Origin of the sequence: Curtobacterium sp. SL109 (assembly GCF_026672405.1) — a bacterium.
In the GTDB taxonomy this organism is placed as follows: Bacteria; Actinomycetota; Actinomycetes; order Actinomycetales; family Microbacteriaceae; genus Curtobacterium.
This window is the reverse complement of sequence record NZ_JAPPRB010000002.1, coordinates 1,072,345-1,527,049: the sequence shown is the minus strand read 5'-3', so window position 1 is coordinate 1,527,049 and position 454,705 is coordinate 1,072,345. Positions and strand designations below refer to the sequence as shown.

At 71.6% G+C, this 454,705-nt stretch carries 439 protein-coding genes, 2 tRNA genes, 3 pseudogenes and 1 riboswitch (2 of these 445 running past the window's edge); of the genes and pseudogenes, 193 read left to right on the top strand and 251 right to left on the bottom strand.

Going from position 1 to position 454,705, the window contains the following annotated elements; all coding sequences use genetic code 11:
- Together OVA28_RS08805 and dapE are read right to left on the bottom strand one after the other, a co-directional pair.
- Positions 1-466 carry the 5' end (the start) of a mannosyltransferase family protein gene (locus OVA28_RS08805; protein WP_268096650.1) on the bottom strand. 731 nt of this gene lie to the left of the window's left edge, so the window shows 466 of its 1,197 coding nt (coding positions 1-466); its start codon is at positions 464-466; its stop codon lies off the left edge, out of view.
- Positions 467-573: 107 nt separating this feature from the next.
- Positions 574-1,656, bottom strand: coding sequence for a succinyl-diaminopimelate desuccinylase (gene dapE, locus OVA28_RS08800; RefSeq protein WP_268096649.1), 1,083 nt, complete (start codon positions 1,654-1,656; stop codon positions 574-576).
- Between the two features lie 41 nt (positions 1,657-1,697).
- On the opposite strand from dapE, the gene dapD reads away from it, so the two are divergent.
- Positions 1,698-2,666 (top strand): 2,3,4,5-tetrahydropyridine-2,6-dicarboxylate N-succinyltransferase, encoded by a 969-nt coding sequence (dapD, locus tag OVA28_RS08795; protein WP_268096648.1) that lies wholly within the window; start codon positions 1,698-1,700, stop codon positions 2,664-2,666.
- Positions 2,667-3,671: 1,005 nt separating this feature from the next.
- Here dapD and OVA28_RS08790 read toward each other — a convergent pair.
- The 7 genes from OVA28_RS08790 to typA all read right to left on the bottom strand — a co-directional run bounded on the left by OVA28_RS08790 (position 3,672) and on the right by typA (position 11,783).
- The gene (locus OVA28_RS08790; RefSeq protein WP_194629889.1) at positions 3,672-4,970 is read right to left on the bottom strand and encodes a citrate synthase; all 1,299 of its coding nucleotides are present in this window, start codon (positions 4,968-4,970) and stop codon (positions 3,672-3,674) included.
- Positions 4,971-5,133: 163 nt separating this feature from the next.
- Complete coding sequence (gene dapC / locus OVA28_RS08785) at positions 5,134-6,252, bottom strand: succinyldiaminopimelate transaminase (RefSeq protein WP_268096647.1); 1,119 nt, start codon at positions 6,250-6,252, stop codon at positions 5,134-5,136.
- Between the two features lie 13 nt (positions 6,253-6,265).
- Positions 6,266-6,583, bottom strand: coding sequence for a ferredoxin (fdxA, locus tag OVA28_RS08780; protein WP_071272280.1), 318 nt, complete (start codon positions 6,581-6,583; stop codon positions 6,266-6,268).
- Between the two features lie 38 nt (positions 6,584-6,621).
- Positions 6,622-7,821 (bottom strand): PIG-L family deacetylase, encoded by a 1,200-nt coding sequence (locus tag OVA28_RS08775; RefSeq protein ID WP_268096646.1) that lies wholly within the window; start codon positions 7,819-7,821, stop codon positions 6,622-6,624.
- A gap of 31 nt (positions 7,822-7,852) precedes the next feature.
- Positions 7,853-8,398, bottom strand: a complete 546-nt coding sequence (locus OVA28_RS08770) for a hypothetical protein (RefSeq protein WP_194660588.1) — start codon at positions 8,396-8,398, stop codon at positions 7,853-7,855.
- 149 nt (positions 8,399-8,547) lie between these two features.
- On the bottom strand, positions 8,548-9,738 hold the full coding sequence (locus OVA28_RS08765; RefSeq protein WP_268096644.1) for an amidohydrolase: 1,191 nt from the start codon (positions 9,736-9,738) through the stop codon (positions 8,548-8,550).
- A gap of 122 nt (positions 9,739-9,860) precedes the next feature.
- Positions 9,861-11,783 (bottom strand): translational GTPase TypA, encoded by a 1,923-nt coding sequence (gene typA, locus OVA28_RS08760; RefSeq protein ID WP_027464562.1) that lies wholly within the window; start codon positions 11,781-11,783, stop codon positions 9,861-9,863.
- A 138-nt stretch (positions 11,784-11,921) separates the two neighbouring features.
- Here typA and OVA28_RS08755 point away from each other — a divergent pair, with 138 nt between their 5' ends.
- Positions 11,922-12,671 carry a CPBP family intramembrane glutamic endopeptidase gene (locus OVA28_RS08755; protein WP_268096641.1) on the top strand — a complete coding sequence of 250 codons (750 nt, stop codon included), beginning with the start codon at positions 11,922-11,924 and terminating at the stop codon, positions 12,669-12,671.
- A gap of 118 nt (positions 12,672-12,789) precedes the next feature.
- On the opposite strand, the gene OVA28_RS08750 is transcribed toward OVA28_RS08755, so the two are convergent.
- Genes OVA28_RS08750 through OVA28_RS08740 form a run of 3 tightly spaced genes read right to left on the bottom strand, consistent with a single transcriptional unit; the run spans position 12,790 to position 17,045 of the window.
- Positions 12,790-15,021 carry a dipeptide ABC transporter ATP-binding protein gene (locus OVA28_RS08750; RefSeq protein ID WP_268096640.1) on the bottom strand — a complete coding sequence of 744 codons (2,232 nt, stop codon included), beginning with the start codon at positions 15,019-15,021 and terminating at the stop codon, positions 12,790-12,792.
- Positions 15,022-15,049: 28 nt separating this feature from the next.
- On the bottom strand, positions 15,050-16,060 hold the full coding sequence (locus OVA28_RS08745; RefSeq protein WP_194660584.1) for an ABC transporter permease: 1,011 nt from the start codon (positions 16,058-16,060) through the stop codon (positions 15,050-15,052).
- A gap of 1 nt (position 16,061) precedes the next feature.
- Complete coding sequence (locus tag OVA28_RS08740) at positions 16,062-17,045, bottom strand: ABC transporter permease (protein ID WP_194660583.1); 984 nt, start codon at positions 17,043-17,045, stop codon at positions 16,062-16,064.
- A gap of 144 nt (positions 17,046-17,189) precedes the next feature.
- On the opposite strand from OVA28_RS08740, the gene OVA28_RS08735 reads away from it, so the two are divergent.
- The 3 genes from OVA28_RS08735 to OVA28_RS08725 all read left to right on the top strand — a co-directional run bounded on the left by OVA28_RS08735 (position 17,190) and on the right by OVA28_RS08725 (position 20,010).
- The gene (locus tag OVA28_RS08735) at positions 17,190-18,872 is read left to right on the top strand and encodes an ABC transporter family substrate-binding protein (RefSeq protein ID WP_268096639.1); all 1,683 of its coding nucleotides are present in this window, start codon (positions 17,190-17,192) and stop codon (positions 18,870-18,872) included.
- 141 nt (positions 18,873-19,013) lie between these two features.
- Positions 19,014-19,493: a peroxiredoxin gene (locus tag OVA28_RS08730; RefSeq protein ID WP_268096638.1), complete on the top strand. Its 480-nt coding sequence runs from the start codon at positions 19,014-19,016 to the stop codon at positions 19,491-19,493.
- A gap of 64 nt (positions 19,494-19,557) precedes the next feature.
- Entirely contained in the window at positions 19,558-20,010 is a 453-nt protein-coding gene (locus tag OVA28_RS08725; RefSeq protein ID WP_268096637.1) for a PH domain-containing protein, read from the top strand.
- Between the two features lie 255 nt (positions 20,011-20,265).
- On the opposite strand, the gene OVA28_RS08720 is transcribed toward OVA28_RS08725, so the two are convergent.
- The 7 genes from OVA28_RS08720 to gcvT form a co-directional block, all read right to left on the bottom strand.
- A complete protein-coding gene (locus OVA28_RS08720) occupies positions 20,266-22,008 on the bottom strand; it encodes a dipeptide ABC transporter ATP-binding protein (protein WP_268096636.1) in 1,743 nt (580 codons plus the stop codon).
- The gene (locus OVA28_RS08715; RefSeq protein ID WP_268096635.1) at positions 22,005-22,955 is read right to left on the bottom strand and encodes an ABC transporter permease; all 951 of its coding nucleotides are present in this window, start codon (positions 22,953-22,955) and stop codon (positions 22,005-22,007) included. The genes OVA28_RS08720 and OVA28_RS08715 overlap by 4 nt, the downstream gene beginning before the upstream one ends.
- Positions 22,945-23,874: an ABC transporter permease gene (locus tag OVA28_RS08710; protein WP_268096634.1), complete on the bottom strand. Its 930-nt coding sequence runs from the start codon at positions 23,872-23,874 to the stop codon at positions 22,945-22,947. The genes OVA28_RS08715 and OVA28_RS08710 overlap by 11 nt, the downstream gene beginning before the upstream one ends.
- Positions 23,875-24,120: 246 nt before the next feature.
- The gene (locus OVA28_RS08705; protein ID WP_268096633.1) at positions 24,121-25,770 is read right to left on the bottom strand and encodes a peptide ABC transporter substrate-binding protein; all 1,650 of its coding nucleotides are present in this window, start codon (positions 25,768-25,770) and stop codon (positions 24,121-24,123) included.
- A gap of 389 nt (positions 25,771-26,159) precedes the next feature.
- Positions 26,160-29,087, bottom strand: a complete 2,928-nt coding sequence (gene gcvP / locus OVA28_RS08700) for an aminomethyl-transferring glycine dehydrogenase (protein WP_268096632.1) — start codon at positions 29,085-29,087, stop codon at positions 26,160-26,162.
- On the bottom strand, positions 29,084-29,461 hold the full coding sequence (gene gcvH, locus OVA28_RS08695; RefSeq protein ID WP_071272241.1) for a glycine cleavage system protein GcvH: 378 nt from the start codon (positions 29,459-29,461) through the stop codon (positions 29,084-29,086). The genes gcvP and gcvH overlap by 4 nt, the downstream gene beginning before the upstream one ends.
- A gap of 4 nt (positions 29,462-29,465) precedes the next feature.
- On the bottom strand, positions 29,466-30,584 hold the full coding sequence (gene gcvT / locus OVA28_RS08690) for a glycine cleavage system aminomethyltransferase GcvT (RefSeq protein WP_268098182.1): 1,119 nt from the start codon (positions 30,582-30,584) through the stop codon (positions 29,466-29,468).
- A gap of 190 nt (positions 30,585-30,774) precedes the next feature.
- Positions 30,775-30,882, bottom strand: a riboswitch (glycine riboswitch).
- 97 nt (positions 30,883-30,979) lie between these two features.
- Between gcvT and OVA28_RS08685 the strand changes: the two genes are divergently transcribed.
- From OVA28_RS08685 to OVA28_RS08670, 4 genes are all read left to right on the top strand, one after another.
- Complete coding sequence (locus tag OVA28_RS08685; RefSeq protein WP_194660574.1) at positions 30,980-31,354, top strand: BlaI/MecI/CopY family transcriptional regulator; 375 nt, start codon at positions 30,980-30,982, stop codon at positions 31,352-31,354.
- Between the two features lie 13 nt (positions 31,355-31,367).
- Entirely contained in the window at positions 31,368-32,105 is a 738-nt protein-coding gene (locus tag OVA28_RS08680) for a M56 family metallopeptidase (RefSeq protein ID WP_268096631.1), read from the top strand.
- A gap of 89 nt (positions 32,106-32,194) precedes the next feature.
- On the top strand, positions 32,195-32,677 hold the full coding sequence (locus OVA28_RS08675; protein ID WP_194660572.1) for an FBP domain-containing protein: 483 nt from the start codon (positions 32,195-32,197) through the stop codon (positions 32,675-32,677).
- On the top strand, positions 32,674-32,931 hold the full coding sequence (locus OVA28_RS08670; RefSeq protein WP_268096629.1) for a hypothetical protein: 258 nt from the start codon (positions 32,674-32,676) through the stop codon (positions 32,929-32,931). The genes OVA28_RS08675 and OVA28_RS08670 overlap by 4 nt, the downstream gene beginning before the upstream one ends.
- A 66-nt stretch (positions 32,932-32,997) precedes the next feature.
- On the opposite strand, the gene OVA28_RS08665 is transcribed toward OVA28_RS08670, so the two are convergent.
- Positions 32,998-33,879 carry a LysR substrate-binding domain-containing protein gene (locus OVA28_RS08665; protein ID WP_268096628.1) on the bottom strand — a complete coding sequence of 294 codons (882 nt, stop codon included), beginning with the start codon at positions 33,877-33,879 and terminating at the stop codon, positions 32,998-33,000.
- A gap of 68 nt (positions 33,880-33,947) precedes the next feature.
- Between OVA28_RS08665 and OVA28_RS08660 the strand changes: the two genes are divergently transcribed.
- Positions 33,948-34,430 (top strand): GNAT family N-acetyltransferase, encoded by a 483-nt coding sequence (locus OVA28_RS08660; protein WP_268096627.1) that lies wholly within the window; start codon positions 33,948-33,950, stop codon positions 34,428-34,430.
- A gap of 72 nt (positions 34,431-34,502) precedes the next feature.
- Positions 34,503-34,706, top strand: a complete 204-nt coding sequence (locus tag OVA28_RS08655) for a hypothetical protein (RefSeq protein ID WP_194629625.1) — start codon at positions 34,503-34,505, stop codon at positions 34,704-34,706.
- Positions 34,707-34,709: 3 nt separating this feature from the next.
- On the opposite strand, the gene OVA28_RS08650 is transcribed toward OVA28_RS08655, so the two are convergent.
- From OVA28_RS08650 to OVA28_RS08640, 3 genes are all read right to left on the bottom strand, one after another.
- Positions 34,710-35,087, bottom strand: a complete 378-nt coding sequence (locus OVA28_RS08650; protein ID WP_268096625.1) for a hypothetical protein — start codon at positions 35,085-35,087, stop codon at positions 34,710-34,712.
- A gap of 249 nt (positions 35,088-35,336) precedes the next feature.
- Complete coding sequence (locus OVA28_RS08645) at positions 35,337-35,459, bottom strand: hypothetical protein (RefSeq protein WP_268096624.1); 123 nt, start codon at positions 35,457-35,459, stop codon at positions 35,337-35,339.
- Positions 35,460-35,482: 23 nt separating this feature from the next.
- A complete protein-coding gene (locus tag OVA28_RS08640) occupies positions 35,483-36,670 on the bottom strand; it encodes a MalY/PatB family protein (RefSeq protein WP_268096623.1) in 1,188 nt (395 codons plus the stop codon).
- A 110-nt stretch (positions 36,671-36,780) separates the two neighbouring features.
- On the opposite strand from OVA28_RS08640, the gene OVA28_RS08635 reads away from it, so the two are divergent.
- Positions 36,781-37,557, top strand: a complete 777-nt coding sequence (locus tag OVA28_RS08635; protein WP_268096621.1) for an isocitrate lyase/PEP mutase family protein — start codon at positions 36,781-36,783, stop codon at positions 37,555-37,557.
- A gap of 342 nt (positions 37,558-37,899) precedes the next feature.
- A complete protein-coding gene (locus OVA28_RS08630) occupies positions 37,900-38,187 on the top strand; it encodes a hypothetical protein (RefSeq protein WP_268096620.1) in 288 nt (95 codons plus the stop codon).
- A 109-nt stretch (positions 38,188-38,296) separates the two neighbouring features.
- Here OVA28_RS08630 and OVA28_RS08625 read toward each other — a convergent pair whose 3' ends face one another.
- Positions 38,297-38,638, bottom strand: coding sequence for a hypothetical protein (locus OVA28_RS08625; RefSeq protein ID WP_194660564.1), 342 nt, complete (start codon positions 38,636-38,638; stop codon positions 38,297-38,299).
- A 66-nt stretch (positions 38,639-38,704) separates the two neighbouring features.
- Here OVA28_RS08625 and OVA28_RS08620 point away from each other — a divergent pair, with 66 nt between their 5' ends.
- Positions 38,705-39,208 (top strand): helix-turn-helix domain-containing protein, encoded by a 504-nt coding sequence (locus tag OVA28_RS08620; RefSeq protein ID WP_268096619.1) that lies wholly within the window; start codon positions 38,705-38,707, stop codon positions 39,206-39,208.
- A 41-nt stretch (positions 39,209-39,249) separates the two neighbouring features.
- Here OVA28_RS08620 and OVA28_RS08615 read toward each other — a convergent pair whose 3' ends face one another.
- Complete coding sequence (locus tag OVA28_RS08615) at positions 39,250-39,537, bottom strand: helix-turn-helix domain-containing protein (RefSeq protein ID WP_268096618.1); 288 nt, start codon at positions 39,535-39,537, stop codon at positions 39,250-39,252.
- A 33-nt stretch (positions 39,538-39,570) separates the two neighbouring features.
- Here OVA28_RS08615 and map point away from each other — a divergent pair, with 33 nt between their 5' ends.
- Positions 39,571-40,338 carry a type I methionyl aminopeptidase gene (map, locus tag OVA28_RS08610; protein WP_268096617.1) on the top strand — a complete coding sequence of 256 codons (768 nt, stop codon included), beginning with the start codon at positions 39,571-39,573 and terminating at the stop codon, positions 40,336-40,338.
- Positions 40,339-40,353: 15 nt separating this feature from the next.
- Here map and OVA28_RS08605 read toward each other — a convergent pair whose 3' ends face one another.
- From OVA28_RS08605 to OVA28_RS08585, 5 genes are all read right to left on the bottom strand, one after another.
- On the bottom strand, positions 40,354-40,815 hold the full coding sequence (locus tag OVA28_RS08605) for a phage tail protein (protein WP_268096616.1): 462 nt from the start codon (positions 40,813-40,815) through the stop codon (positions 40,354-40,356).
- Between the two features lie 415 nt (positions 40,816-41,230).
- Positions 41,231-42,649 carry a GTP pyrophosphokinase gene (locus tag OVA28_RS08600; protein WP_268096615.1) on the bottom strand — a complete coding sequence of 473 codons (1,419 nt, stop codon included), beginning with the start codon at positions 42,647-42,649 and terminating at the stop codon, positions 41,231-41,233.
- Between the two features lie 35 nt (positions 42,650-42,684).
- Complete coding sequence (gene ychF, locus OVA28_RS08595; protein ID WP_194660559.1) at positions 42,685-43,758, bottom strand: redox-regulated ATPase YchF; 1,074 nt, start codon at positions 43,756-43,758, stop codon at positions 42,685-42,687.
- Between the two features lie 59 nt (positions 43,759-43,817).
- Positions 43,818-44,039 carry a hypothetical protein gene (locus OVA28_RS08590; RefSeq protein ID WP_268096614.1) on the bottom strand — a complete coding sequence of 74 codons (222 nt, stop codon included), beginning with the start codon at positions 44,037-44,039 and terminating at the stop codon, positions 43,818-43,820.
- A 9-nt stretch (positions 44,040-44,048) separates the two neighbouring features.
- Positions 44,049-44,606 carry a hypothetical protein gene (locus OVA28_RS08585; protein ID WP_268096613.1) on the bottom strand — a complete coding sequence of 186 codons (558 nt, stop codon included), beginning with the start codon at positions 44,604-44,606 and terminating at the stop codon, positions 44,049-44,051.
- A 117-nt stretch (positions 44,607-44,723) separates the two neighbouring features.
- Between OVA28_RS08585 and OVA28_RS08580 the strand changes: the two genes are divergently transcribed.
- The 3 genes from OVA28_RS08580 (at position 44,724) to OVA28_RS08570 (ending at position 46,770) form a co-directional block, all read left to right on the top strand.
- Entirely contained in the window at positions 44,724-45,185 is a 462-nt protein-coding gene (locus tag OVA28_RS08580) for a hypothetical protein (protein WP_268096612.1), read from the top strand.
- Positions 45,186-45,239: 54 nt separating this feature from the next.
- On the top strand, positions 45,240-45,875 hold the full coding sequence (locus tag OVA28_RS08575; RefSeq protein WP_268096611.1) for an exonuclease domain-containing protein: 636 nt from the start codon (positions 45,240-45,242) through the stop codon (positions 45,873-45,875).
- 136 nt (positions 45,876-46,011) lie between these two features.
- Positions 46,012-46,770, top strand: a complete 759-nt coding sequence (locus tag OVA28_RS08570) for a GntR family transcriptional regulator (protein ID WP_268096609.1) — start codon at positions 46,012-46,014, stop codon at positions 46,768-46,770.
- A gap of 32 nt (positions 46,771-46,802) precedes the next feature.
- Here OVA28_RS08570 and OVA28_RS08565 read toward each other — a convergent pair whose 3' ends face one another.
- The 11 genes from OVA28_RS08565 to iolC form a co-directional block, all read right to left on the bottom strand.
- A complete protein-coding gene (locus OVA28_RS08565) occupies positions 46,803-47,210 on the bottom strand; it encodes a tautomerase family protein (RefSeq protein ID WP_194660553.1) in 408 nt (135 codons plus the stop codon).
- Positions 47,211-47,330: 120 nt separating this feature from the next.
- Positions 47,331-48,524 carry a Gfo/Idh/MocA family protein gene (locus tag OVA28_RS08560; protein ID WP_268096608.1) on the bottom strand — a complete coding sequence of 398 codons (1,194 nt, stop codon included), beginning with the start codon at positions 48,522-48,524 and terminating at the stop codon, positions 47,331-47,333.
- Positions 48,525-48,529: 5 nt separating this feature from the next.
- On the bottom strand, positions 48,530-49,669 hold the full coding sequence (locus OVA28_RS08555; protein ID WP_268096606.1) for a transaldolase family protein: 1,140 nt from the start codon (positions 49,667-49,669) through the stop codon (positions 48,530-48,532).
- Entirely contained in the window at positions 49,666-50,535 is an 870-nt protein-coding gene (locus OVA28_RS08550; protein WP_268096605.1) for a sugar phosphate isomerase/epimerase family protein, read from the bottom strand. The genes OVA28_RS08555 and OVA28_RS08550 overlap by 4 nt, the downstream gene beginning before the upstream one ends.
- Positions 50,536-50,538: 3 nt before the next feature.
- Positions 50,539-51,585, bottom strand: coding sequence for a Gfo/Idh/MocA family protein (locus OVA28_RS08545; protein WP_268096604.1), 1,047 nt, complete (start codon positions 51,583-51,585; stop codon positions 50,539-50,541).
- A gap of 79 nt (positions 51,586-51,664) precedes the next feature.
- Entirely contained in the window at positions 51,665-52,618 is a 954-nt protein-coding gene (locus tag OVA28_RS08540) for a sugar phosphate isomerase/epimerase family protein (protein ID WP_268096603.1), read from the bottom strand.
- A gap of 52 nt (positions 52,619-52,670) precedes the next feature.
- Positions 52,671-54,554 (bottom strand): 3D-(3,5/4)-trihydroxycyclohexane-1,2-dione acylhydrolase (decyclizing), encoded by a 1,884-nt coding sequence (gene iolD, locus OVA28_RS08535; protein WP_268098181.1) that lies wholly within the window; start codon positions 54,552-54,554, stop codon positions 52,671-52,673.
- A gap of 17 nt (positions 54,555-54,571) precedes the next feature.
- Positions 54,572-55,468 (bottom strand): 5-deoxy-glucuronate isomerase, encoded by an 897-nt coding sequence (gene iolB, locus OVA28_RS08530; RefSeq protein ID WP_268096602.1) that lies wholly within the window; start codon positions 55,466-55,468, stop codon positions 54,572-54,574.
- 11 nt (positions 55,469-55,479) lie between these two features.
- On the bottom strand, positions 55,480-56,991 hold the full coding sequence (locus tag OVA28_RS08525) for a CoA-acylating methylmalonate-semialdehyde dehydrogenase (protein WP_228504840.1): 1,512 nt from the start codon (positions 56,989-56,991) through the stop codon (positions 55,480-55,482).
- Entirely contained in the window at positions 56,988-58,016 is a 1,029-nt protein-coding gene (locus tag OVA28_RS08520; protein WP_268096601.1) for a Cgl0159 family (beta/alpha)8-fold protein, read from the bottom strand. Before OVA28_RS08520 ends, OVA28_RS08525 begins: the two co-directional genes overlap by 4 nt.
- On the bottom strand, positions 58,009-59,001 hold the full coding sequence (gene iolC / locus OVA28_RS08515) for a 5-dehydro-2-deoxygluconokinase (protein ID WP_268096600.1): 993 nt from the start codon (positions 58,999-59,001) through the stop codon (positions 58,009-58,011). Before iolC ends, OVA28_RS08520 begins: the two co-directional genes overlap by 8 nt.
- Positions 59,002-59,189: 188 nt before the next feature.
- On the opposite strand from iolC, the gene rmuC reads away from it, so the two are divergent.
- Complete coding sequence (gene rmuC, locus OVA28_RS08510) at positions 59,190-60,452, top strand: DNA recombination protein RmuC (protein WP_194660545.1); 1,263 nt, start codon at positions 59,190-59,192, stop codon at positions 60,450-60,452.
- Positions 60,453-60,577: 125 nt separating this feature from the next.
- Here the strand turns inward: rmuC and glpX are convergent, their stop codons facing one another.
- Positions 60,578-61,567: a class II fructose-bisphosphatase gene (glpX, locus tag OVA28_RS08505; protein WP_071272137.1), complete on the bottom strand. Its 990-nt coding sequence runs from the start codon at positions 61,565-61,567 to the stop codon at positions 60,578-60,580.
- 128 nt (positions 61,568-61,695) lie between these two features.
- Here glpX and fbaA point away from each other — a divergent pair, with 128 nt between their 5' ends.
- Positions 61,696-62,724, top strand: a complete 1,029-nt coding sequence (gene fbaA, locus OVA28_RS08500; protein ID WP_194629590.1) for a class II fructose-bisphosphate aldolase — start codon at positions 61,696-61,698, stop codon at positions 62,722-62,724.
- Positions 62,725-62,817: 93 nt separating this feature from the next.
- Entirely contained in the window at positions 62,818-64,080 is a 1,263-nt protein-coding gene (locus OVA28_RS08495) for a M18 family aminopeptidase (protein WP_268096599.1), read from the top strand.
- A 52-nt stretch (positions 64,081-64,132) separates the two neighbouring features.
- Here OVA28_RS08495 and OVA28_RS08490 read toward each other — a convergent pair whose 3' ends face one another.
- Together OVA28_RS08490 and OVA28_RS08485 are read right to left on the bottom strand one after the other, a co-directional pair.
- Positions 64,133-64,759 carry a DUF6264 family protein gene (locus OVA28_RS08490; RefSeq protein WP_268096598.1) on the bottom strand — a complete coding sequence of 209 codons (627 nt, stop codon included), beginning with the start codon at positions 64,757-64,759 and terminating at the stop codon, positions 64,133-64,135.
- 56 nt (positions 64,760-64,815) lie between these two features.
- On the bottom strand, positions 64,816-65,880 hold the full coding sequence (locus OVA28_RS08485; RefSeq protein WP_416354639.1) for a 4-hydroxy-3-methylbut-2-enyl diphosphate reductase: 1,065 nt from the start codon (positions 65,878-65,880) through the stop codon (positions 64,816-64,818).
- A 127-nt stretch (positions 65,881-66,007) separates the two neighbouring features.
- Between OVA28_RS08485 and xseA the strand changes: the two genes are divergently transcribed.
- The 5 genes from xseA (at position 66,008) to OVA28_RS08460 (ending at position 70,470) form a co-directional block, all read left to right on the top strand.
- Positions 66,008-67,246, top strand: a complete 1,239-nt coding sequence (gene xseA / locus OVA28_RS08480) for an exodeoxyribonuclease VII large subunit (RefSeq protein ID WP_268096595.1) — start codon at positions 66,008-66,010, stop codon at positions 67,244-67,246.
- An 83-nt stretch (positions 67,247-67,329) separates the two neighbouring features.
- The gene (locus OVA28_RS08475) at positions 67,330-67,581 is read left to right on the top strand and encodes an exodeoxyribonuclease VII small subunit (protein ID WP_194660539.1); all 252 of its coding nucleotides are present in this window, start codon (positions 67,330-67,332) and stop codon (positions 67,579-67,581) included.
- Complete coding sequence (locus OVA28_RS08470) at positions 67,578-68,216, top strand: DUF4245 domain-containing protein (protein ID WP_268096594.1); 639 nt, start codon at positions 67,578-67,580, stop codon at positions 68,214-68,216. The genes OVA28_RS08475 and OVA28_RS08470 overlap by 4 nt, the downstream gene beginning before the upstream one ends.
- Before the next feature lie 57 nt (positions 68,217-68,273).
- Positions 68,274-68,888 (top strand): carbonic anhydrase, encoded by a 615-nt coding sequence (locus tag OVA28_RS08465; protein WP_194660537.1) that lies wholly within the window; start codon positions 68,274-68,276, stop codon positions 68,886-68,888.
- Positions 68,889-69,036: 148 nt separating this feature from the next.
- On the top strand, positions 69,037-70,470 hold the full coding sequence (locus OVA28_RS08460; protein WP_268098180.1) for a class II fumarate hydratase: 1,434 nt from the start codon (positions 69,037-69,039) through the stop codon (positions 70,468-70,470).
- 106 nt (positions 70,471-70,576) lie between these two features.
- Here OVA28_RS08460 and OVA28_RS08455 read toward each other — a convergent pair whose 3' ends face one another.
- The 4 genes from OVA28_RS08455 to OVA28_RS08440 form a co-directional block, all read right to left on the bottom strand.
- Positions 70,577-71,950 carry a PhoH family protein gene (locus tag OVA28_RS08455; protein ID WP_268096593.1) on the bottom strand — a complete coding sequence of 458 codons (1,374 nt, stop codon included), beginning with the start codon at positions 71,948-71,950 and terminating at the stop codon, positions 70,577-70,579.
- 202 nt (positions 71,951-72,152) lie between these two features.
- The gene (locus OVA28_RS08450) at positions 72,153-72,539 is read right to left on the bottom strand and encodes a hypothetical protein (protein WP_268096592.1); all 387 of its coding nucleotides are present in this window, start codon (positions 72,537-72,539) and stop codon (positions 72,153-72,155) included.
- Complete coding sequence (locus OVA28_RS08445) at positions 72,509-73,273, bottom strand: hypothetical protein (RefSeq protein ID WP_268096591.1); 765 nt, start codon at positions 73,271-73,273, stop codon at positions 72,509-72,511. Before OVA28_RS08445 ends, OVA28_RS08450 begins: the two co-directional genes overlap by 31 nt.
- Positions 73,274-73,371: 98 nt before the next feature.
- The gene (locus tag OVA28_RS08440; RefSeq protein ID WP_268096590.1) at positions 73,372-74,157 is read right to left on the bottom strand and encodes an isoprenyl transferase; all 786 of its coding nucleotides are present in this window, start codon (positions 74,155-74,157) and stop codon (positions 73,372-73,374) included.
- A gap of 76 nt (positions 74,158-74,233) precedes the next feature.
- Between OVA28_RS08440 and trhA the strand changes: the two genes are divergently transcribed.
- Complete coding sequence (gene trhA / locus OVA28_RS08435) at positions 74,234-74,938, top strand: PAQR family membrane homeostasis protein TrhA (RefSeq protein WP_268096589.1); 705 nt, start codon at positions 74,234-74,236, stop codon at positions 74,936-74,938.
- Between the two features lie 100 nt (positions 74,939-75,038).
- On the opposite strand, the gene OVA28_RS08430 is transcribed toward trhA, so the two are convergent.
- Positions 75,039-75,338, bottom strand: a complete 300-nt coding sequence (locus OVA28_RS08430) for a hypothetical protein (protein ID WP_194661203.1) — start codon at positions 75,336-75,338, stop codon at positions 75,039-75,041.
- Positions 75,335-76,225, bottom strand: a complete 891-nt coding sequence (mca, locus tag OVA28_RS08425; protein ID WP_268096588.1) for a mycothiol conjugate amidase Mca — start codon at positions 76,223-76,225, stop codon at positions 75,335-75,337. The genes OVA28_RS08430 and mca overlap by 4 nt, the downstream gene beginning before the upstream one ends.
- 34 nt (positions 76,226-76,259) lie before the next feature.
- Here mca and OVA28_RS08420 point away from each other — a divergent pair, with 34 nt between their 5' ends.
- Complete coding sequence (locus tag OVA28_RS08420; RefSeq protein WP_194661204.1) at positions 76,260-76,739, top strand: DUF4307 domain-containing protein; 480 nt, start codon at positions 76,260-76,262, stop codon at positions 76,737-76,739.
- Positions 76,740-76,812: 73 nt separating this feature from the next.
- Positions 76,813-77,301, top strand: coding sequence for a transcription elongation factor GreA (gene greA, locus OVA28_RS08415; RefSeq protein ID WP_071279270.1), 489 nt, complete (start codon positions 76,813-76,815; stop codon positions 77,299-77,301).
- A 101-nt stretch (positions 77,302-77,402) separates the two neighbouring features.
- Here the strand turns inward: greA and ilvA are convergent, their stop codons facing one another.
- Together ilvA and OVA28_RS08405 are read right to left on the bottom strand one after the other, a co-directional pair.
- The gene (gene ilvA / locus OVA28_RS08410) at positions 77,403-78,653 is read right to left on the bottom strand and encodes a threonine ammonia-lyase (RefSeq protein ID WP_194661205.1); all 1,251 of its coding nucleotides are present in this window, start codon (positions 78,651-78,653) and stop codon (positions 77,403-77,405) included.
- Between the two features lie 45 nt (positions 78,654-78,698).
- Positions 78,699-80,006 (bottom strand): AI-2E family transporter, encoded by a 1,308-nt coding sequence (locus tag OVA28_RS08405; RefSeq protein WP_228505227.1) that lies wholly within the window; start codon positions 80,004-80,006, stop codon positions 78,699-78,701.
- Between the two features lie 96 nt (positions 80,007-80,102).
- Here OVA28_RS08405 and OVA28_RS08400 point away from each other — a divergent pair, with 96 nt between their 5' ends.
- Entirely contained in the window at positions 80,103-81,374 is a 1,272-nt protein-coding gene (locus OVA28_RS08400) for a winged helix-turn-helix domain-containing protein (protein WP_268096587.1), read from the top strand.
- Here the strand turns inward: OVA28_RS08400 and OVA28_RS08395 are convergent.
- Both OVA28_RS08395 and OVA28_RS08390 read right to left on the bottom strand, forming a co-directional pair.
- The gene (locus OVA28_RS08395; protein ID WP_268096586.1) at positions 81,371-82,273 is read right to left on the bottom strand and encodes a M48 family metallopeptidase; all 903 of its coding nucleotides are present in this window, start codon (positions 82,271-82,273) and stop codon (positions 81,371-81,373) included. The genes OVA28_RS08400 and OVA28_RS08395 overlap by 4 nt on opposite strands.
- 22 nt (positions 82,274-82,295) lie before the next feature.
- The gene (locus tag OVA28_RS08390) at positions 82,296-82,877 is read right to left on the bottom strand and encodes a LemA family protein (protein ID WP_194661208.1); all 582 of its coding nucleotides are present in this window, start codon (positions 82,875-82,877) and stop codon (positions 82,296-82,298) included.
- A 254-nt stretch (positions 82,878-83,131) separates the two neighbouring features.
- On the opposite strand from OVA28_RS08390, the gene OVA28_RS08385 reads away from it, so the two are divergent.
- Together OVA28_RS08385 and OVA28_RS08380 are read left to right on the top strand one after the other, a co-directional pair.
- The gene (locus OVA28_RS08385) at positions 83,132-85,609 is read left to right on the top strand and encodes a hypothetical protein (protein ID WP_268096584.1); all 2,478 of its coding nucleotides are present in this window, start codon (positions 83,132-83,134) and stop codon (positions 85,607-85,609) included.
- Between the two features lie 166 nt (positions 85,610-85,775).
- Positions 85,776-87,437: a class I adenylate-forming enzyme family protein gene (locus OVA28_RS08380; protein WP_268096583.1), complete on the top strand. Its 1,662-nt coding sequence runs from the start codon at positions 85,776-85,778 to the stop codon at positions 87,435-87,437.
- Between the two features lie 123 nt (positions 87,438-87,560).
- Here OVA28_RS08380 and OVA28_RS08375 read toward each other — a convergent pair whose 3' ends face one another.
- Positions 87,561-88,883: a threonine/serine exporter family protein gene (locus tag OVA28_RS08375; RefSeq protein WP_268096582.1), complete on the bottom strand. Its 1,323-nt coding sequence runs from the start codon at positions 88,881-88,883 to the stop codon at positions 87,561-87,563.
- Between the two features lie 28 nt (positions 88,884-88,911).
- Complete coding sequence (locus OVA28_RS08370; RefSeq protein WP_194661212.1) at positions 88,912-89,193, bottom strand: hypothetical protein; 282 nt, start codon at positions 89,191-89,193, stop codon at positions 88,912-88,914.
- 171 nt (positions 89,194-89,364) lie between these two features.
- Between OVA28_RS08370 and OVA28_RS08365 the strand changes: the two genes are divergently transcribed.
- A complete protein-coding gene (locus OVA28_RS08365; protein ID WP_194661213.1) occupies positions 89,365-90,465 on the top strand; it encodes a fatty acid desaturase family protein in 1,101 nt (366 codons plus the stop codon).
- Between the two features lie 145 nt (positions 90,466-90,610).
- On the opposite strand, the gene OVA28_RS08360 is transcribed toward OVA28_RS08365, so the two are convergent.
- The 7 genes from OVA28_RS08360 to OVA28_RS08330 all read right to left on the bottom strand — a co-directional run bounded on the left by OVA28_RS08360 (position 90,611) and on the right by OVA28_RS08330 (position 97,275).
- Positions 90,611-90,687, bottom strand: a tRNA-Leu gene (locus OVA28_RS08360).
- 76 nt (positions 90,688-90,763) lie between these two features.
- The gene (locus tag OVA28_RS08355; protein ID WP_268096581.1) at positions 90,764-92,248 is read right to left on the bottom strand and encodes an NAD(P)/FAD-dependent oxidoreductase; all 1,485 of its coding nucleotides are present in this window, start codon (positions 92,246-92,248) and stop codon (positions 90,764-90,766) included.
- A 42-nt stretch (positions 92,249-92,290) separates the two neighbouring features.
- Positions 92,291-92,839: a DUF501 domain-containing protein gene (locus OVA28_RS08350; RefSeq protein WP_268096580.1), complete on the bottom strand. Its 549-nt coding sequence runs from the start codon at positions 92,837-92,839 to the stop codon at positions 92,291-92,293.
- A 53-nt stretch (positions 92,840-92,892) separates the two neighbouring features.
- Complete coding sequence (locus OVA28_RS08345) at positions 92,893-93,438, bottom strand: FtsB family cell division protein (protein WP_268096579.1); 546 nt, start codon at positions 93,436-93,438, stop codon at positions 92,893-92,895.
- A 200-nt stretch (positions 93,439-93,638) separates the two neighbouring features.
- Positions 93,639-94,922: a phosphopyruvate hydratase gene (gene eno / locus OVA28_RS08340; protein WP_194661217.1), complete on the bottom strand. Its 1,284-nt coding sequence runs from the start codon at positions 94,920-94,922 to the stop codon at positions 93,639-93,641.
- 98 nt (positions 94,923-95,020) lie between these two features.
- On the bottom strand, positions 95,021-96,274 hold the full coding sequence (gene hisS, locus OVA28_RS08335; RefSeq protein WP_268096578.1) for a histidine--tRNA ligase: 1,254 nt from the start codon (positions 96,272-96,274) through the stop codon (positions 95,021-95,023).
- A 290-nt stretch (positions 96,275-96,564) separates the two neighbouring features.
- The gene (locus tag OVA28_RS08330) at positions 96,565-97,275 is read right to left on the bottom strand and encodes a MazG family protein (RefSeq protein WP_268096577.1); all 711 of its coding nucleotides are present in this window, start codon (positions 97,273-97,275) and stop codon (positions 96,565-96,567) included.
- Between the two features lie 114 nt (positions 97,276-97,389).
- Here OVA28_RS08330 and nhaA point away from each other — a divergent pair, with 114 nt between their 5' ends.
- Positions 97,390-98,562 (top strand): Na+/H+ antiporter NhaA, encoded by a 1,173-nt coding sequence (gene nhaA, locus OVA28_RS08325; RefSeq protein WP_268096575.1) that lies wholly within the window; start codon positions 97,390-97,392, stop codon positions 98,560-98,562.
- A gap of 106 nt (positions 98,563-98,668) precedes the next feature.
- On the opposite strand, the gene mfd is transcribed toward nhaA, so the two are convergent.
- From mfd to OVA28_RS08250, 15 genes are all read right to left on the bottom strand, one after another.
- Positions 98,669-102,268, bottom strand: coding sequence for a transcription-repair coupling factor (gene mfd / locus OVA28_RS08320; protein ID WP_268096574.1), 3,600 nt, complete (start codon positions 102,266-102,268; stop codon positions 98,669-98,671).
- 104 nt (positions 102,269-102,372) lie between these two features.
- The gene (gene pth, locus OVA28_RS08315; protein ID WP_268096573.1) at positions 102,373-102,957 is read right to left on the bottom strand and encodes an aminoacyl-tRNA hydrolase; all 585 of its coding nucleotides are present in this window, start codon (positions 102,955-102,957) and stop codon (positions 102,373-102,375) included.
- A gap of 34 nt (positions 102,958-102,991) precedes the next feature.
- Positions 102,992-103,624, bottom strand: a complete 633-nt coding sequence (locus tag OVA28_RS08310) for a 50S ribosomal protein L25/general stress protein Ctc (RefSeq protein WP_194661223.1) — start codon at positions 103,622-103,624, stop codon at positions 102,992-102,994.
- A 275-nt stretch (positions 103,625-103,899) separates the two neighbouring features.
- Complete coding sequence (locus OVA28_RS08305) at positions 103,900-104,865, bottom strand: hypothetical protein (RefSeq protein WP_268096571.1); 966 nt, start codon at positions 104,863-104,865, stop codon at positions 103,900-103,902.
- 8 nt (positions 104,866-104,873) lie between these two features.
- Positions 104,874-105,530 carry a response regulator transcription factor gene (locus tag OVA28_RS08300; protein WP_268096570.1) on the bottom strand — a complete coding sequence of 219 codons (657 nt, stop codon included), beginning with the start codon at positions 105,528-105,530 and terminating at the stop codon, positions 104,874-104,876.
- A complete protein-coding gene (locus OVA28_RS08295; RefSeq protein WP_268096569.1) occupies positions 105,527-106,771 on the bottom strand; it encodes a sensor histidine kinase in 1,245 nt (414 codons plus the stop codon). Before OVA28_RS08295 ends, OVA28_RS08300 begins: the two co-directional genes overlap by 4 nt.
- A gap of 77 nt (positions 106,772-106,848) precedes the next feature.
- Positions 106,849-107,796, bottom strand: a complete 948-nt coding sequence (locus tag OVA28_RS08290) for a hypothetical protein (RefSeq protein ID WP_268096568.1) — start codon at positions 107,794-107,796, stop codon at positions 106,849-106,851.
- A 25-nt stretch (positions 107,797-107,821) separates the two neighbouring features.
- Positions 107,822-109,198: a D-mannonate dehydratase ManD gene (gene manD, locus OVA28_RS08285; RefSeq protein ID WP_268096567.1), complete on the bottom strand. Its 1,377-nt coding sequence runs from the start codon at positions 109,196-109,198 to the stop codon at positions 107,822-107,824.
- The gene (locus OVA28_RS08280; protein ID WP_268096566.1) at positions 109,195-110,472 is read right to left on the bottom strand and encodes a mannitol dehydrogenase family protein; all 1,278 of its coding nucleotides are present in this window, start codon (positions 110,470-110,472) and stop codon (positions 109,195-109,197) included. Before OVA28_RS08280 ends, manD begins: the two co-directional genes overlap by 4 nt.
- Positions 110,469-111,356 (bottom strand): sugar phosphate isomerase/epimerase family protein, encoded by an 888-nt coding sequence (locus tag OVA28_RS08275; protein WP_268096564.1) that lies wholly within the window; start codon positions 111,354-111,356, stop codon positions 110,469-110,471. The genes OVA28_RS08280 and OVA28_RS08275 overlap by 4 nt, the downstream gene beginning before the upstream one ends.
- Positions 111,353-112,561, bottom strand: coding sequence for a Gfo/Idh/MocA family protein (locus OVA28_RS08270; protein ID WP_268096563.1), 1,209 nt, complete (start codon positions 112,559-112,561; stop codon positions 111,353-111,355). The genes OVA28_RS08275 and OVA28_RS08270 overlap by 4 nt, the downstream gene beginning before the upstream one ends.
- The gene (locus OVA28_RS08265; RefSeq protein WP_268096562.1) at positions 112,558-113,409 is read right to left on the bottom strand and encodes a sugar phosphate isomerase/epimerase family protein; all 852 of its coding nucleotides are present in this window, start codon (positions 113,407-113,409) and stop codon (positions 112,558-112,560) included. Before OVA28_RS08265 ends, OVA28_RS08270 begins: the two co-directional genes overlap by 4 nt.
- Positions 113,410-113,490: 81 nt before the next feature.
- Positions 113,491-114,441, bottom strand: coding sequence for a carbohydrate ABC transporter permease (locus OVA28_RS08260; RefSeq protein WP_194661232.1), 951 nt, complete (start codon positions 114,439-114,441; stop codon positions 113,491-113,493).
- Entirely contained in the window at positions 114,438-115,460 is a 1,023-nt protein-coding gene (locus OVA28_RS08255) for a carbohydrate ABC transporter permease (protein ID WP_268096561.1), read from the bottom strand. The genes OVA28_RS08260 and OVA28_RS08255 overlap by 4 nt, the downstream gene beginning before the upstream one ends.
- Positions 115,460-116,800 (bottom strand): ABC transporter substrate-binding protein, encoded by a 1,341-nt coding sequence (locus tag OVA28_RS08250; RefSeq protein ID WP_268096559.1) that lies wholly within the window; start codon positions 116,798-116,800, stop codon positions 115,460-115,462. Before OVA28_RS08250 ends, OVA28_RS08255 begins: the two co-directional genes overlap by 1 nt.
- Before the next feature lie 215 nt (positions 116,801-117,015).
- Between OVA28_RS08250 and OVA28_RS08245 the strand changes: the two genes are divergently transcribed.
- Positions 117,016-118,056 carry a LacI family DNA-binding transcriptional regulator gene (locus OVA28_RS08245; protein WP_268096558.1) on the top strand — a complete coding sequence of 347 codons (1,041 nt, stop codon included), beginning with the start codon at positions 117,016-117,018 and terminating at the stop codon, positions 118,054-118,056.
- Entirely contained in the window at positions 118,056-119,492 is a 1,437-nt protein-coding gene (uxaC, locus tag OVA28_RS08240) for a glucuronate isomerase (RefSeq protein WP_442780774.1), read from the top strand. The genes OVA28_RS08245 and uxaC overlap by 1 nt, the downstream gene beginning before the upstream one ends.
- A 111-nt stretch (positions 119,493-119,603) precedes the next feature.
- Here uxaC and OVA28_RS08235 read toward each other — a convergent pair whose 3' ends face one another.
- Entirely contained in the window at positions 119,604-120,131 is a 528-nt protein-coding gene (locus OVA28_RS08235) for a gluconokinase (protein ID WP_194661237.1), read from the bottom strand.
- Between the two features lie 112 nt (positions 120,132-120,243).
- On the opposite strand from OVA28_RS08235, the gene gndA reads away from it, so the two are divergent.
- A complete protein-coding gene (gndA, locus tag OVA28_RS08230) occupies positions 120,244-121,701 on the top strand; it encodes an NADP-dependent phosphogluconate dehydrogenase (RefSeq protein ID WP_268096556.1) in 1,458 nt (485 codons plus the stop codon).
- A gap of 74 nt (positions 121,702-121,775) precedes the next feature.
- Here gndA and OVA28_RS08225 read toward each other — a convergent pair whose 3' ends face one another.
- Positions 121,776-122,903 (bottom strand): glycosyltransferase, encoded by a 1,128-nt coding sequence (locus OVA28_RS08225; protein ID WP_194661239.1) that lies wholly within the window; start codon positions 122,901-122,903, stop codon positions 121,776-121,778.
- 75 nt (positions 122,904-122,978) lie between these two features.
- Here OVA28_RS08225 and OVA28_RS08220 point away from each other — a divergent pair, with 75 nt between their 5' ends.
- Together OVA28_RS08220 and OVA28_RS08215 are read left to right on the top strand one after the other, a co-directional pair.
- On the top strand, positions 122,979-123,608 hold the full coding sequence (locus OVA28_RS08220) for a TetR/AcrR family transcriptional regulator (RefSeq protein ID WP_268096555.1): 630 nt from the start codon (positions 122,979-122,981) through the stop codon (positions 123,606-123,608).
- A 110-nt stretch (positions 123,609-123,718) separates the two neighbouring features.
- On the top strand, positions 123,719-124,189 hold the full coding sequence (locus tag OVA28_RS08215; protein ID WP_268096554.1) for a BLUF domain-containing protein: 471 nt from the start codon (positions 123,719-123,721) through the stop codon (positions 124,187-124,189).
- 16 nt (positions 124,190-124,205) lie between these two features.
- Here the strand turns inward: OVA28_RS08215 and OVA28_RS08210 are convergent, their stop codons facing one another.
- On the bottom strand, positions 124,206-124,889 hold the full coding sequence (locus tag OVA28_RS08210; RefSeq protein ID WP_194661243.1) for a hypothetical protein: 684 nt from the start codon (positions 124,887-124,889) through the stop codon (positions 124,206-124,208).
- Between the two features lie 123 nt (positions 124,890-125,012).
- On the opposite strand from OVA28_RS08210, the gene OVA28_RS08205 reads away from it, so the two are divergent.
- On the top strand, positions 125,013-126,578 hold the full coding sequence (locus OVA28_RS08205; RefSeq protein WP_268096552.1) for a molybdopterin-dependent oxidoreductase: 1,566 nt from the start codon (positions 125,013-125,015) through the stop codon (positions 126,576-126,578).
- On the opposite strand, the gene OVA28_RS08200 is transcribed toward OVA28_RS08205, so the two are convergent.
- From OVA28_RS08200 to OVA28_RS08155, 10 genes are all read right to left on the bottom strand, one after another.
- Positions 126,559-127,407, bottom strand: coding sequence for a putative protein N(5)-glutamine methyltransferase (locus OVA28_RS08200; RefSeq protein WP_268098178.1), 849 nt, complete (start codon positions 127,405-127,407; stop codon positions 126,559-126,561). The two genes, OVA28_RS08205 and OVA28_RS08200, sit on opposite strands and share 20 nt — an antisense overlap.
- The gene (locus OVA28_RS08195) at positions 127,407-128,384 is read right to left on the bottom strand and encodes a ribose-phosphate diphosphokinase (RefSeq protein ID WP_071279358.1); all 978 of its coding nucleotides are present in this window, start codon (positions 128,382-128,384) and stop codon (positions 127,407-127,409) included. Before OVA28_RS08195 ends, OVA28_RS08200 begins: the two co-directional genes overlap by 1 nt.
- 88 nt (positions 128,385-128,472) lie before the next feature.
- Complete coding sequence (gene glmU / locus OVA28_RS08190; protein WP_268096550.1) at positions 128,473-129,900, bottom strand: bifunctional UDP-N-acetylglucosamine diphosphorylase/glucosamine-1-phosphate N-acetyltransferase GlmU; 1,428 nt, start codon at positions 129,898-129,900, stop codon at positions 128,473-128,475.
- Positions 129,901-130,156: 256 nt separating this feature from the next.
- The gene (locus OVA28_RS08185; protein ID WP_268096549.1) at positions 130,157-131,536 is read right to left on the bottom strand and encodes an MFS transporter; all 1,380 of its coding nucleotides are present in this window, start codon (positions 131,534-131,536) and stop codon (positions 130,157-130,159) included.
- A gap of 339 nt (positions 131,537-131,875) precedes the next feature.
- Positions 131,876-132,916, bottom strand: coding sequence for an NAD(P)-dependent alcohol dehydrogenase (locus OVA28_RS08180; protein WP_268096548.1), 1,041 nt, complete (start codon positions 132,914-132,916; stop codon positions 131,876-131,878).
- Positions 132,913-134,364: an ROK family transcriptional regulator gene (locus tag OVA28_RS08175; protein WP_268096546.1), complete on the bottom strand. Its 1,452-nt coding sequence runs from the start codon at positions 134,362-134,364 to the stop codon at positions 132,913-132,915. Before OVA28_RS08175 ends, OVA28_RS08180 begins: the two co-directional genes overlap by 4 nt.
- Before the next feature lie 8 nt (positions 134,365-134,372).
- The gene (locus OVA28_RS08170; RefSeq protein ID WP_268096544.1) at positions 134,373-135,407 is read right to left on the bottom strand and encodes a sugar phosphate isomerase/epimerase family protein; all 1,035 of its coding nucleotides are present in this window, start codon (positions 135,405-135,407) and stop codon (positions 134,373-134,375) included.
- Complete coding sequence (locus OVA28_RS08165; protein WP_268096543.1) at positions 135,404-136,501, bottom strand: Gfo/Idh/MocA family protein; 1,098 nt, start codon at positions 136,499-136,501, stop codon at positions 135,404-135,406. The genes OVA28_RS08170 and OVA28_RS08165 overlap by 4 nt, the downstream gene beginning before the upstream one ends.
- Positions 136,486-137,178, bottom strand: a complete 693-nt coding sequence (locus OVA28_RS08160) for a ThuA domain-containing protein (protein ID WP_268096542.1) — start codon at positions 137,176-137,178, stop codon at positions 136,486-136,488. Before OVA28_RS08160 ends, OVA28_RS08165 begins: the two co-directional genes overlap by 16 nt.
- Before the next feature lie 53 nt (positions 137,179-137,231).
- Complete coding sequence (locus OVA28_RS08155; protein WP_228505233.1) at positions 137,232-138,428, bottom strand: Gfo/Idh/MocA family protein; 1,197 nt, start codon at positions 138,426-138,428, stop codon at positions 137,232-137,234.
- Between the two features lie 97 nt (positions 138,429-138,525).
- Here OVA28_RS08155 and xylA point away from each other — a divergent pair, with 97 nt between their 5' ends.
- From xylA to OVA28_RS08135, 4 genes are all read left to right on the top strand, one after another.
- The gene (gene xylA / locus OVA28_RS08150; RefSeq protein ID WP_268096541.1) at positions 138,526-139,719 is read left to right on the top strand and encodes a xylose isomerase; all 1,194 of its coding nucleotides are present in this window, start codon (positions 138,526-138,528) and stop codon (positions 139,717-139,719) included.
- Positions 139,712-141,178 carry a xylulokinase gene (gene xylB, locus OVA28_RS08145; RefSeq protein ID WP_268096540.1) on the top strand — a complete coding sequence of 489 codons (1,467 nt, stop codon included), beginning with the start codon at positions 139,712-139,714 and terminating at the stop codon, positions 141,176-141,178. Before xylA ends, xylB begins: the two co-directional genes overlap by 8 nt.
- 85 nt (positions 141,179-141,263) lie before the next feature.
- Positions 141,264-142,256, top strand: a complete 993-nt coding sequence (locus tag OVA28_RS08140) for an acetylxylan esterase (protein WP_194661249.1) — start codon at positions 141,264-141,266, stop codon at positions 142,254-142,256.
- 97 nt (positions 142,257-142,353) lie between these two features.
- Positions 142,354-143,076, top strand: coding sequence for a VIT1/CCC1 transporter family protein (locus OVA28_RS08135; protein ID WP_194661250.1), 723 nt, complete (start codon positions 142,354-142,356; stop codon positions 143,074-143,076).
- A gap of 2 nt (positions 143,077-143,078) precedes the next feature.
- On the opposite strand, the gene OVA28_RS08130 is transcribed toward OVA28_RS08135, so the two are convergent.
- The 9 genes and pseudogenes from OVA28_RS08130 to OVA28_RS08090 all read right to left on the bottom strand — a co-directional run bounded on the left by OVA28_RS08130 (position 143,079) and on the right by OVA28_RS08090 (position 152,355).
- Positions 143,079-143,645: a GrpB family protein gene (locus OVA28_RS08130; RefSeq protein WP_268096539.1), complete on the bottom strand. Its 567-nt coding sequence runs from the start codon at positions 143,643-143,645 to the stop codon at positions 143,079-143,081.
- A gap of 4 nt (positions 143,646-143,649) precedes the next feature.
- The gene (locus OVA28_RS08125) at positions 143,650-144,606 is read right to left on the bottom strand and encodes a carbohydrate kinase family protein (protein ID WP_268096538.1); all 957 of its coding nucleotides are present in this window, start codon (positions 144,604-144,606) and stop codon (positions 143,650-143,652) included.
- A complete protein-coding gene (locus OVA28_RS08120) occupies positions 144,603-146,060 on the bottom strand; it encodes a glycoside hydrolase family 32 protein (RefSeq protein WP_268096537.1) in 1,458 nt (485 codons plus the stop codon). The genes OVA28_RS08125 and OVA28_RS08120 overlap by 4 nt, the downstream gene beginning before the upstream one ends.
- Positions 146,057-147,157 carry a glycoside hydrolase family 172 protein gene (locus tag OVA28_RS08115; RefSeq protein WP_268096536.1) on the bottom strand — a complete coding sequence of 367 codons (1,101 nt, stop codon included), beginning with the start codon at positions 147,155-147,157 and terminating at the stop codon, positions 146,057-146,059. Before OVA28_RS08115 ends, OVA28_RS08120 begins: the two co-directional genes overlap by 4 nt.
- 15 nt (positions 147,158-147,172) lie before the next feature.
- Positions 147,173-148,069: a carbohydrate ABC transporter permease gene (locus OVA28_RS08110; protein WP_268096534.1), complete on the bottom strand. Its 897-nt coding sequence runs from the start codon at positions 148,067-148,069 to the stop codon at positions 147,173-147,175.
- A 4-nt stretch (positions 148,070-148,073) separates the two neighbouring features.
- Positions 148,074-149,021 (bottom strand): carbohydrate ABC transporter permease, encoded by a 948-nt coding sequence (locus OVA28_RS08105; RefSeq protein WP_268096533.1) that lies wholly within the window; start codon positions 149,019-149,021, stop codon positions 148,074-148,076.
- A 125-nt stretch (positions 149,022-149,146) separates the two neighbouring features.
- Positions 149,147-150,457, bottom strand: a pseudogene (locus OVA28_RS08100) (ABC transporter substrate-binding protein).
- Between the two features lie 119 nt (positions 150,458-150,576).
- Complete coding sequence (locus OVA28_RS08095; protein ID WP_194661257.1) at positions 150,577-151,635, bottom strand: LacI family DNA-binding transcriptional regulator; 1,059 nt, start codon at positions 151,633-151,635, stop codon at positions 150,577-150,579.
- 120 nt (positions 151,636-151,755) lie between these two features.
- Positions 151,756-152,355, bottom strand: coding sequence for a TetR/AcrR family transcriptional regulator (locus OVA28_RS08090; protein WP_268096532.1), 600 nt, complete (start codon positions 152,353-152,355; stop codon positions 151,756-151,758).
- Positions 152,356-152,463: 108 nt separating this feature from the next.
- On the opposite strand from OVA28_RS08090, the gene OVA28_RS08085 reads away from it, so the two are divergent.
- The gene (locus tag OVA28_RS08085) at positions 152,464-153,123 is read left to right on the top strand and encodes an NAD(P)-dependent oxidoreductase (protein WP_268096531.1); all 660 of its coding nucleotides are present in this window, start codon (positions 152,464-152,466) and stop codon (positions 153,121-153,123) included.
- Positions 153,124-153,221: 98 nt separating this feature from the next.
- Positions 153,222-154,214 carry a hypothetical protein gene (locus OVA28_RS08080; protein WP_268096530.1) on the top strand — a complete coding sequence of 331 codons (993 nt, stop codon included), beginning with the start codon at positions 153,222-153,224 and terminating at the stop codon, positions 154,212-154,214.
- Between the two features lie 35 nt (positions 154,215-154,249).
- Here OVA28_RS08080 and OVA28_RS08075 read toward each other — a convergent pair whose 3' ends face one another.
- The gene (locus OVA28_RS08075; RefSeq protein ID WP_268096528.1) at positions 154,250-154,747 is read right to left on the bottom strand and encodes a CGNR zinc finger domain-containing protein; all 498 of its coding nucleotides are present in this window, start codon (positions 154,745-154,747) and stop codon (positions 154,250-154,252) included.
- Between the two features lie 85 nt (positions 154,748-154,832).
- Between OVA28_RS08075 and OVA28_RS08070 the strand changes: the two genes are divergently transcribed.
- A complete protein-coding gene (locus OVA28_RS08070) occupies positions 154,833-155,720 on the top strand; it encodes an alpha/beta fold hydrolase (RefSeq protein ID WP_268096526.1) in 888 nt (295 codons plus the stop codon).
- Positions 155,721-155,726: 6 nt separating this feature from the next.
- On the opposite strand, the gene OVA28_RS08065 is transcribed toward OVA28_RS08070, so the two are convergent.
- Complete coding sequence (locus OVA28_RS08065; protein WP_268096525.1) at positions 155,727-156,503, bottom strand: alpha/beta fold hydrolase; 777 nt, start codon at positions 156,501-156,503, stop codon at positions 155,727-155,729.
- A 53-nt stretch (positions 156,504-156,556) separates the two neighbouring features.
- Here OVA28_RS08065 and OVA28_RS08060 point away from each other — a divergent pair, with 53 nt between their 5' ends.
- On the top strand, positions 156,557-156,970 hold the full coding sequence (locus OVA28_RS08060) for a MarR family winged helix-turn-helix transcriptional regulator (RefSeq protein WP_268096524.1): 414 nt from the start codon (positions 156,557-156,559) through the stop codon (positions 156,968-156,970).
- A 244-nt stretch (positions 156,971-157,214) separates the two neighbouring features.
- Positions 157,215-158,018 (top strand): glycoside hydrolase family 16 protein, encoded by an 804-nt coding sequence (locus OVA28_RS08055; RefSeq protein ID WP_268096523.1) that lies wholly within the window; start codon positions 157,215-157,217, stop codon positions 158,016-158,018.
- A 104-nt stretch (positions 158,019-158,122) separates the two neighbouring features.
- Here the strand turns inward: OVA28_RS08055 and OVA28_RS08050 are convergent, their stop codons facing one another.
- Entirely contained in the window at positions 158,123-158,608 is a 486-nt protein-coding gene (locus OVA28_RS08050) for a MarR family winged helix-turn-helix transcriptional regulator (RefSeq protein ID WP_268096522.1), read from the bottom strand.
- A 60-nt stretch (positions 158,609-158,668) separates the two neighbouring features.
- Between OVA28_RS08050 and OVA28_RS08045 the strand changes: the two genes are divergently transcribed.
- The 3 genes from OVA28_RS08045 (at position 158,669) to OVA28_RS08035 (ending at position 160,894) form a co-directional block, all read left to right on the top strand.
- Entirely contained in the window at positions 158,669-159,037 is a 369-nt protein-coding gene (locus OVA28_RS08045; protein WP_268096521.1) for a VOC family protein, read from the top strand.
- 120 nt (positions 159,038-159,157) lie between these two features.
- Positions 159,158-160,108 carry a helix-turn-helix domain-containing protein gene (locus OVA28_RS19115; protein WP_326493747.1) on the top strand — a complete coding sequence of 317 codons (951 nt, stop codon included), beginning with the start codon at positions 159,158-159,160 and terminating at the stop codon, positions 160,106-160,108.
- A gap of 75 nt (positions 160,109-160,183) precedes the next feature.
- On the top strand, positions 160,184-160,894 hold the full coding sequence (locus OVA28_RS08035) for an NUDIX hydrolase (RefSeq protein WP_442780773.1): 711 nt from the start codon (positions 160,184-160,186) through the stop codon (positions 160,892-160,894).
- Positions 160,895-161,268: 374 nt separating this feature from the next.
- On the opposite strand, the gene OVA28_RS08030 is transcribed toward OVA28_RS08035, so the two are convergent.
- From OVA28_RS08030 to OVA28_RS07995, 8 genes are all read right to left on the bottom strand, one after another.
- Positions 161,269-161,994: a hypothetical protein gene (locus OVA28_RS08030; protein ID WP_268096520.1), complete on the bottom strand. Its 726-nt coding sequence runs from the start codon at positions 161,992-161,994 to the stop codon at positions 161,269-161,271.
- Between the two features lie 4 nt (positions 161,995-161,998).
- Positions 161,999-163,324, bottom strand: a complete 1,326-nt coding sequence (locus OVA28_RS08025) for a family 1 glycosylhydrolase (RefSeq protein ID WP_268096519.1) — start codon at positions 163,322-163,324, stop codon at positions 161,999-162,001.
- Positions 163,321-164,238 (bottom strand): carbohydrate ABC transporter permease, encoded by a 918-nt coding sequence (locus OVA28_RS08020; RefSeq protein ID WP_268096518.1) that lies wholly within the window; start codon positions 164,236-164,238, stop codon positions 163,321-163,323. Before OVA28_RS08020 ends, OVA28_RS08025 begins: the two co-directional genes overlap by 4 nt.
- The gene (locus OVA28_RS08015; protein WP_071273956.1) at positions 164,228-165,196 is read right to left on the bottom strand and encodes a carbohydrate ABC transporter permease; all 969 of its coding nucleotides are present in this window, start codon (positions 165,194-165,196) and stop codon (positions 164,228-164,230) included. The genes OVA28_RS08020 and OVA28_RS08015 overlap by 11 nt, the downstream gene beginning before the upstream one ends.
- Positions 165,193-166,455, bottom strand: coding sequence for a sugar ABC transporter substrate-binding protein (locus OVA28_RS08010; protein WP_268096517.1), 1,263 nt, complete (start codon positions 166,453-166,455; stop codon positions 165,193-165,195). The genes OVA28_RS08015 and OVA28_RS08010 overlap by 4 nt, the downstream gene beginning before the upstream one ends.
- 162 nt (positions 166,456-166,617) lie before the next feature.
- Positions 166,618-167,667, bottom strand: a complete 1,050-nt coding sequence (locus OVA28_RS08005; protein ID WP_194661272.1) for a LacI family DNA-binding transcriptional regulator — start codon at positions 167,665-167,667, stop codon at positions 166,618-166,620.
- A 569-nt stretch (positions 167,668-168,236) separates the two neighbouring features.
- Entirely contained in the window at positions 168,237-168,707 is a 471-nt protein-coding gene (locus OVA28_RS08000; protein WP_268096516.1) for a hypothetical protein, read from the bottom strand.
- A 107-nt stretch (positions 168,708-168,814) separates the two neighbouring features.
- A complete protein-coding gene (locus OVA28_RS07995) occupies positions 168,815-169,696 on the bottom strand; it encodes a manganese catalase family protein (RefSeq protein WP_268096515.1) in 882 nt (293 codons plus the stop codon).
- A gap of 143 nt (positions 169,697-169,839) precedes the next feature.
- Between OVA28_RS07995 and OVA28_RS07990 the strand changes: the two genes are divergently transcribed.
- Positions 169,840-171,264, top strand: a complete 1,425-nt coding sequence (locus OVA28_RS07990) for a hypothetical protein (RefSeq protein WP_268096514.1) — start codon at positions 169,840-169,842, stop codon at positions 171,262-171,264.
- A 77-nt stretch (positions 171,265-171,341) separates the two neighbouring features.
- Here the strand turns inward: OVA28_RS07990 and OVA28_RS07985 are convergent.
- The 4 genes and pseudogenes from OVA28_RS07985 to OVA28_RS07970 all read right to left on the bottom strand — a co-directional run bounded on the left by OVA28_RS07985 (position 171,342) and on the right by OVA28_RS07970 (position 177,031).
- Positions 171,342-173,692: pseudogene (locus OVA28_RS07985) on the bottom strand (glycoside hydrolase family 3 N-terminal domain-containing protein).
- Between the two features lie 122 nt (positions 173,693-173,814).
- Positions 173,815-174,702, bottom strand: coding sequence for a carbohydrate ABC transporter permease (locus tag OVA28_RS07980; RefSeq protein WP_194661277.1), 888 nt, complete (start codon positions 174,700-174,702; stop codon positions 173,815-173,817).
- Positions 174,699-175,727 (bottom strand): carbohydrate ABC transporter permease, encoded by a 1,029-nt coding sequence (locus OVA28_RS07975; RefSeq protein WP_268096513.1) that lies wholly within the window; start codon positions 175,725-175,727, stop codon positions 174,699-174,701. The genes OVA28_RS07980 and OVA28_RS07975 overlap by 4 nt, the downstream gene beginning before the upstream one ends.
- 8 nt (positions 175,728-175,735) lie before the next feature.
- Positions 175,736-177,031, bottom strand: coding sequence for an ABC transporter substrate-binding protein (locus OVA28_RS07970; RefSeq protein ID WP_268096512.1), 1,296 nt, complete (start codon positions 177,029-177,031; stop codon positions 175,736-175,738).
- A gap of 159 nt (positions 177,032-177,190) precedes the next feature.
- Here OVA28_RS07970 and OVA28_RS07965 point away from each other — a divergent pair, with 159 nt between their 5' ends.
- A complete protein-coding gene (locus OVA28_RS07965) occupies positions 177,191-178,243 on the top strand; it encodes a LacI family DNA-binding transcriptional regulator (protein WP_268096511.1) in 1,053 nt (350 codons plus the stop codon).
- Positions 178,244-178,253: 10 nt separating this feature from the next.
- On the opposite strand, the gene OVA28_RS07960 is transcribed toward OVA28_RS07965, so the two are convergent.
- Positions 178,254-179,228, bottom strand: coding sequence for an AraC family transcriptional regulator (locus tag OVA28_RS07960; protein ID WP_268096509.1), 975 nt, complete (start codon positions 179,226-179,228; stop codon positions 178,254-178,256).
- Positions 179,229-179,350: 122 nt separating this feature from the next.
- Between OVA28_RS07960 and OVA28_RS07955 the strand changes: the two genes are divergently transcribed.
- Together OVA28_RS07955 and OVA28_RS07950 are read left to right on the top strand one after the other, a co-directional pair.
- Entirely contained in the window at positions 179,351-179,809 is a 459-nt protein-coding gene (locus OVA28_RS07955) for a MarR family winged helix-turn-helix transcriptional regulator (protein ID WP_194661282.1), read from the top strand.
- A gap of 156 nt (positions 179,810-179,965) precedes the next feature.
- A complete protein-coding gene (locus OVA28_RS07950) occupies positions 179,966-180,115 on the top strand; it encodes a hypothetical protein (protein ID WP_175481309.1) in 150 nt (49 codons plus the stop codon).
- A 246-nt stretch (positions 180,116-180,361) separates the two neighbouring features.
- Here the strand turns inward: OVA28_RS07950 and OVA28_RS07945 are convergent, their stop codons facing one another.
- Positions 180,362-181,375 carry a LacI family DNA-binding transcriptional regulator gene (locus OVA28_RS07945; protein WP_268098174.1) on the bottom strand — a complete coding sequence of 338 codons (1,014 nt, stop codon included), beginning with the start codon at positions 181,373-181,375 and terminating at the stop codon, positions 180,362-180,364.
- A gap of 230 nt (positions 181,376-181,605) precedes the next feature.
- On the opposite strand from OVA28_RS07945, the gene OVA28_RS07940 reads away from it, so the two are divergent.
- The 6 genes from OVA28_RS07940 (at position 181,606) to OVA28_RS07915 (ending at position 187,727) form a co-directional block, all read left to right on the top strand.
- Positions 181,606-182,835, top strand: a complete 1,230-nt coding sequence (locus OVA28_RS07940; RefSeq protein WP_194661283.1) for a sugar ABC transporter substrate-binding protein — start codon at positions 181,606-181,608, stop codon at positions 182,833-182,835.
- A 210-nt stretch (positions 182,836-183,045) separates the two neighbouring features.
- A complete protein-coding gene (locus OVA28_RS07935; protein ID WP_416354648.1) occupies positions 183,046-183,918 on the top strand; it encodes a carbohydrate ABC transporter permease in 873 nt (290 codons plus the stop codon).
- Positions 183,915-184,802 (top strand): carbohydrate ABC transporter permease, encoded by an 888-nt coding sequence (locus OVA28_RS07930; protein WP_442780772.1) that lies wholly within the window; start codon positions 183,915-183,917, stop codon positions 184,800-184,802. Before OVA28_RS07935 ends, OVA28_RS07930 begins: the two co-directional genes overlap by 4 nt.
- 50 nt (positions 184,803-184,852) lie before the next feature.
- Positions 184,853-185,692, top strand: a complete 840-nt coding sequence (locus OVA28_RS07925) for a ThuA domain-containing protein (RefSeq protein WP_268096508.1) — start codon at positions 184,853-184,855, stop codon at positions 185,690-185,692.
- A gap of 35 nt (positions 185,693-185,727) precedes the next feature.
- Positions 185,728-186,792, top strand: a complete 1,065-nt coding sequence (locus tag OVA28_RS07920) for a Gfo/Idh/MocA family protein (RefSeq protein ID WP_194661439.1) — start codon at positions 185,728-185,730, stop codon at positions 186,790-186,792.
- Between the two features lie 140 nt (positions 186,793-186,932).
- Positions 186,933-187,727 (top strand): SDR family NAD(P)-dependent oxidoreductase, encoded by a 795-nt coding sequence (locus OVA28_RS07915; RefSeq protein ID WP_268096506.1) that lies wholly within the window; start codon positions 186,933-186,935, stop codon positions 187,725-187,727.
- A gap of 90 nt (positions 187,728-187,817) precedes the next feature.
- On the opposite strand, the gene OVA28_RS07910 is transcribed toward OVA28_RS07915, so the two are convergent.
- Positions 187,818-188,297: a MarR family winged helix-turn-helix transcriptional regulator gene (locus OVA28_RS07910; protein ID WP_194661287.1), complete on the bottom strand. Its 480-nt coding sequence runs from the start codon at positions 188,295-188,297 to the stop codon at positions 187,818-187,820.
- Positions 188,298-188,461: 164 nt separating this feature from the next.
- Between OVA28_RS07910 and OVA28_RS07905 the strand changes: the two genes are divergently transcribed.
- From OVA28_RS07905 to OVA28_RS07885, 5 genes are all read left to right on the top strand, one after another.
- On the top strand, positions 188,462-190,615 hold the full coding sequence (locus tag OVA28_RS07905) for an MDR family MFS transporter (RefSeq protein ID WP_268096504.1): 2,154 nt from the start codon (positions 188,462-188,464) through the stop codon (positions 190,613-190,615).
- Between the two features lie 63 nt (positions 190,616-190,678).
- Entirely contained in the window at positions 190,679-191,269 is a 591-nt protein-coding gene (locus OVA28_RS07900) for a TetR/AcrR family transcriptional regulator (RefSeq protein WP_194661289.1), read from the top strand.
- Positions 191,270-191,450: 181 nt separating this feature from the next.
- Positions 191,451-192,851 (top strand): sensor histidine kinase, encoded by a 1,401-nt coding sequence (locus OVA28_RS07895; RefSeq protein ID WP_268096503.1) that lies wholly within the window; start codon positions 191,451-191,453, stop codon positions 192,849-192,851.
- Positions 192,845-193,474 carry a response regulator gene (locus tag OVA28_RS07890; protein ID WP_194661291.1) on the top strand — a complete coding sequence of 210 codons (630 nt, stop codon included), beginning with the start codon at positions 192,845-192,847 and terminating at the stop codon, positions 193,472-193,474. Before OVA28_RS07895 ends, OVA28_RS07890 begins: the two co-directional genes overlap by 7 nt.
- A gap of 96 nt (positions 193,475-193,570) precedes the next feature.
- On the top strand, positions 193,571-194,473 hold the full coding sequence (locus OVA28_RS07885; RefSeq protein ID WP_268096502.1) for a hypothetical protein: 903 nt from the start codon (positions 193,571-193,573) through the stop codon (positions 194,471-194,473).
- Between the two features lie 145 nt (positions 194,474-194,618).
- On the opposite strand, the gene opgC is transcribed toward OVA28_RS07885, so the two are convergent.
- The 4 genes from opgC to OVA28_RS07865 all read right to left on the bottom strand — a co-directional run bounded on the left by opgC (position 194,619) and on the right by OVA28_RS07865 (position 200,383).
- Positions 194,619-197,111: an OpgC domain-containing protein gene (opgC, locus tag OVA28_RS07880; RefSeq protein ID WP_268096501.1), complete on the bottom strand. Its 2,493-nt coding sequence runs from the start codon at positions 197,109-197,111 to the stop codon at positions 194,619-194,621.
- Positions 197,108-197,509, bottom strand: a complete 402-nt coding sequence (locus tag OVA28_RS07875; protein ID WP_194661294.1) for an ATP-binding protein — start codon at positions 197,507-197,509, stop codon at positions 197,108-197,110. Before OVA28_RS07875 ends, opgC begins: the two co-directional genes overlap by 4 nt.
- Positions 197,506-199,530, bottom strand: coding sequence for a glycosyltransferase family 2 protein (locus OVA28_RS07870; RefSeq protein ID WP_194661295.1), 2,025 nt, complete (start codon positions 199,528-199,530; stop codon positions 197,506-197,508). The genes OVA28_RS07875 and OVA28_RS07870 overlap by 4 nt, the downstream gene beginning before the upstream one ends.
- Before the next feature lie 112 nt (positions 199,531-199,642).
- Positions 199,643-200,383 (bottom strand): TetR/AcrR family transcriptional regulator, encoded by a 741-nt coding sequence (locus OVA28_RS07865; RefSeq protein ID WP_268096500.1) that lies wholly within the window; start codon positions 200,381-200,383, stop codon positions 199,643-199,645.
- Between the two features lie 125 nt (positions 200,384-200,508).
- Between OVA28_RS07865 and OVA28_RS07860 the strand changes: the two genes are divergently transcribed.
- Positions 200,509-201,435, top strand: coding sequence for an NAD-dependent epimerase/dehydratase family protein (locus OVA28_RS07860; RefSeq protein WP_268096499.1), 927 nt, complete (start codon positions 200,509-200,511; stop codon positions 201,433-201,435).
- Between the two features lie 79 nt (positions 201,436-201,514).
- Here OVA28_RS07860 and OVA28_RS07855 read toward each other — a convergent pair whose 3' ends face one another.
- From OVA28_RS07855 to OVA28_RS07840, 4 genes are all read right to left on the bottom strand, one after another.
- Positions 201,515-202,843, bottom strand: coding sequence for a fibronectin type III domain-containing protein (locus OVA28_RS07855; RefSeq protein ID WP_268096498.1), 1,329 nt, complete (start codon positions 202,841-202,843; stop codon positions 201,515-201,517).
- 251 nt (positions 202,844-203,094) lie between these two features.
- Entirely contained in the window at positions 203,095-204,852 is a 1,758-nt protein-coding gene (locus OVA28_RS07850; RefSeq protein WP_194661299.1) for a DEAD/DEAH box helicase, read from the bottom strand.
- Positions 204,853-204,892: 40 nt separating this feature from the next.
- Positions 204,893-205,993 carry a helix-turn-helix domain-containing protein gene (locus OVA28_RS07845; RefSeq protein ID WP_268096497.1) on the bottom strand — a complete coding sequence of 367 codons (1,101 nt, stop codon included), beginning with the start codon at positions 205,991-205,993 and terminating at the stop codon, positions 204,893-204,895.
- Complete coding sequence (locus OVA28_RS07840) at positions 205,987-206,334, bottom strand: hypothetical protein (RefSeq protein ID WP_194661301.1); 348 nt, start codon at positions 206,332-206,334, stop codon at positions 205,987-205,989. The genes OVA28_RS07845 and OVA28_RS07840 overlap by 7 nt, the downstream gene beginning before the upstream one ends.
- A gap of 206 nt (positions 206,335-206,540) precedes the next feature.
- Between OVA28_RS07840 and OVA28_RS07835 the strand changes: the two genes are divergently transcribed.
- The 6 genes from OVA28_RS07835 (at position 206,541) to OVA28_RS07810 (ending at position 212,141) form a co-directional block, all read left to right on the top strand.
- A complete protein-coding gene (locus tag OVA28_RS07835; RefSeq protein WP_268096496.1) occupies positions 206,541-207,344 on the top strand; it encodes a helix-turn-helix transcriptional regulator in 804 nt (267 codons plus the stop codon).
- Entirely contained in the window at positions 207,337-208,047 is a 711-nt protein-coding gene (locus tag OVA28_RS07830; protein ID WP_268096495.1) for a GAF and ANTAR domain-containing protein, read from the top strand. Before OVA28_RS07835 ends, OVA28_RS07830 begins: the two co-directional genes overlap by 8 nt.
- The gene (locus tag OVA28_RS07825; RefSeq protein ID WP_268096493.1) at positions 208,044-208,757 is read left to right on the top strand and encodes a GAF and ANTAR domain-containing protein; all 714 of its coding nucleotides are present in this window, start codon (positions 208,044-208,046) and stop codon (positions 208,755-208,757) included. The genes OVA28_RS07830 and OVA28_RS07825 overlap by 4 nt, the downstream gene beginning before the upstream one ends.
- A 484-nt stretch (positions 208,758-209,241) precedes the next feature.
- Complete coding sequence (locus tag OVA28_RS07820; protein WP_268096492.1) at positions 209,242-209,928, top strand: Ltp family lipoprotein; 687 nt, start codon at positions 209,242-209,244, stop codon at positions 209,926-209,928.
- A gap of 171 nt (positions 209,929-210,099) precedes the next feature.
- Complete coding sequence (locus tag OVA28_RS07815; protein WP_268096491.1) at positions 210,100-211,485, top strand: FAD-binding oxidoreductase; 1,386 nt, start codon at positions 210,100-210,102, stop codon at positions 211,483-211,485.
- 143 nt (positions 211,486-211,628) lie between these two features.
- A complete protein-coding gene (locus OVA28_RS07810) occupies positions 211,629-212,141 on the top strand; it encodes a DUF427 domain-containing protein (RefSeq protein WP_268096490.1) in 513 nt (170 codons plus the stop codon).
- A 45-nt stretch (positions 212,142-212,186) separates the two neighbouring features.
- Here OVA28_RS07810 and OVA28_RS07805 read toward each other — a convergent pair whose 3' ends face one another.
- The 4 genes from OVA28_RS07805 to OVA28_RS07790 form a co-directional block, all read right to left on the bottom strand.
- Entirely contained in the window at positions 212,187-212,777 is a 591-nt protein-coding gene (locus OVA28_RS07805) for an acyltransferase (RefSeq protein WP_194661307.1), read from the bottom strand.
- Between the two features lie 166 nt (positions 212,778-212,943).
- Positions 212,944-213,894, bottom strand: coding sequence for a helix-turn-helix transcriptional regulator (locus OVA28_RS07800; RefSeq protein WP_268096489.1), 951 nt, complete (start codon positions 213,892-213,894; stop codon positions 212,944-212,946).
- A 76-nt stretch (positions 213,895-213,970) separates the two neighbouring features.
- Positions 213,971-214,570 (bottom strand): TetR/AcrR family transcriptional regulator, encoded by a 600-nt coding sequence (locus tag OVA28_RS07795; RefSeq protein WP_268096488.1) that lies wholly within the window; start codon positions 214,568-214,570, stop codon positions 213,971-213,973.
- A gap of 13 nt (positions 214,571-214,583) precedes the next feature.
- Positions 214,584-214,757 (bottom strand): hypothetical protein, encoded by a 174-nt coding sequence (locus tag OVA28_RS07790; RefSeq protein ID WP_194661310.1) that lies wholly within the window; start codon positions 214,755-214,757, stop codon positions 214,584-214,586.
- Positions 214,758-214,971: 214 nt separating this feature from the next.
- Between OVA28_RS07790 and OVA28_RS07785 the strand changes: the two genes are divergently transcribed.
- From OVA28_RS07785 to OVA28_RS07775, 3 genes are all read left to right on the top strand, one after another.
- Complete coding sequence (locus tag OVA28_RS07785) at positions 214,972-215,925, top strand: helix-turn-helix transcriptional regulator (protein ID WP_268096487.1); 954 nt, start codon at positions 214,972-214,974, stop codon at positions 215,923-215,925.
- Between the two features lie 433 nt (positions 215,926-216,358).
- Positions 216,359-217,036, top strand: a complete 678-nt coding sequence (locus OVA28_RS07780) for a hypothetical protein (protein ID WP_194661312.1) — start codon at positions 216,359-216,361, stop codon at positions 217,034-217,036.
- A gap of 824 nt (positions 217,037-217,860) precedes the next feature.
- Positions 217,861-218,538 carry a hypothetical protein gene (locus tag OVA28_RS07775; protein WP_194661312.1) on the top strand — a complete coding sequence of 226 codons (678 nt, stop codon included), beginning with the start codon at positions 217,861-217,863 and terminating at the stop codon, positions 218,536-218,538.
- A gap of 121 nt (positions 218,539-218,659) precedes the next feature.
- Here OVA28_RS07775 and OVA28_RS07770 read toward each other — a convergent pair whose 3' ends face one another.
- Genes OVA28_RS07770 through hisD form a run of 6 tightly spaced genes read right to left on the bottom strand, consistent with a single transcriptional unit; the run spans position 218,660 to position 225,634 of the window.
- Complete coding sequence (locus OVA28_RS07770) at positions 218,660-220,312, bottom strand: glycoside hydrolase family 13 protein (protein ID WP_268096486.1); 1,653 nt, start codon at positions 220,310-220,312, stop codon at positions 218,660-218,662.
- A complete protein-coding gene (locus OVA28_RS07765) occupies positions 220,309-221,154 on the bottom strand; it encodes a nitrilase-related carbon-nitrogen hydrolase (RefSeq protein ID WP_268096484.1) in 846 nt (281 codons plus the stop codon). The genes OVA28_RS07770 and OVA28_RS07765 overlap by 4 nt, the downstream gene beginning before the upstream one ends.
- Positions 221,151-221,960: a carbohydrate ABC transporter permease gene (locus OVA28_RS07760; protein ID WP_268096483.1), complete on the bottom strand. Its 810-nt coding sequence runs from the start codon at positions 221,958-221,960 to the stop codon at positions 221,151-221,153. The genes OVA28_RS07765 and OVA28_RS07760 overlap by 4 nt, the downstream gene beginning before the upstream one ends.
- Positions 221,957-222,913: a carbohydrate ABC transporter permease gene (locus OVA28_RS07755; RefSeq protein WP_071272511.1), complete on the bottom strand. Its 957-nt coding sequence runs from the start codon at positions 222,911-222,913 to the stop codon at positions 221,957-221,959. Before OVA28_RS07755 ends, OVA28_RS07760 begins: the two co-directional genes overlap by 4 nt.
- 1 nt (position 222,914) lies before the next feature.
- A complete protein-coding gene (locus tag OVA28_RS07750; protein WP_268096482.1) occupies positions 222,915-224,252 on the bottom strand; it encodes an ABC transporter substrate-binding protein in 1,338 nt (445 codons plus the stop codon).
- Positions 224,253-224,254: 2 nt separating this feature from the next.
- Complete coding sequence (gene hisD, locus OVA28_RS07745; protein WP_268096481.1) at positions 224,255-225,634, bottom strand: histidinol dehydrogenase; 1,380 nt, start codon at positions 225,632-225,634, stop codon at positions 224,255-224,257.
- 72 nt (positions 225,635-225,706) lie between these two features.
- Between hisD and OVA28_RS07740 the strand changes: the two genes are divergently transcribed.
- Positions 225,707-226,600 carry a LysR family transcriptional regulator gene (locus OVA28_RS07740; RefSeq protein ID WP_194661319.1) on the top strand — a complete coding sequence of 298 codons (894 nt, stop codon included), beginning with the start codon at positions 225,707-225,709 and terminating at the stop codon, positions 226,598-226,600.
- Positions 226,601-226,937: 337 nt separating this feature from the next.
- On the opposite strand, the gene OVA28_RS07735 is transcribed toward OVA28_RS07740, so the two are convergent.
- From OVA28_RS07735 to OVA28_RS07685, 11 genes are all read right to left on the bottom strand, one after another.
- Positions 226,938-227,576, bottom strand: coding sequence for a DUF1345 domain-containing protein (locus OVA28_RS07735; protein WP_268096480.1), 639 nt, complete (start codon positions 227,574-227,576; stop codon positions 226,938-226,940).
- A gap of 21 nt (positions 227,577-227,597) precedes the next feature.
- A complete protein-coding gene (locus OVA28_RS07730) occupies positions 227,598-228,764 on the bottom strand; it encodes a glutathione-independent formaldehyde dehydrogenase (RefSeq protein WP_194661321.1) in 1,167 nt (388 codons plus the stop codon).
- 64 nt (positions 228,765-228,828) lie between these two features.
- Positions 228,829-230,004, bottom strand: a complete 1,176-nt coding sequence (locus OVA28_RS07725; RefSeq protein ID WP_194661322.1) for a zinc-dependent alcohol dehydrogenase — start codon at positions 230,002-230,004, stop codon at positions 228,829-228,831.
- Entirely contained in the window at positions 230,001-230,471 is a 471-nt protein-coding gene (locus OVA28_RS07720; protein WP_268096479.1) for a hypothetical protein, read from the bottom strand. Before OVA28_RS07720 ends, OVA28_RS07725 begins: the two co-directional genes overlap by 4 nt.
- Positions 230,472-231,013: 542 nt before the next feature.
- On the bottom strand, positions 231,014-231,781 hold the full coding sequence (locus OVA28_RS07715; protein WP_268096478.1) for an ABC transporter ATP-binding protein: 768 nt from the start codon (positions 231,779-231,781) through the stop codon (positions 231,014-231,016).
- Positions 231,778-232,587, bottom strand: a complete 810-nt coding sequence (locus tag OVA28_RS07710; protein WP_268096477.1) for an ATP-binding cassette domain-containing protein — start codon at positions 232,585-232,587, stop codon at positions 231,778-231,780. The genes OVA28_RS07715 and OVA28_RS07710 overlap by 4 nt, the downstream gene beginning before the upstream one ends.
- Positions 232,584-233,516: an ABC transporter permease gene (locus OVA28_RS07705; protein ID WP_268096476.1), complete on the bottom strand. Its 933-nt coding sequence runs from the start codon at positions 233,514-233,516 to the stop codon at positions 232,584-232,586. Before OVA28_RS07705 ends, OVA28_RS07710 begins: the two co-directional genes overlap by 4 nt.
- A complete protein-coding gene (locus OVA28_RS07700) occupies positions 233,513-234,475 on the bottom strand; it encodes an ABC transporter permease (RefSeq protein ID WP_268096475.1) in 963 nt (320 codons plus the stop codon). The genes OVA28_RS07705 and OVA28_RS07700 overlap by 4 nt, the downstream gene beginning before the upstream one ends.
- 62 nt (positions 234,476-234,537) lie before the next feature.
- A complete protein-coding gene (locus OVA28_RS07695) occupies positions 234,538-236,040 on the bottom strand; it encodes an ABC transporter substrate-binding protein (RefSeq protein WP_268096474.1) in 1,503 nt (500 codons plus the stop codon).
- Between the two features lie 93 nt (positions 236,041-236,133).
- The gene (locus tag OVA28_RS07690) at positions 236,134-236,874 is read right to left on the bottom strand and encodes a DUF1684 domain-containing protein (protein ID WP_268096473.1); all 741 of its coding nucleotides are present in this window, start codon (positions 236,872-236,874) and stop codon (positions 236,134-236,136) included.
- A 142-nt stretch (positions 236,875-237,016) separates the two neighbouring features.
- On the bottom strand, positions 237,017-237,646 hold the full coding sequence (locus OVA28_RS07685; protein WP_194661330.1) for a TetR/AcrR family transcriptional regulator: 630 nt from the start codon (positions 237,644-237,646) through the stop codon (positions 237,017-237,019).
- Positions 237,647-237,731: 85 nt separating this feature from the next.
- Here OVA28_RS07685 and OVA28_RS07680 point away from each other — a divergent pair, with 85 nt between their 5' ends.
- Both OVA28_RS07680 and OVA28_RS07675 read left to right on the top strand, forming a co-directional pair.
- Positions 237,732-238,478 carry an SDR family oxidoreductase gene (locus OVA28_RS07680; RefSeq protein WP_268096472.1) on the top strand — a complete coding sequence of 249 codons (747 nt, stop codon included), beginning with the start codon at positions 237,732-237,734 and terminating at the stop codon, positions 238,476-238,478.
- Between the two features lie 88 nt (positions 238,479-238,566).
- The gene (locus OVA28_RS07675) at positions 238,567-239,577 is read left to right on the top strand and encodes an SPFH domain-containing protein (RefSeq protein ID WP_268096471.1); all 1,011 of its coding nucleotides are present in this window, start codon (positions 238,567-238,569) and stop codon (positions 239,575-239,577) included.
- An 84-nt stretch (positions 239,578-239,661) separates the two neighbouring features.
- Here the strand turns inward: OVA28_RS07675 and OVA28_RS07670 are convergent, their stop codons facing one another.
- Both OVA28_RS07670 and OVA28_RS07665 read right to left on the bottom strand, forming a co-directional pair.
- Positions 239,662-240,948, bottom strand: coding sequence for an SLC13 family permease (locus tag OVA28_RS07670; RefSeq protein WP_194661333.1), 1,287 nt, complete (start codon positions 240,946-240,948; stop codon positions 239,662-239,664).
- Complete coding sequence (locus OVA28_RS07665) at positions 240,945-241,415, bottom strand: CBS domain-containing protein (protein ID WP_268096470.1); 471 nt, start codon at positions 241,413-241,415, stop codon at positions 240,945-240,947. The genes OVA28_RS07670 and OVA28_RS07665 overlap by 4 nt, the downstream gene beginning before the upstream one ends.
- A 222-nt stretch (positions 241,416-241,637) precedes the next feature.
- Here OVA28_RS07665 and OVA28_RS07660 point away from each other — a divergent pair, with 222 nt between their 5' ends.
- From OVA28_RS07660 to OVA28_RS07640, 5 genes are all read left to right on the top strand, one after another.
- Entirely contained in the window at positions 241,638-242,066 is a 429-nt protein-coding gene (locus OVA28_RS07660) for a DoxX family protein (RefSeq protein ID WP_071272598.1), read from the top strand.
- 146 nt (positions 242,067-242,212) lie between these two features.
- A complete protein-coding gene (gene phnD, locus OVA28_RS07655) occupies positions 242,213-243,193 on the top strand; it encodes a phosphate/phosphite/phosphonate ABC transporter substrate-binding protein (protein ID WP_268096469.1) in 981 nt (326 codons plus the stop codon).
- Between the two features lie 30 nt (positions 243,194-243,223).
- On the top strand, positions 243,224-244,069 hold the full coding sequence (gene phnC / locus OVA28_RS07650; protein WP_194661337.1) for a phosphonate ABC transporter ATP-binding protein: 846 nt from the start codon (positions 243,224-243,226) through the stop codon (positions 244,067-244,069).
- On the top strand, positions 244,066-245,790 hold the full coding sequence (locus OVA28_RS07645) for a PhnE/PtxC family ABC transporter permease (RefSeq protein ID WP_268096468.1): 1,725 nt from the start codon (positions 244,066-244,068) through the stop codon (positions 245,788-245,790). The genes phnC and OVA28_RS07645 overlap by 4 nt, the downstream gene beginning before the upstream one ends.
- Entirely contained in the window at positions 245,787-246,431 is a 645-nt protein-coding gene (locus OVA28_RS07640) for a DapH/DapD/GlmU-related protein (protein WP_326493746.1), read from the top strand. The genes OVA28_RS07645 and OVA28_RS07640 overlap by 4 nt, the downstream gene beginning before the upstream one ends.
- On the opposite strand, the gene phnF is transcribed toward OVA28_RS07640, so the two are convergent.
- Complete coding sequence (phnF, locus tag OVA28_RS07635) at positions 246,419-247,210, bottom strand: phosphonate metabolism transcriptional regulator PhnF (RefSeq protein WP_268096466.1); 792 nt, start codon at positions 247,208-247,210, stop codon at positions 246,419-246,421. The two genes, OVA28_RS07640 and phnF, sit on opposite strands and share 13 nt — an antisense overlap.
- Positions 247,211-247,363: 153 nt before the next feature.
- Here phnF and phnG point away from each other — a divergent pair, with 153 nt between their 5' ends.
- The 10 genes from phnG to OVA28_RS07585 are packed head-to-tail and all read left to right on the top strand — an operon-like array spanning position 247,364 to position 255,303.
- Positions 247,364-247,849, top strand: a complete 486-nt coding sequence (gene phnG / locus OVA28_RS07630; RefSeq protein ID WP_268096465.1) for a phosphonate C-P lyase system protein PhnG — start codon at positions 247,364-247,366, stop codon at positions 247,847-247,849.
- Entirely contained in the window at positions 247,846-248,466 is a 621-nt protein-coding gene (gene phnH, locus OVA28_RS07625) for a phosphonate C-P lyase system protein PhnH (RefSeq protein ID WP_268096464.1), read from the top strand. Before phnG ends, phnH begins: the two co-directional genes overlap by 4 nt.
- Positions 248,466-249,539 carry a carbon-phosphorus lyase complex subunit PhnI gene (locus OVA28_RS07620; RefSeq protein WP_268096462.1) on the top strand — a complete coding sequence of 358 codons (1,074 nt, stop codon included), beginning with the start codon at positions 248,466-248,468 and terminating at the stop codon, positions 249,537-249,539. The genes phnH and OVA28_RS07620 overlap by 1 nt, the downstream gene beginning before the upstream one ends.
- A complete protein-coding gene (locus tag OVA28_RS07615) occupies positions 249,536-250,408 on the top strand; it encodes an alpha-D-ribose 1-methylphosphonate 5-phosphate C-P-lyase PhnJ (RefSeq protein WP_194661343.1) in 873 nt (290 codons plus the stop codon). Before OVA28_RS07620 ends, OVA28_RS07615 begins: the two co-directional genes overlap by 4 nt.
- Complete coding sequence (phnK, locus tag OVA28_RS07610) at positions 250,405-251,184, top strand: phosphonate C-P lyase system protein PhnK (protein ID WP_194661344.1); 780 nt, start codon at positions 250,405-250,407, stop codon at positions 251,182-251,184. The genes OVA28_RS07615 and phnK overlap by 4 nt, the downstream gene beginning before the upstream one ends.
- A 7-nt stretch (positions 251,185-251,191) precedes the next feature.
- A complete protein-coding gene (gene phnL / locus OVA28_RS07605; protein WP_268096461.1) occupies positions 251,192-251,917 on the top strand; it encodes a phosphonate C-P lyase system protein PhnL in 726 nt (241 codons plus the stop codon).
- Entirely contained in the window at positions 251,914-252,663 is a 750-nt protein-coding gene (locus OVA28_RS07600; RefSeq protein ID WP_194661346.1) for a DUF1045 domain-containing protein, read from the top strand. Before phnL ends, OVA28_RS07600 begins: the two co-directional genes overlap by 4 nt.
- Positions 252,660-253,835 carry an alpha-D-ribose 1-methylphosphonate 5-triphosphate diphosphatase gene (locus OVA28_RS07595; protein ID WP_268096459.1) on the top strand — a complete coding sequence of 392 codons (1,176 nt, stop codon included), beginning with the start codon at positions 252,660-252,662 and terminating at the stop codon, positions 253,833-253,835. The genes OVA28_RS07600 and OVA28_RS07595 overlap by 4 nt, the downstream gene beginning before the upstream one ends.
- Positions 253,832-254,422 carry a phosphonate metabolism protein/1,5-bisphosphokinase (PRPP-forming) PhnN gene (gene phnN, locus OVA28_RS07590; protein WP_268096458.1) on the top strand — a complete coding sequence of 197 codons (591 nt, stop codon included), beginning with the start codon at positions 253,832-253,834 and terminating at the stop codon, positions 254,420-254,422. Before OVA28_RS07595 ends, phnN begins: the two co-directional genes overlap by 4 nt.
- Positions 254,419-255,303, top strand: a complete 885-nt coding sequence (locus OVA28_RS07585; RefSeq protein ID WP_268096456.1) for an oxidoreductase — start codon at positions 254,419-254,421, stop codon at positions 255,301-255,303. The genes phnN and OVA28_RS07585 overlap by 4 nt, the downstream gene beginning before the upstream one ends.
- A gap of 33 nt (positions 255,304-255,336) precedes the next feature.
- Here the strand turns inward: OVA28_RS07585 and OVA28_RS07580 are convergent, their stop codons facing one another.
- Together OVA28_RS07580 and OVA28_RS07575 are read right to left on the bottom strand one after the other, a co-directional pair.
- Positions 255,337-256,002 (bottom strand): HAD family hydrolase, encoded by a 666-nt coding sequence (locus tag OVA28_RS07580; RefSeq protein WP_268096455.1) that lies wholly within the window; start codon positions 256,000-256,002, stop codon positions 255,337-255,339.
- The gene (locus OVA28_RS07575) at positions 255,999-256,697 is read right to left on the bottom strand and encodes an HAD family hydrolase (protein WP_268096453.1); all 699 of its coding nucleotides are present in this window, start codon (positions 256,695-256,697) and stop codon (positions 255,999-256,001) included. Before OVA28_RS07575 ends, OVA28_RS07580 begins: the two co-directional genes overlap by 4 nt.
- An 83-nt stretch (positions 256,698-256,780) precedes the next feature.
- Here OVA28_RS07575 and OVA28_RS07570 point away from each other — a divergent pair, with 83 nt between their 5' ends.
- The 11 genes from OVA28_RS07570 (at position 256,781) to OVA28_RS07520 (ending at position 267,467) form a co-directional block, all read left to right on the top strand.
- On the top strand, positions 256,781-257,650 hold the full coding sequence (locus OVA28_RS07570) for an alpha/beta fold hydrolase (RefSeq protein ID WP_268096451.1): 870 nt from the start codon (positions 256,781-256,783) through the stop codon (positions 257,648-257,650).
- A 142-nt stretch (positions 257,651-257,792) separates the two neighbouring features.
- Positions 257,793-258,698: a carbon-nitrogen hydrolase family protein gene (locus OVA28_RS07565; protein WP_268096448.1), complete on the top strand. Its 906-nt coding sequence runs from the start codon at positions 257,793-257,795 to the stop codon at positions 258,696-258,698.
- A complete protein-coding gene (locus tag OVA28_RS07560; RefSeq protein ID WP_194661353.1) occupies positions 258,691-258,990 on the top strand; it encodes an MSMEG_0570 family nitrogen starvation response protein in 300 nt (99 codons plus the stop codon). Before OVA28_RS07565 ends, OVA28_RS07560 begins: the two co-directional genes overlap by 8 nt.
- A complete protein-coding gene (locus OVA28_RS07555) occupies positions 258,987-260,267 on the top strand; it encodes an MSMEG_0569 family flavin-dependent oxidoreductase (RefSeq protein WP_268096446.1) in 1,281 nt (426 codons plus the stop codon). Before OVA28_RS07560 ends, OVA28_RS07555 begins: the two co-directional genes overlap by 4 nt.
- A gap of 25 nt (positions 260,268-260,292) precedes the next feature.
- On the top strand, positions 260,293-261,141 hold the full coding sequence (locus OVA28_RS07550; protein ID WP_268096445.1) for a carbon-nitrogen hydrolase family protein: 849 nt from the start codon (positions 260,293-260,295) through the stop codon (positions 261,139-261,141).
- Positions 261,142-261,344: 203 nt separating this feature from the next.
- Positions 261,345-261,893 carry an MSMEG_0572/Sll0783 family nitrogen starvation response protein gene (locus OVA28_RS07545; protein ID WP_268096442.1) on the top strand — a complete coding sequence of 183 codons (549 nt, stop codon included), beginning with the start codon at positions 261,345-261,347 and terminating at the stop codon, positions 261,891-261,893.
- 3 nt (positions 261,894-261,896) lie between these two features.
- Complete coding sequence (locus OVA28_RS07540) at positions 261,897-262,970, top strand: MSMEG_0568 family radical SAM protein (protein WP_268096441.1); 1,074 nt, start codon at positions 261,897-261,899, stop codon at positions 262,968-262,970.
- Position 262,971: 1 nt separating this feature from the next.
- Entirely contained in the window at positions 262,972-264,411 is a 1,440-nt protein-coding gene (locus OVA28_RS07535; RefSeq protein WP_268096440.1) for an MSMEG_0567/sll0787 family protein, read from the top strand.
- 13 nt (positions 264,412-264,424) lie between these two features.
- Positions 264,425-265,570, top strand: coding sequence for an MSMEG_0565 family glycosyltransferase (locus OVA28_RS07530; RefSeq protein ID WP_268096439.1), 1,146 nt, complete (start codon positions 264,425-264,427; stop codon positions 265,568-265,570).
- Entirely contained in the window at positions 265,570-267,048 is a 1,479-nt protein-coding gene (locus OVA28_RS07525; RefSeq protein WP_268096438.1) for an AMP-binding protein, read from the top strand. Before OVA28_RS07530 ends, OVA28_RS07525 begins: the two co-directional genes overlap by 1 nt.
- Before the next feature lie 8 nt (positions 267,049-267,056).
- Positions 267,057-267,467, top strand: a complete 411-nt coding sequence (locus tag OVA28_RS07520; RefSeq protein WP_268096437.1) for a cupin domain-containing protein — start codon at positions 267,057-267,059, stop codon at positions 267,465-267,467.
- Between the two features lie 148 nt (positions 267,468-267,615).
- Here OVA28_RS07520 and OVA28_RS07515 read toward each other — a convergent pair whose 3' ends face one another.
- From OVA28_RS07515 to OVA28_RS07490, 6 genes are all read right to left on the bottom strand, one after another.
- A complete protein-coding gene (locus tag OVA28_RS07515) occupies positions 267,616-268,125 on the bottom strand; it encodes a hypothetical protein (protein WP_268096436.1) in 510 nt (169 codons plus the stop codon).
- A 79-nt stretch (positions 268,126-268,204) separates the two neighbouring features.
- Positions 268,205-269,074 (bottom strand): SMP-30/gluconolactonase/LRE family protein, encoded by an 870-nt coding sequence (locus OVA28_RS07510; RefSeq protein WP_268096435.1) that lies wholly within the window; start codon positions 269,072-269,074, stop codon positions 268,205-268,207.
- A 101-nt stretch (positions 269,075-269,175) separates the two neighbouring features.
- Entirely contained in the window at positions 269,176-270,453 is a 1,278-nt protein-coding gene (locus OVA28_RS07505) for an FAD-binding oxidoreductase (protein WP_268096434.1), read from the bottom strand.
- A 16-nt stretch (positions 270,454-270,469) separates the two neighbouring features.
- Positions 270,470-271,117, bottom strand: a complete 648-nt coding sequence (locus OVA28_RS07500) for an SDR family NAD(P)-dependent oxidoreductase (protein WP_268096432.1) — start codon at positions 271,115-271,117, stop codon at positions 270,470-270,472.
- Positions 271,118-271,243: 126 nt separating this feature from the next.
- On the bottom strand, positions 271,244-271,747 hold the full coding sequence (locus tag OVA28_RS07495; RefSeq protein WP_268096431.1) for a MarR family winged helix-turn-helix transcriptional regulator: 504 nt from the start codon (positions 271,745-271,747) through the stop codon (positions 271,244-271,246).
- A gap of 237 nt (positions 271,748-271,984) precedes the next feature.
- A tRNA-Gln gene (locus OVA28_RS07490) sits at positions 271,985-272,056 on the bottom strand.
- 109 nt (positions 272,057-272,165) lie between these two features.
- Between OVA28_RS07490 and OVA28_RS07485 the strand changes: the two genes are divergently transcribed.
- Together OVA28_RS07485 and OVA28_RS07480 are read left to right on the top strand one after the other, a co-directional pair.
- Positions 272,166-272,660, top strand: a complete 495-nt coding sequence (locus OVA28_RS07485) for a MarR family winged helix-turn-helix transcriptional regulator (RefSeq protein ID WP_268096430.1) — start codon at positions 272,166-272,168, stop codon at positions 272,658-272,660.
- A gap of 100 nt (positions 272,661-272,760) precedes the next feature.
- The gene (locus OVA28_RS07480; RefSeq protein WP_268096429.1) at positions 272,761-274,083 is read left to right on the top strand and encodes a D-alanyl-D-alanine carboxypeptidase/D-alanyl-D-alanine-endopeptidase; all 1,323 of its coding nucleotides are present in this window, start codon (positions 272,761-272,763) and stop codon (positions 274,081-274,083) included.
- Positions 274,084-274,123: 40 nt separating this feature from the next.
- On the opposite strand, the gene OVA28_RS07475 is transcribed toward OVA28_RS07480, so the two are convergent.
- The 8 genes from OVA28_RS07475 to OVA28_RS07440 form a co-directional block, all read right to left on the bottom strand.
- Positions 274,124-276,004 carry an ABC-F family ATP-binding cassette domain-containing protein gene (locus OVA28_RS07475; RefSeq protein ID WP_268096427.1) on the bottom strand — a complete coding sequence of 627 codons (1,881 nt, stop codon included), beginning with the start codon at positions 276,002-276,004 and terminating at the stop codon, positions 274,124-274,126.
- Positions 276,005-276,206: 202 nt separating this feature from the next.
- Positions 276,207-276,893, bottom strand: coding sequence for a hypothetical protein (locus OVA28_RS07470; protein ID WP_268096426.1), 687 nt, complete (start codon positions 276,891-276,893; stop codon positions 276,207-276,209).
- A 7-nt stretch (positions 276,894-276,900) separates the two neighbouring features.
- Positions 276,901-277,299, bottom strand: coding sequence for a PLDc N-terminal domain-containing protein (locus tag OVA28_RS07465; RefSeq protein WP_194661372.1), 399 nt, complete (start codon positions 277,297-277,299; stop codon positions 276,901-276,903).
- Positions 277,300-277,474: 175 nt separating this feature from the next.
- The gene (locus OVA28_RS07460; RefSeq protein WP_268096424.1) at positions 277,475-277,912 is read right to left on the bottom strand and encodes a hypothetical protein; all 438 of its coding nucleotides are present in this window, start codon (positions 277,910-277,912) and stop codon (positions 277,475-277,477) included.
- Positions 277,909-278,352: a molybdenum cofactor biosynthesis protein MoaE gene (locus tag OVA28_RS07455; protein ID WP_268096423.1), complete on the bottom strand. Its 444-nt coding sequence runs from the start codon at positions 278,350-278,352 to the stop codon at positions 277,909-277,911. Before OVA28_RS07455 ends, OVA28_RS07460 begins: the two co-directional genes overlap by 4 nt.
- Positions 278,349-278,855 carry a MogA/MoaB family molybdenum cofactor biosynthesis protein gene (locus OVA28_RS07450; protein WP_268096422.1) on the bottom strand — a complete coding sequence of 169 codons (507 nt, stop codon included), beginning with the start codon at positions 278,853-278,855 and terminating at the stop codon, positions 278,349-278,351. The genes OVA28_RS07455 and OVA28_RS07450 overlap by 4 nt, the downstream gene beginning before the upstream one ends.
- Positions 278,852-279,355 carry a cyclic pyranopterin monophosphate synthase MoaC gene (gene moaC / locus OVA28_RS07445; protein WP_194661376.1) on the bottom strand — a complete coding sequence of 168 codons (504 nt, stop codon included), beginning with the start codon at positions 279,353-279,355 and terminating at the stop codon, positions 278,852-278,854. Before moaC ends, OVA28_RS07450 begins: the two co-directional genes overlap by 4 nt.
- Positions 279,352-280,626: a molybdopterin molybdotransferase MoeA gene (locus OVA28_RS07440; protein ID WP_268096421.1), complete on the bottom strand. Its 1,275-nt coding sequence runs from the start codon at positions 280,624-280,626 to the stop codon at positions 279,352-279,354. The genes moaC and OVA28_RS07440 overlap by 4 nt, the downstream gene beginning before the upstream one ends.
- A gap of 106 nt (positions 280,627-280,732) precedes the next feature.
- Here OVA28_RS07440 and OVA28_RS07435 point away from each other — a divergent pair, with 106 nt between their 5' ends.
- The 7 genes from OVA28_RS07435 (at position 280,733) to pgm (ending at position 287,184) form a co-directional block, all read left to right on the top strand.
- Positions 280,733-281,566 (top strand): MTAP family purine nucleoside phosphorylase, encoded by an 834-nt coding sequence (locus tag OVA28_RS07435; RefSeq protein ID WP_268096420.1) that lies wholly within the window; start codon positions 280,733-280,735, stop codon positions 281,564-281,566.
- The gene (locus OVA28_RS07430; protein WP_268096418.1) at positions 281,563-282,645 is read left to right on the top strand and encodes an NAD-dependent epimerase/dehydratase family protein; all 1,083 of its coding nucleotides are present in this window, start codon (positions 281,563-281,565) and stop codon (positions 282,643-282,645) included. Before OVA28_RS07435 ends, OVA28_RS07430 begins: the two co-directional genes overlap by 4 nt.
- A 413-nt stretch (positions 282,646-283,058) precedes the next feature.
- Entirely contained in the window at positions 283,059-283,817 is a 759-nt protein-coding gene (locus OVA28_RS07425; RefSeq protein WP_326493745.1) for a glycosyltransferase family 2 protein, read from the top strand.
- Positions 283,814-284,482 (top strand): TIGR04282 family arsenosugar biosynthesis glycosyltransferase, encoded by a 669-nt coding sequence (locus OVA28_RS07420; RefSeq protein WP_268096416.1) that lies wholly within the window; start codon positions 283,814-283,816, stop codon positions 284,480-284,482. The genes OVA28_RS07425 and OVA28_RS07420 overlap by 4 nt, the downstream gene beginning before the upstream one ends.
- Positions 284,479-285,147, top strand: coding sequence for a class I SAM-dependent methyltransferase (locus OVA28_RS07415; RefSeq protein WP_268096415.1), 669 nt, complete (start codon positions 284,479-284,481; stop codon positions 285,145-285,147). Before OVA28_RS07420 ends, OVA28_RS07415 begins: the two co-directional genes overlap by 4 nt.
- A gap of 125 nt (positions 285,148-285,272) precedes the next feature.
- Entirely contained in the window at positions 285,273-285,518 is a 246-nt protein-coding gene (locus OVA28_RS07410; protein ID WP_194661382.1) for a hypothetical protein, read from the top strand.
- A gap of 46 nt (positions 285,519-285,564) precedes the next feature.
- A complete protein-coding gene (gene pgm / locus OVA28_RS07405) occupies positions 285,565-287,184 on the top strand; it encodes a phosphoglucomutase (alpha-D-glucose-1,6-bisphosphate-dependent) (RefSeq protein WP_268096413.1) in 1,620 nt (539 codons plus the stop codon).
- Positions 287,185-287,208: 24 nt separating this feature from the next.
- Here the strand turns inward: pgm and OVA28_RS07400 are convergent, their stop codons facing one another.
- Positions 287,209-288,486: a glycoside hydrolase family 125 protein gene (locus OVA28_RS07400; RefSeq protein ID WP_268096410.1), complete on the bottom strand. Its 1,278-nt coding sequence runs from the start codon at positions 288,484-288,486 to the stop codon at positions 287,209-287,211.
- A 204-nt stretch (positions 288,487-288,690) separates the two neighbouring features.
- Between OVA28_RS07400 and OVA28_RS07395 the strand changes: the two genes are divergently transcribed.
- Together OVA28_RS07395 and OVA28_RS07390 are read left to right on the top strand one after the other, a co-directional pair.
- Positions 288,691-291,156, top strand: coding sequence for a DHA2 family efflux MFS transporter permease subunit (locus OVA28_RS07395; RefSeq protein ID WP_268096409.1), 2,466 nt, complete (start codon positions 288,691-288,693; stop codon positions 291,154-291,156).
- 130 nt (positions 291,157-291,286) lie between these two features.
- The gene (locus tag OVA28_RS07390; protein WP_268096408.1) at positions 291,287-291,571 is read left to right on the top strand and encodes a GNAT family N-acetyltransferase; all 285 of its coding nucleotides are present in this window, start codon (positions 291,287-291,289) and stop codon (positions 291,569-291,571) included.
- A 114-nt stretch (positions 291,572-291,685) separates the two neighbouring features.
- Here OVA28_RS07390 and OVA28_RS07385 read toward each other — a convergent pair whose 3' ends face one another.
- The 3 genes from OVA28_RS07385 to OVA28_RS07375 form a co-directional block, all read right to left on the bottom strand.
- The gene (locus OVA28_RS07385; protein WP_268096406.1) at positions 291,686-292,015 is read right to left on the bottom strand and encodes a hypothetical protein; all 330 of its coding nucleotides are present in this window, start codon (positions 292,013-292,015) and stop codon (positions 291,686-291,688) included.
- 99 nt (positions 292,016-292,114) lie between these two features.
- Positions 292,115-293,164 carry a lipoate--protein ligase family protein gene (locus tag OVA28_RS07380; RefSeq protein WP_268096405.1) on the bottom strand — a complete coding sequence of 350 codons (1,050 nt, stop codon included), beginning with the start codon at positions 293,162-293,164 and terminating at the stop codon, positions 292,115-292,117.
- 48 nt (positions 293,165-293,212) lie between these two features.
- Positions 293,213-294,079, bottom strand: coding sequence for an alpha/beta hydrolase (locus OVA28_RS07375; protein ID WP_268096403.1), 867 nt, complete (start codon positions 294,077-294,079; stop codon positions 293,213-293,215).
- Positions 294,080-294,158: 79 nt separating this feature from the next.
- On the opposite strand from OVA28_RS07375, the gene OVA28_RS07370 reads away from it, so the two are divergent.
- From OVA28_RS07370 to OVA28_RS07360, 3 genes are all read left to right on the top strand, one after another.
- Complete coding sequence (locus OVA28_RS07370) at positions 294,159-295,301, top strand: inorganic phosphate transporter (protein WP_194661389.1); 1,143 nt, start codon at positions 294,159-294,161, stop codon at positions 295,299-295,301.
- Positions 295,302-295,312: 11 nt separating this feature from the next.
- The gene (locus OVA28_RS07365; RefSeq protein ID WP_194661390.1) at positions 295,313-295,582 is read left to right on the top strand and encodes a hypothetical protein; all 270 of its coding nucleotides are present in this window, start codon (positions 295,313-295,315) and stop codon (positions 295,580-295,582) included.
- A gap of 151 nt (positions 295,583-295,733) precedes the next feature.
- Positions 295,734-296,663 (top strand): acetamidase/formamidase family protein, encoded by a 930-nt coding sequence (locus OVA28_RS07360; RefSeq protein ID WP_268096402.1) that lies wholly within the window; start codon positions 295,734-295,736, stop codon positions 296,661-296,663.
- A 234-nt stretch (positions 296,664-296,897) separates the two neighbouring features.
- On the opposite strand, the gene OVA28_RS07355 is transcribed toward OVA28_RS07360, so the two are convergent.
- Positions 296,898-297,650, bottom strand: coding sequence for an SDR family NAD(P)-dependent oxidoreductase (locus OVA28_RS07355; RefSeq protein WP_268096401.1), 753 nt, complete (start codon positions 297,648-297,650; stop codon positions 296,898-296,900).
- Positions 297,651-297,763: 113 nt separating this feature from the next.
- Between OVA28_RS07355 and OVA28_RS07350 the strand changes: the two genes are divergently transcribed.
- Both OVA28_RS07350 and OVA28_RS07345 read left to right on the top strand, forming a co-directional pair.
- Complete coding sequence (locus tag OVA28_RS07350) at positions 297,764-298,177, top strand: MarR family winged helix-turn-helix transcriptional regulator (RefSeq protein ID WP_268096398.1); 414 nt, start codon at positions 297,764-297,766, stop codon at positions 298,175-298,177.
- Complete coding sequence (locus OVA28_RS07345; RefSeq protein WP_268096396.1) at positions 298,174-299,520, top strand: MFS transporter; 1,347 nt, start codon at positions 298,174-298,176, stop codon at positions 299,518-299,520. The genes OVA28_RS07350 and OVA28_RS07345 overlap by 4 nt, the downstream gene beginning before the upstream one ends.
- 292 nt (positions 299,521-299,812) lie before the next feature.
- Here the strand turns inward: OVA28_RS07345 and OVA28_RS07340 are convergent, their stop codons facing one another.
- Positions 299,813-300,709 carry an alpha-E domain-containing protein gene (locus tag OVA28_RS07340; RefSeq protein WP_268096395.1) on the bottom strand — a complete coding sequence of 299 codons (897 nt, stop codon included), beginning with the start codon at positions 300,707-300,709 and terminating at the stop codon, positions 299,813-299,815.
- Between the two features lie 133 nt (positions 300,710-300,842).
- Here OVA28_RS07340 and OVA28_RS07335 point away from each other — a divergent pair, with 133 nt between their 5' ends.
- Positions 300,843-301,391: a MarR family winged helix-turn-helix transcriptional regulator gene (locus OVA28_RS07335; RefSeq protein WP_268096394.1), complete on the top strand. Its 549-nt coding sequence runs from the start codon at positions 300,843-300,845 to the stop codon at positions 301,389-301,391.
- 46 nt (positions 301,392-301,437) lie between these two features.
- A complete protein-coding gene (locus OVA28_RS07330; protein ID WP_268096393.1) occupies positions 301,438-301,641 on the top strand; it encodes a hypothetical protein in 204 nt (67 codons plus the stop codon).
- 13 nt (positions 301,642-301,654) lie between these two features.
- Here the strand turns inward: OVA28_RS07330 and OVA28_RS07325 are convergent, their stop codons facing one another.
- From OVA28_RS07325 to OVA28_RS07300, 6 genes are all read right to left on the bottom strand, one after another.
- Positions 301,655-302,497, bottom strand: a complete 843-nt coding sequence (locus OVA28_RS07325) for an NAD(P)-dependent oxidoreductase (protein WP_268096392.1) — start codon at positions 302,495-302,497, stop codon at positions 301,655-301,657.
- An 80-nt stretch (positions 302,498-302,577) separates the two neighbouring features.
- On the bottom strand, positions 302,578-303,189 hold the full coding sequence (locus OVA28_RS07320) for a M23 family metallopeptidase (RefSeq protein ID WP_268096391.1): 612 nt from the start codon (positions 303,187-303,189) through the stop codon (positions 302,578-302,580).
- Between the two features lie 280 nt (positions 303,190-303,469).
- Complete coding sequence (locus OVA28_RS07315; RefSeq protein WP_268096390.1) at positions 303,470-303,817, bottom strand: hypothetical protein; 348 nt, start codon at positions 303,815-303,817, stop codon at positions 303,470-303,472.
- A 124-nt stretch (positions 303,818-303,941) separates the two neighbouring features.
- Positions 303,942-304,685 (bottom strand): lysophospholipid acyltransferase family protein, encoded by a 744-nt coding sequence (locus OVA28_RS07310; RefSeq protein WP_268096389.1) that lies wholly within the window; start codon positions 304,683-304,685, stop codon positions 303,942-303,944.
- Positions 304,686-304,766: 81 nt separating this feature from the next.
- Positions 304,767-306,620: a DNA helicase RecQ gene (recQ, locus tag OVA28_RS07305; protein ID WP_194660120.1), complete on the bottom strand. Its 1,854-nt coding sequence runs from the start codon at positions 306,618-306,620 to the stop codon at positions 304,767-304,769.
- A gap of 115 nt (positions 306,621-306,735) precedes the next feature.
- On the bottom strand, positions 306,736-307,884 hold the full coding sequence (locus tag OVA28_RS07300) for a CPBP family intramembrane glutamic endopeptidase (protein WP_194660119.1): 1,149 nt from the start codon (positions 307,882-307,884) through the stop codon (positions 306,736-306,738).
- Positions 307,885-307,919: 35 nt separating this feature from the next.
- Here OVA28_RS07300 and OVA28_RS07295 point away from each other — a divergent pair, with 35 nt between their 5' ends.
- Together OVA28_RS07295 and OVA28_RS19205 are read left to right on the top strand one after the other, a co-directional pair.
- Positions 307,920-308,696 carry an EamA family transporter gene (locus OVA28_RS07295; RefSeq protein WP_268096388.1) on the top strand — a complete coding sequence of 259 codons (777 nt, stop codon included), beginning with the start codon at positions 307,920-307,922 and terminating at the stop codon, positions 308,694-308,696.
- Entirely contained in the window at positions 308,603-308,833 is a 231-nt protein-coding gene (locus OVA28_RS19205) for a hypothetical protein (protein WP_442780771.1), read from the top strand. The genes OVA28_RS07295 and OVA28_RS19205 overlap by 94 nt, the downstream gene beginning before the upstream one ends.
- A 20-nt stretch (positions 308,834-308,853) precedes the next feature.
- On the opposite strand, the gene OVA28_RS07285 is transcribed toward OVA28_RS19205, so the two are convergent.
- Positions 308,854-309,342, bottom strand: a complete 489-nt coding sequence (locus tag OVA28_RS07285; RefSeq protein WP_268096385.1) for a GNAT family N-acetyltransferase — start codon at positions 309,340-309,342, stop codon at positions 308,854-308,856.
- Between the two features lie 109 nt (positions 309,343-309,451).
- Between OVA28_RS07285 and OVA28_RS07280 the strand changes: the two genes are divergently transcribed.
- A complete protein-coding gene (locus OVA28_RS07280; RefSeq protein WP_268096384.1) occupies positions 309,452-310,261 on the top strand; it encodes a class E sortase in 810 nt (269 codons plus the stop codon).
- Positions 310,258-310,440 carry a hypothetical protein gene (locus OVA28_RS07275; RefSeq protein WP_228504792.1) on the top strand — a complete coding sequence of 61 codons (183 nt, stop codon included), beginning with the start codon at positions 310,258-310,260 and terminating at the stop codon, positions 310,438-310,440. Before OVA28_RS07280 ends, OVA28_RS07275 begins: the two co-directional genes overlap by 4 nt.
- Positions 310,441-310,466: 26 nt before the next feature.
- Here OVA28_RS07275 and OVA28_RS07270 read toward each other — a convergent pair whose 3' ends face one another.
- From OVA28_RS07270 to OVA28_RS07250, 5 genes and pseudogenes are all read right to left on the bottom strand, one after another.
- A complete protein-coding gene (locus OVA28_RS07270) occupies positions 310,467-312,110 on the bottom strand; it encodes an SbcC/MukB-like Walker B domain-containing protein (RefSeq protein ID WP_268096383.1) in 1,644 nt (547 codons plus the stop codon).
- A gap of 772 nt (positions 312,111-312,882) precedes the next feature.
- A pseudogene (locus OVA28_RS07265) lies at positions 312,883-313,437 on the bottom strand (AAA family ATPase); the annotation flags it as partial.
- Positions 313,437-314,606, bottom strand: coding sequence for an exonuclease SbcCD subunit D (locus tag OVA28_RS07260; RefSeq protein WP_194660115.1), 1,170 nt, complete (start codon positions 314,604-314,606; stop codon positions 313,437-313,439). The gene OVA28_RS07260 and the pseudogene OVA28_RS07265, both read right to left, overlap by 1 nt.
- Positions 314,607-314,672: 66 nt before the next feature.
- Entirely contained in the window at positions 314,673-315,902 is a 1,230-nt protein-coding gene (locus OVA28_RS07255) for a S26 family signal peptidase (RefSeq protein WP_268096381.1), read from the bottom strand.
- A 125-nt stretch (positions 315,903-316,027) separates the two neighbouring features.
- On the bottom strand, positions 316,028-316,627 hold the full coding sequence (locus tag OVA28_RS07250) for a hypothetical protein (RefSeq protein ID WP_194660113.1): 600 nt from the start codon (positions 316,625-316,627) through the stop codon (positions 316,028-316,030).
- Positions 316,628-316,831: 204 nt separating this feature from the next.
- On the opposite strand from OVA28_RS07250, the gene OVA28_RS07245 reads away from it, so the two are divergent.
- Together OVA28_RS07245 and OVA28_RS07240 are read left to right on the top strand one after the other, a co-directional pair.
- Entirely contained in the window at positions 316,832-317,320 is a 489-nt protein-coding gene (locus OVA28_RS07245) for a MarR family winged helix-turn-helix transcriptional regulator (RefSeq protein ID WP_194660112.1), read from the top strand.
- Positions 317,321-317,361: 41 nt separating this feature from the next.
- On the top strand, positions 317,362-317,871 hold the full coding sequence (locus OVA28_RS07240; protein WP_268096379.1) for a mycothiol transferase: 510 nt from the start codon (positions 317,362-317,364) through the stop codon (positions 317,869-317,871).
- Positions 317,872-317,933: 62 nt separating this feature from the next.
- Here the strand turns inward: OVA28_RS07240 and OVA28_RS07235 are convergent, their stop codons facing one another.
- Positions 317,934-320,078, bottom strand: coding sequence for a DEAD/DEAH box helicase (locus OVA28_RS07235; RefSeq protein WP_268096378.1), 2,145 nt, complete (start codon positions 320,076-320,078; stop codon positions 317,934-317,936).
- Positions 320,079-320,340: 262 nt separating this feature from the next.
- Complete coding sequence (locus OVA28_RS07230) at positions 320,341-321,195, bottom strand: polyphosphate kinase 2 family protein (protein ID WP_194660109.1); 855 nt, start codon at positions 321,193-321,195, stop codon at positions 320,341-320,343.
- Between the two features lie 100 nt (positions 321,196-321,295).
- Between OVA28_RS07230 and OVA28_RS07225 the strand changes: the two genes are divergently transcribed.
- Positions 321,296-322,393, top strand: coding sequence for an alpha/beta hydrolase (locus OVA28_RS07225; RefSeq protein WP_268096377.1), 1,098 nt, complete (start codon positions 321,296-321,298; stop codon positions 322,391-322,393).
- A 104-nt stretch (positions 322,394-322,497) separates the two neighbouring features.
- Entirely contained in the window at positions 322,498-322,749 is a 252-nt protein-coding gene (locus OVA28_RS07220) for a hypothetical protein (protein WP_268096376.1), read from the top strand.
- On the opposite strand, the gene OVA28_RS07215 is transcribed toward OVA28_RS07220, so the two are convergent.
- The 3 genes from OVA28_RS07215 to yczR all read right to left on the bottom strand — a co-directional run bounded on the left by OVA28_RS07215 (position 322,746) and on the right by yczR (position 328,162).
- A complete protein-coding gene (locus tag OVA28_RS07215) occupies positions 322,746-325,883 on the bottom strand; it encodes an efflux RND transporter permease subunit (protein ID WP_268096375.1) in 3,138 nt (1,045 codons plus the stop codon). The genes OVA28_RS07220 and OVA28_RS07215 overlap by 4 nt on opposite strands.
- 86 nt (positions 325,884-325,969) lie before the next feature.
- Positions 325,970-326,617, bottom strand: a complete 648-nt coding sequence (locus OVA28_RS07210) for a DUF6518 family protein (protein ID WP_268096374.1) — start codon at positions 326,615-326,617, stop codon at positions 325,970-325,972.
- A 102-nt stretch (positions 326,618-326,719) separates the two neighbouring features.
- Positions 326,720-328,162 carry a MocR-like transcription factor YczR gene (yczR, locus tag OVA28_RS07205; protein ID WP_268096373.1) on the bottom strand — a complete coding sequence of 481 codons (1,443 nt, stop codon included), beginning with the start codon at positions 328,160-328,162 and terminating at the stop codon, positions 326,720-326,722.
- A 61-nt stretch (positions 328,163-328,223) separates the two neighbouring features.
- Here yczR and yczE point away from each other — a divergent pair, with 61 nt between their 5' ends.
- The 7 genes from yczE (at position 328,224) to OVA28_RS07170 (ending at position 334,637) form a co-directional block, all read left to right on the top strand.
- A complete protein-coding gene (gene yczE / locus OVA28_RS07200) occupies positions 328,224-328,898 on the top strand; it encodes a membrane protein YczE (protein ID WP_268096372.1) in 675 nt (224 codons plus the stop codon).
- A 115-nt stretch (positions 328,899-329,013) separates the two neighbouring features.
- Positions 329,014-329,934 (top strand): DUF4097 family beta strand repeat-containing protein, encoded by a 921-nt coding sequence (locus OVA28_RS07195; RefSeq protein WP_268096371.1) that lies wholly within the window; start codon positions 329,014-329,016, stop codon positions 329,932-329,934.
- Complete coding sequence (locus OVA28_RS07190; protein ID WP_268096370.1) at positions 329,931-330,503, top strand: PadR family transcriptional regulator; 573 nt, start codon at positions 329,931-329,933, stop codon at positions 330,501-330,503. Before OVA28_RS07195 ends, OVA28_RS07190 begins: the two co-directional genes overlap by 4 nt.
- A gap of 139 nt (positions 330,504-330,642) precedes the next feature.
- A complete protein-coding gene (locus OVA28_RS07185) occupies positions 330,643-332,856 on the top strand; it encodes an APC family permease (RefSeq protein WP_268096368.1) in 2,214 nt (737 codons plus the stop codon).
- Between the two features lie 30 nt (positions 332,857-332,886).
- Positions 332,887-333,663 (top strand): hypothetical protein, encoded by a 777-nt coding sequence (locus OVA28_RS07180; RefSeq protein ID WP_268096367.1) that lies wholly within the window; start codon positions 332,887-332,889, stop codon positions 333,661-333,663.
- A 56-nt stretch (positions 333,664-333,719) separates the two neighbouring features.
- The gene (locus OVA28_RS07175; protein ID WP_194660100.1) at positions 333,720-334,031 is read left to right on the top strand and encodes a DUF3072 domain-containing protein; all 312 of its coding nucleotides are present in this window, start codon (positions 333,720-333,722) and stop codon (positions 334,029-334,031) included.
- Between the two features lie 165 nt (positions 334,032-334,196).
- Positions 334,197-334,637: a DoxX family protein gene (locus tag OVA28_RS07170; protein ID WP_268096366.1), complete on the top strand. Its 441-nt coding sequence runs from the start codon at positions 334,197-334,199 to the stop codon at positions 334,635-334,637.
- 111 nt (positions 334,638-334,748) lie between these two features.
- On the opposite strand, the gene OVA28_RS07165 is transcribed toward OVA28_RS07170, so the two are convergent.
- Complete coding sequence (locus OVA28_RS07165; RefSeq protein ID WP_268096365.1) at positions 334,749-335,861, bottom strand: NAD(P)-binding domain-containing protein; 1,113 nt, start codon at positions 335,859-335,861, stop codon at positions 334,749-334,751.
- Between the two features lie 162 nt (positions 335,862-336,023).
- Here OVA28_RS07165 and OVA28_RS07160 point away from each other — a divergent pair, with 162 nt between their 5' ends.
- Positions 336,024-336,242, top strand: coding sequence for a DUF3073 domain-containing protein (locus tag OVA28_RS07160; protein ID WP_194660097.1), 219 nt, complete (start codon positions 336,024-336,026; stop codon positions 336,240-336,242).
- Between the two features lie 192 nt (positions 336,243-336,434).
- Here the strand turns inward: OVA28_RS07160 and purM are convergent, their stop codons facing one another.
- Complete coding sequence (gene purM / locus OVA28_RS07155) at positions 336,435-337,529, bottom strand: phosphoribosylformylglycinamidine cyclo-ligase (protein ID WP_268096364.1); 1,095 nt, start codon at positions 337,527-337,529, stop codon at positions 336,435-336,437.
- Between the two features lie 71 nt (positions 337,530-337,600).
- On the opposite strand from purM, the gene purF reads away from it, so the two are divergent.
- Positions 337,601-339,058 (top strand): amidophosphoribosyltransferase, encoded by a 1,458-nt coding sequence (gene purF / locus OVA28_RS07150; protein ID WP_268096363.1) that lies wholly within the window; start codon positions 337,601-337,603, stop codon positions 339,056-339,058.
- 103 nt (positions 339,059-339,161) lie between these two features.
- Here the strand turns inward: purF and OVA28_RS07145 are convergent, their stop codons facing one another.
- Positions 339,162-339,557 (bottom strand): hypothetical protein, encoded by a 396-nt coding sequence (locus OVA28_RS07145; protein WP_268096362.1) that lies wholly within the window; start codon positions 339,555-339,557, stop codon positions 339,162-339,164.
- 121 nt (positions 339,558-339,678) lie between these two features.
- On the opposite strand from OVA28_RS07145, the gene OVA28_RS07140 reads away from it, so the two are divergent.
- Positions 339,679-342,243: a helix-turn-helix transcriptional regulator gene (locus tag OVA28_RS07140; RefSeq protein ID WP_268096361.1), complete on the top strand. Its 2,565-nt coding sequence runs from the start codon at positions 339,679-339,681 to the stop codon at positions 342,241-342,243.
- 289 nt (positions 342,244-342,532) lie between these two features.
- On the opposite strand, the gene OVA28_RS07135 is transcribed toward OVA28_RS07140, so the two are convergent.
- Complete coding sequence (locus tag OVA28_RS07135; protein ID WP_268096359.1) at positions 342,533-342,910, bottom strand: sterol carrier family protein; 378 nt, start codon at positions 342,908-342,910, stop codon at positions 342,533-342,535.
- 57 nt (positions 342,911-342,967) lie between these two features.
- On the opposite strand from OVA28_RS07135, the gene purD reads away from it, so the two are divergent.
- Positions 342,968-344,236 carry a phosphoribosylamine--glycine ligase gene (purD, locus tag OVA28_RS07130; protein ID WP_194660091.1) on the top strand — a complete coding sequence of 423 codons (1,269 nt, stop codon included), beginning with the start codon at positions 342,968-342,970 and terminating at the stop codon, positions 344,234-344,236.
- Complete coding sequence (locus tag OVA28_RS07125; protein WP_268096357.1) at positions 344,233-345,111, top strand: phosphoribosylaminoimidazolesuccinocarboxamide synthase; 879 nt, start codon at positions 344,233-344,235, stop codon at positions 345,109-345,111. Before purD ends, OVA28_RS07125 begins: the two co-directional genes overlap by 4 nt.
- 604 nt (positions 345,112-345,715) lie before the next feature.
- Here the strand turns inward: OVA28_RS07125 and OVA28_RS07120 are convergent.
- Positions 345,716-346,918, bottom strand: coding sequence for a PP2C family protein-serine/threonine phosphatase (locus OVA28_RS07120; protein WP_194660089.1), 1,203 nt, complete (start codon positions 346,916-346,918; stop codon positions 345,716-345,718).
- 107 nt (positions 346,919-347,025) lie between these two features.
- On the opposite strand from OVA28_RS07120, the gene OVA28_RS07115 reads away from it, so the two are divergent.
- Positions 347,026-347,346 (top strand): hypothetical protein, encoded by a 321-nt coding sequence (locus OVA28_RS07115; RefSeq protein WP_194627679.1) that lies wholly within the window; start codon positions 347,026-347,028, stop codon positions 347,344-347,346.
- Positions 347,347-347,366: 20 nt separating this feature from the next.
- Here OVA28_RS07115 and OVA28_RS07110 read toward each other — a convergent pair whose 3' ends face one another.
- Positions 347,367-348,236, bottom strand: a complete 870-nt coding sequence (locus OVA28_RS07110) for a helix-turn-helix transcriptional regulator (RefSeq protein WP_268096355.1) — start codon at positions 348,234-348,236, stop codon at positions 347,367-347,369.
- Positions 348,237-348,455: 219 nt separating this feature from the next.
- Here OVA28_RS07110 and OVA28_RS07105 point away from each other — a divergent pair, with 219 nt between their 5' ends.
- Positions 348,456-349,325: a VOC family protein gene (locus OVA28_RS07105; RefSeq protein WP_194660086.1), complete on the top strand. Its 870-nt coding sequence runs from the start codon at positions 348,456-348,458 to the stop codon at positions 349,323-349,325.
- Positions 349,326-349,493: 168 nt separating this feature from the next.
- Here the strand turns inward: OVA28_RS07105 and OVA28_RS07100 are convergent, their stop codons facing one another.
- Genes OVA28_RS07100 through OVA28_RS07080 form a run of 5 tightly spaced genes read right to left on the bottom strand, consistent with a single transcriptional unit; the run spans position 349,494 to position 353,165 of the window.
- On the bottom strand, positions 349,494-350,567 hold the full coding sequence (locus tag OVA28_RS07100) for a hypothetical protein (protein ID WP_268096354.1): 1,074 nt from the start codon (positions 350,565-350,567) through the stop codon (positions 349,494-349,496).
- Between the two features lie 29 nt (positions 350,568-350,596).
- Entirely contained in the window at positions 350,597-351,199 is a 603-nt protein-coding gene (locus OVA28_RS07095) for an ATP-binding cassette domain-containing protein (RefSeq protein WP_268096353.1), read from the bottom strand.
- The gene (locus OVA28_RS07090) at positions 351,190-352,263 is read right to left on the bottom strand and encodes a peptidoglycan-binding domain-containing protein (RefSeq protein WP_268096352.1); all 1,074 of its coding nucleotides are present in this window, start codon (positions 352,261-352,263) and stop codon (positions 351,190-351,192) included. The genes OVA28_RS07095 and OVA28_RS07090 overlap by 10 nt, the downstream gene beginning before the upstream one ends.
- Positions 352,260-352,886 (bottom strand): hypothetical protein, encoded by a 627-nt coding sequence (locus OVA28_RS07085; protein ID WP_268096351.1) that lies wholly within the window; start codon positions 352,884-352,886, stop codon positions 352,260-352,262. Before OVA28_RS07085 ends, OVA28_RS07090 begins: the two co-directional genes overlap by 4 nt.
- On the bottom strand, positions 352,887-353,165 hold the full coding sequence (locus tag OVA28_RS07080; protein ID WP_268096349.1) for a hypothetical protein: 279 nt from the start codon (positions 353,163-353,165) through the stop codon (positions 352,887-352,889).
- Positions 353,166-353,272: 107 nt separating this feature from the next.
- On the opposite strand from OVA28_RS07080, the gene OVA28_RS07075 reads away from it, so the two are divergent.
- On the top strand, positions 353,273-353,839 hold the full coding sequence (locus tag OVA28_RS07075; RefSeq protein ID WP_268096348.1) for a GNAT family N-acetyltransferase: 567 nt from the start codon (positions 353,273-353,275) through the stop codon (positions 353,837-353,839).
- A gap of 75 nt (positions 353,840-353,914) precedes the next feature.
- Here OVA28_RS07075 and OVA28_RS07070 read toward each other — a convergent pair whose 3' ends face one another.
- Positions 353,915-355,444, bottom strand: coding sequence for a catalase (locus OVA28_RS07070; protein WP_268096347.1), 1,530 nt, complete (start codon positions 355,442-355,444; stop codon positions 353,915-353,917).
- A gap of 79 nt (positions 355,445-355,523) precedes the next feature.
- Positions 355,524-355,973 carry a Fur family transcriptional regulator gene (locus OVA28_RS07065; RefSeq protein ID WP_268096345.1) on the bottom strand — a complete coding sequence of 150 codons (450 nt, stop codon included), beginning with the start codon at positions 355,971-355,973 and terminating at the stop codon, positions 355,524-355,526.
- Between the two features lie 211 nt (positions 355,974-356,184).
- Between OVA28_RS07065 and OVA28_RS07060 the strand changes: the two genes are divergently transcribed.
- Positions 356,185-357,078: a cytochrome c oxidase assembly protein gene (locus tag OVA28_RS07060; RefSeq protein ID WP_326493766.1), complete on the top strand. Its 894-nt coding sequence runs from the start codon at positions 356,185-356,187 to the stop codon at positions 357,076-357,078.
- A gap of 156 nt (positions 357,079-357,234) precedes the next feature.
- Here the strand turns inward: OVA28_RS07060 and OVA28_RS07055 are convergent, their stop codons facing one another.
- Together OVA28_RS07055 and OVA28_RS07050 are read right to left on the bottom strand one after the other, a co-directional pair.
- Positions 357,235-358,830: a DHA2 family efflux MFS transporter permease subunit gene (locus OVA28_RS07055; protein ID WP_194660076.1), complete on the bottom strand. Its 1,596-nt coding sequence runs from the start codon at positions 358,828-358,830 to the stop codon at positions 357,235-357,237.
- Complete coding sequence (locus OVA28_RS07050) at positions 358,827-359,447, bottom strand: PadR family transcriptional regulator (protein ID WP_268096344.1); 621 nt, start codon at positions 359,445-359,447, stop codon at positions 358,827-358,829. The genes OVA28_RS07055 and OVA28_RS07050 overlap by 4 nt, the downstream gene beginning before the upstream one ends.
- A 146-nt stretch (positions 359,448-359,593) precedes the next feature.
- Between OVA28_RS07050 and purS the strand changes: the two genes are divergently transcribed.
- From purS to OVA28_RS07030, 4 genes are read left to right on the top strand one after another with little or no spacing between them, the layout of a single operon-like run.
- Positions 359,594-359,863, top strand: coding sequence for a phosphoribosylformylglycinamidine synthase subunit PurS (gene purS, locus OVA28_RS07045; RefSeq protein WP_194660074.1), 270 nt, complete (start codon positions 359,594-359,596; stop codon positions 359,861-359,863).
- Positions 359,864-359,868: 5 nt separating this feature from the next.
- Positions 359,869-360,564 carry a phosphoribosylformylglycinamidine synthase subunit PurQ gene (gene purQ / locus OVA28_RS07040; protein WP_194660198.1) on the top strand — a complete coding sequence of 232 codons (696 nt, stop codon included), beginning with the start codon at positions 359,869-359,871 and terminating at the stop codon, positions 360,562-360,564.
- Between the two features lie 35 nt (positions 360,565-360,599).
- Complete coding sequence (purL, locus tag OVA28_RS07035; protein ID WP_268096343.1) at positions 360,600-362,981, top strand: phosphoribosylformylglycinamidine synthase subunit PurL; 2,382 nt, start codon at positions 360,600-360,602, stop codon at positions 362,979-362,981.
- A gap of 13 nt (positions 362,982-362,994) precedes the next feature.
- A complete protein-coding gene (locus tag OVA28_RS07030) occupies positions 362,995-363,915 on the top strand; it encodes a 2-hydroxyacid dehydrogenase (RefSeq protein ID WP_268096342.1) in 921 nt (306 codons plus the stop codon).
- Here the strand turns inward: OVA28_RS07030 and OVA28_RS07025 are convergent.
- Positions 363,902-365,158: a lactonase family protein gene (locus OVA28_RS07025; protein WP_268096341.1), complete on the bottom strand. Its 1,257-nt coding sequence runs from the start codon at positions 365,156-365,158 to the stop codon at positions 363,902-363,904. The genes OVA28_RS07030 and OVA28_RS07025 overlap by 14 nt on opposite strands.
- Positions 365,159-365,217: 59 nt before the next feature.
- Positions 365,218-365,541 carry a chorismate mutase gene (locus OVA28_RS07020; RefSeq protein ID WP_194660071.1) on the bottom strand — a complete coding sequence of 108 codons (324 nt, stop codon included), beginning with the start codon at positions 365,539-365,541 and terminating at the stop codon, positions 365,218-365,220.
- A 75-nt stretch (positions 365,542-365,616) separates the two neighbouring features.
- Here OVA28_RS07020 and OVA28_RS07015 point away from each other — a divergent pair, with 75 nt between their 5' ends.
- On the top strand, positions 365,617-366,021 hold the full coding sequence (locus OVA28_RS07015) for a DUF1304 domain-containing protein (RefSeq protein WP_194660070.1): 405 nt from the start codon (positions 365,617-365,619) through the stop codon (positions 366,019-366,021).
- A 199-nt stretch (positions 366,022-366,220) separates the two neighbouring features.
- Here the strand turns inward: OVA28_RS07015 and OVA28_RS07010 are convergent, their stop codons facing one another.
- Complete coding sequence (locus tag OVA28_RS07010; RefSeq protein WP_268096339.1) at positions 366,221-367,237, bottom strand: iron-siderophore ABC transporter substrate-binding protein; 1,017 nt, start codon at positions 367,235-367,237, stop codon at positions 366,221-366,223.
- Positions 367,238-367,295: 58 nt separating this feature from the next.
- Here OVA28_RS07010 and OVA28_RS07005 point away from each other — a divergent pair, with 58 nt between their 5' ends.
- Positions 367,296-368,180: a shikimate dehydrogenase family protein gene (locus OVA28_RS07005; RefSeq protein ID WP_268096337.1), complete on the top strand. Its 885-nt coding sequence runs from the start codon at positions 367,296-367,298 to the stop codon at positions 368,178-368,180.
- 17 nt (positions 368,181-368,197) lie between these two features.
- Here the strand turns inward: OVA28_RS07005 and OVA28_RS07000 are convergent, their stop codons facing one another.
- The 3 genes from OVA28_RS07000 to OVA28_RS06990 are packed head-to-tail and all read right to left on the bottom strand — an operon-like array spanning position 368,198 to position 369,982.
- Entirely contained in the window at positions 368,198-369,151 is a 954-nt protein-coding gene (locus tag OVA28_RS07000; RefSeq protein WP_268096336.1) for an SDR family NAD(P)-dependent oxidoreductase, read from the bottom strand.
- A 10-nt stretch (positions 369,152-369,161) separates the two neighbouring features.
- The gene (locus OVA28_RS06995) at positions 369,162-369,557 is read right to left on the bottom strand and encodes a YchJ family protein (RefSeq protein WP_268096335.1); all 396 of its coding nucleotides are present in this window, start codon (positions 369,555-369,557) and stop codon (positions 369,162-369,164) included.
- Positions 369,557-369,982 carry an organic hydroperoxide resistance protein gene (locus OVA28_RS06990; protein WP_268096333.1) on the bottom strand — a complete coding sequence of 142 codons (426 nt, stop codon included), beginning with the start codon at positions 369,980-369,982 and terminating at the stop codon, positions 369,557-369,559. Before OVA28_RS06990 ends, OVA28_RS06995 begins: the two co-directional genes overlap by 1 nt.
- Before the next feature lie 151 nt (positions 369,983-370,133).
- Between OVA28_RS06990 and OVA28_RS06985 the strand changes: the two genes are divergently transcribed.
- The 3 genes from OVA28_RS06985 to OVA28_RS06975 all read left to right on the top strand — a co-directional run bounded on the left by OVA28_RS06985 (position 370,134) and on the right by OVA28_RS06975 (position 372,541).
- On the top strand, positions 370,134-370,829 hold the full coding sequence (locus OVA28_RS06985) for a hypothetical protein (RefSeq protein ID WP_268096332.1): 696 nt from the start codon (positions 370,134-370,136) through the stop codon (positions 370,827-370,829).
- 168 nt (positions 370,830-370,997) lie between these two features.
- Positions 370,998-371,723 carry a hypothetical protein gene (locus OVA28_RS06980; RefSeq protein ID WP_268096331.1) on the top strand — a complete coding sequence of 242 codons (726 nt, stop codon included), beginning with the start codon at positions 370,998-371,000 and terminating at the stop codon, positions 371,721-371,723.
- 86 nt (positions 371,724-371,809) lie between these two features.
- Complete coding sequence (locus OVA28_RS06975) at positions 371,810-372,541, top strand: SOS response-associated peptidase (protein ID WP_268096330.1); 732 nt, start codon at positions 371,810-371,812, stop codon at positions 372,539-372,541.
- A 72-nt stretch (positions 372,542-372,613) separates the two neighbouring features.
- Here the strand turns inward: OVA28_RS06975 and OVA28_RS06970 are convergent, their stop codons facing one another.
- The 3 genes from OVA28_RS06970 to OVA28_RS06960 form a co-directional block, all read right to left on the bottom strand.
- On the bottom strand, positions 372,614-378,064 hold the full coding sequence (locus OVA28_RS06970) for an Ig-like domain-containing protein (protein WP_268096328.1): 5,451 nt from the start codon (positions 378,062-378,064) through the stop codon (positions 372,614-372,616).
- Between the two features lie 226 nt (positions 378,065-378,290).
- The gene (locus OVA28_RS06965; protein WP_268096327.1) at positions 378,291-378,620 is read right to left on the bottom strand and encodes a hypothetical protein; all 330 of its coding nucleotides are present in this window, start codon (positions 378,618-378,620) and stop codon (positions 378,291-378,293) included.
- 59 nt (positions 378,621-378,679) lie between these two features.
- Complete coding sequence (locus OVA28_RS06960) at positions 378,680-379,012, bottom strand: hypothetical protein (protein WP_194660060.1); 333 nt, start codon at positions 379,010-379,012, stop codon at positions 378,680-378,682.
- Positions 379,013-379,254: 242 nt separating this feature from the next.
- Between OVA28_RS06960 and OVA28_RS06955 the strand changes: the two genes are divergently transcribed.
- Together OVA28_RS06955 and OVA28_RS06950 are read left to right on the top strand one after the other, a co-directional pair.
- A complete protein-coding gene (locus OVA28_RS06955; RefSeq protein ID WP_268096326.1) occupies positions 379,255-380,145 on the top strand; it encodes a VanZ family protein in 891 nt (296 codons plus the stop codon).
- A 14-nt stretch (positions 380,146-380,159) separates the two neighbouring features.
- Positions 380,160-380,285, top strand: a complete 126-nt coding sequence (locus tag OVA28_RS06950; RefSeq protein ID WP_267238440.1) for a hypothetical protein — start codon at positions 380,160-380,162, stop codon at positions 380,283-380,285.
- A 97-nt stretch (positions 380,286-380,382) separates the two neighbouring features.
- On the opposite strand, the gene OVA28_RS06945 is transcribed toward OVA28_RS06950, so the two are convergent.
- Complete coding sequence (locus OVA28_RS06945) at positions 380,383-380,946, bottom strand: sortase (protein ID WP_194660058.1); 564 nt, start codon at positions 380,944-380,946, stop codon at positions 380,383-380,385.
- Positions 380,947-381,334: 388 nt separating this feature from the next.
- Entirely contained in the window at positions 381,335-383,089 is a 1,755-nt protein-coding gene (locus tag OVA28_RS06940) for a DUF4012 domain-containing protein (protein ID WP_268096324.1), read from the bottom strand.
- 306 nt (positions 383,090-383,395) lie between these two features.
- Here OVA28_RS06940 and OVA28_RS06935 point away from each other — a divergent pair, with 306 nt between their 5' ends.
- The 7 genes from OVA28_RS06935 to OVA28_RS06905 all read left to right on the top strand — a co-directional run bounded on the left by OVA28_RS06935 (position 383,396) and on the right by OVA28_RS06905 (position 390,152).
- Positions 383,396-384,487 carry a glycosyltransferase gene (locus OVA28_RS06935; RefSeq protein ID WP_268096323.1) on the top strand — a complete coding sequence of 364 codons (1,092 nt, stop codon included), beginning with the start codon at positions 383,396-383,398 and terminating at the stop codon, positions 384,485-384,487.
- Between the two features lie 305 nt (positions 384,488-384,792).
- On the top strand, positions 384,793-385,545 hold the full coding sequence (locus OVA28_RS06930; protein WP_268096322.1) for a glycosyltransferase family 4 protein: 753 nt from the start codon (positions 384,793-384,795) through the stop codon (positions 385,543-385,545).
- 1 nt (position 385,546) lies between these two features.
- The gene (locus OVA28_RS19110; protein WP_323743211.1) at positions 385,547-386,254 is read left to right on the top strand and encodes an acyltransferase; all 708 of its coding nucleotides are present in this window, start codon (positions 385,547-385,549) and stop codon (positions 386,252-386,254) included.
- Positions 386,247-387,170: a glycosyltransferase family 2 protein gene (locus OVA28_RS06920; protein WP_268096321.1), complete on the top strand. Its 924-nt coding sequence runs from the start codon at positions 386,247-386,249 to the stop codon at positions 387,168-387,170. The genes OVA28_RS19110 and OVA28_RS06920 overlap by 8 nt, the downstream gene beginning before the upstream one ends.
- Positions 387,167-388,402 (top strand): glycosyltransferase family 4 protein, encoded by a 1,236-nt coding sequence (locus OVA28_RS06915; protein WP_326493765.1) that lies wholly within the window; start codon positions 387,167-387,169, stop codon positions 388,400-388,402. The genes OVA28_RS06920 and OVA28_RS06915 overlap by 4 nt, the downstream gene beginning before the upstream one ends.
- A 209-nt stretch (positions 388,403-388,611) precedes the next feature.
- Complete coding sequence (locus OVA28_RS06910; protein ID WP_268096320.1) at positions 388,612-389,631, top strand: hypothetical protein; 1,020 nt, start codon at positions 388,612-388,614, stop codon at positions 389,629-389,631.
- The gene (locus OVA28_RS06905; RefSeq protein WP_268096318.1) at positions 389,628-390,152 is read left to right on the top strand and encodes an acyltransferase; all 525 of its coding nucleotides are present in this window, start codon (positions 389,628-389,630) and stop codon (positions 390,150-390,152) included. Before OVA28_RS06910 ends, OVA28_RS06905 begins: the two co-directional genes overlap by 4 nt.
- Before the next feature lie 67 nt (positions 390,153-390,219).
- Here OVA28_RS06905 and OVA28_RS06900 read toward each other — a convergent pair whose 3' ends face one another.
- On the bottom strand, positions 390,220-390,909 hold the full coding sequence (locus OVA28_RS06900) for an SGNH/GDSL hydrolase family protein (RefSeq protein WP_268096316.1): 690 nt from the start codon (positions 390,907-390,909) through the stop codon (positions 390,220-390,222).
- Between the two features lie 61 nt (positions 390,910-390,970).
- Here OVA28_RS06900 and OVA28_RS06895 point away from each other — a divergent pair, with 61 nt between their 5' ends.
- The gene (locus tag OVA28_RS06895) at positions 390,971-392,368 is read left to right on the top strand and encodes a hypothetical protein (RefSeq protein WP_268096315.1); all 1,398 of its coding nucleotides are present in this window, start codon (positions 390,971-390,973) and stop codon (positions 392,366-392,368) included.
- A gap of 723 nt (positions 392,369-393,091) precedes the next feature.
- Here the strand turns inward: OVA28_RS06895 and OVA28_RS06890 are convergent.
- Genes OVA28_RS06890 through OVA28_RS06880 form a run of 3 tightly spaced genes read right to left on the bottom strand, consistent with a single transcriptional unit; the run spans position 393,092 to position 396,991 of the window.
- A complete protein-coding gene (locus OVA28_RS06890) occupies positions 393,092-394,555 on the bottom strand; it encodes a sugar transferase (RefSeq protein ID WP_442780822.1) in 1,464 nt (487 codons plus the stop codon).
- 14 nt (positions 394,556-394,569) lie between these two features.
- Positions 394,570-395,526, bottom strand: a complete 957-nt coding sequence (locus OVA28_RS06885; protein ID WP_268096312.1) for a hypothetical protein — start codon at positions 395,524-395,526, stop codon at positions 394,570-394,572.
- 13 nt (positions 395,527-395,539) lie between these two features.
- Positions 395,540-396,991 carry a polysaccharide biosynthesis tyrosine autokinase gene (locus OVA28_RS06880; RefSeq protein WP_268096311.1) on the bottom strand — a complete coding sequence of 484 codons (1,452 nt, stop codon included), beginning with the start codon at positions 396,989-396,991 and terminating at the stop codon, positions 395,540-395,542.
- Between the two features lie 158 nt (positions 396,992-397,149).
- Here OVA28_RS06880 and OVA28_RS06875 point away from each other — a divergent pair, with 158 nt between their 5' ends.
- The 4 genes from OVA28_RS06875 to pip all read left to right on the top strand — a co-directional run bounded on the left by OVA28_RS06875 (position 397,150) and on the right by pip (position 400,690).
- The gene (locus OVA28_RS06875; RefSeq protein ID WP_268096310.1) at positions 397,150-397,905 is read left to right on the top strand and encodes a CPBP family intramembrane glutamic endopeptidase; all 756 of its coding nucleotides are present in this window, start codon (positions 397,150-397,152) and stop codon (positions 397,903-397,905) included.
- Positions 397,906-398,010: 105 nt separating this feature from the next.
- Positions 398,011-399,303: a PP2C family protein-serine/threonine phosphatase gene (locus OVA28_RS06870; protein ID WP_268096309.1), complete on the top strand. Its 1,293-nt coding sequence runs from the start codon at positions 398,011-398,013 to the stop codon at positions 399,301-399,303.
- 170 nt (positions 399,304-399,473) lie between these two features.
- The gene (locus tag OVA28_RS06865; RefSeq protein WP_268096308.1) at positions 399,474-399,647 is read left to right on the top strand and encodes a type II toxin-antitoxin system VapB family antitoxin; all 174 of its coding nucleotides are present in this window, start codon (positions 399,474-399,476) and stop codon (positions 399,645-399,647) included.
- 71 nt (positions 399,648-399,718) lie between these two features.
- Entirely contained in the window at positions 399,719-400,690 is a 972-nt protein-coding gene (pip, locus tag OVA28_RS06860; protein WP_268096307.1) for a prolyl aminopeptidase, read from the top strand.
- A 9-nt stretch (positions 400,691-400,699) separates the two neighbouring features.
- Here pip and OVA28_RS06855 read toward each other — a convergent pair whose 3' ends face one another.
- Positions 400,700-401,146: a hypothetical protein gene (locus tag OVA28_RS06855; protein WP_268096306.1), complete on the bottom strand. Its 447-nt coding sequence runs from the start codon at positions 401,144-401,146 to the stop codon at positions 400,700-400,702.
- An 86-nt stretch (positions 401,147-401,232) separates the two neighbouring features.
- Here OVA28_RS06855 and OVA28_RS06850 point away from each other — a divergent pair, with 86 nt between their 5' ends.
- Positions 401,233-402,210 carry a nuclease-related domain-containing protein gene (locus OVA28_RS06850; protein ID WP_268096305.1) on the top strand — a complete coding sequence of 326 codons (978 nt, stop codon included), beginning with the start codon at positions 401,233-401,235 and terminating at the stop codon, positions 402,208-402,210.
- Between the two features lie 21 nt (positions 402,211-402,231).
- Here OVA28_RS06850 and OVA28_RS06845 read toward each other — a convergent pair whose 3' ends face one another.
- The 3 genes from OVA28_RS06845 to OVA28_RS06835 all read right to left on the bottom strand — a co-directional run bounded on the left by OVA28_RS06845 (position 402,232) and on the right by OVA28_RS06835 (position 404,708).
- A complete protein-coding gene (locus tag OVA28_RS06845; protein ID WP_268096304.1) occupies positions 402,232-402,702 on the bottom strand; it encodes a hypothetical protein in 471 nt (156 codons plus the stop codon).
- A gap of 105 nt (positions 402,703-402,807) precedes the next feature.
- The gene (locus OVA28_RS06840; protein ID WP_268096303.1) at positions 402,808-403,410 is read right to left on the bottom strand and encodes an arsenate reductase/protein-tyrosine-phosphatase family protein; all 603 of its coding nucleotides are present in this window, start codon (positions 403,408-403,410) and stop codon (positions 402,808-402,810) included.
- Positions 403,410-404,708 (bottom strand): adenylosuccinate synthase, encoded by a 1,299-nt coding sequence (locus tag OVA28_RS06835; RefSeq protein ID WP_194627786.1) that lies wholly within the window; start codon positions 404,706-404,708, stop codon positions 403,410-403,412. The genes OVA28_RS06840 and OVA28_RS06835 overlap by 1 nt, the downstream gene beginning before the upstream one ends.
- Positions 404,709-405,068: 360 nt before the next feature.
- Between OVA28_RS06835 and OVA28_RS06830 the strand changes: the two genes are divergently transcribed.
- From OVA28_RS06830 to OVA28_RS06820, 3 genes are all read left to right on the top strand, one after another.
- On the top strand, positions 405,069-406,376 hold the full coding sequence (locus OVA28_RS06830; RefSeq protein ID WP_268096302.1) for a hypothetical protein: 1,308 nt from the start codon (positions 405,069-405,071) through the stop codon (positions 406,374-406,376).
- A gap of 74 nt (positions 406,377-406,450) precedes the next feature.
- Complete coding sequence (locus OVA28_RS06825) at positions 406,451-407,335, top strand: L,D-transpeptidase (protein ID WP_268096300.1); 885 nt, start codon at positions 406,451-406,453, stop codon at positions 407,333-407,335.
- 91 nt (positions 407,336-407,426) lie between these two features.
- Entirely contained in the window at positions 407,427-407,600 is a 174-nt protein-coding gene (locus tag OVA28_RS06820; RefSeq protein ID WP_194660038.1) for an antitoxin, read from the top strand.
- Between the two features lie 114 nt (positions 407,601-407,714).
- On the opposite strand, the gene OVA28_RS06815 is transcribed toward OVA28_RS06820, so the two are convergent.
- Positions 407,715-407,885: a hypothetical protein gene (locus tag OVA28_RS06815; RefSeq protein WP_268096299.1), complete on the bottom strand. Its 171-nt coding sequence runs from the start codon at positions 407,883-407,885 to the stop codon at positions 407,715-407,717.
- Between the two features lie 166 nt (positions 407,886-408,051).
- Entirely contained in the window at positions 408,052-411,651 is a 3,600-nt protein-coding gene (locus OVA28_RS06810; RefSeq protein ID WP_268096298.1) for a S8 family peptidase, read from the bottom strand.
- 151 nt (positions 411,652-411,802) lie between these two features.
- Between OVA28_RS06810 and OVA28_RS06805 the strand changes: the two genes are divergently transcribed.
- The 3 genes from OVA28_RS06805 to OVA28_RS06795 are packed head-to-tail and all read left to right on the top strand — an operon-like array spanning position 411,803 to position 415,376.
- Positions 411,803-412,456 (top strand): TetR/AcrR family transcriptional regulator, encoded by a 654-nt coding sequence (locus OVA28_RS06805; RefSeq protein WP_194660035.1) that lies wholly within the window; start codon positions 411,803-411,805, stop codon positions 412,454-412,456.
- Positions 412,453-413,148: a hypothetical protein gene (locus OVA28_RS06800; RefSeq protein ID WP_268096297.1), complete on the top strand. Its 696-nt coding sequence runs from the start codon at positions 412,453-412,455 to the stop codon at positions 413,146-413,148. The genes OVA28_RS06805 and OVA28_RS06800 overlap by 4 nt, the downstream gene beginning before the upstream one ends.
- Positions 413,145-415,376: a YhgE/Pip domain-containing protein gene (locus tag OVA28_RS06795; protein WP_268096296.1), complete on the top strand. Its 2,232-nt coding sequence runs from the start codon at positions 413,145-413,147 to the stop codon at positions 415,374-415,376. Before OVA28_RS06800 ends, OVA28_RS06795 begins: the two co-directional genes overlap by 4 nt.
- Positions 415,377-415,385: 9 nt before the next feature.
- Here OVA28_RS06795 and OVA28_RS06790 read toward each other — a convergent pair whose 3' ends face one another.
- Together OVA28_RS06790 and OVA28_RS06785 are read right to left on the bottom strand one after the other, a co-directional pair.
- Complete coding sequence (locus OVA28_RS06790) at positions 415,386-416,186, bottom strand: NAD-dependent epimerase/dehydratase family protein (RefSeq protein WP_268096295.1); 801 nt, start codon at positions 416,184-416,186, stop codon at positions 415,386-415,388.
- Positions 416,187-416,273: 87 nt separating this feature from the next.
- Positions 416,274-417,725 (bottom strand): sugar porter family MFS transporter, encoded by a 1,452-nt coding sequence (locus OVA28_RS06785; RefSeq protein WP_326493743.1) that lies wholly within the window; start codon positions 417,723-417,725, stop codon positions 416,274-416,276.
- A gap of 192 nt (positions 417,726-417,917) precedes the next feature.
- Here OVA28_RS06785 and OVA28_RS06780 point away from each other — a divergent pair, with 192 nt between their 5' ends.
- A complete protein-coding gene (locus OVA28_RS06780; RefSeq protein ID WP_268096294.1) occupies positions 417,918-418,922 on the top strand; it encodes a LacI family DNA-binding transcriptional regulator in 1,005 nt (334 codons plus the stop codon).
- 66 nt (positions 418,923-418,988) lie between these two features.
- Here OVA28_RS06780 and OVA28_RS06775 read toward each other — a convergent pair whose 3' ends face one another.
- Positions 418,989-419,621: a TrmH family RNA methyltransferase gene (locus OVA28_RS06775; RefSeq protein ID WP_268096293.1), complete on the bottom strand. Its 633-nt coding sequence runs from the start codon at positions 419,619-419,621 to the stop codon at positions 418,989-418,991.
- Positions 419,618-420,307: a TetR/AcrR family transcriptional regulator C-terminal domain-containing protein gene (locus OVA28_RS06770; RefSeq protein ID WP_268096292.1), complete on the bottom strand. Its 690-nt coding sequence runs from the start codon at positions 420,305-420,307 to the stop codon at positions 419,618-419,620. The genes OVA28_RS06775 and OVA28_RS06770 overlap by 4 nt, the downstream gene beginning before the upstream one ends.
- 96 nt (positions 420,308-420,403) lie before the next feature.
- On the opposite strand from OVA28_RS06770, the gene OVA28_RS06765 reads away from it, so the two are divergent.
- Genes OVA28_RS06765 through OVA28_RS19100 form a run of 3 tightly spaced genes read left to right on the top strand, consistent with a single transcriptional unit; the run spans position 420,404 to position 422,011 of the window.
- Entirely contained in the window at positions 420,404-421,201 is a 798-nt protein-coding gene (locus OVA28_RS06765; RefSeq protein ID WP_268096291.1) for an HAD-IIA family hydrolase, read from the top strand.
- A gap of 4 nt (positions 421,202-421,205) precedes the next feature.
- Positions 421,206-421,523, top strand: a complete 318-nt coding sequence (locus OVA28_RS19105) for a methyltransferase domain-containing protein (protein WP_326493742.1) — start codon at positions 421,206-421,208, stop codon at positions 421,521-421,523.
- Positions 421,520-422,011 carry a hypothetical protein gene (locus OVA28_RS19100; RefSeq protein WP_326493741.1) on the top strand — a complete coding sequence of 164 codons (492 nt, stop codon included), beginning with the start codon at positions 421,520-421,522 and terminating at the stop codon, positions 422,009-422,011. The genes OVA28_RS19105 and OVA28_RS19100 overlap by 4 nt, the downstream gene beginning before the upstream one ends.
- Before the next feature lie 56 nt (positions 422,012-422,067).
- Here the strand turns inward: OVA28_RS19100 and OVA28_RS06755 are convergent, their stop codons facing one another.
- From OVA28_RS06755 to OVA28_RS06745, 3 genes are all read right to left on the bottom strand, one after another.
- Entirely contained in the window at positions 422,068-422,253 is a 186-nt protein-coding gene (locus OVA28_RS06755) for a hypothetical protein (protein WP_268096290.1), read from the bottom strand.
- A gap of 262 nt (positions 422,254-422,515) precedes the next feature.
- The gene (locus OVA28_RS06750; protein ID WP_268096289.1) at positions 422,516-424,090 is read right to left on the bottom strand and encodes a phosphatase PAP2 family protein; all 1,575 of its coding nucleotides are present in this window, start codon (positions 424,088-424,090) and stop codon (positions 422,516-422,518) included.
- Between the two features lie 103 nt (positions 424,091-424,193).
- Positions 424,194-425,123 carry a CPBP family intramembrane glutamic endopeptidase gene (locus tag OVA28_RS06745; RefSeq protein ID WP_268096288.1) on the bottom strand — a complete coding sequence of 310 codons (930 nt, stop codon included), beginning with the start codon at positions 425,121-425,123 and terminating at the stop codon, positions 424,194-424,196.
- 21 nt (positions 425,124-425,144) lie between these two features.
- On the opposite strand from OVA28_RS06745, the gene OVA28_RS06740 reads away from it, so the two are divergent.
- A complete protein-coding gene (locus OVA28_RS06740; RefSeq protein WP_194660023.1) occupies positions 425,145-425,834 on the top strand; it encodes a metal-dependent transcriptional regulator in 690 nt (229 codons plus the stop codon).
- Between the two features lie 63 nt (positions 425,835-425,897).
- Here the strand turns inward: OVA28_RS06740 and OVA28_RS06735 are convergent, their stop codons facing one another.
- Positions 425,898-426,542 (bottom strand): HEAT repeat domain-containing protein, encoded by a 645-nt coding sequence (locus OVA28_RS06735; protein WP_268096287.1) that lies wholly within the window; start codon positions 426,540-426,542, stop codon positions 425,898-425,900.
- A 90-nt stretch (positions 426,543-426,632) separates the two neighbouring features.
- Between OVA28_RS06735 and OVA28_RS06730 the strand changes: the two genes are divergently transcribed.
- Positions 426,633-427,586 carry an aldo/keto reductase gene (locus tag OVA28_RS06730; protein WP_268096286.1) on the top strand — a complete coding sequence of 318 codons (954 nt, stop codon included), beginning with the start codon at positions 426,633-426,635 and terminating at the stop codon, positions 427,584-427,586.
- 69 nt (positions 427,587-427,655) lie between these two features.
- Here the strand turns inward: OVA28_RS06730 and OVA28_RS06725 are convergent, their stop codons facing one another.
- Together OVA28_RS06725 and pyrE are read right to left on the bottom strand one after the other, a co-directional pair.
- Positions 427,656-429,317: a hypothetical protein gene (locus OVA28_RS06725; protein WP_268096284.1), complete on the bottom strand. Its 1,662-nt coding sequence runs from the start codon at positions 429,315-429,317 to the stop codon at positions 427,656-427,658.
- On the bottom strand, positions 429,314-429,865 hold the full coding sequence (gene pyrE / locus OVA28_RS06720) for an orotate phosphoribosyltransferase (RefSeq protein WP_194660019.1): 552 nt from the start codon (positions 429,863-429,865) through the stop codon (positions 429,314-429,316). Before pyrE ends, OVA28_RS06725 begins: the two co-directional genes overlap by 4 nt.
- 76 nt (positions 429,866-429,941) lie before the next feature.
- Between pyrE and OVA28_RS06715 the strand changes: the two genes are divergently transcribed.
- The gene (locus tag OVA28_RS06715) at positions 429,942-431,636 is read left to right on the top strand and encodes a hypothetical protein (RefSeq protein ID WP_268096282.1); all 1,695 of its coding nucleotides are present in this window, start codon (positions 429,942-429,944) and stop codon (positions 431,634-431,636) included.
- Positions 431,637-431,702: 66 nt separating this feature from the next.
- The gene (locus OVA28_RS06710) at positions 431,703-433,082 is read left to right on the top strand and encodes a M23 family metallopeptidase (protein ID WP_194660017.1); all 1,380 of its coding nucleotides are present in this window, start codon (positions 431,703-431,705) and stop codon (positions 433,080-433,082) included.
- Here OVA28_RS06710 and OVA28_RS06705 read toward each other — a convergent pair.
- The 6 genes from OVA28_RS06705 to OVA28_RS06680 form a co-directional block, all read right to left on the bottom strand.
- Positions 433,079-433,903 (bottom strand): aminoglycoside 3'-phosphotransferase, encoded by an 825-nt coding sequence (locus OVA28_RS06705; protein ID WP_268096281.1) that lies wholly within the window; start codon positions 433,901-433,903, stop codon positions 433,079-433,081. The genes OVA28_RS06710 and OVA28_RS06705 overlap by 4 nt on opposite strands.
- A 1-nt stretch (position 433,904) precedes the next feature.
- Positions 433,905-434,501: a hypothetical protein gene (locus OVA28_RS06700; protein WP_268096280.1), complete on the bottom strand. Its 597-nt coding sequence runs from the start codon at positions 434,499-434,501 to the stop codon at positions 433,905-433,907.
- Positions 434,498-435,082, bottom strand: a complete 585-nt coding sequence (locus OVA28_RS06695) for a DNA/RNA endonuclease G (RefSeq protein ID WP_268096279.1) — start codon at positions 435,080-435,082, stop codon at positions 434,498-434,500. The genes OVA28_RS06700 and OVA28_RS06695 overlap by 4 nt, the downstream gene beginning before the upstream one ends.
- Positions 435,079-435,441, bottom strand: a complete 363-nt coding sequence (locus tag OVA28_RS06690) for a hypothetical protein (protein WP_268096277.1) — start codon at positions 435,439-435,441, stop codon at positions 435,079-435,081. Before OVA28_RS06690 ends, OVA28_RS06695 begins: the two co-directional genes overlap by 4 nt.
- Before the next feature lie 71 nt (positions 435,442-435,512).
- On the bottom strand, positions 435,513-435,704 hold the full coding sequence (locus OVA28_RS06685) for a DUF2273 domain-containing protein (RefSeq protein ID WP_194660013.1): 192 nt from the start codon (positions 435,702-435,704) through the stop codon (positions 435,513-435,515).
- Positions 435,701-436,156, bottom strand: coding sequence for an Asp23/Gls24 family envelope stress response protein (locus tag OVA28_RS06680; protein ID WP_194660012.1), 456 nt, complete (start codon positions 436,154-436,156; stop codon positions 435,701-435,703). Before OVA28_RS06680 ends, OVA28_RS06685 begins: the two co-directional genes overlap by 4 nt.
- Positions 436,157-436,294: 138 nt before the next feature.
- Here OVA28_RS06680 and OVA28_RS06675 point away from each other — a divergent pair, with 138 nt between their 5' ends.
- On the top strand, positions 436,295-437,131 hold the full coding sequence (locus OVA28_RS06675) for an exodeoxyribonuclease III (RefSeq protein ID WP_268096276.1): 837 nt from the start codon (positions 436,295-436,297) through the stop codon (positions 437,129-437,131).
- Between the two features lie 1,002 nt (positions 437,132-438,133).
- Here OVA28_RS06675 and OVA28_RS06670 read toward each other — a convergent pair.
- The gene (locus tag OVA28_RS06670) at positions 438,134-439,057 is read right to left on the bottom strand and encodes an AEC family transporter (RefSeq protein WP_268096275.1); all 924 of its coding nucleotides are present in this window, start codon (positions 439,055-439,057) and stop codon (positions 438,134-438,136) included.
- A 124-nt stretch (positions 439,058-439,181) separates the two neighbouring features.
- Here OVA28_RS06670 and OVA28_RS06665 point away from each other — a divergent pair, with 124 nt between their 5' ends.
- The gene (locus OVA28_RS06665) at positions 439,182-439,775 is read left to right on the top strand and encodes a nitroreductase family protein (protein ID WP_194660009.1); all 594 of its coding nucleotides are present in this window, start codon (positions 439,182-439,184) and stop codon (positions 439,773-439,775) included.
- A 102-nt stretch (positions 439,776-439,877) separates the two neighbouring features.
- A complete protein-coding gene (locus tag OVA28_RS06660; RefSeq protein WP_268096274.1) occupies positions 439,878-440,648 on the top strand; it encodes an HAD-IIB family hydrolase in 771 nt (256 codons plus the stop codon).
- A 40-nt stretch (positions 440,649-440,688) separates the two neighbouring features.
- Here OVA28_RS06660 and OVA28_RS06655 read toward each other — a convergent pair whose 3' ends face one another.
- A complete protein-coding gene (locus tag OVA28_RS06655; protein ID WP_194660007.1) occupies positions 440,689-441,312 on the bottom strand; it encodes a phosphoribosylanthranilate isomerase in 624 nt (207 codons plus the stop codon).
- 45 nt (positions 441,313-441,357) lie between these two features.
- Complete coding sequence (locus OVA28_RS06650) at positions 441,358-441,846, bottom strand: MarR family winged helix-turn-helix transcriptional regulator (protein WP_268096273.1); 489 nt, start codon at positions 441,844-441,846, stop codon at positions 441,358-441,360.
- A gap of 36 nt (positions 441,847-441,882) precedes the next feature.
- Between OVA28_RS06650 and OVA28_RS06645 the strand changes: the two genes are divergently transcribed.
- Entirely contained in the window at positions 441,883-442,518 is a 636-nt protein-coding gene (locus OVA28_RS06645) for an MBL fold metallo-hydrolase (protein WP_194660005.1), read from the top strand.
- A 30-nt stretch (positions 442,519-442,548) separates the two neighbouring features.
- Here OVA28_RS06645 and OVA28_RS06640 read toward each other — a convergent pair whose 3' ends face one another.
- Positions 442,549-443,601: a serine/threonine-protein kinase gene (locus tag OVA28_RS06640; RefSeq protein WP_071279724.1), complete on the bottom strand. Its 1,053-nt coding sequence runs from the start codon at positions 443,599-443,601 to the stop codon at positions 442,549-442,551.
- A gap of 216 nt (positions 443,602-443,817) precedes the next feature.
- Between OVA28_RS06640 and OVA28_RS06635 the strand changes: the two genes are divergently transcribed.
- Positions 443,818-444,021, top strand: a complete 204-nt coding sequence (locus OVA28_RS06635) for a DUF2945 domain-containing protein (protein WP_194660004.1) — start codon at positions 443,818-443,820, stop codon at positions 444,019-444,021.
- Between the two features lie 19 nt (positions 444,022-444,040).
- On the opposite strand, the gene OVA28_RS06630 is transcribed toward OVA28_RS06635, so the two are convergent.
- Together OVA28_RS06630 and OVA28_RS06625 are read right to left on the bottom strand one after the other, a co-directional pair.
- Entirely contained in the window at positions 444,041-444,787 is a 747-nt protein-coding gene (locus OVA28_RS06630; RefSeq protein WP_268096272.1) for a DedA family protein, read from the bottom strand.
- Between the two features lie 55 nt (positions 444,788-444,842).
- Positions 444,843-445,985 (bottom strand): ROK family transcriptional regulator, encoded by a 1,143-nt coding sequence (locus OVA28_RS06625; RefSeq protein WP_268096270.1) that lies wholly within the window; start codon positions 445,983-445,985, stop codon positions 444,843-444,845.
- A 36-nt stretch (positions 445,986-446,021) separates the two neighbouring features.
- On the opposite strand from OVA28_RS06625, the gene OVA28_RS06620 reads away from it, so the two are divergent.
- Positions 446,022-447,722, top strand: a complete 1,701-nt coding sequence (locus OVA28_RS06620; protein ID WP_268096269.1) for a beta-N-acetylhexosaminidase — start codon at positions 446,022-446,024, stop codon at positions 447,720-447,722.
- A gap of 164 nt (positions 447,723-447,886) precedes the next feature.
- On the opposite strand, the gene OVA28_RS06615 is transcribed toward OVA28_RS06620, so the two are convergent.
- From OVA28_RS06615 to OVA28_RS06605, 3 genes are read right to left on the bottom strand one after another with little or no spacing between them, the layout of a single operon-like run.
- On the bottom strand, positions 447,887-450,004 hold the full coding sequence (locus OVA28_RS06615) for a PTS fructose transporter subunit IIABC (RefSeq protein WP_268096268.1): 2,118 nt from the start codon (positions 450,002-450,004) through the stop codon (positions 447,887-447,889).
- Positions 450,001-451,035 carry a 1-phosphofructokinase family hexose kinase gene (locus OVA28_RS06610; protein WP_268096266.1) on the bottom strand — a complete coding sequence of 345 codons (1,035 nt, stop codon included), beginning with the start codon at positions 451,033-451,035 and terminating at the stop codon, positions 450,001-450,003. The genes OVA28_RS06615 and OVA28_RS06610 overlap by 4 nt, the downstream gene beginning before the upstream one ends.
- The gene (locus OVA28_RS06605) at positions 451,032-451,820 is read right to left on the bottom strand and encodes a DeoR/GlpR family DNA-binding transcription regulator (RefSeq protein ID WP_194659998.1); all 789 of its coding nucleotides are present in this window, start codon (positions 451,818-451,820) and stop codon (positions 451,032-451,034) included. Before OVA28_RS06605 ends, OVA28_RS06610 begins: the two co-directional genes overlap by 4 nt.
- A 124-nt stretch (positions 451,821-451,944) precedes the next feature.
- Here OVA28_RS06605 and OVA28_RS06600 point away from each other — a divergent pair, with 124 nt between their 5' ends.
- On the top strand, positions 451,945-453,942 hold the full coding sequence (locus OVA28_RS06600; protein WP_268096265.1) for an acyltransferase family protein: 1,998 nt from the start codon (positions 451,945-451,947) through the stop codon (positions 453,940-453,942).
- A gap of 14 nt (positions 453,943-453,956) precedes the next feature.
- On the opposite strand, the gene OVA28_RS06595 is transcribed toward OVA28_RS06600, so the two are convergent.
- On the bottom strand, positions 453,957-454,705 hold the 3' portion of the coding sequence (locus OVA28_RS06595) for a carbohydrate ABC transporter permease (protein ID WP_268096264.1). Its footprint extends 112 nt past the window's final position; 749 of the gene's 861 nt are visible here — the last part of the coding sequence; the start codon falls outside the window, past its right edge; the stop codon is at positions 453,957-453,959.

Here is a 454,705-nt window from a genome sequence, read left to right as displayed (position 1 = left end):
TCGCCGAGACCGGTGCGACGCAGAACAGCACCGTGGCGAACGTCGCCCGGGTGGGGTCGAGGAAGCGTCCCATCAGGCGTCGGAAGACCAGCGCGGCGCCCCATCCGGCCACGAGCGAGACCGACACCGCGACGAGCTCGAACGACGCCCCGGTGACGGTCATCAGCGCCCGGACGAGGAACGGGTACGCGGGCATGAACGCCCACGCGTTCTCGGTCACGTGCCCGGCGGCGTCGACGGGGAGCGTCGAGGGGTAGCCGCCGGTGGCGATCACGCGGTACCAGGCACCGTCCCAGATGGACGCGAAGGCCAGGGGGCGCGGGTGCTGTCCGGTGAATGAGTTGGCCGTCTGCATGCCGGCGTAGACGCCCATCATCGCGCCGGTGACGAGCCGCGCGAGGACGTAGACGACCGTGATGCGGACCCACCACGGCACCACGCGGTACCGCGCCCGCCACCGGGTCACGGCCGCAGCGGACCCGCGACGCCCGGACGACCGCCGCCCGTCCGCAACCCGGCCCTCTGGCAGAGTCGGCGACGACCCCGTGTCCGGGGACCCCGCCCCGGCCGTCGTCAGGCCGTCAGCCACCGGCGCAGACCGTCCTCGACCGCGGTGATCTGCGCGACGGGGACCTGCTCGTCGTCGTGGTGGGCGAAGACGGGTTCGCCGGGGCCGTAGTTCACGGCCGCGACGCCGAGCGCGGAGAACCGGGCGACGTCGGTCCAGCCGTACTTCGGGCGGGGCGCCGGGCCACCGACCGCGGCGACGAAGTCCTGGGCGAGCGGGGCGTCGAGCCCGGGGCGGGCGCCGGCGGCCAGGTCGACGATGTCCACCTGGTAGCCGTCGAACAGCTCGCGGATGTGCGCGACGGCCTCCTCGGCAGAACGCGAGGGCGCGAAGCGGTAGTTGACGTGCACCATCGCCTCGTCGGGGATGATGTTGCCGGCGATCCCGCCGCTGATCCCGACGGCGTTCAGGCCCTCGCGGTACTCGAGCCCGTCGACCTCGACCGTGCGGGGTTCGTACGCGGCCAGCGTGGCCAGGATCGGGGCCGTCTTGTGGATCGCGTTGTCGCCGATCCAGCTTCGAGCGCTGTGGGACCGCTTGCCGTACGTGCGGATCTCGGCACGGAGGTTGCCGTTGCAGCCGCCCTCGATCTGGGCGCCCGACGGCTCCCCCAGGATCGCGAAGTCGGCGGCGAGCAGTTCCGGACGGGTGCGGGCGAGCCGGCCGAGGCCGTTCAGCGCGTCGGACACCTCCTCGTGGTCGTACCAGACCCAGGTGACGTCCACGGAGGGGTCGGTGAGGTCGTACGCGAGCTTGAGCTGCACCGCGCAGCCGGCCTTCATGTCCACGGTGCCGCGGCCCCAGAGGATCTCGGTGCCGTCCTCGGCGGTCCGGAACTCCGTCGGCAGGTTGCTGTTGAGCGGCACGGTGTCGATGTGCCCGGCGATCACGACCCGGCGCTCCCGCCCGAGCTGCGTCCGCGCGACGATCGCGTCGCCGTCGCGCACGACCTCGAGGTGCGGCAGCGGCGCGAGCACCGCCTCGATCGCGTCGGCGAGTGCGGCTTCGTTGCCCGACACCGACTCGATGTCGCAGATGGCACGGGTGATGTCGATGGACGAGGCGGTGAGGTCGAGCTGCTCCGGCATGCGCCGAAGCCTACCGTCCGACGCCTCGGTACCCTGGTGCGGTGACCGACACGACCGCCGCCCCCGCCCGACCGACCCACGCCTGGGGCCACGGCCTCGCGACCGTCACCGCCGACGGCACGGAACTCGACACCTGGTACCCCGAGACCCACCTCGGCGAGCTGCCCGCCGACGCCGAGTTCCCGCTCGCGCTGCAGGAGCACCTCGGTGAGGACACCCGTCGCGGCGTCCGGATCGAGGCCGTCACCACCGAGGTCACCATCGACGCCGCCCCGACGAGCACCCCGGACGCGTACCTCCGCCTGCACCTGCTGAGCCACCTGCACGTCCGCCCGAACGAGGTCAACCTCGACGGGGTCTTCGCGCACCTGCCGATCGTCGCGTGGACCAACGCGGGCCCCGTGCACCCCGACGACCTCGCCCGGCTCCGGCCGTCGCTGCAGCGCGCCGGCATCGCCGTCCACGCGATCGACAAGTTCCCGCGACTCGTCGACTACGTCGTGCCCGACCGGGTCCGGATCGGTGACGCCAACCGCGTCCGGCTCGGCGCACACCTGGCACCCGGCACCACCGTCATGCACGAGGGCTTCGTCAACTTCAACGCCGGCACCCTCGGCGACGCGATGGTCGAGGGCCGCATCTCGCAGGGCGTCGTCGTCGGCGCCGGCACCGACATCGGCGGCGGTGCGTCGATCATGGGCACGCTCTCCGGCGGCGGCACCCACCGCGTCTCCCTCGGCGAGCGCGCGCTCCTCGGCGCCAACGCGGGGCTCGGCATCTCCCTCGGTGACGACTCCGTGGTGGAGTCCGGCCTCTACGTCACCGCCGGCACGAAGGTCGTCCTCGTCGGTGCGGCCCCGAACCCGGACGGTACCCCACGCACGGTCAAGGCCGTCGAGCTCTCCGGCGCCCCGAACGTCCTGTTCCGCCGCAACAGCCTGACCGGCGCGGTCGAGGCCCTGCAGCGCCAGGGCGAGGGCATCCAGCTCAACACCGCGCTCCACGCGTAGCGGGAACCCCAGAGCACCCCCCTGGAGGCCCGGTGCCGGTCCACGAGACCGGCACCGGGCCTCCAGTCCGTTCGGCCGGCCATCCGCCCGGTCCCAGCGCGCTGCGGACGAGCGGGCGGAATGCCGCGGTCCGCAGCTGACGCGACCCGCCGTTCCCGCCCGCTCGTCACCGGGTCGACAACGCGCCGGCTCCGGCCAGCGCGCGCGTGGACGAGCGGGCGGTGTGCCGCGGTGCGCTGCTCACGCGACCCGTCGTTCCCGCCCGCTCGTCACCGGGTCGACGGCGCGCTCGGCTCCGGCAAGCGCGCGTGTGGACGAGCGGGCGGAATGCCCGCGTGCGTGAGACCGAGCACCGGAGCCTTCCACCCGCTCGACCACCGCGGGCGACCGTGAGAGCTCCTGTGGCGATCCTCGGGGCCGCACGGCGCCTCCCGGTCGCCGCCGCCGTCGACGAACGGGCGGAACACCGTGGTACGTCGCGCGCCCACCCCGCGACTTCGCCCGTTCGACGGGCGGGCGATCGGTCGCGTACTCGGCCGGTCACCAGGCCCACGGCCGAGCGGGCGGATTGGATGGGTGACGAGGAGAGGACGGCCGGGCATTTCGCCCGCTCGCCGAGCGGAGCGTCGGAACGGCGCGGGGCGAGCCCGGGCCCGTTGCGGACGGGAGGCTCGGTGCGAGCCCGCCGGAACGGTGCGGCGGGTCCTGGCTCGAGTCGGCACGAGCGAGCGGGCGGATTCGTGGGGTGTGCGGGCCGCGCGACCCCGGCCTTTCGCCCGCTCGGCATGGAGGCAACGGAGCGCCCGGTGCGCGAGTGAGCTTGTGCGGCCGAGCGGGCGGGACGGCCGGGTGCGGACGCCGGATGACCACGGCATTTCGCCCGTTCGACTTCGTGAGCGCGCGCACGAGCACGCGGAGCCGGACGTGTGAGGAAGTCGGGCGCACGACGACGGACGGCCCGGGCCACGAGCGAGTCGTAGGCCGGGCCGTCCGGGTGGGGCTGCGTCAGCGCTGCGGGAGGTCGCGTTCCGGGGAACCGACGTAGAGCTGCTGGGGGCGACCGATCTTGTTCAGCGGGTCGTTGTTCAGCTCGCGCCACTGGGCGATCCAGCCGGGCAGGCGGCCGATGGCGAACAGCACCGTGAACATGCGCGGCGGGAAGCCCATCGCCTTGTAGATGATGCCCGTGTAGAAGTCGACGTTCGGGTAGAGCTTGCGGTCGATGAAGTACTGGTCGCTCAGGGCGATCTGCTCGAGCTCCTTCGCGATGTCGAGCAGGTCGTCCTGCACGCCGAGGGACTCGAGGACCTCGTCGGCGGACTCCTTCACGAGCTTGGCGCGGGGGTCGTAGTTCTTGTAGACGCGGTGTCCGAAGCCCATGAGCTTCACGCCGCGCTCCTTGTTCTTCACCCGCTCGACGAAGCGCTGCACGGGCTCGCCGGAGTCCTTGATCTGCTGGAGCATCTCGAGGACGGCCTCGTTCGCGCCACCGTGGAGGGGGCCGTACAGGGCGTTGATGCCGGCGGAGATCGACGCGAACATGTTCGCCTTCGTCGACCCGACCAGGCGGACCGTGGCGGTGGAGGCGTTCTGCTCGTGGTCCTCGTGCAGGATCAGCAGGCGATCCAGGGCCTTCGAGAGGACCGGGTTCGGCTGGTACGGCTCGGCCATGGTGCCGAAGTTGAGCCGCAGGAAGTTGTCCACGAACGACAACGAGTTGTCGGGGTAGAGGAACGCCTGCCCGATGGCCTTCTTGTGCGCGTACGCCGCGATCACCGGGAGCTTGGCGAGGAGCCGGACGGTCTGGAGCTCGACCTTCTCGGGGTCGTCGACGTCCATGTCGTCCTCGTAGTACGTCGACAGGGCACTGACGGCGCTGGACAGGACGGACATCGGGTGCGCCGAGTGCGGGAGGGCGTCGAACAGGCGACGGAGGTCCTCGTGCAGCAGGGTGTGGCGGCGGATGCGGGCGTCGAAGTCGGCGAGCTCGGTCTCCGACGGCAGTTCGCCGTAGATGAGGAGCCAGGCGACCTCGAGGAAGGTGCAGTTCGACGCGACCTGGTCGATGGGGTACCCGCGGTAGCGCAGGATGCCCTGGTCGCCGTCGATGTACGTGATCGCGCTCTTCGTCGAGCCGGTGTTCACGAAGCCGTAGTCGAGGGTGTTCATCCCCGTCTGCTTCTTGAAGGTGGAGATGTCCACGGTGGAGGCACCGTCGACGCTCGGCAGGATCGGGAACTCCGCACTGCCGCCCGGGTACGTCAGCGTGGCGGTCTCGCCGTGCTGGTCCTCGGCGGGACTCACGGGGACGGGCGTCGTCGGCGGTGTGGCCGTCTTCTGAGCGTCATTGGCAGTGTCAGTCACGCTGACAGCCTAATCGCGCCGTCTGTCGATCGTGCACACCTGGGACCTCACGATCCGGTGGGACCCCACGATTGCGGAAGACGCCGGGTGAACAGTTCGGACGTCAGTCGGCGCCGAGTCGGTGCCCGCTGGTCAAGCGCTGGGCGGCTGCGGCGATGCGTTCGTCGGTCGCCGTCAGGGCCACGCGCACGTGCTCGCCCCCGGCGACGCCGTAGAACGTGCCCGGTGCCACGAGGATCCCCCGGTCGGCCAGCCACGCCACGGTGTCGAGCGCCGGTTCGCCGCGCGTCGCCCAGAGGTAGAGCCCGGCCTCGCTGTGGTCAACCCGGAAGCCGGCGCCCTCGAGCGCCCGACGGAGCATGCCGCGACGGGCACGGTACTTCGCCTTCTGCTGCTGCACGTGGGCGGTGTCCTGCAGCGCGACGATCATGGCCTGCTGCACCGGCAGCGGCGGCATCATGCCGGTGTGCTTGCGGACGGCGAGGACCTCGGCCAGGACGGCGGCGTCCCCGGCGACGAACGCGGCGCGGTACCCGGCCAGGTTCGACTGCTTGGAGAGCGAGTACACGCTGAGCACGCCCTCGACCGAGTCCCCCACCACGCGCGGGTCGAGGATCGTCGGCGTCGGGGTGGTGTCGTACGGCGGTTCCCAGCCGAGCTCGGCGTAGCACTCGTCGCCGACGATGACGGCGCCGAGTTCACGGGCGCGGGCGACGGCGACGCGGAGCTGCTCGATGGTGAGCACGCGGCCGTCGGGGTTGCCGGGTGAGTTGAGCCAGACGAGCTTCGTACCGACGGGCCAGGCGGCCGGGTCGTCCGACGCCAGGGCCGTGGCACCGACGAGCGCCGCCCCGAGCTCGTACGTCGGGTACGCGGCGGCGGGGAAGACGACGGTGTCACCGCGACCGATGCCGAGCCAGAGCGCCAGCCCGGCGATGAACTCCTTCGAGCCGATCGTCGGCAGGGTCTGGTCCTCGGTCAGCTGCACGCCGTGCCGACGCCCGTACCAGTCGGCGATGGCCTGACGGAGGGCCGGGGTGCCGGCGACCTGCGGGTAGGCGTGGGCGTCGGTGGCCTCGGCCAGCGCAGTGCGGACGAGCGCGGGCGTCGGGTCCACCGGCGAGCCGACACTCAGGTCGACGATGCCGCCCTCGTGCTCGGCGGCGCGCTGCTTGAACGGGACGAGCTGGTCCCAGGGGAAGTCGGGGAGGTCGAGCGCCACGAGGGGTGTCGGATCAGCCGCGAGCAGGCTCGGCCATGATGACCGCGTGGTCCTGGTGGATCACGCCGACCTTGGCGGCGCCACCGGGCGAACCGATCTCCTCGAAGAACTCGACGTTGGCCTTGTAGTAGTCGGCCCACTGGTCGGGGAGGTCGTCCTCGTAGTAGATGGCCTCGACCGGGCAGACGGGCTCACACGCACCGCAGTCGACGCATTCGTCGGGGTGGATGTAGAGCGACCGGTCGCCTTCGTAGATGCAGTCGACGGGGCATTCGTCGATGCACGCACGGTCCTTGACGTCGACACAGGGCTGGGCGATCACGTAGGTCACGGTCGGGGTGCTCCCTTCGGAAACGAGCGGGTCCGAGTCTACCCGCGAGGCGCGGACGAGCCTGACCGTCCGGCCGCGGCACGTGCAGCGGACAGGTCCGGCCACGCCAGCGCCAGCATCGCGACGACCGCGGGGCCGAACGTCCACACGTACCCGGCGGTGTTCGCGAGCACGAGCGGCGAGCTCTGCCCGCCAACGGACACGAGCACCTGCGTGGCGACGATGACGCCGATCCCGATCGCGGCCACCATCGCCCGCGAGCGGTACAGCAGCCGCACGCCGACGGTCAGGCCGACGACGATCAGCGTGGTCAGCACGAGGCCGATCGGGAACGTGCCGATCGTCTGCTGGTGGGTCACGGTGCCGAGGCCACCGGCGAGCAGCCCGAGCACCAGGGCGACCACGACCGCAGCAGCCTTGCCCGCCGGCGTCATCTCGGCGTACGTCTCCGGTGCGGGCGCCGAGGGCGGTGCGTCATGGCGGAAGGCCTCGACCGCGGGCGCGTGCTGGCGGACACCGTGCGGCATCACCCAGGACAGCGCCGTCGGGTCGGCCGGGTCGGCGGGGTCGACCGTGACCTGCGAGCGGTACTGCTCGATCGCCGTGCGCACCTTCGCCCGGACGGGCTGGACGTCGACGGTGACGTCCTGCTCGCCGGACGCCGGGTCGACGATCATCGAGAAGGGGACGTCCTCGGCACGGGCTGCGTACCGGGCCGCGTTGTGCACGCGCACGTGGTCGGGGTGGCCGTAGCCGCCGTCGTCCGCGTAGCTCACGACGGCGTCGGCCATCGTCGACCGGATGGCGGCGCGGACGTCGTCCACGACCTCGCCGAGGTCGGCCGCGGTGAGCGAGTCGGCGGGGGCGTCGTCGGCGGCGACGGCACGGCCGTCCGGGCCCCATTGCATGCCGGAGTCGGTGTAGCGACGCTCCGGCAGGTCGGTCGGACGGGCGCCCGCTCCCCCGAGCCAGAGGTGCGCCGGGCCGCCGAGTGCGGCCAGCGCGGCGGCGATCTCCCGCTCGCGGTGCGCGGCCACCCGCGGTCCGTTCCCGGCGAGGGGCGCGAGTGACGGCGTCAGCATCTCGCCGCGCTCGCCCCGGGTCGCGGTGAGGACGGTCACCTCGGCGCCGAGCTCGAGCAGCGTGGCGATGGTGCCGCCGGACGCCAGGGTCTCGTCGTCGGGGTGGGCGTGCACGAAGAGGACGCGCTCGGGGCGGGTCGCGGGGGCGTTCGACATCAGTGCAAGGGTACGGGACGGCCCCGTGCGGCTAGCGCGGTGTGACGATGTAGGTGGCCGTCGCGCCGCGGTCGGACTTGGAGAACGTCAGCACCAGGCGGTGGTCGTCGCTCCGGAAGATCCCGAAGGCACTCGAGCTGTCCGCGCGCTTGGCGGACTCGGTGAACCCGGCGTCCGTCAGCTGCTGCGCGGCGGTGCCGAAGTCGTCGACGCTCGGGGTCTCGACCTGCACGACCCAGCCGGACCCGTTCGGGCCGGTGCCGCCGCCCAGCACCGTGCCGTCCACGAGCGGCACGGCCGACGCCGGGAAGCCGTCCGGCACCTGGCCGTCGGAGGTCACGTTCGCCCCCTTGAGCGCGGTGTCGAGGGCGCCGTCGATGCCGCCGGCGACGTTCGCCATGCCCTGCTCGATCGCCGACCCGTCGATGTTCCGCACGCCGTCGCTGACGTCGGAGGCGACCGAGGACCCGAGGTCGGTGGCCTGCTTCACCGAGTCCGCCGAGCAGCCTGTCAGGCCGGCCAGGGCGATGCCGGCCGCCACGGCGGCCACGATGGGGGTCGTCATCCGGTTGCGCATGCGCCGACCGTAATCCAAGACCCTGGGCCCACGCCGCCGGTTCCTGAGCGACGCGCCAGCGGCGCTCAGGCCGTGCCGGTGGGGAGGCTCGGCCTGAGTTGCCTGGGAGTGTCACGTCACTGCATGGGCCGACCAGGGCCTCCCGTACGTCAGCGCACGTTCGCGCGCGTGGCTGCGACGAGCGCGTCGACGCCCACCGGGATCGCGGTCTCCGCCTGCGGCGCGTAGAACGGCGAGTGGTTGCTCGGGATGTCCTCGCCCCGTGCGAACAGCTCGGGGTCGGTGATGCCGGTGAACCAGTACACGAGCGGCACGCCGGCGGCGGTGGCGAGCTGGCCGACGTCCTCGGACGCCATCGCGAGTCCGGACTCCAGGTCGAGGGCCCTCGGCACGACGGCACCGACGGCCTCGAGCACGCGGGCGGCCTGGTCGGCGTCGTTGACGAGCACGTCCGCACCGGGCGCCCGCTCGATGGTGGGGGCGGCGAGCCCGCCGGCGTCGCTCTCGGCGCGGACGATGCGCTCGATGGAGGCGACGATCCGCGCGCGGGTGTCCTCGTTGCGGGCACGGGTGGAGATCTCGATGACGGCCGTGTCCGGGATGATGTTCGGTCGGGTGCCGGCGTGGAAGCTGCCGACGGTGACGACGCCCGCGTCGTTCGGGCCGACCTCGCGCGAGACGACGGTCGGCAGGCGGACGACCGCCGGCGCCGCCGTGACGATCGGGTCGAGGGAGGCCTGCGGGGCGGACCCGTGCGCACCACGGCCGTTGAACGTCACGGTGAAGCGGTCGCTCGACGCCATCACCGCGCCGGAGCCGACCGCGACCGTGCCGACCGGGATCGGCGCGGAGTGCTGTCCGAGGACCACGTCGGGCGTGGGGAAGCGCTCGACCAGGCCGTCCTCGAGCATCGCGCGGGCACCGGAGATGACCTCTTCTGCCGGCTGGAACACGGCCACGACCGTGCCGGCCCACTCCCCGCGCGTGGCGACGAGCCGCTCGAGCGCGCCGAGCAGCCACGTGACGTGGATGTCGTGGCCGCAGGCGTGCATCGTCGGGACCTCGGCGCCGGTCTCGTCGACACCGCGGTGGGTGCTGGCGTACGGCAGACCGGTGCGTTCCTCGACCGGCAGGCCGTCCATGTCCGCGCGGAGCCAGACGACCGGACCCTCGCCGTTCGCCAGGACCCCGACGACACCCGTCCCGCCGACGCCCGTGGTGACGTCGAGGCCGAGGTCCTCGAGGTGGCCGGCGACGATGCCGGCGGTGCGGTGCTCCTGGAAGCCGAGCTCCGGGTGGGCGTGCAGGTCCTGGTACAGCGAGAGGAGGTCGAGAGTCACCCGTCCACCGTATCGCCCGACACCGACGCCGAGAACGGACACCGACGCCGACGGCCCGGCCACCTCGACGAGGTGACCGGGCCGTCGGACGGAGGCGGGGCCTCCTGGATGGTGCTGTCCGGCTACGCGTCCTGGCGCTTGAGACGCGCGTAGGAGCGCTGGCGAGCCGATGCGTCGAGCTCGACCTTGCGGATGCGCACGGCGGCGGGGGTGACCTCGACGCACTCGTCCTCACGGGCGAACTCGAGGCACTCCTCCAACGAGAGCTGACGCGACGGCGTCATCGACTCGAACGTGTCGGCGTTGGCCGACCGCATGTTGGTGAGCTTCTTCTCCTTGGTGATGTTCACGTCCATGTCGTCGGCGCGCGAGTTCTCGCCGATGACCATGCCCTCGTAGACCTCTTCGGTCGGGTTGACGAAGAACGACATCCGCTCCTGGAGGTTCGTGATGGCGAACGGCGTCACCACACCGGAGCGGTCGGAGACGATCGAGCCGTTGATGCGGGTCTGGATCGCACCGGCCCACTCGTCGTAGCCGTGGAAGATCGCGTTGGCGATGCCGGTGCCGCGGGTCTCCGTGAGGAACGACGTGCGGAAGCCGATCAGGCCGCGCGACGGGACGATGAACTCCATGCGCACCCAGCCGGTGCCGTGGTTCGTCATGTTCTCCATGCGGCCCTTGCGAGCGGCCATGAGCTGCGTGATCGCGCCGAGGTACTCCTCCGGCGTGTCGATCGTCATGTGCTCGTACGGCTCCTGCAGCTTGCCGTTCTCGTCACGCTTCGTGACGACCTGCGGCTTGCCGACGGTGAGCTCGAAGCCCTCGCGACGCATCTGCTCGACCAGGATGGCGAGTGCGAGCTCACCACGACCCTGGACCTCCCACGCGTCGGGGCGGCCGATGTCGAGGACCTTGAGCGAGACGTTGCCGACCAGCTCGCGGTCGAGGCGCTCCTTGACCATGCGGGCGGTCAGCTTGTGGCCCTTGACCTTGCCGACGAGCGGGCTGGTGTTCGTGCCGATCGTCATCGAGATCGCCGGGTCGTCGACCGTGATGGTCGGCAGCGGGCGGACGTCCTCGGGGTCGGTCAGGGTCTCGCCGATGGTGATCGTGTCGAAGCCGGCGACAGCGACGATGTCACCGGGGCCAGCGGACTCGGCGGGGTAGCGGTCGAGCGCCTTCGTGATGAGGAGCTCGGTGATGCGGGCGTTGACGACGGTGCCGTCGTGCTTGACCCACGCGACCGTCTGGCCCTTCTTCATGGTGCCGTGGAAGATGCGCAGGAGCGCCAGGCGACCGAGGAACGGGGAGGCGTCGAGGTTCGTGACGTGCGCCTGCAGCGGGTGCTCGTCGTCGTACTTCGGGGCCGGGACGTGCTGGAGGATCGCTTCGAACAGCGGCTCGAGGTCGTCGTTGTCGGGCAGCTCGCCGTCGTTCGGCTTGTTGCGCGACGCGGCGCCGTTGCGACCCGAGGCGTAGACCACCGGGACGTCGAGGATCGCGTCGAGGTCGAGGTCGTCGACCTCGTCCGACAGGTCGGAGGCGAGGCCGAGGAGCAGGTCCTGGGACTCGGAGACGACCTCGTCGATGCGGGAGTCGGGCCGGTCCGTCTTGTTGACGAGCAGGATCACCGGGAGCTTCGCGGCGAGCGCCTTGCGCAGCACGAAGCGGGTCTGGGGCAGGGGACCTTCGGAGGCGTCGACGAGCAGCACGACACCGTCGACCATGGAGAGGCCGCGCTCGACCTCACCACCGAAGTCGGCGTGGCCGGGCGTGTCGATCACGTTGATGGTGATGGGGCCGTCCGCGCCGAACTCGGTCGCGTGCTTGCCGTTGTAGAGCACCGACGTGTTCTTCGCGAGGATCGTGATGCCCTTCTCGCGCTCGAGGTCGTTCGAGTCCATCATGCGGTCTTCGCCCTCGAAGTGGGCGTCGAACGAGTTGGTCTGCGTGAGCATCGCGTCGACGAGGGTGGTCTTGCCGTGGTCGACGTGTGCCACGATGGCGACGTTGCGCAGGTCGGACCGGGTGGCGAGCGCCATACAGGACATCCTTCAATTTCTGGGAGAGTGTCGGGCCAGCTGGTGATCAACCCCGTTGGTCGATCGGCACCGCACCCGTGGGCAGAACGCCCGACACGCCAGTCTACCGGTAGTTCGCAACCGACAGGAGTACCGCAGATGAGCCGACGGCGAACGTGGATCGAGATCACGATCGTCCTGATGCTCTCGCTGGGCGGGAGCGCGCTGTACTCGGTGCTCCAGATCATCGACGACCTGTCGCAGACGACCCCGCTCGGGCAGCAGTCCACGGCGCTGAACTCGTCGACGACCACCGTGCAGTACGTCGACCTGGCGCGGCAGCTCGTCGGGATCGCGGTGGACCTGGCCCCGGTCGCGCTGGTCTGCTACCTCCTCTGGAGTGCCCGGCGTCCGCACCTGTCCCGGCTCGGCATCGACCGCTTCCGCGTGAAGCCCGACCTCGGCGGCCCGGTGCTCATCGCCCTGTGCATCGGGATCCCGGGGCTCGCGCTCTACTTCACCGGCCGGGCGCTCGGGTTCACCGTGGACGTCGACCCGGCGGCGCTCGGCTCGTACCGGTGGACGGTCCCCGTCCTGCTGCTCTCGGCCGTCCGGTCCGGGCTGCAGGAGGAGGTCATCGTGATCGGGTACCTGTACGCCCGCCTCGGGGAGATCGGCTGGGGGCGCTGGCAGGTCATCCTGTCGACGGCCGTGCTCCGCGGGAGCTACCACCTGTACCAGGGCTTCGGCGCGTTCGTCGGGAACGCCGTCATGGGCGTCGTGTTCGGCTGGATCTACACGAAGTGGGGCCGGTTGATGCCGCTCGTCGTCACGCACTGCCTGCTCGACGCGGCGGTGTTCGTCGGGTACCCGTGGGTGGCACACGCGTTCCCCGCGCTCTTCTCCTGACCCGCTGTCCGGGAGCGACGGGCGATCCCCGCGCGCGCTCGTCCGGGTGGTCACGGGACCACGGACGGACGGGAGGCGGTGCACACGTCGTGCGCACCGCCTCCCGTCTGGTCCGTGGCTACGCCGCGATGGACGCGACCTTCTCCGGGTAGTGGCAGGCCGCCCGGTGGTCGACGTCCTCGCCGCGGCGGGGCGCCTTCTCCGGCGCCTCCTCCTCGCAGCGGCGGCGTTCCGCCTCCGGGAGGATCGCGTAGAGCGGGCAGCGCGAGCGGAACCGGCAGCCGGTCGGACGCTCGGTCGGGCTGGGCGGGTCGCCGGGCAGCAGGATCGTCGTGCGCGACCGCTCGACGACCGGGTCCGGCACCGGAACGGCTGACATCAGCGCCGCCGTGTACGGGTGCATCGGGCGTTCGAAGACCTCGTCGACGGCGCCCTCCTCGACCGTGCGGCCGAGGTACATCACGCTGACGCGGTCGGCGACGTGCCGGATGACCGACAGGTCGTGCGAGACGAACAGGTACGAGAGCCCGAGGCGCGCCTTGAGCTCGGCGAGCAGGTTGAGCACGCCGGCCTGGATCGACACGTCGAGCGCCGAGACGGGCTCGTCGAGCACGACGAGGTCCGGTTCCACCGCGAGGGCACGTGCGATGGAGATGCGCTGCCGCTGTCCGCCGGAGAACTCGTGCGGGTAGCGATCGGCCTCGGCGGCCTGCAGTCCGACGAGCCCGAGCAGTTCCGGCACCCGCTCGTCGATCCGTGACGTCGGGGCACCGATCGCACGGAGCGGTTCCGCGACGACGTCGTAGACGGACATGCGCGGGTCGAGGCTGGCGGACGGGTCCTGGAACACCATCGAGATCCGCTGCCGGAGCGCCCGCGTGCCCGCAGCTCCACGGGCCGTGGCGTCGGCGAGGGACTCGCCGAACAGCTCGACGGTGCCGGCCTCGGGACGCTCGAGGTCCATCAGCTGGTGCAGGGTGGTCGACTTGCCCGAACCGGACTCCCCCACGAGCCCGAGGGTCTCGCCGCGGCGGATGTCGAGGTCGACCCCGTCCACGGCGTAGACGTCGCCGACCTTCCGACGGAAGACCGCGCCCTTGACGAGCGGGAACGTCTTCGTGAGGCCCTCGACGTGCACGACCGGTTCACGCTCGGTGCGGGACGCGTCGACCGTGGCGGCGTGCTCCGGGATGACGGGCAGGGTGAAGATCCGGCCGGCGTCCGCGTGGGCTGCGGCGACCTCGGCCGTGCGGTGGCACGCCGCGGTGTGGCCGGCGGCGTGCGAGTGCGACGCGCCGGCGCCAGCGGTGGCGGTGCCGGCGGGTGCCGTCCCGGTGTCGATGCCGGCGGCCGCGTCGACGGCGGCGACGCCGATGCCGACCGGAGGTGCGAGGACCGGTTCACTCGACCGGCAGACCTCGCTGACCAGCGGGCACCGCGCCGCGAACGGGCAGGCGTCCGGCAGCCCGATGAGCGACGGCGGCGAGCCGGGGATCGGGACGAGCGGTGAGCGGTCGCGGGCATCGAGCCGCGGGAGCGCCCCGATGAGCCCGATCGTGTACGGCATGCGCGGACGGGCGAACAGTTCCTCGGCGGTGGCCGTCTCGACGATCCGACCGGCGTACATGACGGCGATCCGGTCGGCGATGCCCGCGATGACCCCGAGGTCGTGGCTGACGAACACCAGCGCGGCACCGGTCTCGCGCTGAGCGGTCCTGAGCACCTCGATGATCTGCGCCTGGATCGTGACGTCGAGCGCCGTGGTGGGCTCGTCGGCCAGGATCACGTCGGGGTCGTTCGCCATCGCCATGGCGATCATCGCGCGCTGACGCATGCCACCGGAGAACTCGTGCGGGAAGGCGTCGACGCGGCGGGCGGGCTCGGGGATGCCGACCAGTCCGAGGAGCTCGATCGCGCGGGCGCGTGCATCTGCCTTGGAGGCACCGCGGTGCAGTCGGACAGTCTCCGCGATCTGGTCGCCGATCGTGTACACCGGCGTGAAGGCGGACAGGGGGTCCTGGAAGACCATCGCCACCTTGTCGCCGCGGAGTCGGCTCATCTGCTTGTCCGAGCGGCCGAGGAGCTCCTCGCCGTCGAGCTCGACGGAGCCGGTGACCTTCGTGGTGTCGGGCAGCAGTCCGAGGACGGCCATGCTCGTCACCGACTTGCCGGACCCGGACTCGCCGACGATGCCCAGGACCTCCCCGCGGCGGAGTTCGAGGTCGACACCGCGGACCGCGTGCACGGTCCCGCGTGGCGTCGGGAAGCGGACGTGCAGGTCGCGTACCCGCAGGATCGGCTCGGCGGTGGTGGTCGACGTCGTGGCCGACCCGTTCGTGATGGTGCTCATGCTGCTTCCCCGGTCGTCCGTCCGGCGGTCATGCGCCGGAACCGGCCTGTGTGTTCAACGCGGCCACGTCCACGGCCGCCTGGTTCTGGTCACGACGGCGGTTGCGCTTCTCGCGCTTGCCGGTCGTCGAGGTCGGGTCGAGCGCGTCGCGGAGACCGTCGCCGATCAGGTTGGCCGCGATCGCGAAGATGACCAGCGCGCCGGCTGCGAAGTAGAACAGCCACGGGCTGGTCAGCGCGCTGTCCTGGTTCTGCGCGATCAGGGTGCCGAGCGACACGTCGGGTGCCTGGACGCCGAAGCCGAAGTAGCTCAGCGTCGTCTCACCGAGCACCGCGGTCGCGACCTGGATCGTGCCGTCGATGATCAGGAAGGACGCCACGTTCGGCAGGATGTGCCGGAAGATGATCCGGAAGGGCCCGATCCCCATGTAGCGGGCGGCCCGGACGAACTCACGCTCCTTGACCGACAGGGTCATCGCGCGGACCACGCGGGCCGTGATCATCCAGCCGAAGACCGTGATGAGGACCACGAGGACGATCCACCCGGCGTTCTGGATCCGGGGGCTGATGATCGCGATGATGAGGAACGACGGCAGCACGAGCAGCATGTCGACGAAGAACATCACGAGGCGGTCGACCCAGCCGCCGAAGTAGCCGGCGGCCGCACCCGTGATCGCCGCGATCGCGGTCGAGAACACGGCGACGAGCAGCCCGATCAGCAGGCTCTTCTGCATGCCGCGAGCGGTCTGCGCGAAGACGTCCTGGCCGATGCCGTTCGTGCCGAACCAGTGCGCGGCGCTCGGCGGTCGGGTGAACGACGTGTAGTCGATCTGCGAGTACTGCCACGGGCTCACCAGCGGGCCGATGAACGCGAACGCGAAGAGCAGGAGCACGACGACCACGCCGATGCCGGCGCCGCGGTTCATGAAGAGCCGCCGCGTGGTCTGCAGGAAGCGGTTGCCCTGGCGCGTCGGTCGGGCAGGCGTGTCACTCCGCGCGACGAGCGTCGGGTCGACGGGTTCGATCCGGGTGTCGGTCATGTCATGCCCTCCTGACGCGCGGGTCCAGCGCGGCGGTCGCGACGTCGGCGAGGAACCCGGCGATCAGCACCACCACCGCGGCGAACAGCGTGTACGCCGTCACGACGTTCACGTCGTTGTTGTTCACCGCGTCGATGAACCACGAGCCGAGCCCGTTCCACGCGAAGATCTTCTCGGTCAGGGTCGCTCCGGTCAGGATGCCGAGGAACCCGTAGGCGAAGAGCGTCGTCATCGGGATCAGTGCGGTTCGCAGGCCGTGCTTGAAGGTGGCACGACCCCGCGTGAGCCCCTTCGCCCGGGCTGTCCGGAGGAAGTCCGAGCCGAGGACGTCGAGCATCGTCGCTCGCTGGTACCGGCTGTAGATGGCGATGAGCCCGACGGCGATCGAGATGGTCGGCAGCAGCAGGTGCGCGCCGCGGTCCACCAGCAGCGTCCAGGCCGATCCGTCGAGCCCGGGCGTCGCCTCCCCGGTGAAGTTGATGAGCTGACTGCCGGCGTCCTGGTTCAGCTTCGTCGCGCCGATCTTCAGGAACACGGCGGTCAGGAACACGGGGGTGGAGAACAGCACGATCGAGATCGCCGCGCTCACCCGGTCCGAGATCTTGTACTGCCGGATCGCGTTCCACACGCCGACGAGCACGCCGAGCACGATCCCCGCCACCGACCCGACGAGCAGCAGCCGGAGGCTCACCCCCAGACGCGGGAAGAACTGTTCGTTCACCGAGCGGTCCTGGATCGTCTGGCCGAGGTCGCCGTGCGCGACGCCGTCGAGCCAGTGCGTGTAGCGGATCACCACCGGGGTCTTGTCGTTGACACCGATGTCGTCGAGCTTGGCGTCGATCACCTGTGCCGACGGCGCGGGGTTCCGCTGCGCGTAGACGGAGCGGGGGCTGAACGTCGCTGACGCGAGGAAGTAGGTCAGCGAGGTCGCGAGGAACACGAGCACGACGTAGTACACGAATCGACGCGCCAGGAAGCGGATCATGGAGGCCACCATAGGGCCTCGTTTGTTTCCGGCACATGTCATGTCCCAGCCCGCCGCGTAACGAAAGTACGTCGGATACCGGAAATGCCCACCACCCCCGCTGGAGGGCCTTAGGCTCAACGACAACTTCCAGAGGGGAACCACATGAAGCACAGGAAAGTCCTCGCGGTGACGGCGGCCCTCGCCGGAATCGCGCTCGCCGTCACCGGTTGCTCGGGCGGATCGGGTGGGTCCAGCGGGTCCGCGTCCAGCGACTCCGGCAAGAAGACGCTGCCGACCTCGGCCCAGATCAACGCGAAGCCCGCGTCGGACCTCGAAGACGGCGGCACCCTCCGTCTGCCGATCTCGCAGTGGATCTCGCAGTGGAACTACAACCAGGTCGACGGTCCACTGGTGGACGCGAACACCATCGAGCAGGCGACGATGCCGTACATCTACACGATCGACGGCAAGGGCGCTCCGACGCTCAACACCGACTACGTGTCGAAGGCCGAGGTCACCAGCGACGACCCGCTCACGATCGCGTACACGATCAACGACGCAGCCAAGTGGAGCGACGGCTCGGAGATCACCTGGCGGGACTTCGAGAACGAGTGGAAGACCACCAACGGCACGGACAAGTCCTACCTGATCGCCGGCTCGACCGGCTACGAGGACATCGACTCCGTGACCAAGGGCGCGACCGACAAGGACGTCGTGGTCAAGTTCGGCACCCCGTTCTCGGACTGGAAGTCGCTCTTCAGCCCGCTGTACCCGGCCAGCCAGACCAGCACCCCTGACCAGTTCAACAACGGCTACAAGGGGAAGGTCCCGGTCTCGTCCGGGCCGTACGAGATCACCGATCTCAACGAGACCGCCGGCACCGTCACGATGAAGCCCGACGACAACTGGTGGGGCGAGAAGCCGAAGCTCGACCAGGTGATCTTCCGGTCCCTGGACGGCAACGCTGACGTGGACGCGTACCTCAACAAGGAGATCGACTCCGTCCTCACGACGACGTCGGAGCGCTTCGACCGGGTGAAGAACGCGAAGAACACGAAGATCCTCGCCTCGACGTCCGCGCAGTACACCCACGTCGACTTCTCGACGAACGGCCTGCTCAAGGACAAGCAGCTCCGGCTGGCGATCCAGCACGCCGTGAACCGGGACGCCCTGGCCCAGGTCATCGGCGGCACCCTGCCCTACAAGCTGGGCACGCTCGACAACCACCTGTTCCTGTCCACCGACAAGGGCTACAAGTCGAACACCAAGCCGAACGGCGACTTCGACGTCGAGAAGGCGAAGAAGCTGCTGGACGACGACGGGTGGAAGACGGACGGCACCTACCGCACCAAGGGCGGCAAGCAGCTCGCGATCGCCATCACGATCCCGTCCGGCGCCCCGGTCTCGCAGCAGCTGGCGCAGGTCATGCAGCAGCAGCTGAAGGAGATCGGCGTGAAGCTCACGCTGAAGTCGGTCGCCACCGACGACTTCTTTGAGCAGTACGTCACCCCCGGCAACTACGACATGACGATCTTCGTCTGGGGCGGCACCGGGTTCCACTCCAGCGCGGCGACGATCTACACCTCGGGTGCCACCGGCCAGAACTACGGCCGTGTCAGCTCGAGTGCGATCGACACGCTGACGAAGCAGGCGCTGTCCGAGCCCGACTCGGACAAGGCCAACGTCATCTGGAACAAGATCGACAAGCAGGTCTGGTCGATCGGGCACTCGATGCCGATCACCGCGAAGCCCGCGCTGGTCGCACAGAACCCGAAGCTCGCCAACTACGGCGCGTTCGCGGGTGCGCAGAACATCGACTGGACGAAGGTCGGCTTCACCAAGTAGCCACCGACGGACAGACAGGGAGGGGCCGGGCGCACTGCGTCCGGCCCCTCTCGTCGTCCCGGTCGATCCGGTGTGCGCCCTCGCAGGACTTCCACAGTGCGGCTGATGCCCCGTCGTGGACCCGGACCGTACTGTTGCACGATGGCCATCCCCGAGACCGGTTCCGCGGCACCGGGCTTCACCCTGCCCGGCATGATCGTCCGCGACGGCGTCCGCACCGACGGCGAGTACACGCTCGCGGCCGAGGTCGGCCGTCCCGTCGTCCTCGCCTTCTACCCGGGTGACGCCACCCCCATCTGCACCGCGCAGCTCTGCTCGTACCAGCAGGAGCTCGACGACTTCCGCGACCTCGGCGCCGTCGTGTGGGGCATCAGCCCCCAGGGGCTCGACTCGCACGAGGACTTCGCTCGCGACTCGTCGCTCACCTTCCCCCTGCTCTCCGACGTCAGCGGTGACGTCATCCGGGCGTACGGCGTCCGCGCCCCCGGTCTGGGCCTGCGCCGCTCGGTGTTCGTGATCGGTCCGGACGGCCTGGTGCGCTGGCGCCACGTCGGCCTGGTCGGCGTCCGGTTCCCGCGTGCCGAGGTCATCCGCGAGCAGATCGAGCAGCTCGTCGAGTGACGCGCTGATCAGCGGGCCTTCCCGATGGGGGGACCACGGGCCCGCGGTCTCCTACGCTTGACCCATGCCCACCCGGATCGTCGCGACGAACATGCGCCGCCTCGCCGTCGTCCTCTGGGTCGTCGCCGTCGCCCTCGTCGTCATCGGACTGGCCGCCAACGGCCTCCGCGCCGCCTGGCTGGTGCCGGTGCCGTCCCTGTTCACCGCCTGGTTCGCCTGGGTCGTGCTCTGGCGACCACGCATCGAGCTCACCGAGGACGAACTCGTCGTCGTCGACGTCCGTCGCACCACCCGCTTCGCGTGGCGACGAGTCAAGGACGTCCGGTCGAAGTACGGGCTCGAGATCGTCACCGACCAGGGCGAACAGCGCGTCTGGATCGCACCGCGCCCGACGGCGCGGCTCGCGATCGGACAGCCAGGAGGCCCGGTGCCCGTCAGCGTCGCCGCTGCGGCCGACGAGATCCGCGCGCGGGTGCCGGCTCCGGTCGAGCACGTGGGTGCTCCCCGGCGACGGTGACGGCTGCCCCGATCGTGCACCGGGTGCACGGCTGGGCGATCGTCGCGCTCATCGTGCTCGGCATCGCCGGCAGCATGGCCGGCGCGCGCCTCTGACCCTGGTCTGACCGCCAGCGCCGCGGGACCGAGCCGGGGAGTTCGGTCCGGTCCCGGTCTGCGCGACGTGGGGCGGGCCTCCCGTCCGGGTCCCCAGGACGACGGAACGCGCCGTCCCGGAGCCGGGGCGGCGCGTTCCGTGTGGTGCGGGAGGTGCGGGTCAGCGACCGAACTCGAACCCGGCGCCGGGGATGGCCGCCAGGAGGTCCTGCGTGTACTGCTCGCGCGGGTTGGCGAAGACCTCGTCGGTCGTCGCCGTCTCCACGATCCGTCCCTGGCGCATGACGCAGACGTTGTCCGCGACCAGGCGGACGACGGCGAGGTCGTGCGTGATGAACAGGTAGGTCAGACCGAGTTCCGACTGCAGCTCGGTGAGCAGGTCGAGGATCTGGCCCTGCACGAGCACGTCGAGCGCCGAGACCGCCTCGTCGAGGACGATGACCTCGGGCTTCAGCGCGAGCGCACGCGCGACGGCGATGCGCTGCCGCTGCCCGCCGGAGAGCTCGTTCGGGTAGCGGTTCACCATGGACGCCGGCAGGGCGACCTGGTCGAGGAGCTCACGGACGCGGGCACGGCGCGAGGCCTTGTCCCCGATGCTGTGCGTGACGAGCGGCTCCGCGATGGTGTTCCCGACGTTGTACATCGGGTCGAGGGAGCCGTACGGGTCCTGGAACACCGGCTGGACACGGCGGCGGAAGTCGAAGAGCTCCTTGCCCTTCAGCGCTCCGATGTCGATGCCGTCGAACTGCACCGTGCCGCTCGTGATGCCCTCGAGCTGCAGGACGAGCTTGGCAACGGTCGACTTGCCCGACCCGGACTCGCCGACGAGCGCCGTGGTGGTGCCCTTCGGGATCGAGAACGACACGTCGTCGACGGCCTTGAGCTCGCGCGAGGCGAGGTTCTTGCCGCGCAGCTTGTAGACCTTCTCGAGGTTCTTCACCACGATGAGGTCCCGCGTCGGCTGGTGCTCGCGCTGCTGGGCGCGGGCGATCAGCTCGGCGTCGTCGCTGCCGACGTCGGCGATGTCGACCCGCTGGTGCTGCACCTTCGACTGGATGCGGCGGCTCGCGAGCGAGGGCGCCGCGGCGACGAGGCGCTGCGTGTACGGGTGCTGCGGGTTGCCGAGGATCTCCTTCGACGGCCCCGCTTCGACGACCTGGCCCTTGTACATCACGACGAGCTTCTCGGCGCGCTCGGCGGCGAGGCCGAGGTCGTGCGTGATGAAGAGCACGCTCGTGCCGAAGTCGCGCGTCAGGGTCTCGAGGTGGTCGAGGATCACGCGCTGCACGGTGACGTCGAGTGCGCTGGTGGGCTCGTCGGCGATGAGCAGCTGCGGACGGCTCGACAGGCCGATGCCGATGAGCACGCGCTGGCGCATGCCGCCGGAGAACTCGTGCGGGTACTGCTTCAGGCGGGTCGCGGCGTCGCCGAGGCCAGCCTCCTGCAGCACCTCGATCGCACGCTCGCGGACGGCCTTCTTGCCGGAGGCCATGCCGTTCGCACGGATCGCCTCCTCGACCTGGAACCCGATGGTCCACAGCGGGTTGAGGTTCGACATCGGGTCCTGCGGGACGTAGCCGATCTCCTTGCCGCGGATCTCCGACATCTCCTTGTCTGAGAGGCCGACGAGCTCGCGACCGTTGAACTTGATCGACCCACCGGTCACCTGCCCGGCGCCGGGCAGCAGCTTGATGATCGCCTGCGCGCTGGTGGACTTGCCGGAGCCGGACTCCCCCACGATCGCGAGGCGTTCGCCCTGCTCGAGGGTGAGGTCGACGCCGCGGACGGCCTGAACGAAGCCGCCCTGGGTCTTGAAGCCGATCTCCAGGCCGGAGATCTCGAGGAGCGGGGCGCCGTCGCCGCGGGTACGGCGGGCGGCCGGCTCGGTCAGCGTCTCGCTCATCGGCGGGCCCTCGCCTTCGGGTCGAGTGCGTCGCGGACCACGTCTCCGAGGAGCAGGAACGCGAGCACGGTGATGGACAGGGCTGCCGACGGCCAGAAGATGGTCGCCGGGTTGGTGCGGATCGACGACTGCGCGGTGCCGATGTCGAGGCCCCAGCTGAGGGACGACGGCGGCAGGCCGATGCCGAGGAACGACAGGGTGGCCTCGGCGACGATGAACGTGCCGAGCGAGACCGTCGCGACGACGATGACCGGGGCGAGGGAGTTCGGGACCACGTGGCGCACGAGCACCTTCATCCGGCTGACACCGAGTGCCTCGGACGCCGTCACGTAGTCGGCCTGCTTGGCGCTGAGGACCGCGCCGCGCATGATGCGGGCGATCTGCGGCCAGGCGAAGGCCGCGAGCACCAGCGACACCGTGATGGGGTTGCGGGCCGGGATGACGGACATGATCACGATGGCGCCGAGGACGGTCGGGATCGAGAAGAAGATGTCACCGATGCGGGACACGATCGTGTCGAGCCAGCCGCCGAAGAACCCGGCGAGGGCACCGATCACGACGCCGACGGCGGTCACCAGCACGGTGGCCACGATGCCGACGATGAGCGAGTTCCTGGCACCCCAGATCACGCGGGCGTACGTGTCGTAGCCCTGGCGCGTGAACCCGAGGAGGTGTCCGGCGCGCGGCCCCTCGTCGCTGTTGTCGAGGTTCGAGGCCCGCGGGTCGACGTGCGTGAACAGCCCGGGGAAGACCGCCACGACGATGATCAGGACGATCAGCACCGAGGAGATCCAGAAGGTCGGGCGGCTGCGCATGGACTCCCAGGCGTCGGTCCACAGGGACCGGGCCTTCTCGTCCTCGTTGACGTTGTCGATCGCCTGGAGCGGCGTCTCCTCGAGCGGGGCGACGAAGTGCGTCGCCGAGCGCGATTCCGTGTTACTTGGCATAGCGGATCCTCGGGTCCAGGACGGCGTAGAGCAGGTCGACCAGGAGGTTGGCGAGCATGAAGATGATGACCATCACGGCGACGAAGGACACCACGGTGGGGCCCTGGCCGAGCTTGACGGCCTGGTAGACCGTGCCGCCGACACCGTGGATGTTGAAGATGCCCTCGGTCACGATCGCGCCGACCATCAGGTTGCCGATGTCGATGCCGAGGTACGTCACCACGGGGATGAGCGAGTTGCGGAAGATGTGCACCCCGATCACCCGACGACGCGGCAGGCCCTTGGCCGTCGCGGTGCGGACGAAGTCGGCGCTCATGTTCTCGGCGACGCTGGCGCGGGTCAGACGCACGATGTACGCGAACGACACCGACGCGAGCACGAGTGCGGGCAGCACGAGCTCAGACCAGGGGGCTTCGCCGGACACCGTCACGCGGAACAGGGCGAGCTTGATGCCGAAGACGTACTGCAGCACGAAGCCGACGACGAAGGTCGGCACCGAGATGAGCAGCAGCGACACGACGAGCGCGGTGGCGTCGAACCACTTGCCCTTCTTGAGCCCGGCGATGACACCGACGACGATGCCGGCGACGGCCTCGAAGACGAGGGCCAGGATCGCGAGTCGCGCCGTGATCGGGAACGCCTGCGCGAGCTGCTGGCTGACGGGCAGACCCGAGTAGGTCAGACCGAGGTCGCCGCGGAACACACCGCCGATCCAGAGCAGGTACTGCACGAGGAACGGCTTGTCGAGGTTGTACTGCTGACGCAGCTGCTCGATCACCTGCGGAGAGGGCTGGCGGTCCCCGAACAGCGCGGCGATCGGGTCGCCGGGCAGGGAGAACACCATGAAGTAGATGAGGAACGTCGCCCCGAAGAACACGGGGATCAGTTGGAGGAGGCGCTTGCCGAGGTACCAGAGCATCAGATCCCTGCCTGGTTCCGAGCGGTCGTGATCAGGTTCATGTCGTGGAGGGGTGGACGGTCCGAGGGTCGGCACGGGTGTCCGGTGCGGGCGGCGGCGCCCGCGTGGTGGGGGAAGGTGTTGCCGCCGTGGTACGGGGGCTCGGGGACCGTGGTCCCCGAACCCCCGTCCGGTGGTCGCGAGGCAGGATATACCTGCCCGCGGTGGGTCGTCAGCGAAGACCCTGGGTCACGTACGTGACCGGTGTTACTTCTTCTTGACCTCGATGTCGTAGTACTGCGGCACCGAGTCCCAGCCGAACTTGACGTTCGACACGTTGTCGGCGGACCAGACACCGGTCACGTTGGAGTACCAGAGCGGGATCTCGGGCAGGTCCTTGAGCAGGAGCTCCTGGGCCTGGTCGAAGATCTTGTTGCCGGCCTCGACGTTCTCGGCGGACTGACCCTGCTTGAGCAGCGAGTTGTACTCGGCCGAGTCGTAGCGCGAGTAGTTGTTCGACGAACCGTCACCCATGGTCGGGCCGAGGAAGTTGTACAGCGACGGGTAGTCGGCCTGCCAACCGGTGCGGCTTCCGCCCTTGAGCTTGTCGTTCGTCTGCAGGTCCAGGGCTTCCTGGAACGTCGGGATCGCGTTGCCCTCGGCCTTGATGCCCAGCGTGTTCGAGATGCTGTTCGTGACCGCGGTCACCCATGCCTCGTGGCCACCGTCAGCGTTGTACGTGATGGTGAGGGTGTCGTTGTACGGCGAGATGGCGTTGGCCTTGGCCCACAGCTTCTTCGCCTCCGACTTGTTGTACTGCAGGACGTCGGAGCCCTTGAGGTCGCCGGTCCAGCCGTCGATCACCGGGGAGGTGAAGTCCTTGGCCGGGGTGCGGGTGCCGTCGAAGATCTTGTTGGTGATCTGCTTGCGGTTGATCGACAGCGAGATCGCCTCGCGGCGGAGCTGGCCCTCTTCACCCTTCCAGTGGTCGAGGTAGTAGGGCAGGTAGATCGCCTGGAAGATGGCGGCCGGCTGGTTGACGTTCGAGTCGGGGAAGTCCGACTTGTAGGTCTGGAAGGCGCTGTCCGGCACGGCGTCGAGGACGTCGAGGTTGCCGCCCTGGGCGTCGGAGTACGCGGTGTCCTGCGAGGTGTAGAACGTGATCGTCAGACCACCGTTCTTCGGCTTGCGCTTGCCCTCGTAGTCCTTGTTCGTGACGAGCTTGATGTTCTGGTTGTGGGTCCAGGCCGTCTTGCTCGCGAGCTTGTACGGACCGTTGCCGATCGGGTTCTCACCGAACGCCTTGGTGTCGTCGTAGAAGACCGACGGCAGCGGCACGAAGGCCGAGTAGCCGAGCGAGAGCGGGAAGTCCGACTGCGCCGCCTTGAGCGTCACGGTGAACTCGTCGTCGCTCTTGACCTTGAGGCCCGTGAGCTCGGCGTCCTTGTCCGCGTCGAAGCCCTCGATGTTCTCGAAGAAGTAGCTCGCGCCCTGGGCGTTCGACTTCTGCGCCGCCCAGTTCCACGCCTTCGTGAAGGACTCGGCGGTGATCTTCTCGCCGTTCGTGAACGTCCAGCCCGTGTTGAGCTTGATGTCGAACGTCTTCGAGTCGTCGGTGGTGATGCTCTTCGCGACCTCGTTCACCGGCTTGCCGTCGGCGTCGTAGGAGCGGAGACCCTCGAAGATCGAGTTGATGATCTTGCCGCCACCGGTCTCGGTGGAGTTCGAGGGGATGAGCGGGTTCTGGGGCTCGCTGCCGTTCGTGGTGACGATGCCGGACGAGTCCGAGGACCCGCCACCGTTGCCGGAGCCGGAGCCCGAGCCATTGCCGCCACCGTTGCTGGAGCAGCCGGCCAGGGCGATTGCTGTGGCCCCGAGCACGGCGAGGGCTGCGAGCCCAGCGCGCTTCTTGATCAAGAGTTCCTCCTGGTGCATGGGACGCGCCGGGCACAGAGGTGTCACCAGGCACGTTTGACCTCTGCACTGTAGGCAGAGCGCTGAGGACCCACCAAATGCTGGAACGAACGGTTACACGCTGGTAACCAACTTGCATGATCGTTGCGGTGGGGTGCAACATCCGCGCGTTTCACGGTGCAACATGCGGGTTCGTTGCGTCTGCATCGTTCGCAGTGCATGTCCAGGGTGGACAGCCGGGGGTGGGGGTGCCGGGCACACGACGACGGCCCGGAGCCGTGGGGCTCCGGGCCGTCGTGGTCGTGCGGGCGGACAGCCCACAGGCGTGCAGGCGTGCAGGCGTGCAGGCCTACGGGCGTGCGGGCGCCCAGCGAGCAGGCGTCAGCGCTGGATCACGCGAAGGCCTCGATCGGCGGGCAGGCGCACACCAGGTTGCGGTCCCCGTACGCCTGGTCGATGCGGCGCACCGGCGGCCAGTACTTCCGGTCGGTCATGCCCGGCAGCGGGTACACGGCCTGCTCCCGCGTGTAGGCGTGCTCCCACTCCCCCGAGATCACGGAGGAGGCGGTGTGCGGCGCCCCGACGAGCGGGTTGTCGTCCGCGGGCCACTCGCCCCGCTGGACGGCGTCGGCCTCAGCGCGGATCGCGAGCATGGCGTCGACGAAGCGGTCGAGCTCCGCCAGGTCCTCGCTCTCAGTCGGCTCGACCATGAGCGTGCCCGCGACGGGGAACGACATGGTCGGGGCGTGGAAGCCGTAGTCGACCAGGCGCTTGGCGACGTCGTCGACCGTGATGCCCGTGGCGTCGCGGAGGGGCCGGAGGTCGAGGATGCACTCGTGCGCGACCAGGCCGGACTCCCCCGTGTAGAGCACCGGGAAGGCGTCACGGAGTCGCGCGGCGATGTAGTTCGCCCCGAGGACCGCCACCTCGGTCGCCCGGGTGAGGCCCTCGACGCCCATCATGCGGACGTACGACCACGTGATGGGCAGGATGCTCGGGCTGCCGTACGGCGCTGCCGAGACGGGTCCGCCGGCGTGCGCCAGCCGGTCGTCGGACGACGCCGCGGTGGCACCGGTGCGGCGGTCCTCCTGTTGGGCCATCGGGTGACCGGGCAGGAACGCCGCGAGGTGCGCCTTCGCCGCGACGGGGCCCACGCCGGGCCCGCCGCCGCCGTGCGGGATGCAGAAGGTCTTGTGCAGGTTCAGGTGCGAGACGTCGCCGCCGAAGTCGCCGAACCGGGCGTGCCCGAGCAGCGCGTTGAGGTTCGCGCCGTCGACGTAGACCTGGCCGCCGGCGTCGTGCACGGCGTCGCAGATGTCGCGGATGTCGTGCTCGTAGACGCCGTGGGTGGACGGGTACGTGATCATCAGCGCCGCGAGGGTGTCGGCGTGCTCGGCCGTCTTCGCGCGGAGGTCGTCGAGGTCGACGTTGCCGTTCTCGTCGCACGCGACGACGACGACCCGCATGCCGGCGAGGACCGCCGACGCCGCGTTCGTGCCGTGCGCGCTGGACGGGATCAGGCAGACCGTGCGGGACTGGTCGCCGCGGGACTGGTGGTACCCGCGGATCGCGAGCAGGCCGGCGAGCTCGCCCTGGCTGCCCGCGTTCGGCTGCATCGAGACGGCGTCGTACCCGGTGACCTCGGCCAGCCAGGTCTCGAGGTCGCCGATCATGCCGAGGTAGCCCTCGACGTCGGAGCGCGGCGCGAACGGGTGGACGTTCGCGAACTCCGGCCACGTGACGGCCGCCATCTCGGTGGCGGCGTTGAGCTTCATCGTGCAGCTGCCGAGCGGGATCATGCCGCGGTCGAGCGCGTAGTCCTTGTCGGCGAGGTGCTTGAGGTAGCGCATCATCCGGGTCTCGCTGCGGTACGAGCTGAACACCGGGTGCGTCAGGTACTCGCTCTCGCGAGCGAGGGCGGACGGGAGGCTCGTGGCTGCGTCCCGCACGGCCGTCTCGACGGCGCGCTGGTCCGGCCCGGCACCGCCGGCCAGGACGTCGGCGAGCACGCGGACGTCGTCGGCCGTGGTGGTCTCGTCGGCCGACACGGAGACGGTGTCCTCGTCCACCTGGTGCAGCAGGTACCCGCGCTCGGCGGCGGCTGCCACGATGTCCTGCGCGCCACCGGCACGACGGAGCGTGACGGTGTCGAAGAAGGCGTCGTGCAGGACCTCGACCCCCGCGGTGCGGGCGGCGTCGGCGAGCGCCGTGGCCGTCCGCGCGACGCGGTTCGCGATGAAGCGGAGGCCCTCTGGCCCGTGGTAGACCGCGTACATCGACGCCATCACGGCGAGCAGCACCTGTGCGGTGCAGATGTTCGACGTCGCCTTCTCGCGGCGGATGTGCTGCTCGCGGGTCTGCAGGCTGAGGCGGTAGGCCATGCTGCCGGCGGCGTCGAACGACACCCCGACGAGCCGGCCGGGGAGCTGGCGTTCCAGGCCCGCGCGGACGGCGAGGTACCCGGCGTGCGGACCGCCGAACCCGAGCGGGACGCCGAAGCGCTGGGACGTGCCGACGGCGACGTCCGCGCCGAGGTCGCCCGGGCTCTTCAGCAGGGTCATCGCGAGCAGGTCGGCGGCGACGACGGCGATGCCCCCGCCGGCGTGCACGCGCTCGATGGCGGCACTCGGGTCGATGACACGGCCGGAGGCGCCCGGGTACTGCAGGACGATGCCGAAGGCCCCGTCGACCTCGGCGTCGGTCAGCTCGCGGGTCGGGTCGACGACGCGGAGGGTGATGCCGACGGCGACCGACCGGTTCTCGAGCAGTGCCATGGTCTGCGGGAGGACGTCCTGGTCGACCAGGAACGCGTCGCCCTTGACCTTCGAGGCCCGGCGGGCGAGGAGCATGCCCTCGACCACGGCGGTGCCCTCGTCGAGCATCGACGCCCCGGCGGTGGCCATCCCCGTGAGGTCCGCGACCATCGTCTGGAAGTTGATGAGGGCCTCCAGGCGGCCCTGCGAGATCTCCGGCTGGTACGGCGTGTAGGCCGTGTACCAGCTCGGGTTCTCGAGCACGTTGCGCTGGATCACCGCGGGCGTGTGGGTGCCGTGGTAGCCGAGGCCGATCATCGGTCGGCGGACGGTGTTCTGCGACGCGATGGCGCGGAGCTCGGCGAGCGCCTCGGTCTCGCCGACCGCGGCCGAGATCGAGGACGAGGCGACGGGCTCGGCGTGGATCGACGCCGGGATGGCGGTACGGACGAGGGCGTCGAGCGACGGCTGGCCGACGGTCTCGAGCATGACGCGCTGATCGGCCGTGGTGGTGCCGATGTGGCGGTCGGCGAACGTGGTCTGCAGGTTCTGGTCGTCGGTCGTCATGCGATGGACGCCCGGTAGGTGTCGTGGTCCATCAGGTCCTCGGGGAAGGAGGTGCCCTCGACCTTGAGCTTCACGAGCCAGCCGGCGCCGAAGGGGTCCTGGTTGACGGTGTCGGGGGCGGCGACGACGGCCTCGTTGACCTCGACGACCTCGCCCTCGATCGGTGCGAAGAGCTCGCCGACGCTCTTGGTGGACTCGATCTCCCCGATCTGGTGCCCGGCGGTCGCGGTGGTGCCGACGGCGGGCAGCTCGACGAAGACGACGTCACCGAGCTGCTCGGCGGCGTGGTCCGTGATGCCGACGGTGACGACGTCGCCCTCGACGAGGAGCCACTCGTGGTCCTTGGTGTACTGCAGTGCGGTCTGGTCGGTCATGGCCTCAGCCTTTCGATGCGCGGCGGTAGAAGGGGAACGCGGAGACCGATGCGGGGATGGCCGTGCCGCGGACGTCGATGTGGAGGACGTGTCCCTCGGCGAGGGCGGACGGCGCGACGAACGCCATCGCGACCGGGTGGCCGAGCGTCGGGGAGAGTGCGCCGGAGGTGACGGTGCCGACGACGACCCCGTCGTGCAGGACGGGGTAGCCGGCGCGAGCGGCGCGGCGGCCCTCCATCACCAGGCCGACGAGCACCGGTGCGTCGGGGTCCGGCTGCACGCCGGACGCCCCGACGAAGTCGCCGTCCGTGGCCACGACACGACCGAGGCCGGCCTGGGCGGGACGGGTGTCGACCGAGAGCTCGTGGCCGTAGAGGGGCATCCCGGCCTCGAGCCGCAGGGTGTCCCGGGCGGCGAGTCCGGCGGGCACGACCCCGCGGGACGCCCCCGCCTCGAGCAGGGCGTCCCAGATCGCCGGTGCGACCTCGGGGTCGCTGTAGATCTCGAAGCCGTCCTCGCCGGTGTACCCGGTGCGGGCGATGAGCACCTCGGCGTCGTCGAACGTCGCGTGCAGGACCCGGTAGTAGCGGAGCTCGTCGAGCGGGGTCTCGGGCTGCAGCCGGTCCTCGACGACGAGGGCGTCGAGCGTGCCGGCCGCGGCGGGGCCCTGGATCGCGACGAGTGCCGTCGTGTCGGAGTCGTCGGTGACCACCACCTCGAAGCCGGCGGCGCGGTCCTGCAGGGCGTCGACGGCGACGTCGCGGTTGGCGGCGTTCGCGACCACGAGGTAGGAGTCCTCCTCCACCCGGTACACGACCAGGTCGTCGAGGATCCCGCCGTGCTCGGCGAGCAGGAGCGAGTACTTCGCACGGCCGACGGTCATCGCCGCGAAGGCACCGGCGAGCGCGTGGTCGAGGAAGGCGACCGAGCCGGGTCCGGAGACGCCGATCTCGGCCATGTGCGACAGGTCGAACACGCCGGCCGCCTGGCGCACGGCGTGGTGCTCGGCGAGGTCGGACGAGTAGCGCACGGGCATGCGGTACCCGGCGAAGTCGGTGAACGAGGCACCGGCGGCGACGTGTGCCGCGTCGAGCGGGGACGAGCGCAGGTCGGACGGGGACATGGCGGAGTTCTCCTGGCGTGGGCCGGGCCCGACGGACGTCGGGCGACACCCGACGACGATCGCCGGGTGGAACTCCCCCTCTGTCATGTGCCTGAGAGTTTCACCGCGGCCCGTGAGGTCCGGCGGCTTTCACCGTGGGCGAGACGTCCGGACCCGGTGGGTCTCGGGAGCGTCTGCTTTTCAGAGTGGCCTGTCCGCTGCGGTGTTGGACCTGAGAGATTGACGGGGAGGATGCTCCTTCGGTGTCGCGCGCCCGCCGGTGAACGGCAGGGCGGGCGACGTCTCCCGCGGCGGGTGGTCGGCCTCGGTGTTCAGTTGTCCGTCGCGAGCATACCGACCCCGCGTTACGGGCATGTGACGAGCACGGGGGCTTCGACATCTCGTAGAGTGCTCGGGTGGCAGGACAACGACAGCGCCCCCGTGGGCAGCTCGAGCAGGCGGTGCTCGACACCCTCTGGTCGGCCGACGGCGCGATGACCGCGCGGCAGGTGCTCGACGCCGTGCCCGAGCCCCGCCCGGCGCTGACGACCGTGCTCACGGTGCTCGACCGCCTCGGCCGCAAGGGTGCCGTGGAACGTGAGCAGCGCACCGACGGGCCCCTGGCCTTCCGTGCCACGAACAGCCGTGACGAGCAGACCGCGTCCCTGATGTCGACCGCCCTCGCCGCAGCATCGGACCGCGAGGCCGCGTTGCTGCAGTTCACGGGCTCCCTCGCCTCGGACGACCTCGACGTCCTGCGCCGCGCCCTCGACGCCCGCGCCCGCTCCTGACGGACCCCCGCCCGTGGTCGTGACCGGTGTCGTCCTCGTCGTGCTGGCACTCGCGGTCGTCGTCGTCGCGCCGCGCGTCCTGACCCGGTCCGCGTGGACGATCGACCGTCCGCGCACCGCCCTGGTCGCCTGGTCGGTTGCCGTACTCCTGGGGGCGCTCGGCTTCGTCGTCGGCATCGCACCCGTGGTGCTCGCGAACCGGCCGATCACCGACCCGTTCGGCCTCGCCGAGTCACCCACCCGTGGGCTCAACGTCGGGGTCGCCGTCCTCGCGGTCATCGCCTTCGTCATCGCCGTCCGGGTCCGGCCCGGCGCGGAACACCGGGCCGTCCGCGAGGCCATGCGCTCAGGTGCCGCACCACACCGCGAGATCGACGGCACCATCGTCGCCGTGGTCGAGGCCGAGCACGCCCTCGCCTGCGCTGTCCCGGGGAGGAGCGGTGGTGTCCTCGTGAGCACCGGCCTGGCCGACCGACTCCGCACCGACGAGCTGGAGGCCGTGGTCGCCCACGAACGCGCCCACCTGCGACAACGCCATGCGGCCGCCGTCGCGGTCGCCGAGTCCATCGAACGTGCTGTCCCGTGGATCCCCGGTGCGCGCGCCATGGCGCGCTCGACGCGCGTCCTCGTCGAGTTCGCCGCCGACGACGCCGCCGCACGCCGCATCGGACGCGACGCGGTCCGCCGGGCCGTCCTGGTGGCGGACGCGACGAGCGCGCTCGCGGCGATCCGAGCCTCCAGGCTGTCCTGAACCGGACCCGACGGACGGGAGGCCCTGGCTCGGTCCGGACGTCGGTGGCCGGGCGTACTGTGGTCGAGTCCACAGCCTGAAGGGGGACCGTGCAGCCGCTCACCGAAGCCGACATCCGATCGTCGTTCGTCAACGCCACGCCCGAGGAACTCGCCCAGCTCCCGATCCCGGGACTGCACGAGATGCTCTGGAACGAGCGCGAGTTCCTGGGCTGGCGCGACCCGCAGGCCGCGCGCCGGGGCTACATCGTCTCGTGGATCGACGGCCGCGCCGTCGGCATCGTCGTGCGCTCCGCCGGCGGGTCGCTCCGCCCCGGCATCGCGGCGATGTGCTCGTTCTGCCACTCCCCGCAGCCGGCCACGCAGGTGCGCCTGTTCTCGGCGGCCCGCGCGGGCGAAGCCGGCCGGAACGGCAACACCATCGGCACCTACATCTGCGAAGACCTCGGCTGCCCGCTGCTGATCCGCATCGCGCCGCCGCACCTGAACCCGCCGGCGACGATCAAGACGCGGGGTGAGGCCCTGCTGCAGCGCATGCAGAACTTCACAGCGGACATCCTCAAGACCGCGTGACCGGACGGTTCGCCACCGCGCGGTGGGCGGTCGTGACCGAGCAGGGTGACGGCCGATGGGAACTGTCGGTGCACGACGAGGCCGACGACGAACTCGGGTCGCTCGGCCTGGGGGTCGAAGGCGCGTGGGACCCGGACGTCGAGCCGCACGTGGCGTTCGTGCTCGTGCAGCTCGGGCTGGCGCTGCGCGGGTCTGATCCGTGGCGCGAGGACGAGCTCGGCGACCAGCGGGCACCGGTGCTGCCGCTGGGCTGAGGGCGGCGTGGTCGGTCCGTCGACGGCTGGCGCCGGCGCGCTGCCTCGGTCCGTGCTGCCGTACTGTCAGTCGGTCGCGGCCATGAAGTTGCGGAGGACCTCGCGGTCGTCGTCGACCCGTGACGCCCAGCACAGTTCGCTGCGGTGGTCCCCCGCGACCGGCAGCAGGACGACCGTGTCCGGTGCGGCGAGGGTCGCACTCGCCGGCGCCACCGTCACCCCCAGCCCGACGCCGACCAGGTGCAGGACGGTCGCCCACGTGGTGGCCTCCTGCACGACCACGGGGCGTCGCCCGTCCGCCACGACCGGGGCCAGGTTGCGCTCGGTCGCCACGGCGCCGGCCTCGGGCGGGAAGAACACGAACGGGTCGTCGAGGAGCTCCGACCCGGCGATCTCCGTCCGCCCGGCGAAGCGGTGCGACCGGGGCACCGCGGCGACGAACGGCTCGCTCCGGAACAGCGTGGTGCGGACGCCCTCGGTCGGGTCGGGGTCCCGCACGATCGCCAGGTCGAGCTCACCGCGGACGATGCGGGCGAGCAAGCGGGACGTGTAGCCCTCGGTGAGTTCGACGCGGACGAGCGGGTGGCGCTCCCGGAAGCGCTGGACGCGCTCGATCGGGCCGAGCGGCAGCGCCGAGACGACGAACCCGACGTCGAGGCGTCCGACCTCTCCGCGTCCCACCCGCACCGTCTCGTCGAGGTCCCGGGCTGCCTGCGCCAGGAGCGACCGGGCTCGGCCGTGCAGCACTCGACCAGCCGGGGTCAGCGCGACGCTCCGCGACGTCCGGACGAACAGGTCGACGCCGAGCGCCCGCTCCGTCCGGCGGATCTGCTGCGACAGCGCCGGCTGGGCCATGTGCAGCGCAGCCGCCGCCCGGCCGAAGTGCAGCTCGTCGGCGACCGCCATGAACGCGCGGAGCTGCCGCAGGTCGACGTCGGGATGATCCATGCACCGAGCGTATCGATCCGTGCGAACGAGTATTGGACGTGACTTCCTCGGCGTCCGAGGATGAGTGCATGCCCGACACCGCCTCCGTCATCATCGACGACCTCAGGACCCCCGCCGACGCCGACGCGTTCCGCACCCTCAACGAGGCCTGGATCACCCGCTTCTTCACGCTCGAGGACGCGGACCGCGCGATCCTCGGCGACCCCGCCGGCTGCATCATCGAACCGGGCGGGGCGGTGTTCATCGCGCGGCTCGGCGACGAGGTCGTCGGCTGCGTCGGCATCGCGCCCGAGGGTGAGGGCGTGTTCGAGCTCGTGAAGATGGCCGTCTCCGCCGAGCACCAGGGGCACGGCACCGGTCGTCGGCTCATCCGTGCGGCGATCGACCGGGCGCGGGCACTCGGTGCGCAGCGGATCACCCTCGAGACGAACTCCGCGCTCGCCAGCGCCGTGCACCTCTACGAGACGTCGGGGTTCCGGCACCTGACCGCCGACGAACGGCACCCGAGCCCCTACGTGCGCGCCGACGTGGCGATGGTGCTCGACCTCTGAGCCCGGCGTCGGTCGTTCGCCGCCGGACAGCTGAGCGTCGGGCGTCGGGCGTCGCGTTGCTACGCTCGCCGCATGACGACGCACGAGGTCCAGGCCGTCCGCGAACAGGGCATGTGGCAGGTGTTCATCGACGGGTTCCTCGTCACCGAGGTCTCCCGGTGGTCGTCCGTCGGGTTCGCCGCCCGGCAGTGGGTGTCGCGCACCGACGAGGTGCCCGCCAGCGAGGTCGACCTGCACGTCCGTGTCCTCGGTCGGAACCACTACATCGACGGCTGAGCGTCACCGCCCCGCGGCCACCAGCTGCTGCGCCCGCTGATGGGACACGTGGAGCAACGGACCGATCTCCCGCACCGTCATGCCGGAGTCGTGCAACACGACGGCGGCTGCCACCGTCTCCTTCGTCGCTGCTGCTCGTGCACGCTCCGACTCCTCGCGAAGCGCCGCGGCGCGGTCGAGGTGCGCCTGCGCGATCTCCGGCACGACCACCTCGACGTCGAGGTCGAACGTGTCCGGCTCGCGCTCGTGCATCAGCGAAAGCCAGTCACGCGCCATCATCTCGATGTCACGGGCACGCTTCGCCTGTGTGCGCGGATCGCCGTCGATCCAGATGACCCAGTACTGCTTGCTGCGCTCGGCACGCACGGCGTGTCGACTCATGACCACTCATCTCCTTCTCGTTCGCAGTCGCGGAGGATCCCGCGAGCAGTCCGCTCGTCGATCTCGCGATGCCGCGGAACGACGATGGTCAGCTGATCGAACTGGTACACGTCATGCCGACCCCCGTGGCGCCGCAACAGGAACTCGACACCCTGTCGCCGTGCCAGTTGGGCCAACTCACCGATCAACGCTCTCCGCTTCACGGTAGGTGCCCAACCTGGGTTGGGCAAGTCTGTCTACTTGCACTAGTCAGGCAGGTGTCGCGATCCATGCCTCGACGATGGCCGAGGCCTGGACGTCGACGACGTCCTGGTGCGGGTCGGTGGACGGGGCGTGCTCAGCGAGTGTCTGTGGAGGACCGAGCAGCAGCATGCGGCCAGCAGGACGGAGCAGGGTCAGGCGACGTGCCAGACCACGGCCTCCTGCGCGCTCGACGGGTAGGCCGCCGCGATCCGCAGCACCGCCTCGCGCAGGGTGTCCGGCGAGCACGCCAGGTTGATGCGGGCGAAGCCACGGCCCTCGGTGCCGAAGGGCAACCCGGAGTTCAGCGCGACGAACGCGTGCTCGCGGAGCTGGACGGCCGGGTCGTCCCCGAGGCCGAGCCCACGGAAGTCCAACCACGCCAGGTAACCAGCGCGCGGCCGGGCGTAGACGACTCCGGGCAGGTGTTCGGCGAGGAGCTTCGCGAGCAGTCGGTCGTTGGCGACGATGCGGTCGATGACGTCGTCGAGCCACCCGACCGCCAGGGTGAACGCGGCGAGGTTGGCGTGCAGGCCGAGGATGCTCGTGCGACAGGCCACCTCTTCCCACAGCGTGTCGAGGAGCTCGGCGGTGCGGGCGTCCCCCGCGACGATGACCGAGCACTTCACACCGGCGAGGTTCCAGCCCTTGCTCGCCGACGTCACACAGACGCTCAGCGCGCCGAGCGGTTCGGCGATCGCGGCGAACGGGGTGAACTGCACGCCCGGGTGGGTGAGCGGGGCGTGGATCTCGTCGCTGATCACGAGCACGTCGTGGCGGGCGGCGAGCGTCGCCAGGGCCTCGAGGTCGGCGCGGTCGTGCACGAGCCCGATGGGGTTGTGCGGGTTGCAGAGCAGGAAGACGCGGACGCCGTCGGCGAAGGCGCGCTCGAGCGCGTCGAGGTCGAGCCGGTACACGCCCCAGCGCTCCGTGAGCGGGACCTCCTCGACCTGACATCGGGCTTCCTCGACCAGCTCGAAGAACGGCGGGTACACCGGCGGGGTGATGGCGACCCGGCCACCGTCGGGCAGCGCCAGCCGCAGGGTCTCGACGATCCCCACGCTGACGTCGGTCGCCAGGTACACGCGGGCGGGGTCGACGTCCCAGCCCCAGCGCTCCCGGGCGAACTGCGCGAAGGCCGGAGCGAGCGGCCCGGGCCCGTCGAGGTAGCCGAGGTCGGACTGCTGCACGCGCTCGACCAGCGCCTGCCGGATCTCAGGCGCCACCTCGTGGTCCATCTCGGCGACGAACAGGGGCAGCACATCGGGCGCGTACCGCGTCCACTTGATGCTCGTCCGGACCCCGCGGAGCGTGCCGACCGGGTCCTCCTCGTCGTTCGCCATGTCCCCAGGATGCACTGCGCCGCGGACTGCGCGCGAGCCCGTCCGTCATCGGACGTCGTCTTCCGCACTCCCCTGAGCCGCGCCGTGGCCCCCGGCCTACGCTCGGTCGCATGAGCAGCAGCACCGCCGACAAGGCGCAGACCCTGAAGTCCCTGCACGAAGCACCCGAGATCCTCCGCGTCGTCAACGTGTGGGACGCGATCAGCGCGAAGACCGTCGCGGCCCTCCCCGAGACGACCGCCATCGCGACGGCCGGGCACTCGATCGCCGCCTCGTACGGGTACGAGGACGGCGGCATGCCGTTGGACCTCGCGCTGCAGGGCGCCCGCATCGTGGCCGAGGCCGTCGACCTGCCGGTGAGCGCTGACCTCGACGACGGCTACGAGGACCCGGCCGAGACCATCCGCCGCGCGATCGGCTTCGGCGTCGTGGGCGCCAACGTGGAGGACCGCCTCCGTCCGTTCGACGAGGCCGTCGCCCGCGTCGCCGCGATCATGCAGGCCGCCGAGCAGGAGGGCGTCGCCTTCCAGCTCAACGCCCGCACCGACGCCATCGCCAAGGGCGGGGACCGACCGATCGACGAGAGCATCGCGGACGCGATCGCCCGCGGGAAGGCCTTCCTCGACGCCGGCGCACCGCTCGTCTTCGTCCCCGGAGCGATCCAGCGCGACGTTGTGGAGCAGCTCGTCGACGGACTCGGACGCGGCAGGCTCAGCGTCATCGGCCTGCCCGGCGCACTGCCCGCAGCCGAGTACGAAGCACTCGGTGTCGCCCGCATCTCCTACGGTCCGCTGACCCAGCGCGTCGCGCTCCGCGCGCTGCGCGACCTCGCCACGGACCTGTACGGCGGTGGCGTCGTCCCGGAGGACACCCCGGCCCTCAACTGACCCGATCGGACGACGGGACGGACGGGAGGCTCGTGGCGGCGCCGCCACGAGCCTCCCGTCCTCCGATCGGTCACTGGACAACCCGGCGGACATGCCGTACTGTGTGCTGTTGGTGCATTGCAGCGAACCCATCTGACTCGCGCACACCACCTCGTCTCGCACCGACTCACCCGAGTCGCATTCCCACGAGACAACCGCTCGCCCGCACGTCCGATCACACGGACCAGGCCGAGCAGCACGTCGAATTCCGACGTGCGCGTGCCCGCAACACGCGACCGATGCGACACCAGTCGTCCGTCGGACCGCACCGCGGGGACGCCAGCAGCCCAGGAAGACAGCACCATGACCAGCAACGAACGCATCACCATCGTCGGGACCGCCACCGCGGCACCCGTCATCTCCCCCGACCGCATCGCCGAGTTCCCCGTGCGCGACGCCGACACCCAGCGCGAGTACCTCGTGCGCGTGCCGGTCGACACGCTGGACCTCTTCGTCACCCCCGGCATCCGTGTCGAGGTCGACGGCGAAGCCGGCTGGACCGTCCCCGGGCGGTCCTGGCGCGGCGAGGCGAGCCGCACCATCCTCCAGGCGGTCACCATCCGCCGGTCCGAGCTCGCGCTCGCAGCCTGAGCCGAGCCTCCTGTCCGGTCACTGACCAGACTCGTCCGGTTGATCCGGACACACGAAACGCCGCCGATTCCTCGGCGGCGTTTCGTCGTCGTGGGCCGTGGCCGGGGTCCTAGACCGGCTGCGGGTCCTCGTCGACGCCCGCGAAGGGCGTCCGCCCGTCCGCGTACAGGGGCTGCTCCGGTCCGGCCTTCGAAGCGGCGTCGCGGAGACGTCGGATGAACGCCGGGTCCTCCAGGTCGAGCTCGTCGTCCGGGGCCTGGGTCAGCACGAGCTCGCTCGCCGGCCCCACCAGGACCGTCGACGTCTCGATCGCTCCGTCGGCACCGATCGTCGGGACGTGGACCGCGTCCGTACGTCCGTTCGCCCCGAGCACCGCCGCATAGTCAGCGAGCGCTTCGGCGATGCGATCGCCCGTCATGATGACGCTTCCGTCGTAGTTGATGTACTTCACGTTCCACCTCCGCTCTCGAAGGTAGGCACCACGGGTGCACGTCCGCCCGGCAGGTGCGTTGGATGGATGAGGAGGAGGCTTGTGATCGCTCGGAGGAGGATGCGAATGAGAACCGACAGAGCTGCACAGCTCATTCGTCGTGCCCGCCTCGACATCGGCATGTCTCGGGACGACCTCGCCCGATCGGTGGATGTGCCGAGGTCGGTCATCTCTGCATACGAGAGTGGTCTCGCGCACCCGTCGTCCGAATCGTTGGAGCGGATACTCCGAGCATTGCGACTCCGCCCGAGCATCCCACTCACGCTCTACGCCGACGCGATCCGCGAAGCAGCCGAACGGTTCCACCTGTCGGACGTGCGGGTCTTCGGGTCTGTCCTTCGTGGCGAGGACACCGAGGACAGCGACATCGACCTGCTCGTCGCCATGACCGACTCGGTCTCGTTGTTCGACCTGGGCGCGTTCGCGCTGGCGGTCGAGGAGATCACTGGCTTCCCAGTCGATCTGCTCACCGACGACCAGACGCACGACGGGCACTTCGCGCACGTCCAAGCCCAGGCAGTCCCGTTGTGAGCGAGTCGCTCAGGGCACGACCGAGGACATCGTCTGGGACGTCATCGAGCAGCGGATCCCGCAGGTGATCGAAGTGTTGCTCGACTGAGGTCGTTGATCTCGGACCAGACCTCGTCGAGGGAGAGCCCGAGCACGCCGGCGATGGCGGCGATCGTCGGGAAGGCGGGCGTCGCGACCCGCCCCGTCTCGATCTTGCGGAGCGTCTCCGGCGAGACGCCCGCCTTCAAGGCGGTCTCGAGCATCGACCGATCCCCTCGCGCCCGACGGAGCAATGCGCCCAGGCGCTGCCCGCGTTCGATGTCGGCAGCTGTGAGTGGGAGACGGACCATGGCCCCGATACTAATACCGGTACAGTTGTCGGCATGATCGAGATCTTCACCCCGTCCGAACTCCCCCGCGCCCGAGCAGTCGGAGCCCTCGTCGGGTCGATGCTGCGCCGGCTGCAGGAGCGGACGACGGTCGGGACGAACCTGCTCGACATCGACCGGTGGACCGAGACGATGATCCGCGAAGCCGGCGCCGAGTCCTGCTACGTCGACTACGCCCCCCCGTTCGGCCGCGGTCCCTTCGGGCACTTCGTGTGCACCTCGGTCAACGACGCCGTGCTGCACGGGCTCCCCCACGACTACCGGCTACGGGACGGCGACCTGCTGACGCTCGACCTGGCGGTGACGCTCGACGGCGTCGTCGCGGACTCCGCCGTGAGCTTCGTGGTCGGGACCGCTGCCGCGCCCGAGGACCTGGCGATGATCGAGGTCACGGAGCGAGCCCTCGCCGCCGGTATCGCCGCCGCCGCTCCGGGGGCGAAGATCGGCGACCTGTCGCACGCCATCGGTTCCGTCCTGACGGACGCCGGGTACCCGATCAACCTGCAGTTCGGCGGGCACGGGGTCGGGTCGACCATGCACGGCGACCCGCACATCGCGAACGACGGCCGCGCTGGTCGCGGCTACACCCTCCGCCCCGGGCTGCTGCTCGCGCTGGAGCCCTGGATCATGGCGGACACCGACGAGCTCGTGACCGACGACGACGGCTGGACACTGCGGAGCGCCACGGGAGCCCGGACGGCGCACAGCGAGCACACGATCGCGATCACCGAGGACGGCGCCGAGGTGTTGACGCTGCGGTGAGGATCCGCCTGCGAGTCAGTACTCGCCCTTGATCACGAAGTAGGACCCGCGGATCTCCCCCGCCAGCTTCGACCGCTGCCGGGCGAACTTGAACGAGAAGAGCTCGTCGGGAACGTCCATCCCGAGCGAGAGCTTGAAGCCGACGGCACGCTTGCCACCCGGTTCGACGGCGTACATGACGTTGATCGCCAGGCCCGACTCGTAGAAGACGTAGGCCATGCGCAGGCCTTCGACCTCGAAGCCGCTGACCTCGAGGGGCGGCGACGCGATGACGATGCCCCGCTCGTCGTGCAGGACCTGGGTCACGAGGTCGAGGACGTCGGGCGCTTCCTGCGGGGTGCTCGTGACGAACACGTGGTCGTACTTGTTCTTGTAGTAGCGGGCCTCGTTTGCGCGGAGGCCGGCGAGGGCCGGGGCGACCGGGGACGTCTCGAGGCCGGTGGTCGATACGTCGACGAAGTCGACCGTGTACGTCATGGCGTCACCGTAGCCCCCCCGGCTTCGATTGCGGGAGAGCCGCGTGGCATACGGTGTCGGCGTGCAGACGAAGCAGAGCAACACCGCTACCGGGTGGACCGTGGTCCTGAACGCGGTCCTCACCGTGTGCGGCATCGGACTCGCTGTCGGGAACGTCAACAGCCCCGACCACTTCATGCTGGTCTGCGGGATCGTGGATGGCGCTGTCGGGCGCTGTCAGCTTCGTGCTGAACCTCAGGACGTGGCGACGATCCCGCCAGCCCTGACCGACTTGTTGTTGAAGCGGAACTCCACCACATCCCGCAGTCGAAACAAATCGACGGCCGCTCGTCGCCAGCGACGTCTCGGCACAGTTAGACGGTCTCCTGTCCCCCCGGGGGGGGGGGAGGATGAGAGAGATGCCTAGCTGACATGGTCAAGTGGACACCAAACCTTCAGCTAAAGCCGGAGGACGTCGAAATGTCTGGCCGTCCTTTACCAGACGGAAGTCCATCGAGGCGGCTTGCAGAAGCTCGGTCGTGAGCCCCTCCGAAGCGTCAGCCCTGAGGTTCGAGGCAACGAAGAGTTGCTCTCCGGAATCGAGCATAACCGACCTTGCCCGCGCGCCCTTCGGGAGGTTGTCGTGCCTGCTCACGACGGACGGCCGCAAAACTTTCTCCGCACCGATCGAGTTGGCAATGATGCGCACGGCTTCGCGGAACGCGCCCGCGGCGGGTAATAGCGCGCCGCGAAGCTCAAACGGGCAGTCTTCCCCTTCGAACGAGTAACGGAGATATCCGGTCTTGCCCCGCAGTCGGTCGAACCGCCAGGCGAGCTGTTTCGCCCGCGACTTGACGCTGCCGACAGTTCCGGTGAGCTGCACGTACTCCTCCTTGAACAACGCCAGGAGGTCATCGTCGAGCCGTCGGACCCGAGTCACCGGAACGTCATAATCCATGAGTGCTCGCACCTCGTCGCTTTTAACAGCCTCAAGGTCCGCAGCAAGCGCGCCGATGGTTTCATAGCCACAGGCAGCTACAAGCTCGACACCGAACTCCACTCCTTCGGACGACCCAGGCTTCTCATCAGGGAAACGACTTGCAAGGTAATCGCGAAGCTCAGCGACATCCACTCGATGGCTAGCACCGACAGCTGGTCGGTCAAGCCGGGCCGAAGGCTTTAGAGTCTCGTCTGACACACCCTCAGTTGGTATCGTTGCGGTAGGACGCGCCAGGATCCGATCAATCGCGTCGAAGGTCTCGTCTAGCGCACGCCGAGCATCGGAAGCTGCGCCGAACAGGAGATCGATCGTCTGTTGATCCTGGTCACTGATAGCGTCGTATGCTCGTCCCTTGTAGCGACGTGCATGTTCAAACTGGGCCCACGCGTGCGCTGCGACTGTTCGGATCTGGACTTCGACGCCACCAAATTCGTCGAAATAGCGCCCTAGACCTCCGCCTGGGATGAACCCGGTGGGCTCTGACCCCTGTTCTCCCGTGACAACTATGTGCCAGCAGTCGTAGCCCCGTCGCCGCTCATCTCGATTCGGATCAAGACCCGGGTTGCGGTCTTCGCCACGCATCACCGTAAAACGTTCTCGCACTACATCGGCGACTTCATCGCGATCTGTGTTGGAGTAGGTTATGACCCTTACCGCGATAGTGTCGGTGATCTGTTGGTCTGGGTTTGAGTATGCCTTCGCTGTACGCTTCTTCTCGAAGGATGCGATCGTCTTTGCACGAGCAGTGACGTCGTGCGGCTTCACACGATTCGCAAGCAGCCTCACAAAGTAGGCCTCGAGTTCCTCGGCAGCACCGGGAAGCCAATCCCAATTTTCGAAGTTTGTCGTGGTCACGTTGATACCCCCCAAGATAAACGCACGCAGAGCGATCAGTTGTTGAAGCGGAACTCCACCACGTCGCCGTCCTGCATGACGTAGTCCTTGCCCTCGATGCGGGCCTTGCCGTGCGCACGGGCCTCGGCGATGGAGCCCGTCTCGACGAGGTCCTCGAACGAGATGACCTCCGCCTTGATGAAGCCCTTCTCGAAGTCGGTGTGGATGACGCCAGCAGCCTGGGGCGCCTTCCACCCCTTGCCGATCGTCCACGCGCGGGACTCCTTGGGGCCGGCGGTGAGGTACGTCTGCAGCCCGAGGGTGTCGAAGCCGATGCGCGCGAGCTGGTTCAGCCCGGACTCGGTCTGACCGGTGGACTCGAGGAGTTCGGCGGCGTCAGCGGGGTCGAGGTCGATGAGCTCGGACTCGACCTGGGCGTCGAGGAACACGGCCTGGGCGGGCGCGACGAGCGCCGCGAGCTCGGCCTTGCGGTCCTCGTTCGTCAGGATGGCCTCGTCGACGTTGAAGACGAAGATGAACGGCTTGGCGCTGAGCAGCCCGAGCTCCGCGATCGGCGACAGGTCGATCTTCGTGGCGGACAGGAGCGTGCCTTGCTCGAGCGTGGCGCGGACCTCGCGGGCGGTCTCGAGGACGGCGGGCTCCATCTGCTTGAGCTTCACCGCCTTCTCGTAGCGCGGCATCGCCTTGTCGACGGTCTCCATGTCGGCGAGGATCAGCTCGGTGTTGATGACCTCGAGGTCGTCCTTCGGCGAGACCTTGTTCGCGACGTGCACGACGTCGTCGTCGGTGAACCCGCGGACGACCTGCGCGATGGCGTCGGCTTCGCGGATGTTGGCGAGGAACTTGTTGCCGAGGCCTTCACCTTCGCTTGCGCCCTTGACGATTCCTGCGATGTCGACGAACGACACCGGCGCGGGCACGGTCTTCTCCGACTTGAACAGCTCAGCGAGCGTGTCGAGCCGCGGGTCCGGCAGGTTCACCACCCCGACGTTCGGCTCGATGGTCGCGAACGGGTAGTTCGCCGCCAGGACCGAGTTCTTGGTGAGCGCGTTGAACAGGGTCGACTTGCCGACGTTCGGGAGACCGACGATTCCGATGGTGAGAGCCACGGGAGGACAGCCTACCGGCGGCTGCCCGCCGGAGCCGACCCGGGCCTCCAGTCCGCAGGTCAGTCCGCGTTGGGGACCGACCCCAGCGAGATCAGCCACACGACAGCGGTGAGGACGCCGCTGAATCCGCCAGCGACCACCATCGCGATCGCGACCGCGATCGCGGCACCGGTGCCGGCCAGCGCGACCGCGAGGGCGATCGCTCTTCGCGCGGTGTGCGGGGGCGCGTCCACGGGCTCGGCCTGCGCCAGCAGGTCGTCGAGGTCGCGCGGATCGCTCATGGGGCGAGACTACCGGCGGTGCACCTGGACGACGAGGGCGCGGACCCGCGCTTCGACGACTCCCAGGACCTCGGCCTGCAGGCGCTGGGATGCGCGCCAGTCGCCCGCCACCTCAAGTCGGGGGTCAGCTCGGTCGACGGCCTGGAGGATCGCTGCAGTTCCCGAGACACGGTCCGGCCGCCACATGGTGTCGTCGGTCCCGCCGATCGCGACGTGCGTGCTGGGCGCGGCCCGGAGCGCCGCCGCGACGGCGTCGTTCGTCAGCACCGGCGTGAGCCAGACTCCCGGCACCGCGTTCCGCACTGCCCACGGCAGGGCAAAGCACCCGAAGGACTTGGCGACCACCAGGTCGGGTGTGCGGCCAGCGAGCGCTGCATCGACCGCGGCCTCGACGAACGCCGTCGGGTCCGCGTCCGCTGCCGCGTCGACAACCCAAGTGGGTGCGACGACCTCGCACCCGGCGGCCGTGGCGATGTCGCTCGACCACCAGAGGAGCGGGGCCTGCTGCCCGTACCCCGCACCTGCGAGCAGCAGCACGAGCGGTGGTCGGTCGGGCGCGGTTCCCATCCTCCGACTGTAGGACGGCACCGACCGACTGGGGGACGGGGTCCTCCGACCGACCGATGACACGGACACGTCCTTCACCTGAGACCCTGGTGGCGGGGCGACAGACGGAGGACAGCCATGTGGTTCGAACGCGACCGGCTCGGCGTGCACTCGATGGGCTTCGACGCCCGCGACCAGCGGCGGTGGTTCACGCCGGAGACGATCGCCGCGCTCGAGGCCATGCCGCCCCGCGAACTCGACGCCCTGCACGACGCCCTGGCTGAGCTCGAAGCGGACGTCCTGGTGGAGTACGACCCCGAGGACGCCGCCATCGACCACCAGGAGGATGACCGCTGGCGGATGGTCGCTCCGCCCGCGGACGCCGCCTTCCCCACGATCACCGAGGACTTCGCCGCGGCGATCGAGGCACACGTCCGGAGCCTGCCGCCGCGGTGGCGCCTCGACGGGGCAGCGCTCGCGTTCGAACTCGTCGGCACGGTCCTCCGCCCGTGGTGGACGGCGGAGCACGCACGACGCACGAGGACCTGGCGGATCACCGCACGTCGACGCCGTGGCACCCGCAGGACCCGCCGCCGCTGACGCAACGCCGATGCGCGTTCCGGCGATGTCGGAACCCCGTGCGACGATCGGGACGTGTCATTGGACTTCACCGCGATCGACTTCGAGACCGCCAACAGCTCGCCCGCCAGCGCGTGTTCCGTCGGCCTCGTGAAGGTCCGCGCGGGCCGGGTCGTCGAGCGGGCGTCGTGGTTCATCCGTCCGCCGTTCGGCCACGACGCCTTCCTCGAGTGGAACACCCGCATCCACGGGATCGTTGCCGAGGACGTCGTCCGTGCGAAGACGTGGGAGCAGCAGTACCCGGACATCGTGGCCTTCGCCGCTGGAGACGTCCTCGTCGCCCACAACGCGCGCTTCGACATGGGTGTGATCGCGGGCGGCTGCTCGGCGACGGGGATCGAGCTGTCCGAGCACCACTCGATGTGCTCCCTCGCGGTGGCACGCAAGACGTACACGCTCGACTCCTACCGCCTGCCGATGGCCGCCATGGCCGCGGGGTTCGAGGACTTCCAGCACCACGACGCAGCAGCGGACGCCGAAGCCTGCGCCGCGATCGTCGTGCACGCCGCCCAGCGACACGAGGCCCCCACGGTCGAGGCCCTCGGAGCCGCGACCCGGGTGATGATCAACCCCGTGCGCATCCCCGCCGAGAAGCCGCGGGCCGCGAACCAGCCGCGGCTGTCGAACCGCCCGATGATCTTCGCCGACTGACCGGATCGGCTGGCCCGGGCCGACTGCGGCCCCTGGCTCCACGGGCTGACGCGGCCTCGATGGTATTGTCACGACAATCCCTCGCGGCTCCGCTGCCGCACTCGCAGCCAGCACGCCGCACTCCCGAAGGACAGCGATGACCAACGAAGGCCAGGTGCCGTCCGACCTGTTCATGGACCTGGACCGATCAGGTCCGATGCCGCTCTACTTCCAGGTCGCCTCGCGCATCGAGGAGTCGATCCGCTCCGGCGCGATGCCGCCGGGCTCGCGGTTGGAGAACGAGATCGCCCTCGGCGAGCGCCTCGGCCTGTCCCGCCCGACGATCCGTCGTGCCATCCAGGACCTCGTCGACAAGGGCCTGCTCGTCCGGCGTCGCGGCATCGGCACGCAGGTCGTGCACGGGCCCGTCACGCGCAAGGTCGAGCTGACGAGCCTGTTCGACGACCTGAGACAGGGGTCACAGAAGCCGACGACGAAGCTCCTCGAGCGCAGTGACGTCCCGGCGAGCCCGGCCGTCGCCGAGGCGCTCAGCGTGCAGCCCGGCACGACGGTCGTCCACATCCGCCGCGTGCGGTTCGCCGAGGACGTGCCGATGGCCATCCTCGAGAACTACCTGCCGCCGGAGTTCCTCGAGATCACCGACGCGGACCTGCAGTCCCACGGGCTGTACCAGCTGCTCCGCGCTCGCGGGGTCACGATGCGCGTCGCCAAGCAGCGGATCGGCGCCCGCGCGGTCTCCGACGAAGAAGCGAGCCTGCTCGAGATCGAGGACGGCGACCCCGTCCTGACCATGAGCCGCACCGCGTACGACGCCTCGGGCCGAGCGGTCGAGTACGGCGTGCACTGCTACCGCCCGGACCGCTACTCGTTCGAGGTCACGCTCGTCGACAAGTAGGCGCTCGTGCGGTCCACCGCCGGCAGGCCGACCTACCCTGCTGCCGGTACGCCGAGCTCGCCCGTGACGTACTGCGCGCGGCCGAAGCCGAACGACCAGTCCTGCGGTCCGTTCTCGACGTAACCGATGAAGACGTCCTCCGTCGCGACACCGACCGCCACGAGCCGGTCGTGGATCGCCGCGTAGAGCGTCGTCTTGGCGTCGTCCGTCCGTCCGCGCTGCGTGAAGACCTGGATCATGACGACGCCCTCGGTGCGCTCGAAGCCGAGCCCGGCGTCCTCGGCGATGATCTGCTGCGCCGGGTGCTCGGTGATGATCTGGAACCGGTCACGCGGCGGGATGCCGTAGACGTCGACGATGGCGGTGTGGATCGCGTCGGCGATGGCGCGGACGGCTTCCGGGCTGCGCCCGGTGGTCAGGTCGATGCGGACGAGCGGCATGGTGCCTCCTGCTGGTCGAGACTTTGTCCTGACAAAGTACCACGGCTCCGACGGAGCCACGGACGGACGGGAGGCCCGGCACCTGCTGGCACCGGGCCTCCCGTCCGTCTCGGTGACCGTTTAGAGCACGGGGGTCGCCGCATCGGCGGTGAGCGGCCCGTCGACGCGGGCGACGTCGTGCCAGGCGCCGTCGGCGAGGGAGGCCTCCGCGGCCTCGACGACCGAGGCAGCGGCCAGGCCGTCGGCGACCGACGGCGCGAGCTGCTCTCCGCGACGGACGCTGGCGATGAACTGGGCGGCCTCGATGGTCTTCAGGTCGTCGTAGCCCATGGCCGTCCCGGCGCCCGGCTGGAACCGGCCGAACTCGCCGTCGCCCGGCGCGACGAGGTGCGTGGTGTAGCCGGACGACTCCTGCCCGTCGAGTGCGACCTGGAGCTCGTTCATCCGCTGGAAGTCCCAGCGCACGGAGCCCCGGGTGCCGTAGACCTCGATCGCGTACTCGGCGTGGGGCCCGTGCATGACCCGACTCGAGTCCATCGTGCCGACCGCACCACCGTCGAAGCGGAGGAGCAGGGCGGCGTAGTCCTCGTTCTCCACCGGTCGGAGCGCGCCGGTCGCGGCGGCGCTCCGGTCCACGATCCCGGCGCCCGGGACGGGACGCTCGGTGACGACGGTGTCGGCGAGCGCGGTGACGCTGCTGATCCGCCCGACCAGGTACTGCGCCAGGTCGAGGCCGTGCGAGAGCAGGTCGCCGAGGACACCGGACCCCGCACGGTCCCGCTCGAACCGCCAGGTCAGCGGTGCCGCGGGGTCGGCGGAGTAGTCGGCCAGGAACGATCCGCGCACGGTCGTGACCCGGCCGAGTCGACCGCTCCGGACCAGTTCGCGGGCGCGCTCGATCGCGGGGGCGTGCCGGTAGTTGAAGCCGACGCTCGTGATGACGCCCGAGCGCTGGACGGCGTCGTGGATCGCGCGCGAGTCCTCGGCGGAGCGGCCCATCGGCTTCTCGATCCAGAACGGCTTGCCCGCCTCGGCTGCGAGGACGGCCATCTCGCGGTGCAGGAAGTTCGGCGAGCAGATCGACACGACGTCGACGGCCGGGTCGGCGAGGACCTCGTGCCAGTCGGCGACGGCACGCTCGTACCCGAGACGGTCGATCGCTTGCACACGGGCCTCGGGCACCGGGTCCGCCGCGACGACGAGCCGCGGCCGGACGCCGAGCTCGGGGAAGTGGTCGGGCAGCGCGCGGTACGCACGCGAGTGCAGCCGCCCCATCCACCCGACGGAGATCAGTCCGACGCCGACCGAGTCCATCGCGCTCAGACGGCCGGGACGATGATGTCGCGGACCAGGGCGTCGAGCTTGGCGTCCGCGTCGAGGAACTGGCGGAGCGTCGTGACGGTGGCACCGAAGCGGTCGAACTCGTCGATCGTCATGCCGTCCTCGTCGTACCCGCGAGCGAACTCGGGCGTCGCCGCACGCAGCGCGTCGAGCACGTGGGCCGGGACCTCGTCGTCGATGGCGTCGGGACGGAACGGGAACGCGTTGTCGTTGATGTCCTTCGACCACTGGAACGGCGGGGAGACGACGAGGTCGCCGCCCTGGAACTCGGACCACTGCAGGGCGTTGCGGAAGGCCGCGACGAGCACCCGCGAACGGAACCCGCGCTGCCGGAAGATCCGGTACGCGTTCTTCACCGCGGCGACGCCGGCCCACTCGAGGTACCCGGGGTCGATCATCACGTGGTCGCGCTGCACCGAGGTCTTCAGCCAGTCGTCGAAGCGCCCGGCCATCAGGGTGACCACGTGGCCGAACTCCTGGTCCGGCAGGCCGTCCGCGGCCCGGCGGTCGAGCGCGCGCTCGATGGCCTCACCCACGGCGACGACCTGCGGCACGGTGAACGACACCGTCGCGTTGATGGACACCCCGCGGTAGGCGGCTTCCTCGATCGCGGCGATCCCGGTCTTCGTCGCGGGGATCTTCACGATGACGTTCGGCGCGAGCCCGGAGAACCGCACGGCCTGCTCGACGAGGGCGTCCTGGTCGCGGTGGAAGCGCGGGTCGGTCTGCATGCTGAGCCGGCCGTTGCGTCCCCCGGAGGCCTCGAACGCGGGAAGCAGCTGGGCGGCCGCGGCGATCGAGAGCTCCTCGACCGCCTTCCACCCGATCCAGGACTCCCCCGCCGTCGGGTGTTCGGCGGCGATCTCGCGGATGCGCGGGACCCACGTCTCCGGGTCCTGCTGGATGCAGGTGTACGCGATGACCGGGTTGCAGGTCGCCCCGACGGCGCCGTACAGGTGGATGGCGGTGGCCAGTTCGCGCGGGTCGGCGGAGTCGTTCCACAGGGCGGTCGGGGTCTGCTCGGCCGCCTGGAGCGTGACCGGGCGGGTGTCGGCGGGGTTCTCCTGTGCGTCGTTCGTTGGTGCAGTCGTGGTTGCCGGCGTCGTTGCGGTCGTCATCGGTGCAGTCCCTTCGTGATCGTGTCGAGCTGGAAGCGCGAGACCTCGTCCGCGTTCTCGTCCTCGGCGAAGACGCTCGACACCGCGACGGTGTCCTCACGCGCCGAGAAGCCGACGCGGTCGAGCGCTGCCCAGAACCGGTCGAAGTCGACGTCGCCCTGGCCCACCGGCAGGTGCTGGTGGACGCGGACGGCGTTGCCCGGCGGGTTGGTGATGTAGCGGAGGCCGTGGGAGCGGTGGTGGTCGAACGCGTCCGCGACGTGTACGAGCTGCAGGGAGTCCCCCGCGGCGTCGATGACTGCGTCCATGTCGCCGCCGTAGTGGAACGTGTGGCAGGCCACGTACACGAACCCGACGTGCTTGGAGTTGAGCCCACGGATCACCCGCAGGGCCTCGAGGCCCTGCTCGACGAAGTCGTCGGGGTGCGGGTCGATGAGGACGCGGAGGTCGGCGGCCTCGATGACCGGGAGCAGCTCCTCCATCGCCCAGTAGAACTGCGCCTCGGACTCCTCGGCCCGCTCGGGTCGTCCGGAGAACTCCGTGTTGATGGTGTCCACCCCGAGGCGCTGGGTGATCTCGATCACGCGCTTCCACTGCTTGACGGCGGTCTCACGGGTCTCGCGGTCGGGGCCTGACCAGCGCAGCACCGGCAGGACGCTCGCCACCTGGACCCCGGCGTCCGCGCAGGACGCGGCGAAGGCGTCGACGAGGTCGTCGTCGGCCTTCGGGTGCCGGAAGAACGGGATGAAGTCGCGGTGCGGGGTCAGCTGGAGGTACTCGTAGCCGAGTTCGGCGACCTTCCGCGGGAACTCGAGCAGGTCGAGGTCGTGGTGGAAGGGCGTGGGGTCGAGGGCGATCTTCGGCACGGGCTACGCCTCCGTGAGCACCGGGGCGTCGGCGTAGAACGCCGGCTTCGCGACCGCGTACTCGACCTGCTCGTGCGCGCCGCTCTGCTGGGCACGGACGGCGACCTCGGCGACGACGGACGCCGTGTAGCCGTCCCAGGCGCTCGGGCCGTCGATGCCGCCGAGGCGTGCGGCGTCGACCCAGCGCTGGACCTCTTCGTCGTAGGCGGCGGCGAAGCGCTCCTTGTACGACGGGGTCACCCCCTGGCCGGACACACCGGCCGAGACGACGAGCTGCGAGGTCTCGCGGCCGATGTACGCGACGCCCGACTCGAACACGGCGTCCGTGGTGACCTGGTAGCCGAACTGGGCGTTGACGTTGATCTCGACGATCGCCATGGTGCCCGACTCGGTGGTGAACAGCACGAACTGCGGCTCGGGCAGCTCGGCCGGGGCGAGGGAGTTCTGGCGGGGCTTCTTGACCTCGACGCTCGTGATCGCCTCGCCGGTGATGAACGGGATGATGTCGATCTCGTGGATCACCGAGTCGTGGATGAGCATCGACTCGCTGAAGTTCGGCGGGGTCGTCGGGTTGCGGTGCGCGTGGTGCAGCGCGAGCAGTGCGCCGTTCGCCCCGGACTCCCGCAGCGCCTTCAGCTCCTGGTAGCCGGTGTCGAAGCGGCGCATGAACCCGACCTGGATCTTGGGTCGGTCGGCCTTCGTCTGCTCGAGCTCGACGATGCGCAAGGAGTCCTCGGCGCTCGTCGTGAGGGGCTTCTCGCACAGCACGGTGAGCCCGCGCTCCAGGGCCGTCACCAGGATCGGCTCGTGCAGGAACCCGGGCGTCGCGATGACGACGGCGTCGATCGGCGTCAGGTCGAGTGCCTCGTCGAAGGAGGCCGCGGTGACGGCACCCGGCGCGACTGCGGCAGCCGCGTCGGCGCGGGCCTGGTCGGGCTCGACGACCGCGACGACGTCGGCGTTCGAGATCTTCGCGGTGATGCGACGGACGTGGTCGGCGCCCATCATGCCGGCGCCGACGACGGCGACGCGGAGGTTTCCGGTGGTCATGAGGTTCTCCTGTGGTGGACGACTGTGTCGCGGAACGCCGTCGTGGGCGACGGCGTGGTGATGGTGGTGCGGACGGTGCTCAGGACGCCCGAGCGGCCGACGTGGACCCGAGGATGTGCTGGAACGTGCGCTCGGCGATCGGGCCGGGGGCGTCGACGGAGCAGCCGTACATGTCCTGCTCGACGATGCCGAAGATCTCCGGGTTGATCCGGGCGACGGCCTCGATGATCGGCGCGAGCTCCGGGGTTCCGTGCGGCGGCTCAGTCATGATCCCCTGGGACACCGCGGTGGCGAAGGGGACGTCGTTCTTCAACACGTCGAACAGCAGGTCGGTGTCGACCTGCTTGAGGTGCAGGTAGCCGATGCGCTCGGGGTGCTCGGCGATGAGCTTGAGGGAGTCGCCGCCGTAGTACGCGAAGTGGCCGGTGTCCAGGCAGAGGTTCGTGTACTCCGGGTTCGTGACCTCGAGGAAGCGCACGGTCTCCTTGTACGTGCCGACGTGGCTGTCCGCGTGCGTGTGGAACTGCTGGTGGACGCCGAACTCCTCGAACAGCGCCTTGCCGAGCTGGTCGTGGCCCCTGCCGAGCCGCTGCCACTGCTCGTCGTCAAGCGTGCGGGCCTCGAGCACCTCTTCCGTGGCGTCCGACCGCCACAGGTCCGGGATCGTGACGAGGTGCTCGGCGCCGAGCGCAGCCGCGAGCCCCGCGACCGCGACGGCCTGGTCCCATGCGCGCTGGAACTGGTCGTCGCCCTTGTGGAACCCGGTGAAGACCGTGCCAGCGGACAGCTTGAGTCCGCGGGACCCGAGCTCGTCGGACAGCTGGGCCGGGTCGGTGGGCAGGTAGCCGTACGGGCCGAGCTCGATCCACTCGTAGCCGGCAGCGCTCGCCTCGTCGAGGAAGCGCTGCCACGGCACCTGGGCAGGGTCGTCCGGGAACCAGACGCCCCAGGAGTCCGGCGCGGTGCCGATGCGGATCGAGGCACCGGTGGCGTCCTCGGACGGGGTGCCGATGGGGGTGGCGGTGTCGGTCATGACGTCGCTGTCGCTCTCTGTCTCGGGGTGGTGTCAGCGTCTCGGGGTGGTGTCAGCCGAGCAGCGGTCGCTGTGCGGCGAGGTGCTGCTCGTAGTCGGCGCGGGCGGCCCGGGTGCTCTCGAGCGTCGAGATCTGCGCGACCGGGACGTCCCACCACCCGTCGCCGTGGGGTGCGTAGACCAGCGGGTCGGAGTTCACGTGGATGAGCGTCGTGTGCTCGTTCGCCTTGGCCTGGCGGACGGCTGCCCGGAGGTCGTCGATGGCACCCGGACCCGGCTCGACCTCGATCACGTCGACGCCGTACGACCGGGCGTTCGCGGCCAGGTCGACGGGCAGCGGCTCGCCGTTGTCGAACGACTGGGTGGCGTCGTCGAGGTAGCGGTACCTGGTTCCGTAGCGCTCCGAGCCGACGGTCTCGGACAGGTGCCCGATGGACGCGTACCCGTGGTTCTGGATGAGCACCACGATGATCTTCAGGCCCTCGGCCACCGCGGTGACGAGTTCGGTGTGCAGCATCAGGTAGGAGCCGTCGCCGACCATGACGATGGCGTCGCGGTCGGGTGCGCCGCGTCGGACACCGAGCCCGCCGGCGATCTCGTAGCCCATGCACGAGAACGCGTACTCGACGTGGTACCCGAGCTCGTCGCGGACCCGCCACAGCTTGTGCAGGTCGCCCGGCAACGAACCGGCCGCCTGGATGACGACGTCGCGGGGGTCCGAGGCGGACTGGACCGCGCCGATGATCTCCGACTGCCCGGGCAGCGCAGCCCCCGTGGGTGCGAAGGCCTCGTCGACCAGGGCGTCCCACGACCGCTTGCGGTCCGCGATCTCGCCCGCGTACCCGTCGGACACCGCGTACGCCGCGAGCGACGTCGTCAGCGCGACCAGGGCCTCCCGGGCGTCGGCGACCAGCGGCAGCTGACTGCCGTGCTTGTAGGCGTCGAACGCGGCGACGTTCACGTTGACGAAGGTGACGTCCGGGTGCTGGAACGCCGTGCGCGACGCCGTCGTGAAGTCGCTGTAGCGGGTGCCGATGCCGATCACGACGTCGGCCTGCGCGGCGATCGCGTTCGCGGCAGCCGTGCCGGTCGCGCCGATGCCGCCCAGGTACTGCGGGTGGTCCCAGGGCAGGGCACCGCCACCGGCCTGCGAGGTGCCGACCGGGATGCCCGTGGCCTCGACGAAGGCACGCAGCTCGGCGGCCGCGTCGGCGTACAGGACTCCGCCGCCGGCGACGATCACCGGGCGTTCGGCGGCCTGGATCGCGGCGACCGCACGGGCTATGGGTCCGTGCTCGGGCAGGGGCCGGCGGACGTGCCACTCACGCGGCGCCAGGAACGCGACGGGGACCTCGAGCTCCTCGGCCTGCACGTCCTCGGGCAGGGCGATCGTGACCGCACCGGTCTCGGCGGGGTCGGTGAGCACCCGCATCGCGGCGAGCGCGATCGAGAAGAGCTGCTCGGGCCGTTCGACCCGGTCGAAGAAGCGCGACAGCGGCCGGAACGCGTCGGTGACCTGCACCGAGGTGTCGTGTGGCATCTCGATCTGCTGCAGCACCGGGTCGGTGGTGCGCGTGGCGAAGGTGTCGGACGGCAGGAGCAGGGCAGGCAGGCGGTTCGTCGTGGCGAGCGCGGCGCCGGTCAGCATGTTGGCCGCGCCCGGGCCGACCGAGGCGGTGGCGGCGTAGGTCGCGCGGCGGCGGTGCATCCGGGCGTAGCCGACCGCCTGGTGCACCATCGCCTGCTCGTTGCGGGCCTGGTGGTACGGCAGCAGTCCGGGCTGCTCGACGTGCAGCTGCTTGATCGCCTGGCCGAGACCGGCGACGTTGCCGTGCCCGAAGATGCCGAAGACGCCCGGGATCGTGCGCTCGCGGACGTCCCCGTCGACGGTCCACTGGTTCGCGAGGAACTCGACGAGTGCCTGGCCGACGGTCATGCGGCGTGTGGGGGTGCTCACGCGGGCTCCTTCTCGTGCTCGTAGGGCAGTCGGGGGTCGATCGTCTCCGACTCCCACACCTGGCGGACCCACCCGTGGGCGGGGTCGTCGGTGATGTTCCAGACGCGCTCCGGGTCGGGCCCGGCCATCACGTTGAGGTAGTACATGTCGTAGCCGGGAGCGGCGACGGCCGGACCGTGCCACCCGTACGGCACGAGGGCGACGTCGCCGGTGCGGACCTGGCGGAACTCGTCGATCGGACGGTCGTCCGAGGCGTAGGTGCGGTGCAGCGCGAACGGGTCGGCGGACTCGGGGGCGTCGACACCACGGGCCACGGCGGACTCGTAGTAGTAGATTTCCTCGAGGTCGGACTCCTGCCCGGGGCGGTGCGTGTCGTGCTTGTGCGGCGGGTACGACGACCAGTTGCCGGCGGGCGTGATGACCTCGCACACGATGAACTTCACGGCGTCGAGCGCTGCGGGCGTCCCGAAGTTGTGCACCTGCCGACTCGACTGACCGGCACCGCGGAGCTCCACCGGGACGTCCTGCCGGGGCACGTGGGTCGATGGCTTGTGCTCGTCCGTCGGGGCCTCAGCGACCGCGAACCGGCCGCGTCCGGTGATCGTCGCCGCGGTCCCCGACCCGAGGTACAGGACGTCGGTCGGCCCGTCGAACACGCTCGAGCGCCCCTCGAGCGCCTGCGTCGTGTCGCCGTACGCCACGGTGAAGCTGCCGGCGAGCGGCACCACGATGCGCTCGACGGCGTCGGACGGCAGGTGCAGCTCGTCGCCGTCGGACAGCGCACCGGTGCGGAGACCGGTGTGCGCCCAGCCCGCGACGCGGCCGTCGACGACGTCCGTCCAGCCGTCCTCGGGTCGCGAGCCGGCGGGGATGAACCAGGTGTCGTTCGTCATGTGCGGGGCCGTCAGCTGTTCGACGGGAAGCCGAGATTGATGCCGCCGTGCGACGGGTCCAGCCACCGGCTCGTGATGGCCTTCTGCCGGGTGAAGAAGCTCACGCCGTCGGCGCCGTACGCCTTGTGGTCCCCGAACAGCGAGTTCTTCCAGCCGCCGAACGAGTAGTACGCCACGGGCACGGGGATGGGCACGTTGATGCCGATCATGCCGACCTGCACGTCGCGCTGGAACCGACGGGCGGCGCCACCGTCGTTCGTGAAGATCGCGGTGCCGTTGCCGAACGCGCCGGAGTTGATCAACTCGAGGCCCTCTTCGTACGTGGCGACCCGGACGACGGAGAGCACCGGTCCGAAGATCTCCTCGGTGTAGACGCGGCTGGTGGTCGGGACGCGGTCGATCAGCGTCGGGCCGAGCCAGAAGCCGTTCTCGTCACCGTCGGGTCGGACGGTGCGGCCGTCCACCACGACCACCGCACCGTCCTGCTCGGCGACCTCGATGTACGAGGCGACCTTGTCGCGGTGCTGCTCGGTGACGAGCGGGCCCATGTCGCACCCGCGACGGCCGTCACCGACGCGCAGGGTGGCCGCACGCTCGGTGATCTTCTCGATGAGCTCGTCGGCGACCGGTTCCACCGCGACGACGACGGAGATAGCCATGCAGCGCTCCCCGGCGGACCCGAAGCCCGCGTTGATGGCGTTGTCGGCGACGAGGTCGAGGTCGGCGTCTGGCAGCACGAGCATGTGGTTCTTCGCGCCGCCGAGGGCCTGCACGCGCTTGCCGTGCCGGGTGCCGGTCTCGTAGACGTACTGCGCGATCGGCGTGGAGCCGACGAAGGAGATCGACTGTACGTCGGGGCTGGTCAGCAGCCCGTCGACGCTCACCTTGTCCCCGTTCAGGACGTTGAAGACACCGGCGGGCAGCCCTGCCTCGGTGAACTTCTCGGCGAGCCAGAGCGCGGCGCTCGGGTCCTTCTCGCTCGGCTTGAGCACGACGGTGTTGCCGGCGGCGATCGCGATCGGTAGGAACCACAGCGGCACCATGGCGGGGAAGTTGAAGGGGCTGATGATGCCCACGACGCCGAGCGGCTGTCGGATCGAGTAGACGTCGATCCCGGTGGAGACCTGATCGCTGAACTCGCCCTTGAGCAGCTGCGGGATGCTCGTCGCGAGCTCGACGACCTCTTGTCCACGGGCGATCTCGCCGAGCGCGTCGTCGAGGACCTTGCCGTGCTCGCTCGTGATGATCTCGGCGAGCTCGGCCTTGTCGCGGTTCAGGATCTCGCGGAACGCGAAGAGGACCTGCTGGCGCTTGGCGAGGGACAGGTCGCCCCATGCCGGGAACGCGGCCTTCGCGCTGGCGATCGCGGCCTGGACCTCGGCGTCGTCGGCGAGCGCGACCTGCTTCGTCGCGACCCCGAGTGCCGGGTCGTAGACCGGCGCGGTCCGACCGGAGGTCGAGGCCACGCGGGCCCCGTCGATCCAGTGCCCGATCGTGGTCAGGGCGGTGTCGGTGAGCGTCATGCGGTGCTTCCTTCCGGGATGGACGAGTCCATGGTCGTGGAGCCGGCGAGCCGCGCGGCTGGGTCGTTCGGATCTGTGGAGGACCCGCCCCGAGCCTCCTGGCTGTGGAGGGAACCGCCGGACGGCTCCCCGACCGGCCGGCGGTGGACGAGTCCGGCGGCCACGTCGACCGCGGCGGCGACGTCACCGTCCGGCGGGTAGAGCAGGGTGCGACCCACGACCAGACCGCGCACGCCCGGCAGGGCGAGGGCGTCGGCCCACATGGCGTAGGTCTCGTGGGGACGCGACGACGGGTCGCCACCGAGCAGGAGCGTCGGCAGCGTGGTCGCCGCCATCACCCGCGCCATGTCGTCGACCACCGGGATCTTGAGCCAGCTGTAGGCGCTCGACTCCCCGAGTCCCGCGGCGATCGCCATCGAGGTGATCACGGCGTCCGCCGTCAGGTCGTTCACGACCCGGCCGTCCTGCCACGAGGACATGAAGGGCTCGAGCATGATCGGGAGCTGCGCGGCGGCGGCCTCGGTGACGGCCTTCGCCGTGGCCTCCAGCGTCGGGGCGGTGCCCGCGTCCTGCAGGTTGACGCGGACGAGCAGCTTGGCGAAGTCGAACCCGGACCGCTTGATCGACGCCGCCGAGTACGCCGTGTACCGGTCGTCCATCTCGAAGGTCGCGCCGCGGAGTCCACCGCGGTTCATGGACCCGACGACGACCTTGCTGTCGAGGGCACCGAGGAGCGCGAGGTCCTCGAGGATGTCCGGTGTGCCGAGGACCCCGTCGACGCCGGGGCGGCCGAGGGCGACCACGAGCCGCTCGAGCAGGTCGTACCGGTCGGCCATCGCGGACTCGTCGTCTCCGACGGCCAGCGCGCCTCGGGCGGGGTGGTCGGCCGCGACGATGAAGAGCTTGCCGTCGTCACCGAGCAGCGATCGGCGGGTGCGGGACGCGAGGGTGCTCGCGACGACCTCCGGGGAACCGGCGCGGACGTCGCGCAGGCGGTCGATTGCAGCGGGGCTGATCTCAGGCATGGACGGCCTCCTCTGTCGGGTTGTCCTGCAGGAACGTCTCGATCTCGTCGCTCGTCGGCATGGCCGTCGAGCACTCGAAGCGCGTCGCGACGATGGCACCGGCCGCGTTGGCGAAGGCGAGCACGCGCTCGAGTCCCCAGCCCTGCAACAGCCCGTGGGTCAGTGCTCCCCCGAAGCCGTCGCCCGAACCGAGCCCGTTGACGACGTCGATGTGGTGCGGGCGGAGCTCGACGAGCTCGTCACGGGTCTTCGCGAGGACGCCCTTCGTCCCCTGCTTCACGATCGCGACCTCGACCCCGCGTTCCAGCAGGGCGTCGGCGGCGCGGACCGGGTCGGTCTCGCCGACGGCGACCTCGCACTCCTCGCGGTTGCCGACGGCGACGGTGGCGTGCTCGAGGGCGACCGCGACCTCCCTGGTGGCGGCGGCCGGCGAGGACCAGAACACCGACCGGTAGTCGAGGTCCAGCACCGTGTGCACCGTCGTGGGGTGGTCAGACGCGCTCCGGGCCGCGAACGCGACGTGGTGCGCCTGGCGGCTGGGCTCCTCGCTCAGCCCGGTCACGGTGGTCCAGAAGACCCGTGCGCGCTCGATCTCGTGGAGCGGCAGGGACTTGGCCGTGATCATCAGGTCCGGCGCCTTGGGTGCGCGGTAGAAGTACAGCGGGAAGTCGTCCGGCGGGAACAGCTCGCAGAAGGCGACCGGGGTGTTCAGGCCGTCGACCGTCTCGACGAAGGCGTTCGCGACGCCGAACTCGGGCAGGGTGCGCGCGATGTACCGGCCGAAGGGGTCGTTGCCGGTACGGGTGATGACGGCGGCGTCCGCACCGTGGCGGGCTGCGGCGATGGCGACGTTCGTGGCGCTGCCGCCGACGGACTTGGAGAACGTCTCGACGTCCTCGAGCGGGCCGGTCTGCTGCGGGTAGATGTCGACGCTGACGCGACCCATGGTGATCACGTCGTAGGCGTGGGGAGCTTCGTTCGTCATGCGACGCGAGGGGACCTTCCGTGCGGCTTCATCGGCGGACGATCACGACTGTACATCATCCTTGGCCTAATGTCATGACATGGTTCGGCTGGTCCGCTCCGGTGGTCAGCTGGTCGCCTCCCGGTCCGTTCTGGAGGCTCGCCCGCGTCCGCCCCGCTGCTGTCGGTGGGACCTGGGAAGGTCTGGGCATGGACATCTCCGCCCTGCTCGTCGGCCTGCTGATCGGCGCCCTCGCCGGCGCCGCCGTCGCGTGGTCGCTCGCGCGTTCCCGCGCCGGCGCGTCCGCCGCGACGGCCGTCGCCACCGCCGACGCCCTCCGTGCGCGTCTCTCCGAGGTCCGCCAGGACGCCGAGGAACGCCTCGACGCGCAGGACACCCAGTACCGCCGGCAGGTGGACTCGCTCGAACGGCGGTCAGCCGAGCTGGAGCACCTCGTCGAGCGCATGCACGGCGCCGAGACCGCCCGGTCGCAGGACGAGTCCAAGGTGCTCACGGCGCTGAGCCCCGTCGCCGAGACCCTCGACGTGATGCGCGCGAAGATCGCCGAGCTCGAGCGGGCCCGCAGCGAGCAGTACGGCGCCATCTCCACGCAGCTGCGGTCCGCCGCCGAGTCCGAGGAACGGCTCCGCGCCACCGCCGAGACCCTCGCGAGCGCACTCACCTCGAACAGCACCCGGGGCGTCTGGGGCGAGACCCAGCTGCGCAACGTGGTCGAGGCCGCCGGGCTGCTCGAACGGGTCGACTTCGACGTGCAGTCCTCGGTGACGACGTCCGCCGGTGCCGCACGCCCGGACATGATCGTGCACCTGCCCGGCGGCAAGAGCATCGCGGTGGACGCCAAGGTGCCCTTCACCGCGTACCTGCAGGCGGTGGCGATCCCCGCCAGTGCCACGGGGGCCGAAGGCGCTCGTCGTGCCACGCTCATGACGCAGCACGTCAAGGCCCTGCGGGCACACGTGGACGCCCTCGCCGCGCGGGAGTACTGGTCGGGCTACGACGCCTCCCCCGAGCTCACGGTGGCGTTCATCCCGTCGGAGTCCCTCATCGCCAGCGCCCTGGCCGCGGACCCCGGGCTGCTCGACCACGCGTTCCGCAAGCGGGTCGCCCTGGCGTCCCCGGTCACGCTGTGGTCGGTGCTCAAGACCGTGGCGTTCTCGTGGCAGCAGGACGTCGTCACGACCGAGGCCCGCGAGCTCTTCCGGGTCGCCCGCGAACTCCACGGCCGGCTCACGACGATGGCGACGCACGTCGACAAGCTCGGGCGGTCGATCCGCGGCTCGGTCGTCGACTACAACCGCTTCGTGGGGTCGCTCGAACGGCAGGTGCTGCCGAGTGCCCGACGGCTGTCGATGCTCGACGAGTCGAAGGTCATCGCGGAACCCACCGTGGTCGAGGACGAGCCGCGGCTGCTCACGGCACCGGAGCTCGTGGGCGCCCTCGACGAGGACTGACGCGCGGGCGCTGCGCGCTGGGCGCTGGGTTCGCACAACAGGAACCCGCTCGCGCCACGGATGTCCGTGGTTCGAGCGGGTTCTGGTTGTGCGGCGTCGGTCAGCGCCAGGTCAGACCCTGTGGATCAGAACCACTTCTCGGCGCGGTGGTCCGCCTGGATGCGACGGATCGTGTTCGAGCGCGACCGGAGCACGAGCGAGTCGGTGTGGATGACGCCACGCGAGCGACGGACACCGTCGACGAGCACGCCGTCGGTGACACCCGTCGCCACGAAGAACGTGTTGTCCCCCGTGACCAGGTCGTCCTGGTCGAGGACCTTGTCGAGGTCGTGGCCGGCCGCGATGGCCCGCTCGCGCTCCTCGTCGTCCTTCGGCTGGAGCTTGCCGAGCAGCACCCCACCGAGCGCCTTGATCGCGCACGCGGTGATGATGCCCTCGGGGGTGCCGCCGACGCCGACGCACATGTCGATGTTCGAGCCGGGCAGGGCCGCCGCGATGCCACCGGCGACGTCACCGTCGAGCAGCAGGCGGGTGCCGGCGCCCGTGGCACGGATCGCACGGATGAGCTCGTCGTGGCGGGGGCGGTCGAGCACGGCGACGACCATGTCCTCGAGGTCCTTGCCCTTGGCCTTCGCAAGCGCGCGGATGTTGTCGCCGATCGGCTTCTCGAGGTCGAGGACCCCGCGGCCCTCGGGCCCGGCGGCGATCTTGTCCATGTAGAACACGGCCGACGGGTCGTACATCGATCCGCGGTCGGAGACGGCCATCACGGAGATGGCGTTCTGGCGGCCGGCGGCGGTCAGCGAGGTGCCGTCGATCGGGTCGACCGCGATGTCGCAGGCCGGGCCGTGGCCGTTGCCGACGTGCTCGCCGTTGTAGAGCATCGGGGCGTTGTCCTTCTCGCCCTCGCCGATGACGACCACGCCGTCGAAGTTGACGGTACCGAGGAACTTGCGCATCGCGTCGACGGCAGCACCGTCCGCGAGGTTCTTCTCCCCCCGGCCGACCCACGGTTGCGCGCGGATCGCGGCGGCCTCGGTCGCGCGGACGAGTTCGAGGGCCAGGTTGCGGTCGGGCTGCAGGAAGAGGGAACCGGTCTCAGTCGTGGGAGTCACGTACTGCAGCCTACCGAGCGCGGCCCGCGTGAGCCGCCGAGCGGACGGACGTGCAACGCCGCCCGGGTCACACTCCAGACCGGCTGACTACGATCGGTCCGGACATCACCGAAGTCGAAGGAGATCACGTGCCCATCGCAACGCCGGAACAGTACGCCGAGATGATCGACCGCGCGAAGGCCGGCAAGTTCGCCTACCCCGCGGTCAACGTGTCCTCGTCGCAGACCATCAACGCGGTCCTCCAGGGCCTGACCGAGGCCGGGTCGGACGGCATCATCCAGGTGACGACCGGCGGTGCCGACTACTTCGCCGGCCAGACCGTGAAGAACCGTGCCGCCGGGGCGCTCGCCATGGCGGCGTTCGCGCACGAGGTCGCCAAGAACTACCCGATCACCGTCGCGCTCCACACGGACCACTGCCCGAAGGACGCCCTCGACGGGTTCGTCCTGCCGCTCATCGCGGCGAGCGAGGAAGAGGTCCGTCACGGTCGCAACCCGATCTTCCAGTCGCACATGTGGGACGGCTCGGCCGTGCCGCTCGACGAGAACATCGAGATCGCCCGCACGATGATCGAGAAGACCCGCAACATCAACGCCATTCTCGAGGTCGAGATCGGCGTCGTCGGCGGCGAAGAGGACGGCGTCGAGCACGAGGGCACCAACGACGCGCTCTACACGACCTCGGGCGACGTCGAGCGGGTCGTCGACGCGCTCGGTCTCGGGGACAAGGGTCGCTGGATCGCTGCCCTCACCTTCGGCAACGTGCACGGCGTCTACAAGCCGGGCAACGTGAAGCTGCGTCCGGAGCTCCTCGGTGAGATCCAGGCAGCGGTCGCCGCGAAGCACGGCACCGGCGAGAACCCCCTCGACCTCGTCTTCCACGGCGGCTCCGGCTCGACCGACGACGAGATCCACGAGGCCGTGCGCAACGGCGTCATCAAGATGAACATCGACACGGACACGCAGTACGCGTTCACGCGGTCGATCGCCGGTTCGATGTTCAGCAACTACGAGGGCGTCCTGAAGCTCGACGGCGAGGTCGGCAACAAGAAGCAGTACGACCCGCGCGCCTGGGGCAAGGTCGCCGAGACCGCCATGGCCGCTCGCGTCGGCGAGGCCGCCAAGGTCCTCGGTTCGGCCGGACACAGCCAGAGCTGACCCCGCTCCACACCGCCTGGAGGCACTGGCCGCGTCCGCAGGGCGCGGCCAGTGCTGCGTCTGGTCACCTCACGGCCGTGCCACCATGGTCGGGTGACCGTCGACGCCATCGCCTCCGAGTTCGCCCACTTCGTCACCGCGTCGCCGACGGCGTTCCACGCCGCCGCCGTGGCCCGTGACCGGCTCGTCGCCGCCGGGTTCACCGAGCTCGACGAGCGCGACGCCTGGCCGACCGATCCCGGCGCCTACGTCGTCGTGCGTGACGGTGCCGTCATCGCCTGGCGTCTCCCCGCCGGCGCCACCGCGACGACGCCGTTCCGGATCCTCGGGGCCCACACCGACTCCCCCGGGTTCCGCCTCAAGCCGAACCCCGTCGTCCGTGTCGGCGGGTGGGAGCAGCTCAACGTCGAGGTCTACGGCGGTCCGATCCTGTCGACGTGGTTCGACCGCGACCTCCGCATCGCCGGACGGGTCGTGCACACGGACGGCACCGTCACGCTCCTCGACACCGACGCGGTGGCGCGCATCCCGAACCTGGCGATCCACCTCGACCGCGGCGTGAACGCCGGCGCCGAGATCGACCGGCAGCGGCACACGCTCCCCGTGGTCGGGACGGACGGCACGAGCGCCGGCGGGGTCGATGTCCTCGCGTGGCTCCGCGGCCGGGTCGGCGAGACAGCTGTCTCGTGGGACCTCTTCCTCGCCGACACGCAGGCGCCCGCCCGGGTCGGCATCGACGCCTCGTTCCTGGCGTCGGGCCGGATGGACAACCTGACGAGCGTGCACGCCGGGCTCCGCGGCATCGTCGACGCTCCCGCGGACGGCGACCACGTCCCGGTCTTCGCCGCGTTCGACCACGAGGAAGTCGGGTCGGCGACGCCGTCCGGTGCGGGCGGCCCGTTCCTCGAGGACGTGCTCGGCCGCGTGCAGGAGGGCCTCGGCGCCACCCGGTCCGAGGCCGCGCGGGCGTTCCGGGCCTCCTGGTTGCTCTCGAGCGACGCCGGGCACCTGGTCCACCCGAACTACTCCGAGAAGCACGACCCGACCAACCGCCCGCGACCGGGCGGTGGTCCGCTGCTGAAGACCAGCGCGAACCAGCGCTACATGACCGAGGCGAAGGGCGAGGCCGTGTTCGCCGCTGCCTGCGACGCCGCCGGCGTGACGTACCAGCCGTTCGTGAACGTCAACACGATCCCCGGTGGCTCGACCATCGGGCCGATCGCGGCGACGCGACTCGGCATCCCGACGGTGGACATCGGCGTCGGACTGCTGTCGATGCACTCCGTGCGCGAACTGGTCCACGTCGAGGACCTGGCCGCACTGCACGGTGCCCTGGCCGCGTTCCTCGCCGGCTGACCGGCACCGGGCACGCTCCTCAGCGGGTCTCGGTGCCGGGACGCGATCGGGGTCAGCCGCCCGCGTGCTGCATGAACCAGGCGACGAAGTGGTCGTCGTGCAGCATCACGGTGAGGAACGCCGACAGCGTCAGCACCGAGGCGACGAGCCCGCCGAGCAGCGGCACCCAGACCGTGCGCTTCCGGTTGCGCAGGCGCACGACCGACCACCACGCGACGAGCACGAACAGCACGAGGCCGCCGATCGCGCTGACGAGCGCGGCACCCACCAGGGCTCCGGGGTCTGACATCTCGGTGTAGCGGAGCTCGAGTTCCCGGGCCAGGTTGGCGGCCACCGAGCGGAAGGCCAGCGACTGCAGCACCGAGACGAGCCCGAAGGCGAGCAGCATCACCGTGAGCAGGAAGTCCGCCGGTGACGCACCGAAGCGCGCGGCGACGGGCGTGCCGGCAGCTGCCGGGGCTCGTCCGGAGCCAGTGTCGGGACGCTTGGCGGCCATGGTCCGCGGCCCAGGTTGCTGCTCGGGACGGTCCCGCTCCGCCTGCTGCCGCTCGAGGCGTTCCTGCTCGACGAGGACCGGGTTCACCCAGCCCTCGGGGGCGTACTCGCCGTACTGCGGCGCGGGACGGCCCTGCGGCCGGGAGCCGGAGACGCCCGCAGCGTCGGCGTCAGTGCCGGCCACCTGCGGCGGCACTCCGCGGTCACGGTCAGGCGCCGCCGTCCAGTCACCCCGCGCGCTCATCGGCGCCGCCCGCCGAGCCCGCGCGTGGCGTTGCCCGATGCGTCGGTGCGGAGTTCCTTGGGGAGCGAGAACATCAGGTCCTCGTGCGCCGTGACGACCTCTTCCACCGTGCCGTAGCCGGCGTCGGCGAGCTGCTCGAGGACCTCGTGCACGAGTTGCTCGGGCACCGAGGCGCCACTGGTGACCCCGACGGTCTGGACGCCGTCGAGCCACTCCTGCCGGATCTCCTCGGCGTAGTCCACGCGGTGCGCCGCCGTGGCCCCGTACTCGAGCGCCACGTCGACCAGGCGGACGCTGTTCGAGGAGTTGGCGGACCCGACCACGATGACGAGGTCGGCCTGCGGCGCGACCTTCTTGATCGCGACCTGCCGGTTCTGGGTGGCGTAGCAGATGTCGTCCGAGGGCGGGTTCTCGATGGTCGGGAACTTCTCGCGCAGGAGCCGGACGGTCTCCATCGTCTCGTCGACGCTCAGCGTGGTCTGGGACAGCCAGACGAGGTTGTCGGGGTCATCCACGGTCAGTGCGGCGACGTCGGCGGGGCCGTTCACGAGGATCGTCCGCTCGGGCGCGTGACCCATGGTGCCCTCGACCTCTTCGTGGCCGGTGTGCCCGATCAGGATGATGGTGCGCTCGGCCTTGGCGAAGCGGGTGGCCTCGCGGTGGACCTTCGTGACCAGGGGGCAGGTGGCGTCGATGGCGTGCAGGTCACGGGCGGCCGCACCGGCGACGACCGCGGGTGAGACACCGTGGGCGCTGAACACGACGTGGGATCCGCGCGGGACCTCGTCCACGTCGTCGACGAAGACCGCGCCGCGCTGTTCGAGCGTCGACACGACGTGCACGTTGTGGACGATCTGCTTGCGGACGTAGACGGGCTCGCCGTACTGCTCCAGGGCCTTCTCGACGGCGATCACCGCGCGGTCGACGCCGGCGCAGTACCCACGGGGTGCCGCGAGCAGGACCTTCTTGCTGCCGGCGACCGGGTCGTTCCGCAGCCGACCACGCGGCGCTGGGCTGCGCGGCGGAGCGAGCGGGACCGAGTGGCCGTTGGTGATCGTCACGTCCCCGATGATAGGTGAGCGGGACCGACACACGCTGGGGGCGCGGAGGGTGGCGGACGGGCCACCCGGACGCGGATCGTCAGGGGTGTCCGGCACCATGGGGACCGCACCACCGCAGAGGAGCACGATGGCGATCGAACAGGGCCCACCGACGGCCGACAACCCATGGCCGGTCGCGCTGCTCGGCGCGAAGCTCCGGGACTGGATCGACCGCCTCGGCACCGCCTGGATCGAGGGCGAGATCACCCAGTGGAACGTCGCGGGCGGCAACGTCTACGGCAAGCTCAAGGACCTCGAGGTCGACGCCACCGTGTCCTTCTCGATCTGGTCGAGCGTCCGTTCCCGGGTGCCCGCCGACCTCAAGCAGGGGGCCAGGGTGGTCGCGGCGGTCAAGCCGAACTACTGGGTCAAGGGCGGCTCCCTGACGATGCAGGTCGTCGAGATGAAGCACGTCGGGCTCGGTGACCTGCTCGAACGCCTCGAACGGCTCCGCCGGACCCTGGCCGAGGAAGGCCTGTTCGACGTCTCCCGCAAACGGCGCCTGCCGTTCCTGCCGCACCGCATCGGCCTGATCACGGGCAAGGACTCCGACGCCGAGAAGGACGTCAAGCGGAACGCCCAGCTGCGGTGGCCGCACGTCGAGTTCCGGACCGTCCACACCGCGGTGCAGGGCGACCGCACCGTCGGCGAGGTCACGGCGGCGATCCAGGAGCTCGACGCCGACCCCGAGGTCGACGTCATCGTCATCGCCCGCGGTGGCGGCGACTTCCAGAACCTGCTCGGCTTCAGCGACGAAGGCCTCGTCCGTGCGGCAGCCGCGGCCACCACGCCGATCGTCTCCGCCATCGGGCACGAGGCCGACCGGCCGCTCCTCGACGACGTCGCCGACCTCCGCGCGTCCACCCCGACCGACGCCGCCAAGCGCGTGGTCCCCGACGTCGCCGAGGAGCTCGCGAACGTCCGCCAGGCCCGTGCCCGGATCGGACTCCGGCTCTCCCACACCCTGTCGGTGGAGGCCGACCGCATCGCGGCCCTGCGCTCGCGGCCGGCACTCGCGTCCACCGCCTGGCTCGTCGACACCCGCGCAGAAGAGGTGGCCCGCGACCTCTCCCGCGCCCGCGAGCTGCTCGACCGACGCATCGAACGGTCCCATGCCGACGTCGGACACCTCACCGGACGACTCCGGGCCCTCTCCCCCCGCGACACGCTCCGCCGCGGGTACGCCATCGTGCAGACGGGCGACGGTGCGGTCGTGCGTGCGGCCTCGGACCTCGACGGCACCGCGGACGTCCGCGTCACGCTCGGCGCCGGCACCGCGACCGGCACGCTGACCGCAGAGGGTCCCGGCCCGGACGGCGAGGGCTGAGCACCGTGACGACCCCGGACGACGTTCTCCACAGGCGCACCCCGCACACGGTGGCGTCGGTGGACCCTCGGTAGGATCGAGACGTGTCAACCGAGGAGCAGTCCGCACCAGCCGAGCAGTCCGACGTCCGGTCCCTGACGTACGAGGCCGCCCGCGACGAACTCGTGCGCGTGGTCGGCGAACTCGAGCAGGGCTCTGCCACGCTCGAACGCTCGCTCACGCTCTGGGAACGCGGCGAAGCCCTCGCCGCCCGGTGCGAGGAATGGCTCGTCGGCGCCCGCGCCCGACTGGATGCCGCCCGGGCCGCCTCCGACTCCTCGGACGCCGACCGATGAGCGACCCGGACACCGGCCGCCCGATCGTCGCCGAGCTCGGCCGCCCCGAGACGGCCGAGGAGACCTGGCTCCGCAAGGACACCGCGCGACGCTCCCGCAAGGAGCACCAGACCGCGTTCAACCTCGTGCTCGCGCTCATCGCCTCGCTCGGCATCGTGCTCTTCCTCGTCGCCGTCGTCGCACGACCCGACAGCACCGTGGACCGCAACGTCGACTACCGCCAGGTCGCCGACCAGGCGGACGTGCCCGGCGTGACCCTGGCTGCGCCGGCGCTCCCGAAGGGCTACTCGTCCAACCGAGCCGACTACACGGACAAGACCGCCGACGGGGTCGACGTCTGGACGGTCGGCTTCCTGACGCCCGACAAGCAGTACATCGGCATGCAGCAGGGCATCGGGGCCAACCCGACCTGGGTCGCGAACCAGCTCGACCAGCACCGCGCCACCGGCACCCGCTCGATCGGCGGCACGAAGTGGACCGTGTACGACCGCCGCGACGAAGGCCAGGACGCCGGCAACGAGCTCTACTCACTCGTCGGGACCTTCGGCACGGACACCATCGTGCTCGCCGGCACCGCTGACGACGCCTCCTTCCGCGCGGTCGCCGGCGCCGTGGCGAAGCAACTCAGCTCGTAGCCCCACCACCCCCGAACCAGCCCGACCCCCCGCAGCAGCACCGAGGAGCCGAACCACATGACCGACCGCGCCGCGTCCACCCCCGCTGAAGCCCTCCGTCTGCTCGTCGAGGGCAACGCCCGGTTCGCCTCCGACAAGCGCCGCACCGGCCGCATCGACCCACAGCGCCGGACCGAGCTCGAGGGCTCCCAGGCGCCCTTCGCGACGGTCCTCGGCTGCTCCGACTCACGCGTGCCGTTCGAGCACGTGTTCGACGCGGGCATCGGCGACGTCTTCGCGATCCGCAACGCCGGACAGATCGTGGACGACGTCGTGCTCGGCTCGATCGAGTTCGCCGTCGTCGCCCTCGGGACCCCGCTCGTCGTCGTCCTCCGCCACACCCGGTGCGGAGCCGTCGCCGCCGCCCGGTCCGGTGAGCCCGTCCCGGCCCCGCACCTGCAGGCCCTCGTGGACGCCATCGCCCCCAGCGTCGAGCGCGTCCGCGCCACCGACGCCGACATCCCCCAGGAAGCCATCGGCGCCGCCCACCTGGAAGCCACGCTGCGTGCGGTCCTCGAACGCTCAGGAGCCGTCTCCGACGCCATCGCCGAGGGTAGGTTGGCCGTGGTCGGTGCGACCTACGACCTCGCCACGGGCGAGGTCGCGATCGACACCGTCGTGGGCGACGCCTGACCTCCAGGCCCACGGGACCGGCGTGCAGCGCCCCGACCAGCCGGACGGTGAACCCGACCGACAGGACCAGCCGGACGGCCAACCCGACCGACAGAACCAGCCGGACGTGACCGCGTCCGGCAGCACCACCAGGAAGGACCACGACGACGTGACCGACACCACCGCGACGACCGACACCACCGCGACCGACACCACCGGCGACTACCGGATCGAACACGACACGATGGGCGAGGTCCGCGTGCCGGCCTCGGCCCTCTACCGTGCGCAGACCCAGCGTGCCGTCGAGAACTTCCCGATCTCCGGCACCGGCCTCGAGCCCGCACAGATCATCGCCCTCGCACGGATCAAGCGTGCGGCGGCCATCGTGAACGGGCAGCTCGGGATCATCGACGGCAGCGTGGCCGACGCGATCCAGCAGGCTGCCGACACGATCATCGCCGGCGAGCACCACGACCAGTTCCCCGTCGACGTCTACCAGACCGGCAGCGGCACGTCGTCGAACATGAACATGAACGAGGTCCTCGCGACCCTCGCCTCCGACATCGCCGGCGACGCCGTGCACCCGAACGACCACGTCAACGCCTCGCAGTCCTCGAACGACGTCTTCCCGACCTCGGTCCACGTCGCCGTCACCGACGCCCTGATCCGGTCCCTGGTGCCGGCCCTCGAGCACCTCGCCGAGTCGCTCGAGCGCAAGGCCGTCGAGTGGGCGGACGCGGTGAAGTCCGGGCGGACGCACCTGATGGACGCCACCCCGGTGACGCTCGGCCAGGAGTTCGGCGGCTACGCCCGCCAGGTCCGGCTCGGCATCGAGCGTGTGAACGCCACGCTCCCCCGCGTGGCCGAGGTCCCGCTCGGCGGCACCGCCGTCGGCACGGGCATCAACACCCCGAAGGGCTTCCCGCAGCAGGTCATCGCGCAGCTCGCCGAGGACACCGGCCTGCCGATCACCGAGGCCCTCGACCACTTCGAGGCCCAGGGGGCGCGCGACGCCCTCGTCGAGGCCTCCGGCGCGCTCAAGGTGCTGGCGGTCAGCCTGACGAAGATCAACAACGACCTGCGCTGGATGGGCTCCGGTCCGAACACCGGGCTCGGCGAGCTGCACATCCCCGACCTGCAGCCCGGGTCCTCGATCATGCCCGGCAAGGTCAACCCGGTGATCCCCGAGGCCACCCTCATGGTCGCGGCCCGGGTCATCGGCAACGACGCCACCGTCTCCTGGGCGGGAGCGTCCGGCGCGTTCGAGCTCAACGTCGCCATCCCCGTGATGGGCACCGCCCTGCTCGAGTCCATCCGGCTGCTGGCGAACAGCTCGCGGGTCCTCGCGGACAAGACGATCGACGGCCTGCAGGCGAACCTGGAGCGCGCCCGGGCCCTCGCGGAGTCGTCGCCGTCCATCGTGACGCCGCTCAACCGGGCCATCGGCTACGAGGCAGCCGCCAAGGTCGCGAAGTACGCCGTCGCCGAGGGCGTCACCGTCCGCGAGGCCGTCGTGGCCCTCGGCCACGTCGAGCGTGGCGAGGTGACCGAGGCCCAGCTCGACGAGGCCCTCGACGTCCTCCGCATGACCCACCCGAACTGAGCGCGCCCGCGCACCACGTGACGGACGGGAGGCCCGGTGCCAGCTGGCACCGGGCCTCCCGTCCGTCAGGGTGACCAGAACCGCGACCCGAGCCGCGACCCGAGCGCTACACCAGGTCCGGCGAGTCCAGCATCTCCGTCACCAGCGCCGCGATCGCCGAGCGCTCCGACCGGGTCAACGTGACGTGCGCGAACAGCGGGTGTCCCTTGAGCCGCTCGATCACCGAGGCGACCCCGTCGTGCCGGCCGACGCGCAGGTTGTCGCGCTGGGCGACGTCGTGGGTCAGGACCACGCGCGAGTTCTGGCCGATGCGGGAGAGCATCGTCAGGAGCACGTTGCGCTCGAGGGACTGGGCCTCGTCGACGATCACGAAGGCGTCGTGCAGGGAGCGGCCACGGATGTGGGTCAGCGGGAGCACCTCGAGCATGCCGCGCTCGACCACCTCGTCCAGCACGTTGTCGGAGACCAGCGCGCCGAGGGTGTCGTAGACCGCCTGCGCCCAGGGGTTCATCTTCTCGTTGGCGTCGCCGGGCAGGAAGCCGAGCTCCTGGCCACCGACGGCGTAGAGCGGGCGGAACACCATGATCTTCTTGTGCTGCTGCCGTTCGAGCACGGCCTCCAGTCCGGCGCACAGGGCCAGGGCGGACTTGCCAGTGCCCGCGCTGCCGCCGAGGGAGACGATGCCGATCTCCGGGTCGAGCAGGGCGTCGATGGCCAGGCGCTGCTCGGCGGAACGGCCGCGCAGGCCGAAGACCTCGCGGTCGCCCCGGACCAGGGCGACGGCTCCGGGTGTGTGCACGCGTCCGAGTGCTGATCCGCGCTCGGAGTGGATGACGACGCCGGTGTTGACCGGGACGCCCTCGAGCGCGGCGGAGGTGATCTCCTCCTGCTCGTAGAGGTGGGTCATCTCGCTGCCCGAGACCTGCAGGTCGGTGATGCCGGTGTACCCGGAGTCGACGGCGAGCTCGGCGCGGTACTCCTGGGCGGCCAGCCCGACCGAGGCGGCCTTGACGCGGAGCGGGAGGTCCTTCGAGACGACGACCACGTCGAGGCCGTCGTTCGCCAGGTTCATCGCGACGGCGAGGATGCGGGAGTCGTTGTCGCCGAGCTGCAGCCCGGACGGCAGCACCGACTGGTTCGAGTGGTTCAGCTCGACGCGGAGCGAGCCACCGTCACCGACCGCGACGGGGAAGTCGAGCCGCTCGTGCTCGACCCGGAGCTCGTCGAGGATCCGGAGCGCCTGGCGGGCGAAGTAGCCGATCTCCGGGTCGTTGCGCTTCGACTCGAGCTCGCTGACGACCACGACGGGCAGCACCACGGCGTGCTCGTCGAACCGGAACAGGGCTCGCGGATCACTCAGCAGCACCGAGGTGTCCAGCACGTAGGTGCGCTGGGCGGTGCTGGTCGACCGGTCGGCCGACGCCGAGGTCGACGCTGCTGACGAGGTTCCGCGGGAGACGTTCTGAGAGGTCACGACCACTCCATCCCCGGGCCGCGAACGACCCGGTCCTTGTCCTCACGCGGCCACGGAGCGGGTCTCGAAGCACCGACTGTGGCCGCTTCGATCGGGCTCGGTGCCCGATGGCGCTGACGCTACGACGAGCCCGTGTCGGCGTCGAGATCGACACGCGGATTCCTCGGTTACGGTCGCGTGAACAGCCCCTGGGTGCGCGCTCCGGACGTCAGAACGACGTGGCGTAGGAGATGCAGGCGTCCCGGAACATGTCGAGCGTCTCGTCGGTGGTCGACGCGAACACCGAGACCCGCACGGTCCCGAGTCGCGCGCTCACGGTGACCCCGTGGTTGTGCAGCGCGGCCGACAGTGCCGTGAGGCGTCCCTCGGCGGGGCGCAGCACGACGATGCCCGCGCGCTCGGCGGGGTCGCGGCTGGACTCGACCTCGAGCCCGAACTCGTCGGCGATGTCGAAGACGCGCTCGACCCGGTCGGCGACGCGCTCCTGCACGGCCGCGACACCGACGGCGGTGAGCCGCTCGAGCGACACGGCCATGCGGGCCTGTGCCACCGGGTCGATCCGGCTCATCGTGAAGCCGGCGGCGCCCGGTCGCACGGACGGCACCTCGAGGGGCCACCCCGTCGTGCCGTGCGGGCCGGAGAGCGCGGGACGGAGCCGCTCGATCGCGCGGTCGCTGAACGCCGTGAAGCCGGTGCCCCACCCGGCGTGCAGCCACTTCTGGCCCCCGTGGCGACGACGTCCGCGAGCTCGTAGGGGGCGTCCACGACGCCGAAGCCCTGGATCGCGTCGACGATGAGCAGCCGGTCGCCGATGACCTCGCGGAGGCCGGCGAGGTCGGTGCGGTAGCCGGTGCGCCAGTCGACCAGGGACACGGCGACGGCGGTGACCTCGTCCTGCGCGTCCGCGAGCCGGGACGCGACCAGCGACGGCGTGACCCAGCCGGCACCCGACTCGATGACGACCGGACGGACGCGCCCGCCGGTGGCCGACGCGGCGCTGGCGAGGGCGAGGGGCATCGACGGGTACTCGTCCGCGGCGACGAGGACCCCACCGGTGATGCCGAAGGCGGTGTGCAGCAGGCCGGGGGTGGTGGCCGACTGGGACACGACCTGGTCCTCCCGGCGTCCGACCATGCGGGCGGCGACGGCACGGACGCGGGCGTCCTGCTCGTCGAGGGTCTCCATCGCACCGAACCGCATGTGCGCCTGGATGGTGCCGAGGACCCGCTGCTCCTCGAGCACGGCGGTCTGCACCGGGCCGAAGGCGGCGTGGTCGAGGTAGCCGGGCTCCTCGGCGAAGCCGGCGGCGTACTCGTCGATCGTGGTCACGGGGTGCACCTTTCACAGGAACAGAACCCTGAGAGACTACTGGGACGACCGGGTGGTCGCGAATGCACGCCTCGGCCTCAGCCGATCGACGCAGTGGTTCAGCCGCCGAACCGCCGTGAGCGGAGCCCGAAGTCGCGGACCGCGCGCAGGAAGTCCACCTCGCGCAGGTCGGGGTAGAAGGCCTCGACGAAGTAGAACTCGCTGTGGGCGCTCTGCCACAGCATGAAGTCCGACAGGCGCTGCTCGCCCGAGGTCCGGATCATCAGGTCCGGGTCCGGCTGCCCCTGCGTGTACAGGTGGTCGCCGATGAGCTCGGGGGTCAGGACCTCGGCCAGGGTGTCGAGCGTGCCGCCGCCCTCGCCGTGTGCGCGGACGATGCTGCGCATGGCGTCCGCGATCTCCCGCCGTCCCCCGTACCCGACGGCGAGGTTGATGTGCAGCCCGGTGTGCCCGGCGCTCCGGGCTGCGGCGTCCGCGAGCGTCGTGACGAGCCCGTCCGGCAGTCCGTCGTTCGACCCGACGTGCTGCACGCGCCACTGCTTGTGGTCGGCCAGCCGGTCGGCCAGGTCGGCGATGATGCTGATGAGCTGCTCGAGCTCGTCGCCCCCGCGGCCCTTGAGGTTGTCCGCCGACAGCAGGTACAGCGTGACGACCTGCACGTCGAGGTCGTCACACCACGACAGGAACTCGGGGATCTTCGCGGCACCGGCTCGGTGTCCGTGCGCGGCGGTCTCGAGGCCGAGCTGCTTCGCCCAGCGGCGGTTCCCGTCGACGATCATGGCGACGTGCTTCGGCGTCGGCGCTCCGTCGATCTGCTTCCGGATGCGCTTCTGGTAGGCGCGGTAGAGGATCCCGCGTCCCGCCCATCCCAGCCTGCCCGTCACGCGACGAGCGTAGTGCACCCGCGCTCGGCGCCGACTCCCAGCCGGCGGTGTGGTGACCCGGCGATATCGTCGGAGCATGCACCAGGACAGGGACACCGGCACCCTCCCCCACGTCCCCTTCACGGAAGAGGCAGCCACCGCAGCCGACGAACGTCCGGCCTGGCGCGGCTGGATCCACCTCGGCACGTTCCCGTTCGCCCTCGCGATGGGGATCGTCCTCGTGAGCCTCGCGGCGACCCCGGCGGCGAAGGCCGGCACCGCGGTGTTCATGGGGACGTCGCTCGTCATGTTCGGCGTCTCCGCGACCTACCACCGCTTCCCCTGGGGCCCGGTCGTCAAGCGGGTCCTCAAGCGGATCGACCACACGAACATCTTCCTGCTCATCGCGGGGACGTACACACCCGTGGCCGTCTGCGCCCTGCCGCACACGCTGATGGTCGTGGTGCTCTGGGTGATGTGGGGCGGCGCCCTGCTCGGCATCGCCTCCCGCGTCTTCTGGATCGGGGCGCCACGCTGGCTGTACGTGCCGCTCTACCTGGCGCTCGGCTGCGCGGCCCTCGGGATCCTGCCGCAGCTCTTCGCCGCGAGCGTCCCGATGACCGTGCTCGTGCTGGCCGGCGGACTCGCCTACGTCGTCGGCGCGGCGGTGTACGGCTTCAAGCGGCCGAACCCCTCACCGACGTTCTTCGGCTTCCACGAGGTCTTCCACGCCCTCACCGTCGCGGCCTTCGCCGCGCAGTGGGCGGGCATCCTCCTGGTGGCGCTGCACCCGGTCCGCTGACGGTCGGCCCGGCAGGTCGGGTGCCGGCGGTGACCACGAACGGACGGGAGGCTCGTGGCGGTGTCGCCCCGCGCCTCCTGTCCCTCGGGTGCCTGGCTCGCTAGCCGCGCTCGGTGTCGTCCCCGACGTCGGTGCGGCCGTCCTCGTCGGCGCGACGCGCCGGCTCGTCCGTGAGCGGGCCGCCGTTCCGGGCCTCGGCCTCGAAGCGCTCCCGGATCTCGGCGCGGTAGCGGGTGCGACGGATGCGGCGCGTCATGTCGACGAGCAGCAGGATCGTCACGACGGCGACGACTGCGATCGCGATGAAGCCGGCGACGCCCGGGGTGACGTCGACGTCGGGCACGGCCGAGGTCGGGCTGGGGCTCGGGGTGGCAGCGAGCACTGCTGCGATGGTGGTCACGCGGTGACGTCCTGTTCGGCTGGGATCCCCGCGAAGAGGTCGGACTCGGGCAGCTCGGTGGGCACGCGGGCCTCGACGAGCTGGTAGTCCTCGGTCGGCCACACCGTCGCGAGGAGGTCGTTCGGCCAGTAGAAGAAGGGACTGTTCGGCGGCACCTGGCTGGCGTGGGCGCGCAGGGCGGCGTCGCGGGCGTCGAAGTACTCGTGCACGTCGACGTGGCTGGTCGCCAGGTCGGGCCGGTCCGCGAACCGCTGCACCCACTCGCCGAGCTGCTCGACGAGGGGGCTGTCGGGCTCGCGTTCCTTGATGGCTTCGTAGAACGCGGTGAAGCGACGCGGGTTCATGGTGCGCTCGTAGTAGAGCTTCGCGACCGCCCACGGCTCGCCCGCGTCGGGGTACTTCGAGGGGTCGGCGGCGTCGCGCCAGGCGGCCATCGAGACCTCGTGCGTGCGGATGTGGTCCGGGTGCGGGTAGCCGCCGTTCTCGTCGTAGGTGACGAGCACGTGCGGACGGAAGCGACGGACCACGCGGACGAGCGCCTCGGTCGAGTACTCCAGCGGCACGGTGGCGAAGGTACCGGGGCGCACGGTCTCGCCCTTCTCGGCGTCGGGCAGCCCGGAGTCGTGGTAGCCGAGCCAGACGTGCTCGATGCCGAGCGCGGCCTGTGCCGCGGCCATCTCCCCGCGCCGGAAGCCGGCCATGTCCCGGTGCGCGCGGCTCATCGCGGGCGCGGGCAGGTCCTCGTTGAGGATGTCGCCGGCCTCGCCGCCGGTGCAGGAGACGACGAGGACCTCGTTGCCCTCGGCCACGTACTTCGCCGACGTGGCAGCCCCCTTGCTCGACTCGTCATCGGGATGGGCGTGGACGGCCATCAGACGATGTGGCACGGGTGGATCCTCACGGGTGGGGTCGGGGTCGGAGGTGGCGCACGGCAGGCGTGAACTACCCTGGGATCAGGATAATCACCCCGGGAGCCCCGAACTGTCCGAACAGCTGAACCCGAGCACCACGGCCACCCTCGACGACCGCTACGGCCGCACCGCCGGCCGGTCGCGCCGCACCAGGACGATCGCGATCGCCGCTGCGGCCGCCATCGTCGTCGTGTTCGGTGCCTGGGTGATCTGGGCCGGCCCCGGGCAGACCTCGCACGGGCTCGACTCCGACGACGTCGGCTACCAGATCCTCTCCACGCACAAGGCGGTCGTGCACTCGCAGGTGTCGGTCGACCCCGGGACGGCCGCCGAGTGCACGGTCCAGGTGCTCGACAAGTCGTACACGATCGTCGGCTGGAAGACCGTGACGCTGCCCCCGGCGACCGAGCGCTCGCGGACGATCACGACCGACGTCAACACGACGACACGCGGCGTGACCGGCTTGATCCACACCTGCTGGGTTCCCTAGACTGCCCTGATTCGCCTGACGAGACCGACCGCTCCGGTCGGTCTCGTTCTTCATGGTCGAAGGGACTGACGACATGAGCAACGACACGCAGGCCACCTGGCTCACGCAAGAGGCACACGACCGCCTCAAGGGCGAGCTCGAGGAGCTGAGCGGCGAGGGCCGTGCCGAGATCGCGCGCCGCATCGAGGCCGCTCGTGAAGAGGGCGACCTCAAGGAGAACGGCGGCTACCACGCCGCCAAGGACGAGCAGGGCAAGATCGAGGCCCGCATCCGCGTCCTCACCAACCTGCTGAAGACGGCCACCGTGACCGAGGCCGTCTTCGACGGCACCGTCGAACCGGGCACCGTCGTCACCGCCACGATCGCCGGCGACCCGTCGACGTTCCTGGTCGGCAGCCGCGAGATCGTGGCCGAGGGCTCGGACCTCACCGTCTACAGCCCCGTCAGCCCGGTCGGTGCGGCCATCGTCGGCCTGCGCGCCGGTGACTCCGCCACGTACACGGCGCCGAACGGCAAGGAGATCGCCGTCGAGGTGACGAAGGTCGAGCGCTACGAGCCGTAGCGCGCAGCCGGGCTGTCAGCCCGGACATGACGGGAGGCCCGTGGCGGGATCGCCGCGGGCCTCCCGTCATGTCCGGGGCCGACCCCGGCACCCGGCGACGGTCAGGGGGTCTGCAGGAGCCGTTCCGGGCGGAAGCCCGCCTCGTGGAGCCGCTGGATGACCTCGTCGGCGTGGTCCGGGCCGCGGGCCTCGATCGACAGGTCGAGCGCGACCTCGCTGATGACGAGTCCCTGGCCGTGCCGGGTGTGGAGGACCTCGACCACGTTCGCACCGGCGTCGGAGATGACCTGCGCCACGCGCGCGAGCTGGCCGGGACGGTCCGGCAGCATGATCCGGATGCCGATGTAGCGCGAGGCGGCGACCAGGCCCCGCGTGATGATCCGCTCCATCATGAGCGGGTCGATGTTGCCGCCGCTGAGCAGCACCACCGTCCGGCCGGTGTCCCGCACGGAGCCGGCCATGATCGCCGCGACACCGACCGCACCGGCGGCCTCGACCACGAGCTTGGCGCGCTCGAGCAGCACCAGGAGCGCGCGGGCGACGTCGTCGTCGGACACGGTGACGATCTCGTCGACCAGGTCGCGGATGATCGGGAAGTTCATGTCGCCGGGGCGGGCCACCGCGATGCCGTCGGCGATCGTCGGGGTCGTGGTGATCGTGACCGGTTCGCCGGCGTCGAGGGAGTCCGGGTACGCGGCGGCGTTCTCGGCCTGCACCCCGATGACCCGGATGGTCCGGCCGAGGCGTTCCGCCAGGCCCTTCACCGCGATCGCGATGCCGGAGATGACCCCGCCGCCGCCGATCGGCACGACGACGGTGTCGACGTCGGGGACCTGGTCGACGATCTCGAGGCCCACGGTGCCCTGCCCGGCGATCACCGCGGGGTGGTCGAACGGCGGGATGAAGACGGCGCCGGTGTGGGCGGCGAAGTCCTTCGCGGCGGACAGGGCTTCTTCCACCGAGTGGCCGCGGAGCACGACCTCGGCGCCGTAGTGGCGCGTGGCCTGCAGCTTCGGCAGGGCGACCCCGACCGGGGTGAAGATCGTCGCCGGGATGCCGAGCTCCCGGGCCGCCAGTGCGACGCCCTGGGCGTGGTTGCCGGCACTCGCGGCGACGACGCCCGCGGCCCGCTGCTCCTCGGTCAGCGCGGAGAGCCGGTTGTACGCACCGCGGAGCTTGTACGCCCCGGTGCGCTGCAGGTTCTCGCACTTCAGGTGCACCGGGGACCCGAGGACCTCGGCGAGGAACTGCGAGGTCTCCATCGGCGTGACCCGGGCGACCCCCGCGATCGTCTCGCGCGCCTTCTCGATGTCGTCCAGGGTGGGGATCGTCGGCGCAGTGGTGTCGGTCACGGTCCCATCATCGTCGGTCGGGAGCCCGATGCCGAACCCGTGACGCTAGTTGGTGCTCGCCGTTCCCTCAGCCGCCGCGGGGGCCTTGTCGCTGCCGGGAGCCGGGACGTCGTCGCCGACCTTGTGCCGACGGCGGCGCATCAGCTGGAGCTGCCCGTGCTGGCCGCGCTTCGGGGTGGCCTCGAGCACGTGGTCGGAGTCGAGTCGACGCCAGCGTCCACTCGCGATGGTCGTGACCATGGCGTTCAGGGTGGCGATGAGCGGGACGGCGAAGAACGCACCGGCGATGCCGGCGAGACCAGCCGACGCGGTGACGCCGAGGACGACCGCGAGGGGGTGCACCTTCACGGCGTTGCCCATCACGAGCGGCTGCAGGATGTGGCCCTCGATCTGCTGCACCAGGAGCACGACGGCCAGGACGAGCACCGCGGCCACCGGGCCGTTGAAGATGAGCGCGACGAAGATCGCCAGGAACCCGGTCACGATCGCGCCGACGACGGGGATGAACGCCCCGAGGAACACGAACGCGGCGATCGGGATCACGAGCGGCATGCCGCCGAAGAACAGCCCGACGATGAACGCACCGCCGCCGATGCCGACCGCGTCGACGAAGGCGACGAAGATCTGCACGCGGATGAAGCTGGTGAGGGTGATCCACCCCGCGACACCGGCGCCGTCGACGGCCGCACGGGCCTTGCGCGGGAAGAGCCGGACGGTCCAGCGCCAGACGTTCTTGCCGTCGATGAGCAGGAAGATCGTCGTGAACAGGACGATGAACAGGGCTTCGAACGCGTGGGTGGCCCCGGAACCGGCGCTGGCGACCCCGGACAGGATCGACGCGGAGTTGTCCTGCAGCCACTTCGTGCCGTCGTCCAGCCAGCCGTTGACGTCGCCCTGCGTGATGCCCAGGCCGGAGTTCAGGACGAGGTCCTTGATGTTCGCGTACTGGTCCACCGTGCGGTCGCGGAGCGAGGGGTACGACGCGATGACCTGGTCGACGACGAGCCAGATCAGTGCGCCGACGGCGGCGATGCCCCCGAGCAGGCTCATCACGATCGCGAGCCACTTCGGCACGTGGTGCCGCTGCAGCCAGTTCGAGATCGGGACGAGGAGCGCCGAGATGACGATGCCGACGAGGAACGGGATGAGGATCTCGCTGAAGACCGTCATCAGCCAGATGAAGAGCGCGATCACCCCGACGACGACGAGCACGCGCCACGACCAGGCACCCGCGATGCGGACGCCCGTCGGGACCGCGTCCTCGACCACGGGGTCGGGGTGCGTCCTCGGCGTCACGACCACGGGTGCGGGTACGGGTGCGGGTGCGTCACGGTTCTTCTTGCCCCAAGCCATGCCGCCGATCCTATCCGCGGGCCCGCCCGTCGGGTTCCAGATGCGACATGTGGGTACTGGCAGGCGTCGTCGGCGGTGCTCAGTAGGGTCGGTCGCATGGCTCGCACCACGCTCTCCGCCGCCGAGGCACGCCGCGTCAGCCTGGCGGCGCAGGGCTTCGGACGTGCCAAGACCGACCCGGTCACGACCCGCTCCCTGACCGCGACGATCGGGCGGCTCGGCCTGCTGCAGATCGACTCCGTGAACGTCTTCGAACGCAGCCACTACCTGCCGTTGTTCGCGCGGCTCGGTGCCTACGACCGCACGGCACTCGACCGCCTGACGTTCACGAAGCGAGGACCGTACGTCGAGTACTGGGCGCACGAGGCCGCCTTCGTCCCGCGCGACGACCTGAAGCTGTTCCGCTGGAAGATGGACGCGATGCGCGAGCGGGACGCCGGCCCCACCCGCGCCGCCTGGGTCGAGCGCACCGCCGGTGTCCGGCAGGAACTCCGTGCCCTGCTCGCGGCCGAGGGTCCGATGCCCGCGAGCGCGGTGGAGCACGAGTCGAACGTCCGTCGCGGACCGTGGTGGGGCTGGAGCGACGTCAAGACCGGGCTCGAGCAGATGTTCCGGTGGGGCGACGTCGTCAGCGCCGGTCGCGCCGGGTTCGAGCGCGTGTACGCCCTGCCGGACCAGGTGCTCCCCGCCGGGTTCCTCGACGACGCCCCCGCGCGGCCGGACGCCATCCGCGACCTCGTCGCCCGGGCCACGCGGGCGATCGGGGTCGGCACCCGGGCGGACATCGCGGACCACTACCGCCTGCGCTCGGACGACACCGCGGCCGCGATCGCCGACCTGCAGGACGCCGGCGTGCTCCTGCCCGTGCAGGTCGAGGGCTGGCGGGAGCGCGCCTGGCTGCACGCCGACGCCCGGGTGCCCCGCACGATGACGGCGGACGCCCTGCTGAGTCCGTTCGACCCCGTCGTGTGGTTCCGGCGCCGGGCCGAGCGGATGTACGACTTCCACTACCGGATCGAGATCTACACGCCCGCGCCGAAGCGGGTGTTCGGGTACTACGTGCTGCCGGTGCTGCAGGACGACGCCCTCGTGGGCCGGGTCGACCTGAAGAGCGACCGGCAGCGCGGGGTCCTGCGGGTGCGGACCGCCTGGGACCAGGACACGGCGCAGATCGACGCCGAGCGCCTCGCCGTGACCCTGCGGGCTGCGGCGGCGTGGCAGGGGCTCGACGGCGTCGAGGTCACCGACCGCGGCACGGCGGCGGCGCGGGTCGCGGGGGCCCTCGGTGTGCCGCTCGTCCCGCACCAGGCGGCCGACGACGCCGACGCGGCCGCGGTCACCGCGGACGGCGACGCTCCCGCTCCCTAGAAGTGGTCCTGGATCCCGCGCAGACGGGCGCTGCGGTCCGGCAGCGGCGGGTGCGTCCAGAACAGCCGGTCCATCACGCCGGGCCGCATCGGGTCGGCGATCCACAGGTGCGCCATCGCGGAGTTCTGCGTCTGCATCGGCTGGCCGTACGCGCCGAGCTTCTCGAGCGCCCTGGCGAGTCCCTCCGGGTGCCGGGTGGTCAGCGCGCCGGTGGCGTCCGCCAGGTACTCGCGCTGCCGGGACACCGCGGCCTGCACCCCCATCGCCGCGATCGGCGCCACGACCACCGCGGCGAGGCCGGCGACGAGCAGGATCGGGTTCGCGCCGCCGCCGTTGTCGCTGTTGCGGTTCCGCCCGCCGGACAGCCCGCTGACGACCGAGATGCGCAGGAGCACGTCGGCGATCAGCCCGACGGCGACGACGAGCCCGAACACCATCGTCGAGACCCGGATGTCGTGGTTCCGGACGTGGCCGAGTTCGTGCGCCATGACGCCCTGGAGCTCCTGGTCGTCCATGAGCTCGAGCAGCCCGGTGGTCGCCGCGACCACGGCGTGCTCGGGGTCACGGCCGGTGGCGAAGGCGTTCGGGGCCGGGTCACGGATGACGTACACGCGCGGCATCGGCGTGCCCGTCGCGATCGCCAGGTTCTCCACGGTGCGCCAGAGCCGGGGTTCCGTCGTGCGGTCGATCTCGATGCCGCCGGCGATCGCCGTGGCCTGGCGCGCTGCGGTGAAGTACTGCAGGAGCGCGTAGCCGAGGGCCACGACCAGCACGATGAACCCGATGGAGACGTTGCCGGCGAGGTACCCGCCGAGGAACCCGAGCGCCCCGATGACCACCAGGAAGACCAGGACGATCACGACGGTGTTGCGCTTGTTGCGCGCGATGGCGCTGTACATGCGAGGGGGCCGTGCCGCCGTGTCAGAACTGGACGCGCGGCGGCTCGGCGATCGCCGCGGGTTCGGTGGTCTCGAAGAAGGAGGCCTCGCTGAACCCGCGGCTCTTCGCGAACGACGAGTTCGGGAAGACCTTGATCTTCGTGTTGAGCTCGCGGACGCCGCCGTTGTAGAAGCGCCTGGCGGACTGGATCTTGTCCTCGGTGTCGACGAGTTCGGTCTGCAGCTGCAGGAAGTTCTGGCTCGACTGGAGCTGCGGGTACCCCTCGGCGACGGCGAACACGCTCTTGAGTGCCTTCTGCATGTGCCCCTCGGCCGCGGAGGCCTGGTCGGCGTCACCCGCGTTGAGCGTCTCCGCCCTGGCCTTCGTGACGTCGTCGAACACGGCCTTCTCGTGCGTCGCGTACCCCTTGACCGTGCTGACGATCGTGGGGATGAGGTCGGCGCGGCGCTTGAGCTGCACGGAGATGTCGCTCCAGGCCTCGTCCACGCGGACCTTCAGCGTGACGAGGGAGTTGTACGTGACCCAGAGGTAGATCCCGACCACCACGAGGAGCACGACCACGACGCCGACGACGATCAGGGTCGTGATGAGACCGGTGTCCATGCGGGAGTGCTCCTTGTCGCGTCGGGTTGTCCGCGGCCTGGCCGGTGTCACCTGCACGCCGGACGGACCAGCGTCGATTCTAACGACGGCACGTGCGTGGTCCTCGCCCGCTCCGCGGTTCACGGAGGATTCCCGCGTGCCGCACATCCGACGTTCGGCAGAGACCCTGGTACGGGGCGCATGGCGGCCGGGAATCGCAGATCCCCCGCGAGGTGGATTGACCGATCGGCCCGCGTCGCGTGGGATGGGGGGACATGAACACGCGCGGGGACCACGTGGACACCAGGGCCGTCGGGGGCGACGGCTCAGCTCGTCGTGCCCGGACGGCGGTGACCGGGATCGCCGCTGCCGTGCTCGCGGGCGCGCTCCTGGTGCTCGGCGTCGCCCCGGCGGTGGGAGCGACAGGGGCCCCAGACACGACCGCGCAGACCACCAGCACGGGCACGGACGGCGCGGCAACGGGCAACCCGGGCAGCGCGGACGGCGCGGCAACGGGCACCGCCCCCGCCCCGGCCCCGGCCCCGGACGCCCTGTCCGCCCAGCGCCCCACCGCGTCCCCGTCCCCCGAACCCGCGCGGCCCGGCGCACCGACGTCACCCCCGCCGACCGGCGTCCCGGCGACCGACCCGACGATCGCCGACCCCGGCGACATCACCAGCGCGACCGGGGCCTTCCGCGGCACGGCGACACCCGGTCACGGCATCCGGGTGATGGACCCCCGCGTCGCCAGCGCCTCCGTCTGCACCGCCACGACCGACCTCCGCGGCGCCTGGTCGTGCTCGGGCACCGTCCGGAGCGGCGCGCAGCAGGTGTTCACCGTGCAGGACACGACGGACGCAGCACGACGGACGGCGGACGCCCCCGCCGCGGACGTCGTCGTCCCGCCGGTCGTCACCACCCGCGGGACGACCACCGGATCGGTCTCCGGCAGCGGCGACGCGGGCATGACGGTCACGGTGACGGCGTCCGGCTCCCGGGCGGAACGCACCGCCACGGTCGGGTCCGACGGCCGGTGGGTGGTCTCGTGGGCGATCGGGGCAGCCCCGCGCCCGAGCGGCACCGTCTCGATGACGGCGACCCAGACCGCGAGCACGGCCGCCGGCTACCTGTCCGACCTCCGGAGTGCGACCTCGCAACCGGTGTCGGTGACGTTCGACCGCACACCCCCGGCCGCGCCCCGCATCACCGCTCCTGTGGCCGACCCCCGCGCCGTCGTGCAGCCGCTCACGGTGCGCGGGACCGGCGAGGCGGGGGCCCAGCTCACCGTGTACGTCGACCGCGTCCCCGTGTGCGGGACGACCGTCGGCGCAGACCGCTCGTGGTCCTGCTCGACGGGCGGCTCCCGGTTCACGGCCGGTCGGCACCTCGTCTCGGCGCTGCAGCACGACGCCGCCGGCAACCACTCGGCACCCTCGGCGTCCGTCCGGGTGGTGCTGGCCGCCGCCGGCGCCAGCGTCCCCGGGTCCACGCCGTCGGGGACGGCCGGCGCGGACGACGGCCCGACGTCCGGCACGTCGGGGCAGCCCGGACTCGGATCTGCGAACGGCGGCACGACGGGCAGCCCGGGCACCGGCGGACACGACAGCGACACCGGGCACCACGGCGGCGGCACCGGGAACGGAGGCACCGCCGGCACCGGCGGCGGCACCACCGGCACCGGCGGCGGCAGCAGCACCGGCGGTGCCTCCGGCACGAGCGGCGGCTCCGGCACCGGCACGGGTCCCGGCGCCGGTCGCGGCGACTGGTCCGGACCCGCCGGCGACTGGACGACCGCCACCTCGTTCGACCACGCCGTCCCGACGATCCAGTCCTCGGCGTCGTGGCGCACCCTCGCGGTCGCCGCTGCGGTCGCCGTCGGGTTCCTGCTGCTCGTCGCCGGGCCCGCTCGACTCGTCGCCCGGACACTCCGGGGCCGGGTGTCGCTCCGCCTGGCCTCCTTCACCGGCCGCAACCGACCCCGCACCGAGCGCACCCGGGGCGACGACGCCCTGCCGGCCTGGGCCTCGATCGGCCTCGCCGTGGTGCTGGCCGGTGTCCTGACCCTGCTCGCGGTCGGCGTCTCGCTCGAGGCCCGCTACGTCCGCCTCGCCATCGCCGTCCTGCTCGGCACCGCGGTGCTCACGGCGGCCGTGGTCCTCACCACCCGGTGGGCGGCGGGCGCCGACCGGCACACGATCGGCTGGCGCGTCTCCCCGTGGCTCGTGCTGGCAGCACTCGTCGCCTGCGGTGTCACGCGCGCAGCCGACCTCTCCCCCGCCCTGGTCATCGGCGTGCTCCTGGTGCCGGTGGGCCGTCCCGACGCCGACACGGGAGCGATGCGGCTGGGGGCCGGCATCGCCGCGTGCGCCCGCAGCGCGACCTGGCGATCGACCGGTCTGCTCGTCCTCGCCGCGGTCGGCTGGGTGCTCCACAGCCTGACCCCCGGCACCGGGTTCTGGACCGCGCTGGTGTCCGAGTTCGCCATCACGCTGTGCGTCGGCGGCCTCGGTGCCCTCGTCGCCACGCTCCTCCCGGTCGCCGGCTCCGCGGGGAGCGCCTTGTGGGCACACTCCCGAGCCCGGTACGCCACCGTCGCCGGGCTCGGCGTCGCCCTCGCGGCAGCCGTCTACTCCGGCTCCGCCGGCACCCACGTCCCGCCCGTCGCCCTGGTCGTCGTGGCCTGCGCGAGCGTGGCCGTCGCAGCGGCTACCTGGCTCTGGGTGCGCGTGCTCGAACCGGACCTCGGCGGCTGAGCCGAGCCGAGCCTCCTGACCGGACCTGGAGCGGGACTGGAGGCCCGGCACCGGTCCACGAGACCGGTGCCGTCCACCGGTGCGCGGCCGGCGGGCCGACGCCCCATGCGCCGATTACGCTGGTCTGCGGTGCGTGCGGCGCGCCGCACGAGCCCAGGGAGCGACGATGACCGAGACCCGATCCGACTACGACTCGACCCGCTTCCGCGAGGTGTTCGAGGGCAGCTACACGTACGCCAACGGCTTCCAGCGGAACACCCACCGCTTCGCCACCCGGCCGGCCCTGCGCGATCCGGACACGGACCGGTCGTGGACGTACGCGGAGCTCGGCGACGCGGTGGACCGGATCGGTGGCTGGCTCGTGCGGCACGGTGCCGTCCGCGGTTCGGTGGTCATGGTCGAGCTGTTCAACTCCCCCGAGTTCGCGATGCTGTACCTGGCGTGCCACCGCATCGGCGCGGTGTTCTCCCCCACCAACTTCCGGCTGGCCCCGGACGAGGTCGCCTTCATCGTCGACGACTCCGCGCCCGTCGTGCTCGTTCACGACGCCGTTCGGAACGACGACCTCGTCGCCGCGCTGGAGTCCGCCTCGCACCGCCCCGACCACGTCGTCACGGTGGGCGGAGCGCACGACGGGTTCGCCGAGCTGCTCGCGGCCGAGCCGGTCACCGCGTCGGAGCTCGCGGACTCCGAGCCGCGCAGCACCTACGACGAGACGACCCGGCTCTACACGTCGGGGACGACCGGTCGGCCGAAGCCCGTGCCGCTGCCGAGCCTGGTCGAGGTGCTCAGCGCGCACGACGTCATCATGCACTTCCCGCTCAGCCCGTTCGACAAGACGCTGAACATGTCGCCGCTGTTCCACCGCGGCGGCCTGTACTCGGGCGGGCCGAACCCGGTGTTCTACGTCGGTGCCGAGCTGACCACGCTCCGGCACTTCGACGCCGACCGGGTGCTCGACCTCGTCGAGTCGGAACAGCTGACCTTCCTGATCGGGGCACCGCCGAACCTCGTGCAGCTCGCGAACGCCCAAGAGCGCCGCCCGCGCGACCTGTCCTCGCTGCACGGCATCGTGACGATGGGTGCCCCGCTCGACCGGGCCGCCGCGCTCCGCTACCAGGAGCTGCTCTCCCCGCGGATCTTCAACGGGTACGGCACCACCGAGACCTTCTGGAACACGTTCCTGCGCCCCGAGGACTTCCCCGACGGCGCGGGCTCGACGGGTCGGGCGTCCACGGACGACGACGTCGCCGTGGTGCGGGTGTACGCCGACAAGCTCGCCGACCCGACGGACACCGTGCCGCAGGACGGCAGCGAGATCGGCGAGTTCGCCGTCCGCACCGTCAAGTCCGGCTACTCGTACCGGAACCCGGGGCTCGAGGCCGAGAAGTTCGCGAACGGCTGGTTCTACCCGGGCGACCTGGCGACGTGGGACGAGCACGAGCGCGTGACCATCGTCGGGCGCAAGGACGACATGGTCATCTCCGGCGGGGAGAACGTGCACCCGGTGCAGGTCGAGGCCGTGCTGCAGGAGCACCCAGGGGTCGCTGACTCGATCGTCGTCGGTGTGCCGGACGACCGCTGGGGCGAGGTCGTCGTGGCGTACGTCGTCCGCGACGAGCGGGGCCTGCCGGGCGACGACACGGCCGCGGCGTCGGCGCTCGAGGACTGGACCGGTTCGCACCCGGGCCTCGCGCGGTACAAGCGGCCGCGGCGCTACCGGTTCGTCACGGAGCTGCCGTACAACGCCACGGGCAAGAAGGTGCACTACCTGGCGAAGGCGTCCGCGCTCGAGGACCAGGCGGCCGGGCGCTTCATCGAGCCGTAGGGGTCCCGCGCGCCCGCGCGGCTGTGCGGGCGCGGCTGCGCGAGCGCGGCTGCGCGAGCGCGGCTGCGCGAGCGCGCGGGTGCGGGTGTGCGGGCCCGCGGGTGCGGGTGTGCGAGCGCGCCGTCAGTGCGTCGGCGCCGTGCGGGCGAACAGGCCCGGCAGCAGCCCGCCGATCTTCGTGCCGACGCACAGGCTGACGAAGGTGGCGAGGGGCGTCGCCAGTGACTGCGGGTCGGCGGTGGCCACGGCGACCAGCCCAACGGTGCCCGGCACGAGCAGCAGGAACGCCGGCAGGAACGACACCGTCGCCGGGATCACCGGCACCAGCCGCTCGAGCCCACGGGTGGCGACGAACAGCACGGCCGCTGCGGTGCCCGTCGCGACGACGCTCCCCACGAGCGGCGCCAGGCCGGACACGAGCGCGTACGCCCCGATCATCACCACGATCGAGGCCGCCGTGAGCTTCCAGCCGGCGCCGAACACCAGGCCGATGCCCACGGCGAGCACCGCGACGGCCACCCACGACAACCAGTACGCGGGCACCGACTCCCACCCGGCCCGGTCGGTCCCGACACCGGCGACCTCCCCGACGAGCGCGGCGGACTGCGGGTCGACGCGCAACCCGGTGACGGCGCTGCCCGCGGCGATCCCGGCGGCCATGAAGCCGAGCATGATGAGCCCCTGCATCAGCCGCGCGGACCCGGTCACGATGTCCGCGGCCGTGAGCTCGAGGAGCGCGTTCGTGATGAGCGCGCCCGGTACGAACACGGCGACGGGGGCGCAGACGGCGAAGAGCGGCACGTGGTCGAAGCCGGTGCTCGCGGCGACGAGGCCGACGACGGCGGTCGACACGAACGCGGCGAGGAACGGGACGACGGCGACGGCCTCGCGGAACCGGCGGAGCAGCAGCCCGATGACCCCGACGACCGCGCCGACCCCGAGCACGACGAGGACCGCCCACCACGGGCAGCGGAAGACGACGGCGAGGCCCGCGGCGGTCAGGGCGTTCCCGGCGATCCACGGCAGCGGTGCCGGGGGACGGGTGTTCGCGCGGATCGCCCGGACGCGCGCGGGGATCTCGGCGAGGGCGATCGACCCGCTCTCGAGCCCGAGCACCAGCCGGTTCGCCCGAGCCGCCTGCCGGAACGAGAGCTCGATGCCCTCGGCGTTGACGATCGTCGCCGACCCGGTGGCGGTCTCGCTGACGATCACGAGTGCCGGCAGCACCCCGACGGCGAGCCCGGGGCCGATGCCAGCGGCCTCGCGCGCCTTCTCGAGGGCCGATCGGACGTCGGTGACGGAGCTGCCGGCGTCGAGCAGCAGGGCGCCGAGCGTGCCGAGGAGCATGCCGACCGGGACGGACTCGCCGTCGACGGTCTCGACGTGTGCCTCGGGTTGCCGGAGGACGCCACGGAGGTTCGCGAGTGCGCTGCCCAGTCCGACCACACCGTGCATGCTAGCGAGGACCCGGCCGCTACCCGGCCGTCTGCACCGCGCGGGTCCGCCACCGGAGCTCGGTGATGAAGCCGGCGGTGTCGGGCTGGAGCTCGTCGTCCGGAGCGCCCTGCACCAGGACCCCGATCGCGGGAGCCAGCAGGAGACTCGACGTGGTGTTCATCCCCCAGCGGTCGACGGTCGGCACGTGCACGGTGTCGGCGAGCCCGGCCTGGGCCAGCGCGGCGGCGTAGTCGAGGACGGCGTAGGCCGCGTCGTCGGTGGTGAGGACCGATGCGAGTCCGTAGATGATGTGCTTCACGGGCAGGGACCTCCGAGCCCGTCGGGTCGCCGCCGAACGGACCGGCGACCTTCCCGGACGGTACGCGCGTTCCACGGTCTCTGCCCAGGTTCGACCCCTAGGTTCCCTAGCAACCGCAAATGCGGGAACTCGAGAGCACGGCCGAAGGGCTGTTCCTGATGGAAGCAGCTCATGTCTTCATCGACCCTGTACCGACCCACCACTCCCCGTACGCCGGGCGCCGCCTCTGGCACGTCCACGTACAAGGACCTCCTCGAGGAGGTCCGCGCCGCCGGGCTGCTGGAACGCCGCGTCGGCTTCTACTGGACCGTCTTCAGCGTGCTGGTCGTCCTCGTCGCCGCGTGCTTCGTCGCCGTCGCGATGCTCGGTGGCTCCTGGTTCCAGCTCATCCCCGCCGCCGTGCTCGGCGCGCTCTTCACGCAGTTCGCGTTCCTCTCGCACGAGGCCGCGCACCGGCAGGTCTTCGCGTCCCGCAAGTGGAACGACAACGCCGGCCGCATCCTCGGCACGTTCATCGTGGGCCTGTCGTACACGTGGTGGATGAACAAGCACAACCGTCACCACGGCAACCCGAACACCATCGGCAAGGACCCGGACATCGCGCAGGACACGGTCTCCTTCATCGAGGAGGACGCCGCCCAGCGCCGCGGTCTGCTCCGCGCACTCACCCGCGTGCAGGGCTGGGCGTTCTTCCCGCTCCTGACGATGGAGGGCGCCAACCTGCACTTCCTCGGTGTCCGCGCACTCGTCACCGGTCAGCACATCAAGGGCTCCGGCCGTGACCGCATCATCGAGGGCATCCTGCTCGTCGCCCGCTTCGGCCTGTACTTCTGGGCGATCTTCACGCTGATGCCGTTCCCCGTCGCCGCCGCCTTCCTCGGCGTGCAGCTCGCCGTCTTCGGCGTCATGATGGGCGGCTCGTTCGCGCCGAACCACAAGGGCATGCCCGTCATCGCCGAGGGCGCCCGCATCGACTTCCTCTCCCGCCAGGTGCGCACCTCGCGCAACATCACCGGCGGCATCTGGGCCGACCACCTCTTCGGTGGCCTGAACCACCAGGCGGAGCACCACCTGTTCCCGAACATGGCGCGCCCGAACCTGCGCAAGGCCAAGCCGATGGTCAAGGCCCACTGCGCCAAGCACGACATCCCGTACACCGAGGCCAGTCTCGGCAAGTCGTACGCGATCGTCGTCGCCTACCTCAACCGGGTCGGCCTCGCAGCACGCGATCCCTTCACGTGCCCGATGGTGACCGGCTACCGGCTGTACTGACCCACCCACCCGCACGACGACGCGGCGCTGCCCCTCGGGGCGGCGCCGCTTCGTCGTTGCCAGGGAAGACCTGGTGCCGGCCAGATCCGGACTGGAGGCTCCGCGCACGTCGCGAGCGGGGCCTCCTGTCCGCATCGACCAACGCTGGTACCCCCGGAGGGACTCGAACCCTCAGCTCAGCGATTTTAAGTCGCGTGCCTCTACCGATTGGGCCACGGGGGCAGGCGGGACCAGCCTACCGACGCAGCGAGGGCGGCCACCCGGACCGGGCGGCCGCCCTTGGCGGTGATGCTGTGGACTACTCGCTCTTGGCGGCGACCTTCTCGCCGTCGACCGGGGCGGCCTCCTTGGAGACGTCCTCCGCCGGGGTGGCGTACGCCGGGCCGGCGGCACCGGCAGGGGTGCCCTCGGCCGGTGCTGCGGCGTCGACGGCCTTGGGCTCGTCGGCCGTCGCGGGCTTCGGGCGCGACGCCCAGGCCTCGAACGCGGCACGCGGGGTCTCACGGTCGTCGAGCGACGCGATGTCGCGGCCGAGGAAGAAGCCACCGACCCAGTCGCTCACGACGCGGATCTTGCGCTCCCACGACGGCATGGCCAGACCGTGGTAGCCGCGGTGCGCGCCCCAGGCGAGGAAGCCCTTCATCGCGAACTTGCCGGACTGGAACACGCCGATGCCGACGCCGAGGCCGGCGACCGCGCCGAGGTTCTCGTGCTTGTACTCGACCGTGGCCTCGTTGCGGAGCACCGCGACGAGGTTCTTGGCGAGCTGCTTGGCCTGACGCACCGCGTGCTGGGCGTTCGGGACGCACATGCCGCCGACGCCACCGCCCGTGAGGTCGGGGACCGCTGCGACGTCGCCACAGGCCCACGCGTCGGGGATGACGGTGCCCTCGTCGACGATGCGGAGGTCGGGCTGAACGGTGATGCGGCCGCGGGGCTCGAGCGGGAAGTCGGTGCCCTTCACCATCGGGTTCGCCATCACGCCGGCGGTCCAGATGATCAGGTCGGACGGGATGGTCTCGATCGACTCGTCCTTGGCCTTGAGCTGGCAGACGCCGCCCACGGCCGACGCGAGCTGCGTCTCGAGGTGCACGGTCGCGCCGCGCTGGGCGAGGTTCTCGAGGACCCAGTGCGAGGTCTCGAGGGAGACCTCGGGCATGATGCGCCCCATGGCCTCGACCAGGTGGAAGTGGGTGTCCTCGAAGGCGATCTGCGGGTAGCTCTTCAGCAGGTCCGTGACGAACGAACGCAGCTCGGCGAAGACCTCGATGCCCGCGAAGCCACCACCGACGACGACCACCGTCAGCAGGCGCTCACGCTCGGGGCCGGCCGGCAGGTTCGCGGCCTTGGCGAAGTTGGTGAGGACCTTGTCGCGGATCGCGGCGGCCTCTTCGATGGTCTTGAGGCCGATCGCCTCGTCTGCGACGCCCGCGATGGGGAACGTGCGCGAGACGGCGCCGGCGGTCATGACGATCTGGTCGTAGGTCTCTTCCCACGGCTCACCGAGCTCCGGCGTGATCGTGGCGGTGCGGGTCGCGTGGTCGACCTTCGTGACCTTCGCCGTGACGACGCGGGTCTTCTTGAGGTGACGACGGTGCGAGACGATCGCGTGGCGCGGCTCGATGGAACCGGCGGCGACCTCGGGCAGGAACGGCTGGTACGTCATGTACGGCAGCGGGTCCACCATGACGACTTCGGCTTCGCCCTGGCGAAGGTGCTTCTCGAGCTTCCAGGCGGTGTAGAAACCGGCGTAACCGCCGCCGACGACGAGGATCTTGGGCACGGGGGATGTTCTCCTAGTGATGAGGGTTGGCCGGGAGTCTGGTCAGACTTCGCCGCCACCCGCCCCGACTCCGGCGTCTGCACCCTCATCATACGCCCGGCACGCACACCGGTCGGGTGACCACGAGGCGCGCTCGAGCGCCAGGTCACCGATGGGGTTCACGCCGGGTCCGGCTGCGAGTGTGTGCCCGACGAGGGCGTGCAGGCACTTCACGCGGACGGGCATGCCGCCCGCGCTGATGCCGTCGATCTCGCCGACGTGCTCGATGGACTCGCGGTCGGCGAGGTAGGCCTCGTGGGCGGCGCGGTACTGTGCCGCCGTCTCGGGGTCGTCGAGCAACGAGGCGAGCTCGGGCATGACGCCGGTCGCCTCGAGCGTGCTGACGGCGGCGGTGGCAGCCGGGTGGCACAGGTAGTACAGCGTCGGGAACGGGGTGCCGTTCCCGAGCCGCGGCTTCGTGGCGACGACCGTGGGGTTGCCGCAGACGCAGCGAGCGGCGATGCCGACGACGTCCCGCGCGGGGCGGCCGAGCTGGGCCGAGACCACCTGCACGTCGTGCTCGGTCGGCGGGTCGAACGGAGGGGTCGTCACGGGTACAAGAGGTTACCGGAGTTCCGGGGTGCTCCGCACCGGTGTGACGGCGGTCAGCGCTCGGTGGCGGTGTCGCCGGTGCCGGAGACGTCCGGGGCGACGAGGTCCTGCTTCGTGTCCGTCGTCAGACCGGACTCGAGCACGGACGACAGCATGGCCTGCACCCAGTCGACCTTCGGCGTCTGCACGGTCGAGCTCACCGGCGTGCCGGAGTCCGTCGTGGGGGCGTCGTCGCGGCGGTTGCCGGCACCCTCCCCCATCACGAGGAAGCTCTGCTCCCCCGGGTACACGTAGAGCAGTCGGTCGCGGGCCTGGGCCTCGATGTAGGCGGGGTCGTCCCAGCGGGCGACGTCCTTCTTCTTCTGCGCGACGTCGGACTTCTGTGCGGCGACCTCGTGCTGCTGCTGCGCGATCTGCTCCTGCTGCTGGATGAGCGTCCGGAGTGAGGGTGCGAGGACGACCACGAACAGCACGATGATCGCGAGCATGAGCAGGCTGAAGCCGGAGAACCGGATGGAGCGGTACCAGGGCTGCTCGGCCGTGGAGCCCTCGGGCATCGCGACGGGGACGCGACGGACGCGGGGCTTCTGGCTGGACACGGTCCGACGATAACCCGGGCGCCGAGGCTCGTCACCTCGGCGCGCGCGTGTCCCGCAGCCTCTCAGCGTCCGGCGAGGGCGGCGCTCGACTCGGCGCGGGACACCGCCGTCACGACGAGACGCCGCCCCCCGTGGTGGAGGACGGCGTCTCGGTGGGACGTCAGCGCATCAGCGCGTCAGCGCGTCAGCGGTTTCGCGGGTCAGAGCGACGCGGACCGCGGGAAGGCGGTGCGGCCGGCGTAGACCGCGGCGTCGCCGAGCTCTTCCTCGATGCGGAGGAGCTGGTTGTACTTCGCGACACGGTCCGAACGAGCCGGGGCACCGGTCTTGATCTGGCCGCCGTCCACTGCCACCGCGATGTCGGCGATGGTGGTGTCCTCGGTCTCACCGGAGCGGTGGGACAGGATCGCGGTCATGCCGTGGCGCTGGGCGAGGGAGACGGCGTCGAGGGTCTCGGTCAGCGTGCCGATCTGGTTCACCTTGACCAGGATCGAGTTGCCGGCCTTCTCGTCGATGCCCCGCTGCAGACGCTTCGGGTTGGTGACGTAGAGGTCGTCGCCGACGATCTGCAGCTTGTCGCCGAGCTCGGCCGTCAGGTGGGTCCAGCCTTCCCAGTCGTCCTCGGCGAGGGGGTCCTCGATCGTGGCGAGCGGGTAGTCACGGGCCAGGTCGACGAAGTACTGGGTGAACTCCTGGCTGGAGAGCTGCTTGCCCTCGAACGCGTACTTGCCGTCCGCGAAGAACTCGGTCGACGCGACGTCGAGGCCGAGTGCGATGTCCTTGCCCGGCGTGAAGCCGGCCTTCTCGATCGCGGCGAGCAGGAAGTCCAGCGCGGCACGGTTCGACGCGAGCTCCGGCGCGAAGCCGCCCTCGTCGCCGAGGCCGGTCGCGAGGCCCTGCTTCTTCAGCTCGCCCTTGAGGGCGTGGTAGGTCTCGACACCCCAGCGGAGGGCCTCGGAGAAGCTCTCGGCGCCGTAGGGCACCAGGAAGAACTCCTGGATGTCGACGTTGGTGTCGGCGTGCGCGCCACCGTTGACGACGTTCATCAGCGGCACGGGCAGCGTGTGCGCGTTCGGGCCACCGAGGTAGCGGAACAGCGGCAGGTCTGCCGAGTCGGCGGCTGCGCGGGCGACGGCGAGCGAGGCGCCGAGGATCGCGTTCGCACCGATGCGCGACTTGTTCTCGGTCCCGTCGAGCTCGATGAGCGCGGCGTCGACGAGGCGCTGGTCGGTGGCGTCGAAGCCCTCGAGCGCGGGGCCGATCTCGTCGAGGACGGCTTCCACCGCCTTGAGGACGCCCTTGCCGCCGTAGCGGGACTTGTCGCCGTCGCGCAGTTCGTACGCTTCGAAGGCGCCGGTGGAGGCACCGGACGGGACGAGCGCGCGCGACACGACGCCGTCGTCGAGGAGGACCTCGACCTCGACCGTCGGGTTCCCTCGGGAATCGAGGACTTCGCGTGCTCCTACGGCATCGATCACGGCCACGGGGTACTCCCTACACGTTGCGGTTGTGGTGCTTGCGGATCGATCCTAGCGACGACCGGTGAACGGTTCCGCCGCTCCAGGTGACCACTGTGGAGAACTCAGGCGAGCGGGCGGAACTCCACACCCTGCAACGTGGTGGTGTCGGCACCCACGCTGGCGAAGGCACCGAAGCCCTGCGCTGCCAGCCCGGCGAGCTGGTTCTTCGTGTTCTTGGTGCGGCGTTCGAGCCGGACGCGCTGGTGGGAACCGAGCGCCTCGCCCTTGAGTGCGGCCAGGCGGACGGGGTCGGCGTCCTTGTCGTACAGCAGCACGACGGCGTCGCTCGTGGCGGACTCGGGCAGGTCGACGAGGTCGACGAGGCGTTCGAACCCGAGCGAGAACCCGACCGCGGGGACGTCCTGGCCGAGGAAGCGCCCGATCATGCCGTCGTACCGACCGCCACCACCGAGGCTGTAGCCGAAGTCGGGGTGCGCCACCTCGAAGATCGTGCCGGTGTAGTACCCCATGCCGCGCACGAGCGTCGGGTCGAAGCGCAGGTCGACGCCCGGGAGCGCCGCGCGGAGGCGGAGCAGGTCGTCGAAGGCCTCGACGTCGAGCCAGTCCGCGCCGGCGGCGGTGTCCCAGTCGGCGTGCGCGAGCTCCTCGATCGTCAGCGTGAGCTCGGCCGTGTCGAACAGGTCCTGTCCGAGCATCTCGCTCAGCTCGACGGCCACCCCGTTCGCGCCGATCTTGTCGAGCTTGTCGATCGTGATGAGGGCACGCTCGGCGGCACCGGGGTCGGTGACGCCCCAGGACGCGAGCATCGCGGTGAGCACCCGGCGGTCGTTGATGCGGATCGAGGTCCCGGTGACGCCGAGCTCGTCGAGGGCGGCCGTCGTCGCGCGGATCAGCTCGATCTCGGCGAGCTGGCCGGGCTCCCCGAGGACGTCGATGTCGCACTGCACGAACTGCCGGTAGCGCCCCTTCTGCGGACGCTCCGCACGCCAGACCGGCGCGATCTGCACCGCGCGGAACACCGTCGGCAGCTCGGCCCGGTGCGAGGCGTAGAACCGCGCGAGCGGCACCGTCAGGTCGAAGCGCAGTCCCAGGTCGACGAGGTCGAGCGGCGCCTCGGCAGTGTGCAGGTCCTCGGTCGTGAGCCCGCGACGCAGGACCCCGAACGCGAGCTTCTCGTTGTCGCCACCGAGACCCGAGTGCAGGCGGGCCGAGTCCTCGACCACGGGGGTCTCGATCTCGTCGAAGCCGTGTCGTGCGTAGACGCCACGGATCACACCGAGGACGTGCTCACGCCGCGCCTTGTCCGCGGGGAGGAAGTCGCGCATGCCTCGGGGTGCCGTCACGGTCGTCGCCATGGCTCAATCCTGTCAGATCGGACGTCGGACTTGCGGAGCCACCGAACTGCTCATATGCTACATCCAGAACCTCGGTTCGACGGGTGCCTGATCCACCCGTCGGATCGGTCGCGCGGGCACTGTGCTGCAATGTGCCCCGCGGTTCGGGCGGGCATCCCTGCCGGCGTCGCTCCCTGGCGACGCCGAGCGCCCGCTCGCGGGCGTCCTCCTTTTTCGGGTTAGGAGGACGCCCGCACTTCTCGCTCCAGCTGTCCTTGTCGCAGTCGTCGCGATGCGCGCCGTCCGAGACGTCACGCTCCGTCCGCCACGCGCCCCTCGGCCTCGAGCATCGCCGCTGCCGCACGGAGGCTCGCGATCGGGTCGACCCCGGCACGTCGGGCCTCGGCCACCGATGCGAGCATCCCCACGCCCCACGCCACGTCGGCACTGCCCACGCGTCCCGCGTCGGCGCCTCCCACGCCCTCGACACGCTCGACGCGCTCCGCGGCGGCGCCAGCCCCGGCCGACCCCACGACGGCGGCGATGACCGTGTCGGCGTCCCCACGGTCCTCCAGGCGTTCCAGCAGCTTCACCGCGCGCTCCAACGGCGGCATCGCCCGCGGCACCCCGTCGAAGGCGCTGGTCCGCGCCGCCTTCTCGGCCGCCTTCGCCGCCCGCCACACGCGGACGACGTCCTCGACGGTGTCGGCGCGCTCGTCGCCGAACACGTGGGGGTGCCGTCGGGTCATCTTGTCGCGGGCGGTCGCAGCGACGTCGTCGAGGCCGAACAGTCCCTCGTGCTCCGCGAGCCCGGCGTGGAGCACGACCTGGTACAGCACGTCCCCGAGTTCTTCGCGCAGGTCGTCCGGGTCGCCGTCCTCGATCGCGTCGACGAGCTCGTAGGCCTCCTCGACCGCGTACCGGGCGAGGGAGGCATGCGTCTGCGCCCGGTTCCACACGCAGCCGCCGTCTGGGGCGAGCAGGCGGTCGACGACGGCGACGAGGTCCTCCATGGCGGTCATCCGCCCATGCTCGCACGGCCCGCGGAGCCGCAGTCAGGGGTCTCCGGTAGACTGCCTGTGGCGTGTCGGGAAGTCTGGTCGACGGACCGTTTCCCGAACCCTCCCGGAGTCCCATTGCTCGCGCTCGTCCGCTCCCCTCGTTTCAGTGCCGTCGCGCTCCTCACGGCTGCCGTCCTCGGCCTCGTGCTCGCGAACACCCCGGTCGGCCTCGACCACGTCCTCCACGTACACGCCCCATGGGGTGCCGTCGGCCTCGACCTCTCCGTGTCGCACTGGATCAGCGACGGGCTGCTCGCCGTGTTCTTCCTGCTCGTCGCGATCGAGCTGAAGCACGAGCTCGTCGCCGGGGAGCTGTCGAACCCCAAGACCGCGATCGTGCCCGCGATCGCCGCGATCGGCGGGGTCCTGGTGCCCGCCGGCGTCTTCCTCGCGGTCACCGCGGGGACCCAGTACACGCACGGGTGGCCGATCCCGACGGCGACGGACATCGCGTTCGCGCTCGGGGTGCTGGCGATGTTCGGCCGCGGGCTGCCGTCCACGATCCGGGTGTTCCTGCTGGCACTCGCGGTGCTCGACGACCTCATCGCGATCGTCATCATCGCGGTGGTGTTCGCGCACGACACGGACTTCCTGGCGCTCGGCGGCGCGGTCGTCCTCCTCGTGCTGTTCTGGGTGCTCGGACGGATGCTGCGGCCGGGGCGCTCCGGCCAGGGCTGGCTCATCGCGGGCATGGTCGTCATCGGCCTGCTCACCTGGTGGCTCGTGTACCACTCGGGCGTGCACGCGACGATCGCCGGGGTCGCGCTCGGGCTCGTGCTGCCGCGGCGCCCCGGGCACACCCTGCACGAGCGGGTGGAGCCGTGGTCGAACGCGATCGTCCTGCCGGTGTTCGCGTTCGCCTCGGCCGCGGTGATGATCCCCGCGGTCGGCATCGGCGAGCTCTCCCCCACGTTCTGGGCCGTCGTGATCGCGCTGCCCGTCGGCAAGGTCATCGGCATCACGCTGTTCGGCGCCGTCGCGACGCGACTGTTCCGCGGGCCGGGTCGACCGTCGCTGTCGTTCTCGTCGATCGTCACCGTCAGCGTGCTCGGCGGCATCGGCTTCACGGTCTCACTGCTCATGAACGAACTGGCGTTCGCGAGCAACGACGAGATCGTCGACGAAGGGGTCCTCGCCGTCCTGGTCGGGTCCGGGATCGCGATGGTGGCCTCGGCCGTGGTCGTCAGCCTCAAGGCGCGGCACCACCGCGCACGCCGCGAGCTCTCCGAGGCCGAGGCGACGGAGTAGCGCCAGCGGGTCACGGCGCGGCGGGCCGTACCGCTTGCCGGACGGGAGGCTCGGTGCTGGCCGGCACCGGGCCTGGCGTCCGACAGCGGTGCCGGACCGCAGGCGGCTACGCCGCCGGGGCCTCCGCGGGGGCGGCTGCGCCGTAGACGGCGGTGAGGATGCTCTCCACCCACCGGATCAGGGCGTCGTCGGGCAGGGCCAGGTCGTGCGGGCGCGGCACCGGGATGCTCGACGCGTTCTGCTGCGGGAACCACTTCGCGCCGGGGAACATCCGCTTGAGCCGGACCTGGGACGAGTCGGCGAGCTCCTTGCCCGCGACCCGCAGGTTGGAGCCCATGACGACGACGTCGGACAGGCCGACCTGCTGGGCCATGCGGCGCAGCCGGGAGACCTCGACCAGCGTCTGGACCGGCTGCGGGGGCGTGCCGTAGCGGTCGGTGAGCTCGTCGAGCACCATGTCGATCGCGTCCGTCTGCGCCGTCGGGGCCGAGGCGGCCGAGAGCTTCTGGTAGGCCTCGAGTCGCAGACGCTCGGACTCGACGTAGTCCTCGGGGATGTGGGCGTCGACGGGGATCTCGAGGCGGAGCTCGGTCTGCCCCTCGGCGACGTCCCCGCGGAACTGCGAGACGGCCTCGCCGATCATGCGGAGGTACAGGTCGAAGCCGACGCCCGCGATGTGACCGGACTGCTCGCCGCCGAGCAGGTTGCCGGCGCCGCGGATCTCGAGGTCCTTCATCGCGACCTGCATGCCCGCGCCGAGCTCGTTGTTGGCCGCGATGGTCTCGAGGCGGTCCTGCGCGGTCTCGGAGAGCGGCTTGTCGGCGTCGTAGAGGAAGTAGGCGTAGCCACGCTCGCGGCCACGACCGACACGGCCGCGGAGCTGGTGGAGCTGCGACAGGCCGTACTTGTCGGCGCGGTCGATGATCAGCGTGTTCGCGTTCGCGATGTCGAGGCCGGTCTCGATGATCGTGGTGGAGACCAGGACGTCGAAGCGGCGCTCCCAGAAGTCCACCATGACCTGCTCGAGGGCCTGCTCGGACATCTGCCCGTGGGCGACGGCGATGCGGGCGTCGGGGACGATCTCGGCGAGGTGCGAGGCGACCGACTGGATGTCCTTCACGCGGTTGTGCACGTAGAACACCTGGCCCTCGCGGAGCATCTCGCGCCGGATCGCCGCGGCCACCTGCAGGTCGGACTGCGGGCCGACGAAGGTCAGGATGGGGTGGCGGTCCTCGGGCGGGGTGGCGAGGGTCGACATCTCGCGGATGCCCGTCACGGCCATCTCGAGCGAGCGCGGGATCGGTGTCGCGGACATCGCCAGGACGTCCACGTTGGTCTTGAACTTCTTCAGCTGGTCCTTGTGCTCGACGCCGAAACGCTGTTCCTCGTCGATGATGACCAGGCCGACGTCCTTGAACTGCACGCTCTGCGACAGGATCCGGTGCGTGCCGATGACGATGTCGACGGTGCCGTCGGCCAGGCCCGCGAGGGTCTCCTTGGACTCCTTCTCGGTCTGGAACCGGCTGAGCGCGCGGAGGTGCACGGGGAACCCGGCGAAGCGCTCGGCGAAGGTCTCCATGTGCTGGCGGACCAGCAGCGTCGTCGGGACGAGCATCGCGACCTGCTTGCCGTCCTGCACGGCCTTGAACGCCGCACGGATGGCGACCTCGGTCTTGCCGTAGCCGACGTCGCCGGAGAGCAGGCGGTCCATCGGGATCGGGCGCTCCATGTCGCGCTTGATCTCGTCGATGGTGGTGAGCTGGTCGGCGGTCTCGGCGAAGGGGAAGGCCTCTTCCAGCTCGCGCTGCCAGGGGGTGTCCGGGCCGAACGCATGGCCCTTCGACGCCATGCGCGCCGAGTAGAGCTTGACGAGGTCGACGGCGATGTCGCGGACGGCCTTGCGCGCCTTGCTCTTGGCGGCGGACCAGTCGCTGCCGCCCATCTTCGACAGGGTCGGCGACTCGCCGCCGACGTACCGGGACAGCTGGTCGAGCTGGTCGGTGGGGACGAAGAGCTTGTCGCCCGGGTACCCGCGCTTGGACGGCGCGTACTCGAGCACGAGGTACTCGCGCTGCGTCTTCACCGCGTTGCGGCCGCCGCTCGACACTTCTCGGGAGACGAGCTCGACGAACTTGCCGATGCCGTGGGTGGCGTGCACGACGACGTCGCCCGGCTTGAGCTGCAGCGGGTCGACGACGTTCTTGCGGCGGCTCGCGAGCTTCTTGACGGTGCGGGCGCCCTGCTGAGCGCTGCGGCCGTAGAACTCGGCCTCGGACAGCACCGCGACGCGGAGGTCGGGGACGGAGAACCCCTGCTCGACCACCGCGGTGGTGACGATCGCGACGCCGGGCTCCGGCGGCCCGGTGACGCGCCCGACCCGTGCGGCGACGCCGGCGTCGGCGAGCACCTGCACGGCGCGTTCGACGAGGCCCTGCCCCTGCGCGGTGACCACGACCGCCCAGCCGTCGTCGGTGAGGGCCTTGACGTGCGCGACGGCACCGTCGGCGCTGCCGGCGAAGCTCGGGACGGCGTCGGCGCGGACCCGGACGTACTCGCCGGCCTCGGCCACGGCATCCGTGTCGGAGAGCGGTTCGTCCTGCCCGCTGTCGAACGGGGAGATCGTCCACCAGGTGCGCTGCCCGCGCGTGCGCTTCAGCTGTGGGACGGTGAGGAAGTTGCCGGCGTCGAGGTCGATCGGGGCCTGGGCACCGGCGACCGCTGCGCTCCAGGCCGCCTGCAGGAACTCCTGGTTGGTCTCGGCGAGGCTGTGGGCACGACCGCTGACCCGCTCCGGGGAGAACACCGCGATGGTCGCGCTCTCGGGCAGGTAGGTCGTCATCGGGACGAGCTCGCGGACGAGTGCCGGGGCCAGGGACTCCATGCCCTCCACCGGGATGCCCTCGGCGACCTTGGCGAGCATCTGCGACAGGCTCGGGAACTCGTGCAGCATCTCGCGTGCCCGCTGCCGGACGTCGTCGCTCAGCAGCAGTTCGCGCGAGGCGGTCAGCTCGACGGCGTCGAGGTCGTCCTCGGTCGAGCGCTGGTCGGCGACGGAGAAGGCCTTGATGCCGTCGATCTCGTCGCCGAAGAAGTCGACGCGCACGGGGTGGTCGGCGGTCGGCGGGAAGACGTCGAGGATGCCGCCACGCACGGCGAACTCGCCACGGCGGGTGACGAGGTCGACGCGGGCGTAGGCGAGGTCGACGAGCTGCCCGGCGATGGCGGCGAGGTCGTTGCCGCGCGAGGCGGTCCGGAGCACCACGGGGCTGAGTTCGGTGAGGTTGTCCGCGATCGGCTGCAGGGCGGCGCGGACGCTGGCCACGACGACGGTCGTCGGCCGGTCGGCACCCGACGCGGCGGCGTCCTGCCAGCGCTGCAGGGCACGGAGCGTGGCGATGCGCGTGCCGACGGTCTGCGCGCTCGGGCTGAGGCGCTCGTGCGGCAGGGTCTCCCACGCGGGGAACTCGAGGACCTCGGCGTCGGGGAGGTAGCTCGACAGCGAGCCACGCACCGCCTCGGCTTCACGACCCGTGGCCGTGATGACGAGGACGCACTGGGGGCCCTTGCGCTCGGCCATGAGCGCGCCGAGCAGCGGTACTCGCAGGCCGTCGACCACGGAGAAGTCGGCGTCACGAGGAGCGGCGCGGAGGACGCGATCGAACGCGGAGGCGCGCGAGAGCGCTGGGATGATGCCCGAGATCGTCACTCAGGACATGGTACCGGCCAGGTCCGACAGCGGGGGCCGCGCCGTGCGCGACCAGCGAACGCGGCGGGTCAGGACGGGGCGTCGACGGGCCGAGCCCCCGCTCGTCAGGACGGGGCGTGGACGCGCTGCTGCGCGGCGACCAGCCCGAGGTCGACGACGGCCTCGACCGCGTCGGCGGCGTCGGCCAGCAGGTTCGGCAGCGTCTTCTTCTCGGTCGGAGAGAAGTCACGCAGGACGTGGTCGGCGGGGTCCTGGCGCCCGGGGGGACGGCCGATGCCGACCCGCACGCGGGCGAACTCGTTGGTGTTCGTCGCCTTGATGATGTCCCGCAGGCCGTTGTGCCCGCCGTGACCGCCGGAGCCCTTGAGGCGGACGGTGTCGAACGGCAGGTCGAGCTCGTCGTGCACGACGATGAGGTCGGCCGGCGTCACGCTGTAGAACCCGAGGACCGCGGAGACCGGTCCGCCGGACGTGTTCATGAACGACCCCGGCTTCGCGAGCACGAGGCGGGGGCCACCCGGCACCAGCCGCCCCTCGGCGACCTGGTTCGGGGTCTTGTGTTTCTTGAACGTCGCACCCATGCGGGCCGCGAGTTCGTCGAGGACCATCTGGCCGACGTTGTGGCGGTTGCCCGCGTAGTCGGGCCCGGGGTTCCCGAGCCCGACCACGACGAACGAACGATCTGCCATCAGCGTCGACCAGATGTCTCTACTTCGGTGCTGCCTACTCGGAGTCGACCGGGGCGGAGCCGCCCTCGGCGCCGGCTTCGGCGCCCGCCTCAGCGGAAGCCTCGTCGGCGGCCTCGTCGTCAGCGGTGCCACGCGGGGTGACGATCGCGACGACCAGCGCCTCGGGGTCGGTCTCGAGCTCGGCGCCCTCGGGGAGCTTGAGCTCGGACGCGTGGATCTGCGTGCCGTCCTCGAGGCCCTCGACGTCGACCGACACGTGCTCGGGGATGTCCGTCGCGAGGACGAGCAGCGAGACGGTGTTGAGGTCCTGCACGTGGATCGTGCCGGCGAAGGACTCGCCCTCGATCACGACGGGGACGTCGACGGTGACCTTCTCGCCACGGCGGAGGACGACGAGGTCGATGTGCTCGATGATCTGACGCACCGGGTCACGCTGGACGTCCTTGACGAGGGCGAGCTGCGCAGCGCCGTCGATGTCGAGGTCCACGACCGCGTTGGCGGTACGGACGAGCAGCATGGTCTCGTGGCCGGGGAGGCTCACGTGCTGCGGCTCGGTGCCGTGACCGTAGATGACCGCGGGGATCTTGTCGGCAGCGCGGAGCTTGCGGGCAGCGCCCTTGCCGAACTTGGTGCGGACTTCCGCTGCGAGCTTGGTGTAGTCGGCCATGGTGCCTCCTGGTCTCGGGGACGACACCGGGGTGCCGGCATCGTGGGGTCTGTGGTGTTGCAACTCGAACGCGTGCACGCGTGAGGAACGGTCCCAGAGTCTGGCCGGATCTCCCACTGCGTCGATCACGGCCGCGCGTACGCGGCCCTCGCCGAAGTCGACCACCAGCGTACCAGTACCGGCCCGGGCGTGTCGGACCACGTCGTCCGTCCGGGCACAGACCGGACGGGAGGCTCGTGGCGGCGCCGCCACGAGCCTCCCGTCCGTCAGCGGGTTCAGTCGACGTCGGCCGGCGCCTCCGGCGCGAGGCGCCCGATCGTCCGGTCGAGCCGTCGGTCGACGGCCAGCTGCTGCGGCTCCGCCGCCCCGAGCGCGGCGGCGTCGGTCGCGGTGACGTGCAGGAGCCGGTGCCACTCGGCGTCGTACAGAGCCCGCCGGTAGCCCGAGGACGCCTGGCAGGCGACGTCGCGCTCAGCGACCGCGACCTCGGCGTCCTGGACGGGCGTCGATCCGATGTCCGTCCCGAACTGTCGCCGCACGGACTCCGACGGCATCTCGGCGGGGGACGCTGGCAGGTCCCGCACCCCCGACGGTGCCATGCACCTGCGCCACCGGGCGGCGGCGGCCACGACGGCGTCGTCCTGCCGAGCGGCCGTCGCGGCGACGTACGTCAGGCGCTTGGCGGTCATCGACGCGGTCTGCGCGGTGCCGTCCTCGTCGTCCAGGCCGAGGGTCCGGTAGCCCTCGTGGAAGCACCGACTCACCGCCGTCTGCGATGCGTCCGCGAACGCGGCGTTCCGCTCCGGGTCCTGACCCCACTCGCGGATGCCGTCCTCGTTCGCTCCGGCGGTCGAGGGGCCGTGGTAGCCCCGCGTCCGTGCGAGGTCGGCGTCGAGCGGCCTCGTCCACGACAACGCCGGCGAGGGGTTGCCCCGCTCGGGCGTCTCATCGGCGTCGGAGGCCGCTTCGAGCCCTTCCGAGGTGGCCCACGACACCGGGAAGTCGATGCCCGCGTGGCGGAGGCACGGCTGGACGACGAGGTTCTCCGCGTAGTCCTGCTTGCCGCCGGCCGGCTGGACCCACCCGTCGAGCGGCATCGTCCACGCGGCCTGGTCCCGCTCGACCGACGGCCTGACCGCGACGTCGGCGGGCTCGGGCAGGCCGTGGACCACGCCCGCGACGAGGCCGAGGACGACGAGGGCGAGGGTCCCGGTCTTCGCGACCCGTGTGGTGATCTGCATGGTTCCCCCTAGGCGCGGACGAGGCCGCGTTCGTGTGCGGTGATGACCACCTGGATGCGGTTCCGGAGCCCGAGCTTCATGAGCACCGACCGGACGTGGCTCTTCACGGTGGCCTCGCTGAGGAACACCGACGCCGCGATCTCGGCGTTGGTGAGGCCCTTCGCCACGAGGAGGAAGACCTCGCGTTCGCGGGCGGTGAGGGCGTCGAGCACCTCGTCACGACGGTCCGCCCCCACCGGGGTGCCCTGCGCGCGGAGCAGGTCCAGCGCCTCGGCCTCGGTCGGTGCCGGGCGTCCCTCGTGCACGTCGCGGATCGTGGCCGTGACGACCTCGGGCAGCGCGTCCTTCGTCAGGAAGGCGGCGGCCCCGGCACGCAGTGCGGCGAGGACGGCGTCGTCCCGACGGATGGTCGTCAGGGCGACCACGCGCGGGCGGTCCCCGTCCCGCTCCCCCAGCCGCGCGAGCGTCTCGATGCCGTTCAGCACCGGCATCCGGAGGTCGAGCAGCAGGACGTCCGGGTGCTCGGCGTCGCAGAGCTCGAGGGCGGCGGCACCGTCGCCGGCCGTCCCCACGCAGGTCATGTCGTCCTGGGCGTCGACGAGCATCCGCATGCCGGAGGCGAACAGCCGCTGGTCGTCGACGACCGCGACCCGGATCGCGGTCACCGTGCGACCTCGAGTTCGGCCGCTGCGGTCGGTGCTGTCGGTGCGACCGGTCCACCCGCCGGCACCCACGCGGTCACGACGAACTCGTGCTCCTCGTCCCCGGAGCCGGCGCGGAGCCAGCCACCCGCCAGCCGCGCCCGTTCCTGCATCCCCACGATGCCCGTCCCCACCCCGTCGAGCACCACGAGGGGTGCGGCGCCGCGCGACGACACCACGACGCCGAGGCCCGGTCCGCGCCAGTCGAGGACCACCCGAGCGCTCGCGGTCCGGCCCTGGTGCTTGAGGACGTTCGTCAGGCTCTCCTGGACGATCCGGTGCACGGCGGCGGCCACGCCGGGGAGGAGCTCCGCCGGGTCGCCGTGCTGCTCGAACGTGGCGTCCATGCCGAGCTCCCGCATGTCCGCGACGAGCGGTGGGACGTCCGCCAACCCGTACCGGGCGTCGTCACCCGCGCCCTGGATGCGCTCGACGAGCGCGCGGACGTCCCCGAGCGCCGCCCGGCTGACCTCGGCGATGTCGCGGAGCGCGGTCGCCGCGTGCTCGTCCCGCACGGCGATCGCCGCGGCACCCTGGGCCTGGGAGACCACGACCGCGAGTGAGTGCGCCAGCGAGTCGTGCACGTCACGGGCGATCCGCGCACGCTCCTGCTCGGCGTGCAGCTCGACCGTCGTCACCTGGGTCTCCCGCTCGGCCTCGACCACCCGGACCCTGGCCAGGCCGATGCGCCACGTCGCGCCGATCGCGACCCCGACGGCCCAGCCGATGCCGCTCGCTCCCGCCAGGGACAGCGCGATGAGCACGAGGTTCGTCCGGGTCCCGGCCACGGAGGCGACCCAGTTCGCCCACACGTCCTGGTCGGCGACCGTCGGCACCACCATCGCCCAGGCCGCCGCGGCGCTGGCGACCGCCAGCACGGGGACGGCGAGCCACCGGAGCAGGTCCGAGCGCCCGGCACCCACGATGCCGACGACGATCACGATCGCCAGGTACTCCGGCCAGGTCGTGTCGGTGGGGCGGTGCAGCAGTCGGAGCGCCTGCAGCAGCGGGACGACGACGATCAGCCCGAGGGCGGTCGAGGGCATCCAGGCAGCCAGGCCGATGGCCACCGCGAAGGCGGAGACCACGACGACGTGGTCGGCGAGTCCGGACCTGCCGGCCTCGGCGACGATCCAGAGCACGAGGTAGACGACGCCGGTGGCGGGTGCCAGCAGGTGTCGGAACCGTCGGAGGAAGGTGGTCATGTCGCCGAGCGTATGGGGACGCTCCGGCGGTCAGCGAGCCGTGCGCGCGGTTTTCATCCGAGGTGATGAAGGGGTTGTCAGCGGCCGAGGGATCGGCGGTGCTCCTGCGCGGCCGCGAGGACGTCCCGCGCGCGGTCGCTGGCCGTCTCGGCGTCGTCCCGGGAGCGTTCGAGCCGCTCGACCTCGGCGGTGGCACGCTCGAGCTCGCGCGCGAGTCCGGCGCGGCGGTCCTCGGCGGCGCCGAGTTCACGCTCCGCTTCGTCGAGAGCCGCGTCGGCGTCGCGGGACTCCGTCCGCGCCGCGGTCTCGGCCTGGCGGGCGGCGCGGCGCTCGGCGGCGGGGTCGGGCATCGGCTCCGGTTCGGGATCCGGGGCGCGGTCCTGCTGGTCCTGCTGGTCCTGCTGGTCCTCTTCGGCCTGTTTCTCCGGCCTGGAGGCTCGGGTCGACCTCCGTGCGCGCCGCCCCTCCTCGATGTCGATGGGCGGGGCACCGCTGCCCGACCAGGCGTCGGGGACCGCGTCCGGCACGGCGAGGGCGCCGTCGAGGTCGACGTCCTCGAAGCCGACGCTCTCCAGGGGCTGCACGAGGAGCCCCGAGCGGACGGCGGCTCCGGCGTGCGGGTCGGCCATCGCGGCCTCGATCGTCGCGCGGACCTGCTCGAGGACCGCCGGTGTGGCAGGGTGGCCGGCATCCGTGGCCAGGTCGGCCCCGGCCTGTGCCAGTGCGGCCACCACGCTCGTGCGTTGGCGACGGAGCGTGCTGATCTCCTGCGGGTCCGCCTTCGCCTGGGCCTCCCGCAGGGACGGGCCGAGGTCGACCGCCTCGTCGAGGGCCTGCTCGTGCGCCAGCAGGTCGATCACCCAGGCGGCCGGAGTCGGTTTCCGGAGCTTGCCGATCGCCGCGGCGGTGTCGCGGTCGTCAGCGCGCATCGCCCGCTGCCGGGCGGTCCGCTCGGCGACGAAGTCCGCCGGCGCGACGACGAGCAGGAGCTCGCGGGCGACCCCTGCGAGCGTGTCGATGTCCACGCTCGCAGAGGCTACCCGCGACGCCTCACCAGTCGTGGACGGTGCCGTCGGCCAGGCGGTTGAACGGCAGGTAGGCCTGTTCGTAGGGGTACTTGCCCGCCTCGTCGACGTCGAGCGACACCCCGAGGCCGGGCTCGTCGCCGGGGTGCAGGTAGCCGTCGGTGAACGTGAACGTCTGGCGGAACACCTGGTTCGTCCGGGGCCCGTGCTGCATGTACTCCTGGATGCCGAAGTTGTGGATCGCGAGCCCGAGGTGCATCTGGGCCGCGAGCCCCACCGGCGAGATGTCGGTCGGCCCGTGGAACCCGGACTTGACCTGGTACAGCGCGGCGTAGTCCATCGTCTTCCGCAGCGGCGTGATCCCGCCCATGTGCGTCACGGCTCCGCGGACGTAGTCGATGAGCTGGTCGCGGATGATGTCCTTGAAGTCCCAGATCGTGTTGAAGACCTCGCCGATCGCGAGCGGCGTCGTGGTGTGCTGCCGGACGAGCTTCAGGGCCTCCTGGTTCTCGGCGGGGGTGCAGTCCTCGAGCCAGAACAGGTCGTACGGCTCGAGGGACTTGCCGAGCTTGGCGGCCTGCAGCGGCGTCATCCGGTGGTGGCCGTCGTGCAGGAGCGGCAGTTCTGGCCCGAACTCGTTGCGGACCGCCTCGAACACCGTGGGCAGATGGCGCAGGTAGGCACGGGTGTCCCAGTCCTCCATCGCCGGGAAGGCCCCGCGCTGCGCCGGCTCGAAGTCGTACCGGACGCCGGCGTTGCCCTCGGTCGTCCGGTTCGACGCGATGCCGTAGATCGACTCGAGCCCGGGGACACCCGTCTGCACGCGGATGGAGCGGTAGCCCTCCTCCTGGTGCTCGCGGATGGAGTCGAACAGCTCGGGCAGTTCCTTGCCCGAGGCGTGGCCGTACGCCATCAGTCCGGTGCGGGAGGCGCCGCCGAGCAGCTGGTAGAGCGGCATGCCGGCGACCTTGGCCTTGATGTCCCAGAGCGCCATGTCGACGGCGGCGATCGCGGCCATCGTCACCGGGCCGCGACGCCAGTACGACGAGCGGTACAGGAACTGCCAGGCGTCCTCGATGCGGCTGCCGTCGCGCCCGATGAGCAGCGGGACGACGTGCTCGGAGAGGTACGCGGCGGCGGCGAGCTCCCGCCCGTTCAGGGTCGCGTCCCCGAGGCCGGTCACGCCGTCGGCGGTCGTGATCTTCAGCGTGACGAAGTTGCGGTCCGGGCTGGTCACGATGACCTCGGCCCGGTCGATCAGCTGGCGGCGGTCGGCGCTGGCCCACGTGTCGGGTCGGCCGGCGGTGGCCTCCCCGCTGCGGTCGTCCGTCGCGTCGGGCACAGGGGCGGCGGGGTTCGTCGTGCGAGCCGGGGCGGTCGGGGCGGGGGTGGCGTCGGTCATGCTGGGACTCCTTCGTCGGAGGGCTGGCGGGCTGCTGCCGCGGCGGTGCGGATGCGGTCGGCCGCGGCGGTGACGGCCGCGACCACGGGGGTGGTGTCCAGGTCGGGTGCGACGACGGCCAGGACGTCGTGCACGTCCGAGCCTGCACCGGGTGCGCCCGGGTCGTTCACCAGGTCCGGCTGCGTGGTCACGTGCAACCACCACGCCGCGAGGAGGGTCGCCGCGCCGGGGCCGATGCCGGCCGCCGGGTCACGGTCGAGGCGGTGCCGGACGACGTCGACCACGCGCACGGGCACCTTCTGGGACCCGCCGGACGCGATCTGCACCAGGGTGTGCCGGATGCGGGGGTTGGCGAAGCGCTCGACGAGGGCCGCGCGGGCGTCGGCGACCTGGTCAGCCGGCAGCGCGAGCTCCTGCGCGGCCTCGTCCCAGAGGGCCTCGACCGCGGAACGGCACACGGGGTCGGCCATCGCCCGCTCGACGGTCTCGTGGCCGAGGAGCAGTCCGAGGTAGGCGAGCAGGGAGTGCGACCCGTTGAGGAGCCACAGCTTCCGCTGTTCGTACGGGGTGACGTCGTCCACCACGCGGGCGCCGGCGGTCTCCCACGCGGGGCGCTCCCCCGCGAAGGCGTCCTCCACCACCCACTCGGTGAAGGGCTCCGTGACGACGGGCACCCGGTCGCCGTCGAGTGCCCCGGGCAGACCGGCGAGCGCCGCCACGTCGTCCTCGGTCGTCGCCGGGGTGATCCGGTCGACCATCGAGCTCGGGAACGTCACGGTGGCGTCGATCCAGGCCTGGAGGGTCGGGTCGGTCACGGCGTCACGCACGGCCTGGCGCAGGACCTCGCCGTTGTGGGTGAGGTTGTCGAGGCTCAGGAGCGTCACCGGGCCGGCGTCCGCACGCCGGCGGGCGTCGAGTCCGGCAACCAGCCGCACCGGCACGTCGGAGCCCGGGCGGTACCCCTGCTCGGTGACGGTCAGCGTGACCACGGCGGTGTCCGGTGACGCGAGCGCCGCCGTCCACGCGGCGTCGTCGCTGCCGGGGTGTGCCGCGACCACGACGTCGACCACCTCGGCCGTGTCGCCGTCCGCCGCGCGGGTGACGAGCGTGTAGCGGCCGTCCTGCGCGGCGAGCGCCTCGGCGACGGCGGGGGAACGCCCGGTGAAGGCCGTGATCCCCCATGGCTGCCCGGACGCGTGCTGCGTGTACCAGGCGAGGTGGGCGCGGGCGAAGGCGCCGATCCCCAGGTGGACGATGCCGGGTCGACGGTTCACGCGGTCACCGGCACGAGGGAGCGCAGGTAGGCCAGGTTGTCCGCCGTGCGGGCGTCGAGGGGCAGGTCGGTGGAGAAGTCCTCGACCGTGACCCAGCCGTCGTACCCGACAGCGCGCAGGTCGTCGAAGTACCCCGACACCGAGGCCTGCCCGGTGCGCAGCGGTGCCCACTCGTGCTGCCAGATCGCGCTGCCGTCGGCCCGGGTGTCGCCGGTGTCGGCCCAGCGGGCGTTCTTCACGTGCACGTGCGCCAGGTAGGGGCCGAGGAGCTCGAACGCGGCGAGGTGGTCCTCCTGTCCCTCGATGACGAGGTTGCCGAGGTCGTGGATCACCCCGACGTGCTCCGGGTCGAGTCCGTCGACGAGCCGCAGGGCCGCCGAGGCCGACGGCGTGATCGTCATGTGGTGCAGCTCGACGAGGGCCTTGACGCCGAGGTCGGCCGCGCGGGACACCGCCCACTCGAGGTCGGCGCGGGTGCGGTCGAACACCTGGGCGTAGGTCTCGCCGGTGCGCTCCTTCTCCTGTCGGTAGACGGGCATGCTGACGCGCACCTGCCCGGCGCCGAGCTCGGCGGTCACGCGGAGCATCGTCTCGACGCCGTCGTGGTCGGCGGCCTGCTGGTAGCCGCCGATGCCGGAGTACGCGAGCCCGGCGCCGTCGGTGATCCGGGCGATCTCGCCGATCCGGTCGTCGATCCCGGTGAACTGCCACGTCGACCGGTTGCCGGCCCAGAAGGCCCGTTCGGCGGGGACGGTGGTGCCGTCGGCGGGACGGTCGTCGACGATGCGCCACTCGATGCCGTCCCAGCCCTGCGCGGCGAGGGTCTCCGCTGCCTGCGACGGGGTCCAGTCGGGGGTGGACGCGGTGAACACGGAGAACTTCATCGGGTGACTCCTCCTGCTGCTGCTGCGACGACCGGGACGACGTCGTCGTACCGGCCGTCGATGACGTCGTCGATCCGCACGGGCTGCCCCAGCGTGGCACTGACGTAGAGGCCGCGGACGGTGGCGAGGGACACGAGGGCGTCGTCGACGGTGACGCCCGGGTCACGTCCGGTGCGGATGGCGTCCACGATGTCGTCGTACTGCCGTCCGTGGCCGGCCAGGAAGTGCTCGGGTTCCGGTGGCCCACCGACGACGTGCTCGGCCGGGACGACGTCGGCCTTCTGGTCCACCGGGTCGGCCACGGCGGTGGTGTTCGCGCTCGCGGCCGCCGACTCGAGCGTGGCGGCGTCGGGTGCGACGTGGAAGTAGCCGAGCTTGTCGTCGTCGACCACGGCCGACCCCTGCGTGCCGTAGACGGCGTAGCGGGCGGAGAGGCCCGGGTACGCGGCCGTCGTGCAGTGGATCACCCCGAGCGCCCCCGTGTCGAAGCGGACGGTGGCCACGGCGGTGTCCTCGACCTCGATCCGGTCGTGGGCGAGCAGGCCGATCTGCGCGGAGATCTCCACGGGGCGCCCGAGCGTCCAGACGAGCAGGTCGACGGTGTGCACGCCCTGGTTCATCACCGCGCCGCCGCCGTCGAGCTCCCACGTGCCGCGCCAGTCGCCGGAGTCGTAGTACCCCTGCGATCGGAACCACGCGACGCTCGCGACGCCGGACGTCACCCGGCCGAACCCGCCCCCGTGTGCGGCACGTGCGACCGCGACGGACGCCGGGTCGAAGCGGTGCTGGCTGATGACGCTGACGACGAGTCCGCGCTCCCGGGCCGCCGTGGCGAGCGCGGCGATCTGCCGGGCGCGCGGCATGGTGGTGTCGAGGGGCTTCTCGATGACGACGTGCTTGCCGGCGGCGAGGGCGGCCTCGGCCAGCTGGACGTGCATGCCGGACGGCGAGCAGATGGCGACGACGTCGATGTCGGTCTGCGCGATGGCGTCCTCGATGGTGGCGGTGGTGAGCGGTCGCGGTGCCCCGGTGGCCTCGATCTCGTCGGCGGCAGCGGTGGCCGCGGCCGGGACGGCGTCGACGAGGGCGACGACGTCGAGTCCGGGGTTCGCGAGGGCGACGCGGGCGTGGTGGCGGCCGATGACGCCGGCGCCGACGACGGCCAGGCGCAGCGGTGCGGTGGTGCTGGTGGTGTCTGCGGTCATCGCAGGGTCACTCCGATCTGGTCGGTGAGGGTGCGGAAGGCCCGGCCGGCGCGGCCGAACGCCGCTGGGCCGGAGAACCCGCCGAGGGCGTTGACGTCGGTCAGGTGCGGTTCGAGCGAGGCGTAGCCGGAGTACCCGGCGTCACGCAGCGCCGTGAGCGTGAGCAGGAGTTCGCCGTCGCCCTGCCCCGCGGGGACCACGGACGAGTCGGTGGCGAGGGCGTCCTTCACCTGCAGGTAGTCGACGTAGGGGGCGAGCTGCGCCCAGCCGTCGGTGAAGGGCCGCACGCCGCACTGGACGTAGTTGGCGTTGTCCCACGCGAGCCGGAGGGACGAGGACCCGACGCTCTCGACGACGTCGAGCACCCGGGCGGGCACGTCGCCGTAGATGTCCTTCTCGTTCTCGTGCAGCAGGGTCACGCCCTCGCGCGACGCCACGTCGGCGAGTGCCCGCATCCGGACGAGGACGTCGTCGCGGACGCTTTCGGGCGTGCGGCCCGCGAAGTAGAACGAGAAGATGCGGATGTTCGTCGTGCCGAGTGCGTGCGCGGCGGCGATCGCCCGTCCGAGCCGCGTGACCTCGTGCTCGACGGGCTCGTCGACCGAGACCTTGCCGATCGGCGAGGCGATGGCGGAGACGGTCTGCCCCCGTTCCTCGAAGACCCGGTGCAGTCCGGCGAGCTGGTCGTCGTCGAGGTCGACGACGTTGACCCCCCAGGCGCTGCGGACCTCGATCGCGCTGGCACCGAGTGCCTGCAGGACCGCGACCTGGACCGCGGGGTCGGCGTCGATCTCGTCGCCGAACCCGGAGAGTTCCCAACTGGACTGTTCCTGTGTGGGCTGGGTCATGGCATTCCTTTCGTTGCGTCGATCCTGGACGAGCGGGGCGGAGCCGCGCCGGGCCTCCAGGCAGTCTGTGGAGAACTCGCGCTACTTCACGGAGCCGGCCGTGAGCCCGCCCACCAGGTAGCGCTGGAAGACGAGGTAGAGGGCGACGACCGGCACCGCGCAGACGATGGAGGCGGCCATCATCTGGCCGTAGATCGGGACCGCGCCGCCCTCCTGCGTCGTCCCGAGCACCTGCAGGACCACGGCGACCGTCCGCGTGTTCGGGGTCGTCATGATCGTGGAGAACAGCACGTCGTTCCAGCCGAGCAGGAAGGCGAAGATGGCGGACACCACGATCCCCGGCCAGGACAGCGGCAGGACGATCTTCGTGAGGATCCCCGTCGAGGACGCGCCGTCGATGCGGGCGGCCTCCTCGAGCTCCTTCGGCAGCCCCCGGAGGTAGGTCACCATCACCCAGGTGGAGAACGGCAGGGCGAACGTCAGGTAGGTGACGAACAGGCCCCACCGGGTGCCGATGACCTGCACGCCGGTGGCGCTCGCGATGTTGGCGAACACGACGAACACCGGCAGGAGCAGCAGGGTGCCGGGGATCGACTGCAGCGCGAGCAGGCCGCGGAGGAACGTCAGTCGGCCGAGGAACCGGAAGCGGACGAGCACGTAGGCCGTCGACACGGCGAGCGCGGCGCTGCAGACGGCGACCGCGCCGGCGGTCAGGATGCTGTTGACGAGCCCCTGCCCGAGCGCGACCGTCGACCAGATGTCGGCGTAGTTGGCGAGCGTGAACTCGGACGGGAAGTACTCGCCGCGGGCGACCGCGACGTCCGAGTTGACCGACCCGAACACGATGTAGAGCACCGGGACGGCGATGAACGCGACGATGACGGCGATCACGGTGACGAGCAGCCAGCGCGGCAGCAGTCGGGTGACGTCGGTGTCGTACGGACGCTTCGGTCGGCGGCCACCGCCCGGGGCCGTGATGCTCTCGGTGAGCGTGGCGGTCGGGCGGGTCCTGGTGGGGCTGTAGCCGCTCATGCGCGTGCTCCCTCGACGTCGGCGGCTGCCGGGGCGGCGAGCACGGCGCGGTCGGCGCGGCGCTGCTTCCGGTTCGGGCCCGCGTCGTCGCCGGTGTCGAGCTGGACGGCCCGCAGGTAGACGAACAGCGGGATGGCGACGATCACGAGCGAGCAGATCGCCATCGCGGCGGAGAGCCCGAAGCGGAACGACTGGAAGCTCGCGATGTACGTCAGGACGGGCATGACCTCGACGCTCGAGGGCAACGGGATGCCGAACAGGACGAACGGCAGCGTGAAGTTGTTGATGTTGTGCAGGATCGAGATGATCACCGCCAGGCTCAGCGGACCGCGCAGGTAGGGGAACACGACGTCGCGGAGCTTGATCCACCAGGTCGCGCCGTCGAGCGAGGCAGCCTCGTGCACCTCGAGGTCGACCGCCTGCAGCCCGGCGAGGGACAGCAGGTAGACGAACGGCCAGCTCGTCCAGACCATCACGCCGGCGAGTGCCCAGTAGGACGCGGAGCCGTTCAGCCAGAGCACGTCGGTGTGCAGGACCGAGTTCACGACCCCCTGCGGCTGGAGCATCGTGCGGAAGAACGTGCCGACGACGAAGGCCGGGAGCACGTAGGGGATGAGGTAGACCGACCGGACGAGCCCGCGACCGCGGAACCGGTTCTGCGTCGAGATCGCGGCGGCGACCCCGATCGGGACGGTGACGGCGGTGACGAGCACCGCGAGCGACACCGAGATCCAGATGGAGTGCAGCAGCGGCGAGTTCGTGAAGGCCTCGGCGAAGTTCGCGAAGCCGACGAACGGGGCGCTGAACCACTGCCGGAGCGTGTACTGGTCGAGGTCGAGCATCGCGATGAAGAACCCGACGAGGAGCGGCACCACGATGATCGCGAGCATCAGGAGGCCGCCCGGGAGCAGCATCCAGAGCGGACGCTCCCGCTTGTACAGCGGGGTCGTGCCGTGCGGACGGACGGGGTGGTGCCCGTCGGGTCGCCGCGTGCTGGGCTTGGTCTGCGTGGTGGTCATCACAGACCTCCGTTCTTCTGCCGGTCGAGCGTGGCCTGGGCGTCCCGCTGCGCGTCCTGCAGGCGCTTGCGGAGTTGGTCGTCGGTGACCTCGCCGCGCTTGAGCGACGGGATCGACTGCACGACGACGTCGACGAGCGCGAGCTGGACGTCCGACCAGGCGCCGGTGAAGGCGGTGGGCTTGGACAGGCGCCCGGCGTCGATGATGGGCTTGAGCTGGGGGTTCTCCGCCGCGAGCTGCGCGGCGGCGTCCACGTTGGTGGGCAGGTTGCCGAACAGGTCGTAGTACTCGAGCTGGGCCTTCTTCGTGCTGAGCTGTTTGATGAACCGGAACGACAGGTCCTGCTTGGTGCCGTAGTCGGCGACGACGAAGTTGTCGCCGGACAGGATGCTGGCGGCCTCGATGCCGTCGGTCGGGCGTTCGGTGGCGCCCGGCGGCACGGTCGGCAGCAGGGCGAACTCGTACTTGCCGTCGACCTTCGTGCCCCTGAACGAGTTGATGGCGGTGGTCGTCGTCATCGGGAAGAACGCCGCCTTGCCCTCGGTGAACTGCGCGAGGGCCTGCGCGTTGTTCCACCCGATCGCCGACTCGTCCACGACGCCGTCCTTCGTCACCCAGTCGAAGTACGTCCGGTAGGCGTTCTGCACGGCGTCCGCGTCGAGCTCCGCCCTCGAGCCGTCGACGATGGTGTTGCCGGCGTTCTCGGACATCCCCCAGATGAACTTCCAGGGGTCGAAGCCGTCGGCGTAGGCGATCGCGAGGCCGTGGCGGTCACCGGTCGTGGTGGCCTCCGCGTCGGCGGTGAGCTGGTCCCACGTGGTCGGCATCTCGGTGATGCCGGCCTGGGCGAGCAGGTCCGTGTTCACCGCCATCACGAACGGACGGCTGGCGAACGGGATGCCGATCTGCTTGGACGCGCTCGGACCGGAGATGCCGAACGACGCCGGGTCGAACTGGTCCTTCCCCCCGACGGCCGCCCACTGCTGCTTCCCCATCTGGACGAAGGCACCGGTGGCGTAGGCGGTCGGGGTGAAGGTGGTGCCGATCGCGTAGACGTCGGGGCCCTGGCCCGAGATGACGCTCGTCTGGATCGCGGTCAGTTCCTCCTGGGCGGAGGAGTACGTCTCCCACTGGATGTCGGCTCCGGTGGTGCGCTTGAACTCGGCAGCGGTGTCCTGCTGCCACTGCTTGCGTTCCGTGGGGTAGGTCGTGTCCGCGCCCATCATGACGCGGAGTGTGTTCGGGTCGTCGCCGCTGCCGTTGACGATCGCGCATCCCGGCAGGGACAGCGTCGCGAGGGCGACCACGACCACAGAACCGATGAGGGTCCGTGCCTTCATGGGGTTTCCTCCTTGGGGCATCCACCCGAGCGGCGCTGCTCGGGGGTCCGCCGGGACGGCCCGGCTGACGACCACTGTCGCGCGGGTGGCAACAGGCGGCAACCGGTTGCCACTTGTTGCCAGAGCGGCCTAGCGTTCGACACGTCGGGACGACGCCGTGGCGCCCCGACCGTCGACCGTCGACAGCAGCAGCAGCACCGGACAGGGAGGTGCCCGTGACCGAGACCGACTCGTCCCGCCGCGTCACGATCCGCGACGTCGCCACCGCGACCGGGGTCGCACCGTCGACGGTGTCCCGTGCCCTGTCGCTCCCCGACCGTGTGAACCCCGCCACGCAGCAGCGCATCCAGCAGGCCGCCCGCGACCTCGGCTACGTCGCGAACTCGCAGGCCCGGGCGCTGACGTCCGGCAGGACCCGTGCGGTCGCGGTCCTGGTGTCCGACATCACGAACCCGTTCTACTTCGACGTCATCCGGGGCACGCAGCACCAGCTCGCCGCCGCGGGGTGGACGCAGCTGCTCGTCGACACCGAGGAGTCCGCGGACGCCGAGATGGCCGCCCTGAGCGCGGTGTCGACGAAGGCCGACGGCGTCGTGCTCACCGCGTCGCGCCTGTCCGACGTCCAGATCGCGAAGTTCGCCGAGCGCACCCCGCTCGTGGTGGTGAACCGCCGTCCGGCCGGGGTCCCCTCCGTGCTCATCGACACCCCTGGCGGTGTCGAGCAGGCCGTGCAGCACCTCGCGTCGCTCGGGCACCGTGACGTCCTGTACGTCGCCGGGCCGGACAGCTCGTGGTCGAACGAACGCCGCTGGCGCGCCCTGGTCCGGGTCGCGAAGCGGCTCGACGTCCGCGTCGCCCGGATCGGTCCACACGCCCCGTTCGTCGACTCCGGGGCCGCCGCGGCCGACGCCGCCGTCAACGCGGGAGCGACGGCGTGCATCGCCTTCAACGACCTCATCGCGATCGGGATGCTCGGACGGCTCCGGGAGCGCGGAGTCCGCGTGCCCCAGGACATCAGCATCGTCGGCTGCGACGACATCTTCGGCGCCGACTTCTGCAACCCGCCGCTCACCACGATGACGTCGCCGATCGAGCGGGCCGGCCGCGTCGCGATCCGGATGCTGCTCGGTCGGCTCGGTGCCGTCCCGGCCGACGAGCTCCCCGGGGAGCAGATGAGCGGTGCCGTCGCACTGCCGACCCACCTGACGGTGCGCGAGTCGACCGGACCCGCGCCGTCCTCGCGAAGGAACCGATGATGACCACCACGCCCCCGCGCACCCTGGCCCCGCACCCAGACCGGCTGTTCCCCGCCGACCCCGCCACCAGGACGATCGCCCGGACCCTGTACGACGCCGTCGCGCACGCGCCGATCATCTCCCCGCACGGGCACGTCGACGCGGCCCTGATCGCGGACGACCAGCCGTTCGCCGACCCCGCCGCGCTGCTGATCACGCCGGACCACTACGTCCTGCGGCTCCTGCACGCGAACGGTGTCGGACTGGAGGCGCTGGGTCGCGCCGACCTGTCGGGAACCGGCACCGTGCCTCCCGGCCGACAGATCTGGCGGACACTGGCGGAGCACTGGGACGACTTCCTCGGCACCCCCGTCCGCCACTGGTTCGAGACGGAGCTGCACGACGTCTTCGGGCTGACGGAGCAACCGTCGGCCGCGAACGCGGACGCGCAGTACGACCACCTCGCCGGCCTGCTGCAGCAACCGCAGATGCGGCCGCGTGCGCTGTTCGACGCCTTCGGCATCGAGGTCCTCGCCACCACCGACGCCCCGGACGCCGACCTCGACGCGCACGCACGGCTCGCCGCCGACCCCACCTTCCGCGGCCGGGTGGTCCCCACCTTCCGCGCGGACGCCGTCTTCGACCCGTCCCGACCGGACTGGAGGCTCGTGGTCGCGTCCGTGGGCCAGGCCGCGGGCATCGACACGGGCACCCACGACGGGCTGCTCGCGGCACTCCGCGCCCGTCGGCAGTACTTCATCGAGCACGGGGCGACCGCGACCGACACGGGAGTGCTCGACGCCGGATCGACGCCGCTGTCACCGTCGGAGCGCTCGCGGATCCACGCGGCGGCGCTGCAGGGACCGTCCGGGGTGACCGCGGCCGAGGCCGTGGCCTACCGGCACGACATGCTCTTCCGGTGGGCCGAGATGAGCGTGGACGACGGCCTGGTCATGCAGCTGCACCCCGGCATCATCCGGAACCACCACACCCCGACGGCCGAGCGGTTCGGGCCGGACACCGGACACGACCTGCCCGCGGTCGGCGCGTTCACCGAGCCGCTGCGGCCGCTGCTCGAGGCCTTCGGCACCGCGCCCGGGTTCCACCTGGTGCTGTTCACCGTCGACGAGACCGTGTTCTCGCGGGAGATCGGTCCGCTCGCGGGCTTCTACCCCGCCGTGTACGCCGGGGCCCCCTGGTGGTTCATCGACACCCCGGCGGCGATCGGGCGCTACCGGTCGGCGATCACCGACTCGACGTCGTTCACGAAGACGTCCGGGTTCATCGACGACACCCGGGCGTACTGCTCCATCCCCGCGCGGCACGACATGGCGCGGCGGGCGGATGCGGCGTACCTGGCGTCGCTCGTGGTGACGCGCCAGGTGTCCGAGGAGGACGCCCTGCGCACCGCGCAGCGGATCGTGTCCGACATCCCGCGGGCGACGTTCAAGTTGTAGGGGTGTCTCGTGGTCAGGGTGCGGGGTTGATCACTCGGTGCGAGGTCGCGGCAGCGCACGAGGTGGTCGAGCTCGCACGGGGCGGGCGCGTTCGCACCGTGCGGGCTTCCGTCAGGGCAGGAGGGCGAGGATGCGCGCGACGGTCTCGTCGACCGTGCCCTGGATCGGGACGGCAGCGCCGGCCTCGTCGTCCGCGGGACGCTCGAGCGTGCCGAACTGGGAGTCGAGCAGCGAGTTCGGCATGTACTCGTGGTGCCGGTGGGACTGCCGGTCCGCGATGAGCTCCCGCGACCCGTCGAGGTAGGCGATGAACAGCCCGGGCGCACTCGCCCGCAGCCGGTCCCGGTAGATGCGCTTCAGGGCGGAGTTCGCCATCACGCAGCGCTTCCCCGCGGCCTCGACCTCGGCGATGCGAGCGGCGCAGGCGTCGAGCCACGGCCAGCGGTCCTCGTCCGTCAGGGGCGTGCCCTGTCGCATCTTCTCCTTGTTCGACGCCGGGTGCAGGTCGTCGGCGTCGACGAACTCCGCGGGCTCCCCACGGTCGTGCAGCGCCGTCGCCAGGGCATCGCCGATCGTGGACTTGCCGGAGCCGGAGACCCCCATGACGAGGACGGGCGGTCGGGTCGGTCGGTCGCTCATGCCTCCACCGTATGGGCAACGCCGACTGTTCTCCCCAGGTTGTGGCAACTGTCGGGCGGTCCCAGCGCGGCGGACGTAGCGTGGGCGAAACGTGACGACGAAGGAGATCCTCGTGGCAGACAGCAACGGTCAGGCGAACATCGGTGTGGTGGGGCTCGCGGTGATGGGGTCGAACCTCGCCCGCAACCTCGCTTCTCGGGAGGGCAACACGGTCGCGGTCTACAACCGCACCTACGCCCGCACCGAAGACCTCATGAAGGAGCACGGTGACGCGGGCTTCATCGCGTCAGAGGACATCGACGGCTTCGTGGCGTCGCTCGCCAAGCCCCGCACCGCCATCATCATGGTGCAGGCCGGCAAGGGCACCGACGCGGTGATCGGGCAGCTCGCCGAGCGCTTCGAACCCGGCGACATCATCGTCGACGGTGGCAACGCGAACTTCCAGGACACCATCCGGCGCGAGCACGAGCTCCGCGAACAGGGCCTGAACTTCGTCGGCACCGGCATCTCCGGTGGTGAAGAGGGCGCCCTGCACGGCCCGTCGATCATGCCGGGTGGCTCGGACGAGGCCTGGGAGACCCTGGGCCCGATCCTGAAGTCGATCGCCGCCGTGGCCGAGGGCGAGCCGTGCGTGACCCACGTCGGCACCGACGGTGCCGGCCACTTCGTGAAGATGGTGCACAACGGCATCGAGTACGCCGACATGCAGCTCATCGCGGAGTCCTACGACCTGCTCCGCCGCGTCGGGGGCCTCTCCGTCGAGGACCTCGTCAAGGTGTTCGACGAGTGGAACAAGGGTGACCTCGAGTCCTACCTGATCGAGATCACCGGTGAGGTCCTCAAGCAGCAGGACGCCGACACCGGCAAGCCGCTCGTGGACGTCATCCGCGACGCCGCCGGGTCCAAGGGCACCGGCGTGTGGACCGTGCAGAACGCGGTCGGCCTCGGCATCCCGGTGTCCGGCATCGGCGAAGCGGTCTTCGCACGGGCCGTGTCGTCGAAGGCGTCGCAGCGTGCCGCCGTCCAGAAGTCCGTGAAGAACCGGCCGTCGATCGCCGAGGTCCCCGACACCTTCGCCGACGACGTCCGTGCGGCGCTCTACGCGTCGAAGGTCGTCGCGTACGCCCAGGGCTTCGACCTCATCATCGCCGGCGCCAAGGAGTACGACTGGGACATCAACCTCGGTGACATGGCGAAGATCTGGCGCGGCGGCTGCATCATCCGCGCGCAGTTCCTGAACCGCATCGTCGAGGCCTACGACAAGGACCCGGAGCTCGAGTCCCTGCTCGTGGACCCGTACTTCGCCGACGCCGTGGCCGAGGGCGAAGCCGCCTGGCGTCGCATCGTCGGCATCGCGGCCGCGTCGGGTGTCCCGGCGCCGGGCTTCTCGTCCGCGCTGTCGTACTTCGACGCGCTCGCGTCCGACCGGCTGCCCGCGTCCCTGATCCAGGGGCAGCGCGACTTCTTCGGGGCGCACACCTACCAGCGCATCGACAAGGACGGCACCTTCCACACGATGTGGTCCGAGGACGACCGCCGCGAGGTCGAGCAGGAGCCGTCGACGCACTGATCCGACTCCTCGTCGTCGCGACGGGGCGGGTGGACGTGGACGCCCTCCCGCTCCGTCACGGCAACGCGGTCATGTCAGCGCACGCGCTCGAGGAGCTGTTCGAGGACCTGCTCCGCGCTCGGACGCTCGCTGATCTCCTGCTGCACCGACCGGGCCGCGGCGGCGACGACGGTGTTGCCGAGCAGTGACCGGACGGCGGCGCCGACGGCCGCCGGGTCGGACTCCTGGACGGCCACGCCCGCCTCGACGGCGCGCGCAGCGTTGATGAACTGGTCGGCGCCCTGCGGGATGACCACCATCGGGACGCCTGCCGCGGCGGCCGCGAGCACGGTCCCGGCGCCTCCGGTCGTGACGACGACGTCGACACCGGGCAGGAGCTCCGCCAGCGGACGGAACCCCTCGAACCGGACGTTCGGCGCCTCGAGGGGCGGCGACGTGAGCTGGACGCCGAGGGTCGCGACGACGTCGACGTCAAGGGCCGCCACGTCCGCGAGGATCGCCGAGAGCAGCGCCGCGTCGTTGAAGACCGTCCCGAGGGTGACGAGCACCGTGGGACGGGTGGCCCCTGCGTCCCGATCGGCCGACGGAATGACCCCCTGGTCGTCCCGTCGGTAGGCCTCGGCCCGGAACGGGAGCGTCAGCGGAGTCGCGGTCCAGTCCGGCGTCTGGAAGGACCGCGGGGCGGGGTCGAGCACCGCGACCGGGGGCTGCATGGTCAGGCCACGAGCGCTGTACCGGGGTGCGACGACGGCGAGCATCGGCTGGGTGAACTCGGGCGGGACGTCCGGACCGAACGCGACCATCGCGTACGGCAGGTCCAGCTCGGCTGCGACGAGCGGGCCGACGAAGTCGACCGCGTCGACGACGACCAGGTCAGGACCCCACGCACGCGCCGCGTCCAGCGCGGCATCGTGGGCGAGGTCCACCCGAGCTCCGGCGAAGAACTCGGCGACGGTCTCCGGCTGGGGGTCGTTGACGGGGTCTGCACCGGGGAAGCGCTCGGCGACCAACGACCCGATCGCCATCGGGTCCGGGCCTGCCGCCAGGAACGTCACGCCGGGCAGCTCGACTGCGAGTGGTCGTTGCATGACGACGCTGGTCATGACGGCGACGTCGTGCCCGAGGTGCGCCGCCGCACGGACGAAGGGGACGAGGGGCAGGACGTGTCCGTGAGCGGGGACGGCGGAGAACAGGAGACGCATGGGGTTCCGATCAGTAGATTGAGTGGAGAGCATATACATCGATTTGAGAGAGCCTCCAGTGACTAGGCTGAGACGGTGAGCAGCAACCGGACCTACACGTCCCGGGTCCGCACCGAAGCGGCCGGCCGGACGCGCGACGCGATCCTGGACGCCGCCGAGCAGCTGTTCGGTCGGCAGGGCTACGGGGCGACGCGCCTGCCGCAGATCGCCGCCGGTGCCGGCGTCGTGGTGAACACGATCTACGCGAGCATCGGCGGCAAGCCGGAGCTCATCGATGCGATCGTCGACCGGTACGTCAGTCACGAGGTCGTCCTGACGGCACTCGCGGACATCGACACTGCGACCACGGTCGACGACCTCCTCGTCCTGCTGGTGGCGGGGGTCCGTCGCAGCTACGAGGTCACGCTGCGACCGGCACGCATCGTCATCGACGCAGCGCACACGGACCCAGCGCTGGAACCCGCACTGGACCGCATGACGACGCCGTTCCGCGAGCGGCTCGAGCGGATCGCCGACCGATGTGCCGACCTCACCGACGACCGGAGCCTCGATCAGGACGTCCTGGCGCAGGTGTTCTGGTTCTACCTCGGCTACAGCGCATGGCACGAGATGGGGGAACTCGGCTGGTCCTGGGAGACGCGGGAGCGGTGGACCGCACGGCGACTGGCCGACGCGGTCGCGGACCTCGTAGACGGGCCGCTCTGACCGTCGCTCGTCATCCGCGTCCCGCGACTTCCGGACACCATGCGTCGGCTGGGCTCGTTCGGCGGATGTCCGCGTTGACCCGGTCCGAGCGCGCGGCCCAGACTGCAGCCATGACCACCCTCGTGTCCCTCGTGTACATGTCCGTCGCCGTCGACGAACTCACCGATGCGGAACTCGTCGGCCTCCTCTGGGACGCCCGCCTCACCAACGACGCACTCGGCGTCTCCGGTCTCCTCGTGGCCAAGGGCGGTCGCTTCATGCAGGTGCTCGAAGGCCCGGAGTGGAGCGTCGAGGACCGCTTCTCCGCGATCAAGGCCGACCCCCGGCACCAGGACGTCAGGTCGCTCTCGATGGAGCGCATCGACGCCCGCCGGTTCGACGGCTGGTCGATGGCGTTCGGCAACCCCACCGACGCCGACGTCCGTGACGACCCGGGGTTCAGCACGTTCCTCGAGCGCCGCTCCGGCTTGCCGAAGGCGCTTGCGGGCTCCCCCGCGGACTGGCTGCTGCGGTGGTTCCGCAGCCGCGACCTGCGCGCCGTGCCCGACGAGCAGGTGACGCTCGCGCGGACCGCCGCCTGAGCAGCAGCACCCGTCGTCAGGCGACGATGCGCTCCCGCGCCAGCTCCGCGACCAGGCGGTCGAGCTTCGGCCCACGGCCGAGGACCCGACGCGAACCGGGTGCCGTCCGGACGAAGAACGTCGCGACGGCCGTGGTCTCGTCCGGGCGCACGTAGTGCAGCGCGACCGCGCAGCCGGTCCGGCCGCCGGGACCGCTCGCGTCCTCGAGTCCGACGTGCATGACCCGGCTCCACCGGATGACGAGCAGCCGGGTGGCCCGACGCTCGTCGAGTTCCCAGAGCGAGGCCTCCGTCGCGCCGAACGCCCACGTCACGCGGGTGCCGAGCGGGACCTCGGGTCGGGTCTCCTCGACCGTCAACCGGAGCTCGGCGGTGGGCGCGGCGGGCACCAGCCACACCGTGGGGTCGATCCGCCGGATCGCCATGGCGAGTGACTCGTCCTCACGGCGCCGGCGGAGCCCCTGCATGCGGAGGATCCCGGCCAGGACGACCCCGACCCCGAGGGCGATGACGACCACCTCGGCGATGCCGAACACGGTGAGGTCGGCGTCGGGCGTCCGCGACACGACGACGATCCTGGCGACCAGGAGCGCCGCCCACACACCGACGATGACCCACCGGATCATCGCGAGGCGGCGGAGCGGCGACATCCGCTGCCGGGCGCGACCGTCCCGCGGGACATGGTCGGGTCGCCTCAGCACGTCCCGATCCTCGCACGGTCGGCCGGAGAACCCCACCGGCCATCCGTGAACACCCGGCGACCCGCTCAGGTGGGACGAGCCTCCACAGGCGGCGCACTCAGCGTGCGGCCGTAGCATCGGCCGGTGCCCACCAGTCGAACGACCCTGCGTCCGCGCCTGGCTGCGGCCGCGGCCGGCGTCGTCGCCGCACTCGCCTTCCTCGCCGTCGCCGAGCTGTGTGCCCTCGTCCTCGGCGGTGCGGGCAGCCCGCTCGTCGCCGTCGGCTCCGCCGTGATCGACCTCGCCCCCGGCGGCGCGAAGGACCTCATGGTCGCGCTGTTCGGCACGGGCGACAAGGTCGCGCTCTTCGCGCTCATGGCAGTGCTGATGCTCCTGGTCTCCGCCGGAGCCGGGATCCTGGAACTCCGCCGCCCGCCCTTCGGTGCGCTCGTCTTCGCCATCGGCGGTGCCCTCTCGCTGCTCGCCGTGACCACCCGGTCCGGCTCGGGCACCTGGGACGGCGGCCCGTCGGTCCTCGGCGTGGGCGCGGCCGTGATCGTCGTGCGCGTGCTCGTCCAACGACTGCGGACGTGGCGACTCGCTGCGGCGACGCCGACCAGGGCCACAGCCCAGCTGCCGGAACGCCGCTCGTTCCTCGTCTGGACGGCTGCCCTCGGGGTGGTCTCGATCGTCGCCGGAACGGGCGCGCGCCTGGGCACGGCCGGCATGCAGCGCGCCGCGGCGGTCCGACGCTCCATCCGCCTGCCGGCACCGGTCAACGCCGCCCCCGCGGTGCCGGCCGGGGCGTCGCTCGACGTCCAGGGCATCACCCCGTACGTCACCCCGAACGCCGACTTCTACCGGATCGACACCGCGCTCCGGGTGCCGTCGATCGACCCCGCGGACTGGTCGCTCCGGATCCACGGTGCGGTCGAGCACGAGATCACCCTGAGCTGGGACGACCTCCTCGCCCTCCCCCTCGAGGAGCACATGGCGACGCTGAGCTGCGTGTCGAACGAGGTCGGTGGTGACCTCATCGGCAACGCGCTCTGGCTCGGCCACCCGATCCGCACGCTCCTCGCCCGTGCCCGACCCACCGGGGACGCCGACATGGTCCTGTCGACGAGCGAGGACGGCTTCACCGCCGGCACGCCGCTCGACGTGCTGCAGGACGAGGGGACCAACGCGCTGCTGGCCGTCGGGATGAACGGCGACCCGCTGCCCGCGGAGCACGGCTTCCCCGTCCGGATGGTCGTCCCCGGGCTGTTCGGCTACGTGTCCGCGACGAAGTGGGTCGTCGACCTCGAGATCACCCGCTTCGCCGACGCCCAGGGCTACTGGACCCCGCGTGGCTGGTCCGCCCGCGGCCCGGTCAAGCTCGAGTCGCGGATCGACACCCCGGCGAACGGCACCACGGTGTCCGTCGGCGACCGGGTCGCGATCGCCGGCGTCGCCTGGCATCCGCACACGGGCGTCAAGGCCGTGCAGGTGAAGGTCGGTTCAGCAGACTGGCAGGACGCCGAGCTCGCCGACTCCGTCTCCTCGGACACCTGGCGGCAGTGGGTCCTGCGGTGGACGGCGACGGCCGGCACGCACGACGTGCAGATCCGGGCCGTCGGCGCCGACGGTCAGGTGCAGACGAGCGTCCAGCGTCCGCCGGCACCGAACGGCGCCACCGGCTGGGACACGATCACGCTGACGGCGCGCTGACCCCGGTCGCGCCCGCGGCAGCAGCCGGGGGATCGCCGGCGCCGGCCGCGAAGGCGCCTGTGGCCACGGCCACCACGCAGGTGCCGTCGACCTCGTCGTCGTGCTCGACCCGTGCCGCGAAGCCCGCGGACGCGAACACCGCGACCGAGTCCGACGCCTGCGCCGACGACACCTCGATGACCACGACACCACCCGGGCGGAGCCACTCCCCCGCACCGGCAGCGATCCGACGGTGCAGGTCGAGGCCGTCCCCGCCGCCGTCGAGCGCCACGCGGTGCTCGTGGTCGCGGGCCTCGGCCGGCATGGTGGCGATCGCGTCGGTCGGCACGTAGGGCGCGTTCACCGCGATGACGTCGACGACGCCGCGGAAGCGGACGGGCAGCGGCGCGAACAGGTCGCCGGCGACGACGATGCCGCGGTCACCGATGTTCTCGGCGGCGACGTCGACCGCGTCGGGGTCGATGTCCGACGCGACGAGGTCGAGTGCGCCCACGCGGCCGAGCAGGGCGACGGCGATCGCTCCGGCCCCGCAGCACAGGTCGACCACGCGGTCGTAGCGGTGCAGCAGCCGTGCAGCCTGCTCGACCACGACCGTGGTGCGGGTGCGCGGGACGAAGACGCCAGGAGTGACACGGATGCGGTGGCCGTCGAACGCGGCCCACCCGAGCACGTACTCGAGCGGCTCACCGGCCAGGCGGCGCTGGACGACGGACCGGAGTCGTGCCGGGTCGCCGTCGCCGGCGGCCAGCAGCAGGTCGGCCTCGTCCTCGGCGAAGACGCTCCCCGCCGCCCGGAGTCGGGCGGCGAGGGCGTCACGCGCGGGGTGGATCAGGCTGCACCGTCGAACATCGACGTCACCGAGCCGTCGTCGAAGACCTCGTGGATCGCACGCGCCAACAGCGGGGCGATCGGCAGGATCTCGAGACGGTCCCAGCGCTTCTCGACCGGCACCGGCAGGGTGTCGGTGACGACGACGCGGTCGATGAACTCGCTCTGCAGCAGCTCGGTGGCCGGGTCGGAGAACACGGCGTGCGTCGCGGCGACCACGACGCCGATGGCTCCGGCGGCCTTCAGGGCCTCGGCGGCCTTGGCGATGGTGCGGCCGGTGTCGATGAGGTCGTCGACGAGCAGGCACCAGCGGCCGGAGACGTCACCGACGATCTCGTGCACGGTGACCTGGTTCGGCACCAGCGGGTCGCGGCGCTTGTGGATGATGGCGAGCGGTGCGCCGAGCTTCTCCGACCAGATGTCGGCCACGCGGACGCGGCCCATGTCCGGGGAGACGACCGTCAGCATCGACGGGTCGAGGATCGCCTTGAAGTGCTCGAGCAGGACCGGCATCGCGAAGAGGTGGTCGACGGGGCCGTCGAAGAAGCCCTGGATCTGCGCTGCGTGCAGGTCGACGCTCATGATGCGGTGCGCGCCGGCGGCCTTGAACAGGTCGGCGACGAGACGGGCCGAGATCGGCTCGCGGCCACGGCCCTTCTTGTCCTGGCGTGCGTAGGGGTAGAACGGCGCGACGACGGTGATGCGCTTGGCGGAGGCCCGCTTCAGCGCGTCGACGATGATGAGCTGCTCCATGAGCCACTCGTTGATCGGAGCCGTGTGCGACTGGATGACGAAGGCGTCGCACCCGCGGACCGACTCGTCGAACCGGACGTAGAGCTCACCGTTCGCGAAGGTGCGGGCGTCGGTGGGGACGAGTTCGACGTCGAGTTCGTCTGCGATCTGCGCCGAGAGTTCCGGGTGGGCCCGACCCGAGACGAGGACGAGTCGTTTCTGGCCGGTCGTTTTGATTCCGGACAAGTGCCGTACTCACTCCCTGGCCCCGCGGGGCCGTGTGTCCGGACCCGTTGCCGGGCCCTCGTGTGACGGCGGGTGGCCGTCGAAGGTGTCATTCGCCTCGCGCGTGCCGAGCCGCCTCGGCCGCCGGCGTGCCGGGTCGGTGTTCCTGGACCCAGTCGTCGGTGTTGCGCTGTGGGGCGTAGCTGATCGCGAGCGACCCGGCAGGGACGTCCTTGCGGACTGTCGTCCCTGCACCCGTGTACGCCCCGTCCCCAATCCTAACCGGGGCGACGAACACGTTGTGCGAGCCGGTCCGGACGTGCGACCCGACCTCGGTGCGGTGCTTGTGCACGCCGTCGTAGTTCGCCGTGATCGTGTTGGCCCCGATGTTGGAGTCCTCGCCCACCTCGGCGTCGCCGATGTACGACAGGTGCGGGACCTTGCTGCCCCGGCCGATCCGCGCGTTCTTGGTCTCGACGAACGTGCCGATCTTGCCCTGGTCGCCGAGGACCGTGCCCGGCCGCAGGTACGCGAACGGCCCGACCGAGGCGCCGTCGCCGATCACGGCGAGCGTGGCGTCGACGCGGTTGACGGTGGCCCCTGCTCCGACCTCGGTGTCGCGGAGGGTCGTCCCCGGGCCCACGACGGCGCCGGCCGCGATGGCCGTCGCGCCGATGAGCTGCGTGTCGGGGAGGATCTCGGCGTCCGCCTCGATCGTCACGTCGAGGTCGATCCACGTCGAGGTCGGGTCCTGGATCGCCACACCGGCGAGCTGGTGGCGCCGGACGATGCGGTCGTTGAGCACCCGGGCCGCGTCGGCGAGCTGGGCACGGTCGTTGATGCCGGCGACGACCCACGGGTCGGGCAGCGTGACGACGTCGATGCGCCCGCCGCGTGCCTGGATCAGGGCCGGGGCGTCGGTGATGTACATCTCGCCCTGGGCGTTCTCGGTCGTGATCGCGGGCAGCACGGCACGCAGGTGCGTCACGTCGAACGCGTAGATGCCCGCGTTCGCCTCGGTGATCGCGCGCTGGTCCTCGGTCGCGTCCTTGTGCTCGACGACGCCGACGAAGGCCCCGTCAGCGTCGCGCAGGATGCGCCCGAGTCCGGTGGGGTCCGGCGCGATGGCGCTGACGAACGTGACGGCGTTGCCGGCCACGCCGTGGGCGTCGACGAGCGCGCGGAGGCTCGGCCGGTCCAGCAGCGGGACGTCACCCGAGAGCACGATGACCGCCCCGTCGAACTCGGCCGGCAGTGCTGCCACGGCCACCTCGACCGCGCGGCCCGTGCCCGGGACGTCGTCCTGGTCCACCACGATCGCGTCCGGCATGCGCTCGGTCACCTCGGCGGCGACGCGCTCGCGCTCGTGCCGCACGACGACCACGACGTGCTCCGGCGCGAGCGACTCGGCCGTGCGCAGGACGTGGGCGACGAGGGGCAGCCCGGCGAGTCGGTGCAGCACCTTGGGCGTGGAGGACTTCATGCGTGTGCCCTGCCCGGCGGCGAGGACGACGACGGCGATCCGCTGGTCGGTCATGTCCCCATCCTGGCCCACGCGGCGAGCGCGCACCAACGCCACCACCCACCGGACGGGAGGCTCCCCCCGCGTCCGGCACCGAGCCTCCCGGCCGGCGGCCTCCCGCTGCCCGGCAGCGACACCCTCGAGGTCGTACGACAGCGAGGTTGTCGCGGTCCGGCGGCGTCCCAGACGCACGCGACATCGTCGAGGTCGTACGACAGCGAGGTTGTCGTTGTGAGTCGGGAAGGGGACGGGCGGCGGCGCGCCCCGCGAGTCAGGCGGCGGCCGGGACCCGGGGCTCGGGCTTGACGAAGGCCATGAGCACCAGGCCAGCGACCAGGACCACCACCACGCCGATGATCCCGAAGCGCGTCGATCCCCCCACGGTCACGGCGAGGCCGAACATGGCGGGGGCGATGAACGACGCCGCACGACCGGTCGTGGCGTAGAGGCCGAAGAGCTCCCCCTCGTGGCCGGGCGTCGCGAGCCGGGTGAGGTACGAGCGCGAGGACGCCTGCACCGGCCCGACGAACACGCACAGTGCGAGCCCGAGCACCCAGAACCCGGCGGGCGCGCTGCCCACGAAGAGCACCGCCGTCCCGCACACCGCCAGCCCGACGAGCGACACCATGATGAGCGCGCGCGAGCCGAAGCGGTCGTCGAGCCGGCCGGAGGCGAAGGTCGCGATGCCGGCCACGACGTTCGCGACGATGGCGAACAGGATCACCTGCGACGCGCTGAACCCGAAGACCTGCGCGGCGATGATCCCGCCGAAGATGAACACCGCACCGACGCCGTCACGGAACACCGCGCTGGCGACGAGGAACGCCAGGACGTTGCGGCGCTCGCGCCAGAGCCGGGCGATGTCCCGGCCGAGGTCCCGGTACGCGGACAGCAGCGTGCCGGCGCGGGCGTCGTCGCGCGCGGCCTCGGGCACGACGAGGAACAGCGGGATCGAGCTCACGGCCAGCCAGACGGCGGCGATGCCGATGGCCACGCGGACGTCCCACTGCCCCGAGGCGACGGTCGCGGGCAGGTCCAACAGGCCCGCGGTGTCGCCGGCGCCGAAGTCCTGGATGCAGAGGACCAGGAGCACGACGAGCAGCACGATGCCACCGAAGTACCCGGCAGCCCAGCCGATCGCCGACACGCGGCCGGTCGAGCGCCCGGGAGCGACCTGCCCGAGCATCGCGTTGTAGCCGACGCACGCGATCTCGTACGCGACCGTCCCGATGCCGATGAGCGCGGCGCCGAGCACCAGGAACGGCTGGCTCGGGGCGACGAAGACCATCGCGCCGATCGACAGGGCCACGCCGATCGTGGCGACGAGCACGGAGCGACGACGGTGCCCGGAGGAGTCCGCGAGCCGGCCGACCGCGGGAGCGACCAGCGCGACGACGATGCCGGCGATCGTCAGCGCGGTGGAGACGACCGTGGCGTTGTGCGCGAGTTGGTCCTGGACCGCCTGCTTCGCGGTGGCGGAGCTGTCCTCGGCTCCGACGAGCGCCGGGTCGACGAACGCCCGGCTCGCCAGGTAGGTGCTGAACACGAAGGTCGTCACGACGGCGTTGAACGCCGCCGATCCCCAGTCCCAGAGCGCCCAGGAGACGAGGGCGCGACGATCGGTGCGCTGCGGCGGTGGAGCGACGGTCATGCGCGAACCGTAGCGCGTCCCGGTGGCGCGGGGGTGGCCCCGGTCCGGGGCGCGTACGGACAACCGGTCGCGAGCGGTCGAGACACCCCGCTCAGGTCCGCCGACCGGTCGAGAACCGTCGGCCAGGGCGTCGCACAGCGACGCTCACCGACCGCACGGCGGCACGCACACGGTGTGTCGTGACCGGTCACGCTCCGGACGGGAGGCTCGGGGCAGGCTGGCACCGAGCCTCCAGTCCGGCGGATGGTGCGGCCATCGATCGAGGGAGCAGGAATCGTCGGGTGCGGTCAGGCGACCCGACGATTGCTGCTCCTTCGATGGCGTGGGTGAGCGCGCGGATCAGGCGGCCGGGACGCCGCCGGGGTAGACCACGGACTTCAGGGACTCGGGGTCGGTGTCGCTCTCGAGGGCCTCGCGCACGTCGTCGAGGCCGAAGCGCCCCGTGACCAGCGAGTCGAGGTCGATCTGGCCCGAGGCGACCAGCTCGATCGCGACCGGCCACGTGCCGGTGTAGCGGAAGATGCCGGTGACCGTGACCTCGAGGTTCTGGATGTGCTCGACGGGCAGGGTCATCTCCGAGTTGCCGAGGCCGACCAGGACGGCCGCACCGGCAGGTCCCACGGCCTTGATGCCGTCGGAGACCGCGCGGGGTGCACCGCTGGCGTCGATGAAGGCGTCGACCGGCACGATGTCGGACGCGACGGACACGACGGTGGGGTCGACGACCTCGGTCGCGCCGTAGGACAGCGCCCGCTCACGCCGCTCGACGACGAGGTCGCTGACGACGATGCGGCTCGCGCCGAACGCCTTGGCGGCCTGTGCGCAGATGATGCCGATCGGGCCGGCGCCGGCGATGAGGACCGAGGAGCCGGGAACGATGCGGGCCTTGCGGACCGCGGCGATGGCGACGGAGAGCGGTTCGAGGAGGGCGCCGGCCTCGAACGACACGGAGTCGGGCAGCGGGTGCGCGAACTCGGCCTCGATGGTGACGTACTCGGCGAAGGCACCGTCGACCGGCGGCGTCGCGTAGAAGCGCATGTGCGGGCACAGGTTGTAGCGGCCGGCCAGGCACTGGGCGCAGCGGTGGCACGGGCGCTGCGGCTCGACGGCGACGCGCTCCCCGATGCGGGCGGTGTCGACGCCCTCGCCGACGGCGGTGATCGTGCCGGAGAGCTCGTGGCCGAGGACGAGGGGCTCCTCGACGACGAAGTCCCCGATCCGGCCGTGGCGGAAGTAGTGCACGTCGGAGCCGCAGACACCCACGGCGGCGACCTGGACGAGCACGTCGCCGGGGTCGACGGCGGGGACGGGGCGGTCCTCGATCGTGAGGGCGTCCTGGCCCTGCAGGACGCTGACGCGCTGGGTGTCGGTGGTGCTCATGCGGTGCTCGCTCTCTGGTGCGTGGTGGCGCGGTCGGCGGGGGTGCCGTCAGCCGTGGCGGGGTCGGTGTCGGCGGGGGTGCCGTCGGCCGCGGCGGGGTCGGTGTCGGCGACCCTGCCTGGGTCGGTGTCGGCGACCCGGGTGGGGTCGGTGTCGGCGACCCGGGTGGGGTCGTCGAGGAGGTCGCGGAAGCCGATCTCGGCGGCTCCGCGGAGCAGGACGTCCCGGCCGAGGGCGGCGGGGACGATGCGGACGCGGTCGGCCATGGCGGCCATCGACTGCTCCCGCACGGCGGTGACGATGCGGTCCCCCACGTGCCCGAGCAGCACACCGAGGAACCCACCGAGGACGACGACCGCGGGGTTCACCGTGTGGATGGCGTTGCGGAGCCCGGTGGCCAGCGCCGCGACCTGCCGGTCGACGACGCGCTCGACTGCGGAGGGACCCTCGAGGAGCGCTCCGGCGTCGGCCGGCGTCGCGGGGTCGGTCGTCGTCACGGAATCGGCCAGCGCCGCGGCGAGCGCCTGCAGGTCGTCGGCCGGGACCCCGGTGACGGCGACGAGCGCTGCCCGGGACGCCTCGGTCTCCAGGCACCCGATCGCTCCGCAGTGGCAGCGGATGCCGTTCGCGGCGACGAAGGTGTGGCCCATCTCGCCCGCGTACCCGTCGGCGCCGCTGAGCGGTCGACCGGCGCTGATGACGCCCCCACCGATGCCGCTCGCGCCGCCGTTGAGGTAGATGAGGTCGCGGACGCCGCGGCCGCTGCCGTAGAGGTGCTCAGCCCGGGCGCCGAGGTTGGCGTCGTTCGCGACCCGGACCCGGTGGCCGGTGGCGGCGGCGAGGGGTTCCGCGAACGGCTCGTCGCGCCACCCGAGGTGCGGGGCGTACCGGACCAGGCCGTCCTCGACGCGGACCGTGCCGGGGATCGCGACGCCGATGCCGACCAGGCGGAGGCCGACGAGCTCCTCGTGCAGGCCGTCGAGCAGGGCGGCGACGAGGCGGACGGCCTCGACGGCGGTGGGCCGCTCGGTCGTGTGCTCGGTGACGCGGACGCGGATGGAGCCGTCGAGCCCGACGAGCGCCACGGTGACGGCGTCGATCTCCACGGTGACCGCGGCCGCGACGACGTCAGCGGAAGCGCGGACGGTCGGGCTCGGGCGACCGCGGCCGGTGCCGGTGCCGGTGCCGGTGCCGGTGCCGGTAGCGGTGCCGGTGCCCGGCGTCAGCGCGGCTCCGGCGGCCGGCGCGTCGCCGCCCGCCCCGGCAGTCGCTCCGCCGTCCAGGTCCTCCCCCACCAGCCCGAGCTCGACGAGCTCCCCGACCAGCGCCAGGGTGGTCGAGCGGTTCAGCCCGGTCAGTCGGGTGAGGTCGGCCCGGGTGAGGGGGCCGTCCTCGTGGACGATGCGGAGCACGCGGGCGGTGTTCCGCCGGGGGACGTCGGTCGGCACGCGGACCCTCAGCGCGACCGCGAGAAGGCGGCGTCGAACGAGGCGTCGGGCGGGGCGATGGTGCCGAGCCGCCGCACGAACGCCAGCGCCTCGGGACCGCCGACGAGCCGGTCCATGCCGGCGTCCTCCCACTCGACGCTGGTCGGCCCGGTGTACCCGATGTGGTTCAGCACGCGGAACACCCGCTCCCAGGGCACGTCCCCGTGGCCGGCGGTCACGAAGTCCCAGCCCCGGCGCGGGTCGCCCCAGGGCAGGTGGCTGCCGAGGCGTCCGTTGCGGCCGTCGAGCTGCTTCACCGACTCCTTGCAGTGCACGTGGTACACCCGGTCGGCGAAGTCGAGCAGGAAGGCGGCGGGGTCGAGGTCCTGCCAGACGAAGTGCGACGGGTCGAAGTTGAAGCCGAACGCGGGGCGGTCGGCGAAGACCTCCAGCGTGCGCTTCGCCGTCCAGTAGTCGTAGGCGATCTCGGACGGGTGCACCTCGAGCGCGTACCGCACGCCTACCTCCTCGAACACGTCGAGGACCGGTGACCAGCGGTCGTGGAAGTCCTGGTACCCGGCGTCGATCATCGCCGGTGGCACGGGCGGGAACCCGGCGACCGTCTTCCAGATCGAGGACCCGGAGAACCCGGTCACGGTGTCGACACCGAGCGCGGCGGCGGCACGGGCCGTCCACTGCAGCTCCTCGGCAGCGCGCTGTCGGACGCCCTCGGGGTCACCGTCGCCCCACACGTGCGGCGGCAGGATGTCCTCGTGCCTGGCGTCGATCGGGTCGTCGCACACGGCCTGCCCGACCAGGTGGTTCGCGATCGTCCAGACGCCGAGGCCGTTCTCCCGCAGGATCCGCTGCCGGTCGGCGACGTACTCCGGGTCCGTCGCGGCGCGCCGGACGTCGAGGTGGTCGCCCCAGCAGGCGATCTCCAGGCCGTCGTAGCCCCATTCCCCGGCCAGTCGTGCGACCTCCTCGAACGGCAGGTCGGCCCACTGTCCGGTGAACAGCGTGACCGGACGGGAGGCTCGCCCCGCGTCCGCCACGGCGCTCACCAGGACTCCGGTCGGGAGCCGGCGGCCACCGGGGCCGGTCGGTCGACACGCGACCCGACGGTCACGACGGTGTGGTCGCGGCCGGCGGTGGTGATCGCCTCCATCACGTCGAGGACGTGGAACGCGAGGTCGCCGGAGGCCCGGTGCTCGCGGTCGGTCTCGACGGCGCGGGCCAGGTCGGACAGCCCGTAGCCACGTCCGGCGTCCCGGTACCCGGCGCCGACGGGCAGTTCGCGCCAGTCGCGGTCGTCGGCGGTGGCGATGCGGACGGGGTCGGAGAAGCGGTTCGGGTCGGCCACCTCGAGGGTGCCGGCGGTGCCGTACACCTCGAAGAGCGGGCTCTGGGTGGCCCAGACCTCGAACGACAGGGTCACGGTGGAGACCACGCCGCCCTCGTGTTCCAGGATCGCGACGACGTGCGTGTCGACGTCCACCGGCAGCACCGTGCCGGCTGCTGGGCCGGTGGCGATCGTGCGCTCGCGGGTGGACCGGGTGGTGCTGCCGCTCACGCGGACGACCGGGCCGAAGAACGTGACGAGGCTGGTCAGGTAGTACGGGCCCATGTCGAGGAGCGGACCGCCGCCCGGCTGGTAGTAGAAGCCGGGTGCCGGGTGCCAGAGCTCGTGCCCCGGGGCGCTCCACGACACGGCGGCGCCGAGCGCGGTGCCGATCAGGCCGTCGTCGAGCGCGGCCCTGGCGGTCTGGATCCCCGTGCCGAGGACGGTGTCGGGCGCGCTGCCGACCCGGAGACCGGCGGCGCGCGCCTGCTCGAGCACCGGGGTGGCCTCGGCCGTCGAGAGCGCGAGGGGCTTCTCGCCGTAGACGTGCTTGCCCGCGGCGAGCGCCCGCGCGGCGACGTCGGCGTGTGCGGCCGGGATCGTCAGGTTGAGGACGACGTCGACGTCGTCGTGCGCGAGCAGCTCGTCGACGCCGAGCGCCAGGACGCCCTGCTCGGCGGCGACGGCAGCGGCACGCTCGGTGTCGAGGTCGGCGACCGCGGTCAGGCGGAGGTTCGGCAGGCTCGGGAAGTGCTCGAGGTACTGCTTGCTGATGTTCCCGACGCCGACCATGCCGACGTTCATCGTGCTGCCCACAGGAGTCCCCTCTCGATGACGGTGCGGAGCGGCTGGGACTCCACGATCTCCACGCGGTGCCCGGGTGCGGACACGAACACGCGGCCCTTGCCCCACTGGCGGGTCCAGATCGCCGGTGCGGTGACCGGGCGGTTCCAGGCGTCCCACGGGCGGGCCTCCTGGGTCGTGGTCGCGAGGACGTCGTTGTACTCGTCGCTGAGCACCCAGTACTGCTCGGTGACCAGGTCGAAGTCGTCGATGCCCTGCGTGATCGGGTGTTCGTGGCCGAGGTCCGCCATGTGCACGCTGTACGGCACGTAGTTGTCGGACTGCTCACCGATGCGTTCGTCGGGGTGCTTGCCCGCGTGGTGGGCGAACTGGCCGCCGATCATGTGCAGGTAGTCCGCGTTGTTGCGGTAGGCGTCCGCGATGCCACCGTGCCAGCCGGCGAGCCCGGTACCGGCGAGGACCGCCCGCTGCAGACCGGCGAACTCGTCGTCGGCGATGGTCGTCATGGTGTTCACCTGCACGACGAGGTCGGTCTCCGCCATCACGGCGTCGTCGGCGTACACGGCGGTGGAGTCCTCGACGCGGACGTCGAAGCCGTTGTCGCGGAGGAACGGGATGAAGACGTCCGTGGTCTCGACGGGCTGGTGTCCGTCCCATCCTCCGCGGACGACGAGTGCGTGGCGTGCCATGGTGCCCTCCTGGTGGGCTGTGGTCGTGGGGTCGGTCCCGGTCACGGTCTCGGTCACGGGATGGCCGTCCAGCTGCTGCCGTCGGCGGCGCTGCGTTCGACGGCGTCGAGCACGCGCTGCACGTGCAGGCCCTCGGCGAACGAGGGTTCGGGGTCGGTGCCGTCGGTGATCGCGGTCACGAGGTCGGCGACCTCGTGCGTGAAGGTGTGCTCGTACCCGATGAGGTGACCGGTCGGCCACCACTTGTCCATGTACGGGTGCTCGGGCTCGGTGACGAGCACGCGGGTGAAGCCCTGCTCCCCGGCGGGGGCGGTGGCGTCGTACACGCGGAGTTCGTTCATGGACTCGAGGTCGAACTGGATCGCGCCGGTCGACCCGCTCAGCTCGATCGTCAGGCCGTTCTTCCGGCCGGTGGCGTAGCGGGTGGCCTCGAAGGACCCGACCGCGCCGTCGGCGGCCCCGCCCGCGAGCCGGCCGAGGAACCAGGCGGCGTCGTCGACGGTGACCCGGCCGCGCTCGGTGGACGCGGTGCCGGACAGCCCGACGCCGTCGGCCAGCAGCGGGCGCTCCTCGACGAAGGTGGCGAGGGTGCCGGACACGCTGGTCAGCGAGGACCCGGTGACGTGCTCGACGAGGTCGATGGCGTGCGCACCGATGTCCCCGAGGGAGCCGGAGCCGGCCTGCTCCTTGTCGAGGCGCCAGGTCATGGGGCCGTCCTCGTCGGCGAGCCAGTCCTGCAGGTAGAGCGCACGGACCTGCCGCACGGTGCCGATGCGGCCGGCCTGCACGAGCGCGCGGGCCTGGGCGATCGCGGGCACCCGGCGGTAGCTGAACCCGACCATCGCGCGGACACCCCGCGCTGCCGCTGCCGTCGCGGCCGCGGTCATCGCCTCGGCCTCGGCGACGGTGTTGGCGAGGGGCTTCTCGCAGAGGACGTGCTTGCCGGCCTCGAGCGCGGCGATCGCGACCTCGACGTGCGACGACCCCGGCGAGCAGATGTCGACCACGTCGATGTCCGGGTCGGCCACGACGGCGCGCCAGTCGGTGGCGGCGCGCTCCCAGCCGTAGTGCGCTCGAGCCGCTTCGGTGCGTTCGGGGTCACGGCCGACGATGACGGACATCTCGGGCTCCACCGCGAGCGGGAAGAACCGGGCGACCGTCCGCCACGCCTGTGAGTGGGCAGCGCCCATGAACCCGTGCCCGACCATCGCGACCCGCAGCCGTTGCTGCGCCTGTCGTTCCTGTGCCATCCGCTCGCTCCTTTGCGATCACGTCCTTGCCACGATCCACCCTACCGCTTATGTTGGGCGCGGCAACATTTTGTTCGACGACGAACGGTGACACACCATGGCGACGACGCCCACCCGCGAAGACAAGTTCTCCTTCGGTCTCTGGACCATCGGATACAACGGCTCGGACCCCTTCGGCGGTCCGACACGACCCCCGCTCGACGTGGTCGAGGGGGTCGAGAAGCTCGACGAGCTCGGGGCCTACGGCCTCACCTTCCACGACGACGACCTGTTCGCGTTCGGCTCGACCGACGCCGAACGACAGAAGCAGATCGACCGCCTCAAGGGTGCGCTCGAGTCCACCGGCATCATCGTGCCGATGGTCACGACGAACCTCTTCTCCGCCCCGGTCTTCAAGGACGGCGGCTTCACCTCGAACGACCGTCAGGTCCGCCGGTTCGCGCTCCGCAAGGTCTTCCGCAACGTCGACCTCGCCGCCGAGCTCGGCGCGAAGACGTTCGTCATGTGGGGTGGCCGCGAGGGCGCCGAGTACGACAGCGCCAAGGACGTGCAGGCCGCGCTCTCCCGCTACAAGGAGTCCGTCGACCTGCTCGCGCAGTACGTCACCGACAAGGGCTACGACATCCGGTTCGCGATCGAGCCGAAGCCGAACGAGCCCCGCGGCGACATCCTCCTGCCGACCCTCGGCCACGCGATCGCCTTCATCGACACGCTCGAGCGCCCCGAGCTCTTCGGTGTGAACCCCGAGGTCGGCCACGAGCAGATGGCGGGCCTGAACTTCACGGCCGGCATCGCCCAGGCGCTCTACTCGGGCAAGCTCTTCCACATCGACCTCAACGGCCAGCGCGGCATCAAGTACGACCAGGACCTCGTCTTCGGTCACGGCGACCTGCAGAACGCGTTCTCGCTCGTCGACCTGCTCGAGCACGGCTCCCCCGAGGGTGGCGTCGCATACGACGGCCCGCGCCACTTCGACTACAAGCCGAGCCGCACCGAGGACTTCTCCGGTGTCTGGGACTCCGCGGCCGCGAACATGCGCATGTACCTGCTCCTCAAGGAGCGCGCACAGGCCTTCCGCGCCGACCCCGAGGTCCAGGCGGCCCTCGAGGCCTCCAAGGTCCCCGAGCTGTCCACGCCGACGCTCAACGAGGGCGAGACCTACGACGCGTTCCTCGCCGACCGCTCCGCGTACGAGGACTTCGACGCCGACGCGTACTTCGGCGGCAAGGGCTTCGGCTTCGTCCGGCTCCAGCAGCTCGCGATGGAGCACCTCATGGGCGCTCGTGGCTGACCTGGTCGCGGGGGTCGATTCGTCCACCCAGTCCTGCAAGGTCACGATCCGCGACGCCGACACCGGCGCCGTGGTCCGTGAGGGTCGTGCGTCTCACCCGGACGGCACGTCGGTCGACCCCCGCCACTGGTGGGACGCCCTCGGCACCGCGATCGCGGACGCCGGCGGGTTCGACGACGTCGCCGCCGTCGCGGTCGCCGGCCAGCAGCACGGCATGGTCGCGCTCGACGCCGAGGGTCGCGTCGTCCGCGACGCCCTCCTCTGGAACGACGTCCGCAGCGCCGACGCGGCCGCACAGATGGTCGAGGAGCTCGGCCGGGAGGCCTGGGTCACCCGCACGGGACTGGTCCCGGTGGCCTCGTTCACCGGCACGAAGCTGCGCTGGCTCCGCGACGCGGAGCCGGAGAACGCAGCCCGCGTGGCAGCGGTCGCACTCCCCCACGACTGGTTGTCGTGGCGGCTGCGCGGCTTCGGCCCCGCGGACGAGAGCCCGAACGGCCCGGACCTCGACGCCCTCGCGACCGACGGCTCCGACGCCAGCGGCACGGCGTACTGGGACCCGGCCCGCAAGGCCTACGACGCCGAGCTGTTCGAGCTCGCGCTCGGTCGGCCGATGCGCGTCGCCGGTGACGGGTCCACGGACGCCGTCGTCGTGCCCCGCGTCGTCGCGCCCGACGCCGCCATGGGCACGCTCGACGCCGACGTGACCCTGCCGGGCGGCACCGTCGCCCGCGCGGGCCTCATGGTCGGGGCCGGTACCGGCGACAACGCCGGCGCGGCCCTCGGCCTCGGGCTCGGCCCGGGCGACGTCGCGGTGTCCCTCGGGACCAGCGGGACCGTCTTCGGTGTCACCGACACCGAGCTGGCGGACCCGAGCGGGACCGTGGCGGGCTTCGCGGACGCGACGGGGGCGCGCCTCCCGATCGTCACCACGCTCAACGCGGCCCGCGTGCTCGAGGTGATCGGCGGCCTCCTCGGCGTCGACCACGGCGAGCTGGGTCGTCTGGCGCTGGCAGCACCGGCCGGGGCCGACGGCCTCGTCCTGGTGCCGTACTTCGTCGGTGAGCGCACGCCGAACCGTCCGGACGCCACCGCGTCCCTGCTCGGGATGACCCCGGCGACCACCGACCGGGAGCACCTGGCCCGGGCGGCGTTCGAGGGCATGCTGTGCGCGCTCGCGGACGGCCTGGCCGCGGTCGAGGCGACCGGCGTCACCGTGGAACGGCTCCTGCTCATCGGCGGGGCCGCGCGCAACGAGGCCGTCCGGACCATCGCCGCGCAGGTGTTCGGCCGCGACGTCGAGCTGCCCGAACCCGGCGAGTACGTCGCCGCCGGTGCCGCACGCCAGGCGGCCTGGGCGCTGACCGGCACGCTGCCCTCGTGGGACATCGCCACGACGACGGTGCCGGCGGACCCGCGCCCCGAGGTGCTCGAGCGCTACCGCGACGCGGTGCGCTGAACACCGCACCGACCCACCTGATCACCGTGCCCCCGGTGCCGTCTCGACGGCGCCGGGGGCATGATCGTCCCCGGAGGACACCACCATGCCGCTGACCGACCTGCCCCTCGACGAACTGCGCGCCCACCGCCCCACCATCCGCCGACCGGACGACTTCGACCGGTTCTGGGCCGACACCGTCGCCGAGGCCCGCGCCGCGGGTGCCGACACCGCCCCGACCCTGGTGCCCGCGGACACCCCCGTCACCGGGCTCGTGGTCGAGGACCTGACCTTCCCGGGATTCGCGGGTGACCCCGTGCGCGCCTGGGTCACCCGACCGGTGGACGCCGAGGGCGACCTGCCCGTCGTCGTCGAGTACCTCGGCTACAACGGCGGACGCGGTCGCCCCGGGGAACGGGTGGCCTGGGCCCTCGCCGGGTACGTCCACGTCGTGATGGACACCCGCGGGCAGGGCAGCGGGTGGGGCGGCGGGGACACCCCTGACCCCCACGGCGCCGGCCCGCACATCGGCGGCTGGATGACGAGCGGCATCGAGCGGCCCGAAGACCACTACTACCGGAGGGTCTTCACCGATGCCGTCCGACTGGTGGATGCGGTCCGCACGCTCCCAGGTGTCGACCCGGACCGCATCGCCCTGACCGGTGGCAGCCAGGGTGGCGGCATCGCGATCGCCGCGGCTGCGCTCGTCGAGGCCCACGTCGGTCCGCTCGTGGCCGTCCTGCCCGACGTGGCGTTCCTGTGCGACTGGGAGCACGGTGCCCTCGTCGCGGTGAGCGACCCCTACCAGGAGCTGGTCCGTTACCTCGCCGTGCACCGTGACGCGGCCGAGACCGTGTGGACGACGACGTCGTACCTCGACGGGGTCAACTTCGCGGCCGGGATCACCGCTCCCGCACTGTTCTCCGTCGCGCTGATGGACGAGGTCGTGCCGCCGCGCACCACCTTCGCGGCGTACAACGCGCTCGGCTCCACGGACCGGGAGATCGCGGTGTACGCGTACAACGGGCACGAGGGCGGCGGCTTCCGGCACTGGGAGCGGCAGGTGGCGTTCCTCCGGGCTCGCGACGGGGGTCGGTGAAGCTGGGGTAGGTGAGGCTGCCCTCACCTGGAAACCCCAGGTCAGGACAGCCTTGCCTGGCTGGACAGCCGCACCGTCCGGGTGTTTGCTCGTCCACATGGCAACCACCACCGTCCCCGCACTGCCCGACCTGTCACCGGCGGAGTCGACGAGTGCCGCACGGCTGAACTGGCTCCGCGCCGGCCTGCTCGGCGCGAACGACGGCATCGTGTCCGTGGCCGCCGTCGTCGTGGGTGTCGCAGGTGCCGGCGTCGCGATCGGTCCCGTGCTCGCGGCTGGTGGGGCGGCACTGGTCGGCGGCGCGGTGTCCATGGCCCTCGGCGAGTACGTCTCGGTGAGCGGTGCCCGGGACGCCCAGCGGACCGGGCAGACCGCCGCCGCCGCACGACGCGCGGCGGCCGCCCAGCAGCACGACGACGTCGCCGCCGCCTACCGGTCGCTCGGGGTGTCCGCGTCCGTCGCGTCGTCGGTCGCGGACGAGCTCGCGCGCCCCGAGGTCCGTGATGCCTGGGTCGCCGCAGAGGAGCGTGCGGCGGCCGAGGAGGTCGTCAGCCCGTGGCGTGCGGCCTGGGTGTCCGCGGCGACGTTCCTCGTCGGAGGCCTCCTGCCGTTCGTGGCGACCGTCCTCGCCCCGCCGTCGAGCCGCATCGCCGTCGTCGTCGTCGCCGTGCTGCTCGCCCTGGCCGCGACCGGCATCACCGGAGCGGTGCTCGGCGGCGCACGCCGTGGCCGTGCAGCCACCCGTGTGGTCGTCGGTGGGGCACTCGCCCTGGCCGCGACGTGGATCGCCGGGATGCTGCTCGGGGCGCACGCCCTCTAGGGTCAGCGGCCCGCGCGCGCTCGAGCCGTGATCTCCTGCACCACGGCGGTCTTGGCGTCCGCGTAGTCGTTCATGTCGTCCCACTGCCGGCGGAACAGCTCGCGCTTGGTGGCCTCGTAGAGCGCCCGGTCGGCGGGGTCGGACCGGAGCCGGTCGCGGAACAACCGGTACCGCTCGACCGCCGGCGCATCGTGCTCGTAGACGTGCACGTGGACGGAGCGTTCCGGTGTGCGGACCAGTCGATGTCCGGGCTCACGGACGCGCAGCACGTAGCCGGCCGCGAGGAGCAGCTCGACGTGGTCCTCCTCGGCGGTGATGTCGTCCACCGTCACCAGGACGTCGATGATCGGCTTCGCCGCCAGCCCGGGCACGGCCGTGGAGCCGATGTGCTCGATCCCGACGGTCGCTCCGCCCGCGCCGAGTGCCCGCCGGATCCGGTCCCGGTGCTCGGCGAACACCGTGGGCCAGCGCTCGTCGTACGGGTGCAGGGCGACGTGGACCGCTTCGGGCCCGCCGACGATCTCGATCGTCGTCACGTCCGGGCGGCGGCGGTCGTCGCTGTGCTCCATGCCGTCATCCTCGCAGGCGCTCCGGTGCTGCCCGGCGGAAGCGGTCGAGGTCCTCGGAGGTCGGCGGGTCGGCGCCCGGCCGGGAGACCGTCAACGCGGCCGCCGCGACGGCGTGGTGCAGTGCCGCACGCCACGTCGGCACGTGCCGGGGTCGGTGACCGAGGGCGTCCTGCCGCCAGAGGAAGGAGAGGAACGCCGCACAGAAGGCGTCGCCGGCGCCGATGGTGTCCGCGACCCGTACCCGCCGTGCCGGAGCGTGCTCGGTGTGCCCGTCCACGAAGAGCGTCGCGCCCTCCTGTCCGCGTGTCAGGACGACGGCGCGTCCGCTCGTGCTCCACGCCGCGGCGACCTCGGCCGGTTCGACGGACGGGTACAACCAGGCGAGGTCCTCGTCCGATGCCTTCACGAGGTCGCTCGCGGCCACGAACGCCTCCACCCGGTCCACGGTGCGGGGAGCGTCGTCGACCGCGGCGGGGCGCATGTTGACGTCGTAGCTGACGAAGGACGCCTCCGGTGCTCGCTGGACGGTCTCCAGCACGGCGTCGGCTCCGGGGAGCAGCAGGGTGCCGAGACACCCCGTGTGCACGAGCGCGGGCGGACGGAGTGGGTCCAGGGTCGGGCGGACGTCCCAGTCCACGTCGAAGGCGTAGGTCGCTGCCCCGTCGGCGTCGAGCACGGCGTGCGCGACGTGGCTCGGGCACGACGGGGACCGGTGGACCTCGGCGATGGTGACGCCCGCCGCCTCGAGCGGGGCGCGGAGTGTCCGCCCGTCGTCGTCGGGGCCGATGTGGGTGGCGAGGACGACCGGGTGCCCCAGGCGGGCGAGGCCGAGCGCGACGTTCGCTGCCGCGCCGCCGGGGTGCCGGCTCGTGGTGCCGTCCGCCCGGTGCACGGCATCGACGAGCGTCTCGCCGATGACCAGCGCGCGCCCGGACCGGACGTCGGCAGCAGGGACGGTCATCCGGGGACCGGCGTCTGGTCGATGCGGACTGACGACTCGAGGTGTCCGACGACGCTGCCGCCGACGGCACGCAGGGTCAAGGACAGGGTGGCGGCACTCGGCGGCAGGAGTGCCGTGAGCACCGTCGCACCGTCGCCGGCGACGACCTCGACCGAACCGTTGTCGAAGTACAGCTCGACGCTGCTGGTGTCCCCGGAGAGCGGCACCCGGGTCGTGGACGGGAACGGCGACCCCGCGCCGTACCCGCCGACCACCCGGCGGTCGAGGACCAGCTCGCGGTCACGGAGCGACCAGGACAGCGTGCACCCGGGGCCGTCGACGAGCAGGTCGCCGGAGGTCTGTCCACGCTCGAGCCGCAGGCGGAGGCCGACGGGGTCGCCGTCGGGGCTCGTGATGCGGACGGCCGAGCCGGCCAGGAGCTCGAGTGGCCGGGACGTCGGCGGCGCGAGGGGGACAGCGATCTCGACGGCCACGTGCTGCACCAGACGGGGTCGTCCGTCGACCGTCCGGAGGGCGAGTTCCCGGGGCAGCGTCATCGCACCGCGCCACCCGTGGTCCGGGAGGACGTGCGCGTACTGCCAGTTCGACATCCAGGCGACCATGACGCGTCGACCCTCGAGCGCGTCGGTGAACGTGACACCGGCGTAGCAGTCACGTCCCTGGTCGACCCACTCGGGCTCGGCGTCCGCGGTGTAGGTCTCGCCGTCGAAGTCACCGATGAACGCGACCATGCCCGAACCGCCCGCCGGGTGTCCGCCGCCGACGCTGAGCAGCAGGACCCACCGGACGTCCCCGCTGTCGGGGTCGGTCAGCGGGAACAGGTCGGGACACTCCCAGATCCCGTCGACCGCGATGACCGGGGCGAACCGGCTGAGCGGGCGCCACTCGACCAGGTCGTCCGACCCGTAGACCACCACCGCCCGCTCCACCGCTTCGACGGCGACCATCACCCACCGCTCGTCGACGCCGTCGGACCACCGGAAGACGTGTGGGTCGCGGAAGTCCGTGGACCCGCGGTCGAGCACGGCACCGCCCGCACGCTTGGACCACGTCCGACCCCCGTCGGCACTGGTGGCGAGCGCCTGCGCCTGGGACCCGGCGCGGTCCGAACTCGCTGTGCCGACGCTGGTGTAGACCGCCACGAGGTCGCCGGCCCGCGGTGCGTCGTGCCGGTCCGTCGGCCGTGCGACGACGACGCTGCCGGAGAACACGTCCTCGTCGGCGTCGTGCAGGATCGCCACGGGTTCCTCGTGCCAGGTGCGCAGGTCGACCGACCAGGCGTGTCCCCAGGACATGCTGCCCCAGTCGGTGCCGTGGGGGTTGTGCTGGAAGAAGAGGTGCCACCGGCCCCCGTGGACGACGAGTCCGTTCGGGTCGTTCATCCACCCCTGCCGCGGCGTGAAGTGCTGCCGCGGCCGGAGCAGGTCACCGTTCGCGGCCTGGACCGTGCTCATCGGGGCTGTCGTGCGCGGGCGTCCGGGAACGCCGGGAACGGAGCGGTGTCCCCGGTCTGGTACCAGTACGCGGTCGAGCAGACGTCGTCGTTGCGCTCGAAGAGGCCGCCGTCCCATGCACCGATCTGCTGCAGCGTGACGCGGAGCGCCGAGTCGAACAGGATCGGGTCCGGCAGGTGCCAGCGGTACATGCCGTGGCTCGGTGCCATGGCCGTCGCGAACGGCGACGCGGCGGTGGTGTCGGCGGTGGTGCGCTGCGGGTAGCCGAAGTAGGGGGCGCTGTACGTGATCGGCTGCGGTTCCGGGCTGGCACGGAGGGCGTCCTGGAACGCCCACGCACCACCCGCGTAGTCCTCGAGCCCGGTGCTGCACTGGGTCGGGTGGGTGGTGTCGTCGTCCAGGAAGAACTTCACCTCGCCCTCCCCCCACCAGTACCGTTCGAGCGACGTCAGGCCGATGAAGGTGCCGAGGTACCGACCGGCGCCGGTCACGCCGTCGAGGACGACGTGGTCGTTGCCGTGGCCGGCGGTGGCGTTGCTCCGTCGCCACTGTGCGTGGAAGGACCCGACGTTGTCCGCGATGTCGTCGCCGACGGTGTAGTCGACCTGGAAGAACACGGCGTCGACGTCGTCGGGGTGGTCGCTGTCGATGACGATCCGGGCATGCTTCCGGAACGGCATCGCGAAGTAGGAGTTCATCCCACCGGTGGGTGCCACCGTGATCGGGATCGACGTGACGAGTGCGCGCTCGGCGAACCCGTTGCAGAAGAAGTCGCCGACGGGCACCTCGACCGCGGGGCTCTCGGAGCCGTCCCAGTACATGCGGAGCACGAGGTTGCGGAGGACGAACGGGTTCGTCTCCGTGGTGTCGGGGACCGTCAGCCAGATGTGCCGGATGACACCGGGCCCGTCGATGTCGGCGAGGACGAGACGCCCTCCTGCTGGCAGTGCCGAGAACGCTCGGCCCTTGCGTCCGGGGCCGAGGTCCGATGCGGTCCGCGCGGCCCCACCGGGGGAACCGTCGGGGTTCTCGGCGTTGATGGAGCGGCTCCTGACACCGGTGGGCAGGACGGCGAGCTGGTCGAGTTCGTGGATCATGGTGTCGCTTTCGGGCTACTTGACCGCGCCGGCAGTGATGCCGCGGGTGAGGGTGCGTTGGAAGAAGAGGAAGAACAGCAACGTCGGCAGGAGGGACAGCAGGGATCCGGCGTTGAGTTCGGTGATGTCGGTCGAGAGCTGGCCCCGGAGGGTCGACAGCGCGATCGGCACGGTCTGGTTCGCCGGGTCGGTGAGCATCACCACGGGGATGTAGAACTCGTTCCACGTCCAGATGAAGAAGAAGATCAGCAGCACCGACAGGGTGGGCCGCATCACGGGGAACACCACCTGCCAGAGCACCTGCCAGCGGTTGGCGCCGTCCAGTCGTGCCGCCTCGAGGAGGGACGGCGGGAAGGTGCCGAACACGCTGCCGAGGAGGTAGGTCCCGAAGGCGGCCTGCAACACCGCGAAGATGATGACGACGGACCAGATGGAGTCCCGGAGGCCGAGGGCCTGAGCGCCGTGGAAGAGCGGGTAGATGATCGCTTCCTGCGGGAGCATCGTCGCGAACAGCAGGACGCCGGTGACGAGCGTCGCCCCGCGGATCTTGCCGACACCGATCGCGTACGAGGCGAGGAGGGAGATCAGCACGCCGATCACGGCGACCAGGAGCGAGATGGCGACCGAGTTCCAGAGCGCGAGCGGGAAGTCCACGTCCCGGAGGTACCGGCCGAACGCCGAGAGCGTCAGCTGGTCCGGGACCGAGAACGGGCCGTTCGCCGCGTAGTCGGACTGCGTGCGGAAGGCCGTGAGCACGAGGACCAGGAACGGCGAGGCCATGACGACCCCCGTGAGGATCGCGATGCCGAGCACGACCCACCGAACGGCTCCGCGCTTGTGTGCCGGGCGGGGCTGTCGTGGTGCCGGGGACGTCCGTTCGGCGGGTGGACGGGTCTCGATGAGTGTGACCACGGTGTCAGTCCTCCAGGTTCCGGACGCTGCGCCGCTGCCACCAGAGCAGGACCGCGGCGATGATGAAGATGATGACGGTCAGGACGGTCGACAGGGCCGACCCGTACCCGACGCGGGAGAGCTGGAAGAAGTTGAGGTACGAGTAGTACGAGGGCACGTACGTCGAGCTCTCCGGCCCACCGTTGGTGAGGATCAGGACCGGCGCGAACACCTTGAGCGCCCCCACGGTCGCCGTGAGGACGACGATGAACACCTCGGGCCGGATCTGCGGGATGCTGATCGCGCGGAAGCGGTGCCACCAGTTGGCGCCGTCCATCTCCGCTGCCTCGTGCAGTTCGGGATCCACACGTTGCAGGGCCGACATGAAGATGATGACCGGGTAGCCGATCTGTCCCCAGACGAGCATCAGCATGATCGAGAAGAGCGCCAGCTTCGGGTCGCCCAGCCAGTCGGGTCCGTTCTCGATGCCGACGGCACCGAGGATCGAGTTGATCGCGCCGCCCTGGGTGTTGAGGATCCAGCTCCAGACCACGCCGGCGACGGCGATCGGGACGATCTGGGGCAGGTAGTAGGTGGCACGGAGCACCGATGCTGCGCGCGGACCGAAGGTGCGACCGAGGTAGTCGAACAGGACCGCTGCGAGGACCAGGCCGATGACGGTCGGGACCACGACGATCGCGACGATCATGAACGCCGTGTTCCGGAACGACTCCCAGAAGAGGTCGTCGTGGAGCAGGTCGGTGTAGTTGCCCAGTCCGTACCAGGACATCGGTGCCAAGCCGCCCTTCCACTGGAAGAAGCTGGTGTAGACGTTGACGGCGAACGGCACGAGCACGACGGCGGTGAACCCGACGATGATCGGGGTGAGGTACCACCAGTAGGAGACGCCGCGGAACGGCCGTCCACGGGTGGGTGTCACACGGTCGGCGGCGGCGCGGGAGGCGGGAGCCACGACTGCGGAGCGAGGTGTCTGAGGTCATCTTTGTCCTTCGGGTGCGAACGAGGGGGTGCGCGGCCTGACGGTCGTGCGGGGTGGGGCGGGTACCGACGCGGTACCCACCCCGTGAGCAGGGACGCCTAGCCGTCGACCTGCTTCTTGCCCTTGCTGTAGAACGCCTGCAGTTCCTTCGTGAACTCGTCGGCGGTCTTGGTCTTGTTGACCATCGCCTGCATGCCGGACTGCTGGAAGTCGAGCAGCCCGGGGACCGGGTAGTCCGGGAAGAACGAGATCTGGTCCTTGTCGACGACGTCGGCGAACTGCTGCGTGAGCGCCTTGGTCTGCGGGTCGCTGATGACCGAGGGGTCACCGGCGAGGGGCAGCCCCGCGCGCTTGCCGATGGCGTTCTGCACCTGGGAGCTCAGCGTCGTGTTGATCCAGTCGTAGGCGAGTTCCTTGTTGCCCGACTTCGTCGGCACGGCCCAGAGGTGACCGGACGAGCCGGCGTTGAGGCTCGCGCCGGGGAGGGTGAACGTGCCCCAGTCGAACTTCGCGTCCGCCTTGAAGCGGTTGAACGCGGCGGAGTCCTCGACGATCAGCGGGCTCTTGCCGGACAGCCAGGTGGCGTCCATCTGGTCGCCGGTGACGCCCGCGAGCTTGCTCCCGAGGTACCCCTTGTCGATCCACTGCTGGAACTGTTCCGTGCCCCCGGCGAAGGCCCCCGAGTCCAGGGACGGGCTGCCCTTGAGGAACATGTAGTTGTCGATGAGCTTCCGGTCGGCCTTCGCCGAGACGAGGCTGTACCAGGTCCAGAGCGCGCCGAACGCGTTCGCGCCGCTCGCGACCGGGGTCGTGCCCTGGTCCTTGAACGTCTGCATGTCCCGCTCGAGCTCGTCCATCGTCGTCGGGGCCTCGGTGATGCCGGCCTTCGCGAAGGCGTCCTTGTTGTAGAACCAGACGATCACCTCGCCGATGTTCGGGACGCCGTACCAGCTGCCCGAACCGGCGTTGCCGTTCCGGTCTTACCGCGCAAGTGACGACATCGCGCCCCTGACCTTCTCGTCCCAGCCGTACTTCTGCACCTGCGGGTCCAGGTTCTCGATCAGGCCCTGCGAGGCCAGCTGTCCGGCATCCGCGTTGCCCTTGTTCACCTCGACGACGTCGGGGACCTTGTTGCCCGTGAGGAGCAGCTTGGCGTTCTTCTGCATGTTGTCGAAGCTGGTCGACACGAGCTTCACGTCCACGTCCGGGTGCTTCTCCTTGAACGTGGTGACGGCGTCCCGCCACGACTGGTACTGCGCAGAGTCCTTGGCCTCGTACTGCCAGATCGTGAAGGTCTTGCCGTCGCTGCTGTCGCCGCCGGACGAGGCGCAGCCGACGAGACCGACCCCGACGAGAGCCGTGGCGACGATCCCGGCGAGCAGGCGCCGAGCTGTTCGGGTGGTGCGCATGGTGGTGCTCCGTTCACTTCGTTGTGGTGGATGGCGCGCGACTGCACGGGGACGCAGGCGCGACGGACCAGACCGGCGGCGTGGGCAGCCGGCTGGGAGACGGGGAGGACAGGGGACCGCTACGAGCGCGCGGTCCGGGCTCCGGAGATGACGGTGACGTCCGCTGGTGGACCGACGGAGCCGCGCTCGACAAGTTCGCACGCCTGACGGTGGTGCGTGGGGTCGGCAGTGTCGCCGTCGATCCGTTCGATGGCGCGCCGTGCCGCCCACTCCCCCATCGCACGGTGCGGGAGCTGCACGGTGGTCAGGCCGGGGTCGAGCGCGTCGGCGACGTAGTGCTGGTTGTCGAAGCCGACCACCGAGAGGGCGTCGGGGATGCCGATGCCGAGCCGTTGGGCGACCTGGTAGAAGCCGAACGCGAGCTGGTCCCCGAAGCAGAACACCGCGGTCGGACGGTCGGTCCTGCCCAGCAGCTCCGCGGCGACGGGTCGCGCGGCCGCGGTCGTGCTGTCGGATGCGGCGACGACCAGACGCTCGTCGAACGGCAGGCCCGCGGCGTGGAGGGCGTCGAGGTACCCCTGGAACCGCTGGTGTGCCGCGGGCACGTCCTCCGCGACACCGCAGTACGCGATGCGCCGGTGACCGGCGTCGATCAGGTGCCGGACAGCTCCCTCCGCTCCCCCGCGCTCGTCCGGAACGACCCAGTCGGCCCGGGATCCCGGGTCGGACGGCAGCCCGTCGAGGACGATGAGCGGGATCCGGTCCGGCACGACCGGGAGGTCGACCGCGCGGTGCCAGGCGGCTGCGTAGACGAGCGCGTCGACGTTGCGCTGCACCAGGCTGCGGACGGCCACGCGCTCCTGACCCGCGTCGCCGTCGGTGTCGATGAGCAGCAGCAGGAAGCTCTCCGACTGTGCGACACGTTCCGCGCCGCCCAGCATCGAGCTGGCGAACGGGGCACTCGCCACCTGGTCCGAGAGCAATCCGATCGTGTGGGTCCGTCGCGTCCGGAGGCCTCGTGCCATGAGGTCCGGGACGTACCCGAGCTCGTCGGCGACCTGCCGGACGTGGGCGCTGAGCGCGGGCCGGATGCGCCCCTCGTCGAGCCCGTTGAGCACGAGCGAGACCGTGGAGGCGGACACTCCGGCTTTCGCAGCAACGTCGCGCAGGGTCAGCATGAGGCCTCCTTCCGGTGATCGACGCTCGGTGTCAATCGGTTGACGTGGACGTTATGGCGTCAAGAACGTTGACACCAGAGCGTTACCGGACCGTGATGTTGCGGGCCGTCCCGCCCCGGATCAGTGTCGCGTGACGACCTCGCGACCGAGCTCGGAGTCGAGCAGCATCGCCATCGCGGCGGTCACCAGGACGTCGCCCTGGGCACGCGCGATGCGACCGGACGCGACGAGCGCCGCGATCCCCTGCATGGTCGCTCCGAAGAGCAGCTTGAACGTGTCCCGCGCCCCGTCCGCCATGGTGGGCCCCGGCGGGCCCATGACGTCGTCGAGCGCGCCGAACAAGCGGCCGGCGGCCTCCTGCACGGCCCCGGGTCGCGCACCGGTCTTGGCGGCGAACATCAGTTCCATCAGCGCGGCGTCCTCGATCGCGAAGTCGACGTAGGCCTGTGCGACGCGGTCGAAGCCGACACGAGCGGACTCGGCGCCGTCGACGGCAGACCGCACCGCTCGCGTCAACCGGTCGAACCCCTGCTCGGCGAGCGCGTCGAGCAGCGCCTGCCGGTCGATGAAGTGGCTCCGCGGGGCGCCGTGACTGACACCGGCCTGGCGGGCGAGTTCCCGGAGCGACAGACCGTCGGACCCGACGGTACGGAGCATGCCCTCGGCCTGTTCGAGCAGGACGGCCCGCAGGTTCCCGTGGTGGAACGGCCGCGTCGTCATGGGCTCAGCCTACGAGGATGTAGGCATTGACTCCTTTCTAGACAGTGACTACTTTGAGGACGAGGCTGACACCGGCACTTCTCCGCACGATCGACGACAGGACCACCCATGGACCAGCAGAAGACCTTCCTGGTGTTCGGGGCCACCGGACAGACCGGACAGCACTTCCTCCGGCTCGCACTGGAGCAGGGCCATCGCGTCCGCGCCCTCGCCAGGACCCCCGCGAAGCTCACCCGGACACACCCCGACCTCGAGGTCGTCGCCGGGTCCGTCACCGGCGGCCTCGACCTCGATGCGCTCCTCGACGGGACCGACGCGGTCGTGGCGATGCTCGGCGACGTCGTGGCGCAGCGCGACCGGCAGGTCAACACGGAGTTCGTCCGCCGACTCGTCCCCGCAATGCGGCGCCAGGGCGTCTCCCGCTTCCTCTACCAGGCGGGCGGACTGAGCGCCCCTCCCGGCGAGCGGCTCCCTCCCGTGCTCCGGGCGGTCCGCGCCACGATCGCGCGCGGGTACATCGGGCAGCACGAGGACAACGAGGCGGTCATGCGGCACCTCAGCACCGAGGCCCACGACCTGGAGTGGATGGTGCACCGCGCCGGCATCGGGTCCGACGGCCCGTCGAAGGGCACGCTCCACCGGTCCGGCAAGCGGATGAGCATCGGCACGTTCGCCGACTGCGCTGACTACACGCTGCGGACGGTGTTCGACGACTCCGCCGTCCACACCTGCGACCCGAGCAGCTACCACTCGGCGAGCGCCACCTGACCCGTTGCGGCCGTTGCGGGCAACCGCACGGTTCCGACCAACTGGTCGTCCGGGGTGGAGGATGATCCGGGCACCCCGATCCGCCCGGAGGAACAGCGATGCGCGTCGTGGTCTCCGTCCTGATGATCGTCGTGGCGACAGCGCTCACGCTGGGTGCCGCACTGCTGGTCGTGTTCGGCTTCGCGGACGCCGACCGGACGCTCCGGATCGGTTCGGCGACCGCCGCGCCGTTCCTCGTGATGGGTCCGGTCGCCATCGGTGGACTCGCGGGGTACTGGGACCACCGAGCCTCACCGGAGAGCCGGCGCCTTCTCGGGTGGTGGTTCGCCGGGGTGGCTGCGATCGACGTCGTCGCAGCGGTGTTCATCGTGCTCGCGGCGCTGTCCGCTCGGGCGCCCGTCTGGGTCCCGACGCTGCTCGTCGTCGGCGGGGCGGTCCTCCTCGGCGTGGCACGTCCCCTCGGCGCCCTGTTCCGGCGGACCGAACCCCCGATGAGCTCCGTTCTCGACCACTCGGTGATCGAGCCGCCCGCGGTCCGTCGTGCGGTCCGCGTCGTCGTCGTCACGTTCGTCGTCGCTGCGGTCGTGGCGTCCGTCGCCGCGGGTGTCCTCCTGACACTGGGTCGCCGCGATCCGGGCGACGTCGCACAGGCCGTGCTCCTCGCCGGACAGCTGACCTTCACCGCGACGGCCGTGTCGGCTGCCTTCGTCTCGCTCCCCTTCAGCGGCGCGCTGCGCGACACCGGCGGACGCGACATCGGTCGGCTGCGGCGCTTCGCGGAGGTCGTGCTCCGGGGCAAGCCCGTCCCGCTCGACGACATCGAGAGGCAGGGGTCCGTCGAGTACGCGAAGACGATCCAGCTCGTCCTGCAGTTCCAGCTCGCCTTCTTCGGACTGCTCTCCACCGGGCTCACGTTCCAGTTCGTGTCCTCGGCGCTCCGCGGGACGGTCAGTTCCCTCGTCTTCTTCGCGGGACTGGTCGTCGCCCTGGTCGTCCTGGTGCCGTTGACCGTGCGAAGGATCCGTCGCGCACGCCGCTACGTACGACAGCACGACCACGTCGTGGACACCCAGACCGTCGTCCCCAGCTGACGGAGGACGGCGACGAGCCCGCACGCAGGCTGCGGTCAGCCCGCCGAACGCCGCGCGAACGCGCGGGCCTTCATGCGGTTGCCGCAGGTCGCCATCGAGCACCACTTCGCCGTGCCGGGTCGACTGTGGTCCACGAGGAACAGGTTGCACTCGTCGTTGGCGCACGCGCGGAGCCGTCCGGGGAACCGCGAGAGGACATCGGACCAGGCGAGGACGGCCTCCACGGCGAGGCGGTCGTCGTCGGGCGTCCGGAGGTCCCAGACCACGCCGTCCAGCGTCGGACGGGGAGTGCGGACGGCGCCGTCGACGATGCGACCCAGCCCATCGAGGTCGGTCGTCGACGCACCGCGGACGACGGCCTGCAGCGACTGACGAGCGCTGCGGAGCGCGGCCAGTTCGTCGTCCGACCCGGTCCCGCCCCAGCCGCGGGCGAGGTCCCGTCCCGCGGCACCGTCGAGGAGGTCCGTCGGACGGCCGTCCACCACTGGTGCGCTGTTGAGCAGTCCCAGCAGCAGGGCTTCGTTCTCGTCCACCGGTGCACGTCCTTCCCGGCGCGCGGTGCGCCTCGCGCCCATGCTACCGTCGGATAACCAGCAAAACGAACTTAAGGGGTTAGTCATGGTCGCCGTCCACCACCGCACCGTCTCCGTCGACGGCCTCGACGTCTTCTGGCGGGAGGCCGGCCCTGCCGACGCACCGGTCCTGGTCCTCCTGCACGGGTACCCGTCGAGCTCGCACATGTTCCGACACCTGATCCCGGCGCTGGGCGACCGCTACCGCGTCATCGCGCCGGACCACATCGGCTTCGGACGCTCGTCCGCTCCGTCCGCCGACGACTTCGGCTACTCGTTCGCCGCCCTGGCCGAGGTGACCGGCCGGTTCCTCAGGGCGATCGGCGTGACGCGGTACACGATCTACGTCCAGGACTACGGCGCTCCGGTCGGGTGGCGCCTGGCCCTCGCCGACCCGGACGCTGTCGAGGGCATCGTCTCGCAGAACGGCAACGCCTACGAGGACGGCTTCGTCGCCGACTTCTGGGACCCGATCTGGGCGGATGCGGCGGAGCGGAGCGACGCCACACGCGACGCACTCCGCCCGGCGCTCGGTCGCGCCGCCGTCGAGTGGCAGTACACGCACGGGGTGCCGGACCCGACGACCATCGACCCGGATGCCTGGGAGCACGACCTCGCGCTCCTCGCCCGCCCCGGCCAGGAGGACGTCCAGCTCGACCTGTTCCGCGACTACGCGACGAACCGCGAGCTCTACCCGGCCGTGCACGCGTGGCTGCGGCAGTCCGGGGTCCCGGTGCTCGCGATCTGGGGGCGGAACGACGAGATCTTCGCGGCGGCGGGCGCGGACGCCTTCCGCCGTGACGCACCGGGAGCACAGGTGGAGCTCGTCGACGGCGGACACTTCCTGCTCGAGTCGCACCTGGACCTGGTCGCCGCGACCCTCGACCGCTGGTACCGGGACCGGGTCGCCCCGTCACGCCGAGCCGTCAGCTGACCCGCGTCACACCCGCCCGAGGAACGGGTCGACGACCGCCCACGTCGCCTCGGGCGCCTCGAGGTGCGGCAGGTGCCCGGCAGCCGGGACCTCGGCGAACTCGGCTCCCGGGACGGCAGCAGCGACGGCGCGCGCGTACGCGGGCGTGACCACGCGGTCACTCGCCCCCGACACCACGAGGGTCGGCACCCGGACGCCGCCGAGCCGACCGAGCAGTGTCGGGTCACTCATCCCTCGGCCTGCGACGACCGCCATCGTGGCGCCGTTCGACCGCTGCACGGCGCGCTGCTCGTCCGTCAGGTTCGCGGGGTCCATGTACCCACGCGAGGGGTCGTGCCAGGCGACCTCGGCGAGTCCGCGGGCGTCGAGCGCGAAGAAGTCGGCGATCGGCGCACCCTCGACGACCGCCCCGACGCCGTCGATGTCGATCACGGCGCCGACCACGCCCGCGTACCGGCCGTCAGCGGCGGCCTGCACCGCCATCTCGAGCGCGACCCAGCCACCGATCGAGGACCCGATCAGCACCGCGTCCTGCACGCCGTCGGCGAGGAGCCGGTCGAGGTAGGCCGTGGCGAGGGCGGCGACGGAGTCGATGTCCGCTGGCCGGGAGGTGCCGTCCCAGCCCGGGTGGGTCGGCGCGAGCACGTGGAACGCCGGCGCGAGGTGGCCGACGATCGGCGCGACGGTCTGCGGGCCACCACCACCGTGCAGCACGAGTGCGACGCGGGCGGTGGGCTCGCCGGCCTGGAGGACCCGCAGGTCGTCGGGGAGGGAGATGGTCATGGTGGTCGTCCTGTCTCAACATGTTTATGTACTGGTGTTGATACGGTAGCACCGTGACGACGGACCTGGAGACACTCGGCCAGCTGGTGAAGCGGGCGCAGTACCGCAACCACCGGACGATGGACGCCGCCCTGCGCGTCGTGGGGGTGTCGCTCGTGCAGTGGGACGCCCTGCGTGCCGTCGACCGGATGCCGTCCGCCTCCGGTCACGACCTCGCCGTGGCGACCTTCCAGAGCGACCAGGCCTTCGGCACACTCGCCGCCCGACTGGTCGACCGCGGGCTCGTCACCCGGACGGCCGGTCGTGGTCGACGCATCGAGCACACCCTCACGGACGAGGGCCGCGCGGCGCTCACGGGTGGCCAAGCGGTGGCGGTGGAGGTGCTCGACGAGCTGTTCGCACCACTGTCGGAAGGCGACCGCGCGTCCCTCTCCCGTCTCCTCGAGACCCTCACAGCAAGCAGCTGACGCACCCGGCGCCATCCGGAGTTCAGACGCCGGTTCCCGTGATCACCCCCCGAACGGGGCACAGATGATGCATGATGTCCGGGGACGCGTCACCGAACCACCGTGCACCACCCAGCACTCCGAGCGCGTCCCACCAACCCCAACCCGCGCCGAGCCCATTCAGGGAGCCCGACATCTCCATGCCAAGCACGTGCACGCCCAAGCGCGGCACATCCCCCATGACCCTCACTGAACGGAAGACCCGATGAACCGTCGACACCGCGGCCTCCTCGTCGCCATCACCGCTGGCGCCCTCGTCCTCGGCGCCCCCACGGCCGCCTCTGCCGCCACCACGAGCGGATGGTGGTGGGGCGGACACGGCCGCTGGCAGCCGCCGGTGACCGCACCCACCCCGACGCCCGCGCCGGCCCCGGTCGCCGACACCGACTCCTCCGCGCCGGCTGCCTCGTTCGTCGAGGACTTCAACGACTACGCCGCCACCGGCCTGGTCGCCCAGACCTACAAGCAGGCCTGGCAGCCCTACCCGGACGGCACCTCGGGCATCTACGCCCCGAGCAAGACCGTCTCGGTGCACGACGGCGTCATGGACGTCCAGCTCGGCGGCGCCGGCACGGCCGGCACGTTCGGCACCTTCGCCAAGGCGTGGGGACACGTCGGCGGCTCGTTCTCCGTGCGCGCCAAGGCGACGGGCGGCGACGGCAACGGCGCGGCCTTCATGCTGTGGCCGACCTCCGGCATCTGGTCGGACGGGGAGATCGACTTCCCCGAGGGCAACTTCGACGAGAGCCCGTCCGCGTACCACCACTCCATGACCCCGGGTCAGGAGTCGAACCGCGTCCAGCTCGGCACGGGCGTCTCGTGGCGTGACTGGCACACCTACAAGATCGACTGGGTCCCCGGCAAGTCCGTCACGTACAGCGTCGACGGCCGCGTCCTGGACACCATCACGCACGACGTGCCGTGGACCCCGCACCGCTTCATGTTCCAGACGGGCAACTGGGGCGACTCGGGCAACCTGCTCATCGACTGGGTCTCCACCACCGAGTGACCGGCTCCGGACCGGAGTGACCCCCGGTCCGGACCACACTCCAGCCCCACCACGGGGCAGACGGGAGGCACGGTGCCAGCTGGCACCGTACCTCCCGTTCGTCGTCAGTCGCGCCCCGTCTCCGTGGGCGCGTCCCGGGGACCCGGACCGGACCGCAGCGCGCGCACCATGCTGCGGAGCAGCCGGAGGGCCTCGGTACGGTCGTCCGCCGTCAGGCCGTCGAGCATCCGGACCTCGACGGAGCGGACCGCAGCGGTCGCGGCGGTCAGGCGTGTCCGGCCGACGTCCGTGAGGCGCGTGGGCAGGGCCTTGCCGACGGGCGCCTCGGCGGCACGCGTCACGGAACCGTCCCGCTCGAGGGCCTGCAGCAGCACGTTCATCGACTGCCGGGTCACGAAGGCACCGCGGGCCAGCTCGGAGTTCGACAGGCCGGGGCGCTGCGCGAGGAGCTCGAGGCACGAGTAGTGCGTGATGGTCATGCCGAGCGGTCGGAGCACGGCCTCCATCGCGGTGCGGAGGGCGCTGGCCGCCTCCTTCAGCAGGTACCCGAGTGAGGTGTCGAGGTCGATCCCGTCGGCGTCTTGACTCATGTCAGGATTCTGACATAGGTTGCTCCGTGTCAGAAGACTGACACACAGCGAAGGAGCACCATGCCCGTCACCGGCCCCGACTTCATCTCCCTGCAGGTCCGCGACCTCGATGCCTCCCAGGCGTTCTACGAGCAGCGCCTCGGCCTGGTCCGCTCACCGGCCGGGCCGCCGCACGCCGTCGTGTTCACCACGACGCCGATCGCCTTCGCGCTGCGCGACGTCGTGCCGGGCACCGACCTCGACGCCGTCGCACAGCCGGGCATCGGGGCCGCACTCTGGCTCCACGCGACCGACGTGCAGGACATCCACGACGCCCTGGTGGCGGACGGACGGACCATCGTCAGCGCGCCGGTCGACGGCCCCTTCGGCCGGACCTTCACCTTCGCGGACCCCGACGGCTACCACGTCACACTCCACGACCGCGCCTGACCCGGCGGAGCCGTCGCGCGTCGCGCCCCGAGGCCGATCCGGCTGTGACCTCGGGATTGTCCGATTCCGGAAGCCGCGTGTCCCCTTGCAGGACGGCTCGGTTCCGGTGAGGATCGACCCGTGGCAGAACTCCTACGTCGGACCCGGCGCGAGACCCGCACCCGGGACCGACGGGTCGCAGCGGCGACCGTGATGCGCGACGACGTGACCCACGGCCTGCTGGTCGAGGGGCGGGAGTCGTCGTTCTCCTTCGAGGACCGCACCCGCGGGACGCACCTGCTGTCGCTGGGGTCGTGCAGCTGCTCCGGCGTGGTCTCGGGCGAGATCGCCCCGGACAACGCGATGACGCTGATCTGGCTGAAGTCCGGCCGCGGGCACCTCGACGGCGACCTGATGACGATCGGGCGCCCGACGCTGCTCCGTACCACCGCGCAGCCGTTCCGGTGGGAGTCGTTCCACAAGGACGTCATGCGCATCGACCGCGCCACGGTCGAGGCCGTCGCGGCCGAGCGCGGCGACTGGGAACCCGGTCCGCTGGTGTTCCAGCCCCGCCACGTACCGGAGGGCCCCGCCCTCGCTGCCTGGTGGCTGATGGTCCGGACCGTCGCCGCCGAGGTCCTGAACGGCTCGGACGAGGTCTCACTCGAGCGCGAACAGGAGCTCACGCGGTTCGCCGCGGCCGGCCTCCTGACGGCGATCCCGCACTGGCCCGTCGGGCAGGACGAACCGCCGCGGACCGCCGCCAGCGCGCGGTTCGCCCGCGCCGAGACCTTCCTGCTCGAGAACGCCACCGAGCAGATCACCGTGGCCGACGTCGCCGCCGCTGCGGGCCTGAGCGTGCGGGGGCTGCAGGACACGTTCCAGCGGCACCACGGCATCGCCCCGCTGACGTACCTGCGCGGGATCCGCCTGCTCCTGGCGCGCGAGCACCTGCAGACGACCCCGACGGCGAGCGTCGCCGAGGTCGCGCGGGCCGCGGGCTTCGCGCACCTCGGCCGGTTCGCCGCGGCCTACCGCGCGGAGTTCGGCGAGCTCCCCCGGCAGACCCGGCAGGCGGCGCAGGAGGCCTGACCCGTCAGCAGCCGCGTCGTGTACTCCGTGCCCCGATGACGCGCCTGCCCGGTGGTCGGTGCATAGGCTGCTGTCGTGACGGAGACGAGTCGGGCGACGGACGACGTGACGAGCGCCAGGGCGGAGCTGGCTGCGGTCCTCGACTCCGCCGGCGGTGAGCCGCTCGTCGCCGGGCTCCCCGCAGCCGTGTCGCCGCGTCAGGCCGCGGTGCTCATCCTCTTCGGGGTGCTCGACGGTGTGCCGAGCGACCGTGCGGACGCCGCCGTGTCGCGGGACCTCGACGTCCTGCTGCTCTCACGCGCGACGACCCTGCGTGCACACCCCGGCGAGGTCGCCTTCCCCGGCGGCCGTGTGGACCCCGGCGACCGCGACCCCGTGGCTGCCGCCCTGCGCGAGGCCCGCGAGGAGACCGGCCTGGACCCCTCCGGCGTCGACGTGCTCGGCACGCTGCCGGCCGTCCCGCTCGCGTTCTCACGACACCTGGTCTCGCCGGTGCTCGGCTGGTGGCGGGACCCGTCGCCCGTGCGGGTCGTGGACGAGGCCGAGTCGGCGGCGGTCTTCCGCGCGCCCGTGGCCGACCTGCTCGACCCCGCCAACCGCGGAGTCACGGTGATCCGGCGCGACGGCCAGGAGTGGCGTGGGGCGGCCTTCACGGTGGACACAGACACCGGGACGCACGTGGTGTGGGGCTTCACGGCGTCGCTGCTCGACGCGCTGTTCGACCGCGCCGGGTGGACGGAGCCCTGGGACCGGGAGCGCGAGGTGCCGCTGCCCGCTGCGCGGTGAGCGCGGCCGGGCGGTGGCCGGGCGGCCCGCGCCGAGTCTCGGCCAGGCGGACATCCCGCGGCCTGCGCGGGGCGCGACCTGCCCGCTGAGCCGAGTCTCGGCAGGTGACAGCGCGCCGGACGGGAGGCTCGGCGCCGGACGTGCGCCGAGCCTCCCGTCCGGCGGGTGGTGACCACGCGGCTGCGGGGTCGGGGCCCACGGGTCGGCAGAAGCGACATGCTGTGTGCGGATGCGCCGCGCAGACGGACCCGCGTTGTCGCTCGATGCGATCGCATGGTGCGCGTGGCGACGGACCGGCCGGTCGGCAGCGTCCTCGACGTCAGCCGGCAGACGCGACAGGCTCCCGACAGATGCGCCACGCAGACGGACGCGCGTTATCGCCCGATGCGCTCGCATGGGTGCTGACGGCCGGACCGTGTCGCTTCCGCCGGCACACGCGCACGACGTGCTGGGTCAGCCGACCCTGGCCGGGCGGAGCGCGCGGAGCACCCGCGCGAGGACCTGGAGCCTCGCGGCGGCGATGCCCGACGGCCGGCCGAGCGCACCCCGGGGGCGAGCACGACGTGTCCTCGGTCGGTCGCGAACCACAGGCCGTAGTCCTCGTCCATGCCGCCGCGCACCCGGTGGGTCGCGACGTCGATGCGGCGGATGCGCTCCCACGGAAGGTCGTGGACGGGTCGGTCGTCGTGGGAGGACCAGCCGTGGAGGCCCTGGTCGTCGACGGTCCACAGCACGGGTGCCGGGTCCGGGAGCTCGTCGGGCTCCCGGATGACCGGCGCCGTCACCGGCAGGTGGAAGGCCACCGGGGTGCCCGATTGGCGGATCCGCGCCAGGACTCGGCGGTCTCGACGGGAGGCCCACCACGCGGCCAGGCCGGCGACGGGGCCGGCGACCAGCAGCGCCGGCGGGACCAGCACGAGGAGCCCGACGCGTTGGGTGCGGTCCCAGAACTCCGCGACCCACTCGAGGTGCAGGGCCTCGGCCCAGAGCAGCAGAGCGCCGACGACCGACAGGGCGAGGAGCCCGAGCACGAGTGCGCGGACGGGCGGGACCTCACCGTCGCGGAGGCGGCGTACCCACGGTTCGGCGTTGTCGTCCACCTGCTCAGCGTGGCACGGCCGCGAGCCCGCGGTACGTCTCCGCCGCGCTGGTGACGACCCGGGCGAGGGTGCCGTCCGCCTGCTCCTCCAGGCGGACGAGGCCCATGCGGCGCAGGTACGGGGTCTTGCTCCCGGTACCCGAACGTTCGGCCACCACATCGTCCGACACGGCGAACTCCTCGACGTTCCTCCCGCCGGAGGCGTAGGACCAGTCGACGAAGTCGAACACCGGCCACCACGTCCAGCCACGGACGTCGACCCCGGCGTCCACGAGGGCGCGGACGGCGGCCACGGAGTCGCGGACCCACGCTGACCGGACGGCGTCGGAGCCCTCGATCGAGGTCTCGGTGACGACCATCGGCACGCCGTAGCGGGCACCGAAGCGGGTCACGGACTCCACGAGTCCCTCGCTCCAGCGGTCGTAGGCGTGCTGCACCGTAGCCGCGGCCCCGTTCACGAGCCGCCGCGGGGAGAGGTCCGGGTAGTAGTTGACGCCGAGCAGGTCGATCGTCACGGCACCGTCGACGAGGTCCGCGAGCGCAGCAGGATCGGCGCCGTGCGCCACGAGCCACGCGTGCGACGGGTGGGTCTCGACGACACGGCCGAGCACCAGGTCGGTCGGCACCCAACCGAGGTCCTCGAGCAGTGCGGCCTCGGCGGCGAGCGCCGTGTCGTCGCCGCCCGCCGTGAACAGCGACGACGCCTCGACGTGCACGACGACCACGTCGGGGTTGGCGGAACGGACGGCCGCGACCGCCTGCTGGAAGCCCGCGGCGATGCCGAGGACCACACGGGTCCACCCCTCCCAGCCGGTGAGCGCCGGCGGCCACACCCCGCGCAGCCCTGCGAACGACGCCGTCGTGATCGGTTCGTTGAGGGGCGTCACGTGGTCGACGACCCCGGCGTACCGCGCCGCGAAGGCACCGGCGAACGAGGCGATGGCCGCCGGGTACCCGGGGTCGGCGAACGACTCGGCGAGCCAGCTCGGCGTGCCGTAGTGCACCAGGTCGGCGATCACCGTGATGCCGATCGATGCGGCGTACGGCAGGCGTTCATCGAGCACCGCCCAGTCGAAGACGCCCGGGGCGACGTGCACCCGCGGCCAGTCGACGCCGTAGCGCAGGGCCGTGGCACCGAGGGACGCGACGAGGTCGAGGTCGTCACGCCACACGTCGTCGTGGCCGGTCAGCTCGTGCTCGTCGAGAGGCGCCATCGCGAAGTGCTGCGGCGGGTACACACAGGTGTCCTCGATCCCGGCGACGAACGTGAACGTCCCCGGCGCGAACACCCGCCCGGTGGTACGGGTGTCCGCGGGGCCGGGCGCGCTCACTTCAGCCCCGTCGTGGCGACGCCGGCGACGAAGAACTTCTGCGCGAAGAAGAACCCGAGCGCGATCGGCAGCAGCGAGATCACCGCGCCGGCGAGCAGCACCGCGTGATCGGTCACGTGCGCTCCCCCGAACAGCGTCAGCCCGGCCGGCAGCGTGAGCATGTCGTTCGACGTCGTCACGACGAGCGGCCAGAGCAGGTCGTTCCAGAGCGCCATGCCGTTGAGCACGGCGACCGTCGCGATCGCGGGCTTCGCCAGCGGCAGGATCACCTGCCAGTAGATCCGCCAGTGTCCCGCGCCGTCGATGCGTGCGGCTTCGTCGAGCTCGGCGGGGATGTCCACGAAGAACTGTCGGAACAGGAAGATGCCGAACGCGCTGGTTGCTCGCGGGATGATCAGCCCCTGGTAGGTGTTGAGCCACCCGAGGTGGAACAGCTCCACGAAGACCGGGATGAGCGTCACCTGGAACGGCACCATGAGCGTCGCGATGACGAGCACGAAGGCCACGTTCCGCCCGACGAAGCGCATCCGCGCCAGGGCGTAGGCACACATCGAGTCGAACAGCAGTGTCAGCGCCGTCGTGACCACGGTGAACAGGAGCGAGTTGAGCAGCAGCCGCAGGAACGGGAGCTGCTGCCAGACCCCGACGTAGCCGTGCAGGGTGGCACGCGTCGGGAACAGGCTGGCCGGGTGGCCGAACAGATCGGCCTCGGACCGGAACGACCCGCTGACCATCCAGATGAACGGGACGAGCACGAAGACGAGCCCGATGCCGAGGTACACCCACTTCAGCACGGAGCCGGTGCGCTCGACACCGCTCCGCAGGACCGGGCGCCGGTTGCTGATGCGGGCCGGACGGGAGGTCCGGGTCGGCTCCGGCAGGGACGGTCGCCGCGTGCGCGCCTCAGTCGACATCGTCGTACCGGAAGAGCCGGAGCTGGAGGAGGGAGATGAGCATGATGATCACGAAGAGGACCCAGGAGATGGCCGACGCGTAGCCGGTCTGGTAGTTGACGAACCCGTCGCGGTAGAGCAGGTTCACGAGCGTGTCGGTGTGGAAGACCGGACCGCCGCCGGTCATCACGTACACCAGGTCGAACACCTGGAACGACTGGATCGTCAGGATCATCGACGTGAAGAGCATCGTGGGGCGGATGCTCGGCAGGGTGATCCGCCAGACGGTCTGCCAGCGGTTCGCGCCGTCGAGCTCCGCGGCCTCGTACCGTTCCGCCGGCACGCCCTTCAGCCCGGCGACGAAGAGGATCATCGCGAAGCCGAGGCTCTTCCAGACCGACACGGCGATGATCGTCGGCAGGGCCAGCGACGTCGACTGCAGCCACGCGATGCTCGGCAGTCCGAGCGCCGCGGTGATGCCACCCACGAGACCGATGTCCGGGTCGAGCAGGAACTTCCAGACCAGGCCGATCGTCACGAGCGACACGATGGTCGGGAAGAAGAAGACCGATCGGACGATGCGGTTCGCGAGGGTGTCCTGCTGGAGGAGGATGGCGGCGACGAACCCGAGGACGACGAGCAGGACGACCGAGACGATCGTGTACTCGAGCGTGATCCGCAGGGCGTTCCAGAACTGTCCGTCGTGGAACAGCGCGACGTAGTTGCCGAAGCCCACGAAGGGCTGCGAGACCGCCCCCACGGTCCAGTCGAAGAACGAGTAGTACAGCGACCGGAGGATGGGGAAGACCACGAACGCGCCGAGGATGAGCAGCGACGGGGCCATGAAGAGCCAGGCCGGCTGGAACCGACGCGATCGGCGGCGGGTGGGGCGAGCCTCCCGTCCGGTGTCGCGGCCGGAGGCCGGGGCCCCGCCACGCGGCGTGCGTGGCGGGGCGGACCCGGTGAGCTGGTCGGTCACTGACCGCAGCCGGTGAGGCCGTCGATCGTCTGACCGGCGCTCTTCGTGGCGGAGGCGACCGACTTCCCGCGGGTGATCTCGCCGATCAGGGGGACGTAGCCGTCGGAGTCGACCTTCGTGGCGTTCGGCACGTGCGGCAGGTACAGGCGCGCGTTGGGCACCTGGCTGGCGAAGACCGACACGGTGGGGTCTGCCTTCAGCTCCGCATCGTCCGACAGGTCGGTCCTGAGCGGCGGGAAGCCCGTCTGCAGCGAGAACTTCTGCTGCGCGGACTTCGACGTCCAGTAGGCCAGGAACTCCTGCGCCTGCTTCGGGTACTTCGTCTTCGCCGAGATCGACAGCGGGGCGATCGCGCCGAGCGTGCTCGACTTGCCGTCCACGCCGACCGGGATCGTCGCGATGCCGAGGTCGATGCCGGCGTCCTTGTACCCGGACGCAGCCCACGGGCCGTTGATCTCCATCGCGGCCTTGCCGGCCGAGAACAGCGAGTCAGCCTCGGCACCGGTCAGACCGACCGGGCTGACCTTGTCCTTCGCGACCAGGTCCGCCCAGGTGGACAGTGACTTCTGCCCATCGGAGGACTGCACCACGCTGCAGTTCTTGCCGTTGACGATGTCGCCGCCCTCGAGCCACTGCAGTACAGGCCACATCTGGATCGTCTGGTTGTCGGCGAGCGCGATGCCGTACTTGCCGCCGGCGGTGAGTCTCTTCGCGTCCGCCGCCATCTCGGCGACGCTCGACGGCGGGTCCGTGATGCCGGCCGCCGCGAAGAGCTTCTTGTTGTAGTACAGGCTCAGCGTGGCGAAGTTCGCGGGGACGCCGTAGAGCTTGCCGTCGTAGGTGAACTCGTCGACGGTGCCGGGGGCGAAGGCATCCGTGTTGATCTTGCCGTCACCGCTGCCGGTCGCCGTGATCGGCATCACCGACCGCGTCTTGACGTACTGGGCGACGGCGTTCGGGTCGGAGGACACCGCGGCGACGTCGGGACCCTGCCCGGTCAGCCAGGCCGACGGGAGCTTCTGCTGGATGGTGTCCCACGGCTGCACGGTCATGTCGACCTTGACGTCCGGGTGGGCCTTCTCGAAGTCCGTGACGATGGTGGCGTAGCCGGGGCGGTCGCCGCCGGTGAACCCGGTCCAGACCTTGAGGGTGACGGGGCCGTCCGTGCTGGCGTTGCCGCCGGCGGAACAACCGGTGAGGGTGAGGGCCGCCACGGTGGCGACGGCGCCGATCGCGAGGGTCGTGCGTGCGTGCTTCATCGGGAACGCTCCTTTGCGTTGCTGTGCTCGCAGGATGGGTGGGGGTGCTGCGGGTGGGTGGGGCTGCGGGTGGCTGGTGCTGGTGCTGGTGCTGGTGCTGGTGGGGTACTGCTGGTGGTGGGGGCCTGCTGGTGCGCCGGGTGCTGCTGGCGCGGCGTCCGCTCAGGTGCGGACGCGTTCCGCGTCGGGGTCGCACCCGCAGGATCGGCGGGTGACGAGGTCGACGGGGAGCTCGGTGCGGGCGGGTTGGCCGCCGCGGTGGTCGACGAGGTCGAAGAGGCGCTCGGTGGCGATGCGGCCCATCTCCTCGGCGGGGACTCGGATGGTCGTGATGCCCGGGGTGGTGACGCGGGCGAGCCCGAAGTCGTCGAAGCCGACGACGGAGACGTCCTCCGGCACGTCGACCCCGGCGCGACGGAGGGTGTGGAGCCCGCCCACCGCCATGTCGTCGTTCGCGAAGACGACGCCGTCGGGGCGGGTCGCGGCGTCCTCGTGCAGGAAGTGCTCCATCGCGGCGGCGCCGGAGGTCTCGGACAGGTCGCCCTCGACCATGGAGACGTCGGTGAGACCGTGTCGCTCGGCAGCCCGGAGGAACCCGGTCCGTCGGTCGAGCCCGGTCTGATGGTCGAGCGTGCCCGTCACGTGCAGGAGGCGACGGCGCCCGTGCACCTCGACGAGGTGGTCGACGAGCCGCTCGGTGGCGGCCACGTCGTCGATGCCGACCGTGACCGCGTCGGCCAGGTGCGGGTAGTTGCCGATGAGGACGGCGGGCAGCCCGCTCGCGACGAGCCCCTGGACGTGGTCGTCGTCGATTGCGGCACTCGTGACGATCGCGCCGTCGGCGGTGCGGGAGCGCATGACCCGCTCGTAGGCGACACCACCGTTGGAGGTGTCCGCGTTCGTCGAGACGATCACCTGGGCGTCGTGCGCGTTGGCCGCGGTCGACATCCCCGTGAGCACGTGCATGAAGTAGAGGTGCCCGAAGACGTGTGCGGACGAGTTCGGCACGATGAGCGCCACGGCGTCGGCCCGCTGACTGCGCAGCGCTCGGCCGGCCGAGCTCGGGACGTAGCCGAGCTCGTCCGCGGCCCGCTTGACCGCTGCTCGAGTGCGCTCGCTGATCCGTTCGTGTCCAGCGAGCGCCATGCTCGCAGCGGCGGACGTCACGCCGACCTTCGCGGCGACGTCCTTCAGAGTGACGGACTTCGGCATGATCGCCTCCTCGGCTTCGTTGCTTTATCGATTAACTGCGCCCATCATGCACGTGCTTAATCGATGAAGCAAGCCCCGACGCGGAATGTGTCGCGCGCGACTGGCGGCCGCCGCGCCGACTCCCGCCCGCCGGCCCGGCCTCTAGGCGCGGCGCCGAGTCTCGCCGCCCGCAGGCAGGTGCGGGCACGCGGGCCCGTCCGGCGCAGCCGGCGGAAGCGACACCGTGGGTACGGATGCGCCGCGCAACAGCCCGCACGATGTCGCTCGATGTGCGTGCACCGACACGGGAGCGGCACCGGCCAGCCGGAAGCGACAGGGTCCGTGCGGATGCGGATGCGGCTGCACGGGCGCAAGGCGCAGCCGCGGCAGGCGCAAACCAGCGGCGCGAAGCGAGTCTCGGCCGGGCGGACATCGCTCGAGGCGAGCGCGGCGCGATGTGTCCGCGGGGCCGAGACACGGGCGGGCGCCGGGGCGCGGACGGACGGGAGGGAGGGAGGGGACGCGACCTCCCGTGCCCGATGCGCGGGCATGGACCCGCGTGCGACGAACCAGGGGCGGAAGCGGCAGGGCTACTTGCTGGCGCCGTCCGTCACGCAGTTCTCGACGCGGCTGGCGGCTGCGGAGTCGGCGGTGAAGGTCTTGGGCGCCGGGGACGCCGTCGCCGTCGGGGCGTCGACCTCGTCGGTGGCGGTGCGGTTGAGCGGGAAGACCGTGCCGTCGAAGTCGTCGGCAGTGGGGTCGACGGTCGTGGCCCAGAGAGCGACGTCGCCGCCGGACGCCGGGGTCGTGCCGAGGTACCAGCCACCGTCAGCGGCCTCGATGTTCACCGTCGAGACGTCGTCGCTGCCGGTCAGGGCGTTGATCGCGTCGACCGTCGCACTCGAGGCGGTGTCGCACGTCGCGGCCCTCGTGGTGTTCTCGGCGAGAGGTCCGGTGTTCGCCGGGTTCGGCTCCTGGGCTGCGCCGTTGCAGGACGCGAGCAGCAGGGCGAGGGTGACGGAGCCGACGAGGGCGGAAGCGGTCTTCGCAGTGGTTCGCATGGTCGGGACGCTAACCGCCGGCCGGTGAGCCACATCCCAGGTGGAGCGGCCGCCGGACAGGCGCAGCGGTACCAGTCGCTGCGCTCCTGTCCGACGGCCGACCACGGTCACTCCTTGTTGAGCTTGTCCTGCACGGCGCCGGCGGTCTTCTCGATGATGTTCGGGAGTTCCGTGGTGCCGTAGAACCGGGTGTCCGGGTGCGTGGGCGGGGGCATCGGCACCGACGACGTGGGGCCGTCGTGGTACGAGTACTCGCCCTTGCCGTCGAACGACGGACCGCTGGCCCAGGGGCCGTTGCCTGCCTCGGCACCGTCCGAGAAGTTCAGGTACTGGTAGCTGAACTCCGTGTGCTCCTTGGACTGCGGGAACTTGTTCGGCACCGGGAAGTCCTCGATGCCGGCCTCGCGCAGTTCGGCCGCGGCGGACGCCCACATGTTCTGGTGCATCGTGTCGCGGGCGATGAGGAAGCCGAGGAGGTCACGGACGCCGTGGTCGTCGGTCATGTGGTACAGCCGCGCGGCCTGGACACGGCCCTGCATCTCGGCGTTCTCGTTCGCCGTGAAGTCGGCGAGCAGGTTGCCGCTGGCGGTGATGTACGACCCCTGCCAGGGGTTGCCGTTGCTGTCGACAGGACGAGCCCCGGCGCCGGCCACGATGCCGTGCTGGACGTCGGTGCCGCCGATGATCGCGGCGACGGTCGGGTCGTCCTGCACCGCGTCCTCGGTGATCCCGAGCGGCGACTTCTCCAGCAGCTGCGCGATCATCGTCGCGAGCATCTCGACGTGGCCCATCTCCTCCGCGCCGATGCCGAACACCAGGTCGCGGTACTTGCCGGGCATGTGCATGTTCCACGCCTGGAACTGGTACTGCATGGCCACGGAGATCTCGCCGTACTGACCGCCGAGCACCTCCTGCAGCTTCCTGGCGTAGACGGCGTCCGGCTTGTCAGGAGTGGCCTTGAACTGCAGTTCTTGCTTGTGGAAGTACACGATCGCTCCTTCTGTTCGCGGCCTGGTCCGGGCTGGTCCCTGGATGGTCCACCGCGATGGCCGGGACGGTAGGCGGACGCTCCCGGACGGCGACGGAGATTGTCCACCGCACGAAAGCGGGGCTCGGCAGTAGCGTCGGGACCATGGCAGCACCTGAGGACCCGCTCGTCCCCGCCGACGCGGTGGCGGTCGGTGCGACGACGCTCGTGCCCGACCTGTTCCGACCCGTCGCGGCCGTGGTGACCGCCGGGTCGGTCCGGTGGCTCACCTGGCCCGGCGTCTCGCTGCCGGACCGTGCACTCGAGGAGGTCGAGGTGCTGCCGACGGCGTCCGGAGCGTGGCTGCTCTACCGGTCCGACGGGCCCGGGCTCGACGAGGACGGCCGGGGTCGGTCCGGGACCGTCGCCGTGCACCTCGGTCCGAGCGGCGTCTCGGACGGCGTCGAGCTCGACGGCCTCCGTCCGCTCGGCGCTGACGAGGGCGGGTTGTGGCTCGGCGACCCGCGTGACGCGTCGGAGTGGATGAGCGACGACGACGAAGACGACGACGAGCCCGCCGACCCCGCCGACATCGATCCCGCGACGCTGCCGAGGACGCCAGAGGAACCGTTCTGGCCCGACCCGTCCGAGTGGGCCGAGCCCACGGACGAGGACAGCGACGACGACGACGACGACGGCTACACGTGGTCCATCGGCTTCGCCGACACGGACGACACGGACGACACGGCCGACACTGACGTCGTCGTCGCCGGGGAGGACCCCGGACAGCGCGACTCCGACCCACTCGAGCGCGCCGATCCGGCCCCGGCCCCGAGTCCCCCGCTGCCGACCCCGCCCACTGACCTGGTGTGGATCGCACCGGACGGCACCCGCACGGTGATCCGCGCCGACCACCTCGTCGACGACGTGCGTCGGGAGGGCGCGACCCTCGTCGTGCGGTACTTCCCGACGGGGCCTCGCCGCGTCGTGCACGAGGACGAGGACGGTGGCGACGGCGGCGGCTGGTGGGACGTCGTGTACGAGCCGCACGAGGTCCGCGTCGACGTCTCCAGCGCGCTCCCGCGGTCCATCGACACGGACGCCCTGGAGTCCGAGCCGGCAGCCGAGGAGGACGAGGACGCCTGGGAGCAGGCCATCGACGCGCGCGAGGCGCGGCGAGCACCCTGGCTCGACCGCCTCGACCTCGCCGGTGTTGCGGGGACGCGCTGGCCGCTGTGGGACGCGGACGAGGTCTCCCGCGCACGTGCGGTCGACCGGCTGCGTGCCCAGTTCATCGGCCTCGACGAGCGGGTGGTCCTGGGGACGCGCGACCACCCCGAGCCGCGGAGTGCCCCGAGCGACCACCGCGACGTCCAGGTGGTCACGGAGGGCAGCTGGCCCGACACCGAGGTGGTGGTCTCCTTCGAGCACACCGCGGTGCCGTTCCTCCGACTGCGCAGGCGGTACCGGGTCTTCGACGCGACCGGTCGGCCGATCGACTGGACCCACGTCACCGTGCACCTCGAGGAGGACGTCCTCACGGCACTGCCGCCCCGGTCCCACGCGGACGACGGCGTCCTCGACCTCTGACCCCACGGCACACCGCCGCGAGACGCCCCTGAACCCCGGCGTCTCGCGGCGATGCGGTCAAGCGGCCGACCCGGTCGTCAGACCAGCGACCACCCCACGATGCGCGGCTCACTGAGCGCGACCTCGTGCACGGCCCCCGTGACGGCGACCGTCGCACGCTCCGTGGCGGAGCCGGGCACGTCGACAGCAGCCGGCCCGTCGCCCACCGCGACGATCCCACCGGAATCGAGCGGGCCTCCAGGCCGGGACGCCGCCGCGTGGGACGCGACCCACACCTCGACGTCACCCGGCTCGACCACCTTCCGGAGGTGCCGGTCGGTGAAGGCGAACCGCTGCACCGGGACGGCGAAGCGGACCCGCGCGGACTCCCCCGGGCCGAGCGCCACGCGGGCGTACCCGAGGAGCTGCACGACCGGGCGGGTGACGCTGGCGGCGACGTCGTGGCCGTAGAGCTGGACGACGTCCTCCCCGGGCGGGCGCCGGTGTTGCGGACGGTGACCTCGGCGGTGAAGGTGCCGTCGGTGGTGACGGCGGGGTCGACGACCAGGTCCTCGTGGACGAAGGTCGTGTACGTCAGGCCGAAGCCGAACGGGCGCACCGGTGTCGAGTCCGTGGCCGTGACGTCCGACGGACCGCCGAGCCGCGGGTGCAGGTACGTGTACGGCTGCGCGCCGGCGGACCGCGGGAGCGAGACCGGCAGGCGGCCGGACGGCTCGGCGGCACCGGTGAGCAGGTCGGCGATCGCGAGACCGCCGCCCTCCCCCGGGAAGAACGCCTGCACGACGGCGGCGGGGCGTGCGCCCGGGCCGTCGAGCGCCCAGCCGATCGCGTACGGCCGGCCGGTCAGGAGCACCAGGACCGTCGGGGTGCCGGTGGCGACGACGGCCTCGACCAGTTCGCGTTGGACGCCGGGCAGTTCGAGCGACTCGGAGTCGTTGCCCTCGCCGACGGTGCCGCGGCCGAACAGGCCCGCCTGGTCACCGACGACCAGGACGGCGACGTCGGAGGCGGAGGCGAGGGCCACGGCCTCGTCGAAGCCGGAGCGGTCGTCGCCGGTGACGGCGCAGCCGGGCGCGAAGCGGAGCTGTTGGACGTCCGCCCCGCCACCCCGCCCCGCCAGCGCCGCCGGCAGCGCCTCGAGCACCGTCGGGATCGAGAAGCCCAGCGGCAGGTCGGGGTGCGTCGCGAGCACGTGGTTCGCGAACGAGTAGCACCCCTGCAGGGCCTCCGCGCGATGGGCGTTCGGGCCGATCACCGCGATCCGGTCGGCCGGCGCCTGGAGGGGCAGCACCCCGTCGTTCGCCAGGAGCACGAGCGAGCGGGCGGCGAGCCGTCGAGCGAGGTCCTGGTGCTCGACGGTGTCCAGATCGACGCCGGTGGGGGCGTCGTCCTCGAACACGTCGGGGTCGAGCAGTCCGAGCCGTTCCTTCTGCCGGAGGACGCGCAGGACGGCCCGGTCGACCAGGGCCTCGTCGACCGCACCGCTGCGGACGCGCTCGACGAGCGGTGCGAGGTACGCGTCGCCCGTGGGCAGCTCGACGTCGATGCCGGCCTCGAGCGCCATGGCCGCGGCGTCACCGCGGTCGGTGGCGATGCCGTGCATGACCTCGAGGAACGCGACCGAGAAGTAGTCGGCGACGACGGTGCCGTCGAAGCCCAGACGGTCACGGAGCAGGTCGGTGAGCAGGGCACCGTTGGCCGCGACGGGCACGCCGTCGACCTCGGCGTACGAGTTCATCACCGAGCGGGCGCCGCCGTCGAGCAGCGCCATCTCGAACGGGGGCAGGTAGACGTCGGCGACCTCGCGGGGTCCGGCGTGCACCGGCGCGTGGTTCCGTCCGGCCTGCGAGGCCGAGTACCCGAGGAAGTGCTTCAGCGTCGCGTCGACGCCGGCGCTCTGCAGCCCCTTGACGTACGCGGTGCCGACGGTGCCGACCAGGTACGGGTCCTCACCGATGCACTCGTCGACCCGGCCCCAGCGGGGGTCGCGGATGACGTCGAGCACGGGCGCGAGGCCCTGGTGCACCCCGAGCTGCCGCATGGACCGGCCGATGACGGCGCCGACCTGCTCGACGAGCTCCGGGTCGAACGCGGCACCCCACGCGAGCGGGGTGGGGAACGTGGCGGCCTTCCACGCGGCGAGCCCGGTGAGGCACTCCTCGTGGACGAGCGCGGGGATCCCGAGTCGGGTCTCGCGCTTCAGCCGGCGCTGTTCGTCCCAGAGCCAGGCCGCCCGCTCGTCGGGTTCGACGGGGCGGGTGCCGTAGACGCGGGTGAACTGGCCGAGGCCGTCCCGCGTGACCTCGGCGAGCGTCGCCGTCGGCCCCTCGGGCGTGCCACTGGTCATCTCGCCCTGCATCGGGGCGACGAGCCCGTTCTGGTCGAGCCAGTAGCCGACGAGCTGCGCCGTCTTCTCCTCGAGCGTCATGGCGGCGAGCAGGTCCTCGGCCCGGCGGGCGGGCGCGGTGGTCCCGGTGCTGCCGGTCCCGGCCGTGCCGCCGGCCTGGAGGCTCGGGGCCGCGTCCGTCAGGTTGGTCGCGTCCGTCGCGGTCATCCCTTCACCGCACCCGTCAGGCCACCGACGATGCGGCGCTGGAACACCGCGAAGAACGCCAGCGCCGGGATCATCGACAGCGAGGTGAACGCGAGGACCCTGGCCGTGTCCACGGAGTACTGCGACGAGAACGCCTGCACCCCGAGCGGCAGCGTGTAGGCCGACGCGTCGTTGAGGATGAACAGCGGCAGGATGTAGCTGTTCCAGCTGCCGATGAACGCCAGGATGCCGGTCGTGACGACGCCGGGGAGCGACAGCGGCACGACCATCCGGAAGAAGAACCCGAGCCGGCTCGCCCCGTCGATCGAGGCCGCCTCCTCGAGCTCGTCCGGGATCGCCCGGAGGAACGGCACCAGGATGATGACGGTCGTCGGCAGGCCGAAGGCGATCTGGGGCAGGATCACGCCGGCCAGGCTGTTCGTGAGACCGAGGTCCTTCACGAGCAGGTAGAGCGGCGTGATCGCGACGGTGATCGGGAACATCAGGCCGGCGGCGAACAGCGAGTACAGCACGCCACGACCACGGAAGTGGTAGCGGGCCAGCACGAAGCTCACCATCAAGCCGAGCACGACGACACCGATGGTGGTCGTGATGCCCGCGATCAGCGAGTTGCCGAGCTCCTGCCAGAACACCCCGCTGGAGAGCACGGCGCTGTAGTTGCCGAAGTTCCACGGTGCGGGCAGACCAGCCGGGCTCGACGTGATCTGCGCGTTGGTGCGGAAGCCGCCGAGCACGATGTACGCGACGGGGCCGACGCACACCGCGATGAACAGCAGCGCGATGAAGTACGTGCCGAGGTTCCGTTCGCGGCGGACCGGACCGGAGTCCCCACGCCCGCGGTCACGGCGACCCTTCGGCGCGATGATGGATGCGGTGGCGGTCATCGTGTGGCCTTCTCCGTGAGTGCGCCGGCGGTGTCGCGACGCAGGACGAACCGCTGGTAGACGAGTGCGATCACCAGCGAGATGAGGAAGATCACCACGGCCACGGCGTTGCCGTACCCGTAGTTGCCGGAGTTGCGGCCGTTGGCGACCATGTACGTCGCCATCGTCGAGGTCCCCGCGGTCGAGGCGATGTACTGGCCCCAGATGATGTAGACGAGGTCGAACAGCTGCAGCGACCCGATGATCGACAGGAACGCCCAGATGCGCAGCGTCGGGCCGAGGAGCGGCAGCGTGATGCGCCGCTGGATCTGCCAGTAGCCGGCACCGTCGAGCTGTGCGGCCTCGAACAGCTCCTCGGGGATGCTCTGCAGGCCGGCCAGGAACAGGATGACCGCGAAGCCGATGTACTTCCACGAGATGATCGCCAGGAGCGTCCAGATCGCGATGTCCGGGTTCGACAGCCAGTCGTTGCGGAGGCCACCGAGACCGAGCGTCTGCAGGAGGTCGTTCACGGCCCCGCTGCTCGAGAGCATCAGGCTCCACCCGGTGCCGACGATCACCTCGGAGATGACGTACGGCACGAAGATGAGCACGCGGATGAGCCCACGGCCCCGGATGCGCTGGTTCAGCAGCAGCGCCAGGATGATCGCGATCGGCCCCTGCACGAGCAGCGACCCGATGACGATGAACAGGTTGTGCCACAGCACGCCCCGGAAGTCGGGGTCGGTGAAGATGATCTTGTAGTTGTCGAACCCGACGAAGTCCGTCGGGGTGCCGTAGCCCTGCCACTTGTAGAAGCCGTAGTAGGCGGCCAGGGCGACCGGCAGGATGACGAAGCCGACGAACATGATCGTCGCCGGACCGGCGAGCAGGGCGATCTCGACCCGCTTGCGGACGTCGGCGACGGGGCGCTTCCGGGACCGGCCGGCCGGGGCCGACGGCTGTGCGCCGTCGGCCCCGGTGGTGCGTCCCGCGTCCGCCCGCTCACTGGAGCGGGGAGGACGAGGTGCGACAGAGGTGGCCATGGGTCGGGTCAGCCCTTCGCCGCGGCCTGGTTGACGGTCTTGACGATGTCGTTGACCGAGCCCTTGCCGGCGAGCAGGTCGACGACGCTGGTGTTGAGCGCGTTGCCGACGTTCTGGCCGTACAGGGTGTCCAGGTAGTTCGACACGAACGGTGCCTTGTTGTAGGCCGTCAGGACGGTCTTCAGGTAGGGCTCGGTGACGACGGACTGGGCCGACTCGTTCGCCGGGATCGCGTTGAACGCCTTGTAGTACTGCTCCTGCACGTCCTTCGTCGTCATGTAGTTGAGGAAGTCCGTGCACGCCTGCTTCGGCGCCTTGGCGGAGCAGGAGTACCCGTCGACCGCACCCATCATCGAACCGGGCGCACCCTTGCCGCCGGACACCTCCGGGAAGGGGAAGAAGCCGAGGTCGGCGAGCGGCTTGGCGTCGGGGGTGAGCGAGGAGATCACGCCCGGGTCCCACGCACCCATGAGCTCCATGGCGGCCTTGTGGTTCGCGACCAGGCCGGCCGAGCTGCCGGCACCCTGCTGGGCGGCGGTGGTCAGGTAGCCGTCGTTGAAGGGCTTGGTGTCGAAGAACGTCTTGGTGTCCTGACCGGCCTGCTTCCAGCAGCTGTCCGTGAACTTGAGGTCCTTCGCGGCACCGTTCAGCGTCTTCTCGCTGCAGGCGCGCAGCGCGAAGTTGTAGTACCAGTGCGCTGCGGGCCAGGCGTCCTTGGCGCCGACGGCCACCGGCTGGATGTCGGCGTCCTTGAGCTTCTGGATGTCCGCGTTCAGCTCGTCCATCGTCGTGGGCGTGCCCTCGATGCCGGCCTGCTTGAAGAGGTCCTGGCTGTACCAGATGCCCTCGGGGTTCACGTCGACCGGCATCGCGTAGGTCTTGCCGTCGAGCTCGTAGCCCTTGAAGGCACCGGCGCTGACCTCGGTCTTGGCGTTCTTGCCGATGGAGCTGGTGATGTCCATGAGCTGGCCGGCCTGGGCCATGGCGTTCATCTTGCCGCCGCCGCGCTGCAGGAACACGTCGGGAGCGGAACCGGAGTTCAGCGCCGTCTGGAGCTTGCCGTCCAGGTCCTCGTTCTGGATCGCCTGGATCTTGATCGTGACCTTCGGGTGGGCCTGCTCGAAGTCCTTGACGGTCTTCTCCCAGAAGGCCTTGCCCGGACCGGTGGTCGAGTTGTGCCAGAAGGTCATCGAGACCTTGCCGTCACCGCTCGATGCGTCACTGCCCGCGGAACAGCCTGCGGCCGTCAGTGCGGTGGCCCCGATCAGCGCGATGGCTGCCGCGGCTCGGATCTTCCTCGTCATCGTGGAACTCCTCGGTGTCGTCGTTGACATGCGCGACATCGACTGCCGCTGCGACAGAGCGTGCCAGGCGCTCCACCGGCTTGTCAATCGATATCGATAACGTTTTCTTTACCAACGCCGACACCCCCGCCAGACGGCGCACACCGGTACGGTGAGCACATGGAGACCGCTGTCGGTGCGCAGCGCGGCCATGACCGCGTGACGATCGGCGACGTCGCGCGCGCCGCCGGGGTGTCCATCCCGACGGTGTCGAAGGTGATCAACAACCGCGACGGCGTGGCCTCGGCGACGATGCTCCGCGTGCAGGAGGTCGTCGAGCGTCTCGGCTACGAGACCTCGCTCGTCGCCAGGAGCCTGCGCAGTTCCCGTACCGGCGTCATCGGGATCCTGGTCCCCGAGTTCGAGCCGTTCTCCACCGAGCTGCTCCGTGGCGTCTCGAGCGCGGCGATCGGCACCGGGTACGAGCTGCTCGCCTACGCCGGCCTCGTGACCGGATCGAGCCAGCCCGGGTGGGAACGCCGCTCGCTCTCCCGGCTCTCCGGCACGCTCATCGACGGCGCCATCGTCGTGACGCCGAGCACGGCGCTGTCGAGCTCGTCCATCCCCGTGGTCGCGATCGACCCGCACACCGGCCCCGAGGGCCACGCCACGGTCGACACCGACAACGCCGGCGGCGCCAGGAGCGCGGTCGAACACCTGCTCGCCCTCGGCCACACCCGGATCGCCCACATCCACGGCCGTGCGGACCTGGCGTCGGCACAGCTCCGCGAGACCGGGTACCGCGAGGCGCTCGCCGCCGCCGGGATCCCGATCGACGAGGACCTCGTCCGCGCCGGTGACTACCAGGAGGACCAGGCCACGGCCGTCGCCTGCGAGCTGCTCACCGCCCCGGACCGCCCGACCGCCGTGTTCGCCGCGAACGACTCCTCCGCGATGGGCGTCCTGCGCGCCGCCGCGGACCTCGGGCTCCGTGTCCCGGAGGAGCTCTCGGTGATCGGGTTCGACGACGTGCCCCAGGCCTCGATGACCTCGCCGCCGCTCACCACCGTCGCCCAGCCCCTGGCCGAGCTCGGCGCCGCGGCGGTCGACATGCTGCTCGCGATGCTCCGCGGCGAACCCGGCCCCGACCACGTGCGGATGACGACGAGCCTCCGCGTGCGGCGGAGCACCGGCCCCGTGCCGACCGAGGTACGGCGCGTCGAAGCCGCCTGACGCGGCGCCCTCAGCGTCGCAGCGTCTGCTTCGGGTACTCGCCGAACCGCTCGTAGTACGCGGCCGAGAACCGGCCGAGATGCGCGAACCCCCAGCGCCGTGCGACGTCACCGACGGTCACCGACTGCGGGTCCTGCTCGAGGAGGTCGTCGCGCACGCGCTCGAGCCGCACCTCGCGCAGGTAGGTCAGGGGCGAGACGCCGAGCACCCGCGCGAAGGACTCCTGGACGCTCCGCACGCTGAGCTCCCCGACGGTGGCGAGGTCGCCGACCGTCACGGGCTCGCGGACGTGGGCGTGCACGTACTCGACCATCGCGCGCAGCCGGGCGTTCCTCGGCAGCGACAGCTCAGCGGGCAGGGCCTCCGAGCGCGGCGGGTACAACCCGAGGAAGGCCTCCGCCGCCGCACGCTTCGCGATCCCCCAGGCCCGGGACTCGACCCCGTCGCGGAGCGCCCGCGACAGGCTGACGAGCGCGTCCCCCCACCGGCCGAGCGCGCTCGCGTCGGGCGCCCGGTGGTGGTCGAACCGCAGGGGCGACTCACCGACGTCGTAGTGGTCGACGGCGACGTCGTGGACCATCGCGCGGGACAGGTGGACCAGGCGCTGGTCGGAGTCGTTGCCGATCACGACGAAGGCCTGCTCCGTCGGGTAGAGCGTGGGGGCGTCACGGCGGGAGTCGACGCGCTCCCCGTCGAGGTCGACGACCACGGACCCCGCGGTCACCCACTGCACGACGTAGTCGTCCCCGGGGTCGACGACGCCACGGACGAAGCCCTGCACGCGGGAGCGGCGGATCGTCACCTCGCTGTCGCCGATCGCCGTGTAGCGGTAGGAGTAGTCGGCACCGGTGCGGCGCGACGTCCACTGACGACCTGCACCGACGGCGGTCAGGTCGCGGACGGCCGACTCGGGGTCGCGTCCGGTGACCTCGATGCGGATCAGGTCGACCGACGCGGACGGACCGTCGTTCTGGGCATCGGGCATCAGTGCACCGCCCGCCACGCCGAGGTGCTGCCTGTGACGTTCTCCTCGCTATCTGGATACGCTGTTGCCCTGACCTGGGCGTAACGTGACGCGCAGCCGAGACGCACGGAGGAGGCGACGGGGTGACGGCCAGCGACCTGGAGCTCGACCTCGACGCCGCGCTCACGCGACTCGACGCCTCGATGGCTGCCCTGCGCAACCGGCTCCGCGAGCACCTGGGCATCGCGGGCGTCGACCTGACCGTCGTGCAGTTCGTGTCCCGCGCCGAGTCCGGCGGACGACCCGTTCGCGTGAAGGACCTGTCCTCGCACCTCGGCATCACCGGGCCGGCGGTCACCAGCGCGGTCGACCGCCTGGAGCGGTCGGGTCACCTGTTGCGCCGCCCGAACCCCGACGACGGACGGAGCCGCCTGATCGAGCTCACGGACACCAGCCGGGAGCAGTACCACGCCGCGATGGACAGCACGAACGAGCACCTGCACGAGCTGATGTCCTCCTTCTCCGATCGCGACAAGGCCCGGTTCGTCCGCATCATCGACCGTGTGGTCCGGGCGCTCGACGGCGGGGCCCCGAGCCCCTGAACGGCAGATTAGAGGGGGCGCGACGAACCTTCGGGTTCATTGTCCGCGGAGCGCAGTTGGATAAGTCTTCTACCTAAATCCGGTCATCGCAAGAGGCTCGGTCGTAGCGTCTGACCCGGTGGGAACACCTGGGGACGGATCAGGACGGAGGACGCTGTGAGCAACTACGACACCGAGCCGGGCATCGACCCGGTCCGCATCACCACCTTCCGGAGGATGCGACGCAAGTGGAAGTTCGGGGAACAGCCGACCGAGGACCAGACGGTCTTCGACGACCTGTTCACCGACACGGCGCGCCAGCGCTGACGCTGCACACACGAGAGCGGCGCGACGTCCCCCGAAGACGTCGCGCCGCTCTCGTGCGTGGTGGGTCGATCCCCGCGTAGAGGGTCGAATCGCGCGTTGGTGGTCGGGTCTTCCGACCACCAACGCGCGATCCCACTTGCCATCGCGAGTGCGATGGGCGCGAACGCGCACCGCGCCGGACGGGAGGCTCGTGCCGGCCTGGCACCGAGCCTCCCGTCCGGTGGGTACGGGCTCCGGCAGCGCGGGTCATGCGGAGCGCGGCGCCGCGGCCGTGGACTCCGCGGGACGGAGGACGCACGGCAGCAGGAAGTGCGGGAGGTCCGCCGAGGTGCCGTCGAGCTGCTCGATGAGGGCGTCGGCCGCCCGCGTGCCGAGCTCCCGGCCGGGCGCGACCATCGTGGAGAGCCGCGGGTAGTGCTGGTCCCCCGCGGCACCGGACGACGCGATGCTCAGCACCGAGACGTCCTCGGGGATCCGGCGTCCGGCGGCGTACAGCCCGACCAGGAGCCCGGCGGACGAGTCGTCCTTCATGACGAGCACCGCGGTGACGTCGGGCGCGGCCTCGAGGAGCTGCCGGGCGGCCTCGCGACCACCTTCGCTCCCGGCCTCCGAGTACACGACGGTCCCGGTGAGCCCGCGGTCGGCGATCGAGCGCTCGAAGGTGGCCTCCACCCGGAGGTGCGGCGCGTAGCCCTCCATCGGGGTGCCCGCCAGGTCCTCGAGCACGAGTCCGAAGTGCCGGTGCCCGAGCTCCTCGAGGTGGTCGAGGCTGTCCTCGATCGTCGTCTCGAAGTCGATGTCGACGTAGGGCAGCCCGCTGCTGTCCCGGGTCCGGCCGATGAGCGTGAAGGGGACGTCGAGTTCGGAGAGCTTGGCGACGCGGGGGTCGTCCATGCGCACCTCCATGAGCACCACCCCGTCGACGAGCCCCCCGGAGACCAGGTCGTCGAGGTCGTCACCAGCGGGGTCGACCGGCCAGAGCACCAGGTGGTAGCCGCGCTCGGACGCCCGCTCGGCGGCGGCCATGAAGAACTCCGACGTGGTGGGGCTGAACCGGTTGCCGGTCGTCGGGAACAGCAGCGCGATGATCCGGGTGCGGCGTGACGCGAGCGCCCGGGCGACGACGTTGTTCCGGAACTTCAGGTCGCGCATCGCCGCCTTCACCCGCGCGGTGGTGGCGGGCGTGACGTACTTCGTGCCGTTGACCACGAAGGAGACGGTGGCGATGGACACGCCGGCGCGGTCGGCGACCTGCTGCATCGTGGCCAAGGCGGTTCCTGCTCTCGGGGTCGTGGTCTGGACCAGCCGAGGTCGTACCGACATCGAACTGAGACGTTCCCAGCTTAGCGGGACCATTTGCAGAAAAGCGCTTTACAGGCAAAGCGCTTATCTGTTAGCTTCTCGCCTCAAGAAGACCCGCGACGACGACGTCCCGAGCGTCGGCGACGCGTGCCTGACCCCAAGCACCCGTCAACGAGAAGAGCTATGCAATGAAGCCCAGCCTCCCCTCCACGTCACGCAGGATCCGTGCCCTCGTCGGCGCCGTCGCGGTGGTCGCCGCGATCCCCCTCGTCCTCACCGGGTGCTCCGGCAGCGGTGCCGCGTCGTCCGGTGGCAAGACCCTCACGATCGAGGACTACTACGCGGCGAACTACAACCCGATCTACAAGCAGTGCGCCAAGACGGTGGACGCGAAGCTCACCATCAACCACGTCGCCGGCGCCGGCCTGATCGCGAAGGTGCTGCAGCAGGCATCGTCCCGGTCGCTGCCCGACGTGCTCATGCTCGACAACCCCGACGTGCAGCAGATCGCCGCCTCCGGCGCCCTGTCCGACCTCGGTGACTACGGCCTCGACGCCAGCGGCGACGTGCCCGGCGTCAAGGCGGCGAACACGTACAAGGGCAAGCTCTACGGGCTGCAGCCGGCGACGAACTCGATCGCGCTGTACTACAACAAGAAGCTCCTCGCCGACGCCGGTGTCCAGCCGCCCAAGACGTGGGACGAGCTGCAGGCGGCCGCCAAGAAGCTCACGAAGGGGTCGACCTACGGCTTCGCGATGAGCAACATCAACACCTACGAGGGCACCTGGCAGTTCCTGCCGATGTTCTGGTCCAACGGCGGGGACGAGAAGGACATCGCCACCCCCGAGGCCACGCAGGCCCTGCAGTTCGTCGAGGGCCTGCAGAACGACGGCTCGATGTCGAAGAGCTCGATCAACTGGGCGCAGGCCGACGTGAACAGCCAGTTCATCGCCGGCAAGGCCGCCATGATGATCAACGGCCCGTGGCAGCTCCCCGCGCTGAACGCGGCGAAGAACCTCGAGTTCGACAGCGTCCCGATCCCGACCCGGACCGGCGAGGCGACCGTCGCACCGCTCGGCGGCGAGGCGTTCACCGTCCCGCAGACCGGCAACAAGGACACCATGACGCTCGCCGGCAAGTTCGTCGGCTGCCTCAACTCCGTGAAGATGCAGAAGGTCATCGCCGGCACCACCGGCAACGTCCCGACGAACATCGAGGCCGGCGCCGCCTGGGCCACGGACCACCCGGAGGTCGCCTCCTTCGTCACCACGGTGAAGACCGCTCGCGCCCGCACGGGTGAGCTCGGACCCGACTGGCCCAAGGCCGCGACGAAGATCTACACCGCCGTCCAGCTCGCCCTCACCGGCAAGGCCGACCCCGAGGCAGCGCTCAAGCAGGCGCAGTCGCAGAGCCAGTAGTGCGGACGGAGTCGGCCGTCCGGTCGACTCCCTCCACGGGGAGCCGGTCGTCCGGCCGGCTCCCCGCCCGGTGGTGAACGCGGGAGCCGGTCGTCCGGTCGACTCCCTCGGTGGTGAACGAGAGGAACCGGCGTGAGCGCCTCAACACAGACCCGACCACGGACCCAGGTGCCCGTGGTCCCCCAACGACCCGGCCAGCGGCGAGCGCGCATGCGGGCCGGCATGACCCGGTGGCTCTTCGTGGTCCCGGCAGCCGTGTTCGTCGCGCTGTTCTTCGGCTACCCCGTGGCCAAGAACATCGTGATGTCCTTCCAGGACTACACGACGAAGACCTTCTTCACGGGCGAGGCCCCCTGGGTCGGCCTGAGCAACTACATCGCCGTGTTCCAGAGCTCGGTGTTCGCGACGAGTGTCGTGAACACCGCCCTGTTCACGGCCGGCTCGATCATCCTGCAGTTCGTCATCGGGCTGAGCCTGGCGCTGTTCTTCCGCCGCCACTTCCCGCTGTCGGGCTTCCTGCGCGGCCTGCTCCTGCTGCCGTGGCTGCTCCCCCTCATCGCCTCGAGCGCGGTGTGGAAGTGGCTCCTCGACCAGGACAGCGGTGCGCTCAACCAGCTCCTCGGCGTGGTCGGGATCGCCCCGGTGCCGTGGCTGGTCAGCCCGAGCCTGGCGCTCCTCGCCGTGATCGGCGTCAACGTGTGGCTCGGCATCCCGTTCAACACGACGATCCTCTACAGCGGGCTGCAGTCCGTCCCACCGGAGCTCTACGAGGCCGCGTCGCTCGACGGCGCCACGGGCATCAAGGCCTTCCGGTACATCACCTGGCCGAGCATCCGGTCGGTGGTGAGCGTCGTGATCGTCCTCGGGGTGGTCTACACGTTGAAGGTCGTGGACATCATCCTCGGCCTCACCGGAGGCGGGCCGGCGAACTCCACCCAGACGCTCGCGACCAACGCGTACCACCAGTCCTTCATCAACTTCCAGTTCGGCATCGGAGCCGCGGTCAGCAACGTGCTGATCGTCGTCTCGTTCGTCTTCGCGATGGTCTACATCGCGATCTCCCGGAAGGCGGTCGACGAATGAGCGTCGGGATCGTGAACCAGACCGTGACCGCGACCCGCGCGATCACCACCAGGCGCGGCGCGAAGGTCCCGCGACCGCGCGGCAAGCGGGGGATCCCGCTGACCGTCCTCGGCATCGTGTTCCTCGCGATCATGGTGTTCCCCGTCTACTGGATGGTGAACACGAGCTTCCAGGCGACCTCGGGTGCGGCCACGGCGACGTGGTTCCCCCTGGCGCCGACGCTCGCCGGCTACCGCGCGGCGCTCGAACAGCAGGGCCAGAACTTCGTCTCGAGCATGGTGATCAGCCTCGGGACCGTCGTCCTGACGCTGGCCGTCGCCACCCCGGCGGCGTACGGCCTCGCCCGGTTCCGGATGCGTGGCACGCGGGTCTTCCTGCTCGTGCTGCTCATCACGCAGATGATCCCGGCGATCGTCATCGCGAACGCCCTGTACACGCTGTTCAACAACGTGGGGCTCCTGAACAGCTACGTCGGCCTGATCCTCGCCGACAGCGCCGTGCAGGTGCCGTTCGCCATCCTGCTGATGCGCGCCTTCATGGAGTCGATCCCGCCGAGCCTGGTCGAGGCGGCCCTGGTCGACGGAGCGAGCGACTTCCGGGCGTTCGTGTCGATCGTCGTCCCGATCAGCCGGAACGCCATCGTCACCGCGGCGCTGTTCACGTTCCTCGGGGCCTGGGGCGACTTCCTCATCGCCCTCACGCTGACCTCGACGACCGCGGTCCGCCCGATCACGCTCGGCATCTACAACTACATCGGGTCGAACGTCACCGACTGGGGGCCCGTGATGGCGACGAGCGTGCTGGCGTCCCTGCCGGCCGCCGTGCTGCTGATCTTCGCGCAGCGGTACATCTCCGCCGGCGCCCTCGGCGGAGCCGTCAAGTGACCCACACATCCGAACGACACGACCCCGATCAGGGAAGAAGAAGCAACGACATGAGCGACACGACCACCACACCGCTCCGCATCACCGTCTGGGGCGAGAACGTCCACGAGCAGGTCGAACAGCACGTCGCCGAGCGGTACCCCGACGGCATGCACGGCGCGATCGCCGACGGCATCCGCGAGAACCTGCCCGACGCCGTCGTCCGCACCGCGACCATGCAGGACCCCGAGCACGGCCTGACCGACGAGGTCCTCGCCCAGACCGACGTCCTCACCTGGTGGGGCCACGCCGCGCACCAGGACGTCGACGACGCCGTGGTCGACCGCGTGCACAAGCACGTGCTGTCCGGCATGGGCCTGATCGTCCTGCACTCGGGCCACTGGTCGAAGATCTTCGGCAAGCTGATGGGCACCACCTGCACGCTCCGGTGGCGCAGCGAGCACGACCAGGAACTCGTCTGGACCGTGAACCCGCAGCACCCGATCACGCGCGGCGTCCCGAACCCGATCGTCATCCCCGAGCAGGAGATGTACGGCGAGTACTTCGACGTGCCGACCCCCGACGAGCTCGTGTTCATCTCGGGCTTCACCGGCGGCGAGGTGTTCCGGAGCGGCATGACCTACCGACGCGGCCTGGGGAAGATCTTCTACTTCTCCCCCGGTGACCAGGACTTCCCCGTGTACCACCACCCCGACGTCCGCCGCGTGATCGCGAACGCCACCGAGTGGGCACGGCCCGAGCGCGAGCGGGAGGTCCCGACGCTCCGCCGCTACGACCTCGGCGAGTACTTCGACGGCCAGCACTACCGCGGCCCGTTCGACGACGCCCCCGTCGAGGACGCGGCAGCCGAGCACGACGCAGCCCCGCTCGACGCCGAGGTCCGGGCGTGACCGCCCTCCGCGTCGTGCAGGTCGGCGCCGGCGGGATGGGCCGCGCCTGGCTCAGCACCGTCGCCGCCGACCCGGACGTCGAACTCGTCGGCATCGTGGACCTGGACCTCGACGTCGCCCGTGCCGGTGCCGAACTGGCCGGCGACCCCGGGATCCCGGTCGGCACGAGCCTGACCGCCCTGGCCGCCGAGACCGGGGCCGAGGCCGTGCTCGACATCACCGTGCCCGTCGCCCACCACCCCATCACGCTCGAGGCCCTGCACGCCGGCCTCCCCGTGCTCGGCGAGAAGCCCGCGGCGCAGACCGTCGCCGAGGCGCTGTCCCTGGCCGCCGCCGCCGAGGCCACCGGCGAGCTGTTCATGGTGTCGCAGTCGCGGCGCTACAACGACCAGCTCGTCGCGTTCCGGCAGCACGTCCGCGACCTCGGCGACCTCGGCACGCTGAGCACCCGCTTCGCGAAGGCCCCGCACTTCGGCGGTTTCCGCGAGGAGATGGACGACGTCCTGCTCCTCGACATGGCCATCCACCCGTTCGACTCGGCCCGCTACGTGCTCGAACGCGACCCGGTGTCGGTCTACTGCGAGTCGTACAACCCCTCGTGGTCCTGGTACCGCGGTGACGCAGCGGCCGCAGCGGTCTTCACCTTCGAGGGCGACGTCCGCTACGTCTACGACGGCTCCTGGTGCGCACCCGGAGCCGAGACGTCCTGGAACGGCGACTGGCGGGCATCGGGCGCGGAGGGCACCGCGCTGTGGGACGGCGACCACGACCCGTCGAGCGACCGTGACGGCACCCCCGGCTCCCCCGAGGCCGCCCCCGGCGTCGGGACCGAGATCGGCGGTGCCCTGACGTCCTTCGTGCGTGCACTCCGCACCGGGGTCACCCCGGACGGCGAGGTGCACACGAACATCATGAGCCTCGCGATGGTCGAGGCCGCGATCCGCTCCACCAGGACCGGCACCCGCATCGTCATCGACGAGGTGCTCGAGCAGGCCCACGCCGACGCGCTGGCCGCGGAGCGGCACGACGCGGTGCGCGAGCGCCTCGCGGCGTGGGGGTCCGTCCGGAGCGCGCTGACGAGTGCGGTGCCCGCTGGCTGATCCGGCACCGGTTGCTCCGGCAGCACGAGACGGACGGGAGGCTCCCCACCAGCTGGTGGGGAGCCTCCCGTCCGTCGCGGGCTGCGGCAGAGCGGACGACGGGGGACGATGGAGGTCCACCCACGAACCAAGGAGCTCCCGTGCAGATCGACCTCGGCGGCAGGACCGCCCTCGTGACCGGATCCACCCAGCGCATCGGCCTGGCGATCGCCACCGGACTCGCGTCGGCCGGTGCGTCCGTCGTGGTGAACGGCCGCTCCGAGGAGAGCACGGCGCGGGGCGTCGACGCCGTCCGCGACGCCGTGCCCGACGCTTCGGTGCGCGGGGTCGCTGCCGACCTGGCGACGGACGAGGGCACGGCGACGCTCTTCGCGGCACTGCCCCGGGTCGACGTGCTCGTGAACAACCTCGGGGTGTTCGGCAGCGCCGACGCGCTGGGCATCGAGGACGACGAGTGGCGCCGCTTCTTCGAGGTGAACGTCATGGTCGGCGTGCGGCTGACGCGGCAGTACCTGCCCGCGATGACGTCGGCCGGCTGGGGCCGGGTGCTGTTCATCGGCAGCGACTCGGCCGTCGTCACCCCGGCGGAGATGATCCACTACGGCATGACGAAGACCGCGCTGCTCGGGGTGTCCCGCGGGTTCGCGAAGGCGGCGGCCGGCTCCGGCGTCACCGTGAACAACGTCCTCGCAGGGCCGACGCACACGGGTGGCGTCGAGACCTTCGTGCGCGAGCTCGTCGGGGACGACCTGCCGTGGGACGAGGCGCAGCGGGAGTTCATGAAGGAGCACCGGCCGCAGTCGCTGCTGCAGCGGCTGATCGAGCCGTCGGAGATCGCGAACATGGTGGTGTACCTGGCGTCACCGCTCGCCTCGGCGACGACGGGTGCTGCGGTGCGGGTGGACGGCGGGTACATCGACGCGATCCTGCCGTAGGGCGGGTGCGCCCGGGACGTCTCCGACACGGGGTCCGCGTCAGCGCGAGCGGGACGGGTCCGCGACAGCGCGAGCGGGACGGGGTCCGCGTCAGCGCGAGCGGACAGCCGCGCCGAGGACCTCGTCCGCGCGGTCGTTCAGCCGCCCGAGCAGCGCGGACAGCGCCCGCAGGTCGTCGTCGGGGAACACCTCGATGAGCTCGTCGAAGACCTCGTCCCCGTGCGCGTCGAGCACATCGAGCAGGCGCTGACCGGCGGGAGCGACCTCGAGCAGGCTCGCGCGGCCGTCCTCGGGGTCCGTCGTGCTCGCCAGGTGCCCGGCCGCGACGAGTGAGCCCACGCGACGGCTGACCACGGGCCGCGACAGCCCGGTCAGCTCGGCGACGACGGTCGAGCGCACCGGCCCGAGGCGTTCGACCGCGCGCAGGATCACCCGCGCCGTCGCATCGAGCCCACCCCGGTCCTCGATGAGCACCGAGCGCAGGGCCTGCCGCACCCACAACCGGTCGAGCTGCTGGCGGAGTGCGCGCTCGGAGTCGCCGCGCGTGGCGGCGGGCTGGTCATCGGTCACGTGCCAAGACTAGGGCGCTCATTTAGTTGCTTGCTGGAAGCATCTAGTGTAACTTTGCACTCGCTGCAAGGTCGAGAACGGTGCCGACGCCCACCCCACGGGTCCGCGCGACGGTGCGTCCGGTCTCCCGAGCAGCCGCCCCACCGATCGAACCGAAGGAACCCATGTCAACCGCCACCGCACCGGTCCAGGTGCACCGCGGACGTCACGGCGCCTCCGCAGCCGGCACGCCCGGCTCCGGGCAGCCGCTCATGACGCACCGCCAGATCCTGCTCGTCATCTACGGCCTGATGGCCGGCATGTTCCTGTCCTCGCTCGGGCAGACCGTGTTCGGCACCGCCATCCGCACCATCGGTGACGACCTGCACGGGCTCGACCAGCAGGCGTGGGTCACGACGGCGTACCTGATCACGTCGACCATCGCGACGCCGATCTACGGCAAGCTCTCCGACATCTTCGGCCGCCGCCCGCTCTACATCTTCGGCATCGTGGTCTTCATCCTCGGCGCCGTGCTGTCGTCGATGTCCACGTCGATGCTCATGCTCGCCGGCTTCCGCGCCGTGCAGGGCATCGGTGCCGGCGCGCTGATGTCGCTGCCGCTCGCGATCATGGGCGACATCCTCGCGCCGCGTGAGCGCGCCAAGTACCAGGGCTACTTCCTGGCCGTCTTCGGCATCTCGAGCGTCATCGGCCCGCTCATCGGCGGCCTGCTCGCCGGCACGAGCGAGATCCTGTTCATCACCGGCTGGCGCTGGGTGCTCCTGATCAACGTGCCGATCGGCATCGCCGCGCTCCTCATGGTCATCGTGTTCCTGCACCTGCCGAAGGTGCACGACGCGAGCGCCAAGCCGCGCGTCGACTGGTGGGGTGCGACCGCCGTCATCGTCACGCTCGTGCCGCTGCTGCTCGTCGCCGAGCAGGGCCGCATCTGGGGCTGGGGTTCCGCTGCAGCCATCGCCTGCTACGTGATCGGCGTCGTCGGCCTGGTCGCCCTGCTCGTCATCGAGTCGAAGATGGGCGACGCGGCGATCATCCCGCTCAAGCTCTTCCGTTCGGGCACGTTCTCGATGGCCACGGTCATCGGGTTCCTGGTCGGGTTCGCGATGTTCGGCGCGATGCTCACCATCCCGCTGTACCTGCAGATCGTCGTCGGGCTCAGCCCCACCGAGTCCGGCTTCGCCACGCTGCCCCTGGTCGGTGGTCTGATGATCGCGTCCATCACGTCCGGGCAGATCGTCGCCCGGGTGGGCCGCTACCGCATCTTCCCGGTCATCGGCACGGCCCTGGTCTCGATGGGCTACGTCGTCCTGACGTTCATGTCCATCGACAAGCCGCTCTGGTTCCTGATGATCGGCATGTTCCTCATCGGGCTCGGCCTCGGATCTGTGATGCAGTCGCTGACCCTGGCCTCGCAGGGCTCCGTCGAGGCGAAGGACATGGGCGTCGCGACCAGCTCGGCGACCTTCTTCCGCCAGATCGGCGGCACGCTCGGCACCGCCGTGCTGCTCTCGATCCTGTTCTCGGTGATGCCGGCGAACATCCTCAGCGCCACCGCGGACAAGGGCAACCTGACCGGTGGCCTCGATGCCGCGCTCAACCCGGCCGTCGCCTCCGCACCGCGGAACGCCGGCGTGATGGACCAGATCTGGGACCCGATCGTCACCCCGCTGCGCCAGCAGGTGGAGTCCGGCCTCGCCGACGGCACCGCCGCCGCGAAGCAGGCAGCCGACCAGGCCGTCACCCAGCAGGTCACCGCCGCCGTGCAGCAGCAGGTCGCAGCGGGTGCCGTGCCCGCAGCCGCCGCAGCCGAGGTCATCGACCAGCAGGTCGCCGTCGCGCGGCCCGCCGCCGAGGACGCCGCGCTCGAGCAGGCCGCCGACCAGGCGCACGCCACCGTCGAGAACGGCGCCCTGGCCGTCGACTGGTCGGACCCCGACCAGCGCGCGTACTACGTGGAGCAGGCCGTGCCGTCGATCATCAAGGAGCTCAACGGCTCCGCGAAGGGCGACTCGGGTGCGTCGAGCACCAACGACACCTCGTTCCTCACCGGTGCCGACACGGCGCTGACGCGACCGTTCATGGCCGGGTTCAACGCCTCGTCCGTGGCGATCTACTGGGTCGGGCTCGGGGTCATCCTGCTGGCGTTCGTCCTGACCTGGTTCTTCAAGGTCCCGCCGCTGCGACAGCGCTCGGCCCTGCAGGAACGCGCCGACATCTCCGCCGAGGCCGAACTCGAGGCCGACGCCGGTCTCGCCGCGGCCGAGGCCGGGTCCTTCACCGGTCCGATGACCGGCTCCACCCCGACCACCCGTCGGTGACCGACCGGGTCCTGCGCCGTGTTCCCCTTCCCGGCGCAGGACCCTTCCACCAGGGACGAGAACGTGACCCCCACCGCACTGCCCACCGGCGCGGAGCCCTGCGCCTCCCTCCGCGAGCGGAAGAAGCAGCAGACCCGCCAGGCCATCCACGACGCCGCACTCCGGCTCGTCGGTGAGCAGGGCCTCGGCGGGGTCACCGTCGAGCAGATCTGCGCCGAGGCGGACGTCTCCCCGCGGACCTTCTTCAACTACTTCCCGTCCAAGGCGGACGCGGCGCTCGGCTTCCCGCCGAACTCCGTGCCTCCGGCCGTCCGGGCGCGGTTCCTCGCCTCGGACGGCCCCCTGGTGCCCGACCTGTGCGACCTCGTCGGGCACACCGTGGCCCTCCCCCAGGACCGGCACCGCGCCCGTGACCTCGTCGAACGGCACCCCGAGGTGATGCCGACGATGCTCGACTGGATGGCTGCCGTCCGCGCCGCCGTCATCGAGGTCGCGGCCGAGCGCACCGACCGGCAGACGGCCAGGACCGCCGTGACCCTCGTGATGGCCGCGCTCATCGAGCTGGCACAGCGCACCACGGTCGCGGACAGCGACGAGCTCGCCGCGACGCTGCGCGTCGTGGTCACCGAGATGGGCGCGATGACCCGCGTCTGACGGCCTGGAGGCTCCCCACCAGCTGGTGGGGAGCCTCCAGTCCGGCGCGGTGCCAGCTGGGCGAGCGGGATCGCGCGTCGGGGGTCGGAACTTCCGACCCCCGACGCGCGATCCGACCTGCCACGCGCGGATCGACCCGCGACGCGCAGTCCGACCGCCCTCCCGCGGCTACGGTGACCATGTGCCCCGAGCAGCGCCGACGACCGACCCCAGCGCCTCCGACGGCGGCGGCCTGCTCGTCGTCGCTCCCGACGCCCGCCGTCGCTCAGCGCGCACCACGCCGTGGGGCCGCGTCCTCGTGGGCGTGGTCCTCGTCGCCCTGCTCGGCGGCGCCGCGGTGGCCACGGTCGGGACCCTCGTGTCGCAGCGCACCGCCGAACGCTTCGCGGTCGAGGACGCCACCGAGGACACCGCGGCCGTCGCCCGCTCCGTCGTCGAACCCGCGCTGCTCGACGCCATCGCCGACCACGACCCCGCCGAGCGCGCTGCAGCCGCGGACGAGCTCGCCCGTGCCGTCCGGGGTGTGACCACGGCGAGCGCCGCCGTCCGCGTGAAGCTCTGGGCGCCGGACGGCACCGTGCTCTGGTCGGACGAACCCCGGCTGATCGGGCAGCGGTTCGCCCTGTCGGAGGAGGACCTCGAAGCGCTCGAGACCGACCGGTCCGACGCCGAGGTGTCCGACCTGACGGAGCCGGAGAACCGCTACGAACGCGGTCAGGGGCGGTTGCTCGAGGCGTACCAGGCGGTGCACACCCCGTCGGGCGCACCGCTGCTGCTCGAGGTCTACTACCCGTACGACGCGGTGCTGGCCAGCGCTGCCTCGCTCTGGTCGGCGTTCGCGACGCTCGCATCCGGGACGGTGGCGGTCGCCGTGGCCCTGCTCCTGCCCGTCGTGCTGTGGCTGCTGCTCCGGCTGCGGGCAGGTCAGCGGGAGCGGGAGCGGCTGCTCGTGCGGGCGCTCGACGCGGAGACCGCCGAGCGTCGTCGTCTGGCGGCGGACCTGCACGACGGGCCGGTGCAGGACATCGCGGGGCTCGCCCTGTCCCTCGGCGCCGCGGCCCGCACCACGACCGGCCCCGGGTCGGCCGTGCTCGACGAGTCCGCCACGACACTGCGGGCGGCCGTGTCGACGCTGCGGTCGTCGATGTCGGCGATCCAGCCACCGGTGCCCGACCGCGCGGGGCTCGTCGCGGCACTCGACGACGCCACGGCCCGGGGTCGTGCGGCCGGTGTGCGGACGGTCGTGACGGTGCCGGCGACGATCGACGCCTCCCCCGCCGCACTGCTCGCGACGGTGCGGTTCGTCCGCGAGTCGGTCGCGAACACGGTCCGGCACGCAGGGGCATCGACGGTCGAGGTCGTCGTCCGTCGAAGCCTCGAGGACCTCGTCGTCGTGGTCGTCGACGACGGTGTCGGGTTCGACGCGGACACCGTCCTGTCGACACGGCGGAGCGGCCACCTCGGCACGACGCTGCTGCGCCAGATCGCGGAGGACGCCGGTGGTGCCCTCCGTCTCCGCACCACGCCGGACACCGGCACGCGGTGGGAGCTGTCGATCCCGGCTGGAGGGAGCACATGGTGAGGGTGCTGCTCGTCGACGACCACGCCCTGGTGCGGAACGGACTGCGTGCCGTGCTCGACACGACCGACGACTGCGAGGTCGTCGGCGAAGCGGCCACCGGCGAGGACGCCGTCGAACTCGCTGCCGTGCTGCTGCCCGACGTCGTCGTGATGGACCTGTCGATGCCCGGCGCGGGCGGGGCTGCGGCGACGCGGGCCCTGCGTGCGCGGGTACCCGCTGCCCGGGTGCTCGTGCTGACGACGTTCGCCGACGACGAGCGGGTCCGCGCTGCCCTGGTCGCCGGTGCCACCGGGTACCTGCTCAAGGACGCGGACCCGGACGACGTCGTGCGCGGGGTCCGGGCGACGGCGCGGGACGAGGCACCGATCGATCCCCGCGTCGCCCACGGCCTGCTGCCCGCCGACCCGGCAGGTGCGAGTGCGTCGGAGTCGGCGCCCGCGATGCCCCCGCGGGAGCGCGACGTGCTCGTCCGCCTGGCGCGTGGGCTCTCGAACCGGCAGATCGCCAGCGAACTCGGCATCGCCGAACGCACGGTGAAGGTCCACGTCGGCAGCGTCTTCCGGCGCATCGGCGTCGCGGACCGCACCAGCGCGGCGCTCTGGGCGCGGGACCACGGCTGGTGACGGGGTACTAGTACCAAGGTCCGATGGTGGTGCCGTGGTGGACCGGCGACGATCGTGCCGAGGGGTCGAACCGCCCCGCAGACCAGGAGGCACACCATGGACCACACCCTCGAACCCCGCCGCACCGCGCACGGTCGCGCGGCCCGCGGTCGCACCGTCGGCCTGGCCGCCGCGATCGCCGCGGTCACCGTCGCGGCCGTCGCCCTCGTCGGGGTCGCCCCGGCACAGGCGTCCGGGAAGACCTCGACGGGCGGGGACTACGCCGTCACCGTGAACGGCACCACCACGAACCCCGCCGTCGGCAAGGACTTCAAGCTCCGGGACACCGCCGTCTCCGGCACGATCGCGGTGCGCGGCAAGCACAACGGCTTCGACATCCGGGTCGCCGACCTCGGCGTGTACGACTACACGCTGACGGGAGCCCCGGACACGCAGCGGATGGTCACGAGGCCGACCGTGGTGTTCGCGTCGAAGGTGCCGTCGCTGACCGCCGCGCAGCTGTCCGGCACGCGGCTGTCGTCGCTCGAGGTCCGGGACGACACCCTCGTCGCGATCTTCAGCACCGGCGCCGGCAAGTTCAAGATCCAGGCGAAGGACGGCGCCCAGGGCGGCGTCTTCCAGATGGAGACCGAGTTCGCCGGCCCCGTCACGTTCACGCACACGCTCGGCGCCGGGCTGTTCTACTTCACCAACCCGTACACGGGGAAGATCAACTTCGGTGACGGCACCCCGGCGGTGACCTCGGGCAGCGGGGCGCACCAGATGCTCCTCGGCAAGGACAGCCCGCAGGTCGCCACGAAGACCTCGCAGACGGCCACCACCACGACGTGGACCGTCCAGCCCGGCGGTCGCCTCGGCGGCGTGCTCGGCGAGGACGCCGTCGAGCTGAGCGCCGGAGCGACCAACTGCACGAGCGACTGCCAGGCACAGAACCAGATCCACGGGTCGCTCCCGGTGCCGCCGGACCCGGTGGACCCGACGCCGCTCGCGACGCGCTGACCACCGGACGGGAGGCTCGGTGCCAACCCGCACCGAGCCTCCCGTCTGTCGCGGTGCCAGCTGGGCGAGCGGGATCGCGCGTAGCGGGTCGGAAGTTCCGACCTTCGACGCGCGATTCGACTGCCGACGCGCGGAAGGTCCCGCGTCAGCGGGGGATGACCGAGAACAGGAACTTGCGGCGGATCATCACCCAGACGAGCAGGATCAGCGCCGAGTGCACGGCGAAGCCGATCCACCCGTTGCCCCAGTCGACGCCCGGGATCGACGCGATCGCCAGCGCGAAGAACACCTGCCAGACGAACACGTAGAGGCTCGCCTGGCCGATCGGGATCCACAGCCAGCCGAGGACGGCGCTGATCGGCTTCCAGAACACGGTGAGCAGCGCGTAGGACACGATCGCGAAGAACGCGATGTCGACCAGGCGCCCCCACTGCAGGTCGACGCGCTGGTACGCCGTGTTGTAGAGCTGGTCGTACATCGACGCCGGGAACGGCACAGGCGTGAACCCGACCTGCGCGGCCGCCCAGACGTAGACCAGGAACGCCGCGTAGCCGACGACCCCGACGCCGATGAGCACCTTCCCGAGGCGGCCGGTCAGCGCGCCGACGACCTGCCGCCGGTAGTAGCCGAGCACCAGACCGTGCGTGAAGACGATCTGCCAGGTGAGGAGCGGGAACACCGCCTCGAACTGGGAGTGCAGCGGCTGGAAGGACGGGTTCAGGGCCTGGAACACGTACAGCGCCCAGCTGCCGGCGAGCACCGCCCACCAGAAGCCCCGACGGATGACCCAGAGCAGCGGCGGGATGAACAGGCTCAGCACCACGAACAGGCCCATGATGTTGAACGGCCACGGGCCCATCTCGAGCAGCAGGAACTGCCGGATCGCGTACCAGGGCGGCGGGTACGCCAGGAGCTGCATGGCGTTCGGGTAGAGGTCGTAGACGCGCCCCTCGGCCCCGACGCCTCCGGTGCCGGTCCCCCGGTCGGTGAAGGTCGTGATCGCGTCCGTGTCCAGGAACGGCACGAAGCTCAGCACGAACACCACCGCGATCACCACGAGCGTGACGAGGTACTGCTTCCGCGCGCGCTTCCACGCACCGACCGCCGCCGCCCACTCGCCGAACCGCTTGATCGCCAGCGGGTACGTCATGCCGAGGACCATGCCGGACAGGAACACGAACATCTCCGCGCCCGTGATCGCCCCGATCGCGTGCAGCGTGATGAACGAGTACGGGCCGCCGATCTCGATGTGGGTGATGACCACCGCGAGGATGATGAACCCGCGGAACAGGTCGAGGCGCAGGTCACGCCCGGGCTTGCCGTCGTCCGGGTAGCGCCAGCGCGGCAGGAGCCGGCCGACGAGACCGCTGAGCAGGAACGCCAGGGCGAGGCCCACCGCGACCCAGACGATCCAGGCCATCTGGTCGCCGCCGGTGTCGAGCTGCTGGTTCGTCGCGGCGGCGCCGTCCCGGTGCGTCACCTCCTCGGTGACGGGGCCGGTCACGAACCGGTCGGTGGCGAGGAGGTCGCGGCGGAAGGTCTCCGCCACACCGCGGTCGGCCGTGTCGCGCCAGTCGGCCAGGCGGTTGCCGGCCTCGGGCTCGCGCCGGTTCGTCTCGACGAAGGTCACCGCGCGGACGTACGGACGGTCCTGCACCGCCGCGAACACCTGGTTCCACCACCCCTGCTTCACCGGGAGCTCGTCGGCGCCGCGCAGCGCGTGGTCGTACAGGGCACCGGTGTCGAGCAGCATCGGACGGTCGTGGCCGACGGCGAAGCGCTCGGAGAACGTCTGCGGCTGCTGCCGGTCGTAGCCCCAGCGCTCGTCGAAGCGGGCCGCGACCTCGCCGGCGGTGGGGACCTCGTTCGTCATCAGCGCGACGCCGCGTCCGGCGGCCTGGGTCGCCGCGCCCTTGCCGAAGGAGAACATCGACAGCCCGACCCAGTCCACGGCGGTGTCGCCCGGCCAGTACGGCCCGTAGGGGTCGTCCGCGGCGGTGAGCGCGCCGTCGCCGTTCGTGTCGAGGCGTTCGACGTCGGTGGCCGACAGGTCGCGGAGCCGTCCGGCCGACTCCCCGAACGGGTAACCGGCACCGTACGACGGCGACCAGACCATCGCCGCGTCGGACGACCCGGCGTGCACCGCCTCGGCGAGCCCCTGGAACGCCCGGACGTACTGCGTCGGCTGCTGACCCCACCGGACCCACGTGCCGTTCATCTGCGGCGCGAACCGCACGAGCAGCTGCGTGCCGTACTGCCGGTGGATGCGCTCGAACAGGCTGTTCGTGCGCCGGGCGTCGGCGGCGGTCAGGGACCCGAGGGCGACCCCGGGCTCCAGCCCGACGACGAGGGTCGCGCCCTGCGCCGCGGCTGCGCGGGCCGAGCGCAGCAGCAGGCGTTCGGCGGTGCGGTCGAGCGGGTACTGGATCTCCACGCCGTAGGTGGACGGGGTGGCACCGAGCCGTCCCTCGTAGCCGTCGGGGGCGTCCGCACCCCAGTCGAGGTCCGGGCCGAACCACGCCTTCCCGCTCGGCGGAGCGATCGGGCCCGTCGCCGCCTGCGCGGGTGCGATGCCACCGAGCAGCAGCGTGCCGGCGGTGACGATGAGGGCGATCAGGCGGACGAGGTGTCCCCTCACCGCTCGCACACCAGGGTCCAGATGTTGTGGCCGTGCTCGTGCCGGTGCTCCAGCCGGTCGAGCGCCGCCAGCGCCAGCGCCAGTCCGCGCCCGCTCTCGGCCTCGGCGTCCGCCATCGTCACGGCGGCGAGGTCGATGTCGACGGGCAGCCCGTTGTCGCGGAGCACCGCTGTGAAGGTGTCGTCCGTGGCCTCGAGCTGCACGGTGTACCGCCGCCCCTCCTGCTGGTCGCGGCGTGCAGTGTGCTCGACGATGTTCGCCGCGATCTCGGCCAGCGCGGTCTCGAGCGCGAACCGGTGCGCGACGTCGTCGACGCCGAGGCCGTCCCACCAGGTGGCGAAGCGGTCCTGCACCGTGTCGAGGCTGGTCGGGACGGCGGGGACGTCGAACGTGGTCACAGGGGTCCTCCGGCGGTGCTCGACGTGTGGCCGGACTGCCCGGTGGGGGCCGGTCCGCGGTACAGCACCGCTCGGATGACGATGCTGAAGATGACGAGGTCGAAGACGACCCAGGCGGTGTTGACGAGCGGCGCGACCCCGGACGCCTGGCCCGTGAGGTACCGGACGCCGATCAGGAGCAGCGCGGCGACGAGCGACCCCATCGCGAACAGCTGCGGCCGGACCAGGTCCCACCGGGGCTTCATCGCGGTCTCGTCGCGGACCTTCGGGGTCACGCGGAACCCGAGGGGCTTGCCGCGGAACACGTTCTCGAACGCGCTGGTCACGCTCTCGATCCACACCGGGAACAGCGCGAGCGAGTACTGCTGCCCGCGCCAGGTCGGCCGGCCCGCGGCGACGACCCAGAACAGCAGCTGGTTGAGCACCAGGAAGGGGATGAGCCGGGCGAAGAAGTCGACGCTGTAGGCCTGCACCGGGACGACGCCGAACGACAGGCACAGCACCGGCGCGGCGATGTACACGATCGCCGCGAAGCCGGACAGGTAGCTCCACATGGTCGAGAAGTACATGAGCCGCTGCCCGAACGACAGGCCCTTCTGCACCAGGGGGTTCTCGCGGAAGAACACCTGCATCGTGCCCTGCGCCCACCGGAGTCGCTGGACGAGCATCGTCGGCAGGTCCTCGGGCGCCAGGCCCTTCGCCAGGATCTCGTCGTGGTACGCCGACCGCCAGCCGAGCCCGTGCAGGCGCATCGCGGTCGCCATGTCCTCGGTCACGGAGATCGTCGCCAGCGGCATGATCGGCTGGGCCTCGTCGCCGCGGTTCACGTCGACGGCCCTGGCCAGCACGGAGATCGCCTCGATGGCCGCGACGGGCGAGGCGTTCCGCTGCCCGAGGACGTCGAGCGCGGCGTCGTCGAGCCCGGCGAAGGTGTCCGCGTCGGTCGACATCGCCGCGAGTTCCTGCAGGTCGTTCCGCACGGACTCGAGGTCGGCCGCGGCGAACCGGAACGCGATGGCGTCGATGCCGCGCTGGAACTCGTACGTGACGTCGCCGAGGGGCTCGTCCGCGGCCATCTGGTCGCGGGCACGGTCCACCACGGCCTCGGCGTCGTCGAGGGCGCCGAGGACGCGCGGGTCGGTCTCGTCCTCGCGGGCGCGGGAGAGCAGGCGGCGGGAGGTCACCAGCGTGCGGCGCACCGAGGTCTCGACCTCGTGCACGTAGCGGGAGATGCCGAGCTGCATCAGCGCCTCGCGCCGGAGGACCGCGTTCGACCCGCAGAAGAACGCGGCGTTCCAGCCGTCCTTCGACTGCTGGATGGGGCCGTAGAACAGCGGCGCCTGACTGCCGAGCAGGTCGGCGTCCGGCACGTTCTCGAACCACTGCGGCGTCTGCACGAGCGCCATCCGCGGGTCCTTGAAGTACCCGAGCGTGCGGTCGAGGATCGCCGGGTCGGGCACCTGGTCGGCGTCGAGGATGAGCAGGAACTCCCCCTGCGTCGACAGCAGGGCGTTGTTGAGGTTCCCGGCCTTGGCGTGCCGGGGGCGGTCGACCCAGTCCTGCCCGCGGGTGACCACGCCGAGCCCGGCCTGCTCCGCCGCCGCACGCATGTCGGCGCGGTTGCCGTCGTCGAGGATCCACGTGCTGTGCGGGTACCGGATGGCCTTCGCCGCGAGCGCGGTGCGCATCACCAGGTCGACCGGTTCGTCGTAGGTGGTGATGAAGACGTCCACGGTGACGTCGGTCGTGGGCGGGGTCGGCGGTTCGCCCCGCTCGCGGAGCTTCCAGGCACCGAACGCGAAGAGCAGCGAGTCGATCACGCTGTACGTCTCGGCGAGGATCAGCGGCACCGCGATCCACCACGAGTGCCAGTTCACCGACGCCGCCCAGCGCCAGCCGACGTAGTTGATGCCCGCCAGCGAGGCCAGCACGGCGACCGTCCGCACCGTCACCAGTCGCCGACGCCCGGTGCTCCCACCGAGGCGCCGTCGGTCCTGCCTGCTGACGTCGAGCGCGGTCACCCTGAGGCTCCCGATCCGACGACGTCCGTCTTGCTCCGCTGCACCGTTGCTCCTGATCGCGCGGGGTGGTTGGTCCTCGCCGTCGGGTCTCGGCTCGGGTGTCCGGACCTGTCTACCTCAGGGGAGGCGCCGTTGTCACGCCCCCGATCGCGGAGAAGCCGATGTCAGCGGCGAGCCGTTCGACGAGCCGGTCGAAGTACTCGGCGTGGTCCGCGACGACTCCGACGGTGTGGCCGAAGAGCTCGAAGGACACCGCGCCGAACAGGGTCGTCCACGCCATGATCGTCCGCATGACGGCCTCGGCCGGGGCGTCGTCGGTGATCCCGCGCGACCGGACGTAGGCGAGCGCCGGTGCGAGCACGTCCCCGACCGCGGCCGGCGCCGGCGCGACCGAGGGCGTCGGGACCGCACGGTCGGCCATCGCGTCGACCGCGATCCGAACCAGCACCTGCGTGACCCTGGTCGCCGGCTCGATCGTCTCCTGCGGTGCCGCGTACCCGGGAACGGGGCTGCCGTAGAGCAGCGCGAAGTCGCCCGGGTGCTCGAGGGACCAGGTCCGCACGGCCCGGCACGCGGCCGTCCACCGCCCGCCGACGTCCGTGCGCTCGTGCCCGGCGTCCGCCCGTTCGACGGCCTCGCCGAGCTCGTCGTAGTCCTGCACGAGCAGCGCGGTGAGCAGGTCGTCGCGGCTCGGGAAGTACCGGTAGACCGCCGAGGAGACCATGCCGACGTCCCGGGCCACCGCGCGGAGGCTCAGCTGCGCGGGCCCCTCCCCCGTCAGGCGCACCCGCGCCGCGTCGAGGATCCGGGAGCGGAGTGCCTGTCGGGCCAGTGCGCGTGCCGTCTCGACCATCCGCCCACCCTGGCACGCGAGAGCGGTGCCCACAACGAGAGCACCGCTCTTGCGCGGGTGCGCACGGCATGCGATGCTCGGCGGGTCGAGAGCAGTGCTCTCGTTCACCCGAGGAGAGGAACCCCATGTCGGAGCACCACCTGGTCGTCGGCGCCGGCCCCGTCGGCCGCCACGTCGCCGCACTGCTCGTCGGCCGCGGCGACCGCGTCACGGTCGCCAGCCGCTCGGGTCGGGACACCGGGGTCGGAGGCGCGGCACACGTCGCGCTCGACGCCTCCGACGCCGACGCGCTCACCCGGGCCGCGGAGGGTGCGGCGGTCCTGTACAACTGCGCGAACCCGGGCGACTACGCGCAGTGGGCGGCGACCTGGCCGCCGCTGGCCGCCGCGCTGCTGACCGCGGCCGAACGGACGGGTGCCGTGTACGCCGTCACCGGGAACCTGTACCCGTACGGCCCCGTCGAGGGCCCGATGCACGAGGGCCTGCCGGACGCGGCGACGGACGCCAAGGGCGTCCTCCGGGCCCGGATGTGGCAGGACGCCCTCGACGCCCACCGCGCAGGGCGCGTCCGGGCCGTGGAGGTGCGCGCGTCCGACTACGTGGGCACCGGCACCGGGGTGAACGCCCACGTCACCCGCGTGCTGCCCGGGGCGCTCCGGGGGAAGGGCGCCTGGATGATCGGTCGGACCGACCTGCCGCACACCTTCACGGACGTGCTCGACGTCGCGAGGACGCTCGTCCGAGCGGCGGGCGACGGGTCAGCGCACGGTCGGACGTGGAACGTGCCCTCGAACCCGCCGACCTCGCAGGCGCAGGCCCTGACCGACGTGCTGGCCGCGGCGGGGAGGCCACCGGTGCGGGTCCGCGGCCTGTCCGTGCCCGCGGTCCGTGCGCTCGGCGTCGTCACACCGGTGCTGCGGGAGATGGTGCCGCTGCTGTACCAGTGGACGGCCCCGTACGTGCTCGACGACTCCGCGGCCCGCGCGCACTTCGGCATCGAGCCGACGCCGTGGGACGAGGTCTGCCGGCGGACCCTGGTGGGCGTCGCCTGACCGACGAACCGCCGGCACCACGCGAGGAGGGCCCAGCACCGCGGTGCTGGGCCCTCCTGATGTGCGCTGGTGTCGTCGGTCAGATGACGAGCAGGCGGCTGAACTGCGCGCTGGCGAGCTGCTGCGCAGCACCACCGGCGGCCGGCAGACGCCAGAGCCCGGGCGTCGGACCGCTGTCGACGTCGATGAACACGTCGCCGGCCTCGTCCGCAGCACCCACGTTGGCGCCGCGGTTGCCAGCGGTGACGCCGCTCACCGGCACGGTGGTCGTCGTGCCGTCAGCGGCGCGGACGACCGTCGTCGTGATCGAACGGTCCACGCCACAACCGGTCGGCGTGTACTCGGACGGCGTCGGGCACCAGGCTGCCGACTGCGCCAGGCGGAAGCCGGCGGAGTTGGTGGCGCCGTACTCGAACGCGAGCTTGGGCTCGGCCGAGGTCCACGTGGTCGCACCGGCCGGCAGGGCCTGCCAGATGTAGGCACCGGCAGCGCCCGGCGACAGCCAGTTCACGTACAGCCCGCCGCGTCCGTCGGCGATCATCGTGCGGACGTAGCCGAAGGTGCCGGTCGCGCCGGAGCTGAGCGTGCGGGTGGTGGTCGTCCCCGACGGGGTCCGGCTGGTGACGGAGGCCTTCGTGGTGTCACCGGTCCACGCGGAGACGGTGCCGTCACGGCCGACCGCCCACGTGATGCCGGTGCTCGGCAGGACCGTCACCGGGGTGCCACCGGTGACCGGCAGCTCCTTGACGGCGCCGGAGACCGAGTCCTGCCAGTACAGGTTGCCCGCGACGTCCGAACGGAGGTCGGCGGTCAGGTGCAGCCCCGTCGCGATCGTCTGGGGTGCGCGGCCACCGACCGGGTACATCACGATCGAGGTCAGGTCGGCCGAGGGCACGAACACGTCACCGCGGTCGTCGGCCGTGTAGCCGGCACCGTTCGCGGCGATGGTCGTGGCGGCGGTGGAGCCGTCGGTGCCGAAGCGCACGACGGCGCCGGACGCGTCGAGTGCGAAGAGCGACTGCGACTCGGTCTCCGCGGGAGTCCCCGTCGCCGTGTACCGGACCTTCACGGCCGGCCCCGTCGTCGACTTCGCACCGACGGCGCGGACGGCGAACGTGTAGGTCGTCCCGGCGTGCAGGGCGCCGAAGCGGTCCCAGCGCGCCGATGCGCCGAGCCGGTCGACACCGTTGTCGGGCTGCTCCTCGGCGGGCGTGACGGCCACGGTCCACCCGACGACCTTCGCGCCGCTCCGCGGCAGCGACCACTGGACGGTGGCCTGGTCGGCGGCGCCGACGACCCGCACCGAGGTCGGCGCACCCGGCTTCGTTGCCGGTGCGGCCGTTGCCGGGAGCGCCCCGGTGACGACGAGCGCGGCTGCTGCCGCGACGGTGAGCACTGTCTTGAACACGATCATTCCCCTGTCCACGCGACTTCCCGTCGCGTCCCGGGGACATGCAAGCACCGGCCGACTTCCGGCGGAACGGGTGGCGGCCGAAGTGCGGGCCTCCGTGCGGAGTCCCGCAACGGTCCGGGCCCACAGACTGACGGGAGGCTCCCCACCGGGCACGGCCGACCCGCCGCTGGCGCGTCGGGTCGGAACCGGCCGGCGTGGGCCCAGGTTCCAGCTGGAACCGGGCCTCCAGTCAGAGCGATCTCGCGTCAGTAGCGCGACGTGCGCGCCGGGCGGTCGTCGTCGTCGCGGGGGCGACGCGAGCCGCCGCCGCGGCGGTCGGGCTGGATCTCGATGAGCCGGCCGCTGATGCGGGTGTCGCGGAGGCGCTCGATCACGTCACCGGGCATGTCCGACGGCAGTTCGACGATGGAGAAGTCGGGCTGGATGCGGATCGCGCCGAAGTCGTCGCGGCGCAGGCCGCCCTCGTTCGCGAGGGCACCGACGATCTGGCGCGGCTCGACGCGGTGCCGACGACCGACCTCGATGCGGTACGGCGTCATCGGGACCGAGCGACGACGACGGTCGCCGCCGTCCTCTTCTCGGCCCTTGCGCTCGTCGCGGCTCTTGCGCTGGTCGCGCTCGACCTGGCGGCGGAGGGCGTCCTCGGCCGGGTCGAGGAGCAGCGGGGTCTCCCCCTGCGCCACCACGGCGAGCGCGGCGGCCACGTCGGCCTCCGGGACGTCGTGGTGCTCGACGTAGTGGGCGATGATGTCGCGGAAGGCCTCGACCCGGCCGCGCTGCTCGAGCGCCGCGGTGATCGCGTCGTCGAAGCGGGTCAGGCGGGTGACGTTGACGTCCTCGACCGAGGGCAGCGTCATCTCGGTGAGCGGCTGACGGGTGGCCTTCTCGATCGCGGTGAGCAGGCGGCGCTCACGCGGGGTGACGAAGCTGATCGCGGCACCGCTGCGGCCGGCGCGGCCCGTGCGGCCGATGCGGTGGACGTAGGACTCGGTGTCGACGGGGATGTCGAAGTTCACCACGTGGGTGATGCGGTCGACGTCGAGGCCACGGGCGGCGACGTCCGTGGCGACCAGGATGTCGAGCTTGCCCGACTTGAGCTGGTTCACGGTGCGCTCGCGCTGCGCCTGGGCGACGTCACCGCTGATGGCGGCGGCGGCGTACCCGCGGGCACGGAGCTTCTCGGCCAGGGTCTCGGTCTCGCTCTTGGTGCGGACGAAGATGATCAGGCCCTCGAAGTCCTCGACCTCGAGGATGCGGGTGAGCGCGTCGACCTTCTGCGCGTACGACACGATGAGGTAGCGCTGCGAGGTGTTCGCGGACGTGGTCGTCTTGGCCTTGACGGTGATCTCGGCCGGGTCGTTGAGGTACTGCTTCGAGATGCGGCGGATCTGCGCGGGCATCGTCGCGGAGAACAGCGCGACCTGCTTCGTGTCCGGCGTCTCGGCGAGGATCGTCTCGACGTCCTCGGCGAAGCCCATCTTGAGCATCTCGTCGGCCTCGTCGAGCACCAGGTACTTCAGCTCGGACAGGTCGAGCGTGCCCTTCGCGATGTGGTCCATGATGCGACCGGGCGTGCCGACGACGACGTCCACGCCACGACGCAGTGCCGACAGCTGCACGCCGTAGGCCTGGCCGCCGTAGACGGGCAGCACGTGGACGCCCTTCATGTGGGACGCGTACTGCTCGAAGGCCTCGCACACCTGGAGCGCGAGCTCACGGGTCGGCGAGAGCACGAGCGCCTGGGGCAGCTTGCTGCCGGCGTCCATGCGGGACAGGACGGGCAGCGCGAACGCCGCCGTCTTGCCGGTGCCGGTCTGGGCGAGACCGACGACGTCACGCCCGGCGAGCAGGGTCGGGATGGTGGCGGCCTGGATCGCGGACGGGGTCTCGTACCCGATGTCCTTGACGGCCTTGAGGACGGGCTCGCTGAGCCCCAGGTCGGCGAACGTCACCACGGGCCCCTCGTCGATGGGTTCGGTGGTGCTGTTCGTTTCGGAGCTCATCCTGGTACGGTACCCGGCCGGACGCGGGTCTGCCGAACCGTCACGCCGTTCTGGGCACGGCGCGGCTCCGCAGACGACGGGTCGGCAGCCCCCGCAGCGTCTCCCCCGGGTACTCCCCGAACCGCTGCAGGTACGTGCCGGCGAAGCGTCCCATGTGCCGGAAGCCCCACTCGCGGGCGACGGTCGCGACCGTGACGGACCCCGGGTCGGCGAGCTGCAGTGCGATCCGGACGCGGTCCAGGCGCATGTGCTGCAGGTACGTCATCGGCGTGCTGTCCGTGTAGCGCAGGAACGCGCTCTGCAGCGTCCTGGCGCTGACCCCGGTCGCGCGGCACATGTCCGCGAGCGTGACCTGGTCGCCGCAGTGCTCCGCCAGGTACGCCTGCGCGAGCTCGACGGTGGTCCGTCCGGCGCCGAGCTCCCGCCGGTCCGAGCGACCGCCGTACGCGCGGACGACCCACTCGGCGAGCTGGACCTGCAGGGACAACCGCGCCTGGTGCGGGTCGACGTCACCGAAGGCCGCCGTGGCGACCGCTCCGAGGGCGGCGCGGAGCCCGGGCAGCGCCTCGGGCGACGGCTGCATCCGGAAGGTCGCCGTGCCGCTCCTGGTGCCGCCGTTCAGGACTGCCCCGACGGTCTCCATGAACCCGAGGTCGATGCGCACCAGGTGGTGCACGCCCGCCGGGACGACGACCGAGTACGGCCGGTCGACGGGGAACACGACGGGGATGCCGGGTTCCGTGACGACGCGGTCGGCGCCGGTGTCGATGCCGACGCCACCGCATGCGGTCCACTCGAGGGTCAGCCATCCACTGCCGTCGAGGTCACCGCGGCGGTCGGTGGTCACGGCGGAGTTGACGAGTTCGACGTTGAGGTCGCGGAGGGTCCGGAGTCGCCAGCGGAACGGTTCGCCACGGCCGAAGACGACGTCCTCGGCGCCGTACACGTCCTCGAGCAGGCGGACCGCGTCACGGCGGTCGGTGCCAGCGTGGTCCGACAGCCGTCTGGCGTCCAGGCGCTGCCCGAGCTGTGGCAGCTCGGACCGGAGGGACTCCGCCGGCGCGGTCGTGTCGTTCGACACGGTCCCGGTCGACGCTGTCGCGGTCGTGGTCGACGCCGTCGTGGCGGTCGCGGTCAGCACGACGGCTCCGTGCGCTGCTCGCCGCACGCGTGCTCGAAGTACGCGTGCGCCGCCTCGAGCGACCCGACGGACCGGTGCTCGTCGAGCGTCGCCATCAGCGTGCACTGGTACCCGCCGTCACGGTGCTCGACGAAGCCCAGCAGCATCGCCGGGTCGTCCTGTCCTGCGGCGCCGTCGACCACCCGCCAGCACGTGGCGTCGACCGGCTGCACGCGGACGTCCAGCGGGTCGGTCTGCACGAGCGCTCTGATCCGGTCCGCGTGCACCCGGTGGCGCCAGGTGACCGTGTCCCCCGTGACCGTGTTCCCTGTCGGGGCCCCTGCCCCCGTGTTCCCTGTCATGTCTGCTCCAGGTCCCCAGTGGAGTCACCCGCTCCAGGCTGAGACACTTCGAGTATCGGCTGGCCGGTATGCGTACCGACAGGGGTTGACAAGAAAGCGCGGAACCGTCAGCATCGCGGTTCGTGATCCGGACAAGGTGACCGCGGGACGTCCCGGCGGCCAGACGCCTGGACCACGGGCCGACCCGGCCCCCGTACGCTGACGACATGCCTGACGACGTCGCTCCAGGAGAGACCACGGGCACGACGGCCCGGCTCTCCCGGACCGTCCGCGACGCGCTGCACTGGCTCCACGACCACGCGCAGGAACGCATCGCCGTGCCGGACGTCGCCGCCGCCGTCAACATCTCGCCGCGCGGGCTCCAGAAGGCCTTCCACCGCGAGGTCGGCGTGAGCCCCGGGCAGTACCTCCGGGCGCTGCGGCTGGAGGGCGTCCGGCGCGACCTGCAGTCCGCCGACCCGGCCGACCGGCCCACCGTGGCCGAGGTGGCCCGGCGCTGGCACTTCAGCAACGCCGGGCGCATGGCCGCCGACTACCGCGCGGCGTTCGGTAGCGCCCCGTCCGCTGCCCTCCGGTACTTCGAGCCGGACGACGAGCCGGGCACGCGGATCCCGGCGCTGGCCGACCCCGGCAGCGAGCGGCGCCGCTTCCGACTGGTGCTCGACGTCGAGATCGACGTGCAGGACCCCGACGCGACCCTGGCCAGCGCCCTGCACCGGGCCGAGCGCGAGATCGTCGCCTGGCAGGGCTACCGGCCCGACGGCGGGACCGAGGACCTGGTGGCGTTCGTCCTCAACGACGCCGTCCGCCGGGCTCTGCACGACACCGACGGGCTGCGCCTCACCTCGGTGAACCCGCTCCTGCGCCTGCCCGAAGCCGACGGGTCCTACGTGCCGGTCGAGCTGCCGGCCTGGGGTCCGACCGCGCCGCCACCACCGCCGACACGCCGGACGACCGCAGGCGGCTCGCGGGTACCATCGGACACCGATCAGGAGGACGCCGATGGATGACGCAGTGAAGCGCGCGTTCCGCGCCATCCGCTCGTTCGACGTCCCGGATGACGAACTCGGCGAGTCGATCCGACAGGCGGTGCCGCTCGGCAGTGTGTCGGTCTCCTCCTTCGGCGTGCTCGGGACGAACGAGACCGTCTCGGCGTCGGACGACACCGCGCTCCGCGTCGACGAGATCCAGCTCGACCTGACCGAGGGCCCGTGCTGGGCGGCCCTGAGCCGACGCAACCCGGTCCTCGAGGGCGACATCGTGCAGCACCCGAACAGCGACTGGCCCGCCTTCAACGAGGCTGCGCTCGAGGTGCCCGTCCGTGCCGTGTTCGCGTTCCCGATCATCTTCGGTCCGTTCCCGCTCGGCGCCGTCGACCTGTACGCGTCCGAGCCGACCGACCTCGAGCACGAGCAGGTCGAGATCGCGGCCGCGCTCGCGACCGCGATGGGCCGCCGGGTGCTGCGGCGCGCGGTCCACACCGTCGAGGACGAGGACGCCCTCGTCGACCGCAACCCGTTCTCGCGCCGCGTCGTCCATCAGGCCACCGGTGTCGTCCTCGCGCAGCTCGACATCACCCCCGACGACGCCACGCTGCTGATCCAGGGCCACGCGTTCGCCCGGAAGACCTCGATGCGCCAGGTCGCCGAGGAGATCATCAGCGGCGCCGTGCGGTTCGAGCGACACGGCGGTCTGATCGAGGACGTCCGGTGACCGGCGCACCACGGGAGGCACGGATCGTCGACACGTTCGCGACGCTCGCCGACACCCTCGTCGACTCCTACGACGTCGTCGAGCTCCTCCAGACCCTGGTCGAGACCTGCGCGGACGTGCTCGACGTGGACGCCGCCGGCATCATGCTCGCGAACGCCTGGGGCGAACTCGAGGTCATCGCGTCGACGTCGGAGACCAGTCGGCTCATCGAGGTCCTGCAGCTCGACGCCGAGGCCGGGCCCTGCATGACCACCTTCACCACCGGCCAGCCCGTCGCGTGCCCGGACATCGCGGACGCACCAGCCGCGTGGGCGGCCTTCAGCGCCGGGGCACTGGCGCTCGGCGTCCGATCGGCGCACGCCGTGCCGCTGCGCCTCCGCGCCACGGTCATCGGCACGCTCAACCTGTTCGGCACCGCACCCGGCACCCTCTCCGCCTCCGACCTGCGGATCGCCCGGGCCCTGGCAGACGTCGCGACGATCGGCATCCTGCACGAGCGGACCCTCCGCGAACACGAGGTCGTGCAGGCCCAGCTGCAGCGCGCCATCGGGTCCCGCGAGGTCATCGAGCAGGCCAAGGGCGTCGTCTCCCACGTCAGGAGCGTGTCCATCGAGGACGCCTTCGGCATCATCCGCGCCCATGCCGTCGCCACCGGCAAGCGCCTGTCCGACGTCGCGCAGGCGATCGTGGACCGCACCCTGCGCCTCTGAGCCGCACCGGGCCCCGGACGGGTCCGGACGACGGACGGGAGGCCCGTGGACCCGTCAGGCGATCAGGCGATCAGGCGATCAGGCGATCAGGCGATCAGGCGATCAGGCGATCAGATCGTACAGCGGGCCCTCTGCCTCCTCGAGGTCGGTGCCGTCTCCAAACGGCGAGGCGCCGTGGAAGATCCTCGCGGCCTCGGACGCGACGACGTCGCCGCATGGACCTCGCTGCTCCGCGGGGTCCTGACCGGCCGTCCCGTGTCAACCAGCGAGCGCAGTCCCGGGCCATCGCGACGAACTGCCTCGAAGTGGGGTGATGCGGTTGTCCGCAGACCTCCGCTGACCGGAGCGGAAGAAGTCTCACGTCTGTGAGGATGTCCACATGAGCACACCCGATGCCGGATCAGACCCCACCGCCGCCTTCCACCCTGCGGGAGCCACCGCCCCGCCTCAGCCCCCTTCCGCCCCTGGGCAGCGAGCGGCCGGCATGGCCATCGCTGCACTCGTGGTCGGGATCATCGCGTTCCTGATGGGACTCATCCCGGTCCTGGGAGCGCTCGTGGGCATCGTCGCCGTCGTCCTCGGCGTCCTCGCCCTCCGGAAGCGTCAGTCGAAGGGCATGGCGGTCACGGGACTCGTCCTCGGCGGGATCGCGGTCCTGTCGTCGATCGGGATCGCTGCCGGCATCGGCGCCGCCGTGAACTCGTCGGACGGGAAGTCGGCAGCCGCGATCGTGCAGTCGTCCACACCGGAGCCCTCGAAGTCGGAGCCGGTCTCGCCGGAGCCGAGCGAGGCGAAGAAGCCCGCGAAGACCGCTGCGCCCGCGGCCGCGCCCGAGCCCGCCAAGACGCCCGAAGCCCCAGCGGTCCCGGTGGAGTACCTGTCGGCACTGGCGAAGGCCGAGAGCTACTCGACCGTCATGCACATGAGCAAGGCCGGCGTCTACGACCAGCTCACCTCCGAGTACGGCGAGCAGTTCGCCCCCGAAGCCGCGCAGTACGCCATCGACACCGTCTCAGCCGACTGGAACGCCAACGCACTCGCGAAGGCGAAGTCGTACCAGGAGTCCATGTCGATGTCCCCCGCCGCGATCCGCGACCAGCTCGTGAGTGACTACGGCGAGAAGTTCCTGCCGGCGGAGGCCGACTACGCCATGCAGCACCTGAACGACTGAGGCTGCGCACCACTTCGACCGGTGTCGAGGGCGGAGCGCAGGGGACGGGAGGCTCGTGGCAACGCCGCCATGAGCCTCCCGTCCTGCCGTGAGCGAGACCGGTGCACGCGGTCGGGGCGGGCGTATCGTCGAGCGGACCGCACCGCCGCGCCCCGGAAGGACCACCACCCGATGACCCTCACCACCGCCGTGGACACGTCCGCGCTCGACGCCGTGCTCGCGTCCGACCAGGTCCTCCGCGACCCGGCGTCGCTCGAGCGGTACCGCCAGGACGACGCCGAGTGGGCCGTGTCCGAGCTGCCCCTCGTCGTCGTGCTCGCGCGGAGCACCGAGGACGTCGTCGCGACGGTGCGCTGGGCGGCGGCCAACGGTGTGCGGGTCGTGCCCCGCGGCGCCGGCACCGGGCTCTCCGGCGGTGCGAACGCGGTGGCGCACTGCGTGGTGCTGTCGCTCGAGCTGATGGACGCGGTGCTCGAGGTGGACGTCGACGAGCGGTACGCCGTCGTGCAGCCGGGGGTCATCAACGACGCCCTGCGTGCCCGGGTGGCCGAGGACGGCCTGTGGTACCCGCCGGACCCGGCGAGCTCGGCCATCTCGACGATCGGCGGCAACGTCGCGACGAACGCCGGCGGCATCTGCTGCGTCAAGTACGGCGTCACCCGGGACTACGTGCTCGGGCTGACGGTGGTGCTGGCGGACGGGTCGGTCGTCGACCTCGGCAGGCGCACCGCGAAGGGCGTCGCCGGGTACGACCTGACGGGGCTGATGGTCGGGTCCGAGGGCACGCTCGGCATCGTGACGTCGGTGACCGTGAAGCTGCTGCCCCTGGCCGGCCGGGACGAACGCGCCGTGATCGGGTACTTCCCCTCACTGAGTGCCGCGGGTGACGCCGTCGCCGCGGTCTCACGTGCGGGGATCGTGCCCGCCGCGCTGGAGATCGTCGACCGGACGTGTCTGCGTGCCGTCGACGACTGGATGCACCTCGGGCTGCCCTCGGACGTGGACACGCTGCTGCTCGCCCGCGTCGACGAACGCGGAGCCGCCGGGGACGCCATCGCCGACCAGGTCGCCGCGGTCTTCGCCGCCGCCGGTGGCACGGACGTCGAACGGGCCACCGACCCGACGGAGATCGACCGGCTGTTCCAGGCCCGCCGACTCGCCTACCCGGCGCTGGAGCGACTGGGTCCCGTGCTGACCGAGGACATCTGCGTCCCGCGGAGCGCCGTCGCCGAGATGCTCCGCCGCATCCAGGCCACCGCTGCCGCGAACGACGTGACGATCGCCAACATCGCGCACGCCGGGGACGGCAACCTGCACCCGCTGATCATCGCGCCCGAGGGCGACACCGCCGCGAAGGCCCGTGCGAAGACGGCGTTCGACGCGATCGTGGCGGACTGCCTGGCGCTCGGCGGGACCGTCACGGGCGAGCACGGGGTCGGGCTGCTGAAGCTCCCCGGCCTCCGCGCGGAACTCGGCGAGCGTGTCCTGGCGATGCACCGGTCGGTCAAGGACGCCCTCGACCCGGCCGGCACGCTGAATCCCGGCAAGGCGTTCTGACGCGGCGCCCCGCGGCGCACGCGGTGCGCTCAGCGGCCCTGGTGGTGCCCATCCGACGGCGGACGGGAGGCCCGGTGCGGGCCCGCCACGGGCCTCCAGCCCGTCCTCGGCCACCGCACCGGCTCGGCGGGTAGACCGGAGCCATGACACCGCGCTTCCCGGGACACCCGGCACCCACTCAGCCCGGCCCCGGCCAGGAGTCCGTCTGGGACTACCCGCGCCCGCCGCGGGTCGAGCAGACGTCCGACCGGATCGTGGTGCGCCTCGGCGGCGCGGTGATCGCCGACACGACCGCGGCGGTGCGCGTGCTGGAGACCAGCCACCCGCCCGTGTACTACCTGCCCGCCTCGGACTTCGCGCCGGGTGCGCTGACCAGGACGAGCGGCTCGAGCATGTGCGAGTTCAAGGGCCGCGCCGCCTACTACGACGTCCACGGTGGTGGCGAGACCGTCGAGCGGGCCGGATGGCACTACCCGACGCCCGAGCCGGGGTTCGGCGAGCTCGAGGGCCGCGTCGCGATCTACCCGTCCGCGATGGACTCGTGCGAGGTCGCCGGCGAGGTCGTGCAGGCGCAGGCCGGGGACTTCTACGGCGGCTGGATCACCTCGCGCGTGGTCGGGCCGTTCAAGGGCGAGCCGGGCACGCTCGGGTGGTGAGGCGGGACCGGCCAGAGGGTCCGGGACTGCTCGGTCCGGGCCCGCTCAGCGCTGGTCGGTGACCGCTGCGGGGTCCGGTGCGTCCGTCGGCCGTGCCAGCTCACGGATGCGCCTGGCTGGCACGCCCGCGTAGACGCCGTGTGACTCGAGGTGGCCGGTGACCACGGCGCCGGCCGCGACGACGACGTCGTCGTCGATGCGCGAGCCCGGGAGGATCGTGGCACGTCCGCCGATCCACACCCGTTCGCCGATGGTCACCGCACGTCCCTCCGCGGTGCGGCTCCAGCTGCCGTCCGAGCCGATGGCGTGGTGGCTCGTCAGGATGAGCACCTGCATGCCGATCGCCGTGTGGTCCCCGATCGTCACCGGCGCGATGGCCTCGATGTCGACGCGGGTGTTGAAGTAGACGCCGCGACCGATGCGGAGGTTCCTGGCGCTGCCGTTCAGGGAGAACTGCGCGTTCGGTCCGGACTCCACCTGCGCGCCGGCGGCGTTGAGCAGGGCTCGTCGCGCAGCACGAGGCAGGAGCGGTGCACCGAGGACGGTCGTGAACAGCACGCTGCTGAGGCCGCCGACGACGTCCTCGCGCAGGCGGGACACGAAGGTCGAGCTGGCCGGGACGGGGACTGCAGCCATGGGGGTTCCGTTTCCTACGGGCGGGCGGTGTTGCTCGCTCTCTGTGAAGAGAAACAGGATCGCCTGTCGTGGACAATGCCCGGAGTCGGACGGTGCGGGGTTCCGCAACGACCTCCGCGTCAACTGTCGTCGCGCTGCGTCCGTCGTCAGCCGTCGTTGCGCATCGTCAGCCGCGCAGTGTGGCGCTCGGGTACTCGCCGAAGCGCTCCGCGTAGGCGGCCGAGAACCGTCCGGCGTGCGCGAAGCCCCAGTGCCGCGCCACCTGTGCAACGTTCGTCCGGACGGGGTCGGCGTGCAGCAGCTCGGCACGGATGCGGTCGAGTCGGACACCACGCAGGTAGCTGTTCGGCGTGGTGCCGAGGTGCCGGCGGAACCCCTCCTGCAACGACCGCAGGCTGAGGCCGGCCAGGCGCGCGAGGTCCGACGTGGAGATCGGCAGGTGCGCGTTCTCGTGGACGTACTCCACGACGCTCCGGAGGTGCGCGTTCCGCGGCAGCAGGAGTCCCTCGGGCAGGGCGACGTGCTGCTGCGGGTACAGCTCGAGCAGCGACACCGCGGCCAGCCGCCCCATCTCCACCTGCAGCAGCGGCGACGCCGCGCGGTCCATCGTCGTCGCGGAGATCAGGTGCACGGTCTGTCGCCAGCGGCGCATCGCGGCGGCGTCGGGCTCGGCGGTGTGGTCGAAGCGGAACGCCGAGGTGTCGAGACCGCGTTCGGCACCGATGTCCGTGACGAGCTGGCGGTTCACCTGGACCAGGCGCTGGTCGTAGTCCTCGAAGGCGAACCGGAAGGCCTCGTTCGGCCACATCTGCGGCACGCCCGGTTCGAGCTGGATCTCGCGGCGACCGAGGTCGAGCACACCGGTGCCGCGGGTGATCCACTGCACGACGTAGTCGTCGCCATCCGGCATCTCCCCCGTCAGGCGGCCACCGAACTGGACGGCGCGGAGCGTCATGCTCGCGTCCCCGGCGGCTGCGTAGCGGTAGGAGAACGCTGCGGAGGTCTCCTCGGCGGACCAGGCGACCCCCGCGTACGCCGAGGCCAGTGTCGCCCGTGCGGTGGTGAGGTCGTGTCCGCGTTCGTCGACGCGGATCCGATCGGTCGTCTCGTCAGTCATCGTGCACCGCGGACCACCCTGACATCCGCTCTGCACCGAGCCGCCGGGCTTGTCCGGAAGTCGCGGTCGGGCGCCCTCAGGCTCCGTCGGGCAGGTCGTAGACGGACATCAGCATCGCCGCAGCTGTCCGGGCGGAGCGTGCGGGCTGGACGGTGCCGTGGATCGCCGCCTCGACCTGGGCGCCCTCGATGAGCAGGGTCATGGCGTCCGCGAGGTACGGCGGGAGCTCCGCCTCCGTGCAGAGACCGGCGACGAAGCCCTCCAGCTCGGCGAGGTGTTCCTCGGCCAGGCCGGCGACGGTCGGGTCGTTCCGGCCGAGTTCCCCGTAGCTGTTGATGAACGAGCAGCCGTGGTAGCCGCCGTCGGCGAAGCAGGTCTCGAGGTAGGAGAAGACGGCGAGCACCCGGTCCCTCGGGTCGGCGAACTCGTCGACGAAGCGCCGGAGGCCTTCCGTCCAGTCCTGGTGCCGGTACTGCAGGGCGGCGACGACGAGGGAGTCCTTCGACGCGAACGCGCTGTCGAGCTCCGGGCGCGTGAGCCCGGCGGACGCCGCGATCCGGTCGAGGGTGACGAACGCGATGCCCTCGGCGGTGAAGAGCGCGTCTGCGGACACGACGACTGCCCACTCCTCGGTGCTCCGGGCGGGTGGGTCGAGGATGAGCGGCTGGTGCAGCATGCCGGACCGGGGCCTACGCGGCGGCGAAGAAGTCGGCGTAGGCGGGCTCCCTGCCGTACGTCTGGGTCATCGGCTCGTGCAGGCGCGCTGCGACGATGGCGGCGAGCTCGTCCGGCGGCGTGAGGCCGCGGCGGCGCCACTCGGTCGGGTGCTGGCGGAGGGCGGCGAGAGCCTGACGATCGAGCATGTGCGTGTCCTGTCCTCGGTGCGACAGGACCGCGTCGGTCCTGGCAGGGTCGACGCTAGGGGTGCCGCACCCTGCCGAGCGAACCGGGCCAGAGGCATCCGCGAAAGGCGGACACCTGACCCCGCCAGCGCTCCGAGCACGCGCGCAAGCGGGACATGTCCGGTCTCCGCCCGGCGCAGCCCGTACCGGTCCCACGCCGTGGGATGCTGGGGGCATGTCGTCCCTGGACCCGACGCCGGTCCACATCGGGATCAGCCTGACCGACCCGGCCGCCGCGTCGGCGGCGATCGCCACGATGTACGGCAGTACCGACCTCACCGCGGTCGAGTTGGACGACACGTTCTCCTTCCGCTTCACGGCCGAGGGCGACGACACGATGACCATGCGGTCGTCGCGCCTCAGCGGGCGGTTGGCCGGGGACGTCCCGCCCGGCGACGACGTCGTCGTGCAGTGGCTGACGAGCGGCACCGGGACGTTCGACACCGGCAGCAGCCCCCTGGAGCTCACACCCGGCCGGCCCGTGCCGCTGCTCCCGCAGCGCACGTTCTCGTTCGACCTGTCCGACTACGACCAACGCCTCGTGCACCTGGACCGTGCCCTGGTGGAACGGGTGGCCTCGGAGCGGGGCAGCGACGTCGGCGACGGGCTCCGCTTCGACCTGCACACCGAGCCGTCCCCCGCGGCGGTCCGCGCCTGGCACAACTCCGCCGCGCTCGTCACCCACACGCTGCGCGACGCCGGATCGGGTGGCTTGCTCCACCGGGAGATGGCACGGCTGATGTCGGCGGCGCTGCTGGAGATGTACCCGCTGTCGCCGTTGCCCGACGCCGGCATCTCGCGGGTCCGGTCCGCCCACGTCCGTGCGGCCGTCGAGTACGTGCACGCGCACGCGCACCTGCCGATCACGACGACGTCGGTCGCCGAGGCCGTGGACGTCGGCCTGCGCGCCCTGCAGGAGGCCTTCCGCTCCGAGCTCGGCGTGACGCCGAACGAGTACGTCAGGAGCGTCCGGCTGGACCGGGCCCGCGACGAGCTCCTACAGACGGACCCGACCACCTCGATGGTGCGCGACGTCGCCCGGCACTGGGGCTTCATGCACCTCGGTCGGTTCTCCCAGATGTACGCCAGTCGGTTCGGCGAGTACCCGAGGGACACCCTGGCGCGCTAGTCGACCGCGCGATCAGCGGTGGATGTCCGGTATCCGAGGATGACTGTCCCGCGGACGGGGGTGGTTCGCGCGAGCCGGACTTTCGCTTCGCTCGACGCTCGCCTGCACCGTACGGTCGTCACGCCGCACATCGCCGTGCATCGGTCCCCTGTTCCGGTGGTTCTTCGTCCCTAGCGGAGTTCCGGCCCGCGAGCGTCGCCCCTCGACCCGAACCGGGGGCGACGCTCGCAACACCTCCCGCGCTGCGCCGTCGAGCCCGCGGAGAAACTCGTTCCAAACCCTCTGGCCGAGGGCGCCGAATCACTGTCACGACCGGGAACCACCCGGGGCGCTCACCAGCCAGACATCGCTGGTTCTCCACCCTCATCGAGGGTGTGTTCGGCGCGCACACAGCAGCCGCGCCGAGCGCGACACAGCAAAGGACACGAACACCATGCGCAAGATCACCAAGACCACGGTCTCCCTCGCCGCCGCTGGCGCGATCATCCTCACCGGTGCCGGGTTCGGCGTCTCCGCCGCGCAGGCCACCCCCACGATCCACACGGTCGCCTCGTCCTCCTCCAAGATCCCCGCCCCCGTCGCGTCGGTCCCCGAGGTCCTCGGCGGCGACACCTCCGTCGCCCTCGACAAGGGCTTTACCGACGCCCTCACCTCCCTCAAGCTCACCCCCGGCGTCTCCGGCACCGCGAAGCTCGCCGACGGCGCCGTGTCGTTCCCGATCACCGCCGGGTCGGTCACGTACTGGAGCCCGGACGGCAACTACCGCCCCTACGTGCAGGGCCTGCTGAACCACGACGACTCCGGTCTGACCCTGAAGGCCGGCGACACGACCGTCACGCTGGAGAACTTCGTCGTGAACCCCGGCTCCTCCAAGCTCTACGGCGACGTCCTCGTCAACGGTGAGGTCGCCGCCCCGAACGCGTACCTGTTCTCCCTCCACGGTGGGTCGCTGAAGGCCCTCCAGCTCGAGGGTGACAACGCGATCCTGACCGGCACCACCGTCCACGTCTCCGCCGACGCCGCGAAGCTGCTCAACAGCACCTTCAAGACCGACGCCGTCAAGGCAGGCCTCCTCGTCGGCACCGCGACGATCACCGCCCAGATCAAGTAACACCCCCGCGGGGCCACCCGCACAGCAGCACCACACACGAGAACGCCGCCCCCTGCCGGGGCGGCGTTCTCTGCGTTGCACCACCTCCGCGCGGAACGACCCATCACGCCCGCAATGACACGTGGGATCGCGCGTTGACGGTCGGAGCGAACGACCCGTCACGCGCGGAACGACCTTCCGAGCGCGGCACGACTCGCGAACCAGCACACGCCGGTCGATCGCCCACGACCGACCTCAGCCTGGGCGAGCCAGCGCGGGGCCGACGACCGATCTGCTTCCGAGCGATGACGGATCCGGTCGTCTCCGCCCGAGTTCCCTGAACCGGATCCGTCATCCCGTAGAACGAGAACCCGTTCAGCGCGCGGTCTCACCCATGACGCGAGCGATGGGAAGCACAATCGCGCGCCGCAGGTCGGAACGAACGACCCGCCACGCGCGGAACGACCCTCCGAGCGCGGGACGACCCCCGACGCGCGGGACGACCGTCCGCGCGCGGGACGACCGACGTCGCGGCCGCTGCCCTCCTGCGCAGTTTGCGCAGAACGCGCACGCACTTGCGCGTTGTGTGCAATCCTCGCGCCCGCGCAGCCCTGAGACGGACGCCACCCGGTCCGCTACACGCCGAAGCACGAGCGTGGCCGCCCCGTACTGGGGCCGACGGAGGCCGTGCCCATCGCGGGATGCCGTGGAAGACTACTCGTATCCGGGAATCTCCCCGAGCGCTCACCAGCCGCCCATCGCTGGTTCTCCACCCTCATGCAGGGTGTGTTCGGCGCGCACACAGCAGCCGCGCCGAGCGCGACACAGCAAAGGACACGAACACCATGCGCAAGATCACCAAGACCACGGTCTCCCTCGCCGCCGCTGGCGCGATCATCCTCACCGGTGCCGGGTTCGGCGTCTCCGCCGCGCAGGCCACCCCCACGATCCACACGGTCGCCTCGTCCTCCTCCAAGATCCCCGCCCCCGTCGCGTCGGTCCCCGAGGTCCTCGGCGGCGACACCTCCGTCGCCCTCGACAAGGGCTTCACCGACGCCCTCACCTCCCTCAAGCTCACCCCCGGCGTCTCCGGCACCGCGAAGCTCGCCGACGGCGCCGTGTCGTTCCCGATCACCGCCGGGTCGGTCACGTACTGGAGCCCGGACGGCAACTACCGCCCCTACGTGCAGGGCCTGCTGAACCACGACGACTCCGGTCTGACCCTGAAGGCCGGCGACACGACCGTCACGCTGGAGAACTTCGTCGTGAACCCCGGCTCCTCCAAGCTCTACGGCGACGTCCTCGTCAACGGTGAGGTCGCCGCCCCGAACGCGTACCTGTTCTCCCTCCACGGTGGGTCGCTGAAGGCCCTCCAGCTCGAGGGTGACAACGCGATCCTGACCGGCACCACCGTCCACGTCTCCGCCGACGCCGCGAAGCTGCTCAACAGCACCTTCAAGACCGACGCCGTCAAGGCAGGCCTCCTCGTCGGCACCGCGACGATCACCGCCCAGATCAAGTAACACCCCCGCGGGGTCGCCCGCACAGCACCACACACGAGAACGCCGCCCCCTGCCGGGGCGGCGTTCTCTGCGTGTTCCCACGCGAGCCGACGTGGCGGAGGGAGGCCGAGCCTCCTGGCCGTCAGCCGTCGTCGTGGACGCGCAGCCAGACCGCGGAACCGCCCGCCAGGACGCCACCGGCGGCCGCGCCGGGGACGGACGCGACGAGCACCTCGCCGACGGGGAGCGGTACAGGGTCGGTCCCGAAGTTGCCGACGACGACGACCGCACCGCTGGACCACGTCAGGACGTCGTCCGGGGAGGGCAACCACGTCAGGGACCCGGACCCGAGACCGAGTGACCACCGCGTCTCGAGCGCCCTGCGGTACATGGTGAGCGTCGAGTCGTCGTCGTCCCGCTGCAGGTCGGCGGCGTACGAGCCGAAGTCCGTCGGCTGCGGGAGCCAGGTGTCAGCCGAGGACGAGAACCCGAACGACGGACCGTCCGCGGTCCACGGCAGCGGGACACGGCAGCCGTCCCGACCCCGGACGCGGTGCCCGGACCGCTCCCAGATCGGGTCCTGGCGGACCGCGTCGGGCAGCGCCGTCGCCTCCGGCAGGCCCAGCTCCTCACCCTGGTACAGGTAGGCGGAGCCCGGCAGGCCGAGCATGAGCAGGGTCGCCGCGCGTGCGCGTCGGAGGCCGAGCGCCCGGTCCGGCTGCGGGTCGTCGGCACCGACGCCGGCCTCGAGCTCCACGGGACCGTCGTACCCGTAGCGGCTGGCGTGGCGCATCACGTCGTGGTTCGACAGCACCCAGGTCGTGGGGGCGCCGACCGCGTCGTTGGCCCGGAGGCTGACGTCGACGTTCTCGCGCACCGCGGACGCGTCCCACGGCAGGGAGAGGTACGCGAAGTTGAACGCCTGGTGCATCTCGTCGGACCGGACGATGCGCGCAGCACGCTCCGGAGGGAGCCAGGCCTCGGCGCAGAGGATGCGCTGCCCGTCGTACTCGTCGAGGATCCGCCGCCACTCCCGGAAGACGTCGTGGATGCCCTCCTGGTCCCACATCGGAGGCATCACGCCGTCCACCGGCTCGACGACGCCGTGCGTCGTGTGCGGCCAGTCCGGCAGCCCCGGTGCCTTGACGATGGCATCGCAGACGTCGACGCGGAAGCCGTCGACGCCTCGGTCGAGCCAGAACCGCAGCGTCGTCGCGAACTCCGCGTGCACGCGCTCGTCGTCCCAGTTCCAGTCCGGTTGCTCGGGGGCGAACAGGTGGAGGTACCACTGGCCGGGCGTCCCGTCGGACTCCGTGACCCGAGTCCAGGCCGGTCCCTCGAACATCGAGGTCCAGTCGTTCGGCGGGAGCTCGCCGTCCACCCCACGACCGTCCCGGAAGTGGAACATGCCGCGCTCGGGGCTGCCGGGACCGGCTGCGAGTGCCGCGACGAAGCGCTCGTGCCGGTCCGAGCAGTGGTTCGGGACCAGGTCGACGATCACGCGGAGCTGCAGCTCGTGTGCCCGGTCGATGAGGGCGTCGGCATCGGCGAGCGTGCCGTACATCGGGTCGACTGCGCGGTAGTCGGCGACGTCGTAGCCACCGTCGGCCTGCGGGGACGGGTAGAACGGCGACAACCAGACGGCATCCGCGCCGAGTTCGGCCACGTGGTCGAGTCGTCCCGTGATCCCCCGGAGGTCCCCGGTGCCGTCACCGTCCGCGTCCGCGAAGGACCGGGGGTAGACCTGGTAGATGACGGCGGTGCGCCACCAGTCGTGTTCCTCGCTGTGGCTCATGCCCTGGGGACCTCTCGTGCGTAGAGCTCGGGACGGCGGTCCGCGAGCCAGTCGTTGTGCGGGCTCGTCGACTTGTCGCGGGCGAGCCCCGGGAAGACGTCGGCAGTGACGGACTCCGGTCCCCCGTGCCCGACGGTCTCCGCGGCGACCCAGCCGAACTGGTCGACGATGACACTGGCTTCGTTCCAGTCCTGGCCCCGCTCGGTGCCGGCGCGGTCGCAGCAGGCGATGAACACCCCGTTCGCCCGTGCCGCCGCCTGCGCCGCGATGACCTCGGCGACGCGGTCCCGTTCGGGATGCGCACCGACCGGCCAGTTCGTCGGCACCGCGATCAGGTCGGCGCCGGCCGACGCCAGGGCTCGCGGCATCTCCGGGAACTCCATGTCGTAGCAGACCAGGAGCCCGATCCGGCCGTGGACGGTCTCGACCACCGGAGGCAGGTCGTCGCCGGGGGCGAACACGAGCGTCTCGCGGTCCCAGAGGTGGGTCTTCCGGTAGACCGCGCGGACGCCGGACGCATCGACGAGGGCCACGCTGTTGCTGAGGGCCCCGGTCCCGTCGTCCTCGGCTTCGCAGAACCCGAGGACGACGACGGAGTCGGTGCCGGCGAGCAGCGCGGCCACGCGGTCGAACAGCGGGTCGGCCGCCGTGATCGCGACGGCGGCGGCCTCGGCGGCACCGCGGAACACGTACCCGCTCGTGACGAGCTCCGGCAGGACGAGCACGTCGACGTCGTCCTCGAGCGCCCGTTCGACAGCCGTGACGACCAGCTCGCTGTTGCCGACGAGGTCTCCCAGCACCGGCGCGAGCTGGTCGCACCGGATCCGCGCGACGCCGGTCACTTCACCGCCCCCTCGGTCAGACCCGTGATCAAGCGCCGCTGCAGGAGGACGTACGCGAGCACGATCGGGAGCGCCACGAGCACCGCGGCCGCAGCGGTCACGTCGGGTTGTGCGCCGTGCTGCGCCCCCGAGAAGAACGACAGGGACAGCGGAGCGGTCTGCACGGCCTCGTTCTGCGGCACGAGCACCAGCGCGAGCAGGAACTCGTTCCAGGTGAACAGGAACAGGATCGTCGCCAGGGTCGCCACGGCGGGCATCGCGACGGGCATCAGCACGCTGCTGAGGATCCGGAACCGGGACGCCCCGTCGATGCGCGCGGCTTCGAGGAGCTCGCCGGGCACGGACGCGAAGAACGACCGCATCCAGAACACCCCGAGCGGCACCGAGAGCCCGACCTGCGGCAGGATCAGCGCACCGTAGGTGTCCACGAGACCCCAGCCCGCCAGCATCTGGTAGAGCGGCAGCACCGTGACCTCGTACGGCAGGACGAGGCCCACGAGGAGGAGCACCAGGATGAGCCGTCCACCGGGGACCCGCATGTGCGCGAGCGCGTAGCCGGCCAGGCACGCGATCGCCGCGGTCACGAGCACGACCGTGATCGCCACGATCGCGCTGGAGACGAGCGCCGAGGCGAACCCGCCCTGCGTCCACGCCTCGGCGTAGTTGCCGAAGCCGACCCCGGTGCCGTCGGCACCGTTCCCGCCGAGTGACGTCACGATCACGGACGCGAGGGGGAAGGCGGCGATGAGCGCCGCGACCACCAGGACTGCGTGGGTGAGCGTGGTCTCGCTGCGTGCGACCTTCACGAGGACAGCTCCTTCCGCTGTGTGCGTTCGGGCCGTTCCCGGAGCGCGAGCTGCACGATGCCGACGACCACCAGGATGAGGACGGTCAGGACGACGGCGAGCGCCGACGCCTGTCCGAGTGCCCGGTTCTGGAACGCGTCCTGGTAGACGAACACGCTCGGGACCGTCGTCGACGTGCCGGGACCCCCGCGCGTGGTGTTCCAGATCAGGTCGAAGTTCCGGAGCGCGAACGTGATGGTCAGGATGAGCGCGATCGAGATCTGCGGGCGCAGCGCCGGCAGTGTGACCGCGGTGAACTCCCGGAAGGCCCCGGCACCGTCGAGCCGCGCCGCCTCGTAGAGGGAGCGGTCGATGGTGGCGATCCCGGCGAGGAACAGCACCATGCACAGGCCGTACTCGACCCAGGTGCCGATGATGCCGATGGACGGCAGCGCGGTCCCGAAGTCCCCGAGCCAGCTGTGGGCCAGACCGCCGAGGCCGATCGCTCGGAGCACGTCGTTCAGCGGGCCGTCATCGGCGAGGATCCCGCGCCAGGCGACGGCGACGACGACGCTCGACAGGATCTGCGGCAGGAACAGCACGGCGCGGAAGACGGTGAGCCCGTGGATCCGGATGCGCGACATCAGGCCCGCGAGCAGCAGGCCGATGAGGACCGGCAGCGCGGCGTAGAACACGAGCAGGACCAGGGAGTGCCCGAGCGCCTGCCGGAGGTCCGGGTCGGAGAACACCGCGGCGTAGTTCGACCAGCCAGCCGGGGTGGCCACGCTGATGCCGTCCCAGTCGTAGAACGAGATGCGGACCGACTGGATGATCGGGACCACCACGAACACGACGAAGAACGCGAGCGCCGGTGCGACGTAGAGCAGGGAGCTCCAGCTCGGGCGCGAGGCCGCCGGGCGGCGCCGACGTGGCGCCGTCCGACGGGGGTCCTGCTCGATCAGCGTGGCCGCCATCTCAGCTGTGCGCCTTCGCCCAGGTCGCCTGGACGGTCTCGGTGAAGGCACTCGGCGTCGTCCTGCCGGCCATGACCTCCTGCAGCGCACCGCCCATCTTCGTGAGCATGTCGGTCGTGCTCCAGTCGTAGTAGCCGACCTGGGTGCCGGCCGCGATGGTGTCCTTCAGCGCGGTGAGTGTCTGCTCCTGCAGGGGGTCCTTCGAACTGACACCGTCGGTGACCACGGGGAGCCGACCGGTGTCGAGGATCCACTGTCCGGTCTCCGGGGTGTGCAGCATCGCGAGGAACGCGATCGCAGCGTCCTGGTGCTCGGACTTCGCGCTGACGTGCCAGGGCGATGCGGTCGCACCCACGCCACCGGAGGTCAGGGACCCGAGCCCGAAGCCGTCGGAGTCGAGCGATGCGCCGTTCCACGAGCCGCCGACGAAGAAGACGCCGTCGCCCTTCGCGAACCTGGCGATGGCGTCCTCGTTGCTCAGGCCGTCGTAGCCCGAGCCGAAGTAGCCCTTCTGTGCCCAGTCGCGCATCGTCTGCGCGGCCTCCTCGTTGCCGTCGGTCTCGAACGTCGCACCGGACTCGCCACCGATCCAGGTCGCGATGTCCTTCGGCTGCTGCTTCGTGGCGGCGATGTCGGAGAAGACGTGCGTCGCCGCGTACTGGTCGGAGTTGCCGAGCATGATCGGCTGTTCTCCGGCCTGCTCGGCCTTCGCCAGGTCCGTCTCGAGTTCGTCGATGGAGGTCGGCGGCTGGAGCCCGAGCGCGTCGAGCTTCTCCTTGTTGTAGTAGATGCCCTGGACCTCGCTGATCGGGGACATCCCGTAGAGGGTGCCGGACCCGAAGGCGGTGCCGGCGGCGTTCCACTTCGCCGGCCCGAGCGTGGACGCGCCGGTGCCGGTGGTCCAGCCGTAGACCTCCGCGACGTCGTCGAGGGGACGGACGAGCTTGCCCTTCACGAGTGCGCCGTCCACCGCGTAGCCGATGTTGCCCTGGAACACGTCGGGGGCGTTCGACGAGTTCGCCGCGTTCACGACCGTCGCGATGAGGTCGTCGAAGCTCTTGTACGTGATCTTCACGTCCACGTTCGGGTACTGCTTCTCGTACGCCGGGACGAGCTTCTGCATGAGGGGCTTCTCGGCGACGTCCGCCCACATGGTCAGGGTGGTGTCACCGCCGTCCGCCACCGCCGCCGCGGTCACCTTCTTCGTGATGTCGGGCTGGTCGGCACTCGCGCCCGAGCCGCCTGCGCCGGGCGCGGAGCAGCCGGCGAGGGCGACCGCGAGGCCGAGGACTGGGAGTGCGGCGAGGAGGCCTCGCCGACGTGCACGTTGACTGGTCATGGTCACTTCCGGGTCGTGAGGAGCGTGTCGGGGGTCGCGGGTTCGTGCTGGTCTGGGCTCGCGGAGTCGGCGCGGTGCAGACGCTCCGTGCGCAGCGTCGCGGTCGCACGGTGGGCGGACATGCCCTCGCTCGCGGAGATGACGTCGACGGCGTCGGCGAGTGCCGGGGTGGCCTCCCTGGTCACCTGCTGGAACGTGAGCGGCTTGAGGAAACGGGACACGGAGAGGCCGGCGCTGTGCCGGGCGCCACCTGCGGTCGGGAGCGTGTGGTTCGTGCCGGCCATGCCCTTGTCCGAGTAGGCGACCGTGCTCCACGGGCCGATGAAGAGCGAGCCGTAGTTCGTGAGCCGGTCGTGGTACCAGGCGTCGTCCTCGGTCTGCACCTCGAGGTGCTCCGGGGCGAGCTCGTCCATCACCAGGGCGGCCGCTTCACGGTCGTCGACCAGGATGACCGAACCGTGGTCCCGCCAGGCCGGACCGCAGATGGCATTCGTGGAGAGCGTCGGCAGCTGGCGCTCCACCTCGGCGACGACCGCCTCGCCGAGCGCCCGCGACGTGGTCACCAGGGCTGCCGGCGAGTTCGGGCCGTGCTCGGCCTGCCCGAGGAGGTCGGCCGCGACGAGCTCGGGGTCGGCCGTGTGGTCGGCGATGACGGCGACCTCCGACGGGCCGGCGAGCAGGTCGATCGCGACTGCACCGAACAGCTGTCGCTTGGCTTCGGCGACGAACGCGTTCCCCGCTCCGACGATCATGTCGACGGGTGCTTCGCCGAGCAGCCCGAACGCCATGGCGGCGAGCGCCTGGACGCCGCCGACGACGAAGAGCCGGTCGACACCGGAGACGAAGGCCGCGTACGCGACGGCGGCGTTCACCCCGCCGTCCGGCTGGGGCGGCGTGCAGGCGATGACGGTGGGGACCCCGGCGGCCTTCGCCACGCCGACGCTCATGAACGCGCTGGCCGTCAACGGGAAGCGCCCGGCGGGGAGGTACGCGCCGACGCTGCCGACCGGGACGTATCGCTGCCCCACGGTCAGGCCGGGCAGGAGCTCGGCGGAGAAGTCGCTGAGGTGCTCGCGCTGCAGCCGGGCGAACTGCTGGGTGCGCTCGGCGCCGAGTTCGATGGCTGCGCGCAGGGCGGGGTCGAGGCGGTCGCCGGTGGCGGCGAGCTCGTCAGCGGTCAGCTCGACGACGTCCGCGTGGTCGAGTTGCAGGGCGAACCGGCGGACGGCGTCGACCCCGTCGCGCTCGATCTCGTCGAGCATCCCGCGGACGCGGTCGGCCACCGCGGGGTCCAACTGGGCTTCCGGCACGTCGACGCCCGGGGCCTTGACGAACGAGTACAGGTCGGCGTGGTCCGCCACGAAACGAGGGCTGAGCTTCATGCAGACGACCCTGCCGAACGTCGAGGGCAAGGACAAGGGTGAAACATCCACGGCAGCCCATAGGGTAGCCCTATGACGCTCACCCAGCTGCGCGCGTTCCTCGTGATCACCGCGGCTGGTTCGTTCTCCGCCGCGGCAGCGCAGCTCGGGATGGCTCAGCCCTCAGTGTCCGAGTTGGTGAAGCGGCTCGAGGAGACGTACGGCGTCCGCCTGTTCACGCGGGGCAGCCGACGCCTGGTGCTCACCGCCGCAGGCGAGGCACTGCTGCCGTTCGCGCAGCAGGCCGTCGACGCCGCCGACGGTGCGGACCGCACGCTCCGGGACGTCACGAGCCTGCAGGGCGGGGTCGCCACGTTCGGGCTGCTCCGGAACGCCAACTACTACTTCCTGTCCCGGCTGCTCGAGCGGTTCCACTCCCGCTACCCGGACGTCCGGCTCCGCGTGATCGGGCTCAACTCCGTCGAGGTCGCCGAGGCGGTCGCAGCTGGGGAGCTCGAGGCGGGGCTGGTCGTGCTGCCCATCGACGCCGACGGCCTCGAGGTGACCCCGCTCCGCCGCGACGACGTGCTCTACGCCTCGGCTGATCCGTCCCACACGGAGCGACCCGTCACGATCGAGGACCTGGCGGCTGCCGACCTGATCCTGTACGACGCGCACTACGGGTGGCGCGACCCGACGCGTCGGCAGCTCATGGAGCGGGCGCAGTTCGCCGGGGTCTCCCTGCACGCACGGATCGAGGTCGAGCACATCGACTCCGCACTCGACCTGGTGGCGCGCGGTGCCGGCGACACGATCGTGTCCGGTGCCGTGGCCGCCGCCCCGACGTTCCCGGCTGGAGTGCACACCGTCCGCTTCGCCGAGCCGCTCCACGACACGATCGCCCTCGTCCGACGCCAGGGCGTCCCGCTCTCGCCGGCGACACGCGAACTCGCCCGGCTGGCCCGACGCATGCTCCTCGAGCCCTGAGGACCTGCTCCGTGGGGATCACGGACCCGGCCGTCTGCTCGACGACGCGCCCGCCACGGAGCACGACGGTCGCCGTACCCAGCCGGGCGGCCTCGTCGTCGTTGTCGTCGCTGCGGCTCGGGGCCAGATGACGGATCTGCTCCGGAGCGACGACGGATCCGGCCGTCTCAGCCCGGGTTCCCTGGACCGGATCCGTCACCCCGCCGAACGGGGACTCGTTCCGCCCGCGATCTGACCCATGACGCGTGCGATGGGAAGCGGGATCGCGCGTGCCGGGCCAGAACGATCGACTGACCACGCGCGGAACGACCTGTCGCGGGAATGGGCGGCCTCGACCTCAGCTCTGACCGAGGTTCGTCACCAGGTTGATGGCGACCGCGATCAGGACCGTCCCGAAGAAGTACGACAGGAGCGCGTGCGGCAGGGCCTTCCGCCGGGTCGCGCTGTCGTCCGGTTCGACCTCGGGAGCCGCGTACGACATGCCGATCGTGAAGGCGAAGTAGGCGAAGTCGCTGTAGGTCGGGCGTGCGTCCTGCTTGACGTCGAACCCACCACCGCGGTGGTCGAGGAAGAACATCCGGGCGTACTTCAGCGCGTACACGGTGTTCACCAGCGCCCAGGCGACCATCACCCCGAGGACGCCCAGGACCACCGCCGCGACCGAGGCAGGGTCACGGGCGTGGCTCGCCTCCCCCAGGGCGAGGACCACCGCGGCGAGGCTCGCGAGGCACGCCACGATGATGGCGTTGTCCGTGAGCCGCGAGTCGGACTCCTCCTGCGCCAGACGCTCCGTGCCGTCCGGGTCCTGCCGCCAGCACCGGCGCCACACCTGTGTCAGCGCGATGACCCCAGCCGTGCACCACGCCGCGAGCGGGCCGAGGGAGGGCGCCCCGAGGAACATGCAGGCGACGCCGCCGACGACGCCGATCGCGACGTAGGCCGAGGCGCGGCCCGGCGACAGTATCCGGTCGTTCATCACGCGTGCCGCGTCGGTCGGTCACGCTGACGTCGGCACCGGAGCGGTCTCCGGGTGCAGGACGACCTTCGTCCAACCGTGGTCGCGGGCGTCGAAGTGCGCGTACGCCTCCGGCGCCTGGTCGAGCGGGAGCTCGTGGCTGACGATCCACGACGGCGTCGCCCGTCCACTCGCGATGAGGTCGCGGAGTGCCCGGTTGTACCGCTTGACCGGGCACTGCCCTGTCCCCATCGACTGCCCGCGGAACCAGAACTCACCGAAGTCGAACGCGACGGCACCGCGCTGGGCCAGGGCGTCAGGACCCCCGGGGTCCTGCGGGACGTACACGCCGACGACACCGATCGTGCCGGTGAAGCGCACCGAGCGCACCAGTTGGTTCAGGGTCGAGTTCGGGCGCTCCTCTCCGTCAGGATCGTGCGCCTGGTAGCCGACGCACTCGCACCCGTTGTCTGCTCCGAGCCCCATCGTCAGTTCGTTCACCGCCTCGACGGGATCGACCGCTGAGTCGTCGATCGGGATGGCTCCGATCTCCTCGACCTTCTGCAGCCGGTCGGGCTGTCGGTCGACGACCATGACCTTGCTCGCTCCCTTGAGGACCGCGGAGTACGCGGCCATGCACCCCACCGGTCCGGCGCCGTAGATGACCGTCTGGTCGCCCGGCTGCACGCGCGCGAGTTCAGTCGCGTGGTAGCCGGTGGGGAAGATGTCCGCCAGCATCACGTAGTCGGTCTGCTTCTCCTGCGCGTCCTCACCGAGACGCAGGCAGTTGAAGTCCGCCCACGGCACACGGAGCAGCTCCGCCTGTCCACCGGCCCAGGGCCCCATGTCGGCGAACCCGTACGCAGCGCCGGCCATCGCCCGTTCTGGCTGTGCGGTGAGGCAGTAGTTGGTGAAGCCCCGCTCGCAGTTCTTGCAGTGCCCGCAGGCGACGTTGAACGGCAGGACGACCCAGTCTCCGACCTGCACCTCGTCCACGGCGTCGCCCACCTCGATCACCTGCCCGAGGTTCTCGTGGCCGAACCACCGTCCGGTCTCGAAGTCGGTCCGTCCCTCGTACATGTGGAGGTCGGAACCGCAGATGTTGGTGGTCGTGATCCTGACCAGAGCGTCGGTCGGACGCTCGATGCGGGCGTCGGGGACGTCCTTGACACTGACCCTGCGCGGGCCGTCGTACACAACTGCTCTCATGACCGTGCCTTTCGTGCTGTTCGTGCGTGATGGTGCGAGTGCTGCCGGTCGGCGTCCTCCGCCATCAGGAACCGGGCCGGAAGACGGCGCGGACGCACCCGTCCTCCTTCTGCTTGAACATCTCGTACCCACGAGGGCCCTCCTCGAGCGGCATGACGTGGGTTGCGAGGTGCTCGGTGCTGATCTCCCCGGCGGCGATCCGGTCGAGGATCATCGGGATGTAGCGGTGTCCGTGCTGCTGAGCACCACGGACCGTCAGGCCCTTGTTCATCACCGCGCCGAAGGGGAACTTGTCGACGAACCCGCCGAACACCCCGAGCGAGAACAGGCTGCCGCCCTTGCGGCAGGCGTAGATCGCCTCGCGCAGCGCCGTCGGCCGGTCCGTCTGCAGCCGTAGTTGCTGCTTGACCTGGTCGTACAGGTACTGCGGCCCCGTCCCGTGGGCCTCCATCCCCACTGCCTCGATGCAGACGTCGGGACCGCGGCCTCCGGTGCGCTCCTTGAGCTCCGCCAGCACGCTCTCGCTGCTGTAGTCGAGGGTCTCGGCGCCGATGTGCTCCCGGACCTGCCGGAGGCGTTCGGGCAGTCGGTCGATGACGACGACCTGCTCGGCCCCGAGCAGCATGGCCGCCCGCGCCGCCATCTGGCCGACACCACCGGCACCCCACACCGCGACGGTGTCACCGGGTTGGATGCCCGCGAGGTCCGCCCCGGTCCACCCGGTCGGCGCCGCGTCCGACGCGAACAGCGCCGCGACGTCCGACACCCCGTCGGGCACCGGGAATGCCCCCTGGTCGGCGTACGGCACTCGGACGTACTCGGCGTGACTGCCCGCGAACCCGCCGAGCGCGTGGCTGTAGGCGAAGCAGCCACCGATCGGCGAGCCCCACATCGTCTCGGTCAGCCCCGGGTTCGGGTTGCCGTTGTCACAGAGCGAGAACAGCCCGTGCGTGCAGTACCAGCACTGTCCGCAGGCGATGAACGAGCAGACCACGACCCGGTCCCCCACCCGGTGCTTGCGGACCGCGGACCCGACCTCGACGACCTCGCCCATGAACTCGTGGCCGAGGACGTCCCCGGCACGCATCGTCGGGATGTACCCGCCGAGCAGGTGCAGGTCCGAGCCACAGGTGGTGCTGAGCCGCACCCGCAGGATGACGTCGTGGTCGTTGAGGATCGCCGGGTCCTCGACCGTCTCCACCGAGGTCTCGTTGACCCCGGTCCAACACAGTGCCTTCACAGTGTCCCCTCCTCGTTGCTCCGCGCCGTCGCCAGTTCCACGAGTGCTCCGGTCGGCGTGGCCGCTCGGAGGCCGTGGGGCACCGGGTCGACCCGGAGCACCTCGCCGACCTCGATCAGTTGCTTGGCTTCCCGCAACGCCGCGCGGAGCCGTCCGCGGTCGCGGTCGCCCGCTGCTGCTCGGGAGGTACCCTGCCGGAAGCGGGCGCGCAGCTCGGTGCCCTTGTCGCCGGGCGCGATCCGGGCCTCCAGTTCGACGGCGTCACCGAACCGCGCGAGCGGCCCCGGCGTCCGTCCCGCCGGCAGGACGTCGTCGGCGTCGCGGGCGACGGTGACGGCGAGCCATCCCGACCGCGGAGCGGAGGCCGCTCCCGTCCCCGGCGCGGATCGTGGTCGGCGACGTCGGGCGAGCACCACGGCGCCGGCTGCGGCGACGACCACCGCGGCGCCGACCAGCCGGGGCGTCATCGGGGTGCTCCGTGCTGACGGGTCCGGGTGACGGGTCCGGACCGAGCAGGTCCGGTCTGTGTGACGTGTTCCATCGCGGCCTCCTGAGTCGCTTCGATGCGGATCAACGAGACGGAGAACGGCTGAGACGGACGTGCCGGGAAGGCACTCGCCCAGTGACGCTCCCGCCGGTCCAGGGTGCGACGTGACTCGGCCTCGTGTCCGCGACTTGTCCACGATGCGTCGCTGTGTTCCGCCGTCGGGACGAGCATGCGAGCAGCCGCAGGGCCGAACGACGGATCCGGCAGGGACGATGACGGATCCGGCTGTCTCAGCCCGAGTTTCCTGAACCGGATCCGTCAGTCCGCAGAGCGGGAACCCGTTCGACGCGCGGTCCGACCCATGACGCGAGCGATGGGAAGCGCAATCGCGCGTCGGGGGTCAGAACGAACGACCCCCGACGCGCGGAACGACCTCCTCCGCGCGGAACGACTCACGACACGCGGAAGCGCCCGCTGCGCCCGCGCCCGCGCCCGCGCGCGCGCCCGCGCCCGCCCCCGGCGTCAGCGCGGCAGCCGCGGCACCGCGTCGAGCAACGCCCGCGTGTAGTCCGACTCCGGGGCGGCCAGCACCCGGGCGGTGTCACCCTGCTCGACCACGCGCCCGCCACGGAGCACGACGGTCGCCGCACACAGCCGCGCGACGACGGCCAGGTCGTGCGAGACGAGCACGATCGTCATGCCGTGCTCCTCGGCGAGCCGCTCGAACAGCTCGAGCACCGCGACCCGGGTCGTCAGGTCGAGCGCGCTGACGGGTTCGTCGGCCACGAGCACGCGCGGCCCGGACACCACGGCACGGGCGATGGCGATGCGCTGGCGCTGGCCGCCCGAGAACTCGTGCGGGTAGCGACGACCGGCGTCGGCGTCGAGCCCGACGTCGCGCAGGGCTGCGGCGACGCGGTCGGTGGCCTCGGAGCCGGAGGCCACGCCGAGGGACCGGAGGGGCTCCCCCACGATGCGGTCGACGCGCTGCCGGGGGTCGAGGGACGAGTACGGGTCCTGGAACACCGGCTGCACGGCTGTGCGGAAGCGGTGCATGCCGGCGCGGTCCCGCAGGTCGAGCGCCGAGCCGTCGAAGGAGACCGTGCCGGAGTCGGGCGAGGCGAGCCCGAGGAGCATCCGGAGGACCGTGGTCTTGCCGGCGCCGGACTCCCCGACGATGCCGAGGTGCTGCCCGGGCTGGACGGCGAACGACACGTCGTCGAGGGCGAGCTGGGCGTGGCGCCCCGGGTACCGGAACGTCACGTCGTCGAGGGCGAGCAGGGCGGTCACCGGGGACCTCCTCGACCGCGGTCGAGCGCGTCCTGCAGGGTCCTGGCGCTGCCGACGAGCCGCTGCGTGTACGGGTGGCTCGGCGCGGCGATGACGTCCCGCACGGGTCCCTGCTCGACGGCACGACCGTGCTCGAGCACGAGCACCTGGTGGACCGTGCGTGCGACGACGGACAGGTCGTGGCTGATGAAGAGCATGCCCATGCCGCGGTCGGCGACGGCGCGGTCGAGCAGGTCGAGCACCTCCGCCTGCACGGTGACGTCGAGCGCCGTGGTGGGCTCGTCGGCGATGAGCACCCGCGGTCGACAGGCCAGTGCCATCGCGATCGCCACGCGCTGCCGCTGTCCGCCGGAGAGCTCCCACGGGAACGCGCGGGACACCCGGTCGGGGTCCGGCAGGGCGACGTCGACGATCGCCTCGTGCACGGCGGAGCGCAGGGCCTCGCCCCGGAGCCCCCGGTGTCGCCGCAGCGGCTCGGCGATCTGGTCGCCCGCGCGCATGATCGGGTCGAGCGCGGTCATCGGCTCCTGGAACACGGGTGCGACCACGGCCCCGCGCACACCGCGGAGCGCTCGCTCGGACGCGCCGACCACCTCGACGTCGCCGACCCGGACGGACCCGGAGACCGACAGGGCGGAGGGCAGCAGGCCCAGCACGGCGAGCGCGGTGAGCGACTTGCCGCTGCCGGACTCGCCGACGATGCCGAGGCGGCCGCCGTCCTCGACGGCGAACGAGACACCGTCGACGAGTGCCGCCCCGTCGGCGGTGGTGATGCGCAGGTCGGTGACCTCGATGGCGGGGCTCATCCGAGCCTCCTGTCCGTGTCGTCGGGGGTGGTCGCGACCGGCGCGACGGTCCCGACTCCGTCACCACCCACGGTCGTCCCGGCCGGGAGGCTCGGTGCGGCTCCGCGCGTCGCTCGCCGTCCACGGCGGGTCGGGTCCGCGACGTCGCGCAGGCCGTCCGCCAGCAGGTTCGCGCCGATGACCAGCGCGACGAGCGCGAGGCCGGGGGCGAGGACGCCCGCCGGCGCCTCGAAGGCCGTCTGCTGGGCGTCCTGGAGCATGCGGCCCCACGAGGCGTTGGGCGGCGGGGCGCCGAGGCCGAGGTAGGACAGGCTGGCCTCGGCGAGCACCGCGAGCCCGAACTGCAGCGCGAGGTTGACGGCGAGGGTCGGCCAGATGTTCGGCAGCACGTGTTCGGTGACCACGCGCGCCCACGACGTGCCGGAGGTCCTGGACGCGGTGACGTACTCCTGTCGCAGCACCCGCCGGGCAAGGATCCGGACCAGTCGGGCGACGACGGCGGTCATCACGAGGCCGATCGCGATGATCGCGGTGCCGAGGGAGGCGCCCCGGGCGGCGACGAGGAGCATCGCGACGAGCAGCGTCGGGAACGCGATCACGATGTCGAGGACGGCGGACAGGGTGTCGTCGAGCCAGGGTCGGGCGAACGCGGCGGCCAGACCGACGGCGGCGCCGAGGACGCCGCCGACCAGGACCGCGCCGAGCCCGGTGGCGAGGGCGATCCGCGCGCCGATGAGCAGCTGGGTGGCGAGGTCGCGGCCGAGGGTGTCGGTGCCGAGCCAGTGCGCGCCGCCGGGTGGGGTCAACCGGCCGCCGGACGTGTCGTACAGCGAGTACGGCAGCCAGATCAGCGAGACGACCGCGGCGACGACGACCAGCCCGACGAGCACGATGCCCACGGTCAGGGACACCGACCGGCGGGCGCTCATCGGTTCCCCGAGACGCTCGAGCGCAGGCGCGGGTCGACGATGCGCTGCACGACGTCGGCGATGAACCCGATCACGAGCACGGCGACGGTGGACACCAGGAGCACGCCCTGGATGCTCGGGTAGTCGTGCTGCTCGATCCCGGTGATGAGCATGCTGCCGAGGCCGGGCAGGGCGAAGACGCTCTCGACGACGACCGCGCCGAGGAACGTCGACGCGAGCTCGATGCCGAGGACCGCGATGACGGGGACGACCGCGGACCGGACACCGTGGCGCAGGAACGCCGACGCGGTGGAGGCCCCGAGCGCCCTGGCGGTGCGGATGTGGTCGGCGCCGAGGACGTCGAGCACCGCGCTCCGGACGTAGCGGGCGATCGACGCGGTCATCACGACGGCCACGGTGATGATCGGCAGCGCCAGCGACTGCAGCGCGTCGCCCGGGTACGTCCAGTCGTCGCGGGGGAAGCCGCTCGAGGGCAGCACTCCCCACTGCAGCGACACGACCTGCACGAGCAGGATGCCGATCCAGAAGACGGGCACCGCGATCCCGAGCTGCGTGATGCCGGAGAGCAGGACGCCGTACCAGCGGTCGGCGCGGGCTGCCGCGATGAAGCCGACGACGCTGGCGACGACCACGGCGACGACGAACGCGATGAGCGTCAGCGGCACGGTGACGACCAGGCGCTGCGCGAGGTCCGGCAGCACCGGCAGGCCACTCGTGAAGGACGTCCCGAGGTCGAGGTGCAGCATCTGGCCGAACCAGTGCACGAACTGCTGCGCCAACGGCTGGTCGGAGCCGACCGCCCGCCGCGCCGCTGCGACCTGGTCCGGGTTGGCGTTCGCCGCGAGGAGGGCGTTCGCCGGGTCACCGGGCAGGATCCGCAGGAGCGCGAACACCACGACCAGGGACGCCGCGAGCGACAGCACGAGGATGCCGAGGCGGCGGAGGACGTACGCGGTCATGGGGTGCTGCGGATCCTGCCTGGTGGGTGTCGGTGCGGGGCCGGCGCGGTCGCCGTCCGCGACTAGGAGACGGTGATGCCGGAGACGGGGAACTGCGAGTTCAGCCCGTTCTTCCAGTATCCCGTGACGTCCTTGTCGGACACGACGATCTGCGGGTACAGGTACAGCCAGTCGCTCGCCGCGTCCTTGACGATCTGCTCGTTCGCCTGCTTGAGCAGCTCGGTCTGCTGGTCCTCGGACGTGGCCTGCTCGGCGTCCGTGATGTCCTGCTGCACGGCCTGGTCGTCGTACCCGAAGTAGAAGTCCGGGTCGCCGTAGAAGACGACGTCGCGGTCATTGACGTGCTCCTGCAGCGTGGCCTCGAAGTCGTGCTGCTGGTACACCTTCGTGTACCACTCGTCGGCGCTGATCGTGTTGATGTCGACGGTCACGCCGACCTTCTTCAGCGCGCTCTGCAGGTACTGCGCGACGGCGGGGTGCGGGTCGTACGACGGGGTGTCGAGCGTGAACGTGAAGCCGTCGGCGTGACCGGCCTGCGCGAGCAGGTCCTTCGCCTTGGCCGGGTCGTACGCGTTGACGCTCGTCAGGTCCTGGTACCAGGGGTCGGTCGGCGGGACCATCGACCCGTTCACCGTGCCGTAGTCACCCCAGATCGCCTTGAGCAGGGCCTTCCGGTCGACGGCGGCCGAGATCGCCTGGCGGAGCTTCACGTCCGTGAACGGCCCCTTCGCGTCGTTGAACGCCAGGAGCTCCTTCGTCGTCGAGTCGCCCTCGCTCACCGTGTACTTCGACGTGTCTGCCGTGAACCGGGAGAGCGCGTCCGGGGACTGGATGCTCGTGACGACGTCGACGCGGCCGCTGGCCAGGGCGTTCGAGAGCGTGGAGGCGCTGGTGAAGTAGTCGAACTCGACGCCGCCGTTCGCGGGCTTCTTGCCCCAGTAGTCCGTGAAGGGCTCGAGGGTGAGCGACGAACCGCGCTTGAAGGTGCCGAGCGTGTACGGCCCGGTGCCGTTCTCCTCGGTCTTGAGCTTCGTGGCGTCCGCGGGCACGATCCACACGTACGACAGGTTGTAGACGAACGAGATCGAGCGCTTCGACAGCGTCACCTCGACGGTGTCGTCGTCCGGCGTGGCGATCGACTTCACCACGGACAGGCTCGACTTCCGCGACGACTGCGAGTCCTCGGCGGTCACGCGCTCGATCGAGCTCTTGACGTCGGCGCTCGTGAGCGTCCCGCCGTCGTGGAACTTGACGCCCTTGCGCAGTGTGAACGTGTAGGTCAGGCCGTCGGAGGACGCCTTGTACGCCGTCGCGAGCAGCGGGGTGACCTTGCCGTCGTCGCCGAGGCGGAACAGGCCCTCGTAGACGTTGTCCTGGAAGGCCTCGTTGACGCCCTGGCCACCGCCGTCGACGTTCGAGAGGTTGGTCGGCTCGTAGAGGGAACCGATCGCGACCGTGGCGTCTGCGCCGGAGGACGAGCCGCCGTTCGAGGACGAGCAGCCGGCGAGGGCGAGGCTCAGGGCGATGCCGGATGCGACGAGCGCGGCTGCGGTGCGGGACTTCACGGGACTCCTGGTCGTTCGGGGTCGGGTTCGGGGCGTGGGGATGGTGCTGGTGCTGGTGCTGGTGCCTGTGTCGGTGCTTGTCGTCGGTACCGGTCAGGCCTGGTGCGCGACGTACCGTTCGCCGGCGTGGACCGGTACGTGCAGGCGGTTCTGGAACGGCGGCAGCGGGCAGTTGTACTGGTCGCTGAACCCGCACGGCGGCACGAAGGCCTGGTTGAAGTCGAGGACGACGTCGGACTCCTCGCCCGTCGACGACCCGGCCGGACGCTCGACGAAGAGGAAGCGGCCGGTGCCGTAGGTGCGGTCGGCGTCGTCGGTGCTGCGGTTCGTCGGGTCGCCGAAGACCAGGAGCAGGGTGCCGTCGTCGTCGAACGCGCTCAGCGTGTACGAGCGGCCGTCGATCGTCGCCGTGATGTCGCCGGGGACGACCAGGTCGCGCGTGGCACCGGCGGCGTCGCGGAGGTGCTCGTAGGGGATGGTGCGGCCGGGCTCGGCGGGCGTGAAGTGCGCCGTGATGCGCCAGGCCGGGTCGTACGGGAAGACCGGGACCTCGACGAACGACCGGTTCGCCGGGGACTCGGCGTCCCACAGGCGGTAGCCGTGCTCGGGTGCCCCGGTGTCGAGGTCCTTCCGGTGCACGGCGGTCGCGACGACGCTCGCGGGCTGGCCGACGAGGACGGCGTCGAGGTCGGGCTCGGTGCCGTCCGGCAGCCACACCGTGGACACGAGTGCGAGGTCGCCCTGCGGGCCGGTCACCCGCTGGCGGCGGGCTTCGCGCCAGGCGTGCCAGGAGTCGGGGGCGTCGTTCGTCGTTTTCGCGTCGGTGATGCTCATCGGGATCGACAATCGCAGAGTGGCGTTCGGTATTCCCCCGTCGCGTCACACGGAGCAACACGTGTGGTCGTCGCGGGCGGCCGGAGCGTCAGCCGCCGCGCCGCGGTCGGACCGTCGGGCCCGGCTCCACCGCCGGCGCGGCTCAGGACCAGCTGCCGTCGTCCCGCCCGAGGTGGTCGCGCCCGAGCTCGGTGACGGGCAGAGCACCGAGGCTCGTGAACCCGATGTCGAGCAGCACCGCCCGGGAGGCCCCCGATCCCCCGAGCGTCGCCATGCCCTCGATCACCGCGCAGAAGTACGCGCCGAGGGAGTCGGCGTCCGCGGCCGGATCGACTTCGCCGGCCTGTTGCGCGTCGACGATGCAGGCCGCGTAGTGCGCCCGCATCGTGTCGAACGCCGCTGCCACCGTCGAGGCCACCTGTGCGTCGGACGCCCCGAGCTCGACCGCGGCCTTCATGAACAGCGACGGTGCCGCCTGGGCTGCCCCGTGCGTCACGGCCACCTGCACGAGCTGCGTCCGGATGCGCGTGATCGGGTGGTCCGACCCGTGCCGGACGGCCTCGACCGCTTCCACCGCCTCTGCCGTGTCGCTGAGGAACGCGCGCATGAAGAGCTCCCGCTTGCCGCCGAACGCGTTGTACAGGCTCTGACGGGCGAGTCCCGTCGCCTCGAGCAGGGCGTCGAGCGAGGTGCCGGCGAACCCGGTCTCGGCGAACGCCTGGCGTGCGCGGGCGACGACGTCGGCCTCGTCGAAGGTGCGGGGTCTTGGCACGGGGCTCCTCAGGGTTCTTGACTGATCGGTCCACAACGGCGTACGTTCTGGACCACGCAGTCAAAAACTACACGGGAGGACCATCATGGGCCACACACTGCAGGACAGGACGGCACTCGTGACCGGCGGGACGTCGGGGATCGGGCTGGCCGTCGTCCGACGGTTCGTCGAGGAGGGCGCCCACGTCGTCGTCACCGGGCGACGCCAGACGCAGCTCGACGAGGTCGCGGCGGAGTTCGGGGACGCGGTGACCGTCGTCCGGGCGGACGCGTCCGACAGCGCCGACGTGGCGACCCTCTTCGAGGCCGTCGCCGCACGGGGCAAAGGGCTCGACGCCGTGCACGTGAACGCCGGCGGCGGGGAGTTCAAGGCCCTGGCCGACGTGAGCGCCGAGGACGTCGACGCCGCCTTCGCGACGAACGTGCGCGGAGCGGCCCTCACGGTGCAGGGTTCGCTGCCGTTCCTCCACGACGGTGCCGCGATCGTCGTCACGGGCTCCACCTCAGCCTCGGGCACCGAGCCGGCGCTGGGCCTCTACGGAGCATCGAAGGCCGCCGTCACCACGATGACGCGCACCTGGGCGGCCGAGCTGGCCCCCCGGGGCATCCGCATCAACACGGTCACCCCCGGGCCGACCGAGACCCCCGGCCTGAAGGGCCTGTCCCCCGACGCCCCGGACGCGCTGCTCGAGCAGATCGCGGCCGGGATGCCGTTCGGTCGACTGCTCCGGCCGGAGGAGGTCGCGGCCGCCGTCCTGTTCCTGGTCTCCGACCAGAGCTCGGGCATGACCGGCAGCGAGCTCGTCGTCGACGGCGGCAGCACGATCGCCTGACCATCCGGGCCGTCCGCCGCGCACTGGGGGCAGGGCGGACGCCCGGGACACGGCAGAATGCAAGCACCCGAAACCAGGAGTGTTCTTCATGTTCGTCGTCGCCATCGTCTTCCTCGTCGCCGCGCTCGTCGCGCTGTCCTTCCGGGGGCGGACCTACACGACCCCGGAGCGCCCGGCCACCCCCGGCCGCGAGGCCCGCCCCGCGCTCACCACCCGTCGCCCGAACACGGTCGCCACCTGGACCGCCGTGAGCGCCGGGGTGCTGTTCGTCGGGTTCACCATCGCGAGCACCGTCTACGCGCAGGACACGGGCGAGTCGAAGGTGCAGGTCGACATCTCCGGCAACATCGTCGGGCAGACCACGGACTCCGGGTTCCACCTCAAGGCCCCGTGGGCGACGCTGCACACGTTCAACATCCGCAACCAGACCGTCACGTACATCAACTCGGTGAACGGCTCCGAGTCGGACAACAACGGCAACATCCGCTCCGGGCCCTACGTCACGGTGCAGGACCAGGACGGTGTCTCCTCGAACGTCAGCCTGAACCTGCAGTACAGCATCGACGCCAAGTCGGTCACCGACATCTACCGGTCCTACAAGACCGAGGAGAACTTCAAGACGCAGTTCATCGGCAACTCCGTGCGCAGCGTCGTGCGCCAGGTGCCGAACGACTTCACCACCATCGAGCTGATCACCAAGCGCGGCTCGGTCGAGAAGTCGATGATCCAGGCGCTCGAGAAGCGCTGGAAGGGCTCCGGCGTGCACGTCGACAACTTCTCGCTGCAGGAGATCACGCCGCCGAAGGCCGTCACCGACTCGTACGCCGCGGCGCAGCAGGCCCAGATCCAGGTGACGAAGGAGCGCGCCCTGCTCGACGCCAAGAAGGTGCAGGCACAGCAGCAGGTCGCCGAGGCACAGGGTCAGGCCGACGCGAACAAGGTGCTCAACGCGCAGCCGCTCTCCGACGCCGCGCTGAAGCAGCGCGAGATCGAGGCCCTGAAGAGCGCCGGCGACAACGGCTCGCTCATCGTGGTGCCGCAGGGCAGCGACAACATCCTCAGCCTGCCGGGGACGGACCGGGGCTCGTCGACCAAGTGACGGTCGGGCCCGTCCCGGCCCACCGACGGACAGGAGGCCCGTGGCGGCGCCGCCACGGGCCTCCTGTCCGTCGTCCGGTCCCCGCTACAGGAAGTAGCGCAGCCAGATGTAGGGGAAGCAGAGCCCGACGGTGACCGCGGTCACGACGATGCCGTACTTCGTGAACTCCCAGAACGAGATGTGGTGACCGTTGCGCTTGGCGATGCCGATCATCACGACGTTGGCGCTCGCGCCGACCGCCGTCAGGTTGCCGCCGAGGTCCGCGCCGAGCGCCAGGGCCCACCAGAGCGGACGTGCCTCGGCGCCGCCGGACTGCACGATGTCGTTCGTGAGCGGCGCGAGGGTCGCGACGAACGGGATGTTGTCGACGATGCCGGAGAAGAGCGCCGAACCGAACAGCAGGACGCCGGAGGCGCCGAAGTAGTTCTCCCCGACGGCGCCCTTCGCCGCCTGGCCGATCGTCTCGATGACCCCGAGGTTCACCAGCGACCCGACCATGATGAACAACCCGGCGAAGAACAGCAGCGTCTCCCACTCGACGTCGCCGAACACGCGCTTCGGCTCCAGGCGCGCGAGCAGGACCAGGAGCCCGGCCCCGAGCAGGGCGACGATGGCCGGTTCCAGCCCGGTGAACGTGGACGTCACGAAGCCGACGAGCACGAGGCCGACCACGACGAGCGAGCGCACGAGGAGGCCGCGGTCCCGGATCGCCTCCTTCTCGTCGAGGGCCATCACCCGTTCTGCACGTCCGGCGTCGTACGCGAAGGTCGAGCGGAACAGGACACGGCACAGCCCGACCAGCACGACGATGAGCACGACGATGATCGGCGCGAGCTGGACGATGAAGTCGTTGAAGCCGATGTCGCCACGACTGCCGATGATGAGGTTCGGCGGGTCGCCGATGAGGGTCGCGGTGCCGCCGATGTTCGACGCGAACACCTCGGCGAGCAGGAACGGGACGGGCGACTTCCCGAGGCGCTGCGCGACGAGCAGGGAGACCGGGGCGACCAGGAGGATCGTGGTCACGTTGTCGAGGAACGCCGACAGGACGGCGGTGATCACGATGAGCATCACCATGATGCGGAAGGGCCGGCCCTTCGCCGCCTTCGCCGACCAGATGGCGAGGTACTCGAACAGGCCCGTCTGTCGCAGGATCCCGACGATGATCATCATCCCGAGCAGCAGGAACACGACGTTCCAGTCGATGCCCGTCTCCTCGGAGAAGAACACCGCGGCGTCGTCGGTCGCCCCGATGAGGACCATGAGTGCCGCACCGCCGAGTGCGACCAGCACCCGCGGCAGCTTCTCGGTCGCGATGAAGACGTAGGCGGCGACGAAGACCGCGATCGCCAGGACGATCTGGACCGTCACGAGCGCGCGTCCCAGCGTCCCACCAGGGCGTCGAGGAGCCCGGGGAGCGTCACGAACACGGGCTCGTCGCGGGACGGGTCGTGGACGAGCGCCACCTGCGTCCCGGCGTCCACCATCCGAGCGGCCACCTCGACCAGCCCGGCGTCGGCCGGCACGACCAGCACCCGGCGCACCGCGACGGAGTCGTCGTCGACGAGGTCGCCGAGGGTGCGGCCCTCCATCCCGACACGCAGGTCCTCGACGCCGTCCGCGCCGAGCGTGTTGGCGAGGGACAGGTCGTCGAGCAGGTACCCCGGGAGCATGTACCGGGTCACGTCGATGCTCGACACCACCGCGGACGGGTGCCCGTCGTGCTCGGCGATGACGAGCCCCAGGAGGTCCTGGTCGGCGATCAACCGGATCGCGTCGAGGGCCGGGGTCGACCGGTCGACGACGACCAGCGGTCCGGCGATGTCAGATGCGTGCATGGGGTGCTCCGTCCGGGGTGCGCGGGGGTCGCGCGCGGTCTCGGCCGGCGTCGCTCTGCCGACCGGGCAGACGACTGCGGCGCGTCCGGCCATCCGTCGATCCAACCAGGGGCGCGCTCCGTCCGTGTCCGGATGGGACCGCGGGCGCCGTGTTAGGTTGTGCACAATTCAGTTGGCGCGTTGCCCTCGCTCCATCGTCCGCTCCCCTGGAAGGCAGCTGCCATGTCGTCTCGTCCCCGCACCACCCGCTCGACGAAGCCCCGGACCGTGGTGCGCATCCTGCTCGGCGCGGCCATCACCTGGGCCGGGATCAGCCACCTGACGGTCGCACGGCAGGAGTTCCGCGCGCAGGTGCCCGAGTTCGTGCCGCTCGACCCCGACGTCACCGTCCTGGCGTCGGGCATCGCGGAGATCTCCCTCGGCGCCGCGCTGGTGCTCCTGGTGCGCCGGCAGGCCACCGTCGGCTGGGTCGCGGCCGTGTTCTTCGCCGCCGTCTTCCCGGGGAACATCGCGCAGTGGATCCACCACCGCGACGGGTTCGGCCTGGACACCGACACCAAGCGGTTCGTCCGGCTGCTGTTCCAGCCCGTCCTGATCGCCGTCGCGCTGTGGGCGACGAACGCCCTGCGGACCGGACGCCGGAAGCGCTGACCGCCCGGGGGAGTTGTCCAGATTTCTGGACTGGTTCACGGATTCGTCACTGAGCCGGTGGTTGCGCTCCACCTCCCGTCCTTACCGTCACCGTGACACGCATGCGGACCCACCGCGGCGCGTGCACGACCGGAAGGCCCTCCCCCATGCATCTGTCCCGAAGCACGCGCATCGGCATCGTCGGCTCTGTCCTGACCCTCGCGGTGGTCGCCCTGACCGGCTGCTCCGCGAGCAGCACCGCCGCGACCGACGACGGCTCGGCCGCCTCTTCCTCGTCCGGCACCTGGGCCAAGTCGAAGGGCACGCTCGTGTTCGGCGCCGTCCCCGACCAGGCCGGCTCCGACGCGAACAACAAGCCGCTCGAGGAGTACATCGCCAAGGAGACCGGCTACCAGGTCGAGTACTACCCGACCGCGGACTACACGGCGCTCATCGCCGCGGCGGTCGCCGGCAAGGTCGACGTGATGTCCTCCGGCGGGCTGCAGTACGTGCAGGCCACGAACAAGGGCGCCGCGCTCGCACCGGTGGCCGCGACGCTCAGCTCCCCCGACGTGAAGGACCCCGGGTACTACTCCGAGGCCATCACCAAGGCTGGCTCGTCGGTCACCTCGCTGAAGCAGGCGAAGGGCAAGACCGTCTGCTTCGTCGACCCGAACTCCACCTCGGGCTTCCTGTTCGGGCTGTACCAGCTGAACAAGGCCGGGGTCGACGTCACGACGTCGGGCACGGACGCGAGCGGCAACCCGAAGTTCGACGCGTTCACCGCGTACTTCGCCGGCGCCCACGACAAGTCCGAGCAGGCCGTGGCCTCCGGGCAGTGCGACGTCGGGTTCGCCGAGGACTCGATCGCGGAGCCCGCGGCCAAGAAGGGCGACATCACGGTCCTCGGCAAGCAGTACGTGCCCGGCGGCCCGCTCTCGATCTCCACGAAGCTGCCGAAGGACGTGCAGACGAAGCTCGGTGACGTCCTCGCCGGCGCATCACCGGAGGCCATCAAGAAGGCCGGGATCACGATGACGGACGGCTTCACCGAGGGGTACTTCGGCGCCCAGGCCGAGGACGCGTCGTACTACAAGTCGATCCGCGACCTCTGCTCCACCATCCCGAGCGCCGACTGCGCCAAGTGACGCGCAGGACCTGGACGAGGGACTGACACCATGCAGCACACGACGACCTCCCCGGTGATCTCGGTGACCGGGGTCACGAAGGACTTCGGCACCACGAGGGCCCTCGACGGCATCGACCTGACCGTCGAGCAGGGGGAGGTCGTCGTGCTGCTCGGGCTGTCCGGCTCCGGCAAGTCGACGCTGCTGCGGCACGTCAACGGCCTCGAGTTCCCGACCTCCGGATCCGTCCGGGTGCTCGGCGAGGAGCTGACCACGCTCCGGTCGCGCGACCTGCGGACGATGCGCGGCCGGGTCGCGATGGTCTTCCAGCAGTTCGAGCTTGTCCCGGCACTGACGGTGCTCGAGAACGTCCTGACCGGAGCGCTGTCGCGCCTCCGGGGACCGCGGCTCGGCATCTGGTCGTACCCGCGGGCCGTCCGGACCGCGGCACTGACGCACCTGGACCGCGTGGGACTGCTCGAGAAGGCCTACCAGCGCGCCGACGAGCTCTCCGGCGGACAGCAGCAGCGCGTCGCCATCGCCCGGGCACTGATGCAGGACCCGGAGGTGCTGCTCGCCGACGAGCCCGTCGCGTCGCTCGACCCGGAGTCGAGCGCGCAGGTGATGCGGCTCATCCGGGAGATCGCCGCCGACGACGGCCTGACGGTCGTCTGCAGCCTGCACCAGGTCGACATCGCGCTCGGCTGGGGCGACCGGATCGTCGGGCTCCGGCACGGTGAGGTCGTCCTGGACCTGCCGACGGCCGGCATCAGCAAGGCCCAGGTGATGGAGGTCTACGGCCGTGTGAGCACGTCCTCCGCCGAGATGCGCGTCATCGAGACGGAGCTCGCCGACGTCGGCCTGCTCGACGCGGCGCGCGCAGCGGGCGACCGATGACGGCCGTCGGGGCCCCACGCGTCAGCCGGGCCGGCGACGTCGACGCCCGTGCGCCGCGCCGACCGGTCGCGGTGCAGCGGATCGTCGCCGGCGTCGTGGTGCTGGCCATGGTCGCGTTCGGGGCGTGGTCGCTGTCCGAGCTCGACTTCGGCTGGAGCGCCGTCCCGACGAGCATCGCGAACGCCGCGCGGGTGTTCTCGCAGATGGACCCGATCAGCTTCCCCGCGCCCGGGGACCTGGTCTACCTCATCGGCCTCACGATCGGCATCGTCATCCTCGGCACCGTCGTCGCCGCGCTGATCTCGGTGCCGGTCGCCTGGATCGCCGCAGCGAACACGACACCCGTCGGCTGGTCGCGCTGGGTCGGCCGGGCGATCGGCGCACTGACCCGTGCGGTGCCGGACGTCGTCATCGCGCTGGCGTTCTCCCTGACGTTCGCGCTCGGCAGTCCGCTGCCGGGCATCCTGGCGCTCGGGATCCACTCGATCGGGATGATCTCGAAGCTGTTCGCCGACGCCGTCGAGCAGATCGACGACGGGCCCCGGCTCGCGGTCAGGGCTGCCGGTGGCTCCCGCGCCCAGGAGTTCTGGTCCGGCGTCGTCCCGCAGGTGCTCCCCGCGTGGATCGCGATCGTCCTGCACCGGTTCGACATCAACCTCCGCGGTTCCGCGATCCTCGGGTACGCCGGGGTCGGCGGGCTCGGGTACGCGATGAAGATCGCGTTCGGGCAGTTCCCGACGGGCTACGGGCGGGGTCTCGGCATCGCGATCGTCATCTTCGCGCTCTGCGTCGTGCTCGAGGTCGTCTCGTCGACGATCCGCCGCAACCTGCTCGGTGTGGAGCCGTCCGGTCGCGGCCTCGGCGACCGGATCGTGCGCCGCGCGACCAGGAACCGACCGGCCCCGACCGGACGTGTCGCCGGCGGTGTCACCGTGAACTCGATGTCCCGTCGACCGTGGACGCCACGTCGGGTGCGGAACACCGTGTGGTCGCTCGCGGCCGTCGCGCTCGTGGTCTCGAGCTGGTGGATGGCCGGTGTCGACTTCGACGACATCGCGTGGAACCAGGTGGTGCCCACGCTGCAGAGCTTCTGGCCGCCGAACCTCGGCAGCCACACGTTCGGCGAGTTCGCGCAGGCGCTGCTCGTGACCGTGCAGGTGGCCTTCGCCGCCGCGCTCCTGTCGCTCGTCCTGTCACTGGTGGTCGGGTCGCTCGCGGCGCGCAACGTCGCGCCGAACGGTGCCGTCCGTGGCGTGTTCCGGGTCGTGCTCGTGGTGTTCCGCGGTGTGCCCGAGCTGGTGCTGGCGATCTTCCTGATCATGGTGACCGGTCTCGGGAACCAGGCCGGTGTCGTCGCGCTCGCCTTCGGTGGGATCGGGCTGCTCGGCAAGCTCGTCGCCGACTCCTTCGAGGAGGTGCCGTCCGGCCCGGAGCAGGCCCTCACGGCCGCCGGGGCCACGCGGGGGCAGCGGTACCTCGCCGCCACGCTCCCCCAGGGGCTGCCGTCGTTGGTGGGCAACTCGCTGTACCTCGTCGACACGAACATCCGCGCGGCGACCCTGCTCGGGATCGTCGGCGGTGGCGGGGTCGGCTTCTACCTGACGAACGCGTCCACCGTCCTGACGCTGCACGGTCAGGTGACGACGCTCGTGGCCATGGTCCTCGTCGCCGTGCTCGCGGTCGAGGGACTCGCGGCGTGGATGCGCCGGGTGTACCGATGAGCGGGCACGGCCTGCCGACGGCCGGAGGACTCCGGCTGACCGAGGAGCCAGCGGTCGGACCCGGCACCGCGATGACCGGCAGCACCCTCGGGCGCTGGGTCGAGATCGGCGACGACTGCCGGCTCACCGACAGTGACGTGGGCGACTACAGCTACTGCGACCGGCTCTGCGACATCGCGAACACCTCCGTCGGCCGGTTCGCGAACATCGCCAGCGCCGTGCGGATCGGCGCGACCGACCACCCGCTCGACCGGGCGACCCTGCACCACTTCATGTACCGCAGCAGCCACTACTGGGACGACGCGCAGGACGACGAGTCGTGGTTCGAGCAGCGCCGTGCCCGTCGGACCCGGATCGGGCACGACACCTGGATCGGGCACGGCGCCCTGGTCAAGCCCGAGGTGACCGTGGGCGACGGCGCCGTGGTGGCGTCGGGGGCCGTCGTGACGAAGGACGTGCCCGCGTACGCCGTCGTCGCCGGGGTGCCGGCACGGGTCATCCGGCTCCGACAGCCCCCGGAGACGGCCGAGCGGCTGCAGCGCCTGGCCTGGTGGGACTGGGACCACGCGACGCTCCGGGCCCGGCTCGGGGACTTCCGCACCCTGTCGGTCGACGCGTTCCTCGAGCGCTACGAGGCGTAGTCGGGCGCAGCGGGACCCGTCTGGTCGAGCATGGCGGCGCCCGCGTCCGGGTGCTCGACGTCCAGCTCGACCCGGTCGGCCCGGAACCGGGTCGTCCCCGCCTGCAGCGGCGTGCCGTCGGGCAGGGCGTCGAGGGCGTGGACGACCAGCACCACCGTCCCCATCGGCAGCGCCATGTCCGACGACTCGGCGCCGCTCGCGATGCGCGCCCCGACCGTCGTGTGCGCACGGAGGTAGTCCTCGATGCCCACGGCCCGGAGCGCGGCGGTCATCGACCCGGTGCGGGCGAAGTGCTCGTCGATGCCGGCCACCCGCTCGGCGTCGAACCAGTGCGTGCCGCGGGAGATGGTGACGCCGTCGACGGACCGGGCCGACTCCATCAGCAGCGCTGGACGCCCGTCGAGTCGGAGCTGCTCGTCCACCTCGGCCGGCGGCACGGGCACCGTCCGGGACTCCAGCAACCGGCCGGACACGGCGGACCCGCGTCGGCCGAGGCTGTCGCTGAGGCGCGTCCGGAGGCCGATCCGGTGCACGATCACGGAGTGCTCGACGACGAAGGTGCCGCTGCCGCGACGGGAGCGGACCAGGTCCTCGGACGCGAGCGCCGCGACCGCCTGGCGGACGGTGTTCCGGTGCACGCCGAAGCGTTCGGCGAGCGCCCCCTCGGTCGGCAGCTTGGCCGCGGGCGGCAGCGACCCGTCGAAGATCTCGCGGCGGAGCTCGTCGGCGATGAGTCGCCAGGCCGAGTACCCGCTCGCCGATCGCCCCTGCACCGTCATGCGACCGCACTCTACCGTCGGCGGTGAACGGGCCAGTTCCCCGGATGTTCACCCGCTGTCGTGCTGCTCGTCGCCCCGTGCGGTCGTGCTGCTCGACCGGCAGCGCTACGGTCAAGTTATCCAGAAACACAGACAACTTGATCGGAGGACGTGATGTCCACGAACCCAGCAGCACCGGCGGCCGTCGTCGTCGAGCGGCAGCGGTGGATGCGCGCACTCGCGCTCGCACCGACCGCCGCGCTCGACGCCGCGTGGCGACGGCTCGAACCGAAGCCCGACGTGCAGGCGATCCGCGGACCGGAGACCGGACTCGTCATGGTCCGTGCCCGGGTCGACGCCGGCGGGGACCGCTTCAACATGGGCGAGGCGACGGTGAGCCGGGCGACGGTCCGGCTGCGCGGTGCCCCGCTCGACGCCGACGTCGTCGGGACGTCGTACCTGCTCGGCACCGACCTCGAGCACGCGCGGCTCGCCGCCGTCTTCGACGGGTTGCTCGCCGACGCCGGCCTGCGGGAGCGCCTGCTCACCGAGGTGGTGGTCCCGCTCGAGGACGCCCAGGCCGAGCGCGACGAGGCCCGCCGGGTCGAGGCCCGCAGCACGCTGGTCGACTTCTTCACGATCTCGCGGGAGCACGCATGAGCACCACGACGCCCATCCCCGCCCCCGGGTTCGACGACCCCACCCGCGGCGCGCAGCGGGTGTTCCGCGCCGTCCTCGACGCGCTCGCCCACCCCGGGCGGCGGTACCCGCTGGCCGTGCCGCCGGAGGCACCCGGGGCGTTCGGCCCCGGGCTCGCCGCCGTCGCCCTCACGCTGTTCGACGAGGAGTGCTCGGTCTGGATCGCCGGCCCCGCCGCTGACGACCCGGAGCTGGCGGCCTGGCTGGCGTTCCACACCGGAGTGGCCAGGGCCGCCCAGCCAGCCGAGGCCGACTTCGTCGTGGTGACCCGAGCCTCCCGTCCGGCCCTGGCCGACCTGGCCCAGGGCACCGACGTGGACCCGCACCGTTCCGCGACCCTCGTGCTCGACGTGCGCGAGCTCGACGGGCAGCTGCCGCTCACCGCGAGCGGCCCCGGCATCGACGGCAGCGTCGACGTCGACGCACCGTGGGCCGACGCCGCGTTCCTCGAGGAGTGGCGGCAGAACGGCGCGCGGTTCCCGCGCGGCGTGGACCTGCTGCTCGTCGAGCGCGACCACGTCGCCGCGCTCCCCAGGACCACGCGGCTCACCGCGTCCGACACCGCACAGGAGGCCTGATGTACGTCGCAGTCAAGGGCGGCGAGAAGGCGATCGCCAACGCCCACGCCCTGCTCGCCAAGGAGGGCCGGGGCGACCCCGAGACGCCCGTGATCACCGTCGACGCGGTCGCCGGCCAGCTCTCGGTGCTCGTGGCCCGCGTCATGAACGAGGGTTCGCTGTACGACCCCGAGCTCGCGGCCCGTGCCGTCCTGCAGGCGCAGGGTGACGTGCTCGAAGCCGTCACCCTCGTGCGGTCCTACCGCACCACGCTCCCCCGCCTCGGCTACACGCTGCCGCTGGACACGGCGTCGCTCCCCCCGCAGCGGCGGATCTCGGCGACCTTCAAGGACCTGCCCGGCGGGCAGCAGCTCGGCGTGACGTTCGACTACACGCACCGGTTGTTCTCGGACGCCGCGACGGACGGTCCGGAACCGACCGCGGCCGCGGCGGAGGAGTCCCGACCGATGCCGCGCGTGAACGACCTGCTCGGCGACGCGTCGCTCATCGAGCCGGAGCGGTCCCCGGACTCGACCGACCCGGAGCCGGCCGACCTGACGCGCGACCCGACGATGTTCCCGATGAGCCGGGCCGAACGGCTGCAGGCGCTGGCGCGGGGCGACGAGGGCTTCCTGCTGTCCCTCGGCTACTCCACGCAGCGCGGGTTCGGGCGCACGCACCCCTTCGCCGGCGAGGTCCGGGTCGGTGAGGTCGAGGTGGAGTTCGACGCCCCCGACCTCGGCTTCCCGGTGCCGCTCGGCCGGCTCGAGGTCACCGAGTGCCAGATGATCAACCAGTTCACCGGCAGTGCCGACAAGCCGGCCCAGTTCACCCGCGGCTACGGCCTGGCCTTCGGGCGGAGCGAGCGCAAGGCGATGTCGATGTCGCTGCTCGACCGGGCACTGCGCGCCGACGAGTTCGGCGAACGACGCGTCGCACCGGCGCAGGACGAGGAGTTCGTGGTGAGCCACAGCGACAACGTGCAGGCGACGGGCTTCGTCGAGCACCTGAAACTGCCCCACTACGTCGACTTCCAGGCGGAGCTCGGGCTGATCCGGCGGCTCCGCGAGGAGCACGCGGCGGTGCCCGCATGAGCGGCGAGCTGGTGTACAACGTCGGGTACCTCGACGAGCAGACCAAGCGGATGATCCGCCGTGCCCTGCTGAAGGCCGTGGCGATCCCCGGGTTCCAGGTGCCGTTCGCCTCGCGCGAGGTCCCGATGCCCCGCGGCTGGGGAACGGGCGGCGTGCAGGTGACCGCGGCGGTCCTCGGCGAGGACGACGTCCTCAAGGTGATCGACCAGGGCGCCGACGACACCACCAACGCCGTGTCCATCCGGCAGTTCTTCGCCCGGGTGAGCGGCGCCGCGACCACGACCCGCACGGACGAGGCGACGGTGATCCAGACCCGGCACCGGATCCCGGAGACGCCGCTGCGGGACGGGCAGGTCATGGTCTACCAGGTGCCGATCCCCGAGCCGCTGCGCTTCCTGGAGCCGCGCGAGACCGAGACGCGGCGGATGCACGCGCTCGAGGAGTACGGCCTGGTCTACGTCAAGCTCTACGAGGACATCGCGCGGTACGGGCACATCGCCACCACGTACGCGTACCCGGTGATGGTCAACGGGCGGTACCTGATGGACCCGTCCCCGACGCCGAGCTTCGACAACCCGAAGCTGCACCGGAGTCCGGCGCTGCACCTGTACGGCGCCGGCCGCGAGAAGCGGATCTACGCGGTGCCGCCCTTCACCGACGTCGTGAGCCTGGGGTTCGAGGACCACCCGTTCGAACCGCAGCGGTTCGAGCACCCGTGCGCGATCTGCGGGTCGACGGGCGTGTACCTCGACGAGATCATCACCGACGACGCGGGCGGCGTGCTGTTCGCCTGCTCGGACACCGACCACTGCGAGCGGACGGTCGCCGCGGGCGGCGGAGCCGCGACGACCGAGGAGGTCACCGCATGAGCGAACCACGTCCCCTGCTCCAGGTCCGGGGTGCCGGCCACCGCTACGGCGACCGGTACGGCTGCCGCGACGTCGACTTCGAGCTGTGGCCGGGCGAGGTGCTCGCCGTCGTCGGCGAGTCGGGCTCCGGCAAGTCCACGCTGCTCGGCACGCTGTCCCGTCGCCTGTCCCTGACCGAGGGCTCCATCCGCTACGGCACGGCCGACGGCGAGACCGTCGAGCTCGGTGACCTGAGCGAGACCGCGCTCCGCCGGCTCTGGCGCTCCGAGTGGGGCTTCGTCCACCAGGACGCCGCCGATGGCCTCCGCATGCACGTCAGCGCCGGCGGCAACGTCGGCGAACCGCTCATGGCGACGGGCTGGCGGCACTACGGACAGATCCGAGCCGCGGCCGCGGAGTGGCTCGAGCGCGTCGAGATCCCGGTGGACCGCATCGACGACACCCCGGCCACGTTCTCCGGCGGCATGCGCCAGCGCCTGCAGATCGCCAGGAACCTCGTGGTGTCGCCCCGACTGGTCTTCATGGACGAGCCGACCAGCGGGCTCGACGTGTCGGTGCAGGCCCGCCTGCTCGACCTGATCCGCTCCCTCGTCGCCGAGCTCGGGCTGGCCGTCGTGATCGTCACGCACGACCTCGCGGTCGCCCGGCTCATCTCCCACCGCACGCTCGTGATGCAGGGCGGCCGGGTCATCGAGTCCGGTCTGACCGACCGGGTGCTCGACGACCCGCAGGCCGCGTACACGCAGCTCCTCGTCTCCTCGATCCTCCAGGGGTGAACCGACCATGACCGATCCGATCCTCACCGTCTCCCAGGTCGAGAAGACCTTCACCATGCACCTGCAGGGCGGCCAGCGCATCGAGGTGCTCCGCGGCCTCAGCTTCCGCGTGCACCCGGGCGAGTGCGTCGTCCTCGGGGGCGCGTCCGGCGCCGGCAAGAGCTCCGTCCTGAAGATGGTCTACGGCAACTACGCCGTCGACCGGGGCAGCGTCCTGCTCGGCACCGACCCGCCGCTGGACCTGGCCACCGCCGACCCACGGCAGGTCATCGCCGCCCGCCGCGACACGATGGGCTACGTCAGCCAGTTCCTCCGCTGCGTCCCCCGCGTCCCCGCGATCCAGGTGGTCGCCGAGCCGCTGCTCGAACGGGGCATCGACCGCCTGGAGGCTCGTGACCGGGCCGCCACGCTGCTCACCCGGGTGCACATCCCGGAACGCCTGTGGTCGCTGCCGCCCGCCACCTTCTCCGGCGGCGAGCAGCAGCGCGTCAACATCGCGCGCGGCTTCATCGCGGACCTGCCGCTGCTGCTGCTCGACGAGCCGACCGCGTCCCTCGACGCACGGAACCGCGACGTCGTCGTGGAGCTGATCGACGAGAAGCGGCGCACCGGCACCGCGATGCTCGGGATCTTCCACGACGCCGCGGTCCGTGACGCGGTCGCCGACCGCGTGGTCGACGTCGCGATGTCCTCGCCGGCCGCGGCGCGGGAACTCGAGCGGGCCGACGCATGAGAGCAGCCGTCTACGCCGCACCGGGGACACCGTCGGTGCACCCCGGGGCTGCGCGGCTCCGCACCCTGGCGGAACAGTGGCTCGGGCGGAGCATCACCGGGGAACCCGTCGAGGCCGCGGCGCCGCTCGGCCACAGCCGGTCATCGATCGACGCGATCACGCGGGACGCTCGACGCTACGGTTTCCACGGGACGCTCAAGGCCCCGTTCCGGCTCGCACGGGGACACAGCCTCGACGAACTCGACGGCGCCGTGGCCCGGTTCGCCGCACGTCGACCGCTCGTGGTGCTCCCCGCGCTCACGCTGGCACGGATCGACGGCTTCTTCGCGCTGGTCCCCGGCGTCCCCGCCCCGCGGCTCGACGCCATCGCGAACGACGTGGTGATGCGGTTCGACCGGTTCCGGGCACCGCTCTCCGACGCGGACCGCGCCCGACGCGAGCAGGCCGCACTCACCGAGCGGCAGCAGGAGCTGTTCGACGCCTACGGCTACCCGTACGTGCTCGAGGAGTTCCGGTTCCACCTGACCCTGACCGACCGCGTCCCCCCGGGGCAGCAGCCCGAGGTCGAGCGCATGCTCCGCAGCTGGTTCGACGAGGTGCTGGGACACGACGTCCCGCTCGACGCCCTCGCGGTGTTCGTCGAACCCGAGCCGGGCGCCCCGTTCGTCCTGCACGCCGCACACCGGCTCCACCCCACCCTCACCTCCCGCACCGCCGAAGCCCCAAGCAGCGAAGGACCACGATGACCCGCGAGACCGTCTTCACCAACACCCGCGTCGTGCTCGGCGACGAGACCGTGCTCGGCTCCGTCCTGGTCCGCGACGGCGTCATCGCCGACGTCGCGACCGGTCCGGCCGCGACCGTCGGGCTCGACCTCGACGGCGACCACCTGATGCCGGGTGTCGTCGAGCTGCACACCGACCACCTCGAGTACCACTTCAGCCCGCGGCCGGGGGTCTCCTGGGACCCGCTGCCCGCGGTGCTCGCGCACGACGCACAGCTCTCCGCTGCCGGTGCCACCACCGTGTTCGACGCGGTCCGCATCGGCTCGGAGCCCGACGGGCGCGACGGCGCCGCGGCTGCGGCGCACCGACTGGCCGGGGCCGTCGAGTCGGCGATGGGCGCAGGACTGCTCCGTGCCGAGCACGCCGTGCACCTGCGCTGCGAGGTGTCGTCCGCCGACTGCCTCGACGCCTTCCACGAGTTCGACGACGACCCGTTCGTGCGGTTGGCTTCACTCATGGACCACACGCCCGGACAGCGGCAGTACGCCGACGTCGAGGACTTCAAGCGCTACTACCTCGCCAAGCGCCGGGTGAGCGAGGCGGACTTCGAGCAGTACGTGCAGCTGCTCCACGAGCAGTCGGCCCTGCACGCCGACCGCAACCGACGGGCCATCGCTGCCCTGGCCGCCGAACGCGGCATCACCCTCGCCGCCCACGACGACGCGACGCCCGAGCACGTGGCCGAGTCCGTCTCCCTCGGTGTGCACATCTCGGAGTTCCCGACGACGGTCGTGGCCGCGCGCGCCGCGGTCGACCAGGGGCTGCACGTGGTGATGGGCGCACCGAACATCGTCCGGGGTGGCAGCCAGTCCGGCAACGTGGCGGCGTCGGAACTGCTCGACCTCGGCCTGCTCGACGTGCTCTCGTCCGACTACGTGCCGTCGAGCCCGCTGCACGCCGTGTTCCAGCTCGCGGCCGACGGCGTGATCAGCATGTCCGAGGGTGCCCGGCTCATCAGCACGAACCCGGCACGCGCGGTCGGGCTCGACGACCGCGGCGAGATCGCCGTCGGCAAGCGCGCGGACCTGGTCCGGGTCGCCACGCACGAGCTGCCCGCGGACGAGCGTCGGCCGAACGGTCGGAGCATGCCCGTCGTCCGCGGCGTCTACCGCAGCGGGGAACGCGTCTCGTGACGTCGACCCCGATCGGCCCCGGCGCGTTCGTCGCCGTCGTCGGCGCGAGCGGCGTCGGCAAGGACGCCCTCATCACCTACGCGCACGACCGGACGCCGGACACCGTCCGGTACCCGCGACGGACCGTCACGCGGCCGTCCGGTCCGGGCGAGGACCACGACCCGCTCGGTCCGGACGCCTTCGCCGGCGCGGCACGAGCGGGCGCGTTCGCCGTCCACTGGCACGCGCACGGGCTCGACTACGGCATCTCCGCGCAGGTCGACGACGACGTCCGAGCGGGCAGGACGGTCGTCGTGAACGTCTCCCGGGGTGTCCTCGAGGAGCTCGCGGAGCGCTACGACCGCCTCGTCGTGGTCCGTGTGACCGTGCCGGACGAGGTCCGCGCCGAGCGCCTCAGGTCCCGCCGGCGGGAGTCCGGCAACGCGGTCACCGCCCGGCTCCAACGCCCCGATCCCGCCCCGGACCACCAGGTCGACGTGGAGATCCGCAACGACGGGCCCCTCGAGGTCGGTGGCGAGGCACTGCTCGCCACCGTCCTGCGGACGCACGCCGGTGCACGGTCCTCTGCGTCAGGACAGCCGCGATGAGCTCCAGGGTCGCGGTGGTCGGCCCCGGCGCGATCGGCACGACCATCGCCGCGGCACTGCACCAGGCCGGACGCACGCCGGTCGTCGTCGGGCGGTCGGCGCGCGGCGAGCTCCGCTTCCGCAGGGGCTCGGAGCGGGTCGTCGTGCCGGGTCCGGTCCGGACGGACCCCGACGCGGTCGACGGTCCGTTCGACCTGGTGTTCCTGGCGGTCAAGACCACCCAGGTGGCCGGTGCCGCTCCGCTGCTCGGGGCGTGCTGCGGTCCGGACACCGTCGTGTGCGTGCTGCAGAACGGCATCGAGCAGGTCGAGACGGTCGCCCCGCTCGTCCAGGGAGCAACCACCGTCCCCGCGGTCGTCTGGTTCCCGGCGGTCCGACAGCCCGACGGCGAGGTGCTCCTCCGTGGACCCGCGCGGCTCACCCTGCCCGCCGGGACGGCGTCCGACCGTGCCGCCGCGGCGCTCGACGGGTCGTGGTGCACGGTCGAGACCACCGACGACTTCCACAGCACGGCGTGGCACAAGCTGCTGCAGAACGCCGCCGCCGGGCTGATGGTCCTGACCGGTCGCCGCTCGGGCATGTACACCCGAGACGACGTCGCCGGCCTGGCCGCGGCCTACCTCCGCGAGTGCCTGGCCGTGGCTCGCGCCGACGGCGCCGCGCTCGACGACGCCGTGGTCCAGGCGGTCCTCGACGGCTTCCGGACGCGGCCCGCCGACCTCGGGACGTCCATCCTCGCGGACCGCGTCGCCGGGCTCCCGCTCGAGTGGGACGCCAGGAACGGCGTCGTGCAGCGCCGCGCTCGAGTGCACGGGCTCCCGACGCCGGTGTCCGACGTCGTCGTGCCGCTCCTGGCCGCTGCGAGCGACGGGCCCGGGTGACCTCGCTGGCTGTCGAGCCCGGGTTCCCGGTCGTCAGCCACCGGCGGAGTCGAGTCCGCGCTCCCACCGTCCCAGCCACGGCAGGATCGCGGTCAGGTCGTCCGTGTCGAGGGCATCCGTGGCCCCGGCCCGAGCTGCTGCACCGGCGTTCAGCGCGAGCGACACCGGCACGGCCCCGAAGAGCGGCAGGTCCGAGCGGCTGTCCCCGACCGCGCAGCACCGGTCCGGCGGCAGCCCCCGTGCCGCGGCGAGCGCCAGTGCCCGGTCGCGCTTGTCGTGCTCGTCGACGTGCTCCGCGACGGTGCCGTCGTACACCCCGTCAACCAATCCGACGCGCGGTCCGCCGTTGGCCGTGACGCCGAACCGTCGGGCGAGCGCCGCACTCACCGGCTGCCAGGCGAGCGAGGCGAGGACCGGCTCGACGTCGCGCGCCACGCACCACGCGACGACGGCGTCGATGCCGGCGATCACGGGCAGGTCCTCGAGCCACCGGTCGATCGTCGCCGGGGTGGTCCCCCGCCATCCCCTGGCGTCGATCTCGCTGACCTCCTGGTTGGACAGCTCGCCACTGGCGTACCGGGCCTCCGCCTGGTCGAGCTCGTGCTGGTGCCCGAGTCGTGCGGCGAGGAAGCTGCTGCTCGAGCCCGACGGCACGAGCGTGCCGTCGATGTCGACGAACAGGATGCCGCGCGGGCTCACGCCGGTCGACCGCTCCGACGGGGGTCGAGCACGGGCCAGCCGGACGCGCGGGCGTGGGCGGCGAGCTGCCGGTCGGGGTTCACCACGACGGGGTGTCCGACCAGGGAGAGCAGCGGGATGTCGTGCCGGGAGTCCGAGTAGGCCCAGCACCCGGCGGGGTCCGCGCCGCTCCGCTCGAGCAGCCGTCGCGCCGCGGCCGCCTTGTGCGTCCCGTGCAGGAACTCGCCGTCGGGGCGTCCGGTGTAGATGCCGTCGTGCACCTCGAGGCCGCTGGCGAGCGCACCGGTCAGGCCCAGGCGCTCGGCGATGACCTCGGCGAGGAACGCCGGCGACGCGGTCACGAGCCACACGTGGTGCCCCTGGTCGAGGTGGTCCTGCGCCACCCGCGCCATCGCCGGCCAGACCGCGGCCTCGGTGTGCCGGTCGTAGACCTGGTCGGCCAGCCGCGCCATGTCGGCGACCGGGACACCCGTGAGCACCTCGAGCCCGCGGACCCGGGCGGAGGCGAGGTGCCGGTCGTTCTCGCCGCGGACCTTGAACCGCGCCTGCTTCCACACGGCCCCGACGATGTCCCGCACGGTGATGAGCCCGGCTGCCCGCAGCCCCCGCACGAGGTGGAACACGCTCGCGCCGTGGATGAGCGTGTTGTCCACGTCGAAGAACGCGATGACCGGGGTGCTCGCGTGCTCGTCCATGATCGGCTCAGGCTACGCGACTGGTCCGTCGGTCCCGCGGTTCGCCATGATGGACACCACCACGCGACCCGAAAGGCTCGACCATGCCGCTCGTGCACACCCGTTCCACCGAGATCGAGTACCTCGACGAGGGCCCACGGACCGGCACGCCCGTCGTGTTGGTGCACGGCTTCCCCGACCACCCGGGAACGTGGGACGACGTCGTCGCCGCGCTGCCCGATGGTCTCCGGGTCATCCGCCCGTTCCTCCGCGGGGTCGGGGGGACCCGCGTCGTCGACCCGGAGGCCCGGTCGGCGCAGGTCGCCGCGCTCGCGACGGACCTCCTGGACCTCCTCCACGAGCTCGACCTGGGACCCGTCGTCCTGGTGGGGCACGACTGGGGCGCCCGCACCTCGCACGCCCTGGCCGCACTGGCGCCCGAAGCCGTCTCGGGCCTGGTGACGATCGCCACGGCGTACGGGCCGTCCTCGTTGCTGCAGGGCGAGGCGGCACTCGACGAGGTCGCGGGGGCCTGGTACCGCTACTGGCTCTGCACGGAGACAGGAGCAGATGCTTTCCGACAGGCGCCGGAGGACCTGGTCAGGTGGGCGTGGAGGCACTGGTCCCCGTCCCTCCCGCTGTCCGCCGACGCGCTCGACGAGGTGCTCCGAGCGGTCGACACCGACGACTTCGCCGACCTCGTCGTCCACTACTACCGACACGGCACGGGCGAGGCGCCGGGCAGTCCCCGGTACGAGGCGGCCGAGGCCGTCCTCGACGCCTGGCCGGCGATCACCGTCCCGACCACGTTCCTCATCGGGCTGGATGACGGCTGCGAGACACCGACGATGGCCCGCGCGAACGCGCCGTGGTTCCCAGCGGGCCGTCGCCTGGTCGAGCTCGACGGGGTCGGCCACTTCGTCCAGCGGGAGGACCCGCGCGCGGTGGCCGACGCGATCGCGCAGTACCTCTGAACCACCCGCGGTGGCAGGCCGGCCTGTCCCACCGCACCACAGCCTCCCGGCTGGCAGCCCGGACCACCTGCCGCGGCCCGTCGTAACGATCTCTCATTCCGACGGAAACCAATCCGTAACACCCGCTGCTCAGACTGGCTGCATGTCCCCCATCACCGTCGCGGCGGTCTCGGCGAACTTCAGTCGTGACCTCGACCAGAACTACGCGCTCATCGAGCAGACGATCGCGGAGGCCCGCGCGCGGGGCGTCCAGTTCGTGGCGTTCCCCGAGGCCTCGATCGGCGGGTACCTCTCCTCGCTCGGGAACCACGGTGACACCGTGGCCACGACCAAGCGGTCGCTGCCACCGGCGGTCCGGCTGGACGGCCCGGAGATCCGGCGGGTGCAGGAGCTCGCCGGCGACATGCTCGTCGCGATCGGGTTCTGCGAGCTCGGCGACGACGGCGAGACGCGGTACAACGCGGCGGTCTGCCTCGACGGCGGCCAGGTGTACGGCTCGTACCGCAAGGTGCACCAGCCGCTCGGGGAACACATGTCGTACGCCGCCGGCGACTCCTACGCCGCCTTCGACACCCCGCTCGCCCGCGTCGGCCTGCAGATCTGCTACGACAAGGCGTTCCCCGAGGCGGCTCGCATGCTCGCGCTCGACGGCGCGGAGGTCATCGTGAGCCTCTCCGCCTGGCCCGCCGCGCGCACCGCCACGGCCGAGGACCTGCAGGATGACCGCTGGACCTACCGGCACAACACCTTCGACGTCGCACGGGCGCTCGACAACCAGGTGTTCTGGATGGCGTCGAACCAGTCGGGCACCTTCGGGTCACTCCGCTACGTCGGCAACGCCAAGGTCGTCGACCCGGGTGGCAACGTGCTCGCGAACACGTTCCTCGACTCCGGGCTGGCAGTGGCCGAGATCGACATCGCCGAGACGTTCCGCGGCATGCGCGGCGGGATGTTCCACCTGCGGGACCGTCGGCCGGACCTCTACGGCCCGGTGAGCGAGTCCGACACCGCGTCCGTCACCGGCTGGCAGGAGCTCGCACATGCCTGAGATGCAGTTCGCGGTCCGCTGGCCGGACGGCACCGAGGCCTCCTACTACTCACCGAGCCTCGTCATGCACGACTTCCTCGACGCGGGCTCCGCCTACCCGGTCGCCGAGTTCGTCCGTCGGGCCACCGAAGCGCTCGACATCGCCAGTGAACGCGTCCGCGCGAAGTACGGCTTCGCGTGCACGTCGGCGATGCACACGCAGGAGTCGATCGCGCTGGCCGCCACACGGACCCCGCTCGGGGACGTGACGGTCACGGCGCTCGAACCGCCCGTCGCAGGGGCGCCCGCGTGATCCCGACCACGATCCGGAACGGCGACCACTTCGAGGCGGTCGTCGTCGGCGGCGGGCAGGCGGGCCTGTCCGTCAGCCACGGCCTCGTCGAAGCGGGTGTGCGGCACGTCGTCATCGAGCGGGACTCCGTCGCGCACGAGTGGCGGGACGGGCGCTGGGACGCCTTCACACTCGTCACCCCGAACTGGCACTGCCACCTCCCCGGGTACCCGTACGACGGCGACGACCCGGACGGCTTCATGACCCGCGACGAGACCCACGCCTGGGTGCGCCGCTACGCCGACACGTTCGACGCGCCGGTCGCCGAGGGCGTCGCCGTGCAGCTCGTGACCCGACGTCCCGACGGAGTGTTCGTCGTCACCACCTCCGCGGGCACGATCACGGCGGACACCGTGACGGCGGCGACGGGCGGCTACCACCGCCCCGTCGTGCCGATGTGGGCCACCGAGGTGCCGGCACACGTGCACCAGGTCCACTCGCACGAGTACCGCAACGCCGCAGCACTGCCAGGAGGCCCGGTGCTGGTCATCGGGACCGGCCAGTCCGGCACGCAGATCGCCGAGGACCTGCACCTCGAGGGCCGCCAGGTGCACCTCGCCGTCGGTCGGGCTCCGCGGGTCGCCCGGTTCCACCGCGGCAGGGACTGCATGACGTGGCTCGCCGAGATGGGCGTCTACGACATCCCGATCGCCACGCGGGGACTCGCCAAGCGGGAGTCCACCAACCACTACGTCACCGGGCGCGACGGCGGACGGGACGTCGACCTGCGCGCCTTCGCCCGCGAGGGCATGGGACTGCACGGCCGCGCCACGGGCATCGAGGACGGCGTCGTGCACTTCGACGACACCCTCGCGGCGAACCTCGCGCACGCGGACTCGGTGGCCGACTCCATCAAGGACGACATCGACGCGTACATCGCCCGCGAGGGCATCGACGCTCCCGCCGAGGCCCGGTACGTGCCCGTGTGGCAGCCGGAGCCCGGACCGTCGGCGCTGCGCCTCGACGAGGTCGCCACCATCATCTGGGCCATCGGGTTCCGCGCGGACTGGTCCTGGCTCGGTGCACTCGACGTCCTCGACCCCGAGGGGCTCCCCCTGCAGGACCGGGGCGAGACCAGCGTCCCCGGGTTCCGGTTCATCGGGCTGCCGTGGATGCACACCTGGGGCTCCGGCCGCTTCCACGCCGTCGCGCGGGACGCCGAGCACGTCGCGGCCGGGATCGCGCGGACCGTCAGGACGTCGCCGGTCCGGACGGCGGTCCCCGAGCCGGCGCCCTGACCCGGCCACGGCCTACGCTGGGGCCGTGACCACCGTGACGATGGCAGCCGTCGCCGCGCACTTCGGGCGGGACGTCAGCCGCACGCTCGCGAAGCTCCCCGGGATCATCGAGCAGGGCCGCGAGCGCGGCGTCGACCTCCTGGTGCTGCCCGACGCCACCATCGGCGGCTACCTCCTCGACCTGCACCACCCGGCGTCCGCCGCCGACGGCATCCCCGAGGCCATCGACCTCGACGGCCCAGAGGTCCGTGCGGTCGCCGCGATGGCCGGCGACATGACCGTGGCGTTCGGGATCTCCGAGCGAGGTGTCGTCGACGGGGTGCCCGTCCGGTACAACACCGCGGTGTGCGTCACCGGCGACGGGGTCCTCGGCACCCACCGCAAGGTGCACCTCCCCCTCGGCGAGTCCGAGGCGTACGTCGCGGGCGACTCGTTCCGGGCCTTCGACACCCCGGCCGGCCGCATCGGGATGCTCATCGACTTCGACAAGACCTTCCCGGAGTCCGCCAGGACCCTGGCGCTCGACGGAGCCGCGGTCATCGCGTGTCTCAGCGCCTGGCCGGCCAGCGTCACCGACCGCTCGGACCGCATCCGGACGGACCGCCAGGCGCACCTGTTCGACCTCTACGACTGCGCCCGCGCCGCGGAGAACCAGGTGTTCGTCGTCTCCTCGAACCAGACCGGCGTGCTCGGGGACCTCCGCTTCCTCGGGCAGGCGAAGATCGTCGACCCCGGCGGGGAGATCATCGCGAAGACCTGGGCGAAGGGCGGGATGGCGGTCGCCGAGGTGGACGTCGACGCGACGATCGCGCGGGCCCGGCGGTCGCTCGACCACGCGGCGCAGCGGGTCACCGGCGCGTACCGGCTGCGCTGAGAGCCGGGCGACGGCACGGAGCGGGCGAGGCGTCGACCGGCCGTCATCTAGCCACCACCAGGGCCAGAAACCAGAACGTCATCGACGAAACGCATCGTTGTTCCAGGTGAAACCAGTCCGAAACGGGCCTCGACACAGACTTGGACCACCGCCAGGAGCACCCGCCGGGCGGCACATCCGACGCTGAGCCCTGGGAGCACCCGATGACCGATGCAACGACCGCCGAGACGCCGGACCACGACACCCTGGTCGCGGAGAACGCGGAGAAGTCCCGCAACGAGATCGCCCACCCGTCCCTGCCGAAGGGCAGCAACATCTACGGCTCGACGAAGGTCTTCCCCGACTACACCGCGACGCCGGACCAGTACTACTTCCAGCTCGTCCACGGCATCGCGCACGAGTCCTCGGTGTCGTTCGTCGCCGTGCTGCAGGCCACGCGGGCCCTCCGCAAGGGCTTCACGAGCGTCCTCTACTTCTACGGCCCCGGAGCGATGAACTGCATCGCCAACCGCGGCTTCCCGACCACGGGATCCGACGGGTTCCCGGGCGAGAACAACATCAACAACGCCCTCGAGACCTTCATCGCCGAGGGCGGCACGGTGTTCTGCTGCCGGTTCGGCCTGGCGCTGCACGGCAACCGCGAGGAGGACCTCATCGCGGGCGTGACCCCGTGTCACCCGCTGGACGTCCAGGACGCCGTCATCCACTATGCCCGCAAGGGCGCGATCATCAACAGCACCTACATGGTCTGACCCGTGACGATCACGAACAACGGGGCCGTCGGTCACCGCGTCGCCCTCTCGCTGCTCGGGGTCCGCGTCGCCGCCCCCGTGCACCGCGAGGGCGGCGCCGGCCCCTCGGACGACGGCCACGTCCTGTTCGAGGGCCTGCAGGCCGCACTGCCCGTCAACGCGACCAGCCCGTACACCGTTGCCGACGGCAAGCTCATGCTCGAGGGCGCCGACCTCGGCCTGTCGGTCGAACCGGTGTCGCGCCCCCGCTTCTACGACATGGCGACGGCCGACGGCACCCCGTACGAGCAGATCGCTCGACTGCACGGCGCTTCGGTCCTCGCGACGACCGTCGTGCAGACCTGCATGCGGTACGACGAGGCGGAACGCTGCCGCTTCTGCTCGATCGAGGAGTCCCTGCGTGCGGGCAGCACGATCGCGGTCAAGACGCCGGCGATGCTCGCCGAGGTCGCCGAGGCAGCGGTCCGGCTCGACGGCGTCACGCAGATGGTGATGACGACCGGCACGTCGAAGGGGCGCGACCGCGGCGCCACACACCTGGCCCGGTGTGTCCGCGCGATCAAGGAACGCGTCCCCGAGCTCGGCATCCAGGTGCAGTGCGAGCCGCCGGCGGACCTGTCGACGATCACCGACCTGTACCAGGCGGGTGCGCGGAGCATCGGCATCCACGTCGAGTCGATGGACGACGACGTCCGGCGCCGCTGGACACCCGGCAAGGCCCGGGTCCCGCTCGACGAGTACCGCGCCGCCTGGCGTGAGGCAGTCCGGGTGTTCGGCTGGAACCAGGTCTCGACCTACCTGATCGTCGGCATGGGCGAGGACCCGGACGAGCTGGTCGCGTCCGCCGCGGAGCTCATCGACATGGGCGTCTACCCGTTCATCGTGCCGTTCCGTCCCATCCGCGGGACGCTCGCGGTCGACGTCGACGGCGCCACCACCCCGACGCGCGACGTCATGCACGACGTCACCCGTCGCGTCTCCGACCTCCTCCTCGCCGCCGGGATGCGCGGCGCCGACCAGGCCGCCGGCTGCGCCGCGTGCGGAGCGTGCTCGGTCCTCAGCACGACGGGAGCCTGACGTGCCGGTCTTCGACGTCCCCGCCCTGACGGGTCCGGAACCGGTCCGACCGGGTCCGAATGCTGACCCCGCCTGGGTGGTCGGCATCGCGGACAGACGCGACGTCGCCGAGGACCGCCGGCTCCGTCGCGACGCGTTCGTCGACGAGCAGGGCCTCTTCGCCGGCAGCGACCACGACGACCTCGACGACGACCACCGCACCGTGGTGCTCGTCGCGCGCGCCACCGACGGCAGCGGGACGGTGCTCGGCGGCGTCCGCATCGCCCCCGCCACGATCCGGGACACGGGGTGGTGGACCGGCAGTCGGCTCGTCGTCGCGCCGACCGCGCGCAACGTCTCCGGGATCGGACCCGCCCTCGTCCGAGCGGCCTGCGCCCTCGCGGAACAGCGCGGGGTCCTCCGCTTCGACGCCGTCGTGCAGGAGCACGCGGCCGTCCTGTTCCGACGGATCGGCTGGCACGTCACCGGCACCGACGTCATCGGCGGCGTGCAGCACCTGCGGATGCGCTGGCCGATCGACCGGTACCAGCGGCTCGTCGACACCACCAAGGCACACCTCGCCGGGCTCTTCGGCGACGACCAGCCCGGGGGTCAGGGGTGGGTCGGCGACGACGGCGCCCCGGTCAGCGGCACCGACGTGGTGGCGGCCTGCGACGCGATCCTGCCGAGCATGGTCGAACGGGACCCCGAGTGGGCCGGGTGGTGCGGCGTCCTCGTCAACGTCAACGACCTCTCCGCCATGGGCGCGACCCCGACGGCACTCCTCGACGCCGTCGCCGGCCGCGACGCGTCCTTCGTCGCCAGGGTCGTCCGCGGTCTCCGCCGGGCAGCCGACGCCTGGGGCGTGCCGATCATCGGCGGCCACACGCAGCTCGGCGTCCCCGCAGCGCTGTCGGTCACCGCGCTCGGTCGCACCACCGACCCGGTGCCGGGTGGCGGCGGACGGGCCGGACAGCGTCTGACGCTCACAGCCGACCTGACCGGAGGATGGCGCACCGGACACCGCGGTGCGCAGTGGAACAGCACCGAGGGACGCGACCGGGCAGCCCTGCGCGACCTCGCCGAGACGGTCGCCCGAGCACGACCCGACGCGGCGAAGGACGTCAGCATGGCCGGCATCGTCGGGACCGCCGGCATGCTCGCCGAGGCGTCCGGCTGCGGGGCCGTCCTCGACGTGGTCGACGTCCCGACCCCGCGGCTCGCCACCACCGCCGACTGGCTCGGCTGCTTCCCCGGCTTCGCCATGCTCACCGCCGACGACCCCGGCGCCGGTCGGATGCGCTCGGCCGCCGCCGTCACCGCCGAGTGCGGCGAACTCACCGCCACCCCCGGCGTCCGGCTGCGGTGGCCCGACGGCGAGGAGACCGTCGCGGTCACCGGCTCGGTCACCGGGCTCGGCCCCGCCACGGGGACCACCGCGAGCACCGCGCTCGCCGGCTGACCGCGCGCCGCCGATGCGCATCGCCCTGCTCACCTACTCCACGAAGCCCCGCGGCGGGGTGGTCCACACGCTCGCGCTCGCCGAGGCCCTCGCCGCGTCCGGCCACGACGTGACCGTCGGCACGCTCGGCCGAGGCGGGGACGAGGTGTTCTTCCGTGCCGTCGACCCGAGGGTGACCATGCAGGTCGTCCCGTTCCCCGACGCATCCCCCGACGAGACAGTCGGGGAACGCATCGTCCGGTCGATCGAGGCGCTCCGTGCCGGACTCGACCTGTCCGGCTTCGACGTCGTCCACGCGCAGGACTGCATCTCGTCGAACGCCTGCGCGGGCGCCGTCCGCACCGTCCACCACCTCGACACGTTCACGACCGCGCAGCTCGTCGCCTGCCACGACCGGGCCGTCCGCGAACCGGCCGCCCTGGTCTGCGTGTCCCGATCGGTCGCCGCCGAGGTCACGGCGTCCTACGACCGGTCGGCCACCGTCATCCCGAACGGCGTCGACGCCGCCCGGTTCACCGATGCCGCCGCCGGCACCCCGGCGGCCGTGGCAGCCCGGGCAGCGTGGACCGACCGTCTCGGCCGGTACGTCCTCGCCGTCGGCGGCATCGAACCGCGCAAGGGCACCATCGACCTGCTCCGCGCCTACGACCTCCTCCGGACCCGCGGCCACGACGACGTCACGCTCGTCCTCGCCGGCCGCGAGACCCTGTTCGACTACCGGCCCTACCGCGCCGAGTTCGACGCCGTGGTCCGGGACCGCGGGGTCTCGGTGACGGAACTCGGCGTCGTCGACGACCCGAGCCTCCCGGCCCTGGTCGCCAGCGCAGCCGCCTTCTCCTTCGTCTCCACCAAGGAGGGCTTCGGCCTGGCGGCCATGGAGGCGCTCGCCGCCGGCGTCCCGGTCGTCGCGCGGGACCTCCCCGTCCTCCGCGAGGTGTTCGGCGACACCGTCGCCTTCGCCGCGGACGTCGACGGCATCGCCGACGCGCTCGGGTCCGCGCTGCGCGACCCGGTCGACCCACTGTCGGGACGAGCGCTCGCATCGAGCTACTCATGGACCGCCGCCGCAGCCGCGCACGTCGAGCTGTACGGCCGGCTCCTCGACCGCTCCGGCGGTGTACCGATCGGCCGCGTGCGATCCGACGCGGTCCCCGCCTGATGCGCGTCTCGATCTCGCGGGCCTTCACCGCGCTCGCGGCGGAGGACCCGGACCGGCTCGCCGTCGACGACGGCATCACCCGGCTGGACCGTCAAGCGCTCGAGGACCGGTCGAACCGGCTCGCCTGGCTCCTCCTGGAGGCCGGGGTCACCACCGACGCGTTCGTGACGGTCATCGGGTCCAACAGCGTGGACACCGTGGTCGCCACCGTTGCGGCGTGGAAGGCCGGCGCGACGCCCCAGCCGCTGTCACCCCGACTGCCGCCGCACGACCGCGACGCCGTGCTGGACCTCGTCCGACCGGCACTGGTCCTGACCGATCAGCCGATGGCGCGGCACCGGTCGATGCCCCTCACCGGCTGTGGTTCCGGAGCCGGGGACGTCGCCGTGCTCCCGGACGCCGCCGCGCGGTCCTGGAAGGCGCCGACCTCCAGCGGGAGCACCGGCACTCCCAAGGTCGTCGTCGCGGCGGCCTCGGCCCACGTCGACCGGGAGGGCCGGGTCGCCGCGTTCGTCCCCCGGCACGCGACGCAGCTGGTTGCCGGTCCGCTGCACCACGCGGCGCCCTTCGTCTACGCGATGCGCGGCCTGATGACCGGGCACGAGCTCGTCCTGCTCCCCCGGTTCGACGCCGGAGCCTGGCTGGCGGCCGTCGAGCGGCACCGGGTCACGTGGAGCATGCTCGTGCCGACGACGATGTCGCGCGTCACCGCGCTCGGTCCGGACCGCCTGGCGAGCGCCGACGTGTCCTCGCTCGAGTCGGTCCTGCACATCGGGTCCACCTGCCCGCCGCACGTGAAACGTGCCTGGATCGACTGGCTCGGCCCCGACCGGGTCGTCGAGGTGTACTCCGGCACCGAGTCGAACGGGCTGACGATGATCACCGGTCGGGAATGGGTGGAGCGACCAGGCTCCGTCGGGCGGGCGGCAGGAGGCTCCTCCGTCCGCGTCCTCCGACCGGACGACACCCTCGCCGGACCGGGCGAGATCGGACGCATCGAGTTCACCCGACCGGGGCCCGCCACCTCCCGGTACCTCGGCCGACCGGAGCCCGCCGCCGACGCGTGGCACGGGCTCGGGGACATGGGCCACCTCGACGACGAGGGCTACCTCTACCTGGCCGACCGCGCCGACGACCGGATCGTCTCCGGCGGCGTCGACGTCTGGCCGGCCGCGATCGAGTCCGCGCTCGAGGCCCACCCCGCCGTCCGGTCGTGCGTCGTCGTCGGGGTGCCGGACGACGACCTCGGCGAGCGGGTCCGCGCGGTCGTCGACGTCGGAGACGGGGACCTCGACGAGACGGATCTGGGCCGATGGGCCGCTGAGCGCCTGGACCCCGAGCGGCGGCCCCGCGAATGGGTCATCGTCCGCGAACCGCTGCGCGACGACACCGGGAAGGTCCGCCGCGCCCGCTGGCGAGGTGCGGTGGACGAACAGGCACCGCCATGCCCACCGCCATCGCCACCGAGAGAACCGTGAGGAACGCCATGACCGCACCTGCCCCGACCAACATCCTCGACGTGACCGTCGTGGACTCGAACCGAGCGCCCTGGGACCTCTTCGTCGTCCCGCAGACCGGCGCCGAGATCCCCAGCAAGGCGCTGGTCAGCGACCCGGACACGGGCATGCAGGTCTTCAAGATGCGCTACCCCGCGGGCTTCGTCAACAAGTGGCACACCCACTCGCACGCCCACGGCATGTACGTCCTCGACGGCGTCCTCCACACGCACCAGGGCGACCACGGCCCCGGCTCGTTCGTGTGGTTCCCGGAGGGCGGCTGGATGGAACACGGCGCCACCGAACACGGCGACGTCACCTTCCTGTTCATCACGAACAAGCCGTTCGACATCGCCTACGAAGAGGACGCGGTCCACCCGTACCCGCCGCACCTGACCTGAGCGCGCGGACGCCGGATCAGCCCTGCACGGTCGGCCCCGGTGCAGCGACCGTGGAAGCGGCCTCCGCGGACCGGGCCAGGAGCCGCTGCCCGAACCGGGTCATGTAGCCGCCGTAGGACAGCGTCGCGGCTGCGGCACCAGCACCGACCTACGACCACGCGAGCGGCCACGCCGAACCGTCGGCGAGCACGGCGACCACGCCGGCGAGCCCCACGAGGGTGGTCCACGTCGCGATCCAGGTGTCGATCGACCGGTGGAACACGCGCGCCATCGGGTAGAAGTGCAGGCCGACGATGACCGCGATGGTCGGCACGATGAACCGGTCCAGGCCGTTCGCCCCGAGGACCCCGACCGCGACCCCGATGAGCAGCCCCTCGGCGCCGAACACCGCCCCGAAGAGCGCGCCGTTCGGCTTCCGCGCCTGGTCCGACGCGCTGAGCACGGTGGACATGCGTCGGCCGGCGACGAGGAGCCGCACCGCCTGCACGACGAACAGGACCGCCGCCGCGGCGCTGACCACCATGACCACCGCCGCGACCGGCGTCGGCCACCCGGTGAAGGTGTCGCTCGCCCACCAGAGCGAGAACACGGCCATCAGGACCAGCCCCGACGCGACACCGGTGGCAAGGGCTCGGGGTGGACGCGTCTCGTCGCTCATGGTCGCGATCCTAGGGCCCACCCGTGTCGGACGGGAGGCTCGTGACGGCGCCGCCACGGGCCTCCCGTCCGTCGATCGGTCAGGGACCAGGAACGGTCACCCGGACCGCGCTGATGCGCCCGGCGCGCGTCTGCGCGGTGGTGGCCGGGTCGTAGCTGTCGGCGGTCGCCAGGTAGAGGGTGCGCCCGTCGGGGCCACCGAGGGCGCAGTCGATCGCGCAGCGTCCCGGTGCGTCGATGCGGTCCGTGACCTCGCCGCCCTCGACCACGCGGAGGAACTCGCCGGTGTCGACCGAGCACACCCAGACGGCGCCCTCGGCGTCGACGGTGCTGCCGTCCGGCGTCACGCCTGCCGGCAGTGCCGCCCACTCGCGGCGAGCGGTCAGGGAGCCGTCGGCCTCGATGTCGAACGCGGTCAGGCGGCCGCCCCAGGTCTCGCTGACGACCAGCGTGCGGGTGCCCGGCAGCACGCTGGCGCTGTTCGGGAAGACCAGACCGTCGGCAGCCAGGCGGGCGGAACCGTCGGGCTCGACGACGTACAGCGGGCCGGGGCGGAGCTCCTCGCCGGCGTACAGGTCGTACCCGAAGGCTCCGACGTAGGTCCGGCCGGTCGCGGCGTCGACGACCAGGTCGTTGATGAGCGACGACTCGATCGGGGCCAGGTCGGCGAACACCCTCTGCGATCCGTCGGGCTGGACGGCGACGATGGTGCGGGCCTCCATCGCGCTGACGATCAGACGGCCGTCCTGCAGCCAGCCGAGGCCCGACGACTGGCCGTCGACCGTCGTCTCGAGGCGGGGACCGGCGTCCGAGGCGGGGTCGAGCGAGAAGACCTCGCCGGTGTGCATGTCCGAGTACCAGAGCCGGCCGTCGTGCCAGCGGTTGCCCTCGGGGAAGCGGATGCCGGTGACGACGTCGGTCGCGGTCGTGGAGTCCAGGGTGATGTGCACGCGATCAGCCTGCCAGGTGGGCGGGGCAGCCGCCCGGCGGACGACGCCGGCTGCGGTCGGAGCGCGGCGACCGCCTGCCGGGCGGGAGACCCGGTTGACGCTCAGCCGTCGGAGCGCGCCGCCTCCGTCACGTCGAAGTTCTGGTCGAACACGTCGTCCGGGTCGAACCGCGCCTTAAGCGTCCGGAGCCGCGCGAGTGTCCGCGGCGGGAACGCCTCGGCGACGGCCTCCGCCCGGTGGTCGCTCTCGAAGCTGAGGTACATGCCGTCCATGCGCTCGTGCACCGGCTCCCACGCCCGGTCGAACGCCGGGCCGCCGTCCACCGACACCGCCGTGACCGGGAAGTTCTGGTGGCGGTGCGCGTAGGCGGTGGCATCCGGATGGACGTCGTTGACCGCTCCGCCGACGGACCGGATCTGCACCATCTCCGCACCACCAGCTCGGAGCAGCACGGCGATCCGTGCGGCCAGGTCGTCGTCGAGGTGGACGGCCAGGCCGGTGTGGGCCGCTGCGCGCTGCTGCCCGGTGTGCGGAGCGCCGCTGGTGAGCGGGACTGCGGAGTACGGCACGACCATCGACCGCTGGCCCGCGGTGCCGGGCAGCCGGACGAACCGCTTCAGCTCCGGGACCGCCGCACCGAGGTCGTCGCCGGCGTACACCACGGTCGCCTGAGCGAACGGCCTCGGCCCCGCGCCGATGTAGAGGAACGCCGAGACCTCCCTCGCGGCCTCCTCGACGGTCCTCCCCCACGCGACGAGGAACGCCGCGAGGTCGGTGGGCTGGTACGCGACGGTCGCCTGGACGACGTCGGACGTCTCGGCGGCCTCGAAGTCGAAGGAGGTGACGATGCCGACGTTGGCACCGGCGCCGCGGACCGCCCAGAACAGGTCCGGGTCCTCGGTCTCGGAGACGCGGTGGACGCGACCGTCGGCGGTGACGATCTCCGCCGACCGGAGGCGGTCGATCGTCAGGCCGTGCGCGCGACCCATGAGCCCGACGCCGCCGGTGGTGGCGAGTCCGCCGACCCCGACGTCGCCGGAGTCGCCGGAGCTGATGGCGAGTCCGAGCGGCGAGAGCTCGTGCGCCACGGCACCCCACCGTGCCCCGGGTCCGATCCGGACGTGCGTGCCGCCGCGGTGCTCGACGGACGCCATCCACCGGAGGTCGATGACGTCACCGCCGTCGTTCGTCGCGATGCTGCTGATCCCGTGGCCGCCGCTCCGGACCGAGAAGGGACGCCCCGAGGACCGGACGATCCCGAGGGCCTCGACGACCTCGGCGGTCGACCGCGGCAGGAGCACCGAGCCGGGCTGGCCGGTGCGCGCGTAGACGTGTCGCAGGGCTGCGTACCCGCGGTCCGTGGGTCGGGTGATCTCCATGGTCCCGGTTCCTGGTTCAGCGGAGCCCGGGTCCGGCGATCGGACCCTCGGCTCGGTCGGTGAAGTACTGCAGGGGCGTGTGCGCGAGCTGGCTCGTGCCGGCGACGAGTCCGGCGACGTGGTCGCCGATCTGGGTGGCGTCGATCCACCGGACGTCGTCGACGCCGGCCTGCTGGCGTGCCCGGGTGCGGACCACGCCGAGCACGAGCTGCACGACGCGCGGGCCCCGACCACCGAGCTCGGCGGCGAGCGTGAGGGTGAGCGACTTGGTCGCGGCCGCACTGAGCGCCACACCCGCGCTGCCGGGGAACGGGATGTCCGCACTCATCCCGTTGAGCTGCACGAGCACGCCGCCCGGCGCGGTCACCGGCAGGAACGCCCGGAACAACCGGAACACGCTCGTCAGGTTGCCGTCGAGCAGACGCTGCCACTCGTCGTCGTCGAGGGCGAGCGCGGGCTTCCGCCCCTGGTCACCCCAGGACGCGACCGAGACGACGACCCCGTCGAGGGCACCGAACTCGCGCGCCAGCGACCGGACGTCGTCGTCGAGCCCGGGACTCATCGCGTCGAGGACACGAGTGTGCAGCGTCCCAGGGAGTCCCGCGTCCACCAGCCGGTCGGCGAGCGCCGCGAGTCTGGCGTCGTCCCGTCCGGTCGCGACCACCGTCGCACCGGCTGCGAGCGCCGACCGGACCACTCCCTCACCCACTCCCCCGGGAACCGCCGAGGACCACGACGGTCCTCCCGGTCAGGTCTGCCGTGCCGGTCGTCCAGGTGTCCGTCGTGCTGGTCATCGTTCCTGCTCCTGTCCCTCCGGGCGAACCTCGCCCGGGTCGTCACCGTCGAGGCGGCGGATGTGGTGGTCGAGTGCGCGCAGCGCTGCGTCGAGTCCGGTGAGCTCTGCGTCGTCGAGTGCATCGCCGAACCAGGTGGCTGCTGCGCGCAGGTGCGAGCCGACGGCCGCCCGGTGCGCCGCCCGTCCCGTCGCGCTGATCGCGATGGACGAGCCGCGCGCGTCGCCGTCGGGGTCGGGTTGCCGCTCCACCAGCGCCCGGCGCTCGAGCCGCCGCAACTGGTGCGCGAGGCGGCTGGAGTCCCAGCCGATCGCGGCGGCACACGCCGTGGGACGAGCGGTACCGCCCATGTCGACGAGGTGCGCCAGGACCGTGAACTCCGGTTCGGACAGGTCGGCGTCGGACCGGAGGTCCGCGCCGACCCGACGCCGGAGCCGTTCGGTCACCACCTGGAGTCGCTGCCAGGTGTCGAGTTGCTGATCGCTGAGTCGTTGCTGCACAGAGCAGTTCAAATACCTGACGCGTCAGGTATTCCGCGGTGCCGGGAACTCGACGGACGGGAGGTGCGGTGCGGGCCCGCCCCGCGCCTCCTGTCCGACCGCTCTCCGCACACGCGCGAAACCGCTCGGCTCCGCACCGGCACGACGAAGGCGCCGCAGGAGGTTCGCGCCACGCGCAGAGGAGGGTCCGGCCGGATGCACCGAACCGGTTCCGTCGACAGGCCGATCGGCCCGCAGCTCCGCCTCCAGGACTCGAACCCAGACCTAACGGCACCAAAGGCCGTCGTGCTGCCATTACACCAAGGCGGAACGCGCACGGAGGCGCTCGTCCATCTTCCCATGGGTCGGGCGGTGACCGTGCCTGGGCCGTCCGTGCGCCGCAGTGGCCGTGCGCAGCCCGACCGGCCATGATGGACGGATGCCGGACCAGGACGAAGTCGATCGGATCGTCGCGGCCTGGGGACGGCAGCGGGACGACCTCGACTTCGCGCCGCTGCAGGTGCTCTCCCGCGTGGACCGGCTCGCCCGACACCTCGACCGGGCACGGCGGGCAGCGTTCGACGCGAGCGGCATGGAGCCGTGGGAGTTCGACGTCCTGTCGGCACTCCGGCGTGCGGGTGACCCGTTCGAGCTCAGCCCGAAGACGTTGCTGCAGCAGACCCTGGTGTCGAGCGGCACGATGACGAACCGGGTGGACCGACTGACGGCACGCGGGCTCGTCGCACGCCGGACGGACCCGAAGGACGGCCGCGGCATCCTCGTGTCGCTGACCGATGCCGGGCGGAGCGCGGTGGACTCGGCGATCGCGGACCTGCTGCAGGCCGAGCGGGACATCCTGACGGTCGTGTCCGCGGGCGAGCAGAACCAGCTCGCGGGACTGCTCCGCCGGTTGATCCTCGGCCTGGGCGACTGAGACCGCCCCACCTGACTTCGTCCGATCGGACGACCGAGGAGTCCTCGCTTCACCCGGCCGGACGATGCAGGGCGAGTCCGTCCGACCGGACGATGGACGAGTGACCAGCCCCCGCTCCTTCCTCCGCCGCTACCCGTACGTCGTCGCCCTCGTCGCGGTGCTCGTCCTCGTCCTCGGCGGCCTGACCGTGGCGGTGACCGCGATCAGCACGGCCCCGGGTCGAGCGTCTGCCGCTGAACAGCGCTGCACCGCGGACGACCTCGCCGGCCGATGGTCCTCCGGTCAGCTGCATCTCGACGCCCGATCGGTCCGCACCGGGGCGACGGTGCTCGCCGTGCGCGGGGACGAGCCGACGCAGACCGGCAGCACGATGAAGCTCGTCACGGCCTCGGCAGCGTTGACGGCCCTCGGCGCGGACCACCGCTTCACCACCCGGGTGGTCAGCGGGGCATCCCCCGACGCCGTCGTCCTGGTCGGTGGCGGGGACCCGACACTCAGCCGACTGCCCTCCGGTCAGGACGGCGTCTACCCGGGCGCCCCGCACCTCGACGACCTGGCACGGCAGGTCCGCGCGGCGCACCCCGGCCCGATCCGGCTCGTGCAGGTCGACACGGCCCTGTTCGACGGACCCGCGTGGCACCCGAGCTGGACGGAGAGCGCCCGCACGAGCGGCAGCGTCTCGAACATCACCGCGCTCATGGTCGACGGCGACCGGGACGACCCGACCGAGGCCTACTCACTCCGGAGCGACACCGCGGTCGCACGGGCGGCGACGTCCTTCGCGGCGCTGCTCGGCCCCGACGTGCGGGTCGAGACCGCTTCCGTCGCGGTGCCGAAGGCGGCGACGACGCTCGGGTCCGTCCGGTCGGCGACGGTGTCGGAGCTCGTCGGGACGCTGCTCACCCACTCGGATGACACGCTCGCCGAGGTCCTCGCCCGGCACGTCGCCGTCGCCGAGGGCACCGGTCGCTCGTTCGACGCGATCCAGGCCGGCACGACCTCTGCGCTCCGGCACGCCGGCGTCCCGACGAGCGGCCTGCGCCTGGTCGACGGCTCCGGGCTCAGCGGGGACAACCGCGTGCCGGCGTCGTTCCTCACGCAGCTGATGCGGGTCGTGGTGCAGCACCGGGACGGCCTCGCGCCGGTCGACGCCGGCCTGGCGGTCGCGGGGAAGACCGGCACGCTCGCGGAACACGGGCGCTTCACCGGCCCCGCGAGTGACGCCCGGGGGCACGTCCGCGGCAAGACCGGCACCCTCGACGACATGTTCGGACTGACCGGGGTCACGGACGAGGTCGGCGGTGACCGCATCGTCTTCACCGTCTTCGCCGAGGGCACGGGCGACGCCGAGGCTCGCCAGGAGATCGACCGGCTGGCCGCCTCCCTGTGGCGCTGCGGCGGCGACGCACCGACCCTCCACTGAGCACGCGCACGACCGCCCGACGACGCACGAGCAGGACCCGCTACACCCCGAGCTGCTCCGCGATCTCGAGCCAGCGTTCCTCGAGCTGCTCGATCTCGGCCTCGAGCGCGCCGAGCTTCGCCTGCAGCTCCCCCAGCCCGGCGTAGTCCGACTGGTCGTGCGCCGCGAACAGGTCGAGCATGGTCTGCCGGTCAACCCCCAACCGGGCGATCCTGCGGTCGAGCGCCGACATCTCCTTCTCCACCGTGCGTCGCTCCGACCCCGACAACCCGGACGAAGCCGCAGCGGATCCGCCGGACCCGGCCCCGTGCCCTGCACCCGACCCCGAGGCGGCGGCGCCGGACCCCGACCCGGCCGTGTCGGGCCTCCCGGCCGTGGCGGCGGCAGCCGCAGACGCGGTCCCACCACCGGTGCCGGCCGCGCGCAGCCGCATGTACTCGTCGACCCCGCCCGGCAGGTGCCGGAGGTGACCGCCGAGGACGGCGTACTGCTGGTCGGTGACCCGCTCGAGCAGGTACCGGTCGTGCGAGACGACGAGCAGGGTGCCGGGCCAGGTGTCGAGCAGGTCCTCCATCGCGGCGAGCATGTCCGTGTCGAGGTCGTTCGTCGGCTCGTCGAGGATGAGCAGGTTCGGCTCGTCGAGGAGGATGAGCATGAGCTGCAGGCGGCGCTTCTGCCCACCGGACAGGTCCTTGACCGGGGTGGAGAGCTGCTCGGCCGTGAAGCCCAGGCGCTCCAGGAGCTGCGACGGCGTCATCTCCTTGCCATCGGCGACGTAGCTGGTCTTCTTGCGGGCGACGACCTCGCGGACGCGGTCGTTCGCGAACTGCGCCAGGTCCGCGAGCTGCTGGTCGAGCACCGCGACCTGCACGGTCTTGCCGGTCTTCACCCGGCCCGCGGTCGGCTGGAGGCGCCCCGCGATGAGCGCGAGGAGCGTCGACTTGCCCGCACCGTTCGGCCCCAGGATCCCGGTCCGCTCACCAGGGGCGATGCGCCACTCGATGCTGCGGATGGTCGGCTCGTCGGCGCCCGGGAAGGTCAGGCCGACGTCGAGCAGGTCCACGACGTCCTTGCCGAGTCGAGCCGTCGCGGTCTTCGCCAGCGCGACGCCGTCGCGGATCGGCGGGACGTCGTCGATCAGGGCGTTCGCCGCGTCGATGCGGAACTTCGGCTTGCTCGTGCGGGCCGGCGCACCGCGACGGAGCCATGCGAGCTCCTTGCGCGCCAGGTTCTGTCGACGCTGCTCGCTCGTGGCCGCCTGCCGGTCACGCTCGACGCGCTGCAGGATGTAGGCCGCGTAGCCACCCTCGAAGGGCTCGACGATGCCGTCGTGGACCTCCCACGTGTCGGTCGACACCGCGTCGAGGAACCACCGGTCGTGCGTGACGACGACGAGGCCGCCCTGGTTCGCCGGCCAACGCCGGTTGATGTGCTCCGCGAGCCACTGGATGCCCTCGACGTCCAGGTGGTTGGTCGGTTCGTCGAGGAACAGCACGTCCCAGTCGCCGACCAGCAGCCGGGCGAGCGCCACCCGCCGACGCTGTCCACCCGACAGGTCGTCGACCGTCACGTCCCACGGGATGTCCGACACGAGTCCGCCGATCACGTCGCGGATCTTCGGGTCGCCCGCCCACTCGTGCTCCGCGCGGTCGCCGACGACCACGCTGCCGACGGTCTCGCCCGAGGGAAGCTCGTCGCGCTGGTCGAGCGAGCCCACGGTCACCCCACGGCGGTGCGTCACACGGCCGGTGTCCGGGTCGAGGCGCTTCGACAGCAGGCTCAGGAGCGTCGACTTGCCGTCGCCGTTCCGGCCGACCACGCCGATGCGGTCACCCTCGTCGATGCCGATGGTGACGCTGTCGAAGACGGTACGGGTGGGGAACTCGAGATGCAGGTTCTCGGCGCCGAGGAGATGTGCCACCCGTCAAGGGTAGGTGGTGCGGGGGCGGGGTCGGCGCGGACGCCGGCGGGCTCCGGCTGGTGCGCGGGGCTGCGGCTGGTGCGAGGTCGTCAACACCGTGCGAGGTCGTGCCGCCGCACGGGGCGACCAAGCTCGCACCGGCTGGAGCAGCGCGAACCGTGCGATCCGCGCGTGGTCCCGTCGGCCAGCCGGGAGGCTCGGCTCAGCTCCCCGACGCCGGCTCGCCTCCGTCTCGCGGGTGCGCTGCGAGGAAGGCGCGCAGACGGCGACGCTGACGGACGGCTGAGGCCACTCCGACCACCCAGAGGACCGCGAGGCCGAGATGGACGGCCCCGGTCCACTCCCCCCAGCCCACGGCCACCTGCCCGATCGAGAAGGGCAGCAGTCCGCTGATGAGAAAGAGCGTCCATCCGGTCTGGCTGATGCGCGTCACGGCGAGACGACGGAGGCTCGACCTGCGGGCCGGGTCCTCCTGCGCGCGGCCACGGACCACGTCGTTGATCGCCCGTCGTTGCGCTCGAGGCAGCTCCTGGGTCGGCTCCCGCCACGACCAACGGATGCCACCGCGCCGGATGAGCACGACGACGCCGACCGCCCAGACCACCACCGCGACGACGAATGCAGCGATGCCGATGACCCCTCGAACGGTCGACACCGAGGTGGTCGCGGACCGATCGACGTCGCCCGGCAAGACCGTCGCGGTCACCCATCCGGCGGCGAGGCCCAGGATCACGAGGGCGACGGTAGCCCAGAGCAAGAGACGGACTCGACCACGATCTGGCAGTCGGGGCTCACCGTCCTCGGTGAGGTTGCCGTCGAGGCGGCGGTCGATCGCGTCCCACTGCTCGTCGCTGACGACGTCGGTGGCGTAGGTGGTCTCGGTGGTCATGGGCAGGTCAGAGCGACGAGGCGGTGTCGCCCTCGCCCGCAGCTTCCTTCGCGCGCTTGAGCCGGGCCTTGGCCTCCCAGAACTCGATCTCGCGGTCGAGTTCGGCGAGCTCCTGCTCGGTCGTCGTCACGCGGCGGTCGCCGTGCGCTGCTCGTGCGTGCCCGAGGGTGGGGTGTCGGTCCTCGTGGCGGTTCGGCTCGATGTACCGGCCGTGGTTGCGGGGACCGGGAGCCCAGTCGTGTCCGATCGCGAACCACACGACGCTGCCGACGACGGGCACCAGCACGACGAGGATGACCCACGCGATCTTCGGCAGCCCGCGGATCTGGTCGTCCGTCTTCGTGAGGATGTCGATCAGTGCGAACACCAACAGCACGATGGTGACCCCGGACAACAGCACGCTCATGACGTCGAATCCTATGGATCAGCGGTGAACGACGCCACGCTCCCCTTCGCGGGGTGCGGTCCCCCGCGGCGAGCCCTGCGGAGTTCTCAGGAACGCAGGCCCCGGCGGCGGAGGTAGCGCTCGGCGAGCCGGATATCCCGCCATGCCACCAGCAGCATCACGAACCACAGGACCGTCACCCCGGCCCAGACCGGCCACAGGCCGCCCATGCCGCTCGGTGGACGGCCTGCCGCTCACGTGGTGTGAGCGGCGCCACGACGACGTCGGCATCGACGGGGGCAGCACGGTGGCTCCGTCGAAGGGCCAGGACACGGGCCAGCCGAACGGCGCCGACCACCACGGCGAGGAGCAGGAAGACGACGGCCATCAGCATCCGAGTGGCAGCGGGAACCGGCAGGGCGAGCGTCACCCCGACCAGCCCGAGCACGGCCGTCGTGGCCAGGACCACGGCGCTTGCTGCTCGGAGTCGATCCCGGCCGAGCGGGAGCGCCAGGACCTGGTCCGCGAGGCCCGCCGCCGCAGCCCAGCGCGCGGTCGCGGCTTCCACGGCGTCGGTGTTCGTCTGTGCGCCGGGGACCCCGTGTTCGGCGGTCGCTCCGTGATCGACGGTCACAGGGACGCGACCCACTCGTCGGAACCGTCGGCGAACCGCTGGTGCTTCCAGATCGGGGTGCGCTCCTTCACCACGTCGATGAGCGCGGCGCACGCGGTGAAGGCGTCCGCCCGGTGTGATGACGACACGGCCGCGGCGAGTGCGACGTCCCCGACGACGAGCGCCCCCACGCGGTGCAGGACCGCGACGCGCACCCCGGGGTGGTCGGCGGCGATCGTCCGGGCGACCTCGGCGATGACGCTGCCGGCGCTCGGGTGCTGTTCGTAGTCGAGTGCGGCGACGCCCTTGCCGCCGTCGTGGTCACGCACCACGCCAGCGAAGGTCACGACGGCACCGTCCTGGTCGGTGGCGACGACCGCGGCGACCTCGTCCACGGAGATCACCCGGTCGACGACGTCAGCGACGACCACCCGGTCGGCAGCACCATCGGCCGCGGTCACGACGCGCTCCGGGGCGCATGGCCCTCGCCGTGCAGCTGGGCGAGCAGGTGGTCGAGGAGTCCGTCGAGGACGTCGAGCCCGTCGGACACCCCACCGCGGGACCCGGGCAGCGTGATGACGAACGCGCCGCCCGCGATGCCGGCGACCCCGCGACTCAGCAGTGCGGTGGGCCCAGCGCCGGCGAGGCCCCGGCGCCGGATCTCCTCGACGATCCCGGGGAGCTGCAGGTCGAGCAGCGGTGCCACGGCCTCGGGCGTGCGGTCGGTGGGCGTGACGCCGGTGCCGCCGGTGGTGATGACCACGCGGGCCTCCGCGAGGAGCTCGCTCGTGACGGTCTCGGCGACCGGACCGCCGTCGGCGACGATGACCGGCTCGGGGACCGCGAAGTCGTGGTCGCGGAGCCAGGCCGCGATGACGGGGCCCGTGCGGTCGAGCGCAGGGTCGGCCGCTGCCTGGGTGGACACGACGACGACCGCGGCTCGGCCTCTGCTGAGGAGGTTCATCGTGCGCTCCAGTCCCCGGACCGGCCGCCGTGCTTCTCGAGCACGCGGACGTCCGTGATCGTGGCGGTGCGGTCGACCGCCTTGACCATGTCGTACACCGTGAGGGCGCCGACGCTCGCGCCCGTCAGGGCTTCCATCTCGACGCCGGTGCGCGAGGTGGTGCGGACGGAGACCTCGACGACCACGCGGTCGCCGGCTCCGGTGATGTCGACCTGGACGCCGGCGATCGGCAGCGGGTGACAGAGCGGGATCAGGTCGGAGGTCTTCTTGACCGCCATGATCGCCGCGATGCGGGCGGTGCCGATGACCTCGCCCTTGGGCAACGAGCCGTCGAGGATGCGCTCGACGACGTCCGGACGGGTGACGAGCGTCGCGGTGGCCGTGGCCGAGCGGTCGGTGACGTCCTTCGCGGAGACGTCGACCATGTGGGCGCTGCCGTCCGCACGGACGTGGGACAGGTCATCGGACGCCGCCCTGGAGGCGGTGGTGTCGTCGGTCATCGGAGGCTCCAGACGGTCAGGTGGTCGCCGGGTTCCACGGCCGCGGTGCCGACGGGCACGTGCACCAGGTGGGTGGCGTCGGCGTAGTGGGCGAGGAGGTGCGAGGACGGACCGCCGACGAAGTGCACGGCGCCGTCCTGGACGCGGCCGCGCCGGACCTGGTGCTTGCCCTCCGGCGACACGGCGGCTTCCGCCGCCGGCAGCACCTGCGTCGCGCGTGACTCGGGCATCCGGGCGGCACGGGCGAGCAGCGGGCGGAGGAAGACCTCGAACGAGACGAGCGCCGACACCGGGTTGCCCGGGAAGGAGACGACCGGCACGGGCCGCCCGGCGATCGACACGGTGCCGGATGCCTGCGGACCGCCCGGTTGCATCGCGACCGGGGTCACGGCGAGCCCGCGGGGCTCGAGCGCCTGGCGGACGACCTCGTACGCCCCGGCACTGATCCCGCCGGTCGTGAGCACGAGGTCGGCCCAATCCCCCACGGCGGCGTCGAGTGCGGCGAGGAAGCGCGGTTCGTCGTCGGGCACGCGCGCGATCCGGGACTCGGCCCCGACCTCGGCGAGCGCCGCCCGCAGTGCGATGCCGTTGGCGTCGTTGATGGCGGCACCGGTGTCAGCAGCGTCACCGGCGCCACCAGCATCTGAGAGTCCGGACAACTCCGAGCCGGTCGACACGACGAGCACCCGTGGCCGTCGGACCAGCTCGACCCGCGCGACGCCAGCAGCGGCGAGCGCCCCGAGCACGGCCGGTGTCAACGCCGCCCCTGCCGCGACGACCGGTGCCCCGAGTGCCAGGTCGGACCCGGTGGTGCGCACGAAGGTCCCCGGAGCCAGATCAGCGGGCACGTCCACGGTGGTCAGGGACAGCGCCGCGGGGAACGCGCCGGGCCCGGTGGCCTCGACCGGGAACACGGCGTCCGCGCCGTCGGGGATGCGCGCACCGGTCATGATCGGGGCCGCGGTGTCGGGATCGAGCGGCGCCGGGACGACGCCGGCCGGGATCGGCTCCACGACGCGCAGCGTCGAGCCGGCGTCGGCGGCGCGGACCGCGAAGCCGTCCATCTGGCTGTTGTCGAACGGTGGGAGCGGCATCGGCGAGCCGACGGCCCGTCCGACCACGCGGTACCCGTGTCCCGCGCCGGTGTCGGCAGCGAGGTCGTCGACGAGCAGGGCCTCCAGGCTGTCGTTCCCGACCACGTCTGCCAGCGTGTGCAGTGCGGGTGCGACGAGGGCTTCCAGCTCGCGCTGGTGCTGACCGATCGTTCGCACGGCTGCCTCCGAAGGACTCGATGCAGCCCAAGCGGGCTGCCTGTCAGTAGCGTAACCAGCGCGCTCGGCGCACCCCTGACGATCCGGAGGACCTGTGGAGAACGACGTGACCGCGAACATCGGTGTGATCGGAGGCTCCGGCCTCTACGAGCTCTTCGCACCGGGCACCGCAGACGAGATCGACGTCCCGACGCCGTTCGGGGCGACCTCGTCCCCGATCACGGTCGGCACGATGGCGGGGAAGCGCGTCGCCTTCCTGACGCGGCACGGGCGGGAGCACTCGGTCGCGCCGCACCGCATCAACCACCGCGCGAACCTGTGGGCGCTCCGCTCCCTCGGCGTCCGAGCGATCGTGTCGTCGAGCGCCGTCGGCGGCCTGCACCCCGACTACGCACCCGGCACGTTCGTCGTGACCGATCAGCTCATCGACCGCACCTGGGGCCGATCGGACACGTTCTTCGAGGATGCCGTGCAGCACCTCTCCTTCGCCGACCCCTTCGACCCGGTGCTCCGCCGGGCAGCGGTCGACGCGGTCGCGGGCCTCGACGTCCCGTTCCGCCCGACCGGCACGTGCGTGGTCATCCAGGGCCCCCGCTTCTCCACCCGCGCGGAGTCGGTCTGGCTGCGCGAGGCCGGCGGCCACACGATCAACATGACGATGACGCCCGAGGTGCCGCTCGCGGCGGAGCTCGGCATCGGGACCGTGAACCTGTCGTTCGTCACCGACGCCGACGCCGGGTTGGCGCCGACGGAGGACGAGGCCGCAGCCGCGTCGGAGGCCCCGGTCTCGCACGCGATGGTGATGGAGCGGCTCGCCCGTGCGAACGAGGTCATCGTCCGTGCCATCGGGTCGATCGTCGCCGCGGTCCCCGACGACTACGCACCGCGCGAGCTCGTCCCCGCGGCGGCCAGCGCGAGCATCATGGCGGTCAGCGCGTGAGCCGCCTGCTGGTCACGGGCGGTGCGGGCTTCATCGGTTCCGCGATCGTCCGTCGTGCCCTCGCCGACGGCCACGAGGTGCGCGTGCTCGACTCCCTCCGCACCGACGTGCACGGGGGGGTCGACGGTGGTGTCGCTGCGGTCGCGGCCGACCACCAGGCGCGCGGCGTCGAGTTCATCCAGGGCGACGTGCGCGACCGGGTGGCGCTCGACGCCGCGCTCGACGGGATCGACGTCGTCTGCCACCAGGCCGCGAAGGTCGGGCTCGGCGTCGACTTCCAGGACGCCCCCGACTACGTCTCGAGCAACGACGCCGGCACCGCCTGCGTCCTGGCAGGGATGGACCGGCTCCACATCCTCCGACTGGTCGTCGCGAGCTCGATGGTCGTCTACGGCGAGGGTGCTTACGCCACCTCGACCGGTTCACCGATGCGACCGCCAGCCCGCCGCCGCGAGGACCTCGACGCCGGGCGCTTCGACCCGATCGGTCCGGACGGGCAGCCGCTCGTCCCCGGGCTGATCGACGAGTCCGCCGCGCTCGACCCGCGGAACGTCTACGCGCAGACGAAGGTCGCGCAGGAGCACCTGGCCTCCTCGTGGGCGCGGGCGACCGGCGGCCGGGCGATCGCGCTCCGCTACCACAACGTCTACGGACCGGGCATGCCGGCGAACACGCCCTACGCGGGGGTCGCCTCGCTGTTCCGCAGCGCGATCGCCCGCGGCGAGGCACCCCGGGTCTTCGAGGACGGCGCCCAGCGCCGCGACTTCGTGCACGTGGACGACGTCGCCGGGGCGAACCTGGCCTCCATCGGCGCGACCGAGACCATGCCTGCCGACTCCTTCCGGGCGTACAACGTCGGGTCGGGCACGGTGCACACGATCGGCGACATGGCCGCGGCGATCGCCGGGACCGCGGGGTTCGAGCCCGTCGTGACCGGGGAGTACCGGCTCGGCGACGTGCGGCACGTCACGGCGTCGTCGGCGCGCATCGCGGACGAGCTCGGGTGGCGCGCAGAGGTCGACTTCGAGCGCGGGATGCGGGACTTTGCGGACGCGCCGCTCCGGGCAGCGGTGGGCTGACCGGGCGGTCGACGTCGATCGTCGGTACCGACCGGTCACGGTCCGGCGCTGCCGAGTGGTCAGGGTCCGGCGCTGCCGAGTGGTCAGGGTCCGGCGCTGCCGACTGGTCACGGTCCGGCGCTGCCGACTGGTCAGGACACCCCGTGTGCCGACGGCCGACCGGTCACGAAACGTCGGTTGCCGGGCGACCAACCGACGGTTCGCGACCGCTCGACGAACCTGAGCGGGGCGTCGCGACCACTCGTCGCCCACCGCCGCAGCGCCTCCACGAGGGGCACGCACGGCCCCGGCCGCTTTGCGCGTCCCCCGGAGACGGGGTGGGGTGGACCGGGCATTCGCAGCCACGATCGGGTTGCCTGGTGTGCATGGCAACGTCGACCAACCGAAACAGCTCCTCGCACCGAATGGTGGGCATGAAGGTCGACGTCATCCTCCCCTGTCTCGACGAGGCCGACGCCCTGCCGTCGGTCATCGGCCGCCTGCCCGAGGGATATCGTGCGATCGTCGTCGACAACGGGTCGACCGATGGTTCCGCTGACATCGCTCGTGCGCTAGGCGCAACGGTCGTCACCGAGTCCCGCCGCGGCTTCGGCTCGGCCTGTGCCGCCGGGGTCGCTGCCGCCACCGCCGACTTCGTCGCCTTCTGCGACGCCGACGCCTCCATGGACCCCGCCGAACTCCCGCCGCTCGTCGACCGCGTCGCCTCCGGACGCGTCGACCTGGCCCTCGGCCGCCGCGTCCCGACCACCCGTGGCGCCTGGGCCCCGCACGCCCGCTTCGCCAACCGCGTCCTCGCCGTGCTCATGCGCCGCGCGACCGGCTACCGCCTCCGCGACCTCGGCCCGATGCGCGTCATGCGCCGTGAGGACCTCGTCGCCCTCGACCTGCAGGACCGCCGCAGCGGCTACCCGCTCGAGATGGTCCTGGCCGCGCACGCCGCGGGCTGGCTCGTCGACGAGTCCGACATCGGCTACGCCCAGCGCGTCGGCGACAGCAAGGTCACCGGCACCCTCCGCGGCACCGTCAACGCGGTGAAGGACATGACGCGTCTGCTCCGGAAGTACCGCCGGGAGGCCCGGACCACCTCCGTCACGCCGGCTCGTCTCCGGCAGACGGTCGGCTCCACGGCCCCCAGCACCGACCGCACGCCGGCAGCGGAGGTCCGCTCATGACCGCCGACAGCACGACACCGGTCCCGCTGACCGTCGTCGTCATCGCGAAGGAGTGCCTGCCCGGCAAGGTCAAGACCCGCCTGACCCCGGCGCTCTCCCCCGAGGCCGCTGCGCGGGTCGCCGCCGCCAGCCTCGACGACACACTCAGGACCGTCAGCGCCCTGCCCGTCGAGCGGCGCGTGCTGTTCTTCGACGGCACCGTGGTGCCCGACGCGGCCGCGGGCTTCGACGTGCTCCCCCAGCCCGGCGGTGGGCTCGACGAGCGCCTCGGGTTCCTCTTCGACACGATGACCGGTCCGACCCTCCTCGTCGGCATGGACACCCCGCAGCTCTCCGCCGCCGACCTCGCCCCGGTCCTCGACGCCCCTGACCGCGACGCCTGGTTCGGCCCGGCGGAGGACGGCGGCTTCTGGTCCCTGTCCCTCGGACGGCCCGACGGCGCACTCCTCCGTGGCGTGCCGATGTCCCAGGACGACACCGGTGCCGTCCAGCTCGCACGCCTCACCGACGCCGGTCTCGACGTCGGCACCCTCACCACCCTGCTCGACGTGGACACGGTCCCGGACGCCCAGCGCGTCGCCGACCTCGCCCCCACGTCCGCGTTCGCCACGGCCCTGCACGCCGAACCGGTGGACGCCTCCGTCACGACTGGAGCCCTCCGATGAGCGACACCACCCAGACCGCGGTCACCTTCGGCACCGGCGGCGACGAGCCCTACGCCCGCGCGCTCCGCACCGACGGCCGCCTGCGACTCACCGACCTCGGCCGCCCGGACGCCGACGTCACCATGGACGTCGGCCGCTGGAACGCCGCGGCGGACCGGGTCGACCGCTCCCTGCTCGAGGACGTCGACGGCCCCGTGATCGACATCGGCTGCGGCCCCGGGCGGATGCTCGTCGCCGCGATGGCGCTCGGGATCCCGGCGCTCGGCGTCGACGTGTCCGCCGAGGCCGTGGCGATCGCGACCCGCTCCGGCGGCCGCGCCGTCCAGGGCTCGGTCTTCGACACCGTGCCGGACGAGGGGCGCTGGGACACCGCGCTCGTCCTCGACGGCAACATCGGCATCGGCGGGGACCCCGTCGCCCTGCTCGCACGCTGTCGGGACATCGTCCGCGTCGGCGGCCGCGTGGTCGTCGAGACGCACACCGACCGCACCGCCGACCGGACCTACCTGGCGCGCGTCGTCGACACCGACGGCCACGCCAGCGCCGAGTTCCCCTGGGCCGAGGTCGGCCTCGACGCCGTGCGCCGGCACGCGGCCGACGTCGGGCTCGTCGCCCGGTCGAGCTGGACCGCTGCCGGCCGGAGCTTCTGCGAGCTCGTGGCCTGATCACCCTCGCGGCGCGTTGTTTTGCACAGTGCAAGACAACGCGCTACGGTGGTGGTTCCAGTCGACGACGTCGGAGTCGTCGCACCGGTGGCTCCTCGCGCGTCGCACCACCCCGAGGAGTCCCCATGACGCAGCACACCTCCCCGTTCGGCGGAGCCTTCGTGTCCGGCACCGAGCAGCGCGACGAGCGCGGCACCTTCACGGGCTCGCGCTCGACCGACACCGTCGGCACCTACACGGGCGTCCCGGTCACCGGGCGTCTCGGACGCTTCGTCGACGTGCAGTCCGTCCGCCCGGGCACCGCCACCGCCGCGAACCGGACCGTCACCGGTTCGTTCCGCACCGCGACCGGGTCGTTCCGCACCGCCTGAGGCCCGTCCCTGAGCGTGTCCACGCGGACGATGCCAGGATGGGCGCATGAACGACCGCGCCGGCACCCCCGCGACCGCAGACGACCTCGTCGACCTCGACGAACTCGTCTCCGCTTACTACAACCGTGTCCCGGACGTGTCCGTGCCCGAGCAGAAGGTGGTGTTCGGCACGTCCGGGCATCGCGGCTCCTCGCTCGACACCGCGTTCAACGACACCCACATCGCCGCCATCACGCAGGCGATCGTGGAGTACCGGCGCTCCCAGGGCACCGACGGCCCGCTCTTCATCGGCCGTGACACCCACGCCCTCTCCGGGCCCGCCGAGCGCACGGCGCTCGAGGTCCTCGCCGCGAACGACGTGCACGTGCTCGCCGACAGCGACAACGGCTACGTGCCGACCCCCGCGCTGAGCCACGCGATCATCCGCTACAACCGCGCGGGCAACACCGACACGGCGGACGGCATCGTCATCACGCCGAGCCACAACCCGCCCCGCGACGGCGGCTTCAAGTACAATCCCCCGCACGGCGGCCCCGCGGACAGCGACGCCACCTCGTGGATCGCGAACCGCGCGAACGCGATCATCGAGGGCGGCAACGCCGACGTGCAGCGGAGCGAGCACGCGACGCCCGACCGCTACGACTTCCTGCACACCTACGTGGCCGACCTCGAGAACATCATCGACATCGACGCCATCAAGCGCGCCGGCGTCAAGATCGGCGCCGACCCGCTCGGTGGGGCGTCGCTGCCGTACTGGAACGCGATCCGCGACCACTACGGCCTCGACCTGACCGTCGTGAACCCGGACGTCGACCCGACCTGGTCCTTCATGACGCTCGACTGGGACGGCAAGATCCGGATGGACCCGTCGAGCCCCTCTGCGATGGCCTCCGTGCTCGCGCACAAGGACGAGTTCGACGTGCTCACCGGCAACGACGCCGACTCCGACCGCCACGGCATCGTCACGCCGGACGGCGGCCTGATGAACCCGAACCACTACCTCGCCGTGGCGATCGAGTACCTCTACGCGCACCGTCCCCAGTGGCGCGACGACGCCGCCATCGGCAAGACCCTCGTGTCCTCGAGCATCATCGACCGCGTCGCCGAGTCCCTGGGCCGCCGTCTGTGGGAGGTCCCGGTCGGCTTCAAGTGGTTCGTGCCCGGTCTGATCGACGGCTCCGTGGCCTTCGGCGGCGAGGAGTCGGCCGGCGCCTCGTTCCTCCGCACCGACGGCACCGCGTGGACCACCGACAAGGACGGCATCATCCTGGCGCTCCTGGCGTCGGAGATCGTCGCGGTCACCGGCAAGACCCCGTCGCAGCTCTACACCGAGCTCACCGAGCGCTTCGGCGCCCCGGTCTACCAGCGTGTGGACGCCGCGGCCTCGAAGGAGCAGAAGGCCCGCCTGTCGAAGCTCGACGGCGACGCCATCACCGCCGAGACCCTGGCCGGCGACCCGATCACCGCGAAGCTGTCGAAGGCCCCCGGCAACGACGCGGCCGTCGGCGGCGTCAAGGTCGTCACGGACAAGGCGTGGTTCGCCGCCCGCCCGTCCGGCACCGAGGACGTCTACAAGATCTACGCCGAGAGCTTCGTGTCGCAGGAGCACCTCGAGCAGGTCCAGCGCGAGGCCAAGGAGATCGTGGACGCCGCCCTCGGCGCCTAGCGGTCCCCGGTCGGCGGCGGAGGGTCAGTCCTCCGCCGCCACCATCGCCAGTTCGCAGAACATCGCGTCCGCCCACGAGAACCACGGCCGCGAGAACTGTGTCGGGTCGTCGACGTCGAACGACTCGTGCATGTCCCCGGTGCCCGCGTCCGTCGCGACGAGCACGTCGAGGAGCTCGCGACGCCGCGATGCCGACCCCGACACCAGCCCCTCCACCGCGAGCGCGATCGGCCACACCCGATGCGGCAGCGTGTGTGGGCTCCCGATGCCCGCGGCCACGGACCCCGAGAACCAGAACGGGTTCGCCGCCGAGAGCACGAACGACCTGGTCGCCGCCCACACGGTGTCGTCGATGACCGACGGCGCCGACAGGGGCAACGACAGCAGCGACGGCGTGTTCGCGTCGTCCATCAGCAGCACCCCGCCGAGCCCGTCGACCTCGTACGCGTAGACGTCCCTGCCGTCCGGCCCCGGGACGACCCCGTGGCGCGCGACCCCTGCCGTGATCTCCGTCCGGAGCACGTCGGCCGCGTCGGCGAGTGCCCCGTCGGACCAGACCGCCCGAGCCAGCTCGGCGACGGCCAGGAGCGCCTGGGAAGCGAACAGGTTCGCCGGGACGTTGTAGCCGTACGTGCAGGCGTCGTCCGACGGTCGGAAGCCGCACCACGTCATGCCGGTCGGACCGACCGGGGTGCCTCGGCCGTCGCGGGCCAGGGTCTCAGTGGGGATCGCTCCCGCGCGGACGAACCGGTAGGCGGATGCGTCGTGGTCCTGCTCCGCCCGCCACTGCGCCACGATCGTGCGGAACACCCGGTGGGCGCGCTCGTCGAGGACGTCGGTCGTGCCGGTGCTGCGCCACAGCGCATGCGCGAAGGTCACCGGGTAGGCCAGGCTGTCGACCTCGTACTTCTGCTCCCACACGAGCGGGTCGGCATTCAGGTCGTCCTCGTCCCAGTGCATCCCGTTCGGCTCCCGGTTGAAGGAGTTGGCGTACGGGTCGTGGTCGACCAGCCGGAACTGCCGCCGCACGACGGACCACAGCAGGTCGGCGAGCGCCGGGCTCTCCCCGACCAGTCGCAGGTACGGCGTCATCTGCGTCGTGGAGTCGCGCAGCCACATCGCGGGGATGTCCCCCGTGATCACGAAGGCCCCGTCGTCGTCGAGGGAGATGGTCTCCCGCAGCGTCCGTGCGAGCGCCCGCTCCACGCGGTCCCCGACGTCGGTGCCGACCGCGGCGCGGACGCGGTCGGCGGCGGTGCGGAGCGTGGACAGGATCTCGTCGTCGAGGTGCGTCGTCGTCACCCGACCACCGTAGCGACACCGCGGGCGTAGCCTCGGGCGATCGGGGGTGGTCCGACGACGGACATCGCTGTGCCGCTCCCGTGTGGATCCCTGCCGATCCACTCAGGAAGCCGCTCCTGGACGACTGACTGGTTGCGGCAGATGTAACTTTGCAGACAGCGCAATTTTCTGACCACAGCGCCTCGGTACCGGGAGACCCTGCACATGACCCAGACGGCGACCGCCCCCGCGGGAACCACCACGGCGTCCAACGTCGTGATGAACCACCGACAGATCCTGCTCGTGATCTACGGCCTCATGGCCGGCATGTTCCTCGGTGCGCTCGACCAGACGATCGTCGGCACGGCGATCCGCACCATCGGCGACGACCTGCACGGGCTCGACCAGCAGGCCTGGGTGACCACGGCCTACCTGATCGCCTCCACGATCACGACGCCGATCTACGGCAAGCTCTCCGACATCTTCGGACGACGCCCGCTGTTCCTCACCGCGATCGGCATCTTCATCCTCGGCTCCTTCCTGGCGTCGTTCTCCAGCTCGATGCTCATGCTCGCCGGGTTCCGCGCGCTGCAGGGCCTCGGAGCCGGTGGTCTGATGTCGCTCCCCCTCGCGATCATGGGCGACATGCTCGCCCCCCGCGAGCGTGCGAAGTACCAGGGCTACTTCCTCGCCGTGTTCGGCATCTCGAGCGTCATCGGTCCGTTGGTCGGCGGCCTGTTCGCAGGCGCCAACCAGATCCTCTTCGTGTCCGGCTGGCGCTGGGTCTTCCTGATCAACGTGCCGGTCGGCGTCATCGCGCTGTTCATGGTCCTGACGTTCCTGCACCTGCCGAAGTTCGGTGACCGTGGCAAGCCGCGCATCGACTGGTGGGGCGCCACGCTCGTCATCACCACCCTCGTGCCGCTGCTCCTCATCGCCGAGCAGGGCCGCGAGTGGGGCTGGGCCTCCCCCGGTGCCATCGCCTGCTACGCGATCGGTGCGCTGGGGCTGATCGGGTTCATCATCGTCGAGCGCGCGATGGGCGACGACGCGATCCTGCCGCTGAAGCTCTTCGGGTCGCACGTCTTCTCGATGGCCGCGATCCTGTCCGTGCTCGTCGGGTTCGGCATGTTCGGCGCGATGCTGACCATCCCGCTGTACCTGCAGATCGTGAAGGGCGTGACCCCGACCGAGTCCGGCTTCGCGATGCTCCCGATGGTCATCGGTCTGATGATCTCCTCGATCGCGTCCGGCCAGATCGTCTCCCGCACGGGCAAGTACCGCATCTTCCCGGTCACCGGCACCGCGTTCACGGCCGTCGGCTTCACCGTGCTGACCTTCCTCACCGCGGACAGCTCCCTCGTGTTCCTGATGACGGGCATGTTCCTCATCGGGCTCGGCCTCGGCCAGCTCATGCAGACGCTGACCCTCGCCGCGCAGGGGTCGGTCAGCCCGCGGGACATCGGCGTCGCGACCAGTTCCGCGACGTTCTTCCGCCAGATCGGCGGCACGATGGGCACGGCCGTGCTGCTCTCGGTGCTGTTCACGCTCATGCCGACGAACATCACGACGGCCATGCAGAACAAGGCCGACCTGTCGAGTGCGCTGAACGCCGCCCTGACCCCGTCCGTCGCGAACGCCCGTGAGAACAAGGGCGTGATGGACAACATCTGGACCAAGATCGTCGACCCGGTCAAGCAGAACGTGCAGGACGGCCTCGACAAGGGCGCCGTCCAGGCCAAGCAGGCCGCCGACGACGCCGTGACGAAGCAGGTCACCGCCGCCGTGCAGCAGCAGGTCGCCGCGGGCACCGTCCCGGCGGCGGCAGCGCAGTCCGTCATCTCGGAGCAGGTCGCCGCTGCGACGCCGGCTGCCGAGCGCCAGGCACTGCAGACCGCAGCCAGCCGCGCGAACGCCGAGGTCGGCGACGGTGGCACCCTGCAGATCGACTACGCGAACGCCGCCCAGCGGGGGAACGTCGTCGACGAGGTCACCCCGACCCTCATCAAGCAGCTGAAGAACGGCGACTCCGCCGCGAACTCGTCCTCGAGCTCCGCGACGAGCGACACCTCGTTCCTCAACGGTGCCGACAAGCGCCTGACCCGTCCGTTCCTGGTCGGCTTCAGCAACTCGACGGTGACGGTGTACCTCGTCGGGCTCGGCGTGGTCCTCATCGCCTTCGTCCTGACGTGGTTCTTCCGCGTGCCGCCGCTGCGCAAGACCTCGGCGCTGCAGGAGCAGGCGGACACCGCCCGTGCCGCAGCTTCCGGTGGTGGCCGGAACGGTGACGGCGACGACGACCGCCTGACCGTCGACGCCCAGCAGGCCGCCGCAGGCTCGGGGGCACTCGTGTCGCCGGACACCGGGTCGATGCACGTGGTCCCGACCTCGCCGGACGTCCCCGCGCAGCCGCGGTCCGCCCGCTCCGTCGACGGCGGCGGCGTCTCGGTGCTGCCCCGACCGAGCGACACCCGGGCGCCCCTGCCCGACGCACCCACGCACGGCGCCCACTCGGCCGCTGCGCCGGTCGACGAGCCCGCCACCACGACGGGCGCCATCCGGACCCAGCACGCGGCGCACGCCGCCGGGTCGGACGCCGACCGCCCGGTCAGCGGGACCGATGCTGCCCAGCCGGGCACGGCCTCCCGTCCGGACGAGAGCGACCACCACGGCCGTCACTCGGCCGAGTAGCCGCACCGGAGCACGACCCAGAACGACGAAGCCGCTGTCAGACGACAGCGGCTTCGTCGTTCCGCGTCCGCCCTCGCCCGTCTCGACCGCCTCCACCGGGCGTCCGGGATCGCCGCGTAGCCTCGCGCGCATGGCTCTTGACGTCCGCAACGACACCGACCAGCAGCAGTACTCCCTCGTCGAGGACGGCGAGGTCATCGGCTTCGCCGCGTACGAGGTCGACGCCGACGAGATCCGCTTCGTGCACACCGAGGTCGAGCCCGCGCACCGCGGCGGCGGCCATGCGTCGATCCTCGTGCAGCACGCGCTGGACGACGTGCGCTCGGGCTCCTCACTCCGCGTCGTGCCGCAGTGCAGCTACGTCGCGGCGTGGATCGAGCGCCACCCGGACTACCAGGAGCTCACCACACGCTGACGGGCGCCGCGTCCCGTCGAGGGAGCAGCAACCGTCGCCTCGGCAACAGCGACGCGACATCGTCTGCTCCCTCGGCGCGCGAGCGCACCCGCCCGCGCTCCCGCGCTCCCTCGCTCAGTACGAGCGGTCGTGCGTCCCGGTGCTGCCGACGTGCCGTCCGGCCGGGCGCACCGCGGGCACGCGGATGAGCACGGTGCCGCTGAGCAGGTCGTGGTCGTCTCCGGCAGGCGTCGGGGCCTCCTTCGGGAGGCGCGACTGCCGTTCGTACTCGGCCTGCGTCTCGTGACGGGTCGGCGCGAAGACCTCGTCCATCATCGATGCGATGCCGCCGGATCCCCCGCTGTTGGTGGCCTTGTTCGACAGGTCGATCCACCCCAGGCGATCGGCGATCCACGTCACGAGGACCGCTGCGGCCATCGCCCCCAGGAGGATCATCCAGTTCACGGCAGTGACGCTACGTGACCGGATGCCTCACCGGATCAGCCGCGCGGAGGATGTTCGCGATCCGACATCCTCCGATCGGGCTGACGTCGTGCCCGTGGCTCAGGGAACGCGCTCGAGCCACTCCGACGTGGCGAACTTCGTCTCCACGAGCTCCCGCGCCTTGGCGCGCTCCTCGTCCGTGACCTCGCCGGGCGTCGCGCTGTACCGCTGCGTGAACGTGGCGATGAGCGAGTCGATGATGGCCGCCCGCGACAGCCCCGTCTGCGACCGCAGCGGGTCGACGCGCTTCGCGGCCGAGGTGGTCCCCTTGTCGCTCATCTTCTCGCGGCCGATGCGCAGGACCTCGACCATCTTCTCGCCGTCCATGTCGTAGCTCATGGTGGCGTGGTGGAGCAGGGCGCCCGTCCCGAGGCGCTTCTGTGCAGCCCCGCCGATCTTGCCCTTGGCCGAGGTGATGTCGTTGAGCGGCTGGTAGAACGCGTCGATGCCGAGGGCCTTGAGGGCCTCGATCACCCACTCGTCCAGGAACGCGTACGAGTCGGCGAACGTCATGCCCTGCACCAGGGCGGTCGGCACGTAGAGCGAGTACGAGATGATCGCGCCCGCGTCCATGAACATCGCGCCGCCGCCGGAGATCCGCCGGACGACCTGCACGCCGTACTTCTCGGCGCCGGCGGGGTCGACCTCGTTCTTCAAGGACTGGAAGCTGCCGATGACGACCGCGGGCTGGTCCCACTCCCAGATGCGCAGGGTGGGACCGCGGCGGCCGGCCCCCACCTCCTCCGTCAGGACCTGATCGAGCGCCAGGTGCTCGTTCGGGCTGATCGGGCCCTCGTGGACGACCTGCCAGTCGTAGTCGTTCCAGGTCGAGGCGCGCGACAGGGCGCGGCGGACGGCGACCCCGACGGACTCGGGGGTGAAGCCGAGCAGCACGGCGTCCTCGGGCAGCGCCGCGCGGACGGCGGCAGCGACACCGGCCGAGTCGGTCGTCGCGGGCAGGCCGTTCACGGCCGCGTCGATCAGGGGGAGCGCATCGTCTGGTTCGAGGAAGAAGTCCCCCGCCAGGCGGAACTCCTGGATGGTGTCGCCGACGACCTCCAGGTCGACGACGACGAGCTTGCCACCTGGGACCTTGTACTCACCATGCACGTCGTCAGCCTAATCCTGCGGTCGCCGCCACAGGCCGGACCGGCGTCGTCAATCCACCACCCGGTCGAGCCACTCGACCAGGTGACCGATGACCTCGTCCCGGTTCGTCTCGTTGTAGACCTCGTGCCGCGCGCCCTCGTACACCTGGACGGTCACGTCTGACAGCCGTCCGCGCCGTCGGTACGCCTGCGCCAGGCGCTGCACCGACCCCGGACCGCCGAGCGGGTCGTCGGACCCGACCTGCAGGAGCATCGGCAGGTCGTGCGGGATGCCGCGCCGCGGGACGCCGAGCAGGCGGAGGGTGTCCGCAAGGCCGAACAGCCCGATGACGTCGGCCTCGACCGCGAGCGGGTCGACCCCCATCGCGTCGATGACCGCCCGGTCGCGGGTCAGCCACTCGAACCGGGTCGGCCCGAGTGCCGCGTGCCGCTTGTTGAGGTCACCGCCGTTCATCGAGCCCGGCATCCGGTACGCGGAGCCCGAGAGGACGACGCCCTCGTACGACTCGCTCGACGTGTTCACGATCCGCTGGGCCATGAGTGACCCCCAGGAGTGTCCGAGGAGCACGAGCGGCAGGCCGGGGCTGTCAGCGCGTGCGACGGTGCTCATCTGCTCGACGGCGGCGATCGCGGCGCGGAGCCCGCCGGGACCGAGTCGTCCGAGCTTCGAGCGGTCGTCCTCCCACTGGAGGATGCCGGTGCGGCCGTGTCCGCGGTGGTCGTTCGCGACGACGGTGTAGCCCGATCGGACGAGGTCCTGCGCGAGCGGCTCGTACCGCAGGGAGTGCTCCCCGACGCCGTGGGCGAGCTGGACGATGCCCTTCGGTCGGCCGGCACGCCAGGTGGAGTAGACGATCTCGACGCCGTGCGCGTCGACGAACGAGGAGTCGCCGCGAGCAGCTGAGAACCTGGGCACGTGAGCATCCTCGCAGATGCTCGAACCTGTTCACCGCCCGTTCACCCGGCCGCGGCGCACCGGGCCTAGCGTCTCGCCCATGGACGTCCTCGTCACCGTCGTACTGGTGATCGTGGTGGCTCTCGTGTTCGACTTCACGAACGGCTTCCACGACACCGCGAACGCCATGGCCACCTCGGTCGCCACGGGAGCCCTCAAGCCCCGCACCGCTGTCATCATCTCCGCCGTCCTCAACCTGGTGGGCGCGTTCCTGTCCACCGAGGTGGCGAAGACCGTCTCTCAGGGCATCATCCGCGAGGGCCAGGACGGCATCCACATCTCCCCCACGATGATCTTCGCCGGGTTGGTCGGCGCCGTGCTCTGGAACCTCGGCACGTGGTACTTCGGCCTGCCGTCGTCCTCCACGCACGCGCTGTTCGGCGGGCTCATCGGCGCCTCGATCATCGGTGCCGGGCTGAACTCGGTCGACTGGGCCACCGTCGTCTCGAAGGTCGTGCTGCCCGCGCTGCTGTCCCCGGTCATCGCCGGGCTGATCGCGCTGGCCGCCACCTACCTGGCGTACACGATCACGAAGAACGCGACGACCCACGGCGCCGCGACCGGCTTCCGGCACGGGCAGACGATCTCGGCCTCACTGGTGTCGCTCGCGCACGGCACGAACGACGCGCAGAAGACCATGGGCGTCATCACGCTGACCCTCATCGCCGCGAACTACCAGCAGGCGGGCACCGGCCCCGAGATCTGGGTGATCCTGGCCTGCGGCCTGGCGATCGCGCTCGGCACGTACATGGGCGGCTGGCGCATCATGCAGACCGTCGGCAAGAAGATCTCCGACGTGCAGAGCCCCCAGGGATTCGCGGCGGAGACCAGCTCGGCCGCCACGATCCTGGTGTCCTCGCACCTCGGCTTCGCCCTCTCCACCACCCACGTCACGAGCGGCTCCGTCATCGGCTCCGGCCTCGGCAAGAAGCTCGCGGACGTGCACTGGGGCGTCGTCGGGCGCATCGTCATCGCCTGGGTGATCACGCTCCCGTCGGCCGCGGTGGTCGGTGGCCTGGCGACCTGGCTGGCCTCGACGTCGACGGTCGGGCTCGTGATCGTCGCGGTCCTGGCCCTCGCCGGTGGACTGACCTTCTACACCCTGGCCCGTCGCAAGCCGATCTCGGCGAGCGACGTCAACGAAGGCACCACGGAGCGCGAGCCCGTGGCTGCCGAGAGCTGAGAGGCACGCTGATGACCATCGACTTCTCCGCCATCGCCACCGTCGCAGGCGTCGGGTTCGTGTCGGCCGTGGGGGTCGTCCTGGTGTACACACTCGGCCTCCGACTGCTCGGGGTCGGTCAACCGGCCGATGCGGGCGGCGAGCGGACGCAGTACCGCGACGAGACGCCTCGGAGCGGGACGACGCCGCCGATCGCCCTCGCCGGCGCCGGGCTCTGCTTCGCGGTGTGCGTCGCCGCGGTCCTCTACGGCATCTGGATGACGATCCCCCAGTTCCACTGACCCGTGCGACGCCGGTGTCTCGCGAAGACACCGGCGTCTCGCGTACACACCGGCGTCTCCCGAAGACACCGGTGTCTCGCGTACACACCGGCGTCCCGCGTACACACCCCCGTCTCGCAGCGAGCACACCCCCGCCTGGGAGGATCGCCCCGTGACCCATCACCGCCTCGAGGCCTCCCCCACCACCGCCGTCGACGTCTTCACCGCCGAGCGCTCCCCCGTGCTGACGACCACCGCCGGGGACACCGTCACGGTCCACACGCTGAGCGCGGCCGGCTACACCGAACGCCAGCAGGAACCGGGCGTCGACGTCCCGACGCTGATCGACCCGCGCCGGGGCCACTGCCTGGTCGGCCCGATCGCGGTGGAGGGCGCCCGGCTCGGCCAGGTCCTCGCAGTCCACTTCGACGACCTCGTGCCCGATGACTGGGGCTACACCGGCTCGGGTGGCGTCGACACCGAGCTGAACCGGGCACTCGGACTCGCGGACCCGTCCACGCGCGGCCCGCTCCTCTGGGACGTCGACGTCGCAGCGGGCACCGCACGCAACCAGCTCGGGCTGGGGGTCCGCACCGCGCCGTTCCTCGGGGTCGTCGGCCTGCCACCGGAGCCCACCGGCGAGCACTCCACCATCCCGCCGCGCCCGGTCGGCGGCGGCAACATCGACTGCCGCGAGCTCGTGGCCGGCGCGACGCTGTACCTGCCCGTCACGGTCCCCGAGGCGCTGCTCTTCGTCGGCGACGGCCACGCGGCCCAGGGCGACGGCGAGGTCTCGGGCACCGCGGTCGAGTGCGGCATGACGACGACGATGACGCTCTCGCTCCTGGACACCGCACCGGTCGAGGGCATCCACGCCGACACCCCGGCCGGCCGCATCACGTTCGGCTTCGACGCCGACCTGAACGCCGCCACGGCGACCGCGCTCGACCGGATGGTCGACTGGATCGCCGGCACGCACGACATCACCCGCGCCGAGGCACTCGCCATGGCCAGCGTCGCCGTCAGCATGCGCGTCACCCAGGTCGCGAACCGCACCTGGGGCGTGCACGCCCTGCTCCCGCACGACGCGATCCTCGCGTAGTCAGACCCAGCGCCGGACTGGAGGCTCGGCGCAGGTTCCCGACGTCGGGAACCTGCGCCGAGCCTCCAGTCCGGCGCCCGTGGTGCGCGGTCCTTCCCACATCACCCGCGATGGAGAGTGCGATCGCGCGCAGGGGGTCAGAACATCCGACCTCCGACGCGCGATTCGACGTGCTCCGCGGGAAGCGGCAGCGCACGCGCGGAACGACCCACGCGCGCCCCGGCCCGCACAACCTCAGTGCGCGGAGTACCCGCCGTCGACCAGGTGGTAGCTCCCGCTGATGAACGAGGCCTTGTCGCTGAGCAGGAACAGCACCAGCGCGGCGACCTCGGCGTCGGTGCCGAGGCGCTTCGCGGCGTGCTCGGCCTCGAGCGCCGCGAGCTGCTCGGCCGACAGCGACGACCGCACCAGGGGCGTGTCGATGAAGCCCGGACCGACCGCGTTCGTGCGGATGCCCTGCGCCGTGTACTCGAGCGCCGCGACCTTCGTCAGGCCGACGAGCGCGTGCTTCGACGCCACGTAGGCGGCGTTCTGCGCGAGCCCGACCGAGCCGAGCACCGACGACATGTTCACGATGGCACCGCCACCGGAGGCGAGCATCGCCGGGATCTCGTAGCGCAGCCCGTAGAAGACGCCGTCGAGGTCGACCCCTCGCACGCGGTCCCACGCGGCGACGTCGTACTCGCCGATGGGCTGCGGGGCGGCGCCGATGCCGGCGTTGTTCACGGCGAGGTGCAGCCCGCCGTACGTGTCGACCGCGAACTGCACGGCGCGCTCGTTGTCGGCGGCGACGGCCGAGTTCGCCGTGAACGCCACGGCGGTCCCACCGGCCGCCTCGATCGCGCCGACGACCCGCTCGGCGGTGTCCTGCTTGATGTCGGTGACGACGACCTGCGCGCCCGCCGCAGCGAGCTCCTTCGCGATGGCCTCGCCGATGCCGCTGCCCCCACCGGTGACGATGGCGACCTTGCCCTCGAACTCGGACATGACCTGCTCCAATCCTCGGCAACACCTGTTGCCTACACATCGCACGATACACCGGTGATGCGCCCTGCGGCCCAACCAGTTCGTTCACTGAACTAATGAGTTAGGCTGACGACGTGACCCACCTGAGCACCGACTTCCGCGTGGCCGTGAACCGGCTGTCCCGGACGCTGCGTGCGCAGAAGGCCGACAACACGATGAGCGACGCCGTGTTCTCCGCGCTCGCACGACTGCACCGCGAGGGCCCGCTGTCCCTGGCGGACCTCAGTCGGCACGAGGGCGTCACCCCACCGTCGATGACGAAGACCGTCGCCGCCCTGGTCGAGCTCGGCCTGGCGACGAAGGCCGACCACGGGGACGACCGCCGCAAGGTGCTCATCGCGACCACCCCGGCCGGAGCGGACTTCGTCGTCGAGACCCGACGACGCCGTGACGACTGGCTCACCCCGCGCCTCGCGGTGCTCACTCCCGCCGAACGCCGCGTGCTCACCGAGGCCACCGACATCATGAGGAGGCTGGCCCAGCCGTGACCGCCATGTTCCGGTCCCTGTCGGGACGCAACTACCGCATCTGGTTCGCCGGGGCCCTGGTGTCCAACGTCGGCACCTGGATGCAGCGCACCGCGCAGGACTGGATCGTCCTGACGCAGCTCACCCACAACGACGCCATCGCGGTCGGCACCACGATGGCGCTGCAGTTCGGGCCGCAGCTCCTGCTCCTCCCCTGGACCGGGCTGGTCGCCGACCGCTTCGACCGCCGCCGCACGCTCATGGTCACGCAGGCGCTGATGGGCCTGCTGGGCCTGGGCCTCGGCATCATGGTCGTCACCGAGACGGCGACCCTGCTCTGGCTGTACGGCTTCGCCCTGGCGCTCGGCATCGTGGCCGCCTTCGACACCCCGGTCCGCCAGGCCTTCGTGTCCGACGTGGTGACCGGCGAACAGGTCTCGAACGCGGTCGCGCTGAACTCGGCCTCGTTCAACGCCGCCCGGCTCATCGGCCCTGCGGTCGCCGGCGTGATGATCGCCGCGGTCGGGTCCGGCTGGGTGTTCATCATCAACGCGGCGTCGTTCGCGGCCGTCCTCGGCGCCCTGGCGTTCGTCGACCCCGAACAGCTCGCCGACCGACCGAAGGCGAAGCGCGGGAAGGGCCAGATCATCGCGGGCTTCCGGTACGTCCGCACCAGACCCGACATCATCGTGGTCCTCGCGATGATCTTCGTCGTCGGCACGTTCGGCGTGAACTTCCCGATCTTCACGTCGACGATGGCGCGGGTGGAGTTCCACAAGGGCGCGAGCGAGTTCGGCCTGCTCAGCTCCGTGATGGCGGTCGGCTCGGTGCTCGGCGCGCTCCTGTCCGCCCGCCGTGACCGCCCCCGGATGCGCCTGCTCGTCATCGCGTCCGGCGGGTTCGGGCTCGCGTGCACGGCGGCGGCCCTCGCTCCGACCTACTGGACCTTCGCGATCGTGCTCGTCTTCGTCGGCCTGGCGTCGCTGACGTTCATGACCACCGCGAACGCCCTCGTCCAGACCACCACCTCCGCGGCGATGCGTGGCCGTGTGATGGCGCTCTACATGGCCATCTTCGCCGGCGGCACCCCCATCGGCGCCCCCGTCGTCGGCGCCGTCGCGGACGCCTTCGGCCCCCGCTGGGCGATCGGCGTCGGTGCCGCGTCCGGCTTCGTCGCGCTGGCCATCGCGCTCGTCTGGCTGGTCCGCCACGAGCACTTCCGCCTGCGGTACGACGCCGACTCGCGGCTCCACCTCGCCGTCACCCACTCGATCCCGGTCGTCGGCGCGCCGAGGTCAGCTACCGAGGTCCGACGTGACCTGCAGCGGGACGAGGCCCTCGCCGACCGTTCCAGCGCCTCCTGACGGTCCGGCACCCCGCCGGACGGGAGGCTCCCCACCGGTCCGCCACCGAGCCTCCCGTCCGGTGGGTGCCACCGTCCGGTGGGTGCCATTGCAGCAGCGCGGCGGAAGCGACACCGTTCGTGCATGTGCGCGTCGCACCCGTGCCCGTCGTGTCGCTCGATGCGCACGTACCCGATGCGGCCGCATGGGGCGACACGGTCGGTGCGGACGCGCGTCGCGATCCTCGCTGCCCTGCCGCCCGATGCGACCACATGCAGCGACACCCCGCGTGCGGCAGCGCACGCGACCGACGTCAGCGAGCGGGTTCGGCGACCGCGAAGACGCGGTCCTCGAGCGCAGCGGCGACGCGTTCGGCGACCGCGGCCAGTCGGGCACCGGCAGTCCTGGCTGCGTCGACGGCCTCGGCCGGAGGGATCTGCTGCAGAGCGCGCCGGGCGTCACGGAGGTCGGCGAGTTCCTCCGTGACGACGCTCGAGGCGACGTCCGCCAGGCACTCCTCGGCACGCTGCGTCAGGAACAGCACCGAGCGGGGACTGCGTTCGTCGAGGAGCAGGAACGCTGCCGCCTCGGTGGCGGGTGCGCCCGGGTGGGACCCGCGGTGGAAGGCCTCACCGGCGCCGCACGCCCGGAGTGCCGTGCCCCATGACGTGGCGGACGTGGGTTCGAGCAGGTCGGACGCCAGGAGCCGCGCGGTGGCGGCGCAGCGGGCCAGGGACCGGCCGAGCGTGAAGAACTCCCAGACCTCGTCACGGCTGGCGTCGCCCTCGACCACGCCGATCGCGAGGGCGCTCCGTTCGCGCACCCAGCCGAGGAACTCGTGCTCCCGGCCGGAGGCGATCTTGCGGGGCATCCGCGAGCGCGTGACGTTGAGACAGTCCCACAGCTCGGTCGAGACGACGTCCCGCGCTCGGCGGGCGTCGTCCCGCGCCACGGCCACGGCGTTCGCGATGGACGCGGGTTCGTGCCGGTCGAGTGCGAGTGCCTCGAGGGTCGTCGAGCGGTCGAGGACGGTCGCGGGACGGATGGCCGCACCGGCGACGACGCGCAGTTCCCGAGCGATCGCCGGCTCTCCGGCTCCCGTGGCCGGATCGGACCGCGTCAGGTAGACGTCGAGCAGCCGCGCGATGACGTCTGCCCGCTCGACCGCCGCACCGACGCGGAACACACTCCCGGCGAGTCGGCTCAGCACCGCGGCTCCTGCATGCCGTGAACCTACTGACCCCGCATTGCGTCGGTGTTTCGAGGCCGCGTCACGGGTGTTGCGAGCGCGCGGACTGGCTCGGTCGCTAGACAACCTAACTAGAGGGCCTAGAATCTCGACCATGAGTTCCGAGGTGACGACGAACACCACGGGGTACTGGTACGGCAACGGGTCCCGGGTCGACGCGGTGGACGTGCTGAACGCCCTTCGGCGCTACCGCACGGCCGAGAGCGCCGCTCAGCGTCGTGCGCGAGAGGCCCTGGGGATCGGCGAGAACGCGCTCCTGGCACTCCGGGTCCTGGTCGACGCCGAGGCCGACGGCCACGCGGTGAACGCCAAGGAGCTCGCGGAACGCCTGCAGATCACGCCGGCGTCGACGTCCGCCCTCGTGGACCGACTCGTGCAGAGCGGCCACGTCGAGCGCCGCCCGGACCCGAGCGACCGACGGGGCGTCATCCTCAGTGCCTCGGGGTCGTCGATGCGCCGTGCCATCACCGTCATCGACGAGCTGGACACCCGCGCGTTCGCCGTCGCCGAGCACCTGCCGTCGGTGGACATGGCCGTCGTCGTGGAGTTCCTCGAGGAGATGACCTCCGTCGTCGACGAGATCGACGCCGACAAGACGGCCAGGCGCGCTGACGGACCCCGCTCGGTGCCCCCGCAGGCGTAGCCCAGCACGCACACTCGGCTCACCACGGCACGCGTAGCCTGCAGTCATGACGGAAGCCCGGCCGCACGAGCCCGAGGACGACATGCCCCTCGCAGAACTCGACGCCCGAGCGCGCGCGAACGCCGCACTCCGGCGCATCCGGGACGGCTCCGACCCGGCTCGTGAGGCCTTCGACCTGGCGAACACGATGAACGACGAAGCCGTCGGACGCCTCGGGACGAGGCTCCGACGGCTCTTCCGTCGCGACTAGTGCGGCGTGCTGCTCAGAAGGCCGTGCTGACCGCCGCGATGTCGTCCTTGCCGTGGCCGGCAGCGCTGGAGTCCGCGTAGACCCGACCGAGCGCGTCGAGGAGCGTCGTCGACACCCCGTTCGCCCGGGCGGCATCGGTGATGAGGGCGATGTCCTTCCGGAGGCCGTCGAGGGCGAACTGCGCGGGGAACTCCCCGGCCATCATCGACGCGCCCTTCGTGTGCGCGTAGGCGGAGTCGCTCGCCGAGCCCTCGATCGCCTGGAGGAAGAGTGCCGGGTCGATGCCGAGTCCCCGCGCGATGGCGAGGGACTGTCCGGTCGCCGCCGTGATCGACGCGATCCAGGCGTTGGCGGCGAGCTTCAGCGCGGTGCCCTCGCCGACGCGCTCACCGGCGCGGACGGTCTTGGCGCCGATCGCGTCGAGCACCGGGTCGATGGCGTCCAGCGTCGCCGCGGGACCGGCGGCGAGCATCGTCAGCTTGCCCTGCTCCGCCGGGGTCTTCGTGCCGAGCATCATGGCCTCGACCAGGGTGATGCCGTACTTCGCCGCGATCTGCACGACGGTCTCGCTGCCCTCGACCCCGACCGTCGAGGCCTGCACCCAGACGGCGTCCGTCGGTGCGTCCCCGGCTGCCTGCTCGAGGACGTCGACCACCGCGTCGGCGTCGAAGAGCGTCAGCAGGACGACCTCGGCCTCGGCGACGGCGCTGCCCGCGTCGTCAGCGACGGTCGCACCGTGCTCGGCGAGGGGCTCGGCGCGCTCCCGGCTCCGGTTCCACACCGTCACGTCGTGTCCCTCGCGGAGGAGCGACTGCGCCACCCCGGCCCCCATGGCTCCTGTTCCCAACACCGTCACGCGCACCGTGTGTCTCCGTCCTGCCGGTCGGCTCGGTGCCGACGGCTCGTCGAACGGTACGCGGCGACGACGCCCGGTTCTCAGAGGAGCCCGTGGGCCCCGAGCCAGACCGCCGGGTCGACCGGGCGGCCCGACACGATGACCTCGAAGTGCAGGTGCGGACCGGTCGAGACGCCGGTGTTGCCGACCGCCCCGATGCGCTCCCCCGCGGTCACGACCTGCCCGACACGGACGGCGATCTGGGACAGGTGTCCGTAACGCGTCTGCAGGCCGTCGGCGTGCTGCACGAGGACCTGGTTGCCGTACCCGCCGAGCACGCCGGCCGACACGACCACGCCGGACATCGCCGCGACGGCCGGGGTGCCGATGGGTGCTGCGAAGTCGAGCCCCTCGTGGTTCGTCGAGCACGCCGCACAGCCGTCGACCCAGCGCGACCCGAAGCCACCCGCCGCGGGGACGGAGCCGTCGACCGGACGGACGACGGAGTCACCCGCCGGGAGCGCTGCGCCGAGGATGCCGCGCGGCACCCGGCTCGGTGCCCGCTGGACGGAGAAGCCGTCGCGGTCCGTGTCGATGTCCACGGACCCTGCGGCGCGGTACTCCTGCGCGTCCATCGCGGCGATCGGAGCGGTGGGCTCCGACACGGCGTCGGTCGGCGTCGCGAGGGCTGACTGCGGTGAGGCAACCGTCACGAACAGGCATGCAGCGACCGCACTGGCCGTCAGCGGGACGGCCCGACGGTGCCGACGAGCTGTCAGCGGGACGGCCGGGCGCCGAGGCGTGGGCTCCGGCACGGCGGGAGGGGACACCGCCGTACCGGAGGACTGGGACGGACCCGTGGCAGGTCCGGAGCTGCGAGATGGACGCGACGACCGCGATGTCCGTGCCGCCGCGGTGTTCGCTGCGCGGCGTTCGGCCCCGCGCGGGCGCTTCGGCAGCGCGTCGTTCGTCGCCATCGGGCAGCGGAGCGGGTCAGACGCGGACAGCGCCGTCGGCGTGGATGCGGTCGAGCTCCACCGCGACGGCGTCCACGACGGCGCGGGTCACGGCGTCGGCGACGGCTTCGACCAGCACGAACTGCTCGGGGCGGACGCTGACCACCTGCGGGAGCGCGGAGGCGACCCGGACGGGGATGTCGTCGATCGCGGCGACGAGGGCGGCGGGGACGAGCGTGGACCGCGTCGCGGCGACCGGGGCGGACAGCGGCGAGGTCGGAGCAGTGGCGGGCTGTGCAACAGGGGTCGTGGTGCGGCGTGGTCCGGCAGAGGCGGCACGGTCATGCCGCCGGGAGACGGCGTCGAAGAGCGGGGTGGAGGACATGCTGCTGACCTTCCGATCACGGGGTGAGGTCCCTGTTCCGTGTTCGGGCGGCGGGACCGTGCCCAGCGCGGGCACGGTCCCCATTCAAGCACTGATATTTCGTATCTGCAATAGCGGCAGGTGCTCAGTCGGGTTCTACGGCTTCGCTCGGGTCATCCCGGTGCAGTGCCCGACGGACCCGCTCGACGATGGTGGCGGGCGGGTTGTTGTAGGCGTTCGCGGGCTCCTGACCGCTCATCGCCTGGATCGCCGCCATCACCGCGTCGGTCGCGTGCCGACGTGCACGTCCGGACGAGGCCTCGCCGAAGGACGACAGGTCGAGCGGCTCCCCGAACTCGATCGTCACCCGCGCGAGCTTCGGGACACGGGCGCCGACGGGCTGCACGTCCTCGGTCCCGGTGAGCGCGACGGGCACGACGGGCGCTCCGCTCGTCAGGGCCAGCCAGGCGACACCGGTCCGCCCGCGGTAGATCCGGCCGTCGAGCGACCGGGTGCCCTCCGGGTAGATCGCGAAGGCCTCACCCTCCTGCAGGCGGGCGAGCCCGAGGTCGAGGGCTTGCTGCGCCGCAGCACCCGCGCCACGCTCGACGCCGATCGCCCCGATCGCCCCGAAGAACGCGCGGGAGACACCACCGCGGAACCCCGTCCCGGTGAAGTACTCCTGCTTCGCCAGGAACGACACCTTGCGCGGGGCCATGATCGTGATCGCCGGGGAGTCGATGAAGGACCGGTGGTTGCTCGCCAGGATGACCGCGCCGCGCTTCGGGACGTTCTTCCGCCCGACGATCCTGGGGCGCCAGAGCACCCGTGCGAGCGGTGCCACCACCCCACGACCGAGCACGGTGGCGAACAACGACGAACCGGACACCTGCAGCCTCCTCGGGGCGGGAGGTACCGAGTGTAGCCACGGGCCGAGGACGCACATGCCGACAGCGGCATGTGCCCCGGGTCACTCCGCGGCGGCCACCACGTCGAGCACGGCACGGCCGTAGGACTCGAGCTTCGCAGCACCGACGCCGGAGATCTCGGCGAGCTGGTCGACGTCGGACGGACGGACTGCCGCGATCCCCCGGAGGGTCGCGTCGTTGAAGACCACGTACGCGGGGACGCCCTGCTCGCGAGCCTGCGCCGCGCGCCATGCCCGCAGTGCCTCGAACAGGCCGACGGCTTCCTGCGGCATGTCGGACACGACTGTCCGACGACCACGGCTGGCTCGGGGCGCCTTGACCGGGTCACGACGCATGAGCACCTGCACGCGACCGGCGAGGACCTCGGCGCTGCTCTGGCTGAGGACGAGCGTGCCGAAGCCGTCGCTCGACACGGCGGCGTAGCCCTGCGCGAGGACCTGTCGGGCCACGGTGCGCCACTCGGCCTCGGACAGGTCCGCGCCGATGCCGAAGGTGGCGAGGGACTCGTGCTTGAGCTCCTGCACACGCGGCGACTGCTTGCCCACGAGGATGTCGACGAGGTGGGCGACGCCGTACCGCTGGCCGCGCTCGCGGTCGAGCCGCACGATGGTCGACAGGAGCTTCTGCGCGGGCACGGTGCCGTCCCACGACTCGGGCGGGGCGATGCACGTGTCGCAGTTGCCGCACGCCGTGGACTCCTGCCCGAAGTACGCGAGCAACCGCACCCGGCGGCACTCGATCGTCTCGCAGAGCGCCAGCATGGCGTCGAGGTGCGCGCTGAGCTGGCGGCGGTGGGCGGCGTCGCCCTCGGACTGGTCGATCATCCGGCGCTGCTGCACGACGTCGTTCAGCCCGTACGCCAACCACGCGGTGGAGGGCTGACCGTCACGCCCGGCACGGCCGGTCTCCTGGTAGTAGCCCTCGACCGACTTCGGCAGGTCGAGGTGGGCGACGAAGCGGACGTCGGGCTTGTCGATGCCCATGCCGAACGCGATCGTGGCGACCATCACGATGCCGTCCTCGCGCAGGAAGCGGGACTGGTTGCGCTCGCGGACCCGGACGTCGAGGCCCGCGTGGTACGGCAGCGCGGGGATGCCCTGGTCGACGAGCGCCGCGGCCGTGCGCTCGACCGAGTTGCGCGACAGGCAGTACACGATGCCGGCGTCGCCCTTGTGCTCGGTGCGGATGAACGTCAGCAGCTGCTGGAGCGCGCCCGTCTTGGGTTCGATCCGGTACTGGATGTTCGGTCGGTCGAAGTCGGCGACGAAGTGCTCGGCGTCGTCCAGCCCGAGGCGGCCGGAGATCTCGCGGTGCGTCTGCGGGGTGGCCGTGGCGGTGAGCGCGATCCGCGGCACCGTCGGCCAGCGCTCGTGCAGGACGCTCAGCTCGAGGTAGTCCGGGCGGAAGTCGTGGCCCCACTGCGCGACACAGTGGGCCTCGTCGATCGCGAACAGGGCGATGCGGGCGCGGTCGAGCAGTGCACGGGTGGACTCGAGCCGGAGTCGTTCGGGCGCGAGGTAGAGCATGTCCACCTCGCCCTGCACGACGGCACGCTCGACCCGGGCACGCTCGTCGGGGCCCTGCGTGGAGTTGAGGAACGCGGCCTTGACGCCGTTCGCTGCGAGGGCGTCGACCTGGTCCTGCATCAGGGCGATCAGCGGCGAGACGACGACCCCGACGCCGTCGCGGACGAGCGCGGGCACCTGGTAGCAGAGCGACTTGCCGCCACCCGTGGGCATGAGGACCAGGGCGTCCTGCCCGGACACCACGCGGTCGATGATCGACGCCTGTTCCCCGCGGAAGTCGTCGTACCCCCACACCCGGTGCAGGACGTCGAGCGCCGCGGTGCGCGACGGGGACGCGTCGGGCACGACGGCGGCCGAGGTGGTGCTCATGCGTCCAGCCTACGGGCGACCGGCGACACCGATCCCGCTGTCCACAGGCGCACGGTCAGCTGTCCACAGCGGCACCGTCGACGATCGGTGCCGGCGACCGACCCGCCGCGCGCGGTCAGCTGCCGGTCCCGGCGACCGACCCGGCGGGCGCGACCGCGGCAGTGGACCCGGCCACCCCCTCGGAGCGAGCCGGTGCACCCGACCAGCCGGTGCCTCCCGGCCGGACCCAGCGCGTGCCGCCTGCCCAGGTGGGCACCGTGCCGCGGAAGCGCGGGGTCTCGGCACCCGGGAAACGGCGGTCGAGCCCGCGCCAGTGGGCGAGGAACTCGACCATGCCCCAGTACGCCAGCGACGTGCCGAGGGTGACGAGCCAGCCGACGACGGTGCCGTTCGAGGAGTCGAGGTCGACCTTCGACCAGCCGGGCGCCTGGAGCACGAAGATCATGATGTTGTTGAAGGCGTGCTGCAGGACGGTGGCCTCGAGCCCGCCGGTCCGGAGCACGATGACCGCCGCGACGAGCCCGAACGAGCCGACGTCGAGGATGCCCCAGACGTTGTAGCCGTTCGGGATGTGCAGCAGGGCGAACACGACGGTGGAGACGAGGACGGCCACGACGGCGCCGACCTTGCGCCACGGGATCCAGGCGCCGAGGGTCTGCATGAGGAAGCCGCGGAAGACGTACTCCTCCGCTGCGCCCTGGAACGGCACGAGCAGGACGACCATCGCGATCGTCAGGGTGAGGGTCTCGACGGAGACGGTCGACTGTCCGATCGCGTCGTGGTTCCACCCGAAGCCGCCGTCGAACGTGAACATGCTGCCGGGACCGAACACCTGACCGTTCGTGGGGTCGAAGACCCCGGTCTGGACGACGAACATGATGACCGCGATCACCAGCGTCGGCAGCAGGCACCACGCCGCCCAGCGCCAGCGCACGCGGAAGCGCACCGACGACAGGGTGTTCGCCGGGCCGAGGCGCGCGATCTTCACCGCGAGCATGATCCCCGGGAGCAGCACGACGAGCGACACCAGGGACAGCGACAGCACGATCGGGTCCGTCGGGTCGAGCGCGCCCTTCTGCAGGCTCTGCTCGAGGTCGAGCAGTCCCTGCGGCCCCTGCGTGGCCCCGATGGGCACGAAGTAGGCGACCGTGATCAGGATCTGCGACACCAGGTACCACCCGGCGAGGAACGCGATGGCGACGAGCGGACGCCACCAGCGCCAGCGGCCGTCGACGCGGAAGAGACGGTGGTAGGGAACGCTCACCATCGCACAGTACCGGTGAGGGCAGGATGGGACCCGTGATCACCGTCGTGCTGGGCCTCTGTGGCGCGCTCGTGTACGGGTTCGCCGACTTCCTCGGCGGTCTGGCGTCGCGGCGACTCCGACCCGTCACCGTCGCCGCGCTCGCGGCCGTCGTCGGCATCGCACCGCTCCTGGTCGCGCTGGCACTCGTCGGCGGACGGGCCTCGTGGCAGGCCACCCTGTGGGGCGCGGTCGCCGGCGTCTCCGGTGCGGTCGGCGTGCTCCTGCTCTACGCCGCGCTGGCGATGGGGCCGATGAGCGTCCTGTCGCCGCTGACCGCGGTGTTCGCCGCCGTGGTGCCGGTCGTGGTCGCGCTCGTGGGCGGGACCGTGCTGTCCCCGGTGGCGATCGGGGCGCTGGTCGTCGCGGTCGTGGCCGTCGTGCTCGTGGCGTCGGTACGGGACCCCGGTGGCGCTCGACTGACGGCGCGCGGCGTGGTCACGGCAGCGGTGGCCGGGTGCGGCTTCGGCGGGATCGTGCTGGCCTTCAACGAGACCCCGGCGGACTCCGGCATGGCCCCGCTGGTCGTCGCGCGGCTGCTGCAGGCGGTGCTGCTGGGGGCGGCGGCGGTCGCTGCGGCCGTCCGGACAGGAGGCTCCGCCCGCGTCGCCGCCTCGGCCGGCGCTGGCGACGTGGCCGGTCCCCGGCCGTCGCCGGCACGGTCCGCCGGCTCGCGCTGGTGGTCGTGGCATGCGGGGTCTTCGACGCCCTGGCGAACGTGTTCATCCAGACCGGGCTGCACTCGAGCACGGCCCCCTCGACGCTGCCCGTGATCAGCGTGCTCAACGCGCTCTACCCGATCGGCACCGTGGTGCTCGCCGGGATCGTGCTGCGGGAGCGGCTCGCGGTGCTGCAGGCCGTGGGCATCGGCCTGGCACTGACGGCGTCGGTCACGCTCGCGCTCGCCTGAGTCAGGCGCGATCGCCTGGATCAGGCATCTGGGATCAGGCGCTTGCCCATCGACACCGTGTGGTCGTCGGTGTAGCCGAGCGACTCGTAGAAGCCGATGACCTGCTCGTTGCCCGCGCGCACCTGCAGGTTGAGCTTCGGGCAGCCGAGGTCGGTGAGCAGCCGCTCGAACTCCGCCATGAACGCGCGGCCGAGGCCCGAGCCCTGCAGGTCGGGCCGGACCGCCAGGTAGTTGACCCAGCCGCGGTGTCCGTCGAAGCCGGCCATCCCCGCGGCGACGACGGCCGGACCGTCACCGGCAGGGTCAGCGTCGGCCGGGTCGGCGTCGGCCGGGTCGGCGTCGGCGCTCGGGGCCTCGGTCGCCACCAGGAAGAGCTCGGGCTGCACGGTCAGCTTGCGGGCGATGTCCCGTCGCGGGTCGTTCCACGGACGGACCAGGCCGCAGGACTCCCACACGGCGACGACCGCCTCGGTGTCGGCAGGGGTGAACTGACGGATGACGTGTCCCATCACTCCACGGTACCGACGGTGTGGAGAACGTCCTCGACAGGGCGTCACCATGGTCTGATAGACCTGTCCCGTCGTCACCGCGACACAGAACGCCCGGACCAGGAGCCACGTGACCACACACGACACCCTTCCCGCGCACGGGGGCGCGCAGGACGAGCAGGTTGGTCGCTCCCGTCCACCACGTCGACGGCCCCGCCAGACGGTCGGCGGCGCGCTGCTGTCGCTCCTCGCAGAGCTGCTCATCATCGCCGGTGCGGCCACGGGGCTCTACGTGCTCTGGACCGCCTGGTGGACCGACGTGGTCGCCGTGCACGACCAGACGGCGCTCGTGCAGGACCTGCAGCAGGTGAAGCCCCCGTCGGAGGTCGGCACCGAGCGCCGCGGGGTCGCACCCGTGCTCGCTGAGCCACCCGGACTGTCGTCCGTGTTCGGCACGATGCAGATCCCCCGCTTCGGCGCGGACTACAACCGGCCCATCGGCGAGGGCACCGATCGTGAGAAGGTCCTCAACACGATCGGGCTCGGCCACTACCAGGGCACGGCGATGCCCGGCGCCGAGGGCAACTTCGCCGTCGCCGGCCACCGCGTCACCTACGGCAAGCCGTTGAACCAGATCGCGGACCTGAAGCCCGGCGACCCCATCGTGGTGCGCGTCACCGACAAGGCGACGAACTTCGACACCTGGTACGTCTACAAGGTCACCGACAGCCAGATCGTCACGCCTGACCACGTCGAGACCATCGCCCCCGTGCCGAACAAGCCGGGCGTCGAGCCGACCGGTGACGACCGCTGGCTCACGCTGACGGCCTGCCACCCGATGTGGTCCGCCAAGGAGCGCTTCGTCACGCACGCCAAGCTCGACTACTGGATGCCCGCGTCGGAAGGCACCCCCAAGGAACTCTCGGAGACCGCCAAGTGATCTTCCCGTTCGTCTGGCGGGTCCTGCCCGGCCCGACCGCCCTCAAGGTGATCGAGCTGCTCGTGCTCCTCGCCGTCGTCGTCTTCGCGCTCTTCACCTGGGTGTTCCCGTTCGTCGCGGCCGACATCCTGCCGCCGCCGGACGGCACGGTCGACACCTCCGCGACGCCGACGCCCTGACCCGAGGCCGGTGCTCGGGTCGGGCGTCAGACGGTCGTCGTGACCTGTGAGCCGCCGCCCGGGGCCCGGCGGACCGCGATCCGCTCGGGGATCCGCTGCTTGAGCTCCTCGACGTGGCTGACGATGCCGACCTGACGGCCGCCGGCGGTCAGGCGGGTGAGCTGCCCGATGACGCCGTCGAGCGACTCGGGGTCGAGCGTGCCGAATCCCTCGTCGACGAAGAGCGTGCCGAGCGAGACCCCGCCGGCCTCGGCCTGCACGATGTCCGCGAGCCCGAGCGCCAGGCACAGCGACACCGTGAAGGTCTCACCACCGGACAGACTGCGGGGGTCGCGCGTGGTGTCCGTGGTGTGGTCACGGACCGCGAGCGCCAGGCCCGTGCGACGGGAACGACTGCCGGACTCCCGTTCGTCGGAGGTCTCGAGGGCGAACCGCCCGCCGAGCATGGCCCGGAGCCGGTCGTTCGCCGCGGCGACCACGTCCTCGAAGCGGCGCATCAGGACGTAGGTGCCGAGGGTGATGCCCGTCGGGTTCACGCCGGGGGCGCCGGCCGCGATGTCGGCGAGGCGCACCACCGCGCGGCTGCGGGCCGACGTCGCTGCCCTGGCCGTCAGCGCGCGCTCGACGTCCGTGGCGCAGCGGTCAGTGGCAGCGGCCCGGTCGGCGGCGGTGGTGGCGTCCCGCGCGGCGGACTCGAGCGCGGCGGCGGCCTGGACCCTGGCGGCCCGGGCGGCGTCGAGGTCGAGGGTCGCGGGGTCGTCCTGCGCCGCGGCGACGACGGCCGGTTCGGCGAGGCCGGCGTCCACGACCGCACGCTCACGGTCGGCGGTCCGGACCTGCTCCTGGAGTCGCTCGGCGTCGTCGGGGGCGAGCACGGCGGCCCGAGCGGCGCCCACGTCGGCGAAGTCCTGCTCGGCGAGGACCCGGTCGACCTCCGTCCGGCGTTCCGCGACCGCCTGCACGGCAACGAGGGCGTGCTCGTCGGCGGTCGCGACCGTCCGCAGGGCCTCGACACGGCGGTCGATCGCGGCCACGGCGTCCGGCAGTGCGGTGGGCTGCTCGTCGAGGTGCGCGAGGTCGGCGGTCAGCGTGCGCAACGCCTGGGCCACCGCGGCGGTGTCCTGCGCGACGCGGTCGGCATCGCCGGAGGCCGTCGCGAGGAGGACCTGGCGGCGCGCGTCGACGTCGTTGCGGTCGTGTTCGAGTGCGCGGGTGGCTTCGTCGTGGGCGGTGCGGGCCTGTTCGTGCCGGGCGACGTCCGCCGCTGCGGCTCTGGCCTCGGCGAGTCGGGCCTCGGCCTGCGCGGCACGGGCGTCGAGGTCGGTCGGGGTGGTCGTACCGAGGACGGTGGCGAGACGGTCGCGTTCCGCTCGGTCGAGCGCGAGGGTGGTCGCGGCGTCGGCGAGCAGCTCGTCGGCTCGGCGTGCTGCCGCGGCGGCCTCGGCGATCTGCGCGGGCGTGGGGTGGTCGGCCTGGGGTGCGGCGACCGCGGGGTGCTCCACCGCACCGCACACCGGGCAGGCGTCGCCGGGCTGGAGTGCTGCGCCCAGCTCCCCCGCGAGCCCGGCGATGCGGCGCTCGCGGAGCTGCTGTTCGGCGTCGAGGGCACGGTGCGCCGCGACACGAGCGGCAGCGACGGCGGCTTCGCCCTCCACGACCCGGGTCCGCATGGCGACGTGCTCCGCGGACACCCGACGGAGTTCGGCGACGGCGTCGACCTGGTGCTGGGCGGCACCGGCGGCCGTGCCGGCTGCGGTCCGGGCAGCGTCGACGATGTGCGCGCGCGGCCGGCCGGGCGTCGAGAGCGGCGACGAGCTCGGTCAGCCGGCCGCCCAGGCGCTCGGCGTCGGCGCGGGCGGCGTCGAGCGCGACACGACGACCGGGCAGCGCCCGCGCCACGGTCACCAGGTGCCGGACCCCGCCGACGAGGTCCGTCAGGCGGTCGCGCTCGGCCGCGGTGTCGTCGTCGGACACCCCGTGCTCGGAGCGGACGGCGTCCCGCGCCGCACCGGCTGCGGAGGCACGCTGCTCGGCGCGGTCGAGGCCGTCCGCCACGGCGCTCACCCGGGCAGCGCGCTCGGCGACGGCCAGGCGTCGGCGGACGTCGGCCACGACGGCGGTCTGAGCGTCGAGCGCCGCGGCACGCCGGAGGAGTTCCGCACGACGCTCGAGGGCGGCGGCTCGGAGCACGACGGCCTGTTCGTGCTCGGCGGCGGCCGTCGCGGTCAGGGCGGCCTGTGCCCGGAGGGCCTCGGCGGTGTCGGCAGCGGCGCGGAGGTCGGCGGCGACACCGGGGACCGCCGGCTCGTCCACGTCGGCGCGCCCGGAGGCCTCCGTGAACCGGGCGAGGGCGTCCCGCACGCGGGCGTCTGCCGCGTCGACCTCGGCCGCGGCGGCACGGCGACGGGTGGCGAGCTCGTCGGCGGTGCGGTCGTAGACCTCGGTGCCGAACAGGGACTGCAGGAGGCGGCGGCGGTCTTCGCCCGGGGACTTCAGGAACTTCGCGAACTCGCCCTGCGGCAGCACCACGGTCTGCAGGAACTGCGCGCGGTCGAGGCCGATGATCCGCGTGATCTCGGCGCCGACCTCTTGCGCACGGGCGGAGACGGGTTCGCCGGCGGGGTCCGTCGGGCTGGCCAGGCGGGTGAGCTGTGCGGACGCCTGCTGCTTCACGGTGCCGGTGCCGCGCTGCTTGGGGCGGTCGTGCTGGGGTGTGCGACGGACGCGGAACACCCCGGCGCCGGTCTCGAACACGAGCTCGACGAAGGGCTCCACCGCGGGGTCGGCGTGCTGGGAGTGCAGGCGGTCGGTGCTGACGTCGGTGCCCGCGAGCCCGCCGTAGAGCGCGAACACGACGGCGTCGATGATCGTGGACTTGCCCGAGCCCGTCGGGCCCTCGAGCAGGAACACCCCGGACGCGGCGAGCGCGGCGAAGTCGATCGACACGAGGTCGGGGTACGGGCCGATGGCGCGGAGCTCGAGCCGGTGCAGGTACATCAGCGCGCTGCCCGGTCCTGGTCGGACATCGTCGCGACGGCGGCTTCGTACGCGTCGCGCAGCACCACGAGTTCGTCGTCGGACGGGGCGCCGCCGGTGGCGAAGGTCACGAAGTCGGCCGAGACCTCGACCGGGTCGGACGTCGCCGTGACCGCCCGGGTGGTGGTGCGTGCCGGGGCATCGGTGGGTTCGTGGGTGACGGCGAGGGCGTGGGGGAAGTGGTCCTTGACCCTGGCGTACATCCGCTCGGGGTGCACGGTGTCCGTCACGGCGACCCGCACCCAGGCGTCGGCGTGCTCGGCGAACGCGCCGGACTCGATGGCGTCGATCGGCCCCCGGACGTCCACGAGCGGCCGCGGCACGGGCGTGGGGAGGAGCTCGACGGACACCGCGCCCGTGGCGTCGAGGTCGACGAGGGTCACCGACTTGGTGTGGTTCCGCTCCCCGAACGAGAACGCGAGCGGCGACCCGGCGTACCGGATGCGGTCGGTGCGGCCGACGCGCTGGGGCCCGTGGAGGTGCCCGAGGGCGACGTAGTCGATGCCGTCGAAGGTCGACTCGGCGACGCGGTCCACCCCGCCGACGCGGATGTCCTGCTCGCTGTCACTCGGCTCGGCACCGCCCACGAAGGCGTGCGCGACGACGACGCTGCGGGTGCCGGGGCGTGCGGTGAGGTGAGCACGGACGCGGTCCATCGCGGCACCGACGACGGCCTGGTGTGAGCGGGCGAGCGGTTCGTCGGGGACGGCGGCGAGCGCGTACCGCACCATGTCGGGCTGCAGGTACGGGATGCCGTAGACGGCGACGGGGCCGTCCGGGTCGTCGACGAGCACGGGATCGGCCAGGCGTGCCGGCTCGGACAGGATGCGGACGCGGTCGTTCATCACCGCGGACCCGAACCCCAGCCGGACGGCGGAGTCGTGGTTGCCCGGCGTCACGACGACGGTCGCGACGGTGGCCAGGCGTTCGAGCACCGAGGAGAGCATGCGCACGGCGTCGACGGGCGGGATCGCGCGGTCGTAGACGTCGCCCGCGACCACGACGAGGTCGACGGAGCGCTGCACGACGACCCCGACCAGGTGGTCGAGGAACGCGGCCTGGTGTTCGAGCAGGTCGGCACCGAGCAACGAGCGGCCCAGGTGCCAGTCGCCGGTGTGCAGGATGCGCATGCCGATCACGCTAACGCCGCCCACGGACATCCCGGGACACCCCGCCCGGGCCTGTGGAGAACCAGGTCAGCCGCAGCTCAGCGTGGTGCCGATCAGAGCGGTCTGGATCTTCGCCGTCGACGTGCTCGTGGCGGTCCACGTCCCGCCGAGGTTGGTCCGGACGGTGACCGTGACGGTCGTGCCGAGGTTGAGGATGCCGCTGCCGACCACCCGGACCGACGACGCCGTGCCGGGAGCGGTCCCCACGACGGTGGAGCCCATCAGCACGTCGAACGACGAGACCACACCGGGCGCTCCCCCGTACGTGAAGCCGATGGCCACGCTGCCGTCACCGTTGGGCTTGCACGTCAGCGCCGTCGTCGCGACCGCGGTCGCCGCCTGCAGGGAGGTCGCGGCGTTCGACGTGCGGCTCGTGAAGGGAGCTGCGACGGCCTGTGCCGGCAGCAGCAGACCGAGGCCACCGGCCACCAGCACCACGGCGGCGACCCCGCCGGTGCCACGGAGCCGGCGCTGCCGCCGGACCTGGCGGCGGTGCGCGCGACGGGACAGCACCTGCCCGGACGACGCGCGCCGGGACAGCGCGTGCCGACCGGACCGACCGACGGGCTGGAGGAGCGGGGCGGCCCCGGAGCGAGCCTCCAGGCCGTGCCGCGGCGCCGGACCGGAGCCGGCGTCAGGACCGGAGCCGGCGTCAGGACCAGGACCAGGACCAGGGCCGTCAGCGTCGTCCTCGTGGACGGCCGCCGCCAGCCGTCGGAGCGAGCCGTCGACGGTGGCGAGCCACAGGACCGCTGCGACCGCGAGGGCCAGCAGCGCGAGCTTCGACCACGCCCCGTCGCGCATCCAGACGATCGGTGTGCCGACGACGGGGATGCGGAGGAACGCGACGCCGTGCACGTCGGAGCGGCTGATCGCGGTCGAGTCGCGCTGGGGGTTGGCGTCGCCCTTGGTGACGACGGAGCCGCCGGGCCCGGCGTCGACGAAGCGGTGCATCCGGAGGTGCCCGGCCTGGTCCGGGTAGTCCGCGAGCAGGACCTGCCCGACCCGGAGCTCCGCGGGTGCCACCGGACGGGAGACGACGACGTCACCGGGGACGATCCGCGGTGCCATCGAGCCGGTCATCACGGTGGTGGGGAGCCAGCCGATGACCGCGGGCGCCGCGGCCCAGAGCGCCAGGCCGAGGAGTGTGGCGACGATCCCGCGGGCGACCGTCGCGACGACGACACGCCCCCAGTCGACGGCGTCGTGGAGCGCATCATGCGGTGTGCCTCCACCGCTGACTTCGATGCTGACCATGGGGTGCCTTCGACCGGGGGCGTGCTGGGGTCGACGGACCGGGCCGGCGCGTGCGCGCCCCCGGCCGTCGCTGACGGGAGGTGTGACGGGCGTGCTGGTCACACGTCCGTCACCCTTCCGGCGGCTCAGCTGTTCTGGGCCTCCCACGTGAGCCCCAGCGACGCGGTGCCGTTCATGACCGAGTTCGGTGCCGTCGGCGAGACCGTGTAGCTCACGCGGTAGACCTTCGACTCGGACCCGGTGCCGGTCGGGGTCCAGGTGCCGACGCCCGTGGCGTAGTTCGTCGCCGACGTGCCGAACGCGGCGAGCGTGCCCGAGTAGACGGAGCTGTTCGTGGCGGCCGGGGTGAAACCGGTGCAGGAGCCGAAGCCGCCACCCGTGCCGAGGTCGATCGCGACGGTGATGTTCGACGCGAGCGCGTTGGTCGTGGCCGGCGTGGTCGCGTAGAGCTTCACGGCCGACGCGAGCGAGCCGGTCGAGGTCACCGTGATGCAGTTCGTGCCGGTCGAGCCGGGCTTCAGGCCAGCCGCGGTGAACAGCGCGGTGTTGTTGTCGTCGTCGGCCAGGGCGACGTTGCCGGCGGTCCAGTTGCTCGTCGGGTTCACCGTGGTGGCGGAGAACGCGGCGTACGAGGCGGTGGAGACGACGGCGCCCGACGCGACGAGGGCGGCGGGGATGGCGATCCAGGCGGCGAGGCGGGCAGCACGAGGAGTGACACGAGGCATGGCGGTGCTCCAGAGGAGAAGAGGTCTGATCGGTTGGTTCGGCCGGGACCGCGATGGTTTGAGTCGCGCTGCATGCCGGGGTGGTGCCGTGTACTGGTTGGTACGACGATCAAGTTACTTGGTCCGAGAGTGGCTCACAAGACCGAGGATCACCCCCTCTGCTGGGGTCACGAGAACTACCTCAATCAATGAGATACTTGCTCGATGAGCAGTACGGTGCCGGTCACCTCCCCCTCGACGCCCGTACCGCCCCACGCCGACGACCTCGTGGACCTGGTGACCGCGTTCCGCCTGCTGCAGACGCAGCACTCGCGTGTGCTCCACCACGAGAGCAGCACCCGCGGGCTGAACGCCACCGACAGCCGCTTCGTCTTCTTCCTGGCCGCAGCCGACGACGCTGGCGTCACCCCGAAGCAGGCCGGCGAGTACCTCGAGCTGTCGACGGGGGCGATGACCTCGCTCATCGACCGGCTCGAACAGCGGGGGCACATCGCGCGTCGCCCGAACCCGGGCGACCGCCGCAGCATCCTGCTCCACCTGACGCCGTCCGGCGAAGCCATCGCGCAGCAGATCGGCGCCGTCTGGTCGGCGTCGTTCCGGGAGGCCATCGCCCCCGAGGACCGCCGCGCCCTCGCCGAGGCGTTCACGCGGCTCGGCAGCGCGCTCGCCCGTCGCTCGGGCGCCTCCGTCTGAGACCCGGACTGGTGCTGCGCACCCGGGCGTAGGTTCGGGGCATGACCCCCTCAGAACTCCTCATCGAAGCGTTCTCCCGCGTACCCGAGACCGTCGAGCGGGCCGTCGACGGGCTCTCCGAGGACCAGCTCGCATCACGACCCGGCACGGGCGCCAACACCGTGGCGTGGCTCGCCTGGCACATCGCGCGCGGGCAGGACGTGCAGGTCGCTGCCCTCGCGGGCACCGAGCAGGTGTGGACCGCGGACGGCTGGTACGACCGCTTCGGGCTGCCCTTCCCCGCGGAGGCGCTCGGCTACGGCATGTCCCAGGACGACGTCGGCCGGGTGCGGGCGTCCGGCGAGCTGCTCACCGGGTACCTCCGCGCCGTGCACGAGCGGACCGTCGCCTACCTCGGCACGCTCGGACCGGACGACCTCGACGCCGTGGTGGACGATGCGTGGGACCCGCCCGTCACCGCGGGCGCCCGGCTCGTCAGCATCCTCGACGACTGCACGCAGCACGCCGGGCAGGCCGGCTACGCGCGCGGGCTGCTGTTCTTCAACCGCTGAAGGACAGACGGGAGGCCCGGTGCCAGCTGGCACCGGGCCTCCCGTCCGTCCTGTGCTCGCGTCTAGCGCGCGGCGAGCTCCGCGACGATGCCGTCGCCGGGGCCCGCCTGGACGAGCTCGGCCTCGATCTCGGCGCGCTCGAGGATGCCCTCGATCTTCCGGATGCGGCCACGGGGGACGATCGTGACGACGGTGCCCTCCTTGCCGGCACGACCCGTGCGGCCCGAGCGGTGCATGTACGCCTTGTAGTCGTCCGGGGCGTCGGCCTGCACGACGAGCGAGACGTCGTCGACGTGGATGCCGCGCGCGGCGACGTCGGTCGCGACGAGCACGTTCACCCGACCGCTCGTGAGCAGCTGCAGGTTGCGTGTGCGGCGCGACTGGTTCAGGTCCCCGTGGAGCGAGGTCGCGCGGATGCCGGCGTCCTCGAACTGCTCGGCGAGGCGCTCGGCGTAGGCCCGGGTCCGAGCGAAGACGATCGTCTTGCCGTCGCCGGCGACGAGCTCCTCGAGGAGACGGTCCTTCTCGCGCTGCTCGACCACGAGCACGCGGTGGTCGATGGTCGAGGACGCCTGGTCCTCACCCGCCACCTCGTGCACGGACGGCTCGTGCAGGAACTGCTCGACGAGCGCCGCGACCTGGGTGTCCAGCGTGGCGCTGAACAGGAGCTTCTGCGCGCGCTTGCCGGCCGGGGTGACCTGGGCCGTGGCCTCGAGGATCTCCTGCACGGGCTCGAGGAACCCGAGGTCGCACATGTGGTCGGCCTCGTCGAGGACGGAGACGACGACCTCGCTGAGGTCGAGCGTGCCCTTCTTCATGAGGTCCTGCACGCGCCCCGGGGTGCCGACGATGATGTCGACGCCGCGCTGGAGGGCGCCCTCCTGGCGGCCGTACGGCACACCGCCGTAGATCTGCGTCGTGAACAGACCGACCGAGCGGGCGATCGGCTGCACCGTGCGGTCGATCTGCAGGGCGAGTTCGCGGGTCGGCGCGAGGATGAGCGCACGCGGGGCGCGGCCCATCTTGCGCTTCGTGCCGCCGCCGTTCTCCATGAGCTTCTCGACGAGCGGCGCACCGAACGCGATGGTCTTGCCGGAGCCCGTGCGGCCACGACCGAGGACGTCCTTGCCGGCGAGCACGTCGGGGATCGTCGCGGCCTGGATCGGGAACGGGCTGGTGGCGCCGAGCTCGGCCAGGGCACGCGAGATGTTGCCACCGATGCCGAGGTCGGCGAAGGTCACACCCTCGACGTCGGCGGCGATGGTCGACTCGGCCTTGAGCTTGTCGAGCTTGACGTCGTCCGCGGGGACGAAGTGGCCGCCGCGGGCAGCGGGGGCCTCGCGGTCGTCGCGGTCGAAGCGGCGCTGGGGACGCTCGTCGTTGTCACGACGGGGGGCACGGTCGTCACGGTTGAACGTGCGCGGCGCACGGTCGTCGCGGTCGAAGCGGCGCTGCGGGCGCTCGTCGTTGTCACGACGCGGGGCACGGTCGTCGCGGTCGAAGCGGCGCTGGGGACGCTCGTCGTTGTCACGACGCGGCGCACGGTCATCACGGTTGAACGTGCGCGGCGCACGGTCATCACGGTCGAAGCGACGCGGGGCGCGCTCGTCGTTGTCACGACGCGGGGCGCGGTCATCACGGTTGAACGTACGCGGCGCACGGTCATCGCGCTCGAAGCGACGCGGGGCGCGGTCGTCGTTGTCACGACGCGGCGCACGGTCATCACGGTTGAAGCTGCGCGGCGCACGGTCATCACGGTCGAAGCGACGCGGGGCGCGGTCGTCGTTGTCACGACGCGGCGCACGGTCATCACGGTTGAAGCTGCGCGGCGCACGGTCATCACGGTCGAAGCGACGCGGGGCGCGGTCGTCGTTGTCGCGACGGGGCGCACGATCGTCGCGGTTGAAGCTGCGCGGAGCGCGCTCGTCGCGGTCCGAACCGCGCGCGGGACGGCCCGCACCGCGGGGCTCCCACGCCGGACGGCTGCCGCGGCTGTCGCGCGGGTCCCAGTTCGGGCGGCTCGGGCGCTCGCCCTGCGACGAACGGTTGCGGCGGTCGTCAGCGTCCCAACGCTGCTTCTGACGGGGGGCAGTGGGCTCCGGGGCACGGAAGCCGCGGTGCTTGCTGCTGCGAGCGGCAGGGGTGCCGTTCGGGTGACGGGCTCGATCGGAGGCGCGGTTGTCCGCGCCCTTGTCGTAAGGGGCCATGAGTGCTTTCCGGGGTGCAGACGTACCACGCAGCCCGGCAGCGACATCGGCGGGGGCGGTTCGTGGAGAGGGGGTTCATCCCGTCGTCGATCGACGTGATTCCAGCCCTCGAACTACACAACACCCAAACACGTCCGCGGCTCGCAGCCGCGGTGTCGAAGGCCGACCGATCGAGTCTACGCGACCATGCGCATCGACACCAGCCCCGTCGGTCGGCGGGGCCGGTGTCGGCGCGCGAGGAGGGCCTCCTGGCGGGAGGGGCTCAGGACTCGGCGAGCCGCTGTCGTTGCTCGGCCACGTCGAAGTCCGCCGCGGGCCACGAGAGGTGCATGTCCTCGAGCGCGCGGAGCAGGAGCTGCTGGACGGCGAGGCGCGCGTACCACTTGCGGTTCGCCGGCACGACGTACCAGGGTGCGACGGCGGTCGACGTGCGGTCGAAGGCGATCTGGTACGCCTGCTGGTAGTCGTCCCAGCGCAGGCGCTCGTCGATGTCGCCCGGGTTGAACTTCCAGTGCTTGTCCGGGCGGTCGAGGCGGTCGCCCAGGCGGGCGCGCTGCTCGTCCTTCGAGATGTGCAGCATCACCTTGACGATGGTGGTGCCCTGCGCCGCGAGTCGGCTCTCGAAGTCGACGATCGCGCCGTAGCGACGCTCGATCTCCTCCGGCGGGGCGTACCCGTGGACGCGCTGGACGAGGACGTCCTCGTAGTGGGAGCGGTCGAAGACACCGAGCTGCCCGGCGGCCGGGAGCTGCCGTTCCACACGCCAGAGGAAGTCGTGCTCGCGTTCTTCTGCCGTCGGTGCCTTGAACCCGGCGTAGTGCACGCCGTTCGGGTCGACGGCGCCGACGACGTGGGACACGATGCCGCCCTTGCCCGCGGTGTCCATCGCCTGCAGCACCAGGAGCACGCGGCGCTCGTCACCCGCGGTCGCAGCGGCCCACAGGCGTTCCTGCAGGGCAGCGAGTCGGTCGGCACCGGCGGCGAGGGACTCGAGGCCGTCGATCTTGCGGCCGGGGAAGCCCGGGGTGCCGTCGGGGTCGACGTCGGCGAGCCGGAAGCCCTCGTCGACACGGAGGAGCGGTTCGGGATCGGCGTTCCAGGCCTTGCGTCGACTCACGGGTCCTCCTGCTTCGACGGTGACGGGTCGCCCTCATCCTGGCACCCCCGGGTGTCCTCCGTGCTGCGATCGCCCACACCTGGGGATACCGTTGTCGGCGATGAGGTCCGGCCGTCGCACCCTGCTCGCGCTCGTCGCCGCGATCGTGGCGCTCGGCGCGGTCGCGTCGTGCAGTGCCGACCCCGCCGGCGACGGCAACGAGACCGTCACCGCCGGCGCCGTCATCTACCCGCTGTCGTTGCGGTACCACGGCATCGACGTCGTCTCGGACGTGCCCTACGGCGCGGACCGGCTGCAGCGGCTCGACGTCTGTCTCCCGGCGGACAGCGCACCGGGCACGACCGCGACGCCCGAGGGGGCGGCGTCAGCGACAGCCGCTGCCGACGCCGCGACTGCGCCGGAACCCGTCGCACCGGAGGCGACGGGTGGCACGAGCCCCTCACCGACCGCACCTGCCACGGCCGACCCGTCGGCGCTCGAGAAGGCCGCCACCGGGCCCCGCCCGGCCGTGATGATGGTGCACGGCGGCAGCTGGTCGCACGGGGACAAGGCCACCGCGGCCTACCGGTCCGTCTGTCAGTACCTGGCGTCCGCGGGCTTCGTCACGTTCAACGTCGACTACCGCCTGGCCCCGACCGACCCCTTCCCCGCCGGGCTCGACGACGTCCGACGGGCGCTCGACTGGGTGTTCCGACCCTCGACGCTCGAGACCTACGACGTCGACGCGGACCGGGTCGGGGTGTTCGGCGGGAGTGCCGGCGGCAACCTCGTGTCGATGCTCGCCGTCGAGGACCACCGCTCCACCGCGTACGCCGACGGCGACCGGATCCGCGCGGTCGTCGACCTGAGCGGACCGTCGGACCTCACCAGCCGCTCGACCGCGTCCGACGGGGTCGCGGCGGCGTTCCAGCGGAAGCAGCTGCTCTACCTCGGCTGCACGCGGTACGACGCCTGCCCCGCGGCCGAGCGCGCGTCCCCGCGCTACAACGTGACCGCAGACACCGCACCCTTCTTCATCGGGCACTCCACGCACGAGTTCATCCCGATGTGGGAGTCCCAGGACTTCGCCTCCGCCCTGCGCGACGAGGGCGTCCCGGTGACCTTCGTCGCGGTCGAGGGCACCGCGCACTCGATCGCCCAGCTCGACCAGGCGATGAGCGAGCGGGTCGTGCGGTTCCTCCGGCGCACGCTGCGCTGAGGGCGCTTCCGGTCGGTCACACCGCGGACCGGAGCTGTACCCCGGGCGGGTGCCACCCGGAGTCGGGACTGCCGTCGGACGACCCTCCGGACGAGACTTCCCGGGTGACCGACACCTCGACCCTCCTCGTCCGCCCTGCCGTCTCCTGGCAGCACCGCTCGCTCGCCACCACCGCGGCGGAGCTGCTGCTCGGGCTGTCGTTCATGGTGACCGTGGCCTTCGCGGGCTGGGGTGCGGCGACCGGGCACACCTCGCCGGTGGCACAGCTCGGCGCCGTCGTGTTCCTCGTGACGTTGACCGTCGTCCTGGTGAACTGGTTCACGCAGCTCGAGGTCGAGGACGCCGAGGCGCGCTAGCTCTCGGTCCGGCCTGCTCGGCGGTCACTGCGCCGCTCGAGCATCCGTTCCACCAGGAAGTACAGCGCCGGCAGCACGATGAGCGTCAGCAGCGTCGAGGACACCAGCCCACCGATCACCACGAGCGCGAGCGGCTGCGAGATGAAGCCGCCCTTCCCGGTGACCCCGATCGCCATCGGCATCAGCGCGAAGATCGTCGCGAGCGCGGTCATCAGGATCGGTCGGAGTCGTCGTGTGGCGCCCTCCACCAGGGCCTCGCGCACGCGGAGCCCTCGGCGTCGGTACTGGTTCACGAGGTCGATGAGCACGATCGCGTTCGTCACGACGATGCCGACGAGCATGAGCACGCCGATGAGCGACGCCACCCCGAGCGGGATGCCCGACACGAGCTGCAGCAGGATCGCCCCCGTCGCCGCGAACGGCACGGACACGAGCAGCAGCACCGGCTGGTACAGGTTGCGGAACGTCGCGACCATGACCACGTAGACGATCAGGATCGCCACCAGCGCCGCGAGCAGCAGCTGGCTGAACGCCGACGACTGGCTCGACGCGACGCCGCCGATCGACGCGGATGCGCCCTTCGGCAGGTCCAGCTGGTCCACCGCCGCGGTCACGGACTGCACCGCCGCACCGAGGTTCGCCGAGTCCGGGGTCACCGTGATGGTGGCCGTGCGGACCGCGTCGGTCGTGGTGACCGTCGTCGGCCCGTCCGCGCGCTCGACCGTCGCGACGTCGGACAGCGGGACGGGACCCGTGGCCGTCGGCACGGAGAGTGACCGCAGCGCCTCGATCGTCGTGGGCGGTTCCGGGTCGGCGATGTAGACGTCGAGGGTGGCGTCCTCGATCTCGACGGAGCCGGTGTCGCGCGGCGACACGGACGCGGCGACGCGTCCGCCGACCTGGGTCTCGGTGAACCCGAGCTCGGCGGCCTTCGCGCGGTCGACCCGCACGGCCAGGTAGGGCTCGGCCGCGGACAGGTTGCTCGACGCGCCGGTGGTGTCGTCCAGGCCCCGCATGGTCGACAGCACCTGGTCGGCCGCCGTCTTGAGCTGCGCCTGGGTCGGCGCCGTGACGTCGACCTCGATGTCGCTGCTGCCACCGAAGGCGCCGCCGGCCGAGGAGAGTGCGACGTCGCCGGCGCCCTTGAGCCCGTCGAGGCGCTTGCGGGTGTCGGACTGGATCCGGGTCTGGTCGGCGCCGGAGGTCGTGGTGACCGCGTACTGGATCGACGCCGACCCGCCGCCGCCGAACGCGGCCTGGATCGACTGCCCGCTCGACCCGATCGTGGTCTGGACGGTCTCGACGCCGTCGACCGCGCGCAGTTCGCGCTCGACCTTCCGGGCTGCGTCCGACTGGACGTCGAGCGAGGTGCCCGGCTCGAGGTCCTGCGTGACCGTGAACGTGTTCTGGCCGGAGTCGCCGAGGTAGTTCGTCTTCACGAACGGCAGCGCGGCGGCCGTCCCGCCGAGGACCAGCACGGCGAGGAGGACGACGACCCACGGGAACCGCAGCACCCAGTGCAGCACCGGCTGGTACCCGCGCCGGAGCCGGTCAGGAGCACCGGCGTCGTGCAGGTCGTCCGCGCTGCTGAGTGTGGTGCTCGTGGCAGACGTCGACGTGGGCGCAGCCGCCCCCGCGTGCTTGTGGCTCTTCGGCGCACGGAGGAACCAGTACGCCAGCACCGGCACGATCGTCAGCGAGACGAGCAGCGACGCCACCAGGGCCATCGACACGGTGAGCGCGAACGGCCGGAAGAGCTCACCCACGAGCTCGGCGACGAACGCCACCGGCAGGAACACCACGACGGTCGTCACGGTGGACGCCGTCACGGCGCCGGCGACCTCGCGCACGCCGTCGAGCACGGCCTGGCGCCGGTCGACCCCGGGTTGCAGGTGCCGCTTGATGTTCTCGATCACGACGATGGAGTCGTCCACCACGCGGCCGATCGCGATCGTCAGCGCGGCGAGCGTGATGATGTTGAGCGTGTACCCGGCGGCGCGCATGCCGATCGCCGCGAGCAGCACCGAGACCGGGATCGAGATCGCGGTCACGAGGGTGGACCGCCACGACAGCAGGAACACCAGGATCACGACCACGGCGAACCCGAGCCCGAGCAGGCCCTCTTCCGCGAGTGAGTCGATCGACTGCTGGATGTAGGGCGCCTGGTCGAACACGACCGTGATCTTCGGGTCCCCGGTGATCTTCGACTCGATGCCGGGCAGGGCGTCACGGACCGTCGTGGAGACGTCCACCGTGTTGGCCTGCTGGGTCTTGGTGATCGCGATGGTCAGCGCCTGTTCACCGTCCACGCGGCTGATCGACGTGCGCGGGGACTCCTTGATCGCGACCGTCGCGACGTCCCCGAGCGTGGTCGCCTCGGGGGCACCGGTCACGTCCTTGCCGCCGGTCAGGGGCAGGGCTGCGATGTCGGCGGTCGACGCGATGCGCTCACCGGTCTGCACCGAGAGCGTCGAGCCGTCCTGCGTCAGGCTGCCGCCGGGGATGAGCGTGCCGTTGTCGTCGAGGGCGTCGGAGATGGCGGTCTCGGACAGGCCCCTGGCAGTGAGCTCGTCGCGGTCGGGGGTGATCACCACGCGACGGCCCGGGTTGCCGAAGACGTCGGCCTCGCGCACGCCGTCGAGCTTCTCGATGTCCGGGATCGCCGTCGCGTTCAGGCGGTCGACGAGCTGCTCCTGGTCGCCCTCGGCGGACACGGCCAGCTGGAGCACTGGCAGGTCGTCGAAGGACCCGGTGACGATCTGCGTCTGCACGGAGTCCGGCAGCGAGAGGGCGTTGACGACGGTCTGGATCTTGTCCTCGGCGCTGGCGAGGTTGGACCCGTAGTCGAACTCGGCGGAGACGACGCTCTGCCCGGTGGACGACGTCGCGGACGTGGACTTGAGGTCGGGCACCGCCTGGATGCCCTGCTCGATCTTCGTGGAGACGTCGTTCGACACGACCTGTGGCGTCGCGCCCGGGTAGGCGCTGACGATCGCGATCTGTGGGAACTGGACGCTCGGGATGAGCTCCTGCTTGAGGCTGGTGAGCGCGATCCCGCCGAACACCGCGACGACGATGGTCACGAGCGCGATGAGCGCGCGGTTCCGCAGGCTGAAGACCGAGAGGAGGTGCACCCTCCGATCCTCGCAGGCAGGGCTGACAGCGGACGGATCAGCACCGGCGCCGGATCAGCAGCGGCGGCGAACCAGCAGCAGCCGCGTCAGCTCACCAGGACGTACGCACCGAGCACCCCGACGGTCCCGAGCACGCCGCACCCGAGCGCCACGACCCGTCCCACCGGTGTCCGCGCGACCACGACCCCGACGAGCAGCACGGCCGCCCCGACGACGATCTCGACGACCCACGTCGCCACACCCGTGGTCTCGGCGACCTGGAGCAGGCAGCGGATGCCCTCACCGACGAGCACGGCGGCGGTCACCCCGAAGGCGGCTCCACGCCAGCGGCCGTCCCGGGAACGGACGGCGACGGCCACGGCTCCGGCGAGCGCCCCGGCGGGGAAGCCCATCAGCACCCAGAAGCTCGTGATGGACAGCACGTCCGGGAACCCGCGCAGGTTGGAGGCCGCCCAGTACCCGACGTGCAGGAGCTCGAGCAGGACGATGCCGGTCACCATCGCCACGGGCAGCCCGACCCGTCCACCACGCACCCGCATGACGAGCAGCAGCGCGACGGCGACGATGAACCAGGGTCCGGCCGAGTTGGCGACGCTCGACAGCCCGGTGACGCCCTGGCCGTAGGACGTGAGCACCCCCGCGAGCAGCGCCCCGCCGAACGCCATCGAGACCCGGGCGGCCGCGGGCACGGCCGGGATCGCGGGGACGGAGCTGCTCGCGCTGATCGGTGTCATGCGCCCAGCATCGCGGGCCGGTGGAGCGCCGTCGTCCCACCAGGGAGCCAGCCGGGTCCACCGACAGGATGACCCCGCCCGCCTCACACCACCCCGCCCGCCTCACACCACCGCGGCCAACGACCCCCGCGCCCCGGCCGACGCCCCGCCGACCCGACCCCACGCCCGCTCGAGCACGTCGACCATCCGCACCCGGTCCGCGGGCGGCATCGTGAACGGCACCCGGAGGAACCGCTCGAACCCACCGTCCGGCCCGAACACCCCGCCGGACGCCAGCACCACGCCCTCGGCCCGCGCGGCGAGCACCAGCGCGCTGGACACCGGCCGACCGAGCCCGACCCACGTCGTCAACCCGCCCGCCGGCGACGGCACGTCCCACTCCGGCAGTCGCGTGCGCAACGCCCCCACGACCTCGTCGCGACCCTGTCTGAGGGCGGTGCGCCGAGCCTCCAGGACGGCCTCGGTCCGCGGGACCAGCTCGCGCGCGACCAGCTGGTCGAGCACCGGCGTGCCCAGGTCGCCCGTCGGGCGGGCGAGCAGCAGGCGCTGCAGCAGCGCCGGTGCCGCGCGGATCCAGCCGATCCGCAGCCCGCCCCAGAACAGCTTGGCAGCGGACCCGATCATCACGACGTCCTCGCTCAGCGTGGCCAGGGGCACGGCGGCAGGTCCGTCGATCCGCAGCTCCCCCATCGTCTCGTCGGCGATCACCGTCGTCCCCACGGAGGTGGCGACGTCGACCAGGAGCGCGCGGACCTCGGCCGACATGGTCGCGCCGGTCGGGTTGTGCAGCTCCGGCATCACGTACGCGACCGCCGGGGCCGAGCGCCGCAGCGCCGTCTCGAGCACCCCGGTGTCCCATCCGCCGCGGGCGTCGACGGGCACGCCGACGAGTCGGCCGCCGGCCTCGCGGAAGGCCTCGTGCGCGTGCGGGTACGTCGGCGACTCCACGAGCACGCCGTCCCCCCGTCGGACGAGGACCCGCGCCAGGAGTGCGATCGCGTGCTGCGCTCCGATGGTCACGATCACCTGGTCGGAGGATGTCGGCAGGCCTCGATCCGTGTAGCGCGATGCGATGGCCGCACGGAGGCCCGGGTCGCCGACGGTGTCGTACCCGATCCCGGCGAGCGCCGCCGGGACGTGCCGCATCGCCCGTTCGACGGCGTCCCCGACCCCGGGGGCCGCGTGCATGGCGGCCTTCCGCAGGTCGAGCACGTCCCCCGCGACGACACCGCCGAGTCGTTCCGGGTCCGGCCGCCCCGCCAGGTCCGCCGGCAGCCGCACGACGCTGCCGGACCCACGGAGGGAGACGAGGAAGCCGTCCTCGCGCAGCCGGGCGTACGCGTTCGCGACGGTCGTCCGTGAGACCCCGAGCGCCTCCGCCAGTCCGCGTTCCGCGGGCAGTCGCGCCCCGAGCGGCACCCGGCCGTCGATGACGAGGACCCGGACGGCGTCGGCGAGCGCCTCGTACGCCGTGGCGTCGGAGTCGGTGCGCCACTCGCTGAGCAGCAGGGCGGCGGAGCGGGCGCTGAGGAGGACCGGGGTCATGGGGACCACGCTAGCGAGATTGGCTCTCGACGGGCAGTCCAATCGAAGGGAGCATCAGACCATGTCCCGCCCGACCTCCCTCACGCTCCGGACCCTGCAGCTGCTCGTCGGCCTGTTCCTCTACGGTGCCTCGACCGCCCTGCAGGTCCGCGCGGTCGTCGGCGTCTCGTCGTGGACCGTTCTGACCGAGGGGCTGGAGCACGTGGTGCCGTGGTCGTTCGGCATCATCACCGTCGTGTCGAGTGGCGTCATCCTGCTGTTCTGGATCCCGCTCCGACAGAAGCCCGGGGTCGGGACGCTGCTCAACGCCCTGCTGATCGGCCCCGCCGCCGACCTGGTCCTGTGGCTCGTGCCGTCGCCCGACGGCCTGGTCGCGCGGATCGGGCTGTTCGTCGCCGGCCTGGTCCTGCTGGCCGTGGCGACCGCGTTCTACATCGGCGCCGGCTTCGGCACGGGAGCGCGCGACGGGCTGATGGTCGGCCTGCACCAGCGGCTCGGCTGGCCGATCTGGCTCGCCCGCACCCTGATCGAGGTCGCCGTGGTGATCGTCGGCTGGTTCCTGGGCGGGGACGTCGGTGCCGGCACGGTGGTCGCCGCGTTCGCCATCGGCCCGATGGTCCAGCCGATGATGCCGGTCTTCCGCCGCTTCCCGTGGAGTCCCGAGCGGTCGGGTCACGTCCCACCCGGCCAGGAGGCCCACCCCACCCCCGCCCCGGAGCCCACACCCGCCACGTGACGGGGCGCCCGCCCCCACGCCAGCGTCGAGGGAGGGAGGAGGGGTGGTGGGGGTCCAGACTCGCGATGTATCGTGACTTCCACAACGCGATACATCGCGAGTTCGAGGAGGCAACATGGCACAGGAGAAGTGGCTCGTCGAGGAGCCCAAGGTCATCGACACCGGCATCGTCCGGTCCGTGCGCGTCGGACTCGTGGGCGGGCAGGTCGACGTCGTCGCGCACGACGAGCCGACCGCACGCGTCGAGGTGCACAGCGTGTCGGGCAAACCGCTCAAGATCGAGCTCGACGGCGACACGCTCACCGTCGACCACCCGCAGATCCGCTGGGACGACCCGATCGGGTTCCTGCGGTCCTTCCGTGGGTCGGCCCGCGCGGACGTCAGCATCCTGGTGCCCCGCGACGCCGGTGTCACCCTCGGGGTCGTCTCCGCGGGTGCACTGCTCTCGGGCACGAACCGCGGCGCGACGCTGAACACCGTCTCCGGTGACCTGGTCGTCGACGGCGTGGCCGGTGACGTCACCGTGAACGCGGTGAACGGCTCCACCACGATCCACGACCTCGACGGCGCCCTCACGGTGCACACGGTGTCGGGCGACGTCGTCGCGACCGGCGAGATCCCGCGCTTCTCGGCGGACGGCGTCTCGGCGGACGTCGTGCTCGACCTGCGCGGCACCCCCGACGCCGCCAAGGTGAACACGGTGTCCGGCTCGGTGAGCGTCCGGCTCGAGGACGGCGTGCCCTTCCGCTGCACCGTCAGCACGGCGACCGGCAAGCTGCAGTTCGACGACGCCGAGATCAACGGCGTGCGCGGCTCGTACGTCAAGCAGGGCGGCGAGCTCTCCGGGCAGTGGCTCGACCTCAAGGTGAACTCGGTCTCCGGCGACATCGCGGTGCTGCACGCGCCGCCGGCCGCCCCCACGACACACACGACGGCGCCCCCGACGACGGCGTACACGGCCCCGGAGTCGACGACGGACACGACCGGCACGCACGGCACGCACGGCACCACCGACGAGACCGAGGCACCCGCATGAGCCCCGTCTTCGCCCACGGCCAGCTGCGCCTGTACCTCCTCGTCCTGCTCGCCGACCACCCGATGCACGGGTACGAGGTCATCCAGGCCCTCGGCGAGCGCTTCGGCGGCACGTACGTCCCGAGCGCCGGCACGGTCTACCCGCGCCTGGCCAAGCTCGAGGACGAGGGCCTGGTCTCGAAGACCGTCGACGGCCGCAAGACCGTCTACGCGATCACCGAGGCCGGCCGCGCCGAGCTCACCGCCCGCGCCGACGAGATCGCCGACGTCGAGTCCGGTGTGAACGACTCCGTGCGGTCGTTGGCCGACGGCGTCCGCGCCTCGGTCGGTGACGCGATGCGCTCGCTCCGCGCCGACCTCGCCGCGTCCGCACAGGGCACCAGCACGGAGGAACCGACGTCCGTCCCCTCGGAGAGCGCCCGGGTCCTCCGCGAGCTCGAGATGGCCCTGTCGTCGTTCCGGCAGCAGGTCCGCGCCGACCTGCGTCGTCGCGCCACCCGCGGCACGCTCGGTGCCGACACCGTGACGCGCCTGCGCGACGGCCTGGAGGCCCTGCGCCGGTCGCTCTGACGGCTCGCGCCGGCGGGACGGGAGTGACCACGGCCTCCCGTCCGCCGGCACGGCCGGCCCGCCACATCAGCGCGTGGACCGGACCGTCGCTTCCCTGTCCGTCCGCACAGTGTTGACTCGCGCGCGGATGTGAGTAGGTTTGCCGCTCGTGACGAACGAGATCCGGTCGCTGAAGTCGCGGCTGATCGGGGATCCGCTCCCCTCCGAGAAGCTCGAGGGACAGCTCCTCCCGAAGCACCTCGCGCTCCCCATCTTCGCGAGCGACCCCCTCTCCTCGGTGGCGTACGCCCCGCAGGAGCTGCTGATGATCCTGCTGCTCGGCGGGATGGCGTTCCTCACCTTCGCGCCGTGGGTCGCTGCGCTCGTCGTGCTGCTGCTCGTCGTCGTGGTCGCGTCCTACCGCCAGCTCATCAAGGCGTACCCGTCCGGCGGCGGTGACTACGAGGTCGCGCACCGGAACCTCGGCGAGAAGGCCGGGCTCGTCGTGGCCAGCGCCCTGCTCGTCGACTACGTCATGACCGTGGCGGTGTCGGTGGCATCGGGCGTGGACAACATCATCTCCGCGCTGCCGATGCTCAACCCCTTCCGCGTCGAGCTCGCGCTGGTCTTCGTCGTGCTGCTCGCGGCGGCGAACCTGCGGGGCGTCCGGGAGTCGAGCAAGGCCTTCGCCGTCCCGACCTACCTGTTCGTGGCCAGTGTCTTCGTGATGGTCGTCACCGGCCTGGTCCGGGTCGCCGCGGGGCACCCTCCCGTCGCGGAGTCGGCCGGGTACACGGTGCAGAACGTCGAGCACACCACGCAGGCGGCGTTCATCCTGCTGCTCCTCCGCGCGTTCGCGTCCGGTTGCTCGGCGCTGACGGGTGTCGAGGCGATCGCGAACGGCGTGCAGGCCTTCCGCCGACCCAAGGTGCGGAACGCCCAGGCGACCCTGGTGGCGATGGGCGGCATCGCGATCGTCCTGTTCATCGGGCTCATCACGCTCGCGCTCGTGTCCCGGGTGCACTACGCCGAACGGGCCTGCGACCTGGTGGGCTTCGCGAACTGCGCCACCACGCCACAGCGCTCCCTGATCGCGCAGATCGCGGCGGCCACGTTCGGGGACAACTCCGTGCTGTTCTTCGTGATCCAGGCAACGACGGCCGCGGTGCTGCTCCTGGCGGCGAACACCGCGTTCAACGGGTTCCCGCTGCTCGGCTCGATCCTGGCGCGGGACTCCTACGCCCCGAAGGCCCTGTCGACGCGCGGCGACCGGCTCATCTACTCGAACGGCGTCATCGTGCTGGCGCTCGTCGCGGCCGCGCTGCTCGTGGTCTACCGGGCGAACGTCACGAGCCTCATCCAGCTCTACATCATCGGCGTCTTCGTGTCGTTCACGCTCGGCCAGACGGGCATGGTCGTGCACTGGACCAGGCTGCTCCGCGCCGACCGGGACGGCACCGCGTCCGAGCCCGTGCACCGCGGCCAGGTCGTGCGGTCTCGGACGATCAACGCGATCGGGGCGACGTTCACCCTGGTCGTCCTGGTCATCGTCACGATCACGAAGTTCACGCACGGCGCCTGGCTGGTGTTCCTCATCATGCCGGTGCTGTACGTGCTGATGCTCGGCGTGAACCGCTACTACCGTGACGTCAAGCACGAGGTCGAGGCCGACGTCGAGACCCAGTTCGGCGCGACCGGCGACCACGCGATCGTCCTGGTGAACAAGCTGCAGAAGCCGGTGCTCAAGGCCCTGGACTACGCCATCGCGGCGAAGCACGCCGGACTCGAGGCCGTGCACGTGGCCATCGACGACGCCGACGCCGCACACCTCCGCCAGCAGTGGGCCGAGCACGGCATCGAGGTCCCGCTGACGATCGTCCCGAGCCCGTACCGCGACATCTCGATGCCGCTCATCTCCTACATCAAGGCGCACCGGGCAGCGCACGGGTCCGAGGTCGTCACGGTCTACACGCCGATCTTCATCGTCGGGCACTGGTGGGAGGGTCTGCTGCACAACCACCGCGGCCGTCGGATCCGGCGGAAGCTGCTGCTCGTGCACGGGGTGACCGTCGCCCTCGTGCCGTGGCTCCTCGACTCCTCCGAGCTGCTCTACGGCCGTCGCTCGCGCCCGTTCCCCGGGCAGGACCGCCGCGGTGAGCCCGTGCGACCCTCGCTCCGCCGGTCGCCGAACGGTGTCTTCCGCAGTGAAGAGGAGGACCGCATCCTCCGATCGGCCCAGCGGAACAGCCTGCAGTCGCGCCGTGCGACCCGACCGGCCGGCCCCGCCGAGGGTGTCGACCCGGCCCTCTGCACCGGTGAGATCCGTGCCCTGGTGGCGGCGTCCGCCGCGCGCAGGCCGACGTCCTCGGAGTGAGCCGAGCCTCCCGGAATACGATGTGACCCCATGACCAACGCTCCCGAACTGCGCACCTGGGCGACGTTCGACGGCCACGGCGGCAAGGTGTCGAAGCGCGTCGAGGTCCTCGACCACGCCGACGACCGGTACGAGGGCCTCGTCGCCGTCCGCGGCGAGCACCCGCTCGGTGCGCTCGACGAGCGCGTGGTCGACGACGACGCCGAACTGGCGCGCGGCGTCGCGAGCATCGGCTGGGTCGACCCGGCCACCCTCCGCGACTGGTACCGGCCCGACCGGGTCGTCGTGCCCCTCGTCGAGGCCCGCCGCTCCGGCCTGGAGCCCGGTGTCTACGCCGACACCCGCGGACGCGGTCGCGTCCGGATCGACAGCCAGGAGGCCCACCTCGGCTCCGACGGTCGGCCCGCCTTCCGTGCACTGGCCGCGTCCGGCGTCGTGGACGCACCACTGCCGAAGGACCAGGTGGTCCGGCTGGTCACGGTCACCGCCGACGCCTCGACGTCGACCGGGGCCGCCGGCGTCGAGATCGTCACGACGCCGATCAGCCCGCTGCTGGCGCCCGGCACCTACCCGGCGTTCGCGGACGACGTGCCCGGCCTGCCGCCGCGCGCATCCTCCGGTCGGGTGGAAGTCCGTGCGACGGTGCTCCTCGACGGCTCCCTGCACCCGGTCGAACGCCTCGACGAGCCGGGCAACACGCTCTGGGTCACGCGGGACGGGCGGTCGGTGCCGCTCGCGGCGAACGAGGTCGGCCCGGACCTGGTGCGGTACACGAGCGTGCCGGTGGACGAGTCGGGCGCCGCGTAGCGCCTTCCGGCCCGCGGACCGTCGGGTGTCAGTGGGTGCGGCGTAGCGTCCGTGCCATGACCGACGCATCCTCCTCCCCGTCCCCTTCCGAGTCCTCCACCGACGGCGAGACCCTCGGCGGGGCCCGTCCCGACCCGTCCACCACCGCGAGCAAGGACCCGGAGCAGTGGGTCACCGGCGACGAGCCCATGACCGGCCCGCAGCGCAGCTACCTCGACACCCTGGCTCGTGAGGCCGGCGAGGAGCTCTCCGCCGACCTGACCAAGGCCGAGGCGTCCGAGCACATCGACCGCCTGCAGCACCAGACCGGCCGCGGCACCCCCGACGGCGAGGCCTCGGACTCCGGCACGATCGGCGCCACGTCCTGACCCGACGCTGACCCCGTCGCCCCGTGCGACGTCGGCCACCCCGTGCGAGCCGCTGTGCTCGCTCGGGGTGGCCGTTCCCGTTCCGCCTGGGCATGCCCTGGACATGTCGGGCGAGAACCCCCGACAGCTCGGATGCGTGACACGTCACCTCGTACGGTCGTGGCCATGCGAACGACATCGACATCCATCGGCCTGATCGTCCTCCGCGTCGTCCTCGGGGTGGTCTTCATCGCCCACGGAGCCCAGAAGGTCGGGCAGGGCATCCCCGCCGTGGCCTCGGGCTTCTCCGGCATGGGCGTCCCGTTCGCCGAGGTCGCAGCGCCGCTGGTCGCCGGGCTCGAGCTCGTCGGCGGCGCGCTCCTGGTGCTCGGGGTCGCGACGCGGGTCGTCGCGGCGCTGCTCGCGGTCGACATGGTGGTCGCGGGGGTGCTGGCGCACGGTGACGGCGGGTTCTTCGCACAGCAGGGCGGCTTCGAGTTCGTGCTCGTGCTGGCCGCCGGTGCGCTCGCGGTCGCGTTGACCGGGCCCGGGCGGTTCTCCCTCGACGCGGTCGTGCTGCGTGCGCGTCGTCGCCGCCGTGGCGTCGAGGAGCCCCTGGCCGCGTAGGGCCGCGCGCGCGGGGCGGCTCGGTGCGAGGTCATGCACCTCGTGCGGGGCTGTCGGCGCGCACCGGGTGTGCGACCTCGCACGGGCCGGAGGACCTCGCACGGTGCGGGGTCAGGACGCGTCGAGCGCTGCCATCACCTGGCGGGCGATCCGCCGACCGGCCCGGTTCGCCCCGATCGTCGACGCCTGCGGGCCGTACCCGGCGAGGAAGAGCCGGGGTTCGTCCTCCGACCGCCCGTCGGCCACGACCACGCCGCCCTTCGCCGTCCGCAGGTGCAGGGGTGCCAGGTGCCGCAGGTCGGCGCGGAAGCCCGTGGCCCAGATGACCGCGTCGGCGTGCACGTGCTCGCCGTCAGCGGTCACCACGCCGTGCTCGTCGAACCGCACGAACACCGGCTCGTCCCGGAGCACCCCACGGTCCAGGCCAGCCCGGATGCGCCGCGACACCGGGACCCCGGTGCCGCTGACGATGCTCGGCAGGACCTCGCCAGCACGCGCTGCCCGGTCCTGTTCCTCGACCGCCGCCACCGCGGACTCGACGCCGAGCGCGGATCCGTCGGACCAGACGACCGGGCGCCGGGTGAACCACCGCGTGGACCGGGCGACCCCGTCGAGCTCCAGCAGGAAGCCGATCGCGCTGGTGCCGCCCCCGACGACCACGACGTCCTGCCCGGCGAACTCGGCCGCCGACCGGTACTCGGTGGTGTCGACCTGCCGCCCGCCGAACACGTCGCGCCCCGGGTACCAGGGGACGAAGGGTGTGCCCCAGGTGCCCGACGCGTTGACCACGACGTCGGCCAGGATCCGCGCGACCCGTCCGTCCGCACCCCGTGTCGACACGCACAGTCCGGATCCCGCGCGCTCGACGCTCGTCACCTGGACCGGACGCCGCACCCGCAGGTCGTGGTGCTGCTCGAAGCGGCGGTAGTACTCGCCGACGACGTCACGCGCGGGTCGGGCACGGTCGGCGTCGTCGAACCGCAGGCCCATCTCGTGCATGCCGGGCAGGTCGTGCACGCGGTGTGCCGCGCCGAGCCGGAGGGCCTCCCAGCGGAACTGCCACGCGCCGCCGGTGCTCGGTGCCCGGTCGAGGACGACCAGGTCCGTCCCGGCCGTCAGCCCGAGTCGCTGCAGGTGCCAGCCGACCGACAGACCGGCCTGTCCCGCACCGATCACCACCACCCGGGCGTGCTGGTCGTCGAGGGTCGGTGTCTGGTCTGTCATCACTTCCGATTCTGCTGGATGCGCAACGCCCGTGGGGCAGGTCCAGATAGGGCTACATGGTAGAGTGATCGGCAGATTTCCAACCACGAACCGTTCGGATTCACCGGGTGACACTCCGCTCCCGACAGACCGGACACGAGCCGACACACGAGGGGGTCACGCATGGGGCGCGGCCGTCAGAAGGCAAAGCACACCAAGGTCGCTCGGGAGCTGAAGTACTTCAGCCCTGAGACGAACTACGGTGCACTCGAACGCGAGCTGTCCACTGGGCAGAACGACGGCGAGGACTACGAGGACCGCTGGGCGGACCAGTACGGTCCAGAGCCGTTGGACGACGACGACGAGCTCGAGACCCAGCAGGACCAGAACAAGTCCGCCTGAGTCCGACTCGACGACGACGACGCCGCGCAGCCCCTGGGCAGCGCGGCGTTTCCGTGTGCGCGGACGACCGCGCCGCGCTCGGACCAGCCGATCCCGACTCAGGACGACATCGTCGGTGTCGTACGACCTCGACGATGTCGTTCCGAGTCGGCAACGGCCATGGAGCGCAGCGCTGCGCAGCGCGCCGGGGCGTCAGCCCGCGTACGCCCCGGTCAGCCGCACGGCCCCGCCGTCGACGCCCTTGGCGCCCTGCTCGAAGCCGTCGAGCGCCCTCGAGGACGTCGACACCGCCCCGACCGACCACGACGCCATCCCGGCAGCGCCGAGCGACGCGATGACCTCGTCCGCCCGGGACGCCGCCACGACGGCGAACATGCCGATGCCGAGGTTCCAGGTGCCCTCGGTGTCCTCGATCGGGGTGCCGGCCATCTCGGCGAGCACCCGGAAGACGGGCAGGGGCTCCCACGTGGCGCGGTCGACCTCGACCCAGGAGCCGACGGGCAGCACGCGCGCCAGGTTCGCCGCGATGCCGCCACCCGTCACGTGCGAGAGCGAGTGCACGGCGCCGGGGAAGGCGTCGAGCAGCGACAGGAGCGGCGTCGTGTAGAGGCGCGTCGGCTCGAGCAGGGCTTCTCCCACCAGGCCACCGAACTCGGGAAGCGAGTCCGTGTACCCGACGCCGCGCTGCCCCAGGATGTGGCGCACGAGCGAGAACCCGTTCGAGTGCAGGCCGGAGGACGCGATCGCCACGACGACGTCGCCGTCCTCGACCAGGTGTGCGCCGAGCTGCGACGAGGCCTCGACCGCGCCCACTGCAGCACCGGCGACGTCGTAGTCGTCGGGTCCGAGGAGCCCGGGGTGCTCGGCCGTCTCGCCGCCGACCAGGGCCGTACCGGTGTCGGCGCAGCCACGGGCGATCCCGGCGACGATGTCCGCGATCCGTGCGGGGACGACCCGGCCGCAGGCGATGTAGTCCGTCATGAACATCGGCTTCGCGCCGACCACGACGATGTCGTCGACGACCATGCCGACGAGGTCCTGGCCGATGGTGTCGTGCTTGTCGATCGCCTGCGCGATCGCGACCTTCGTGCCGACGCCGTCCGTGGACGTGGCGAGCAGCGGTCGTGAGAAGTCCTTCAGGAACGACACGTCGTAGAGCCCGGCGAATCCGCCGACACCGCCGAGCACGGACGCGTTGTGCGTCGCCGAGACGGCGGACTTCATGAGCTCGACGGCCAGGTCACCGGCAGCGGTGTCGACGCCGGCCTCGGCGTAGGGGTTGGGCATACGTCGTCCTCCGCGGGGCATGGCAGACTTGTTCGGTACCACCCGATCCTACGGTCTGGAGCACTCCGCGCATGTGCGGCATCGTCGGCCTCGTCAATCAGGGGCCAGCAAACCAATCCATCTACGACGCACTGCTCCTCCTGCAACACCGGGGACAGGACTCGACGGGCATCGCCACGGTCGAGGGGCACATCCACCACATGCACAAGACCCGTGGTCACGTGCGCGAGGCCTTCCGCACCCGTGACATGCGGGCCCTGCTCGGCACGATGGGCCTCGGCCACGTGCGGTACGCCACCAAGGGCACCGCGAGCAACGAGGAAGAAGCCCAGCCGTTCTACGTGAACGCGCCGTACGGCATCGTCCTCGTGCACAACGGCAACCTGACGAACACGCGGGAACTGACGCGCGAGCTGTTCGACATCGACCGTCGGCACCTCAACACCAGCTCGGACACCGAGCTGCTCGTCAACGTCCTGGCGCACGAGCTGCAGGGCCAGGTGCGCGGCCGCGAGCTCGACGCCGGGCAGGTGTTCGACGCCGTCGAGCGCGTGCACGAGCGCGTCGAGGGCTCCTACGCCGCCATCGCCACGATCGCGGGCCACGGGCTGCTCTCCTTCCGCGACCCGTTCGGCATCCGCCCGCTCATCCTCGGCCACCGCTTCAGCGACGCCGGCGGCTCCGAGTGGGTCGTGGCGTCCGAGTCGCTCGTGCTCGAGTCGGGCGGGTACGACATCGTCCGCGACGTCGCCCCGGGCGAGGCCGTCTTCATCGAGATGGACGGCACGATGCACGCCCGCCAGTGCGCCAAGAACCCGCGCCTGGTGCCGTGCTCGTTCGAGTACGTCTACCTGGCCCGTCCGGACTCCGTCATGAACGGCATCTCCGTGTACGACGCCCGCCTGCGGCTCGGCAACCGCCTGGCGGACACGATCGAGCAGTACGCCCCCACCGGCGACATCGACGTCGTCATGCCGATCCCGGACTCCTCACGCCCCGCAGCGATGCAGGTCGCGCAGAAGCTCGGCATCGAGTACCGCGAGGGCTTCTACAAGAACCGCTACGTCGGCCGGACGTTCATCATGCCCGGGCAGGCGGAGCGCAAGCGCTCGGTGCGCCAGAAGCTCAACGCGATGTCGTCGGAGTTCAAGGGGAAGAACATCCTCATCGTCGACGACTCGATCGTGCGTGGCACGACGAGCAAGGAGATCGTGGAGATGGCCAGGGCCGCCGGTGCGAACGAGGTCACCTTCACCTCCGCCGCTCCCCCGGTCCGGTTCCCGCACGTCTACGGCATCAACATGCCGACGCGGCAGGAGCTCATCGCGCACGACCGCAAGATCCCGGAGATCAACCGGGTGCTCGGCAGCGACCACCTGATCTACCAGGAGATCGGCGACATGCGGGACGCCATCATCGAGGGCTCCGACGTCACCGACCTCGAGATGAGCTGCTTCACCGGCGAGTACGTCACCGGCACGGTCAGCCCCGAGTACCTGTCCTGGGTCGAGGCCAACCAGCTCAGCTGAGCGCGGTCCTGGTCGCGACCAGGACGACGGACGGGAGGCACGGTGCCAGCTGGCACCGTGCCTCCCGTCCGTGCAGGGCCGGCCACGACGTGACCGAGAGCGGTCAGCGCGCCTGGTCGCCGCGGTCGTCGATCTCGCCCTCGACCGTCTCGGGGGGCAGGTCGACGGCGATGCGCTCCGCCGTGAGGCGGGCGGCGCGGCGGGCGAGCACGAGGTCCAGGACCACGGCGACGACGGCGCCGACCGCCATGCCGATGGTGACGCCCCAGAGGCCGAAGTAGCCGACCAGACCGCTGAAGCCGACGGTCTCGGTCTTGTCGCCGCGGTCGATGTCCATCGTCGCCGCGATCACGATGATCGTGACGAGGAAGCCGAGCAGGGCACCGCCGACGATGAAGACACCGAACTTGGGCGCGCGCCGGATGGTGACCTCGTCCGAGGTCGAAGCGGTGTCGGGTGCGGGCGCGGCAGCGTCGTCAGGGTGGTCGGTGGTGCTCACCGTCCCATTGTCCCCCACCTTGGGACGTGTCGGGGCCTCACGACGGAGGCGGATCCGGGGGATGATGGTTCCGTACCGCTTGGTATCCGGAACGTGGGGGTGACGCAGGATGACCGGACCGATGCTGCCGGAACACCGGCGCAGCGCCGTGCCCGCGCGGATCGCCTGGCCCGTCATGCAGCGCCGTGAAGAGGACCGGGCCGTCGCCGTCGTCGCCGAGCACGGCACGAGCGTCGCCCTGGTGGGGGCGCCCGGACTCGGGAAGAGCACCTCCGCGGCCCGCGTGACCGACCGCGTCGCCCGCTGGGACAGCGCCGACCGGACACTCGTCGTGCCGATCACCGCCGTGGCCGGCGGCGCCACGATGCCGTTCAGCGCCGTCTCCGAACAGCTCGGCGACCTGCCCGCGGAGCTGCTCGCCGACCAGGCCGGTGCCGAGCAGCGACTCCGTGAGGCCGCGGACGTCGTCGACCGCGACCTGCTGCTCCGGGTCGACGACGCCGACCACCTCGACGCGATCTCCGCCAGGTACGTCGCCTGGCTCGTCCGGAACCAGGGCGCGCGGCTCGTGCTGACGTGCCGGGACTTCACCGCCCTCGCCGAGCCGCTGCGCTCGCTGTGGCAGGACGACCTGCTCGAGCGGATCGACCTCGGACCGCTCGACCTCAACGACACCGCGACGCTCATCGGCAACGCCCTCGGGGCACCGCTCGAGTCGGCGTCCGTGGAGCGCGTGCACCGGGCGACCGAGGGCAACCCGCTCTACCTGCGCGAGGTCGTGCGGGCCGCGCTGGCCTCCGGTGACCTCGACCACACGGCGTCCGGCTGGTACTGGCGCGGACGCATCACCGCGTCGAACAGCCTCGCCGACATGTACCGGACGGAACTCGGCGCGCTGCCGGAGGACCTGCGCGACGTCGTCGACATCGTGGCACTCGCCGACCCGATCCCGCTGTCCCGACTGCTCGGGCTCGTCGGCGGTGGGGACGTCGACCGGGTCGTCGCGCTCGGCCTCGTGCGGATCGACTCGCTCGCCGACGGCGCCCCGATCGTGCGACCGTCGCACCCACTGGTCGGCGAGGTCGTCCGGTCACTCGTGCCCGTGGCCCGGCGGACGACGCTGTTCGCCCGCGCCAACGCCTTCCGCACCGACCACCCCGCCGGCGCCGTCCCGGCCGCGCGGCTCCGAGCCGCGCTCTGGGCGATCGAGTGCGGGGTGTTGCCGCCGGTGCCGCAGCTGCTCGACGCCGCGCAGGTGGCCGGTCGACTGCAGGAGCACGAGAGCGCCGTCGCCCTGAGCTCGGCCGCGCTCCGAGCGGACCTCAGCGCCGCCCAGCGGGTCGCCGCGCACTGCCTGCGCTCCCTGGCCCGCGGGTACAGCGCCGGGCGGGAAGCCGGCCGCGCCGACGCCGAGGCCGCGTGGGAGATCGCCAGGACCCGCCACGACGAGGTCCCCGACGCCGCGGTCATCGAGGCCTGCGAGACCCTGGCGAACATCCGGCAGTTCCACGACGACGACCTGCAGGCCGCCGTCGCCCTCACCGACACCGCCACCGCGTTCGTCGGGCCGGAGGGCGTCGAGCGCCTCCGCCTGCTCCGCCTGGCACACCTCGGCTGGGGCGGCGACTTCACCGGTGTCCGCGCCGAGGTCGAGCGCTCGGGCATCGTCGACGCCCCCACCGTGCCGATGTCGTTCCTCTGCGTCGCACCGTGCGCCGTGATGGCCCTGGCGACGGGCGGACGACTCGAGGACGCCATGACCCTCGGGCGGGCGGCCCTCGCGACCGCGACCGTGCACGTCGAGGAAGCCCCGTGGAGCGTCGGCGAGCTCCTGTCCGTCATGCACCAGGTCCAGGTCTGGCGGGGCGACTACGCCGACCTCATCACGCAGATCTCGGTCAAGCGGTCCAGCCCGTTCCTGAAGTACGACTTCACCCTCGAACTCATCGGCGTCGGCAACCTGGCGATCGGGCAGCGACGGTGGGACGACGCCGTCACCGCGTTCTCGGCGGCGTGCGAGCGCTACGCGGTGGCCGACCACGGCGGGTTCGGCGCGTACCCCTGGGCACGGCTGGCGATGGCGCTGGCGTCCGCCGGTCATGCCGAGGAGGCCGGCGTCGCACTCGAGCGCGCGCGGAGCGTCCCCCCGCGGGCCATGCGGATCACCGGCGAGCAGATCGCGATCTCGATCGCCTGGGCCGAGACCGCGCTCGGCAATCCCGCCGGCGTGCAGCACGCGCAGCAGGTCATCGAGCGGGCCACTGCCGGGGGTGCCTGGACGAGCGTGATGTTCGGCGAGGTCCTGCTGTACGCGAACGACCTCATGAACGGGCGGGACCCGGCCGCGTCGATCGGACGGCTGCGCGCTGCTGTCGACCGTGTCGACGGGCCGATGGCGGCGGCCGTGCGGGAGTACGCCGACGCGGTGCTCGCCGGGGACGGCACGAGGACCATCGCCGCACAGGGGGCACTCGCCGCGCGCGGCCTGTACGTCACCGCGCAGCGCTCGCGCCCACCGCTGAGCCGTCGCGAGTACGAGGTCGCGGAGCTCGCCGCCGAGGGTCTCTCGAACCGGTCCATCGCAGAGCAGCTCGGCCTGTCCGTCCGGACGATCGACGCGCACATGTCGCGGATCTTCGCGAAGTGGGACCTGCACGCACGGTCGGAGCTCGCCGACCTGGTCTGAGGCCCGCTCCAGCCCCACCGGCGGCTGGTGGTCCGCGGGCGGGGACGGGAGCGCTCCATCGACAACCGGGCGCGACAGAATCCGCAATCGGGTTGCGGAATGCAGCACGCCACGCCGGATGGTTGACACGGAGCGACGGTTGTCGCGTACCGTGGGCGATGTCGCCGGGTTCGGACCCGTTCGGGTCGGGTCCGAATCCCGGCGACTTCTACGGTACGACTGCGGTAGCACGTGCCACATCGGTAGGCACTACCTAATTCGATCCCCCCGGGTACCGGGAGCGCGGTCGTCAGTCCACGGGGCCGAGGCCGTGCGTCCGCACGGGCAGGAACGACGCCAGGTCCGCTCGGGAACCAGAGGCGCTGACGCGCACGGCGGCGGTCGGGTCGTCCCAGCGGAGCGTCCCCGTCGCGAGCGCGATCCACGTCGCCGCGTCCGTCTCGATGACGTTCGGCGGGGTCCCGCGGGTGTGGCGGGGTCCGGGCACGGCCTGCACGGCGGCGAACGGCGGCACGCGGACCTCGACGCTGTTGCCCGGCACGTCCTCGGCGAGGCGCTGGAGCGTCCACCGCACGGCCATGGCGACGAGCGGCCGTTCCGTCGCACCCTCGACGACGGCGCGCAGTGCGGCTGCGCCGTCGGCGTCGTCGATCGTCCTCCCCGGCATCTCCACAGGCTAGCCGGTGCACCCCAGCGGAACGCCGTGGCTCGGTAGGGTGATCGGGTGCGAATCCTCGTCCTCGGTTCCGGTGCCCGCGAGCACGCGATCATCACGGCGCTCCTGGCGGAGCAGGCCGGTCACGTCATCACGGCCGCGCCCGGCAACGCCGGCATCGCCGCCGACGTCGAGACCGTGTCACTCGACCCCACGAACGGTCCGCTCGTCGCCGAGTACGCGCTCGAGAACGGCGTCGAACTCGTCGTCGTCGGGCCCGAAGCCCCGCTGATCGCCGGCGTCGCCGACCCCCTCCGGACCCGCGGCATCCCGGTGTTCGGGCCGAGCAAGGCCGCCGCCGCACTCGAGGGCTCGAAGGCCTTCGCCAAGCGCATCATGGCCGAGGCCTCGGTCCCCACCGGCCGTCCCCTCTCCGCCGGCACGCTGGACGAAGCGGTCGCCGCCATCGACGAACTCGGCGCACCGTACGTCGTGAAGGCCGACGGGCTCGCGGCGGGCAAGGGCGTCCTCGTGACCGACGACCGCCAGGCCGCCGTGGACCACGCCACCTACTGGCTGCAGCACGGCCCCGTCGTGGTGGAGGAGTTCCTCGACGGCGAAGAGGTCTCGCTGTTCTTCCTCAGCGACGGCCACGACGTCCGCGCGCTCAGCCCCGCACAGGACTACAAGCGCCTCGGCGACGGCGACCTCGGCCCGAACACCGGCGGGATGGGTGCCTACTCCCCCCTGCCCTGGCTCGCCGACCGCTGGGGCTCCGAGCAGGCCTTCGTCGACGAGGTCACCGACCTGGTGGCGCTGCCCACCGTCCGCCGCCTGGAGCACGAGGGCACCCCCTTCGTCGGGCTCCTCTACTGCGGGCTGATCGTGACCGAGCAGGGCGTGCGGGTCATCGAGTTCAACGCCCGCTTCGGCGACCCGGAGACCCAGGTCGTGCTCCCCCGCCTGGCCACCCCGCTCAGCGCACTCCTGCTCGCGGCGGCCGGCGGACAGCTCGGCGGCACGCCCGCGCCGGCGTTCCACGACCAGGTCGCGGTGACCGTCGTCCTGGCGAGCGAGGGCTACCCGGAGAACCCGAAGACCGGTCGCCCGATCAGCGGCGTCGACACCGCGAACGCGCGCGAGGGCGTCTCGGTCCTGCACGCGGCCACCGGCCTGCTCGACGGCGAACTCGTCGCGACGGGCGGCCGCGTGCTCAGCGTCGTCGCCACCGGGTCCGACTTCACCGAAGCCAGGGACCGCGCCTACGCCGGCCTGCACGACATCACCCTGCCGGGTGCCCAGTTCCGCACCGACATCGCCACGAAGGTCGTCCGATGAACGCCGCACCCCGGATCGACGGCTGGAAGCACGTCTCGTCCGGCAAGGTCCGCGAGCTCTACGTCCCGGCCACCACGGCGAACGTCGCGGGTGCCACCGAGCTGCTCCTCGTGGCGTCGGACCGCGTCAGCGCCTACGACTTCGCGCTCGAGCCGCCGATCCCGGGCAAGGGCGAGCTCCTGACGCGCCTGTCCCGCTTCTGGTTCACCCAGCTCGGTGACGTCCCGAACCACCTGCTCCGCCCCTCCGCCACCACGACCCCGGTGCCGCACGAGGTCGCCACCCGGTCCATGCACGTGATGCCGCTGCGGATGTTCCCGGTCGAGTGCGTCGTGCGCGGGTACCTCTCGGGCAGCGGGTGGGCCGAGTACCAGGAGTCCGGCAGCGTCTGTGGCGTGCCGCTCCCCGCCGGGCTCTCCGACGGCGACCGCCTCCCCGAGCCGATCTACACGCCCGCGTACAAGGCGCCGCAGGGCGAGCACGACGAGAACATCTCGTTCGAGCGCACCGAGGAACTCGTCGGGGCGGACGTCGCTGCGACGCTCCGCGACCTCTCGCTGCACGTGTACTCGGAAGCGGCGGCGATCGCCCTGCAGCGCGGGGTCATCATCGCGGACACGAAGTTCGAGTTCGGGCACGACACCCACGGGCAGATCCGCATCGGGGACGAGGTCCTGACGAGCGACTCCAGCCGGTACTGGGACGCGTCCTCCTACGACGCCGGCAACCGCACGGACTCGTTCGACAAGCAGATCGTGCGGAACTGGCTCAGCGCGCACTGGGACCGTCAGGGCACGCCGCCGGTCCTGCCCGACGAGATCGTCGAGCGCACGGCTGCCCGGTACCGCGAGCTCATCGAGCGCCTCGGCGCCTGACGCCGGAGCCGCGCGGCGACCCGGCGGCGTCGCCGTCGCCGTCGCCGTCGCCGTCGGCGTCGCCGTCGCGCCGAGCGGTCACGACGCCCCGCTCACGTCCGCCGAGTGGTCACGTCCTGTCGGTTCACGCTCCCGCACGCGACAGAACGCGACCACTCGCCGTCGCGCAGCGACAGGACGTGACCGCTCGGCACCCCGGGCGCCGTCGCGCAGCCATAGGACGTGACCGCTCGGCGACCCGGCGCCGTCGCGCAACAACGGAACGCGACCACTCGGCACCACGGGCGCCGTCGCGCAACGACGGAACGCGACCACTCGGCACCACGGGCGCCGTCGCGCAGCGACAGAAGGCGACCACTCGCCTTCGCGTAGCGACGGCACCCCACCACTCGGCGGGTGACAGTGCGGCCCCGAGCCGGCACCGCGCCGGACTGGAGGCACGGCGCACGTCGTGAGCACAGCCTCCAGTCCGACGGTGGCCAGCCACAGGACGGCCGCACCGTGCGCGCTGTCCCCGCCGGTGCGCGGTCACGCACCCCGTGCGCCGCACTGACCGCGCACCGAGTGACCGACGCGGCACCAGAGCGCCGCCGCACCTACCGCGTCAGCCCTCGCGCGCGATGACCACGACCGTCAGGTCGTCACCCGGGTCGTGCGTGCGGGCCCGGGCGCGGATGCGCTCCAGGAAGGACGCGGTGTCCGTGGCCTTGCGGTACAGGCCACCCAGCCGCGAGAGCGACGCGAGCGTGGAGTCCCACAGTTCGAGCGCACCGTCGCTGACCACGATGAGGGTGTCGCCGGGCTCGAGCACCAGGGAGCCGGTGGTCCGGGGCAGTCCGACGGGGTGCAGGCCGAGCGGCAGGTCCAGTGACCGGTGGATGGTCTCGGTGCCGTCGGCGTGCAGCTGCAGCACGAGACCGTGTCCGGCGTCGACGTAGTCGAGGTGCCCGGTCGCCGGGTCGAGGCGCCCGTGGAAGAACGTGGCGAAGGACTCGGCCCGGCTGAGCTCGGGCGCGACCTGGCGTTCGAGTGCTGCGACGGCGGCGGCGGGCTGCTCGTCACCGCGGGCGAGGACGGCTCCGCGGATGCCGGCGCCCAGGAGTCCGGCCGACATGCCCTTGCCCATCACGTCGGACACGGTCACGACGAGGGCGTCGCCGGACCGGTGCCAGTCGTGGAAGTCGCCGGAGACGACGCCGTGCGGGACGGACATGCCGTCGACGAGGTACCCGGGCACGTCGACGGGGCCCGGCTCGAGTCCGGTGAGCACCGAGCGCAGGCGGTCCTCGTCGGCGCCGGCGGCGAGCTCGCGCTCTGCCCACGTGCCGAGTTCGTGGAGCAGGGCGACGTCGTCGGGGCTGAGCGTGCGGGGCTGCTGGTCGATGAGGCACAGGGTGCCGACCTTGACGGCGTCGGAGCCGAGCCGCAGCGGGACGCCGGCGTAGAAGCGCACGTTCGGGTCGCCGGTCACCATCGGGAGGTCGCGGAACCGCGCGTCGACGAGGGCGTCGGGGACGAGCACGGCGCCCGGTTCGGCCATGGTCCGGCCGCAGAAGGTGTCCTGCAGCGGGATGGGGCCGCTGAAGACCTCGTCGCTCTGCTGCGACTTGATGAGGAGGTGGTCCTCGTTCGCGAGGTTGAGGAAGGAGCCGGAGACGCCGAAGGCCTCGCGTGCGATGCGGGTGATCCGCTCGAAGCGTTCCTCGGTCCCACCCTGCGCGACGTCGAGGGCGGCGAGGAGCGCAGCCCGCTTCACCGCGTCCGGACGAGACGTCGGTTGCACGCTCGTTCCGGTCCCGACTGTCATGCCTCCACGCTAGCGCGCCAACCGGACATCGCCTGTCCCCCCATCAGAGGACTCCTGGCCCCAGTAGGCGGGTCAACCGGGCCGGGTCGCCGTCGTAGGCTTGTCACGTGATCCGTCGCTCTGCCACCGTGCTCGTCGTCGGCCTCGTGGCGGCGCTGACGCTGTCCGGCTGTGGCGCCCAGGACTCCACCGGCCGCATCACCGTCACGGTGTCGCAGAACGAGGCCGAGCACCAGTACCGCGTCGAGGTCCTCATCCCGAACGGGCGCACCGCGGCGCAGCAGCGCGCGTTCCCCGGGGACACCCTGCGCTTCGCGGGCATCGCCGTGGGGAAGGTGACGGTCCGTGCGAACGACCTCTGCACGCAGACGGCGATGATCGAGAGCGGCAAGGTGACCGACGTCACGCTGACCTCGATCGGCTGCTGAGTCCGACGAAGCTGCTCGCCTCAGTCCCGGTGGCTGCGGCCTGACCCGGCTCGATCGACCGTCTCGTGCGGGCTCTCCCCGAACCGCTCGCGGTAGCTCGCCGCGAACCGGCCGAGGTGCATGAACTGCCACCGCCTGGCGACGTCCTGCACGGTGACAACCACGCGGGCCGGTCGCGCCTGGAGCTCCAGGTGCACGCGGTCCAGCCGGACCTCGCGCAGGTACCGCATCGGCGTCACGTCGAGTGTCCGGCGGAACAGGTCCTGCACCCCGCGCTCGCTGAGCCCGGCGGCGTCGGCGATGTCCCCGACGGTGATGTCGTCCGCCGCCTGGTCGTGCACGAACCGGACGGCTCGCCGCAGCCGGTTCTCCACGTCCGCCCGGGAGCGCGTGAACGTCGAGAGCACGACCTTGGCCACCCGGCGGTTCACGCTCTGGCGGTCGGACTCGGGCAGGTCGGGGTCGAGGATCTGCGCGGTCACCTCGCGCAGCAGCGCTCGCAGCGGCTCGAGTCGGATGTCCGAGGCCTCGGGCTGGACGAACTCCCAGGGATCGCCGGCGGCGCCGTCGTCGGAGGTCCGTGCGGCCACGGCGTCGAGGAACGACGGCGTGAGGTGCAGCAGCGTCATCCGGGTGGCATCGGTGTCGAACGCGTACGCGACCGGGGCTGAGAGCATCACCGGTCGACCGGGTCCGACCTCCCACCGGTCACCGGTGTCGGCGGTCACGACGGCGTGCCCGTCCGACAGCCAGAACAGCACGTGGGCGGGACGGGGTCCGATCGTGCCGGTCTGCGGTCCGTTCGTCCCGATCCGGTGCAGGGAGACGTCGTCGTCCCCGCCCGTGCGGTACTCGAACGGCGCCGCCGCCGCTCCCTCGGTCTCCGCCACGCGAGAACGGTACCGTGACGTGAGGGTCTGTCCCTGGTGGCTCGCGCCCGCGCGTCGCGGCTGCAGGTCGTCGCGACGTCGCGTCGGCTCGTCGGCTCGTCGTCGCGTCGTCCGGTCGTCGCAGCTGCCGGGAGGCTCGGGGCCGCTTCCCAGGACGGGTCCAGTTGGTCGCGCGACGATTTAGTTGACGCGTCAACCAAATCGGCGGAGACTGGAGCCATGCAGACCCAGGACCTCCTCGCCGCCGACACCGGCATGGGCGCCGTCACCCTCCGCGTGGCCGACCTCGACCGGATGATCGCCTACTACCGCGACGGCGTCCTGCTCACGTTGCTGTCGAACGCGGGCGGAGTCGCCGTGCTCGGACGCGGCACGACGCCGGTCGTGGTGCTCGAGCACGCGCCGGTCCTCGCCCACGCCGGAGCGCACGAGGCCGGTCTCTTCCACACCGCCGTCCTGTTCGACACCCGCGCCGACCTGGCCGCTGCGCTGTACTCCGTCGCGACGAAGTACCCGCAGACCTTCACCGGCAGCGCGGACCACCTCGTCAGCAACGCCTTCTACTTCACCGACCCCGAGGGCAACGGTGTCGAGCTGTACTGGGACCGCGACCGGACCGAATGGTCGTGGACGCACGGCATGGTCGACATGGACACGAAGTACGTCGACCCGAACGCGTTCCTGCAGGAGCACCTGACGTCGACCGGGCTGTCCGACGCCGGGGCGCGTCCAGCCCGGGTGGGGCACGTGCACCTGTCCGTCGGGGACGTCGCCAGCGCCCGCGCGTTCTACGTCGACCAGCTCGGCTTCGCGACGACCGCGGGCTGGGGCGAGGCCCTGTTCGTCAGCGCCGGCGGGTACCACCACCACATGGCGATGAACACGTGGAACTCCCGCGGTGCCGGACGCCGGCAGCTCGCGCTCGGGCTGGGGCTCGTGCGCATCGAGGTGCCGGGCGTCGACGACCTCGGCGCACTGACCGCCCGGATGCGGGACCACGGCGTGCAGACGGCCGACGACGGCCGCACCGTCGCGTTCGAGGACCCGTGGGCGAACCGCATCGAGGTCACGGCGCCCGGTCGCGGGTGAGGAGGCGGCGGCGCTGCCCGCACCGTGCGCGGCTCGCTGCCCGATGCCCGCACCGTGCGCGGTCGCTCGGCCGGTGCGAGGTCCGCAACCTGGTGCCACGCTGATGCGGCGCACGGAGTGGTCGACCTCGCACGGGAGGCTCGGCCCGCGCCCGGCACGACGCTCACCTCACCGGGTCCGGAAGTAGCGATGCAGCGACCGTTCCCGCACGAGGGCCACGCCGGCGACCCCGCCCGCCACGGCTCCCAGGAGCCCCAGCGCGCACAGGACGACCGCGCGGACGACGATGGGCCCCGCGTCGGCGACCGGGAGCCCGCGCACCAGGACGACTGACGCGGCCACGGCCAGTGCGGCACCGACGGATGACCACGCTCCGTGCTGGATCGCGACTCCCAACGCCTGTGCGCCGACGGTCACCCCGACGTGCCGGTCGGACGCGATCGAGAGTCGTCGCCGGACCACCGCGCCGAGGCCCACCGCCACGCCGATGCCGAGCACCACGGTCTCGACGACCCCGCTCGGCGGTGCCGCTGCCGGGGTGAAGGTCGTCCCGGACCGCGGGTTGAGCTGACCCGAAGTCGACCGGGCGTCGTCCTCGGCGCCGGTCGACGGCAGCAGTGTCCGACGGAGGCCGGTGAGCGCGGTGTCGTCCGCGGGCCAGATCGTCGCCCAGCAGGCATCGAACGGGATGCCGTCGTCGATCGCGGGCGCGAGGACCGCGTACCCCAGGTCGGGGTCACGGCCGTCGTCCGGCCAGGCGTAGACACCCGCGACCGGGACCGCGCCCTGGGCGGACTCGATGCGCTGGCCGGGCTCGACACCGAGCGTGTCCGCGACCTCAGCCGAGGCCACGACGCCAGCGCCACCGACGACGCCGACCACGCCGACCACGGCCGGGAACCCACCGGAGACCTCGTAGGTCGGGACGGACGTACCCGGCAGCGCAGCGACGACCAGTCCGTCCTCGACTCGGCGCACCGCCCCGGACGCGAGGACGTCCGCATCGTCCGCGAGCGCTGCGCACGCGGTGCCATCGATCCGGCCCTCGGCGGTGAAGACCTGCGTCGCCGCACCGGACGTGATGAAGCGGGCGGCGGCGCGGACGTCCTCCGTGGCCGCCGCCGTGCGCAGGCCGACGACCCCGGCGACGAGCACCGCGAGGACGACCGCGCACGTCACCGCACCTCCGGCTCCCGTCGCGAGGTCCCGCCATGCTTCGCGGAGCACCTCCGCCGTGCGCAAGCGTCCGCGACCTGGACCCCGCCGACCGGTCACCGGAACCGCCCCAGGTCGAGGACGTCCCCGCACGCATCGCGGGTGGCGTCGTCGTGGGTCGCGACGACGACCGTGGTCCCCGTCGTTCCGAGTTCACCGATGGCGTCGTTCACCTCCGCAGCAGTCGCACGGTCGAGCTGCGCCGTCGGTTCGTCGACCAGCATCAGCGTCGGCGCGGACGCCACACCCCGAGCGAGCATGAGTCGCTGCGCCTCGCCACCGGAGAGCTCCCGGAACGGTGCCGATGCCCGTCGCGCGAGACCGAAGCGCTCGAGGATCTCCATGGCTCGGTCATCCGCCACATGACGGGTCAACCCCCGCGCGAGCAACGGCAGCGACACGTGGTCCAGAGCCGACCGACGCGCGACGCCGTGCGGGTTCTGGAAGACCCACAGCACCTCGGCACCGGTCGGCAGCTCCACCGCCCCGGCCGTCGGCACCAGCATCCGGGCGAGGACCGCGAGCAGCGTCGACTTGCCCGACCCGCTCGGCCCCACCAGTGCCGTCACCGACCCGTCTTCGAAGGCCCAGTCGACGCCGCGGAACAGCTCCGTGCCGCCGGGCCAGCGGTGACCGACCGCGTGGAGGTTCACCGGCACGATCGCCCACGGTCCGGCGTCGCGCGGACCCGGTCGAGTGCAGTGCCCGGGTCGAGCGCGGTGCCCGGGTCGAGGCGCACGAACGACTGCCCGAGCTCCGACCCGACGACCTCGACGAGGAGCGGCTGTCCCTCGGCCGGTTGGACGCAGGCGTGGTCCTCGTGCACGTCCCACAGCGCCGTCGGTGGGACGACCCGGACCTCGAGTGGATCCCGCAACGACCACGACGCAGACAGGCTCGGCACGCCGTCGGCCGACGCCACCGTCGCGGCGTACTCCGGCAGTGCGCCGATCGCCGCGAGGGACGACGGGTCGACGACGACCCCGCGCTCGTCGACATCGGCATGCACCTGCCCGAAGACGACTCGGCGAGCGCCTGCCACGGCGTCGCTCGGAAGCTGCTCGACCCGCGCGCCTCGGAGTTCGGCGGGCAGTTCCACCAGCACGCCGTCAGCACCGACCGGAGCCCCGACGACCGCAGCGCACGTCCGGACGGTGGTCTCAGCCGACGGGATCCACGCGAACGCCGACCGCTCGATCGTGTCGTCCGTCAGATCGTCGCGCGTGGAGCCGTGCATCAGGAGGAAGCGCTGGGCGGCCCGGAGCGTTGCCTGTCCGACGATCCCGTCGACCGTGACCGGGACCCCGAGTCGAGCGAACTCCTGCTGGAGCCCGTGGACGTCGTCCCCACGGTCGCCCACGGCGAGGTCGCGGTACAGCGGTGTCCCCGTCGCCATCGCGATCACCGGGACGTCGTCGATCCGAGCGATCTCGAGCCCGCTCCGCAGGACTCCCCCGGTCGTGCACGACGACGCCGTGACCGTCCCCGCACGTGTCGTGACGACCGCCCGAGGCGCACCGGTGTCGAGCGCCAGCTGCACCTGCCGCTCGTCGGCGTCAGAGCGTTCCGTCACCGCGACGGTGTCGGCGGGTGTCGCGGTCGCGAGGGCCGCCGGTGGTCCGACCGGGAGCGCGACGACGACGCCGACAGCTGTCGCAGCCGCGACGATCACGCTGCCGAGAGCGATGAGCGGCCCGGACACGGCCCCCTCTCCCCGGCTCATCCGTCCCGCCAGAGTCCGAGCGGATCGAGGTCGCACTGCTGCGCGCGGGGGTCGGAGTCGTTGAACGAGAAGACCCCGCTGTCGTACTCGGACTGCCACTTCCGTTCTGTGTAGGCCTTGCCGACGATCCCAGCTCGGCGGAGACAGGCGACGGTGATCTTCGCGTCGTCCTGCTTCTCCGGGTTGCGCCGTGTCTCCTGGAAGAGCATGGTCACGTACTCGTCGTACCGCTTCTCGCATGCTTCGAGCACCGCGTTCGTCCGGGTCATGTCGTTGCTCGGCGATCCGCCGCGCAGACTCCCGATCTCGAAACCGCCATCCGTGCTGTACGTGATCGTGTAGCCGGAGTCCTCAAGACACCGACCGATCCGGTCGTGTGCATCCTCGACCTCGGCAGTCGTCACCTGCCCATCGGAGAGGATGCCCGCTTCGTAGTCGGAGACACCGTGGGCGAGCGCGTCCCGGAAGTCCTCGGCCCAAGTCCCCGCACGCTCCAACGAGGCGTGGGCGGTGCTCCCGCTCGCATCCGGAGCCTCGTCAGCGGAGCAACCCGTCAGCAACAACGAGACCACGACCGCGCCCGGGACGACCGCCGCGGCGCGGCCGTGCTCTCGAAACCGCATCTACCTGGCCGTCATCCCGTAGGAGACGACGTTCGCCCAGCAGGCATTCTGCTGCGACCACTTCCCCTTGCCGACCCAGGCGCCGTACTTGGCGTTGGAGTTCTTGATGGCGTCCCAGTGGCGCGCGGACGAGCAGGTGTTGTTCTTCCCCTTCCAGATGCTGACTGACCCGTAGCACGCCGCCGCCTTCGCCTCCGGCGCCCGGGCGACGTCCAACGCGATGCCGCCGCTGATGACCGTGCCGATGATGGCTGCTCCGAGCACGAACTTCGTGATCATGGTTCTTCCTCCCCGTTGTCCCACGAACCCCTCGTGGTGACCTGTAACGTATTACCGGTCAGCATGACAGTGCAACCCCTCGCAGCAGCACCGTGCAGGATGGACCGATGAGCGACGACATCCGGTGGGAGGTGGTCGAGGAGAGCACGCTGTCACTCCCCGACCACGAGGCGATCGCGGCGATGTTGGGGCAGGCGTTCCCGGACTGGTCGCACTGGTACGTGGGCGGCCGCAGCTGGTCCGGGATGCAGCCCGAGCGTCGCGTGCTCGCGCACGACGAGGACGGTGTGGTCCTGGCGCACGTGGGCATCCGGCGGATGTTCGTCACGGTGGGCGGCGAGGACGTCCTGGTCGGCGACACGGGCCTCGTGGCGGTCGCGCCACGACTGCAGGGAACGGGTGTCGGTCGCGAGCTCATGACGCGCACGCACGCCGTGCTCGACGGGCTGCGCGTGCCGTTCGGGTTCCTCGGCGCGGGTGAGGACCGCATCCCGTTCTACAGCCACCTCGGCTGGCACGAGTTCCCCGAGGCCGTCGGCACCTTCAACGCCTTCACCGCCGAGGGCGCCGGCATCACCAACACCGAGCAGGGCGGCTGGATGGTGCGCCCGGTGACCGCAGCACTCGAGGACTGGCCGACCGGTCCCATCTGGCTCAACGGACAACAGGTCTGACAGACGACAGACGACAGACGGGAGGCACGGTGCCAGCTGGCACCGTGCCTCCCGTCTGTGTGGAACGGCTGGGGCTTACGCCTGGACCGCGACCTTCTCCGGGTCCTCGTTCGATCCCGGCGCGCTCGGCGCGACCGCGGCGCGCACGCGCGCACCCAGGTCGGGGTCGACGTTGGTCCAGTACGCGAACACGCGCTCGCGCAGGTCGTCGCGCGTCACCTTCGAGACGTGCCCGGCGATGTTGCCGACCAGGCGCTCGCGGGCGGCGTCGTCGAGGACCTCACGGTAGAGCGTGCCGGCCTGGCCGAAGTCGTCGTCCTCGGGGTGGAGCGTCGCGGCGGAGCGCTGCAGCGCACCGTCGGACTCCCACCCGGGGGCGTCGTCGGTGGCGTTCGGGTCGGCGTGCGCGCCACCGAGGGAGTTCGGCGCGTACACGGGGACCTCGGACTTCTGGAAGTCGAAGCGCATGGCGCCGTCCTTCGAGTACGAGTGCACCTCGTTCTTCGGGGCGTTCACCGGCAGCTGCGCGTGGTTCGTGCCGACGCGGTAGCGGTGGGCGTCGGCGTAGCTGAAGATGCGCGCGAGGAGCATCTTGTCGGGGCTGGCCGCGATGCCGGGCACGAAGTTCGAGGGGGCGAAGGTCGCCTGCTCGATCTGCGCGAAGTAGTTCTCCGGGTTGCGGTTGAGCTCCATCGTGCCGACCTCGATGAGGGGGTAGTCCGCGTGCGGCCACACCTTCGTCAGGTCGAACGGGTTGAAGCGGTAGCTGGCGGCGTCCTCGTACGGCATGACCTGCACCGCGAGGGTCCAGCGCGGGTTGTCGCCACGCTCGATCGCCTCGTGGAGGTCGCGGATGTGGAAGTCGGCGTCCTCACCGGCGATGCGGTCGGCGTCCTCCTGCGTCAGCGTCGCGTGGCCCTGCTCGGTGCTGAAGTGGTACTTCACCCAGAAGCGCTCGCCGTCGGCGTTGATCCACTGGTAGGTGTGCGACCCGAAGCCGTCCATGTGGCGCCAGCTCGACGGCAGGCCGCGGTCGCCCATCAGCCACGTGACCTGGTGTGCCGACTCGGGCGACAGGGTCCAGAAGTCCCACTGCATGTCGTGGTCGCGGAGGTGCGAACCCGGCAGGCGCTTCTGCGAGCGGATGAAGTCGGGGAACTTGATGCCGTCGCGGATGAAGAACACCGGGGTGTTGTTGCCGACGAGGTCGTAGTTGCCCTCGGTCGTGTAGAACTTCAGCGCGAAGCCGCGGGGGTCGCGCCAGGTGTCCGGGGAGCCCTGCTCGCCGGCGACGCTGGAGAAGCGCGCGAGCATCTCGGTCTGCTGACCCGGCTGCAGGAACGCGGCGCGGGTGAAGCGGCTGACGTCCTGCGTGACGGTGAACGTGCCGAACGCGCCGCCGCCCTTCGCGTGGACGACGCGCTCCGGGACGCGTTCGCGGTTGAACTGCGCGAGCTTCTCGACGAGGTAGTGGTCGTGCAGGGCGATGGGCCCGTCAGCGCCGACACCCATCGAGTGCTCGTCGCTCGAGACGGGGGCGCCGCTGTTGGTCGTCGTGGTGGGAGTGGTGGACGGGGTGCCGGTCGGCGTGTTCTGGTCGGACACGGTTCCTCCTGGGGTGGGGCTGGTTCGGACGGGGATGCTCGGGTGGCTCATGGGGTCGGCCGTGGCGGCCGGGGGTGGGTCAGGCGGGGACGGGCTCGGCGTCAGCATCGACGCGTTCCGCTGCAGCGCACGCGTCGCAGATGCCCCAGTAGGTGACCTCGGCCGTGGTGACCGCGAAGCCGTGGGTGTCGGACGGCGTCAGGCAGGGCGCATGACCCACAGCGCAGTCGACGTCCGCGATCGCGCCGCACATCGTGCACACGATGTGGTGGTGGTTGTCGCCGGTGCGCCGTTCGTACCGCGCGGGGCTGCCGGCTGGCTCGATGCGTCGGACCAGTCCGGCGCCGGTCAGTGCCGCGAGGACGCCGTAGACCGCCTGGTGGCTCGTGGTCGGCAGTTCGGCGGCGAGCGCCGTGACCAGGTCGTCGGCCGTCGCGTGCGGCATGGTCTCGGTCGCCCGGAGGACGGCGAGACGCGGGGTCGTGACGCGGAGTCCGGCGGTGCGGAGCAGATCTGCGTCGTCATCCATGAGGACCCCTTCTTTTGCGCTGCTCAAGACAACGACCACTGTAGCGCCATCCGGTGACGTTCGGCTGACCGATCGAGCAGGTGTGTCGGCGGCAGGCGCAGGCGGCGACGAGGAACGCCGGTGCCGCACGGACGTCCTGCGCCTGAGCCGCTTCTCACCGGATTCGACCGACCACCGCGGCTCCGCCGTCGCAGGATGATCCTGCAGCGCGATCCGCAGGAGGCACCCCACGCCGTCACCGTCCGAGTTCTGGAGCATCTGGCACGTCGACCCGCTGGCGGTCGCACTCCTCGTCCTCGCGGCGGGGACCTACGGCTGGCTCGTGGTCGGCGCGCACCGCTCCGGGAGCCCCTGGCCCTGGTGGCGGTCGCTGTCGTTCGCGGGGGCGCTGGCCCTGTTCGCGGTGCTGCAGTTCGGCATCGTCGGCGTGTACGACCAGACGCTGCGGTGGGCGTTCGTCCTGCGCCTGGCACTGCTCTTCTTCGCGGTCCCCACGTTCGCCGCGTTCGCCGCGCCCGTCACGTTGCTCCGGACGGGAGGCCCGGCTCGTCTCGCCCGCGCCACCTCCGCGGTCATGGAGTCACGCCCGGTCCGCGTGCTCGGGACGGCGATCGTGTCGCCGCTCGTCGCCCTCGCGCTGTTCTGCCTGCTGCTGACCCCGCTGTCGGCCCTGATCCGCACGTCCTCGGTCGGCGCGGTCGCGATCACGGTCCTCGTGCCGATGCTCGGGTTCGCCCTGCTCGCGCCGCTGTCCGAGCCCGGCGTGCTGCGCTCGTCGACGTTCGTGACCGCCGAGTTCCTGCTCGCCTTCGTGGAGCTGATGCTCGACGCGATCCCGGGCATCGTGCTGCGGATCACGAACCACGTGCTCGACGGTGCGACCGTGATGGTGTCGGGGCCGGCGTGGTTCCCGTCGCCGCTGCGGGACCAGCACCTGGCCGGGGACCTGCTCTGGTTCATCGCCGAGGTCGCGGACGTCCCCGTGCTCATCTCCCTGTTCGTGCGGTGGCAGCGGACCGACCGCCGCGAGGCCCGCGACGTCGACGCCCTCACCGACGAGGAGATGGACGCGCTGACCCGGGCGCACCTGTCGCGGCGGGACTGAGGCGGCGCCTCCGGCCCGGGTCCCAGACCGCCCTCGCCGGCGACGTCGAGGTCGTCGCGCGTGCGTCGGGACTCGGGGGCGCGGGACTGTCCGGCGGACGCGGAGAGCCCCCGGCCACTGGGCGTGGTCGGGGGCTCTCGGGGCGTGCGGTGACGGCTAGGCGCTGGCGTGCTTGCCGTGGTGGTCGGTCGCCGCGAGCTCCTGTTCGGGCGCAGTCGACGCGGCGGGGGCCTCGGCGTCGGGCTGGGTCGTGACCGCACCGGTCTGGGCCCAGGCCACGGTCTGCTTCGGCTTCGCGAGGAACAGCGCGGCGACGATGGCCGCGACGAGCACGACCGCCGGCAGGATGAGGGACTGCCCCATCGCCTTCGAGAACGGGTCGAGCAGGAAGCCCGGCAGCGACCCGATCTGCTGCTCGGCACCGCCGGCGGACGAGCCACCCGCACCCGACGGGAAGTTCGCCGTGATGCGGGCCTCGATCAGTGCGGCGATGCCGGCCGAACCGAGGACGGCACCGATCTGCCGCGTGGTGTTGTAGACGCCCGACCCGGCACCGGCCAGGCGCGGGGAGAGGTTGCGGGTCGCCGAGACCGACAGCGGACCCCACATGCAGGCGTTCGCGAGGCCCAGGAGCGCGCTCGGCAGGAGCACCCATCCCCAGTCGGCGTTGGCGCTCAGCAGGGCGGCGAACCAGAACAGGCCGCCCGAGAAGCAGGCGAGGCCGAACGCGGCGACCCAGCGCGGGTTCCACACGGTGAGCTTCTTGCCGACGAACGGTGCGAGCCCGGCCGAGATCACGGCCTGCGGCACGAGCAGCAGCGCCGCCTGGGTCGGCGAGAACCGGAGGACGTCCTGCGCCCACAGCATGATCGGCAGTGCGAACGACGAGATGGCGACGCCGACGGCCGTGATCGCGATGTTCGCGAGGGTGAAGTTGCGGTCCTTGAACAGGCCGAGCGGCAGCAGCGGCTCGCCCTTCTGCACGCCCTGCCACACCACGAAGGCGATGAGCACGACGATGCCGCCGATGATCAGCGACCAGACCGAGATCGGGCCGGTGATGGTGCCCCAGTCGTAGGTCTCGCCCTCCTGGATGCCGAAGACGAGCAGGAAGAGGCCGACCGCCGAGAGCACGATGCCGAGGTAGTCGAAGCGGTGTCGGTGCCGGTCGAACGTCGGGACGAAGCGCTGCGCGAGCACGAAGGCGACCACGCCGACGGGGACGTTGACGAAGAAGATCCACTCCCAGCCGAAGCCGTCGACGAGCAGGCCGCCGAGGATCGGGCCGACGAGCGAGGCGACACCGGCGACCGCGCCCCAGAGACCCATGGCGGCGCCACGGTTCTGCGGCGGGAAGATGCGCGTGATGACGGCCATCGTCTGCGGGGTCATCATCGCGGCGCCGAGGCCCTGGACCACGCGGGCGATGATGAGGACCTCGATCGAACCGGCCAGGCCGCACCAGAGGCTGGCCAGGGTGAAGACGACGAGGCCGACCTGGTAGAGCACCTTCGGGCCGAAGCGGTCACCGAGACGCCCGGTGATGAGCAGGGGCACCGCGTACGCGAGCAGGTAGGCGCTGGTCACCCAGATCACGGCGTTGATGTCCGCGTCGAGGGCCTTGGCGATGGTCGGGGTGGCGACGGACACGATGGTCGAGTCGACGAGGATCATGAAGAAGCCGACGACCAGGGCCCAGAGGGCTGGCCACGGCTTCTTCTCGGTCGTCCGCGGAGGCGTGACGGTGGTCATCGAGTGGGTTCCTTGCTGTTCGTGGAGGTGTGGGGAGGGACGGCCGGGCCGGTGCCGGGTTCCGTCCAGGGGACGTCGCCGCTCTCGATGCGGGCGACCGTGGCTCGGAGCCACTCGATCTGAGCGGTGAGCATCGCATGGACGTACGACACGTCGAGCCACCAGCGCTCGGGCAACGCTTTTGCCGAGACGACGGCCCGGATCTCGTCGAGTTCGGTCCGCTGGACCTCGAGGGCGGCGATCCGGTCGACGAGGGAGGAGACGGCCTCGTCCTGCGGGAGGTTCTCGATCTCCGCGAGCGCCAGGTGGAAGACCGGGTACTCGTCGGCCGGGGCGGAGATGAGCTCGAGCAGCCCGTCGTGCAGGGCTTCCCGGCCGGCGTCCGTGATCGCGTAGGTCGTGCGCTCGGGACGGTTCCCCGCCCGGTCGGTGCCGACGACGGCCGCGTGCCCGTGCTCCACCAGGCGGCCGACCTGGTGGTAGAGCGTGCCGGGCCGCACCTTCACGTTCCGTGCGTCGCGGCGGTGGGTCATGGTCTGGAACATCTCGTACGGGTGCGACGGCCCCTCGTTGAGGAGTCCGAGCGCGGCGTACGCGAGCGGCGTGAGCGACGCCATTCGAGCCTCCTGTCCGTCATCGATCCCGAATGTTCGACTTGGAATATACGTGATCGAACAGTTCTCCACAACCGCGCCCGCCGCGACGCGCGCGCCACCTAGACTGGAGCGGTCCCCACCCGATTCCCCCGTGCTGGAGTGAACACGTGCCAACGATCGTCGTCGAGGTCATGCCGAAGGCCGAGATCCTCGACCCCCAGGGCAAGGCGGTGGGCAACGCCCTCGCCCGCCTCGGCAAGAACGACCTGACCAACGTCCGCATCGGCAAGCGATTCGAGGTGCACGTCGACGGCCCCGTCGACGACGCCAAGCTCGCCGAGGTCCGCGAGATCGCGGTGGACGTCTTCTCCAACGCCGTGATCGAGGACGTCGTCTCGGTCAGCGTCGCCGACACCGAGGACGGCGTCGCCAAGTGACCGCCATGCGCATCGGTGTGATCACGTTCCCCGGTTCGCTCGACGACCGCGACGCCCAGCGCGCTGTCCGTCTCGCCGGTGCCGACCCGGTCGCCCTGTGGCACGGCGACCACGACCTGCAGGGCGTCGACGCGATCGTGCTGCCCGGCGGGTTCTCCTACGGTGACTACCTCCGCGCCGGGGCCATCGCCGCGAAGGCCCCGATCATGGCCGAGGTCATCGACGCAGCGGGCAAGGGCATGCCCGTGCTCGGCATCTGCAACGGCTTCCAGATGCTCGCCGAGGCCCGTCTGGTCCCCGGGGCGCACACGCGGAACGCCCACCAGCAGTTCATCCGCCGCGACCAGAAGCTCCGCGTCGAGAACGCCGGCACCGCCTGGACGAACGGCTTCGACGCCCAGCAGGAGATCACCATCCCGCTGAAGAACGCCGACGGCCGCTTCGTGGCGGACGCCGACGAGATCAAGCGCATCGAGGACAACGGCCAGGTCGTCTTCCGCTACGTCGGCGTGAACCCGAACGGGTCCATCGACGACATCGCCGGCGTCTCGAACGAGCGCGGCAACGTCGTCGGCCTGATGCCGCACCCCGAGCACGCGACCGAGCCCGGCTTCGGCCCGGACACCCCCGCGGCGATGGCCTCCGGTACGGACGGCCTCACCTTCTTCACCTCCGTGATCGAGTCGACGCTCGTCAAGTGACGACGCCGACGCCAGTGACAGGGAACAACACCACCGTGACGACCCACGTGCGCCCGAAGCCCGACACCGTGCAGGACGCCGCCGAGACGCCCGACAAGGAGCAGCCCTACGAGGCGCTCGGGCTCAAGGCGGACGAGTACGCGAAGATCCGCGAGATCCTGGGCCGCCGCCCCACCTCGGGCGAGCTCGCGATGTACTCCGTGATGTGGTCGGAGCACTGCTCGTACAAGTCGAGCAAGAACTACCTCCGGCAGTTCGGCCAGAAGGTCACGCCGGAGATGCAGAAGGACCTGATGGTCGGCATGGGCGAGAACGCCGGTGTCGTCGACGTGGGCAACGGCTGGGCGGTGACCTTCAAGGTCGAGTCGCACAACCACCCGTCCTACATCGAGCCGTACCAGGGCGCTGCCACCGGCGTCGGCGGCATCGTCCGCGACATCATCTCGATGGGCGCCCGCCCGGTCGCCGTGATGGACCAGCTCCGCTTCGGCGCGATCGACCACGAGGACACCGCGCGCGTCGTGCACGGGGTCGTCGGCGGCATCTCGTTCTACGGCAACTGCCTCGGCCTGCCGAACATCGGCGGCGAGACCTACTTCGACCCGGTGTACCAGGGCAACCCGCTCGTGAACGCCCTCGCCGTCGGCGTCCTCCGCCACGAAGACCTCCACCTGGCGAACGCGTCCGGCACCGGCAACAAGATCGTGCTCTTCGGCGCCCGCACCGGTGGCGACGGCATCGGCGGTGCGTCGATCCTGGCGTCCGACACCTTCACCGAGGGCGGCCCGACCAAGCGTCCGGCAGTCCAGGTCGGCGACCCCTTCGCCGAGAAGGTCCTCATCGAGTGCTGCCTCGAGCTGTTCCGAGACGACCTCGTCGAGGGCATCCAGGACCTCGGCGCCGCGGGCATCTCGTGCGCCACGTCCGAGCTCGCCAGCAACGGCGACGGCGGCATGCACATCTCGCTCGACGACGTCCTGCTCCGCGACCCCACGCTCACCGCCGAGGAGATCCTCATGTCGGAGAGCCAGGAGCGGATGATGGCGGTCGTCCGTCCCGACAAGCTCGACGCCTTCCTCGAGGTCGTCGGCAAGTGGGAGGTCGAGACCAGCGTGCTCGGCGAGGTCACCGGCACCGGCCGGCTCGTCATCGACTGGCAGGGCCAGGAGATCGTCAACGTCGACCCGCGCACGGTCGCCGTCGACGGCCCCGTGTACGACCGTCCCGTCGCCTACCCGACCTGGATCGACGCGCTCCAGGCCGACGGCGCCGAGTCGCTCGACCGCCCGGAGACGGGCCCGGCGCTGAAGGCCCAGTTCCTGCAGCTCCTCGGGTCGCCGAACCTGTCGGACAAGCGCTGGATCACCAACCAGTACGACACCTACGTGCTCGGCAACACCGCGCTGTCCTTCCCCGACGACGGCGGCATGATCCGCGTCGACGAGGAGACCGGGCTCGGCATCGCGATCGCGACCGACGCCAACGGCCGCTACTGCCAGCTCGACCCCAAGCAGGGTGCCCGTCTGGCCCTCGCCGAGGCCTACCGGAACGTCGCCGTCACCGGCGCCGTCCCCGCGGCCGTCACCGACTGCCTGAACTTCGGGTCGCCGGAGAACCCCGAGGTGATGTGGCAGTTCTCGCAGGCCGTCGAGGGCCTGGCGGACGGCTGCATGGAACTCGGGATCCCGGTCACCGGCGGCAACGTGTCGTTCTACAACCAGACCGGTTCGACGCCGATCCACCCGACGCCGGTCGTCGGTGTCCTCGGCGTGATCGACGACGTCGCCAAGCGCATCCCCTCGGGCTGGCAGGACGACGGCCACAACCTCTACCTGCTCGGCACGACGAGCCTCGAGCTCGACGGCTCCGCGTGGGCGGGCACCGTGCACGGGCACCTCGGCGGGCGTCCGCCGGCGGTCGACCTCGCCCGCGAGAAGGCCCTCGGCGAACTGCTCCGTGCAGCGACCGACGAGCAGCTGCTCACGAGCGCCCACGACCTGGCGGACGGTGGCCTCGGCCAGACGCTCGCCGAGGGCGTCCTGCGCTTCGGCGTCGGCGCACGCGTCGTGCTCGACGAGCTGCAGGAGCGCGACGGGGTCGACCTCGCGACCGCGCTGTTCTCCGAGTCGACCGGCCGCGTCGTCGTGTCCGTCCGCCGTGAGGACGACGTCCGCTTCCAGGGCCTGTGCAACGGCCGGGCCTTCCCGGTCCTGCGCATCGGCGTGACGGACGGCCACTCGCAGGCGCTCGAGGTCCAGGGCGCGTTCACCGCCAGCATCGACGAGCTGCGCACCACCCACGGCTCGACGATGCCGACCCGTTTCGGCGACGTCATCCAGGAGACCGTGACCGAGGGCGTCCTGGGCCGCGGCCCGCTCGCCTCGGACGGCACCTTCTCCCCCCGCACCGACAGCTGAGCGGCGGAACGCGATGTCGATCGTCACCCTGCCCTTCGCCGAGCTCGTCGACCGGTTCGGCCCCGTGCCGGACGGGATCGAGCTCGACGTGTGGGACGTCGAGGCCCCCTACGGACGCCCGGACGACGTCGCCATCGCGTTCCTGCCGTTCTACTTCGGTGGGCAGCACCGCTGGCAGTACGTGCACGACCTGCCGAACCTCCAGCTGCTGCAGCTGCCGAGCGCCGGCTACGAGCACGCGCTGCCGCACGTCCCGGAGCACGCGGCCCTGGCGAACGGCCGTGGCATCCACGACGACGAGACCGCCGAGCTCGCCCTCGGCCTGACGCTGACGGTGCTCCGCGAGATCGGCGCCTTCCAGCTCGACCGCGCGGCCGGCATCTGGGACGCCCGCGAGACCCGCTCGCTCGCTGACCGTCGCGTGACCGTCGTCGGGTACGGGGCCATCGGCGGCGCGATCGCCACCCGCTTCGAGGCCTTCAAGACCGACGTCCGCGTCGTCGCCCGCACCGCCCGGGAGCAGGACGGCCGCCACGTGCACGCGTTCGGTGAACTCCCCGAGCTCGCCCGGACGACCGACGTCTTGGTGCTCATCGCGCCGCTCACCGACGAGACCGAGGGGCTCGTGGACGCCGACCTGCTGGCGGCACTGCCCGACGGAGCGGTCGTGGTGAACGTCGCCCGTGGCAAGGTCGTCGACACGGACGCTCTCGTCGCCGAGCTGCAGAGCGGCCGGCTCTCGGCAGGCCTCGACGTCACCGACCCGGAGCCGCTGCCCGAGGGGCACCCGCTGTGGACGACGCCGAACACGGTGCTCACGCCGCACGTCGGGGGCAACACGGACCTCAGCGTGCCGCGGTCGATCGAGTTGATGCGCCGGCAGGTCGCCGCGCTGGCCGAGGGTCGGACGTTCGAGAACCTCATCGAGCGCTGACCGACCGGGTCGCAGCGAACCGACCCAGGGCCGAACGACAAGAACGACCCGAACGGCCCGAACGGCCCGAACGACCCGGACGGCCCGAACGGCCCCGGCTACACCGGGACGACGCAGGTCGGGGTGCCGACGGCGATCTGCGCCACGGCCTCCCCGGCACGCCGTCGTCCCCGACGGGCAACACCGCGATCGCGTCGGAGCGCTCGTTCGCGACCAGCACGAACCCGGGCACCCGCGCGAAGTGCCGCGGCCAGGCGCCACCGCACGGGGCGCTGCCGACGACGGTGAGTCCACCGTCCGCGGCGTCGAGCACGACGATCACGTCACGACCACGGACGGCGACGGTCACGCGGCCGGACTCGTCGGCCTCGATGTGGCTCAACAGGGACTCCCCCGTCGGCCCGTCGAAGGTGTCCACCGAGGCGACGAGCCGCAGCACGCCGCTGTCGTCGCGACGGAGACGATGCACGCGGCCGTCGAGCTCCCCGGCGACGATGAGGTCACCGTCGAACCAGGTCATGTGGCGCGGTCCGGCTCCCGGCGCGACGTCGTGCACCCGCACCGGCACGAGCGACACGGCAGCACCAGCACCAGCACCAGCACCAGCACCAGCATGAGCACCAGCGGCACCGGCACCGGCGCCGCCGTCCGACACCTCGACCCGGAACTCGTGCAGGGTGTCCCCGCCGAGGTCGGCGACGAGCACCGTGCCCTCCGGCGTCGGCACGGACTGGTGCGCGTGCGGCCCGTCCTGCCGATCCACGACCGGACCGGAAGCAGCAGGCAACGCCACCGTCGCGATCGCCGACGCCGGCACCACCACGGCACCGGCGGACCCCCGCGCCCCCACGACCCCGTCACTCGCCGCGACCGAGGCAGCGAACGACTCGGCAGCAGCCAACGACACCGCGGTCACGGTGCCGGAGACGTAGTTCGTGACGACAAGCGCCCCCGACGGATCGACCTGCACGTGGCAGGGCGCGTTCCCGCCGGCGGTCGCGGTCCAGCGGTGCTCGAGTGCGGAACCCGAGCGCCGGAACGCACTGACGCTGCCCTCGGCGGTCTCGGACACGGCGTAGACGCGGTCGCCGGAGACGGCGAGGAACGAGGGGTCGTCGAGGACGGCCACGGTCGCCGCGACACCGTTCTCGACGAAGGAGACGCCGGTCGCGTTCCCACCGCCCGTGGCCGTGTACGACCCGACGAGCAACCGCAGTCCCGCCACTGCGGACGCAGCGGACACAGCGGCCGCAGCCGACGGAACACCAGCGGCAGCCCCAGCCGCTTCGGGACCGCTGTCGCTCACGGAGCGTCCGCAGCGATCTCCTCGCCCACGGCGATCCGCTCGTGGTGGTGGATGACCTCGGCGACGATGAAGTTCAGGAACTTCTCCGCGAACGCCGGGTCGAGGTGGGACTCGGCAGCGAGCGAGCGGAGGCGTGCGACCTGGATCTGCTCGCGCCCCGGGTCGGCGGCGGGCATGCCGGCGCTGGCCTTGAGGTAGCCCACGCGCTGGGTGTACTTGAACCGCTCGGCGAGCATGTGGATCACAGCGGCGTCGATGTTGTCGATGCTCTGCCGGATGCTCTGGAGTTCCGCCACGGCCTCGTCGTCGTACTCGCTCATGGACAGAGCCTAGCGGCGGACCCCGGACCCCGACCCCGAACCCCAGCGCGCGCGGTGTCTGTGACAATGGAACGCATGTCAGCGCTCCTCGTGATCTCGTGTGTGTGCGCAGTCCTCGCCGGACTGGTGCACGTCTACATCTTCTTCCTCGAGTCCGTGGCGTGGACCAGCCCCCGTGTGCGGAAGATCTTCGGGATCGCCTCCGACGCCGAGGCCCGAGCCACCCGCTCGCTGGCCTTCAACCAGGGCTTCTACAACCTGTTCCTCGCGATCGGCGCGGTCCTGGGTGTCGTCTTCGTCGCGACGGGCAACCCCGCGACCGGCTGGACCCTCGTGGTGTTCTCCACCGCGAGCATGCTGGCCGCCGCCGTGATCCTCGCCGGCACGGGTCGTCGCTACCTCAACTCCGCCTTCGCACAGGGATCGCTGCCGCTCATCACCCTGCTGTTCGCCTTCCTCGGGTCGATGTTCGCCAACTGAGCGGATCCACCCCGACGGACAGTCGGATCGGCGCAGCCCCGGCACACCGCCGGACTTCGACGGCCAGTCGGATCGGCGCAGCCCCGGCACACCGCCGGACCCGAACGGCCAGGAGGCCCGCCCCACCACCCACGGACCGCGAGCGGTCCCGAGATGGCGGGTCGGGCCTCCTGTCTGTCCGAGGACGCGACCGACCGTGTCAGCCGAGCTTCTTCGCGAACTCGGCGGGCAGCCGGTCCAGCGTCCACTCGATCGCCGCGGTGGTGCCCATCGAGAACGCGGCCGACACGTCCTTGTCGTCGAAGACGATGTCGTGGCCGGCCTGCACGGACGGCACCTTCTGGAACAGCGGGTCGGACTCGGCGGCCGAGGCCTCGACGTAGATCGGCAGCACGACGGTCAGGTCGGCGTCCAGCAGGTCGAGGTTCTCGTTCGACAGCCGCACGGAGAACTCCTTGCCGGCTTCCTGGTCGATCTTCGGCGGGATCTCGAAGCCGAGGTTCCGCATGAAGGTCGCGCGGCTGTCGCGGGAGGCGTAGGCGCCGAAGCCCTCGGACGTGTACGCGGCGATGACGGCGGACTTGCCCTGGAACTCCGGGTGCTCCTTGCGGGCGGCGGCGTAGGCGTCGTCGACCCCGGACAGGAGCTTCTTGCCGGCGGCCTCCTTGCCGAGCGCCTTCGCGATCATCGTGGTCTGCTGCGTGGTCGAGGCGAGGTAGTTCTCCCCGCCCTTCGGGATCGCCACGGTCGGGGCGATCGCCGAGAGCTTGCTGTAGCGGTCCTTGTCGCCCGAGGACTTGACGTCGAGGATCAGGTCCGGCTTGAGCTTGAGGATGTCCTCGTAGCTCGGCTCGAGCGTGTTGATGATCTTCGGCGACTTCGTGTAGGCGCCCTTGAGCCACGGGCCGACGCCGTCGCCACCGAACGCGAGCCAGTCGCTCGCGCCGACGGGCTGCACACCGAGCTCGAGCGCCGTCTCCGCGTCACCCCAGCCGAGGGCGACGACGCGCTTCGGCTCGGACTTGATCGTCGTGGTGCCGAGACCGGTCGTGATCGACACCGGGAAGGTCGAACCACCGGAGGTCGACGACGACGACGCGGAGTCGGACGAGGAGCCGGAGGAGCACCCGGCGAGGACGAGCGAGGCGGCCACGACGGCGCCGGCAGCGGCGAGCACGCGGCGGAGGCGCTGCTTGGGAGAGGAAGGACGGATCACAGAGGTAAGGCTACCCTAAGAACCGCACTCGGAACGGGGATGGCTAGGCTGTCCGACCGTGACACCGTCGTACGCGGACCCGCACCGCACCCACCTCGCCGTGCTCGGCTCGCCGATCGCGCACTCGCTCTCCCCCGCCCTGCACGAAGCGGCCTACGCCGCCCTCGGGGTGCCGTTCACGTACGGGAGGCACGAGGTCGCGTCCGGCGAGCTGGACGCGTTCGTCGCGGGGCTGGGTCCAGGACAGCCCGGGCTGCGTGGCCTGAGCCTGACGATGCCGCTGAAGCGCGAGGTGCTGCCGATGCTCGACAGCACGACACCGCTCGTCGACGAGCTCGGCGTCGCCAACACGATCGCGTTCCGGCAGGTCGGTGAGAGCGTGCGCCGGGTCGGGGCGAACACCGACGTCGAGGGGCTCGTCCGCCCGGTCGAGGCCCTCGGGCACGTGCCCGGTGAGGCCACCGTCCTGGGTGGCGGGGCGACCGCGGCGAGCGCCATGACCGCGTCGTTGCGTCTCGGCGCCCAGCTCGTGCGGGTCTTCGTGCGGGACACCGCGCGGGCCGGTGCGCTCGTGCGGCTCGCGACGCGGCTCGGCGTCACGCTCGAACTGCACTCGCTCGAGGAGCTCGAAGCCGCGGGGCCGCTCGGGTTCGTCATCTCCACACTCCCCGGTGGTGCGGCGGACGACCTTCACCTGACGCCGTCGGGGCCTGACGCGGTGCTGTTCGACGTCGCCTACGAACCGTGGCCCACTGCCGTCGCATCGCGGTGGGAGGCCGGCGGCGGTCGGGTGCTGAGCGGGCTCGACATGCTGACCGAGCAGGCGATCGGGCAGATCCGGTTCTTCCTCAGCGGGGACCAGGAGGAGCTGCTGCCCGACGAGGCCGCGGTGCGTCGGGCGATGCGGACGGCCGTGGGGCTGCCGGCGGCGATCACCGCGTAGCGTTCCGGCGCGGGCGCTCAGCGGCGGGAGCGGGCCTCGGCGTCGACCAGGGCGAGCGAGACGTCCCACAGTCGGTCGGCGTCCACCGGGTCGAGCGCCCAGGGCACCACGCCGTACAGGCCGTCGCGCACGGCGTCGACGACCTCGGCCTCGTGGCAGTCCTCGAAGTAGCGTCCGGTGACGTCGGCCAGCTCCGGCGCGGTGGCGAGCAGGACGGACGTGGCGGCGCCCTGCTCGGGGGTCTTCACGAGGTCGCCGGCAGCCACCTTCGTCGCCGCCAGGACCTCCGGGTCCCAGTGTTTCTGCAGCCCGGTCCAGATGCCGCCGGGCATGCAGGAGTTGGCGGTGATGCCGTCGGCCGCCCAGCGCCGCCCGACCCCGACGGCGAAGAGCGCGTTCGCCGTCTTCGACTGCGCGTAGGCGAGACCGGGGTCGTACGCGCGACGCCGGAAGAAGAGGTCGTCGAACACGACGGGCGAGGAGCCGTGCCCGCTCGACGACAGGGCGACGATCCGCGCGGAGCCGGACGCTGCCAGGGCGTCGTGGAGCCCGAGCGCCAGGGCAAAGTGGCCCAGGTGGTTCGTCGCGAACTGCGACTCCCACCCGGCGGCCGTGTACGACTCGGGGGCGTCCATGATCCCGGCGTTGGCGACGAGCACGTCGAGCGGGCCGGACCAGGCAGCAGTGACGGATGCGATCGAGGCGGGCCGGTCGAGGTGCAGTTCGACGACCGTCGGTGCTGCTCGGGCAGTCGTGGCCGCGATGTCCTCGGCGACGCGCTGCCCCGCGGCGACGTCCCGCACCGCCAGGGTCACGGTCGCCCCGGCACCGACCAGGGCCCGCGCGGTCTCCACCCCGATGCCCGACGCCGCTCCGGTGACCAGGGCAGTGCGACCCGTCAGGTCGATGCCGTCGACGACCTCGGCCGCGGTGGTGCGGGCGCCGAAGGTGGAGATGTCTCGCATGGCCATGGGGCTCCCGTCAGGAGACGACCCCGTCGACGTAGGACCAGCGGCCCCGCTCACGGACGAAGTCGCTCGTCTCCTCGAGCGTGCCACGGCCGGTGTCGGACCGCCACCACGCACGGAACGTGACCTGTCCCCGCGTGTCGAACGGGCCTCCGTCCCGGGTGCCCACGATGTCCAGGCGCGTCCAGCGCTGCTCGGGGTCGAGCTCGAGGGACGCCGGGCGGGTGCTCGGGTGCCACGAGTCGAGCAGGTACTGGGGCAGCCCGAGCGCGAAGGCCGAGAAGCGGGAGCGCATCAGGCGTTCCGCGGTCGGGGCGGCAGCGCCGGCGTGGAGCGGCCCGCAGCACTCGTCGTACGGGTTGCCGCTGAGGCAGGGGCAGCGCGTCGTGTTCGCCGGCAGCGGGCTCATCAGTCGACGAGCGAGAGCGTGACCGTGATGTTGCCGCGGGTGGCGTTCGAGTACGGGCAGATCGCGTGCGCACGCTCGGCCACGCGCTGCCGCTGCGACTGCTCGACGGCGGGCGTGTAGACGTCGAGCTCCACGGCCAGCCCGAACTCGCCGGTGCCCGTGCCGCCGATGCCGACCTCGGCCGAGACCTCGGCGCCGGTGGTGTCGACGCCGAGCTCGCGGCCCGCGGCGTGCAGGGCCCCGAGGAAGCACGCGGCGTACCCGGCGGCGAAGAGCTGCTCGGGGTTGGTGCCCTCGCCGCTGCCGCCCATCTCCTTCGGCGGACGGGTGTCGAGGTCGAGACGGTCGTCCTCGCTGCGGACGTGTCCGTCGCGGCCACCCCCGGAGGCGTGGGCGACGGCGGTGTAGACGATGTCGAGACTCATTGAGCCAGGTGACCGCCTCTGTCTGGACGATCGCTGAACCCCGGCACCACGACCGGTGTCCGCCGCTCCCCCGGCCTGGCTGACCGGGCGTGTCCCGCGTCGGCGGCCGCTCGCACCGCGGCCGTACGGGACCCTGGAGTAGAACGTGAGGATGTTCTCCCTCGGTTGGCGCGCCTTCCGCGACCACGTCAGCCGGTGCGTCCCCGCTGACCGGAGGCGTCGGGCCGCCCGCATCGGCTCCCTCGTCGCCGCCCTCGCCCTGGCCGCGCTCGGAATCGTGGGAGCGGTCGCGCCGTGGCCGGACCTCGGCGAGCCCGTGACGTGGGTGGGCATCGTGCTGCTCGCGATCGCCGTCGGTCTCGTCGGGGTCGCTGCGGTGCCGGTGCGACCACGGTCCGCTGACGGTTCGCGCGTGGACTGGTCCGGCAGTCTGCTCCCGGCGCCGGACGACACCGAGCGGTACTTCCGGACGCGGTCGGCACCGACGATCGCGGCACAGGACCGGGACCAGGTGCTGCGCCACGCCGAGGCCTTCCGCACCGCCATCGTGCCGGAGCTCTGGCGCAGCCTCGTCCTCATCGCGGCGTCGGTGGTGGCGTTCGGGGCCGCCGTTGTGCTCGACCTCCCCGGGCGCGTGGTGCTCTGGGTCGCGGTGATGTCCGCGGCGTGGTCGATCGCGGGTGCACGGCGGCTCGGACGCGTCGAGCGTGCCCGAGGACTGGCCGAGTCACTGCCGTCCCCCGAGGCCGAGCCCCAGCCCCAGCCCCAGCGCCAGCGCCAGCGCCGCGACGGCGCACCGCGCTCCCCCACAGCGCGCGGCACGAAGCTCGGGCTGCCCGAGGACTGACCGGCGGCTCGGGTGAGCGACCTGGACGGCAGTTCTCGTTCGCGGCGGTGACGGATCCGGTTCGCGGAACGCGGGGTTCGTCCTCCGGATTCGTCAGCGCGCGATCAGAACGCCGCCATCGCCCCCTGGTCCGAGCGATGCTCAGCTGGTTCGGGTAGGACAGACCACGTGTTCCGACTCGGCTGGCAGGTCTTCCGCGCGCAGTTCGCCGACGCGGTCTCCGTCGACCGGTTCCGGCGTGCGCTCCGCATCGGCGTGCTCGCGGCCGTGGTCGCTGCCGTCGTCATGGTCGCGACCGAAGCCGCCTTCCAGTGGGCGTCGACAAGCACGGGCGTGACGGTCGTCGTGATCGTGCTGCTGGCGATCGCGACGGGCCTCCTGGCGCTCGGCTGCTGTCCGGTCGCATGGCCCCTCGACCCCGCGGCGACAATCAACGGTCGGCAGGTCCGCCCCGACACCGCGCGGACCGTTCGGACGTCGGTGAAGCCCTACCTGCGGCGGAAGCCCCCGGCCGTGCGCCCGGAGGACCGGGAGGCGGTCCTCGTCGACACCGCGCTGCTCCGGCGCGGGCTGGTGCTCGACCTGACGCGGTGGGCGCCACTCCTCCTCGCCGGGTTGCTCGCCGCGGTGGCCGCGTGGACGGCCGGGGCGTTGCCGGCGTACGTCCTGCTGTACTTCGTTCTCTGGTCGGTGGGCGTGCTCGACCGGGTCCGCGAACTCGGCCGCGCCGAACGAGCCCGCCGTGCCGCCGCTGCCCTGCCCCCGACCGACGCACGCCCCACTCCGCCCACGCCCACGGCCACCCGGACGGACCGAGTCTCGCCGCCACGGACAGATGGCGCGCCGATCACGGCGCACGATGTCCGCCCAGCCGAGACTCGCCCCGGCGCCTGACCGCCTGACCGCCCGCAGGCAGGCACGCACGCACGCACGCCCGCCGGCACCGCACCGGTGTCGGCGGGGACGGGCACACTGGGCGCATGTGTGGCCGCTTCGTCGTCTCCGACACCACCGCCGACCTGCTCCCGGAACTCATCGGTGAGCTCGCCGCCCGGACCGAACACGTGGACCAGGACACCGGCGTGGTGAGCACCGGGCTGGTCCCGAGCTGGAACGTCGCGCCGACGGACCCCGTCTCCGCCGTCCGCCAGCGCCACGGGGAGCGCGAACTCCCGCAGATCAGCTGGGGCTTCGTGCCGAGCTGGGCGAAGGACTTCCAGAAGCAGCGGCCGAAGCCGATCAACGCCCGCATCGAGACCGTGGCCACGAGCGGCATGTTCAAGCGGGCCTTCGCGACGAACCGGTGCATCGTCCCCGCGCAGGGGTACTACGAGTGGGTCGTGCGCGAGGACGGCAAGGAACCCCACTTCGTGCACGAACCCGGCGGCGCACTCGCCATGGCCGGCGTCGTGAGCGCCTGGCCCGACCCGACCAAGCCCGAGGACGACCCGGACAAGTGGCGGCTGTCGCTGGCGATCATCACGCGGGACGCCCACGTGGCTCCGGGCGAGGTGCACGACCGGATGCCGGCGTTCCTCACGCCCGACGGCTACGACGACTGGCTCGGCGCCGACCTGGGCAGCGACGACCTGCTCGCACTGCTCGACCACGAGTCGTTGGCCGTCGCCGCGGGCCTGGAGCAGTACGAGGTCTCCCGCGCGGTCAACAGCGTGCGGAACGACGGCCCGCAGCTCATCGACCCCGTCGCCTGACGGCGCACGACAGGAGGCCCCGATCACGTCCGCCGGGTGGCGGAGGTGATCGGGGCCTCCCGTCAGGACCTGCTAGCCGCGCCGCAGCGGACCGTAGGTGGGCTGACGACGACGGAGCAGCAGTGCTGCGCCCGCCAGGAGCGCGGCCAGGGCCGCCAGGCCCATCCCGACCAGGCCGGTGGCACCCGTGAAGGCGAGCTGCGCAGCATGCGCCGCAGCAGCGAGCCCGACCGGGTAGACCACGGTGATCGTCGCCGTCACGGACTGCCCGTCGGTGTCCGTGACCGTGTAGGGCATCTGCAGGGTGCCGGGGCGGTCGGCCGCCGGCGTGAAGCGCACGGTGCCGTGCCGGACGATCCAGACGCCCTGGCCGTCGACGGCCACGCGGGAGACGCGGGCGCCGGTGGCGGGGTCGACCAGGCGCAGTGAGGCGGTCCGGAAGCGGGCGCCTCCGGTGGCGTCGTCGTTGCCGATCGGGGCGATCGTGACGGCGCGGCCCTGGGTGCCGACGACCCGGTCGTCGGTGGCGACGGCGTGCGCGACGACGGTGATGGTCGTGGTCGCGGTGGTCCGCTGGCCCGCGGCGTCGGTCACCCGGTACGTGAAGGTGTCCGTGCCGGTGAACCCGGCGGCCGGCGTGTAGACGTACGAGCCGTCGGCGTGCACGGTGACGGTGCCGTGCGCGGGCTCGCCGTCGAGCGCGGCGGTCAGGCCGGTGCCGCGGTCGTTGGCGAGCAGACCGTGGGGTGCGCTCACCGGCAGGGCGACGCCGGCGATGGTGCTGCCGTGGTCGTCCGCGGCCGCGATGCCCACCGTGACGTCCACCGCGGAGTCCACCCGCTGGCCGGAGGCGTCCTGCGCGGTGTACGTGACACGGTCGGTCCCGGAGAACCCGGCGGCCGGCGTGTACCGGAGGGTACCGTCAGCGGCGATCGTCGCCGTGCCGTGCGCTGCCGCACCGACCGCGACGACCCGCAGGCGGCTGCCGTGGTCGTTGCCGAGCACGCCGGGGCCCTTGACCGTCACCGGGGTGCCGGTCGTGGTGCGGGCAGCGTCGGGCTTCGCGGTGGGGACGACATCGATCGCGACGAGTGCGGTGGCGGTGTTGCCGTCGGTGTCGTGCGCCGCGTACGTGAACCAGTCACGACCGGACCAGCCGGAGCTCGGCGTGTAGACGTAGGAGCCGTTCTTCGCCAGGCGGAGCACGCCGTGCTGCGGCTTCGTCTCCATGGACGCCCACAGGCCGGTGCCGGCGTCGTCGGCCAGCACGCCCTTCGCCGCGGACATGCGCACGACGCCGTTGGTCGTCGTGGTGCTCCAGTCGTCGGTCGCGACCGCGCCCACCAGGACGGTGACGGTGGTCGTCGTCAGCTGCCCGGATGCGTCCGTCGCCGTGTAGGTGAAGGTGTCCGTGCCGGAGAAGCGGGCGCCGGGCGTGTAGACGAGCGACCCGTCCGGGCCGGCCGTCACGGTGCCGTGGGCGGCCTTCCCGTGACCGGTGACCCGAAGACCGGTGCCACGGTCGTTGCCGGTGAGCGTGGTGCCGGCGATCCGCAGCGCCGTGCGCGCCGGGGTGCGGAGGACGTCGGCGACGGCCGTCGGGGTGGTCGTCACGGTGACGGTCGCCGTGGCCGTGCCCGAGGTCGGGTCCGTCACGGTGTAGGTGAACGTGTCCGTGCCGGAGAACCCGGACGCGGGGACGTACGTGACCGTCCCGGGGCCGCCGATGGTCGCGGTGCCGTGGCCGGGCGTGCCGACCGCGGTGACCGTGAGCGCGGTGCCCGAGTCGTTCTTCGTGACGCGGACGTCGACGGGCGTGGACGCCCTCGTGGTGGCCGTGTCGGCGAGCGCCTTCGGGGTGACGGTGATCGTCACGGTGCCGGTCGTGGTGGTGCCGGTGCCGTCGGTGACGGTCACGTCGAAGGAGTCCGGGCCGGAGTACCCCGGGGTCGGGGTGTACGTGTACGACCCGTCCTCGGCCACGTCGACGGCGCCGTGTGCGGGCTTCGTGGCGTCCGTGACGGTGAGGCCGGTGCCGGTCGAGCCGGCGAGGACGCCCTGGTCGGCGGGGACGACGAGCGTGCCGTCCGCGGTGGCCGCGGTGTCGGCGGCGACGACGACCGGGGTGACCGTCACCGTGACGGTGCCGGTCACCGTGGTGCCGTCGGACCCCGTGGCCACGTAGCCGAAGGTGTCCGTGCCCGACGTGCCGGGTGCCGGCGTGTAGGTGACCGTGCCGTCGGCGTTGCGCACGACGGTTCCGGTGGTGGCGGTGCCCGTGGTCGTGGGGCCGACGGCGGTGACCGTCAGGCCGTTGCCGTGGTCGTTCGCCGTCAGGTCACGCGAGGTGACGGTGACGGGCTGCCCGGCGGCCGTGGTGATCGCGTCCTCCACCGTGCTCGGCTGCACCGTGACGCGCACGATGCCGGTCGAGGTGTTGCCCTCGGCGTCGGTGGCCGTGTACGTGAAGGTGTCCGGGCCGGACCAGCCGTCCCTCGGCGTGTACGTGTACGAGCCGTCGGCGTGCAGGTCCACGGTGCCGTGGAGGGGCTGCTCGTCGAGCATCGCCGTCAGACCGGTGCCGTGGTCGTTCTCCAGCACGCCCGCTGACGCAGCGACCGTCAGCGTCGACCCAGCGGTCGCCGTCGCGGTGTCGGGCGTCGCCTGGGGTCCGACGACCACGACGACCCAGCTGGTGGCGGTGCCGCGCGCCGCGTCGACGACGTCGTAGTGGAAGGTCGCGGTGCCGGAGAACCCGGTGGTCGGGGTGAAGACGACGGTGCCGTCCTGCCCGAGGGCGACGGTGCCGTGCTGCGCGTCACGCACGGCCGTCACGGTGACGCCGGTGCCGACGTCGTTGCCGGTCAGGGCGCTCGTGGCGATCGTGACGGCCTGGTCGACCGTCGTCGTGGCGGTGTCGGGCAGGGCGTGCGGGGCGACGGTGATGGTCGCGGTCGCGGTGCCCGAGGTCCGGCCGGCGCCGTCGGTGACCCGGTAGGTGACCGTGTCGGTGCCGGAGGAGCCGGTCGTCGGTGCGTAGTCGACGCTGCCGTCGTCCGCGACGACCGCGGTGCCGTGCGTCGGCCCGGTGACGATCGTGGTGACGAGCTCCGTTCCGAGGTCGTTGCCCTGCACGTCGACCGTGACCGGCACGTTCGCCGTGGTCGTCGCGCGGTCGTCCCTCGCCGTGGGCTGGACGACGACGGTGACGGTCGCGGTGGCCGGGGTGCCCGACCGGTCGACGACCGTGTACTCGAAGGTGTCCGTGCCGGAGAACCCGGCGGCCGGCGTGTACGTGTACGTGCCGGTGGCGCCGTCGAGCTCGAGCGAGCCGTGGGCCGGCGTGGTGTGCGCCGTCACGCCGAGGCCGTCGCCGAGGTCGTTGCCGAGCAGTCCGGTCGCGCGGTCGGTCGTTGCGGCGGAACCGCCGGCAGCGACGCTGACCGTGTCGGCCACGGCCTGCGGGGCGACGTGGACGGTGACCGTCACGGTGTCGGAGCCGGAGCCGTCGGTCACCGTGTACGTGAAGGTGTCCGTGCCGGAGAACCCAGCAGCGGGCGTGTACGTGTACGAGCCGTCCGGCTGCACGGCGACCGTGCCGTGGGCGGGCTGGGTGGACCCGCTCACGCGGACGTCGTGGCCCAGGTCGTCGGCCAGGAGGCCCGGCGCGGCTCCGACGGTCGGCTGTCCGGCCGTCGCGGTGACGGTGTCGGCCCCCGCCGTCGGCAGGACGGTGACCGTCACGGTCGCGGTGGTCGTGGTGCCGGAGGCGTCGGTCGCCGAGTAGGTGAAGGTGTCCGGGCCGGACCAGCCGGCGGCCGGGGTGTACGTGTACGAGCCGTCGGCGTGCAGGTCGAGGACACCGTGGGTCGGGTCGGTGTGGTCGGTGACCGTCAGGCCCTTGCCGGCGTCGTTGGCGAGGAGGCCGTCGCTGGCCCCGGCGGTCGTGGTCGAACCCGCGTGCACGGTGACGGCGTCGGCCGCGGCGCTCGGGGTCACGGTGACCGTGACGGTGCTCGTCGCGGTGCGGCCCGAGGAGTCCTTCGCGGTGTAGTCGAACGCGTCGGTGCCGGAGAACCGGTCGGCGGGCGTGTAGGTCCAGGAGCCGTCGGCGGCGACCGTCGCGGAGCCGTGGGAAGGAGTCGTGTTCGACACGACGGACAGACCGGTGCCGCTGTCGTTCGCGAGCACGCCGGCCGCGGGGACGCGTACCGGGGTGCCGGCGGGCGTGGTGCGGGTGTCGGGGCTGGTGCTGACGTGGGTGGCCTTCATCACGTTGGCGAAGGTCACGACGACGTCGGTGCCGTCGCTCGACACGGCCTGCGGGAACACGAAGGACGCCTTCGTGCCGGTGCCGGTCGCCACGGTGCGGTTGCTGCCGAGGTCGACGGCCTTCCACGTCGTGCTGTAGTTCGCCGGGTCGGTGGTGCCCGACGGGGTCTGGGTCACGGTGTAGTTCTTGCCGGGCGTCGTCAGGATCGCGCCGGCCTTGCGGGTCTGCACGCCGGTGTCGGAACCGGTCGTGGTGTCGCTCGTGCCCGTGTTCGAGCCGGTGATGCCGTCGCCGGTGATCGCGAGGCCGAACTGGTCGCCGGCGGCCCAGCGCTCGTCGATCGAGGCCTGGCCGGTGACCGTGTCCGCGTAGTTGCAGGACGCCAGGTCGCTGGCGCCGTAGTTGCCGACGATCGGGAAGCTCCGGACCTGCGTGCCCGCGGTCGGGTCGAGCTGGTAGATCGTCGTGGTCGCGACGTTGTTCGTCGTGACCGAGTTCGACACGTAGAGGTAGCCGTCGGACGAGAACGCGATGCCGGGGCTGCTCGTGCCCGCCGGCAGGGTCGCGATGGCGGTGGTGGCGAGCGCCGTCGTGCCGGGGGTCGTCGGGACCGTCTCGGTGTTGACGCGGTAGACGGTGTCGGCGGCGACGACGAACATCAGGCCGCGGGAGCTGAACGCGAAGTCGCCGTTGCCCGTCTTGAGCCCGTTGACCTGGCCGACCTGGCCGAGGTACCGCTTGGTCGCCGGGTCGTACGCGCCGAGCCAGCCGGTGTTGTCGCCGTAGTAGTAGATGCCGGTCGCCGGGTTGACGGCGCCGCGGATGATGGACCGTACCTTGTCCGTGGCGATCGGGTCGGACGCGGTGTTCGTCGCCGGGTCGAACGAGCGGATCGTCGCGGTGGTGCCGTTGCCTGCGGCGAACAGCGACTTGCCCTCACGCGAGATGCCGAGGCCGTTGTTCGCGCCCGTCCCGAGGTCGGCGACGTCGACCGTCGAGCCCTTCGTGTCGCCCGTCGTGATGTCGACGGCGACGACCTTGCCGGCGCCGTTCGTCGCGTAGAGCGTGTTCTGGTCGCAGACGAAGTGGCCGTCGGTCGTCGCGGTGACCGCTGACGCCGGTGTCGCCGCGACGACGGCCGTGGCCGTGCTGAGTCCGGTCCCCACGAGCAGGGCGGCAGCGAGCACGGCGAAGGGCCGGACGCCCGCACGGCGGCGGGGCACAGCAGAGCGCTGGGTTGCAGACAGCATGGATCACTTCCGGGTCGGGTCGACGGAACGCGACCCGCTCGATCCCGCAGGGCCGGGAGAACGGACGTTCGCGCTGGCCTGATCCTGACAGGAAACCCAGAGGAATTGGGGACAGTGATGGTCCCCAGTAGGGGGGACCACTCGTTCGGGGGACGGCCCGACGGGCACTGCCCCGGACATGACGAACGCCCCGCCGGAGACCGACGGGGCGTGCTGTGGAGGACGACTAGGAGGTGGTCCGGATGACGTCCGGCAGGACCATGTGCAGCCGCTCGGCGAGCTTCGCCTGGGCTTCCTCGAGCGAGCGGAAGTCGCCGACGTACTGGCCGAAGGTGTCCGACACGAAGTAGTGCGAGCCCTGCTTGTCGACCGTGCCGCCGTAGTAGCCGCCGTAGTTCGCCGCCCAGAGCCCGGTGTCCGGCCGGGTCCAGAGGATCGTGGCGCGCGCGGGCTGTGCGGGTGCGATGACCTCGGCCTCGATGGCCGCGATGACCTCGATCGTCTCGGTGTCGAGGGTGACCTCGGTGGTCGCGTGGTGGTCGTCGATCAAGCTCATGGTCGTTCCTTCGTGTCGTGCGGGTGCTGCAGTTCGTGCGGGTGCGGTCGAGACGCTGGTCAGTCGACCGGGCGGATGACCGGCGGGAGCATCACGTGCAGGCGGTCGGCGAGGTTCGTCTGGGCGTCCTCGAGCGAGGCGAAGTCACCGACGACCAGGCCGAACGTGTCCGATGCGACGTAGCGGTTCGCGACCTTGTCGACCGAGCCGCCGAAGTACCCGCCGTAGTTGGCGACCCATTCGCCGTCGTCCTCCTGCGTCCAGGTGAGCTTCGCGCGGGCCGGACGGGCGCTGGGGGCGACCCCGGCTTCGAGGATCGCGATCGTGTCCACCGTCTCGGTGTCGAGGGTGAGTTCACGGTGCGTCTGCGTGCTGCTGGCGGTGATGCTCATGGCGCTGCTCCTGTCGCGATCCGGGGTACATCGTGCTGTCCCAGAAACCTATGGCCTCGGCGATGTCCGCCGCCATCCAGCCCCGGGCATTCACGGCTTCCGTTCATGCCCTCCATCAGACGGCCCCGGTTTCGCGGGGCTGATGCACCCCAGACCGGGGTACACGTCCCCCACCGGGGTACTCGCGGTTCGGACAATCGCGGATCGGGGGACACCGCCCCGCGGACGATACGGTCGCTCCCATGACGCCGCGACGGACCGAGCTGCTCGCGCGGGCGCTCCTGGTCGTGCTCGGGGTGGTCGTGGTGGCGATGGTCCTCGTCCCTGCGTCAGCGCAGGCCGCGGTGTCCGTCGTGCTCCGTGTCGCGAACGCGCTCCGGACCCGCGTCGGGCACGGCACGCTCACCCTGTCCGACGACTTCGTCCTGGCCGCGGTCGTCACCGGGGTGACCACCTGTCTGCCGGCGCTCGTGGCGGGGGCGGGTCGAGCCTCCAGGCCGGATCCCCTGCCGGTGCGGCGAGCCGCGCTCGTGAGCCTGCTGGTGGCGGTGGTGGGCGCCGTCGCGCTCGCACTCGTGCACGCTGCGCCGTTCACCACGTTCCGGTCCCTGGTGACCGCTGCCGCCCTCGGGGTGGCGCTCGGGACGCTGGGGCTGGCCGCGCACAGGACGCTGCGGGACGCGGGCAGGAGCGCGCTGCGGGCGGACGGACGGAGTCGGCGGGCTGCCGTGGTCCTCGGGGCCGTGTACGCGGCGGTCGTGGGCGTCATCGCGTTCACGGGGTCACCGGTGGACGCCGGGGCGCAGCCGTGGCTGCTGCGGACGCTCGAGCGCCTGCACGGGATCGGACTGCCGGGGTGGTTCGACTACGCGGCGACGGAGTTCTCGGCGAACGTGGTGTTCTTCGTGCCGCTCGGGGTCTTCGTGGTGCTGCTGCTCGGTGCGCGCCGGTGGTGGGTCGGCGCGGGGACGGGGTTCGTGCTGAGCGTCGTGATCGAGGTGTCGCAGTCGCTGTTCCTGCCGGCACGGTTCGGGTCCGTGGACGACGTCGTCTCGAACACGTGCGGGGCCGTCATCGGGGCGCTGGTGGGGGTCGTGGTCGTGGGGCGGAGCGGGTCGCTCACATCTCGGTGACCCAGGCTTCGGGCATGGCCCCTCGTGATCGTCCCCGTCCTCCGACCCGTCCTGGCACGCGGCCGTGGGTGTTCGTCGTGATCGCGGTGCTCGGTGTCGTGGCGGTGGGGCTCGTCGTGGTCGCGCTGTTGTCGCGCTGACGGGGTCCGTTCATCCGGAGTTCCTGGCTGACGCGGTTCCGGGAACGACGAAGCCGCCGGGACCGAGGTCCCAGCGGCTTCGTTCGTGCAGAGGTGCTCAGGCTGCGATCTGGCCGTCGCGCTGGCGACGAACCGAACCGCGGACCACGAGCAGGCCGCCACCGAGGACGACAGCGCCGCCGCCGACCCAGAGGGCGAGAGCGGAGATGGTGCCACCCGTGAAGGCGAGCGAGCCGGTGCCTGCACCGGTTGCTGCGCCACCAGCGGCAGCACCCGCGGCCGGAGCAGCGGTGAGCGCAGCCGTGCCGACGTTGCCCGAGGTGGCACCGGTGGCGGTCAGCGTGTAGGTGCCGGAGGCGCCGGCCGGGAGGGTGATGCGCGGGGTGACGGCGCCGGTCGCGGAGGCGGTGTACGCCTTCGAGACGGTGGTCGTCGGGAGGGCGCCGAGCGTGACGGCACCGGCACCGGTGACCGAGATGTTCACGGTCTCGTTGCCGACGAAGGAACCCGCGCCGAAGTTGACGACGGTGGTGCCGCCGGCGACGGTGCTGCCGGTGACGGAGACGTTGGACGTCGGGACGTAGCCGGCGGCGTTGGCAGCAGCCGGGGTCGCGATGAGTGCGGCGCCAGCCAGCACGACCGCGGCAATGAGCTTCTTCATGAAGTTGTTTCCCCTAGTGATCTGATCCTTCAGACCCTGAGACCCAGAGCCCTGACCCCTCGCAAGACAACCGAGCGAACACTGGTTCCCTGAAGTGCGGTTGGCGAAGTTCCCTCAAAGTAGCCGAAGTTCACAGGTGCCACGCAAGGAGTTTGTGACGAACGCGTGAACTCTCGTGTTGGCAGAAGAGGCGGTCTAGAGGGTCAGCTCCGATGGTTCTCATGGCAACCACTAGGTTTTCCCTGGTCAGGGCGGTCTGGTCAGTTCTCGGTCCGCGGCATCGGCTGTGGACAGGTCATCCGAGTGGAGCCGCACCGGCCGCCCCGAAGCCGGAAACTCCCCCGGAATGGGGGCACGATCGGCACCGAAAAGTCCAGAATCCGTGTCGTCAACCCGCAGGATTCCCGCAATCGACGGTCGCCGGCAGCACCGGGGACTGCGCGATCGTGGGGGTGGACACGGCCGTGACCGCCGCCTTTGCCTGTTTCGCGGACCCGAGGAACGTCGCACGGAAGGTCGTGCTCTGGCCGGGCGCGAGCAGCGTCTGGACCTGCACGACCGGGTGGTCCCCGTCCACTGCGGTGTGCGGAGCGGCTGCCTTGCCGTCCTGCGTCGAACCGAGGTAGATCTCGCCCTTGGCCGCGTAGACCGCGACGTTCGTCTGGACCTTGCCCGGCGCCACTCCGAAGTTCCCTGCACCCGTCACGTAATCGGGGAGACTCGTCGCGGCGTCGGCCGGAGCAGTGTTCTTCAGCGTGACTTGGACCACGGACGTCGGGCGGCCGTCTGCACGGCACACCGCGCTCCCGACGGCGACGGTCTTCTGCAGGTAGAAGTCCATCTTCGCGCCGGTGGCGTCGTTGAGGTAGACACCGAACTGCCGCTCAGAGGGGCTGCTCGTCGGCAGCGGGCCGGTCACGGCGGTCCCTTCGAGCCGGTCCTGCTCGGACTTGTCCGCGCTCCACAGGCGCAGCCGGTTCTCCTGCACTCCGTCGGTCAACGCGCTGATGAAGGCCTTCGGATCGAACGCGCCACTCGACACCTTGTCGAAGACGGCGCTCGCGGCCGACGCGAAGAAGGCGTCCTGAACCTTGGGGTCCGGGTACTTGGCGTAGACGTCACTCAGGAGCAGCTTCACCGCGTTCTCCGACGTCAGGGTGTCACCGGTCGGCAGCTGCACCGGCCCGGTGGCCTTGAGGATGTACGCCAGCGTGACCGGGTCCATCGCGAGGACGCCGTCGACCTGCTGCCCGTACTTCTGCTTCCACATCTCGCGGGCGAGCTTTGCCGAAACGTCGAAGCGCGGCGTCAAGGTGACGTCCTGCATGTACTCGCCGGTGATGGCGCCGTACAGGCCCTGCGTGTCGACCGTCAGCGGGAGGACCGGACCGCCAGCTTGGTCGAAGGTGGAACCCGCGGCTTGGTTCGAGAGGTGGACGGCGCCATCGCGGACGTCGAGGAGCGCTACGGCTCCAGGGATACCGCCCGCGGCGCGGAGCTCAGCGTTGTTCTGGAACAGCAGCAGATACCGACGGTCACCGCCGTGCCCGAGCATCGCCGGGGCGAGCTGTACCGCCCGGTTGGCAGCATCGGCTTGTGCGGAGACCGACGAGAGGGCGTTGCGGAGCTGGTTCACCGCGCTGACGACCGGGGACAACGTCTCTGACGTGTCGATCGCCGTTGCGTCCCGATTGGCCTTCGCCAGCGTCGTCGTCGCACGCTGGACGGCCGGCTGCGCATTCACCAGCGGAGCGAGGTCGAGCTTGCCGCCCTTCGGCGCGAACGCCTTCACGTTCACGTCACCGATCACGCCGGCCACCGGCTTCACGGCTCCCGTCGCCACGTCGTCCACGACGACGGCGACTTCGCGGACGGCACGCAGGTTCGACCCGACGAACGGGAGGACCTGGAACGCGCTCCAGACCGGGTCGCCGGTCAGGGACCGGGCCGCCGCCGCGTGGTCCTGCAGGTCGTCCGCCGTCTTCTGCGCCGCGGTGCTGTCGCCGCTGACCAGCTCCGACCGGAGCGTGCTGACGAGCTGCACGGACTGCTCGAGGTCGCGCTTGGCCATCAGGCCACGCACGCCGACCCAGGCGACGGCGAGGATCAACAACAGGACGAGCGCGAGCACGATCCACAGCACGGGCCGGCCCCTGGAACCCCGGCGTGCTGTGGTCCGTCGCGACTCGGGAAGGTCGGACATGGGCGCAATCCTACGGTCGCGGCACCGAAGCGGCCTTGCGATGACGACACCGGCGAGTGTCCCAGCCGCACCGGATCAGCGGCACCCGTGGCAGCCGCCGTCTTTCGACGGGACACTCCGGCTGTGTCGCTCTGGCCTCACCGCCGCTATTCCTCGCGTGCGTTATGGTCATCCTGCTGCGAGCGGTCGGTACGGGTCCGAGCCGCGGAACCCGGGGGATCGTTGGCGAAGTCGAAACGGCGATCGGTGGCGATCATCGGTACCAGGGGATATCCCAGCTACTACGGCGGATTCGAGACAGCCGTGCGTCACATCGCCCCGTATCTCGCTGACGACGAATGGGACGTCACCGTGTACGGGCGCCCCGGAGCCACGATCGACGCGGGCGCCGATCCCCGTGTTCGCCGTGTCACCACAGTCGGCTCGGACAAGAAGTCGATCAGCACCCTCTCGTACGGCTTCACGTCAGCCCTCCACGCAATCGTGAACAAGCCTGACGTCGCACTCGTCATGAACGTGGCGAACGGCTTCTGGCTTCCGCTCCTGAAGCTCCGCGGTATCCGCGTGGTCGTCAATGTCGACGGCATCGAGTGGGAGCGCGCGAAGTGGGGTCGTCTTGCTCGGACCGTCTTCCGCGCCGGCGCTCGGCTCACCGCGACCTTCGCCGACCGGCTCGTGGTCGATGCGCGTGCTCTCGGGGACTACTGGAAGCGGAACTTCGGGCGCACGAGCCTGTTCATCCCTTACGGCGGCGACTTCAGTCCAGCCCAGGCATCGCCGACGCAGTTCGGCCGACGCCAGTACGTGCTGGTCGTCGCACGATTCGTGCCAGAGAACACGATCGAGGAGTTCCTCGGCGCAGCTCCGACGCTCGCTGAGGACCACGACGTCGTCGTGGTTGGGTCCTCCGGGTACGGAGGGGTCTTCGACGAGCGGGTAGCTCGCCTCAGCGAGACGAACCCACGGGTGCACTGGCTCGGTCACGTCCGCGACGACGCATACCTCCACCGACTCTGGGAGGACGCAGGCGCGTACTTCCACGGCCACAGCGTCGGTGGGACGAATCCAGCGCTCGTGCAGGCAATGGCCTCGGGTGCTCCCACGGTCGCCCGCGACACCGTCTACAACCGCGAGGTACTGGCGGACACCGGTGTGTTCGTCCAGCCAGACGCCGCGAGCATCATCGCCGGTGTCCGATCTGTCCTCTCGTCGTCGGAACGCCAGGAGTCGATGAGCACGCGTGCACGCGAACGTGCCAAGGCGGAGTACACCTGGGAACGAGTGGGTGCCGCGTACTCGGACGCTCTGGAGACCATCCGACGAGGACCAGTCCGATGAAGGTCGTCATCGACGCCTTCTGGCTCGTCGACGGACCGCCGTCCGGTCGTATGGTGCTCCGCGAATCGATCACCGCATGGCTCATCGCGCACCCGCACGACGAACTCTTCCTCGTCGTGCCCGAGCGCGCTGAACGCGAGAGCCGCGTGCTGTTCCCGAGCACGACGGTCATCGGCACCCCTGCACCGCTCCATCCGCTCGCGAACGTGCTGGTCCTGCCTCGCGTCGCGAGGCGGGTGCACGCCGATCTCATCGTCGCGCAGAATTTCGCTCCGTTCTCTCGAGCCCGTCCATCCGTCGTGTTCGTGCACGACGTGCTCTTCCAGACGAACCCGCGGTGGTTCACACCGGCCGAGCGGCTCTACCTGTCGTTGCTCCCGCCCCTCATGACCAGGGCGAGCCGAGTGCTGACCAGTTCACAGAACGAGGTGCGCCGAATCCGGAGCCACAACCGGCGAGTGCGAGACGTCCAGGCCGTCGGCCTGGGCATTGCTGCGTCCCTCGGTCAGGACGCGCTCGCGGAGCCGGTGCCGGGCCTCCAGGCTCAGAGCTTCCTCCTCACCGTCGGGAGGCTCAACGTCCGGAAGAACCTCCGCAACACCATCGAGGCGGCGGTGCAGAGCGGGACGATCAACGTGACGAAGCCCCTCATCGTCGTGGGGGCCGCATCTGGGCGTGGTGAGCAGCTTTCGGCTCGAGCCGAGGCGGCCGTTGCCGAGGGATCAGTCCGTTTCCTCGGGAGCGTCTCGGACGCAACGCTCCGGTGGCTGTACGAGCACTGCCGCCTCTTCCTCTTCTTGTCGCTCGACGAGGGTTGGGGGCTTCCTCCGCTCGAAGCCGCCAACCTCGGAGCAACAGTGCTGGCGAGTGATCGTCCGGTGTTCCACGAGACGCTCGGCACCGGCGCCGCCTACGCAGATCCCCAGGACGTCGCCGCGATCGCCGACCAGATCACGGCGTTGGTCTCGGCTCGACAGCATCCTCCGATGCCTCTCCCCTCCACATTCATCGGCTGGCACCGGCTGGTGGAGACCGCCCGAAGGACAGCGACGGACTGACGTGAACATCATCGCAATCGTCTACGAGCGTCTTCGCGGCCGTCCGCTGCCCGGCGACATCCCCCCATCCGTCCTCGGCAGCTTCGTCCTCGACAAGGGTGTGGACGCGATCCGCGGGCTGTCACTACCACGCAGATCGGACCGGGCGGGACTGCGCTTCCGCGGCGCCGGGGTGCGGATCCGCAACAGCAGCCACCTCGCGGTCGGCGCTGGCGTCGCCCTCGGCGAGGGTGTGCTGATCGACGCGTTCTGCCGTCGAGGGGTAGCGCTGGGTCCGAACGTGACCGTGGGTCCCGGTGCCCGTCTCCTCGGCAGCGGTGTGATCAGCGAGCGCGGCGAGTTCATCCGCGTCGGAGCACGGACTGCGATCGGCGCCGCGAACCTGATCTGGGGGCAAGGCGGCGTCACCATCGGGAACGACTGCCTGCTCGGACCGAACGTGACGATGGTGAGCGAGGACCATGTCTTCGAGGATCCCTCCACCCCCATCCGGACACAGGGCTCCCGCCGGGCTCCGATCGTCATCGGTGACGACGTGTGGATCGGTGCCGGTGCAACCGTGCTCAAGGGCGTCACGATCGGTGACGGTGCGGTCATCGCCGCCGGCTCGGTCGTGACGAAGGACGTCGAGCCCTTCCACATCGTCGCGGGGGTGCCCGCTCGAGACCGCGGTTCCAGAACCGCGCAGCCCGAAGCCGACGATGACTGAACGCGAGCCGATCCTGCTCTCGGTCGTGGTCGTGACGTTCAACAGCCGCCACGTCCTCGGCGAGAACCTGTCGCGGCTGGCTTCGATGCCCGACGTCGAGGTGATCGTGTTCGACAACGCATCGACCGACGGCACCCAAGAGTTCGTCAGGCACCAGCTCCCACACGTCGAGCTCATCGAGAGCACTGAGAACCTCGGCTTCGCCAAAGCGGTCAACCGCGCCGCAGCACGTGCACACGGACGCATGCTGATGCTGTTCAATCCCGACGCTTCAATCGGCGTCGATGACGTCCGACTGCTGGCTGAGACCTCCGACTCGCACCCGGGCGACGTCGTCGCGCCGTTCATCGAACAGCCCGCGCCGCAACGCATCGTCTCAGCGGGCTGGATGCCGTCGTGCTGGCGGATGTTCACGCACTACTCCGGGCTCTCTCGCCTGGGCAAGTGGTCGGAGGCCCTGCAGGGGCACTACCTGCTGCCGGCACAGGTGACTGGGACGACTCGGGTCGAGTGGGTGACGGGAGCATGTCTGGTCGTGCCGATGACGACATGGAGCGCCGTCGGCGGGCTCTCGGAACGGTGGTTCATGTACGCCGAGGACATCGACTTCTGTCACCGTGTCGGCGAAGCTGGTCAGAGCGTCTGGATCGTTCCTCGAGCTCGTGCCACGCACATGGTCGGCGGGAGCGACAGCTCGCACTCGATGTCGATGAACGCGGCCTGGGTGTTGAACCTCCGTGACTTCTACGCGACCTCGCTCCGCCGTCGCCCGTTCGCAGTGTGGATCTGGACCCTTATCGTTGCGGGCGGTCTCTCGTCCCGCGCCCTCGTGGCCACTGTCCGCCGGGGCGGCGCCGACCCGACCGCACGGGCATTCCGCGCATACAGCGCTGCGCTCATCCGGGGCGGACGATGAACTCCTCGAACCGAGACGTCGTTCTGCTGACGGCCTTCGCTTGCGACCCGCGGCTCCCGAGCGAGCCGACCATCGGCTGGGAGTACCTGCTGTCGTGGTTGACCATCGCCGACGAGCGGGACCTTCAGGTCGTGGCGGTGATGAACGAGCGGTCCCGCGTAGCGACGATCGCCCGGCTCGAGGAGATCAAGCGCGATGTGTCCCGACTCATCCTCGTCAGTCCGGCAGAACCCCGGTACCTCCGGTTCCTCCACCACCACCGGCTGACGCGGCTCGAGCACATGGTCTGGGCATGGCGAGTCCCCGCCGCTGTCCGCGCGACCATCGAAACGACGCGTGTGGTCCTCGCTCGTCATGTGACGTTCGCAAGCGAGCTCCTCGCCCCTCCCATCACCTGGCTACCGGCCACCACCTACGCAGTCTGGGGGCCGGTCGGTTCGACCGGCCGCGCCGATGCCTACCTCTTCGCGCCTCGCCCTGCCGATTGGCGCAAGCGGTACGTCATCCAGCGCCTCCGCGACTTCATCAGCAGGAAGTCCGCACGACGTGTCGCCCGACAGGTCGACCTCACGCTCACGACATCGAACATCCTCGCCGAGGTCGTGCGCTCAGTCGGAGCACGCGCAGAGGTGTTCCCGAACACGAGACCGATCCGACCGCCGGACACCGATGCACGACGGACCGCCACGAGCGGAGCGCTGCGCCTGTTGTGCGTGGGGAACCTCGTCCCCCTCAAGCGTTTCGAGCTGGCGATCGCCGCGTTGTCGGTTCCCGAGCTCGCCGATGCGACTCTGCGAATCGCCGGCAAACCCGCTCCAGGACGGCCGAACGAACTCGCCGCCCTGGCCCGCGAACTCGCCGTCGACGAACGCGTCCGGTTCCTCGGCCAGATCCCGCGAGAGGCGGTCGTCACCGAGATGATCGCAGCGGATGTCCTCATACATCTCTCGGCGCGAGAAGGCGGCTCAGGCGTGGTCGGTGAGGCCACCGCGGTCGGCCTCCCGGTCGTGGTCTTCGCTGGGACAGGAGCAGCAGCCGTGCTCGAGTTCGCTGACGCGCCGGGAGTCGCCATCGGCCGAGAGGAACCTCGCACCAGCGCCAGCGTCGCCGAGGCGGTCACCGCGGCTGCGCTTCTCCCGCGAGATGCAAGCACAGTGTGGACGGAAACGCGCCTCATCGACGAGGAACGGGTCCTCCTCGACCGTGCAGTTGCCTTGCGGAGCGCGAAGTGAGCATCGCCGGACGAGTCCGAGGCGCGGCCGGACACCCGATCGCACTCCGGCTCGTTGACCAGGGATCGTGGTCCGCTGCGTTCTTCCTCTTCACGCTCACATCCAGCCACGTCCTCCCGACCTCTGACTTCGCGAGTCTCACGGTGGTCACCTCCATCGGTGTGATTGCAGCGGCATGTTCTCGCGCGTTCGCGATGGACGGTCGGATCGTGGCCGGCGCACGCGCAGGGCTGCGAGTCGACGAGGCGCTGTCATCCCGTTCAGTCGCGCTGACGTCGGCCGCCTTCGCGGTCCTCGCAGTCGCCGCGAGCACGGCGTGGCTCGCGCTCGGCTCCGGTGGTCCGGACTTGTTCCTCGCGGTCTTGGCGGCCCTCATCGTGCTGGCGGACGGCCCGCACTACCTCCTGACACTGCGGAAGCGCTTCGCGTCCGCCATCCTCGGCGCAGTTCCGTACGCCCTGGCAAGCGCCGTTGCCGTGACCCTCGCACTGCTCGACCCAGTGAAGCCGGTCGTCGTCGTCTGGATGATCGGACTCGCGATCGCGCTCGCACTGTCCTGGGTCGCGGCCTCTCGGCTCCCGACCGCCGACCGCGACGTGCCTGCAGTGGTCGGGACCTCCTTCCGCATCTCGGCGGAAGCCCTCTACTCAGCGCTCGGATCGCAACTCGGCATCCTCATCATCTACCTCATCGCCGTGCCCGCGGCCACCGCCGGGATCAGACTGGCGTATTCGGTGGTCTTCGCGCCGGTGTTCAGCATCATCCAGGCGCTCACCCCACTCCTGCTGGTCAAGATGAGCGATCTCGGTTCCGGTGCATCGTCGCGCAGGGCTCGGACCGCCACGTTCTGGATACTCGGCGGGCTCGGCGGAGTCCTGTTGTCCGGCGTCATCGGCTGGGTCATCGCAACGACCGGAGCCGCGGGCGAGACCTACGAACACACGGCGCCGTTCCTCGTGCCGGTCGGGGCCGCGCTCGCGGGGAACCTCGTACTCGACACGGCCCTGCTGCTGCTCCGCTTCAATGCCGACTCCCGCGTGCCGCACCGGATCCGTCTGGCGGTGGTCGCTGTCGACCTCGTCACACAGCTCGCCCTCACTCTGACGTTGGGGCTCTCGGGACTCGTCGGCGCGCTCATAGCCATGGCCGTCGTCAAGTTCCTCGTCGGTGTCGTCATCTTCCGTGCCCAGGCCCGCCCGCTCCCCTCGACCGAAACGAGATCCGCGTGAACACCCTGACCGGAGTGACGAAGGAGCTCGCGCGCGCCGCTCGTGACGCCACACTCAATGGCTTCATCGCAAGCACGGTAGTTCCCCCGCGCGAGCGGTGGCGGATGCTCAGAGCAGCGGGCATGCCAGTAGAACGCTCGTACATCCAGGCGCGGTGCTTCTTCGGTGCCCGCAACATCGCCATCGGCGCGGGCACGTTCGTGAACTACGGCTGCTTCTTCGACGGCTCGGCCGCGATCACCATCGGACGCAACGTCCGCATCGGCATGCAGGTGTTGCTCGTCACTGGTTCGCACGAGATCGGTGGACCCGAGCAGCGGGCTGGCCGTGAGACCTCCGCTCCGATCGTCGTCGAGGACGGCGCCTGGATCGGTGCTGGTGCGAAGATCATGCCCGGTGTCACCATCGGACGTGGCGCCATCGTCGCCGCTGGCGCTGTCGTCACGCGATCCGTGCAGGCGATGGAAACGGTGGCGGGCGTTCCGGCGCGAACGCTCGGAGCACGACGCGGTCAGGAGTGAGACGACGGTACGAGCAGTAGCTGCAGTGACGCTGACCCCCTGTGGGCCGGAGGGGGTTCCGCCGTGCTCAGGCCGACGCGATTGCTGCCGCTACTCGCTGAGCGAACTCTGCATGCCCGGCCGCCGTTGGGTGCTTCTTGTCGGCGCCGAGAGCAATCGGCCAACCGAGAGCAGAGATGTAGCGTGCACCTTCCGCCCGAGCGGCGCCGGAGAGAGCCAGGTCGACCGCGCCCTCGCCCTCGAGGACGGGCACGTCTACCGGACCGACAACGACCACGTTGTGGCCGCGAAGGCTGCGCAACACACGCTCAGCTGCGGTGCGCTCTTCGTCCTCGGTGGCTGCGGTGTCGTTCAAGCCACCTTCCACGATGACCAGCTGAGGATCGGTGGCAGCAACCTGCCTCACCCGGGAGCCAAAGGTACTGTCTCCGCAGAACCCTGCGTTCGTGTAGCCGGTACCGCCCTGCGCCAAGACGCTGACGGTGGCATCCTGTTCCGACGCGAAGTCATCGACCCACGCGTCGGCGCGGTCTGACAGCATGTCGCCAGTCGAGTAGGAATCCCCAATCACGGTGATTCGTTTCGCACCTTTGCCGATGACCTGTACGGGCCCGACTGACTTCTCGTAGGCGCGGACGGACTCGCAGCCTTCGTGGCTGATGTAGGCGACGCGGGCCTTGTACGCTCCGGCAGTCAGGCCGACGATGGCAACGATCGCGCAACCGAGTGCGATGGCGCGATTCCGGGTCAGCTTCACGGAAGAATCCTACGTGGGTCGCGACCTTTGAGCCGGCTGACCAGTCGGCTACCCTGAGCCCGTGTCAGAACTCCGGGGGAACGTACTGTGGTTCACGGCAGGGGCGGTCGTCGTTGTCATCGTCACTCTCGCGTTCCTGGTCTCGCCGTTGGTCGCGGTCGCCGGCGGGGTGGCTGCTGCCGTGACCGTATGGGCGTTGTTCGAGGGCCGCGGACGATACCGCGGAGTTGCGGTGCTCGGCGGGGTGGGAGCGGTCGTGTTGGTTCCCGCACTCCACACGCCCCTGCCGGGCTGGACCGGCATGGCAGGAGGCGGCCTGTGGATGCTCGTGTTCGGAGTGTTCCTGCCGAATCGCAGGCGAGCGGGTGGATGGGTTCCGTTCATCCTGTTGGCCGCAACTGTGCTCGTCGGAGTCGGCGGGTCTCTGATGATCCGCCCGTTTCCGTTTGTGGCGATCGCTCTGCTCTACCTCCTTCCCGTCGCGCTTCTCGGCCGCGGCCTGGTCCCCGAAGACGCACGCCTTGTGCGGAACGGGGTGGTTGCCCTTGCGCTGATCGAGGCGCTGCTCTGTCTCGCCGAGTTCGCCGTTTTCCGGGGAGACCCGTTCGACGATGCCAGCGGCTACCATCCCGTGCTCTCCGGCTTCACGCGCACCGAGGGTACGTTGGGCCATCCGATCGTTGCTGGCGTCGCGATGCTGGGCGGGATGGTGGTCCTCCTTGCAGCATCGATGCCAGGGCGATGGAAGTTTGTCGGTTCTGCGGTTCTGCTTGTTGGGATCTTCACGACCGGCAGTTCAAGCGTTTACATCGCTGCGCTCGTCGCCGTCGTCGGGCCGTTGGTCTTCGTCGGCCGTGCGGCTTCTCGTGTGATCAAGGTAAGTCTGCTCGTGGCAGTCGGGGCATGGCTCCTGGGCCACCGGGAGATCTTCGAGCCCGTCGTGAACGACGTCAGCGGCATCAACTCGACGCATCGCCTGAACTCGATCCAGGCGATCCCGAACCTGCTAACCCTCAGGCCGCTTGCGCAGGGCCTGGTCGGGTCCGGGTGGGGCTCAGAGGAGACCAACTATCGGCTGGGATTCCTGAAGAACGACTACTTCTACACCGTCGACAACATGTTCGCGACGACGATGATGGCGGCCGGCATCACTGGCTTTTTGCTGATAATCGCCTTCATAATCGCGAGTTTCGTTCACGCCAGTCGCGCGGGCCGCGTCGCGTTGCTCCCGATGGTGGTCATGATGCTGAGCTTCGACGTGCTGCAGTGGGCGTCGGCAGGCGCACTCTTCGTCGTCATTGTCTTCACTATGCGCCGACCAGCGGGTGTGCGGGCAGAAGCTGAGCGTGGCAATCTGCCACTGGACCAGATAGAACCCGGGCCCCCGCTACCTGACGCCCGGACGCGCGTCGGAGCAGCTAGGACCCGTGTCGATCTCAGTCCTTGTCGCGCGCGGTGACGTGCGATGCGTCGTTCGAGCCGCCCGCCATTCAGGCCACAGCCGTCGCGTCGCACTCGTTCGTGATGTCCGCTTTGAGCTTCTAGAAGTGGCGGTCGCTCTGCAACTCAAGGTTGATGATGCCGAGGATGACGTAATCGTCTCACCCGTAGGGGAACCTCGCTCTCCCGTACCGGTCGCAAAAGAGCCCAGTACGGCCAGCGTCGAAGCCTGCGGAAGTCATTGTCTGGTTGGCTTTCTCAGCCGCTGCCGACGTCTCCTGCGGCGGGCGCGTACTTGTTATTCAGCTTCACCATGAGACGAACCTCCCCACCCTCCGGTTCCCTCGTGCCAGGTCTCACGCTCTGCTTCGTCACCTTTCAGTGCGACAACAAGATCACCTGCCCTATCGCCTCCGGCTTCAGCACCGCTCGATTCCCATCGCGGAGGAGCGCCCGATCGGTCTTCGCCGCCTTCCCGACCACGTTCGGCATCCCCACCGTGTCCGCGCCGTGCGCACGGGGCGCGGTCCCGAGCGCGAGGACCCGGTCGACGATCTACGCCAACAGTGCCCTCAGCAGGTCGTGTGTAGGAGTCGGACACTGTTCATGAGTCGGTGTTCCCGTGCGAAATGAACCAGCAGGTGCGATTACTTGCGCAAGGGGATCGGCGATTTGCGCTACGAACTTTTGCCTCGCGCGCAGTCACCCGATTCCCGTGGCACCACACTTTCCCTGGGCAGAATCAGTACGCCCCAGAAGAGCTGACAACCGCGCGGGCTGTGCGCCAGAGGAGCACCAGGTCTCCCATGATCGACCAGTTCTCCACGTAGTAGAGGTCGAGTCGTACTGAGTCCTCCCACGACAGGTCGGATCGCCCGCTGACCTGCCAGAGTCCGGTCATCCCTGGCTTGACCAGGAACCTCCGGTGGACGTGGACGTCGTACTGGTCGACTTCGCGCCGGAGCGGCGGACGCGGCCCGACCAACGACATGTGGCCGGCAAGGACGTTGAAGAGCTGGGTGAGCTCGTCGAGGCTGAATCGACGCATGATGGCGCCCACCGTCGTGATCCGCGGGTCCTTGCGCATCTTGAACAACACGTCGTTGCCCTCGGCTCGGTCGAGCGCGCTGAGTTCCTGGAGCCGTGCCTCGGCGTCGACGACCATGGACCGGAACTTGATCATCCGGAACGGCTCCCCGTTGAGTCCGACCCGTTCCTGCCGGAAGAGGACCGGGCCCTGCGACGTAAACCGGACGAGCAGCGCTAGGACGACCAGAACGGGCGACAGGACGACGATCAGGGCCGCAGATCCGACGATGTCGAAGGCACGCTTGGTGTAGAGCCGGCTACCGCCGTACGTCGGGGTCTCGACGTGGATGAGGGGCAGACCCTGGACGGGCCGGGTGTGGATCCGCGGACCGCCGATGTCCGTCAAGCTCGGCGCCACGACGAGGTGCTGCTTGCCGGGTTCCAAGGTCCAGCTGAGCTGCCGCACCCGCTCCGGCGGCAGGTCGTCCGCGCTGGTGATCACCACCGTGTCGGCCCCGGTCTCCTCGACTGCCCGGAGGATGTCCGCGAAGCCCCCGTGGCCCTGGATGGTGGAGCCGGGGAGGAGTCCTCTCGTCCCCGAGGAGACGACCGCCCCGAGGACGCGGTACCCGGCCGCCGGCGTGCGGTTCAGCTCGCCGGCGATGTGCAGGACGCTGGCCGTCGAACCGACCAACAGGACACGAGCGGAGTACCCGCCGCTCTTGCGTTGCGCCACCAGCCACTGGCGCCACATCCATCGCGAGATCAGCAACACGACGATCCCGACCGGGAACGCGATCAGTACGTAGCCACGAGCCAGGTCCACGTTGAGCAGGTACGCCGCGATGGCGATCAGTCCGAAGACACGCGCGCTGGAGTCGGCGACGAGCCGGTACTCAGAGCTCCCGAGACCGATGACCCGCGAACCACGAGTGTCGTAGACGGCGAGGGCGGCGAGCCAGACCACGATGACGATGATCGAGATGCCGGTGTAGCTCAGTCGGAGCTCACTCTGGTTCGTGGCCAGCCGAGAGTCGATGCCGAGCCAGGCGATCTGCACACCGAACACGACCCATACGAGCACCAGGAAGTCGGTGAAGAGCACTCGCCTCGCGTAGACGCGTTCCCAGTCCTCGGTCGTGCCGCGTGCAGGGCTCCCCGCCAGTCCCGAAGCCAGGCTCGGCCCGTGGGTCACCAGGTGGCCCCACCATCTGCTGACACACGCACGACGTCGCCGGACCAGAGCCACACGGACTGTCCTGCTCGCGCGACGACGACTCCGTCTGCCGCAGCGTCGTCGGCGCAGCCGAGTCGGGAGGTTGTCGTGGACGCCGTGACGCCCGTCGCGCGCATCGAGTCGATGCGGACGCCCTCGCACCCGGCGACGCCGGTGCGCGCAACGGTGTACTCGTCCCCCGCATCGGCCAAGGACTGCACGCCGGACAACGCGACGGACACCCACGCCCCCGTGCCCTTGCGCCACGAGACCGAGCCGTCGCACACGACCGCCGTCGTGTACTGCCCTTGGTAGACCGCAGCCGGGTCGGGGCACGGCGAGGCAACGGCTCCCGTGTCGAGCACGAGACCCGTCGGAGTCACGCCAGCTCCGGCCGCACCGGCGACTCCGGTGTCCCAGGTCGCCCCGTCGTCCTTCGAGGTCCGGACGGAGGGCGCGCAGTTGTCGCCGGTACCCGTCAGCGCCGACACCGATGCACCGTCCGCCCTGAGAGCCAGGACTGTCCGTGATCCCACGCCGAGGCCGACCGGCGACCACGTCGCACCCCCGTCAACGGAACGTTCGAGCGTGCCCGCGTCACCCCCGCAGGTCCCGCTGACAGCCCGCCATGCTTGCTTGCCGTCCACCGCGGTCAGCAGCCGGCTCGAAGCCGCCGGCTCGCCCGTGTCCGAACTCCCCGCACTGGCCGACGGCGTCGGGGTGCCAGAGGACCCGTGGGACGGGAACGGTGTGCTCGTGAAGGTCGGTACCGGACCTGGTTCCCTGTTCGCCTCCGGGGCCGTACGGGACAGTGCCATCGCCACGAGGACCGCGTCGACGACCACGAGGACGACGACGATCGCAGCCACCCAGACGAGCGACCTGCTCGTCAGGACCTCGCCGAGGCTGCGGGTTCCGCGGCGTGGACTCACGCTCGCGATCCCCTCATCGCTCTGTGCCGCGAGCGGCCTTGAGTCGACCGCGCTTCGGCTGCTTCGGCTGCTTGAAGGCCGTCTGCCGATCTGCGTCTTCCTCGATTCCATAGCCGTATGCGTAGCCGTACCGCCCGTACCCGTACGCCCCAGGACCCTTCGTCGGCATCATCGTCATGACGAAGCCAGCAATCGGGGCGTCGACGTTCTCAAGCGATTGCACGGCTCCAGCCAGCTGGCCCTTCAACGTCTTCCCGGAGGCCACGACGACGATCGCGCCCGAAGCCTTCTTCGACAGGATCGCTGCGTCCGTCACGGGCAGGAGCGGCGGCGCGTCGAAGAGGACGTAGTCGAACTCTGACTCGAGACGTTCGATCAGCTTCTGCATCGCCTGGGAACCGAGGAGTTCTGACGGGTTCGGCGGAATGGGTCCCGCCGGGAGCACCACCATGTTGCCACGACCCCAGGGGTGCGCCACGTCTTCGAGCTCGGCACGCCCGATGAGCACGTCGGTGAGGCCGGCGTTCGTCTCCACCTCCATGTACTCAGCGACTCGGGGACGACGGAGGTCAGCGTCGATCAGGATGACGCGGTACCCGGCACTGTCGAGCGCGATGGCGAGGTTCGCCACGGTCGTGCTCTTGCCTTCGGACTGCACTGACGACGTCATGACGAAGGTGCGTGCCTTGCTGCCGATGTCGACGAACTGCAGATTGGTGCGGAGTGTGCGGAACGACTCTGCGCGGGGACTTCTGGGGTCCGCTTGAACGATCAGGGGGCGTTCAGACGCCTTGCTGTCGAAGGCGATGCCGCCGACGATCGGCTTCGCGCTGATCCGCTCCACATCGGCCTCGGTACGCACACGGTTGTCGAGCGCCTGTCGGAGAACCGAGAGACCGACGCCCAGAGCCAGACCGATGAGCAGTCCGAGCACGACGTTGACGGGAACGTTGGGGCTGACCGGCACGCTCGGCACGTCCGCCTGCTTCACGCGGGTGAGCTTGACGGTGCTCTGCCCGTCGGCGTCGGTCGCTTCGATGTTCTGCACGACGTTCGTCAGGCTCTGCGAGGCCGCGTTCGCGATCTCCGCTGCCTGCACCGGATCCGTGTCGTTGACGGTGATGGCGATCAAGGTGGTGTTCAACGGCGCATCGGCGGTGACTCTGGACGCCAGCTGGTCCGTCGTCATGTCGAGCTTCAGGCTGGAGATGACCGGCAGGAGCACGATCGGCGTGGTGACCAGGTTCGAGTAGGTCAGCACGCGCTGCTGCGTGAAGGTGTTGCCCTGCGCCAGGTCGCTCGCGCTGCCGCTCGTCTGCGTCGAGACGAAGACCTGCGCCGACGTGGAGTACACGGGCTTCTTCAGCAGTGAGTACCCCGCGGCCGCGGCCACCCCGATCAGTGCCAGGACCAGGATGAGAGCCCATCCCTTGCGCAGCACTGTGATGTAGTCGCGTAGCTCCACGCGGCCCGCCTTCCCCGACGATGAGCCGCATCCCTGTTCTGTCCCGAGAACAGGCACACCGGGGTAGTCCCAGCGAGCGGCATGGAAATAGTGCCACACGAATGAGTCGACCTCGGCTGTTTCCGTGATGTGGGCCCCGCGTCCCCTACGGTGTCGCCATGAGCAGCGCCCCCGACCGGACGACCACCGACGTCGAGACCGCCCGCCAGCGCGACCTGTTCACGCTGCTCGTCGCCGTCGGGGTGGCGGTCGTCCTCGCACGGTTCGTCACCGGCTTCGCCCGGGGCGGCGGCATCCCCGCTCCGGTCCTGCAGGTCCTGGCCGCGGACCTGGCGGTGTGGGTCCCGATCACGGCCGGCGCCCTGTGGGTGCTGCGCCGAGCCTCCAGGCCGAACGGTGCTGGCGACGCCGGCGGGCCGACCGCACCCAGCCGTCTCAGCTTCGGCCTCGGCATGGGTGACGCGATCGCCGCCCTCGGCATCGTGATCGTGTGCCGCGCTGTGGACGCCGCCATGTCGATCTCGTTCTTCGGCACGTCCGGGCTGAGCCCGGCCCCCACGCTCGGCCAGCCGGACGTGGTCCTGCTCGTCGTGTCGGCGATCGGGGTGTGCGTGGTCAGCCCCGTGCTCGAGGAGGTCGTGTTCCGCGGCCTGTTCCAACCCCGGCTGGCCGACGCGTTGACGCCGCGCACCCGGTTCCTCGCGGTCCTGCTGACCGCGTCCCTCTTCGCACTGCTGCACGTCCTGATCAGCAGCCCGGCGTCGTCGCTGGTCGGCTTCGAGGTCTTCACGACCACGTTCCTGCTCGGCCTGCTCACCGGCGCGCTCGTGGCGATGACCGGGCGCATCGGCGGGGCGATCCTGGCGCACGTGCTGTTCAACACGGTGGCGGTCGTCCTGACCTGGCCGCGCTGACCGGCAAGCGGCAAGCGGCCCTCGGCCAGCACTCCAGGCCCGGTCCCGTCAGGCCCCCGAAGAGGGGTCAACGCCCACACTGACGATCCCTAGACTTCAGGGAGCATGCCGAACCGAACCAGCATCTACGACAACCCGCTGGTCCGTCAGGCCCCGATCAGCGCGTTCGTCGCACTCTCCGCGTTGCTCACCGTGGCGCTGCCGGTCCTCGAGATCACACACGCCCAGGCCTTCCTCGCCAGCTTCGTCGTCACGGCCCTCGCGACCCTGGTGGCGGCGACCGCGGCCGGCCTGCCCCGCCTCGTGCTGCTCGGCGCGGTCCTGCCCGCGATCGACTTCGTCGCCGTCGCCCTGCTGCGCGCCGGCACCGGCAACGGCGCCTCGGTGTTCACGTCACTCGTGATCCTGCCGGTCGTGTGGGCGGCGTCGCGGCCCGGCCGGTGGAACATCGCCTACGCCGCGGTCGGCGTCGCGGTCGTGATCCTCACGCCGTTCGTCATCAACCCGAGCCAGCCCCCGGCCGGCAGCGAACTCGTCCGCCTGGGCATCACCGTCGTCGTCTTCGGCACCGTGGCCGTCATCATCCACGAACTCGCGCGGAACGCCCGTCGGAGCGTCGCCGCCGCTCAGGTCGGTGAGGACGCCGTCCGGGCGGAGATCGACCGGGCAGCAACCGTGCAGCGCTCGCTCCTGCCGAGCACCAGCCTGGACGCGGCCCACTCCGTCAGCATCGCCGGCGCCTGCCTGCCGGCGAAGACCGTCGGCGGCGACTTCTTCGACTGGTACCCGACCCCGGGCGGCATCGCCTTCAGCCTGGGCGACGTGATGGGCAAGGGCGTCGGGGCGGGCCTGATCGCCGCCGCCGTCCGGTCGACCCTGCGGAGCGCCCGGACGGTGGACGACGCGTCCGAGGCACTCAAGCGTGCCTCCGACGGCCTGGCCGCCGAGACCCTGACCTCCGAGGTGACCTTCACCACGCTCTTCCACGCCCGGGTCTCCGACGAGGGCGTGCTGCAGTGGGCCGACGCCGGACACGGCCTGAGTTCGATCGTCCGCGCGGACGGCCAGGTCGAGCGGCTACTGTCGGGCGACCTGCCGCTGGGACTCGGGCTCGAGCTGCTGAACGCGTGGCGCACGACCACCACGGTCCTGCAGCCGGGCGACACGCTCGTGACCTTCAGCGACGGCGTCCTCGACCTCTTCGACGGCGACGCGGTCGAGGCCGTCGCCGCACTCAGCCGCGAACACCGCGACCCGCAGGCCCTGGTGCAGGCGCTGTCCGCGCGAGCGGGCGAGGTCCCGCACGACGACGACGTCACGGTCGTCGTGCTCCGGCGCGAGGCAGCGCAGGTACCCTCGGCTGCCCCCGTCGTCGACGTCTCGGCCCGCACCGTCTGACCACCGGACTGGAGGCTCGGTGCCAGCTGGCACCGAGCCTCCAGTCCGTCATGCTCCTTCCTCCGGAGGCGGCGCCACCTGCTCAGGTCGCATACGGAGGAGCGCGCCCGTGGCACTGCTCATCCGTACGATGTGAGGTGCGATTCGGGCGGACCCACCGGGAGGCAACCATGACCGTCACGACCATCGATCTCGATCCCGAGCTGCTCGAAACCGCAAAGGAGCTCACCGGCGCCCGCACCGACCGGGACGTGGTGACCCGCGCGTTGCAGACCCTCATCGCGACACGGCAGCAGCCCGCCACGGTGGAACGCGTCATCGCCCGTCAGTTCAGCGACGGGTAGATCTCCGCATCCGATCGGCCCCACGCGGCGGTACGGTGACCGGGACCCGTGTCGTTCCGAGAGGACCCGCCGTGCGCCAGCTCTACCCACCGCTCGAACCCACCCGCTCCGGCATGCTCGACGTCGGCGACGGACAGCAGGTGTACTGGGAGGAGTGCGGCTCCCCCGACGGCAAGCCGGTCGTCTTCCTGCACGGCGGCCCGGGCGCCGGGTGCTCGCCGGACCACCGCCGCCTCTTCGACCCCGCCCGCTACCGGATCGTGCTGTTCGACCAGCGGAACTGCGGCCGCAGCCTGCCGCACGCGGGCGACCCGGCGACGGACCTGTCTGCGAACACGACGTGGACCCTCGTCGAGGACATCGAGCGGCTGCGGGAGCACCTGGCGATCGACGCCTGGCAGGTGTTCGGCGGCTCGTGGGGCTCCGCGCTCGCACTGGCCTACGCCGAGACGCACCCGGACCGGGTCACCGAGCTCGTCCTCCGGGGCATCTTCACGTTGCGGCAGAGCGAGATCGACTGGTTCTACGAGGGCGGTGCCGCGAACGTGCTCCCCGACCTGTGGGAGGGCTACCTCGCTCCAGTGCCGGAGGACGAGCGGCACCCCGGCCGGCTGGTCCGTGCGTTCGAACGGCTGCTCGCCGACCCGGACCCCGCCGTGCACGGGCCGGCAGCCGTCGCGTGGGCGAGCTGGGAGGCGGCCTCGATCACGCTGCTGCCCCGCCCGGACCTCGTCGCGCAGTACGCGGACCCGACGTACGCGTTGGCGTTCGCGCGCATCGAGAACCACTACTTCACGCACGACGGCTGGTTCCAGGACGGCCAGTTGATCCGCGACGCCGGCCGGCTCGAGGGCATCCAGACCGTCATCGTCCAGGGGCGCTACGACCTCTGCACGCCGGCGGTCACGGCGTGGGACCTGCACCAGGCCCTGCCGTCCGCCGAGTTCCGGATGATCGACGACGCCGGGCACGCCTTCGACGAGCCGGGGATCCTCGACGCCCTCATCGAGACGACCGACCGGTTCGCGGGCACCGCGGGCTGACCGACGCGGTCAGGTGCGGTCGTCAGCCGTCGTCGACGTTGACTGCTCGTCGCGGAACCGCTCGACCTCGGCCTCGACTGCGCGCCGGCGCCCATGGAAGCGCACGATCAGGAGGCCCACTGCCCCCAGGACCATCAACACCCCGCCAAGGACCGCGCCGGGGACCACACTGTCCGTGCGGTCGTCGTCGTTGCTCAGGCCGACCGCCCCGAGGACCAGCGAGAGCCCGACGAGCAGGAGCACCATCGCAACGGACAGCCACCACAGCGGTGGGTGGCGGAGGTCGATGCCTCGGCGTTCCCGGAACGTCGTCCCGGCGAACACGCCCCAGCCGATCCCCGGGGAGGTCGTCACACGGAACCACGGTTCGAGCAGGAGCACCACGCCGATGCACACGACCGCGCCCCCGACGATCCAGAGCCACCATCCTCTGGTCCCCGTCTGCCGTTCCGTCATGTGCCCAACCGTACCCAGGGCGGCGGCGAGCGGACGCGCCGACGTGGGACGAGCCTCCAGGCCGGTCCGCGTGGTGTGGTGGTCCCATGACCGACGCCTTCGTGCCGTGGGTGGTCGCCGGGGGGCTCGCCGTCGTGGTGGTCGTCCTGGTGCTCCTCCTGCAACGCCACCGCTCCACCGCCCGCACCGCACTCGAGGCCGCTGAGCGGACCCGCCGCGACGAACTCGCTCGCCGTGAATCGGAGCACCGCGAGGCGACCGCCCGCGTCGAGGCGGACCGTGACCGGCAGGTCGCCGCGGCCGATGTCGAACGGCGCGACGCCCACGCCGAGGCGGAGCAGAGCCGCGCGTTCGCCCGCCGCGGCATGCAGTGGGAGGCCGGGTCGGAGCAGGCGATCCTCCAGGCCTGCCGGGCCGCCGGCGTCAACGGCGTGCTGATGACCAACGTCGTCTTCATGCCCGTCGGCGAGACGGAGTCGGGCTCGCAGCGGCAGTTCGTCGCGCAGGCGGACCACGTGCTCGTCTCGGACTCCGGCCGGGGCCTGGTCATCGAGAGCAAGCGCTGGAGCGGCATCGTGTTCGACGGCCGCAAGCCGAGCGCGGTGCACCCAGCGTTCCGCTCCCTGGTCGACGAGTCGTCCCTCGTGCCGCCGTTCGCAGTCCACGTGCGGAGCCGCAAGGTGCTCAACCACGAGGACGAGGCCGAGAACTGGTGGCAGGTCCGGGTGCAGGCGAAGGGGGCCTCCCCCGCGCAGCAGGTCCGGACCCAGGCCCGGCGGCTCGCGAAGTTCGTCGACGAGCACACCGGCACCGCCCGGACGTGGTTCGACACGTGCGTCTACTACTCGTCGTCGTCCGCCACTGCGTTCGTGCAGTCCGAGGACCGCAGCGGCACCGTGACGACCCGGGTCGTGACGAACGACCACGAGCTGCAGTCCGCGCTCGCGGCCTGGGCGGCGAAGGACTCGGTGCCGAACCGTGCCCGGGCGGACGCCGTCGTCCGGGTCCTCGCCGGGCAGGGTGCGCACGCGGTCACGGTCGGGTCGTACCGCCTGCCCGAGTGACGGCGTCCTGCCCAGCGGACGTCAGGCGCGGGTGTCGAAGTCCGCACGAGTGGCGCCGTCCGCACGAGTGGCGCCGTTCGCTGGACGGCGTCGTCGCCGTCGGAGCACCAGGACGAGCGTGACACCAGCGGCAGCCACCACGAACGCGGCTCCGACCAGCGCACCGGATCCAGCTCGGTCGAGGTTCTCGTCAGTGGTCCAACCAGCCGCCCCGATCAGCAGCGCCAGTCCGACGAAGAACGACGCCTCGATCATCAACGTGCCCCAGATCGGGAGACGACCGGCACGGGGCGATCCTGGACCTCCCCGCACCCCGAACGCAGTCGCGCCGAAGCCCGCGATGACCGCCATCGCGACGGGGAACACCTGGCCGAGCAGTGCCACGACGACGATGCAGACGAGCACCGTCGCCACCACCGAGCTCCACCACCGCACCGACGCGCGGCGATCCACCGCCCGCTGCTGATCGTCGCGCTCAGCCGGATCGGTCATGCGATCACCGTACCGATGCTCGACCGACGCGCGCCATGGGCAGCCCGCGCACCTCGCCGTCGTCGCCGACGGGTCGCGTCGGCGACGCCGCCCGGGTCGGTTCGTCTAGCTGACCGCCCGGAGCGCGTCCGCGACCGTCGCCAGCGCCGCGTCGATCTCGTCCGCGACCCGCTCGTGCGTGCCCTCGGAGCGGCGGTAGGGGTCGTCCACGTCGTCGTCAGCGGGATCAGCGGGAGGCGGCACGACCCCGCGGAGCCGAGCCACCCGGTCGACCAGGTCCTGTGGGGAGCGCACGTCCGCCAGGTCGCCGGGCTCGAGCCCGTCCAGCACCCGCGCGAACTGCTTGATCGTGAACGTCCGCCGCGAGGCCCGCGGCGCGAGCGACACGACGGCCGCCCGGTGCGAGCGCTCGGCGGTGAGGACGAGGTCCGCACCCTCGACGATCTCGGCGGTCAGGTACCGGGACCGGTGCGCCGACGGGTCACCGCCGAGCCGACGGGACTGCGCCGCGGCGGTCTCGTCCATGGCGGCGCCGTCGTCGGCGATGGTCCCCGCGGACTCCACGACGAAGCCGGACGAAGCCCCGGACCCGGCTGCAGCCCCGGACCCGACCGCCGCCGATGCGCCGGGCGTCAGCCGAGCCTCCAGGACCTGCGCGCCCAGCGGCGACCGACAGATGTTGCCGCTGCAGACGAACAGGACGCGCATCAGGCCCCGCGCTCGCCGAGCAGGTCGTGCCGGACGACGATGGCGTCGCGGCCCGGGCCGACACCGATCGCGGAGATCCGCGCGCCGGACATGGCCTCGACCGCGAGCACGTAGTCCTGCGCGTTCTTCGGCAGGTCCTCGAACTCGCGGACGCCCGTGATGTCCTCGGTCCAGCCCGGGAAGTCCTGGTACACGGGCTTCGCGTGGTGGAAGTCCGACTGCGAGACCGGGACCTCGTCGACCCGCTGGCCGTCGACCTCGTACGCGACGCAGACGGGGATCGTCTCGAGCCCGGTCAGGACGTCGAGCTTGGTGAGCACGAAGTCGGTCACGCCGTTGATGCGCGCCGTGTACCGGGCGATCGGGGCGTCGTACCAGCCACAGCGACGCGGGCGCCCGGTGGTGGTGCCGAACTCGAAGCCGTTGGCGCGCAGGAACTCGCCCGACTCGTCGAACAGCTCGGTCGGGAACGGGCCGGCGCCGACGCGGGTCGTGTACGCCTTGACGATGCCGATGATGCGCTCGAGCTTGCCCGGGCCGATGCCCGAGCCGGTCGCGGCGCCACCGGCCGTCGCGGACGAGGACGTCACGAAGGGGTAGGTGCCGTGGTCGACGTCGAGCATGGTGGCCTGGCCGGCCTCGAACAGGACGGTCTCACCGCGTTCGAGTGCCCGGTGGATCTCGAGCGCCGTGTCCGCGACCATCGGCCGGAGCCGGTCGGCGAAGGACAGCAGCGACTCGACGACCTCTTCGGCGTCGATCGCCCGGCGGTTGAAGACCTTCACCAGCAGGTGGTTCTTCTGGTCGAGTGCTGCCTCGACCTTCTGCCGCAGGATGTTCTCGTCGAAGATGTCCTGGATCCGGATGCCGACGCGGTTGATCTTGTCGGCGTAGGTCGGGCCGATGCCACGGCCGGTGGTGCCGATCTGGCGCTTGCCGAGGAACCGCTCGGTCACCTTGTCGATGGTGCGGTGGTAGTGCGTGATGACGTGGGCGTTCGCGGAGACGCGGAGCTTCGACACGTCGACGCCGCGGGCCTTGAGGGCGTCGAGCTCCTGGAACAGGACCTCGAGGTCGACGACGACGCCGTTGCCGATGACCGGGGTGACCCCGGGCGTGAGGATGCCGGAGGGCAGCAGGTGCAGCGCGTACTTCTCGCCGCCGACCACGACCGTGTGCCCGGCGTTGTTGCCGCCGTTGAACTTCACGACGTAGTCGATGCGGCTGCCGAGGAGGTCGGTGGCCTTCCCCTTGCCCTCGTCGCCCCACTGGGCGCCGATGATGACTGCTGCGGGCATCTGGTTCTCCTCACGTTGGCGGAGGACCTCACACGGCGTCGGGCCGGTGGTCCACCCGAGTCTATCGGACGTCCATCTCCGCGTCACCGGGACGTCTGCCGATCGCACGGCGACCGCGAGCCGGATCGCGTTCGCCGCCCCCGACACCCGCTGGCCCCAGAACGGGGGACAATTCGTTCCGAATCGGAACGATCCCCCGGTTCCGACGTAGTGTTCGGAGCGCAGCGTTCAACTGACGATGCCTCGGGGTATCCCTCCCCGTCCTCCCGGTGCCACACCCGTGCGGCATCAACCGGTGCTCGTCCGAGCCCCGGTGCCCGATCGCCGTGCCGCCTGCCGCACGGAGAGAGCAGTTCAACGATGAACACGTCCTTCTGGACCAAGAAGGCCATGGCCCTGCCGGTCTGTGCCGCAATCGTCGTCGGCGGCGTCGCCCTCGTCGCCACCCCCGCCAACGCCGACCCGGCTGACCTCAAGGTCACCAGCCAGTCCGTCACCGGCGGCGTGCTGACCCTCACGGGCCTCGGCACCCCCGGCGAGAACGTGATCCTGCAGAAGGGCTTCCCGGCGGAGCGCTTCGTGATCGCCGCCGACGGCACCTGGAAGATCACGTACACGCTGCCCGACACCGCGGCGCACACCTACGAGCTCGACCAGCAGAAGGGTCTGAACTCCGACGGCAGCACCACGATCACCGTCGCCGCGCAGCCGGCCTTCGCCATCGTGAGCCACACGGTCTCCGGCCGCACGATCACGGCGTCCGGCACCGGCACCCCCGGCAACACGGTGCAGATCGACCCGCAGTCGGCCCCGATCGCCCGCACGCGCATCGACGCCACCGGCAACTGGTCCTTCACCTATGACATCCCCGCGAGCGCCGGCACCACCCCGGTGACGTACAACGTGCTCGAGGAGAACGACAACCTGCAGATCCAGGCGCAGGGCAGCTTCACCGCCGCCGCCGAGGCAGCGACCCCGGCCCCGGCGCAGTTCTCGGTCACCAGCCCGAAGAACGGTGCCACCGTCAGCTCCCGCACCGTCACCTTCACGGGCACCGGCCAGGAGGGCGACCAGATCAACCTGCTCGACACCGACGGCAACCGCCTCGGCGGCTTCGGCAACATCGCCCGCGTCGGCGCCGACCAGACCTGGTCGCTCTCGGTCACCTTCCCGGACGACGCAGCGCGGCAGCAGCCGGTCCGCGTGACGGACGTGCGCGGCGGCAGCGGTGCCGGCGACACGACCATCACGATCACCCTCCCCGCAGCCGCGACCGCCCCGGTCGCCACGCCCCTGACGCTGGTCACCCCGACCGACGGCTCCAAGGTCGCGTCGCGCACCGTGACGTACTCGGGCAAGGGCACCCCCGGCGACGCGATCGCCGTGGTCAGCGCCACCGGCGACGTCGTCGCCCCGGCCACCATCGTGACGGCGGACGGCTCGTGGACCACCACGGGCACGTTCTCCGACTCGGCGGCGACCACGCAGGACCTGACGGTCGGTGAGGTCGACTCCGACCTCACCGTCGTCGACTCGATCGACTTCTCGATCACCCTGCCCGCCGTCGCGACGGGCACCGCGCCGGTCACCGGCACCACGCCCGGCGCCGGCACCGCGCCGACCACGGGCACCCGCCCCGCCGGCACCCTCCCGGTCGTCGCAGGCTAGTCACACCAGATCCGCAGACGGGAGCACGACCATCGGTCGTGCTCCCGTTCGCGTTCCACCGGAGGAACCCCCGCATGCCCCGCACCCGCACCGTCCGGGTGGCGAGCACCACGCTCGCCGCCGCGCTCCTGCTCACCCTCGGCCTGACCGCCTGCACCACGCAGAGCACCACGACGAGCACGAAGCCGACGACGTCCCGGAGCGCGACCCCGACCCCGACCGCGGACCCGTACCGGGCACCGAGCGCGGCGGTCGTGTCGACCCTGCCCGAGGCGCAGTACGACGCCGTCATCGGCGGGCTGCTCCCCTACTACGACGCCACGATCCCGAAGACCGCTGACGAGTCCTACACGATCAGCGCCGACGCGCCGCTGTACGGCGACGACCGCGCGAAGCCGGTCGCCCGCCTGGCGGCGAAGAACTTCCTGGGCGACCCGACGGTGGTCGTCCCCGTCCAGGTGTCCGGTGCGTGGGCGATGGTGATGACGCCGGCGCGGCAGGCGCTCCCGTCAGCGGTGCAGTCCGGCGCCGCCGCGCAGAGTGCCGCGTGGATCCGTCGCGACCTGCTGACGAAGAAGACGGCGCTGGCGGACCACGTCGTGATCTCCGTCGGCAAGCAGACCGTCGCCATCGTCGGGACCGACGGCAAGACGGTCAAGGAGTTCCCGGCGGGCGTCGGCGCCGGCGGCACCCCCACCCCGACGGGCGTCGTCGGGTACATCCAGGCCCGCTACCTCGACCCGGCGCAGAACCAGACGGTGCACCCCATCCAACTGACGACGCTGCACTCGTCCGCGGCGGACGAACCGTACGGCGGCCACGACGGTGGCCTGATCGGCGTGCACTACGAGTCCGTCGCACGTGGAGCGGTCTCGCACGGATGTGTCCGGCTCGACGGTGACGCGGTGGACGCGGTCAACGCCCTGCCCCTCGGCACGGTCGTGCAGATCGTCGCGTAGCGCACGGACGTCGTCGTCCGACACTGGACCGACTCTCGGCATCCGGCGAGCACCGTGGGTGTCCCAGACCCACGACGACAAGGAGCACCACATGAGTGACCTCGGTGACAAGGCGAAGGACTTCATGAACAGCGACAAGGGCGAGAAGGCGACCGACGCCGGTCTCGACAAGGCCTCGGACGCGGCCGACAAGGCCACCGGTGGTGGCCACGGCGACCAGATCGACAAAGCGGCCGACGCCGCTGACGGCAAGATCGGTCACTGACCGCCACGACGGTCGGAACGACGAACGGGAGGCTCGGTGCCAGCTGGCACCGAGCCTCCCGTCGTTCTCATCCGCGGTCCGCGACCCGAACGCGTCCGCGTTGCCCTCACTGGGTCAGACCCGGAAGAAGTCGGCGTAGCTGGGGTCCCCCACCGGCTGGTTGTGGCCGGGCTCCGCGAGGCGCTCCTCGATCATCGCCTGGATGACGTCCGGCGGCGTGAGCCCGCGGCGGCGCCACTCGATCGGGTTCTGACGGAGCTGCATCAGGTGGTTCGTCGCTGCCATGGCTCCACCGTGGCACGCAGTCGCTAGTTTGTCTAACTACCTGTCCGGGAGCCGCACTCCCGGGCCATCTCGTGCGCGCGATCGCACGCGGAACGCGATCGAGGGAGCAGTGATCGTCGGGCCCGGACGTGCGACCCGACGATTCCTGCTCCCTCGACGTGGCTGACTAGCGCTTGGCCACCGGCGCGGTCGGCGTGGAGGTCGCCGAACCGTTCTGGTACCCCGTCGCCGACGCGGTCACACGGACCTGGAAGCGGTGTCCCGCGTCCGAGGAGCCGAGCTTGTACGTCTTCTCGTCGGCACCCTCGACGGCCACGCCGTCACGGAGCCACTGGAAGGCGTACGTGACACCGCGGGCGTTCCAGCTCCCGGGCTTCGCGGTCAGCTTCTTGCCCACCGTCGGCGTGCCCGACACGGTCACCGCGCTGCCTTCACGGAGCGCCAGGACCGGTGCCGCGACCGAGGCCGACAGCACGTCCGCCTGGTCGCCGACCGCGTTGTGCAGGTGCAGCAGCAGGATGCGCGGCGTCGTGGTGCTGTCCGCGGCGCGGGTCACCTGGAGCGAGCCGGCGTCGGAGAACAGCACACCGGCGGTGCCGCCCTGGGCGAATGCCAGCCCGGGAGCGGACGGGTCGAACGTGGCCGTGGAGGTCTCGTCGACCACCGCGGAGCCGCTCGTCGCCTGGGCCGGTGCGTACGCCGACTCGGTCAGCACCGAGTAGTCGAACGCCCCGGTGACACCGATCGCCTGCTGCGAGACCGTCAGGACCTTCACCGCGCTGTCGAACGTGTTGACGTCCTGCCCGGGCGCTCCGCCGTTGAGCGGCTGCGCGTCGAGCGTCTCCCCCGTGGCGAGGTCGATCGTCGTCGCGAGGGTGGCGTCCACCGCTGCCGACTTCGCGTCGTACACCAGGTAGTCCGGCGTGCCGTCGCGGTCCGTGTCGATGAGCACCTCGACGTTGGTCACGGCGCCGGGGTCGGCGTCCGGACCGGCCGTCTGCACACCGAACGCCAGCGTGCCGTCAGCCGCGCTCGCACCGAACGTGCGCACGTCGGCCGCCTGCAGCGACTGCTTCGCCGAGCCGTCCGGGAACGACTCCTGCGGGTCGGTGCCGCCGAGGACGAACGGGGCCACGAGGGCGCCCTCCACTCCGCGACCGGCGAGCGCCAGGTCCGCCGTGGACGACGTCGCCGCGAAGGTGACGTCCGAGCCGTGCACCGCGCTGACCGCCTTCGGGGCCGCGTAGGTCGCGAGACGCAGCGGGTTGTACCGCTGCTCGGTCGGCGTGAACGTCACGAGACCGGTGGCCGCGGCGACGAACTCGCGCTGGTAGCCCTGCTGGACCGACTCCTGGGTGGGGTCGATCGTGCGGGTCAGCTTCGTCGGGTCGGCGATCGTCATCGTCAGGGTGACGGTGGCGGTGCCGTGCGGGACGACCGTGACGCGCGGCTTGTCGATCGAGAACGCGACGCCGCCCTGGGCGACGCGGGACTCGTAGGCCACGTCGTACGTGTGCGGTCGGCCGTCCGTGTTCTTGATCTGCAGCGTGCGCTTCTCGGTGGTCGGCGAAGCGACCTCGACGACGCCGAACGACGCCGTGACGAGCTGGTCGTTCTCGACGCTCCGCACCGTGGTGCCGGCGGTGACCGCCTGGAGCGCGTCGACGCGGCCGGTGCCCTGTCGGAGCAGGGTGGCGGTGCCGTCACCGTCGCGGACGTCGTGCGTCGCGGTGTTCATCAGCGTCGCCTTGACGTCGGGGGCCGGCCACGTCGGGTGGGACTCGAACGTGAGCGCGGCGATGCCCGCCACGTCCGGCGTCGCCATCGAGGTGCCGCTCATCGACATGCGGCCGTCACCGGTGCCGTTGGCCGCGGAGATCACGTTGACCCCGGGGCCGGCGATGTCCGGCTTGACGATGTCGTCGAACGAACCGTGGACACCACGGCTGGTGAACTGCGCGAGCGTGTTCACCGCGTCGGCGTCGGTCGCCAGCTGGAAGCCCTTGAGCTCGTCGGCGAACTGCACGTGCAGGGTCCCGGCCTGGGCTGCAGCCTGCAGGCTCGCCGCGCTGTCCTTGGTCAGCTCGGCACCCGGGATGGTCGTGTTCCCCGCGATGCCGCTGTCGAAGGTGTTGATCGTCCCGGCGAGCAGGACGCCGACACCGCCGGCGGCCTGGACGTTGTTGAACCGGACACCGGAGCCGCACTCGAGGGCGCCGTCCGTCCACTTCAGCCAGACGACCTTGCCCTTGATCGCGGCGGCGTCCGCGGCACTGAACGCGGCACACCCGTCGATGTTCGTGGTCGGGACGACGACGTCACCCTCGACCGGCAGCGTGCCCTGGTAGTTCTGCGAGTACTGCGCGGCGTAGGTCTTCGCGACGTCCGCCGGGGCGGTCGCCCGGACACCGTCGAACAGGCTCTGGCCGGTGGCGCTCGCGGCGACCGTCAGGGCGCCCTCCGCGTTGCCCGGCGAGCCACCGATGTCAGTGAAGTCGTCGGCGTTGCCCGAGGCGATCACGGGCAGGACACCGCGGGCGGTGAGCGCGTCGATCTTCGCGTTGTCGGGGTCGTCCGGTGCGCCGTAGTCGGAGCCGAGCGACAGGTTGAGGACGTTGATGTCCTTGCCCTCGGTGAGCGCCTGGCCCACCCAGTCGAGCGCGGCACCCGTGACGTCGGTCGAACCGCCGGCGTCACCGAACACCTTGAGCGCGTAGAGACCGGCCTCGGGCGCGGTGCCCGGCCCGATCCACATGTCCTGGACCTTCTGCGCGGTGAGCTTCTTGTAGCTCCCGGTGAAGGTCGTCTTGTCGGCGGTCAGGCCGTAGCCGGCGATGGTGCCGGAGACGTGCGTGCCGTGGTCGCCGCCCTTGCCGTCGATGGGGTTCTCGTCCGGTGCCGGGGTCGGGTCGTACGCGGGGCTCGACGGGTCGGCGTTGTACGTGGGGCCGGCGAAGTCGTGGCCACCGAGGAACTTGTCGGCGTCGAACCAGCTGGGGTCCGGCGCACTCGTGCTCGCCAGCGCTGCGTCGTACGCAGCCGTGGTGCCAGGGCCGCCGAAGTCGGCCTGCGTGTAGTCGAGGCCGGTGTCGAGCACGGCGACGTTGACGCCCTTGCCCGTGTGACCGGTCTGCTGCCAGGCGTCGAGCGAGCGCGTGTAGATGTCGCTCGCCGCGTTCTTCGGCGTGACGCCGTCGACGCCGGGCTTGACCGCGTCGGGGTCGACCCCGCTCGGGGTGGAGCCGGCGACCTCGCTGCTGGTCGGGTCGACGATCTTCTTCGGCGTCAGCGGGATGACGCTGGCGACGTCGGAGCGCTCGGCGATCTCCTTGAGCGCCGACACGTCCGCGACGACCGCGACACCGGGGACGGTGTACTCGGTCGCGTAGAGCTCGGTCGCGTCACCGTCGGCCTGCTGCACCGCGGCACGCACCTTCGCGACCGTCGAGGTCACCGCGGACAGGCGCTGCTTCGCGGCCGTCGACGGGGTCTTCGAACGGGTGAGGTCACCGCCCTTGGCCTTGGCGTCGACGGCCAGCACACCCTCGCCGGTGGTCCGGACGAACGCGGCGACGGTCTTCTGCGGCTTCGCGTCCCGCAGCGGCGCCGCGAGCTTGAGGTCGGCAGCCGACAGGCCCGCGGGTGCGGCGGAGGCCGTCCCGCCGAGGGCCAGGCCGCCGCACGTCAGCGCGCCGGCCGCGGCGAGCGCGACCGCGATCCTGCTGATGCTGCGGCGTCTCGGGTCTGATGGAGTGGGTTGGCGCACGTGTTGCTCCGTCCGGGATGCTGGGGGAATTCCTCTGAAGCTATGTGTCTCCTCTCAGGGCAGGGAGTCGGCACTTTGGGGGACGGCACCCGAACGGGGCACACGAAGCCGTTAAGTTGCACAGGTGTGTGCAGGTTATTACGATGGCCACATGACCGGATCTGAGACACCTCCGCGCGCACCCCGCCGCGACGCCACCGAGAACCGGGCAGCCCTGATCGACGCCGCGAAGACAGCACTGCAGCGGGATCCGGACGCATCGCTCGAGACGATCGCGGCCGACGCCGGGCTCTCGCGCCGTGCGGTCTACGGGCACTTCCCCTCGCGTGACGACCTCGTCCGGGCCGTCGTGACCGCTGGCGCTGCCCGAATCCTCGCCGCGATGCCGACCACGACCGACCTCGGCGAACTGCCCCCGGCAGCGCGCATCGCGGCCATCGCCGTCACCCTGTGGTCCGAGGTCTCCCACGTCCGATCGATGGCGCGCATCGCCGTGCGGGACCCGTTCGGCGCCTCCGTCGCCGAGGTCTTCGCGCCGCTGCGGACCCAGGTGCGCGACGCCTGCGCGCTCGGCATCGCCGACGGCTCGATGCGCTCGGACGTCGACGCGGCCACACTTGGACGCCTGGTCGAGGGCGCGTGCATCGCGGTGCTCGACGAGGCCACCCGCTCCGGCACGTCGGACGAGGACGGCCGCCGCATGGTGGTCGTCTCGGCCCTCGGCATGGCGGGCATCGACTGGCGCACGGCGATGCTCACCGGACCCGTCAGCTCCGTCAGCTCCGTCCCCGAGGAGTCAGCATGACCACCATCGAGATCGACCACGCCGGCATCGGCGACGAGCCGGGCGCACCGCTGCCCGTCGTCTCGGCCGTCGCTGGTCCGCACCGTCCGGGCATCCTGGCCGTGGAGACCGAGCAGGCCCCGGTGCTCGCGTCGCTCGTCGCCGGCGGGCGGATGCAGCCCGACAGCGGCCGGGTGCTCCTCGACGGCCACGAGGACGCCGCTGCGCTCCGACGCACGGTGGCCCTCGTCGACACCCCGGGGATCGCCGAGCCCTTCCCGGTGATGACCCTCCGTCGGATCGTGCGCGAGGAGCTGGCGTTCGCCGAGCGCCGCCCCTCCCGCGAGCACGTCGACACCGTGCTCGACGAACTCGGCATGTCCGCGTACGCCGACACCCACGTGCAGCGCGTGCCCACCGACGTGCGGGTGCGGCTCCTGACCGAGCTCGCCCTGCTCCGCGAGGGTGTGACCGCGCTGGTCATCACGTCGCCCGAACGCCACGGCGGTGTCGTGGCCGACTGGTTCGCCGTCGTCCGTGACGTGGCAGCGCGCGGCGTCACCATCGTGCTCGTCACCTCGAAGGCCGCGGCCGAGACGGCGACGCAGCTCCTGGCGACCATCCCCGTGCCGGCCGACCCGAGCCTCCCGTCTGATCCTGTTCCCGACCCCGACGCAACCGCAGCAACCGCTCCCCTGGAGACCCGCTCGTGACCACCACCTCGCTCGTCCGCGCCGAACTCGCGCGACTCACCGCGACCCCGCTCGCACGCCTGGCGTTCATCGCGCTCATGGTGGTGCCGCTGCTGTACGGCGGCGCCTACCTCTGGGCCAACCGCGACCCGTACGCCAAGCTCGACCAGGTCCCGGCGGCCATCGTCAACCAGGACGCCGGCGCCACGCTCGACGGCGACACGGTGGACTACGGCAAGGACGTCGCCAGGCGCGCGATCGACGGCGACGACTTCAAGTGGGAGCGGGCCTCGGCGGCCGAGGCACGCGCCGGCGTGCGGAACGGCACCTACGACTTCGTGGTGACGATCCCGCACGACTTCTCCGAGTCGCTCGTGTCGGCGCAGTCCGACGACCCCAAGCGCGCACGGCTCGTGATGACGACGGCGGACACGAACTCCTACCTCGCCTCCACCATCGCGGAGCAGGCCGGCAAGACCATGCGCACCGCGGTGGCCGAGCAGGTCGGCAAGGAAGCGGCGAAGACCCTGCTCGTCGGGCTCGCCGACGTGCGGGACAGCCTCGGTGACGCGGTCGACGGCGCCGGCACGCTCGCGTCGGGTGCGGCGTCGGCCTCGAACGGGGCGGACCAGCTGGCATCGGGCACGAGCGCACTCCGGGACGGCGCGGCACAGCTCGCGTCGGGCACGAAGGCGCTGCCGGCACAGACCACGAAGCTGAACGACGGCGCACAGCAGGTCGCCACCGGAGCGGCGTCGCTGTCCTCCGGCCTGTCGACCCTGCAGGACGGGACGGCATCCCTGCCCACGCAGACCAGCCAGCTCGACGCCGGGGCCACGCAGCTCCAGTCCGGGCTGCACCAGCTGCGCGACCAGACGGCGACCCTGCCGGCCGACTCCGCGACGCTCGCGCAGGGCGCGTCCCGTGTCGCGGACGGCAACGCGCGACTCGCGGACGACGCCGCGCCGTTCATCGCCGGCGTCCAGCAGGTCGCTGCGGACTCCCCCGCCCTGGCGGCGCAGCTGAAGCCCGTGGTCGAGGCCTCGGCGCTGCCCGCCGACCAGAAGACGGCGCTGCTCGCCACGCTCGACCAGTTCGCGACGTCGGGCCAGCAGCTCGGCACCGGTGCAACGGCACTCTCCGGCAGCCTCGGCGCGCTGGAGACCGGCAGCGCGCAGGTGGCGGCCGGGGCGTCGGAGCTCGCGACGAAGGCCCCGAGCCTGACCTCGGGCGTGCAGCGGCTCTCCGACGGCTCGGACGCCCTCGCCGCCGGCACGGGGAAGCTCGCCGCCGCGGCACCGGCACTGTCGAACGGCATCGGGACCGCGGCCTCGGGTGCGTCCACACTGTCGGACGGCGCCGCGCAGGTCGCCTCGGGCACGTCGACGCTGGCTGCCTCCGCGCCGACCCTGACGAACGGGGCCCGGTCGCTCGCGTCGGGCACCGCGACGGCGGACGACGGGGCGAAGTCGCTCGCGTCCGGGCTGCACTCGCTGAAGTCCGGGTCGTCGAAGCTCGCCGACTCGCTCGACCAGGGCCGGACGAAGATCCCGGCGTCCACCGCGTCCCAGCGTGCGTCGCAGGCGTCGGTCATCTCCGACCCCGTGCGGGTCGGCGACGACAACGTGGCGGCGGCCGACAACTACGGCGCCGGCCTGGCCCCGTTCTTCATCTCGCTCGCGGCGTGGATCGGCATGTACGCGCTGTTCCTCATCCTGCGACCGATCTCCAAGCGCGCGATCACCGCGGTGAAGAAGCCCGTGCAGATCGTCCTCGGCGGGTGGCTCACGCCCGTGGTGCTCGGCGTCGTGCAGATGGTGGCGCTGTTCTTCATCGTGCGGTTCGCGCTCGACCTCGGCGTGCAGTGGCCAGCGGCGACGATCGGCGTGATGGTGCTGGCCTCGGCGACGTTCGCGGCGATCCTGATGGCGCTCAACGTGCTGCTCGGGTCCGTCGGGCAGTTCCTCGGCCTCGTGCTCATGCTCGTGCAGCTCGTCACGGCCGGCGGCACGTTCCCGTGGCAGACCCTGCCGGGGCCGTTGGCAGCGCTGCACTTCGCCCTGCCGATGTCGTACTCCGTCGACGCCCTGCGCCAGACGATGTACGGCGGGTCGACCGGTGCGGTGTGGTCCGACGCGGGCGTGCTGCTGTGCTGGATGCTCGGCGCGCTGCTGGTCACCTTCGTCGTGGCTGCTCGCCAGGGTCGCTCCCGCACGCTCCGCGACCTGCGCCCGAGCCTGATCGGGTAGGGCGCGGCGTCAGGGACGAGGGCGGCCGAGGGGGTCGACGGCCATGGAGCCGCCGAGCCAGCGGGTGTCCTCGTCGGGGAGCGCGTCGATCTCCGCGGGGTCGAGGACCGTCCGCGCATCGTCGACGGGGTGGAAGCCGATGGCCTCTCCCGCGGTGAGGTCGGCGGGCGTCCCGCTGTTCCGCGACAGCGCCCACACGACGTGGTGACCCGGCTCGGTGAGGTCGACCGTCGCGAGCACGAGCCGCGCGAGGTCGTCGGCCGACGTCCACATCAACAGGGCCCGGCGCGACGACGGTCGTTCCCCGAAGGCGCCGATCCGGGCGGAGACGATCGACATGCCGAAGCGGTCGGCGAACAGGCTGCCGAGCAGCTCCATGCCAGCCTTCGTGACGCCGTAGAAGCAGTCCGGCCGCGGGAGCCGGTCACCCGGGACGCTCCCGGCGGGGACGTCCTCCTCGACGCGGCCGACCGCGTGGATGGAGCTCGCCTGCACCACGCGGAGCACGCCGTTCTCGGCCGCACGCTCGAGGACGTTCTTCGTCCCCGTGAGGTTCGCCGTGACGAGGGCGTCCCAGTCGGTCTCGGACGGGATGCCCGCCAGGTGCACGATCGTGTCCACGCCGACGAGTGCGTTCTCCAGGGCGTCGAGGTCGTTGACCGACCCGAGCACCAGCCGCTCCCCCGCCACGACCGGGTCCTCGGGCGTCCGTTCGTCGAGCAGCACGAGGTCGTGTCCAGCGGCACGGAGCCGGGGGCGCAGGGCCGTCCCGATCCGCCCGGCCGCACCGGTGATGAGCAGCGTCGCCATGCGGCGGAGGCTACGCGGACCTCCCGAGGAGCGCCGCCAGGTGTGCCAGCGCCGCGGACGCATCCCGAAGCTGTCCTCGCAGACTCCCTACCCGCGCGCCTTCTGCGTGTAGATCGCGCCGGTGGAGAAGTCCTCCTCGAGCTGCTCGAGCGACCGGCCGTTCGTCTCCGGCACCTTCGTGATCGCGAAGACCAGCGCCAGGGCGTTCAGCACCGCGAAGATGAAGAACGTCGTCGAGATGCCCGTCGCGCTCACCACGATCGGGAACAGCGTCGACACCGCGAAGTTCGTCAGCCAGAGGATGAGCACCGTCAACCCCATGCCCACGCCGCGGAGCTTGAGCGGGAAGATCTCGGACAGCATCAGCCAGACGAGGGGTCCGATCGTGCCCTGCATGGTGCCGACGAAGCAGATGACGAACACGAGCACGACGACCGCGCGCAGGGTGCCCTCGGGCAGGACGAGCGACGACAGCCCGATGAGCAGGTGGAACACCGTCGTGCCGGTGAACCCGAAGACCAGCATCGTGCGCCGCCCGAAGCGGTTGATGACCCGCAGCGCCACGACCATCGCGAGCACGGCGATGATGCCCGAGCCGACGTTGGCGATCAGGGCCGTCGAACCGGAGAACCCGGACTCGGTGAGCACCTGCGTGCCGTAGTACATGATCGAGTTGATCCCGGTGAGCTGCTGCGCGACGGCCAGCCCGATCCCGATGAACAGGATCTTCCGGAGCCACGGTGCCGCCAGCAGGTCGCTGATGCGGGCGCGCTTGGCCTCGGCCTCCTGCGCGGCGAGCTCCTCGACCTCGGCCATCTCGGCCTCGGCGCGGTCGGCTGCGCGGATCTGCTTCAGGACGGCGAGTGCGTCGTCGCGGCGGCCCTTGCCGAGCAGCCACCGCGGGCTCTCGGGGACGGTGAACATCCCGATGAACAGGGCGATCGCCGGCAGCACCGCGACGGAGAGCATGTAGCGCCAGACGTTGCCGTCCTCGCTCCAGATCGTGCCGATGACCGCGTTGATGGCGAACGCCGCGAGCTGCCCGGTGACGATCATCAGCTCGTTGCGGCTGACCAGCCCGCCGCGGTTCTCGGTCGGGGCGAGCTCGGCGAGGAACACCGGCACGGTGACCGACGCACCGCCGACCGCGACGCCGAGGAAGAGCCGCGACACCATGAGGAACTCCCACGACGGCGCGAGGACGCAGGCCACCGCGGCGAGGAAGAACAGCACCGCGAGGGTGTTGATCGTGGGCTTGCGGCCCCAGGCGTCGGAGATGCGTCCGATGAAGAACGCCCCGATCGCGGCGCCGATGAGGATGGACGAGGTCATGAAGCCCTCGGCCGTGGCGTTCGGCACGAAACCCGAGTCGAGCATCGGTTGGAGGGCACCGTTGATGACGCCGGTGTCGTACCCGAAGAGCAGCCCGCCGAAGGTCGCGATGACGGCGACGACGCCGAGTCGCTTGGTGTGCGGGCCGTTCACGAGCGGGGGCAGCGCCCCTGTTCCGGATGCTGGGCTGGTCTGCGCGGTTGCCACTTGTCCTCCGTTGGTCAAGGAAACGGTCTCACGTCGGGCAGTGGTGCTGCGCCGCCGCGGGCTCATGTCATGACAATAAGACCAACTCGCCGAAAAGGAAAACCCCCGATCAGCGTTGGAGCGCGCCATCGGCATCGACACCACCCCAGGACACACCGCTACGATCGGATCACCCGAGCGGAGAGGTCGACGATGACTGTGGGAGACGCCAGACCAGCGACGATCTACGACGTCGCCGCCCGAGCCGGGGTGTCGAAGTCACTCGTCTCGCTCGTGCTGCAGCGGTCCCCGCGGGTGAGCGACCAGCGCCGAGCGGCCGTGCTGCAGGCGATCCAGGAGCTCGACTACCGGCCCTCCACCGCGGCCGTCTCGCTCGCGGGCACCCGCAGCCGGACCATCGGCGTGGTGCTCGACGACTTCCGCAACCAGTGGTTCGTCGACCTGCTGACCGGTCTGCGCGAGTCCCTGCAGGACCAGGGCCACCGCCTCGTCGTCGCCGACCGGTTCCTCAACACCGGGCTCGACGCCTCACCGGTCGAGGGCTTCCTCTCCATGCGCGTCGAGGGCATCGTCATCGCCGGCGAGCCCGACACCGACCTCGCCGTCCCCGCGTCCACGCCGATCGTCATCGCCGGTGGCCGGGTCGCGATCCCCCGCGCCGACACCGTCGCGAACGACGACCGCGCCGGTGGCCGGATGGCCGCCGAGCACCTCCTCGGCCTCGGCCACACCGCGCTCGGCTTCGTCGGCGCGCGGTCCGCAGCCGCCGTCGAGCGGCGGGCCGGCTTCGAGGCAGGGGTCGCGGACGCCCGCACCGGCGCGACGGTCGTCACCACGATCCTCCCGGAGGAACTGACCGAGGACGCCGGCATGCGCGCCGCCCGCGCGCTCTTCGACGAGCACCCCGACGTCACCGCGGTCTTCGCGGCCAACGACGTGATGGCGCTCGGTGCGATGTCGGAGCTCGCCGCCCGCGGCCTGCGCGTCCCGGAGGACGTCTCGGTCATCGGCTACGACGACACCCCGATCGCCGCGACGCGGTTCGTCGGCCTGACGAGCATCGACGACCGCAGTGTCGAGATCGGTCGCGGGGCCGGCGAGCGCCTGCTCGCCCGGATCGCGGACCCGGGCCTCGTCGCCACGGAGGTCCTCGTCGAGCCCCACCTGGTCGCGCGGCGCACGACCGCCCCGCGCTGACCCACACCCGGCCAGGAGGCCCGCCCGCCGTCCGTCAGGCCGCCGCAGGCGCCCGACGTGGCCGGGTCACGGCGTCGCGTGCCGGACGATCCACGTGTGCATGACGATCGCGGCGGCGGCCGAGGCGTTGATGCTCCGCGTCGACCCGAACTGGGCGATCTCGAGGTGGGCGTCCGCGCCGGCGACGGCCTCGTCGGTCAGCCCGGGGCCCTCCTGCCCGAAGAGGAACACGCAGCGCTCCGGGACCCCGGCGGTCTCGATCCGCTCGGCTCCCGGGGTGTTGTCGATCGCGATGACCGGGCGGCCCTCGGCGCGCATGGCCTCGAGGAACGCGGCCACGTCCGGGTGGTTCCGCACGTGCTGGTAGCGGTCGGTGACCATCGCGCCGCGGCGGTTCCAGCGACGGCGCCCGATGATGTGCACGGTGCCGGCCAGGAACGCGTTGGCGCTCCGCACGATCGACCCGATGTTCAGGTCGTGCTGCCAGTTCTCGATCGCCACGTCGAACCCGTTCCGACGGGTGTCGAGGTCGGCGACGATGGCCGCCATCGACCAGTACCGGTAGGCGTCGACGACGTTGCGGGTGTCGCCGAGGCGCAGCAGCTCCGGGTCGAACCGGGGGTCGTCCGGCCAGGGCTCCGGGTGCGGGCCGACCCCGTGCGTGGTGCGCTCGTGCGAGGGCTCGGGCTGGTCTGTCACGACTCCGAGGGTACGGCGGCCGCGGAGCCGACGGCGGCCACGCGGGCCTCGATGCCGGCGAGCAGGATGTCGAGGCCGAGGGCGAAACGGTCGTCGTACGAGTGCTCGCCGAGGATCTCGCCCACGAGCTGCTGCCGCTCGGGGCGTCCGGCCTCGGTGTCGCCGCGTCCGACCTGGACGCCCGCGTGCCCCACCACGAAGTCGTAGACGACGAAGAACGTGTACATCGCCTCGGCGTCGGGCAGTCCGGCCGCTCGGAGCGCCTGCACCACGGTGGCGACGACGACGTCCGACTCGCTCGACACCAGCGGCGCCCGACGGCTGTGCGACTCGAGCACGAGCGGGTGCGTGGTCATCAGCTCCCGGAAGGTCACGGCGAAGGTCCGGACGACGTCCTGCCACGCGGTGGGCCAGACGAACGTCGCGGTGAACTCGTCGACGGTGCGGCGGACGAGCTCGGCGTGCAGGTCGTCGAGGCCGCCGATGGTCCGGTGGACGGTCATCGGCGCGACGCCGAGCCGGAGCCCGAGGGCGCGGAAGGACAGGCGGTCGAGCCCGTCCTCGTTCGCGATGGCGGTCGCGGCGTCGACGACCTGCTCGCGACTGAGGACGTTCGGGCGCCCGCGTCGGCGGGGCTGGGTCGCGGGACCAGGGGACGTGGCCGTGGCGGTCGGGTCGACGAGCACGAGCTCCTCCTCGGATCGGGACGTGTCCGGACGACCCTAGCGAGGTCGTTCTCGGCGCACCTGAGCGTGGCAGGGACGGCCAGTAGGGTGTGCCACATGGCATCCCGCGACGAAGTCGAGTGCTGGCTGACGGACATGGACGGCGTGCTCGTGCACGAGAACCACGCGCTGCCCGGAGCACCTGAGCTGATCCAGCAGTGGCTCGACGAGGGCACCGAGTTCCTGGTGCTCACGAACAACTCGATCTTCACGCCGCGCGACCTCAGCGCCCGGCTCCGCGGGTCCGGCATCCACGTGCCCGAGGACCGCATCTGGACCTCCGCCCTCGCGACGGCCGACTTCTGCAAGTCCCAGATGCCCGGCGGCTCTGCGTTCGTGATCGGCGAGGCCGGCATGACCACCGCCCTGCACGAGGCCGGCTTCATCATGACCGAGACCTCGCCCGACTACGTCGTCGTCGGCGAGACCCGGAACTACTCGTTCGAGGCCATCACCAAGGCCGTCCGGCTGATCCGCGACGGCGCCCGCTTCATCGTCACGAACCCCGACGCGACGGGCCCGAGCGCCGAGGGCGTCCTGCCGGCCACCGGGGCGATCGCCGCGATGATCGAGAAGGCCACGGGCAAGCAGCCCTACGTGGTCGGCAAGCCGAACCCGATGATGTTCCGCTCGGCGATGAACCGCATCGGTGCCCACTCGGAGAACACCGGCATGATCGGCGACCGGATGGACACCGACGTGCAGGCCGGCATCGAGGCCGGGCTGCACACCGTGCTCGTCATGACCGGCATCAGCGACCAGGCCGAGATCGACCGCTACCCGTTCCGCCCGAGCGAGGTCATCTCGGGCGTCCACGAGCTCGTCCGCGCGGAGCCCATCGAAGTCGAGATGTAGGACGGTGCGCTGGGACCCGGCCCGCTACGCGGCCTTCACGGATGAGCGGTCGCGGCCGTTCCATGACCTGGTCGCGCGGATCGCGGGTCCCTTCCACCACGGCCAGGAGGCTCCCCGTCGCGTCGTCGACCTGGGGTGCGGTCCCGGGGCCCTCACGGCCACGCTCGCCGGCCGCTGGCCGACGGCCCGGGTCGTCGGGGTCGACTCCTCGGCGGAGATGCTGGCGGACGCGGCACCGGTGGCCGCGGACCACCCCACCTGTCGTTCGAGCTGGGCGCGATCGAGGACTGGACGCCCGGCCCCGAGGACGACGTCGTCGTGACGAACGCTGCGCTGCAGTGGGTGCCGTCCCACACCGGGCTCCTCCCGCGGTGGCTGGACGCGATGCCCGACGGCTCGTGGTTCGCGATGCAGGTGCCCGGCAACTTCGACTCCCCGTCGCACGCCCTCATACGGGCCGTCGCTGCCGAGGGCCCCTGGGCGTCGGCGCTCGACGGCGTGCTGCGCGCGGACCCGGTCCACGACGGTGCGGGGTACCTCGACCTCCTCGACTCCGCCGGCTTCGCGACGGTCGCGTGGGAGACTACCTACCTGCAGCTGTTGGCGGGCGAGGACCCGGTGCTCGCCTGGGTCCGGGGCACGGGACTCCGACCGGCGCTGGCCACGCTCGACGCCGCCGACCCGACGGGTGGGATGACCGCCGCGTTCGAGGCCGACTACGCCGCTCGTCTGCGGAAGGCCTACCCGAGCGGCCCCCACGGCACCGTGTACCCGTTCCGTCGCGTCTTCGCCGTCGGTCGCAAGCGCTGACCCGACGCCCCTCGGCCTCCTGAGCGGTTTCCATCCGGCGCGATGACGAATCCGGTTCACGGAACGCGGGTCGAGACCACCGGATCCGTCACCGCCGAGGACGAAAACCGTCCCGCGTCGACGGCGGCGTTGGCGACGGCGGCGTTGGCGACGGCGACGGCGACTCGAGCGACGAACTCCCCGTCTCTGTCCGGTGCGACGCCGCTGCCGGTGCCGACGGCGCCGGTAACGGCGGAACTCACCCGTTTCCATCAGACGCGATGACGGATCTGGTTCACGGAACGCGGGTCGAGAGAACCAGATCCGTCACCGCTGGAAACGAAGTCCGCCCTCGCCGTCGACGGCGGTGGCGGTGGCGGTGGCGGTGGCGGTGGCGGTGCGAGGGTCGCGGCGGTCAGGCCACGCTCGCTGGCGCGGTCCCGTGCAGGTGCGCCGCGCCTCCTGGCCGGGTGGGACGTGACCGGCCGACCGACGCGAGGTGCGCGTCGGTCGGCCGGTGCTCGCTCAGCCGCTGACGACCGGCAGGTGGACGCCCGTCGGGACGGTGCCCGCGGTGCCCGGGTCGGACACCGGAGCCGGTGCGACCGGGGTGACGGGCGTCACCGGAGTGGTGGGCGCCGGGGTGGGCGCGGGCGTCGGTGCGGCGGCGAGGACGCGCGCCTGACCACCGGTCGAGACGACCCGCACGGAGCCGTCCTGGGCGACCGCGACGGTCGCGCTGGTGGCGGCCGCGAGGTCCAGGCGCTCCCACGAACCGTTCGCGGAACCGGTCTGGTCCAGCGGGAATCCCGACGCGATCTCGGTCTGCGCGAGCACCGCGGTGCGCTGGGCGTCGGTGAGGGTCGGGAACGTGGTGAGCAGCAGGTTCTCGGCGCCGGTGGGGACGCTCGCGGGCAGGCCGGTGGTGCCGGTCGTCGCGAACCCGTAGGTCAGGCGCTCCTGGTAGACCTTCACGGCCGAGGCACGGTCGGTGACGACCTGTGCCGTGCCGCCCGGGATGGCTGCCCCGCCGTAGGGGTCGTCCTGGTAGGGCTTCTCGGCCGCGATGCACTGGGAGAGCGTGGTGCCGCAGGCGGCCTCGAGGTAGCTGACCAGTTCCTTGCGCGCCGGCTCGAGTACGTCCGTACGGTACGACGCGTCGGACCAGCGGGCTGCGAGTGCCGCCTCGCCGTCGATGCGACCGCCCATGATGTCGAGCGGGTAGTGCACGCCGAGGACGATGCGGTCGTTGCCGGCCTCGGAGGTGCGGGCCAGGATCTCCGGCGCGAGCTCAGGCAGGAGCGTGGCGAGCGTGATGCCGGCCTGGTAGGCGGTGGTGGTGTGGCCGCTGGGGAACGAGCCGCCCGTGCAGATGCCCTTCGTGCCGTAGCCGGCGTCGAGCACGACGTCGTTCGGGGAGAACTCCTTCGTGGTGTCCGTCTGCGGGGCCACGCGGGTGATGTCGAGGCTGCCGTCGGCGCTCGCGTACGGCTTGCCGACGCGGTTCGGTGCGACCGAGGAGCTGTTCACCGTCGCGGGTGCACACCCGGCCTGGTCGTCGCCAGCTGGCAGCGTCGCCGTGGTCGACGCGGGCAGGTACGGCCGCGGGTAGCTGAAGTGCGCCTTCGCGGTGCCCGTGCCGACGTAGGCCCCGGAGGTACCGGTGGAGCTGTTGACCAGCGCGCTCGTCAGCGGGAGCGCTCCGGTCGCACGGCCCTGGACGTAGGCCTTCTCGAGGACGTCACCGAGCCCCTGCGACACCGTGGACGACTGGTCGTACGACGTGTTGGTCGTGTTCTCGTACTCGGAGTCCTGCAGCGCACGGAACTGCTGCGCCGGGGTCGCGTGCTGGTTGATCCAGGACGTCAGGGCGTCGTTCTGCGCGAGGGTCGCGGGGCCGACGACGGTGCCGTGCAGGTCGTTCTCCCCGCTCGAGTGCCAGAAGGAGTCGTAGCCGCTCAGCAGCGAGACGAGATCCGGCGGCGTGGTGTCGCTCGGGTGGGTGGCGGCGGACGCCGCGAAGGGGTTGCCGACGACCAGGGAGGTCGCGATCGCTGCGACCGTCACCCCGGTGGCGATCGCGCGTGCAGATGAACGCATTCGTGGTGGCCGCCTGGGACGCAGGCGACGCTCCTCTCTGTGGACCGACTGGGATCCCCGTCATCGTGCGGAGAGCCGGTGTCCAGCAGGAGAACAGTCACCGTCAGCCTGGTGAACCGGCCGGGGTGTCTGTAGGGGTTCGCAGGCCGTTCCACGCCGGAACGACCTCGGGCGCGCGGAGCGGCTCGGCGTCGGGGTTCCGCGGGACCTCGCGCCAGCGACGACGGAGCCGGCGCGGGCGGTCGTCCCGCCAGGCCACCATCCCGCCGGCGACGATGCCGAACGCCAGGACCGCGAACGCGAACAGCCCGATGACCCCGGCCGCGACGAGGTCGCCCGACCCCCGCCGCACGGTCGCGGAGACCGCGATCGAGCCGAAGTCCCAGAACGCGTGGAGCAGCACGGGCAGCAGCAGACCGCGGCTCAGACGTCGGGCGACGTAGAGGGTCGACCCGAACGACGCCGCGAAGACGACCTGCACGACCGTCGTGCCGATGCCGGCGCCGGCGAGCGCGTTCAGCAGGTGGAGCAGCCCGAAGAGCACGCAGGAGACGATCCAGACGCCGAACTCGGGCAGGCGTCGGCGGAGCCCCACGAGCAGCACCCCGCGGGTCAACAGCTCCTCGAAGACCCCTACGAACAGCACCCCGAGGGCGAGCAGCGCGAAGTAGTGCGACGGCAGCGCTCCCCACCCGACGAGCGGCAGCCGGACCAGGCAGACGACGACGATGAGCACCGGGGCGATCCAGGCCCAGCGCGGACGGCCCCGTGTCGCGTCGACCGTCGCGATGCGCCACCACCCGAGCCCGGTGACGATGACGGCGAGCACGAGCGCCGCGATGCCCTCGGGGACGACGAGGGCGGAGACGACGCTGTCGACCGTGAGGCCGAGCGACGGGTAGTCGTCACTCGGCCGGGCACGCCAGGCACTGACTGCCGCGAAGAGCACGAGCGGGGCCAGGCCGACGAGGAGCGACGGCGGGACGGGCCACCGACGACGGCGACGCCGGGTGGTCGTGGGATCGACGGGCATGCCTGTTTGTACCATTGCGGTATGCGCCTCCCTCCGCTCTCCACCATGGCGGAGGACTACGTCAAGCTGATCTGGAAGGCCGCCGAGCGCGGTGACCCCGGCATCGCGACGCGGGACATCGCCGCTGCGCTCGGGGTGTCGGCGTCGACGGTGTCCGGCAACCTCCGGAAGCTCGACCGTGACGGCCTCATCGAGCACACCCCCTACTACGGCGTGGTGCTCACCCCGCTCGGGCACCAGGTCGCCGTGGCCATGGTCCGAAGGCACCGGCTGATCGAGTCGTTCCTGGTCGACCGGCTCGGGTACTCGTGGGACGAGGTCCACACCGAGGCCGAGGCGCTCGAGCACGCGGTGTCGGAGACGTTCCTCGACCGGGTCGACGCCGACCTCGGGCACCCGACGCACGACCCGCACGGCGACCCGATCCCCCGCGCCGACGGCTCGCTGCCGTCCTCGCCGGGCGCCCTGCTCACGACCGTGGTGCCCGGGACGTGCGGCACCGTCGACCGGGTCTCCGACGACGACCCGTCCCTGCTGCGGTACTTCGACGAGCTCGGCGTGGGGCTCGGCACGCACCTCCGGGTGGAGCAGGTCCGCGACTACGCCGGCGTGGTCGCCGTGGCACGTCGGGACGCCGACGGGTCGGAGTCGCTCGTCGACCTGCCCGCAGCGGCCGCCGCGGCGATCTGGCTCGCGCCGGACGACGACTGACGCCGGAGACCGACAGCCCGGCGGCAGGCGGCAGGCGGCCGCCGCCGACACGTCCGGCTCCAGTCAGCCCTTCGCGGACCGGGTGCGCCCGAGCGCGACCTCGCGACGAGCCCGCTCGAGCGCCAACGCGGAGCCGGCGTCCGGGTCGTGCAGCAGCCGCTCGGTGTCGGCGGCGTGCTCACGGACGTCGGGGTTCCGGTGCCCGGCCGCCGCGTCGAGGACGGGAGCGACGACCTCGGCCCCGAGGCCGGCGAGCGCCCGGCTGAGGGCGAGCCGCGTCTCCCGGTCGCCCTGCCCGAGCTGGACGGCGAGCGCCCGGGCGAGCTCGGCGCGGGAGGTGTCCGGCACGAGGACGACGGCGGCACGCCAGGCGGTGCGGACGACGCCCGGGTCCAGGTCCTCCAGCCGGGCTGCGACCTGCGGGTACACCGACCCGTCGCGGATCTTCGACAGCGTGTGCAGCGCCTGGCTCCGCGCCTGCGGTTCCGGACGGTCGAGCTCCCGGAGCACCCGCGGCACGACGACCTCGGCGGGCAGCCGGAGCAGCGCCCACGTGAGCATCTCCCGCACCTGCAGGTCGGGCTCGAGCGCGCACTGCTCGACCAGGAGCTCGAGGTCGTCCGTCGACGGTTCGGTGCCGGCGGCCATCACCGCCCGGAGTCGGACGGCGGGACGGGGGTCGGCGAGGTACGAGGAGAGCGTGGTCATGTCCCGGTCCACGACACCCTGACGCTGCGACGTTGTCAAGCGCACCGGCCTAGCGTGGACGACGACCGTTCCGATCCGAAAGGAATCCGCATGCCCCGCATCGGCAGCAGCGACCTCCACGTGTTCCCCCTCGCCCTCGGTGGCAACGTCTTCGGGTGGACCGCGGACGAGTCCACCTCGCACCAGGTCCTCGACGCCTACACGGCAGCGGGTGGCGACTTCATCGACACCGCCGACGTGTACTCCGCCTGGGGCGACGGCAACTCCGGCGGTGAGTCCGAGACCGTCATCGGCTCGTGGTTCGCCGCGTCGGGCAAGCGCGACGACGTGACGATCGCCACGAAGGTCTCCCAGCACCCCGAGTTCCCCGGGCTGTCGGCGGACAACGTCGCGAAGGCCGCACGCGCCAGCCTGCAGCGCCTCGGCACCGACCGGATCGACCTGTACTACGCGCACTTCGACGACCAGGACACCCCGCTCGAGGAGACCGTGCGGGCGTTCGACCAGCTCGTGCAGGAGGGCCTGGTCCGCTTCACCGCGATCTCGAACTACTCGCGCGAGCGTGCCGCCGAGTGGATCCGGATCGCCGAGGCGAACGGCCTGGCCCGCCCGGTCGCGATCCAGCCGCACTACAACCTGGTGACCCGCCAGCCGTACGAGTCCGACATCGCACCGCTCGCACACGACGCCGCGCTCGGTGTCGTGCCGTACTTCTCGCTCGCCGCCGGCTTCCTCACGGGCAAGTACCGCACGAAGGACGACTTCGCCGGCAAGGACCGCGAGGGCCAGGTCTCCGGGTACTTCACGGACGCCGGCCTGGCCGTCGTCGACGCCCTCGAGGGCATCGCGACCGCGCACGACGTCGAGATCGCCACCGTCGCACTCGCCTGGCTGCAGGCCCAGCCCGACGTGGTCGCGCCGATCGCGTCGGCGCGGAACACCGAGCAGCTGCCGGCGCTCCTCGCCTCGGCCGACCTCGAGCTCGACGTCGAAGAGCTGCAGACGCTCTCCGACGCCTCCGCGAAGGTGCCGACCACGGTCTGACCGCGGCACACGACAGACGGGAGGCTCCCCACCGGTCCGGTGGGGAGCCTCCCGTCCGTCGTGTGCTGGCTACGCCGTCGAGGCGGGCGGACCGGCCGTGGCCACCATGGCTGCGGCTGCCGGCGACTTCGTCGGCGTGAGCTGCTCGTCGAGCGTGTTGGACCGGATCCAGAACGAGATGAGGACGACCGCCAGCAGCATCAGGAGGATGATCACGACCGCCCCGCCGATGAGGAGCTGCTTGCCACGCTTGCCCTCGTCGCGCAGGCGGGCGAAGCCCTCGTTGATGAAGTTGCCGCCGTCTGCCGTCGAGCCGGCCTGGGACGGCGACCGGGCGGGCGCCGGGGACGGCGTGTGGACCGCAGGCATCATCTGCGTGCCGGTGTCGTGCGGGTCGTACCCGGTGGAGCCGAGCTGGCTGACCGCCTGGGTGCCGAAGAGGTCCTTGATCGCGCTCGTGTCGCTCGTCTCGCGACCGTCCCACTCGGACTGGTCGAGCTCGTCGAGGTCGAGCCGGGCGGGCGGCGGCGTGACCGGGCGCTCGGTCGGGGTCGGCCGGTCGACGGGCGGGGCCGGGGGTCCGACGGGCGGGGCCGGGCGCTCGACGGGCGAGGTCTGGGGTTCGACGGGCGGGGCCGGGCGTTCGGCGGGCGGTGCCGGGCGGTCGACGGGCGGGGCCGGGCGCTCGGTGTCCATCGTGTCGCCGGGGAAGACCTCGCCGGTGCGGGCGGCGTCGTCGCTGAGGGACCAGCTGCCGAGGTCGTCGTGGTCCACCGTCTCCGGGACGGGCAGCGCCGTGGTCGCGGGTCCGACGGGCTCGTCGTCGATGACGGCGTCGTCGTCGGCCTCGTCCGCCAGCGACCACCCGCCGCCGAGCGTGGTGGTGTCGAACGAGTTCGAGGTCAGCGTCGTCGGGACCTCACCCGCGTCGGCGTCGTTGACCGCCCAGTCGAAGGGACGTCCGGCGTCGGTTCGGTCCGCACCGTCGACCCCGGGCATGCGCAGGAGCTCGGTGAAGGTCGGCGGCTCGTCGGTCGGCGGCAGCGTGTCCTCCACGCCGACCGGCTGCTGCGCGAGCGGCCCGGTCGGGGTGGCCCGGGAGCCCGTCGCGCGACCGAGGAAGTCGACGTCGTCACGGCCGAGCCCCGAGGGGTCGGTGCGTCGACGCTCGTCCTCGATCGCCTGGGTCTCCGCGGCGCGCTGGTCGCGGTTCGTCTGCGCGAACGGCAGGTGGATCGAGCTGGGGTGCGGCGCCGTGGTGCTCGGCGGGACCGCGGAGGCCGGCGGGATCCGGCCGCTCAGCAGGGACCGGTCGGGGTCGGAGGCCGGGTGCGAGGGGGCCGCGAGCTGCTCGGGCATCGAGATGGCCTGGGTGGCGTCCTCGTCGAGCGGCGCGCGAGCGGGCGCGGAGGCGGGCTCGGCGTCCGTCGGAGCGGTGGGCTCGTCGTCCGTCGGAGCGGCGGGCTCGGCTGCCGGTGCAGAGGCGGGCGCGAAGCGCTCCGGGAGCGGCTCGCCGGTCTCGGCGGCGGCGCGCTCCGCCTCGCGACGTTCCCGGCGCGACGGCCACTCGTCGGCGGTGCGCGGTGCACCGAAGATGTCGGCGGCACTGCGGAGTCCCGGGAAGCGAGCGTCCGTGGCGGGAGCGGGCGGGGCCTCCTGGCCGTCTGCCCCGTGCTCGGGGCGGGCGGCGTCGTCGGGCTCGCGCGCGTCGTCCGGACGCTCCGGGGTCACGCGGTCAGCCCCAGGTCGGCCAGTCCGATCGCCGCGAAGTACGGGTAGCCGGCTGCCTCGATCGTCTCCTTGGCGCCGGTGTCCCGGTCGACGACGACCGCGACGCCCACGACGATCGCGCCCTCGCGCTCCAGGGCCTCGGCGGCCTTGAGCGGGGAGCCACCGGTGGTGGAGGTGTCCTCGAGGACGATGACGCGCTTGCCGCGGAGGTCCGGGCCCTCGACCTGCTTGCCGCGGCCGTGGTCCTTCGGCTCCTTGCGGACGACGAAGGCGTCGTACGTGCCGCCACGCGCTGCCGACTGGTGGAGCACGGCGGCGGCGATCGGGTCGGCGCCCATCGTCAGGCCGCCGACGGCGGAGACGTCGGGCACACCGGCGATGAGGTCGGTCATGACCTGGCCGATCAGCGGGGCGACGCGGTGGTCCAGGCTGACCTTGCGGAGGTCGATGTAGTACGTCGCCTTCTTGCCGCTGGTCAGCGTGAAGTCACCGTGGAACACGGCCTCAGCCGTGATGTGGTCGATCAACTGCTCGCGCGCGTCCGTCACAGCGCACAAGGGTAGTCGGTCCGGCCCGTCCGGCGCTCATCGGAGCTGTCGGGGACGCGTCGGTACGCTGCCTGGTGTGTCCCTCGAACGCCCGTCGCGTCCAGCGGCCGGCGGGTCCCGCCGAGCCGGGTCCGACCGCGGGCTCGACCGCGGGAGGTCACCGCGGGACCGCGTCGGTGCCCTCGGGCGTGAGGCGCTCGGTGCGCTCGTCGCGGTCGCCCTGGCGGTCGTCGCGCTGCGCCACGTGCTCGCCTCGGCCCGGGTCTCGCTGCTCTGGTACGACGGCGACTCGGTGCTGCTGCCCCTGGTCGTCCGGTCGATCCGGGCCGGTGAGCCCTTCGAGTGGGCGATGTCGCCCGCGCTGTTCTTCTTCCCCGAGCTGCCGGTCTACCTGCTCTGTTCCCTCGTCACCGCGACGCCGCAGCAGGCACTGGCGCTCAACGGCGTCCTGGTGCTGCTCGGCGTCTACGCGCTCGTCCGGGCGGTCGCCAACGAGCTGATGCCGTCCGCCCGCCGGTCCGCGCGGATCGCCGTCGCGGTGCTGGCGGTCGGGTTCCTCACGCTGCAGGTGCTGACGGAGTCCTCGGCCACCGCGACGTCGCTCGAGCTCGCGTCGCTGCTGCTCACGACGACCTACTACTACGGCGTCGTGCTGGCGCTGCTCGCCACGGCGGCGCTCGTGCTCCGTGCCGTCCGGGTCGGCCGGGCGTCCGTGGCGGTCCTGGTCACGCTCGGCCTGGTCGCCGCGTGCACGACCGCGTCGAACCCGCTGTACGTGCCGTGGTCCGGCGGCCCGGTCGTCGTGACGCTGCTCGTGGTCGCGCTGCTGCGCCGGGTGCCGTGGCGGCCGGCGCTGTGGCTGTCCGGCGTCGTCGTGCTCGGCGCCGTCGTCGGGTCCCTCGTGCGTATCCCGCTCCGGCCGTTCGTGTCGCTCGACCCCTCGTCGTACGTGCACCCGTCGCGTGCGGCGTCGACCCTCGGGTTCTTCGCGTCGTTGACGGACGACCGCGCGGGGTCCGGCGAGGGCGACGTCGGGCTGTTCCTGATGCTCGTCGGGGTCCTGCTCGCCGTCGGCGGGACGGTGTGGGCCTGGCGGGTCCGCACCGCCAGGACCGTCCTGGTCGCGTCGCTCCTGCCCGCGGTGACGATCGCGGCCGTCTCCGTCGGGGTCGTCGTCGCCGGGTCGGACACCCCGCGCTACCTGGAGCCCGTCGTCGTCGCGCCGCTCATCGCCCTCGTCGCGGTCTGCGAGCTCACGCGCACGGCCGTCCGGCGTACCCGGGTGCACCGGCCGGTCCGGGGCGTGCGGGTCGCGCTCGCGCTCGGCACCGCCGTCGTGCTGGCCGCCGGGGTCGCGGTGGCGCCGAGCACCCTCCGGGCCGTCCGGACTGCCGCGTACACGCCGGCGAGCTGCCTCGACCGCTGGGCGGACGGCCGGGACGTCGTCGGGGTCGGGCAGTTCTGGACGGTGCGGCCGCTCGCGACCTACGCGTCGACCAACGTCGACCTGCTGCAGGTCCGTGACACGTTCCAGGTGTACCCGTGGCTCGTCGACCTCGGGGCCTACCGGGACGCCGACCCGACGTTCGTGGTCGTGGGCTCCGGCGACGTGTGGCCGACGTCCGTGGAGGACCTCCTCGGACGGCCCGCCTCGGTCACGCACTGCACCGGGTTCGACGTCTGGGACTACGCCGGGACGAGCGGTGCAGCCCGGTTGCGGAGCGACGTCGTGGGCAGCGCGGACGTGGTCCGACGCGAGCGTGGGTTCTGAGCGAGTTCTCCACAGATGTGCGGCGACGTCGCGGCGGATCTGTACGGATGTATAGGCTCGCTCCCGATGACTCGCTCCGCCTCCCCCTCCTCGCGCCCGCTGTCCGGTCGACGCCCGGGGCTCCGCCAGCGGCTGGGCCTGCGCCTGGCGGTCACCGGCGTCGCCCTGCTCGGGCTGACCGGCACCGTCGTGCTCGACGCTCCCCCGGCACAGGCGGCGACCTACCCGTCGTGGGACGACGTCCTCGCCGCCCGCGGGCAGGAGTCGCAGAAGAACAGCCAGATCTCCGACATCCAGGGCCTCATCGGGCAGCTCGAGTCGAAGGCCAGCGCCGCTGCCACCGAGGCCCAGGAGCGCGGCACCGAGTACTCCGACGCCCAGCGCAAGGCACAGCGTGCGGCCGAGAAGGAACGGGCCCTCCGCGCCGATGCCGAGGAACACGCCGAGGTCGCCGAGCAGAGCGCTGCCCAGGCCGGCCGGTTCGCCGCGCAGATGGCGCGCTCGGGCGGGACCGACGTCTCCACCAGCGTGCTGACCGGTGGTGAGGACACCCGTGACCTGCTCTACGACCTCGGTGCGCTGAGCAAGCTCTCCGAGCAGGCCGAGCGTGTGGAGACGGCCGCGAGCGCCGACGCCTCCGTCGCCAGGGCCCTCACCGGGCAGGCCGACCGGGCAGCTGCCGCGCTGGCCGACCTGGCGAAGGCGGCACAGGACCGCATGGCCGAGGCGCAGGCCGCGTCCGACCGGGCCCAGGCCGCCTACGACGAGCAGCAGGACAACAAGGCACGGCTCCAGGCGCAGCTGGCCACGCTGACCTCCGGCCGCGTCCGGACCGAGGCCGAGTTCGCCGAGGGCGAGGCCGTCCGCAAGGCCGCGGCCGAGCGAGCCGCGCGTGAAGCCGCCGCGGCCGCCCGTCGTGCCGCGGAGGCCGCTGCGCGAGCAGCCGCCGCGAACGCCGCGAACACCAGCGGCGGGGGTGGCGGCGGAGGCGGCGGCGCTCCGGTCGGCGGGTCACCGTCGGTCGGCACGGGCTCGGGCACCGGGTGGGTCCGACCCGCCGGCGGGTACATCTCGAGCTCCTACGGCTACCGCGTGCACCCCATCACGGGCAACGGGAGCTTCCACGACGGCATCGACCTCGGCAGCGGCTGCTCCACAGCGATCGTCGCCGCGTCGGCCGGCACCGTCGAGTACGTCGGCTGGTACGGCGGCTACGGCAACTACGTGCGCATCAACCACGGCAACGGGGTCGCGACGGCGTACGGCCACATCGTCAGCGGCGGCTTCCGGGTCACCCCGGGGCAGCAGGTCGCCGCGGGCACCCTGGTCGCGCTCGTCGGGTCGACCGGCAACTCGACCGGGTGCCACCTGCACTACGAGACCCACGTCGGGGGCGGCACGACGGACCCGGTCGGCTTCATGGCCGCCAGGGGCGTGGGCTTCTAGCCGGAGACGCCGTCGCCGCGGCTGCGGTCGCTGCTGCCGCCGACGCTGACGATCCCGTCGTCGTCGAGGTTCCACAGTGCGCGGTACCAGGCGGTGCGTCCCGCGTCGGCTGGCAGTCCGTAGGCCTCGTGGAACAGCGGCTCCCACCCGGGTCCGACGTTCCACCCGAGTGCCATCGTGGCCACGGCCAGGTCCGCCCAGCGGTCGGCGACACCGAGCGCGCCGAGGTCGACGTGGCCCGCCCAGCGCCCGTCCGCACCGACGAGCGTGTTCGGCGTGCACGCGTCGCCGTGGCAGACGACGAGCAGGTCCGTCTCGGGCTCGGGGCCGAGCAGGGACGGGTCAGCGCCCGCCGCTCGGCCTCGCTCCGCCCGGTCGTCGCTCGACCAGACGAAGGGGCACTCGGCCACGGGGAGCGTGTCGTGCAGCGCGCGGAGGCCCTCCCCGACGGCGATCACCACGGTCCGGGGCTCGTCGCGCCAGCGCGGGTCGACGGCGCTCCACCCCGGGACCGCCCGGGTGCGGAGCCAGGCACCCTGCTCGTCGGCACCGTGGTCGACGACCTCGGGCACGCGGAGCCACCGGCCTGCCCAGATGAGCCGCGCGACCTCGGCGTCGATCCACGGCGTGTAGGCCGTCGGCACCCACTTCACGTACTCGTCGGCACTGTCGGCGTCGGTGCCCCCGAGTCGGAAGGTCTTCCCGCCGATCGCGTTCACCCACACCGGGACCGCGGGGCGGGTACCGACCACCGCGGCCACGGCGTCGGGCACGGTGACCTCGCCGCGCGGCAGGCCCCCGAGCGAGAGCGGTGCACCCACGTCAGCGCACCCGGTCCGGCCGCGACGACCCGGCGCCGCCGCGGGCGATCTCGAGCAGCACGGGCAGCGGTCCGCCGAGCAGGGCGTCGAGGTCGGCGACGATCTCCTCCACGCGGGTCGTGACCTCGCGGGGCGACGCACCCTTCCGGGGACGGACCCGGATGCGCAGGGCACGGCGCCCGCGGACCCGGTGCACGTCGACGGCGAGGGACGCGACCTGCGGCATCGCACCGACGGCGGACGACAGGGCGTGCTGCACGGCGGCGGCGTCGATGCGCACGACCCCCGGCAGCCCGGCTGCGCTGCCGTCGTCCTCGACCACGGTGCCGGCACGACCACCGCCCAGTCCGCTCAGCACGACGAGGGCCAGGACGCCGAGCAGCACCGCGCCGCCGAGCACCCACGCCCAGGCCGCGATCGCGGCCTCGTGGGGCGCATCTGCTCCGAGGTCCCCGAGCGCTGCCCGCGCGGCGTCGTGCCAGCGGTCAGCGGCCCACGGCACGGTCTGCACGAGGACCGTCGCGACGCCGAGGACGAACAGTGCCAGTCCCGTGACGACCAGTGCGACGCGGCTGAGCACGCGGTTCGTGGCGTTCACCCGTCGACCCGTCCCGTCGGCTGGACCCGCACGCGCGCATGCACCGCGGGCACGACGTCCATGGCATCGAACTCACGGTCGACGGCGTCCTTCGCGGCGACCGCTGGCACGTCGACCCCGGCGGCCGGTCGGAGCACGACGTCCACCGTCCGCCGCCCCACGGTCCCCACCACGGCGTCCGGACCGAGTCGCGTGGCTCCGCGGGCGGCGCGTGCGGCAGCGGAGGCGAGCACCTCGTCGTCGACCACGACGGCGAGGCGGTCCGACGGCATGGTGTGGCGCGGACGACGCCCTGGCAGCAGGCCCTTCGCCAGGAGGACGAGGCCGACGAACGCGACGACCGCGCCGACACCGACCACGACGGTCGGGTCGAGCCCACGCGGGGCAGCGACCGCGGCGTCGACGACGTCCCGCGGATCGACGCCGACCACGCGCTGGTCGAGGAACACGAGCACGGCGGCGACGACCGCGGCAGCAGCGACGACGAGCAGCAGGAGCATCGCGACCACCGTCGACACGGACCGGGACTCGTGGGTCTCGCGACGCAGCACGCGGCGGGCGAAGGCGTCGTGCTCGGTCATCGCACCCGCCTCGGGGTGTCGACGACCGACGAGGTGAACGTGACGTCCACGCGCTGGACCTGGCGGCCGGTGATCGCGCTGATCCGCTCGGCCACCGTGGCCCGGGCCCGGTGGGTCCGCGCGACGACGGACTCGGGCGGCGCGGTGGTGCCGCCGTCCGTCGCAGCCTGTCCGGCTGTCGAGCGCGCGCCGAGCACCGGCATCACCAGCGGCGCCGTGACGGTCACGGCCAGGGAGCCGCGGCCGTCGTCGGCGACGCGCGCCCGGACGTCACGCACGGAACTCCCCAGAGCCTCGGCCGCCACCACCTGGGCGGTGTGCACGAGCGCCGCCGTGCCGATCCGGTCGTACCCGGGCACGCGGTCGGTGCCAGCGGTAACCCCAGCGCCAGCGCCAGCGGCAGACGCGGTCGTCGCGCGGGCCGCACCGCTCACGACGAGCTCCGGCGCCCGCGCAGCACGTCGAGCAGCCGGTGGACGTCGACGTCCCCGGAGACGACCCTTGCGACGAGGGCCCCGAGCGCCATGCACACGGCGACGACCAGCAGTGCCCAGAAGCCGAGCGTCAGTGCGACGACCGCGAGCACGGCGCCGACGCCCATGCCGACGACGGTCGCGCTCATCGGAGGCGGCCGTCGACGTCGTCGGGGGTGCCGTCGAGCGCGGGGATGTTGACGTCGTTGATGGCGATGTTCACCTCGGTGACCTGCAGCCCGACCAGCTCGGTGACGGCGTTCGTGACCGCGGTGCGCACGGCCGAGGCGACCTCCATCATCGGCGTCGGGTAGTCCACGACGATCGTCAGGTCGACGGCGACCTGGGTCTCGCCGACCTCGACGCGGACGCCCTGCCCGAGCGCGGTCGACCCGATGGCGTCACGGATGGCACCGAAGGCGCGTGCGGCGTTCCCACCGAGCGCGTACACGCCGGGGACGTCCCGCGCGGCGATGCCGGCGACCTTCGCCACGACCTGGTCGTCGATGATCGTCCTGCCGGCGCCGGTCACCTGTGTCGTCGTGGTGGCGCTGGTCGCGGTGGCTGCGGTGCCGTCCACGCGGTTGCTCGTCGTTGCCATGGTGCTGCTCCTCACGGTGGTCTGGACTCTCGGTCCAGGGAACACCATGGCCGCGTTGACCGCTCGGAGTCACTGACGCCTCGGAGCGTCGGCCTGCCCGGAGCCGGTGGTCGGTGGCGACGGGTAAGTTCGTGTTCCATGCGCGTGGCGACCTGGAACGTGAACTCCGTCCGCACCCGAGTCGGCCGGGTGGTCGACTGGCTCGTGCGAGAGGACGTCGACGTCCTCGGCATGCAGGAGATCAAGTGCAAGCCCGAGCAGTTCCCGGTCGACGCGTTCGAGGCCGCCGGCTACCACGTCGAGGCCCACGGGCTGAACCAGTGGAACGGTGTCGCGTTCGCCAGCCGCCTGCCGATGGACGACGTCACCCGTGACTTCCCCGGCCAGCCCGGCTTCCTCAAGGGACACGAGGGCCCCGACCTCCCGGTGGAGGCCCGCGCCATCGGCGTCACCGTGGACGACGTCCGCCTGTGGAGCCTCTACGTCCCCAACGGGCGCGAGGTCGGCGACCCCCACTACACGTACAAGCTCGACTGGCTCGCCGAGCTGGCCGACCGCACCACCGAGTGGTTGCAGGCCGACCCCGACCTCAAGCTCGCGCTGATGGGTGACTGGAACGTCGCGCCGCTCGACCAGGACGTCTGGGACGTGCGCGTCTTCGAGGGCTCGACCCACGTCAGCGAGCCCGAGCGCACCGCCTTCCGCACGTTCGAGGCCCGCGGCCTGCAGGACGTCGTCCGCCCGATCGTCCCCGACGGCTACACGTACTGGGACTACAAGCAGCTGCGCTTCCCCCGCAACGAGGGCATGCGCATCGACTTCGTGATGGGCTCCCAGGGCTTCGCCGACGTCGTCACCGGCGCCTCGATCCACCGCGACGAGCGCAAGGGCGATGCCCCGAGCGACCACGTCCCCGTCGTCGTGGACCTCGACCTCGACACCGCCCTCGACGACGACCGCCCGATGATCTTCTGACCCGGTCCGGTCCGGTCCGGTCCCGCCCCGGTCCGTACCGGTCCCGCCGCGTCCCGTCCGGTCCGGTCCCGCCCCGTCCGGTCCGGTCCCGCCCCGGCGCGTCCCCTCCCGCCGCCGCCCGACCGGTCACGACACCCCGCTCACCTCCGCCGAGCGGTCACCACCCGTCGCTCCCGCGCCGTCCCACCGACGCTCCGTGACCACTGGCCGCCACCCCGTCGGGGTGTCCCGACCACTCGCACCACCCGCCGGCGCCGGTCCGCACCACCGACCGGCCTGGAGGCTCCCACCGGCCCCGCCCCAGGCCTCCCGTCCGCCCCGCCCCGCGTCCCGCCCGCGCCGAGATCGCACTCGGCGTCGCCTCCCCGGCGCCGCACCCGACAGAACGTGCGATCTCACCGGTCACGACACCCCGCTCACGTCCGCCGAGCGGTCACCACCCGTCGCTCCCGCGCCGCCCCACCGACGCTCCGTGACCACCGGCCGCCACCCCGCCGGGGTGTCCCGACCACTCGCACCACCCGCCGGCCTCGGCACCAGCACCGCACCACCGGCCGGCCTGGAGGCTCCCACCCGCCCCGCCCCGAGCCTCCCGTCCGCCCCGCCCCGCCCCGCGTCCCGACACCGCCGAGATCGCACTCCGCGTCGCCTCCCCGGGCACGCACCCGACAGAACGTGCGCTCTCACCGGTCACGACACCCCGCTCACGTCCGCCGAGCGGTCACCACCCGTCGCTCCCGCGCCGTCCCACCGACGCTCCGTGACCACTGGCCGCCACCCCGCCGGGGTGTCCCGACCACTCGCGCCGCCCGCCGGCACCGGACCGCACCGGCCTGGAGGCTCCCACCGGCCCCGCCCCGAGCCTCCCGTCCGCCCCGCCCCCGTCCACGTCCCGCCCCCGCCGAGATCGCACTCCGTGTCGCCTCCCCGGGCTCGCACCCGACAGAACGTGCGATCTCACCGGCCAGCCCGGGCCGGCGCCCCGGCCACGCCGGGCGCCACCTACGGGTGCAGCAGCGCGGCGATGAGCACCAGGACGGGCACCGCGCCGATCGTCGAGATGAGCACCACGTCCCGCGCGACCGGGACCGCGGCGTCGTAGCGCTGCGCGTAGTTGAAGACGTTCTGCGCCGCGGGCAGCGCCCCGAGCGTCGTCAGGACGAACACCTGCTGGTCGCCCAGCCCGAACACGAACCGGGCGAACACGTAGGCCACGGCGGGCATCACCAGGAGCTTCACGGCCGACGCCACGATCACGTCCGTCCGGATCGACGGGTCGCGGAGCGGGGCCGACCCGTGCAGGCTCATGCCGAACGACAGCAGCACGACCGGCACGGCGGCGGCCCCGACGAGCGCGAAGGGCTCGAGCACCGGGTCCGGCAGCCGGACGTGCAGCGCCGAGCACAGCAGCCCGAGGAGCGACGCGATGATGAGCGGGTTCGTGACGGGCCCGAGGAGCCGGCGCCGCCACCCGCCCCCGGACGCCGTCGCCGCGTCGAGGATCGTCAGCGCGACCGGGGCGAGCAGGACCAGCTGCAGCAGGATCACGGGCACGACGGCGGTGGCCTGCCCGAGGACGTACACGGCGACCGGCAGCCCGATGTTGTTCGCGTTGACGTAGCTCGACGCCAGCGCGCCGACCGTCGTCACCGTGAGCGACCGCCGCAGGACCAGGCCGAACACGAGCGCTGCCCCGATGGCGACGGTGACGGCGCTGAACAGCGACACCCAGAGCATCGGCGACACCAGCGACGCGATGTCCGCGGTCGCGATGGTGTGGAACAGCAGGCACGGCATGAGGACGAAGAACGCCAGTCGGCTCATCACGAACTGGGCGTGCGGTCCGAGCAACCCGACGCGCCCGACGACGTACCCGGCCGCGATGATCGCGCCGATGATCGCGAAGCCGATCAGAACGCCACCCATCGCCCCCATCCTGGCAGGTGTCGAAGCCCGACAGCACCGCTCGCGCCGTGTGTCATCCGTGGTGTCACCGGGATCCGGGTCACGAGTCGGAAATGCGGACGCATCGACCGCCGTTGTGCTGAGCATGACCGATGCCGCGACCACGCTCTCCCGTTCCACCGACTCGAGCCAGCCCCTCGTCCCGCTGCTCGAGGAGCGGTGGAGCCCGCGCTCCTACGACGAGACCGCGACGATCTCGGACGACCAGCTCGACGCCGTCCTCGAGGCCGCGCGCTGGGCCGCCTCCGCCCAGAACCTGCAGCCCCGCCGCTTCATCGCCGGCCGCCGCGGCACCGAGACGTTCCGGACGATCAACGAGCACCTGCTCGGCTTCAACCAGACCTGGGCCCACCGGTCGAGCGTCCTGGTGGTCGGCGTGCTCGAGACGGCCTCAGAGGACGGCGACGCCCGCCCGTTCGCGCAGTACGACCTCGGGCAGTCGCTCGCCGCCCTGACGGTGCAGGCGCACGCCGAGGGGCTCCACGTGCACCAGATGGCCGGCATCGACGCCCAGGGCCTGCGCGCGGCGTTCGACCTGCCGGAGCGCTTCCAGCCGTTCACGGTGACGGCGATCGGCACGGTCGCCCACCCGTCGCAGCTCGACGAGAAGGCCGCCGCGCGTGAGGTGGCTCCCCGTACCCGCCTGCCGCTCGACGAGGTCGTCCTCGTCAAGGAGTGAGCGCCGGGGCGCTCGGGCCCAGCCGACCGGCTTCCCGCAAGGACCGGCGTGACCCCGCACCCGTCCGGCTGCGGGGACATGTCGCATGACACAATCGGGTCCATGACCGCACCACGCCTCGTCGCCTTCGATCTGGACGACACCCTCGCCCCGTCGAAGTCCTCGCTCGACCCCCGCATGCTCGAGACCTTCGCCGCGCTGCTCGAGACGGTCCCCGTCGCCGTGATCTCCGGCGGCAACTTCCAGCAGTTCGAGCAGCAGCTGGTCACCCCGCTCAGCCAGCGCACCGGCCTGACCCTCGACGACCTGCACCTGCTGCCCACCTGCGGCACGCGGTACTACCGCTGGGCCGGGGACGACTGGGCGCTGCAGTACGCCGAGGACCTCACCGACGACGAGAAGGCCCGCGCCCTCGCCGCCGTCGAGGCCGTCGCGAAGGACGCCGGCTACTGGGAGTCCGAGACCTGGGGCGACATCCTCGAGGACCGCGGCTCCCAGATCACCTTCTCGGCGCTCGGCCAGGCCGCCCCGGTCGACGTCAAGAAGCAGTGGGACCCGACCGGTGCGAAGAAGGACGACCTGCGCCGCCGCGTGCAGGCCGAACTCCCCGACCTCGAGGTCCGCTCCGGCGGCTCGACCAGCGTCGACATCACCCGCAAGGGCATCGACAAGGCCTACGGCATGCAGCGCCTCGCCGAGATCACCGGCGTCGCGCTCGACGACATGCTCTTCGTCGGCGACCGGCTCGACCCCGAGGGCAACGACTACCCCGTCAAGGCCCTCGGCGTCCCCTGCCACGCGGTGGAGGGCTGGGAGGACACCGATGCGTTCCTCACCGAGCTGATCCCGACGCTCCGGGTCGCGTCCGTCTGACCGTCGCGTCCACCCGGCCGGGAGGCCCGGCCCGGCTCCGTCAGGGCAGGCTGCGGACGGCCTCGACGAACGCCCGGATCTTGGCGGCGTCCTTGACGCCGCGCTCGGACTCGACGCCGCTCGACACGTCGACGCCGTCCGGGTCGAGGCTCTCGACCGCGGCGACGACGTTGGCGGGGGTGAGCCCGCCCGCGAGGATCCATGCCTCGTCGATGCCGTCCGCCAGCGTCGCGGGGTCGATGAGCCGCCCGCTGCCAGGTACGGCGGCGTCGAGCAGCAGCAGGTCGTGGTCGTACGCGGCACGCTGTTCAGGGGTCTCGGCGAGGTAGTCCTCGGCAGCGACGGCCCGGATCGTGAAGAAGCCGGCGTCCCGGGCGCGGGCGAAGTCCGTCGCGGACTCCTTGCCGTGCAGCTGCAGCGTCGTCAGGCCCACGGCCGAGGCGATCCCGACGATCTCGTCGATCTCCTGGTCGCGGAACACCCCGACGGCGTCGACCCCGTCGGGCACCCGCTCGACGAGCTCCTTCGCCCGGTCAGCGGTGACGGTCCGGGGGCTGCCGGCGGCGAAGACGAACCCGACGGCGTCGGCACCGGCGTCGACGGCGACGTCCACGGTCTCCGGCGTCGACAAGCCGCAGATCTTGATCCATCGCTGGTCGCTCATGCCCTCCATCCTGCCCGAAACGACCGACGGACGGGCAGTGCCGGCTCAACCCTGCGCGTCGTCGACATCCTGGGCGAGCAGGGCCGCCGTGAGCTTGTCGAGCGCGGGGGCCGTCCGCGCGAGCACCGCCCGCTCCTCCGGGGTGAGCGCCGACTCGGCCGCCGCGAGCACCCGGGTGGCACGACGGGTCCGTGACTCGGCGATCACGGCCGTCCCGGCGGGGGTCAGGGAGACCAGGACCCCGCGGGCGTCCGACGGGTCCGGTGCCCGCGCGACGAGCCCCTGGGCCTCCAGGTCGGCGACCGTCACCCGCATGCTCTGGTGCCGCACGCGTCGCAGCCGTGCCAGCGTCGCGATGCTGTGGGCGCCGTCCCGCGCGAGGAAGCCGAGCGCCTCGATCTGCCCCTCCGGCGTGGTCTCGGACCGGCGGATCGCGCGCACGCTGTCGCCGATCGCCCGTCGCAGCGCGTTCGCGTCGTCGAGCGTGAAGGCGTCGTCGAGGGTGAACGCGTCGTCCTGGTCGCGGGAGGCCATGACCGAACTGTACAGGCAGGCTGTACACTCCGGAGCATGCAGCTGACGAAGCACACCCACGCCACCGTCGTCCTCCGTGACGGCGACCGCTCCCTCGTGATCGACCCGGGCGCCTACACGCCGAACTCCGCCGACCTCGTCGCCGGCACCGCCGCCGTCCTCGTGACGCACGACCACCCCGACCACTTCGACGCCGACGTCCTGACCGCCGCCCTAGACGCCCAGCCCGAGCTGCACGTCTGGGCACCGGCCGACGTCGTCACCGCGCTCGGCGAGCACGACGGCCGCGTCACGGCGGTCGCCCCCGGCGACACGATCGACGCCGGTGGCTTCGCCGTGCAGGTCCACGGCGGCGACCACGCCGTGATCCACGCCGACCTGCCCGCGATGAGCAACGTCGGCTACCTGGTCGACGGCCGCGTCTTCCACCCGGGCGACTCCTACTCGGTGCCCGACACCGCGGTCGAGACGCTGCTCGTGCCGACCTCCGGCCCGTGGGCCAAGCTCAGCGAGCTCGTCGACTTCATCCGTGCGGTCAAGCCGACCCGCGCGGTGCAGATCCACGACCTGATGCTCAGCGAGGCCGGCCGCGGCATGTTCGCCCAGTACAGCGGTCAGCTCACCGGCATCGAGCTCGTCACCCTGTCGGACGGCGACTCGCTGGAGGTCTGACCCGCCCAGACCGTCGCTGCCGCCCGGGGGTCAGTGCAGCGTGCCCGCGACGTAGCTCAGCGCGCACGCGAGCAGCACCCCGGCGGCCGCGACGGTCCCGGTCGCGATGTTGCGTCGACGCCAGCGGTTGACCGCCTCGAACGTGCCACGTCGTGCGTGCCGGTGCGCCGCCCGGTGCATGCGGTGGTCCCGCTTGTGCGCCAGCCGCTCCGGGCCGAGCGGCACGGGCCCGGTGACCTGCATGGAGCCCCCACGGAGCGCGCGGGCCACGGCGACGGCGGTCGGACGGCGAGCCGGGTCGCGGTCGGTCATCCGGAGCAGCAGGTCCTGCCAGTCGCGACCGACCTCGTCCGGGATCTCCGGGCTGCGACGCAGTCGCGCGAGCGCCGCCTCGATGAGCGTGCCGGAGTACTCCTGCTTGCCGGTCAGGGCCTCGAGCAGCACCAGTCCGAGCGAGTACACGTCGGTGGCGTAGCTGATCGGCTCCCCGGCCACCTGCTCGGGGCTCAGGTACGCGGCCGTGCCGATCACGGTGCCGTCGTTCGTCAGGCGCGAGCCGTCGACGAAGTGCGCGACACCGAAGTCCGTGAGCTTGACCGTCCGGGCGAACCCGGAGGAACCCTCGTCGCTGATCAGGATGTTGGCGGGCTTGACGTCGCGGTGCACGATCCCGCGGGAGTGCACGTACGCCAGGGCATCGGCGAGCTGGGCACCGAGGTCGGCCGCCTCGTAGTTGTGGAGCGCGCCCTCGGCCAGGCGGCGGAGCAGCGTCGTGTCGGCGATGAGCTCCATCACGATGAACCGGTGGGGTCCGTCGGGGAACTCGTGCGTGCCGGCGTCGTAGAGCGGGATGAGCCCCGGGTGCGACAACATGCTGAGCAGCCGGATCTCGCGCTCCTGGCGGACCCGGTCGGCCGTCGTCATCGAGTGCGGCGTCGCGAAGAGCTTCACGGCGACCAGACGGTAGGTGTGCTCGTCGCGGGCCTCGTAGACCGACCCCATGCCCCCGGTGCCGATGAGGCGCGCCAACCGGTAGCGTCCGGAGAGCACCGTCTCCGTGCGGGTGTTGTCGACGAGTGACATCAGGGTGGTTCGATCCTTCGGGGAGCCATCGGGGGCGAGCGTTGCTCGTGCGCGACTCGAACGCAACGGTACGCGCCGTGTCCTCGATCCGGGTCGACGTTATGACATCGTGACGCGCCCGACATCCCTGGAACCACGCGGATCGGCGGGGTCTACCGTCTCGGGGTACAGGCCGCGGACCGGACGCGAACTGGACACGACGGAAGGGAACAGGCGATGGCACTGTCGAAGGGCGACGAGGTCCACTGGAACACCTCGCAGGGGAAGACGACCGGCAAGCTCGTCGAGCAGCGCACGAGTGACTTCGAGTTCGACGGTCAGCACTTCAAGCCGACGGACGACGACCCGTACTGGATCATCGAGTCGGAGAAGTCGGGCAAGCAGGCGGCGCACAAGGAGTCGGCGCTCACCAAGGCCTGAACGGACATCCCCGAGCCGGTCAGTCCCCGGTCGTCTCCGCACGACGACGACCGTGGACGCCGGCGGCGGGGGTCTGCCCCTGCGCGGAACGCTCGGCGCGCTCGGCACGAACACGGCGGACCCGGCGCACCACGAACACGACGACGACCACGACGATCGCCGCGTACATCGCCCGGTCGATCCACTCCGTGTAGCCCTCGACCTTGTCGTACTGGGTGCCGAGTGCCGCGCCGCCGAGCACGAGCACGCTGTTCCACAGGCCCGAACCCAGGATCGTGAACAGCGAGAACGACGCCAGGTTCATCCGGTCGGCGCCGGCGGGCAGCGAGATCAGGCTCCGGACGATCGGGACCAGGCGACCGAACAGCACGGCACTGCGGCCGTGGCGGTGGAACCAGGCGGCGGCCTTGCGGAAGTCGTCCTCGTCGACGAGCGGCAGCTTCCCGAGCCAGCGGACCGTGCGCTCGAAGCCGATCACCCGACCGAGCCAGTACAGGACGAGTGCCCCGACGTAGGACCCGAGGGTCGCGAGGACCAGGACGAGCACCAGGTTCATGCGACCGGCACCGGCGAGGAACCCCGCCAGCGGCAGGATGACCTCGGACGGGATCGGCGGGAAGACCGTCTCGACGAAGAGCATCAGCGCGACGCCCCACTCCCCGAGCGCCTCGATGAGCCGCAGCACCATCCCGGACAGCCCGCCCATGTCGGCGTCCGGGGACGAGGAAGCGGCGCGGGTGGCGGTCGTCAGAACGGCGGTCGTCATCCCGCGATCATCCCTGAACACCCTGACAGGTGCCGGAGTGCGCCGCCCGGCTCCTTCAGCCCAGGCCCATGTGGGATGCCCGCACGTGCGTGAGCGACCGCGCGAGCGCTCCCCGGGCCACGGCGTCCCGACCGACGGACGACGGCACGATCGACACCGGGTGCCGCAGCAGCGGCGTGACGGCGTCGGCGAGTGCCGCGCAGAACACCTCGGCTGCCGGCAGGACCTCGCCCCCGACCACCACGACCTCCGGGTCGAGCGTCGCGACGAGCTGCGCCACCCCCGGTGCGACGTCCTCGGCGAGCGCCCGGACGGCGTCCTGGGCGGCAGCGTCGCCCTGCCCCGCCGCCAGGATGACGGACTCGACGTCCGCGCCGGACGGGATCCGGGCCTCCAGTCTGGTCGGCGCCTCCGGCCACCCGGTCGATGCCAGACCGCCCATCTCCCCCGCCGCGCCCTGGGCGCCACGCGCCAGCGTGCCCTCGACCAGGAAGGCGGCGCCGATCTGACGGCCCATCACGAGGTAGAGGCCGTCGCGGACCCCGTGCAGGCCACCCCACATCGTCTCGGCCGTCGCGGCGAGCTTGGCGTCGTTGTCGAAGAACGTGACCGCACTCGGCAGCAGCTCCTGGATGCGTCCCGGGACCCGGCGCTCGACCCACTCGGGCACCGCGACCGTGTAGTCGATCTCGCCGCTGCGGTCCACGACCGCCGGGACACCGAACGTGGCGGCCAGCAGCCGGTCCTGGTCCACGTGCTCCGTCAGCCGGTGGACGACGTCCTGCACGCTCGACCATGCCTGGTCGGCGGATGCGAGGTCCGTGTAGACCTCCTCCACCCGGGCGAGCTCGTCCCCACGGAGGTCGGCGAGCACGCCGACGATGCCGTGCAGCCCGAGGTCCACCCCGAGCACCGATCCCGCTCCGGCGTCGGCCCGGAAGCGCTTGGCCCGTCGGCCCGCCTTGTTCGGCGTCGCGATCGCGTCGGCCTCGCGCACCCAGCCGGCGGCCACCAGGTCGGCGAGGGCTGCCTCGACCGTCGGGCGGGACAGCCCGACCCGGCGGCTCAGCTCGGTGACGGTGGACGAGGAGTCGTCGCGGAACAGCTCGTCGAGGAGCGCGCGGGAGTTCAGGAGCCGGAGGGTCGCGGGCGAGCTCCCGTCGACCCCGCTCGGGATCGTTGACAGGGTCTCGCTCACGGCCATAGCCTCCACATTACGAAAGATCATTGAGGAATGGTGGACGCCGACATGCTCATCCCCCGCCCGCGCCTGTCGACACCCGGTGTCGGCTCGTTCGAGATCACCCCGTCGACCCGCATCGCCGCCGATGCGCCGAGCGAGCCGGTCCGACTGTACCTCCAGCAGACCCTGCGGGGCTCGACCGGCCTGCCGGTCCGTGATGCCGACCGATCGGAGGACGCGGGCATCTCCCTCCGCGTGGACGAGTCGGACGACACCCTCCTCGCCGGGCCCGGCGACGACCGCGCCGAGTCCTTCCGCCTGACCGTCGACGGCGACCACGTCGAGGTCGTCGGCGGTGGCCCCGCAGGCGTCTTCTACGGGGTCCAGGCGGTCCTGCAGCTCCTCCCCGCCGACGTGTACCGGAAGGGCCGCGTCGGCACCGGCCCGTGGACGATCCCGGCGCAACAGGTCGAGGACGCCCCCGCCTTCGCCTGGCGCGGCGTGATGCTCGACGTCGCCCGGCACTTCCGCACGAAGGCCGAGGTCCTCCGGGTCATCGACCAGCTCGCGGCACACCGGGTCAACCGCCTGCACTTCCACCTCACCGAGGACCAGGGCTGGCGCATCGAGATCCGGAAGTACCCGCGGCTCACCGAGATCGGGTCGTGGCGTGCCGAGTCGCAGGTCGGCGCGCACGTCGAGGGCCCGGACGGCATCCTCCGACCGGACGGTTTCGACGGCCGACCGCACGGCGGGTACTACACGCAGGACGACATCCGCGAGATCGTCGCCTACGCCAGCGACCGGTTCGTGACCGTCGTCCCCGAGATCGAGACCCCCGGGCACGTGCGCGCCGCCCTGGCCGCCTACCCGGAACTCGGCGTCCACCCGGAGTCCCCGGTCGACGTGTGGACCGAGTGGGGGATCGCGGACGACGTCCTGAACGCCGACGACGCCACCATCTCCTTCTTCAAGGACGTCCTCGACGAGGTCGTCGAGCTGTTCCCGAGCGCCTACATCGGCATCGGCGGCGACGAGTGCCCGAAGGTGCAGTGGGAGACCGACCCCCGCACGCAGGAGCGCATCCGCGAGCTGGGCCTGGCCGACGAGGAGCAGCTGCAGGCCTGGATCATCGGCCAGCTCGCCGCGCACGTCGAGTCACACGGCCGTCGCGCCTTCGGGTGGGACGAGATCCTCGAGGGCGGCACGCTCTCCCCCTCCGCCACCGTGCTGTCCTGGCGCGGGCTGCAGGGTGCCGTCACGGCTGCGCGCCGCGGGCACGACGTCATCTCCGTGCCGGACGACCAGGCCTACCTGGACTACCGGCAGAGCGACCTGCCGAACGAGCCGATCCCGGTGTCGATCGTGCTCACCGTCGACGACGTCTTCGCGTTCGACCCGGTACCCACATCGCTGACCGAGGCCGAGCGTGCCCACGTCATCGGCGGCCAGGGCAACATGTGGACCGAGCACGTGGACACCGTCCGCAAGCTCGACTACCAGCTCTTCCCCCGCGTCGCCGCCCTGGCCGAGGCCCTCTGGTCCGCGGACGTCGCCGGACCCCGCGACCTGGACGACTTCCGCGGACGGCTCGTGGAGCACCTCGCCCGGCTCGAGGCCATGGGCATCGAGTACCGCCACGAGGCCGGTCCCTTCCCGTGGCAGGAACGCCCCGGCGTCCCGGGCCGTCCGCACTCCCGCGAGGAGCGCGCCGCCTACATCGACGCGGTCACGGCCAACATCGCCGACTGACCGCCGGCGGCCCTGGCGGCCCTGGCAGGCCGCTCCCCCGTCGAGGGAGACGCCAGGACGACGCCGGGACGGCGCCCGGGACGGGACCCCGGACGGGACCCCAGACGGACGGGAGGCTCGGTGCCAGCTGGCACCGAGCCTCCCGTCCGTCGGACCGAGCAGCCCTACGCAGCCACCGGCGCCCGCTGCCCGACGGTCTCACCGGCCACGGCCGCCTGGCCGGCAGCAGCAGCCTCGGCACCGTCGGCGTCCGCCGCCGGAGCCCGACGCACCCACTTCTTCAGCGCGACCAGCACGAGCGCCGACACGACGGTACCGGTCAGGATCGCGAGGACGAACATCCAGATGCCCCCGATCGCGAAGAACACGAAGATCCCACCGTGCGGCGCACGCGAGGTGACCCCGGCGGCCATCGTGATCGCTCCCGTGACCGCGGCACCGACCATCGACGCCGGGATGACCCGCAGCGGGTCGGCCGCGGCGAAGGGGATCGCGCCCTCGGAGATGAACGACGCACCGAGCAGCCACGCGGCCTTGCCGTTCTCCCGCTCGGGCTTCGTGAACCCCTTCCGGTACAGCACGGTCGAGGCGAGCGCCAGGGCCAGCGGCGGCACCATGCCAGCGGCCATCACCGCGGCCATGATCTCGAACGGCACGACGTTCGTCGCGGTGCCGGCACCCAGCCCGGCGACGGCGAACGCGTACGCCACCTTGTTCACCGGACCGCCGAGGTCGAACGCCATCATCAGGCCGAGGATGATCCCGAGCAGCACCGCCGAGGCGCCGGACAGCGAGTTGAGGAACTCGGTCAGCTGGGTCATCAGCCACGCGATCGGCCCACCGAGCACGAGCAGCATGAGCCCGGAGGCGATGATCGACGCGAACAGCGGGATGATCACGACCGGCATCAGGCCACGCAGCCAGCGCCAGGTCGGGATGCGCCCGATCCAGTACGCGGCGGCACCGGCGATGAGACCGCCGACCAGACCGCCGAGGAACCCGGCGTTCATGAAGACGGCGATCGACCCGGCGACGAAGCCCGGCGCGATGCCGGGCCGGTCGGCGATGGCGTACGCGATGTACCCGGCGAGCGCGGCGACGAGGAACCCGAGCGACACGGAGCCGATCTGGAACGCAGCGGCGCCGAGGTAGTACCCGAGGCCCTGCGGCGGCAGGTCGACGAGCGTGAAGTTCGTCAGCGTGAACACGGCGTTGTTCTGGCCGGAGTCGCCGTGCGTCAGCGCGATGCCGTACCCGGCGAGCAGGAAGCCGAGCGCGATGAGCAGCCCGCCGCCCGCGACGAACGGGATCATGTAGGAGACGCCGGTGAGCAGCCAGCGCTTCAGCGACTGCCCGAAGTGCTCGTTGGACGCGGTGCTCGTGCCGGTCTCGGCCGCGGAGCCGGAGACCCGGGCGGCGTTGGGGTCGTCGGCCGCGCGGAGTGCCTCGGCGATCATCGCGTCGGGCTCGTCCACGCCGCGCTTGACCGGGCCGGAGACCAGCGGCTTGCCGGCGAACCGGGAGCGGTCGCGCACGTCGACGTCGACGGCGAAGACCACGGCGTCGGCGCGGGCGATGAGCGCCGGGTCGAGCGGCTCGACCTGGGACGAGCCCTGCGTCTCGACGTGCATCTCGGCACCCGCGCGCTGCGCAGCGGCCACGAGTGCGTCGGCGGCCATGTAGGTGTGCGCGATGCCGGTCGGGCAGGCGGTCACACCCACGATGACCTTCCGGCCGGCGGCTGGTGCCGTGGTCGGGGCGGCCGGACTGGAGGCTCGGGGTGCGCCCGTCACGCCGGCGTCGGCGACCTCGCCGGTCACCTCGCGGTCGACCAGGTCGACGATCCCCTGCTGGGTGGTCGCGGCGCGGAGGGCAGCGGTGAAGTCCTCGCGGATGAGGGCACGGGCGAGGGTCGAGAGGACCGTGAGGTGGTCCTTGTCGGCGCCCTCGGGCACGGCGATCATGAAGACCAGGTCGGCGTCGCCGTCGGGTGCACCGAACGGCACGGTCCTGGCCAGGCGGGACATCGCGAGCGTCGGCTCGGTGACCGAGGCCGACCGGGCGTGCGGGATCGCGATGCCACCGGGGACGCCGGTGCCGACGGAGGCCTCGCGCTTGATGGCGTCGGCGGCGAGGGACTCGCCCGAGGCCGCGCGGCCGCTGGCGGCGACGCGGTCGGCGAGGACGCGGATGACGTCGGCCGAGGTGGCTCCGAGGTCTTCGTCGAGGCCGACGAGGGGGACGCTGATGAGTCCCGGACTCGTGGTTCGCTCAGCGGTCATGGTGTGCTCCTTTGCAGTGACGCGAGTGGCGTTGCGGTGGGGGTGCTGTTCGTGTCGGTGGGGGTGCGCCGGACGACGACGATCGCGTCCGGGTCGGTGTGGTCGAGGGCGGGGACGTCACTGCCGGGCAGTGCGGCCGCGGCGGCTCCCGTGGCGACGGCCTGCGCCAACCGCCGTTCGGGCGGTGCCCCGGCGACCTCGGCGAGGAGGTACCCCGCGAGGGCGGAGTCGCCGGCACCGACGGTCGAGCGGGCGACGATGCGCGGGGCCGTCGCGGCGAAGACCCCGTCGGGGCCGACGAGGACGGCGCCCGCGCTGCCGAGCGTCAGCAGCACGGTGTCGACCCCGCGTGCCCGGAGCCGCTCGGCCGCGGCCGCCGCCAGGTCGAGGTCCCGCTCGTAGGCGTCGGGGTCCCCGCCGACGACCTCGGCGAGCTCCTCGGCGTTCGGCTTGAGCAGGTCGAGCCGCTCCCCGGACTGCAGGAGCGCGGTGAACGGGACGCCGGACGAGTCGACCGCGATCCGGACCGCGTCGCCGTGGCGGGCACGGACAGCGCGGACCAGGACGGCGAGGGCGTCGTCGGGCAGCCCCGGCGGCAGCGACCCGGCGATGACGACCCAGCGGGCGCGGGGGCCGGTCGCGGTGGCGTCGGCCGTGTCCGCGACGAGGGCGGCCAGGTCGTCGAGGCGTCCGGCGAGCGAGGGGCCCGGCTCGTTGAGCTTCGTCGTGGTGCCGGTCGGCTCCGTGACGGTGACGTTGGACCGGAGCGGGGCGCCGATCGGCAGCGCTGCCGTCGGGATGCCGCGGGTGGCGAGGCCGAGCAGCACGGGGTCGAGGTCGTCCCCGGGCAGCACGGCCACGGTGTCCCCGCCACTGGCGACGACGACCCGTGAGACGTTGACGCCCTTGCCGCCGGGCTCGGCCGTCGACCGGGTCGCCCGCTGCACGGCCCCGCGCTGTAGTTCGCCGGCGAGCTCGATGGTGCGGTCGAGGGAGGGGTTCGGCGTGACGGTGACGATGCGGGTGCTCATGCGACGACGACCTCGACGTCGGACTCGGCGAGCGCCCCGGCCAGGTCGGCGGGCGGCTGCTGGTCGGTGACGAGCGTGTCGATCTCGTCGAGGCGGGCGAACCGCATGAGCGCCTCGACGCCGTGCTTGGCCGCGTCGGCGAGCACCACGCTGCGACGGGCGGCCAGCACGTAGGCGCCCTTCACCGCCGCCTCGTACTCGTCGGGGGTGCTGAGACCGAACCCGGCGGACAGGCCGTTCGTGCCGACGAAGGCGATGTCCGGGCGGAGCGCGCCGATCTGCTGCACGGTGGCGGTGCCGACCGCGGCGCTCGTGACCCCGCGGACGCGCCCACCGAGCAGGTGCAGCTCGACGTTCGCGGAGTGCTGCAGGGTGGCGGCGATGGGGACCGAGTTGGTCACGACGGTGATGGTGGCGCCGGCCTCGGCGGGCTCCCACCGTGCCAGTTCGGACGCGACGGCGGCGCAGGTGGTCCCCGCGTCGAGGGCGATCGAGCCGGTGAACGTCGGCGGGACCAGGCGCATCGCGGCCCGGGCGATCGCGGACTTGGCGGAGCCGTGCTGGCCCTCGCGCTCGGCGACGCTGAGCTCGACGACGCTCGAACGCCCGACGGGGACCGCTCCCCCGTGCACGCGGCGGAGGACCCCGGCGGTCTCGAGCAGGTCGAGGTCGCGGCGGACCGTCTCGGTGGTGACGTCGAAGTGCTCGGCGAGGTCGGCGACGGAGACCCGGCCGGCGTCCTGCAGGGCGGCGGCGATGGCGTCGTGGCGCTCCGTTGCGTACATGCCCGAACTCCTTCGTTCCCGTTGGTTTTGAGCACATTACGACAGGAACCCACACAAACACAACACTTGGTTCCCGACATGTGGACAAGTCGCGGGCTGACACCTGGTACTCCAGTATCGGAGGATGATCCGCAGCACGGGGGCACGCCGGCAACGGCCAGACATCCAGGGGCTCCGCGCGGTCGCCGTCCTCGGCGTCGTGCTCTTCCACGCGGGCGCGTCAGCAGTCCAGGGCGGGTTCGTCGGCGTCGACGTGTTCTTCGTCATCTCGGGGTACCTGATCACCGGCAACCTGCTGCGCGACCACGCGGTCCACGGCCGCATCCGGCTCGTCGTGTTCTTCCGACGCCGCCTCGCCCGGCTCGCTCCCGCGGCGACGGTCACCGTCGCGGCGACCGTCCTCGCCGTCCACGTCCTGCTGCCCCCGCTCGACCGGGTCGCGGCCCGCGTCGATGCGCTCGCGGCGGTGGTCGGGGCCGAGAACCTCCGACTGGCACGCGCCGGCACCGACTACCTCGCCGACCACGCGGCAGGGCCCTTCCAGCAGTTCTGGTCGCTCGGCGTCGAGGAACAGTTCTACGTCGTGTGGGCGCTGCTCCTCGCCGGTGTCGTCGCCGTGCCCGCGCTCCGACGTCACGCGTTGGCGCTGACGACCGTGCTCTGGGCGCTCAGCGTCGGAGCCACCCTCATCGGGAGCACCGTCAGCGGACCGTGGACCTTCTTCGGCGTGCACACCCGCGCCTGGGAGTTCGGGGTCGGCGCGCTCGCGGCCATCGCGGCCGTCCGCGGACGCCGTCGAGCCCTCCGGTGCCCTCGGCTCGTCCGACGAGCCGCCGCCCCGGTCGGCCTGGGCCTGGTCGTGACGGCATCCGTCCTGTTCGACGCGAGCACGCCGTTCCCCGGGCCCCTCACGGTCGTCCCCGTCGCGGGCGCCCTGCTCGTCGTCCTGCCCGGCGACGACGACCCGGTCCGCCGGGCCCTGGCGTGGGGACCGATGCGGTGGGTCGGCGACCGGTCGTACTCGATGTACCTCTGGCACTGGCCGGTGCTCGTCGTCCCCGCCCTCGCCCTCGACCGACCGCTCGGCCCGGCCGAGACCATCGCCGCACTCGCCGTCACCGTGGTGCTCACCTGGGGCGGGCACGCGCTCGTCGAGACACGGATGTCGAACTGGGCGCGCCGAGACGGCACCCGGTCGCTCGTGGTGGTGGCCGGGGTCGTGGCCACCGCGGTCCTCGTCGTCCCCGCGACCGCGCTCCCGCCGCTCCGCAGCACCGTGGCAGCGCCGTCGGCGACCCCGGCGGCGGTCCTCCGTGGTCCATGGGCGCCGCGGACGGTGCCGGCGAACCTCACGCCGGGCATCGCCGACGCAGCTGCCGACCTGCCGCCCGTCTACCGAGACGGTTGCCACGGCGACTTCGCGACCCTGTCGACGAATGCCTGCCGGTACGGGGCGGGCCAGCGGAGCGTGGTCCTCTTCGGCGACTCGCACGCCGCGCAGTGGACGTCACCGCTCGCGACCGTCGCCGGACGGCACGACGCTGCCCTCGTCACCATGACCAAGTCGTCGTGCCCGAGCGCGGACCTGTCCGTGCGTGCGCAGGAACTCGGACGGAGCTACCGCGAGTGCGACGTCTGGCGACGCGATGCGTTCAGGCGGCTCGAGCGGATGCGACCCGACCTCGTGGTCCTCGCTGACGCCGCGAACGGGTACCGGTCCGACGCCGACGCGGCCACCTGGCGCGATGCCGTCGCACGGACGATCGCGCGGATCACGGCGACGGGGGCCGAGGTCGTGGTCATCGGTGACACGCCTGTGTGGGGGCAGACCCCCGGCCGGTGCCTCTCCGCATCGATCGAGGACGTCGCCGCCTGCGCCGAACCGGTGCGGGACCTGACCGACACGGCACGCTCGGCAGCGCAGGCGGCCGCCGCGGCCGCGGCTGGCGTCCCCGTCGTCGACCCGGTGCCGTGGACCTGCCAGGACCGCTGCGCACCGGTGCTGTGGGACGTCCTGGTCTACCGCGACACGAACCACCTGACCGACACGATGGCCCGTGCCCTGACGCCGAGGATGGACGCCGCCCTCGGCCCGGTGCTCGACCGCATCGACGACCGCTGAGAGCACCCGACGTGCTACCCCTTCACGGCACCGGCCGTCATGCCCGTGACCAGGCGGCGCTGCACGATGAGGAAGAAGACGACGACGGGGAGCGAGAACAGCACGCTCGCGGCCATCAGTCCGCCGAAGTCCGTGCCCTTGTTCGTCGAGAAGCCCGCCAGCCAGACCGGCAGCGTGTACATCGCCTGGTCCTTGAGCATCACGTACGCCGTCAGGTAGTCGTTCCACGCCGCGATGAACGCGAAGACGCTCGTGGCGATGACCCCCGGCATGACGAGTGGCAGCAGCACGCTCCACATGATCCGGAACGTCCCGGCGCCGTCGGTCTTCGCCGCCTCCTCGATCTCGACCGGCACCGCGACGAAGAACCCGCGCATCACCCAGATCGAGAAGGGCAGCACGCTCGCGACGTACGCCAGGATCAGCCCGAGGTAGCTGTTGAGCAGCCCGAGCGACTGGAACGACAGGAACAGCGGGATGAGCAGGGCGCCGGACGGGATCATCTGCACGAACAGGATCCCGACCAGGATCGCCCGACGCCCGCGGAACCGGAACCGCGAGAGCGCCGCCGACGCCAGGAACCCGACGACGATCGACAGCAGCACGGCCGCCACCACGACGATCGCGGAGTTCCGCAGGTACCCGAGGAAGTCCTCCTGCGTCAGCGCGCGGGTGAAGTTCTCGATCGTCGGGCGCAGCGGGAACCAGATCGGGGTCATCGTGGTGACCTCGTCCGCCGGCTTGAAGGCGGTGTTCACCATCC

Excerpts from the sequence above, each read along its gene's own strand:
- trhA (WP_268096589.1), top strand. The coding sequence starts at position 74,234 with ATGCACCAGGACAGGGACACCGGCACCCTCCCCCACGTCCCCTTCACG.
- OVA28_RS08710 (WP_268096634.1), bottom strand. The coding sequence starts at position 23,874 with ATGCTCTGGTACCTCGGCAAGCGCCTCCTCCAACTGATCCCCGTGTTC.
- gcvH (WP_071272241.1), bottom strand. The coding sequence starts at position 29,461 with ATGACCGACCAGACCGCACTGCAGTACACCAAGGACCACGAGTGGCTC.
- OVA28_RS07800 (WP_268096489.1), bottom strand. The coding sequence starts at position 213,894 with ATGACTGACGAGACGACCGATCGGATCCGCGTCGACGAACGCGGACAC.
- OVA28_RS07570 (WP_268096451.1), top strand. The coding sequence starts at position 256,781 with ATGCCGCTCGTGCACACCCGTTCCACCGAGATCGAGTACCTCGACGAG.
- OVA28_RS08655 (WP_194629625.1), top strand. The coding sequence starts at position 34,503 with ATGACGACGCACGAGGTCCAGGCCGTCCGCGAACAGGGCATGTGGCAG.
- OVA28_RS07315 (WP_268096390.1), bottom strand. The coding sequence starts at position 303,817 with ATGTCCTCCACCCCGCTCTTCGACGCCGTCTCCCGGCGGCATGACCGT.
- OVA28_RS06600 (WP_268096265.1), top strand. The coding sequence starts at position 451,945 with ATGATCCGCAGCACGGGGGCACGCCGGCAACGGCCAGACATCCAGGGG.
- OVA28_RS08140 (WP_194661249.1), top strand. The coding sequence starts at position 141,264 with ATGCCGCTGACCGACCTGCCCCTCGACGAACTGCGCGCCCACCGCCCC.
- OVA28_RS06745 (WP_268096288.1), bottom strand. The coding sequence starts at position 425,123 with ATGCCCGTCGATCCCACGACCACCCGGCGTCGCCGTCGTCGGTGGCCC.
- OVA28_RS08605 (WP_268096616.1), bottom strand. The coding sequence starts at position 40,815 with ATGACGTACACGGTCGACTTCGTCGACGTATCGACCACCGGCCTCGAG.
- OVA28_RS07255 (WP_268096381.1), bottom strand. The coding sequence starts at position 315,902 with ATGGTCAGCATCGAAGTCAGCGGTGGAGGCACACCGCATGATGCGCTC.
- OVA28_RS07395 (WP_268096409.1), top strand. The coding sequence starts at position 288,691 with ATGACCCAGACGGCGACCGCCCCCGCGGGAACCACCACGGCGTCCAAC.
- OVA28_RS08225 (WP_194661239.1), bottom strand. The coding sequence starts at position 122,903 with ATGCGTCTCCTGTTCTCCGCCGTCCCCGCTCACGGACACGTCCTGCCC.
- OVA28_RS06675 (WP_268096276.1), top strand. The coding sequence starts at position 436,295 with ATGCGCGTGGCGACCTGGAACGTGAACTCCGTCCGCACCCGAGTCGGC.
- OVA28_RS07175 (WP_194660100.1), top strand. The coding sequence starts at position 333,720 with ATGACCGACGCATCCTCCTCCCCGTCCCCTTCCGAGTCCTCCACCGAC.
- OVA28_RS07050 (WP_268096344.1), bottom strand. The coding sequence starts at position 359,447 with ATGGCGTCGCTCACGCCGCTCGCGTACGCCGCGCTCGGACTCCTCAAC.
- OVA28_RS06945 (WP_194660058.1), bottom strand. The coding sequence starts at position 380,946 with ATGAAGAAGCTCATTGCCGCGGTCGTGCTGGCTGGCGCCGCACTCATC.
- OVA28_RS07730 (WP_194661321.1), bottom strand. The coding sequence starts at position 228,764 with ATGAGAGCAGTTGTGTACGACGGCCCGCGCAGGGTCAGTGTCAAGGAC.
- OVA28_RS08330 (WP_268096577.1), bottom strand. The coding sequence starts at position 97,275 with ATGACCGCCATGGAGGACCTCGTCGCCGTCGTCGACCGCCTGCTCGCC.
- OVA28_RS06950 (WP_267238440.1), top strand. The coding sequence starts at position 380,160 with ATGGCCCCTCGTGATCGTCCCCGTCCTCCGACCCGTCCTGGCACGCGG.
- OVA28_RS06730 (WP_268096286.1), top strand. The coding sequence starts at position 426,633 with ATGCCCCGCATCGGCAGCAGCGACCTCCACGTGTTCCCCCTCGCCCTC.
- OVA28_RS06805 (WP_194660035.1), top strand. The coding sequence starts at position 411,803 with ATGACCGGATCTGAGACACCTCCGCGCGCACCCCGCCGCGACGCCACC.
- OVA28_RS07755 (WP_071272511.1), bottom strand. The coding sequence starts at position 222,913 with ATGGCGGCCACGCTGATCGAGCAGGACCCCCGTCGGACGGCGCCACGT.
- OVA28_RS07000 (WP_268096336.1), bottom strand. The coding sequence starts at position 369,151 with ATGGCCATGCGAGACATCTCCACCTTCGGCGCCCGCACCACCGCGGCC.
- OVA28_RS07530 (WP_268096439.1), top strand. The coding sequence starts at position 264,425 with ATGCGCATCGCCCTGCTCACCTACTCCACGAAGCCCCGCGGCGGGGTG.
- phnH (WP_268096464.1), top strand. The coding sequence starts at position 247,846 with ATGAGCACCACGACGCCCATCCCCGCCCCCGGGTTCGACGACCCCACC.
- OVA28_RS07740 (WP_194661319.1), top strand. The coding sequence starts at position 225,707 with ATGACGCTCACCCAGCTGCGCGCGTTCCTCGTGATCACCGCGGCTGGT.
- OVA28_RS06710 (WP_194660017.1), top strand. The coding sequence starts at position 431,703 with ATGACTCGCTCCGCCTCCCCCTCCTCGCGCCCGCTGTCCGGTCGACGC.
- OVA28_RS06655 (WP_194660007.1), bottom strand. The coding sequence starts at position 441,312 with ATGAGCGACCAGCGATGGATCAAGATCTGCGGCTTGTCGACGCCGGAG.
- OVA28_RS07790 (WP_194661310.1), bottom strand. The coding sequence starts at position 214,757 with ATGCTCGATCGTCAGGCTCTCGCCGCCCTCCGCCAGCACCCGACCGAG.
- OVA28_RS08580 (WP_268096612.1), top strand. The coding sequence starts at position 44,724 with ATGTGGTTCGAACGCGACCGGCTCGGCGTGCACTCGATGGGCTTCGAC.
- OVA28_RS08635 (WP_268096621.1), top strand. The coding sequence starts at position 36,781 with ATGAGCAGCAGCACCGCCGACAAGGCGCAGACCCTGAAGTCCCTGCAC.
- OVA28_RS08630 (WP_268096620.1), top strand. The coding sequence starts at position 37,900 with ATGACCAGCAACGAACGCATCACCATCGTCGGGACCGCCACCGCGGCA.
- OVA28_RS06845 (WP_268096304.1), bottom strand. The coding sequence starts at position 402,702 with ATGACCGATCCGGCTGAGCGCGACGATCAGCAGCGGGCGGTGGATCGC.
- OVA28_RS08665 (WP_268096628.1), bottom strand. The coding sequence starts at position 33,879 with ATGGATCATCCCGACGTCGACCTGCGGCAGCTCCGCGCGTTCATGGCG.
- OVA28_RS07225 (WP_268096377.1), top strand. The coding sequence starts at position 321,296 with ATGAGGTCCGGCCGTCGCACCCTGCTCGCGCTCGTCGCCGCGATCGTG.
- OVA28_RS07770 (WP_268096486.1), bottom strand. The coding sequence starts at position 220,312 with ATGAGCCACAGCGAGGAACACGACTGGTGGCGCACCGCCGTCATCTAC.
- OVA28_RS08020 (WP_268096518.1), bottom strand. The coding sequence starts at position 164,238 with ATGTCGACTGAGGCGCGCACGCGGCGACCGTCCCTGCCGGAGCCGACC.
- OVA28_RS08770 (WP_194660588.1), bottom strand. The coding sequence starts at position 8,398 with ATGCGCAACCGGATGACGACCCCCATCGTGGCCGCCGTGGCGGCCGGC.
- OVA28_RS06965 (WP_268096327.1), bottom strand. The coding sequence starts at position 378,620 with ATGAGCTTGATCGACGACCACCACGCGACCACCGAGGTCACCCTCGAC.
- OVA28_RS07620 (WP_268096462.1), top strand. The coding sequence starts at position 248,466 with ATGTACGTCGCAGTCAAGGGCGGCGAGAAGGCGATCGCCAACGCCCAC.
- iolC (WP_268096600.1), bottom strand. The coding sequence starts at position 59,001 with ATGACGAACGAAGCTCCCCACGCCTACGACGTGATCACCATGGGTCGC.
- OVA28_RS08215 (WP_268096554.1), top strand. The coding sequence starts at position 123,719 with ATGACCACCCTCGTGTCCCTCGTGTACATGTCCGTCGCCGTCGACGAA.
- OVA28_RS07775 (WP_194661312.1), top strand. The coding sequence starts at position 217,861 with ATGCGCAAGATCACCAAGACCACGGTCTCCCTCGCCGCCGCTGGCGCG.
- OVA28_RS07085 (WP_268096351.1), bottom strand. The coding sequence starts at position 352,886 with ATGCGGTTTCGAGAGCACGGCCGCGCCGCGGCGGTCGTCCCGGGCGCG.
- OVA28_RS08265 (WP_268096562.1), bottom strand. The coding sequence starts at position 113,409 with ATGACCCAGCCCACACAGGAACAGTCCAGTTGGGAACTCTCCGGGTTC.
- OVA28_RS07905 (WP_268096504.1), top strand. The coding sequence starts at position 188,462 with ATGTCAACCGCCACCGCACCGGTCCAGGTGCACCGCGGACGTCACGGC.
- OVA28_RS06640 (WP_071279724.1), bottom strand. The coding sequence starts at position 443,601 with ATGTCACTCGTCGACAACACCCGCACGGAGACGGTGCTCTCCGGACGC.
- map (WP_268096617.1), top strand. The coding sequence starts at position 39,571 with ATGATCGAGATCTTCACCCCGTCCGAACTCCCCCGCGCCCGAGCAGTC.
- OVA28_RS08615 (WP_268096618.1), bottom strand. The coding sequence starts at position 39,537 with ATGGTCCGTCTCCCACTCACAGCTGCCGACATCGAACGCGGGCAGCGC.
- OVA28_RS06660 (WP_268096274.1), top strand. The coding sequence starts at position 439,878 with ATGACCGCACCACGCCTCGTCGCCTTCGATCTGGACGACACCCTCGCC.
- OVA28_RS08005 (WP_194661272.1), bottom strand. The coding sequence starts at position 167,667 with ATGCCGAAGTCCGTCACTCTGAAGGACGTCGCCGCGAAGGTCGGCGTG.
- OVA28_RS07090 (WP_268096352.1), bottom strand. The coding sequence starts at position 352,263 with ATGAGCCGGGGAGAGGGGGCCGTGTCCGGGCCGCTCATCGCTCTCGGC.
- OVA28_RS07705 (WP_268096476.1), bottom strand. The coding sequence starts at position 233,516 with ATGAGCGCCCGCCGGTCGGTGTCCCTGACCGTGGGCATCGTGCTCGTC.
- OVA28_RS07135 (WP_268096359.1), bottom strand. The coding sequence starts at position 342,910 with ATGCCGGGGAGGACGATCGACGACGCCGACGGCGCAGCCGCACTGCGC.
- OVA28_RS07885 (WP_268096502.1), top strand. The coding sequence starts at position 193,571 with ATGGACCACACCCTCGAACCCCGCCGCACCGCGCACGGTCGCGCGGCC.
- OVA28_RS07700 (WP_268096475.1), bottom strand. The coding sequence starts at position 234,475 with ATGACCGCGTACGTCCTCCGCCGCCTCGGCATCCTCGTGCTGTCGCTC.
- OVA28_RS07415 (WP_268096415.1), top strand. The coding sequence starts at position 284,479 with ATGAGCGACACCACCCAGACCGCGGTCACCTTCGGCACCGGCGGCGAC.
- OVA28_RS08390 (WP_194661208.1), bottom strand. The coding sequence starts at position 82,877 with ATGGACACCGGTCTCATCACGACCCTGATCGTCGTCGGCGTCGTGGTC.
- OVA28_RS06635 (WP_194660004.1), top strand. The coding sequence starts at position 443,818 with ATGGCACTGTCGAAGGGCGACGAGGTCCACTGGAACACCTCGCAGGGG.
- OVA28_RS08405 (WP_228505227.1), bottom strand. The coding sequence starts at position 80,006 with ATGGCTTGGGGCAAGAAGAACCGTGACGCACCCGCACCCGTACCCGCA.
- OVA28_RS07075 (WP_268096348.1), top strand. The coding sequence starts at position 353,273 with ATGAGCGACGACATCCGGTGGGAGGTGGTCGAGGAGAGCACGCTGTCA.
- OVA28_RS06870 (WP_268096309.1), top strand. The coding sequence starts at position 398,011 with ATGCCGAACCGAACCAGCATCTACGACAACCCGCTGGTCCGTCAGGCC.
- OVA28_RS07675 (WP_268096471.1), top strand. The coding sequence starts at position 238,567 with ATGTTCGTCGTCGCCATCGTCTTCCTCGTCGCCGCGCTCGTCGCGCTG.
- OVA28_RS07165 (WP_268096365.1), bottom strand. The coding sequence starts at position 335,861 with ATGACAGACCAGACACCGACCCTCGACGACCAGCACGCCCGGGTGGTG.
- OVA28_RS08725 (WP_268096637.1), top strand. The coding sequence starts at position 19,558 with ATGCCCACCCGGATCGTCGCGACGAACATGCGCCGCCTCGCCGTCGTC.
- OVA28_RS06670 (WP_268096275.1), bottom strand. The coding sequence starts at position 439,057 with ATGGGTGGCGTTCTGATCGGCTTCGCGATCATCGGCGCGATCATCGCG.
- OVA28_RS06780 (WP_268096294.1), top strand. The coding sequence starts at position 417,918 with ATGACTGTGGGAGACGCCAGACCAGCGACGATCTACGACGTCGCCGCC.
- dapE (WP_268096649.1), bottom strand. The coding sequence starts at position 1,656 with ATGCCGGAGCAGCTCGACCTCACCGCCTCGTCCATCGACATCACCCGT.
- OVA28_RS07805 (WP_194661307.1), bottom strand. The coding sequence starts at position 212,777 with ATGGCTGCAGTCCCCGTCCCGGCCAGCTCGACCTTCGTGTCCCGCCTG.
- hisD (WP_268096481.1), bottom strand. The coding sequence starts at position 225,634 with ATGAAGCTCAGCCCTCGTTTCGTGGCGGACCACGCCGACCTGTACTCG.
- OVA28_RS06610 (WP_268096266.1), bottom strand. The coding sequence starts at position 451,035 with ATGAGCACCCGCATCGTCACCGTCACGCCGAACCCCTCCCTCGACCGC.
- OVA28_RS08560 (WP_268096608.1), bottom strand. The coding sequence starts at position 48,524 with ATGGACTCGGTCGGCGTCGGACTGATCTCCGTCGGGTGGATGGGGCGG.
- OVA28_RS06820 (WP_194660038.1), top strand. The coding sequence starts at position 407,427 with ATGAGTGACCTCGGTGACAAGGCGAAGGACTTCATGAACAGCGACAAG.
- OVA28_RS08715 (WP_268096635.1), bottom strand. The coding sequence starts at position 22,955 with ATGCCAAGTAACACGGAATCGCGCTCGGCGACGCACTTCGTCGCCCCG.
- OVA28_RS08080 (WP_268096530.1), top strand. The coding sequence starts at position 153,222 with ATGCGCGTCGTGGTCTCCGTCCTGATGATCGTCGTGGCGACAGCGCTC.
- phnG (WP_268096465.1), top strand. The coding sequence starts at position 247,364 with ATGTCCACGAACCCAGCAGCACCGGCGGCCGTCGTCGTCGAGCGGCAG.
- OVA28_RS07970 (WP_268096512.1), bottom strand. The coding sequence starts at position 177,031 with ATGACGAGGAAGATCCGAGCCGCGGCAGCCATCGCGCTGATCGGGGCC.
- phnL (WP_268096461.1), top strand. The coding sequence starts at position 251,192 with ATGACCGATCCGATCCTCACCGTCTCCCAGGTCGAGAAGACCTTCACC.
- OVA28_RS08050 (WP_268096522.1), bottom strand. The coding sequence starts at position 158,608 with ATGAGTCAAGACGCCGACGGGATCGACCTCGACACCTCACTCGGGTAC.
- OVA28_RS06620 (WP_268096269.1), top strand. The coding sequence starts at position 446,022 with ATGGTGGACGCCGACATGCTCATCCCCCGCCCGCGCCTGTCGACACCC.
- OVA28_RS06825 (WP_268096300.1), top strand. The coding sequence starts at position 406,451 with ATGCCCCGCACCCGCACCGTCCGGGTGGCGAGCACCACGCTCGCCGCC.
- OVA28_RS07390 (WP_268096408.1), top strand. The coding sequence starts at position 291,287 with ATGGCTCTTGACGTCCGCAACGACACCGACCAGCAGCAGTACTCCCTC.
- OVA28_RS08085 (WP_268096531.1), top strand. The coding sequence starts at position 152,464 with ATGGACCAGCAGAAGACCTTCCTGGTGTTCGGGGCCACCGGACAGACC.
- purM (WP_268096364.1), bottom strand. The coding sequence starts at position 337,529 with ATGCCCAACCCCTACGCCGAGGCCGGCGTCGACACCGCTGCCGGTGAC.
- OVA28_RS08155 (WP_228505233.1), bottom strand. The coding sequence starts at position 138,428 with ATGGCACAGGAACGACAGGCGCAGCAACGGCTGCGGGTCGCGATGGTC.
- phnK (WP_194661344.1), top strand. The coding sequence starts at position 250,405 with ATGAGCGAACCACGTCCCCTGCTCCAGGTCCGGGGTGCCGGCCACCGC.
- OVA28_RS07640 (WP_326493746.1), top strand. The coding sequence starts at position 245,787 with ATGAGCGGGCACGGCCTGCCGACGGCCGGAGGACTCCGGCTGACCGAG.
- OVA28_RS07120 (WP_194660089.1), bottom strand. The coding sequence starts at position 346,918 with ATGACAGTCGGGACCGGAACGAGCGTGCAACCGACGTCTCGTCCGGAC.
- OVA28_RS07965 (WP_268096511.1), top strand. The coding sequence starts at position 177,191 with ATGGAGACCGCTGTCGGTGCGCAGCGCGGCCATGACCGCGTGACGATC.
- OVA28_RS07830 (WP_268096495.1), top strand. The coding sequence starts at position 207,337 with ATGGATGACGCAGTGAAGCGCGCGTTCCGCGCCATCCGCTCGTTCGAC.
- OVA28_RS07520 (WP_268096437.1), top strand. The coding sequence starts at position 267,057 with ATGACCGCACCTGCCCCGACCAACATCCTCGACGTGACCGTCGTGGAC.
- OVA28_RS06630 (WP_268096272.1), bottom strand. The coding sequence starts at position 444,787 with ATGACGACCGCCGTTCTGACGACCGCCACCCGCGCCGCTTCCTCGTCC.
- OVA28_RS08650 (WP_268096625.1), bottom strand. The coding sequence starts at position 35,087 with ATGAGTCGACACGCCGTGCGTGCCGAGCGCAGCAAGCAGTACTGGGTC.
- OVA28_RS07710 (WP_268096477.1), bottom strand. The coding sequence starts at position 232,587 with ATGAGCCCCGCCATCGAGGTCACCGACCTGCGCATCACCACCGCCGAC.
- OVA28_RS06830 (WP_268096302.1), top strand. The coding sequence starts at position 405,069 with ATGAACACGTCCTTCTGGACCAAGAAGGCCATGGCCCTGCCGGTCTGT.
- OVA28_RS07170 (WP_268096366.1), top strand. The coding sequence starts at position 334,197 with ATGCGAACGACATCGACATCCATCGGCCTGATCGTCCTCCGCGTCGTC.
- OVA28_RS08185 (WP_268096549.1), bottom strand. The coding sequence starts at position 131,536 with ATGACCGTCGCTCCACCGCCGCAGCGCACCGATCGTCGCGCCCTCGTC.
- OVA28_RS06650 (WP_268096273.1), bottom strand. The coding sequence starts at position 441,846 with ATGGCCTCCCGCGACCAGGACGACGCGTTCACCCTCGACGACGCCTTC.
- uxaC (WP_442780774.1), top strand. The coding sequence starts at position 118,056 with ATGACCACCACGCCCCCGCGCACCCTGGCCCCGCACCCAGACCGGCTG.
- OVA28_RS08385 (WP_268096584.1), top strand. The coding sequence starts at position 83,132 with ATGAACACGCGCGGGGACCACGTGGACACCAGGGCCGTCGGGGGCGAC.
- OVA28_RS06680 (WP_194660012.1), bottom strand. The coding sequence starts at position 436,156 with ATGGCAACGACGAGCAACCGCGTGGACGGCACCGCAGCCACCGCGACC.
- OVA28_RS07335 (WP_268096394.1), top strand. The coding sequence starts at position 300,843 with ATGAGTTCCGAGGTGACGACGAACACCACGGGGTACTGGTACGGCAAC.
- OVA28_RS06685 (WP_194660013.1), bottom strand. The coding sequence starts at position 435,704 with ATGAGCGCGACCGTCGTCGGCATGGGCGTCGGCGCCGTGCTCGCGGTC.
- typA (WP_027464562.1), bottom strand. The coding sequence starts at position 11,783 with ATGGCGCTCGCCACCCGGTCCGACCTGCGCAACGTCGCCATCGTGGCA.
- OVA28_RS07810 (WP_268096490.1), top strand. The coding sequence starts at position 211,629 with ATGACACCGCGCTTCCCGGGACACCCGGCACCCACTCAGCCCGGCCCC.
- OVA28_RS08525 (WP_228504840.1), bottom strand. The coding sequence starts at position 56,991 with ATGACGCTCACCGACACCGCCCTGACCACGATCGGGCACTGGATCGAC.
- OVA28_RS07505 (WP_268096434.1), bottom strand. The coding sequence starts at position 270,453 with ATGGAGATCACCCGACCCACGGACCGCGGGTACGCAGCCCTGCGACAC.
- OVA28_RS07980 (WP_194661277.1), bottom strand. The coding sequence starts at position 174,702 with ATGACCGCCACCGCATCCATCATCGCGCCGAAGGGTCGCCGTGACCGC.
- OVA28_RS07945 (WP_268098174.1), bottom strand. The coding sequence starts at position 181,375 with ATGCAGCAGGTCGCCGACCGCGCCGGCGTGTCCATCGCCACCGTCTCC.
- OVA28_RS07330 (WP_268096393.1), top strand. The coding sequence starts at position 301,438 with ATGACGGAAGCCCGGCCGCACGAGCCCGAGGACGACATGCCCCTCGCA.
- OVA28_RS08395 (WP_268096586.1), bottom strand. The coding sequence starts at position 82,273 with ATGTACAGCGCCATCGCGCGCAACAAGCGCAACACCGTCGTGATCGTC.
- OVA28_RS08235 (WP_194661237.1), bottom strand. The coding sequence starts at position 120,131 with ATGAGCGACCGACCGACCCGACCGCCCGTCCTCGTCATGGGGGTCTCC.
- OVA28_RS07485 (WP_268096430.1), top strand. The coding sequence starts at position 272,166 with ATGCCGGACCAGGACGAAGTCGATCGGATCGTCGCGGCCTGGGGACGG.
- OVA28_RS08400 (WP_268096587.1), top strand. The coding sequence starts at position 80,103 with ATGGCTCGCACCACGCTCTCCGCCGCCGAGGCACGCCGCGTCAGCCTG.
- OVA28_RS06955 (WP_268096326.1), top strand. The coding sequence starts at position 379,255 with ATGACGCCGCGACGGACCGAGCTGCTCGCGCGGGCGCTCCTGGTCGTG.
- OVA28_RS08180 (WP_268096548.1), bottom strand. The coding sequence starts at position 132,916 with ATGAGCACCACCGACACCCAGCGCGTCAGCGTCCTGCAGGGCCAGGAC.
- OVA28_RS07560 (WP_194661353.1), top strand. The coding sequence starts at position 258,691 with ATGCCTGAGATGCAGTTCGCGGTCCGCTGGCCGGACGGCACCGAGGCC.
- OVA28_RS07125 (WP_268096357.1), top strand. The coding sequence starts at position 344,233 with ATGAACGCCGCACCCCGGATCGACGGCTGGAAGCACGTCTCGTCCGGC.
- OVA28_RS08750 (WP_268096640.1), bottom strand. The coding sequence starts at position 15,021 with ATGAGCACCATCACGAACGGGTCGGCCACGACGTCGACCACCACCGCC.
- OVA28_RS08640 (WP_268096623.1), bottom strand. The coding sequence starts at position 36,670 with ATGGCGAACGACGAGGAGGACCCGGTCGGCACGCTCCGCGGGGTCCGG.
- OVA28_RS07975 (WP_268096513.1), bottom strand. The coding sequence starts at position 175,727 with ATGGCCACCTCTGTCGCACCTCGTCCTCCCCGCTCCAGTGAGCGGGCG.
- OVA28_RS08130 (WP_268096539.1), bottom strand. The coding sequence starts at position 143,645 with ATGGAGCACAGCGACGACCGCCGCCGCCCGGACGTGACGACGATCGAG.
- OVA28_RS07020 (WP_194660071.1), bottom strand. The coding sequence starts at position 365,541 with ATGAGCGAGTACGACGACGAGGCCGTGGCGGAACTCCAGAGCATCCGG.
- OVA28_RS07210 (WP_268096374.1), bottom strand. The coding sequence starts at position 326,617 with ATGACACCGATCAGCGCGAGCAGCTCCGTCCCCGCGATCCCGGCCGTG.
- OVA28_RS07565 (WP_268096448.1), top strand. The coding sequence starts at position 257,793 with ATGTCCCCCATCACCGTCGCGGCGGTCTCGGCGAACTTCAGTCGTGAC.
- OVA28_RS08660 (WP_268096627.1), top strand. The coding sequence starts at position 33,948 with ATGCCCGACACCGCCTCCGTCATCATCGACGACCTCAGGACCCCCGCC.
- OVA28_RS07250 (WP_194660113.1), bottom strand. The coding sequence starts at position 316,627 with ATGCCTCGTGTCACTCCTCGTGCTGCCCGCCTCGCCGCCTGGATCGCC.
- OVA28_RS07355 (WP_268096401.1), bottom strand. The coding sequence starts at position 297,650 with ATGTCCGAGTTCGAGGGCAAGGTCGCCATCGTCACCGGTGGGGGCAGC.
- OVA28_RS07245 (WP_194660112.1), top strand. The coding sequence starts at position 316,832 with ATGAGCAGTACGGTGCCGGTCACCTCCCCCTCGACGCCCGTACCGCCC.
- OVA28_RS07940 (WP_194661283.1), top strand. The coding sequence starts at position 181,606 with ATGAAGCCCAGCCTCCCCTCCACGTCACGCAGGATCCGTGCCCTCGTC.
- OVA28_RS08570 (WP_268096609.1), top strand. The coding sequence starts at position 46,012 with ATGACCAACGAAGGCCAGGTGCCGTCCGACCTGTTCATGGACCTGGAC.
- OVA28_RS07780 (WP_194661312.1), top strand. The coding sequence starts at position 216,359 with ATGCGCAAGATCACCAAGACCACGGTCTCCCTCGCCGCCGCTGGCGCG.
- OVA28_RS07285 (WP_268096385.1), bottom strand. The coding sequence starts at position 309,342 with ATGGGACACGTCATCCGTCAGTTCACCCCTGCCGACACCGAGGCGGTC.
- OVA28_RS08295 (WP_268096569.1), bottom strand. The coding sequence starts at position 106,771 with ATGACCACCTTCCTCCGACGGTTCCGACACCTGCTGGCACCCGCCACC.
- OVA28_RS07470 (WP_268096426.1), bottom strand. The coding sequence starts at position 276,893 with ATGACCACCGAGACCACCTACGCCACCGACGTCGTCAGCGACGAGCAG.
- OVA28_RS06875 (WP_268096310.1), top strand. The coding sequence starts at position 397,150 with ATGAGCAGCGCCCCCGACCGGACGACCACCGACGTCGAGACCGCCCGC.
- OVA28_RS08745 (WP_194660584.1), bottom strand. The coding sequence starts at position 16,060 with ATGACCGACACCCGGATCGAACCCGTCGACCCGACGCTCGTCGCGCGG.
- OVA28_RS08045 (WP_268096521.1), top strand. The coding sequence starts at position 158,669 with ATGCCCGTCACCGGCCCCGACTTCATCTCCCTGCAGGTCCGCGACCTC.
- OVA28_RS07410 (WP_194661382.1), top strand. The coding sequence starts at position 285,273 with ATGACGCAGCACACCTCCCCGTTCGGCGGAGCCTTCGTGTCCGGCACC.
- OVA28_RS08090 (WP_268096532.1), bottom strand. The coding sequence starts at position 152,355 with ATGACGACGCGGCCGTTCCACCACGGGAACCTGCGGGCCGTCCTGCTC.
- OVA28_RS06915 (WP_326493765.1), top strand. The coding sequence starts at position 387,167 with ATGAACTCCTCGAACCGAGACGTCGTTCTGCTGACGGCCTTCGCTTGC.
- OVA28_RS08255 (WP_268096561.1), bottom strand. The coding sequence starts at position 115,460 with ATGACCACCACGCAGACCAAGCCCAGCACGCGGCGACCCGACGGGCAC.
- OVA28_RS08095 (WP_194661257.1), bottom strand. The coding sequence starts at position 151,635 with ATGCTGACCCTGCGCGACGTTGCTGCGAAAGCCGGAGTGTCCGCCTCC.
- OVA28_RS08125 (WP_268096538.1), bottom strand. The coding sequence starts at position 144,606 with ATGACCGTCCCTGCTGCCGACGTCCGGTCCGGGCGCGCGCTGGTCATC.
- OVA28_RS08645 (WP_268096624.1), bottom strand. The coding sequence starts at position 35,459 with ATGCTGCTGCTCGGTCCTCCACAGACACTCGCTGAGCACGCCCCGTCC.
- OVA28_RS08275 (WP_268096564.1), bottom strand. The coding sequence starts at position 111,356 with ATGAAGTTCTCCGTGTTCACCGCGTCCACCCCCGACTGGACCCCGTCG.
- OVA28_RS07595 (WP_268096459.1), top strand. The coding sequence starts at position 252,660 with ATGACCCGCGAGACCGTCTTCACCAACACCCGCGTCGTGCTCGGCGAC.
- OVA28_RS07750 (WP_268096482.1), bottom strand. The coding sequence starts at position 224,252 with ATGACCAGTCAACGTGCACGTCGGCGAGGCCTCCTCGCCGCACTCCCA.
- OVA28_RS06735 (WP_268096287.1), bottom strand. The coding sequence starts at position 426,542 with ATGACCACGCTCTCCTCGTACCTCGCCGACCCCCGTCCCGCCGTCCGA.
- OVA28_RS08115 (WP_268096536.1), bottom strand. The coding sequence starts at position 147,157 with ATGATCCACGAACTCGACCAGCTCGCCGTCCTGCCCACCGGTGTCAGG.
- OVA28_RS08545 (WP_268096604.1), bottom strand. The coding sequence starts at position 51,585 with ATGACCACCGGAAACCTCCGCGTCGCCGTCGTCGGCGCCGGCATGATG.
- OVA28_RS07890 (WP_194661291.1), top strand. The coding sequence starts at position 192,845 with ATGGTGAGGGTGCTGCTCGTCGACGACCACGCCCTGGTGCGGAACGGA.
- OVA28_RS07660 (WP_071272598.1), top strand. The coding sequence starts at position 241,638 with ATGTCGTCTCGTCCCCGCACCACCCGCTCGACGAAGCCCCGGACCGTG.
- hisS (WP_268096578.1), bottom strand. The coding sequence starts at position 96,274 with ATGGCGACGACCGTGACGGCACCCCGAGGCATGCGCGACTTCCTCCCC.
- OVA28_RS07680 (WP_268096472.1), top strand. The coding sequence starts at position 237,732 with ATGGGCCACACACTGCAGGACAGGACGGCACTCGTGACCGGCGGGACG.
- OVA28_RS08620 (WP_268096619.1), top strand. The coding sequence starts at position 38,705 with ATGAGGAGGAGGCTTGTGATCGCTCGGAGGAGGATGCGAATGAGAACC.
- OVA28_RS07270 (WP_268096383.1), bottom strand. The coding sequence starts at position 312,110 with ATGCGGACCCGGGTCGTGGAGGGCGAAGCCGCCGTCGCTGCCGCTCGT.
- OVA28_RS08070 (WP_268096526.1), top strand. The coding sequence starts at position 154,833 with ATGGTCGCCGTCCACCACCGCACCGTCTCCGTCGACGGCCTCGACGTC.
- OVA28_RS08305 (WP_268096571.1), bottom strand. The coding sequence starts at position 104,865 with ATGCAGATCACCACACGGGTCGCGAAGACCGGGACCCTCGCCCTCGTC.
- greA (WP_071279270.1), top strand. The coding sequence starts at position 76,813 with ATGAGCAACGACACGCAGGCCACCTGGCTCACGCAAGAGGCACACGAC.
- OVA28_RS08055 (WP_268096523.1), top strand. The coding sequence starts at position 157,215 with ATGAACCGTCGACACCGCGGCCTCCTCGTCGCCATCACCGCTGGCGCC.
- OVA28_RS07785 (WP_268096487.1), top strand. The coding sequence starts at position 214,972 with ATGTCGTCCCTGGACCCGACGCCGGTCCACATCGGGATCAGCCTGACC.
- OVA28_RS07645 (WP_268096468.1), top strand. The coding sequence starts at position 244,066 with ATGACGGCCGTCGGGGCCCCACGCGTCAGCCGGGCCGGCGACGTCGAC.
- OVA28_RS07140 (WP_268096361.1), top strand. The coding sequence starts at position 339,679 with ATGCTGCCGGAACACCGGCGCAGCGCCGTGCCCGCGCGGATCGCCTGG.
- OVA28_RS06740 (WP_194660023.1), top strand. The coding sequence starts at position 425,145 with ATGCGCCTCCCTCCGCTCTCCACCATGGCGGAGGACTACGTCAAGCTG.
- OVA28_RS07690 (WP_268096473.1), bottom strand. The coding sequence starts at position 236,874 with ATGAGCATCACCGACGCGAAAACGACGAACGACGCCCCCGACTCCTGG.
- purF (WP_268096363.1), top strand. The coding sequence starts at position 337,601 with ATGTGCGGCATCGTCGGCCTCGTCAATCAGGGGCCAGCAAACCAATCC.
- OVA28_RS07190 (WP_268096370.1), top strand. The coding sequence starts at position 329,931 with ATGAGCCCCGTCTTCGCCCACGGCCAGCTGCGCCTGTACCTCCTCGTC.
- OVA28_RS07515 (WP_268096436.1), bottom strand. The coding sequence starts at position 268,125 with ATGAGCGACGAGACGCGTCCACCCCGAGCCCTTGCCACCGGTGTCGCG.
- OVA28_RS08120 (WP_268096537.1), bottom strand. The coding sequence starts at position 146,060 with ATGAGCACGGTCCAGGCCGCGAACGGTGACCTGCTCCGGCCGCGGCAG.
- OVA28_RS08740 (WP_194660583.1), bottom strand. The coding sequence starts at position 17,045 with ATGATCCGCTTCCTGGCGCGTCGATTCGTGTACTACGTCGTGCTCGTG.
- OVA28_RS06920 (WP_268096321.1), top strand. The coding sequence starts at position 386,247 with ATGACTGAACGCGAGCCGATCCTGCTCTCGGTCGTGGTCGTGACGTTC.
- OVA28_RS08365 (WP_194661213.1), top strand. The coding sequence starts at position 89,365 with ATGTCTTCATCGACCCTGTACCGACCCACCACTCCCCGTACGCCGGGC.
- OVA28_RS08735 (WP_268096639.1), top strand. The coding sequence starts at position 17,190 with ATGAAGCACAGGAAAGTCCTCGCGGTGACGGCGGCCCTCGCCGGAATC.
- rmuC (WP_194660545.1), top strand. The coding sequence starts at position 59,190 with ATGGACATCTCCGCCCTGCTCGTCGGCCTGCTGATCGGCGCCCTCGCC.
- OVA28_RS06645 (WP_194660005.1), top strand. The coding sequence starts at position 441,883 with ATGCAGCTGACGAAGCACACCCACGCCACCGTCGTCCTCCGTGACGGC.
- OVA28_RS06960 (WP_194660060.1), bottom strand. The coding sequence starts at position 379,012 with ATGAGCATCACCGCCAGCAGCACGCAGACGCACCGTGAACTCACCCTC.
- OVA28_RS07935 (WP_416354648.1), top strand. The coding sequence starts at position 183,046 with ATGCGGGCCGGCATGACCCGGTGGCTCTTCGTGGTCCCGGCAGCCGTG.
- OVA28_RS06790 (WP_268096295.1), bottom strand. The coding sequence starts at position 416,186 with ATGGCGACGCTGCTCATCACCGGTGCGGCCGGGCGGATCGGGACGGCC.
- phnF (WP_268096466.1), bottom strand. The coding sequence starts at position 247,210 with ATGACGGTGCAGGGGCGATCGGCGAGCGGGTACTCGGCCTGGCGACTC.
- OVA28_RS06665 (WP_194660009.1), top strand. The coding sequence starts at position 439,182 with ATGACCGATGCCGCGACCACGCTCTCCCGTTCCACCGACTCGAGCCAG.
- OVA28_RS07370 (WP_194661389.1), top strand. The coding sequence starts at position 294,159 with ATGGACGTCCTCGTCACCGTCGTACTGGTGATCGTGGTGGCTCTCGTG.
- OVA28_RS08470 (WP_268096594.1), top strand. The coding sequence starts at position 67,578 with ATGAGCGACCCGGACACCGGCCGCCCGATCGTCGCCGAGCTCGGCCGC.
- OVA28_RS06615 (WP_268096268.1), bottom strand. The coding sequence starts at position 450,004 with ATGACCGCTGAGCGAACCACGAGTCCGGGACTCATCAGCGTCCCCCTC.
- OVA28_RS07545 (WP_268096442.1), top strand. The coding sequence starts at position 261,345 with ATGACCGATGCAACGACCGCCGAGACGCCGGACCACGACACCCTGGTC.
- OVA28_RS07160 (WP_194660097.1), top strand. The coding sequence starts at position 336,024 with ATGGGGCGCGGCCGTCAGAAGGCAAAGCACACCAAGGTCGCTCGGGAG.
- manD (WP_268096567.1), bottom strand. The coding sequence starts at position 109,198 with ATGACCGACGCCACCCCCGCCCCGACCGCCCCGGCTCGCACGACGAAC.
- OVA28_RS06605 (WP_194659998.1), bottom strand. The coding sequence starts at position 451,820 with ATGTACGCAACGGAGCGCCACGACGCCATCGCCGCCGCCCTGCAGGAC.
- OVA28_RS08010 (WP_268096517.1), bottom strand. The coding sequence starts at position 166,455 with ATGAAGCACGCACGCACGACCCTCGCGATCGGCGCCGTCGCCACCGTG.
- OVA28_RS08260 (WP_194661232.1), bottom strand. The coding sequence starts at position 114,441 with ATGAGCGGCTACAGCCCCACCAGGACCCGCCCGACCGCCACGCTCACC.
- OVA28_RS07195 (WP_268096371.1), top strand. The coding sequence starts at position 329,014 with ATGGCACAGGAGAAGTGGCTCGTCGAGGAGCCCAAGGTCATCGACACC.
- OVA28_RS07600 (WP_194661346.1), top strand. The coding sequence starts at position 251,914 with ATGAGAGCAGCCGTCTACGCCGCACCGGGGACACCGTCGGTGCACCCC.
- OVA28_RS08065 (WP_268096525.1), bottom strand. The coding sequence starts at position 156,503 with ATGACCATCTCCCTCCCCGACGACCTGCGGGTCCTCCAGGCCGGCGAG.
- OVA28_RS06815 (WP_268096299.1), bottom strand. The coding sequence starts at position 407,885 with ATGGCAGCGACGAACCACCTGATGCAGCTCCGTCAGAACCCGATCGAG.
- OVA28_RS07450 (WP_268096422.1), bottom strand. The coding sequence starts at position 278,855 with ATGAACCTCCTCAGCAGAGGCCGAGCCGCGGTCGTCGTCGTGTCCACC.
- OVA28_RS06840 (WP_268096303.1), bottom strand. The coding sequence starts at position 403,410 with ATGCGCGTCCTGTTCGTCTGCAGCGGCAACATCTGTCGGTCGCCGCTG.
- OVA28_RS08465 (WP_194660537.1), top strand. The coding sequence starts at position 68,274 with ATGACCGACCGCGCCGCGTCCACCCCCGCTGAAGCCCTCCGTCTGCTC.
- OVA28_RS07585 (WP_268096456.1), top strand. The coding sequence starts at position 254,419 with ATGAGCTCCAGGGTCGCGGTGGTCGGCCCCGGCGCGATCGGCACGACC.
- OVA28_RS07920 (WP_194661439.1), top strand. The coding sequence starts at position 185,728 with ATGGGCCGCGCCTGGCTCAGCACCGTCGCCGCCGACCCGGACGTCGAA.
- OVA28_RS06975 (WP_268096330.1), top strand. The coding sequence starts at position 371,810 with ATGTGTGGCCGCTTCGTCGTCTCCGACACCACCGCCGACCTGCTCCCG.
- OVA28_RS07030 (WP_268096342.1), top strand. The coding sequence starts at position 362,995 with ATGTCGATCGTCACCCTGCCCTTCGCCGAGCTCGTCGACCGGTTCGGC.
- OVA28_RS07925 (WP_268096508.1), top strand. The coding sequence starts at position 184,853 with ATGAGCGACACGACCACCACACCGCTCCGCATCACCGTCTGGGGCGAG.
- OVA28_RS07260 (WP_194660115.1), bottom strand. The coding sequence starts at position 314,606 with ATGCGCATCCTGCACACCGGCGACTGGCACCTGGGCCGCTCGTTGCTC.
- OVA28_RS06985 (WP_268096332.1), top strand. The coding sequence starts at position 370,134 with ATGTTCTCCCTCGGTTGGCGCGCCTTCCGCGACCACGTCAGCCGGTGC.
- OVA28_RS07525 (WP_268096438.1), top strand. The coding sequence starts at position 265,570 with ATGCGCGTCTCGATCTCGCGGGCCTTCACCGCGCTCGCGGCGGAGGAC.
- yczR (WP_268096373.1), bottom strand. The coding sequence starts at position 328,162 with ATGACCCCGGTCCTCCTCAGCGCCCGCTCCGCCGCCCTGCTGCTCAGC.
- pth (WP_268096573.1), bottom strand. The coding sequence starts at position 102,957 with ATGGCAGATCGTTCGTTCGTCGTGGTCGGGCTCGGGAACCCCGGGCCC.
- OVA28_RS07665 (WP_268096470.1), bottom strand. The coding sequence starts at position 241,415 with ATGCACGCATCTGACATCGCCGGACCGCTGGTCGTCGTCGACCGGTCG.
- OVA28_RS08720 (WP_268096636.1), bottom strand. The coding sequence starts at position 22,008 with ATGAGCGAGACGCTGACCGAGCCGGCCGCCCGCCGTACCCGCGGCGAC.
- pgm (WP_268096413.1), top strand. The coding sequence starts at position 285,565 with ATGAACGACCGCGCCGGCACCCCCGCGACCGCAGACGACCTCGTCGAC.
- OVA28_RS06835 (WP_194627786.1), bottom strand. The coding sequence starts at position 404,708 with ATGCCCGCAGCAGTCATCATCGGCGCCCAGTGGGGCGACGAGGGCAAG.
- OVA28_RS08775 (WP_268096646.1), bottom strand. The coding sequence starts at position 7,821 with ATGTCGAACGCCCCCGCGACCCGCCCCGAGCGCGTCCTCTTCGTGCAC.
- OVA28_RS07575 (WP_268096453.1), bottom strand. The coding sequence starts at position 256,697 with ATGGACGAGCACGCGAGCACCCCGGTCATCGCGTTCTTCGACGTGGAC.
- OVA28_RS06695 (WP_268096279.1), bottom strand. The coding sequence starts at position 435,082 with ATGACCGAGCACGACGCCTTCGCCCGCCGCGTGCTGCGTCGCGAGACC.
- OVA28_RS08160 (WP_268096542.1), bottom strand. The coding sequence starts at position 137,178 with ATGGCACGCCACGCACTCGTCGTCCGCGGAGGATGGGACGGACACCAG.
- OVA28_RS07735 (WP_268096480.1), bottom strand. The coding sequence starts at position 227,576 with ATGAACGACCGGATACTGTCGCCGGGCCGCGCCTCGGCCTACGTCGCG.
- OVA28_RS07015 (WP_194660070.1), top strand. The coding sequence starts at position 365,617 with ATGTCAGCGCTCCTCGTGATCTCGTGTGTGTGCGCAGTCCTCGCCGGA.
- OVA28_RS07860 (WP_268096499.1), top strand. The coding sequence starts at position 200,509 with ATGTCGGAGCACCACCTGGTCGTCGGCGCCGGCCCCGTCGGCCGCCAC.
- OVA28_RS07465 (WP_194661372.1), bottom strand. The coding sequence starts at position 277,299 with ATGAGCGTGCTGTTGTCCGGGGTCACCATCGTGCTGTTGGTGTTCGCA.
- phnD (WP_268096469.1), top strand. The coding sequence starts at position 242,213 with ATGCATCTGTCCCGAAGCACGCGCATCGGCATCGTCGGCTCTGTCCTG.
- OVA28_RS08540 (WP_268096603.1), bottom strand. The coding sequence starts at position 52,618 with ATGACCGACACCGCCACCCCCATCGGCACCCCGTCCGAGGACGCCACC.
- OVA28_RS07865 (WP_268096500.1), bottom strand. The coding sequence starts at position 200,383 with ATGGTCGAGACGGCACGCGCACTGGCCCGACAGGCACTCCGCTCCCGG.
- glmU (WP_268096550.1), bottom strand. The coding sequence starts at position 129,900 with ATGACCGACCAGCGGATCGCCGTCGTCGTCCTCGCCGCCGGGCAGGGC.
- OVA28_RS07990 (WP_268096514.1), top strand. The coding sequence starts at position 169,840 with ATGGCAGCACCTGAGGACCCGCTCGTCCCCGCCGACGCGGTGGCGGTC.
- gcvP (WP_268096632.1), bottom strand. The coding sequence starts at position 29,087 with ATGACGACCGACGACCAGAACCTGCAGACCACGTTCGCCGACCGCCAC.
- OVA28_RS06850 (WP_268096305.1), top strand. The coding sequence starts at position 401,233 with ATGACCGACGCCTTCGTGCCGTGGGTGGTCGCCGGGGGGCTCGCCGTC.
- OVA28_RS08555 (WP_268096606.1), bottom strand. The coding sequence starts at position 49,669 with ATGACGACCGCAACGACGCCGGCAACCACGACTGCACCAACGAACGAC.
- OVA28_RS06800 (WP_268096297.1), top strand. The coding sequence starts at position 412,453 with ATGACCACCATCGAGATCGACCACGCCGGCATCGGCGACGAGCCGGGC.
- OVA28_RS07835 (WP_268096496.1), top strand. The coding sequence starts at position 206,541 with ATGCCTGACGACGTCGCTCCAGGAGAGACCACGGGCACGACGGCCCGG.
- OVA28_RS08730 (WP_268096638.1), top strand. The coding sequence starts at position 19,014 with ATGGCCATCCCCGAGACCGGTTCCGCGGCACCGGGCTTCACCCTGCCC.
- OVA28_RS07065 (WP_268096345.1), bottom strand. The coding sequence starts at position 355,973 with ATGGATGACGACGCAGATCTGCTCCGCACCGCCGGACTCCGCGTCACG.
- OVA28_RS06750 (WP_268096289.1), bottom strand. The coding sequence starts at position 424,090 with ATGCGTTCATCTGCACGCGCGATCGCCACCGGGGTGACGGTCGCAGCG.
- OVA28_RS07960 (WP_268096509.1), bottom strand. The coding sequence starts at position 179,228 with ATGCCCGATGCCCAGAACGACGGTCCGTCCGCGTCGGTCGACCTGATC.
- OVA28_RS08380 (WP_268096583.1), top strand. The coding sequence starts at position 85,776 with ATGACCGAGACCCGATCCGACTACGACTCGACCCGCTTCCGCGAGGTG.
- phnC (WP_194661337.1), top strand. The coding sequence starts at position 243,224 with ATGCAGCACACGACGACCTCCCCGGTGATCTCGGTGACCGGGGTCACG.
- OVA28_RS07850 (WP_194661299.1), bottom strand. The coding sequence starts at position 204,852 with ATGAGCTCCGAAACGAACAGCACCACCGAACCCATCGACGAGGGGCCC.
- recQ (WP_194660120.1), bottom strand. The coding sequence starts at position 306,620 with ATGAGCACCACCTCGGCCGCCGTCGTGCCCGACGCGTCCCCGTCGCGC.
- OVA28_RS06855 (WP_268096306.1), bottom strand. The coding sequence starts at position 401,146 with ATGACGGAACGGCAGACGGGGACCAGAGGATGGTGGCTCTGGATCGTC.
- OVA28_RS07105 (WP_194660086.1), top strand. The coding sequence starts at position 348,456 with ATGCAGACCCAGGACCTCCTCGCCGCCGACACCGGCATGGGCGCCGTC.
- OVA28_RS07840 (WP_194661301.1), bottom strand. The coding sequence starts at position 206,334 with ATGACAGGGAACACGGGGGCAGGGGCCCCGACAGGGAACACGGTCACG.
- OVA28_RS07930 (WP_442780772.1), top strand. The coding sequence starts at position 183,915 with ATGAGCGTCGGGATCGTGAACCAGACCGTGACCGCGACCCGCGCGATC.
- OVA28_RS07235 (WP_268096378.1), bottom strand. The coding sequence starts at position 320,078 with ATGGCCCCTTACGACAAGGGCGCGGACAACCGCGCCTCCGATCGAGCC.
- gcvT (WP_268098182.1), bottom strand. The coding sequence starts at position 30,584 with ATGTCCCCGTCCGACCTGCGCTCGTCCCCGCTCGACGCGGCACACGTC.
- OVA28_RS07795 (WP_268096488.1), bottom strand. The coding sequence starts at position 214,570 with ATGCTGCACCAGCCGCTCATCCTCGACCCACCCGCCCGGAGCACCGAG.
- OVA28_RS08755 (WP_268096641.1), top strand. The coding sequence starts at position 11,922 with ATGAGCCGACGGCGAACGTGGATCGAGATCACGATCGTCCTGATGCTC.
- OVA28_RS07080 (WP_268096349.1), bottom strand. The coding sequence starts at position 353,165 with ATGATCACGAAGTTCGTGCTCGGAGCAGCCATCATCGGCACGGTCATC.
- xylA (WP_268096541.1), top strand. The coding sequence starts at position 138,526 with ATGGCGACGACGCCCACCCGCGAAGACAAGTTCTCCTTCGGTCTCTGG.
- OVA28_RS07615 (WP_194661343.1), top strand. The coding sequence starts at position 249,536 with ATGAGCGGCGAGCTGGTGTACAACGTCGGGTACCTCGACGAGCAGACC.
- OVA28_RS07815 (WP_268096491.1), top strand. The coding sequence starts at position 210,100 with ATGACCCTCACCACCGCCGTGGACACGTCCGCGCTCGACGCCGTGCTC.
- OVA28_RS06765 (WP_268096291.1), top strand. The coding sequence starts at position 420,404 with ATGGCATCCCGCGACGAAGTCGAGTGCTGGCTGACGGACATGGACGGC.
- OVA28_RS06970 (WP_268096328.1), bottom strand. The coding sequence starts at position 378,064 with ATGCTGTCTGCAACCCAGCGCTCTGCTGTGCCCCGCCGCCGTGCGGGC.
- OVA28_RS08590 (WP_268096614.1), bottom strand. The coding sequence starts at position 44,039 with ATGAGCGATCCGCGCGACCTCGACGACCTGCTGGCGCAGGCCGAGCCC.
- OVA28_RS07365 (WP_194661390.1), top strand. The coding sequence starts at position 295,313 with ATGACCATCGACTTCTCCGCCATCGCCACCGTCGCAGGCGTCGGGTTC.
- iolD (WP_268098181.1), bottom strand. The coding sequence starts at position 54,554 with ATGACCGTCGGCCAGGCACTCGTCGAGTTCCTCGCGAACCAGTGGACC.
- OVA28_RS06865 (WP_268096308.1), top strand. The coding sequence starts at position 399,474 with ATGACCGTCACGACCATCGATCTCGATCCCGAGCTGCTCGAAACCGCA.
- OVA28_RS08250 (WP_268096559.1), bottom strand. The coding sequence starts at position 116,800 with ATGAAGGCACGGACCCTCATCGGTTCTGTGGTCGTGGTCGCCCTCGCG.
- OVA28_RS08000 (WP_268096516.1), bottom strand. The coding sequence starts at position 168,707 with ATGCGAACCACTGCGAAGACCGCTTCCGCCCTCGTCGGCTCCGTCACC.
- OVA28_RS07055 (WP_194660076.1), bottom strand. The coding sequence starts at position 358,830 with ATGACCACCGTCACGCCTCCGCGGACGACCGAGAAGAAGCCGTGGCCA.
- yczE (WP_268096372.1), top strand. The coding sequence starts at position 328,224 with ATGTCCCGCCCGACCTCCCTCACGCTCCGGACCCTGCAGCTGCTCGTC.
- OVA28_RS08520 (WP_268096601.1), bottom strand. The coding sequence starts at position 58,016 with ATGCCTGAGATCAGCCCCGCTGCAATCGACCGCCTGCGCGACGTCCGC.
- iolB (WP_268096602.1), bottom strand. The coding sequence starts at position 55,468 with ATGACGAACGACACCTGGTTCATCCCCGCCGGCTCGCGACCCGAGGAC.
- OVA28_RS06990 (WP_268096333.1), bottom strand. The coding sequence starts at position 369,982 with ATGAGTCTCGACATCGTCTACACCGCCGTCGCCCACGCCTCCGGGGGT.
- OVA28_RS08310 (WP_194661223.1), bottom strand. The coding sequence starts at position 103,624 with ATGGCCGACTACACCAAGCTCGCAGCGGAAGTCCGCACCAAGTTCGGC.
- OVA28_RS08565 (WP_194660553.1), bottom strand. The coding sequence starts at position 47,210 with ATGCCGCTCGTCCGCATCGACCTGACCACCGGGCGCAGCCCGGAAGCC.
- OVA28_RS08270 (WP_268096563.1), bottom strand. The coding sequence starts at position 112,561 with ATGACCGCAGACACCACCAGCACCACCGCACCGCTGCGCCTGGCCGTC.
- OVA28_RS08135 (WP_194661250.1), top strand. The coding sequence starts at position 142,354 with ATGGCAACCACCACCGTCCCCGCACTGCCCGACCTGTCACCGGCGGAG.
- OVA28_RS07180 (WP_268096367.1), top strand. The coding sequence starts at position 332,887 with ATGACCAACGCTCCCGAACTGCGCACCTGGGCGACGTTCGACGGCCAC.
- OVA28_RS07820 (WP_268096492.1), top strand. The coding sequence starts at position 209,242 with ATGGCCATCGCTGCACTCGTGGTCGGGATCATCGCGTTCCTGATGGGA.
- xseA (WP_268096595.1), top strand. The coding sequence starts at position 66,008 with ATGGCGATCGAACAGGGCCCACCGACGGCCGACAACCCATGGCCGGTC.
- OVA28_RS08585 (WP_268096613.1), bottom strand. The coding sequence starts at position 44,606 with ATGGGAACCGCGCCCGACCGACCACCGCTCGTGCTGCTGCTCGCAGGT.
- OVA28_RS07720 (WP_268096479.1), bottom strand. The coding sequence starts at position 230,471 with ATGACGCCCCGGCTGGTCGGCGCCGCGGTGGTCGTCGCCGCAGCCGGC.
- OVA28_RS07420 (WP_268096416.1), top strand. The coding sequence starts at position 283,814 with ATGACCGCCGACAGCACGACACCGGTCCCGCTGACCGTCGTCGTCATC.
- OVA28_RS06995 (WP_268096335.1), bottom strand. The coding sequence starts at position 369,557 with ATGAGCCCGCTGCCGGCGAACACGACGCGCTGCCCCTGCCTCAGCGGC.
- purQ (WP_194660198.1), top strand. The coding sequence starts at position 359,869 with ATGCGCATCGGTGTGATCACGTTCCCCGGTTCGCTCGACGACCGCGAC.
- OVA28_RS07425 (WP_326493745.1), top strand. The coding sequence starts at position 283,059 with ATGAAGGTCGACGTCATCCTCCCCTGTCTCGACGAGGCCGACGCCCTG.
- moaC (WP_194661376.1), bottom strand. The coding sequence starts at position 279,355 with ATGACCGACGACACCACCGCCTCCAGGGCGGCGTCCGATGACCTGTCC.
- OVA28_RS07240 (WP_268096379.1), top strand. The coding sequence starts at position 317,362 with ATGACCCCCTCAGAACTCCTCATCGAAGCGTTCTCCCGCGTACCCGAG.